At 60.5% G+C, this 461373-nt stretch carries 429 protein-coding genes and 3 pseudogenes (2 of these 432 only partly in view); 177 read left to right on the top strand and 255 right to left on the bottom strand.

The window, feature by feature from the left end; translation table 11 throughout:
* The 3 genes in view from F6S08_RS08195 to F6S08_RS08185 are tightly spaced (at most 28 nt apart) and all read right to left on the bottom strand, a layout consistent with a single transcriptional unit that may run on beyond the window.
* On the bottom strand, positions 1-266 hold the beginning of the coding sequence (locus F6S08_RS08195; protein WP_065928258.1) for a TPM domain-containing protein. It extends 352 nt beyond the left edge of the window; the window shows 266 of its 618 coding nt (coding positions 1-266); its start codon is at positions 264-266; its stop codon lies beyond the left edge, outside the window.
* A gap of 28 nt (positions 267-294) precedes the next feature.
* Positions 295-1023 (bottom strand): TPM domain-containing protein, encoded by a 729-nt coding sequence (locus tag F6S08_RS08190; RefSeq protein ID WP_065928259.1) that lies wholly within the window; start codon positions 1021-1023, stop codon positions 295-297.
* An 18-nt stretch (positions 1024-1041) separates the two neighbouring features.
* The gene (locus F6S08_RS08185) at positions 1042-1653 is read right to left on the bottom strand and encodes a LemA family protein (RefSeq protein ID WP_065928260.1); all 612 of its coding nucleotides are present in this window, start codon (positions 1651-1653) and stop codon (positions 1042-1044) included.
* 238 nt (positions 1654-1891) lie between these two features.
* Here F6S08_RS08185 and bglX (F6S08_RS08180) point away from each other — a divergent pair, with 238 nt between their 5' ends.
* Positions 1892-4183 carry a beta-glucosidase BglX gene (gene bglX / locus F6S08_RS08180; protein WP_074844359.1) on the top strand — a complete coding sequence of 764 codons (2292 nt, stop codon included), beginning with the start codon at positions 1892-1894 and terminating at the stop codon, positions 4181-4183.
* An 83-nt stretch (positions 4184-4266) separates the two neighbouring features.
* On the opposite strand, the gene F6S08_RS08175 is transcribed toward bglX (F6S08_RS08180), so the two are convergent.
* The 4 genes from F6S08_RS08175 to F6S08_RS08160 all read right to left on the bottom strand — a co-directional run bounded on the left by F6S08_RS08175 (position 4267) and on the right by F6S08_RS08160 (position 7491).
* On the bottom strand, positions 4267-5424 hold the full coding sequence (locus F6S08_RS08175; protein ID WP_315871505.1) for a phosphatidylserine/phosphatidylglycerophosphate/cardiolipin synthase family protein: 1158 nt from the start codon (positions 5422-5424) through the stop codon (positions 4267-4269).
* Position 5425: 1 nt separating this feature from the next.
* Positions 5426-6016, bottom strand: coding sequence for a YceI family protein (locus F6S08_RS08170; RefSeq protein WP_065928263.1), 591 nt, complete (start codon positions 6014-6016; stop codon positions 5426-5428).
* Positions 6017-6106: 90 nt separating this feature from the next.
* Positions 6107-6421, bottom strand: coding sequence for an amidase (locus F6S08_RS08165; RefSeq protein ID WP_065928264.1), 315 nt, complete (start codon positions 6419-6421; stop codon positions 6107-6109).
* Positions 6418-7491 (bottom strand): serine hydrolase, encoded by a 1074-nt coding sequence (locus F6S08_RS08160; RefSeq protein WP_315871504.1) that lies wholly within the window; start codon positions 7489-7491, stop codon positions 6418-6420. Before F6S08_RS08160 ends, F6S08_RS08165 begins: the two co-directional genes overlap by 4 nt.
* Positions 7492-7675: 184 nt before the next feature.
* Between F6S08_RS08160 and olsB the strand changes: the two genes are divergently transcribed.
* Complete coding sequence (gene olsB, locus F6S08_RS08155) at positions 7676-8431, top strand: L-ornithine N(alpha)-acyltransferase (RefSeq protein ID WP_027604385.1); 756 nt, start codon at positions 7676-7678, stop codon at positions 8429-8431.
* A complete protein-coding gene (locus F6S08_RS08150) occupies positions 8431-9222 on the top strand; it encodes a lysophospholipid acyltransferase family protein (protein WP_065928266.1) in 792 nt (263 codons plus the stop codon). The genes olsB and F6S08_RS08150 overlap by 1 nt, the downstream gene beginning before the upstream one ends.
* A gap of 50 nt (positions 9223-9272) precedes the next feature.
* Here the strand turns inward: F6S08_RS08150 and F6S08_RS08145 are convergent, their stop codons facing one another.
* Positions 9273-9857: an ACP phosphodiesterase gene (locus F6S08_RS08145; RefSeq protein ID WP_065928267.1), complete on the bottom strand. Its 585-nt coding sequence runs from the start codon at positions 9855-9857 to the stop codon at positions 9273-9275.
* A gap of 154 nt (positions 9858-10011) precedes the next feature.
* Here F6S08_RS08145 and F6S08_RS08140 point away from each other — a divergent pair, with 154 nt between their 5' ends.
* From F6S08_RS08140 to F6S08_RS08130, 3 genes are read left to right on the top strand one after another with little or no spacing between them, the layout of a single operon-like run.
* Positions 10012-10338 carry an ArsR/SmtB family transcription factor gene (locus tag F6S08_RS08140; protein ID WP_027604388.1) on the top strand — a complete coding sequence of 109 codons (327 nt, stop codon included), beginning with the start codon at positions 10012-10014 and terminating at the stop codon, positions 10336-10338.
* Between the two features lie 13 nt (positions 10339-10351).
* Entirely contained in the window at positions 10352-11518 is a 1167-nt protein-coding gene (locus F6S08_RS08135) for an MFS transporter (protein WP_074844333.1), read from the top strand.
* Positions 11519-11546: 28 nt separating this feature from the next.
* Positions 11547-12602: an alkene reductase gene (locus F6S08_RS08130; protein ID WP_027604390.1), complete on the top strand. Its 1056-nt coding sequence runs from the start codon at positions 11547-11549 to the stop codon at positions 12600-12602.
* A 294-nt stretch (positions 12603-12896) separates the two neighbouring features.
* Here the strand turns inward: F6S08_RS08130 and F6S08_RS08125 are convergent, their stop codons facing one another.
* A complete protein-coding gene (locus F6S08_RS08125) occupies positions 12897-13529 on the bottom strand; it encodes a TetR family transcriptional regulator (RefSeq protein ID WP_027604391.1) in 633 nt (210 codons plus the stop codon).
* Positions 13530-13814: 285 nt separating this feature from the next.
* Here F6S08_RS08125 and F6S08_RS08120 point away from each other — a divergent pair, with 285 nt between their 5' ends.
* The 3 genes from F6S08_RS08120 to adeC are packed head-to-tail and all read left to right on the top strand — an operon-like array spanning position 13815 to position 19582.
* Positions 13815-14963 (top strand): efflux RND transporter periplasmic adaptor subunit, encoded by a 1149-nt coding sequence (locus F6S08_RS08120; RefSeq protein ID WP_065947337.1) that lies wholly within the window; start codon positions 13815-13817, stop codon positions 14961-14963.
* A gap of 3 nt (positions 14964-14966) precedes the next feature.
* Positions 14967-18128, top strand: a complete 3162-nt coding sequence (locus F6S08_RS08115; protein ID WP_065928270.1) for an efflux RND transporter permease subunit — start codon at positions 14967-14969, stop codon at positions 18126-18128.
* Positions 18125-19582, top strand: coding sequence for an AdeC/AdeK/OprM family multidrug efflux complex outer membrane factor (adeC, locus tag F6S08_RS08110; protein WP_027604394.1), 1458 nt, complete (start codon positions 18125-18127; stop codon positions 19580-19582). The genes F6S08_RS08115 and adeC overlap by 4 nt, the downstream gene beginning before the upstream one ends.
* 85 nt (positions 19583-19667) lie before the next feature.
* Here the strand turns inward: adeC and F6S08_RS08105 are convergent, their stop codons facing one another.
* Positions 19668-20651, bottom strand: a complete 984-nt coding sequence (locus F6S08_RS08105) for a hypothetical protein (RefSeq protein WP_315871503.1) — start codon at positions 20649-20651, stop codon at positions 19668-19670.
* Positions 20652-20993: 342 nt separating this feature from the next.
* On the opposite strand from F6S08_RS08105, the gene F6S08_RS08100 reads away from it, so the two are divergent.
* From F6S08_RS08100 to F6S08_RS08080, 5 genes are all read left to right on the top strand, one after another.
* On the top strand, positions 20994-22691 hold the full coding sequence (locus F6S08_RS08100; RefSeq protein WP_074844328.1) for a molecular chaperone HscC: 1698 nt from the start codon (positions 20994-20996) through the stop codon (positions 22689-22691).
* A gap of 10 nt (positions 22692-22701) precedes the next feature.
* Positions 22702-24315: a J domain-containing protein gene (locus F6S08_RS08095; RefSeq protein ID WP_065928274.1), complete on the top strand. Its 1614-nt coding sequence runs from the start codon at positions 22702-22704 to the stop codon at positions 24313-24315.
* Positions 24316-24463: 148 nt separating this feature from the next.
* Positions 24464-25714 (top strand): OprD family porin, encoded by a 1251-nt coding sequence (locus tag F6S08_RS08090; RefSeq protein WP_065928275.1) that lies wholly within the window; start codon positions 24464-24466, stop codon positions 25712-25714.
* Between the two features lie 84 nt (positions 25715-25798).
* The gene (locus F6S08_RS08085; protein ID WP_074844323.1) at positions 25799-26698 is read left to right on the top strand and encodes a polysaccharide deacetylase family protein; all 900 of its coding nucleotides are present in this window, start codon (positions 25799-25801) and stop codon (positions 26696-26698) included.
* Positions 26699-26817: 119 nt separating this feature from the next.
* Positions 26818-28383 carry a M91 family zinc metallopeptidase gene (locus F6S08_RS08080; protein WP_315871502.1) on the top strand — a complete coding sequence of 522 codons (1566 nt, stop codon included), beginning with the start codon at positions 26818-26820 and terminating at the stop codon, positions 28381-28383.
* A gap of 5 nt (positions 28384-28388) precedes the next feature.
* On the opposite strand, the gene pcaC is transcribed toward F6S08_RS08080, so the two are convergent.
* The 11 genes from pcaC to pcaR form a co-directional block, all read right to left on the bottom strand.
* Positions 28389-28787, bottom strand: a complete 399-nt coding sequence (pcaC, locus tag F6S08_RS08075; RefSeq protein ID WP_065928295.1) for a 4-carboxymuconolactone decarboxylase — start codon at positions 28785-28787, stop codon at positions 28389-28391.
* A 287-nt stretch (positions 28788-29074) separates the two neighbouring features.
* Positions 29075-29866, bottom strand: a complete 792-nt coding sequence (pcaD, locus tag F6S08_RS08070; RefSeq protein ID WP_065928277.1) for a 3-oxoadipate enol-lactonase — start codon at positions 29864-29866, stop codon at positions 29075-29077.
* Positions 29867-29876: 10 nt separating this feature from the next.
* Positions 29877-31241 carry a 3-carboxy-cis,cis-muconate cycloisomerase gene (locus F6S08_RS08065; RefSeq protein ID WP_315871501.1) on the bottom strand — a complete coding sequence of 455 codons (1365 nt, stop codon included), beginning with the start codon at positions 31239-31241 and terminating at the stop codon, positions 29877-29879.
* A gap of 10 nt (positions 31242-31251) precedes the next feature.
* On the bottom strand, positions 31252-32547 hold the full coding sequence (locus F6S08_RS08060) for an MFS family transporter (protein WP_065928279.1): 1296 nt from the start codon (positions 32545-32547) through the stop codon (positions 31252-31254).
* Between the two features lie 154 nt (positions 32548-32701).
* The gene (gene pcaG, locus F6S08_RS08055; protein WP_065928280.1) at positions 32702-33268 is read right to left on the bottom strand and encodes a protocatechuate 3,4-dioxygenase subunit alpha; all 567 of its coding nucleotides are present in this window, start codon (positions 33266-33268) and stop codon (positions 32702-32704) included.
* 1 nt (position 33269) lies between these two features.
* The gene (gene pcaH, locus F6S08_RS08050) at positions 33270-33974 is read right to left on the bottom strand and encodes a protocatechuate 3,4-dioxygenase subunit beta (protein WP_065928281.1); all 705 of its coding nucleotides are present in this window, start codon (positions 33972-33974) and stop codon (positions 33270-33272) included.
* A 17-nt stretch (positions 33975-33991) separates the two neighbouring features.
* Positions 33992-35194, bottom strand: coding sequence for a 3-oxoadipyl-CoA thiolase (pcaF, locus tag F6S08_RS08045; RefSeq protein WP_315871548.1), 1203 nt, complete (start codon positions 35192-35194; stop codon positions 33992-33994).
* Complete coding sequence (locus F6S08_RS08040) at positions 35191-35970, bottom strand: CoA-transferase subunit beta (protein WP_065928283.1); 780 nt, start codon at positions 35968-35970, stop codon at positions 35191-35193. The genes pcaF and F6S08_RS08040 overlap by 4 nt, the downstream gene beginning before the upstream one ends.
* The gene (locus F6S08_RS08035; protein ID WP_065928284.1) at positions 35970-36827 is read right to left on the bottom strand and encodes a CoA transferase subunit A; all 858 of its coding nucleotides are present in this window, start codon (positions 36825-36827) and stop codon (positions 35970-35972) included. Before F6S08_RS08035 ends, F6S08_RS08040 begins: the two co-directional genes overlap by 1 nt.
* A gap of 146 nt (positions 36828-36973) precedes the next feature.
* Positions 36974-38314, bottom strand: a complete 1341-nt coding sequence (locus F6S08_RS08030) for an MFS transporter (RefSeq protein ID WP_065947329.1) — start codon at positions 38312-38314, stop codon at positions 36974-36976.
* A 145-nt stretch (positions 38315-38459) separates the two neighbouring features.
* Entirely contained in the window at positions 38460-39302 is an 843-nt protein-coding gene (pcaR, locus tag F6S08_RS08025) for a pca regulon transcriptional regulator PcaR (RefSeq protein ID WP_025855315.1), read from the bottom strand.
* Positions 39303-39860: 558 nt separating this feature from the next.
* Between pcaR and F6S08_RS08020 the strand changes: the two genes are divergently transcribed.
* Together F6S08_RS08020 and F6S08_RS08015 are read left to right on the top strand one after the other, a co-directional pair.
* Complete coding sequence (locus F6S08_RS08020; protein WP_003172389.1) at positions 39861-40061, top strand: hypothetical protein; 201 nt, start codon at positions 39861-39863, stop codon at positions 40059-40061.
* A 312-nt stretch (positions 40062-40373) separates the two neighbouring features.
* Complete coding sequence (locus F6S08_RS08015) at positions 40374-41849, top strand: inorganic phosphate transporter (protein WP_065928286.1); 1476 nt, start codon at positions 40374-40376, stop codon at positions 41847-41849.
* 136 nt (positions 41850-41985) lie between these two features.
* Here the strand turns inward: F6S08_RS08015 and ccoM are convergent, their stop codons facing one another.
* Positions 41986-42102 (bottom strand): cytochrome c oxidase subunit CcoM, encoded by a 117-nt coding sequence (gene ccoM, locus F6S08_RS08010; RefSeq protein ID WP_017530457.1) that lies wholly within the window; start codon positions 42100-42102, stop codon positions 41986-41988.
* A gap of 143 nt (positions 42103-42245) precedes the next feature.
* On the bottom strand, positions 42246-42440 hold the full coding sequence (locus F6S08_RS08005) for a hypothetical protein (protein ID WP_315871549.1): 195 nt from the start codon (positions 42438-42440) through the stop codon (positions 42246-42248).
* A 100-nt stretch (positions 42441-42540) separates the two neighbouring features.
* Here F6S08_RS08005 and F6S08_RS08000 point away from each other — a divergent pair, with 100 nt between their 5' ends.
* From F6S08_RS08000 to F6S08_RS07990, 3 genes are all read left to right on the top strand, one after another.
* Positions 42541-43413: a LysR substrate-binding domain-containing protein gene (locus F6S08_RS08000; RefSeq protein WP_074844297.1), complete on the top strand. Its 873-nt coding sequence runs from the start codon at positions 42541-42543 to the stop codon at positions 43411-43413.
* Positions 43414-43504: 91 nt separating this feature from the next.
* Entirely contained in the window at positions 43505-43975 is a 471-nt protein-coding gene (locus F6S08_RS07995) for a RidA family protein (protein WP_315871500.1), read from the top strand.
* Entirely contained in the window at positions 43972-45153 is a 1182-nt protein-coding gene (locus F6S08_RS07990) for an aminotransferase class V-fold PLP-dependent enzyme (RefSeq protein WP_315871499.1), read from the top strand. The genes F6S08_RS07995 and F6S08_RS07990 overlap by 4 nt, the downstream gene beginning before the upstream one ends.
* On the opposite strand, the gene F6S08_RS07985 is transcribed toward F6S08_RS07990, so the two are convergent.
* The gene (locus F6S08_RS07985) at positions 45150-45491 is read right to left on the bottom strand and encodes an aspartate-semialdehyde dehydrogenase (RefSeq protein WP_065926412.1); all 342 of its coding nucleotides are present in this window, start codon (positions 45489-45491) and stop codon (positions 45150-45152) included. The genes F6S08_RS07990 and F6S08_RS07985 overlap by 4 nt on opposite strands.
* Before the next feature lie 218 nt (positions 45492-45709).
* Here F6S08_RS07985 and rapA point away from each other — a divergent pair, with 218 nt between their 5' ends.
* Entirely contained in the window at positions 45710-48556 is a 2847-nt protein-coding gene (rapA, locus tag F6S08_RS07980) for an RNA polymerase-associated protein RapA (RefSeq protein WP_065926413.1), read from the top strand.
* A gap of 180 nt (positions 48557-48736) precedes the next feature.
* On the opposite strand, the gene F6S08_RS07975 is transcribed toward rapA, so the two are convergent.
* Entirely contained in the window at positions 48737-50083 is a 1347-nt protein-coding gene (locus F6S08_RS07975; RefSeq protein ID WP_065947325.1) for a spinster family MFS transporter, read from the bottom strand.
* 251 nt (positions 50084-50334) lie between these two features.
* On the opposite strand from F6S08_RS07975, the gene F6S08_RS07970 reads away from it, so the two are divergent.
* The 3 genes from F6S08_RS07970 to F6S08_RS07960 all read left to right on the top strand — a co-directional run bounded on the left by F6S08_RS07970 (position 50335) and on the right by F6S08_RS07960 (position 55483).
* A complete protein-coding gene (locus tag F6S08_RS07970; protein WP_027604417.1) occupies positions 50335-50700 on the top strand; it encodes a YkgJ family cysteine cluster protein in 366 nt (121 codons plus the stop codon).
* Between the two features lie 138 nt (positions 50701-50838).
* On the top strand, positions 50839-53103 hold the full coding sequence (locus tag F6S08_RS07965; RefSeq protein ID WP_315871498.1) for a bifunctional diguanylate cyclase/phosphodiesterase: 2265 nt from the start codon (positions 50839-50841) through the stop codon (positions 53101-53103).
* 202 nt (positions 53104-53305) lie between these two features.
* Positions 53306-55483, top strand: a complete 2178-nt coding sequence (locus F6S08_RS07960) for a hypothetical protein (protein ID WP_065926416.1) — start codon at positions 53306-53308, stop codon at positions 55481-55483.
* 246 nt (positions 55484-55729) lie between these two features.
* Here F6S08_RS07960 and F6S08_RS07955 read toward each other — a convergent pair whose 3' ends face one another.
* On the bottom strand, positions 55730-56032 hold the full coding sequence (locus F6S08_RS07955) for a DUF2288 domain-containing protein (protein ID WP_065926417.1): 303 nt from the start codon (positions 56030-56032) through the stop codon (positions 55730-55732).
* A gap of 342 nt (positions 56033-56374) precedes the next feature.
* Between F6S08_RS07955 and F6S08_RS07950 the strand changes: the two genes are divergently transcribed.
* From F6S08_RS07950 to F6S08_RS07910, 9 genes are all read left to right on the top strand, one after another.
* Positions 56375-57502, top strand: a complete 1128-nt coding sequence (locus tag F6S08_RS07950) for a branched-chain amino acid ABC transporter substrate-binding protein (RefSeq protein WP_027604422.1) — start codon at positions 56375-56377, stop codon at positions 57500-57502.
* A gap of 229 nt (positions 57503-57731) precedes the next feature.
* Positions 57732-58655, top strand: a complete 924-nt coding sequence (livH, locus tag F6S08_RS07945) for a high-affinity branched-chain amino acid ABC transporter permease LivH (protein ID WP_003172375.1) — start codon at positions 57732-57734, stop codon at positions 58653-58655.
* Positions 58652-59905 (top strand): high-affinity branched-chain amino acid ABC transporter permease LivM, encoded by a 1254-nt coding sequence (locus tag F6S08_RS07940; protein WP_027604423.1) that lies wholly within the window; start codon positions 58652-58654, stop codon positions 59903-59905. The genes livH and F6S08_RS07940 overlap by 4 nt, the downstream gene beginning before the upstream one ends.
* Positions 59902-60669, top strand: coding sequence for a high-affinity branched-chain amino acid ABC transporter ATP-binding protein LivG (gene livG, locus F6S08_RS07935; RefSeq protein WP_027604424.1), 768 nt, complete (start codon positions 59902-59904; stop codon positions 60667-60669). The genes F6S08_RS07940 and livG overlap by 4 nt, the downstream gene beginning before the upstream one ends.
* A 1-nt stretch (position 60670) precedes the next feature.
* On the top strand, positions 60671-61372 hold the full coding sequence (locus F6S08_RS07930; protein ID WP_074844291.1) for an ABC transporter ATP-binding protein: 702 nt from the start codon (positions 60671-60673) through the stop codon (positions 61370-61372).
* A gap of 175 nt (positions 61373-61547) precedes the next feature.
* A complete protein-coding gene (locus F6S08_RS07925; RefSeq protein WP_027604425.1) occupies positions 61548-61844 on the top strand; it encodes a DUF2282 domain-containing protein in 297 nt (98 codons plus the stop codon).
* 22 nt (positions 61845-61866) lie between these two features.
* Complete coding sequence (locus tag F6S08_RS07920; RefSeq protein ID WP_065947324.1) at positions 61867-62745, top strand: DUF692 domain-containing protein; 879 nt, start codon at positions 61867-61869, stop codon at positions 62743-62745.
* On the top strand, positions 62742-63518 hold the full coding sequence (locus tag F6S08_RS07915) for a DNA-binding domain-containing protein (protein WP_065926419.1): 777 nt from the start codon (positions 62742-62744) through the stop codon (positions 63516-63518). The genes F6S08_RS07920 and F6S08_RS07915 overlap by 4 nt, the downstream gene beginning before the upstream one ends.
* Entirely contained in the window at positions 63515-64000 is a 486-nt protein-coding gene (locus tag F6S08_RS07910; protein ID WP_137211464.1) for a DoxX family protein, read from the top strand. Before F6S08_RS07915 ends, F6S08_RS07910 begins: the two co-directional genes overlap by 4 nt.
* Here the strand turns inward: F6S08_RS07910 and F6S08_RS07905 are convergent.
* On the bottom strand, positions 63997-64905 hold the full coding sequence (locus F6S08_RS07905) for a LysR family transcriptional regulator (RefSeq protein ID WP_065926421.1): 909 nt from the start codon (positions 64903-64905) through the stop codon (positions 63997-63999). The genes F6S08_RS07910 and F6S08_RS07905 overlap by 4 nt on opposite strands.
* A 218-nt stretch (positions 64906-65123) precedes the next feature.
* On the opposite strand from F6S08_RS07905, the gene F6S08_RS07900 reads away from it, so the two are divergent.
* The 3 genes from F6S08_RS07900 (at position 65124) to F6S08_RS07890 (ending at position 68211) form a co-directional block, all read left to right on the top strand.
* A complete protein-coding gene (locus tag F6S08_RS07900) occupies positions 65124-65723 on the top strand; it encodes a short chain dehydrogenase (RefSeq protein WP_315871497.1) in 600 nt (199 codons plus the stop codon).
* 96 nt (positions 65724-65819) lie between these two features.
* Complete coding sequence (locus F6S08_RS07895) at positions 65820-66491, top strand: COG3650 family protein (RefSeq protein ID WP_065926423.1); 672 nt, start codon at positions 65820-65822, stop codon at positions 66489-66491.
* A 106-nt stretch (positions 66492-66597) separates the two neighbouring features.
* The gene (locus F6S08_RS07890; RefSeq protein ID WP_137211466.1) at positions 66598-68211 is read left to right on the top strand and encodes an NAD(P)/FAD-dependent oxidoreductase; all 1614 of its coding nucleotides are present in this window, start codon (positions 66598-66600) and stop codon (positions 68209-68211) included.
* A gap of 61 nt (positions 68212-68272) precedes the next feature.
* Here the strand turns inward: F6S08_RS07890 and F6S08_RS07885 are convergent, their stop codons facing one another.
* The gene (locus F6S08_RS07885; RefSeq protein WP_074844280.1) at positions 68273-69367 is read right to left on the bottom strand and encodes a PLP-dependent cysteine synthase family protein; all 1095 of its coding nucleotides are present in this window, start codon (positions 69365-69367) and stop codon (positions 68273-68275) included.
* A 216-nt stretch (positions 69368-69583) separates the two neighbouring features.
* Here F6S08_RS07885 and nhaA point away from each other — a divergent pair, with 216 nt between their 5' ends.
* On the top strand, positions 69584-70759 hold the full coding sequence (gene nhaA / locus F6S08_RS07880) for a Na+/H+ antiporter NhaA (RefSeq protein WP_065926426.1): 1176 nt from the start codon (positions 69584-69586) through the stop codon (positions 70757-70759).
* Positions 70760-70835: 76 nt separating this feature from the next.
* Here nhaA and F6S08_RS07875 read toward each other — a convergent pair whose 3' ends face one another.
* A complete protein-coding gene (locus tag F6S08_RS07875) occupies positions 70836-71300 on the bottom strand; it encodes a glycine zipper 2TM domain-containing protein (RefSeq protein ID WP_003189251.1) in 465 nt (154 codons plus the stop codon).
* A 157-nt stretch (positions 71301-71457) separates the two neighbouring features.
* On the opposite strand from F6S08_RS07875, the gene F6S08_RS07870 reads away from it, so the two are divergent.
* Entirely contained in the window at positions 71458-71718 is a 261-nt protein-coding gene (locus F6S08_RS07870; RefSeq protein WP_065947319.1) for a hypothetical protein, read from the top strand.
* A gap of 36 nt (positions 71719-71754) precedes the next feature.
* Here F6S08_RS07870 and pdxH read toward each other — a convergent pair whose 3' ends face one another.
* The 5 genes from pdxH to dinG form a co-directional block, all read right to left on the bottom strand.
* Complete coding sequence (gene pdxH, locus F6S08_RS07865; RefSeq protein ID WP_027604436.1) at positions 71755-72402, bottom strand: pyridoxamine 5'-phosphate oxidase; 648 nt, start codon at positions 72400-72402, stop codon at positions 71755-71757.
* 27 nt (positions 72403-72429) lie between these two features.
* Positions 72430-73551, bottom strand: coding sequence for an OmpA family protein (locus tag F6S08_RS07860; RefSeq protein ID WP_315871496.1), 1122 nt, complete (start codon positions 73549-73551; stop codon positions 72430-72432).
* A gap of 143 nt (positions 73552-73694) precedes the next feature.
* The gene (locus F6S08_RS07855) at positions 73695-74840 is read right to left on the bottom strand and encodes a serine hydrolase domain-containing protein (RefSeq protein WP_065926429.1); all 1146 of its coding nucleotides are present in this window, start codon (positions 74838-74840) and stop codon (positions 73695-73697) included.
* An 82-nt stretch (positions 74841-74922) separates the two neighbouring features.
* Positions 74923-77220, bottom strand: a complete 2298-nt coding sequence (locus tag F6S08_RS07850; RefSeq protein WP_065926430.1) for a beta-galactosidase — start codon at positions 77218-77220, stop codon at positions 74923-74925.
* A 98-nt stretch (positions 77221-77318) separates the two neighbouring features.
* Positions 77319-79463 (bottom strand): ATP-dependent DNA helicase DinG, encoded by a 2145-nt coding sequence (gene dinG, locus F6S08_RS07845; protein WP_027604440.1) that lies wholly within the window; start codon positions 79461-79463, stop codon positions 77319-77321.
* Positions 79464-79562: 99 nt separating this feature from the next.
* On the opposite strand from dinG, the gene F6S08_RS07840 reads away from it, so the two are divergent.
* Entirely contained in the window at positions 79563-80027 is a 465-nt protein-coding gene (locus tag F6S08_RS07840) for a CopD family protein (protein ID WP_065926431.1), read from the top strand.
* A gap of 52 nt (positions 80028-80079) precedes the next feature.
* On the opposite strand, the gene F6S08_RS07835 is transcribed toward F6S08_RS07840, so the two are convergent.
* Both F6S08_RS07835 and F6S08_RS07830 read right to left on the bottom strand, forming a co-directional pair.
* Complete coding sequence (locus tag F6S08_RS07835) at positions 80080-80838, bottom strand: collagen-like triple helix repeat-containing protein (RefSeq protein WP_065926432.1); 759 nt, start codon at positions 80836-80838, stop codon at positions 80080-80082.
* A 155-nt stretch (positions 80839-80993) separates the two neighbouring features.
* Positions 80994-81689 (bottom strand): OmpA family protein, encoded by a 696-nt coding sequence (locus F6S08_RS07830; protein WP_027604443.1) that lies wholly within the window; start codon positions 81687-81689, stop codon positions 80994-80996.
* 191 nt (positions 81690-81880) lie between these two features.
* Between F6S08_RS07830 and F6S08_RS07825 the strand changes: the two genes are divergently transcribed.
* From F6S08_RS07825 to pdeM, 15 genes are all read left to right on the top strand, one after another.
* On the top strand, positions 81881-82378 hold the full coding sequence (locus tag F6S08_RS07825; protein ID WP_065926433.1) for a DUF6231 family protein: 498 nt from the start codon (positions 81881-81883) through the stop codon (positions 82376-82378).
* Between the two features lie 4 nt (positions 82379-82382).
* Positions 82383-82853 carry a YchJ family protein gene (locus F6S08_RS07820; RefSeq protein WP_065926434.1) on the top strand — a complete coding sequence of 157 codons (471 nt, stop codon included), beginning with the start codon at positions 82383-82385 and terminating at the stop codon, positions 82851-82853.
* Positions 82854-82872: 19 nt separating this feature from the next.
* On the top strand, positions 82873-83355 hold the full coding sequence (locus tag F6S08_RS07815; RefSeq protein WP_065926435.1) for an LEA type 2 family protein: 483 nt from the start codon (positions 82873-82875) through the stop codon (positions 83353-83355).
* Positions 83352-83552, top strand: a complete 201-nt coding sequence (locus tag F6S08_RS07810) for an SEC-C metal-binding domain-containing protein (RefSeq protein WP_003189235.1) — start codon at positions 83352-83354, stop codon at positions 83550-83552. The genes F6S08_RS07815 and F6S08_RS07810 overlap by 4 nt, the downstream gene beginning before the upstream one ends.
* Before the next feature lie 171 nt (positions 83553-83723).
* Complete coding sequence (locus F6S08_RS07805) at positions 83724-84368, top strand: glutathione S-transferase N-terminal domain-containing protein (RefSeq protein ID WP_315871495.1); 645 nt, start codon at positions 83724-83726, stop codon at positions 84366-84368.
* 142 nt (positions 84369-84510) lie between these two features.
* Positions 84511-86952: a penicillin acylase family protein gene (locus tag F6S08_RS07800; protein WP_315871494.1), complete on the top strand. Its 2442-nt coding sequence runs from the start codon at positions 84511-84513 to the stop codon at positions 86950-86952.
* Between the two features lie 155 nt (positions 86953-87107).
* A complete protein-coding gene (locus F6S08_RS07795) occupies positions 87108-88112 on the top strand; it encodes a ligase-associated DNA damage response exonuclease (protein WP_115485772.1) in 1005 nt (334 codons plus the stop codon).
* A complete protein-coding gene (locus tag F6S08_RS07790; RefSeq protein ID WP_065947312.1) occupies positions 88109-89743 on the top strand; it encodes an ATP-dependent DNA ligase in 1635 nt (544 codons plus the stop codon). Before F6S08_RS07795 ends, F6S08_RS07790 begins: the two co-directional genes overlap by 4 nt.
* Positions 89744-89975: 232 nt before the next feature.
* On the top strand, positions 89976-90755 hold the full coding sequence (locus tag F6S08_RS07785) for a transporter substrate-binding domain-containing protein (RefSeq protein ID WP_016975034.1): 780 nt from the start codon (positions 89976-89978) through the stop codon (positions 90753-90755).
* A 57-nt stretch (positions 90756-90812) separates the two neighbouring features.
* Positions 90813-91541, top strand: a complete 729-nt coding sequence (locus tag F6S08_RS07780; RefSeq protein ID WP_065926441.1) for an ABC transporter permease — start codon at positions 90813-90815, stop codon at positions 91539-91541.
* Entirely contained in the window at positions 91538-92248 is a 711-nt protein-coding gene (locus tag F6S08_RS07775) for an ABC transporter permease (protein WP_027604453.1), read from the top strand. The genes F6S08_RS07780 and F6S08_RS07775 overlap by 4 nt, the downstream gene beginning before the upstream one ends.
* A 9-nt stretch (positions 92249-92257) precedes the next feature.
* Complete coding sequence (locus F6S08_RS07770; RefSeq protein ID WP_315871493.1) at positions 92258-93376, top strand: M14 family metallopeptidase; 1119 nt, start codon at positions 92258-92260, stop codon at positions 93374-93376.
* Between the two features lie 13 nt (positions 93377-93389).
* Entirely contained in the window at positions 93390-94154 is a 765-nt protein-coding gene (locus F6S08_RS07765; RefSeq protein WP_016973168.1) for an ABC transporter ATP-binding protein, read from the top strand.
* Positions 94155-94211: 57 nt separating this feature from the next.
* Positions 94212-96692, top strand: a complete 2481-nt coding sequence (locus F6S08_RS07760; protein WP_315871492.1) for a ligase-associated DNA damage response DEXH box helicase — start codon at positions 94212-94214, stop codon at positions 96690-96692.
* Complete coding sequence (gene pdeM / locus F6S08_RS07755) at positions 96692-97342, top strand: ligase-associated DNA damage response endonuclease PdeM (RefSeq protein WP_065926444.1); 651 nt, start codon at positions 96692-96694, stop codon at positions 97340-97342. The genes F6S08_RS07760 and pdeM overlap by 1 nt, the downstream gene beginning before the upstream one ends.
* Before the next feature lie 15 nt (positions 97343-97357).
* Here pdeM and F6S08_RS07750 read toward each other — a convergent pair whose 3' ends face one another.
* Together F6S08_RS07750 and dcd are read right to left on the bottom strand one after the other, a co-directional pair.
* Positions 97358-97558, bottom strand: a complete 201-nt coding sequence (locus F6S08_RS07750) for a hypothetical protein (RefSeq protein ID WP_027604457.1) — start codon at positions 97556-97558, stop codon at positions 97358-97360.
* Between the two features lie 107 nt (positions 97559-97665).
* The gene (dcd, locus tag F6S08_RS07745; RefSeq protein WP_003172320.1) at positions 97666-98232 is read right to left on the bottom strand and encodes a dCTP deaminase; all 567 of its coding nucleotides are present in this window, start codon (positions 98230-98232) and stop codon (positions 97666-97668) included.
* Positions 98233-98621: 389 nt separating this feature from the next.
* On the opposite strand from dcd, the gene F6S08_RS07740 reads away from it, so the two are divergent.
* Positions 98622-98831: a cold-shock protein gene (locus tag F6S08_RS07740; RefSeq protein WP_002554837.1), complete on the top strand. Its 210-nt coding sequence runs from the start codon at positions 98622-98624 to the stop codon at positions 98829-98831.
* 210 nt (positions 98832-99041) lie between these two features.
* Here F6S08_RS07740 and rpoS read toward each other — a convergent pair whose 3' ends face one another.
* From rpoS to F6S08_RS07700, 8 genes are all read right to left on the bottom strand, one after another.
* Complete coding sequence (rpoS, locus tag F6S08_RS07735) at positions 99042-100046, bottom strand: RNA polymerase sigma factor RpoS (protein WP_025855149.1); 1005 nt, start codon at positions 100044-100046, stop codon at positions 99042-99044.
* 105 nt (positions 100047-100151) lie between these two features.
* Positions 100152-100988, bottom strand: coding sequence for a peptidoglycan DD-metalloendopeptidase family protein (locus F6S08_RS07730; protein ID WP_065948790.1), 837 nt, complete (start codon positions 100986-100988; stop codon positions 100152-100154).
* 207 nt (positions 100989-101195) lie between these two features.
* The gene (locus tag F6S08_RS07725) at positions 101196-101831 is read right to left on the bottom strand and encodes a protein-L-isoaspartate(D-aspartate) O-methyltransferase (protein ID WP_169899534.1); all 636 of its coding nucleotides are present in this window, start codon (positions 101829-101831) and stop codon (positions 101196-101198) included.
* Positions 101832-101872: 41 nt separating this feature from the next.
* Positions 101873-102622: a 5'/3'-nucleotidase SurE gene (surE, locus tag F6S08_RS07720; protein WP_315871491.1), complete on the bottom strand. Its 750-nt coding sequence runs from the start codon at positions 102620-102622 to the stop codon at positions 101873-101875.
* A complete protein-coding gene (gene truD / locus F6S08_RS07715) occupies positions 102610-103668 on the bottom strand; it encodes a tRNA pseudouridine(13) synthase TruD (RefSeq protein ID WP_315871490.1) in 1059 nt (352 codons plus the stop codon). The genes surE and truD overlap by 13 nt, the downstream gene beginning before the upstream one ends.
* Positions 103665-104138: a 2-C-methyl-D-erythritol 2,4-cyclodiphosphate synthase gene (ispF, locus tag F6S08_RS07710; protein ID WP_012722614.1), complete on the bottom strand. Its 474-nt coding sequence runs from the start codon at positions 104136-104138 to the stop codon at positions 103665-103667. The genes truD and ispF overlap by 4 nt, the downstream gene beginning before the upstream one ends.
* Before the next feature lie 54 nt (positions 104139-104192).
* Positions 104193-105038, bottom strand: coding sequence for an S-formylglutathione hydrolase (gene fghA, locus F6S08_RS07705; protein WP_065926448.1), 846 nt, complete (start codon positions 105036-105038; stop codon positions 104193-104195).
* A gap of 90 nt (positions 105039-105128) precedes the next feature.
* Positions 105129-106241: an S-(hydroxymethyl)glutathione dehydrogenase/class III alcohol dehydrogenase gene (locus tag F6S08_RS07700; protein WP_065926449.1), complete on the bottom strand. Its 1113-nt coding sequence runs from the start codon at positions 106239-106241 to the stop codon at positions 105129-105131.
* 108 nt (positions 106242-106349) lie between these two features.
* On the opposite strand from F6S08_RS07700, the gene F6S08_RS07695 reads away from it, so the two are divergent.
* Positions 106350-107246 (top strand): LysR substrate-binding domain-containing protein, encoded by an 897-nt coding sequence (locus F6S08_RS07695; protein ID WP_065926450.1) that lies wholly within the window; start codon positions 106350-106352, stop codon positions 107244-107246.
* On the opposite strand, the gene ispD is transcribed toward F6S08_RS07695, so the two are convergent.
* From ispD to rpsB, 23 genes are all read right to left on the bottom strand, one after another.
* The gene (gene ispD, locus F6S08_RS07690; protein WP_065948792.1) at positions 107247-107954 is read right to left on the bottom strand and encodes a 2-C-methyl-D-erythritol 4-phosphate cytidylyltransferase; all 708 of its coding nucleotides are present in this window, start codon (positions 107952-107954) and stop codon (positions 107247-107249) included.
* Positions 107951-108229 (bottom strand): cell division protein FtsB, encoded by a 279-nt coding sequence (ftsB, locus tag F6S08_RS07685; protein WP_003172294.1) that lies wholly within the window; start codon positions 108227-108229, stop codon positions 107951-107953. Before ftsB ends, ispD begins: the two co-directional genes overlap by 4 nt.
* Positions 108230-108399: 170 nt before the next feature.
* Positions 108400-109689 carry a phosphopyruvate hydratase gene (gene eno, locus F6S08_RS07680; protein ID WP_027604464.1) on the bottom strand — a complete coding sequence of 430 codons (1290 nt, stop codon included), beginning with the start codon at positions 109687-109689 and terminating at the stop codon, positions 108400-108402.
* A 157-nt stretch (positions 109690-109846) separates the two neighbouring features.
* The gene (gene kdsA / locus F6S08_RS07675; protein ID WP_027604465.1) at positions 109847-110692 is read right to left on the bottom strand and encodes a 3-deoxy-8-phosphooctulonate synthase; all 846 of its coding nucleotides are present in this window, start codon (positions 110690-110692) and stop codon (positions 109847-109849) included.
* Between the two features lie 5 nt (positions 110693-110697).
* Positions 110698-112329, bottom strand: coding sequence for a CTP synthase (locus F6S08_RS07670; RefSeq protein WP_053137224.1), 1632 nt, complete (start codon positions 112327-112329; stop codon positions 110698-110700).
* A gap of 274 nt (positions 112330-112603) precedes the next feature.
* Positions 112604-113914 carry a tRNA lysidine(34) synthetase TilS gene (gene tilS, locus F6S08_RS07665; protein ID WP_315871489.1) on the bottom strand — a complete coding sequence of 437 codons (1311 nt, stop codon included), beginning with the start codon at positions 113912-113914 and terminating at the stop codon, positions 112604-112606.
* Positions 113915-114076: 162 nt separating this feature from the next.
* A complete protein-coding gene (locus F6S08_RS07660; protein ID WP_016976871.1) occupies positions 114077-115024 on the bottom strand; it encodes an acetyl-CoA carboxylase carboxyltransferase subunit alpha in 948 nt (315 codons plus the stop codon).
* Positions 115025-115152: 128 nt separating this feature from the next.
* A complete protein-coding gene (gene dnaE, locus F6S08_RS07655; RefSeq protein ID WP_065926453.1) occupies positions 115153-118674 on the bottom strand; it encodes a DNA polymerase III subunit alpha in 3522 nt (1173 codons plus the stop codon).
* 77 nt (positions 118675-118751) lie between these two features.
* Positions 118752-119384: a ribonuclease HII gene (gene rnhB / locus F6S08_RS07650; RefSeq protein WP_027604470.1), complete on the bottom strand. Its 633-nt coding sequence runs from the start codon at positions 119382-119384 to the stop codon at positions 118752-118754.
* The gene (gene lpxB, locus F6S08_RS07645) at positions 119381-120520 is read right to left on the bottom strand and encodes a lipid-A-disaccharide synthase (RefSeq protein WP_065926454.1); all 1140 of its coding nucleotides are present in this window, start codon (positions 120518-120520) and stop codon (positions 119381-119383) included. Before lpxB ends, rnhB begins: the two co-directional genes overlap by 4 nt.
* A gap of 2 nt (positions 120521-120522) precedes the next feature.
* On the bottom strand, positions 120523-121299 hold the full coding sequence (gene lpxA, locus F6S08_RS07640) for an acyl-ACP--UDP-N-acetylglucosamine O-acyltransferase (RefSeq protein ID WP_027604472.1): 777 nt from the start codon (positions 121297-121299) through the stop codon (positions 120523-120525).
* Positions 121296-121736: a 3-hydroxyacyl-ACP dehydratase FabZ gene (fabZ, locus tag F6S08_RS07635; protein WP_003172281.1), complete on the bottom strand. Its 441-nt coding sequence runs from the start codon at positions 121734-121736 to the stop codon at positions 121296-121298. Before fabZ ends, lpxA begins: the two co-directional genes overlap by 4 nt.
* Before the next feature lie 110 nt (positions 121737-121846).
* A complete protein-coding gene (gene lpxD, locus F6S08_RS07630; RefSeq protein ID WP_065948794.1) occupies positions 121847-122902 on the bottom strand; it encodes a UDP-3-O-(3-hydroxymyristoyl)glucosamine N-acyltransferase in 1056 nt (351 codons plus the stop codon).
* Positions 122903-122905: 3 nt separating this feature from the next.
* Positions 122906-123409 (bottom strand): OmpH family outer membrane protein, encoded by a 504-nt coding sequence (locus tag F6S08_RS07625; RefSeq protein ID WP_003219314.1) that lies wholly within the window; start codon positions 123407-123409, stop codon positions 122906-122908.
* Positions 123410-123454: 45 nt separating this feature from the next.
* Complete coding sequence (bamA, locus tag F6S08_RS07620; RefSeq protein ID WP_053137245.1) at positions 123455-125842, bottom strand: outer membrane protein assembly factor BamA; 2388 nt, start codon at positions 125840-125842, stop codon at positions 123455-123457.
* A 74-nt stretch (positions 125843-125916) separates the two neighbouring features.
* The gene (gene rseP / locus F6S08_RS07615) at positions 125917-127269 is read right to left on the bottom strand and encodes a sigma E protease regulator RseP (protein WP_065926456.1); all 1353 of its coding nucleotides are present in this window, start codon (positions 127267-127269) and stop codon (positions 125917-125919) included.
* 54 nt (positions 127270-127323) lie between these two features.
* Positions 127324-128514, bottom strand: a complete 1191-nt coding sequence (ispC, locus tag F6S08_RS07610; RefSeq protein WP_315871488.1) for a 1-deoxy-D-xylulose-5-phosphate reductoisomerase — start codon at positions 128512-128514, stop codon at positions 127324-127326.
* Entirely contained in the window at positions 128511-129320 is an 810-nt protein-coding gene (locus F6S08_RS07605) for a phosphatidate cytidylyltransferase (RefSeq protein ID WP_065926458.1), read from the bottom strand. The genes ispC and F6S08_RS07605 overlap by 4 nt, the downstream gene beginning before the upstream one ends.
* A complete protein-coding gene (gene uppS / locus F6S08_RS07600) occupies positions 129321-130076 on the bottom strand; it encodes a polyprenyl diphosphate synthase (protein WP_027604478.1) in 756 nt (251 codons plus the stop codon).
* Positions 130077-130093: 17 nt separating this feature from the next.
* On the bottom strand, positions 130094-130651 hold the full coding sequence (gene frr / locus F6S08_RS07595) for a ribosome recycling factor (protein WP_065926459.1): 558 nt from the start codon (positions 130649-130651) through the stop codon (positions 130094-130096).
* Entirely contained in the window at positions 130648-131391 is a 744-nt protein-coding gene (gene pyrH / locus F6S08_RS07590; RefSeq protein ID WP_003172271.1) for a UMP kinase, read from the bottom strand. The genes frr and pyrH overlap by 4 nt, the downstream gene beginning before the upstream one ends.
* 211 nt (positions 131392-131602) lie before the next feature.
* Entirely contained in the window at positions 131603-132466 is an 864-nt protein-coding gene (gene tsf / locus F6S08_RS07585; RefSeq protein ID WP_065926460.1) for a translation elongation factor Ts, read from the bottom strand.
* A gap of 192 nt (positions 132467-132658) precedes the next feature.
* Positions 132659-133396 carry a 30S ribosomal protein S2 gene (rpsB, locus tag F6S08_RS07580; RefSeq protein WP_003219330.1) on the bottom strand — a complete coding sequence of 246 codons (738 nt, stop codon included), beginning with the start codon at positions 133394-133396 and terminating at the stop codon, positions 132659-132661.
* A 387-nt stretch (positions 133397-133783) separates the two neighbouring features.
* Here rpsB and map point away from each other — a divergent pair, with 387 nt between their 5' ends.
* The 4 genes from map (at position 133784) to F6S08_RS07560 (ending at position 139536) form a co-directional block, all read left to right on the top strand.
* Positions 133784-134566: a type I methionyl aminopeptidase gene (gene map, locus F6S08_RS07575; RefSeq protein ID WP_012722594.1), complete on the top strand. Its 783-nt coding sequence runs from the start codon at positions 133784-133786 to the stop codon at positions 134564-134566.
* A 65-nt stretch (positions 134567-134631) separates the two neighbouring features.
* Entirely contained in the window at positions 134632-137334 is a 2703-nt protein-coding gene (locus F6S08_RS07570) for a [protein-PII] uridylyltransferase (protein WP_027604481.1), read from the top strand.
* Positions 137335-137392: 58 nt separating this feature from the next.
* Positions 137393-138592 carry a succinyldiaminopimelate transaminase gene (dapC, locus tag F6S08_RS07565; protein ID WP_065926461.1) on the top strand — a complete coding sequence of 400 codons (1200 nt, stop codon included), beginning with the start codon at positions 137393-137395 and terminating at the stop codon, positions 138590-138592.
* A gap of 176 nt (positions 138593-138768) precedes the next feature.
* Positions 138769-139536 carry a M12 family metallopeptidase gene (locus F6S08_RS07560; protein ID WP_315871487.1) on the top strand — a complete coding sequence of 256 codons (768 nt, stop codon included), beginning with the start codon at positions 138769-138771 and terminating at the stop codon, positions 139534-139536.
* Positions 139537-139544: 8 nt separating this feature from the next.
* Here the strand turns inward: F6S08_RS07560 and F6S08_RS07555 are convergent, their stop codons facing one another.
* Positions 139545-141188, bottom strand: a complete 1644-nt coding sequence (locus tag F6S08_RS07555) for a Na+/H+ antiporter (protein WP_315871486.1) — start codon at positions 141186-141188, stop codon at positions 139545-139547.
* A 228-nt stretch (positions 141189-141416) separates the two neighbouring features.
* On the opposite strand from F6S08_RS07555, the gene F6S08_RS07550 reads away from it, so the two are divergent.
* The 4 genes from F6S08_RS07550 (at position 141417) to F6S08_RS07535 (ending at position 144526) form a co-directional block, all read left to right on the top strand.
* Positions 141417-141779 (top strand): ArsC family reductase, encoded by a 363-nt coding sequence (locus tag F6S08_RS07550; protein ID WP_053254730.1) that lies wholly within the window; start codon positions 141417-141419, stop codon positions 141777-141779.
* A 32-nt stretch (positions 141780-141811) separates the two neighbouring features.
* On the top strand, positions 141812-142846 hold the full coding sequence (dapD, locus tag F6S08_RS07545; protein ID WP_027604485.1) for a 2,3,4,5-tetrahydropyridine-2,6-dicarboxylate N-succinyltransferase: 1035 nt from the start codon (positions 141812-141814) through the stop codon (positions 142844-142846).
* 64 nt (positions 142847-142910) lie between these two features.
* Positions 142911-144116: an aminotransferase class V-fold PLP-dependent enzyme gene (locus F6S08_RS07540; RefSeq protein WP_065948848.1), complete on the top strand. Its 1206-nt coding sequence runs from the start codon at positions 142911-142913 to the stop codon at positions 144114-144116.
* Positions 144113-144526 carry a SufE family protein gene (locus F6S08_RS07535; RefSeq protein ID WP_315871485.1) on the top strand — a complete coding sequence of 138 codons (414 nt, stop codon included), beginning with the start codon at positions 144113-144115 and terminating at the stop codon, positions 144524-144526. Before F6S08_RS07540 ends, F6S08_RS07535 begins: the two co-directional genes overlap by 4 nt.
* A gap of 69 nt (positions 144527-144595) precedes the next feature.
* On the opposite strand, the gene tcdA is transcribed toward F6S08_RS07535, so the two are convergent.
* Positions 144596-145405: a tRNA cyclic N6-threonylcarbamoyladenosine(37) synthase TcdA gene (tcdA, locus tag F6S08_RS07530; RefSeq protein ID WP_046036662.1), complete on the bottom strand. Its 810-nt coding sequence runs from the start codon at positions 145403-145405 to the stop codon at positions 144596-144598.
* A gap of 218 nt (positions 145406-145623) precedes the next feature.
* Here tcdA and F6S08_RS07525 point away from each other — a divergent pair, with 218 nt between their 5' ends.
* The 4 genes from F6S08_RS07525 to F6S08_RS07510 all read left to right on the top strand — a co-directional run bounded on the left by F6S08_RS07525 (position 145624) and on the right by F6S08_RS07510 (position 150719).
* The gene (locus tag F6S08_RS07525; protein WP_065938763.1) at positions 145624-148215 is read left to right on the top strand and encodes a glycosyltransferase; all 2592 of its coding nucleotides are present in this window, start codon (positions 145624-145626) and stop codon (positions 148213-148215) included.
* Positions 148216-148326: 111 nt separating this feature from the next.
* Positions 148327-149478: a succinyl-diaminopimelate desuccinylase gene (gene dapE / locus F6S08_RS07520; RefSeq protein ID WP_027604490.1), complete on the top strand. Its 1152-nt coding sequence runs from the start codon at positions 148327-148329 to the stop codon at positions 149476-149478.
* The gene (locus F6S08_RS07515) at positions 149478-150287 is read left to right on the top strand and encodes a putative RNA methyltransferase (RefSeq protein ID WP_065948850.1); all 810 of its coding nucleotides are present in this window, start codon (positions 149478-149480) and stop codon (positions 150285-150287) included. Before dapE ends, F6S08_RS07515 begins: the two co-directional genes overlap by 1 nt.
* Positions 150288-150341: 54 nt before the next feature.
* On the top strand, positions 150342-150719 hold the full coding sequence (locus F6S08_RS07510) for a hypothetical protein (protein WP_065926469.1): 378 nt from the start codon (positions 150342-150344) through the stop codon (positions 150717-150719).
* 56 nt (positions 150720-150775) lie between these two features.
* Here F6S08_RS07510 and F6S08_RS07505 read toward each other — a convergent pair whose 3' ends face one another.
* Positions 150776-150985 (bottom strand): cold shock domain-containing protein, encoded by a 210-nt coding sequence (locus F6S08_RS07505; protein WP_017529713.1) that lies wholly within the window; start codon positions 150983-150985, stop codon positions 150776-150778.
* A gap of 180 nt (positions 150986-151165) precedes the next feature.
* Between F6S08_RS07505 and plsB the strand changes: the two genes are divergently transcribed.
* The 3 genes from plsB to F6S08_RS07490 are packed head-to-tail and all read left to right on the top strand — an operon-like array spanning position 151166 to position 154835.
* The gene (gene plsB / locus F6S08_RS07500; RefSeq protein ID WP_065926470.1) at positions 151166-153670 is read left to right on the top strand and encodes a glycerol-3-phosphate 1-O-acyltransferase PlsB; all 2505 of its coding nucleotides are present in this window, start codon (positions 151166-151168) and stop codon (positions 153668-153670) included.
* A 51-nt stretch (positions 153671-153721) separates the two neighbouring features.
* Positions 153722-154123, top strand: coding sequence for a YbaY family lipoprotein (locus F6S08_RS07495; protein ID WP_027604494.1), 402 nt, complete (start codon positions 153722-153724; stop codon positions 154121-154123).
* 22 nt (positions 154124-154145) lie between these two features.
* A complete protein-coding gene (locus tag F6S08_RS07490) occupies positions 154146-154835 on the top strand; it encodes a DUF4197 domain-containing protein (protein WP_065926472.1) in 690 nt (229 codons plus the stop codon).
* Positions 154836-154883: 48 nt separating this feature from the next.
* On the opposite strand, the gene F6S08_RS07485 is transcribed toward F6S08_RS07490, so the two are convergent.
* The 4 genes from F6S08_RS07485 to F6S08_RS07470 form a co-directional block, all read right to left on the bottom strand.
* A complete protein-coding gene (locus F6S08_RS07485; protein ID WP_065949012.1) occupies positions 154884-156248 on the bottom strand; it encodes a Fic family protein in 1365 nt (454 codons plus the stop codon).
* 92 nt (positions 156249-156340) lie between these two features.
* A complete protein-coding gene (locus F6S08_RS07480; RefSeq protein WP_074844230.1) occupies positions 156341-156934 on the bottom strand; it encodes a LysE family translocator in 594 nt (197 codons plus the stop codon).
* 611 nt (positions 156935-157545) lie between these two features.
* Positions 157546-160608 (bottom strand): efflux RND transporter permease subunit, encoded by a 3063-nt coding sequence (locus F6S08_RS07475; RefSeq protein WP_315871484.1) that lies wholly within the window; start codon positions 160606-160608, stop codon positions 157546-157548.
* Positions 160609-160614: 6 nt separating this feature from the next.
* On the bottom strand, positions 160615-161715 hold the full coding sequence (locus tag F6S08_RS07470; RefSeq protein ID WP_315871483.1) for an efflux RND transporter periplasmic adaptor subunit: 1101 nt from the start codon (positions 161713-161715) through the stop codon (positions 160615-160617).
* 93 nt (positions 161716-161808) lie between these two features.
* On the opposite strand from F6S08_RS07470, the gene F6S08_RS07465 reads away from it, so the two are divergent.
* Positions 161809-162462: a TetR/AcrR family transcriptional regulator gene (locus F6S08_RS07465; RefSeq protein ID WP_065926476.1), complete on the top strand. Its 654-nt coding sequence runs from the start codon at positions 161809-161811 to the stop codon at positions 162460-162462.
* 65 nt (positions 162463-162527) lie between these two features.
* On the opposite strand, the gene F6S08_RS07460 is transcribed toward F6S08_RS07465, so the two are convergent.
* Entirely contained in the window at positions 162528-163310 is a 783-nt protein-coding gene (locus F6S08_RS07460; protein ID WP_065926477.1) for a class I SAM-dependent methyltransferase, read from the bottom strand.
* Positions 163311-163406: 96 nt separating this feature from the next.
* Between F6S08_RS07460 and F6S08_RS07455 the strand changes: the two genes are divergently transcribed.
* Complete coding sequence (locus F6S08_RS07455) at positions 163407-164027, top strand: energy transducer TonB (protein WP_065938752.1); 621 nt, start codon at positions 163407-163409, stop codon at positions 164025-164027.
* Here F6S08_RS07455 and F6S08_RS07450 read toward each other — a convergent pair.
* The 7 genes from F6S08_RS07450 to ppc all read right to left on the bottom strand — a co-directional run bounded on the left by F6S08_RS07450 (position 164024) and on the right by ppc (position 171260).
* On the bottom strand, positions 164024-164722 hold the full coding sequence (locus F6S08_RS07450) for an extensin family protein (RefSeq protein ID WP_065926479.1): 699 nt from the start codon (positions 164720-164722) through the stop codon (positions 164024-164026). The genes F6S08_RS07455 and F6S08_RS07450 overlap by 4 nt on opposite strands.
* 3 nt (positions 164723-164725) lie before the next feature.
* Positions 164726-165553, bottom strand: a complete 828-nt coding sequence (locus F6S08_RS07445; protein WP_065948855.1) for an isocitrate lyase/phosphoenolpyruvate mutase family protein — start codon at positions 165551-165553, stop codon at positions 164726-164728.
* A 27-nt stretch (positions 165554-165580) separates the two neighbouring features.
* Entirely contained in the window at positions 165581-166441 is an 861-nt protein-coding gene (locus F6S08_RS07440) for a DUF72 domain-containing protein (RefSeq protein WP_315871482.1), read from the bottom strand.
* Positions 166441-166731, bottom strand: a complete 291-nt coding sequence (locus F6S08_RS07435) for a hypothetical protein (RefSeq protein ID WP_065926482.1) — start codon at positions 166729-166731, stop codon at positions 166441-166443. Before F6S08_RS07435 ends, F6S08_RS07440 begins: the two co-directional genes overlap by 1 nt.
* A 160-nt stretch (positions 166732-166891) precedes the next feature.
* Positions 166892-167578, bottom strand: coding sequence for a tRNA (adenosine(37)-N6)-threonylcarbamoyltransferase complex dimerization subunit type 1 TsaB (tsaB, locus tag F6S08_RS07430; RefSeq protein ID WP_137211483.1), 687 nt, complete (start codon positions 167576-167578; stop codon positions 166892-166894).
* An 89-nt stretch (positions 167579-167667) separates the two neighbouring features.
* Positions 167668-168315, bottom strand: a complete 648-nt coding sequence (gene adk, locus F6S08_RS07425; protein ID WP_010212617.1) for an adenylate kinase — start codon at positions 168313-168315, stop codon at positions 167668-167670.
* A gap of 299 nt (positions 168316-168614) precedes the next feature.
* Positions 168615-171260, bottom strand: coding sequence for a phosphoenolpyruvate carboxylase (gene ppc / locus F6S08_RS07420; RefSeq protein ID WP_315871481.1), 2646 nt, complete (start codon positions 171258-171260; stop codon positions 168615-168617).
* A 184-nt stretch (positions 171261-171444) separates the two neighbouring features.
* Between ppc and F6S08_RS07415 the strand changes: the two genes are divergently transcribed.
* Together F6S08_RS07415 and F6S08_RS07410 are read left to right on the top strand one after the other, a co-directional pair.
* The gene (locus F6S08_RS07415) at positions 171445-171753 is read left to right on the top strand and encodes a hypothetical protein (protein WP_315871480.1); all 309 of its coding nucleotides are present in this window, start codon (positions 171445-171447) and stop codon (positions 171751-171753) included.
* Positions 171754-171841: 88 nt separating this feature from the next.
* Positions 171842-172162, top strand: coding sequence for a hypothetical protein (locus tag F6S08_RS07410; RefSeq protein WP_315871479.1), 321 nt, complete (start codon positions 171842-171844; stop codon positions 172160-172162).
* A 34-nt stretch (positions 172163-172196) separates the two neighbouring features.
* Here F6S08_RS07410 and F6S08_RS07405 read toward each other — a convergent pair whose 3' ends face one another.
* Genes F6S08_RS07405 through F6S08_RS07395 form a run of 3 tightly spaced genes read right to left on the bottom strand, consistent with a single transcriptional unit; the run spans position 172197 to position 176627 of the window.
* Positions 172197-173966 carry a hypothetical protein gene (locus F6S08_RS07405; protein WP_315871478.1) on the bottom strand — a complete coding sequence of 590 codons (1770 nt, stop codon included), beginning with the start codon at positions 173964-173966 and terminating at the stop codon, positions 172197-172199.
* Entirely contained in the window at positions 173966-174958 is a 993-nt protein-coding gene (locus F6S08_RS07400) for a hypothetical protein (RefSeq protein ID WP_315871477.1), read from the bottom strand. The genes F6S08_RS07405 and F6S08_RS07400 overlap by 1 nt, the downstream gene beginning before the upstream one ends.
* Positions 174951-176627, bottom strand: a complete 1677-nt coding sequence (locus F6S08_RS07395) for a hypothetical protein (RefSeq protein WP_315871476.1) — start codon at positions 176625-176627, stop codon at positions 174951-174953. The genes F6S08_RS07400 and F6S08_RS07395 overlap by 8 nt, the downstream gene beginning before the upstream one ends.
* Positions 176628-176819: 192 nt before the next feature.
* Between F6S08_RS07395 and F6S08_RS07390 the strand changes: the two are divergent.
* The 3 genes and pseudogenes from F6S08_RS07390 to F6S08_RS07380 form a co-directional block, all read left to right on the top strand.
* A pseudogene (locus F6S08_RS07390) lies at positions 176820-176918 on the top strand (pilin assembly protein); the annotation flags it as partial.
* Positions 176919-177215: 297 nt separating this feature from the next.
* Positions 177216-177626 carry a DUF4398 domain-containing protein gene (locus F6S08_RS07385; protein WP_169899499.1) on the top strand — a complete coding sequence of 137 codons (411 nt, stop codon included), beginning with the start codon at positions 177216-177218 and terminating at the stop codon, positions 177624-177626.
* Between the two features lie 55 nt (positions 177627-177681).
* On the top strand, positions 177682-178467 hold the full coding sequence (locus F6S08_RS07380; RefSeq protein ID WP_027604511.1) for an OmpA family protein: 786 nt from the start codon (positions 177682-177684) through the stop codon (positions 178465-178467).
* Between the two features lie 437 nt (positions 178468-178904).
* Here F6S08_RS07380 and F6S08_RS07375 read toward each other — a convergent pair whose 3' ends face one another.
* From F6S08_RS07375 to F6S08_RS07300, 16 genes are all read right to left on the bottom strand, one after another.
* Positions 178905-179228: a hypothetical protein gene (locus F6S08_RS07375; protein WP_065926485.1), complete on the bottom strand. Its 324-nt coding sequence runs from the start codon at positions 179226-179228 to the stop codon at positions 178905-178907.
* Positions 179229-179397: 169 nt separating this feature from the next.
* Positions 179398-179724, bottom strand: a complete 327-nt coding sequence (locus F6S08_RS07370) for a hypothetical protein (RefSeq protein WP_003172217.1) — start codon at positions 179722-179724, stop codon at positions 179398-179400.
* The gene (locus tag F6S08_RS07365; protein ID WP_027604512.1) at positions 179721-180626 is read right to left on the bottom strand and encodes an alpha/beta hydrolase; all 906 of its coding nucleotides are present in this window, start codon (positions 180624-180626) and stop codon (positions 179721-179723) included. The genes F6S08_RS07370 and F6S08_RS07365 overlap by 4 nt, the downstream gene beginning before the upstream one ends.
* 27 nt (positions 180627-180653) lie before the next feature.
* Positions 180654-181931, bottom strand: a complete 1278-nt coding sequence (locus tag F6S08_RS07360) for a flavohemoglobin expression-modulating QEGLA motif protein (RefSeq protein ID WP_027604513.1) — start codon at positions 181929-181931, stop codon at positions 180654-180656.
* 21 nt (positions 181932-181952) lie between these two features.
* Positions 181953-182501 carry a hypothetical protein gene (locus tag F6S08_RS07355; protein WP_065926486.1) on the bottom strand — a complete coding sequence of 183 codons (549 nt, stop codon included), beginning with the start codon at positions 182499-182501 and terminating at the stop codon, positions 181953-181955.
* Positions 182502-182516: 15 nt separating this feature from the next.
* Positions 182517-183233: a TetR/AcrR family transcriptional regulator gene (locus F6S08_RS07350; RefSeq protein ID WP_027604515.1), complete on the bottom strand. Its 717-nt coding sequence runs from the start codon at positions 183231-183233 to the stop codon at positions 182517-182519.
* Between the two features lie 106 nt (positions 183234-183339).
* Positions 183340-184842 (bottom strand): lysine--tRNA ligase, encoded by a 1503-nt coding sequence (lysS, locus tag F6S08_RS07345; protein ID WP_065926487.1) that lies wholly within the window; start codon positions 184840-184842, stop codon positions 183340-183342.
* A gap of 90 nt (positions 184843-184932) precedes the next feature.
* A protein-coding gene (gene prfB, locus F6S08_RS07340) for a peptide chain release factor 2 (protein WP_098465888.1) occupies positions 184933-186028 on the bottom strand; the annotation gives its coding sequence in 2 pieces (ribosomal slippage) (positions 184933-185955 and positions 185957-186028; 1095 coding nt in all).
* A gap of 156 nt (positions 186029-186184) precedes the next feature.
* Positions 186185-187186 (bottom strand): PleD family two-component system response regulator, encoded by a 1002-nt coding sequence (locus tag F6S08_RS07335; RefSeq protein ID WP_065926488.1) that lies wholly within the window; start codon positions 187184-187186, stop codon positions 186185-186187.
* Between the two features lie 51 nt (positions 187187-187237).
* Positions 187238-188248 carry a chemotaxis response regulator protein-glutamate methylesterase gene (locus F6S08_RS07330; RefSeq protein WP_065926489.1) on the bottom strand — a complete coding sequence of 337 codons (1011 nt, stop codon included), beginning with the start codon at positions 188246-188248 and terminating at the stop codon, positions 187238-187240.
* On the bottom strand, positions 188245-190527 hold the full coding sequence (locus F6S08_RS07325) for a hybrid sensor histidine kinase/response regulator (protein ID WP_065926490.1): 2283 nt from the start codon (positions 190525-190527) through the stop codon (positions 188245-188247). The genes F6S08_RS07330 and F6S08_RS07325 overlap by 4 nt, the downstream gene beginning before the upstream one ends.
* The gene (locus tag F6S08_RS07320; protein ID WP_027604520.1) at positions 190524-191225 is read right to left on the bottom strand and encodes a chemotaxis protein CheW; all 702 of its coding nucleotides are present in this window, start codon (positions 191223-191225) and stop codon (positions 190524-190526) included. Before F6S08_RS07320 ends, F6S08_RS07325 begins: the two co-directional genes overlap by 4 nt.
* The gene (locus tag F6S08_RS07315) at positions 191222-192475 is read right to left on the bottom strand and encodes a CheR family methyltransferase (RefSeq protein ID WP_315871475.1); all 1254 of its coding nucleotides are present in this window, start codon (positions 192473-192475) and stop codon (positions 191222-191224) included. The genes F6S08_RS07320 and F6S08_RS07315 overlap by 4 nt, the downstream gene beginning before the upstream one ends.
* The gene (locus tag F6S08_RS07310; RefSeq protein ID WP_027604522.1) at positions 192472-192984 is read right to left on the bottom strand and encodes a chemotaxis protein CheW; all 513 of its coding nucleotides are present in this window, start codon (positions 192982-192984) and stop codon (positions 192472-192474) included. The genes F6S08_RS07315 and F6S08_RS07310 overlap by 4 nt, the downstream gene beginning before the upstream one ends.
* On the bottom strand, positions 192984-194606 hold the full coding sequence (locus tag F6S08_RS07305; RefSeq protein ID WP_065926492.1) for a methyl-accepting chemotaxis protein: 1623 nt from the start codon (positions 194604-194606) through the stop codon (positions 192984-192986). Before F6S08_RS07305 ends, F6S08_RS07310 begins: the two co-directional genes overlap by 1 nt.
* A gap of 210 nt (positions 194607-194816) precedes the next feature.
* The gene (locus F6S08_RS07300) at positions 194817-195524 is read right to left on the bottom strand and encodes a tellurite resistance TerB family protein (protein WP_315871474.1); all 708 of its coding nucleotides are present in this window, start codon (positions 195522-195524) and stop codon (positions 194817-194819) included.
* A gap of 168 nt (positions 195525-195692) precedes the next feature.
* Between F6S08_RS07300 and F6S08_RS07295 the strand changes: the two genes are divergently transcribed.
* The 8 genes from F6S08_RS07295 (at position 195693) to F6S08_RS07255 (ending at position 205862) form a co-directional block, all read left to right on the top strand.
* On the top strand, positions 195693-196604 hold the full coding sequence (locus F6S08_RS07295) for a LysR family transcriptional regulator (protein ID WP_065926494.1): 912 nt from the start codon (positions 195693-195695) through the stop codon (positions 196602-196604).
* Positions 196605-196736: 132 nt separating this feature from the next.
* Positions 196737-198194, top strand: a complete 1458-nt coding sequence (locus F6S08_RS07290; RefSeq protein ID WP_178084534.1) for a gamma-aminobutyraldehyde dehydrogenase — start codon at positions 196737-196739, stop codon at positions 198192-198194.
* A gap of 71 nt (positions 198195-198265) precedes the next feature.
* Complete coding sequence (gene ydcS / locus F6S08_RS07285) at positions 198266-199417, top strand: putative ABC transporter substrate-binding protein YdcS (protein WP_065926496.1); 1152 nt, start codon at positions 198266-198268, stop codon at positions 199415-199417.
* Positions 199418-199599: 182 nt separating this feature from the next.
* Entirely contained in the window at positions 199600-200634 is a 1035-nt protein-coding gene (locus F6S08_RS07280) for an ABC transporter ATP-binding protein (protein WP_065926497.1), read from the top strand.
* A 1-nt stretch (position 200635) separates the two neighbouring features.
* Positions 200636-201565 (top strand): ABC transporter permease, encoded by a 930-nt coding sequence (locus F6S08_RS07275; RefSeq protein ID WP_027604529.1) that lies wholly within the window; start codon positions 200636-200638, stop codon positions 201563-201565.
* The gene (locus F6S08_RS07270) at positions 201555-202364 is read left to right on the top strand and encodes an ABC transporter permease (protein WP_025856826.1); all 810 of its coding nucleotides are present in this window, start codon (positions 201555-201557) and stop codon (positions 202362-202364) included. Before F6S08_RS07275 ends, F6S08_RS07270 begins: the two co-directional genes overlap by 11 nt.
* Positions 202365-202450: 86 nt before the next feature.
* Entirely contained in the window at positions 202451-203875 is a 1425-nt protein-coding gene (locus F6S08_RS07265) for a gamma-aminobutyraldehyde dehydrogenase (RefSeq protein ID WP_315871473.1), read from the top strand.
* Between the two features lie 361 nt (positions 203876-204236).
* Positions 204237-205862, top strand: coding sequence for a glucan biosynthesis protein D (locus tag F6S08_RS07255; protein WP_065948862.1), 1626 nt, complete (start codon positions 204237-204239; stop codon positions 205860-205862).
* 47 nt (positions 205863-205909) lie between these two features.
* Here the strand turns inward: F6S08_RS07255 and F6S08_RS07250 are convergent, their stop codons facing one another.
* The 3 genes from F6S08_RS07250 to F6S08_RS07240 all read right to left on the bottom strand — a co-directional run bounded on the left by F6S08_RS07250 (position 205910) and on the right by F6S08_RS07240 (position 209610).
* A complete protein-coding gene (locus F6S08_RS07250) occupies positions 205910-206095 on the bottom strand; it encodes a hypothetical protein (protein ID WP_315871472.1) in 186 nt (61 codons plus the stop codon).
* 270 nt (positions 206096-206365) lie between these two features.
* Complete coding sequence (locus F6S08_RS07245) at positions 206366-207472, bottom strand: NADH:flavin oxidoreductase/NADH oxidase (RefSeq protein ID WP_074844206.1); 1107 nt, start codon at positions 207470-207472, stop codon at positions 206366-206368.
* Positions 207473-207708: 236 nt separating this feature from the next.
* Positions 207709-209610, bottom strand: a complete 1902-nt coding sequence (locus F6S08_RS07240; protein ID WP_027604535.1) for a potassium transporter Kup — start codon at positions 209608-209610, stop codon at positions 207709-207711.
* A gap of 367 nt (positions 209611-209977) precedes the next feature.
* On the opposite strand from F6S08_RS07240, the gene F6S08_RS07235 reads away from it, so the two are divergent.
* From F6S08_RS07235 to tsaA, 7 genes are all read left to right on the top strand, one after another.
* A complete protein-coding gene (locus F6S08_RS07235) occupies positions 209978-210268 on the top strand; it encodes a type II toxin-antitoxin system RelB/DinJ family antitoxin (protein ID WP_315871471.1) in 291 nt (96 codons plus the stop codon).
* The gene (locus F6S08_RS07230; protein WP_281112309.1) at positions 210234-210548 is read left to right on the top strand and encodes a type II toxin-antitoxin system YafQ family toxin; all 315 of its coding nucleotides are present in this window, start codon (positions 210234-210236) and stop codon (positions 210546-210548) included. Before F6S08_RS07235 ends, F6S08_RS07230 begins: the two co-directional genes overlap by 35 nt.
* A gap of 169 nt (positions 210549-210717) precedes the next feature.
* The gene (gene rimO, locus F6S08_RS07225) at positions 210718-212058 is read left to right on the top strand and encodes a 30S ribosomal protein S12 methylthiotransferase RimO (protein WP_065926505.1); all 1341 of its coding nucleotides are present in this window, start codon (positions 210718-210720) and stop codon (positions 212056-212058) included.
* 99 nt (positions 212059-212157) lie between these two features.
* Complete coding sequence (locus F6S08_RS07220; protein WP_065926506.1) at positions 212158-212631, top strand: GNAT family N-acetyltransferase; 474 nt, start codon at positions 212158-212160, stop codon at positions 212629-212631.
* A gap of 71 nt (positions 212632-212702) precedes the next feature.
* A complete protein-coding gene (locus tag F6S08_RS07215; protein ID WP_027604539.1) occupies positions 212703-213413 on the top strand; it encodes an rRNA pseudouridine synthase in 711 nt (236 codons plus the stop codon).
* A gap of 69 nt (positions 213414-213482) precedes the next feature.
* Positions 213483-213944, top strand: a complete 462-nt coding sequence (locus F6S08_RS07210; RefSeq protein WP_065926507.1) for a DUF1456 family protein — start codon at positions 213483-213485, stop codon at positions 213942-213944.
* Between the two features lie 70 nt (positions 213945-214014).
* Positions 214015-214710, top strand: a complete 696-nt coding sequence (gene tsaA / locus F6S08_RS07205) for a tRNA (N6-threonylcarbamoyladenosine(37)-N6)-methyltransferase TrmO (protein WP_065926508.1) — start codon at positions 214015-214017, stop codon at positions 214708-214710.
* Positions 214711-214825: 115 nt separating this feature from the next.
* Here the strand turns inward: tsaA and fpr are convergent, their stop codons facing one another.
* Entirely contained in the window at positions 214826-215605 is a 780-nt protein-coding gene (gene fpr / locus F6S08_RS07200; RefSeq protein WP_003172178.1) for a ferredoxin-NADP reductase, read from the bottom strand.
* 124 nt (positions 215606-215729) lie between these two features.
* Here fpr and F6S08_RS07195 point away from each other — a divergent pair, with 124 nt between their 5' ends.
* On the top strand, positions 215730-216656 hold the full coding sequence (locus tag F6S08_RS07195; RefSeq protein WP_027604543.1) for a LysR family transcriptional regulator: 927 nt from the start codon (positions 215730-215732) through the stop codon (positions 216654-216656).
* 3 nt (positions 216657-216659) lie between these two features.
* Here F6S08_RS07195 and F6S08_RS07190 read toward each other — a convergent pair whose 3' ends face one another.
* From F6S08_RS07190 to F6S08_RS07180, 3 genes are all read right to left on the bottom strand, one after another.
* A complete protein-coding gene (locus tag F6S08_RS07190) occupies positions 216660-217022 on the bottom strand; it encodes a diacylglycerol kinase (RefSeq protein WP_065938722.1) in 363 nt (120 codons plus the stop codon).
* Positions 217023-217097: 75 nt separating this feature from the next.
* Complete coding sequence (gene erdR, locus F6S08_RS07185) at positions 217098-217748, bottom strand: response regulator transcription factor ErdR (RefSeq protein ID WP_065926510.1); 651 nt, start codon at positions 217746-217748, stop codon at positions 217098-217100.
* A gap of 252 nt (positions 217749-218000) precedes the next feature.
* The gene (locus F6S08_RS07180) at positions 218001-218720 is read right to left on the bottom strand and encodes a tRNA-uridine aminocarboxypropyltransferase (protein ID WP_065926512.1); all 720 of its coding nucleotides are present in this window, start codon (positions 218718-218720) and stop codon (positions 218001-218003) included.
* 179 nt (positions 218721-218899) lie between these two features.
* Here F6S08_RS07180 and F6S08_RS07175 point away from each other — a divergent pair, with 179 nt between their 5' ends.
* On the top strand, positions 218900-219340 hold the full coding sequence (locus tag F6S08_RS07175) for a PA3611 family quorum-sensing-regulated virulence factor (RefSeq protein ID WP_027604548.1): 441 nt from the start codon (positions 218900-218902) through the stop codon (positions 219338-219340).
* 376 nt (positions 219341-219716) lie between these two features.
* Complete coding sequence (locus F6S08_RS07170; RefSeq protein WP_315871470.1) at positions 219717-220829, top strand: TIGR00730 family Rossman fold protein; 1113 nt, start codon at positions 219717-219719, stop codon at positions 220827-220829.
* A gap of 224 nt (positions 220830-221053) precedes the next feature.
* Here F6S08_RS07170 and recX read toward each other — a convergent pair whose 3' ends face one another.
* From recX to F6S08_RS07060, 22 genes are all read right to left on the bottom strand, one after another.
* Complete coding sequence (recX, locus tag F6S08_RS07165; protein ID WP_012722522.1) at positions 221054-221521, bottom strand: recombination regulator RecX; 468 nt, start codon at positions 221519-221521, stop codon at positions 221054-221056.
* 8 nt (positions 221522-221529) lie between these two features.
* Positions 221530-222588, bottom strand: a complete 1059-nt coding sequence (gene recA / locus F6S08_RS07160) for a recombinase RecA (RefSeq protein ID WP_065926514.1) — start codon at positions 222586-222588, stop codon at positions 221530-221532.
* An 83-nt stretch (positions 222589-222671) separates the two neighbouring features.
* Positions 222672-223172, bottom strand: coding sequence for a CinA family protein (locus tag F6S08_RS07155; RefSeq protein ID WP_065926515.1), 501 nt, complete (start codon positions 223170-223172; stop codon positions 222672-222674).
* Positions 223173-223253: 81 nt separating this feature from the next.
* Positions 223254-223754 carry a lysis system i-spanin subunit Rz gene (locus tag F6S08_RS07150; protein ID WP_315871469.1) on the bottom strand — a complete coding sequence of 167 codons (501 nt, stop codon included), beginning with the start codon at positions 223752-223754 and terminating at the stop codon, positions 223254-223256.
* The gene (locus F6S08_RS07145; RefSeq protein ID WP_315871468.1) at positions 223742-224299 is read right to left on the bottom strand and encodes a glycoside hydrolase family 19 protein; all 558 of its coding nucleotides are present in this window, start codon (positions 224297-224299) and stop codon (positions 223742-223744) included. Before F6S08_RS07145 ends, F6S08_RS07150 begins: the two co-directional genes overlap by 13 nt.
* Positions 224300-224321: 22 nt before the next feature.
* The gene (locus F6S08_RS07140) at positions 224322-225332 is read right to left on the bottom strand and encodes a contractile injection system protein, VgrG/Pvc8 family (protein ID WP_315871467.1); all 1011 of its coding nucleotides are present in this window, start codon (positions 225330-225332) and stop codon (positions 224322-224324) included.
* 9 nt (positions 225333-225341) lie between these two features.
* The gene (locus tag F6S08_RS07135; RefSeq protein WP_315871466.1) at positions 225342-225554 is read right to left on the bottom strand and encodes a tail protein X; all 213 of its coding nucleotides are present in this window, start codon (positions 225552-225554) and stop codon (positions 225342-225344) included.
* On the bottom strand, positions 225547-225930 hold the full coding sequence (locus F6S08_RS07130) for a phage tail protein (protein ID WP_315871465.1): 384 nt from the start codon (positions 225928-225930) through the stop codon (positions 225547-225549). The genes F6S08_RS07135 and F6S08_RS07130 overlap by 8 nt, the downstream gene beginning before the upstream one ends.
* Positions 225930-227069: a hypothetical protein gene (locus tag F6S08_RS07125; protein ID WP_315871464.1), complete on the bottom strand. Its 1140-nt coding sequence runs from the start codon at positions 227067-227069 to the stop codon at positions 225930-225932. Before F6S08_RS07125 ends, F6S08_RS07130 begins: the two co-directional genes overlap by 1 nt.
* A gap of 128 nt (positions 227070-227197) precedes the next feature.
* Positions 227198-227770, bottom strand: coding sequence for a phage tail assembly protein (locus tag F6S08_RS07120; protein WP_315871463.1), 573 nt, complete (start codon positions 227768-227770; stop codon positions 227198-227200).
* A gap of 50 nt (positions 227771-227820) precedes the next feature.
* Positions 227821-228327, bottom strand: a complete 507-nt coding sequence (locus tag F6S08_RS07115; protein WP_315871462.1) for a phage major tail tube protein — start codon at positions 228325-228327, stop codon at positions 227821-227823.
* On the bottom strand, positions 228327-229493 hold the full coding sequence (locus tag F6S08_RS07110; RefSeq protein WP_315871461.1) for a phage tail protein: 1167 nt from the start codon (positions 229491-229493) through the stop codon (positions 228327-228329). Before F6S08_RS07110 ends, F6S08_RS07115 begins: the two co-directional genes overlap by 1 nt.
* A gap of 2 nt (positions 229494-229495) precedes the next feature.
* Positions 229496-229687 (bottom strand): hypothetical protein, encoded by a 192-nt coding sequence (locus tag F6S08_RS07105; protein ID WP_315871460.1) that lies wholly within the window; start codon positions 229685-229687, stop codon positions 229496-229498.
* 87 nt (positions 229688-229774) lie between these two features.
* Positions 229775-230335, bottom strand: a complete 561-nt coding sequence (locus tag F6S08_RS07100) for a DUF4376 domain-containing protein (RefSeq protein ID WP_315871459.1) — start codon at positions 230333-230335, stop codon at positions 229775-229777.
* A 3-nt stretch (positions 230336-230338) separates the two neighbouring features.
* A complete protein-coding gene (locus F6S08_RS07095) occupies positions 230339-231769 on the bottom strand; it encodes a phage tail protein (RefSeq protein WP_315871458.1) in 1431 nt (476 codons plus the stop codon).
* On the bottom strand, positions 231770-232399 hold the full coding sequence (locus tag F6S08_RS07090) for a phage tail protein I (RefSeq protein WP_315871457.1): 630 nt from the start codon (positions 232397-232399) through the stop codon (positions 231770-231772).
* Positions 232396-233391 (bottom strand): baseplate J/gp47 family protein, encoded by a 996-nt coding sequence (locus F6S08_RS07085; protein WP_315871456.1) that lies wholly within the window; start codon positions 233389-233391, stop codon positions 232396-232398. The genes F6S08_RS07090 and F6S08_RS07085 overlap by 4 nt, the downstream gene beginning before the upstream one ends.
* Entirely contained in the window at positions 233388-233720 is a 333-nt protein-coding gene (locus F6S08_RS07080; RefSeq protein WP_315871455.1) for a phage baseplate protein, read from the bottom strand. The genes F6S08_RS07085 and F6S08_RS07080 overlap by 4 nt, the downstream gene beginning before the upstream one ends.
* A gap of 9 nt (positions 233721-233729) precedes the next feature.
* Entirely contained in the window at positions 233730-234341 is a 612-nt protein-coding gene (locus F6S08_RS07075; RefSeq protein ID WP_315871454.1) for a phage baseplate assembly protein V, read from the bottom strand.
* Positions 234342-234344: 3 nt separating this feature from the next.
* A complete protein-coding gene (locus F6S08_RS07070) occupies positions 234345-234860 on the bottom strand; it encodes a hypothetical protein (protein WP_065948866.1) in 516 nt (171 codons plus the stop codon).
* Positions 234861-234880: 20 nt separating this feature from the next.
* Positions 234881-235225, bottom strand: a complete 345-nt coding sequence (locus tag F6S08_RS07065) for a phage holin family protein (protein ID WP_027604569.1) — start codon at positions 235223-235225, stop codon at positions 234881-234883.
* Between the two features lie 596 nt (positions 235226-235821).
* Positions 235822-236556 (bottom strand): helix-turn-helix transcriptional regulator, encoded by a 735-nt coding sequence (locus F6S08_RS07060; protein ID WP_083221282.1) that lies wholly within the window; start codon positions 236554-236556, stop codon positions 235822-235824.
* A 213-nt stretch (positions 236557-236769) separates the two neighbouring features.
* Here F6S08_RS07060 and F6S08_RS07055 point away from each other — a divergent pair, with 213 nt between their 5' ends.
* Together F6S08_RS07055 and F6S08_RS07050 are read left to right on the top strand one after the other, a co-directional pair.
* Positions 236770-237096 (top strand): DUF2388 domain-containing protein, encoded by a 327-nt coding sequence (locus F6S08_RS07055; RefSeq protein WP_065926521.1) that lies wholly within the window; start codon positions 236770-236772, stop codon positions 237094-237096.
* A 495-nt stretch (positions 237097-237591) separates the two neighbouring features.
* Positions 237592-237972: pseudogene (locus tag F6S08_RS07050) on the top strand (aminotransferase class I/II-fold pyridoxal phosphate-dependent enzyme); the annotation flags it as partial.
* An 11-nt stretch (positions 237973-237983) separates the two neighbouring features.
* Here F6S08_RS07050 and F6S08_RS07045 read toward each other — a convergent pair.
* Complete coding sequence (locus F6S08_RS07045; RefSeq protein ID WP_315871453.1) at positions 237984-239609, bottom strand: methyl-accepting chemotaxis protein; 1626 nt, start codon at positions 239607-239609, stop codon at positions 237984-237986.
* A gap of 175 nt (positions 239610-239784) precedes the next feature.
* Here F6S08_RS07045 and F6S08_RS31355 point away from each other — a divergent pair.
* Positions 239785-240066, top strand: a pseudogene (locus tag F6S08_RS31355) (hypothetical protein); the annotation flags it as partial.
* Positions 240067-240153: 87 nt separating this feature from the next.
* Here the strand turns inward: F6S08_RS31355 and F6S08_RS07035 are convergent.
* Positions 240154-240948 (bottom strand): DNA adenine methylase, encoded by a 795-nt coding sequence (locus F6S08_RS07035; RefSeq protein WP_315871452.1) that lies wholly within the window; start codon positions 240946-240948, stop codon positions 240154-240156.
* A gap of 351 nt (positions 240949-241299) precedes the next feature.
* On the bottom strand, positions 241300-242955 hold the full coding sequence (locus F6S08_RS07030) for a methyl-accepting chemotaxis protein (protein WP_315871451.1): 1656 nt from the start codon (positions 242953-242955) through the stop codon (positions 241300-241302).
* Positions 242956-243529: 574 nt separating this feature from the next.
* Here F6S08_RS07030 and F6S08_RS07025 point away from each other — a divergent pair.
* A complete protein-coding gene (locus F6S08_RS07025; RefSeq protein ID WP_315871450.1) occupies positions 243530-243769 on the top strand; it encodes a hypothetical protein in 240 nt (79 codons plus the stop codon).
* A 112-nt stretch (positions 243770-243881) separates the two neighbouring features.
* On the opposite strand, the gene F6S08_RS07020 is transcribed toward F6S08_RS07025, so the two are convergent.
* The 10 genes from F6S08_RS07020 to F6S08_RS06975 all read right to left on the bottom strand — a co-directional run bounded on the left by F6S08_RS07020 (position 243882) and on the right by F6S08_RS06975 (position 255227).
* Complete coding sequence (locus F6S08_RS07020; protein WP_315871547.1) at positions 243882-244388, bottom strand: lysis system i-spanin subunit Rz; 507 nt, start codon at positions 244386-244388, stop codon at positions 243882-243884.
* Between the two features lie 2 nt (positions 244389-244390).
* The gene (locus tag F6S08_RS07015) at positions 244391-244699 is read right to left on the bottom strand and encodes a DUF6527 family protein (protein WP_315871449.1); all 309 of its coding nucleotides are present in this window, start codon (positions 244697-244699) and stop codon (positions 244391-244393) included.
* Positions 244696-245205 (bottom strand): glycoside hydrolase family 104 protein, encoded by a 510-nt coding sequence (locus tag F6S08_RS07010; protein ID WP_315871448.1) that lies wholly within the window; start codon positions 245203-245205, stop codon positions 244696-244698. Before F6S08_RS07010 ends, F6S08_RS07015 begins: the two co-directional genes overlap by 4 nt.
* 62 nt (positions 245206-245267) lie before the next feature.
* Positions 245268-246107, bottom strand: coding sequence for a hypothetical protein (locus F6S08_RS07005; protein WP_122676992.1), 840 nt, complete (start codon positions 246105-246107; stop codon positions 245268-245270).
* A complete protein-coding gene (locus F6S08_RS07000) occupies positions 246107-247978 on the bottom strand; it encodes a hypothetical protein (protein WP_315871447.1) in 1872 nt (623 codons plus the stop codon). The genes F6S08_RS07005 and F6S08_RS07000 overlap by 1 nt, the downstream gene beginning before the upstream one ends.
* A 12-nt stretch (positions 247979-247990) precedes the next feature.
* Positions 247991-250501, bottom strand: a complete 2511-nt coding sequence (locus F6S08_RS06995; RefSeq protein WP_315871446.1) for a phage tail protein — start codon at positions 250499-250501, stop codon at positions 247991-247993.
* Complete coding sequence (locus F6S08_RS06990) at positions 250485-250943, bottom strand: NlpC/P60 family protein (RefSeq protein ID WP_315871445.1); 459 nt, start codon at positions 250941-250943, stop codon at positions 250485-250487. The genes F6S08_RS06995 and F6S08_RS06990 overlap by 17 nt, the downstream gene beginning before the upstream one ends.
* Positions 250940-251800, bottom strand: a complete 861-nt coding sequence (locus F6S08_RS06985) for a DUF2163 domain-containing protein (RefSeq protein WP_315871444.1) — start codon at positions 251798-251800, stop codon at positions 250940-250942. The genes F6S08_RS06990 and F6S08_RS06985 overlap by 4 nt, the downstream gene beginning before the upstream one ends.
* Entirely contained in the window at positions 251797-252447 is a 651-nt protein-coding gene (locus tag F6S08_RS06980) for a DUF2460 domain-containing protein (RefSeq protein WP_315871443.1), read from the bottom strand. Before F6S08_RS06980 ends, F6S08_RS06985 begins: the two co-directional genes overlap by 4 nt.
* 8 nt (positions 252448-252455) lie before the next feature.
* On the bottom strand, positions 252456-255227 hold the full coding sequence (locus F6S08_RS06975) for a hypothetical protein (RefSeq protein WP_315871442.1): 2772 nt from the start codon (positions 255225-255227) through the stop codon (positions 252456-252458).
* Between the two features lie 290 nt (positions 255228-255517).
* Between F6S08_RS06975 and F6S08_RS06970 the strand changes: the two genes are divergently transcribed.
* A complete protein-coding gene (locus tag F6S08_RS06970) occupies positions 255518-255721 on the top strand; it encodes a hypothetical protein (protein WP_315871441.1) in 204 nt (67 codons plus the stop codon).
* Positions 255722-255980: 259 nt separating this feature from the next.
* Here the strand turns inward: F6S08_RS06970 and F6S08_RS06965 are convergent, their stop codons facing one another.
* The 19 genes from F6S08_RS06965 to F6S08_RS06875 all read right to left on the bottom strand — a co-directional run bounded on the left by F6S08_RS06965 (position 255981) and on the right by F6S08_RS06875 (position 270615).
* Positions 255981-256328: a hypothetical protein gene (locus F6S08_RS06965; protein WP_206361341.1), complete on the bottom strand. Its 348-nt coding sequence runs from the start codon at positions 256326-256328 to the stop codon at positions 255981-255983.
* Positions 256325-257053 (bottom strand): hypothetical protein, encoded by a 729-nt coding sequence (locus F6S08_RS06960; RefSeq protein WP_315871440.1) that lies wholly within the window; start codon positions 257051-257053, stop codon positions 256325-256327. The genes F6S08_RS06965 and F6S08_RS06960 overlap by 4 nt, the downstream gene beginning before the upstream one ends.
* A 10-nt stretch (positions 257054-257063) precedes the next feature.
* Positions 257064-257516: a hypothetical protein gene (locus F6S08_RS06955; protein ID WP_053130787.1), complete on the bottom strand. Its 453-nt coding sequence runs from the start codon at positions 257514-257516 to the stop codon at positions 257064-257066.
* Between the two features lie 5 nt (positions 257517-257521).
* A complete protein-coding gene (locus F6S08_RS06950; RefSeq protein WP_074844124.1) occupies positions 257522-257809 on the bottom strand; it encodes a hypothetical protein in 288 nt (95 codons plus the stop codon).
* Positions 257802-258011 (bottom strand): hypothetical protein, encoded by a 210-nt coding sequence (locus F6S08_RS06945; protein ID WP_074844122.1) that lies wholly within the window; start codon positions 258009-258011, stop codon positions 257802-257804. The genes F6S08_RS06950 and F6S08_RS06945 overlap by 8 nt, the downstream gene beginning before the upstream one ends.
* Positions 258001-258249 carry a hypothetical protein gene (locus tag F6S08_RS06940; protein ID WP_315871439.1) on the bottom strand — a complete coding sequence of 83 codons (249 nt, stop codon included), beginning with the start codon at positions 258247-258249 and terminating at the stop codon, positions 258001-258003. The genes F6S08_RS06945 and F6S08_RS06940 overlap by 11 nt, the downstream gene beginning before the upstream one ends.
* Before the next feature lie 35 nt (positions 258250-258284).
* On the bottom strand, positions 258285-259232 hold the full coding sequence (locus tag F6S08_RS06935) for a Mu-like prophage major head subunit gpT family protein (protein WP_315871438.1): 948 nt from the start codon (positions 259230-259232) through the stop codon (positions 258285-258287).
* A 63-nt stretch (positions 259233-259295) separates the two neighbouring features.
* Complete coding sequence (locus F6S08_RS06930) at positions 259296-259712, bottom strand: hypothetical protein (RefSeq protein WP_090407992.1); 417 nt, start codon at positions 259710-259712, stop codon at positions 259296-259298.
* A gap of 59 nt (positions 259713-259771) precedes the next feature.
* A complete protein-coding gene (locus tag F6S08_RS06925; RefSeq protein ID WP_315871437.1) occupies positions 259772-261136 on the bottom strand; it encodes a S49 family peptidase in 1365 nt (454 codons plus the stop codon).
* Between the two features lie 2 nt (positions 261137-261138).
* Positions 261139-262749, bottom strand: a complete 1611-nt coding sequence (locus F6S08_RS06920) for a phage portal protein (protein WP_315871436.1) — start codon at positions 262747-262749, stop codon at positions 261139-261141.
* Positions 262746-262967, bottom strand: coding sequence for a DUF6148 family protein (locus tag F6S08_RS06915; protein WP_065899722.1), 222 nt, complete (start codon positions 262965-262967; stop codon positions 262746-262748). The genes F6S08_RS06920 and F6S08_RS06915 overlap by 4 nt, the downstream gene beginning before the upstream one ends.
* Positions 262968-262970: 3 nt before the next feature.
* Positions 262971-265067: a phage terminase large subunit family protein gene (locus F6S08_RS06910; protein WP_315871435.1), complete on the bottom strand. Its 2097-nt coding sequence runs from the start codon at positions 265065-265067 to the stop codon at positions 262971-262973.
* On the bottom strand, positions 265006-265500 hold the full coding sequence (locus F6S08_RS06905; RefSeq protein ID WP_065927356.1) for a hypothetical protein: 495 nt from the start codon (positions 265498-265500) through the stop codon (positions 265006-265008). The genes F6S08_RS06910 and F6S08_RS06905 overlap by 62 nt, the downstream gene beginning before the upstream one ends.
* A gap of 209 nt (positions 265501-265709) precedes the next feature.
* A complete protein-coding gene (locus tag F6S08_RS06900; protein WP_315871434.1) occupies positions 265710-266441 on the bottom strand; it encodes a hypothetical protein in 732 nt (243 codons plus the stop codon).
* A 19-nt stretch (positions 266442-266460) separates the two neighbouring features.
* Complete coding sequence (locus F6S08_RS06895) at positions 266461-266805, bottom strand: phage holin family protein (protein ID WP_065927355.1); 345 nt, start codon at positions 266803-266805, stop codon at positions 266461-266463.
* 504 nt (positions 266806-267309) lie between these two features.
* Positions 267310-267675 carry a hypothetical protein gene (locus F6S08_RS06890; RefSeq protein WP_315871433.1) on the bottom strand — a complete coding sequence of 122 codons (366 nt, stop codon included), beginning with the start codon at positions 267673-267675 and terminating at the stop codon, positions 267310-267312.
* Positions 267668-269887, bottom strand: a complete 2220-nt coding sequence (locus tag F6S08_RS06885; protein ID WP_315871432.1) for a VapE domain-containing protein — start codon at positions 269885-269887, stop codon at positions 267668-267670. The genes F6S08_RS06890 and F6S08_RS06885 overlap by 8 nt, the downstream gene beginning before the upstream one ends.
* Positions 269880-270059: a TraR/DksA C4-type zinc finger protein gene (locus F6S08_RS06880; RefSeq protein ID WP_315871546.1), complete on the bottom strand. Its 180-nt coding sequence runs from the start codon at positions 270057-270059 to the stop codon at positions 269880-269882. The genes F6S08_RS06885 and F6S08_RS06880 overlap by 8 nt, the downstream gene beginning before the upstream one ends.
* Before the next feature lie 28 nt (positions 270060-270087).
* The gene (locus F6S08_RS06875) at positions 270088-270615 is read right to left on the bottom strand and encodes a phage regulatory CII family protein (RefSeq protein WP_231808696.1); all 528 of its coding nucleotides are present in this window, start codon (positions 270613-270615) and stop codon (positions 270088-270090) included.
* 665 nt (positions 270616-271280) lie between these two features.
* Between F6S08_RS06875 and F6S08_RS06870 the strand changes: the two genes are divergently transcribed.
* From F6S08_RS06870 to F6S08_RS06815, 12 genes are all read left to right on the top strand, one after another.
* Positions 271281-272063, top strand: a complete 783-nt coding sequence (locus F6S08_RS06870) for a helix-turn-helix transcriptional regulator (RefSeq protein WP_315871431.1) — start codon at positions 271281-271283, stop codon at positions 272061-272063.
* A gap of 248 nt (positions 272064-272311) precedes the next feature.
* On the top strand, positions 272312-272872 hold the full coding sequence (locus tag F6S08_RS06865; RefSeq protein ID WP_231808698.1) for a hypothetical protein: 561 nt from the start codon (positions 272312-272314) through the stop codon (positions 272870-272872).
* A 9-nt stretch (positions 272873-272881) separates the two neighbouring features.
* On the top strand, positions 272882-273172 hold the full coding sequence (locus F6S08_RS06860; RefSeq protein ID WP_231808699.1) for a phage antirepressor KilAC domain-containing protein: 291 nt from the start codon (positions 272882-272884) through the stop codon (positions 273170-273172).
* 165 nt (positions 273173-273337) lie between these two features.
* Entirely contained in the window at positions 273338-273772 is a 435-nt protein-coding gene (locus F6S08_RS06855; protein WP_315871430.1) for a hypothetical protein, read from the top strand.
* Positions 273769-274092: a pyocin activator PrtN family protein gene (locus F6S08_RS06850; RefSeq protein WP_315871429.1), complete on the top strand. Its 324-nt coding sequence runs from the start codon at positions 273769-273771 to the stop codon at positions 274090-274092. The genes F6S08_RS06855 and F6S08_RS06850 overlap by 4 nt, the downstream gene beginning before the upstream one ends.
* Before the next feature lies 1 nt (position 274093).
* The gene (locus tag F6S08_RS06845) at positions 274094-274291 is read left to right on the top strand and encodes a hypothetical protein (RefSeq protein ID WP_315871428.1); all 198 of its coding nucleotides are present in this window, start codon (positions 274094-274096) and stop codon (positions 274289-274291) included.
* Positions 274292-274348: 57 nt separating this feature from the next.
* On the top strand, positions 274349-274747 hold the full coding sequence (locus tag F6S08_RS06840; protein WP_315871427.1) for a hypothetical protein: 399 nt from the start codon (positions 274349-274351) through the stop codon (positions 274745-274747).
* The gene (locus F6S08_RS06835; protein WP_315871426.1) at positions 274744-274965 is read left to right on the top strand and encodes a hypothetical protein; all 222 of its coding nucleotides are present in this window, start codon (positions 274744-274746) and stop codon (positions 274963-274965) included. Before F6S08_RS06840 ends, F6S08_RS06835 begins: the two co-directional genes overlap by 4 nt.
* Positions 274962-275504, top strand: a complete 543-nt coding sequence (locus tag F6S08_RS06830) for a phosphohydrolase (protein WP_315871425.1) — start codon at positions 274962-274964, stop codon at positions 275502-275504. The genes F6S08_RS06835 and F6S08_RS06830 overlap by 4 nt, the downstream gene beginning before the upstream one ends.
* Positions 275501-276430 carry a hypothetical protein gene (locus F6S08_RS06825; protein WP_315871424.1) on the top strand — a complete coding sequence of 310 codons (930 nt, stop codon included), beginning with the start codon at positions 275501-275503 and terminating at the stop codon, positions 276428-276430. Before F6S08_RS06830 ends, F6S08_RS06825 begins: the two co-directional genes overlap by 4 nt.
* Positions 276427-276624, top strand: a complete 198-nt coding sequence (locus F6S08_RS06820) for an excisionase (protein WP_154905397.1) — start codon at positions 276427-276429, stop codon at positions 276622-276624. Before F6S08_RS06825 ends, F6S08_RS06820 begins: the two co-directional genes overlap by 4 nt.
* Entirely contained in the window at positions 276591-277853 is a 1263-nt protein-coding gene (locus F6S08_RS06815; RefSeq protein WP_315871423.1) for a site-specific integrase, read from the top strand. Before F6S08_RS06820 ends, F6S08_RS06815 begins: the two co-directional genes overlap by 34 nt.
* Here the strand turns inward: F6S08_RS06815 and F6S08_RS06810 are convergent.
* Together F6S08_RS06810 and F6S08_RS06805 are read right to left on the bottom strand one after the other, a co-directional pair.
* Positions 277830-278234, bottom strand: coding sequence for a hypothetical protein (locus F6S08_RS06810; RefSeq protein ID WP_315871422.1), 405 nt, complete (start codon positions 278232-278234; stop codon positions 277830-277832). The two genes, F6S08_RS06815 and F6S08_RS06810, sit on opposite strands and share 24 nt — an antisense overlap.
* Before the next feature lie 15 nt (positions 278235-278249).
* Positions 278250-279035 (bottom strand): tetratricopeptide repeat protein, encoded by a 786-nt coding sequence (locus tag F6S08_RS06805; protein ID WP_315871421.1) that lies wholly within the window; start codon positions 279033-279035, stop codon positions 278250-278252.
* A 520-nt stretch (positions 279036-279555) separates the two neighbouring features.
* Here F6S08_RS06805 and mutS point away from each other — a divergent pair.
* Both mutS and fdxA read left to right on the top strand, forming a co-directional pair.
* Positions 279556-282147 (top strand): DNA mismatch repair protein MutS, encoded by a 2592-nt coding sequence (gene mutS / locus F6S08_RS06800; RefSeq protein WP_409999755.1) that lies wholly within the window; start codon positions 279556-279558, stop codon positions 282145-282147.
* Positions 282148-282289: 142 nt separating this feature from the next.
* Positions 282290-282613: a ferredoxin FdxA gene (gene fdxA / locus F6S08_RS06795; RefSeq protein WP_027604581.1), complete on the top strand. Its 324-nt coding sequence runs from the start codon at positions 282290-282292 to the stop codon at positions 282611-282613.
* 496 nt (positions 282614-283109) lie between these two features.
* On the opposite strand, the gene apbC is transcribed toward fdxA, so the two are convergent.
* Entirely contained in the window at positions 283110-284204 is a 1095-nt protein-coding gene (gene apbC / locus F6S08_RS06790; RefSeq protein ID WP_027604582.1) for an iron-sulfur cluster carrier protein ApbC, read from the bottom strand.
* Between the two features lie 172 nt (positions 284205-284376).
* Here apbC and metG point away from each other — a divergent pair, with 172 nt between their 5' ends.
* The 4 genes from metG (at position 284377) to F6S08_RS06770 (ending at position 288569) form a co-directional block, all read left to right on the top strand.
* On the top strand, positions 284377-286428 hold the full coding sequence (gene metG / locus F6S08_RS06785) for a methionine--tRNA ligase (protein ID WP_315871420.1): 2052 nt from the start codon (positions 284377-284379) through the stop codon (positions 286426-286428).
* A 114-nt stretch (positions 286429-286542) separates the two neighbouring features.
* Entirely contained in the window at positions 286543-287505 is a 963-nt protein-coding gene (gene rsxB / locus F6S08_RS06780) for an electron transport complex subunit RsxB (RefSeq protein WP_315871419.1), read from the top strand.
* Between the two features lie 135 nt (positions 287506-287640).
* Positions 287641-288279 (top strand): endonuclease III, encoded by a 639-nt coding sequence (gene nth, locus F6S08_RS06775; RefSeq protein ID WP_315871418.1) that lies wholly within the window; start codon positions 287641-287643, stop codon positions 288277-288279.
* Positions 288280-288386: 107 nt separating this feature from the next.
* Entirely contained in the window at positions 288387-288569 is a 183-nt protein-coding gene (locus F6S08_RS06770; protein WP_027604586.1) for a PA3496 family putative envelope integrity protein, read from the top strand.
* Between the two features lie 84 nt (positions 288570-288653).
* On the opposite strand, the gene F6S08_RS06765 is transcribed toward F6S08_RS06770, so the two are convergent.
* The 3 genes from F6S08_RS06765 to F6S08_RS06755 all read right to left on the bottom strand — a co-directional run bounded on the left by F6S08_RS06765 (position 288654) and on the right by F6S08_RS06755 (position 292130).
* On the bottom strand, positions 288654-289286 hold the full coding sequence (locus F6S08_RS06765) for a response regulator transcription factor (RefSeq protein ID WP_027604587.1): 633 nt from the start codon (positions 289284-289286) through the stop codon (positions 288654-288656).
* A 588-nt stretch (positions 289287-289874) separates the two neighbouring features.
* Positions 289875-291092: an argininosuccinate synthase gene (locus tag F6S08_RS06760; RefSeq protein WP_012722490.1), complete on the bottom strand. Its 1218-nt coding sequence runs from the start codon at positions 291090-291092 to the stop codon at positions 289875-289877.
* Positions 291093-291221: 129 nt separating this feature from the next.
* Positions 291222-292130 (bottom strand): flagellar protein MotY, encoded by a 909-nt coding sequence (locus F6S08_RS06755; RefSeq protein ID WP_092356347.1) that lies wholly within the window; start codon positions 292128-292130, stop codon positions 291222-291224.
* 156 nt (positions 292131-292286) lie between these two features.
* Between F6S08_RS06755 and pyrC the strand changes: the two genes are divergently transcribed.
* The gene (gene pyrC, locus F6S08_RS06750) at positions 292287-293333 is read left to right on the top strand and encodes a dihydroorotase (protein ID WP_315871417.1); all 1047 of its coding nucleotides are present in this window, start codon (positions 292287-292289) and stop codon (positions 293331-293333) included.
* Positions 293330-294004, top strand: a complete 675-nt coding sequence (gene rnt / locus F6S08_RS06745; protein WP_027604590.1) for a ribonuclease T — start codon at positions 293330-293332, stop codon at positions 294002-294004. Before pyrC ends, rnt begins: the two co-directional genes overlap by 4 nt.
* A gap of 65 nt (positions 294005-294069) precedes the next feature.
* Here rnt and F6S08_RS06740 read toward each other — a convergent pair whose 3' ends face one another.
* Positions 294070-294672 (bottom strand): peroxiredoxin, encoded by a 603-nt coding sequence (locus F6S08_RS06740; RefSeq protein ID WP_003172097.1) that lies wholly within the window; start codon positions 294670-294672, stop codon positions 294070-294072.
* Positions 294673-294916: 244 nt separating this feature from the next.
* Here F6S08_RS06740 and F6S08_RS06735 point away from each other — a divergent pair, with 244 nt between their 5' ends.
* Together F6S08_RS06735 and bfr are read left to right on the top strand one after the other, a co-directional pair.
* Positions 294917-295135 (top strand): bacterioferritin-associated ferredoxin, encoded by a 219-nt coding sequence (locus F6S08_RS06735; protein ID WP_074844072.1) that lies wholly within the window; start codon positions 294917-294919, stop codon positions 295133-295135.
* A gap of 201 nt (positions 295136-295336) precedes the next feature.
* Entirely contained in the window at positions 295337-295807 is a 471-nt protein-coding gene (gene bfr, locus F6S08_RS06730; protein WP_012722487.1) for a bacterioferritin, read from the top strand.
* A 66-nt stretch (positions 295808-295873) separates the two neighbouring features.
* Here the strand turns inward: bfr and grxD are convergent, their stop codons facing one another.
* Together grxD and F6S08_RS06720 are read right to left on the bottom strand one after the other, a co-directional pair.
* On the bottom strand, positions 295874-296212 hold the full coding sequence (grxD, locus tag F6S08_RS06725) for a Grx4 family monothiol glutaredoxin (RefSeq protein ID WP_027604591.1): 339 nt from the start codon (positions 296210-296212) through the stop codon (positions 295874-295876).
* An 86-nt stretch (positions 296213-296298) separates the two neighbouring features.
* Entirely contained in the window at positions 296299-298407 is a 2109-nt protein-coding gene (locus tag F6S08_RS06720) for a molybdopterin oxidoreductase family protein (protein WP_315871416.1), read from the bottom strand.
* A gap of 431 nt (positions 298408-298838) precedes the next feature.
* Between F6S08_RS06720 and argF the strand changes: the two genes are divergently transcribed.
* Both argF and F6S08_RS06710 read left to right on the top strand, forming a co-directional pair.
* Positions 298839-299759, top strand: coding sequence for an ornithine carbamoyltransferase (argF, locus tag F6S08_RS06715; RefSeq protein ID WP_027604593.1), 921 nt, complete (start codon positions 298839-298841; stop codon positions 299757-299759).
* Positions 299756-300865, top strand: a complete 1110-nt coding sequence (locus tag F6S08_RS06710) for an ABC transporter ATP-binding protein (RefSeq protein ID WP_065926527.1) — start codon at positions 299756-299758, stop codon at positions 300863-300865. The genes argF and F6S08_RS06710 overlap by 4 nt, the downstream gene beginning before the upstream one ends.
* Before the next feature lie 63 nt (positions 300866-300928).
* Here F6S08_RS06710 and ybaK read toward each other — a convergent pair whose 3' ends face one another.
* Positions 300929-301399 carry a Cys-tRNA(Pro) deacylase gene (ybaK, locus tag F6S08_RS06705; protein WP_065926528.1) on the bottom strand — a complete coding sequence of 157 codons (471 nt, stop codon included), beginning with the start codon at positions 301397-301399 and terminating at the stop codon, positions 300929-300931.
* A gap of 325 nt (positions 301400-301724) precedes the next feature.
* Here ybaK and F6S08_RS06700 point away from each other — a divergent pair, with 325 nt between their 5' ends.
* The 11 genes from F6S08_RS06700 (at position 301725) to F6S08_RS06650 (ending at position 314089) form a co-directional block, all read left to right on the top strand.
* Positions 301725-302579 carry an MIP/aquaporin family protein gene (locus tag F6S08_RS06700; protein ID WP_027604596.1) on the top strand — a complete coding sequence of 285 codons (855 nt, stop codon included), beginning with the start codon at positions 301725-301727 and terminating at the stop codon, positions 302577-302579.
* A 76-nt stretch (positions 302580-302655) separates the two neighbouring features.
* Complete coding sequence (gene glpK, locus F6S08_RS06695) at positions 302656-304161, top strand: glycerol kinase GlpK (RefSeq protein ID WP_065948872.1); 1506 nt, start codon at positions 302656-302658, stop codon at positions 304159-304161.
* 95 nt (positions 304162-304256) lie between these two features.
* Positions 304257-305012, top strand: coding sequence for a DeoR/GlpR family transcriptional regulator (locus tag F6S08_RS06690; protein ID WP_092487436.1), 756 nt, complete (start codon positions 304257-304259; stop codon positions 305010-305012).
* A 224-nt stretch (positions 305013-305236) separates the two neighbouring features.
* On the top strand, positions 305237-306775 hold the full coding sequence (glpD, locus tag F6S08_RS06685) for a glycerol-3-phosphate dehydrogenase (RefSeq protein ID WP_027604599.1): 1539 nt from the start codon (positions 305237-305239) through the stop codon (positions 306773-306775).
* A gap of 312 nt (positions 306776-307087) precedes the next feature.
* On the top strand, positions 307088-308014 hold the full coding sequence (locus F6S08_RS06680) for a glutamate/aspartate ABC transporter substrate-binding protein (RefSeq protein WP_027604600.1): 927 nt from the start codon (positions 307088-307090) through the stop codon (positions 308012-308014).
* A 194-nt stretch (positions 308015-308208) separates the two neighbouring features.
* On the top strand, positions 308209-308955 hold the full coding sequence (locus F6S08_RS06675; protein WP_024073702.1) for an amino acid ABC transporter permease: 747 nt from the start codon (positions 308209-308211) through the stop codon (positions 308953-308955).
* On the top strand, positions 308955-309626 hold the full coding sequence (locus F6S08_RS06670) for an amino acid ABC transporter permease (protein ID WP_027604601.1): 672 nt from the start codon (positions 308955-308957) through the stop codon (positions 309624-309626). Before F6S08_RS06675 ends, F6S08_RS06670 begins: the two co-directional genes overlap by 1 nt.
* A complete protein-coding gene (locus F6S08_RS06665) occupies positions 309623-310357 on the top strand; it encodes an amino acid ABC transporter ATP-binding protein (RefSeq protein ID WP_065926530.1) in 735 nt (244 codons plus the stop codon). Before F6S08_RS06670 ends, F6S08_RS06665 begins: the two co-directional genes overlap by 4 nt.
* 158 nt (positions 310358-310515) lie before the next feature.
* Positions 310516-312417, top strand: a complete 1902-nt coding sequence (locus F6S08_RS06660) for a sensor histidine kinase (RefSeq protein ID WP_315871415.1) — start codon at positions 310516-310518, stop codon at positions 312415-312417.
* Positions 312414-313751 carry a sigma-54 dependent transcriptional regulator gene (locus tag F6S08_RS06655; protein WP_315871414.1) on the top strand — a complete coding sequence of 446 codons (1338 nt, stop codon included), beginning with the start codon at positions 312414-312416 and terminating at the stop codon, positions 313749-313751. The genes F6S08_RS06660 and F6S08_RS06655 overlap by 4 nt, the downstream gene beginning before the upstream one ends.
* The gene (locus tag F6S08_RS06650; protein WP_065926533.1) at positions 313751-314089 is read left to right on the top strand and encodes a GlpM family protein; all 339 of its coding nucleotides are present in this window, start codon (positions 313751-313753) and stop codon (positions 314087-314089) included. Before F6S08_RS06655 ends, F6S08_RS06650 begins: the two co-directional genes overlap by 1 nt.
* A 217-nt stretch (positions 314090-314306) precedes the next feature.
* Here the strand turns inward: F6S08_RS06650 and F6S08_RS06645 are convergent, their stop codons facing one another.
* The 6 genes from F6S08_RS06645 to F6S08_RS06620 form a co-directional block, all read right to left on the bottom strand.
* On the bottom strand, positions 314307-315704 hold the full coding sequence (locus F6S08_RS06645) for a sigma-54-dependent transcriptional regulator (RefSeq protein WP_065926534.1): 1398 nt from the start codon (positions 315702-315704) through the stop codon (positions 314307-314309).
* Positions 315694-317463 (bottom strand): sensor histidine kinase, encoded by a 1770-nt coding sequence (locus F6S08_RS06640; RefSeq protein WP_315871413.1) that lies wholly within the window; start codon positions 317461-317463, stop codon positions 315694-315696. The genes F6S08_RS06645 and F6S08_RS06640 overlap by 11 nt, the downstream gene beginning before the upstream one ends.
* Positions 317463-318587: a GNAT family N-acetyltransferase gene (locus F6S08_RS06635; RefSeq protein WP_065926536.1), complete on the bottom strand. Its 1125-nt coding sequence runs from the start codon at positions 318585-318587 to the stop codon at positions 317463-317465. The genes F6S08_RS06640 and F6S08_RS06635 overlap by 1 nt, the downstream gene beginning before the upstream one ends.
* Before the next feature lie 112 nt (positions 318588-318699).
* Complete coding sequence (locus F6S08_RS06630; protein ID WP_315871412.1) at positions 318700-319641, bottom strand: alpha/beta hydrolase; 942 nt, start codon at positions 319639-319641, stop codon at positions 318700-318702.
* Positions 319638-321032, bottom strand: a complete 1395-nt coding sequence (locus F6S08_RS06625; RefSeq protein WP_027604609.1) for an aspartate aminotransferase family protein — start codon at positions 321030-321032, stop codon at positions 319638-319640. Before F6S08_RS06625 ends, F6S08_RS06630 begins: the two co-directional genes overlap by 4 nt.
* A complete protein-coding gene (locus tag F6S08_RS06620; RefSeq protein ID WP_065926538.1) occupies positions 321025-321729 on the bottom strand; it encodes an MtnX-like HAD-IB family phosphatase in 705 nt (234 codons plus the stop codon). Before F6S08_RS06620 ends, F6S08_RS06625 begins: the two co-directional genes overlap by 8 nt.
* 226 nt (positions 321730-321955) lie before the next feature.
* On the opposite strand from F6S08_RS06620, the gene F6S08_RS06615 reads away from it, so the two are divergent.
* The gene (locus tag F6S08_RS06615) at positions 321956-322726 is read left to right on the top strand and encodes a MipA/OmpV family protein (RefSeq protein ID WP_065926539.1); all 771 of its coding nucleotides are present in this window, start codon (positions 321956-321958) and stop codon (positions 322724-322726) included.
* Positions 322727-322779: 53 nt separating this feature from the next.
* Here F6S08_RS06615 and F6S08_RS06610 read toward each other — a convergent pair whose 3' ends face one another.
* The 5 genes from F6S08_RS06610 to F6S08_RS06590 all read right to left on the bottom strand — a co-directional run bounded on the left by F6S08_RS06610 (position 322780) and on the right by F6S08_RS06590 (position 326333).
* Positions 322780-323184, bottom strand: coding sequence for an EamA family transporter (locus tag F6S08_RS06610; RefSeq protein ID WP_065926540.1), 405 nt, complete (start codon positions 323182-323184; stop codon positions 322780-322782).
* Positions 323181-323561, bottom strand: coding sequence for a transporter (locus F6S08_RS06605; protein ID WP_315871411.1), 381 nt, complete (start codon positions 323559-323561; stop codon positions 323181-323183). The genes F6S08_RS06610 and F6S08_RS06605 overlap by 4 nt, the downstream gene beginning before the upstream one ends.
* Entirely contained in the window at positions 323558-324478 is a 921-nt protein-coding gene (locus tag F6S08_RS06600) for an arginase (protein ID WP_065926599.1), read from the bottom strand. Before F6S08_RS06600 ends, F6S08_RS06605 begins: the two co-directional genes overlap by 4 nt.
* Positions 324479-324604: 126 nt before the next feature.
* Positions 324605-325258 (bottom strand): DsbA family oxidoreductase, encoded by a 654-nt coding sequence (locus F6S08_RS06595; protein ID WP_065926542.1) that lies wholly within the window; start codon positions 325256-325258, stop codon positions 324605-324607.
* A gap of 55 nt (positions 325259-325313) precedes the next feature.
* Positions 325314-326333 carry an alpha/beta fold hydrolase gene (locus F6S08_RS06590; protein ID WP_065926543.1) on the bottom strand — a complete coding sequence of 340 codons (1020 nt, stop codon included), beginning with the start codon at positions 326331-326333 and terminating at the stop codon, positions 325314-325316.
* 182 nt (positions 326334-326515) lie between these two features.
* Here F6S08_RS06590 and metR point away from each other — a divergent pair, with 182 nt between their 5' ends.
* Positions 326516-327433: a transcriptional regulator MetR gene (metR, locus tag F6S08_RS06585; protein WP_027604617.1), complete on the top strand. Its 918-nt coding sequence runs from the start codon at positions 326516-326518 to the stop codon at positions 327431-327433.
* Between the two features lie 50 nt (positions 327434-327483).
* On the opposite strand, the gene F6S08_RS06580 is transcribed toward metR, so the two are convergent.
* From F6S08_RS06580 to F6S08_RS06570, 3 genes are read right to left on the bottom strand one after another with little or no spacing between them, the layout of a single operon-like run.
* Positions 327484-327990 (bottom strand): GNAT family N-acetyltransferase, encoded by a 507-nt coding sequence (locus F6S08_RS06580; RefSeq protein WP_065926544.1) that lies wholly within the window; start codon positions 327988-327990, stop codon positions 327484-327486.
* 5 nt (positions 327991-327995) lie between these two features.
* On the bottom strand, positions 327996-328409 hold the full coding sequence (locus F6S08_RS06575; RefSeq protein ID WP_065926545.1) for an NUDIX hydrolase: 414 nt from the start codon (positions 328407-328409) through the stop codon (positions 327996-327998).
* 32 nt (positions 328410-328441) lie between these two features.
* Positions 328442-329758 carry an HD domain-containing phosphohydrolase gene (locus F6S08_RS06570; protein WP_065926546.1) on the bottom strand — a complete coding sequence of 439 codons (1317 nt, stop codon included), beginning with the start codon at positions 329756-329758 and terminating at the stop codon, positions 328442-328444.
* Between the two features lie 219 nt (positions 329759-329977).
* Between F6S08_RS06570 and F6S08_RS06565 the strand changes: the two genes are divergently transcribed.
* The 11 genes from F6S08_RS06565 (at position 329978) to F6S08_RS06515 (ending at position 350274) form a co-directional block, all read left to right on the top strand.
* Positions 329978-331852, top strand: coding sequence for a putative bifunctional diguanylate cyclase/phosphodiesterase (locus tag F6S08_RS06565; protein ID WP_315871410.1), 1875 nt, complete (start codon positions 329978-329980; stop codon positions 331850-331852).
* A gap of 25 nt (positions 331853-331877) precedes the next feature.
* A complete protein-coding gene (locus F6S08_RS06560) occupies positions 331878-332846 on the top strand; it encodes a cytochrome-c peroxidase (protein ID WP_065948876.1) in 969 nt (322 codons plus the stop codon).
* Positions 332847-332856: 10 nt separating this feature from the next.
* Positions 332857-334671, top strand: coding sequence for a DAHL domain-containing protein (locus F6S08_RS06555; protein ID WP_065948877.1), 1815 nt, complete (start codon positions 332857-332859; stop codon positions 334669-334671).
* Positions 334668-336047: an ATP-binding protein gene (locus tag F6S08_RS06550; RefSeq protein WP_065926549.1), complete on the top strand. Its 1380-nt coding sequence runs from the start codon at positions 334668-334670 to the stop codon at positions 336045-336047. Before F6S08_RS06555 ends, F6S08_RS06550 begins: the two co-directional genes overlap by 4 nt.
* A 208-nt stretch (positions 336048-336255) precedes the next feature.
* Complete coding sequence (locus F6S08_RS06545) at positions 336256-337836, top strand: glucan biosynthesis protein D (RefSeq protein WP_315871544.1); 1581 nt, start codon at positions 336256-336258, stop codon at positions 337834-337836.
* Complete coding sequence (bglX, locus tag F6S08_RS06540; RefSeq protein ID WP_315871409.1) at positions 337833-340097, top strand: beta-glucosidase BglX; 2265 nt, start codon at positions 337833-337835, stop codon at positions 340095-340097. Before F6S08_RS06545 ends, bglX (F6S08_RS06540) begins: the two co-directional genes overlap by 4 nt.
* Positions 340098-340178: 81 nt before the next feature.
* Complete coding sequence (locus F6S08_RS06535; RefSeq protein WP_065926551.1) at positions 340179-341798, top strand: FMN-binding glutamate synthase family protein; 1620 nt, start codon at positions 340179-340181, stop codon at positions 341796-341798.
* 11 nt (positions 341799-341809) lie between these two features.
* Positions 341810-342094, top strand: a complete 285-nt coding sequence (locus F6S08_RS06530; RefSeq protein ID WP_065926552.1) for a putative quinol monooxygenase — start codon at positions 341810-341812, stop codon at positions 342092-342094.
* A 59-nt stretch (positions 342095-342153) separates the two neighbouring features.
* Entirely contained in the window at positions 342154-342450 is a 297-nt protein-coding gene (locus tag F6S08_RS06525; RefSeq protein WP_065926553.1) for a cupin domain-containing protein, read from the top strand.
* Between the two features lie 132 nt (positions 342451-342582).
* Complete coding sequence (locus F6S08_RS06520) at positions 342583-343716, top strand: OpgC family protein (RefSeq protein ID WP_065948881.1); 1134 nt, start codon at positions 342583-342585, stop codon at positions 343714-343716.
* A gap of 66 nt (positions 343717-343782) precedes the next feature.
* Positions 343783-350274 (top strand): NEL-type E3 ubiquitin ligase domain-containing protein, encoded by a 6492-nt coding sequence (locus tag F6S08_RS06515; protein WP_315871408.1) that lies wholly within the window; start codon positions 343783-343785, stop codon positions 350272-350274.
* Between the two features lie 48 nt (positions 350275-350322).
* Here F6S08_RS06515 and F6S08_RS06510 read toward each other — a convergent pair whose 3' ends face one another.
* Both F6S08_RS06510 and F6S08_RS06505 read right to left on the bottom strand, forming a co-directional pair.
* On the bottom strand, positions 350323-351741 hold the full coding sequence (locus F6S08_RS06510) for an amino acid permease (RefSeq protein ID WP_065926556.1): 1419 nt from the start codon (positions 351739-351741) through the stop codon (positions 350323-350325).
* A 361-nt stretch (positions 351742-352102) separates the two neighbouring features.
* Positions 352103-356734: a hypothetical protein gene (locus tag F6S08_RS06505; protein WP_315871407.1), complete on the bottom strand. Its 4632-nt coding sequence runs from the start codon at positions 356732-356734 to the stop codon at positions 352103-352105.
* A gap of 178 nt (positions 356735-356912) precedes the next feature.
* Between F6S08_RS06505 and F6S08_RS06500 the strand changes: the two genes are divergently transcribed.
* A complete protein-coding gene (locus tag F6S08_RS06500; protein ID WP_315871406.1) occupies positions 356913-360008 on the top strand; it encodes a transglycosylase domain-containing protein in 3096 nt (1031 codons plus the stop codon).
* On the opposite strand, the gene F6S08_RS06495 is transcribed toward F6S08_RS06500, so the two are convergent.
* The 6 genes from F6S08_RS06495 to F6S08_RS06470 all read right to left on the bottom strand — a co-directional run bounded on the left by F6S08_RS06495 (position 359998) and on the right by F6S08_RS06470 (position 366455).
* Positions 359998-360738 (bottom strand): molecular chaperone, encoded by a 741-nt coding sequence (locus F6S08_RS06495; RefSeq protein ID WP_159933172.1) that lies wholly within the window; start codon positions 360736-360738, stop codon positions 359998-360000. The two genes, F6S08_RS06500 and F6S08_RS06495, sit on opposite strands and share 11 nt — an antisense overlap.
* A 20-nt stretch (positions 360739-360758) precedes the next feature.
* On the bottom strand, positions 360759-361292 hold the full coding sequence (locus tag F6S08_RS06490) for a CS1 type fimbrial major subunit (RefSeq protein WP_176718755.1): 534 nt from the start codon (positions 361290-361292) through the stop codon (positions 360759-360761).
* Positions 361292-362038: a pilus assembly protein gene (locus F6S08_RS06485; protein ID WP_065926560.1), complete on the bottom strand. Its 747-nt coding sequence runs from the start codon at positions 362036-362038 to the stop codon at positions 361292-361294. Before F6S08_RS06485 ends, F6S08_RS06490 begins: the two co-directional genes overlap by 1 nt.
* A gap of 12 nt (positions 362039-362050) precedes the next feature.
* Complete coding sequence (locus F6S08_RS06480; protein ID WP_315871405.1) at positions 362051-363286, bottom strand: hypothetical protein; 1236 nt, start codon at positions 363284-363286, stop codon at positions 362051-362053.
* A 26-nt stretch (positions 363287-363312) separates the two neighbouring features.
* Positions 363313-365838: a CS1-pili formation C-terminal domain-containing protein gene (locus F6S08_RS06475; protein WP_315871404.1), complete on the bottom strand. Its 2526-nt coding sequence runs from the start codon at positions 365836-365838 to the stop codon at positions 363313-363315.
* A 125-nt stretch (positions 365839-365963) separates the two neighbouring features.
* Positions 365964-366455 (bottom strand): CS1 type fimbrial major subunit, encoded by a 492-nt coding sequence (locus F6S08_RS06470; RefSeq protein WP_065926563.1) that lies wholly within the window; start codon positions 366453-366455, stop codon positions 365964-365966.
* A 524-nt stretch (positions 366456-366979) separates the two neighbouring features.
* On the opposite strand from F6S08_RS06470, the gene F6S08_RS06465 reads away from it, so the two are divergent.
* Together F6S08_RS06465 and F6S08_RS06460 are read left to right on the top strand one after the other, a co-directional pair.
* The gene (locus tag F6S08_RS06465) at positions 366980-367528 is read left to right on the top strand and encodes a PadR family transcriptional regulator (protein ID WP_065926564.1); all 549 of its coding nucleotides are present in this window, start codon (positions 366980-366982) and stop codon (positions 367526-367528) included.
* On the top strand, positions 367525-368292 hold the full coding sequence (locus F6S08_RS06460) for a siderophore-interacting protein (protein ID WP_065926565.1): 768 nt from the start codon (positions 367525-367527) through the stop codon (positions 368290-368292). Before F6S08_RS06465 ends, F6S08_RS06460 begins: the two co-directional genes overlap by 4 nt.
* A gap of 3 nt (positions 368293-368295) precedes the next feature.
* On the opposite strand, the gene F6S08_RS06455 is transcribed toward F6S08_RS06460, so the two are convergent.
* From F6S08_RS06455 to F6S08_RS06405, 11 genes are all read right to left on the bottom strand, one after another.
* Positions 368296-369252, bottom strand: coding sequence for a fimbrial protein (locus F6S08_RS06455; protein WP_065926566.1), 957 nt, complete (start codon positions 369250-369252; stop codon positions 368296-368298).
* A 112-nt stretch (positions 369253-369364) separates the two neighbouring features.
* Positions 369365-369913, bottom strand: coding sequence for a fimbrial protein (locus F6S08_RS06450; protein ID WP_074844028.1), 549 nt, complete (start codon positions 369911-369913; stop codon positions 369365-369367).
* A 9-nt stretch (positions 369914-369922) separates the two neighbouring features.
* Positions 369923-370402 (bottom strand): fimbrial protein, encoded by a 480-nt coding sequence (locus tag F6S08_RS06445; protein ID WP_065926568.1) that lies wholly within the window; start codon positions 370400-370402, stop codon positions 369923-369925.
* A gap of 13 nt (positions 370403-370415) precedes the next feature.
* Positions 370416-370910 (bottom strand): fimbrial protein, encoded by a 495-nt coding sequence (locus F6S08_RS06440; RefSeq protein ID WP_065926569.1) that lies wholly within the window; start codon positions 370908-370910, stop codon positions 370416-370418.
* A gap of 10 nt (positions 370911-370920) precedes the next feature.
* A complete protein-coding gene (locus F6S08_RS06435) occupies positions 370921-371502 on the bottom strand; it encodes a fimbrial protein (RefSeq protein WP_065948889.1) in 582 nt (193 codons plus the stop codon).
* Positions 371503-371524: 22 nt separating this feature from the next.
* Positions 371525-372286, bottom strand: a complete 762-nt coding sequence (locus F6S08_RS06430; RefSeq protein ID WP_065926571.1) for a fimbria/pilus periplasmic chaperone — start codon at positions 372284-372286, stop codon at positions 371525-371527.
* Positions 372283-374886 carry an outer membrane usher protein gene (locus tag F6S08_RS06425; protein ID WP_315871403.1) on the bottom strand — a complete coding sequence of 868 codons (2604 nt, stop codon included), beginning with the start codon at positions 374884-374886 and terminating at the stop codon, positions 372283-372285. Before F6S08_RS06425 ends, F6S08_RS06430 begins: the two co-directional genes overlap by 4 nt.
* Positions 374887-374905: 19 nt before the next feature.
* Positions 374906-375466 (bottom strand): fimbrial protein, encoded by a 561-nt coding sequence (locus F6S08_RS06420; RefSeq protein WP_065926572.1) that lies wholly within the window; start codon positions 375464-375466, stop codon positions 374906-374908.
* 50 nt (positions 375467-375516) lie between these two features.
* Positions 375517-376026: a fimbrial protein gene (locus tag F6S08_RS06415; protein WP_065926573.1), complete on the bottom strand. Its 510-nt coding sequence runs from the start codon at positions 376024-376026 to the stop codon at positions 375517-375519.
* A 490-nt stretch (positions 376027-376516) separates the two neighbouring features.
* Entirely contained in the window at positions 376517-377143 is a 627-nt protein-coding gene (locus F6S08_RS06410) for a Pr6Pr family membrane protein (RefSeq protein WP_065948890.1), read from the bottom strand.
* A 4-nt stretch (positions 377144-377147) separates the two neighbouring features.
* Positions 377148-377381, bottom strand: a complete 234-nt coding sequence (locus F6S08_RS06405; protein WP_027604640.1) for a VF530 family DNA-binding protein — start codon at positions 377379-377381, stop codon at positions 377148-377150.
* A 149-nt stretch (positions 377382-377530) separates the two neighbouring features.
* On the opposite strand from F6S08_RS06405, the gene F6S08_RS06400 reads away from it, so the two are divergent.
* Positions 377531-379549: a TonB-dependent receptor gene (locus F6S08_RS06400; protein WP_065926575.1), complete on the top strand. Its 2019-nt coding sequence runs from the start codon at positions 377531-377533 to the stop codon at positions 379547-379549.
* 383 nt (positions 379550-379932) lie between these two features.
* The gene (locus F6S08_RS06395) at positions 379933-382350 is read left to right on the top strand and encodes a glucose/quinate/shikimate family membrane-bound PQQ-dependent dehydrogenase (protein ID WP_315871402.1); all 2418 of its coding nucleotides are present in this window, start codon (positions 379933-379935) and stop codon (positions 382348-382350) included.
* A 91-nt stretch (positions 382351-382441) separates the two neighbouring features.
* Here the strand turns inward: F6S08_RS06395 and F6S08_RS06390 are convergent, their stop codons facing one another.
* From F6S08_RS06390 to F6S08_RS06325, 14 genes are all read right to left on the bottom strand, one after another.
* Positions 382442-382861, bottom strand: coding sequence for a group I truncated hemoglobin (locus F6S08_RS06390; protein WP_065926577.1), 420 nt, complete (start codon positions 382859-382861; stop codon positions 382442-382444).
* A complete protein-coding gene (locus F6S08_RS06385) occupies positions 382861-383718 on the bottom strand; it encodes a DUF3034 family protein (RefSeq protein WP_074844021.1) in 858 nt (285 codons plus the stop codon). Before F6S08_RS06385 ends, F6S08_RS06390 begins: the two co-directional genes overlap by 1 nt.
* A 9-nt stretch (positions 383719-383727) precedes the next feature.
* Complete coding sequence (locus F6S08_RS06380; RefSeq protein WP_315871401.1) at positions 383728-386076, bottom strand: EAL domain-containing protein; 2349 nt, start codon at positions 386074-386076, stop codon at positions 383728-383730.
* Entirely contained in the window at positions 386060-386743 is a 684-nt protein-coding gene (locus F6S08_RS06375) for a methylamine utilization protein (protein ID WP_409999754.1), read from the bottom strand. The genes F6S08_RS06380 and F6S08_RS06375 overlap by 17 nt, the downstream gene beginning before the upstream one ends.
* A 220-nt stretch (positions 386744-386963) precedes the next feature.
* A complete protein-coding gene (locus tag F6S08_RS06370; protein WP_176718757.1) occupies positions 386964-391196 on the bottom strand; it encodes a glycosyltransferase in 4233 nt (1410 codons plus the stop codon).
* A gap of 153 nt (positions 391197-391349) precedes the next feature.
* The gene (locus F6S08_RS06365) at positions 391350-393686 is read right to left on the bottom strand and encodes a putative bifunctional diguanylate cyclase/phosphodiesterase (RefSeq protein WP_315871400.1); all 2337 of its coding nucleotides are present in this window, start codon (positions 393684-393686) and stop codon (positions 391350-391352) included.
* Between the two features lie 213 nt (positions 393687-393899).
* Positions 393900-395072 carry a PotD/PotF family extracellular solute-binding protein gene (locus F6S08_RS06360; RefSeq protein ID WP_065926582.1) on the bottom strand — a complete coding sequence of 391 codons (1173 nt, stop codon included), beginning with the start codon at positions 395070-395072 and terminating at the stop codon, positions 393900-393902.
* Entirely contained in the window at positions 395069-396043 is a 975-nt protein-coding gene (locus F6S08_RS06355) for a CobW family GTP-binding protein (protein WP_065926583.1), read from the bottom strand. Before F6S08_RS06355 ends, F6S08_RS06360 begins: the two co-directional genes overlap by 4 nt.
* Positions 396044-396154: 111 nt before the next feature.
* Entirely contained in the window at positions 396155-396457 is a 303-nt protein-coding gene (locus F6S08_RS06350) for a hypothetical protein (RefSeq protein WP_065926584.1), read from the bottom strand.
* A gap of 13 nt (positions 396458-396470) precedes the next feature.
* Positions 396471-397220, bottom strand: coding sequence for an SDR family NAD(P)-dependent oxidoreductase (locus F6S08_RS06345; protein ID WP_074844014.1), 750 nt, complete (start codon positions 397218-397220; stop codon positions 396471-396473).
* A 139-nt stretch (positions 397221-397359) separates the two neighbouring features.
* Entirely contained in the window at positions 397360-398121 is a 762-nt protein-coding gene (locus F6S08_RS06340) for an SDR family NAD(P)-dependent oxidoreductase (RefSeq protein ID WP_065926586.1), read from the bottom strand.
* Positions 398122-398131: 10 nt separating this feature from the next.
* Positions 398132-399472, bottom strand: coding sequence for an MFS transporter (locus tag F6S08_RS06335; protein WP_065926587.1), 1341 nt, complete (start codon positions 399470-399472; stop codon positions 398132-398134).
* 140 nt (positions 399473-399612) lie between these two features.
* Positions 399613-400491, bottom strand: a complete 879-nt coding sequence (locus F6S08_RS06330; RefSeq protein WP_003234086.1) for a polysaccharide deacetylase family protein — start codon at positions 400489-400491, stop codon at positions 399613-399615.
* Positions 400492-400502: 11 nt separating this feature from the next.
* On the bottom strand, positions 400503-401834 hold the full coding sequence (locus F6S08_RS06325) for an amidase (RefSeq protein ID WP_315871399.1): 1332 nt from the start codon (positions 401832-401834) through the stop codon (positions 400503-400505).
* 336 nt (positions 401835-402170) lie between these two features.
* On the opposite strand from F6S08_RS06325, the gene F6S08_RS06320 reads away from it, so the two are divergent.
* The 8 genes from F6S08_RS06320 (at position 402171) to F6S08_RS06285 (ending at position 410951) form a co-directional block, all read left to right on the top strand.
* Positions 402171-403160, top strand: coding sequence for a GntR family transcriptional regulator (locus F6S08_RS06320; protein ID WP_137211517.1), 990 nt, complete (start codon positions 402171-402173; stop codon positions 403158-403160).
* Positions 403161-403280: 120 nt separating this feature from the next.
* Positions 403281-405701: an endopeptidase La gene (gene lon / locus F6S08_RS06315; RefSeq protein ID WP_065926590.1), complete on the top strand. Its 2421-nt coding sequence runs from the start codon at positions 403281-403283 to the stop codon at positions 405699-405701.
* 243 nt (positions 405702-405944) lie between these two features.
* Positions 405945-406334: a protease inhibitor I42 family protein gene (locus F6S08_RS06310; protein WP_065948899.1), complete on the top strand. Its 390-nt coding sequence runs from the start codon at positions 405945-405947 to the stop codon at positions 406332-406334.
* A gap of 1 nt (position 406335) precedes the next feature.
* Positions 406336-406992 (top strand): lysoplasmalogenase, encoded by a 657-nt coding sequence (locus F6S08_RS06305; protein WP_065926592.1) that lies wholly within the window; start codon positions 406336-406338, stop codon positions 406990-406992.
* A gap of 35 nt (positions 406993-407027) precedes the next feature.
* Complete coding sequence (cmoA, locus tag F6S08_RS06300; RefSeq protein WP_065926593.1) at positions 407028-407771, top strand: carboxy-S-adenosyl-L-methionine synthase CmoA; 744 nt, start codon at positions 407028-407030, stop codon at positions 407769-407771.
* Entirely contained in the window at positions 407768-408724 is a 957-nt protein-coding gene (gene cmoB / locus F6S08_RS06295; protein WP_315871398.1) for a tRNA 5-methoxyuridine(34)/uridine 5-oxyacetic acid(34) synthase CmoB, read from the top strand. The genes cmoA and cmoB overlap by 4 nt, the downstream gene beginning before the upstream one ends.
* Positions 408725-408891: 167 nt before the next feature.
* Entirely contained in the window at positions 408892-410187 is a 1296-nt protein-coding gene (locus F6S08_RS06290; RefSeq protein ID WP_315871397.1) for an AAA family ATPase, read from the top strand.
* Complete coding sequence (locus F6S08_RS06285) at positions 410184-410951, top strand: retron system putative HNH endonuclease (protein WP_315871396.1); 768 nt, start codon at positions 410184-410186, stop codon at positions 410949-410951. Before F6S08_RS06290 ends, F6S08_RS06285 begins: the two co-directional genes overlap by 4 nt.
* A gap of 8 nt (positions 410952-410959) precedes the next feature.
* Here the strand turns inward: F6S08_RS06285 and tadA are convergent, their stop codons facing one another.
* From tadA to lptF, 10 genes are all read right to left on the bottom strand, one after another.
* On the bottom strand, positions 410960-411448 hold the full coding sequence (tadA, locus tag F6S08_RS06280) for a tRNA adenosine(34) deaminase TadA (RefSeq protein ID WP_315871395.1): 489 nt from the start codon (positions 411446-411448) through the stop codon (positions 410960-410962).
* Entirely contained in the window at positions 411448-412830 is a 1383-nt protein-coding gene (locus F6S08_RS06275; protein ID WP_065949017.1) for a multicopper oxidase family protein, read from the bottom strand. Before F6S08_RS06275 ends, tadA begins: the two co-directional genes overlap by 1 nt.
* Positions 412831-412933: 103 nt before the next feature.
* Positions 412934-413677, bottom strand: a complete 744-nt coding sequence (gene pdxJ / locus F6S08_RS06270; protein ID WP_027604659.1) for a pyridoxine 5'-phosphate synthase — start codon at positions 413675-413677, stop codon at positions 412934-412936.
* 52 nt (positions 413678-413729) lie between these two features.
* Positions 413730-414419, bottom strand: a complete 690-nt coding sequence (gene recO, locus F6S08_RS06265) for a DNA repair protein RecO (RefSeq protein ID WP_141156839.1) — start codon at positions 414417-414419, stop codon at positions 413730-413732.
* Between the two features lie 142 nt (positions 414420-414561).
* On the bottom strand, positions 414562-415464 hold the full coding sequence (era, locus tag F6S08_RS06260; RefSeq protein ID WP_027604661.1) for a GTPase Era: 903 nt from the start codon (positions 415462-415464) through the stop codon (positions 414562-414564).
* A complete protein-coding gene (gene rnc, locus F6S08_RS06255) occupies positions 415457-416146 on the bottom strand; it encodes a ribonuclease III (RefSeq protein ID WP_027604662.1) in 690 nt (229 codons plus the stop codon). The genes era and rnc overlap by 8 nt, the downstream gene beginning before the upstream one ends.
* A gap of 147 nt (positions 416147-416293) precedes the next feature.
* The gene (lepB, locus tag F6S08_RS06250; protein WP_027604663.1) at positions 416294-417148 is read right to left on the bottom strand and encodes a signal peptidase I; all 855 of its coding nucleotides are present in this window, start codon (positions 417146-417148) and stop codon (positions 416294-416296) included.
* A 5-nt stretch (positions 417149-417153) separates the two neighbouring features.
* Positions 417154-418953, bottom strand: coding sequence for a translation elongation factor 4 (gene lepA / locus F6S08_RS06245; RefSeq protein WP_027604664.1), 1800 nt, complete (start codon positions 418951-418953; stop codon positions 417154-417156).
* Positions 418954-419104: 151 nt separating this feature from the next.
* Positions 419105-420184: an LPS export ABC transporter permease LptG gene (lptG, locus tag F6S08_RS06240; protein WP_065924180.1), complete on the bottom strand. Its 1080-nt coding sequence runs from the start codon at positions 420182-420184 to the stop codon at positions 419105-419107.
* Positions 420177-421295: an LPS export ABC transporter permease LptF gene (gene lptF, locus F6S08_RS06235; RefSeq protein WP_065924181.1), complete on the bottom strand. Its 1119-nt coding sequence runs from the start codon at positions 421293-421295 to the stop codon at positions 420177-420179. Before lptF ends, lptG begins: the two co-directional genes overlap by 8 nt.
* Before the next feature lie 274 nt (positions 421296-421569).
* Between lptF and F6S08_RS06230 the strand changes: the two genes are divergently transcribed.
* The 5 genes from F6S08_RS06230 (at position 421570) to rlmF (ending at position 428217) form a co-directional block, all read left to right on the top strand.
* Positions 421570-423060: a leucyl aminopeptidase gene (locus F6S08_RS06230; protein ID WP_065924182.1), complete on the top strand. Its 1491-nt coding sequence runs from the start codon at positions 421570-421572 to the stop codon at positions 423058-423060.
* 167 nt (positions 423061-423227) lie between these two features.
* Entirely contained in the window at positions 423228-423656 is a 429-nt protein-coding gene (locus F6S08_RS06225; RefSeq protein ID WP_027604668.1) for a DNA polymerase III subunit chi, read from the top strand.
* Positions 423657-423663: 7 nt separating this feature from the next.
* Positions 423664-424056, top strand: a complete 393-nt coding sequence (locus F6S08_RS06220) for a DNA polymerase III subunit chi (RefSeq protein WP_065924183.1) — start codon at positions 423664-423666, stop codon at positions 424054-424056.
* 149 nt (positions 424057-424205) lie between these two features.
* Entirely contained in the window at positions 424206-427052 is a 2847-nt protein-coding gene (locus F6S08_RS06215) for a valine--tRNA ligase (RefSeq protein ID WP_074843998.1), read from the top strand.
* A gap of 148 nt (positions 427053-427200) precedes the next feature.
* Complete coding sequence (gene rlmF, locus F6S08_RS06210; RefSeq protein WP_027604671.1) at positions 427201-428217, top strand: 23S rRNA (adenine(1618)-N(6))-methyltransferase RlmF; 1017 nt, start codon at positions 427201-427203, stop codon at positions 428215-428217.
* Positions 428218-428284: 67 nt separating this feature from the next.
* Here rlmF and F6S08_RS06205 read toward each other — a convergent pair whose 3' ends face one another.
* A complete protein-coding gene (locus tag F6S08_RS06205) occupies positions 428285-428566 on the bottom strand; it encodes an HU family DNA-binding protein (RefSeq protein WP_003188840.1) in 282 nt (93 codons plus the stop codon).
* 396 nt (positions 428567-428962) lie between these two features.
* Between F6S08_RS06205 and yejK the strand changes: the two genes are divergently transcribed.
* Together yejK and F6S08_RS06195 are read left to right on the top strand one after the other, a co-directional pair.
* Positions 428963-429967, top strand: coding sequence for a nucleoid-associated protein YejK (gene yejK / locus F6S08_RS06200; RefSeq protein ID WP_012722392.1), 1005 nt, complete (start codon positions 428963-428965; stop codon positions 429965-429967).
* A complete protein-coding gene (locus tag F6S08_RS06195; RefSeq protein ID WP_065924185.1) occupies positions 429967-430317 on the top strand; it encodes a glutaredoxin family protein in 351 nt (116 codons plus the stop codon). The genes yejK and F6S08_RS06195 overlap by 1 nt, the downstream gene beginning before the upstream one ends.
* Here the strand turns inward: F6S08_RS06195 and F6S08_RS06190 are convergent, their stop codons facing one another.
* The 5 genes from F6S08_RS06190 to F6S08_RS06170 are packed head-to-tail and all read right to left on the bottom strand — an operon-like array spanning position 430318 to position 434080.
* A complete protein-coding gene (locus F6S08_RS06190) occupies positions 430318-431295 on the bottom strand; it encodes a FecR family protein (protein ID WP_065924186.1) in 978 nt (325 codons plus the stop codon).
* Positions 431292-431870 (bottom strand): RNA polymerase sigma factor, encoded by a 579-nt coding sequence (locus tag F6S08_RS06185; RefSeq protein ID WP_027604674.1) that lies wholly within the window; start codon positions 431868-431870, stop codon positions 431292-431294. The genes F6S08_RS06190 and F6S08_RS06185 overlap by 4 nt, the downstream gene beginning before the upstream one ends.
* A gap of 9 nt (positions 431871-431879) precedes the next feature.
* Positions 431880-432206: a DUF3325 domain-containing protein gene (locus F6S08_RS06180; protein ID WP_065948902.1), complete on the bottom strand. Its 327-nt coding sequence runs from the start codon at positions 432204-432206 to the stop codon at positions 431880-431882.
* Entirely contained in the window at positions 432207-433781 is a 1575-nt protein-coding gene (locus tag F6S08_RS06175; RefSeq protein ID WP_065924189.1) for a PepSY-associated TM helix domain-containing protein, read from the bottom strand.
* The gene (locus tag F6S08_RS06170; RefSeq protein ID WP_065924190.1) at positions 433778-434080 is read right to left on the bottom strand and encodes a DUF3649 domain-containing protein; all 303 of its coding nucleotides are present in this window, start codon (positions 434078-434080) and stop codon (positions 433778-433780) included. The genes F6S08_RS06175 and F6S08_RS06170 overlap by 4 nt, the downstream gene beginning before the upstream one ends.
* A 184-nt stretch (positions 434081-434264) precedes the next feature.
* Here F6S08_RS06170 and F6S08_RS06165 point away from each other — a divergent pair, with 184 nt between their 5' ends.
* From F6S08_RS06165 to fecA, 3 genes are all read left to right on the top strand, one after another.
* Positions 434265-434753, top strand: a complete 489-nt coding sequence (locus tag F6S08_RS06165) for a sigma-70 family RNA polymerase sigma factor (protein ID WP_065924325.1) — start codon at positions 434265-434267, stop codon at positions 434751-434753.
* Positions 434750-435691, top strand: coding sequence for a FecR family protein (locus F6S08_RS06160; RefSeq protein WP_315871394.1), 942 nt, complete (start codon positions 434750-434752; stop codon positions 435689-435691). The genes F6S08_RS06165 and F6S08_RS06160 overlap by 4 nt, the downstream gene beginning before the upstream one ends.
* A gap of 90 nt (positions 435692-435781) precedes the next feature.
* Positions 435782-438121, top strand: coding sequence for a TonB-dependent Fe(3+) dicitrate receptor FecA (fecA, locus tag F6S08_RS06155; RefSeq protein ID WP_065924192.1), 2340 nt, complete (start codon positions 435782-435784; stop codon positions 438119-438121).
* On the opposite strand, the gene F6S08_RS06150 is transcribed toward fecA, so the two are convergent.
* Positions 438118-438990, bottom strand: coding sequence for a LysR family transcriptional regulator (locus F6S08_RS06150; RefSeq protein ID WP_065924193.1), 873 nt, complete (start codon positions 438988-438990; stop codon positions 438118-438120). The genes fecA and F6S08_RS06150 overlap by 4 nt on opposite strands.
* Before the next feature lie 105 nt (positions 438991-439095).
* On the opposite strand from F6S08_RS06150, the gene F6S08_RS06145 reads away from it, so the two are divergent.
* Complete coding sequence (locus F6S08_RS06145) at positions 439096-440607, top strand: MFS transporter (RefSeq protein ID WP_315871393.1); 1512 nt, start codon at positions 439096-439098, stop codon at positions 440605-440607.
* A gap of 51 nt (positions 440608-440658) precedes the next feature.
* Here F6S08_RS06145 and F6S08_RS06140 read toward each other — a convergent pair whose 3' ends face one another.
* Positions 440659-441069, bottom strand: a complete 411-nt coding sequence (locus F6S08_RS06140; protein WP_027604683.1) for an HPF/RaiA family ribosome-associated protein — start codon at positions 441067-441069, stop codon at positions 440659-440661.
* Positions 441070-441282: 213 nt separating this feature from the next.
* Complete coding sequence (locus F6S08_RS06135) at positions 441283-442230, bottom strand: LysR substrate-binding domain-containing protein (protein WP_315871392.1); 948 nt, start codon at positions 442228-442230, stop codon at positions 441283-441285.
* 137 nt (positions 442231-442367) lie between these two features.
* Here F6S08_RS06135 and F6S08_RS06130 point away from each other — a divergent pair, with 137 nt between their 5' ends.
* Positions 442368-443744, top strand: a complete 1377-nt coding sequence (locus F6S08_RS06130; RefSeq protein ID WP_315871391.1) for an L-serine ammonia-lyase — start codon at positions 442368-442370, stop codon at positions 443742-443744.
* Positions 443745-444080: 336 nt separating this feature from the next.
* Positions 444081-444398, top strand: coding sequence for a DUF3509 domain-containing protein (locus tag F6S08_RS06125; RefSeq protein ID WP_065924197.1), 318 nt, complete (start codon positions 444081-444083; stop codon positions 444396-444398).
* Here the strand turns inward: F6S08_RS06125 and F6S08_RS06120 are convergent.
* From F6S08_RS06120 to F6S08_RS06110, 3 genes are all read right to left on the bottom strand, one after another.
* Positions 444395-444883, bottom strand: coding sequence for a phosphate-starvation-inducible protein PsiE (locus F6S08_RS06120; protein WP_065924198.1), 489 nt, complete (start codon positions 444881-444883; stop codon positions 444395-444397). The two genes, F6S08_RS06125 and F6S08_RS06120, sit on opposite strands and share 4 nt — an antisense overlap.
* 12 nt (positions 444884-444895) lie before the next feature.
* Positions 444896-445186, bottom strand: a complete 291-nt coding sequence (locus F6S08_RS31350) for a hypothetical protein (protein WP_083381312.1) — start codon at positions 445184-445186, stop codon at positions 444896-444898.
* A 184-nt stretch (positions 445187-445370) separates the two neighbouring features.
* Positions 445371-445631 (bottom strand): DUF6124 family protein, encoded by a 261-nt coding sequence (locus F6S08_RS06110; protein WP_074843990.1) that lies wholly within the window; start codon positions 445629-445631, stop codon positions 445371-445373.
* A gap of 271 nt (positions 445632-445902) precedes the next feature.
* Here F6S08_RS06110 and F6S08_RS06105 point away from each other — a divergent pair, with 271 nt between their 5' ends.
* Complete coding sequence (locus F6S08_RS06105; protein ID WP_012722374.1) at positions 445903-446163, top strand: YebG family protein; 261 nt, start codon at positions 445903-445905, stop codon at positions 446161-446163.
* Positions 446164-446218: 55 nt separating this feature from the next.
* Here F6S08_RS06105 and F6S08_RS06100 read toward each other — a convergent pair whose 3' ends face one another.
* A complete protein-coding gene (locus F6S08_RS06100; protein ID WP_065948969.1) occupies positions 446219-447238 on the bottom strand; it encodes a Leu/Phe/Val dehydrogenase in 1020 nt (339 codons plus the stop codon).
* 185 nt (positions 447239-447423) lie between these two features.
* Here F6S08_RS06100 and F6S08_RS06095 point away from each other — a divergent pair, with 185 nt between their 5' ends.
* Entirely contained in the window at positions 447424-448227 is an 804-nt protein-coding gene (locus F6S08_RS06095; RefSeq protein WP_065924202.1) for a SirB1 family protein, read from the top strand.
* Between the two features lie 172 nt (positions 448228-448399).
* Here the strand turns inward: F6S08_RS06095 and F6S08_RS06090 are convergent, their stop codons facing one another.
* The 4 genes from F6S08_RS06090 to hmgA are packed head-to-tail and all read right to left on the bottom strand — an operon-like array spanning position 448400 to position 453044.
* The gene (locus tag F6S08_RS06090; RefSeq protein WP_315871390.1) at positions 448400-449770 is read right to left on the bottom strand and encodes an aromatic acid/H+ symport family MFS transporter; all 1371 of its coding nucleotides are present in this window, start codon (positions 449768-449770) and stop codon (positions 448400-448402) included.
* Positions 449771-449819: 49 nt separating this feature from the next.
* Positions 449820-450458: a maleylacetoacetate isomerase gene (gene maiA / locus F6S08_RS06085; protein WP_074843986.1), complete on the bottom strand. Its 639-nt coding sequence runs from the start codon at positions 450456-450458 to the stop codon at positions 449820-449822.
* 12 nt (positions 450459-450470) lie between these two features.
* Positions 450471-451757 (bottom strand): fumarylacetoacetase, encoded by a 1287-nt coding sequence (gene fahA, locus F6S08_RS06080; RefSeq protein WP_065924205.1) that lies wholly within the window; start codon positions 451755-451757, stop codon positions 450471-450473.
* Between the two features lie 3 nt (positions 451758-451760).
* A complete protein-coding gene (gene hmgA, locus F6S08_RS06075) occupies positions 451761-453044 on the bottom strand; it encodes a homogentisate 1,2-dioxygenase (protein ID WP_065924206.1) in 1284 nt (427 codons plus the stop codon).
* Between the two features lie 120 nt (positions 453045-453164).
* Here hmgA and F6S08_RS06070 point away from each other — a divergent pair, with 120 nt between their 5' ends.
* Entirely contained in the window at positions 453165-453944 is a 780-nt protein-coding gene (locus F6S08_RS06070) for an IclR family transcriptional regulator (protein WP_315871389.1), read from the top strand.
* A 1-nt stretch (position 453945) separates the two neighbouring features.
* Here the strand turns inward: F6S08_RS06070 and dacB are convergent, their stop codons facing one another.
* The 7 genes from dacB to F6S08_RS06035 all read right to left on the bottom strand — a co-directional run.
* Positions 453946-455391, bottom strand: a complete 1446-nt coding sequence (gene dacB / locus F6S08_RS06065; RefSeq protein ID WP_315871388.1) for a D-alanyl-D-alanine carboxypeptidase/D-alanyl-D-alanine-endopeptidase — start codon at positions 455389-455391, stop codon at positions 453946-453948.
* A gap of 296 nt (positions 455392-455687) precedes the next feature.
* Positions 455688-458105 (bottom strand): TonB-dependent receptor, encoded by a 2418-nt coding sequence (locus F6S08_RS06060; RefSeq protein ID WP_315871387.1) that lies wholly within the window; start codon positions 458103-458105, stop codon positions 455688-455690.
* A gap of 109 nt (positions 458106-458214) precedes the next feature.
* Entirely contained in the window at positions 458215-459150 is a 936-nt protein-coding gene (locus tag F6S08_RS06055) for a glutathione S-transferase family protein (RefSeq protein ID WP_065924210.1), read from the bottom strand.
* 75 nt (positions 459151-459225) lie between these two features.
* On the bottom strand, positions 459226-459501 hold the full coding sequence (locus F6S08_RS06050) for a GIY-YIG nuclease family protein (protein WP_065924326.1): 276 nt from the start codon (positions 459499-459501) through the stop codon (positions 459226-459228).
* Between the two features lie 36 nt (positions 459502-459537).
* Positions 459538-460008, bottom strand: a complete 471-nt coding sequence (locus tag F6S08_RS06045; RefSeq protein WP_315871386.1) for a nuclear transport factor 2 family protein — start codon at positions 460006-460008, stop codon at positions 459538-459540.
* 93 nt (positions 460009-460101) lie between these two features.
* Positions 460102-460737: a response regulator transcription factor gene (locus F6S08_RS06040; protein ID WP_065948977.1), complete on the bottom strand. Its 636-nt coding sequence runs from the start codon at positions 460735-460737 to the stop codon at positions 460102-460104.
* 198 nt (positions 460738-460935) lie between these two features.
* Positions 460936-461373: the 3' portion of a response regulator gene (locus tag F6S08_RS06035; protein WP_065924213.1), read on the bottom strand. Its footprint extends 372 nt past the window's final position; the window shows 438 of its 810 coding nt (coding positions 373-810); its start codon lies beyond the right edge, outside the window; its stop codon occupies positions 460936-460938.

The following is a 461373-nucleotide window of genomic DNA, read 5'->3' as shown; positions in this document are numbered from 1 at the left end:
ACCTTGGGCAGGCGAAACAGCAGGCACAACACGATGAACGTCGCCCATTGCGCCAGCAGCAAGGTATACATGGTCAGGTAGCCCGACAGGTAATGCACCACGCCCGGTACCACCAAGGCGATCAGGCTGGCCCACAGCAGGGGGATGTAGGCGTAATCGTCGGCGCGGGCCGCCAGCACGGTGACCAGTTCGGCGTCGGTGGTTTTTTCGACCCGGGCAATCGCTTCGGCGACTTGGCGCTGCTCGTGTTCAGTCAGTAATGCCATGGTTGTAGTTGCTCTCTAGTTATTGTCATTACCAGCCGCCCGACGCGCCGCCGCCGCCGAAGCCACCACCGCCGCCTCGGAAACCGCCGCCACCTCCCCCGCCACCGCCGCCGCGTCCACTGCTGCTGAGGATCGCCAAAAGGATCGCGCCCACCGGCAGGCCCATGCGATTGCACAGCCACAACACGCCGATCAGCAGGATGAACAGGCCGATGGAAAAGCCGGGATTATCCTTGGCAAAGTTGGCATCCGCCACATGCGCCGGCACCGCCAGCGGTTCACCGCCGACCACCTGCACCATCGCCGCCACGCCGTCGCTGATGCCCTGGCTGAAATTGCCGGCCTTGAACTTGGGGGCAATCACCTGGTTGATGATCACCCAGGACTGCGCATCGGTAAGCACGCCTTCAAGGCCATAGCCGACTTCGATGCGCAACGTGCGCTCGTCACGGGCGACGATCAGCAACGCGCCGTTGTCCTTGCCCTTCTGGCCGATGCCCCACTGGCGACCCAGCTGGTAACCGTAGTCCTCGATGGGCACGCCCTGCAGGTCGGGCACCGTGACCACCACGATCTGGTCGCCACGGCTCTGCTCCAGCGCCTGCAACTGCTGGGTGATGTGCTCGCGCGTGGCCGGGTCGATCATCTGGGCGGTGTCCACCACCCGTCCGCTCAACGCCGGGAACGTCAGCGCCGCCTGGGCCACACCCACGCAGGCCAGCATCCATAGCGCCAGGCCTATCCGTAATAAACGCATCGACACCTCAGTGCAGCCTTATTTGAACTTCACTTGCGGCGCTTTATCGGCATCGGCACTGGTGGCTTCAAAGGTGGCGCGGATCGGCAGGTCGCTGTACATCACGCTGTGCCACAGGCGACCAGGGAAGGTGCGGATCTCGGTGTTGTACGCCTGCACGGCCTGGATGAAATCGCGACGGGCCACGGCGATGCGATTTTCGGTGCCCTCGAGCTGGGATTGCAGGGCCAGGAAGTTCTGGTTGGCCTTCAGGTCCGGGTAGCGCTCGGACACCACCATCAAGCGGCTGAGGGCACCGCTCAAACCGTCCTGGGCCTGCTGGAACTGCTTGAGTTTTTCCGGGTTGTCCAGGGTGCTGGCATCCACCTGGATCGAGGTGGCCTTGGCACGCGCCTCGATCACGGCGGTCAGGGTGTCTTGCTCATGGGCGGCGTAACCCTTGACCACTTCCACCAGGTTGGGGATCAGGTCGGCGCGGCGCTGGTACTGGTTCTGCACCTGGCCCCAGGCCGCCTTGGCCTGTTCGTCCAGGGTCGGGATGTTATTGATGCCGCAGCCGCTCAATACTGTGCTGATCAATAGCAAAGCCGCGGCCTTGAGGCCCCAGCGGGAATGTTGTGCTGCTTGCATGGTGTTTCTCCTGCCCAAACTGGATGGAATATGACGACTAACCCTAAAAACCACACGCTTGGGGCATAATCCGCCACCACTGGAATGCATCGAGCCAATCAGCTACAAAGATGCCCAGCGCGATAAAGAGTTCAGAGTGTGCTGCATTTATCTGAACAACACCCGAACAACAATAGACGCTCCCCACATTTTGGCCGATCAGCCCAAGCGCTGTGCAGTGAGCCGAAAAAGGATATTCATGAAGAAGCTGTGTTTGCTCGGCCTTGTTGCCACGCTGGCCACCCACCCCGTCTGGGCAGAAACAAAGCCTGCTGCGCTTAAGGACAAGGACGCTTTCGTCAGCGACCTGCTCAAGCAGATGACCCTGGACGAAAAGATCGGCCAGTTGCGCCTGATCAGCATCGGCCCGGAAATGCCCCGTGAGCTGATCCGCAAGGAAATCGCCGCTGGCCGCATCGGTGGCACGTTCAATTCCATCACCCGCCCGGAAAACCGTCCGATGCAGGACGCGGCCATGCGCAGCCGCTTGAAGATCCCGATGTTCTTCGCCTATGACGTGATCCACGGCCACCGCACGATCTTCCCGATCAGCCTGGCCCTGGCCTCCAGCTGGGACATGGACGCCATCGGCCGCTCCGGACGCATCGCCGCCCACGAAGCCGCCGCCGACAGCCTCGACATCACCTTTGCACCGATGGTCGATATCTCCCGCGACCCGCGCTGGGGTCGCACGTCCGAAGGCTTCGGTGAAGACACCTATCTGGTCTCGCGCATTGCCGAGGTGATGGTCAAGGCCTTCCAGGGCGCCAGCCCCGCGAATGCCGACAGCATCATGGCCAGCGTCAAGCACTTCGCCCTCTACGGCGCAGTGGAAGGCGGGCGTGACTACAACGTGGTCGACATGAGCCCGGTCAAGATGTACCAGGACTACCTGCCGCCGTACCACGCGGCGATCAAGGCCGGTTCCGGCGGCGTGATGGTGGCGCTGAACTCGATCAATGGCGTGCCCGCCACCGCCAACACCTGGCTGATGAACGACCTCTTGCGCAAGGACTGGGGCTTCAAGGGCCTGGCCGTCAGCGACCACGGCGCGATATTCGAGCTGATCAAGCACGGCGTGGCCAAGGACGGGCGCGAAGCCGCCAAGCTGGCGATCAAGGCCGGCATCGACATGAGCATGAACGACTCGCTCTACGGCAAGGAATTGCCGGGGCTGCTCAAGTCCGGCGAGATCGAACAGAGCGACATCGACAACGCCGTGCGTGAAGTGCTCGGCGCCAAGTACGACATGGGCCTGTTCAAAGACCCGTACCTGCGCATCGGCAAGGCCGAGGATGACCCGGCCGACACTTACGCCGAAAGCCGTCTGCACCGTGCCGAGGCCCGTGATGTGGCGCGCCGCAGCCTGGTGCTGCTGAAGAACCAGAACGACGCCCTGCCGCTGAAAAAGTCCGCGACCATCGCGCTCGTGGGCCCACTGGCCAAGGCGCCGATCGACATGATGGGCAGTTGGGCGGCGGCCGGCAAGCCGGAACAATCGGTCACGCTGCTTGACGGCATGAACGCGGTTATCGGCGAAAAAGGCAAGATCATCTACGCCCGTGGCGCCAACATCACCAACGACAAGGCGGTGGTCGACTACCTCAACTTCCTCAACTTCGATGCCCCGGAAGTGGTGGATGACACCCGCCCGGCCCAGGTGATGATCGATGAAGCGGTCAAGGCCGCCAAGGATGCCGACGTGGTGGTGGCCGCCGTGGGTGAATCCCGTGGCATGTCCCACGAATCCTCCAGCCGCACCGACCTGAATATCCCGCAAAGCCAGCGCGACCTGATCAAGGCCCTGAAAGCCACCGGCAAACCGCTGGTGCTGGTACTGATGAACGGCCGCCCGCTGTCGATCCTGGAAGAGAAACAACAAGCCGACGCGATCCTGGAAACCTGGTTCGCCGGTACCGAAGGCGGCAACGCCATCGCCGACGTGCTGTTCGGTGACTACAACCCATCGGGCAAGCTGCCGATCACCTTCCCACGCTCCGTGGGGCAGATTCCGACCTACTACAACCACCTGACCATCGGCCGGCCATTCACCCCAGGCAAGCCGGGCAACTACACCTCACAGTACTTCGATGACACCACCGGGCCGCTGTTCCCGTTTGGCTATGGCCTGAGCTACACCACGTTCAGCCTGTCGGACATGGCGCTGTCGTCCACCACCCTGAACAAGACCGGCAAGCTCGACGCCAGCGTCACGGTGCAGAACACCGGCAAGGTCGATGGCGAAACCGTGGTGCAGTTGTATATCCAGGACGTGGCGGGTTCGATGATCCGTCCGATCAAGGAGCTGAAGAACTTCCAGAAGGTCATGCTCAAGGCTGGCGAAGAGCGCACGCTGCACTTCACCATCACCGAGGACGACTTGAAGTTCTACAACACCCAGCTCAAGTTCGCCGCCGAACCGGGTGAGTTCAATGTGCAGATCGGGCTGGACTCCCAGGACGTACAGCAGCAGACGTTCGAATTGCTATAGGAGGCAGCTTCAAGTTGCAAGCTACAAGCGGCAAGGAAGAGCAGTTCTGCTTTTAACTTGCAGCTTGCAGCTTGCCGCTGTTCCTAGCTCCTTCTGTCAAGAAGGTTCACCACCAACCGATCAATCCATCCCCACACCCGCTGCTTCACCCGTCGCCACAACGGCCGCGCCTTCCACGCTTCCAGGCTGACCACCAGGCTCTGGGCAAAATCCGCGGTAAAGCTCGCCGCCACCGCCTGCGTCAGCCCAGGGTCCAACGCTTCCAGGTTGGCTTCCAGGTTGAAGCGCAGATTCCAGTGGTCGAAATTGCACGAACCAATGCTCACCCAATCGTCCACCAGCACCATCTTCAAGTGCAAAAAGCACGGCTGGTATTCAAAGATCTGCACGCCTGCGCGCAGCAAGCGCGGGTAATAACGGTGCCCGGCGTAGCGCACGGACGGGTGATCGGTGCGCGGGCCGGTGAGCAGCAGTCGCACATCCACCCCACGCCCTGCGGCCCGACGCAATGCGCGGCGCACGCCCCAGGTGGGCAGGAAATACGGCGTGGCAAACCAGATACGTTGCTGGCTGCTGTTCAGCGCGCGGATCAGCGATTGCAGGATATCGCGGTGCTGTCGGGCGTCTGCATAGGCCACTCGGCCCAGGCCTGGCCCAGTCGCCGGCACCTTGGGCAAACGCGGCAAACCGAAATGGGTGGCGGGCTTCCACGCCCGGCGCGCGACATTGGCGTGCCATTGCCGTTCGAACAGCGCCTGCCAGTCCAGCACCAGCGGGCCGCGGATCTGCACCATCACCTCATGCCACTCAGCGGTGTCTTGCCCCGGCGTCCAGAACTCATCGGTGACGCCCGTGCCGCCGACCACGGCGATTTCCTGATCGATCAGCAACAGCTTGCGGTGGTCGCGATACAGGTTGCGCATCCAGCGACGCCAGCTGAGGCGATTGTAGAAACGCAGCTCCACACCGGCGTCGGTCAGGCGCTTACGCAGCCCCAGGGTAAATGCCAGGCTACCGTAGTCATCAAACAGACAACGCACCCGCACGCCGCGCTCGGCGGCCAGCACCAGCGCCTGCACCATCGCTTCGGCGCAGGCTCCAGCCTCCACCAGATACAATTCCAACTCCACTTGCCGCTCGGCCCGGGCAATGCCCACCAGCATCTGCGGAAAAAATTGCGGGCCGTCGATCAACAACTCGAAACGGTTGGCGCTGCGCCACGGGAACACTGCGCCGCTCACGTCAACGCGCCGTAAAGATCAGCACCGCACCCACCGGCACCGACAAACTGATCGACTTGAGCCCGGCCGCTTTGCGCAACATCGCCACCCCCGGCGCCACGTCGAAATCCTCGGCATGCAAAACCACCGGTTCCAGGGTCACCACCTGGAAACGCCGGTCATCCAGGCGCGTGGCCAACAACTCGGCGCTGTAGGTCTGGGTCTTGCCATGCAGGGTGACGCTCAGGGGCAAGCGCAGTTCCAGTTGCGCGCCAGGAGCCAGGTCATTGATGGGTTGCAGGTTGATCTGTGCGCTGATCAGCGCCTCGGGGAAGGTCTTGATCTCGAACAGCTGGTTGCGCATGCGCTCGTCGCGCAGCGGGATGCCGCTGTTGACCGACTCCAGCTCTACTTCCAATTGCGCCGCGCCCTTGCTGTCGACCTTGCCGTGCAGCACCAGGAAGCGATGGACTTCAGCGATCTCGGTGTTTTTGGTGGTAACGAACGACAGGCGCGAGGACTCGTTGTCCAGGTACCAGTCAGCATGGGCGGGCACCACGGCAGCGGCCAGCAGGGCGAAGGCCAGGGGTTTGATAACAGACGCGTTGAACATTAAGGACTCGTGGGGCGAAAAACCTGCACGAACCTTAAGCGCAATGTCACGAACGGCGCAAATCCAATGTGCGGGGTGGCTTGCGCTGTGTCAGGGATTCAGACGACAGCCCTGTCGATCCCCCAACCACCGCGCGCTGTGCGTACGCCCCAAGCCACTCGCCGTCACTTCACTGCGTTCCGGGTTATCGCTGAACCCACTGGTGGGCACGTACTGCTTCACATACCCCCGGCAATACTCGGCCGGATTGTTCGCCACATAGCGGCACGAGCAGTACTCCTTAGCGGTATACGCCGCGATGATGTCGGGGAAGGCTTGCAGGTTGACGCGCTCGTGCCACACCCAGCCCGACAGGGCGAGCAACAGCACCAGAAAAAGGCTGGTGAACGGCCGACGACGCATCATGGTTGCACCGCCGCAAGCACGCGCTTGAGCAGTTCGTTGTGGCGGTAGCTGCCGTCGCGGTCATCGCCATAGCGCACGATCACCAGGTGTTCGTCGGGCATCACGTACAGCGCCTGTCCCCAATGACCGAGGGCGGCGAAGGTGTCGGCGGGGGCGTCGGGCCAGGGCCTCGGGGCGCCTTGGTTGAGCCACCATTGGCCACCGGGGACCGCTTCGTCCTGGCCGGCGGTGTATTTGTCGAAGGGTTGGCGGTTGAACACGACCCAGTCCTTGGGCAGCAATTGTTGATCCCCCCAGCGCCCGTCGCGGGCCATCAGCAGGCCGACACGCGCCAGGTCACGCGCGGTGAGGAACGCATAGGACGAGGCGACAAAGGTTTCGTCGGCATCGGTTTCCCAGGTGGCGTTGTGAATGCCCAGCGGCTTGAACAGCGCGTCCCAGGGGTAACTCATGTACGCCTTGTGCCCGAGCATGCCCTTGAGCGCGGCGGACAGGATATTGCTGTCGCCGCTGGAATAACGAAAGGCCTGGCCCGGTGCGCTGAAGGACTCAGTGCTGGCGGCGAACTCGGCCATATCGGCGCGACCACGGGTGTAAAGCATCGCCACCACCGAGGACTTCAGCGGCGCGTATTCATAGTCTTCCTGCCAGTCCAGGCCCGAGGCCCAGTGCAGCAGGTCGGCCATGGTCACCTTGGGGTGTTGTTTCATCGGCGGGTAAAAGCGTGCTGCGGGGTCGGTCAGTTTGAAACGGTTTTCGCCGTAGGCCACGCCGAGCACCGTGGCCATCAGGCTTTTGCTGATGGACCAGGTCAAGTGTGGCGTGCTGGCCGTGGTCGGTGCGGCGTAGCGTTCATAGATGACCACACCGTCGCGGATCACCAGCAGCGCGTCGGTGCGAATGCCTTGGCGGGCAGTGTCGTCACGGGGCGGGAATGCATAGGCGTCAAGGGCTTCGACGGCGGGCCCTGCGAGTGGCGGGCCCTTGGCCCACTCCTTGTCGGGCCAGGTTTCAGCGCAGGCGGTAACGGTGACGAACAGCAGGGAAACGCACAGCAGGCCTCTGATCATGGACACACACTCAAGGGAGCATTCAAGCCCGCGAGCCTAGCCGAGGGCAATGACAGATTTGCTACAGAGACCCTGTCATCCAAGCGTCACCATAACTTCATGGAGATGACACCGGGGCTACATAGCCTGACTTTGGACAACAAAGTCGACCGGCCGAAACGTGGCTGGCACTCGGAGATTCGCCATGACTCAGATCGCCCGCATCAGCGACACCGGCAATGAACGCCGTCTGCAAGCCGAACGCCTGGTTGGCGCCAAGGCTTTGCAGGAAGCCCAGGCCCTGCGTTTCAACGTCTTCAGCGGCGAGTTCAACGCCAAGCTGAAAGGCGCGGAACACGGCCTGGACATGGATGACTATGATGTTCACTGCAGCCACATCGGCGTGCGGGACTTGAACAGCGGTCGACTCGTCGCCACCACCCGTTTGCTCGACCACCAGGCCGCCAGCACCCTGGGCCGGTTCTACAGCGAAGAAGAATTCAGCCTGCATGGCCTGCTGCATCTGCAGGGCCCGATCCTGGAAATCGGCCGCACCTGCGTCGACCCGGCCTACCGCAACGGCGGCACCATCGCCGTGTTGTGGGGCGAGTTGGCCGAAGTGCTCAACCAGGGCGGCTACAGCTACCTGATGGGCTGCGCGAGCATCCCGATGCACGACGGCGGCATCCAGGCCCACGCGATCATGCAGCGCCTGCGCGAACGCTACCTGTGCAACGAACACCTGCGCGCCGAACCGAAAAAACCGCTGCCGGCGCTGGACCTGCCGACCAACGTAATCGCCGAGATGCCGCCACTGCTCAAGGCCTATATGCGCCTGGGTGCGAAGATCTGCGGCGAACCGTGCTGGGATGAGGATTTCCAGGTCGCCGACGTGTTCATCCTGCTTAAGCGCGATGAGCTATGCCCGCGCTATGCGCGCCACTTCAAGGCGGCCATGTGATGAGCCGCCTGCGCGTGTACGGGCGCATCGCCCGGGTGCTGGTGGTAGTGGCGCTGGGCTTGAGCATGGCCAGTGTGTTTGGCGTGTTCGAACGCTTGGGCGTGGCCAACTCGATGGTGCGGCGCCAACGCTGGTCGCGGTTTTTCATGGCGCGGCTGACCAACGCCCTGCCCTTTCGCGTGACAGTGCACGGCGAGTTGCCGACCCAGCCCATGCTGTGGGTGAGCAACCACGTGTCCTGGACCGATATTCCGTTGCTGGGCGCAGTGGCGCCGATGTCGTTTTTGTCCAAGGCCGAAGTGCGCACCTGGCCGGTGGCCGGCTGGTTGGCGGCCAAGGCCGGTAGCTTGTTTATCCGTCGCGGTTCGGGCGACAGTCAGTTGATCCGCAAGCAGATGACCCGCCACCTGGAACAACAGCACCCGCTGCTGATGTTCCCCGAAGGCACCACCACCGACGGCCGCAGCCTGCGCACCTTCCACGGGCGCTTGCTGGCCAGTGCGATTGACGCGGATGTGTCGCTGCAACCGGTGGCCATCCGTTATCTGCGCAATGGGCAGGTCGACCCGCTGGCACCGTTCATTGGCGATGACGATTTGCTCTCGCACCTGATGCGCCTGTTCGGCAATGACCAGGGCGATGTGGAAATCCATGTGCTCAAGCCGATTGCCTGCGCCGGGCAGGAGCGTGCGGCGCTGGCGTTCCAGGCGCAGCAGGCGGTGCAGAAGGCGTTGTTTGGGCCGGTGCCGGAGACTGAACAAGTGCATGCTCGACCGGCTTTTGCAGCCTGAGATGTGAACACAGTTCAAATGTGGGAGGGTCGCACCGCCCCTCCCACATTTTAGCTTTGTGTTGTCAGGTGGTTATGCGCGAAGGCTTGCAGTTCGGGGTAGAAGATCCGGAAGTCCTCACTCAGCGGCTCATACAACACCCGCAACTCCTGCATCGCATACCCCAATGCCTCAGGCTGCGTCAGCCGCCGCGAAATCCCGCGCAACACCGGCTCCATCACCGCAAACTCGCGGTACGACCCCAACCAGTCATCCGCCGCCATATACGGCGCTATCTGCGCCAGCCGCCCCGGCAACTGTGGTTCGGCCGCCAGCACGCGGTACACCTGCGAGGTGAAGTGCTCCAGGGGCTGGTCGGCGTACAGCGCCCAATCCCGCGCCAGGCAGTGATCGAAGAACACATCAAGGACAATCCCGGCATAGCGCCGGCGGGTCAGGCTGAAGCGCGACAACGCCTTGCCCACCAACGGGTGGCTGTCGGTGAAGCGGTCGATCGAGCGATGCAACTGGATCGCCGCTTCGATTGGCGGGCTGAACTGGCCCAGCAGGCGGCCTTTGACAAAGTCGCCGTACAGGCTGCCCAGCAGTTGCGCAGGAAGTTGGCCGCCCAGGTGCAGATGTGCGAGATAATTCATGCCGCGCAGTCTAGCACTGGCGCCAACGTATCGTTATAACCCGATATACCGATTCAGCCTGAGCTCAGAGCAAATTCATATTGGTATATCGGGATATAACGATTTAAAGTTCGCCTCATCGCGATATAACGCTTTACGACACCGAGCACCTGCCATGTCCATCGACCTCGACGAAATAATAAAAGCCCTGGCGCACCCAGTACGACGAGACATCCTCACCTGGCTGAAAGACCCGAAAGTGCAGTTCCCCGAGCAAGTGCACAACCACGAATACGGCATCTGTGCCGGGCAGATCGACCAGCGCTGCGGCTTGTCCCAGTCGACCGTGTCGGCCCACCTGGCCACCTTGCAACGGGCGGGATTGATCAGCAGCCAGAAGGCCGGGCAGTGGCACTTTTTCAAGCGCAATGAGGAAGTGATCCAAGCCTTCCTCGCGGCGCTTACCACTGAACTCAGCGCTGAAATCAGCGCGACGTTGTAACAAGGAAACGATAATGCCCCTCTCGCTACTCATCCTGGCCCTGAGCGCCTTCGCCATCGGCACTACCGAGTTCGTGATCATGGGCCTGCTGCCCGATGTGGCGGCGGACCTCGGCGTGTCGATTCCCGGCGCCGGCTGGCTGGTCACCGGCTATGCCCTGGGCGTGGCCATCGGTGCGCCATTTATGGCACTGGCCACCGCCAGGTTGCCCCGCAAGGCGGCCCTGGTAGCGTTGATGGGCATCTTCATTATCGGCAATCTGCTCTGCGCCCTGGCCAGTGACTACAACGTGCTGATGCTTGCCCGTGTGGTCACCGCGTTGTGCCACGGCGCGTTCTTCGGCATCGGTTCGGTGGTCGCCGCCAACCTGGTGCCGGCCAACAAGCGCGCTTCGGCCGTGGCCCTGATGTTCACCGGTTTGACCCTGGCCAACGTGCTTGGTGTGCCACTGGGCACCGCGCTGGGCCAGGAAGCCGGCTGGCGCTCGACCTTCTGGGCAGTGACGGTGATTGGGGTGGTGGCGCTGATCGGCCTGATCCGCTTCCTGCCGGCCAAGCGTGACGAAGAAAAACTCGACATGCGCGCCGAACTGGCCGCCCTCAAGGGTGCCGGCATCTGGTTGTCGCTGAGCATGACCGCCCTGTTCGCCGCATCCATGTTCACCCTCTTCACCTATGTTGCGCCGCTGCTCGGCGATGTCACCGGCGTGTCGCCCAAAGGCGTGACCTGGACCCTGCTGCTGATCGGCCTGGGCCTCACCGTGGGCAATATCATCGGCGGCAAGCTGGCGGACAAACGCCTGGCAGCCACCCTGATCGGCGTGTTTATCAGTATGGCGGTGGTGTCCACCGCGCTGACCTGGACCAGCGTCGCCGTGATCCCGACCGAGATCACCCTGTTCCTCTGGGCCACCGCTTCATTTGCCGCCGTACCCGCGCTGCAGATCAACGTGGTGACCTTCGGCAAGGCTGCACCGAACCTGGTGTCCACCCTGAACATCGGCGCCTTCAACATCGGCAACGCCCTCGGCGCCTGGGTGGGCGGCAGCGTGATTGCCCACGGTTTCGGCCTGAGCAGCGTGCCTCTGGCGGCAGCGGCCCTGGCGATCCTGGCGCTGCTGGTAACCCTGATTACTTTCCGTCAGGGCGGCGATGCCGACCTGGCCCCTGCGACCCACTGATCAACTTCAAAGAGAAGGGTGTTTTCCCATGACGACTATTTTCGATCCGATCAAACTGGGCGACCTGGAGCTGTCGAACCGCATCATCATGGCACCGCTGACCCGCTGCCGTGCCGATGCCGGCCGCGTACCCAACGCGCTGATGGCCGAGTACTACGTGCAACGCGCTTCCGCCGGGCTGATCCTCAGCGAAGCCACTTCGGTGACACCGCTGGGCGTGGGCTACCCGGACACGCCGGGCATCTGGTCCAACGACCAGGTGCGCGGCTGGGCCAATATCACCAAGGCCGTGCATGGCGCAGGGGGCAAGATCTTCCTGCAACTGTGGCACGTCGGCCGCATTTCCCACGCGTCCTACCTGAACGGCGAAACCCCGGTGGCGCCGAGCGCGATCCAGGCTAAAGGCCACGTCAGCCTGGTGCGCCCATTGGCCGACTACCCGACGCCGCGCGCCCTGGAAACCGCTGAAATCGCCGACATCGTCGACGCTTACCGCACCGGTGCCGAGAACGCCAAGGCCGCAGGCTTTGATGGCGTGGAGATCCACGGCGCCAACGGCTACCTGCTCGACCAGTTCCTGCAAAGCAGCACCAATAAGCGCACCGACAACTATGGTGGCTCCCTGGAAAACCGTGCACGCCTGCTGTTGGAAGTGACCGATGCGGCCATCGAGGTCTGGGGCCCTGGCCGTGTGGGTGTGCATTTGGCACCGCGCGCCGATGCCCACGACATGGGCGACGACAACCTGAAGGAGACCTTCACCTACGTCGCCAGCGAGCTGGGCAAGCGTGGTATCGCCTTCATCTGCTCCCGTGAAAAGGCAGGTGCGGACAGCCTCGGTCCTCAATTGAAAAAAGCCTTTGGCGGCGTGTACATCGCCAACGAACGTTTCACCAAGGACAGTGCCAATGCCTGGCTGGCCGAAGGCAAAGCGGACGCCGTGGCCTGGGGTGTGCCGTTCATTGCCAACCCGGACCTGCCAGCACGCCTGAAAGCCGATGCGCCACTGAACGAAGCGCATCCGGAAACCTTCTACGGCCAGGGCCCGGTGGGCTACATCGATTACCCGACGCTGCCGCTGTAATCGCCCGACACGCCAAACCAAATGTGGGAGGGGGCTTGCTCCCGATGGCGGTGCGTCAGTCACTGTATGTGTTGACTGAACCACTGCCATCGGGGCAAGCCCCCTCCCACATTGTTGCCCTGGGAAACACTCCTTAACAGCCTTGCAACAAAATCCCTACAAAATACTTAGGCGGCTATGTATCAACCGCCCGCCAGCCCGTATATAAAGTCACCCCACCCATCAGGCAGAAGGACGATTGACGGTCCTTAGGCTTTACTGTTGACACAACCTGATGCAATTACGCATTTTGTCTCAATTGCGCAGGCTGGGGCTCAGGCGCAGCATATCGAGCCCTGCATCCACCCAGCGTTCGGCTTCCTGATGTAGCTGGAAGCTGTCGGGTACCAGCAGCCACTGGCCAATCAGCCCGTTGATGTAGGCATGGATGCACACTGCGCCACGGGTGGTGTCGAGGTTTTCCGGAAGTTGCCCGCGATGGACCGCGTTGCGCAGTGTCAGGCCGATGCGCAGGTTGCATTCCAGGCTGTGGGTCTGGCGCTGACGGCGCATGTCGCACATTTCATCGGTGAATTCGCACTTATGAAACAAAATCTCATTGATGCGCCGGGTTTTCGGGTCCAGGGCCACCTGATGAAACAAATGAATCAGCAGCTTGCGCATGCACCCCAACGGGTCGACCTCGTCCTCGCTTTCACTGGCCCTGGCCAATTCGTCCAGTGGCTCATGCAGCGTGTCCAGCAGGGCCTGCAACAGATCGGATTTATTACTGAAGTGCCAATAAATCGCGCCCCGCGTGACACCGGCCAGCGCAGCGATATCCGCCAGCGTCGTCCGTGCAACGCCGCGCTCATAAAAGGCTTGCTCGGCGGCTTCGAGAATTTGGCTGCGCGTTTCCTGAGCTTCCTCTTTAGTGCGACGAACCATGGCAGTACAACCTCAATCAGGACACCTGAGACTATCGTTAACGCAGTGTTAATAGATGTTAACGATCATCCGAATATTTGTGGGACGACACCGTCATGGGCGCCGAACGTAATGGAATCGAGACTTTTGGCCTGCGTTGTCAACAATCCGCGAAGCCTGTCAAGAGTTTACAAACAACCATGAACGTAAGTATATTGCGTAGCAAGCTACTTATCCACTCACAGCTTGTTTTTTACCCTTCCACACTTCTTGTGCGCACCCTGCGCGCCTGACCCGAGGATCTTCATGCAACTTAAGCCAGCTGTTACCGCTCTGGTCACTGCCGTCGCCCTGGCATCGCTGCTCAGCGGATGTAAAAAGGAAGAAGCGGCTCCGCCCGCTCAAGCCCCTCAGGTCGGCGTGGTCACCATTCAACCGCAAGCCTATACCCTGACGTCCGAGCTGCCAGGCCGCACCACCGCCTACCGCATCGCGGAAGTTCGCCCGCAGGTCAACGGCATCATCCTCAAGCGCCTGTTCAAGGAAGGCGCGGATGTGAAGGAAGGCCAGCAGCTCTATCAGATCGATCCGTCGGTCTATGAAGCCACGCTGAAAAGCGCACAAGCCAGCCTGACCCAGACCAAGTCCATCTCCGACCGCTACAAGCAGTTGGTCGATGAGCAAGCCGTCAGCCGCCAGGAATACGACACCGCCGTGGCCAACCGCATGACTGCGGAAGCAAACGTGCAAACCGCCCAGATCAACGTGCGCTACACCAAGGTGTTCGCGCCGATCTCCGGGCGTATCGGTCGTTCTTCGGTGACCGAAGGCGCGCTGGTCAGCAATGGCCAGACCGATGCCATGGCGGTAATCCAGCAACTGGACCCGATCTACGTCGACGTCACGCAGTCTTCGGCTGAAATGCTGAAACTGCGCCGCGACCTGGAAAGCGGCCAACTGGAAAAAGCCGGCGCCAATGCCGCCAAGGTCAAGCTGACCCTGGAAGACGGCAGCGACTACGGCCATGACGGCAAGCTGGAATTCTCCGAAGTCTCGGTCGACCAGACCACCGGCTCCGTGACCCTGCGCGCAGTGTTCCCCAACCCTGACCACACCCTGCTGCCGGGCATGTTCGTACACGCCCAACTGCAAGCCGGCGTGAACAGCAAGGCGATCCTCGCGCCACAGCAAGGCGTGACCCGCGACCTCAAGGGCATCCCGACGGCGCTGGTGGTCAACGCCGACAACAAGGTCGAGCAGCGTGTACTGGTGGCCAACCGCACCGCTGGCGCCTATTGGCTGGTGGAGAAAGGCCTGAACGCCGGTGACCGCGTGATCACCGAAGGCCTGCAGTACGTCAAGCCGGGTGTGGAGGTCAAGGTCAAGGAGGCTGACAACGCCAAGCCCGCCGGTTCCGCCGCTGCTCCTGCTGCCGCGCCTGGCCAAGGGGAGTAATCCATGTCGAAATTTTTTATCGACCGTCCCATTTTCGCCTGGGTAATTGCCCTGGTGATCATGCTGGTCGGGGCACTGTCGATCCTGAAGTTGCCCATCAACCAATACCCGGCCATCGCGCCAACCGCCATCGACATCCAGGTAACCTACCCAGGCGCGTCCGCACAAACCGTGCAGGACACCGTGGTGCAGGTCATCGAGCAACAGCTCAACGGTATCGACAACCTGCGTTATGTGGCCTCGGACAGTAACTCCGACGGCAGCATGACCATCACCGCGACGTTCAACCAGGGTACCAACCCGGACATCGCCCAGGTGCAGGTGCAGAACAAGCTGAACCTGGCGACCCCACTGCTGCCGCAGGAAGTGCAGCAACAGGGTATCCGCGTAACCAAGTCGGTAAAGAACTTCCTGATGGTGATCGGCCTGGTGTCGGAAGACGGCAGCATGACCAAGGATGACTTGTCCAACTACATCGTTTCCAACATCCAGGACCCGATTTCCCGGACCGCAGGTGTGGGTGACTTCCAGGTGTTCGGTTCGCAGTACGCCATGCGTATCTGGCTGGACCCGGCCAAGCTGAACAACTTCCAGCTCACGCCGGTGGATGTCAGCACGGCCATCTCGGCACAGAACGTCCAGGTGGCCACCGGTCAATTGGGCGGCCTGCCTGCCCTGCCCGGCAACCAACTGAACGCCACCATCATCGGCAAGACCCGCCTGCAGACGGCTGAGCAGTTCGGCAACATCCTGATGAAGGTCAATGCCGACGGTTCCCAGGTTCGCCTGCGTGACGTGGCGCGTATCGAACTCGGCGGCCAGAACTACAGCATCAGCGCGCAGTTCAACGGCAACCCGGCTTCCGGCATGGCGATCAAGCTCGCGTCGGGCGCCAACGCCCTGGACACCGCCAAGGCCATCCGTGCCACCGTGGCGTCCCTGGAACCGTTCTTCCCGCCTGGCATGAAGGCGGTAGTGCCGTATGACACCACCCCGGTCGTGACCGAATCGATCTCCGGTGTGGTGCACACCCTGATCGAAGCGATCGTGCTGGTGTTCCTGGTGATGTTCCTGTTCCTGCAGAACTTCCGCGCCACCATCATCACCACCATGACCGTACCGGTGGTACTGCTGGGTACCTTCGGGATCCTCGCGGCGTTCGGTTTCACCATCAACACATTGACCATGTTCGGCATGATCCTCGCCATCGGCCTGCTGGTGGATGACGCCATCGTCGTGGTGGAAAACGTCGAGCGGGTAATGGCCGAGGAGCACCTGTCGCCGAAAGAGGCGACGGTCAAGTCCATGGGCCAGATCCAGGGCGCCCTGGTGGGTATTGCCCTGGTACTGTCGGCGGTACTGTTGCCGATGGCGTTCTTCGGCGGCTCCACCGGTGTGATCTACAAACAGTTCTCCATCACCATCGTTTCGGCCATGGCGTTGTCGGTACTGGTTGCCCTGATCTTCACCCCGGCCCTGTGCGCCACCATGCTCAAGCCGATCGACCCGGAAAAACACGGCCAACCCAAGCGTGGTTTCTTCGGCTGGTTCAACCGCACCTTCGACCGTGGCGTACTGAGCTACGAGCGCGGCGTGGGTAACATGATCAAGCACAAGATCCCGGCGTTCCTGGTGTACGCCCTGATCATCGCCGGCATGATCTGGCTGTTCATGCGCATCCCGGCTGCGTTCCTGCCCGATGAAGACCAGGGCGTGATCTTTGCCCAGGTGCAGACCCCGGTAGGTTCTTCGGCTGAACGCACGCAAAAAGTCATCGACGACATGCGCGCCTATCTGCTCAATGACAAGGAAGGCGAACCAGGCGAAGGCAAAGGCGTGAAATCGGTGTTTACCGTGAACGGCTTCAACTTCGCCGGTCGTGGCCAGAGTTCGGGCCTGGCCTTCGTGATGCTCAAGCCGTGGGATGAGCGCGACTCGTCCACCTCGGTGTTCGAGATTGCCAAGCGTGCCCAGGGCTACTTCATGCAGACCTTCCAGGACGCCATGGTGTTTGCCATTGTGCCGCCGTCTGTACTGGAACTCGGTAACGCCACCGGTTTCGACGTGTTCCTGCAAGACCAGGGCGGTGTCGGCCATGAAAAGCTGATGGCGGCGCGTAACCAGTTCCTGGGCATGGCTGCCCAGAGCAAGATCCTGGCCGGTGTGCGCCCCAACGGCGTGAACGATGAGCCGCAATACGAGCTCACCGTCGACGACGAGAAGGCCAGCGCCCAGGGCATCACGCTGTCCAACATCAACCAGACCCTGGCGATTGCCTTGGGTGGCAGCTACGTCAACGACTTCATCGACCGTGGTCGGGTGAAGAAAGTCTACGTGCAGGGTGAAGCCGCCAGCCGGATGTCCCCGGAAGACCTGAACAAATGGTACGTGCGCAGCGACTCCGGGAAGATGGTGCCGTTGTCGGCCATCGCCTCGGGCAAGTGGATCTATGGCTCGCCGAAGCTCTCGCGTTATAACGGTGTAGCGGCGATGGAAATCCTCGGTACCCCGGCACCGGGCTACAGTACCGGTGACGCCATGGCCGAAGTCGAACGCATCGCCAAGGAGCTGCCAGCGGGTGTGGGCTACGCCTGGACGGGCCTGTCGTATGAAGAACGCCTGTCCGGCTCCCAGGCGCCGGCACTGTATGCGCTGTCGCTGCTGGTGGTGTTCCTGTGCCTCGCGGCGCTGTACGAAAGCTGGTCGATCCCGATCGCAGTGATCCTGGTGGTTCCACTGGGCGTGGTGGGTGCGTTGATCGCCACCAGCATGCGCGGCTTGTCCAACGACGTGTTCTTCCAGGTGGGCTTGCTGGTGACGGTGGGCCTGGCGGCGAAGAACGCCATCCTGATCGTGGAGTTCGCCAAGGAACTCCACGAGCAAGGCAAAGGCATCGTCGAGGCGGCCATCGAGGCCTCGCGGATGCGCCTGCGGCCAATCATCATGACCTCCATGGCGTTCGTCCTCGGCGTGTTGCCGCTGGCGATCTCCTCGGGCGCCGGCTCAGGCAGCCAGCACGCAATCGGTACCGGTGTAATTGGCGGTATGATCACGGCCACGGTGCTGGCGATCTTCTGGGTGCCACTGTTCTTCGCGAGCGTGTCCGCCATGGGCGAACGTAACAAGACTGAACCTAAGCAAACTCCTCAAGAGGCTGGCCAATGAGCAAGTCGCTACTTTCCTTAGCCGTCACCGCATTCGTGCTCAGTGGCTGCTCGCTGATCCCTGACTACCAGCGCCCTGAAGCGCCGGTGGCAGCTCAGTTCCCACAGGGGCCGGCGTATTCGTCGGCCCAGGCGCCGGGCCAGGCCGCTGCCGAGCAGGGCTGGAAGCAGTTTTTCCATGACCCTGCCCTGCAACAGCTGATCCAGACCGCGCTGGTGAACAACCGTGACCTGCGTGTCGCGGCGCTGAACATCGACGCGTATGCGGCGCAGTACCAGATCCAGCGTGCCGACCTGTTCCCGGCCGTATCGGCCACGGGCAGCGGCAGCCGTTCGCGCACCCCGGCCAAGCTGTCACAGACCGGCGAATCGACCATCACCAGCCAGTACTCGGCCGGCCTCGGGATCAGTTCATATGAACTGGACCTGTTCGGTCGTGTGCGCAGCCTGAGTGAAGAAGCGCTGCAAAAGTACTTCGCCACTGAAGAAGCACGGCGCAGCACCCAGATCAGCCTGGTGGCCAGCGTGGCGAATGCCTACCTGACCTGGCAGGCCGACAAGGAACTGCTCAAGCTGACCCAGGACACCCTCGGCGCGTACGAGCAGAGCTTCAAGTTGACCTCGCGCAGCAATGAAGTCGGCGTGGCTTCGGCCCTCGACCTCAGCCAGGCGCGCACCTCGGTGGAAAATGCCCGCGTGGCACTGGCACGCTACACCCGCCAGGTGGCCCAGGACGAAAACAACCTGACCCTGCTGCTGGGCACCGGCCTGCCGGCGAATATCGCCAGCAAGCCGCTGTCGGATGACCTGCTCAGCGACGTACCAGCCGGGTTGCCCTCCGACCTGCTGCAACGTCGTCCAGACATCGTGCAGGCCGAGTACAACCTCAAGGCCGCGAACGCCAACATCGGTGCGGCCCGTGCAGCGTTCTTCCCGAGCATCAGCCTGACCGCCAGCGCCGGTACCGCCAGCCCTACCCTGGGCGGCCTGTTCAAAGGCGGTTCGGGCACCTGGTCGTTCGCCCCGCAGATCAACATCCCGATCTTCAACGCCGGCAGCCTGCGCGCCAGCCTGGACTATTCGAAGATCCAGAAAGAGATCAACGTGGCGAACTACGAGAAGGCGATCCAGACCGGCTTCCAGGAAGTCTCCGACGGCCTCGCCGCGCGTGAGACCTACAAGCAGCAGTTGGAGGCCCAGCGTGGCTTCGTCGCGGCCAACCAGGATTACTACCGCCTGGCCGAGCGTCGCTACCGCATCGGTGTCGACAGCAACCTGACCTTCCTCGACGCCCAGCGCCAACTGTTCAGTGCCCAGCAATCGCTGATCACCGACCGCCTGGCGCAGCTGACCAGCGAGGTCAACCTGTACAAGGCCCTCGGCGGCGGCTGGAACGAGCAGACCGCGAAGAACGAGCCGTTGAAAGAAGAAGCACCGGCGTTGAAGTTGTTCTGATAGCGCCGCAATAAACAAAAACCGCCTCCCTTATCAGGAGGCGGTTTTTTATGGCCCGCGATATTTTAAAGGCTGGGTGCCAAGGTTAAGTTCTCAATTCACTGACTTGCACCTGAAACCTAAGGCTCGTAATTTTATATTCGATTTCTCTTCCATCGGCGTTGCGGGCAGTGAGTGAGAAATTAAACTCAGCGATAAACCAGAACCCTTCCTCTGAATCTTCAGTGCGCCTTACGCGGAATGTACCCGTCGGATCAGAAAACCCGTATGAGAATTCAGGCCGCATAATAAGAAGCGTATCAACACTTTCTGGCGCCCCCCCAGGCGCTGTGATTGGATAATCAGTAAAGGTTTTCAAGACACTCCCTGCAAACTCAAGGGACGCACGATCACCTCCATGACGGGGCAAGCACTGAATAAAATAACTCGAGTCTGAGTAGATCACGAAAAATACATCACCCAGGTCGATGGGGTCATAACTACCATCGACACTGGCGTCGATCTCACAAAAAACTGGAACCTTCACTTGCGCTCGGTGCTTGGGTACAAACTTACCCGTTGCGCGGTGGTTTGCTAACGCGCAGGTGATTTGAAGGGCATGGCAAACAACTTCCATATCGCCCTTGCCCTGTGGCTCGAAGTAGATGGAGAACTGCATGCTCAGCGCCAGATGGCCGTCCTTGTATTCAAGACGGTCAACGGTCAGGAACCCCGAATATTCCGCCGGGAAATACTCGATGCGTGCTCCGAAGGCAAAGGTTGCCCTGATTCCAGTGTCTTGCGGCCGGATCGGGTAGGTCTGGCCTGCTTTCAACTCTTTAGCCTCAAGAGTCAGTTCATTTCTGGACCCCGGATTGCCCTCAAACCCTAAACGAATGAAAAACTGAGAACCCTCGATATAGATCAACTCGAATGTGTCGAATGTAATCGGGATCTTCTTTTTATTCCCAAAGATCAGGTCCGCGTTGAACGTATTCGACGAGGTTAAAAACTCACCCATTTCTGTTCCAAAGCTCATGAGCACTTCTCCCTTGAGCACCAGCAAAAATACTGCCACCGCCTTGAACATAGGCTTTCAAAAACGGGTCATCTACTGTCAACCCTGACAGTAGACGCAGAAGCGGTTAAGCATAAGGCTGACAGGTTGGACACTCTCCGTGGTGAGCGGGCTTGCCCCGCGCTGGGGCGCGAAGCGGCCCTGATGCAGGCGCCACGTTCTTTCAGGCAGAACGCATTGGCAGGATTTGGGGCCGCTTCGCGCCCCAGCGCGGGGCAAGCCCGCTCACCACAACAAGCCTGCCAACTACAATAAGCCCGCTTGTAAGAACAGTCTCCCGCCTTGCTTTCCGCTCAAGCTTTCAGGGTAAAATTGGTAACAGATTCTTACAGACCACAGAGGGAGCTTGTCGTAATGATCGTAGGAATCGACCTGGGGACCACCAACAGTCTCGCAGCCGTCTGGCGCGGCGATGCCGCCGAAATGGTGCCCAATGCCCTGGGCCAGTTGCTGACCCCCAGCGTGGTCGGGCTGGATGACCAAGGCCGTGTCCTGGTAGGCCAGGCCGCCAAGGAGCGCCTGCACACCCACCCGCACCTGACCACCTCGCTGTTCAAGCGCTACATGGGCAGCGCCACCGAAGTGCGCCTGGGCGACCGCTCGTTCCGCCCCGAAGAACTCTCTGCCCTGGTGCTCAAGAGCCTCAAGGAGGACATCGAGCGTACCTATGGTCAAACCGTCACCGACGCGGTGATCAGCGTGCCCGCCTATTTCAGCGACGGCCAACGCAAGGCCACACGCATCGCCGGTGAACTGGCGGGGCTCAGCGTTGAGAAACTGATCAACGAGCCGACCGCCGCGGCCTTGGCCTACGGCCTGCATCAGCGGGATAAAGAAACCTCATTCCTGGTCTTCGACCTTGGCGGCGGCACCTTCGACGTGTCGATCATCGAGCTGTTCGATGGGGTAATGGAAGTGCGTGCCAGCGCCGGCGACAACTTTCTCGGTGGCGAAGACTTCGACACCCTGTTGCTCGAACACTTTGTCGACAGCCAACGTAACGCCACGGGTTTCCCGCCCACCAGCACGGTGCTGCAAGCCCTGCGCCGCGAAGCCGAGCGCGTACGCAAAGCCCTGGGCCAGGACGACAGCGCCGAGTTCGCCCTGCGTGTCGACGGCCAGCAATGGCTGAAAACCATCACCCAACAGGAACTGGCCAAGCTCTACACGCCGCTGCTGGAACGCCTGCGCGCGCCGATCGAACGCGCCCTGCGCGATGCACGGATTCGGGTCGGCGACCTGGATGAAATCCTGCTGGTGGGCGGTACCACACGCATGCCGCTGGTGCGCAAACTCGCCGCCGGCCTGTTCGGGCGCTTTCCCTCCATCAGCCTCGATCCCGACCAGGTGGTCGCCCACGGTGCGGCGATCCAGGCCGCCCTCAAGGCCCGTTCCGCGGCCCTCGAAGAAGTGGTGCTGACCGACGTCTGCCCCTACACCCTGGGCATCGAAACCTCCAACCAATACGGCGGCCATATCGAAAGCGGCCATTACCTGCCGTTGATCGAACGCAACAGCAGCGTGCCGGTCAGCCGGGTCAAAAGCGTGGTCACCCTGCACGACGACCAGGCCCACGTACTGCTGAAGATCTACCAGGGCGAAAGCCGCCTGGTCAAAGACAACATCGAGCTGGGCCAACTGGATATTCCGGTGCCCAAGCGCAAGGCCGGTGAAGTCTCCCTGGACGTGCGTTTCACCTACGACAACAACGGCCTGCTGGAAGCCCAGGTGAATATCCCGCTGACCGGCGAGCAGCATTCGCTGGTGATCGAGAACAACCCCGGCGTGCTCAACCCGCAGGAGATCCAGCAACGCCTGCAGGCCCTGGCGCAATTGAAGGTCCACCCACGCGACCAGCAGGTCAATACCGTGCTCGTCGCCCGCCTCGAACGGCTCTACCAGGAAAACCTCGGCGAGCTGCGCGAACAGTTCGGCCATTGGGCGGCGCAGTTCCAGCAGGTACTCGACACCCAGGACGAACGCCGCATCCGCGACGCCCGCAGCGAACTGAGCCGTCAACTTGAGCAACTCGACAACGGGTTCTGGCGCTGAGGGCACACCGATGGATTGCTGGACCGTACTGCAACTGCCGGAGGACGCCGACGAGCGCACCATCAAGCGCAGCTATGCGCGTCTGCTGAAAAACTGCCGCCCGGACGACGACGCCCAAGGCTTCCAACGCCTGCGCGAGGCCTATGAACACGCGCTGAATGAAGCACGCTGGCGAGCGGATAACGAAGAGGCAGAACCCGTCCAGGCGCCCGTGGCCGAAGCGGCCTACGCCAACCTGAATGACCTGGCCGAATTGCTGGACATCAGCCCCGTCAGCCCGGCGCCCTTCGACGCCCCCACACCGGACCCGGCCCAGGCACTGCTCGACGGCCTTAACGCGCGTAACCTCGACGAGCGCTGGGCCCAGGCTCGGCAACAGGGCTGCACCGATGCGTTCCAGGCCGGCCTGTTGCGCCATTGTTTCGAAGCACCGGGCGAACGCAGCGCCATCGCCGCTTGGGCCGCGCAACACCTGGAATGGCTGACCCCCTGGCAGCAGGTGGCGATGACGTCCTGGCAATACGAAGCGCTGACCGGCGAGCTGCTGCAAGACTACCGCCGCACCCTGCAGGAACTGCTGGAGCAAAAGGCCGAGCGCGAGTTCATCACCCAGCTCACGCAGTACAACGACCAACCCTGGCTGCGGGTGTTCGACCTGCAACAGCAGTGGCAGCGCATCGTCCTGCACCTGCTGCATGACACCCAATGGAGCGTGCCGCTGTTCGAGCGGGTGTGCCAGGCATTCGGCTGGGACGACCAGAAAGGCGTCTACCCGGAACCGGCGTGGATGTGGCGCGAATTGGTGTCGCGTTGCGAGCAGGAAAGTTTCTACGCCAACTTGCAGGACAAGGCCCAGGACACGCGGCGCACATCAGCCGATGCCCTGGCCGCGCGCCTGCTGCTGACGCCGATGTCCGCCACGCAACACAAACGCCTGATCGATGGGTTTGGCGAGAACGAGTGGAACGCCTGCCAGCACCTGGCGCAAACACTGACCTGGCGCTATCCGCAACTGGTCGAGCGCCTGCCTCAAACAGACCTGTTCTTTTGGCGCAAATTCGTGCCCCGGCCGATCTACACCCAGGTGTTTATCCGGCTATGGGCCGTCTTCGCCCTGGGGCTTGGCCTGAGCATCGCCCACGATAAGCCAGACAGAATGGACGGGATGTCGCTGGTCATTTTCATGCTGATGGCGTTCGTGCCGGCGGCCGTTGGCTTTCGCGTCACCCAAATGTGGGCCGGGATGAGTTCAACCTATCGGGTGCTGGATGTGTGGCTGAGCCAGTACCTGATCCCCAAGCGAATCAACCCCAACGACTACTGGCTGGTGATTCGCCACGGCGTACCGCAGGCGATCATGCTGGTGGCCTGCGGCTTGATGCTCGGTGTACTGGGTGCGGTGACCTATGCCGGCGCGCTGCTGATCAACCTGCTGCACAAAAAACGCATCGGTCATATGAGCCAGAAGTTCGCCGAAGGCTACCCCTGGCTGAACGGCCTGCACTGGGCCTTCTGGAGCCCTCTGCAAGGGGTGTTCCTGGTGGTGATGGTGGCGCTGATCGTAGCTGCGCAACACTACCTGCCGACTGTGCCCTGGACCCACTTCGACCTGCCCAAGCGATAACCCCGCAATGCCGAGGCCGGGCCTGTGCGCCCGGCAACTTGCGTTCGATCATCGCCCACAACCCGCCCTGCCCCGATTGAACCGCCCCCGCACCGCCCCGCACCATGGCCGCCACCTGCATAAACCCAATAACAACAGGTCCACCACCATGAGCACTTTTCACCCGCGCCGGCTCCTGCTGGCCACCGCTATCGCCAGTCTTGCCATGCCCGTCGTCGCCGAAGAACACGGTTTTCTGGAGGACGCCAGCGCCAACCTCAACCTGCGTAATTTCTTCTTCAACCGCAATTTCACCAACCCCACCAAAACCCAGGGTGGCGCGCAGGAGTGGACACAGAGTTTCATCCTCGACGCCAAGTCCGGCTTTACCCAAGGCACCGTCGGTTTCGGTGTGGATGTGCTCGGGCTGTACTCGTTGAAGCTCGATGGCGGGCGCGGTACCGGTGGCACCCAATTGCTGCCGCTGGACCACGATGGCCGCCCTGCAGATGAATTCGGCCGTCTCGGCGTGGCGTTCAAGGCGCGTATTTCCAAGACCGAAGTGAAGGTCGGCGAATGGATGCCGGTGCTGCCGATCCTGCGTGCCGACGATGGCCGCTCCCTGCCGCAAACCCTGCGCGGCGGGCAGATCACCTCGAAGGAAATCGACGGCCTGACCCTGTACGGCGGCCAGTTCCGCGCCAACAGCCCGCGCGACGACAGCAGCATGTCGGACATGTCGATGGTCGGCAAAACCGCGTTCACCTCGGACCGCTTCAACTTCCAGGGCGGCGAGTACGCCTTCAACGACAAACGCACCCAGGTCGGCGTGTGGAACGCCCAGCTCAAGGACATCTACAGCCAGCAGTTCGTCAACCTGATCCACAGCCAGCCCCTGGGCGACTGGACCCTGGGCGCCAACCTCGGGTTCTTCTACGGCAAGGACGACGGCAGCGCCCGCGCCGGCGACCTGGACAACAAAACCTGGTCCGGTCTGTTCTCGGCCAAGTATGGCGGCAACACCTTTTACGTCGGCCTGCAAAAACTCACCGGCAACAGCGCGTGGATGCGCGTCAACGGCACCAGCGGCGGCACCCTGGCCAACGACAGCTACAACTCGAGTTACGACAACGCCGAGGAAAAATCCTGGCAGGTGCGCCACGACTACAACTTCGCCGCCCTCGGCGTACCGGGCCTGACCCTGATGAACCGCTATATCAGCGGCAGCAACGTGCACACCGGCACCATCACCGACGGCAAGGAATGGGGTCGCGAAAGCGAATTGGGCTACACCGTACAGAGCGGCGTGGTGAAAAACCTTATGGTGCGCTGGCGCAATTCGAGCATGCGCCGCGACTACAGCAACAATGAGTTCGATGAAAACCGGTTGATCGTCAGTTACCCGATAAGTCTGCTGTAATCCGGCGCCGCACTTACTGTATCGTGCGCGCCTGCCGCTGCTGATCCGCCCAGCAGCGGCCTCTTATCCGAGCCTGCGCACACCATGAAATCCTTTGCCATCGCATCCGCCGTGCTGGCCCTGGCCTTGAGCCTCAGCGGCTGTATCGGCGCGCCCATTGCCCTGACCGCGCAGACCGAGCAACGCCTGCAAGCCCAGGCGCCGATCCGTTTTTTGCTGACCTTCGATGACGGCCCCAGCGCCTCGGGCTACGACAACCCCAGCCGTTCAGTGATCGCCGACCTGGCGCACAACCCGGTGCTGCCGGGGATCAAGGCGGTGTTCTTCCTGCAGACCGAATCGTCGCGTTCCGGCGGCAGCTCGCGGGGGCGCAAGACGATGGAGCGTGAATACGCCGGCGGGCATGTGCTGGCTTTTCACACTGCCACGACCTTTCATACCAACCACCGCTGGCTGAATGATGCCGAGCTGGAACGCACCCTCAGTCAGGGCGCGAGCGATATCGCCTCGATCACCGGCGCGCCGCCCGTGCTGGTCCGCCCGCCGTTCTGGAACTACGACCGGCGCACCTTCGCCGCCTACCAGCGCCATGGCATGCAGGTCCTGCTGACCGACCTGAGCGCCAATGACGGCAAGATCTGGGGCTTCAATGGCAGCCCAAGGCGCCGCGCCAACCTGTATCGACAACTGTCGGTGGTGCGCGAGCGCATCGCGCTGGGGGAGCTACCGACGGTGGACGGTGTGATTCCGGTGGTGGTGACCTTCCACGACATCAACCGCTATACCGCCCGGCACATGCAGGAATACCTGCAGATCCTGCTGGACAGCGCACGAGTCAATGGCATGAAGACCGCAGCCGAACCGTTCTACACCGATACGGCCGCCCTGCAACGCGCGGCATTGGTGCGTACGGTCAAAGACGTGAATGAAGCAGTGCATCTGCCGGGCGTGTGGAATTGGGTGTGGGACGCCGACTCCCATTAACTCCAGGCCGTTCTTAAGGCATGCAATATCAAGACAGCGTTTGACTGCTTTTTCCTTGGAACAGCATTTCCCCTCCCGCCACTCAAAGGAACGCCCGCCAACCACGATCGAGTCCAACCATGACTATCTCTGCGTCCATGCCCGTGCTGACGAACTACACCAACAGCCCATCACCGGCAACGCCAGAACCCCCCGTCCACATCAAATACAAACGCCCTGACTCCGATGCCCTGACTCCCTCCTCCCGGCCGTCTCCCGAAGTCGCCCTGGGACACAAAAGCTACGTAAACAGCGAGGTCCTGTTTCAGGACAAACACGTAAAAATCTCCCAGGAGGTTGAATTCAGCGCCGCACAAAACGGCGACGTCGGCACAATATTCAGTCAAATCGTATTGGAAACCGGCAACCGTGCAGACCGGGTGAACATCACCCGTACCTCCGATGGAAAGCTGCTCGCTACCGTCAACGATAAAGCCTACACCCTTGAGCTGCTCAATCGCCCCGAGCTGGGCATGGTCCAGCCCCTGTATATCAAGACCCACGGCGGCAACGACTGTGTGGTGGTGGCTCCGGACGTGACGACGCCCATCAGGATCGACCTCGGAGACGGTGACGACTACGCCCGTGGCGGTGGTGGTACCACCCAAATCAAGGGCGGCGCGGGCGACGACTTTATCGAAATGGGCAAGGGCCGTGGAGTCGCATCGGGCGGAGAAGGCAACGACACGCTGGTCGCGGGCAGTGGTAGCAGTGCGCTTTATGGCGGCAATGGTAATGACCGTCTGCAGGCCCTGGAAGGACCTGTCGGTCGAATCGTGCATATGGATGGAGGTCGTGGTCATGACTTCATGATCGCCAAAAATGGCCACACCGTGATGCACGGTGGCGGTGGTGACAACCTGATGGTCAGTCTTGGCAGCTCGGTCATTTACACCGGCAGAGGTCATAACAACGTGAGGTCTCACCATGACAACACGGTTATCTACGCCAAACCTTCGGATAATGTGATCCGCTCGCTCAGCTCACGCAGGTTTGATGTAACGCCCAGTGACGCCGGCAAAACAGCCTATCTGGTCGAGGGTTCCGCCGAGTTCAGACAGCGGGTCGAAGACGATCTGGAGCTATTGAGAATGTCGCCCATAGGCCAGCAGTCGTTGAAGAAAGAGGACGAATTGGCGGCACGCAACAACGCGCCAGTCACCCTGCGCGAGCTGGACACCCGTGATGACATGACCTACGGCTTCAACACCCAAGCCATTCAACGGCATCTTCAAGCAGGCGGCGACGTCGAATCACTGACCGATTCACAGTTGGGTTACATCGTGGAGGGTGAACCGGGAGAAACGGCTGACCTGGGCACGATCAATTACAACCCGATGTATATGTATGACGACAGATCTCCCCCGATCACCAGCCTCGCTCATGAGAGGGGACACGCATTCGCGGGTGCCACAGGTCAAAATCTAAAGGGAGAAACTGCAACACCCGACACTCACCAGGAACGCGAACCCAACATAGAGCGGCAGGCAATCGGTCTGCAAACGGCAGTCCCCCCGGTTGATTTCGACGGCGACCCCAGCACCGCGAAAACCACCACCAATCCACGGGAATTCACCGAAAATGGCCTGAAAGAAGAGATGGGGCTTCCGTTGCGCAAGAGGGTCTACACGACAAGGCTGGCCTGAGCCTGTTACTTCGGCGGGCGGGATTCTACCCCCAGTTCATCCCACACTGATTCAGCCAGGTGGAACGTTGCATTCGCCGCCGGGATCCCGCAATAGATCGCGCTCTGCATCAGCACTTCCTTGATCTCGGCACGGGTAACGCCGTTGCTGGCGGCGGCGCGCAGGTGCAGCTTGAGTTCTTCGCTGCGGTTCATGCCGATCAGCATGGCGATGGTGATCAGGCTGCGGGTGTGGCGAGGCAGCCCGGGGCGGGTCCAGATGTCACCCCAGGCGTGGCGGGTGATCATGTCCTGGAACTCGCTGTTGAACTCGGTCAGCGCGTTGAGGCTGCGGTCGACATGGGCATCGCCCAGCACTTCGCGGCGCACCTGCAGGCCGTCGGCATAACGTTGTTTCTCGTCCACAAAAAACTCCTGGTTCAATAAGATTTCAACTCGATGACCTGTGGCGAGCGGGCTCCTGTGGCGAGCGGGCTTCTTGTGGTGAGCGGGCTTGCCCCGCGCTGGGCTGCGAAGCAGCCCCAATACGGACGCCGAATTATTTCAGACAGACCGTGGCGCCTGATTTGGGGCCGCTTCGCAGCCCAACGCGGGGCAAGCCCGCTCACCACAAGAAGCCCGCTCACCACAAGAAGCCCGCTCACCACAGGAAGCCCACTTGCCACAACAAGCCAGTTGCCACAACAGCGGCCTCAGCGGGCCAGCAGGAATTTGATAACCCGATCACTGAACGCAGCACCGGCCTGCACATTGGACAGGTGCGCCGCGTAGAACTCGGCGTACTCGGCGCCCTGCACATGGTGCTGGATAAAGTGACCACCGGCCGGTGGCGTGACGGCATCTTCAGTGCCGGCAATCACCAGGGTTGGCGCCTTGATCTTCGACAACTGCTCACGGAAATCGGCATCACGCACGGCGGCGCAGTTGGCCGCGTAACCTGGGGGCGAAGTCGCGGCAAGCATGTCGGTGATCTGCTTGGCCTGGTGCGGGTTGGCTGCCGCAAAATCGGCGGTGAACCAACGCGCAATCGACGCATCGCGCAAGGCCACCATGGCCGCCGCGCCATCACGCTGGACCATCTCGATCCGTGGGTTCCAGATCTCCGGCGTGCCGATTTTGGCGGCGGTGTTGCACACCACCAGGCGCTGCAGGCGCTCACCGGCATTAATCCCCAGCCATTGGCCGATCAAGCCACCCATGGACAGCCCGCAAAAATGTGCACGCTGAATATCCAGCGCATCCAGCAGTGCGATCACGTCGAGGCCCAACTGCTCGATGCTGTACGGTCCCTCGGTCACCAGGGATTTGCCGTGGCCACGGGTGTCGAAACGCAACACCCGGAAATGCTCGGTAAACGCCGGGATCTGGATGTCCCACATATGCAGGTCGGTACCCAGCGAGTTGGACAGCACCAGCACCGGCGCGTCCAGGGGGCCATCGAGTTGGTAATGCAGTTCGCCCTCGGCGAGTTGTACGAAAGCCACAGCGTTCTCCTTAGGCGGTCAATGCAAAGTGTTCGGTGACAGCGCGAGTGACCCAGGTGTGCGCCTGGCCCAGGTAGTGGGCCGGGTCGAGCAGGCGGTCCAACTCAGGGGCGGACAACTCGGCGGTGACCTGCGGTTCGTCCGCCAGCACCGCGCGCAAGTGGCGCCCTTCTGCGACGGCGCGTTTGCAGCATTGCTCCAGCAGGTGGTGCGCGGTTTCCCGGCCCAGGCGTTGAGCCAGCACGATGCTGACGGCTTCGGCCAGCACCAGCCCTTGGGTCAGGTCGAGGTTGTGGGCCATGCGTCCGGGGTCGACTTCCAACCCTTCGCTCACCAGCAGCGCTTGTTTCAGGGCCCCGGACACCAGGCGGCAAATCTCCGGCAAGGTTTCCCATTCGGCGTGCCACAGGCCCAGGCTGCGTTCATGTTCCTGGGGCATGGCGCTGAACATCGTCGCCACCAGGCCGGGCACGCGCGTGGCGGTGCTGATCAGCACAGCGGCGCCCACCGGGTTGCGTTTGTGCGGCATGGTCGACGAACCGCCCTTGCCGGGCGCCGACGGCTCGAACACTTCGGCCGCTTCGGTTTGCATCAGCAGGCTGATATCGCGACCCAGTTTGCCGAGGCTGCCGGCGATCAGGCCCAGGACGCAGGCGTACTCCACCAGACGATCCCGTTGGGTGTGCCAGGGTTGTTCAGGCAAGCTCAGTTGCAACTCCGACGCCAGCGCCTCGGCCACCGGCATGGCGTGTTCACCGAGTGCCGCCAACGTCCCGGACGCGCCGCCGAATTGCAGCACCAGCAAACGCGGTTGCAGTTCTTTCAAACGCTGGCGACTGCGCGTCACCGCGCCCAGCCAACCGGCAATCTTCATCCCCAGGGTGACCGGCGTCGCGTGTTGTAACCAGGTACGCCCGGCCAACGGCGTCGTCGCATAACGCTGGGCCTGGGCGGCCAGCACATCGCCCAGACGCGCCAGATCCGTTTCGATCAACCCCAGGGCCCGGCGCAGTTGCAGCACCAGCCCGGTGTCCATCACGTCCTGGCTGGTCGCGCCCAGGTGCACATAGCGTTCGGCCCCGGCATCCCCGCTGGCAATCAACTTGCCCAGCGCCTTCACCAGCGGAATCGCCGAATTCCCCGCCGTGGCAATCGCCACACCGAGGGCATCCACGTCGTACAGCGACGCCAGGCAGGCCTGGGCAATCGGCGCCACGGCCGCCTGCGGGATCAACCCGACCTGGGCCTGCGCCCGGGCGAGCGCGGCTTCGAAATCGAGCATGCCCTGCAGGCGTCCCTGGTCGCAGAACACCTCGGCCATGCTGTCAGCAGTGAAGTAAGCGTCGAACAGTTGATTGCTCGTGCGCAGTGTCATAACTCATCCCTTACAAATCGTGATGCAGGTACGCCGCCTGTTTCGGCAGGCGCAAGCTGAACAGGAAGGCCACCGCCATCATCGCGGTGACGTACCAATAGAAGGTGTTTTCCATGCCGATGGATTTCAGGCTCAGCGCGACGACTTCCGCCGAACCACCAAACACCGCGTTGGCAACCGCATACGCCAGCCCCACGCCCAAAGCGCGCACCTGAGGCGGGAACATCTCCGCTTTGACCAGCCCGCTGATGGAGGTGTAGAAGCTGACAATCGCCAGGGCCAGGGTGATCAGTACAAACGCCAGGAACGGGCTGGTGACGGTTTTCAAGGTCAGCAGGATCGGCACGGTGAACAGGGTGCCAAGGCCTGCGAACCAGAGCATCGAATTACGTCGGCCGATCTTGTCCGCCAACATACCGAAGAGCGGCTGCATGCACATATAGAGGAACAGTGCGCCGGTCATGATGTAGCTCGACGTCTTGGCGTGCATGCCCACGGTGTTCACCAGGTACTTTTGCATGTAAGTGGTGAAGGTGTAGAAAATCAGCGAGCCGCCGGCGGTGTAGCCGAGCACCGTAACGAACGCTTTGCCGTGGTCGCGAAACAGCGCGACGATGCTGCCGGCGTCCTTGTCTTCACGTATTTCCTTGCTGGTGGTTTCCTTGAGGGTACGGCGCAGCAACAAGGAGATCACCGCCGCAATCGCACCGATCACGAACGGAATCCGCCAACCCCAGGCCCGCAGTTCTTCCTCAGTGAGGATCTGTTGCAGGATCACCACCACCAGCACGGCCAACAGTTGGCCGCCGATCAGGGTCACGTACTGGAACGAGGCGAAAAACCCACGCTGGCCCTTGAGCGCGACTTCACTCATGTAGGTCGCGGTGGTGCCATATTCGCCGCCCACCGACAGGCCCTGGAACAGCCGCGCCACCAGCAGCAGGGCCGGGGCCCAGGCGCCGATGTCTTTGTAGGTGGGCAAAAAGGCGATGACCAGGGAGCCGGCGCACATCATCAGCACCGAGATCATCATCGAGTTTTTGCGCCCGTGCTTGTCGGCTACGCGGCCGAACAGCCAGCCACCGATGGGGCGCATCAGGAAGCCGGCCGCGAACACGCCAGCGGTGTTGAGCAGTTGGACCGTGGGGTCATCCGACGGGAAAAACGCCGGGGCGAAGTAAATGGCGCAGAAGGCATAGACGTAGAAGTCGAACCATTCGACCAAGTTGCCGGAGGAGGCACCGACAATCGCAAAGATCCGTTTGCTGCGCTCTTCTCCGGTGTAGTGACTGGTGGTTGTTGTCATGGTTTTTCACTCAGTGGGAACGGTTATAGCCTAGACATACTTTGCAACAACCGGAGGTAGTTGCAAGCAGCAAGCTATAAGCTGCAAGAGAAAAACCGACGCGGTCACTGCTCTTCCTTGTAGCTTGCAGCTTGAAACTTACCGCTGCTACCTATCAATAATCGAAGAACACCGTCTCCTTATCTGTGCCCTGCAAAATCACATTCCACTGATGTACACCCGCCGCATCCCGCTTGGCAATCAACGTGCCGCGCCGCTCGGCAGGCACACAGGCCAGCAACGGGTCGTCCCCGTTCAACGCCTCGCCCTCGAAATAAATCCGCGTCAGCAGGTGCTTTACCAGCCCACGGGCAAACACCAGCACCACCAGGTGCGGCGCCTGGGTCGTGCCTTGCAGGCCCGGCACGCTGCCCGGCTTGATCGTGGTAAAGCGGAAGCGCCCTTCGGCATCCACCGGCACCCGGCCAAAGCCTTCGAAGTTCGGGTCCAGCGCCTTGTCCTGCTCATCTTCAGGGTGGTCGTACTTGCCGGCGGCATTGGCCTGCCAGACTTCGAGCATGGCGTCGTTGACAACATCACCGTTGCCGTCCACCACTTGCCCGCTGATCGCCACGCGCTCGCCGAGGGTGGCGGCGACGGTCAAATCTTCGCGGTTCAGCCAGGTCAGGCCGATGTGGTAGTACGGCCCGACGGTGTGGGACGTGGTCGCGTTGAGTGTCATCTCATTTCTCCATCGGCGTGGCGTCGCGGCCGCGCAGGACGATGTCCCAGCGGTAGCCGAGGGCATAGGAAGGAATGGTCTTTTCCAGATCGAAACGGGCGATCAGGCGTTCCTTGGCGCTGGTATCCGGTACGCAGTTGTAGATCGGGTCGTATTCCAGCAGCGGGTCGCCAGGGAAATACATCTGCGTCACCAGGCGCGTCAGTACGCTCGGGCCGAACAGCGAAAAGTGAATATGCGCCGGACGCCACGCGTTGTGGTGGTTGCCCCACGGGTAGGCGCCGGGCTTGATGGTCTGGAACTGGTACCAGCCATCGGCGTCGGTGACGGTGCGCCCGGTGCCGGTGAAGTTCGGGTCCAGCGGCGCATCGTGCAGGTCACGTTTGTGGTTGTAGCGACCGGCGGCGTTGGCCTGCCAGATCTCCACGAGGATACCCGGCACCGGCAGGCCGTTTTCATCCAGCACGCGGCCGTGAATGATGATGCGTTCGCCCAGGGGCTCGCCGTCGTGTTGGGCGGTGAGGTCGTTGTCCTTCTCGCTGAGGCGTTCGGCGCCGATGGTCGGGCCGGTGATTTCCGACAACGAATGGGGCAGGAACACCAATGGCTGGGACGGCGAACGCAGGTTCGTCGACTGATAGGCCGGGTGCAGGTAATCAGGCTGAGTGCCCGCTTGCGGGCGCCGGTAACCGGGCTTGTCACTCATGGAGCAGTCCTCTCTTATTAGATGCGTTCAATCGCCAGGGCCAGGCCTTGGCCGACGCCCACGCACATGGTCGCCAGGCCTTTACGGCCGCCGGTTTTTTCCAACTGATGCAGGGCCGTCAGTACCAGCCGCGCACCGCTCATGCCCAAGGGGTGGCCCAGTGCGATGGCGCCACCGTTCGGGTTGACCTGGGGTGCGTCATCGGCGATGCCCAGTTCACGCAGCACCGCCAGGCCTTGGCTGGCGAAGGCTTCGTTGAGTTCGATCACATCGAAGTCAGTGACGGCCAGGCCCAGGCGCTCCACCAGCTTGCGCACCGCCGGCACCGGGCCCATGCCCATCACCCGTGGCGCAACGCCGGCGCTGGCCATGCCCAGCACGCGGGCGCGGGCAGTCAGGCCGTGTTTTTTCACCGCTTCGGCAGACGCCAGGATCAGCGCGGCCGCACCGTCGTTCACCCCCGAGGCATTGCCCGCGGTGACGGTCTTGTCCGGGCCGTTGACCGGTTTGAGTTTGGCCAGGGCTTCAAGGGTGGTATCCCTGGGGTGCTCATCGTGCTCCACCACGGTTTCGCCTTTTTTATGGGCGACCCGTACCGGCACGATTTCTTCGGCGAAGAATCCGGCCGCCTGGGAGGCGGCGGTGCGTTGCTGGCTGCGCAGGGCGAAGGCGTCCTGGTCGGCGCGGGAAACCTGGTAGTCGTCGGCGACGTTATCGGCGGTCTGCGGCATGGCGTCCACGCCGTACTGGGCTTTCATCAACGGGTTGATAAAACGCCAGCCGATGGTGGTGTCTTCCAGCTTCATGTTGCGCGAAAACGCCGCATCAGCCTTGCCCATCACGAACGGCGCACGGGACATCGACTCGACGCCACCGGCAATCGCCAGCTCCATTTCGCCGCTGGCGATAGCGCGAAACGCGGTGCCGATCGCATCCATGCCCGAGGCGCACAAACGGTTGAGGGTCACCCCCGGAATACTCTCCGGCAGGCCGGCCAGCAACAGCGCCATGCGGGCGACGTTGCGGTTGTCTTCACCGGCCTGGTTGGCGCAGCCGAGGAACACCTCGTCAACGGCCGACCAGTCCACGGAAGGGTTGCGCTCGATCAGCGCCTTGATCGGCACGGCTGCCAGGTCATCGGCGCGCACGCTGGACAGGCCCCCGCCAAAGCGGCCGATGGGGGTGCGAATCGCATCGCAGACAAACACCTCGCGCATCAGGCTTCTCCCGGTGCTTGGCCGTGGGCGGCGGCCGTGCGTGCTTCGAGGTCACGCAGGGCGGTCAACTCGACCTCGGTCGGCTCGGCGGTGGTGCTGACCTGCTCGGCAAATCGAACCGCCCAACCGGTGGCCGCTACGACTTGCTCGCGGGTCACCCCTGGGTGCAGGGCGGTGACCACGAATTCGTGGGTGCCCTCTTCCGGTTCCATGATGCACAGGTCGGTAATGATTCCGACAGGACCGGCACCCGGCAGACCCAGGCGTTTACGCGAATCCCCACCTTCGCCGTGGCCGACCGAGGTGATGAAGTCCAGCTTGTCGACAAACGAACGGGACGACTGCTTGAGGATGATCAGCACGCTCTTGGCCGAGCCGGCGATTTCCGGCGCGCCACCAGCGCCCGGCAGGCGCACCTTGGGTTGGTGATAATCACCGACCACCGTGGTGTTGATGTTGCCGAAACGGTCGACTTGCGCGGCACCGAGAAAGCCCACGTCGATACGCCCGCCCTGCAGCCAGTAGCGAAAAATCTCGCCGGTCGGCACCACGGTGTCGGCGGTTTCCGCCAGCTCGCCATCACCGATCGACAGTGGCAATACGCTGGGCTTGGCGCCAATCGGGCCGGACTCATAGATCAGCACCACATCCGGCGACGAAGTCAGGCGCGCCAGGTTGGCGGCCTTGGACGGCAGGCCGATGCCCACAAAGCACACGGAGCCGTTCTTGAGGCGGCGCGCGGCGGCGACGGTCATCATTTCATTGGTCGAGTAAGCCATTACTTGGCCTCCTGCTGCGTGGTCAGCTTGGCCTGGAATTCACTGAAATCGGCAGTGCCGTGGATGTATTCATCCATCCAGGCGGTAAAGGTCCCACGGTCGCGGGCGATGGGGTCCCACGCCTGGTAGAAGCGATTGTCACGCTCGTTGTAGCCGTGGGCGTAGGACGGATGGGCACCACCGGGTACGTGGCACACCGCAGTGAGGGCCCAGGTCGGCAGCACGCAGCTGTTCATCGGCGCGTTCAGGTCATCGACGATTTCTTCCACGGTGACGATGCAGCGCTTGGCCGCCAGGGCCGCTTCCTTCTGCACCCCAAGAATGCCCCAGAGCAACACGTTGCCCTTGCGATCAGCCTTTTGCGCGTGGATCACGGTAACGTCCGGACGCACCGACGGTACCGCTGCCAGCACTTCACCGGTGAACGGGCACGTCACGGTCTTAATCAGCGGGTTGACCTTGGGCAAGTCGGAACCCGCGTAGGCGCGCAGCACCGCGAACGGCAGGCCCGATGCGCCGGCGACGTAGGCATTGGCCAGGTCGGCGTGGCTGTGTTCTTCGATTTCCAACGGTTGCGGCCATTGCTTCTCGACCGCGTCACGCAGGCGATGCAGGGAACCTACACCCGGGTTACCGCCCCAGGAGAAAATCAGCTTGCGCGCACACCCGGCACCGATCAACTGGTCGTAGATCAGGTCAGGCGTCATACGCACCAGCGTCAGGTCTTTCTTGCCCTGACGAATGATTTCATGACCCGCTGCCGTAGGGATCAGATGGGTGAAGCCTTCCAGTGCGACAGTGTCGCCGTCGTTCACGAATTGCTTCACCGCGTCACGCAGCGCAAGAATTTCAGCCATGGGGTTGGGCTCCCGGTGTGGATCGAAAAGGCGCTGAGGTGGCGCCGAAGTGCTTGAAGATTAAGCCGGGGAAATCGGCCAAACAATCCGATAATCGACTCAGCGTTCGATTATCGAACGGATTGTTGGCAGGCTATCGATTGATCTCAGGTCGCATCCGCATGGCTGACCATGCCTTTGATGACCACGGCTGCTGTGGCCAAAGCGGCCGGAATGACCAGGGCGGTGAGCACCTGCTCGAAGTTCCAGCCCAGGCCGAGCAAGGTGGCGCCCATCCACGCGCCGAGGATCGCGCCGAAACGGCCGATGCCGAGCATCCACGACACGCCGGTGGCGCGGCCTTGGGTTGGGTAGAAGCGCGCGGCCAGGGACGGCATCGCCGATTGCGCACCGTTGACGCACATCCCGGCGACCAGCACCAAGGTGGCCAATAGGGTGATATTGCCCAGGCTCTGCCCGACCGCGTAGGCAAACACCCCGGCCAGCAGGTAGAAAGTGCCGATGACCTTGTGGGGATTGAACCGGTCCATCGCCCATCCCACGCCGACGGCACTCAATACGCCACCAAACTGGAACAGCGCGCCGATAAACGCAGCCTGCTCCATGCTGGCGCCGCTGTCGCGCATCAGGGTCGGCAGCCAACTGGTCAGCAGGTACACGATCACCAGGCCCATGAAGTACGTCAGCCACAGCAGCAAGGTGCCGACGCTGTAGGTGCCCGAGAAAATCACCGCGAACACGTTGCGCGCCTTGACGGTTTTTTGTTCGGGCACGCTGAAGGCGGTGGCCTGGGCAACAATAGAGGGTTCGATGGGCGACAGCGTTTTGCGCACCTTGTCGGTGCCTCGGTTGCGCACCACCAGGAAACGCGCCGACTCCGGCAGCCACAGCATCAGCACCACCACCAGGATCAACGGCAGGATGCCGCCGATCATCAACAAGGCGTGCCAGCCGAACGCCGGGATCAGCTTGGCGGAGATAAACCCGCCACCGGCCATGCCCAGGTTGAAACCACAGAACATGCTGGTCACCAATAGCGACTTGTGGCGTTCAGGGGTGTATTCGGAGAGCAGGGTCGTCGCGTTCGGCATGCCGGCACCCAGGCCCAGCCCGGTGAGAAAACGCAGCACCAGCAATTGATCCACGCTGCTGCTGTAGGCCGAGGCCAGGCTGAACGCACCAAACACCAGCACCGCGCCCACCAGCACAACCTTGCGCCCGAAACGGTCAGCCAACGGTCCGGAACCCAGGGCGCCGAATACCATGCCGATCAACGCAGCGCTCATCACCGGGCCAAGGCTGGCGCGGTCGATGCCCCAGTCCTGTGACAGCGCGGGCGCGATAAAGCCCATGGCGGCGGTGTCGAGGCCATCGAGGAAAACAATGAGGAAACACAGGATCACCACGCGCCACTGGTAACGGGACAGTGGCTGGGTGTTGATAAAGGACTGCACGTCCAGGGTGGTACCGACAGAAGGCTGATTCATTATTCTTATTCCACACCGATGGCGGGCCAACGGCCTGGGGCCGTCATTATTATTGGGGCGCCCTCAAGAGCGCTGCCGCACAGTAATAAGCCGGGGGAAACATCGTCAATTGATCAAGCGGGGATCTGTGCGGTCACCGAACACCTTAGGCAAACAACTGCGCACTCAACTCACGGCTGGCACTGAGCATGCTCGGCAGGAAACGCTGCTCCAGCTCGCTGCGGCTGACCCGTCCAGCGTGAGTACTGACATTGAGCGCCGCCAGCACCTGGCCGGACGCGTCATACACCGGCACGGCGATGGAGCGCAGGCCCTGTTCCAGTTCCTGGTCGACAATGCACCAGCCCTGCTGACGCACTTGTTGCAGGCATTCGAACAAGGCTTCAGGGGTGGTCAGGGTGCGGCTGGTCTTGGTTTGCAGGTCGGCATGGTCGAGGTAGTCCTGCAGCGAGGCGTCATCCAATGCCGCGAGCAGGATGCGGCCCATGGAGGTGCAATAGGCCGGCAACCGTCCGCCCACCGACAGGTCCACGGAAATCAGGCGCTGGGTGGTGGCCGAACGGGCGATGTAGAGGATGTCGTCGCCTTCGAGGGTGGCCATGTTGCAGGCTTCGTGCAGTTGCTCGCTCATACGGTCCAGATAAGGCTGGGCCGATACCGCCAATGGCGTGGAGGACAGGTAGGCATGCCCCAGGGTCAGGACTTTGGGCAGCAATGAATAGGTGCGCCCATCGGTGGTGGCGTAGCCGAGCTTGATCAAGGTATGCAGGCAACGGCGTACGGCGGCGCGGGGGATCTCGGTGCGGTGGCTGATCTGGGCGATGGTCAGGTGGCGCTTGCGCTCCTGGAACGCCTGCACCACCGCCAGGCCGCGAGCCAGGGAGGTCATGAAGTCGGGGTCACCGGTAAACGCCTGGATACGCTTGGCCGGCGAGGCAACGATCGGCGGCGCCACTGACGCGAAAGAGTTGCGCAATTGATCGTTCATGCCAGGTTCCTTTCTCTTATTGTCAACCGCAGGGGATTGGGCTGCTATTACAAGCCGGGCCGGCCGTGATGCACAAGGCAGGCCCCGCAACATTGGGCGATTATCGGACAATCATGCGATTATCGCAATTTAGCGCTACGCCTGAGGGCGATCTATCAACCACGTCCCCGGCGATGTTAAGCCGTTAATTTAATAGCTTGTTTCCTTGTTGAGTTTATGACGCCAGAATTTCAGCAAATACTGACGCGTCGACGTAACAAAACACTCACACAAAGTTGACGCTTTTTAACTTTATGCCGATAGTGTTATTCAAATGCGCCGCTATAATGCATCCTGTGCGGAGGAGAGCCCGGTTTCATATTGAGGCTGGAACTCGCCAAACCATGCACAGGTCGTGCATGGACGATCGCAACTACCTGCCTGGAATGACCGCCCAACAGTGGCCTCCCGTTTTCATTCAAACTTGAACACTTCGTGGGTTCAAGTTGGAACAACCCGAGGGCGACATTCAGGCCAAACACTGCCATGTACTTACACCCAACTCAATTAGGTAACAACGTGACGAAAGATGAACTGCGCGCGGAACTTGAGCGCCAGGAGCAACGTTACAAGGACGTTTACGGCGGGGAAGTCACCACCTATGCCGCCCAGCCTGAACCTGAACGCAAACCATGGCGCAAGCGAGCCAGCCTGCTCGACCAGGCATTTGCCCAGGAAATCCAAAAGATTGAACAGGAACTCAAGGCCGAAGAGCCATAAGCGCTTCGGAGCGAGTCCAGGGCCCTGCCTGCAGCGATGCCATTTAGCCATCCTCCAGCCGACCTGAATCCCACCATCGTCTGTAAAATTTCATACAAATGTTTCAGGCATGACGATTTGGTGACAAAACCCTGTCCTTTCAGCCCTGGGCTTTATAAATCAAAGACTTGCCAAAGCCCCGAAAACCCTGGGATCGCCAGCTTTCGCCCATGGCGATTCGATGAAGATTGATACCGATGAGCAGCTAGTGCATCGATTACCGAGGTTTTCTGGCATAATCGCGCCCCCTTACGACCGGGTCAGAAAACCTTCATGATCGATTTATTCAGCGGACTGGATGCTTGGGTTCTCGTGAGCCTGTTGCTCGCCCTGGCCTTTGTCCTCGCCTTCGAGTTCATCAATGGCTTTCATGACACCGCTAACGCGGTGGCCACAGTCATCTATACCAAAGCCATGCCGCCGCATCTGGCCGTGTTCTTCTCCGGGGTGTTCAACTTCCTCGGCGTGTTGCTCGGTGGTGTCGGTGTCGCCTACGCCATCGTGCACCTGCTGCCCGTGGAGTTGCTGATCAATGTGAACACCGGCCATGGCTTGGCGATGGTCTTCTCGTTGTTAGCCGCGGCGATCACCTGGAACCTGGGCACCTGGTACTTCGGTATCCCCGCCTCCAGCTCCCACACCCTGATCGGTTCGATCCTCGGTGTCGGCCTGGCCAATGCCCTGATCAACGACATCCCCCTGGCTGACGGTGTGAACTGGCAGAAGGCCGTCGATATCGGCGCGTCCCTGGTGTTCTCGCCGATGGCCGGCTTCCTGGTCGCAGCCCTGGTGCTGATCGGCCTGAAATGGTGGCGCCCGTTGTCGAAGATGCACAAGACCCCGGACCAGCGCCGCAAGCTCGACGACAAGAAGCACCCGCCGTTCTGGAACCGCCTGGTCCTGGTGATTTCGGCCATGGCCGTGAGTTTTGTGCACGGTTCCAACGATGGCCAGAAGGGCATCGGCCTGATCATGCTGGTGCTGATCGGTATCGTGCCGGCGCAGTTCGTACTCGACCTGGGCAGCACCACCTACCAGATCGAGCGCACTCGCGACGCTACCGTGCATTTGAGCCAGTTCTACCAGCGTAACAACGCCACGCTCGGCGAATTCCTGGCACTGGGCAAAAGCGTGAAAGACGATCTGCCAGGCAAGTTTCAGTGCAACCCGCAGCAGACCGAGCCCACCATCAATGCGCTCGTCAGCACCTTGAAAGGTGTCTCCGACTACCACTCCCTGAACGCCGATCAACGTATCGAAGTTCGCCGCTACCTGCTGTGCCTGGACGACACCGCAAAGAAAGTTGGCAAGCTGCCAGGCCTTGATGCGCGTGAGAAGTCCGACCTCGACAAGCTACGCAAAGACCTGACCGCCACCACCGAGTACGCGCCGTTCTGGGTGATCCTCGCGGTCGCACTGGCCCTGGGCCTGGGCACCATGGTGGGCTGGAAGCGTGTGGTACTGACGATCGGTGAGAAGATCGGCAAGCAGGGCATGACCTATGCCCAGGGCATGTCGGCACAGATCACCACCGCCACGATGATTGGCTTTGCCAATATCTTCGCCCTGCCGGTCTCCACTACCCACGTACTGTCTTCCGGCGTGGCGGGCACCATGGTCGCCAACAAGAGCGGCCTGCAAGGTGGCACGGTCAAGACCATCCTGATGGCTTGGGTGTTGACCCTGCCTGCGACCGTAGGCCTCTCGGCCGGCTTGTTCTGGCTGGCCTCCAAGGCACTGGGCAACTGATAGCCAGGCGCTGACAAAAAAGGTGCGGCCTCTGTGAGGACCGCACCTTTTTTTATGGACCTGAAATGAACACCCAAAAAAAAGGGCGACCGAAGTCGCCCAAAATGCCTTGCGTGCTCATGTAACCCGGAAAGACCTAAGGTTTTTTACGCTTGTTCGCGTCTTTCCAGATAAAAAATCCAAACCCTACAAAAAACAGCACCATGAGGCTTACAGTCAGCACTCCGGCGAATACCACATTATCGATAAACATGACCGGCCTCCTGCACTTGCCTTGTTGCGATAGGGCTAAGTTAATGGAGAAGGCGGATTGAAAAATTGACGGGGATCAATGTCGCCCGCGACGGGGCGTAAAGAAGGGTAATAACTGACCTGCATCAATAGATGCAGGCCGTTTTAACGCTTTTTGGGTTTGTTCTTTGATTTTTTCTTGGCTTTGCCTAAAGGCATCGCCTGTTCAAACGCCTGGCGCACTTCATTCAGGCGCTTGTCATTCAGGTCATGCACGCGCTTGGCACGTTCGGCGTTCAGGTCGATCAGCTTGTCGTCATCACTCATGGCTTGGCTTACGTCGTGGCAAGTAAGGCTCAATAATGCGGACTCCTGCGCCCGACGGCAAATCAACCGGCGACAAAAGGCCGACCGACGCCCAAAATCGGCACTTTCCAACCACTCAAGGAGGCCCATTCAGGTGGCACTGCATAAGGATCTTCCGCCGCTGCTGGCCCTGCGCGCCTTTGAAGCCGTGGCCCGGCACTTGAGCTTTATCAAGGCAGCGCGGGAATTGTCGGTAACCCAGAGTGCCCTGAGCCATCAGGTACAAAAGCTCGAACAGCACCTGGGTAAATCGCTGTTTATCCGACGCACCCGCGCGATCGATCTGACCGCAGACGGCCAGCAGTATTACGCTGAAATCCGCCCAGCTCTTGACGCCATCGCCGTCGCAACCCGCGCCCAACGGCTGGTACCCAGCGCCACGGTGTTACGTGTCGGCCTGCTGGCGTCTTTCGCCACCCTGTGGTTGGCGCCGCGCCTGGCCGGTTTTCTCAACCGCTATCCGCATATTCAGGTGGAGTTGCTGCCGGCGATTCAACTGGCCAACGTCGCCGCTGCTGAAGTCGACCTGGCTATTCGCTACGGCAAAGGCGATTGGCCCGACGTGCAGGCCACCCGACTGATGCCGGAAGTGATCTCACCGGTGTGCAGCCCGGCGTTCAAGGCCAGCCAAGTGCACAACGGTGCGCTGTTGATGGCCACTTCGCACCGGCCTTTTGAGTGGACGGACTGGTCTGGGCATTATCAAGTCGACCTCAAGCACCACCCGCGCGTCATGCTCCACGACTACAACATCGTGGTCGAAGCCGCAGTGGCCGGCCAGGGCATTGCCATGGGCCGTCATCGCTTGATCCAACGCAGGCTGGATGATGGCAGCCTGGTAGAAGCCTTCGATTGGCCGCCCTATCACAGTCAAATAGGCTACTGGTTGATTGCAGCGCAAGGCCCTGCCAGCGACGCCGCGCGGTGTTTCAGCGAGTGGTTGAAGGACATCTGCCGCGACACGTGAGTTATTTCGATACGTCGAATGAGATCTATCCGTTTGTCGACACTCCCCCCTGCCCCACATGCTGAAACCTCCTGACCCCAGAGGATTCACCATGAGCGACTCCCTCCGCCACCGCGTGCAAGCCCTCGGCCTGACGCTGCCATCACCCAGCCAGCCGATTGCCAACTACATCAACCATTTGGTCAGCCAGAACCAGCTGTTTATCTCCGGACAAATCCCACTGATAGACGGCAAGCCTGCCTACGTGGGCCGCCTGGGTGAATCCCTCAGCGAGGAAGAAGGTGGCCAGGCCGCGGAACTGGCTGCACTGGGCTTGCTCGCGCAATTGAGCGATGCCCTGGGCGATGACCTGTCGCGTCTGGTGCGCGTCCTGCGCCTGGGGGTGTTTATCGCCAGCAGCAGCGACTTCCAGCGCCAGGGCGCCGTGGCCAATGGTGCGTCCAACCTGCTGGTGAATGCCCTCGGCGAAAAGGGCCGGCATGTGCGTACGGCAGTGGGTGTTTGCAGCCTGCCGGCCGGCGTGGCGGTGGAGGTTGACGGGATTTTCGAGTTGCAGCCGTGAGCCCGCTTGAGGTCCAACACCTGCGCGATGGCACTCCCGGCTGCCAGTCGGGCACCGTGCACTTCAACCCTGCCGGCGCCTCCTTGCCGAGCCAGGCGACCCTCGATGCCATCATCGGCCAACTGCAACGCGAAGCCCGCGACGGCCCGATGGAAGCCGGCGAACAGGGTGCCGTGCTGGTGGAGAAAGCTCGCCGCGCTGCCGCGCAGTTGCTCAACGCGCCCATCCCATCGATTGCCTTTGCCAGCAGCGGCTCGACCGCCTGGAGCATGGCGTTCCAGGCCTTGGGCCCGTGGCAGCCGGGCGACCGCATTCTGGTAGGACGCCACGAATGGGGCGGCAACCTGGCGAGCATGCAGTGGGCGGTGCAAGCCGGCGCGCGGGTGGATGTCATCCCCTGCGATGCCACCGGCGCGGTGTGCCCCGTGGCGTTGGAAGCCATGCTCGATTCAAGCGTAAAGCTCATCGACCTCACCTGGCTCCCCGCCAACGGCGGCCTGATCAACCCCGCCCAGGCCATCGGCGAAGTGGCCAGGCGTCATGCCATCGCCTACTTTATCGATGCCGGCCAAGCCGTCGGCCAGGTGCCGGTGGATGTGCAGGCGTTGCAGTGCGATGTGCTCAAGGCGGCCGGGCGCAAGCACCTGCGCGGGCCACGGGGGACGGCGCTGCTGTATGTGCGGCCGGATTTCCTCCCGCACTTGAACCCCGCCCAGCGCGACGTGTTTTCCGCCCCCTGGAGCGCCGACGGTTTCGACCTGCGCAACGACGCCCGGCGCTTTGAGACCAGCGAGGTGTCCTTTGCCCTGTTGGCAGGCCTGGGCAATGCACTGCAGGAGATGAATCAGCTGGGGATCGAGCGTGTGTGGGAAAAGGTCACGCACACCAGCAGGCGAATCCGCGAAGCATTGCGCGGGATTCCGGGTATTTCCCTGCATGACCTGGGCACGCTTCAATCGGGCTTGATCGCCTTCAACCTCGCCGGCTGGGACGCCTTCGAACTCAAACGGCAATTGGGATTGAAGCGGATCAACATCGGCGCCAACGGTGTGGCCTACACCCCGTTGGATATGCAGGCCCGGGGCCTGACCAGCATTGCGCGGATCTCCGTCAGCCCGCTCAACAACGATCACGACATCGAATTGCTGATGACCGCACTGCGGGAACTGCGGAGCTAAACCTCGACGTCCACCCACAAGCCCTGGCGCGGCGCGTCTTCGATCAGCGGCACAACCGGTACGGTGTTGTCGGCATTGAGCAGGTCGCCCGGGATCGCCAAGTGCTGATCCGGGTCCTCATCGGCTTCGCGCCGGCGTTTCTGCTGTTCCTGCTGGCGGCGTTGTTCCTCGCGCAGCAAAAAAGTCGACTGCTCGGCATCGCCCTTTTTCAGGTCGATAGTGCTTTCGTTGGAGCCCGCTTGCACAGGGACCACGGGCGGAATATCAGGTTTCTGGCGGACCGGGTCGAGTTGCGACGTAACCGGTACGACGCTGACGGGCAGCATAGGTGGAAGCATGATAGTTGTTCTCCTGTCAGCAGGCTGTCGGCGGGCCGCGCGACGACTTGAGCGCAGGTTCGCCAACCTGTGACCCAGTCGACACTCACAAGTGCCCTCCACCCGTCGATTGCGTGCTCACCCGGCCGCCCAAACGGAGTAGTTTTTGTCAGAGTCCTTGGGCGTGGGGCCTTGTTCCGTTAACATAGTCGGCTTTTTCACGGCGGGAGTCAGGCAGCATGGCGCAGCAGTATCAACCGGGGCAACGCTGGATTAGTGACAGCGAAGCAGAGCTGGGGTTAGGCACCGTTCTGGCACAGGACGGCCGCTTGTTGACCGTGCTCTATCCGGCCACTGGCGACACCCGCCAGTATGCGCTACGGAATGCGCCCCTCACCCGTGTGAGGTTTTCGCCGGGTGACTCCATCACCCATTTCGAAGGCTGGAAAATGACCGTGCAGGAAGTCGATGACGTCGACGGCCTGCTGGTCTACCACGGCCTCAATGGGCAGAACGAGCAGGTCACCCTGCCGGAAACCCAGCTCTCCAACTTTATCCAGTTCCGCCTGGCCAGCGACCGTCTGTTCGCCGGGCAGATCGACCCGCTGGCCTGGTTCTCGCTGCGCTATCACACCCTCGAACACACCAGCCGCCAATTGCAATCCTCGCTGTGGGGCCTGGGTGGCGTGCGTGCGCAACCTATTGCCCACCAATTGCATATCGCCCGTGAAGTCGCTGACCGTATCGCACCACGGGTCTTGCTGGCGGACGAAGTGGGCCTGGGCAAGACCATCGAAGCGGGCCTGGTGATCCATCGCCAACTGCTGTCGGGCCGCGCCAACCGCGTACTGATCCTGGTACCGGAAAACCTGCAGCACCAGTGGCTGGTGGAAATGCGCCGCCGCTTCAACCTGCAAGTGGCGCTGTTCGATGAAGAACGCTTTATCGAAAGCGATGCCGCCAACCCGTTCGAAGACACCCAGCTGGCCCTGGTCGCGCTGGAGTGGCTGGTGGACGATGAGAAGGCCCAGGACGCACTGTTCGCCGCCGGCTGGGACCTGATGGTGGTCGACGAAGCCCACCACCTGGTCTGGCATGAAGACAAAGCCAGCCCGGAATACAGCCTGGTCGAACAACTGGCCGAGGTCATCCCGGGCGTGCTGCTGCTCACCGCCACTCCGGAACAGCTGGGCCAGGACAGCCACTTCGCGCGCCTGCGCCTGCTGGACCCGAACCGTTTCCACGACCTGCACGCCTTCCGTGCCGAAAGCGAGAACTATCGCCCGGTGGCCGAAGCCGTGCAGGAGCTGCTCGACAAGGGCCGCCTGTCGCCTGCCGCGCACAAGACTATCCAGGGTTTCCTCGGCAACGAAGGCGAAGCGCTGCTGACCGCCGTCAATGATGGCGACGCCGAAGCCAGTGCGCGCCTGGTGCGTGAACTGCTCGACCGCCACGGCACCGGCCGCGTGCTGTTCCGTAACACCCGTGCCGCCGTGCAGGGCTTCCCGGAGCGTAAGCTGCACGCCTACCCGCTGCCAAACCCGGACGAATACCTCGAGTTGCCCCTGGGCGAACACGCCGAGCTGTACCCGGAAGTCAGCTTCCAGTCGCAACCGGACATCGACGAAGAAAACCGCTGGTGGCGCTTCGACCCGCGCGTCGAATGGCTGATCGACCAGTTGAAAATGCTCAAGCGCACCAAGGTCCTGGTGATCTGCGCCCACGCCGAAACCGCCATGGACCTGGAAGACGCCCTGCGCGTGCGCTCCGGCATCCCGGCCACGGTATTCCACGAGGGCATGAACATCCTCGAGCGTGACCGCGCCGCTGCTTACTTCGCCGATGAGGAATTCGGCGCCCAGGTGCTGATCTGCTCGGAAATCGGCAGTGAAGGCCGCAACTTCCAGTTCTCCCACCACCTGGTGCTGTTCGACCTGCCGTCCCACCCCGACCTGCTGGAACAGCGGATCGGCCGTCTGGACCGGATCGGCCAGAAGCATGTGATCGAACTGCACGTGCCCTACCTGGAAACCAGCCCGCAACAGCGCCTGTTCCAGTGGTACCACGAAGCCTTGAACGCGTTCCTCAACACCTGCCCGACAGGCAACGCCTTGCAGCATCAGTTCGGCCCGCGCCTGCTGCCGCTGCTGGAAAACGCCGACGACAGCGAGTGGCAAGCCCTGATCGACGAGGCCCGTGCCGAGCGCGAGCGCCTGGAGCAGGAACTGCACACCGGCCGCGACCGCCTGCTGGAACTCAACTCCGGCGGTGCCGGTGAAGGCGATGCACTGGTGGAGGACATCCTCGAGCAAGACGACCAGTTCGCCCTGCCGATCTACATGGAAACCCTGTTCGACGCCTTTGGCATCGACAGCGAAGATCATTCGGAAAACGCGCTGATCCTCAAGCCCAGCGAGAAGATGCTTGACGCCAGCTTCCCCCTGGGCGACGACGAAGGTGTGACCATCACCTACGACCGTAACCAGGCGCTGTCCCGTGAAGACATGCAGTTCATCACCTGGGAACACCCGATGGTGCAGGGCGGCATGGACCTGGTGCTGTCCGGCTCCATGGGCAACACCGCCGTGGCGCTGATCAAGAACAAGGCGCTCAAGCCAGGCACCGTGTTGCTGGAACTGCTCTACGTCAGCGAAGTGGTCGCGCCGCGCGCACTGCAACTGGGCCGCTACCTGCCGCCGGCGGCGCTGCGCTGCCTGCTGGATGCCAATGGCAACGACCTGTCTGGCCGTGTCTCGTTCGAAACCTTGAACGACCAGCTGGAAAGCGTGCCACGGGCCAGCGCCAACAAGTTCGTGCAGGCCCAGCGCGATCAACTCACACCGCGGATCAACGCCGGTGAAGAGAAGATCACACCGCGTCACGCCGAACGTGTGGCCGAAGCCAAGCGTCGCCTGGCGGCAGACACCGACGAAGAACTGGCGCGCCTGACGGCCTTGCAAGCGGTCAACCCGACCGTCCGTGACAGCGAATTGGTTGCCCTGCGTAACCAACGCGAGCAAGGCCTGGCCATGCTCGACAAGGCGGCGCTGCGACTGGAAGCCATTCGGGTGTTGGTGGCCGGTTGATTACCGCCCTGCCCTGTTAATAGAGGCCCGCGCACTGCGGGCCTTTTTTATTCACTTGAGAACACCGTTGGCGTTGCGGGCCTCATCGGGGGAAAGCCCCCTCCCACAGTTGACCGCGTTGTCATGTCGGTCACCGATCAATGTGGGAGGGGGCTTGCTCCCGATGGAGTCACCGCAATTTCAAGCCGTCGCCGCCCCAGCCGGCACCTCAACAGCCACCAACCCCTCCTTCATCCGCTTGGCATCACGCACAAAACTGCGTGACGCCTGGAACAGGAACAACATGGTCAAGAACAACGCCACCGGAATCAGGTACATGGCGTCATGCAAGCCCACCGCCTTGTAAGCCTCGGTCATCTGCTCGGCCCCCGCCGCATACATCGCCGCATGGGCAAAGTGATCGGACAACCCGCCCACCACAATCGGCCCCATGCCTCCGCCCAGTAGGTACAAGCCGGCAAAGAACAACGCCATCGCCGTGGCCCGCAGGCGCGGCTCGACCACGTCCTGGATCGCCGTGTACACACAGGTGTAGAAGTTATACGCAAACAACCAGCCCACACTGAACAGCGCCACAAACACGCCGATCTCGATGCGCCCGGCATGCAGGGCCCAGGCTGTAGTGACGGTGGAGATGATCAGGCTGCACGCCGCAAACAGCAGTCGGCCATTGGCAACACGTTGATGGATCTTGTCGGCAATCCAGCCCCCCAAGGTCAGGCCCACCAGGCCGGTCAACCCGACGATGACGCCGGTGGCGACCGCCGCGTCCTGCAGTGGCATGAGGAAATAGCGTTGCAGCATCGGCACCAGGAACGAGTTGCACGCGTAGGTGGCGAAGTTGAAGCACAACCCGGCCAGCACCAGCCACAGGAAGGTCGGCACGGCAAGCACGCGGCGAATCGGGCGATCAACACGCTCCTGGGAGACTTGTACGGCTTCGGCGGCGCCGCGCTTGGGTTCCTTGATATAGAACATGAACACCGCAAGGATCAGCCCCGGCACGGCGGCGATAAAGAACGGCGCGCGCCAGCTGTCGAACGCCTTGACCATCCAGCCGATGGTGAAGAACGCCAGCAACAGGCCCAAGGGCAGGCCCAGCATGAAAATCCCCATTGCCCGGGCGCGACGGTGCGCCGGGAACAGGTCGCCAATCAGCGAGTTGGCAGCCGGCGCATAGCTGGCTTCACCGATACCGATGCCCATGCGCACCAGCAAAAACGTCCAGAAACTGCCAACCAGGCCGTTGACCGCTGTCAACCCGCTCCACGCGAACAGGCCCCAGCCCATCAGTTTGCTGCGCGAGCCGGTATCGGCCAGACGCCCCAGCGGCAGGCCGGCAATGGCATAAACGATGGTGAAGGCGGTACCGATGATGCCGAGCTGGAAGTCGCTCAGGTGCCATTCCATGCGGATCGGTTCTATGATGATCGCCGGAATGGTGCGGTCGAAGAAGTTGAACAGGTTGGCGAGGAACAGCAGGAACAGAATGCGCCAGGCATTCGCCGCTTGGGTCGAGTTCTGCATGGGTCCGTCTCTTTTATTGTTATGAGAGCTGCGATGCCCGATGCATCCCGCCCGGTACCTGCAACATAGTCAGGCGAGCCGTGGTTGTCTGTAATGATTCGTAAAGCTGATAGGGCATGATTTCACCCGACAACACGGGACTTTGCCGACAAAAATATAAGTGCCTGCCCCCCTTCCCAACGGCCATGACCCGATTAGAATGGCGAGCCTTCCAGTAGTACCCCACTCTACTTTTCTTATCGATGACGCCCATGTCCGAAGCCAGTCCGTGTCTGAGTTGCGGTGCCTGCTGTTCACACTTTCGTGTGTCTTTCTTCTGGGGTGAGTGCGCCTCCTCGGGGGGGACGGTGCCTGATGACCTGGTGGTGCAGATCAACCCGACCCGCGTGGCAATGATCGGCACCGACCAGAAGCCCGCGCGCTGCTGCAGCCTTGAAGGCGAAGTCGGCAAAGGTACGAGCTGCTCGATTTATGAGCAGCGCTCAAGCCCCTGCCGAGAATTCGAAGCTTCATGGAGCCAGGGCGAGCAGAATGTCGATTGCGACGCTGCCCGTGCTGCGTTCGGCCTGCCGCCGTTACAAGCCCCGTTCGAGTTGGAATTGCCCATCAGTGCTTAGCACTAATTGCTATGCACGGCATGCCAAAATCATTCAGAGCAAAGTGCCATTATCGCTGGAAAATCCCGCCAGGCTTCTATACTCGACCTCATAGGTCATCGCCGTAGGCTGTGACGTGACGCTATGACGGGACATGCTATGGAATGGCTAGGTCTGCACTTTTTTACCGACCTCCCGGCAAACGGGCACTTATTACTCAATTGCAGTCATAACCCTTTTCTGGTGCTGCTGGCCTATCTGGTCGCCTGTGCGGCGGGTTTCGGCACCCTGGACATGGCCGAACGGGTTGGCCATGTCGAAGACCCTACCGCTCGCCGCCATTGGCGTTGGCTGGGTGCCGGTTGCCTGGCAGGTGGTATCTGGTCCACTCATTTCATCAGCATGCTGGCCTTCCAGGCCCCAATCGCGATTCACTACGACCTGCTCATGACGTTCGCCTCGCTGGTCATCGCCCTGATCGCCTCGTTGTTCGCCATGCAAACCCTCGGTCACACCAGACTGCGGTTTAACCAATACCTGCTGGCATCGCTGTGGATGGGCATCGGCATCGCCCTGATGCATTACGTCGGCATGTCGGCCATGCGTTCCCAGGCCCGGGCGTATTTCGAACCGGGGCTGCTCCTCGCCTCGGTGGGCATCGCCATTGGCGCCAGCCTGGCCGCATTGTTGCTGTCGAGCTACCTGCGCACCGGTGCCGGCGTCTTCCATCAACTGCTCAAATACGCCGCCAGCCTGATGTTGGGCGCAGGCATTATCAGCATGCACTTTACCGGCATGGCCGCCATGCAACTGATCGTCCCCACGGGGGCCGACCTCTCACTAGCGCTGGATAACAACCCCATCCAACTGGGCCTGTCGGTCGCCGTGATCACCCTGCTGGTGATCGGCAGCAGCATCAGCGCCGCGCTGGCGGATAAGAAGCTGCAGCACAAGGAGCGCGACCTGCGTCGGGTCAACGCGCTGCTCAGCGAACTGGACCAGGCCCGCGCCTCCCTGCAACAGGTGGCTCATTACGATGCGCTGACCGGCCTGCTTAATCGGCGCGGCTTCAATCAGATTTTCGCGGAAAAAATCGCCGAAAAAACGGCTTCAAACGGCATGATGGCGGTTATTTTCCTCGATATTGATCACTTCAAACGCATCAACGACAGCCTCGGCCATGACGCTGGGGATCAGTTGCTCAGTGTTCTCGCCAGCCATATCAAAGGCTCCGTGCGCAGCCATGCGGACGTGGTCGCACGGTTTGGAGGCGATGAGTTCTGCATCCTGATCAGCGTTCACCACCGCGACGAAGCGCGACACCTGGCCCAGCGCATCATGCAGAAGATGAAGGACCCGGTCGAACTCGCCGGCCGTCGTATGGTGATGACCACCAGCATCGGCATCAGCCTGTTTCCCGAGGATGGCCTGACCTGCGAAGAGCTGCTCAAAAACGCCGACCTGGCGCTGTACCAGTCCAAGGACATGGGACGCAATGGCCTGAACTTCTTCAGCTCCAACCTGAAGACCCGTGCCTTCCTCGAACTGCAATTGGAAGAAGAGCTACGCAGCGCCCTGCGCGCCCAGAACCAGTTGGTACTGTTCTACCAACCGATCTTTGACATGAAGCTGGGCAAAGTCACACGCCTGGAGGCCTTGGTGCGCTGGCAGCATCCGCAACACGGGCTGCTGACCCCAGACCGGTTTATCGGAATTGCCGAAAGCAACGGGCTGATCGCCGAACTCGACCACTGGGTCTTGCGCCAGGCCTGTCATGACTTGAGCCTGCTCTCCGACCGAGGCTATACCGAACTGACCATGACAGTGAATTGCTCGGCCCTGAACCTGGCCCGCGATGAGCTGGCGGATGAGATCGAAGATGCGCTGCGCTTCAGCGGGATCAGCGCCAACCGCCTGGAGCTGGAAGTGACCGAAAATGCCTTGATGGGCAATATCAGCAGCACCCTGGCCCTGCTGCGGCAAATCCGCGCGCTGGGCGTGTCGCTGGCCATCGACGACTTTGGCACCGGCTACTCCTCCCTCGCCTACCTCAAGCGCCTGCCGCTCAACACCCTGAAGATCGATCGCTCGTTTATCCAGGACATTCCCAAGTCGACCGCCGACGTCGAGATCGTCCAGGCGATTATCGGCATGGCTCACACCCTGCACCTGCAGGTAGTGACCGAGGGAGTGGAAACCCAGGCTCAGTTCGAACTGCTGCTCAAACACGGCTGTGATTTCGTCCAGGGCTACCTGTTGAGCCCGGCGGTGGCCGCCAGTGAAATAATTGGCGCAATGCAAGATATCGACATACGCAATCCGCTCTACCCATTCAGCGTGGCGGGCACCAAGGACACTCGCCCGGCGAAAGAGTCCTCCCCAGGCCGCTCCGGATCCACCTCCATCGTCAGGCCAATTCGCTGACGTCGAATCTTTGGCATTTCGCCATCATTTACCTAAAGATCGCCGACAAACGGCCGATTCATCAGAGTCCGGCCAGGTTTTTCCTGAGCACACAGGGTCAGCCTGAGCGTTCCGGACAAGGACGCACTGTAAAGTCGCGAACTCCCATTCCGTGATGGCCATTTGATACTTTTCAGCCATCCTCCCAGGCACATGGCGCACAATGACTTCTAAAAATAACCCAGCCACCGTGGTATCCGATGTGTTGCTCCCAGCTCCTGCGGACAAGCCCTCAGGTTCAAAGTCATTGAGCACCGCCCGCCCGCTGGCTACCCAGCAATACCTGTACTTCACCGAAACCAATACCGACCGCATCCTCGATAACCTCGACGGCCTGCGCGACATGGTGTTCCCGCGCCCGCCTCACCTGGAAGGCGACAGCGAGCAGCACAGCGAGCAGGAATTCCCCTCGGTGTGCCTGATCGGCCTGGGCCGCTGCGGTTCGAACATCGCGCTGGACGTGGCGGAGCTGGTGTACAACGCGCGCAAGTTCTACCTCAACGAATTCAGCACCGAAGACAAATCCTTGGATAAGGGTTACAGCCCGGCCCAGTGGATTCGCAACAACCTGCGCCTGGGCGGCGGCAAGGCCAGCAAGCCGGTGTTCCTGGTGGAACCGCTGGTGATGCTCGGCGACCTGGACAAGGACATCGCCGGGCGTATCCGTTTCTCGCGCAAGGGCGAAAAAAGCGGCTTCCTGCGCGACTACAGCAAGATGAAAATCATGGACCTTTCCGAAGTCCATGCCGGTGGCGCCGGTAACGCGCCGATCCTCGGCCAGTACCTGGCCAAGATCATCCTCAACAAAGACACCCAGCGCTTTTCCAGCCCCGACTGGAAGATGATCCACTCGTACCTGATCGACTCCTGCGGCATCAAGGCCAACCAGTCGCGCCTGTACTTCTCGATCTTCAGCGCCGGCGGCGGTACCGGTTCGGGCATGGCCTCGGAATTCGGCCTGGCGCAGCAGCATTCGTACATGAACAAGACGTTCGACACCAAGCCCGCCGACGAGCACGACAGCAAGAGCGGTCACGCCTTCGTGTTCGAGCCGATCTTCACCAGCGGTATTTGCGTGCTGCCGAACATCTCCGACCACCGCAGCGAAATGTCCGAGGCGCTGCACATCAACGCCGGGCGACTGCTGTGCAAGTACCTGTCGGAAGAATGGGACTTCTCGTACAACTTCGACAATGAAGACAGCAGCGAAGCCAGCGTAAAGGGGCGTATCCGGCCGTGGAACGCGATGATGCTGATCTCCAACGACATCATGCGTTACGCCGAAGAGAGCGATGACGGCAATATCCAGAACATTGACGTCAATGCCATGGAAAAACACGCCAACCAGTACATTTCCCAGCAGATCTTCAACATCCTCACCGCCCAGGCCGTGACCACCGACTACGACCAGAACTACTTCCGTCGCGCCGGCATCGACATCGGCGAAACCATCCGCCTGGACGCCAATGATCTGTTCATGAGCCTGGCCGGGCCGGTGGCGATTGCCTACGCCGAATCCGTCGTACCGGAAACCCCGGCGCCGTCCAATGACAAGTTCAAAGTCTTCGAGAAAGAGCCCCAGCGCCTGAACATCGACGACCTGTTCTTCCGCTCCATCGACCTGCCGCATTTCAACAAGGTCACCCAGGCCATCGAAGGCATCAGCCTGTTGCCGATCGAGTCCAAGCGCTACAAGGCGTCCCTGGAGCAATACAAGAACTCCGGCTACGATGCGGCGGCGCTGCATGACCTGCACTTCTTCAAGAACTGCTCGTCGGTGGTGTCGATCGTCTCGCTGCCCAAGGACTACAAGCTGTCCTACATGGACCTGAACCGGCTCAAGACGCACCTCAACAGCCTGTTCCCCAACACCACCCTCAAGCGCTATGCCCTGGTGATCGGCGCGTCGGCCAACCTGTCGCTGACCACCCTGATCGCCAAGAGCCCGTGCCTGTCGGATGACTTCCTGACGCTGATCGTGGCTTTCATCAAGCGTTGCTTTGCGCGTAACCCGTACCGCTTCGACGACACCCTGGATAACTCGATCCTGGATTTCATCATCCACGAGGACTTCGACGAAGACCGCATCGACGAGCTGCTCAACGAGTTTGAAAACCCGGCGAAGATCCTCGATACCAACTGGTACGCGATCAAGCCGATGTATGAGAAGAAGTACCGCGAGTTGATCAACGACAAAGAGAAGTTCGTGTCGATCAATGACATTCGCCTGTCACGGGATTGTGTGAAGAAGGCGATCAAGTACCTGCGCGAGATTTATCGTCACAGGATCGGCAAGACCAAGGTTATCTCGTTGAACAACCATACCGGCAAGACCGGCTGACTTGAGGGGATGCCATCGCGGGCAGGCCCGCGATGGCGCTTTCAGTGACGACCAGATTCCACCTCATTGGCACACCCGGAAACAATTCCCCAGGCTTTCGGCGCGGCCTGAAACTGTTCCCGTGACGTGCACGTCACCCTTGGCTGTGACCTTTCTCCACGGCAAGATGCCATCACGCTGACAGCGGTTACTCCACTACACACTTCTTCGCGCGAAAAACACGCACCTTTTTCGTGCAGGCTTTTCTTACCCCGCCCTTTCCTGGATCAGAATCCACGGGGAAACCACCACCGCCCATAAGCTCGGATCGCGCTCCACCAGGTCCAATGCCCGCGGTGCAGACACTTCGCCAAGGCTGCCCGCGGCCAGCCAGGCAGCGACTTTGTCGCGATTGTCCTCGGCCATTCCCTCGGCGGCTTCGATCAAATCCAGGCTTGGGTCGACCCACAATAGGGCACCTTTGGCAAAGAACGGTTCAAGCTCTTTCCAGGAGATTTCGGCGGTTTCACCGAGCAGCTTGGCATAGAGGGTGCTAGGTTCTTGCGTCATGGGAGTTCACCTGAAGAAAAAATCGGCGCAATCATAACGTCACGCTTCAGGCAGAAAAACCCAGTTGCAAATGCGTTATCGATTGAAAGGGTCAGGAAAGCCAAGGAATGCGCGAGAGTCAGGCATTACCCCCGCCGCAATTCTGTCTTTTTCTTTCATTTAAGCGACACCCCCGGGGTTTGCCCCCGGCAGCCAGCTTTTCAAGCGATCAACCGGCGCTCTACACTGTACCGGTACAGTTGCCAGGCGGTTGCCGGGGGGATATCCGAGATATCCGATCCGGTTCAGCAGCTCACAAGGCCGCCAGAACTATAAAAAATACAACAGTAAGAGTGGAGCACTATGAATAAGGCTACTAAGCAGATTTCCAAACTGTTTGCCGCTATGGTCCTGGCTGGGGTTGCCGGCCATTCGTTCGCAGCCGACACCATCAAGATCGGCATCGCCGGTCCAAAGACTGGTCCTGTAACGCAATACGGCGACATGCAATTCATGGGTGCCAAGCAGGCCATCGCCGACATCAACGCCAAGGGCGGCGTCGACGGCAAGATGCTCGAAGCCAAGGAATACGACGACGCCTGCGATCCTAAACAAGCCGTGGCCGTAGCCAACAAAGTGGTCAACGACGGCGTCAAGTTCGTGGTCGGTCACCTCTGCTCCAGCTCCACTCAGCCAGCGTCCGACATTTATGAAGACGAAGGCGTGATCATGATTACCCCGGCAGCCACCAGCCCGGAAATCACCGCCCGTGGCTACAAGCTGATCTTCCGCACCATCGGCCTGGACAGCGCCCAGGGCCCGGCAGCCGGCAACTACATCGCCGACCACGTGAAGCCGAAAATCGTTGCCGTCCTGCATGACAAGCAGCAATACGGCGAAGGCATCGCCACCGCCGTCAAACAGACCCTAGAGAAGAAAGGCACCAAGGTTGCCGTCTTCGAAGGCCTGAACGCCGGCGACAAAGACTTCTCCTCGATCATCCAGAAGCTCAAGCAAGCCAACGTCGACTTCGTCTACTACGGCGGCTACCACCCGGAGCTGGGCCTGATCCTGCGCCAAGCCAAGGAAAAAGGCCTGAACGCCAAGTTCATGGGTCCGGAAGGTGTCGGCAACGACTCCATTTCGCAAATCGCCCAGGGCGCTTCCGAAGGCCTGCTGGTGACCTTGCCTAAATCCTTCGATACCGACCCGGCCAACAAGGCCATCGTTGAAGAGTTCGCCAAGAACAAGCAGGACCCAACCGGTCCGTTCGTGTTCCCGGCCTACTCGGCCATTGAAGTCATCGCCGGCGGCATCAAGGCCGCCAAGAGCGAAGACACCGCAAAAGTGGCCGAAGCCATCCACGCGGGCACCTTCAAGACCCCTACCGGCGAGCTGAGCTTCGACGCCAAGGGCGACCTGAAGGACTTCAAGTTCGTGGTCTACGAATGGCACTTCGGCAAACCAAAAACCGAAGTTTCCCCTCAGTAAGCCAGGCGTTACTGGTCCAACAAGCCCACTGTGAGAGCAGTGGGCTTTGTTTTACGAGGTTTATGGGCCTGTCACCCGCGATCCGGGCGCTGGCTCACCTGAAAATCTTAAAACCGTCACCAGCGGTTCGCTGGCAAACGCTTTGTGCAAATGTGCTCACAGAACACAGCACGGGGCCGGAACATGACTCCACCAGTGAAATGCGTATCGGGTTTTTAGGAGCGCTGTAATGCCTGAGATCTATCATTTTTTCCAACAGCTGGTTAATGGGCTGACCATTGGCAGCACCTATGCCTTGATAGCCATTGGCTACACAATGGTTTACGGCATCATTGGAATGATCAACTTCGCCCATGGCGAGGTATACATGATTGGTTCCTACGTGGCTTTCATTGCCCTCGCCGGGCTGGCCATGATGGGTATCCACTCCCTGCCGCTGTTGATGACCGCCGCGTTCCTGGCGTCGATCGTCGTAACCAGTGCCTATGGCTACAGTATCGAGCGCGTTGCCTACCGTCCCTTGCGTGGCAGCAACCGTTTGATCCCGCTGATTTCCGCCATCGGCATGTCGATTTTCCTGCAGAACACCGTATTGCTGTCCCAGGATTCCAAGGATAAATCCATCCCCAACCTGATCCCGGGGAGCTTCTCCTTCGGTCCGGGCGGTGCGGAAGAAGTGCTGATTTCCTACATGCAGATCCTGGTCTTCGTCGTCACCCTGGTGGCCATGCTGGGCCTTACCCTGTTCATCTCCCGCTCCCGTCTGGGGCGCGCCTGCCGGGCCTGCGCCGAAGACATCAAGATGGCCAACCTGTTGGGCATCAATACCAACAACATCATCGCCCTGACCTTCGTGATCGGTGCCGCGCTGGCAGCCGTCGCGGCGGTACTGCTGAGCATGCAGTACGGCGTGATCAACCCCAACGCCGGTTTCCTGGTAGGCCTCAAGGCCTTTACCGCAGCGGTATTGGGCGGCATCGGCAGTATCCCGGGCGCGATGCTCGGCGGCCTGGTGCTGGGGGTGGCCGAAGCGTTTGGTGCCGATATTTTCGGCGACCAATACAAGGACGTCGTCGCGTTCGGCCTGTTGGTCCTGGTGCTGTTGTTCCGTCCGACCGGCATCCTGGGCCGTCCGGAGGTTGAGAAAGTATGAGCAGATATCTTAAATCGGCGTTTTTCAGCGCCTTGCTGGTGTGGGCGGTGGCCTTCCCGGTACTCGGTCTCAAGCTGAGCATTGTCGGCATCAACCTGGAAGTGCATGGCACCGGCCCCGTGACGCTGACCATCATCGCCCTGTGTTCGGTGCTGATGTTCCTGCGCGTGCTGTTCACCCAGCAGGTCGGCGCCCTGTTCAAGCGCAACCGTGGCCCGCTGGTCTCGCCCAAGGTCAGCCAATTCCTGACCCTGCCACGCACCCAGCGCTACATCATCATCGGCCTGATCGTGGCCGCGTTGATCTGGCCATTCTTCGGCTCGCGCGGTGCGGTCGACATTGCCACCCTGATCCTGATCTACGTGTTGCTGGGCCTGGGCCTGAACATCGTGGTGGGCCTGGCCGGCCTGCTCGACCTGGGTTATGTGGGCTTCTACGCCGTGGGTGCCTACACCTACGCGCTGCTGTCGCACTACCTGGGCTGGAGCTTCTGGATCTGCCTGCCGCTGGCCGGCATGGCGGCGGCCACGTTCGGCTTCCTGCTGGGCTTCCCGGTATTGCGCCTGCGTGGTGACTACCTGGCCATCGTGACCCTGGGCTTCGGGGAAATCATCCGTCTGTTCCTGCGTAACCTGACCGACATCACCGGTGGCCCCAACGGCATCAGCAGCATCCCCAAGCCGACGTTCTTCGGGCTGTCGTTCGACCGCACCGCTGCCGAAGGCATGCAGACGTTCCACGAGTACTTCGGGATCGACTACAACCCGGTGAGCAAAGTGGTGTTCCTGTACCTGGTGGCGCTGTTGCTGGCGCTGGCGGCACTGTTCGTGATCAACCGCTTGCTGCGCATGCCTATCGGCCGTGCCTGGGAAGCGTTGCGCGAAGATGAAATCGCCTGCCGTGCCCTGGGCCTGAACCCGACCATCATCAAGCTCTCCGCCTTCACCCTGGGTGCCGCGTTCGCCGGTTTTGCCGGCAGCTTCTTCGCCGCTCGCCAAGGCCTGGTGACCCCGGAGTCGTTCACCTTCATCGAGTCGGCGATCATCCTCGCCATCGTGGTGTTGGGTGGCATGGGCTCGCAGCTGGGCGTGATCCTGGCGGCGATCGTGATGATCCTGCTGCCGGAAATGATGCGTGAGTTCAGCGAATACCGCATGTTGATGTTCGGCGCCATGATGGTGCTGATGATGATCTGGCGACCTCAAGGCCTGCTGCCCATGCAACGTCCACACATGGAGCTGCGCAAATGAGCCGCGAGATCCTGAAAGTCGAAAACTTGAGCATGCGCTTCGGCGGCTTGCTGGCGGTCAACGGCGTCGCCCTGACCGTGAAAGAGAAACAGGTGGTTGCTCTGATCGGCCCCAACGGCGCCGGCAAGACCACGGTGTTCAACTGCCTCACCGGTTTCTACAAGCCGAGTGGCGGCAGCATTCTGCTGGACGGCCAGCCGATCCAGGGCCTGGCCGGTCACGAGATCGCCCGCAAGGGCGTGGTGCGCACCTTCCAGAACGTACGGCTGTTCAAGGACATGACGGCGGTCGAGAACCTGCTGATCGCCCAGCATCGTCACCTGAACACCAACTTCTTTGCGGGCCTGTTCAAGACCCCGGCGTTCCGCAAGAGCGAGCGCGAGGCCATGGAGTACGCTGCGTACTGGCTGGACAAGGTCAACCTCACCGAGTTCGCCAACCGCCCCGCCGGCACCCTGGCCTATGGTCAGCAACGTCGCCTGGAAATCGCCCGCTGCATGATGACCCGCCCGCGGATCCTGATGCTCGACGAACCGGCCGCCGGCCTGAACCCCAAGGAAACCGAAGACCTCAAGGCGCTGATCGGCGTGTTGCGTGAGGAAAACAACGCCACGGTGCTGTTGATCGAACACGACATGAAACTGGTCATGAGCATTTCCGACCATATCGTGGTGATCAACCAGGGCACGCCGCTGGCGGACGGGACGCCGGAGCAGATCCGTGACAATCCTGAAGTGATCAAAGCCTATCTGGGGGAAGCGTAAAATGCTGCAATTCGAAAACGTTTCCACTTTCTACGGCAAGATCCAGGCCCTGCACAGCGTCAACGTGGAAGTGCGCCAGGGTGAGATCGTCACGCTGATCGGCGCCAACGGCGCCGGCAAGTCGACCTTGCTGATGACCTTGTGCGGCTCGCCGCAGGCCCACAGCGGCAGCATCCGCTACATGGGTGAAGAGCTGGTGGGCCAGCAGTCGTCGCACATCATGCGCAAGAGCATTGCCGTGGTGCCGGAAGGCCGGCGGATATTCTCGCGCCTGACCGTGGAAGAAAACCTGGCCATGGGCGGGTTCTTCACCGACAAGGGCGACTACCAGGAGCAAATGGACAAGGTGCTGCACCTGTTCCCTCGCCTCAAGGAGCGCTTCAGCCAGCGCGGCGGCACCATGTCCGGCGGCGAGCAGCAAATGCTCGCCATCGGCCGGGCGCTGATGAGCAAGCCCAAGCTGTTGCTGTTGGACGAACCCTCCCTGGGCCTGGCACCGATCATCATCCAGCAGATCTTCGACATCATCGAACAGCTGCGCAAGGACGGTGTAACGGTGTTCCTCGTGGAGCAGAACGCCAACCAGGCGCTGAAGATCGCTGACCGTGCCTATGTGCTGGAAAACGGCCGGGTGGTGATGCAGGGCACTGGCGAGCAGCTGCTGACCGATCCGAAGGTACGTGAGGCGTACCTGGGCGGCTAAGAGACGGTTGCTGGATAAGCCGGATCTCATGTGGGAGGGAGCAAGTTCCCTCCCACATTTTTTTGCATTGTTTGAAATTATTTCGTCTGACCTTGTAACGAACATCCCCCTCCCGCCTCTAGTGGTGCAAGCAGGCATTCAAGCCTGCTCTTCAACCTACTGCTGGAGATCCACCATGACCACCAAACTGTCCGCCGCTAGCCTCGTCCTCGCCCTGAGTTCGGCCTTGAGCCTGTCCGCCCTGACCACCACCGCCCACGCTGCCGACGACATGCAGAAATGCTTCGGCGTCGCTGAAGCCGGCAAGAACGATTGCGCCGCCGGTGCCGGCACGTCCTGCGCCGGCACCTCGAAGACCAAGGATCAGGCCAACGCCTGGAAACTGGTCCCGGCCGGCACCTGCACCCAAACCCCAAGTTCCACCTCGCCGACCGGCTTCGGCCAGGAAGCCGCCTTCACCGCCAAGTCCTGACCCCTGCCTGGCCTGAGTACGGATGATGACGCTTTCACTCCTACCCGCAGTCTCACCGATTCAGATGCCCGGGCTCCCCTATCGGACCGGGCTGGGGCTGAAGCACGAGCACTTCAATGAAGTGCTCGATACTTCGCCCGACATCGGTTTTTTTGAAGTGCACGCCGAAAACTACATGGTGGCCGGCGGCCCGTTTCATCACTACCTGGGGTTGATTCGCGAACGTTACCCCCTGTCGTTGCACGGCGTGGGCCTGTCCATCGGTGGCGAAGGCCCGCTCAACCGTGAGCACCTGGGACGCTTGGCCGCACTGATCGAACGCTACCAACCCCACTCATTTTCGGAACACCTGGCCTGGTCCAGCCACGGCCCGGTGTTCCTCAACGACCTGCTGCCCCTGGCTTATGACGCCACCACCTTGAGTCGAGTGTGCGAGCACGTCGACCAGGTACAGAGCACCCTCAAGCGGCCGATGCTGCTGGAGACCCCATCGACCTACCTGCAGTTCCAGCGCTCGACCCTGGACGAGACCGACTTCATCAGCGAGATCATCCGCCGCACCGGCTGCGGCCTGCTGCTGGACGTGAACAACGTCTACGTGTCGTGCATCAACCACCAGCGCGACCCTCTGGCCTACATCCACGCCCTACCATTGCGCGCCGTGGGTGAGATTCATCTGGCCGGCTTCGCCGAAGACACCGACAGCCTGGGCGATCGCCTGCTGATCGATGACCACGGCGCGCCCATCGATAACGCGGTGTGGCTGCTGTACGAACACGTGCTCGCGCTGACGGGCCCGGTCGCAACCCTGATCGAGCGCGACAACCAAGTACCGGCCTTCAGCGTGCTATGCGCAGAAGCCCAGCAGGCTGAACGGTACTTATCGCAGGTCCACCCATGAGCCTTCACGACGCCTTTTCCAGCGCCTTGCTGGCGCCCGGCCAACCTTGCCCCGACGGCCTGTTCAGCAGCAACGGGGCCGACCCGGCCAGTCGTTTTGCGGTGTATCGCAACAATGTTCACAGTTCGTTGATCAATGTGCTGGCAACGGCTTTTCCCGTAACGGCGCAATTGGTCGGCGATGAATTTTTCCGCGCCATGGCCGGCATTTTCGTCCAGGCATCCCCGCCCGCCAGCCCGCTGATCAGCGAGTACGGCGGCACATTCGCCGACTTTATCCAAGGTTTTGAACCGGCCGCCAGCGTGCCCTACCTGGCCGATGTCGCCCGGTTGGAACGCTTGCGGGTTCGCGCTTATCACGCAGCTGATACAGCCGTGGTGGATCCGCAAGCCGTTCTGCAGCAACTGCAAGCCCACACGAAGCCGGGGGCGCTGCATCTGCAACTGCACCCGTGCGTTGGCACATTGAACTCCGCCTACGCAGTGGTTGCGGTATGGGCGGCCCACCAGACCGAGGGCGCCCTGGTCACTCTCGATCCCTGGCATGCCCAAGGCGCGCTGGTGTTGCGCCAAGGGTTGAGCGTCAAGGTCTTCGCCATCGACGGCGGCTCGGTCGCCTTTATCAATAGCCTGAAACAAGGCTCGGCACTGGAAATGGCCGTCGCCAATGCCCTCGAGGCCAGCGCCGAGTTCGACCTGTACCAATGCCTCACGCTGCTGATCAACCACGAAGCACTCACTCATCTGCTCCCAGAACAACAGGTATCACCATGAACACTTACGCTTCGTGTCTGATCAAGCAGGCCATCGCGCTTTTCGAGAAAATCCCTTACAGCCTGATCGCGTTTATTGCGCGCTTCTCCATTGCGGCAGTGTTCTGGAAGTCCGGGCAAACCAAGGTCGAAGGCCTTGCCATTGACCTGATCAACGGCACGTTCGAATTCGGTACCCCCAAACTCGCCGCCTCGACATTGCCGCTGTTTCGCAGTGAATACCACGTGCCGTTGCTGTCGCCGGAAGTCGCCGCGCACATGGCGGCGTTTGCCGAGCACTTTTTCCCGGTGCTGATCCTGGCGGGCCTGGCCACGCGCTTCTCAGCCCTGGCCTTGATCGGCATGACCCTGGTCATTCAGTTGTTCGTGTACCCGGACGCCTACCCCACCCACGGCACCTGGATGGCGCTGCTGTTGCTGTTGGTCGCCAAAGGCCCGGGCAGCCTGTCCATCGACCACCTGATTGCGCGCCGCTACCGTTAAAGCCGATCCAGTGCCTCGCCGCTGCGCTTGAACCAGTCCACCAGGTAGTCGGCCAATACTTGGGTACGTCTCGGCAGGCCGCCTTGATAAGGATGGACCAGGTACATCGGCATACTCCGCGTCTGGTAATCACGCAGTAGCCAACACAATCGGCCGTCAGCCAATTCCGTCGGCAGCACGTAGGACGGCAAGCGGGCGATACCGGCACCGACCAGGGCAGCCTTCTTCAGCAAGTTGTAATGGTTGGAGGCAAAAGTGCCGCTCACCCTCACCCGCAACAACTCGTGCTGCTGGTGATACAGCCATTCCTCGCGACCGCTGTAGTGGCTGTTGAGTAAACAGGTGTGCGCCGCAAGATCCCCAGGGGTCAGTGGCTCGCCATGTTGCTCCAGGTAAGCGGGACTGGCACAGGTCATCTCGTGCCAGGCCAGCAGCGGCCTGGCCACCAGACGCTCGTTTTCAATCGACCCCGAACGCACCCCCAGGTCAAAGCCGTCTCGCGCCAGGTCTCGGTAGCTGTTGTTGAGCTCCAGCTCGATCTGCACCTGTGGATACTGCTTGGAAAACTCCAGCAACAAACCATCGAAGAAGGTTTCCCCTAATGAAACCGGAACCGTCATACGCACAGGCCCGGCCAAATCGTCCTTGAGACGCGCCAATGCCTGTCGGGCGCGATCCACCTGCACCACCAGCGCTTGCGCCTGGGGCAACAGCGCCGCACCGGCGGCGGTCAGGCTGAGCCTGCGTGTGGTGCGGTGCAGCAAGACCACGCTGAACTGTGCCTCCAAATGGCTGATGCGCTTGGACAGCTGGCCCTTGCTGCAACCCAGTTGCTCGGCCGCCACGGTAAAACTGCCGGCTTCAATCAGTACGGCAAAGGCCGCCAGGTCATCCATCTCGCTCATGGACTGTTTCCATTTGAAAACCAAAGGTTGCCTATTAGCACGTTTATCCGCTTAAAAAGCCACTCTAGACTTGATGCCTACCCCCCTACTGTAGGAGCGAGCTTGCTCGCGAAAATCGTCAACGATAACGCGCTCAGCCTGGTACACAGCGGCGCTTTTGCGTTTTTCGCGGGCAAGCCCGCTCCTACAGTTCCTGAGAAACCCAGAGGAACAGCACCATGAAAATCCTATTGATTGGCGCCAGTGGCACCGTCGGCTCGGCAGTCAAGGCCGAACTGGCCCAGCGTCACGAAGTGATCAGCATTGGCCGCAGCAGCGGCGACTTCCAGGTGGATATCAGCGACAGCACCTCGATCCGCAACCTGTTCGAGCAGACCGGCAAATTCGATGCACTTGTCTGCACTGCAGGCAACGTGAATTTCGTGGCGCTGGGGGATATGGGCGAAAGCGACTTTGAACTGGGCCTGCGTGACAAGCTGATGGGCCAGATCAACCTACTGTTGATCGGCCGCGAGTATGCCAACGACGGCGCGTCGTTCACCTTCACCAGTGGCATTCTCAACCGTGACCCGATCCGTACTGGCGCTTCGGCTGCGCTGGTCAATGGCGCACTCGACGCGTTCATCAAAGCCGCGGCAATCGAATTGCCACGGGGGCTACGCATCAACTCCGTGAGCCCGACCGTGCTGGTGGAGGCCATGGGCAGCTACGCACCGTACTTCCGTGGCTATAAACCGGTTCCGGGGGCCGATGTGGGATTGGCCTATGCAAAAAGCGTGGAAGGCTTACAGACCGGCCAGACATTTATTGTTGGCTGAATGTAACCATTGTAAGAATTGCCTGAAGCAGGGCTGCGGGGTTGTGATGCAACGCCAGCCTGCGTAACGTGGCGGCACTTGTCTGGAGACCCGATCATGCGTGCCGCCCGTACCCTCGCCCTGTTTGCCTTGCTTCCTGTGTTCGCCGCTTGCCAGATGTTCGAAAACGAGCCGACCAAGCCGTCTACCGCCGGGTTGACCCGCATGCAGGGCGAACTCACGGCGGTAGGTAGCAAGCTGCTGTTCCAGCCGTGCGACGATAAACGCAACTATGTCGTCAACGACACCAGTGGCACCAGCATCCTGCAGGAAGCGGCGTCCCTGGCCGGCCAGCAAGGGGCATTGTTTGCCGATTTGCGTGGCAAGTTCTCGGGCGTCGCCAGCGGCACCCAGGGCAGCGTCGACCTGCAACAACTCTATCGCGTAGAGCGCTCGACCTCTGCCTGCACCGACCCGGACTTCAAGCGCATGACCCTGCGGGCCAACGGCCACAAGCCAGCCTGGGCCATGAACGTCACCGCCAAGGGCATGGTGCTCGAGCGTGAAGGCCAGCCGCCACTGGCGGTGCCTTATGTCGAAGAGCAGATCGGCGACGGCCGCTTCAACCTGATGACCGAAGCCAACAACCAGCACATCGAACTGTGGGTCGCGCCGCAGCGCTGCATCGACAGCGTCAGCGGCAGCCTGCAACACATGACGGCGGAGTTGCGCGTCAACGGCCAGGTACAGCGCGGTTGCGCGGCGTTTGGTGGTTCCCGGGACGACTGATTCAGCGCTGCGCTGTTTTAACCTGACGGAAAACCGCCATTGAGGCTTATAATCGCCGGTTTGCAAAACAGCCGGCCTCTTTGTCCGCCGCCTACCGGATCCCGTCATGTTACGAATCACCGAACTCAAGCTGCCCATCGACCATCCCGAAGAAGACCTGCGGCCTGCCATTGTGCAGCGCCTGGGCATCGCCAGTGATGACCTGCTCGATTTCACCCTGTTCAAACGCAGCTACGACGCGCGCAAGAAGTCGTCGGAGCTGTGCTTCATCTACACCATCGACCTCAATGTGAAGGGTGAGGCCGCCCTGCTGCTCAAGTTCGCCGATGACCGCAACGTCAACCCCGCGCCGGACGTCAGCTACAAGGTCGTGGGCCAGGCCCCGGAAGGCTTGGTCGAACGGCCTGTGGTCGTCGGTTTTGGCCCGTGCGGTATCTTCGCCGGACTGTTGCTGGCGCAGATGGGCTTCAAGCCGATCATCCTCGAACGCGGCAAGGAAGTACGCCAGCGCACCAAGGACACCTGGGGCCTGTGGCGCAAAAGCGTGCTCAACCCCGAGTCCAACGTGCAGTTCGGTGAAGGCGGCGCCGGGACCTTCTCCGACGGCAAGCTCTACAGTCAGATCAAGGACCCGAACTTCCACGGCCGCAAAGTCCTGCACGAGTTCGTCAAGGCCGGCGCGCCGGAAGAAATCCTCTACGTCAGCAAACCCCACATCGGTACCTTCCGCCTGACCGGCGTGGTGGAAAACATGCGCGAGCAGATCATCGCCCTGGGCGGTGAAGTGCGTTTCGAGCAACGGGTGACCGACGTGCTGATCGAAGACGGCCAGTTGAATGGCGTGGTCATCGACGGTGGTGAGCAGATCCTCTCCAGGCATGTGATCCTGGCCCTCGGCCACAGCGCCCGCGACACCTTCCGCATGCTCCACGGCCGTGGCGTCTACATGGAAGCCAAACCGTTCTCGGTGGGGTTCCGGATCGAACACCCGCAATCGCTGATCGACGCCGCGCGCCTGGGCAAATATGCCGGGCACCCGAAGCTGGGCGCCGCCGACTACAAGCTGGTGCACCACGCCAAGAACGGCCGTTCGGTCTACAGCTTCTGCATGTGCCCGGGTGGCACCGTGGTGGCAGCGACCTCCGAGCCGAACCGTGTGGTGACCAACGGCATGAGCCAGTACTCGCGTAACGAGCGCAATGCCAACTCCGGCATCGTCGTCGGCATCACGCCGGAAGTGGATTACCCAGGCGGCCCGCTGGCGGGTATCGAGTTGCAGGAGCGCCTGGAGTCCCACGCCTACATCCTCGGCGGCAGCAACTACGAGGCTCCGGCACAGTTGGTCGGCGACTTTATCGCTGGCAAGCCGTCCACGGCGATCGGCAGTGTGGAACCGTCCTACAAGCCAGGGGTGGCCCTGGGTGACCTGGCCCTGGCCTTGCCGGACTTCGCCATCGAAGCGATCCGCGAAGCACTGCCGGCGTTCGAGAAGCAGATCAAGGGCTACTCGCTGCACGATGCCGTGTTGACCGGTATCGAGACGCGCACCTCGTCGCCGCTGCGGATTACCCGTGACGAATCGATGCAGAGCCTGAACGTGAAAGGTCTGTTCCCGGCCGGTGAAGGCGCTGGGTATGCGGGTGGGATTCTGTCGGCCGGTGTCGACGGGATTCGGATTGCCGAGGCGTTGGCGCGGGATATGCTCGGCATCGAGGCCTGAGAACAGCGCAAATTAAATGTGGGAGGCGGCTTGCCCCCTCCCACATTTGGTTTGCATCGGATCAGATATTTGCGCGCAGGATGCTGGCGGGTAATGGCTCGCCCTGCTCCACACTGGCCGCCACGGCCGCGATCAACCCCTCGAGCGCATAGCCCTGCCCCGCCAACCACGCCTGGTCGTAATAGGTCGTTGCATACCGCTCGCCCCCATCACACAAGATCGCCACGATCGAACCTGACTCCCCCATCGCTTTCATCTGCTGCGCCGCCATTAATGCGCCAATCAGGTTGGTCCCGCTGGAACCGCCGACTCGCCGCCCCAGGCGCTCAGCCAGGTAATGCATGGCCGCCAGCGACAGCGCATCCGGCACCTTGACCATCGCATCAATCACCTTGGGCAAAAACGACGCCTCGACCCGTGGCCGGCCAATGCCTTCGATCCGCGAACCACAGTCCAGGCGCAGGCTGGCGTCACCGCTCTGGTAGAAATCGAAAAACACCGAGCGCTCGGCATCGGCACACAACACGCGGGTACAGTGCTGGCGATAACGCACATAACGACCCAGGGTGGCGGTGGTGCCGCCGGTACCGGGGCTGGAAATCAACCAGCTCGGTTCCGGGTGCCGCTCAAAGCGCATCTGCTGGAAGATCGACTCGGCGATGTTGTTGTTCGCCCGCCAGTCGGTGGCACGCTCGGCATAAGTGAACTGATCCATGAAATGACCGCCGCTTTCCTGGGCCAGGCGTTCGGACTCGGCGTAGATCTGCGTGGGATCCTGTACCAGATGGCTTTTGCCGCCGTAGAAGGCAATCTGCGCGATCTTTTCCTGGGACGTCGTGGCGGGCATCACCGCAATGAACGGCAGCCCGAGCAGCCGGGCAAAATACGCTTCGGAAATCGCCGTCGAGCCGCTGGATGCTTCAATCACCGGCGCGCCTGGCTTGAGCCAGCCATTGCACAGCGCATACAGGAACAGCGAACGGGCCAGCCGATGTTTCAGGCTGCCGGTGGGGTGGCTGGATTCATCCTTGAAGTACAACTCGATGCCCGGCAGGCCCGGCAGCGGTAACGGAATCAGATGCGTGTCAGCACTGCGCTGGAAGTCCGCTTCGATGATGCGAATGGCTTCGCGGGCCCAGGGACGGTGGTCGCTCATAAGGAAGAACTCTAAGGATTTCAGCACCGATCTTAGGATGTTTCCTACACTGCACACAGATACAGTGACGACTCAATTGGACACACAATTGCTAGGCTTTGGCGCTACGCCACCCTACACCATCTCTTATAACAAATAAGAATATAACTTTTGTTTTAACAACTAACGGTACGGGTTAGGGTACCCACCTATTGAACCTGGATTGGAGAGCATCCCTTGCCTCTGCGTAGCACTTTTACCCGTTTCTTCCAGCTGGAAGCCGCCAGCGGCCTGTTGTTGATCGCCGCTGCCGCCTTGGCGCTGATCATCAACAACTCTCCGTTGTCGCACCTGTATGGCGCGTTTCTCGACGTGCCGGTGGTGGCCCAGATTGGCGCGCTGCAAATCGCCAAGCCCGCACTGCTGTGGATCAACGATGGCCTGATGGCCCTGTTCTTCCTGCTGATCGGCCTGGAGGTCAAGCGCGAGCTGCTTGACGGCCACCTGTCCAAGCCTTCGCAAGTGGTGCTGCCAGGCGCAGCCGCCATCGGCGGCATGGTCGTGCCGGCGCTGATCTACTGGGCAATCAACAAGGACTACCCCGCCGCCCTCTCCGGCTGGGCAATCCCGATGGCCACCGACATCGCCTTCGCGTTGGGCGTCCTGGCACTGCTGGGCAAGCGGGTGCCGGTGTCGTTGAAGCTGTTCCTGATGACCCTGGCCATCATCGACGACCTGGGCGCGATCATTGTTATTGCAGTGTTCTATTCCGCCGACCTGTCCGGTGCGGCCCTGGCCGGCGCGGGCGCCTGCCTGGTTGCCTTGATTGCAATGAACCGCCTGGGCGTGATCAAGCTCGGGCCCTACCTGATCATCGGCCTGATCCTGTGGGTGTGCGTACTCAAGAGCGGCGTGCACGCCACCCTGGCCGGCGTGACCCTGGCGTTCTGCATCCCTATGCGCACCAGGAATGCCGAGCCCTCGCCGCTGCTCACGCTGGAACACGCCCTGCATCCATGGGTGGCCTACGGTATCCTGCCGCTGTTCGCCTTCGCCAACGCCGGGGTGTCACTCACCGGGGTCAGCCTGGAAAGCTTCACCCACCACGTGCCGATGGGCATTGCCGCCGGCCTGCTGATCGGCAAGACCGTCGGCGTGTTCGGCCTCACCTGGCTGGCCATCAAGACCGGCCTCGCAGCACTGCCCAGCGGCGCCAACTGGGGCCAGGTCTTCGGCGTGGCGATCCTGTGCGGCATCGGCTTCACCATGAGCCTGTTCGTCGGCTCCCTGGCGTTTGTGCCGGGTGCCAGCGAGTTTGCCGGGGAGGATCGAATGGGGATTCTGACCGGATCGATACTTGCGGCGTGTATCGGGTACGTGGTGACGGCGATGGCGAGTCGCAAAAAAGCCTGAGCCGACTGAAACGCAGCCCATAAAAAACCCCAACCGGTCACCCGGTTGGGGTTTTCTTTTGCCTGCTGCTTACCGGTCAGCGAGTAACGCGGCTGGTGCCATCAACGGTCATGATGCGGACGCGATCACCGATGCGGAAGATTTCATTTTCCTGCACGGCTTGCACGTAGGCACGCATGCTGCCGTCGTCTTCGCGAACGGTGATTTCCACGCCCTGGGTGCGGGTCAGGCCTTCTTCGGTGGCCGAGCCCAGCAGGCCGCCGGCAACGGCGCCGATCACGGCAGTCACGATACTGCCACGGCCACCGCCGATGGCGCTGCCGCCCACACCACCGATGACCGCGCCGGCAGCGCCGCCAATTGGGGTCTTGGTGCCTTCGATTTTTACCGGACGCAGGGATTCAATGGTGCCCATGCGAACGGTCTGTACACGACGCGCTTCGTCACGGGAGTACGAGTCGCCGGTCAGACTCGAGGCGCAGCCACCCAGCAGCAACGACAGCGTGGTAAAGCAGGCAACCAGTAAAACGGACTTACGCATAGCATCAACTCCAAAGGACAGGTATTCATTAGACGCTGCAGCTTGACGCCTGTCACGACAAGCCCGGCAGGAAATTGCTTTCATTCAGCCTCAGTACAGACTGCCCGTAGCCAAAATACCGACCAACGGTAGCACTCTCATCGTAACCAGGAACTTCATGGACTATTTCATCATTGTAGTCACTACCGTCGCCGGCCTGTACTTCCATGGTTGGTTGTACCTGCGTATCCGACGCTGGATAGACCGCGACCTGGCACTGTCCCTGGCGGGAGACGACCTGCACAAGCGTGCCTTTATGCTGCAACAACTGGAGCAGGCGCGGATCTCGAAGATCAAGCGAAGCGAGTTGCCGCAGTGGCTGACGAACGCCGCACAACAGTACACAGCCGAAACCTCTTCAACAGAGACTTCGGTGTGATCGACATCATTCCAGTGGGGTGACGAAAGGTGCCGCTCAGGGCGCCAGGCGCTCGCGGGTCCATTCGGTCCCTTGCAGGCGGTAGTTCAGGCGGTCATGCAGGCGGCTGGCGCGGCCTTGCCAGAACTCGATGCGCTCCGGCAGCAGGCGATAGCCACCCCAATGCTCGGGGCAGTCGGGCTGGGTATCGCTGAAACGCTGTTCGGTGGCCTTGAGCAGGTCCTGCAGTTCTTCACGGTCACGAATGACCTGGCTCTGCGGGGAAGCCCAGGCGCCTAAACGACTGCCCAGGGGGCGGACCTGATAATAAGCGTCGGACTCCTCAGGGGTGACCTTGACCACCCTTCCTTCAATACGCACCTGGCGCTCCAGGGTCGGCCAGAAGAACGTCATGGCCGCAAACGGCCGCGCCGCGAGCTGTTCGCCCTTGGCGCTCTGATAGTTGGTGAAGAAGGTAAAGCCCTGCGCATCCAGGCCCTTGAGCAGCAGGATGCGGCAGTGCGGGCGACCGTCCTGGTCGACCGTAGCCAGGGTCATGGCATTGGCTTCCACCGGTGGCTGCTCGGTTTTCACCGCATCGGCAAACCACTGGTGGAACAACGCAAACGGCTCGTTCGGGGCTTGGGCCTCGCTCAAACCGTCCCGTGTGTAGTCACGGCGCATATCGGCCAGTGCCTGGGTCATGCGGCTTTATCCTTGTGGTTCAGCGGATCAGTTTTTCGCCTGGTCATTCGCAGCCGGTGCAGCAGCCTTGGCTTTGGCCGGGGCCGGTTTCTTCGCAGCGGGCTTGGCCGGGGCTTTTTTAGCCGCTGGCTTGGCAGCAGCCTTTTTAGCTGCGGGTGCCTTTTTAGCCGGAGCCTTGGCGGCCGGGGCTGGAACGTTCTGCACCGCAACCATTTCGGCTACAGGCGGGGTCTTGCCCGATTGATACTTGCTCAACAGCGCCAGCATGGTCGTGCGCTGGGTGAACATGATTTCCATGCGGCGGTTCAGCGCGCGGCCCTGGGTGCTGTCGTTGGCGGCACGTGGCATCAGGTCACCCATGCCACGCAGCATCAGGCGGTCCTGTTTCAGGCCGCTGAGGCTGAAGATCGAGGCGATGGACTGCGCACGTTCCTTGGTCAACGCCTGGCTGGCAGGCGCGGTACCGGTGGCATCCACGTGACCCAGCACCAGCACGGCAGTTTTTGGATCGGCTTCCACCGCCTTGGCGACGCGAGTGAACGGCCCCAGGGTAACCGGCAGCAGCATCGCCGGGCGTTTCGGGTTGTAGGAGCCGTCTACCGGAGCAATCACCACGAGTACGTTATCGCGACGTTCCAGCTGCAGGTTGCTGTCCTTGATGGCGGCGCGCAGGCGCGGCTCATAGTCGTCCAACCAGGCCTGGGTGATTTTCGGGTCAGGCATCGGCACATTGGTCACGTCGACCTTGGCCAATGGCTTGGGTTTGCTTTCGAACGGCCACCACCAGTGAGTTTCGCTGTCGGTCTTGGCGACGGCAGGCGCGGCGTCTGGAGCCGGGGTCGCGGCCTTGAGGTCGGCTTTCAGGTCAGCCTTGGCATCAGCGGCCTTCTCGTCGGCGCTCTTGGAGGAGAACGGCCACCAGCTGGAACCGGTGTCAGCCTTGGCGGCCGGCGCTGGCGCGGCAGGCTTGGCGCCGGCAGCGGGCTTGGCGTCCGGCTTGGCGTCGGTTTGGGTCACTGCGTCCTTGGTCGTGGCCTTATCCGATCCAAATGACCACCAATGCCCACCCTCGGCATCATTTTGTGGAGTTTGTGCGCAACCGGTAATAGTGAGGCAAAGCGCCAGTGCCAAGGACTTGTTCGATAACATGAGATATCCACAAAATGAGAAAAGAAACGGGGGTCTCGATGACCCGTTAAACAGACGCTTACAGAACATTAAAGTTACATCATTTCGTTCAGCGCCTTCTTATAGTTGCCTTTGTAACAAAAAAATGTGAAACAGCAAGGGATTTACAGACAACCGGCCAATATTCCGACCAACTTCTGTGCCCGTGGGTCCATAAGTACATAAGGCCCCAATGTATTAGTCACGAAACCAAACGCTACATCATGCTCAGGATCGGCAAAACCCACCGAGCCGCCGGCGCCTGGATGCCCGAACGCACGGGCGCCAAGGCCAAATGTAGCATTGGGCAACTGTGGTTGATCCAACATGCAGCCCAGCCCGAAGCGGGTTTGTGTCAATAATGTTTTATCCGGCCCGATACTGTGTTCACGGGTCAATTCTTCGAGCATGTCGGCTTCCAACAAACTACCGTCCAACAAACCACTATAAAAACCCGCCAGACTACGCGCATTACCGTGACCATTTGCCGCCGGCTGCTGCATGCGTCGCCATTCAGGTTTATTAGTACTGGTGAGAATAGACGGCGGGTTGGCAAATGCCCGCGTCGTCATGGCGGTGGGCTCGCGCATCATTACTTGCAGTAAACGCTGCGCGGCTTCATCGCCCATATTGCCTTTGCTGCGCGCTATATGTGCAACACGATAAAACTCTTCGTCGGCCAGGCCCACGTGGAAGTCCAGCCCCAGCGGCCGTGCCACCCGCGCCACAATGGACTCACCCGGCCCACGCCCATCGGCGCGGCGCAGCAATTCGCCGACCAGCCAGCCGTAGGTGATCGCCTCGTAGCCATGGCCCTGGCCCGGCGTCCACCACGGGGCTTCGGCTGCCAGGGTGTCGACCATCAATTGCCAGTCGTACAAGGCTTCGGTGGGCAGCATCTCGCGGATTGCCGGCAACCCGGCCTGATGGCAGAGCAATTGGCGCAGCGTAATGTTTTCCTTGCCGGCAGCAGCGAACTCAGGCCAGTACCTGGCCACTGGCGCGTCCAATTGCAACTTGCCCTCGGCCACCAGTTGCAGGGCCGTGACAGCGGTGAAGGTCTTGGTGCAGGAAAACAGGTTGACGAGGGTGTCGCTGTGCCAGGCCTCGGTACCGTCCTTGTCGGCGGTACCGGCCCACAGGTCAACGACGGTTTCGCCGCCGACCTGGATGCAGAGCCCGGCGCCACGCTCCTGCGGGTCATCGAACAACGCGGCGAACGCTTCACGCACCGCTTCGAACTGGAGCTCGTAATGACCCTGAACCTGCACCTAAGCCCCCTAGGAAAACACCGTAAAAAGTGGCCGACATTGTTCCAGCCATTGTGGGATTTGTGAACCCGTCAACAATGAATCAATGACCATTTCCCGAATGCCCACCGGCGTGTCCGGCGCCCTGTCCCGGGCCTTTGCCCTCACGTCCAGGTTTGCTGCCTTCGCTTTCATGAACCGTGCTGGCGGCCTTGGCCTTTTCCGCTTCCTTGCCCAGTTGATCCACCGCCGCCAGGTTGCTTCTACGCACACTGTCGACGAACCCCTGGAACGGTACGTCAGTGATGCCCACCAGGCCGAAGTGGCCGTTTTCACCGTCCAGCAAACGGCCGGTCACCGGCTGGTCCAGGTACTGGAACCAATGCACGCCGACAATGGACGGCTCGGCCATGGCTTGCTTGAGGAAGTTGGCATATGCCACGCCACGCTCTTCTTCCCTAGGCAACTGGGTCACGCCGCCCCAGAACGGGCCACGGTCCGCAGAGCCGAAGTTGAATTCAGTGATCAACACCGGTTTGTCCAGGGCGCGCAGCGCGGCAAAGTCATAGCCGTCCTGGGGTTTGAGCGTGTACATGTTGAAGCTCAGCACATCGCAATACTGCGCGCACGACGCCACGGCTTCAGGCGTACTCACCGCATAACGCCCGCCCAGCAGCAGTTGGTTGGGTGCGTGCCATTTCAGCGAGTCGGAGATGGTCTTGAAGTAGGCATCGGCGAAGGTCTTCTGGAAGTATTTGAAGTCAGCTTCGATTTCCGGGTGCTCAGGGTTGGGCATCGGCGGTTCGAAGCCCGGGTCTTCCATCAGCTCCCACCCCGCCAACTCGATGCCCCAGGCTTTCGACAGGCCTTGCTCGTTGCGATACTTGTCACGCAATTGCTTGAGGAACGCGCGCTTGGCCGGTACGTCGGTGGTCATGCGCAAGGTGCCGTAGGCCAGGGCGTAGCGGGATTTCGGATCATCGCCGGGGCCGGCCCAGGCCAGTTCGTTATCGGCAAAGAAGCCGATCAGCCAGGGGTCGTCGCGGTGGTCGCGGGCGGCAATGGCCACCGCGCGCTCGGTCGCCATGGCGAAACGCGGATCGAACGGATCGGGCATGCCGCCCCACCAGTCGGTGCCGGTGCTGATACTGGCGTAGTCGCCGACGATCGACAGCGGCAAGGTGTACGGCACACGATCGGCAGTGGCCAACGCGCCGTCGCTCCAGTTGCCGACGGTATTGAAACCCCAGGCTTGCAGGCGATCAAGGGTATGGGTCACCCAGCGTTTCTGGTCAAATCCTTCGCCGCCATAAGTACGCTGCAGGTTGGCGCCGTAGAAATCGTACCAACGCCCGGCAGCAAAGCCACGACCTTCACCCGCACCATTGCCGGTGCGGTTATCGCCGCTGCCGTAGTACTTGTCGAAGGGTTCACCGGCCTTTGGCAGCGCCGCGAACATCCACTCACGACCGGCCACGTAGGTCTGGCTGTTGTCCGGGGCCACGGTATTGACACCCAGGGAATAGAACGGATGGCCTTCCGGAGTCACCAGGTACCAGCGACCGTCACGCTTTTCGGTGCGGAAAAAGCCACTGGCCTTGAACGCCGGCCCTTTGTTCCAGCCGCCGAACGTGTCCAATGCGGATTTATCACGCGCGGCCAGCCAGCCCTGCAGTTGGGTTTGCTCCTTTGCCGCGGCCGCCTTGAGCTGTTCGTCGCTGCTGATCTTTTCCGGCCAGCGCGCGCGGGTGGACTGGCCATAGGTATCCACCAGTTCGCTGTAGGCCGCCTTCAGCACCGGCTCGCTGTCCTGCACACCAAAGCGTTCCAGCAGGATGCTTTGCGCGGCGTTGGGCTTGATCATCGACAGGGTCACCGAGACCACCTGGCTACGGTCGATCTCGCCGGCGCTGCTGGCCAGCAACACGCGCTGGCCATCCACGCTGATCGGCATCGGCGGGCCGGCCTTCATGCCCTGGCTCAACGGCGAGTTGGCTTGCAGCGGGACCAGCAAGGTCTGGGCGGGGCCGGCCGGCAGGTCGATGCGGCTGACCAGGGTCTTGCCATCGCTGCTCTGCACCTTGACGTAGAGGGTCAGCGCCCAGTCCATGGCACTCTGGATACGCAGGCTCATGGCGCCGGACTGCGACCAATCCCAGGCACCGGCCTGTGGGCTGAGCACCAGGCTCGGCTCGGCGGCCGGGTTGAAGGTGATGCGACGCAACACCTCGCCTTCGGGGGTTTGTTCGGCGTTGTATTGCGGCAGGCTGGCGTCCTGGGTCGCCACCTTGACCACATCGGCAGGCCGGACGAAGTTGAACAATGTCTGTTGCCCTGCGGGCGCGGCCATCAACGGCGCAGTGAACAGCAGGGCAAAAAGGGCGGGCAGCGTGCGAATCATACGAACAAGGTTCTCCCAAACGGCCGGTAAATAGCCTGATGACATAAATCGATAGCAGTGAGATAGACCACGAAGTGGGCGAATTCGCCCACGATGGCTTAAGAAATTTCGCGCCGGAAGGGCGGCAACGCATTCAGGATCGCCTTGCCGTAGCGCTGGGTCACCAGGCGGCGGTCGAGCAAGGTGATGGTGCCCCGGTCTTCCTCGGTACGCAGCAAGCGACCGCAGGCCTGCACCAGCTTCAAGGAAGCATCCGGCACCGAGATCTCCATGAACGGGTTACCGCCCCGCGCTTCGATCCATTCGGCCAATGCGGCCTCGACCGGATCATCCGGCACCGAGAACGGGATCTTGGCGATCACCACGTGTTCGCAGTAGGCGCCGGGCAAGTCCACGCCTTCGGCGAAACTCGCCAGGCCGAACAGCACGCTGGAATCCCCGCCATCGACACGCGCCTTGTGCTTGTTCAGGGTTTCCTGCTTGGACAGGTTGCCCTGGATAAACACCTGCTTGCGCCAGTCGCGGTCGAGGCCGTCGAACACGTCCTGCATCTGTTTGCGCGACGAGAACAACACCAGGGTGCCGCGCGAACCTTCCACCAGGGAGGGCAGGTCGCGGATGATCGCAGCGGTGTGCGCCGGCGCATCCCGTGGATCGGCCTTGAGATCGGGCACCCGCAGCACACCGGCGTCGGCATGATGGAACGGGCTTGGCACCACCGCCGTGACGGCCTTTTTCGGCAGCCCCGCGCGCATGCGGAAGCGGTCGAAGGTGCCCAGGGCGGTCAGCGTGGCGGAGGTCACCAGGCAGCCATACGCCACGTTCCACAGGTTGCGGCGTAGCATCTCGGCGGCAAGGATCGGGCTGGCGTTGACCTCGATATCAAACAACGCACCGCTTTCCGACAGGGTCAGCCAGCGGGCCATGGGCGGGTTGTCTTCGGGGTCTTCGACGGTAAAGGCCGTCCACAGCTCCCAGTTGCCCTGGGAACGGGACAACAGACTGCCGAACAGCGGATACCATTCCTCGGCCTGGTTGCTGGCGATGCCGATGTTGACCTCACCGTCCATGCCTTCCTTGAGCAAGTCAGTCAGGCGGGTGAACAGGTCGGTAAGACGGGAAAAGCCTTTCTTCAGCTCGATGCCCATTTCGCGCATATGCTCGGGGATCATCCCACCGACAAAACGGTGGCGCGGGCGCTCACGGCCTTCCACATCTTCGCCGGGCTTGAAGTCGGCCACCTGTTCGCAGGCGCTGAACATGAACTGTTGCTGGGTCTTGATCTCCCGCGCCAGCTCCGGCACCTGTTCGATCAGCTTGCCCAAATCGCCGGGCAGCGGGTGCTGGGCGAGCAATTTGGTGAGATTCTTCGCGGTGGTTTCCAGCCAATCGGCGGTGGAGCGCAGGCGCGTGTAGTGGGCGAAGTGGCCGATAGCCTTGTCGGGCAGGTGATGGCCTTCGTCGAACACGTAAAGGGTGTCACGCGGGTCCGGCAACACGGCACCGCCGCCCAGGGCCAGGTCGGCCAGGACCATATCGTGGTTGGTAACGATCACGTCGACCTTGCCCATGCCTTCGCGGGCCTTGTAGAAGGCGCACTGGCCAAAGTTGGGGCAATGGCGGTTGGTGCACTGGCTGTGGTCGGTGGTCAGGCGTGCCCAGTCGGCATCTTCGAGGGCGGTGGGCCAGCTGTCGCGGTCGCCGTCCCATTTATTGCCGGCCAGTTTCTCGATCATGCTGGTAAACAGCTTCTGGCTGACCTCATCCACTTCGATCTTGAAGCCTTCTTCCTCGAACAGCGACGCCGTGGCGGTTTGCGCGTGGCCTTCCTGCAGCAGCACGTCGAGCTTGGACAGGCACATGTAGCGGCCACGGCCCTTGGCCAGGGCGAAGGTGAAGTTCAGGCCGCTGTTGCGCATCAGGTCGGGCAGGTCTTTGTAGACGATCTGCTCCTGCAGGGCGACAGTGGCAGTGGCGATCACCAGGCGCTTGCCGGCGGCCTTCGCGGTCGGGATCGCAGCCAGGCTATAGGCCACGGTCTTGCCGGTACCGGTGCCGGCTTCGACGGCCACGACGGCGGGCTCACCTTCGCGGCGGCCTTCGTCATCGGTGTCGATATCCCCGAGGACCTTGGCCACTTCGGCGATCATCAGGCGTTGGCCGTAGCGCGGTTTCAAGCTCTTGGCTTCGAGAAAACGCGTGTAGGCGCCCTGGATCGTGGTTTTGAGTTCAGTGCTGATCATGGATAGTCGGGCGCAAAAAACGCTGGATAAATTTTCAGTGGTTCGGATCGGCAGCTATCATACCCCGCTAATTAATCCCGCGCAGAACGGAGTACCACAATGACCGCGTTTAGCCTCGTTTACACCCTGCATGTATTGGCCGCCCTGATCTGGGTCGGCGGCATGTTTTTCGCCTGGATGATCCTGCGCCCCGCCGCTATGGCGGCCCTTGAGGGCCCTGCCCGACTCAAGCTGTGGGCCAATGTGTTTCAACGTTTTTTCGTGTGGGTATGGGTGGCAGTGCTGGTTTTGCCGATCAGCGGCGTCGGCCTGCTGCACCTACGGTTCAGCGGGTTTGAAAGCGCACCGCGCTATGTGCAGGTGATGATGGGTTTGTATCTGGTGATGACGGCGTTGTTTATCCGCATCCAGGCGCTGAAGTTTCCGCAGCTGAAGGCGGCGGTGACGGCTGAGGATTGGCCGGCGGGTGCGGCTGCACTGGGGCAGATTCGCAAGCTGGTGGGGATCAACCTGATCGTGGGGTTGGTGGTGGTGGCGATTGCATCGGCTCGGCCGATGTTTTGAGTACAGCCACAAGCTGCAAGCTTGAAGCTTGAAGCTTGCAGCTCTTTAGAACTTAGAGCCGCTGAATAGTCACGGTACCCGCAGGCCCAGCTGGCCCCGGCTGCCCTTCCAACCCTGGGCGGCCCTTCTCGCCACCATCGGCGCGGTACACCAGGCAGCCTTTGGACTCCCCGCCTTTGCCCGGCTTGCCGGCCGTACCGGCCAAACCGCCAGCACCGCCATCCACCCAGACCTTGATGTGTTCCGCCGGGAAGTCCTTCGGCAATTCCACGCGAACCTGTGCACCCGCCCCACCCGGCAGGCCATCGCCGCCGTTATCGCCATTGAAACCGCGCCCCGCCGAGCCCCAGGTACACCCAGGATCCACGCCATTGGCGCCATCCAGCCCGGCATACCCTTGGGCACCGGCGCCGCCACGGGCATCCACCGAGAGTTCTTCAGCCGTCAGCGCGTTGATGCGCAAGGTCAGGTCACGCCCGGCCTTGGCCGGTTTTTCATGGGTACCGGGGGCACCGCGCGAGGTGATCTGGCTGCCATGCTCAAGGTGCGCATGCCGCACCTGCAATTGCAGCGCGGTATTGCCAGGAACAATCGCGATGCGTGCGTCGCGGCCCAGGTGCAGTTCATCCACCGTGACCTGGCTGATGGTGGCCGGAATCAGCAACGTGCCGTAGTCCGCCACGTCCAGGCGCTCCAGTTGCAACACACTGGTGCTGGAGGGAAGGCGCATCAATGAGTTCGTTTCGACACTGACGCTCTGGGCCAGGGCAACGGGGCTGACCAACAGGGCCAACAGAAAAACCTTACGCATCATGGGGCTCCTGAGTGTTTTCAAATTTTTCTTTGGACGCACAGTAACGACTTCTACAGGCGATTTGCCAGTGAAGGTTCAAAAAACTTGAGAGGGAGCGGTTCAAGCGAGGGTGGCCGGCAATGCCCCTGTGGATCCCACAGGGGCAAGGGCTGTCAGCGGTTGATCTGGATTTCCGTACGGCGGTTCAGGGCGCGGCCTTCAGCGGTCTTGTTGTCGGCGACCGGATGGCTTTCGCCCGCCCCGGTGACAGACACAAAGGCACTGCGGGGCACCCCGGCGCCGATCAGGTAATCGGTGACCGAATGGGCACGTTTTTCCGAGAGTTTCTGGTTGTAGGCGTCTTTACCGACGCTGTCGGTGTGACCACTGACCCGTAGCTGGGCGCTCGGGGCTTCCTGTTTCAGGCGCGTGGCAATGGTGTCGAGTTTGGTTTTATCCGCTGCCGTCAACTTGGCCGAGTCGAACTGGAAGTGCACATCGCGGATCACGATGGTTTCTTCCTTGACCACGACCACCTCCTCGACCACCGCCGCTGGCGGCGCCGGAGGGCAACCATTGGCGTCGACCTGCACACCTTTCGGGGTGCCCGGGCACTTGTCGCGGCTGTCCGGCACGCCATCGCCATCTTCGTCGCCATCGCCGTGCACCCAGCAATAGGCGCCGGCCATACCGCCGACCAGCAACGCGCCATAGCCTGCGTAGGCCGAGCTTTCAGTCGCACCGATCGCCGCACCGGTCACACCGCCAACAGCGGCACAGGTAGGCCAATCGGTTTTTTGCAAGCCTGCGCAACCTGTCAATACTCCGGTTAGCAGAACCAAGGGTAGAGCTGTCCGCATGATGCTCATCTGACTTTCTCCTGAGGGGATCGGCGGGGGCCGATGGGTGGAGTAAAGACCGCTCTTTTCAACTGCGCCACTACGCCAAGCCCCCGTATTCATTGGGGATCGCCGCCCACGTAGGACTTTTCGCAGCCACCCGCTCTAGGCCCGCACGCTCAGCCGCGCTAGTCTCTATGGTCCTGATGTGAGGATCTCTGATGACCGCTGGTATTTCTGCCCGTACTCCCCAGCAAGCGCTGGCCGCCTTGCTCGATCTGCACCAGCCCAAACGCCTGTTGCTGTTGGGTGCCAGCCAGTTCCCGGCGCTGGACGCCTTTAAGGACGCGCACCCTGACACCCAGGTGTTCTGCGCCGCGCCAGGGCCATTGCCGCAAGCGCTGGCGGCCCAGCGTTTTGACCTGGCGCTGGTGGTCGATTGCCTCGAGTACCTGCCAAAACCCCAAGGCCTGACCTTGCTCGGCGGCATCCGCAACCTCAACGCCAGCCGCATTGCGGTGCTGGTGGACCTGGGCGCCTGCGGCTGGAAGGAAACCGACTTTTTCTCCCTGGCCCTCCAAGCCGGCGAGCGTTTCCAGCGCGACGAGCAGGTGCTGACGCTGTTTACCTACGATCTGCTTGACTATAAACAGGTGCCGGACTGGCTCAACGCCCGTTTCTGGGCCAACCCGGAAAACTTCGGAAAGTATTGGTGGTAACCCGATGAGTACATCCATTTGCCCCTGCGGCAGTGGCAACCTGCTGGATGCCTGCTGCGGTCATTATCACGCCGGGCACCCGGCCCCCTGCGCCAGCGCCCTGATGCGTTCACGCTACAGCGCCTATGTGCTGGGCCTGGTGGATTATCTGGTCGCAACCACGTTGCCCGCGCAACAGGCCGGCCTGGACCGTGAGGCCATCGCCGCCTGGAGCGCCCAGAGCACCTGGCTCGGCCTGGAAGTTGAAAGTTCCGAGGTGTTCGGCGGCCAGCCGGAACACGCCTTCGTGACCTTCACCGCACGCTGGCATGACAGCACTGGCGAACATAGCCACCGCGAGCAGTCTTCTTTCGTACAGAATGAAGGGCGCTGGTACTTCATCGACCCCACGGTGGAAGTGAAAACCGGACGCAACGATGCGTGCCTTTGCGGCAGTGGGCAAAAATTCAAGAAGTGTTGTTCCAGCTATCTCTAACCACCACAGGACTCACGCCATGCTTCGGATCTGCAGCTTGATGCTGGCGTTAACCTTCGGCATGACCGGTTGCGCCTCCTGGTTCGAAGACGATTCGCCCCCGCCGCACGTTTCCCTGGTGAAAGTCGAAGTGGTGCGGGCCAAGCTGCTGGAGCAGAAATTCAAGCTGTACTTTCGCGTGGATAACCGCGACGACTCGGACCTGACCGTGCGTGGGCTGATCTACAAGGTCACCCTGGATGATTTTGTGCTCACCGAAGGCGAGTCCAATGAATGGCTGACGGTACCGCCCAAGGGCCATGCATTTTTCAAGGTGTCGGTGCGCACCAACCTCTGGCCGCAGATCCGCGATGTGGTGCAGATGCTGAAAAAACCCGACCAGCCTGTGCCGTATCGTCTGGAGGGTGAACTGAAAACCGGATTATTCATCGGTTATGACGTGCAGGTGAACCACAATGGCGAGATAATCCCCGGCGATTTTATTCCGGAGCGACATCGATGACTCAGCAACCCCATGTCCATGGTCCTGACTGCAACCACGATCACGATCACCATGATCACGACCACGGCCATGTCCACGGCCCGAACTGCGGCCACGCTCACCAGGAGCCGGTGCGCAATGCATTGAAGGACGTTGGTCGCAACGATCCTTGCCCGTGCGGCAGTGAGAAAAAATTCAAGAAGTGCCACGGGGCGTAAATCGCTCTGAAGGCCCCTGTGTGAGGGAGTTCGCTCCCTTCCACAGCTGCATCGCATTCCAAATCGAAAGCGTCTAAGGGTAGGCGCAAATGTTTGATTGAATTTTCCCCCTCCCACCTTTACCTATACCTACAGGCATTCGCTCAAGCATCACCACTTTTGGAGAGCTTCATGATCGACCTGTATTACTGGACCACCCCCAACGGTCACAAAGTATCGCTGTTCCTGGAAGAAGCCGGCCTGCCCTACAAAGTGCACCCGATCAACATTGGCCAGGGCGACCAGTTCAAGCCAGACTTCCTGAAGATTGCCCCCAACAACCGCATCCCGGCCATCGTCGATCAGAACCCGAGCGACGGCGGCGCGCCGATTTCGCTGTTTGAATCCGGCGCGATCCTACTGTACCTCGCGGAAAAAACCGGCCAGTTCATTCCAAAAAACCTGCGCAGTCGCCAGGAAGCGCTGCAATGGTTGTTCTGGCAAATGGGTGGTCTCGGGCCGATGGCGGGCCAGAACCATCATTTCAGCCAGTTTGCCCCGGAGAAAATCCCCTACGCGATCAAGCGCTACGTAGATGAAACCGCCCGTCTATACGGTGTGCTGGACCGACGTCTGGCGGACCGTGCGTTCGTGGCGGGTGAGGACTACAGCATTGCCGATATGGCGATCTATCCGTGGATCGTTTCCCACAAGTGGCAGAGCCAGAGCCTGGAGGATTTCCCACACGTTCAGCGCTGGTTCAATAGCATCAAGGAACGGCCAGCGACGGTTCGGGCGTATGAATTAGTCCAAAAGGTCAATCCGCCTAAATCCTGACCTGAAGTCGTACGCGGTCAACAGGTGAGAGAGGCGATGCGACTCAAGATCTAACGCTTTACCCAAACTCCTGCTTGCGTCGTTTCACCGCGCTCACTAACGTAGCGCCTTTACTGACGCTACCCCCCGCAGGAGCTTTGCCATGGCCTCGCCAGCCCTCTCACATTTTCTTCCCCGGTTCGGCGTTGCCGCGGCAGTGGCCAGTGCATTAAGCCTGGCCGGTTGCCAGCTCCAGAGCACCCAGGACACCCTGCCGCCAGTGGCCGGCGTGCAGCCGATCAAGGGCCTCGCACAGAATGTTTCGATACGCCGCAACGCCCAAGGCATGCCGCTGATCGAAAGCAATACCTTCCACGACGCACTGTTCAGCCTGGGTTATGTGCACGCCAGTGACCGCATCACCCAGATGGTCACCCTGCGCCTGCTGGCCCAGGGCCGCCTGGCTGAAATGTCCGGCCCTGAGGTGCTGGATGTGGACCGCTTCATGCGCGCGGTCAACCTGAAGAAAAGCGCCGGCGAGCTGTATAACGCCTCGTCGCCGCGCCTCAAGCGCTTCTTTGAAGTGTATGCCCGTGGCGTCAACGCCTACCTGTTCCGCTACCGCGACAAGCTGCCGCCGGACCTGGCCCAGACCGGCTACAAGCCTGAGTACTGGAAGCCGGAGGATTCGGCGCTGCTGTTCTGCCTGCTGAATTTCAGCGAGTCGGCCAACCTGCAGGAAGAGCTGGCGTCGTTGCTGCTGGCGCAAAAGGTCGGCGTGGACAAACTCGCCTGGCTGACACCGAGTGCGCCGGATGAGCCGATCCCCCTGGCCGAAGCCGAGAAACTCAAGGGCGTGAACCTCAGCCAGATCACCGGCCTGGCCGGGCTGGACACGGTCAGCCAGCAATTGAGCAGCCTCAACTCGCTGGCGGTTACCACGTCGAGCAACTGGGCCATCGGCCCGCAACGCAGTCGCAGCGGCAAGAGCCTGCTGGCAGGCGACCTCGCCGCCCAGCCGCAAGCACCGTCGCCGTGGAACTACGTGCAGATCCGCGCACCGAAATACCAGGCCGTCGGCGCCTCGATTGCCGGCCTGCCGACCCTGTTGTCCGGTTTCAACGGCAACGTGGCGTGGAGCATGAGCACGGTCAAGGGCGATACCCAGGACCTGTTCCTGGAGAAGGTCAAACGCCAGGGCAGCGCGCTGTACTACGAGAACAACGGAAAATGGCTGCCGGCAGCGGTGCGTAATGAAACCTTCTTCGTCAAGGGTCAACGCTCGATTCGCGAAGTGGTGTACGAAACCCGCCACGGCGCCCTGCTCAACAGCAGCCAGGCCCTGACCAGCGGTTTTGGCCTGGCCCTGCAAACCGCCGACTTCAAGGATGACAAGAGCCTCGACGCGTTCTTCGACCTGTCCCGCGCGCAAAACGCCGGCAAGGCCTCGGACGCAACCCGGAACATTCGCGCCATTGCCTTGAACATGGTCTTCGCCGACGCCGGCAGCATTGGCTGGCAGGTCACCGGCCGCTTCCCCAACCGCCGCGAAGGCGAAGGCCTGCTGCCCTCGCCCGGCTGGGATACGCGCTTTGACTGGGACGGTTACGCCGACGCGATGCTGCACCCCTATGACCAGGACCCGGCCCAAGGCTGGATCGGCACCGCCAACCAACGCACCGCGCCGCGCGGCTACGGCATGCAGTTGTCCAATTCCTGGGATGCGCCGGAGCGCAGCGAGCGCCTGGCGCAACTGGCCAATGCGGGCAAGCACGACAGCCGCAGCATGATCGCCATGCAATACGACCAGACCACCACCTTTGCCGCCAAGCTCAAGACCATGTTCCAGGCGCCGGGTATGGCCCAGCCATTGAAGCAGGCGATTGATGCGTTGCCGGCGGCCGACCAGGCCAAGGCACGGGAAGCACTGACGCGCCTGATGGCCTTCGACGGCCGCCTGGTGTCGACGTCCGCCGACGCGGCGCTCTACGAACTGTTTCTGCAGGAAAGCACCCGGCAGATATTCCTCGACGAACTGGGGCCGGAAAACAGCGCCAGTTGGAAAGCCTTTGTCAGCAACGCCAACCTGTCCTATGCCGCCCAGGCCGACCACCTGCTGGGCCGCGAAGACAGCCCGTTCTGGGACGACGTGCGCACCGCGCAGAAAGAAGACAAACCCGCCATCCTCGCCCGCAGCCTGGCCGCCGCGATCAGCGCTGGCGAGAGCCAACTGGGTGCTGACCACAAGACCTGGCAGTGGGGCAAGCTGCACAGCATCACCTGGAAAAACACCAGTGGCCAAGTGATTCGCGGCCCACTGGCGTCCGGTGGCGACCACAACACTTTGAACCCGGCACCGTACAGCTGGGGCCAGGACTTCAACACCACCCAGGTGCCGGCGCTGCGCATGATCGTCGACTTCGGCCAGGTGGAGCCGATGATGGGCCAGGGTGGCATCGGCCAATCCGGCAACCCGGCAAGCCCGAACTACGCCAACGGCATCGACCCGTCGCTCAAGGCGCAATACCTGAGCTTCCCGATGCAGCCGCAGAACTTCGAGAAGGTATATGGGAAGGCCAGGTTGACCCTGACCCCAGGCAAGTGACCTGACTTCCACCTGCTGAAACCGGATCCAAATGTGGGAGGGGCGGTGCGACGATTCGACTTGCCCCCTCCCACATTTGGCCCACATGCATTCAGATAGAACTTCTGCGCTCGCCCCCGCCTCATACCTGATAAGCCCATCGCCCCGGTCAGCCCATGGACCTTGTCATCGCCCGGCCCGAAGGCCTCTACTGCCCCGCCGGAGATTTCTACATCGATCCTTGGCGCCCGGTGGAACGCTCCGTCATCACCCACGCCCACGGCGACCACGCCCGCACGGGCAATCAACACTATTTGGCTGCCGCCCCTGGCGAAGGCATCCTGCGCTCGCGCCTGGGCCAGGACATCAACCTGCAAACCCTGGCCTATGGCGAAAAACTCGTCCACCACGGCGTGACCCTGAGCTTCCACCCAGCCGGGCATGTACTCGGCTCGGCCCAGGTGCGCCTGGAGTACCAGGGCGAAGTCTGGGTGGCGTCCGGCGACTACAAAGTGGAACCGGACGGCACCTGCGCGCCCTTCGAACCGGTGCGTTGCCATACCTTTATCACCGAATCCACCTTCGGCCTGCCGATCTACCGCTGGCAGCCCCAGGCGCAGATCTTCGCCGGGATCAACGACTGGTGGCAGGCCAATATCGCCGCCGGCAAAGCCAGCGTGTTGTTCTGTTATTCCTTCGGCAAAGCCCAGCGCATCCTGCATGGCATCGACGCCAGCATCGGGCCGATCCTCAGCCATGGCGCGGTCGAGCCGCTGAACCGGGTTTATCGCGAGGCCGGCATTTATATCCCCGAAACCCTCTACGCCGGCGATTTCAAAAAGACCGACCCATTGCTGCGCCAGGCCCTGATCATCGCGCCGCCTTCCGCCGGTGGCAGCAGTTGGATCAAGCGCTTCGGCGACTACAGCGATGCCTTCGCCAGCGGCTGGATGCGCCTGCGCGGTACGCGGCGGCGACGCGGAGTGGACCGGGGCTTTGTGCTGTCGGATCATGCGGACTGGCCCGGGCTGCTGTGGGCGATCGAACAAACCGGCGCCGAACGGGTGATGGTCACCCACGGCTCCGTCGGCGTATTGGTACGCCACCTGCGGGAAAAAGGCCTGGATGCCCAGGGCTTCACCACCGAATACGGTGATGACGAAGAGGAGGCCACGGCATGAAAGCCTTCGCCGAGCTGTACGCCAACCTCGACGCCACCACCTCCAGCAATGCCAAGCTCGCGGCCCTGCAAGCCTACTTCCTGCAAGCGCCGCCTGAAGACGCTGCGTGGGCGGTGTATTTCCTGTCCGGCGGACGACCGCGGCAATTGGTACCGACGCGTCTGCTGCGGGACATGGCCACCGAAGCATCCGGCATCGAGCCGTGGCTGTTCGAAGAGAGCTACCAATCAGTAGGCGACCTGGCCGAGACGATTTCCCTGCTCCTGCCGGAATCCACCTACACCTCCGAGGACGGTCTCGCCGTATGGCTGGAAGAAAAACTCCTGCCGCTGCGTGGCCTGTCGCCCCTGGACCTGGCCGAACGGTTACCGGCGTTATGGGCGCAACTGGACCAGCCGAGTCTGATGGTGTGCGTCAAGTTGATCACCGGCAGCTTTCGCGTCGGCGTATCCAAACTGCTGGTCACCCGCGCCCTCGCCGCCATGGCCGACCTCGACAGCAAGCGCGTTGCACAGCGGCTGGTGGGCTACACCGATCTGTCCAACCGTCCGACAGCCGAGGGATACCTCAAGCTGATCGCTGCCGAATCATCCGACGAGCATGCACAACGGGGCGGACAGCCCTATCCGTTTTTTCTCGCCCACGGGTTGTCGCAGCCGGTGGAGCAGTTCGACACGTTGCTCGGCTCTCCCGCCGACTGGCAGGTGGAATGGAAGTGGGACGGCATTCGCGCGCAACTGGTTAAGCGTGAAGGCCGCCTGTGGATCTGGTCGCGGGGCGAAGAGCTGGTGACCGAGCGTTTCCCCGAACTGCACAGCCTGGTCAGTGGCCTGCCCGATGGCACGGTGATCGATGGCGAGATCGTCGTCTGGAAAGACGCGGTGCAACCCTTTGCCCTGCTGCAGCAGCGGATCGGCCGCAAGACCCTGAGCAAAAAAGTGCTCGACGATGCACCGGTCGCCGTCCTCGCCTATGACCTGCTGGAACACCAGGGCGACGACTGGCGCAACCACACCCAGGCCGAACGCCGCGCCCAGCTCGAACAGTTGATCACCCAGTGCAACCAACCGGTGCTGCTGCCCTCGCCACTGCTGACGGCCGCGACCTGGCAGGCCTTGGCCGAGCAACGTGAAGCGTCTCGCAGCCTCGGCGTGGAAGGCATGATGCTCAAGGATCGCCAGGGCCTCTACGGCGTGGGCCGCACCAAGGACATGGGCCTGTGGTGGAAGTGGAAAGTCGACCCCTTCAGTGTCGATGCGGTGTTGATCTACGCCCAACGCGGCCATGGCCGGCGCGCCAGCCTCTACAGCGACTACACCTTTGCCGTATGGGATGGCCCGCCCGGCAGTGAACGCACGCTGGTGCCCTTCGCCAAGGCCTATTCAGGGCTGACCGACGAAGAAATGCGCAAGGTCGACGCCATCGTGCGCAAGACCACCGTGGAGAAGTTCGGCCCGGTCAGCAGCGTGACGCCCAGCATGGTGTTCGAGCTGGGGTTTGAAGGCATTGCCCTGTCCAAGCGGCACAAGAGCGGGATTGCGGTGCGCTTTCCGCGGATGTTGCGTTGGCGCCAGGACAAGGCGGTGGATGAGGCGGATAACCTTGCCACCCTGCAGGACTTACTGGCCTGACCCAGAACACCGCCCCTCCACAATGGATCTCCAAATGTTCCGAAATAGTGCGTTCGATTTTCAATGCCCATTTTCGTGCATCTCCTACACTCATGACTCCCTTGTCCCACCTTTTAAAACGCTCATTCGGAACTATGGTGCAGAAATTGCTACTCGTGATCCGTCTGACACCGTTCAGTAACAGTCCTAAAACGCGCCACAAGCGCTTATCTTGGTTTCCAGGGATTAAATAATGAAAAAAGCATTGCTGACCCTTTCTGCACTGGCTCTGTGCATGGCCGCCGGTACCGCGTTGGCCAAGGAATACAAGGAACTGCGTTTTGGTGTCGATCCGTCCTACGCGCCGTTCGAATCCAAGGCGGCCGATGGCAGCCTGGTAGGCTTCGATATCGACCTGGGCAATGCGATCTGCGCCGAACTGAAAGTGAAGTGCAAGTGGGTCGAGAGTGACTTTGACGGCATGATTCCAGGCCTCAAAGCCAACAAGTTCGACGGAGTGATTTCGTCCATGACCGTGACCCCGGTGCGCGAGAAAGCCATCGACTTCTCCAGCGAACTATTCTCCGGCCCGACCTCGCTGGTGTTCAAGAAAGGCGCGGGGTACTCGACCCCAGAGTCCCTCAAGGGCAAATCCGTGGGCTACGAGCAAGGCACCATCCAGGAAGCCTACGCCAAGGCGGTACTGGATAAAGCCGGCGTGACCACCAAGGCATACGCCAACCAGGACCAGGTTTACGCCGACCTGACTTCCGGTCGTCTCGACGCTTCGGTGCAGGACATGCTGCAAGCCGAACTGGGCTTCCTGAAGTCCCCGGCCGGTGCCGGCTATGAAGTCAGCGCCGCCATCGATGACCCATTGCTGCCATCGAAAACCGCCGTCGGTATCAAAAAAGGTAACACTGAACTGAAGGCCCTTTTGGATAAAGGTATCAAAGCGTTACACGATGATGGCACCTACGCCACCATCCAGAAGAAACACTTTGGCGATCTGAACCTGTACAGCGGCAAATAATGCCTGGGGCGCCCCTCCTATGGAGGGGCGCTTTTTTATCGCCATAGGTCCTGATTTATGTTCGAAGAACTGTTGCAAACCCTCGGGCTGAGCGCACTCAGCTTGAAGGGTTTCGGCCCGTTGTTGCTGCAAGGCACCTGGATGACCATCAAGTTGTCGGTGCTGTCCCTGGTCGTCAGCGTATTGCTGGGCCTGCTTGGCGCCAGCGCCAAGCTTTCCAGCCTGCCCTTCCTGCGTATCCCCGCCCAGCTCTACACCACACTGATTCGCGGTGTACCCGACCTGGTGCTGATGCTGCTGATTTTCTACAGCCTGCAAACCTGGCTCACCGGCCTGACCGACTTCATGGAATGGGAATACATCGAGATCGACCCATTCAGCGCCGGGGTGATCACCCTGGGCTTTATCTACGGTGCTTATTTCACCGAGACGTTTCGCGGCGCGATCCTCGCCGTCCCCCGTGGCCAGCTGGAAGCCGCCACGGCCTATGGCCTCAAGCGCGGGCAACGCTTTCGCTACGTGACCTTCCCGCAGATGATGCGCTTTGCCCTGCCGGGTATCGGCAACAACTGGATGGTGATGCTCAAGGCCACGGCCCTGGTGTCGATCATCGGCCTGGCGGACCTGGTCAAGGCCGCCCAGGATGCCGGCAAAAGCACCTACCAACTGTTCTACTTCCTGGTACTCGCCGCGCTGATCTACCTGTTGATCACCAGCGCGTCCAACTTCGTCCTGCGTCGTCTTGAACGTCGCTACTCCGCAGGCTCACGGGAGGCGGTGCGATGATCGAACTCTTACAGGAATACTGGCGCCCCTTCCTCTATAGCGACGGCCAGCACATCACCGGCCTGGCCATGACCCTGTGGTTGCTCAGCGCCGCCCTGGTCATCGGCTTTGTGGTGTCGATCCCGCTGTCCATCGCCCGTGTATCGCGCAACCCGCTGGTACGCTGGCCGGTGCAGTTCTACACCTACCTGTTCCGTGGCACGCCGCTCTATATCCAGTTGCTGATCTGCTACACCGGCATCTACAGCATCGCCGCCGTACGTGAACAGCCGCTGCTGGATGCGTTCTTTCGCGATGCGATGAACTGCACGATCCTGGCCTTCGCCCTCAACACCTGCGCCTACACCACGGAGATTTTCGCCGGGGCCATCCGCAGCATGGCCCACGGCGAAGTCGAGGCGGCCAAGGCCTACGGTTTAAGCGGCTGGAAGCTGTACGCCTACGTGATCATGCCCTCGGCGTTGCGCCGCTCGTTGCCCTACTACAGCAACGAAGTGATCTTGATGCTGCACTCGACCACGGTAGCGTTTACCGCGACGATCCCGGACATCCTCAAGGTGGCGCGGGACGCCAACTCGGCCACGTTCATGACGTTCCAATCATTCGGTATCGCCGCGCTGATCTACCTGACCGTGACCTTCGCCCTGGTCGGTCTGTTTCGTCTGGCGGAGCGCCGCTGGCTGGCGTTTCTCGGACCAAGCCATTAAGGAGCCTTCATGCGTCATCAGGTACACGATCTGATCGCACCGGTGCCAGGCACGGCGCGGCAGATTCACAGTTTCCACTTCGGCCCCGAACATGCCGAAGGCAAGGTCTATATCCAGTCATCGCTGCATGCCGATGAACTGCCGGGCATGCTGGTGGCCTGGCACCTGAAAGTGCGCCTGGCCGAGCTGGCGGCAGCCGGGCGGTTACTGAGCGAGATCGTGCTGGTGCCCATCGCCAATCCGGCAGGCCTGGAACAAGTGTTGATGGACACCCCGCTGGGCCGCTACGAGTTGGAAAGCGGGCAGAACTTCAATCGCCTGTTTGTCGACCTCAGCGATACCGTCGGCGATCAGGTCGAGGGCTCGCTCGGCGATAACCCGCAACAAAACGTCGAACTGATCCGCGCCGCCTTGAGCGCTGCCCTGGCCGTGCAAATCGCCGAGACCCAGTTGCACTCCCAACGCCTGGTGTTGCAACGCCTGGCCTGCGATGCCGACATGGTGCTGGACCTGCATTGCGACTTCGAAGCCGTGGCGCACCTGTACACCACGCCCGAAGCCTGGCCGCAGGTGGAGCCGCTGGCACGCTATATCGGCTCGGAGGCCAACCTGCTGGCTACCGACTCCGGCGGGCAGTCCTTCGATGAGTGTTTCACCCTGGTGTGGTGGCAGTTGCAGCAACGCTTTGGCGGGCGCTTCCCGATCCCCATGGGCAGTTTTTCGGTGACCGTCGAACTGCGTGGCCAGGGCGACGTCAACCATGGGTTGGCCGCCCTCGACTGCCAGGCAATCATCGACTACCTGATTCACTTCGGCGCGATTGCCGGCGACGCCGCACCGCTGCCCGAGCTGCCCTACCCCGCCACGCCGCTGGCGGGCGTCGAACCCGTGGCAACGCCGGTGGGCGGCCTGCTGGTGTTCAGCGCCCTGCCCGGTGAATACCTGGAAGCCGGGCAACTGATCGCCGAAATCATCGACCCCATTACCGACCGCGTAACGCCTGTGCACTGCCAGAAGGCCGGCCTGCTTTACGCCCGTTCGCTGCGCCGCATGGCCACTGCCGGGATGGTCGTCGGCCATGTCGCAGGCACCGAGGCCTACCGCAGCGGCTACCTACTTTCGCCTTGAGGATGCACGCCCCATGTACAAATTGACCGTTGAAGGCCTGCATAAAAGCTATGGCGACAATGAGGTGCTCAAAGGTGTCTCGCTCAAGGCCAGGACCGGTGATGTGATCAGCCTGATCGGCGCCAGCGGCTCGGGCAAAAGCACCTTTTTGCGTTGCATCAACTTCCTGGAAACCCCCAACGACGGCGCCATGACCCTCGACGGCCAGCCGATCCGCATGGTCAGCGACCGCCACGGCATGCGCGTGGCCGACGATGCCGAACTGCAACGCCTGCGCACACGACTGGCGATGGTGTTCCAGCATTTCAACCTGTGGAGCCATATGAGCGTGCTGGAAAACATCACCATGGCCCCGCGCCGGGTGCTGGGTTGCAGCAAGAAGGACGCCGAAGACCGTGCCCGTCGCTACCTGGACAAGGTAGGTTTACCGGCACGGGTGGCGGACCAATACCCGGCGTTCCTGTCCGGTGGCCAGCAGCAACGGGTGGCCATCGCCCGCGCCCTGGCCATGGAGCCGGAAGTGATGCTGTTCGACGAACCCACCTCGGCCCTCGACCCGGAGTTGGTGGGTGAAGTGTTGAAGGTCATCCAGGGCCTGGCCGAGGAAGGCCGCACCATGATCATGGTGACCCACGAAATGAGCTTTGCACGCAAGGTATCCAGCCAGGTGCTGTTCCTGCACAAGGGCCTGGTGGAAGAGCAAGGCGCGCCGGAGGATGTGCTGGGCAATCCGAAGAGCGAGCGCCTGCAACAGTTCCTGAGCGGCAATTTGAAGTAAACCTTTGCAACGCCTGGAGGGTCTGTGAAATAGACCCTCCAGAGCATTCGCCGCCCCATGGCAAAACCCCTCGACTTCGCCAAAACGTGGTTTGCCGCCAAAGGCTGGAAGCCGTTCGCCTTCCAGAAAGACGTATGGACGGCGGTCAAGGACGGCCGCTCGGGCTTGCTGCATGCCAGCACCGGCGCCGGCAAAACCTACGCCCTGTGGTTTGCCGCCCTCAATCGTTTCGCGATCACCCGCCCGCCCGCCACCGGTAAACGCAAACCGCCGGCTGAGCCACTGACCGTGCTGTGGATCACGCCCATGCGCGCGTTGGCCGCCGACACCGCACGCGCCCTCGAAGCGCCGCTCGAGGCCTTGCAGATTCCCTGGAGCGTCGGCCTGCGCACCGGCGATACCAGCAGCAGCGAGCGTGCCCGGCAAACCCGACGCCAGCCCACCGCGCTGGTCACCACCCCGGAAAGCCTGACCCTGATGCTCGCCCGCGCCGACAGCCAAACGAGCCTGGCGCACCTGCGCATGGTGGTGGTGGATGAATGGCATGAGCTGATCGGCAACAAGCGCGGCGTGCAGTTGCAACTGGCGTTGGCGCGGCTGCGGCGCTGGCATCCTGAACTGATGGTCTGGGGCATTTCGGCCACCCTCGGTAACCAGTCCCACGCCTTGGAAGTGCTGATCCCACAAGGGGACGGGATTAATGTGCAGGGACAAACGGTCAAGCAGTTGCACGTCGACACCTTGCTGCCGCCCATCGCCGAGCGGTTTCCGTGGGCCGGGCATATCGGCTTGAAGATGCTGCCGCAGGTGGTCGCCGAGGTCGACGCCAGCAGCAGTTGCCTGGTGTTTACCAACACGCGGGCGCAGTCGGAAATCTGGTATCAGGCATTGCTCGATGCCAGACCGGATTGGGCCGGGGTGATTGCCCTGCACCATGGTTCTCTGTCCCGCGAGACCCGCGACTGGGTGGAGCGGGCGTTGAAAGACGGTCAGCTCAAGGCGGTGGTGTGCACCTCCAGCCTGGACCTGGGGGTGGATTTTTTGCCGGTGGAGCGCGTGCTGCAAATCGGCTCGGCCAAAGGCGTGGCGCGCCTGATGCAACGCGCCGGCCGCTCCGGCCATGCACCCGGACGGCCGTCGCGGGTGACCCTGGTGCCGACCCACAGCCTGGAACTGGTGGAAGCCGCTGCGGCCCAGGACGCCATTGCAGCGCGGCGCATCGAAGCCCGCGAATCGCCCCACAAGCCGCTGGATGTGCTCGTACAACATTTGGTGAGCATGGCCCTCGGCGGTGGCTTTACGCCGCAGGCGCTGCTGGCGGAGGTCCGTGGCGCCTGGGCCTATCACGACCTCAGCGAGGCCGATTGGGCCTGGGCCCTGGGCTTTGTACGGCATGGCGGCTTATCGCTGACCGCTTACCCGGATTACCGCCGCGTGGAGCCGGACGCGCACGGCATTTGGCGCGTCCCCGATGCCCGGCTTGCGCGCCGCCATCGCATGAGCGTGGGTACCATTGTCAGCGACGCCAGCATCCAACTGAAATTCTGGAGCAAGGGCGGCGGCGGCAAGAACCTGGGCAGTGTTGAAGAAGGCTTTATTGCACGGCTCAAGCCGGGTGACGGCTTCTTGTTTGCCGGGCGCCTGCTGGAATTGGTGCGGGTGGAAAACATGACCGCCTATGTGCGCCGTAGCAGCGCCAAAAAAGCTGCAGTACCGCGCTGGAATGGCGGGCGCATGCCCCTTTCCAATGAGCTGGCCCAAGCCGTGGTGGAGCGCTTCGATGCGGCCGCGCACGGGGTCTACGAGGGGCCGGAAATGCGGGCTGTGCAAACCCTGCTGCAGACACAGTTGCGCTGGTCCGGCCTGCCGACGCGCGAGCACTTGCTGGCCGAAGCCTTGAAATCGCGGGAGGGCTGGCATCTGTTCCTCTACCCGTTTGCCGGCCGCCAGGTGCACCTGGGACTGGCGAGTCTGCTGGCGTGGCGGGTCAGCCAGCAGCAGCCTGTGACCTTCTCGATTGCCGTCAACGATTACGGCTTGGAGTTGCTCAGCGCCACCGAGGTGGATTGGCCACGCTTACTGAATGGGGCGCTGCTGCGCCCGAAGCAGTTGCTGGCAGACGTGGCGGCCAGCCTGAACGCCGGGGAACTCGCCCTGCGCCGCTTTCGCGAGATTGCGCGTATCGCCGGACTGGTGTTTGCCGGTTACCCCGGCGCGCCGAAAAGCACGCGCCAGGTGCAGGCATCCAGCGGGTTGTTCTTTGAAGTGTTCAAGCAATATGACCCGCAAAACCTGTTGCTGGCCCAGGCGGGGGAAGAAGTCCTGCGTGATGAATTAGATATTCGTCGGCTGGAAGAGACCTTGCTTCGCCTCTCGGCGCTGACACTGGACGTGCATATGATCGAACGTCCTACGCCCCTGGCCTTCCCACTGCTGGTGGAACGGATGCGCGAAAGCATGAGTTCGGAAAAACTCTCCGAGCGCATTGCGCGGATGGTCAAGGACTTGGAAAAAGTCGCCGATAACGGCAAACGCTGATGGTGTGCTCAGTGACGCTGGAGAGCGAAGAGCTGTGGCTGTTGGCGGATAAGGCGCTCTACTGGCCCGCGCGCCAGTGCCTGCTGATCGCCGATGCACACTTTGGCAAGGCATCGGCCTATCGCAGCCTGGGCCAGCCGGTACCGCAAGGCACCACCACCGAAAACCTGCAGCGCCTGGATCGGCTGTTGGCGGCCGTACCGTGCGCCCAGGTGATCTTTCTCGGCGACTTCCTCCACGGGCCCGGCTCCCACGCCAGCGGCACCCTCAGCGCCTTGAGGGCCTGGCGAGCACGTCATTGCGACCTGTCGATGACCTTGATTCGCGGTAATCACGATAAACGCGCGGGCGACCCACCGGCTGACTTGAGGATCGATGTGGTTCCGGAGCCACTGCTGATGGGCCCTTTCGCCCTGCAACACGAACCGCACGCCCATGCCAGCCACCATGTGCTGGCGGGGCATGTGCACCCGGTGTATCGCTTGCGCGGCAAGGGCCGGCAGAGCCTGCGCCTGCCGTGTTTCCAGTTCGGCACGCGCGTCAGCCTGCTGCCGGCGTTTGGGGCGTTTACCGGGGGGCATACGGTGGAGCAGGACAATGACCGCCGAATCTTTGTTATCGGCGATCACCAGGTGTGGCAGGTTCGCTGACCGGCCTTGCGGGTATCAGGCGACCGGTGCGGGAGGCGGCTCGTCCGGAAGGGTCGGCTCACCGGGTTCGGTGGGCTGCTGTGGCCAATCTTCATCGGGTTGGCCGGGGATGCCGCCTGCATAGGCGGGATCAGCCATCAGGGACCAGGCCAGAACGCCAATCTGGTTGGGTTCAAGCCGGGCAAGTTCTGCGCTGATTCGCGGGTCAATCTTCATAAGGCACTCCTCAAGCGTGGCTCGGTGCGTTTTGCACGCACCGAGGCAGTACACCCAATAGAGTCACTTTCTGCGGACTAATTCCCTTTACGCGTAGGACCTTTCGATCAAGCGCGTGGCAAGGTGACGCCGCGCTGGCCCTGGTACTTGCCGGCGCGGTCTTTGTAGGACACTTCACAGGCCTCGTCAGACTGCAGGAACAGCATCTGCGCCACGCCTTCGTTGGCGTAGATTTTCGCCGGCAGGGTGGTGGTGTTGGAGAATTCCAGGGTCACGTGGCCTTCCCACTCAGGCTCAAGTGGCGTCACGTTGACGATAATGCCGCAGCGCGCGTAGGTGCTTTTACCCAGGCAGATGGTCAGCACGTCGCGGGGAATACGGAAGAATTCCACGGTGCGTGCCAGGGCAAAGGAGTTCGGAGGGATAATGCACACGTCGCTTTTCACATCGACGAAGCTCTTTTCGTCGAAGTTCTTCGGATCCACGATCGCCGAGTTGATGTTGGTGAACACCTTGAACTCGTCGGCGCAGCGCACATCGTAGCCGTAGCTGGAAACGCCGTACGAGATCACGCGGTCATCGCCTTCACCACGAATCTGACGCTCGACGAACGGTTCGATCATGCCGTGCTCTTGCGCCATGCGGCGAATCCACTTGTCCGATTTGATGCTCATGGCGGGTGTCCTGAATAGCGAGGTGGAAAAATTCTGTGGGGCATCTTACCGGGGCCGGCGTTGGGGTTCAAAGGGCGTCGGGCTTTTCTTGATGAACGCACCGGCTGCCATAAGGCGCGGCCAGCGGGGCCGGGCCCCGTATTGCCGCAACCGGTGTGTGTAAATACCACCGCCAGTCACGAAAATAGAGAAACCTTCGGAAATACCATTGGCACGTTCCGGAAAAAGGGTTAAGGTGGCGCCACTGTGCTGCTTGTGTCACTGAGAATCTCTACACGATATGTTGAATTTCGATCCAACCATCTCCAAGAATTTTTCCTGCTCTTTGCACTCAGTCTCGGCCAGGGCTTTTCCTGAGTCGCAGTTAACTTTGTCCAAGGAGATACACCATGTCTAATCGCCAAACTGGTACCGTTAAGTGGTTCAACGATGAAAAAGGCTTCGGCTTCATCACTCCACAATCCGGTGACGACCTGTTCGTTCACTTCAAAGCTATCCAATCCGACGGCTTCAAAAGCCTGAAAGAAGGCCAACAGGTTTCTTTCATCGCTACCCGCGGTCAGAAAGGCATGCAAGCTGAAGAAGTTCAAGTTATCTAACTTGCACTGACTCAGTCGAAAAGACCCCGCCCTTAAAAGCGGGGTTTTTTTATGCCTGGGATTTGGGCATACATGAATAAAATGTCGTGCGCAAAAAATGTGGGAGGGGGCTTGCTCCCGATAGCGGCGTGTCAGTCGATACATCCAGTGACTGAACTACCGCTATCGGGAGCAAGCCCCCTCCCACATTCAAGCATTCAAGCGGCGTCGTTATTGAAACAACGACTCACTCGACAAGCCATTCTTCTCCAGGATCTCGCGCAAGCGCTTGAGCCCTTCCACCTGGATCTGCCGCACCCGCTCACGGGTCAGGCCAATCTCCAGGCCTACGTCCTCCAGCGTGCTGCTCTCATGGCCACGCAGGCCGAAGCGGCGAATCACCACCTCACGCTGCTTGTCCGTGAGCTCCGACAGCCACTGGTCAATGCTTTGGGAAAGATCATCGTCCTGCAGCAGCTCGCAGGGATCCGTAGGACGATCATCCGTCAGGGTGTCCAGCAGGGTTTTATCCGAGTCCGGACCCAGCGAGACGTCGACCGAAGACACACGCTCGTTAAGACCCAGCATGCGCTTGACCTCCCCTACCGGTTTTTCCAGCAGGTTGGCGATTTCTTCGGGCGAGGGTTCATGATCGAGTTTTTGAGTGAGCTCACGTGCCGCCCGGAGGTAGACGTTGAGTTCCTTGACCACATGGATCGGCAACCGGATCGTGCGGGTCTGATTCATGATCGCCCGTTCGATGGTCTGGCGAATCCACCAGGTGGCATAGGTCGAGAAGCGGAAGCCCCGCTCAGGATCGAACTTCTCCACCGCCCGGATCAAGCCCAGGTTGCCCTCCTCGATCAGGTCCAACAAGGACAGCCCACGATTGACGTAGCGTCGGGCGATTTTCACCACTAGGCGCAGGTTGCTTTCAATCATGCGCTTGCGCCCAGCCGGATCACCCTTTTGCGACAAGCGCGCAAAATGGACTTCTTCTTCGGGAGTCAGCAGAGGGGAAAAGCCGATTTCATTGAGGTACAGCTGGGTCGCATCGAGCGCCCGCGTGTAATCAATGTATTTGTGTTGCTTTAACGCGGTGGAGTTCTTGGATTTGGTGCGAACTGAAGGTACAGCAGGTCCCTCATTCGACATCGATTCCGTAGCGATGCCGGTCTCCATAAGGAGAACCTCATCGTCGATGTCAAACTCCGGCGCTTCTTTACTGAGAGCCATTGTTATAGTCCTTTGGTGAGTTCGACCTCAAGCTCAAGCGACGCCTTTATCCTTGGCAACGCTGGAGCCTGTTCCTTCTACGTGAGGAACAGGCTGTGCAACATATCAACGACGGGGTAGGAATTGCAGTGGATCTACAGGCTTCCCTTGACGGCGAATCTCAAAGTGCAGTTTCACCCGGTCCGTACCAGTTGACCCCATTTCGGCAATTGTCTGTCCGACTTTGACCTGCTGCCCCTCCCGAACCAACAGCCTACGGTTGTGGCCGTAAGCACTGACGTAGGTATCGCTGTGTTTGATGATGACCAGTTCGCCGTAGCCCCGCAAACCACTCCCGGCGTACACCACCGTCCCATCAGACGCAGCTAAAACAGGCTGTCCCAAATCCCCGGCAATATCAATGCCTTTATTCAAACTGCCGTTTGAAGAGAATTTTCCAATTAACACTCCATTTGAGGGCCATCCCCAACCGGTCGGCGCAGGCCCTGCCGGGGGCAACGGCGCGGGTGCCGGCTTGTTCGCAGCACTCGGCGCAGCGGTACCCGCAGGCCGGGTAATGATGGTGGTTTTGCTCGAAGACGACGGCGAAGATCCGGTGTTTGTCACAACTGCCGTAGGGGTAGAACCGGTGCGACCGTCAAAGCGAATCGTCTGACCCGGATGTATCGTGTAGGGCACAGGAATATTGTTACGGGCTGCGAGGGCCTTGTAGTCCCAGCCATAACGGAAGGCAATCGAGAACAAGGTGTCGCCCTTGCGCACGACATACTGCCCGGTGGTCACCGTCGGCTTTTGTGGTGCAGCGTTATTGCGGTCAACCACCCGTGCACCGCTGCTTGGCGAGCTGGAACACCCTACCAGAAGGGAACCAAAGACAAGGCCAAGCACCAGTCGCTGAAAACTTGTTTTACTCATACGCTGCGCAAGACCTGTGAGACTCACCCGCCGCTCCCTTTGTGGTGGCTGAACATGAATGCCTGTATCAGGCTTGAAATATGACGCAAGTATAACTGGGCATTGAAGTTTTACCGTCACGCGACTGAAACGAATCATTCAGCGCGTTGAATCGCTCTGTCCATCATGTTGACTTGATAGACCCCGCCGTAAGACACATCCTCACCAACAGAATTCACTGCCCGCGAAAAATGATCAGGCCAGCGGGCCATTGAGCAACGGCACAAAACGCACGGCGCCGAGTACATGCCGGGAAAAACCATCGTCTTCACGGACAATAAGCATCAATTGTTGCACTTCACCGGAACCCACCGGAATGACCAGCCGCCCTCCCGGGGCCAGTTGATCGAGCAGCGCCTGCGGCACATCGGTGGCCACGGCAGTGACGATAATCCCGTTGTAGGGCGCCAGCGCCGGCCAGCCTTCCCAACCATCGCCCCAGCGGAATACCACGTTGCGCAGGTTCAGCTCCACCAGGCGTTCCTTGGCGCGATCCTGCAGCACCTTGATGCGCTCCACCGAGAACACCCGCTCCACCAGTTGCGACAGCACCGCCGTCTGGTAGCCGGAACCGGTGCCAATCTCCAGCACCTTGTCCAACGGCCCCGCCGCCAGCAGCAGCTCGCTCATGCGCGCAACCATATAAGGCTGGGAGATGGTCTGGTTATGGCCGATGGGCAATGCCGTGTCTTCGTAGGCACGATGGGCCAAGGCTTCGTCGACAAAGAGGTGCCGAGGCGTACGCCGGATCACTTCCAACACCTGGGCGTTGGAAAGCCCCTCTTCGTACAGGCGCTGGATCAAACGCTCACGGGTGCGCTGGGAGGTCATCCCGATGCCCCGGCGCAGCAGGTCGTCTTGTTCACGAGCCATCAGCGCAGCCCCTCCAGCCAGCCATCGAGACCACTGAAGGCATCACTGAAGGTGCGATCAAGTTGCAACGGGGTAATCGACACATAGCCTTGCATCACCGCGTGAAAGTCCGTGCCTGGGCCACCGTCTTCGGCATCGCCCGCTGCCGCGATCCAGTAGCCTTCCTTGCCACGCGGGTCGACGACCTTCAACGGCGCTGCCGCGCGGGCGCGATGGCCCAGGCGTGTAAGCTGGATACCCCGAATGCGGTCGAGGGGCAAATTGGGAATATTGACGTTGAGCACCGTGCGCGGCGGCAGGTCCAGGGCGCCATGGGCCTCCACCAGCTTGCGCGCAAAATAGGCCGCGGTGGGCAGGTTGTCCAGTTGGCGCGATGCCAACGAAAATGCAAACGAGGTCCGGCCGAGGAAGCGCCCTTCAAGCGCCGCCGCCACCGTGCCGGAATACAGCACGTCGTCGCCAAGGTTGGCGCCGAGGTTGATGCCCGACACCACCAGGTCCGGCTCCTGATCCAACAGGCTGTTGATCGCCAGGTGCACGCAGTCGGTGGGGGTGCCGTTCACACTGATAAAGCCATTGGCCAGAACCTGCGGGTGCAGCGGACGGTCGAGCGTCAGCGAACTGCTGGCGCCGCTCTTGTCCTGGTCGGGGGCAACCACCACGCACTCGGCGTAATCCTGCAGCGCAGCATAGAGCGCGGCAAGACCGGGTGCGGTGGCACCGTCATCGTTTGATATCAGAATACGCATGGGCTGTCCGTCTGCCCCACCGGCACCAGATCAACAAGCTCGCGCACCAAGACAGTGGCGAAGCATCCGGCCGGCAGGACGAATTCCAATTGCAGAATGTCAGGCCCGGGATAATGCCACGTCAACCCGCCAATGGGCAGTCGCAGAATGCGACGTTCCTGGCTCATGCCGGCACTCACCAGCCAATCACGCAGGTCGGCTTCACCGGCGGCAACCGCCTGCTCCAACTCAAACGTGGCGCCTGTCGCCGGAGAATCGCCCTCGCCCCACTGCGGCCCGGTGGGGTGCAGGTCCAGGATCGCCAGGCGCGGGTCGCTGCACTCAGCCTCCCCCGCCGGAAAAAAGCTGCGGCTGTCGGTAAACGCCAGCAGATCACCCACTTGCGCGCGCTGCCAGGAACCGTCGGCGACACGTGCCGCCAACACTTTGTTGAAGAGGAAGCTACGCGCGGTGGACAACAACCGCGAACGCACATTGCGTTGCTCCGGCAGGGCCTTGCGCGCGGCCCATTCGCGGGCGTCGACGACATTGCCACCGTTGTGGCCAAAACGCTGGGTGCCGAAATAGTTGGGAATGCCGTACTGGGCAATCAATTGCAGACGCGCGTCGATGGCGGCGGTATCACCGGCCAATTGGGTCAGGCGCAAGGTAAAGCCGTTGGCCGAGTGCGCGCCACGTTGCAGCTTGCGCTTGTGGCGGGCGGTTTTCAGGATCCTGAGGGTGTCGTTTTCCGCACCGCTCATGTCCGGATCGGCCTTGCCCGGCAGTTGTACGCTGAACCACTGGCGGGTCAACGCCTGACGGTCCTTGAGCCCGGCATAGCTGACGGTGCGCAACGGCACGCCAGCCGCCTTGGCGATACGCCGCGCGGCTTCCTCAGTATTGAGCCCGCGCTTCTCAACCCACAACCACAGGTGCTCGCCTTCGCCGGTAAGCGGAATATCGAGCACTTCGTCGACCTGGAAATCTTCAGCCGTGGCCTTCAGGACCGCGCTGCCCAGGGCCTCGCCATAGGCACGCGGGCCCAGCAGTTGCAGGTCGTTCATGCGCGCAGCAACAAGGCGACGGAGTGCACCGCGATGCCCTCTTCACGACCGGTGAACCCGAGTTTTTCGGTGGTGGTGGCTTTCACGTTGACTTGATCCAATTCAATTTGCAGGTCTGCGGCAATCAGTGCGCGCATGGATTCGATATGCGGGGCCATTTTCGGCGCCTGGGCCACGATGGTGTTATCGACATTGCCGACCTTCCAGCCCTTGGCATGGATCAGGCCGACCACATGGCGCAGCAGGACACGGCTGTCCGCGCCCTTGAAGGTGGGATCGGTATCCGGAAAGTGCTTGCCGATATCGCCCAGTGCCGCCGCGCCGAGCAAGGCGTCGCTCAAGGCATGCAGGACAACGTCGCCGTCGGAATGGGCCAGCAACCCATGGTGGTGCGCAATGCGCACGCCGCCCAGGGTGATGAAATCGCCTTCAGCGAAACGGTGCACATCGTAGCCGTGGCCAATACGCATAAAAAAACGCCCCGATTTAATTCAGGGCGTGATTCTACCTACTTTTGCCTCACATTAACCGAGCAAAGCACGACCATGATGTCGCAAATGGTCCTCGATGAAGCTGGCGATAAAGAAGTAGCTGTGGTCGTAGCCAGGCTGCAGGCGCAGTTCCAGCGGATGGCTGGCCGCCTTGGCCGCTTGCTGCAAGGCTTCGGGCTTGAGCTGCACGGCAAGGAAATCGTCGCGGTCGCCCTGGTCCACCAGCAACGGCAGCTTTTCCGAGGCTTCGCCGATCAGCACACAGGCATCCCATTCACGCCATTTGGCGCGCTCTTCACCCAGATAACGGGAGAAAGCTTTCTGGCCCCACGGGCAATCCATCGGATTATTGATCGGCGAAAACGCCGACACCGACAGGTAACGCCCAGGGTTGCGCAGGGCACACACCAACGCACCGTGGCCGCCCATGGAGTGGCCGCTGATACCCCGTTTGTCCGAAGCCGGGAAATGCGCTTCAACCAATGCCGGCAATTCCTGCACCACGTAGTCATGCATCCTGTAGTGCTTGGCCCAAGGTTCCTGGGTGGCATTCAGGTAGAAGCCGGCACCCAGGCCAAAATCCCAGGCGTTGTCCGGGTCGCCCGGCACACCGGCGCCACGGGGGCTGGTGTCGGGCGCGACAATGATAAGCCCCAGTTCTGCAGCCATGCGCTGAGCACCGGCTTTCTGCATGAAGTTCTCATCGGTGCAGGTCAAGCCGGACAGCCAGTACAGCACCGGCAATTTGCTGCCCTGCTCCGCTTGCGGCGGCAGGTAGACGGCGAAAGTCATGTCGCAGCCGAGCACGTGGGAACTGTGTTTGTAGCGTTTGTGCCAGCCGCCAAAACTCTTCTGGCAGGAGATATTTTCCAGGGTCATGGGAGTGCTCCCAGCTGCAAGTTGCAAGCCTCAAGCGGCAAGTAAGGCGTACACCCACTTGCTGCTGATAGCTTGCCGCTTGCCGCTGCTTCAAAAGTGAATGACGGTACGAATGCTCTTGCCTTCATGCATCAGGTCAAACGCTTTGTTGATGTCTTCCAGGCCCATGGTGTGGGTGATGAAAGTGTCCAGCGGAATCTCGCCGGTCTGGGCCATTTCCACGTAGCTTGGCAATTCAGTACGGCCGCGTACGCCACCGAACGCCGAGCCACGCCAGACACGACCGGTCACCAGCTGGAATGGGCGGGTGGAGATTTCCTGGCCGGCACCGGCAACCCCGATGATCACCGATTCACCCCAACCCTTGTGGCAGCACTCGAGCGCGGCACGCATCAGTTGCACGTTGCCGATGCACTCGAAGGAAAAGTCCACGCCGCCGTCAGTCAAATCGACAATCACGTCCTGGATCGGACGGTCATAGTCTTTCGGGTTGATGCAGTCGGTGGCGCCCAGTTGCTTGGCGATCTCGAACTTGGCCGGGTTGATGTCAATCGCAATGATACGGCCGGCCTTAGCCTTGACCGCACCGATCACGGCCGACAGGCCAATACCGCCAAGACCGAAGATCGCCACGGTGTCGCCCGGCTTGACCTTGGCGGTGTTGAGCACCGCACCGATGCCGGTGGTGACGCCACAGCCGAGCAGGCAGACCTTCTCCAGCGGCGCTTCTTTAGGAATCTTGGCGACGGAAATTTCCGGCAGCACGGTGTACTCGGAGAACGTCGAAGTCCCCATGTAGTGGAAAATCGGCTGCCCCTTGTAGGAAAAGCGCGTGGTGCCATCCGGCATCAGGCCTTTGCCTTGGGTGGAACGAATGGCCTGGCACAGGTTGGTCTTACCCGACAGGCAGAACTTGCACTTGCCGCACTCCGGGGTGTACAGCGGGATCACATGGTCGCCCACCGCCACCGAAGTCACGCCCTCGCCGATGGCTTCGACCACCGCACCGCCTTCATGGCCAAGGATGGACGGGAAGATGCCTTCCGGGTCGGCGCCGGAGAGGGTGTAGGCGTCGGTATGGCAAACCCCGGAGGCGACCACACGCAACAGCACTTCGCCCGCCTTGGGCATGGCCACATCGACTTCCACGATCTCGAGGGGTTTCTTGGCTTCAAAGGCAACGGCAGCGCGGGACTTGATCATCCAGGTTTCTCCAGGGCGTTAAAAATGATGGAGAGAGTGTAAAACATGGCTCCATGATTAATAATCCAGGCAAAAGCAAAACTTTATTGCTGTACAGGGATAATCGCCATGCTGGAGAACCGCTGGGAAGGCATCGATGAATTCGTTGCCGTCGCCGAATGCAGCCAATTTACGGCGGCTGCCGAGCGGCTGGGTGTCTCTTCGTCCCACATCAGCCGCCAGGTGGCACGCCTGGAAGAGCGCCTGCAAACGCGGTTGCTGTATCGCAGTACCCGTAAGGTGACGCTGACTGAAGCGGGTCAGACCTTTCTGCAACATTGCCAGCGCCTACAGGACGGCCGCGAAGAAGCCCTGCGCGCCGTGGGTGACCTGACCAGCGAACCGAAAGGCATGTTGCGCATGACCTGCGCGGTGGCCTATGGCGAGCGGTTTATCGTGCCACTGGTGACGCGGTTCATGGGCCTGTACCCACAATTGCGGGTGGACATCGAACTGAGCAACCGTCAATTGGATCTGGTGCACGAAGGCCTCGACCTGGCGATTCGCCTGGGGCGATTGCAGGATTCGCGCATGGTCGCCAGCCGCCTCGCGCCTCGGCGCATGTACCTGTGCGCGTCGCCGTCCTACCTGGCCCGGTATGGTCGGCCACATAGTTTGTCGGAATTGAGTCGGCATAATTGCCTGATCGGCAGCTCGGACATTTGGCAACTGGCCCAGGACGGGAGGGAATTTTCCCAGCGAGTGCAAGGCAACTGGCGCTGCAACAGTGGGCAAGCGGTGTTGGATGCGGCGTTGCAAGGGGTGGGATTGTGCCAACTGCCGGACTATTACGTACTGGAGCATCTGCACAGCGGCGCGCTGGTGTCGCTGCTGGAGGCGCATCAGCCACCGAATACGGCGGTGTGGGGGCTGTATCCGCAACAACGGCACTTGTCGCCGAAGGTCAGGAAGTTGGTGGATTTCTTGAAAGAGGGCTTGGCCGAGCGGCCGGAGTACAGCGGTTGATTAACGACGATTCACCCACCGCAACCGCAGCCACTCCAGGTCTTCCGGCCGGGTCACCTTGATATTGTCCGAGCGCCCTTCGATCAAGCGCGGCGCCTGCCCGGACCACTCCATGGCCGAGGCTTCATCGGTGATCACTGCATCGGCCACCAGGCTATCAGCCAATGCGCGGTGCAAGGCCCCGAGGCGGAACATCTGCGGTGTATAGGCTTGCCAGATCAAGCTGCGGTCGACGGTTTCCACCACCCGCCCCTGCTTGTCGACGCGCTTGAGGGTATCGCGGGCCGGCACGGCCAGCAGACCGCCGACCGGGTCGTTCGCCAGTTCGGTGAGCAACTTATCCAGATCATCGCGACTCAGATTCGGCCGCGCCGCATCGTGGACCAGTACCCAGTCGTCATCGCTGGCGCCCAGGGCATTGAGTTGCAGCAACGCATTGAGCACCGAGCCAGAACGCTCCGAACCACCGTCCGCACGCACGATACGCGGGTCAGCGGCACATGCCAGGCTTGGCCAATACGGGTCATCAGCAGCAAGACTGACCACCAACCCCTTGAGGTTGGGATGATCGAGAAAACAGCCAAGGCTGTGTTCGAGAATAGTGCGCCCGCCCAACTGCAAGTATTGCTTGGGACGGTCCGCGGCCATACGGGCACCGACGCCCGCGGCAGGTATCACGGCCCAGAAGGCCGGCAAACGGTAACTCATTGGGCCAACTGGTAGAGGGTTTCGCCCTCCTTGACCATGCCCAACTCATGACGGGCCCGTTCTTCAACGGTCTCGGTACCCTTTTTCAGCTCAAGCACTTCAGCATCGAGGACGCGGTTGCGCTCCAGCAGGCGTTCGTTCTCGGCGTGCTGGTCGGCAATTTGCTGGGTCAGGTCTTTTACCTGCGCAAAGCTGCCATTACCTACCCATAGGCGGTACTGCAGGCCAGCCAGCAACAAGAGCAAGACGAGGAACAACCAATTGGGACTGCGCATCGAATATCGGGTATCCAGTGGAAAAACACGCCATGCAAAACTTTTACAGCAACTGATAGCACGAAGCCTGGAAGAACCAGGCTTGTGCTTGATCGCCATCAGATTAGCGTCGAAACTCGCACCTTCGTGATCTTTCCGACGCAATCCACCGACTTTTTACCACTTACCGATCAGCCGCGAAACTCGCCGCGACCGTTGTACTTGGCTTTGCCGGCCAGTTGCTCTTCGATACGCAGCAATTGGTTGTACTTGGACACACGGTCAGAGCGGCACAGGGAGCCGGTCTTGATCTGGCCCGCCGAAGTGCCCACGGCCAGGTCGGCGATGGTCGAATCTTCGGTTTCGCCGGAGCGGTGCGAGATCACGGCAGTGTAGCCCGCAGCCTTGGCCATCTGGATAGCTTCCAGGGTTTCGGTCAGGGTGCCGATCTGGTTGAACTTGATCAGGATCGAGTTGGCGATCTTTTTGTCGATGCCTTCTTTCAGGATCTTGGTGTTGGTCACGAACAGGTCGTCACCCACCAGCTGGACTTTTTCGCCGATCTTGTCGGTGAGGATCTTCCAGCCATCCCAGTCGGACTCGTCCAGGCCGTCTTCGATCGAGATGATCGGGTAGCGCTGGGTCAGGCCCTTCAGGTAGTCGGCAAAGCCTTCGGAGTTGAACACCTGGCCTTCACCGGACAGGTTGTATTTGCCATCTTCGTAGAACTCGCTGGCAGCGCAGTCCAGGGCCAGGGTCACGTCGGTGCCCAGTGTGTAGCCGGCGTTGGCCACGGCTTCGGAGATCACTTTCAGTGCATCTTCGTTGGACGCCAGGTTCGGTGCGAAACCACCTTCGTCACCCACGGCAGTGCTCAGGCCACGAGCTTTCAGCACGGCTTTGAGGTGATGGAAAATCTCGGTGCCCATGCGCAGGCCTTCGGAGAAGGTCTTGGCGCCGACCGGCTGCACCATGAATTCCTGGATGTCGACGTTGTTATCGGCATGCTCGCCACCGTTGATGATGTTCATCATCGGAACCGGCATCGAGTAGACACCCGGCGTACCGTTCAGGTTGGCGATGTGGGCGTAAAGCGGCAGGTCCTGGTCCTGGGCGGCGGCCTTGGCAGCAGCCAGGGACACGGCGAGGATGGCGTTGGCGCCGAGGCTGCCTTTGTTTTCAGTGCCGTCGAGCTTGATCATCGCGTGGTCCAGGGCTTTCTGGTCCAGCGGGTCCTTGCCCAGCAGCAGGTCACGGATCGGGCCGTTGATGTTGGCTACAGCCTTGAGGACACCCTTGCCCAGGTAACGGCTCTTGTCGCCATCACGCAGTTCCAGCGCTTCGCGCGAACCTGTGGAGGCACCGGACGGCGCGCAGGCGCTGCCGATGATGCCGTTATCGAGAAGCACGTCGGCTTCGACGGTGGGGTTACCACGGGAGTCGAGAACTTCACGACCTTTGATGTCGACGATTTTTGCCATTGTTGTAAACACTCCAAAGTTGACGAAAACGACGCAGCTGAAGGAAATCTTTTGACCGACCGCAAGGGTGGAACAACGGGGCAGGCTTGCAGGCGACAAGGCTCAGGCCCGTAGGCCTGAGCGTAAAGCGTGGGAAAGTCTACCGGAGAATCAACGCTTACGCGGTCTCTACCGTCGGAAAACTCTTGACCAGTTCGTCCAACTGCTTGAGCTGGGCCAGGAATGGCTCCAGCTTGTCCAGGCGCAGGGCGCATGGGCCGTCGCATTTGGCGTTGTCCGGGTCCGGGTGGGCTTCGAGGAACAGGCCCGCCAGGGACTGGCTGATGCCGGCCTTGGCCAGGTCCAGTACCTGGGCACGGCGCCCACCGGCGGAATCGGCACGTCCACCGGGCATTTGCAGCGCGTGGGTCACGTCGAAGAACACCGGGTATTCGAACTGCTTCATGATGCCGAAACCGAGCATGTCCACCACGAGGTTGTTGTAGCCGAAGCTAGAACCACGCTCGCAGAGGATCAACTGGTCGTTACCCGCTTCCACGCACTTGTTCAGGATGTGTTTCATCTCCTGGGGCGCAAGGAACTGGGCTTTCTTGATATTGATCACCGCACCGGTCCTGGCCATCGCGACCACGAGGTCGGTCTGGCGCGACAGGAAGGCCGGCAGCTGGATGATGTCGCACACCTCGGCGACCACGGCAGCCTGTTCAGGCTCGTGGACGTCGGTGATGATCGGCACGCCGAAGGCTTGCTTTATGTCCTGGAAGATCCGCATGCCTTCTTCAAGGCCCGGGCCGCGATAGGAGGTCACGGACGAACGGTTGGCCTTGTCGAAGCTGGCCTTGAACACGTAAGGAATACCCAGTTTCTCGGTAACCTTTACGTACTCTTCACAGACCTGCATCGCCATGTCACGGCTTTCCAGCACGTTCATGCCGCCGAACAGCACCATGGGCTTGTCGTTGGCAATCTCGATGTCGCCTACGCGAATGATCTTCTGGGCCATCAGGTTTACGCCTTCTTCTGGTGTTGCGTCAGTGCAGCCTTGACGAAACCGCTGAACAACGGGTGACCGTCGCGCGGTGTCGAGGTGAACTCAGGGTGGAACTGGCAAGCGACGAACCATGGATGATCCGGGGCCTCGACCACTTCAACCAGCGCGCCATCACCGGAGCGACCGGAGATTTTCAGGCCGGCCTCTTTGATCTGCGGCAGCAGGTTGTTGTTCACTTCGTAGCGGTGACGGTGACGTTCGACGATCACGTCCTTGCCATAGCAGTCGTGAACCAGGGAACCCGGCTCCAGCAGGCAGTCTTGCGCGCCAAGGCGCATGGTGCCGCCCAGGTCGGAGCTTTCGGTACGGGTTTCGACGGCGCCGGTGGCGTCTTCCCACTCGGTGATCAGGCCCACGACCGGGTGGCCGCTCTTGCTGTCGAACTCGGTGGAGTTGGCGTCTTTCCAGCCCATCACGTTACGGGCGAACTCGATAACGGCCACTTGCATGCCCAGGCAGATGCCCAGGTACGGCACCTTGTTCTCGCGAGCGTACTGCACGGCAGTGATCTTGCCTTCCACGCCACGCAGGCCGAAACCGCCTGGAACGAGGATCGCATCGACACCTTCGAGCAGCGCGGTGCCCTGGTTCTCGATGTCTTCGGAATCGATGTAGCGCAGGTTGACCTTGGTACGGTTGCTGATACCCGCGTGGCTCATCGCTTCGATCAGCGACTTGTACGCGTCCAGCAGTTCCATGTACTTGCCGACCATGGCGATGGTGACTTCGTGCTCAGGGTTGAGCTTGGCGTCAACCACGGCTTCCCACTCGGACAGATCCGCGCCGTTGCACTGCAGGCCGAAACGCTCGACCACAAAATCATCCAGGCCTTGCGAATGCAGGATGCCCGGGATCTTGTAGATGGTGTCGGCGTCTTCCAGGGCGATCACTGCACGTTCTTCAACGTTGGTGAACTGCGCGATCTTGCGACGCGAGGAAATATCGATCGGGTGGTCGGAGCGGCACACCAGCACGTCCGGCTGCAGGCCGATGGAACGCAGTTCCTTGACCGAGTGCTGGGTAGGCTTGGTTTTGGTTTCGCCGGCGGTGGCGATGTAAGGCACCAACGTGAGGTGCATCAGCATCGCGCGCTTGGCGCCGACTTCGAAACGCAACTGGCGGATGGCTTCGAGGAACGGCTGGGATTCGATGTCACCCACGGTGCCACCGATCTCGACCATCGCCACGTCGGCATCGCCTGCACCCTTGATGATGCGGCGCTTGATTTCGTCGGTGATGTGCGGGATCACCTGGATGGTTGCACCCAGGTAGTCACCACGGCGCTCTTTGCGCAGCACGTGCTCGTAGACGCGGCCAGTGGTGAAGTTGTTGTTCTGGGTCATGGTCGTGCGGATGAACCGCTCGTAGTGGCCCAGGTCCAGGTCGGTCTCGGCGCCGTCGTGTGTGACGAACACTTCACCGTGCTGGAACGGGCTCATGGTGCCCGGGTCGACGTTGATGTACGGGTCCAGCTTGAGCATGGTGACTTTAAGCCCCCGCGCCTCCAGGATGGCCGCCAATGAAGCGGAGGCAATGCCTTTCCCCAATGAAGAAACAACACCGCCCGTGACGAATATGTAGCGCGTCATGAAAAACCCTAGAAGTCTGCGTTAAAGCGGTCCGAGCCGCCGGGGAAAGCGAAGAGAGGCCGAAGCCCCCGATCACCTGCATTAATCACAGTGCACCTTTCAAAAAAACCGCCGCGTTGTGACAGACCAGCAGTGAAACTGCCGGTACGTTGATCGCTACACATTTTTTGGAATCGCCCAGCAAAGACTGCTTGGTAATCGGCAACTGCTGCGATTCAGGCGAATCCACAGAAGTTGTATCAAGAAGGGAGCGTAGTCTACCGGAAAGGCGCTATCAGCTCAAACCTTGATCGCAGCTCCGTGGCATCCAATGTAATTGCCAAGCTTCACTCGGTGCGGCCCAGAGTCCAGCGAGGAGGGGCACACCGAGCAATTGCTCGCCCTGATACAGCAGCGGCAATCTGCCACGGATGAAGCCCGGCACCCCCTGTTCATTAAGCAGGCGCTTCAAGTCACGCCGGCCTCGGCCTGGTAGTTCAAGCATTTCGCCGCCCTGGCGATAACGGACCTCCAGCGGGCCTTCGGGCACCTCGCCGCTCATTTCCAGCAGGCCATTACCGGGTAACTCTAGTGGCTTTTGCGGATCAGGCCAGCTCACCGATGCGTGGGAAAACTCCGACCAGCCGCGAGGCAACCACCAGATGCGTGCGCCGCAACGTTGCAAATCTCCATCAGCCAGACGCCATAAGGGCTGTGCGTCGCCCTTGGCGTCGCGCAGGGAATACCAGCCGGCCCAATGGTCGCTGTCGGGTAACCGGGTCAACGGCGCCAGCCAATGTCGCAGGACATTGCGCTGACGAGCATCGGAAAGTTCGCGCAGTGGACCAAGGACCAATGATGGCACCGCCAGCCAAGGAAACCGCGAAGGCTGATCGGCGGCTTGCAGGTCCATGCAGGCCAATTCGCCCAGCAGCGCCTGGGCTTCACCGAGGTGGTCGGCAGTCCGGGCCAGACTGGAGATGGCTTGGGGCCAACGCGCCGTCAGCGTCGGGATCACGCGGTGACGCAGGTAATTACGGGAGAAACGTGGATCGGTGTTGGAAGGATCTTCAATCCACTTGAGTTGATGCTCATCGCCGTAGGCTTCCAGCTCGGCGCGCGCGACCTCCAGCAACGGCCGCACCAGGAAACCACCTGCCAACGGGCGATGCGCAGGCATTGCGGCGAGCCCTCGCACCCCGGCACCGCGCAGCAGGCGGAATAGCAGGGTTTCGGCTTGATCATCGCGATGCTGGCCGGTGAGTAACACTTCCCCTGCCCCGATCACCTCGGTAAACGCCCGGTAACGTGCATCACGCGCTGCACGCTCAAGACTGGCGCCGGGCTGCACGTGCACGCGCATGACCCGCAAGGGGACGCCCAGGCTGTCGCACACCGACTGGCAATGACCTGGCCAGGCGTCGGCGACAGCCTGCAGGCCATGATGGACATGGACAGCGCTTAGAGGCGGAAGGGCTTCGGCGTTGGCCAGGAGATGCAGCAGGACAGTGGAATCAAGACCACCAGAGAAGGCGATATGCCAAGCCGGGGCGTTGCGCCAGGGGGCTAGGGCGTGCAGGAGCTTGGCGGATAAAGTCGGTTTCATCACAGGTTACCGCCGCAAATCTGGAATACCCAAGCCAAGCATACACAAAGCAAATGTGGGAGGGGGCTTGCCCCCCGATAGCGGTGCACCAGCCAGTGAATACAGTGACTGACACTCAGCAATCGGGGGCAAGCCCCCTCCCACATTAGTGCTGCTGCGACCTTAGAGACCGTAGCTCATCAGGCGCTCGTAGCGACGGGCCAGCAGCGCTTCGTTATCCAGCTTTTTGAGCATCGCCAGTTGCGAACCCAGTTCGGCACGGATAGTGGCAGCGGCGGCGGCCGGATCGCGGTGGGCGCCGCCCAATGGCTCGGCGATCACTTTGTCGACGATACCCAGGCCCTTGAGGCGATCGGCAGTTATGCCCATGGCTTCGGCAGCGTCCGGCGCCTTCTCTGCGGTTTTCCACAGGATCGAGGCGCAACCTTCCGGCGAGATCACCGCGTAGGTCGAATATTGCAGCATGTTCAACTGATCGCAGACGCCAATGGCCAGTGCACCGCCGGAACCACCTTCACCAATCACGGTAGCGATGATCGGGGTTTTCAGGCGGGCCATCACTCGCAGGTTCCAGGCAATCGCTTCGCTCTGGTTGCGCTCTTCGGCATCGATACCCGGGTAAGCACCCGGGGTGTCGATGAAAGTCAGGATCGGCATCTTGAAGCGCTCGGCCATTTCCATCAGGCGGCACGCCTTGCGGTAGCCTTCCGGACGCGGCATGCCGAAGTTGCGGCGTACTTTCTCGCGCACTTCACGGCCTTTCTGGTGACCGATGACCATGACCGGCTGGTCGTCCAGGCGAGCGATACCGCCCACGATGGCCGCGTCGTCGGAGAAATGGCGGTCGCCGTGCAGCTCGTCGAACTCGGTGAAGATGTGCTGAATGTAGTCCAGGGTATACGGACGGCGCGGGTGGCGGGCCAGGCGCGCGATCTGCCAGCTGGTCAGCTTGCCGAAGATGTCTTCGGTGAGCGTGCTGCTCTTGTCTTGCAGGCGAGCGATCTCATCGCCGATATTCAGCGAATTGTCATTGCCGACCAGGCGCAGCTCTTCGATCTTGGCTTGCAGGTCAGCGATCGGCTGTTCGAAATCAAGAAAATTCGGGTTCATAAGCGTCCGTCTTGGGTCGACGGCCAAGGGTTGCCTGGCCAGCCGGTTGTCTATTCGCGCCCTACCTTAAGGGAGAGGCGCGTTTAGGTCGAGATTAAATGTTCAGCCGAGGTCAGGCGTTCTGACCGTCAACGGTATTGGAGGAAGACGTTGTCACGGCCGAACTGGTCACGCAAAGCTTGAATCAAGCCGTCAGCGGGATCAATTCGCCACGTCTCGCCAAACTGCAACATGGCCTTGGCGTCGTTGCCGGTGTACTCCATGGTCACCGGGCAGGCGCCACGATGACGCTTGAGCAGGTCACCCAACCAGCGTAGCTGATCGCCCTTGAGGGCTTCGGTCTTCACCTTCAGGCGCAGGCTTTCGGCCAGGTTGGTGCGCGCATCTTCCATGCTCATCACCCGCTTGATCCGCAGGCGCAAGCCGCCGGAGAAGTCATCGTTGCTGACCTCCCCTTCCACCACCACCATGGCGTCGGTTTGCAGCAGCGATTGCGCAGAGTGAAAGGCGTCGGCAAACAGCGACGCCTCGATCCGGCCCGAGCGGTCGTCGAGGGTGATAAAGCCCATCTTGTCGCCCTTTTTGTTTTTCATCACCCGCAGGGCGATGATCATGCCGGCGACGGTCTGGGTATCCCGCGCCGGTTTCAGGTCGATGATGCGTTGACGAGCGAAACGACGGATCTCGCCTTCATATTCGTCAATCGGGTGACCGGTGAGGTACAGGCCCAAGGTGTCTTTCTCACCCTTGAGGCGTTCCTTGAGGGTCAGCTCCTTGGCCTTGCGGTGGTTGGCATACACGTCCGCATCTTCTTCGACGAACAACCCGCCAAACAGGTCGGCGTGGCCGCTGTCGTGGGTGCGGGCGGTCTGTTCGGCGGCCTTGATCGCTTCTTCCATGGCGGTGAGCAGCACCGCGCGATTGCGATCGATATTCGCCTGATACGCCTTCGGCTCATCGTGGAAATACGGCCCGAGACGGTCGAGCGCACCGCTGCGGATCAGGCCATCGAGGGTACGTTTGTTGATGCGCTTGAGGTCAACCCGTGCGCAGAAGTCGAACAGATCCTTGAACGGCCCGTCCTGGCGCGCTTCGGTGATGGCTTCCACCGGGCCTTCGCCCACGCCCTTGATCGCGCCCAGGCCATAGATGATGCGACCTTCGTCGTTCACCGTGAACTTGAACTCCGAGGCGTTCACGTCCGGTGCGTCGAGGCGCAGCTTCATGGTGCGCACTTCCTCGATCAAGGTCACGACCTTGTCGGTGTTGTGCATATCCGCCGAGAGTACCGCAGCCATGAACGGCGCCGGGTAGTGGGCTTTCAGCCAGGCCGTCTGGTACGACACCAGGCCGTAGGCGGCGGAGTGGGATTTGTTGAAGCCATAACCGGCGAATTTTTCCACCAGGTCGAAAATGTTACCGGCCAGGTCGGCGTCGATATTGTTGGTGGCGCACCCTTCAATGAAACCGCCGCGTTGCTTGGCCATTTCCTCGGGCTTTTTCTTACCCATGGCCCGCCGCAGCATGTCCGCGCCACCGAGGGTGTAGCCGGCCATCACCTGGGCGATCTGCATCACCTGTTCCTGGTACAGGATGATGCCGTAGGTCGGCGCCAATACAGGCTTGAGGCCTTCGTACTGGTAATCGGAGTGCGGGTACGCCAACTCGGCGCGGCCGTGCTTACGGTTGATGAAGTCATCCACCATGCCCGATTGCAGCGGGCCCGGACGGAACAGGGCCACCAGTGCGATCAAGTCTTCCAGGCAGTCTGGCTTGAGCTTTTTGATCAGCTCTTTCATGCCGCGGGATTCAAGCTGGAACACCGCCGTGGTTTCGGCTTTTTGCAGCAAGGTGTAGGTCGGCTTGTCGTCCAGCGGGATGAAGGCGATATCCAGCGGTTCTTCGTTGACCTTGGCGCGGTCGCGGTTGATGGTCTTGAGCGCCCAGTCGATGATCGTCAGGGTGCGCAGGCCGAGGAAGTCGAACTTCACCAGGCCGGCCGCCTCCACATCGTCCTTGTCGAACTGGGTGACCAGGCCGCCGCCCTCTTCATCGCAATAGATAGGCGAAAAATCAGTCAGCTTGGTCGGCGCGATCACCACGCCACCGGCGTGCTTACCGACGTTACGCACCACACCCTCGAGCTTGCGCGCCATCTCCCAGATTTCGGCGGCCTCTTCATCGACCTTGATGAAGTCGCGCAGGATCTCTTCCTGCTCGTAGGCTTTTTCCAGGGTCATGCCGACTTCGAACGGGATCATCTTCGACAGGCGGTCCGCCAGGCCGTAGGACTTGCCCTGCACCCGCGCTACGTCACGGATAACCGCCTTGGCCGCCATGGAACCGAAGGTGATGATCTGGCTCACGGCGTTGCGGCCGTATTTCTCGGCCACGTATTCGATCACACGGTCGCGGCCGTCCATGCAGAAGTCGACGTCGAAGTCGGGCATGGAGACCCGTTCCGGGTTCAGGAACCGTTCGAACAGCAGGTCATATTCCAGGGGGTCGAGGTCGGTGATCTTCTGTACATAGGCGACCAGCGAGCCGGCACCCGACCCCCGGCCCGGACCTACCGGCACGCCGTTGCTCTTGGCCCACTGGATAAAGTCCATCACGATCAGGAAGTAACCGGGGAACCCCATCTGGATGATGATATCCAGCTCGAAATTCAGCCGATCGACATAGACCTGGCGCTTGGCCTCGTAATCTTCGGTGGTGTCCTTGGGCAGCAGGACGGAGAGACGCTCCTCCAGACCATCAAACGACACCTTGCGGAAATACTCGTCGATGGTCATGCCATCGGGAATCGGGAAGTTGGGCAAAAAGTGCTTGCCCAGCTTCACTTCGATATTGCAGCGCTTGGCAATCTCGACGGAGTTTTCCAGGGCCTCGGGCAGGTCGCTGAACAGCTCGGCCATTTCGTCCGCGCTCTTGAGGTACTGCTCTTCGCTGTAGTTCTTGGAACGACGCGGGTCATCCAGGGCCCGGCCTTCACCGATGCACACGCGGGTTTCGTGGGCCTCGAAATCTTCCTTCTTGATAAAGCGCACATCGTTGGTCGCCACCAAGGGCGCGCCCAGCTTGTCGGCCAGGGCTACGGCGGCGTGCAGATGCTCTTCATCGTTGGGGCGGTTGGTGCGCTGGACTTCCAGGTAGAAACGGTCGGGGAAGACCTGCATCCACTCCCTCGCCAGCACTTCGGCTTCATGGGGATTGCCACCCAGCAGTGCGATACCGATCTCGCCCTCCTTGGCGGCCGACAGCATGATCAGGCCTTCGCTGGCCTCGGCGACCCATTCGCGCTCGATGATGATCGAGCCGTTGCGCTGGCCGTCGATAAAGCCACGGGAAATCAATTCGGTGAGGTTGCGATAACCCACGCCATTCATCGCCAGCAGGCTGATGCGGCTCAGGGGGTTATCCGGGTCTTTGTTGGACAGCCACAGGTCGGCGCCGCAGATCGGCTTGATGCCGGCGCCCATGGCGTTCTTGTAGAACTTGACCAGGGAGCACATGTTGTTCTGATCGGTAACCGCGACCGCAGGCATGTTCATGCCCACCAGGGTCTTGACCAGCGGTTTGATCCGTACAAGGCCGTCGACCAGGGAGTATTCAGTGTGCAGGCGCAGGTGAACGAATGAAGCCGGCATAGTGATCCTGTCCAGAAACTTAGAAACAACAAGGCCCGGGATTGTACCGGGCCTTGGCAAAAACATCAGCCTTGCGACTAAACCTCGCTGAGGTTCTCGCGCAGCTCATAAGCCTGGCGCACCGGGGCAAACGAGCGCCGATGGATCGGCGTTGGGCCGAGACGGGCCAGGGCTTCCAGATGAACGGGCGTCGGATAGCCTTTATGGCCCCCGATGCCGTAGCCGGGGTAAATCAATTCGAAGGCAGCCATTTCACGGTCTCGGCTGACCTTGGCCAGGATCGACGCGGCGGCAATGGCTGGAACCTTGCTATCGCCCTTGACCACCGCCTCAGCCGGCATCGCCAGCTTCGGGCAACGGTTGCCGTCGATCATCGCCAGTTTTGGCGTGATATGCAGGCCTTCAACGGCACGCTGCATGGCCAGCATCGTGGCGTGCAGGATGTTCAATTCGTCGATTTCTTCGACTTCGGCCCGGGCGATATGCCAGCTCAAGGCCTTTTCACAGATTTCGTCGTAGAGTTTTTCACGACGCGCTTCGGTGAGTTTTTTCGAGTCGTTGAGGCCCAGGATCGGGCGGTTCGGATCCAGGATCACGGCCGCCGTCACCACCGCGCCACACAGCGGGCCGCGCCCCACTTCGTCAACGCCGGCCACCAGTTCGTGGGTTTGGGCAACCAGGCTGAAATCCAGGCCTATTTGCGTGCTCATAAAGCTTCCTGTTTTTGGCCGATCAAGGTCAATACGGCGTCGGCCGCCTGGTTCGATGCATCACGGCGCAGGGTGCGGTGAATGTCGTCAAAACCGCGGGTCTGTTCTTCGCCGCCGTCGATCAAGGGTAGTAGGGTTTGCGCGAGGGCTTCGGGCGTTGCATCGTCCTGCAACAACTCCGGCACCAACAGACGCTGGGCCAGCAAGTTGGGCAAGGAGATGTAGGGACTTTTGACCATGCGCTTGAGAATCCAGAAAGTCAGTGGCGCCAGGCGATAGGCCACGACCATCGGGCGCTTGTAGAGCAGGGCCTCCAAGGTCGCGGTACCTGAAGCGATCAGCACCGCATCACAGGCCGCCAGGGCCAGGTGCGACCGACCGTCGAGCAGGGTCAATGGCAGATTGCGACCGACCAGCAGTGTCTCGATTTGTGCACGCCGTTGCGGGCTGGCGCAGGGCAACACGAACCGTACCCCGGGCTTCAAGGCTTGAAGGCGCTCGGCAGCATCGAAAAACACGCTGGCAAGACGGCCCACTTCGCCGCCTCGACTGCCCGGCATCAGCGCAACGAGCGGGCCTTCGGGCAACCCCAGTTCGGCACGCGCGGCTGCGCGGTCAGCCTGCAAAGGAATGCTGTCGGCCAGGGTATGCCCGACAAACCTTACCGGCACGCCCTTCTCCTCGTAGAACCTGGCTTCGAACGGCAACAGGGTCAACATCAGGTCGCAGCCTTCGCGGATCTTCAACACACGCTTCTGCCGCCACGCCCACACAGAGGGGCTGACGTAGTGCACGGTCTTGATCCCGGCCTGACGCAACTTGAGTTCGATATTGAGGGTGAAGTCCGGCGCATCGATGCCGATAAAGACATCGGGCTTTTCTTCGATCAACGTCTGGATCAGCAGCTTGCGACGAGCCAGGAGCTCACGCAGGCGACCCAGCACCTCGACCAGGCCCATGACCGACAGACGCTCCATAGGGAAGTACGACGTCAGGCCTTCGGCCTGCATCAGCGGGCCGCCGACGCCGATAAACTCCACCGCAGGGTGCCGGGCCTTGAGTGCCCGCATCAGACCTGCGCCCAAAATGTCGCCGGAAGCTTCTCCGGCCACCAGCGCGATACGCAGAGTAGCCATGATCAGCGGGTGATGCCGCGGGTCGACGCCTGGATCGAGTCACGGAACACCGCGACTTCCGGAAACAACGCTGCCGGCTCGGCCAGTTGGATCAACGCCTGGTCCACCGTCAGCCCCTGACGGTAGACCACCTTGTAGGCGCGGCGCAGGGCGTGGATCGCCTCTTCGCTGAAGCCACGACGGCGCATGCCTTCGAAGTTCATGCTGCGGGCTTCGGCCGGGTTGCCGAACACCGTGACGAACGCCGGAACGTCCTTGCCGATGGCAGTGCCCATGCCGGAAAAGCTGTGGGCGCCGATATGGCAATACTGATGCACCAGGGTAAAACCGGACAGGATCGCCCAATCGTCAACGTGTACATGGCCAGCCAACGCGGTGTTGTTGACCAGGATGCAGTGGTTGCCGATCACGCTGTCATGACCGATATGGGCATAGGCCATGACCAGGTTGTGATCACCCAGCGTGGTCTCGGCACGATCCTGCACGGTGCCACGGTGAATGGTCACGCCTTCACGGATGATGTTGTGATCACCGATTACCAGGCGGGTTTCTTCACCCTTGTACTTCATGTCCGGGGTGTCTTCGCCTACCGAGGAAAACTGGTAGATGCGGTTATGTTTGCCAATGCGGGTCGGACCCTTGAGGATCACGTGCGGCCCGATGACAGTCCCCTCGCCGATTTCCACACCTGCGCCGATGATCGACCAGGGGCCGACCTCAACGTCGGCGGCCAGTACGGCCGACGGATCGATGATTGCGCGAGGGTCAATCAAACTCATAGTTTGCGTTCCGCACAGATGATCTCGGCAGAGCAAACCGGCTTGCCATCTACCGAGGCCTGGCATTCGAACTTCCAGATCTGGCGCTTGCAGCTGATGAACTTGGCTTCCAGGATCAACTGGTCACCCGGGGTAACCGGGTTGCGAAAGCGCAACTTGTCGGAGCCGACGAAATAGTAAAGCGTGCCGTCGGCAGGCTTGAGGTCGAGCATTTTGAAACCAAGGATACCGGCAGCCTGGGCCATTGCTTCGATGATCAATACGCCCGGCATGATGGGATGCGCGGGAAAGTGACCGTTGAAGAACGGTTCGTTGATGCTGACATTCTTGTAGGCACGAATGCGCTTTTCCTCAACATTGAGGTCCACTACACGGTCCACCAGCAGGAACGGGTAACGGTGAGGCAGGTATTCGCGAATCTCGTTGATGTCCATCATTTCGGGGGGAAGCCTGTAATAAAGATTGGGGGCGGGCGACTAAACGCACGCCCCGCTAGCAAATCAAGGAGGCAGTCTAGCGGCTGTGCACACTTGATATGGAAATGGTATCAGCCTTCTGATGAAGCATTACCGCCAGGGGTCACGTCCCCAACACGCTTTTCCAGCTGTTTGAGACGTCGAGCCATGTCGTCGAGCTGCCTCAAACGTGCTGCGCTCTTGCGCCATTCAGCTGCGGGCTGCATGGCGGTACCAGATGAGTAGGCCCCCGGTTCGGTAATCGAGTGGGTCACCATGGTCATACCGGTGATGAAAACGTTGTCGCAAATATCGATATGCCCCACCAGCCCTACGCCACCGGCGAGCATGCAATGCTTGCCGATCCGGGTGCTGCCGGAAATGCCTACACACGCGGCCATGGCGGTGTGATCGCCAATCTGCACGTTGTGGGCGATCTGGATCTGGTTGTCGAGCTTCACGCCGTTACCGATCACGGTATCGGCCAGGGCTCCGCGATCGACAGCCGTGTTGACACCGATTTCCACGTCGTCGCCGATCAATACACCGCCGACCTGGGCAATCTTGTGCCAGACGCCCTTGGCGTTGGCAAAACCGAAGCCTTCACCACCGATCACGGCACCCGACTGAATGACCACACGTTCACCGATGCGCACGTCGTGGTACAGGGTCACGCGAGGTGCCAGCCAACCGTCGGCGCCGATTACACAGCGAGCGCCGATAAAGCAATGCGCACCGACCGTTACACCGGCCGCGATGCGTGCACCGCTCTCGATCACCGCAAACGCACCGATGCTGGCCGCAGGGTCAACCTGGGCATCATCGGCGATAACCGCAGACGGATGAACACCACCTGCTGCCTTGGGCTTCGGGTCGAACAGATGCGACGCCTTTGCGTACGACAGGTAGGGGTCAGCCACTACCAGGGCATCCCCGGCATAACTCTCGGCGTCAGCGGCCTTCAGCAACACGGCTGCGGCCTGGCAGTCGACCAGGTATTTACGGTATTGGGGGTTTGCGAGGAAGCTCAACTGAGCTGGGCCAGCCTCCTGCAAGGTGGCTAGCCCAGTAATTTCCTTCTCCGGGGAACCACGCAAGGTGGCTCCCAGGAACTCGGCCAACTCGCCGAGCTTGATAGTCGCGGTCATGGCTTACTTCAGCTGGTTCATGCGCTCGATCACCTGACGGGTGATGTCGTATTGAGGCTTGACGTCAATCACTGCGCCACGCTCGAACACCAGGTCAAAGGCACCTTTCTTGATGACTTCTTCCACGGCGCTGTCGAGTTTAGGCTTCAGCTGTTTCAGCATTTCACGGTCGGCAACAGCCTTGGCTTCGTTCAGCTCCTTGGATTGGAACTGGTAGTCACGGGCCTTTTGCTTGAACTCAAGCTCCAGACGCTCGCGCTCGCCTTGCTGCATCTTGTCGCCACCCGCTACCAGACGGTCCTGGATACCCTTGGCGCTGCTTTCCAACGTCTTGAGCTTGGTCAGTTGCGGACCGAATTTTTTCTCGGCATCCACGGCGTATTTCTTGGCCGCATCGGATTCCAGCAGGGCCATCTGATAGTTCAGGACGGCGATTTTCATTTCGGCGAAGGCCGGGGTGGCTACCAGCACGGTGGCCAGCAGAACCAATTGAGTCAACTTACGCACGATGTACTCCTACAGAATCCGTTGTCGTTATCTTGGGTCAGACGCTTAGAACGTCTGGCCGAGGGAGAATTGGAAAATCTGGGTTTCAGCGTTATCCGGTTTCTTGATCGGCATGGCCAGAGCAAAGCTCAACGGGCCAAGCGCAGTCACCCAGGTCACACCGACACCCACCGAGCTCGCCAGGTTGCTGAGGCTCACGTCGTTGCACTCAGTCCGTGACTTCACGCCGCTTGGGTTGGTGATCTGTTCGCACTTGGAGTCGAAAACGTTACCCACATCCCAGAAGACCGAAGTACGCAGGGACCGCTGATCCTTGACGAACGGCAGCGGGAACAGGATTTCCGCACCACCCTGGATCAACACGTTACCACCGAATGGCAGCGGGTCGTTGTCGGAGTCAGCTACGGTGCCCTGGTTACCGGTCACACCAACGCCACGGCTCGGTGTACCACGTGGACCCAGGGTGCTGTCCTTGAAGCCCCGCACGGAGTTGAAGCCACCCGCGTAGTAGTTCTCGTAGAACGGCAGCCCATTGGTGGAACCATAACCGTCGCCATAACCCAGCTCGGTGTGCAGGCGCATGGTGTAGTTATCGCTCAGCGGCTGGAACAACTGGCCACGGTAGTCGAGCTTGAAGAACGACAGGTCGCTGCCCGGCGTCGTTGCTTCCAGCGTCAGGCTCTGGGAATGGCCACGGGTGGCAAGCACGCCTTTGTTCAGGGTCGACTCGGACCAGCCGGCGGACGCCTTGAAGTTCAGGAACTTGTCGCCTTCCTTGCGAGTGAAGTCGAAGATCTCGTCCACGGTGTACACACCGGTCTTGATCTCATCCTGTTGCGCAGTCAGGCCGAAGGTCAGGCGCGAGGTCTCGCTGATCGGGTAACCGATGTTGGCGCCTACGCCCAGGCTGTCGATTGCATAGCTGGCTACGTCGACGTCAAGGTCTTTGTAGTCGGTGGTGCGATAGAAGGCGTTGTAGCCCAGGCTGACACCGTCCGCGGTCCAGTAGGGGTCGACATAACCGAAGTTATAACGGCTCTGGTATTCGCTTCGGGTCAGGCCGATGGACACCTTGTTACCGGTACCCAGGAAGTTGTTCTGGGTGATGGAACCACCGAGGATCAGGCCGGCACTCTGTGCGAAACCGACACTGGCGGTGATCGAACCCGACGCTTGCTCTTCCACGGCGTAGTTCACGTCAACCTGGTCATCCACACCCGGTACGGCTGGCGTTTCGACGTTCACTTCCTTGAAGAAGCCCAGGCGCTCAAGACGGGTCTTGGACTGGTCGATCAGGTAAGTCGATGCCCAGCCACCTTCCATCTGGCGCATTTCGCGGCGCAGCACTTCGTCCGCGGACTTGGTGTTGCCACGGAAGTTGATGCGGTTCACGTAGGCACGCTTGCCTGGGTCGACGACAAAGGTGATGTCCACGGTGTGGTCTTCATCGTGGGGGGTAGGCACGCCGTTGACGTTGGCGAAGGTATAGCCTTCGTTACCCAGGCGACGGGTGATCAGTTCGGACGTGGTGGTCATCAGCTTGCGCGAGAACACCTGGTCTTTCTGCACCAGCAACAGGGCCTTGACCTGGTCTTCAGGCACTTTCAAGTCGCCGCTGAGCTTCACGTCACGAACCTTGTACTTCTCGCCTTCGTTGACGTTGACAGTAATGTAGACGTGCTTCTTGTCCGGGGTGATGGACACCTGGGTCGAAGCGATATCCATGTTGATATAGCCACGGTCCAGGTAGTAGGAACGCAGGCGTTCCAGGTCACCGGAGAGTTTTTCGCGGGCGTACTTGTCATCGTTCTTGAAGAACGACAACCAGTTGGTGGTCTTGAGCTCGAACAGGTCGATCAGGTCTTCATCAGCGAACTTGGTGTTGCCCACCACGTTGATGTGCTGAATGGCCGCCACGGTACCTTCGTTGATGTTGACCTTGAGGCCGACACGGTTACGAGGCTGCGGCACGACTTCCGTTTCCACGGTCGCGGAGTAGCGACCCTGGGCAACGTACTGGCGCTGCAGTTCGTTACGCACACCTTCAAGGGTGGCGCGCTGGAAGATCTCGCCCTCGGCCAGGCCGGATTGCTTCAAGCCTTTCATCAGGTCTTCAGTGGAGATCGCCTTGTTGCCTTCGATCTCGATACTGGCGACGGAGGGTCGCTCGACGACGGTGATGACCAGGACGTTACCTTCGCGACCCAGTTGGATGTCTTGAAAGAACCCGGTTTTGAACAGCGCACGAGTGGATTCCACCAGGCGACGGTCATCAGCCTGTTCCCCGACGTTCAACGGCAAGGCACCAAAGACACTACCCGCGGAAACCCGCTGGAGGCCGTTGACGCGAATATCGGAGATGGTGAAGGACTCGGCGTGAACTTCGGCGATCATCAATACGGTGAGAACCGCAGTTAGCAGCAGACGTTTCATGAAGTCCTTTCTTATTCCAACTGGCAATAAACAAACTGCCGCAAAATGCGGCAGATTCGCAATTCAGCGAAGCGTTACAGTCGACCCAGATCGTTGACCAAGGCTAATAACATCACCCCGACCACCAAGCTGATACCGATCTGTATCCCCCAACCCTGCACCCGATCCGACAAGGGGCGACCACGCACCCACTCGACCAGATAAAACAACAGATGCCCCCCATCCAATACTGGAATGGGCAGCAAATTCAGAACACCCAGGCTGATACTCAGATAAGCCAGGAAATTCAGGAAATCCGCGACACCCGACTGGGCAGAAGCGCCCGCCACTTTAGCAATGGTTATCGGTCCACTCAAGTTTTTTACCGAGAGCTCGCCGAACAACATTTTCTTGAGGGATTCGAGGGTCAGCACACTCATGGTCCAGGTGCGTTTTGCACCCTCGCCAATGGCGGCCAGCGGCCCGAAACTGACCTCACGCACCATCGAGGGCGGCCACTCCGGACTCTTGACGCCTGCACCCAGGTAACCCCCGGCCGCCTTGGCTTCCCCACGTACCGCCAGGGTCACGGGGACGTCAATTTGAGCACCGTCACGCTCAATTTTCAGCACAATCCTTGTATCAGGGCGTACGCGCACCAGGTCGACTACCTGCTGCCACTCACCCAACGCCTGGCCATCGAGGGCCAGCAAGCGATCGCCGGTTTTCAGACCCGCGGCCTGGGCCGGACCCTTCGGATCCAGCTCGGCAAGCACTGGCGGCAGCGCAGGACGCCATGGACGGATGCCCAGGGACTTGATCGGATCAGGCTCGTCAGCGCCCTTGAGCCAATGGTCCAAGGCCAACGTGCGCGGGGTCTCGGCACTGGAATCCTGCTCACGCACCACGACGTTGACGGTGCCGCTTTCACCCAAACGACGTACCAGCTGCAAATTGACTGCGCCCCAACCCGTCGTCGGCTCACCATCAATGGAAACAATTTCCTGCCCTGCGACCAGACCTGCCTTGGCGGCGATACTGTCCGCCTCGACCGCGCCGATGACAGGACGCACCTGCTCGCTGCCGAGCATGGCCAGGACCCAGAAAAACAGCATCGCCAGGAGGAAGTTGGCGATCGGACCGGCCGCAACAATGGCGATACGCTGACGAACGGTCTTGCGATTGAAGGATTGGTCCACCTGATCGGCCGGCACTTCGCCTTCACGCTCATCGAGCATCTTGACATAGCCACCCAACGGGATGGCCGCGATCACGAACTCGGTGCCGTGCCGGTCGTGCCAGCGAACCAGCGGCATGCCGAAGCCGACGGAAAAGCGCAGTACCTTGACGCCGCAACGACGTGCCACCCAGAAGTGGCCGAATTCGTGGAAGGTAACCAGCACACCCAGAGCAACCAGGGTGCCGACAATCATGTAAAGCGCACTCATCTAATTTCTCCGCATTCCAATCCAGTGCCCCAAGGCTCAATCGCGCCCACAAGACTAACGCGCGTTGCGGTCCAACCATTGCTCGGCCAAGGCGCGCGCCTTGGTGTCCGCCTCGAATACCGCGCCGAGGTCGTTCACCGCGACCACGGGCTCAAGACTCAGGACGTCCTCGATGATACTCGCGATCTGCGGAAAGCGGATGCGCCGTTTGAGAAACGCCGCCACGGCCACTTCATTCGCCGCATTGAGCATCGCCGGCGCGCTGTTACCCGCCTCCGCGGCCTCACGTGCCAGACGCAGGCACGGAAAACGTTGCTCGTCCGGCGCCTCGAAGTCCAAGCGGGCAATGGCAAACAGATCCAGTGGCGCCACGCCGGAATCAATTCGCTCCGGCCAGGCCAGGGCATTGGCGATCGGGGTGCGCATATCCGGATTGCCCAATTGGGCCAATACCGAGCCATCCACGTAGTCGACCAGTGAATGAATCACACTTTGCGGGTGAATCACCACCTCGACCTGATCCGGTCGCGCATCGAACAACCAGCAGGCTTCGATCAACTCCAGGCCTTTATTCATCATGCTTGCCGAGTCCACGGAGATCTTGCGCCCCATCGACCAGTTAGGATGAGCGCACGCCTGGTCCGGAGACACCTGCTCCAACTCCCCCAAGGGAGTTTGCCGGAAAGGACCACCCGACGCGGTCAGCAGAATCCGACGCACACCCACCTGGCCCAGGCCGCGAGCAAAGTCGCCGGGCATGCATTGGAAGATCGCATTGTGTTCACTGTCGAGGGGCAGCAGTACGGCGCCGCTCTTGCGCACCGCCTGCATGAAGAGCGCGCCGGACATCACCAACGCTTCTTTGTTGGCCAGCAGGATTTTCTTGCCCGCATCCACGGCAGCCAAGGTCGGACGCAAGCCGGCGGCACCGACGATAGCGGCCACCACCGTATCCACCTCGGCATCGGCCGAGACCTGGCACAACCCCTCCTCCCCCACCAGCACCTGAGTGGCCAGCCCGGCAGCCCGCAGATCATCCTGCAGGCTCCGTGCCGCCGAACGCCCGGGCACCACGGCAAAGCGCGGCACGTGACGCACGCACAGTGCCAGCAGTTCGCTGAGGCGGGTGAACCCGGTCAGGGCAAACACTTGATAGCGGTCAGGATGACGAGCGATCACATCCAGGGTGCTCAACCCTACCGAGCCGGTTGCACCCAGCACGGTCACTTGTTGCAGGCGGCTCACGAAGCGGTCATCCACAACAGCACGGCAAAGATCGGGATGGCTGCGGTAAGGCTATCGATACGATCCAGCACCCCGCCATGACCCGGCAGCAGGTTGCTGCTGTCCTTGATCCCGGCCTGGCGCTTGAACATGCTTTCGGTGAGATCACCGACCACCGAGATAAATACGACGATGGCCGTGCCCAGCAGGGCCAGGAAGATTTCCTTCGCCGACCAGTCGCGCACCAGACCCACCACAAGCGTGATCACCAGCGTCAACGCCAGGCCGCCATACACGCCTTCCCAACTCTTGCCCGGACTGACTGACGGCGCCAGCTTGCGCTTGCCGAATGCCCGGCCAGAGAAGTAGGCGCCGATGTCTGCGCCCCAGACCAGCACCATCACCGCCATGATCAGCCAGTTACCCATCGGCGAATTCTTGATCTCCACCAGCCCTTGCCAGGCAGGCAACAGAATCAACAAGCCAATCACCAGCTTGCTGGCGACACTGGACCACTGGCCACTACTGCGCGGAAAAGTCAGCACCAGGTAGGTCGCAAGCGCCCACCACAGCACCGCTGCCCCCAACACCCAGGGCACGATAATGCTCGACAGGGTATGCATCAGAAACAGCAGTACCGCCACCACAAGGGCATACGCCACACGCGGCAGCTGCGCATTGAAACCTGCCAATCGCGCCCATTCCCAGGCACCCAGGGTGACCACCAGGCCGATAAACAGCGCAAAGCCGGAGCCATCCAGCAGGAAAAACCCGCACAAGGCAATCGGCAACAGTATCAGTGCTGTGATGATTCGTTGTTTAAGCATTTAAACCCGGGCTCCAGCTTCGATCTGCTCACTCGTTTTACCGAAGCGACGCTGACGGGAAGCGAAATCGGCCAGCGCAGTGCGCATGGCATCGTGTTTGAAGTCCGGCCAGAACAGGTCGGAGAAGTACAGCTCGGTATAGGCCAATTGCCATAAGAGGAAATTGCTGATGCGATGCTCACCACCGGTACGGATACACAAGTCAGGCAACGGCAGGTCGCCGGTCACCAGGCAGGTCTGTAACAGTTCAGGCGTGATGTCGTCCGGCCGCAGATGACCGGCCTGCACTTCGCGGGCCAGTCGCTGCGCAGCCTGGGCAATGTCCCACTGGCCACCGTAATTGGCGGCGATTTGCAGCACAAAGCGGTCAGTGCCGGCAGTGATCGCCTCGGCTTCACGCATGGCCGCCTGCAGTTCCGGGTGAAAGCGCGAGCGGTCGCCGATGATGCGCAGGCTGATGTTGTTGTCATTCAGGCGCTTGGCCTCACGACGCAGGGCCTTGAAGAACAGATCCATCAAGGCACTGACTTCTTCGGCGGGCCGCTGCCAGTTTTCACTGGAGAACGCGAACAGGGTCAATACCTCGACCTTGGCCTCGGCACACACCTCGATCACGGCCCGTACCGCATCGACACCCGCCTTATGCCCGGCAACACCCGGCATAAAACGCTTCTTCGCCCAGCGATTATTCCCATCCATGATGATCGCGACATGGCGCGGCACCACGGAGGGCACAGTCTGCTTGGTCTTTTCCATGAAGGCGTCCTGACCCCTTATACGGCCATCAGGTCCTTTTCTTTTTCTTCGGTTGCCTGGGTGATCTTCGCCTCGGCTTCCTTGGTCAGCTTGTCGATATCGGCGACGGCACGACGCTCTTCGTCTTCGCTGATTTCCTTGTCCTTGACCAACTTCTTCAGCTCGCCCAAGGCATCACGACGAATGTTACGCACTGCAACACGCGCATCTTCAGCCGCGCTGCGGGCCTGCTTGGTGAAGCCCTTGCGGGTTTCTTCAGTCAGGGCCGGCATGGAGATCAACAGCAACTCACCCAGGTTGGTCGGGTTGAGGTTCAGGCCGGCGCTCTGGATGGCCTTGTCGACTGCAGCGAGCATGTTGCGCTCGAAAGCCACGACCTGCAGGGTGCGCGAATCCTTTACGGTAACGTTGGCCACGCCGCTCAGCGGGGTATCAGCGCCGTAATAAGGCACCATCACGCTGCCCAGGATGCTCGGGTGCGCCTTGCCGGTACGAATCTGGCCAAATGCGTGGCTCAGAGACTCCAGGGATTTCTGCATACGCGCTTGGGCGTCTTTCTTGATTTCGTTGATCATTGTTGGCCTTCCTCGATCAGAGTCCCTTCCGCGCCGCCGTGTACGATATTCAGCAGGGCACCGGGCTTGTTCATGTTAAATACGCGCAGCGGCATCTTGTGGTCGCGGCACAGGCAAATAGCCGTCAGGTCCATCACGCCCAGCTTGCGATCCAGCACTTCATCGTAGGTCAGATGATCGAACTTCTCGGCATGCGGGTCTTTGAATGGGTCTGCGGTGTACACACCATCTACCTTGGTCGCCTTGAGCACCACGTCGGCATCGATCTCGATGGCGCGCAGGCAAGCAGCCGAGTCCGTGGTGAAGAACGGGTTGCCGGTACCGGCAGCGAAGATCACCACCTCTTTAGCGTTCAGGTGGCGCATGGCTTTGCGACGATCATAGTGATCGGTCACACCCACCATGGAAATAGCCGACATCACGATAGCCGAGATATTGGCACGCTCCAGGGCGTCACGCATGGCCAGGGCGTTCATCACAGTGGCCAGCATGCCCATGTGGTCGCCGGTGACCCGATCCATGCCGGCCGCACTCAGTGCTGCGCCGCGGAACAGGTTACCGCCACCGATCACCAGGCCGACCTGTACGCCGATGCCGACCAACTGGCCGACTTCCAGCGCCATGCGGTCGAGTACCTTGGGGTCGATCCCGAACTCTTCCGAGCCCATCAGGGCCTCGCCGCTAAGCTTGAGTAGAATGCGTTTATAGCGAGCCTGATAACCACTGCCCTGCTGAGCCATTGCGAATCTCTCCTGCGGCGTATTTTTAAAAAATTCTTGGCGAGCCGTTTACGGCTTGCGTTCACTCTAGCTGGACGCTCTCACAGCGCCATCGGAACACGGCTTTGTAAGCCAGTTCCGAGGGTAAGCCAAATTAAATCGGCCTGCCCATTTGAAAAGAGGCTGCGCGCGTGAGCGGGCAGCCTCTTTCGGGCGACAGTTAAAAACTGTCTTATTGCTTGGCGGCAGCCAGCTGGGCAGCAACTTCTTCAGCGAAGTTGTCGACCGGCTTCTCGATGCCTTCGCCTACCTTGAAGTAAGTGAAGGAAACGATTTCAGCACCGGCTTTCTTGGCCAGTTCGCCAACCTTGACTTCAGGGTTCTTGACGAACGCCTGCTCAACCAGGCTTGCTTCGGCCAGGAACTTGCTGATACGGCCCTTGACCATGTTCTCAACAATGTTTTCTGGCTTGCCTTTGATTTTTTCTTCGTTCAGCTGCAGGAACACAGCTTTTTCACGCTCGATCGCTTCGGCAGAAACTTCCGAAGGCAGCAGGAACTCAGGGTTGCTGGCCGCTACGTGCATAGCGATGTCTTTGGCCAGCTCAACGTTGCCGCCTTTCAGGACCACTGCAACGCCGATCTTGTTGCCGTGCAGGTAACCACCGACAACATCACCTTCAACGCGTACCAGGCGACGGATGTTGACGTTTTCGCCAACCTTGCCGACCAGTACCAGGCGATCAGCTTCTTGAGCGGCGATCAGCGGAGCGACGTCAGTCAGCTTGTCGGCGAACGCTTTTTCAACGCTGGCAGCAACAAATGCCTTGAAGTCGTCCTGCAGGGCCAGGAAGTCGGTCTGGGAGTTCACTTCCAGCAGAACAGCAGATTTGCCGTCTTCTTTCAGAGCGATAGCGCCTTCAGCAGCCACGTTGCCTGCTTTCTTGGCAGCCTTGATGGCGCCGGAAGCACGCATGTCATCAATGGCTTTTTCGATGTCGCCGTCAGCCTTTTCCAGGGCTTTCTTGCAATCCATCATGCCTTCGCCGGTACGCTCACGCAGTTCTTTAACCAACGCTGCAGTAATTGCTGCCATTTTCAAATTCCTCTTGGATAGGTTTTCAACCATTCCACCCGATCGAACGGGGGATCAATTCTTCCCGAACCACCCTTGTTAGCCGCTGCACGTTACAGGTGATGTAGCTGCGCTGCTGACAAATGGTTTTCGAGGTGGCAAAAAGGGGGCCAAGCCCCCTTTTTGCTTACTGAGTCAACGCCAGGGCGTCAATTACTCAGCTGCGGCTACCGGAGCTTCTTCAACGAACTGCTCGGTGCCACCAGCAACGTGGTTGCGACCACGGATGACAGCGTCAGCCATCGAACCCATGTACAGCTGGATGGCGCGGATGGCGTCATCGTTGCCTGGGATGATGTAGTCAACGCCTTCCGGGCTGCTGTTGGTATCGACTACGCCGATAACAGGAATGCCCAGCTTGTTGGCTTCGGTGATCGCGATGCGCTCGTGATCAACGTCGATAACGAACAGTGCGTCAGGCAGACCGCCCATGTCCTTGATACCACCCAGGGAACGATCGAGCTTTTCCAGGTCACGAGTGCGCATCAGCGCTTCTTTCTTGGTCAGCTTGGCGAAAGTACCGTCTTCGGCCTGCACTTCAAGGTCACGCAGACGCTTGATGGAAGCACGGATGGTTTTGAAGTTGGTCAGCATGCCGCCCAACCAGCGGTGATCGACGTACGGCGAACCGCAACGTGCTGCTTCTTCAGCAACGATCTTGCCAGCGGAACGCTTGGTGCCGACGAACAGGATCTTGTTTTTGCCCTGGGCCAGGCGCTCTACGAAAGTCAGAGCTTCGTTGAACATTGGCAGGGTTTTTTCAAGGTTGATGATGTGGATCTTGTTACGCGCGCCGAAAATGTACTTACCCATTTTCGGGTTCCAGTAACGGGTCTGGTGACCGAAGTGCACACCGGCCTTCAGCATATCGCGCATGTTGACTTGGGACATGATAGTTCCTTAATAAGTCGGGTTTGGCCTCCACGTATCCCAATGACCAACCAGCGGCATCAAGGCCTCCGGCACCCAGGTCATCGTGTCGACACGTGTGTGGATTTAAGCTTTTCGGGGTATCCCCGGAAAGCGGCGCATTTTATACCACACGAAGGGCGAAAACGAAACACGCAATCACATTTGGCGTGGGCGACCTTTACGCAACCCTTTGAATAGAGCCGATATAACCCCATTTGATAGAGAGAAGCGATCGTCGGGGGCTCATGATTTGCCGCCCGCGTCTGTTAGAATCGCGTTTTTTGGCGCTTGTGCGAACTCTGCAACCTTTTGTCGCACGCCCGTAAACCGTATTGATTTCAGCGCATCGCGCTAGAGAGAGCCTGTATGACCGTTAGTTTGAAAACCGCCGAAGACATCGCCGGCATGCGCATTGCCGGCAAACTGGCTGCCGACGTGCTGGAAATGATCGCCGAGCACGTCAAGCCCGGCGTTACCACGGAAACCCTGAACCAGATCTGCCACGACTATATAGTCAATGTGCAGGGCGCCATTCCTGCGCCGCTGAACTACAAGGGCTTCCCCAAGTCGATCTGTACTTCGGTCAATCACGTGGTCTGCCACGGGATTCCGGGCGACAAGCCGTTGAAGGACGGCGACACCCTGAACATCGACGTCACCGTGATCAAGGACCGCTACTTCGGCGACACCAGCCGCATGTTCCACGTCGGCACCGTGCCGGTGTGGGCCGAGCGCCTGTCCCAGGTCACCCAGGAATGCATGTACAAGGCCATCGAGATCGTCAAGCCTGGCTGCCGCCTGGGCGACATCGGTGAAGTGATCCAGAAGCACGCCGAAAAGAACGGTTTCTCGGTGGTGCGCGAATTCTGCGGCCACGGTATCGGCACGGTCTTCCACGAAGAACCGCAGATCCTGCACTACGGCCGCGCCGGCACCGGCATGGAGCTCAAGGCAGGCATGACCTTTACCATCGAGCCGATGATCAACCAGGGCAAGGCCGACACCAAGGTGCTGGGCGACGGCTGGACCGCCATCACCAAGGACCGCAAGCTCTCGGCCCAGTGGGAACACACCCTGCTGGTCACCGAGACCGGCTACGAGATCTTCACCCTGCGCGCCGACGACACGATCCCACGCGTTTCGGCGTGAAGGGCTGCCAAGGTTTTCCCAAACTGTGTTGTGACTGACTGATAGATAGAAAGGAAAGCCGATCAATGCCCCAGGTGGATCCCGAACTCTTCGACCGTGGCCAGTTCCAGGCCGAGCTGGCACTGAAAGCGAGCCCCATCGCCGCATTCAAAAAGGCGATCCGCCAGGCCCGCGAGGTGCTCGACGAGCGCTTTCGCAGCGGCCGGGACATCCGCCGGCTGATCGAAGACCGCGCCTGGTTCGTCGATAACATCCTGCAAAAAGCCTGGGAACAGTTCAGTTGGAGCGAAGACGCCGATATTGCCCTGGTGGCGGTCGGCGGCTACGGTCGTGGCGAGCTGCACCCGTACTCCGACATCGACCTGCTGATCCTGCTGGACAGCGCCGACCATGAGATCTTTCGCGACTCCATCGAGCGCTTTCTGACACTGCTGTGGGACATCGGCCTGGAAGTCGGCCAGAGCGTGCGCTCGGTGGATGAGTGCGCCGAAGAGGCCCGCGCCGACCTGACCGTCATCACCAACCTGATGGAAAGCCGCACCATCGCCGGCCCCGAGCGCCTGCGCCAGCGCATGCTCGAAGTCACCAGCACCGCGCACATGTGGCCGAGCAAGGATTTCTTCCTGGCCAAGCGTGCCGAGCAGAAGGCCCGGCACCACAAGTACAACGACACCGAATACAACCTCGAACCCAACGTCAAAGGCTCGCCGGGCGGGTTGCGCGACATCCAGACGATTCTGTGGGTCGCACGTCGCCAATACGGCACCCTGAACCTGCGCGCCCTGGCCGGCGAAGGCTTCCTGGTAGAGAGCGAAAATGCCCTGCTGGCGTCGTCCCAGGAATTCCTGTGGAAAGTGCGCTACGCCCTGCACATGCTCGCCGGGCGCTCCGAAGATCGCCTGCTGTTCGACCACCAGCGCTCCATCGCCACCCTGCTGGGGTTTGAAGGCGAAGACGCGAAGACCAGCATCGAAAGCTTCATGCAGCAGTACTACCGGGTGGTCATGAGCATTGCCCAGCTCAGCGACCTGATCATCCAGCATTTCGAAGAAGTGATCCTCGCTCCGGAAGACGAAGCACCGCCGCAGCCGATCAATTCGCGCTTCCAACTGCACGACGGCTATATCGAGGCACGCAACGACAACGTGTTCCGCCGCACTCCGTTCGCCATGCTGGAAATCTTCGTGCTGATGGCCCAGCAGCCGGAAATCAAGGGCGTACGCGCCGACACCATCCGCCTGCTGCGGGAAAACCGTCACCTGATCGACGACGACTTTCGCAACGACATTCGCAACACCAGCCTGTTTATCGAGCTGTTCAAGTGCAAGATCGGCATCCACCGCAACCTGCGGCGCATGAACCGCTATGGCATCCTCGGGCGTTACCTGCCGGAGTTCGGGTTTATCGTCGGGCAGATGCAGCACGACCTGTTCCACATCTACACCGTGGACGCCCACACCCTCAACCTGATCAAGCACTTGCGCAAGTTGCAGTACACCCAGGTATCAGAGAAATTCCCGCTGGCCAGCAAGCTCATGGCCAAGCTGCCCAAGCCGGAGTTGATCTACCTCGCCGGCCTGTACCACGACATCGGCAAGGGCCGGCATGGCGACCACTCGGAAATCGGCGCGGTGGATGCCGAGGCGTTCTGCCAGCGCCACCAGTTGCCACTGTGGGACAGCCGCCTGATCGTGTGGCTGGTGCAGAACCACCTGGTGATGTCGACCACTGCCCAGCGCAAGGACTTGTCCGACCCGCAGGTGATCCACGACTTCGCCGGGATCGTCGGCGATGAAACCCGCCTCGACTACCTGTACGTGCTGACCGTCTCCGACATCAACGCCACCAACCCGACCCTGTGGAACTCCTGGCGCGCCAGCCTGTTGCGCCAGCTCTACACCGAGACCAAGCGCGCGCTGCGCCGTGGCCTGGAAAACCCGGTGGACCGCGAAGAGCAGATCCGCCGCACCCAAAGCGCCGCCCTGGACATCCTGGTGCGCGGCGGCAACGACCCGGACGACGTCGAGCAGTTGTGGTCGCAATTGGGGGACGATTACTTCCTGCGCCACACCGCCGGCGATGTCGCCTGGCACAGTGACGCGATCCTGCAGCAGCCGGCCGATGGCGGCCCGCTGGTGTTGATCAAGGAAACCACCCAGCGCGAATTCGAAGGCGGCACGCAGATCTTCATCTATGCACCCGACCAGCACGACTTCTTCGCCGTGACCGTGGCGGCCATGGACCAGCTCAACCTGAATATCCATGACGCCCGGGTCATCACCTCCAGCAGCCAGTTCACCCTCGACACCTATATCGTGCTCGACACCGAAGGCGAGTCCATCGGCGATAACCCGGCGCGGGTGAAAAAGATCCGCGAAGGCCTGACCGAAGCCCTGCGTAACCCCGACGACTACCCGACGATCATCCAGCGCCGGGTACCGCGTCAGCTCAAGCACTTTGCCTTTGCGCCCCAGGTGACCATTTCCAACGATGCACAGCGCCCGGTGACCGTACTTGAACTCAGCGCGCCGGACCGACCAGGCCTGCTGGCGCGGATCGGCGGCATTTTCCTGGAATTCGATTTGTCACTGCAGAACGCCAAGATTGCGACCCTCGGCGAGCGGGTGGAGGACGTGTTCTTTATTACCGATGCCGATAACCAGCCGCTGTCCGACCCGGAGCTGTGCCTGCGCTTGCAGGCGGCGATCGTGCAGCAGTTGAGCGTGCCCCAGGAACCCGGTGTCGAGCTGACGCGCCTGACGATTTGATACCAGGAGCGGCCCACCGCTCCCTCCCAGTTTTTAACGCCTTGCACGAGATCCACCGATGAACAACGCCCTGAACCAGCTCCAGCCCTACCCGTTCGAAAAGCTGCGCGCCCTGCTGGGCAGCGTCACGCCGAACCCGGACAAGCGCCCGATCGCGTTGTCCATCGGCGAACCCAAGCACAAATCGCCGCAGTTCGTTGCCGATGCCCTGGCCAACAACCTCGACCAGATGGCGGTCTACCCCACCACCCTGGGCATCCCGGCCTTGCGCGAGGCCATCGGTGGCTGGTGCGAACGCCGCTTCGACGTCCCCAAGGGCTGGCTGGATCCGGCGCGCACTATCCTGCCGGTCAACGGCACCCGTGAAGCGTTGTTCGCCTTCACCCAGACCGTGGTCAACCGGGGCGATGACGCGCTGGTGGTCAGTCCGAACCCCTTCTACCAGATCTACGAAGGCGCCGCGTTCCTGGCCGGGGCCAAGCCGCACTACCTGCCATGCCTGGATGAAAACGGCTTCAACCCGGATTTCGACGCGGTATCGCCAGACATCTGGAAACGCTGCCAGATCCTGTTCCTCTGCTCCCCCGGCAACCCGACCGGTGCACTGATCCCGGTCGACACCCTGAAAAAACTCATCGCCCTGGCCGACGAATATGACTTCGTTATCGCCGCCGACGAATGCTACAGCGAACTGTACTTCGACGAACAAACCCCGCCACCGGGCCTGCTCAGCGCGTGCGTCGAGCTGGGCCGCCAGGACTTCAAGCGTTGCGTGGTGTTCCACAGCCTGTCCAAGCGCTCCAACCTGCCAGGCCTGCGCTCCGGTTTTGTTGCTGGCGACGCCGAGATCCTCAAGGGTTTCCTGCTGTACCGCACTTACCATGGCTGTGCGATGCCGGTGCAAACCCAGCTGGCAAGCATTGCGGCCTGGCAGGACGAGGCCCATGTGCAGGCCAACCGGGACCTGTACCGCGAGAAGTTTGATGCCGTGCTGGCAATCCTCAAGCCGGTGCTGGACGTACAGGCCCCGGACGGCGGCTTCTACCTGTGGCCGAATGTGCAAGGCGATGATGCCGCGTTCTGCCGCGATTTGTTCGTGGAGGAACACGTGACCGTGGTGCCGGGGTCATACCTGTCCCGGGAAGTGGATGGCGTCAACCCCGGAGCTGGCCGTGTGCGCCTGGCGCTGGTTGCACCGCTTGCCGAGTGCGTGGAAGCGGCTGAGCGAATTCGGGACTTCATTCAGCGTCGTCGCTGATCCCAAGGGCCGCTCGCGCGTTCCGGAGCGGCCAACTCAAAGAAAGATCAAGCAACCCTTTGAACGGGAACACGCCTGCGTCTTTCACCCACCAAAAGTAGCAGCCAACAATGATGCCAATGGCAGTCCGCGCCGTTCATGGCTGCCTGGCTTTTTACTTTTGATGGAGAGAGGACATGACCGTCTGCAACTTGCCTTCCGCTACTTCCCCATACAATACAGCCGCCTTTACGACGCCCGAATCAAATCCCACCCGGCATAAACGTGGCATCGCCACCCCCGACAAACTCTGGCCACAGCATTCAGTCCTGAAGATAGCGTTGCTGGATATGACGGACGCGCAGAAGACGCTGGTAAAAGCCAATATCAGAAAATGGACGCCTCACACAAACCTGCACTTCAAGTTCGTCGATACCGCGCAGGGCGATATCAGAATTACCGCAAACAACACGAGCACTGCAGGCTGGTCGTACGTTGGAACGGACGCCAAAAATATCTCCCCCTCTGAACCGACGATGAGTATTGGCTTCGGCAGTTCGCCGGAACGTGTTGAGGCGCAGGTGGTACACGAGTTTGGTCATGCGCTGGGGTTAAGGCATGAACACCAGCACCCGGATCGGACATTGGTATTTGATGACGATGAAGTTTACAAAGATTACGAATCCCGAAATAAAACAAGAGGTGACGCTTACCATGACATCCTCAAGAAATCACGCCGCAGCACCGTGAAAACTTCGCCTTACGATGACCAATCAATCATGCACTACAGTTTCTCCAGGCCGCGATTGAAAAGCCCAAGCGAAATTCCTAAACCGTTGCAATTATCAGAGGGCGATAAGCATTTTATTCAATCGCTTTATCCACAGGACAGTACGCCTGCGGGGCAACTCATTTATACGTTGATGAAAGTTTTAATCAAAGCTGATCGCCCTCCCACTGCGTAATACCACTTCTACTTCACTGCCCCCAAGTTCGCCTCACTCATATCCAACTCTGCCAGCACCTCTCGCAACACGTCATCACCAATCTGGTGATGACGGCTCAAGCTGTACAACTCCAACCGCTGTGCGCGCAGCGCCTTGAGACGCAACTTTCGCTCCAGTTGATCCATTTGCTGGGCCAGCGCCTGGGCCTCGGCTGAATCGTTGAACACCTCCAGTTGATGGCGATATTCCGACATCAGGCGCGCCTTGAGCTCAGTGGCCAGCGCGGCCTGGGCGGCGTCCTGGGTTGTTGTTTCCACGGGCTCTTCCGCCTCCAGGGCATGGATAGCCGCCACGGCGGTTTTTTTCCAGGCCTCGCGCACTTCGTTATGGCGCTTTTCATCCGGACTCTTTTCAACGCCCCGCAAGAGCAGCGGCAGGGCGATGCAGGCGGCGATCAGTGACAGCAGGATCACACCAGCAGCGATAAAGATCAGCAGGTCGCGCTCGGGGAAATCCTGGCCTGGCACCAGCAGCAATGGCACCGACATTACACCGGCCAGGGTCACCGCACCGCGCACACCGCCCACGGTCAACAGCCAGCAGGAACGCGCAGTGGGCACCAGGGTCAACTCACTTTTCCCACGCAGCCGCCGGAGCAAACCCGACAGGCGCCAGATGCTCTGCACCCAGATAAAACGCAGCACCACCAGCACCAGGAAAATCGCAGTCACATCCAGGCAGCGATACAACAAGGTGGGCCACAGCGTCGGCTCATGACTGGCCACGGCCTTGATGATGTCCGGCAATTGCAGGCCCAGCAGCAGGAAGATCAGGCCATTGAAGGCAAATTCCAGCAATGACCAGACACTGCGATTGAGCAGGCGCGTGCTGGTCTGGCGAGGCAGCAGGTCGAGCCAGCTTTGCATCATGCCCGCCGCGACCGCCGACAAGATGCCCGAGGCGCCGAGCCGTTCGGCCAACACGTAGGCCGCAAACGGCAACAGCAACATGAACACCACATGCGTTGCCGGGTCGTCCCAGCCCCGGGCAATCATCCAGGCACGCAGGCGGCCGACCAGCCAACTCAGCGCCACCCCCACCGCCAGGCCGCCCAAGGCCACCAAGACAAAGGTCAGGCTGGCATCGGCCAACGAGAACACACCGGTCAACGCGGCCGCCAAGGCGAACTTGAAGGTCACCAGGCCCGAGGCGTCATTCATCAACGCTTCGCCCTGAAGCATATGCATCAGCGGCGTCGGCAAGCGGTTCTGGGCAATTGCCGACACGGCCACGGCATCTGTCGGCGACAACACGGCCGCGAGGGCGAAGGCCACCGGCAGCGGGATCGTCGGCAATAGCCAATGAATGAAGTAGCCAGCACCGACCACGGTGAACAGCACCAACCCGACGGCCAGCGTCAGGATCGGCCCACGCAGGCGCCACAATTCGCGCTTGGGCATGCGCCAGCCATCGGAGAACAGCAGCGGTGGCAGGAACAGAAACAGGAACAACTCCGGGTCCAGCGCCACGTGCAGCCCCAGCGTGGGCCAGGCCAGCAAGGCGCCGGCGGCAATCTGCACCAGGGGTAACGGCAGAGGGATGACACGCCCGACCAGACGCGAAACGCTGACCAGCATCAGCAGGATAAGAACGGTGTAGGCGGTTTGCATAACGCGGGTTTCCCGGACGATCGGCTTGCAACGACACACATCAGGCAACAACTGGCCGTTGAAGTGCCATATTACCCGGCTATCTTACCGGCCTATGCTGCGCGCTGGCTTTTGCACAAAAGTCGCACGCTGCTGACGAGCGGCACCCAAAATCTCTGGGCGTGGCATAATCCGTGACCTTTCATTTTCATTGGCACTTACATCAGTAAAGCAGGGGGGGGCAATTCCTTGACCGCTTCAAGCAAAACGTTGCACCTTTTCGGCATCAAAGCCTGCGACACCATGAAAAAGGCGCGCACCTGGCTCGATGAGCACGCGGTGAGCTATGCGTTCCACGACTACAAAACGGCCGGTATCGACCGCGAACACTTGACCCAATGGTGCAACGAGCACGGTTGGCAGGTGGTTTTGAACCGTGCGGGCACCACCTTTCGCAAACTCGAAGACGAACGCAAAGCCGATCTCGATCAGTCGAAAGCCATTGAATTGATGCTCGCGCAACCTTCGATGATCAAGCGCCCGGTGCTTGATCTCGGTGACAGAACCCTGATTGGCTTCAAACCAGATAGTTATTCGGCGGCCCTCAAGTAGGCCAGCCCTTCCATTTTTGTAGAGGTAACAGCATGTCCAATTCCCTGTTCAGCCTGGGCTTCGGCGTCGGCACTCAGAACCGCCAAGGTGCTTGGCTGGAAGTGTTTTACGCACAACCCTTGCTCAATCCATCGGCTGAAATCGTTGCCGCCATCGCGCCGATCCTCGGCTACAGCGAAGGCAACCAGGCGATCACCTTCACCGTCGCCCAGGCCCTGCAACTGGCCGACGCGCTCAAAGGCGTCGACGCTACCCAAGCCGCCCTGCTGAGCCGCCTGGCTGAAAGCCACACACCGCTGGTCGCCACCTTGCTGGCCGAAGACGCCGCACTGACGTCCACCCCAGAGGCCTACCTCAAGCTGCACCTGCTGTCCCATCGCCTGGTCAAGCCACACGGCCTGAGCCTCGCCGGTGTGTTCCCGCAACTGCCGAACGTGGCCTGGACCAGCCAGGGCGCAATCGACATCAATGAGCTGGCCGAACGCCAACTGGAAGCCCGCCTGCGTGGCGAGTTGCTGGAAGTGTTCTCGGTGGACAAGTTCCCGAAAATGACCGACTACGTGGTACCGAGCGGCGTGCGTATCGCTGATGCCGCGCGTATCCGCCTCGGCGCCTATGTGGGCGAAGGCACCACCGTGATGCACGAAGGTTTCGTCAACTTCAACGCCGGCACCGAAGGCCCGGGCATGATCGAAGGCCGTGTATCGGCTGGCGTGTTCGTCGGCAAGGGTTCGGACTTGGGCGGCGGTTGCTCGACCATGGGCACCCTGTCGGGCGGCGGCAACATCGTGATCAAGGTCGGCGAAGGCTGCCTGATCGGCGCCAACGCCGGTATCGGTATCCCATTGGGCGACCGCAACACCGTGGAATCGGGCCTGTACGTCACCGCCGGCACCAAGGTTGCGCTGCTGGACGAGTCGAACCAACTGGTCAAGGTGGTCAAGGCGCGTGAGCTGGCCGGCCAACCGGACCTGCTGTTCCGCCGTAACTCCGAGACCGGTGCCGTGGAGTGCAAAACCCACAAATCGGCCATCGAACTGAACGAAGCGCTGCACGCTCACAACTAAGCAGCCACTCGATGCCACTAGCGGGCCCCGACCCTGGGGCTCGCTTATACGAGTCTTGAACACCATGCTTGTGCCCTCCCCCTGGCGCGCCGACTTTCCGGCCATCGCCACCCTGCAACGGCAAGACCAGACCTACCTGGACAACGCCGCGACGACGCAAAAACCCCAGGCCCTGCTGGATGCCATCAGCCATTACTACGCCAATGGCGCCGCCAATGTGCACCGTGCCCAGCATTTGCCGGGCGCCCATGCGACCCAGGCCTTCGAGGACAGTCGCAGCAAGGTTGCGCAGTGGTTGAATGCAGGTGACAGCGGGCAAATCGTGTTCACCCACGGCGCGACGTCAGCGCTGAACCTCCTGGCTTATGGCCTTGAGCACTTATTCAATGCGGGCGATGAGATTGTCATCAGCGCCCTGGAACACCACGCCAACCTGTTGCCGTGGCAGCAACTGGCCAAGCGTCGCGCGCTCACCCTGGTGGTATTGCCTCTCGACGATGACGGCGTGACCGACCTGCAAGCCGCCGCCGAGTTGATCGGCCCGCGTACGCGCCTGCTGGCGGTGAGCCAACTGTCCAACGTGCTTGGCACCTGGCAGCCGCTGCCGGCCTTGCTGGCGCTGGCCCAGGCACACGGCGCCCTGACCGTGGTCGATGGCGCCCAAGGCATCGTCCACGGCCGCCACGACGTGCAGGCCCTGGGCTGCGACTTCTATGTATTTTCCAGCCATAAGCTGTACGGCCCGGACGGCGTCGGCGTGCTGTACGGCAGCCACGCAGCCCTGCATCACCTGCGCCATTGGCAATTCGGTGGCGAGATGGTGCAACAGGCCGACTACCACAGCGCCAGCTTCCGCCCGGCACCGCTGGGGTTCGAAGCCGGCACCCCGCCGATTGCCGGCGTGATCGGCCTGGGCGCGACCCTGGACTATCTGAGTTCGCTGGACCCACAGGCGATTCTCACCCATGAAGCGGCCCTGCATGACTACCTGTTGCGCGGGCTGAACGCGCGCAATGGCGTCCGTGTGTTGGGGTCGCCGCAGGCGGCGCTGGTCAGTTTTGTGGTCGAAGGCGTGCACAACGCCGACCTCGCGCACCTGCTGACCGAACAAGGCATTGCCGTACGTGCCGGCCATCATTGCGCGATGCCGCTGCTCAAGGCGATGCACTTGTCGGGGGCGATCCGCGTCTCCCTGGCGCTGTATAACGATTCCGATGACCTGGAACGCTTCTTTGAAGCGCTGGACCGGGCGCTGGATATGCTGCGATGAGCCTGCCGGTGGTTGCAATTGCTGCGCTAGAAGCCTTCCAGTCAGTAGGCAGCTGGGAGCAACGCGCTCGAATGCTGATGCAGTGGGGTGAACGCCTGCCCGTATTGGCGGATGAGGAGAAGGTCGATGCCAACCTGGTGCAGGGCTGTGAGAGCCTGGTGTGGTTGGTGGGGCGCTTGCAAGATGGCCACTGGCAGTTCGCCGCGAGCAGCGATGCGCGGATGATTCGTGGCTTGGTGGCATTGCTGCTGGCACGGGTCAATGGGCTGTCGGCGGACGAGTTGCAGGCGGTCGACTTGCCTGACTGGTTCAATCAGCTAGGGCTTTCCCGTCAACTGTCGCCGTCGCGCAGCAATGGGCTGAATGCAGTCCTGCAGCGCATGCGAACGCTAAGCCATACACAGGACTAAATGTGGGAGGGAGCAAGTCGAATCGTCGCACCGCCCCTCCCACATTTGAACCGTCTAAAGTTCTGAGACTCAGGTCGGTTTGACCCGTTCCGAGGGCCTGCGCACCCCGGCCACAATCTTGTCCACCGCCTTGGTCGCCGCGACCATGCCGAAGGTCGCCGTCACCATCATCACCGCGCCAAACCCGCCGGCGCAGTCCAGCTTCACCCCATCACCGACAAAACTCTTCTGCAAACAGATGCTGCCATCCGGCTTGGGGTAGCGCAGTTGCTCGGTGGAAAACACGCACGGCACGCTGTAGTGGCGGGTCACGGTGCGGGAAAAGCCGTAGTCACGGCGCAAGGTGGAACGCACTTTCGACGCCAAGGGATCATTAAAGGTGCGGTTCAGGTCGCAGACCTGGATCAGCGTCGGGTCGATCTGCCCACCGGCGCCACCGGTGGTGATGATCTGGATCTTGCGGCGCTTGCACCAGGCAATCAGTGCGGCCTTGGCGTTAACCGCGTCGATGCAGTCGATCACGCAATCGATGTTGGGCGTGATGTACTCGGCCATAGTGTCGCGGGTGACGAAATCCGCTACCGCATGCACCGTGCAATCCGGGTTGATCGCGCGCAGGCGCTCGGCCATCACCTCGACCTTGGGCTTGCCCACGGTACTGTCCAAGGCGTGCAGCTGGCGGTTGCTGTTGCTGACGCAGACGTCGTCCAGGTCGAACAGCGAAATCTCGCCCACCCCGCAACGGGCCATGGCTTCCGCCGCCCACGAGCCGACGCCACCGACGCCGACGATCGCCACATGGGCCGCTTTCAAGCGCTCCAGGCCTTCAATGCCATACAAGCGGGCGACGCCTGCAAACCGCGGATCTTCTGTACTCATGACCATTACCCCAAAAACCGGCGCGCATTATAGGACTACGCAGCGACAAGTTTTAAGCTACAAGCTACAAGTTAAGAACTTAGATGTACTTTCGCTGCCCAATGTCCGGTTTTTCTCGGCTTGCTGTACGGTCAGGGAAAGGCCGGTGTAGGATGCGCGCCGTTCGGTGCAGGCCGACACCTCTTTTCGTTCCACACCCTTTGGAACCCGACATAACCATGGCATCGCGTAAATTTGGACTCAACCTGGTGATAGTGCTGGCAATTGCCGCGCTGTTCACCGGCTTCTGGGCGCTGATCAACCGCCCGGTCACTGCTCCCAACTGGCCCGAGCAGATCTCCGGTTTTTCCTACTCGCCGTTCCAGCAAGGCCAGTACCCGCAGAAAGACCAGTACCCCACCGACGAGCAGATGCGTCGCGATCTGGAGATCATGAGCAAGCTGACGGATAACATCCGCACCTACTCGGTCGACGGCACGCTGGGGGACATTCCCAAGCTGGCCGAAGAGTTCGGCCTGCGCGTAACCCTGGGGATCTGGATCAGCCCGGACCTGGAGCGTAACGAGCGCGAAGTCCAGCGGGCCATCGAGATCGCCAACAGCTCGCGCAGTGTCGTGCGGGTTGTGGTCGGTAACGAGGCGCTGTTCCGTGAAGAAATCACGCCTGAAGCCCTGATCGTGTTGCTGGACCGGGTACGCAGCGCCGTGAAAGTACCGGTGACGACCTCCGAGCAATGGCATATCTGGGAAAAGAACCCGCAACTGGCCAAGCACGTCGACCTGATCGCCGCGCACATCCTGCCGTTCTGGGAATACATCCCGATGGACAAGGCCGGCCAGTACGTACTCGACCGCGCCAGGGACCTGAAGAAACTGTTCCCGAAAAAGCCGCTGCTGCTGTCGGAAGTGGGCTGGCCAAGTAACGGCCGTATGCGCGGCGGGAATGAAACGTCCCCCGCAGACCAGGCCATTTACCTGCGTACGCTGGTGAACAAGCTGAACCGCCAGGGCTACAACTACTTCGTGATCGAGGCCTTCGACCAGCCGTGGAAGGTCAGCGACGAAGGCTCGGCCGGCGCGTATTGGGGCGTCTACAACGCCGCGCGCCAGCAGAAATTCAACTTCGAAGGGCCGGTGGTGGCAATCCCGCAGTGGCGCGTCCTGGCGATCGGCTCGGTGGTGCTCGCCTTGCTGTCCCTGACCCTGCTGATGATCGACGGCTCATCCCTGCGCCAGCGTGGCCGCACCTTCCTGACCTTTATCGCGTTCCTCTGCGGTTCCGTACTGGTGTGGATCGGCTACGACTACAGTCAGCAATACAGCACCTGGTTCAGCGTGACCGTCGGCATCTTGTTGGCCCTGGGCGCCCTGGGCGTGTTCATTGTGTTGCTGACCGAAGCCCACGAACTGGCGGAAGCGGTATGGACCCACAAGCGCCGGCGTGAATTCCTGCCGGTGGAAGGGGAATCGGACTACCGCCCAAAAGTGTCGATCCATGTGCCGTGCTACAACGAGCCGCCAGAGATGGTCAAACAGACCCTCGACGCCCTGGCGGCCCTCGATTACCCGGACTATGAAGTCCTGATCATCGACAACAACACCAAGGACCCGGCGGTATGGGAACCGGTGCGCGACTACTGCGAAACCCTGGGCCCGCGCTTCAAGTTCTTCCACGTCGCACCCCTGGCCGGTTTCAAGGGCGGTGCACTGAACTACCTGATCCCGCACACCGCCAAGGATGCCGAAGTGATCGCGGTGATCGACTCGGACTACTGCGTGTCGCCGAACTGGCTCAAGCACATGGTGCCGCACTTCGCCGACCCGAAAATCGCCGTGGTGCAGTCGCCGCAGGACTACCGCGATCAGAACGAAAGCACCTTCAAGAAGCTCTGCTACGCCGAATACAAAGGCTTCTTCCATATCGGTATGGTCACCCGTAACGACCGCGACGCGATCATCCAGCACGGCACCATGACCATGACCCGTCGCTCGGTGCTCGAGGAACTGGGCTGGGCCGACTGGTGCATCTGCGAAGACGCCGAACTCGGCCTGCGGGTATTCGAGAAAGGTCTGTCGGCGGCGTACTACCACGACAGCTACGGCAAGGGCCTGATGCCGGATACCTTTATCGACTTCAAGAAACAGCGTTTCCGCTGGGCCTATGGCGCGATCCAGATCATCAAGCGTCACACCGCCAGCCTGCTGCGCGGCAAAGACACCGAGCTGACCCGTGGCCAGCGCTACCACTTCCTCGCGGGCTGGTTGCCGTGGGTGGCGGACGGCATGAACATCTTCTTCACCGTCGGCGCGCTGTTGTGGTCGGCGGCGATGATCATCGTGCCGACGCGGGTCGACCCGCCGCTGTTGATTTTCGCGATCCCGCCGTTGGCGTTGTTCGTGTTCAAGGTGGGCAAGATCATCTTCCTCTACCGCCGCGCGGTAGGTGTGAACCTCAAGGATGCGTTCTGCGCCGCCCTGGCTGGCCTGGCGTTGTCCCACACCATCGCCAAGGCGGTGCTGTATGGCTTCTTCACCACCAGCATTCCGTTCTTTCGTACCCCGAAAAACGCGGATAACCATGGCTTCTGGGTAGCGATTTCCGAAGCCCGCGAAGAAATGTTCATCATGCTGCTGTTGTGGGGCGCGGCGCTGGGGATCTACCTTGTGCAGGGCCTGCCGAGCAATGACATACGTTTCTGGGTGGTGATGCTGCTGGTGCAATCGCTGCCGTATGTGGCGGCGTTGATCATGGCGTTCCTGTCGTCGCTGCCGAAACCAGCCGTGGCACCTGAGCCTGCACCTGTGGCTTAAAAACTTGCGCAATGCACTAAACGGCGGCCTCTGGCCGCCGTTTTGCTATAAGATAACGGCCGTTTTGTCCGCCCGCCCCGCTCTTCCAGACATGCTTCCCGGAGTTTTCCCATGACGGCCCATGCCGACCTTTCGCCGACCCTTCAACTTGCCATCGACCTGATCCGTCGTCCCTCGGTCACGCCGATCGACGCCGATTGCCAGAAGCTGATGATGCAGCGCCTGGGCGACGCCGGTTTTGCGCTGGAGCCGATGCGCATCGAGGACGTGGACAACTTCTGGGCCACCCATGGCAAGCACGACGGCCCGGTGCTGTGCTTCGCCGGCCACACCGACGTGGTCCCCACCGGCCCGGTGCAAGCCTGGCAGAACGACCCGTTCGACGCATTGATCGACGAAAACGGCATGCTCTGCGGGCGTGGCGCGGCCGACATGAAGGGCAGTCTGGCCGCCATGCTGGTGGCGGCCGAGCGCTTCGTCAGCGACTACCCGGACCACAAGGGCTCGGTCGCGTTCCTGATCACCAGCGATGAGGAAGGCCCGGCGCACCATGGCACCAAGGCCGTGATCGAACGCCTGGCCGCGCGCAAGGAGCGCCTGGACTGGTGCATCGTCGGCGAACCGTCGAGCACCACCCTGGTGGGTGACGTGGTCAAGAACGGCCGTCGCGGCTCCCTCGGCGCCACCCTGACCGTGCGCGGCGTACAGGGCCATGTGGCCTACCCGCACCTGGCGAAGAACCCGATCCACCTGGCCGCACCGGCCCTGGCCGAACTGGCCGCCGAGCACTGGGACAACGGCAACGCCTTCTTCCCGCCGACCAGCTTCCAGATCTCCAACCTCAACTCTGGCACCGGCGCCACCAACGTGATTCCGGGTGACCTGACGGCGGTGTTCAACTTCCGTTTTTCCACCGAATCCACTGTCGAAGGCCTGCAACAGCGCGTTGCGGCGATTCTCGACAAGCATGGCCTGGACTGGCATGTGGAGTGGGCGCTGTCGGGCCTGCCGTTCCTCACCGAGCCGGGCGCATTGCTCGATGCGGTGTCGGCCAGCATCAAGGCGATCACCGGGCGTGAGACCCAGGCCTCCACCAGTGGCGGTACCTCCGATGGGCGCTTCATCGCGACCCTTGGCACCCAGGTGGTCGAGTTGGGCCCGGTGAACGCGACGATCCACCAGGTCAACGAGCGGATCCTGGCCAGCGACCTCGACGTGCTGACCGAAATCTATTACCAGACCCTGATCAAGTTGCTCGCCTGATGCTGGCCTGCCCGATTTGCAGCGCCCCGCTCAACGCGGTGGACAATGGCGTGGCGTGCCCGGCCGGGCACCGTTTCGACCGCGCGCGCCAGGGTTACCTGAACCTGCTGCCGGTGCAGCACAAGAACAGCCGCGACCCGGGCGACAACCTGGCCATGGTCGAGGCGCGCCGTGACTTTCTCAACGCCGGGCACTACGCCCCGGTGGCCAAGCGCCTGGCCGAGCTGGCCGCCGAACGCGCACCTCAGCGCTGGGTGGACATCGGTTGCGGCGAGGGTTACTACACCGCGCAAATCGCCGCGGCCCTGCCCCATGCCGATGGCTACGCGCTGGACATTTCCAAGGAAGCGGTCAAGCGCGCGTGCAAACGCGACCCGGCGCTGACCTGGTTGATCGCCAGCATGGCCCGCGTGCCGTTGGCCGACGCCAGCTGCCAGTTCCTCGCCAGTGTGTTCAGCCCGTTGGATTGGCAAGAGGCCAGGCGCCTGCTCAGTCCCGGCGGCGGCCTGATGAAGGTCGGCCCGACCAGCGGCCACCTTATGGAACTGCGCGAGCGCCTGTACGACCAAGTGCGCGAGTACACCGACGACAAGCACCTGGCCCTGGTGCCGGACGGCATGAGCCTGGCCCACAGTGAAACCCTGGAATTCACCTTGAGCCTGGCCGAGCCCCGGGACCGCGCCAACCTGCTGGCCATGACCCCTCACGGCTGGCGCGCCAGTGCCGAGCGCCGTGCCGAGGTGATCGAGGCGGCCGAGCCGCTGCTGGTCACGGTGTCGATGCGCTACGATTATTTCGTGCTTCAATAACCGACTTTTAACCATCCGCGAATGGATTTTCGAATCCCGCAACGAGGAATATCCATGCGCCAACCCGATATCGAGATTTACCTGAAGGACGCCGACGTCGACTACAAAGCCATCGCCGCCTGGCTGGGCGCTGCCCTGGGCCCTTGCAGCGACTGGGTCCAACGTGGCCAGACCTACAAGTGCAAGGCCGGCAATGTGCCCGTCACCTGGCTGCCGAAAGCCGTAGGCAAGTGGAACAGCCTGTACCTGGAAAGTGACCAGACACCGTGGGAAGACGACATTGCCTGTGCCCGCGCTGCGTTTGCTGCGCTGAATGTTGAAGTACGTTGCGCACCGGGTAGCTGGATCGAGGAAGAAGGTGAGGAAAGCGCCGACACCTGGATCCGCATCAGCGCGGACGGTGAAGAGCAGATCACCTGGAAAACAGCTTAAAAAGCAGCTGCAAGCTGCAAGTCATAGCGCTTGCAGCTTGTAGCTTGCCGCTCGGCCTACAGGCCGACCACATCCTCCGCCTGCAACCCCTTCTCGCCGCTTACCACGGCGTATTCCACTTGCTGGCCCTCGGCCAACGAACGGTGGCCGTCGCCGCGAATGGCGCGGTAGTGCACAAACACATCCTTGCCATCTTCACGCTGGATAAAGCCATAGCCCTTGGCGTCGTTGAACCACTTCACATTGCCTGTCTCGCGCGTTGCCATCTGTTCACTCCCACTTGATTGTTATTGTTGAGCCGATCGCGTTGAACTGCCGAGTATAAGACAGGCTCAAAAACGATCAACTCAAGTTTACATCGCTGCTTTTTTGCCGATTTTCGGCGAATACGGCACACTACCCGCCCGAGCGCCTGCTCGGTTTTTCCCACTTGAAGCAGCTCGCCTATGACCCGCTCCCCGTTCCGCCGTCTGGTGTTTGGCACCTTGCGCCGACTGTTGTACCTCTGGGTTCGCTCGGAGACGATCAACCAGTCGTCCCTTACCCTCAACCTGGACCGCAGCCGGCCGGTGTTTTACGTCCTGCAATCGCCCTCCCTCACCGAATTGGCCGTGGTCGATGCCGAGTGCACCAAGGCCGGCCTGCCGCGCCCGGTACTGCCGGTATCGGTGGGCCCGCTGATGGAACCCGCGGCGTTCTTCTACCTCACGCCCGAGCCGGACTGGCTGGGGCGTCAGGACAAGCGCGGCGCGCCGCCGACCCTGACCCGCCTGGTCAACACCCTCAGCGAACACGCCGAAGAGAATGCACAAATCATTCCGGTCAGCGTGTTCTGGGGACAAACCCCTGCGAGCGAGTCCAGCCCGTGGAAACTGCTGTTTGCCGACAGCTGGGCGGTCACTGGGCGTCTACGCCGGTTGTTGAGCATCCTGATCCTGGGGCGCAAGACCCGCGTGCAATTCTCCGCGCCCATCAACCTGCGTGAATTGATCGAGCACAATAAAGGCCACGAACGCACCGTGCGCATGGCCCAACGTATCCTGCGCGTGCACTTTCGTAACCTGAAGACGGCGGTGATCGGCCCCGATTTGTCCCACCGGCGCAATCTGGTGAAAGGCCTGGTCAACATGCCATTGGTGCGCCAGGCCATCCTTGACGAAGCCGAACGGGAAAAAATCAGCCCGGAAAAAGCCAAGGCCCTGGCCCTGCGCTACGGCAACGAGATCGCCTCGGACTACACCTACACCGCGATCCGCTTCCTGGAAGTGGTGTTGAGCTGGTTCTGGAACAAGATCTACGACGGCATCAAGGTCAATAACATCGAGGGCGTGCAACAGGTTGCCCAGGGCTACGAGGTAATTTATGTGCCTTGCCACCGCAGCCATATCGACTACCTGCTGCTGTCCTACCTGCTGTTCAAGAACGGCCTGACCCCGCCGCATATCGCCGCCGGCATCAACCTGAACATGCCGGTAATCGGCAGCCTGTTGCGCCGTGGCGGTGCGTTTTTCATGCGCCGCACCTTCAAGGGCAACCCGCTGTACACCTCGGTGTTCAACGAATACCTGCACACCTTGTTCACCAAGGGCTTCCCGGTGGAGTACTTCGTCGAAGGCGGGCGCTCGCGCACCGGGCGCATGCTGCAGCCGAAGACCGGGATGCTGGCGATTACGCTGCGCAGTTTCCTGCGCTCCTCGCGCATGCCGATCGTGTTCGTGCCGGTGTATATCGGCTATGAGCGCGTGCTCGAAGGCCGCACCTACCTCGGTGAGCTGCGGGGTGCGAGCAAGAAGAAAGAGTCGATCTTCGATATTTTCAAAGTGGTCGGCGCGCTCAAGCAGCGCTTTGGCCAGGTCGCGGTCAACTTCGGCGAGCCGATCAAGCTGGCCGAGTTCCTCGACGCCGAGCAACCGGACTGGCGCAGCCAGGAACTGGGCCCGAACTACAAACCGGCCTGGCTCAACGAAACCACCAATCGCCTCGGCGAACAGGTGGCCCGCCACTTGAACGAAGCCGCCGCCGTGAACCCGGTGAACCTGGTGGCCCTGGCGCTGCTGTCGACCACGCGCCTGGCCCTGGATGAACAGGCCATGGCCCGCCAGTTGGACCTGTACCTGGCGCTGCTGCGCCGCGTGCCTTATTCGCCCCACACCACCTTGCCCGAAGGCGACGGCCTGGCGCTGATCAAGCACGTCAAGGACATGGACCTGCTGTCGGAACAGAGCGATGCCTTGGGCAAGATTCTGTACCTGGACGAGCAGAACGCCGTCCTGATGACCTACTACCGCAACAACGTACTGCACATCTTCGCCCTGCCGGCGCTGCTGGCCAGCTTCTTCCAGAGCAGCTCGCGGATGAGCCGCGAGCAGATCCTGCGCTATACCCACGCGCTGTACCCGTACCTGCAATCGGAGCTGTTTATCCGCTGGTCGCTGGAAGAGTTGGATACGGTGGTCGATCAATGGCTGGACGCGTTCGTCGAACAAGGCCTGCTGCGCTTCGAAAACAATGTGTTCCTGCGCCCGGCACCAAGCTCGCGACACTTCGTACTGCTGACCCTGCTGTCCAAGACCATCGCCCAGACCCTGCAACGCTTCTACATGGCGATCTCGCTGCTGCTCAACAGCGGCCAGAACAGCATCAGCGCCGAAGAACTGGAAGACCTGTGCACGATCATGGCCCAACGCCTGTCGATCCTGCATGGCCTCAACGCCCCGGAGTTCTTCGACAAGAGCCTTTTCCGACATTTCATCCAGACCTTGCTGGAACAAGATGTGCTGCGTCGCGACGAGGCCGGCAAGTTGAGCTACCACGACCTGCTCGGCGAACTGGCCGAAGGCGCGGCCAAGCGCGTGTTGCCCGCGGAGATTCGCCTGTCGATCCGCCAGGTGGCCCTGCACCGTGTGGATGGCGCAGCCGAAGCGCCGGTGGAAGCGGAAGAAACACGCTAGATTGAACAAGGCGCCAGTTGGATGCTGGCGCCGTTGAAAAGGAGCTGCACCATGAAAAAGATCATTCTCCTGGGCCTCACCGCCCTGCTCGGAGCCTGCCAATCCATGCATCCAGCGCCCAAGGCCAGCCTCGACGGCGAGGTGTTCTACCTGCAACGCATTGCCCTGCCGCCCGCCGCCACCTTGAGCGTGAGCCTCCAGGACGTGTCCCTGGCGGATGCGCCTGCGGTGACGTTGGCCGAGCAGAAAGGCCCGGTCAAAGGCCAGGTGCCGCTGCCGTTTCACCTGACCTACGACCCCGCACAGGTCAAGCCAGGCCACAGTTATTCGGTGAGCGCTCGCATCGAGCTGGATGGCAAGCTACTGTTTATCACCACCGAACGGCACACGGTGCAGCTCAACGGCCAGGATCCACAGCCGCTGCGCGTGCGCGTGAACGCCGTAGCACCCTGAACTCGAACATAAGGACGCTCCCATGCTCCGCAACTCCCTTCGCCTCACTGCCCTGTGTGCCGGCCTGCTGTTCGGCGCCAATGCCATGGCCCTGGACCTCAGTAGCCTGTCCCAGGGCGACGCCAGCGGCGGCCTCAAGGACGCCCTGACCCAAGGCGCACAGATCGCCGTGAAACAACTGGGTGTACCCGGCGGTTTCAGCAACAACCCTGAAGTGAAGATCGGCCTGCCGGGCAAGCTGGGCAAAGTCGCCGACAAGCTGAAAATGTTCGGCATGGGTGACCAGGTCACGCAGTTGGAAGACAGCATGAACAAAGCCGCTGAAACCGCCGTGACCCAGGCCCAGCCGATCCTGGTCAACGCGGTGAAGAACATGAGCGTGACCGACGCCAAGGGCATCCTCAGCGGCGGCCAGGACTCCGCCACCCAGTACCTGAACAAAAGCAGCCGCGAAGCCATCCGCGCCAAGTTCCTGCCGATCGTCAAGGCCGCTACCGACAAGGTGGGCGTGGCCCAGCAGTACAACGCCCTGGCAGGCAAGGCCGCCGCATTTGGCGCCGTGGATGCCAAGAGCGCCAACGTCGAAAGCTACGTGACCGAACAGGCGCTGGATGGTTTGTTCAAGATGATTGCGCAGCAGGAAGAGACGATTCGCAAGAACCCGGCGGCTGCGGCGACCAGCCTGGCGAAGAAGGTGTTCGGCGCCTTGTAATAGCTGTGATGCCCACGTTTCAGCGAGACGTGGGCATTGGGAAGCCGCTCAATGAGAAGCCTTTAACCAGTTCTTTTGTATTTCTGCTTGATCTCGCATTGAAAAGAACCATTCGCGGCCGACCTTCTTTTTGACAAATATATTCAAGTCGACTAGACCGTTCAGCACGGCCGATGCCGTATTGTAAGAACAGCCTAGATTTTCCTTCACATTGACGGCTGTGAACTGTTTGGCGGTACCGCTCTTGGCGACCTGAAATACCGTCTTTTGTTTCTCATTCAGTTCCTTATAAAGTCCTGACTCCCATAACCAACGCTCAAACGCCTCGGCCTCACGGACACTTATCTCGTAAGACTGCTTAAATCCATCAACTGCGCGTTGCACGATGGAGCACTGATAGTCGATGAAGTAAGTCAGATCGAGTTCATCCGTCTCCGTATACAGATAAGACATACCGTATTGAACAGCCGCATTCTTCAGCAAGACACTGATGGAGATATACCTGAATGCCGCGTAATCGCTTTTAAACATGAACCAATAAAACAACGCACGCGCAACACGACCATTGCCATCCCGAAAGGGATGCTCGTAACCCAAGGCAAAGTGCAGAGAAATGCCTTTGATCAGTGGATGCAGGTAGCGGGTGGCCGTAGCATCGTCGTGACAAGTATTGATCCAATCAGCCAACCGCTCCAGCCGAGTGATGATCCCTTCTGCGGGAGGTGGCGAATGCACAACATTGCCATCACCATCCTGGACAACCACCTCATCGTTTAAACGAAAGCTGCCAGGAGAATATTTATCATCGTCAATGCCCTGAACACCTACTTCGTGCATGTCCGCGATCAACTCCACACTGAGCGGCTCGTTTCTCTTATCCCAAGCGAAACGCATCATTCGGTAATTGCCGATGATCATTTTTTCATCTGGCGTTCTGGGCAGTCGCTCTCGCTTCAACATATCTTTTGCAACGAGCGTCGTGGTTGCCGCGCCCTCCAACTGGCTGCTACTGATGGCCTCATCTTCAATCAGGTCGTTGAGCAAATACTTTATATGAGCAGCCTTCCCGACCTTGCTGCTCATGTACTCAAGTGCGGCAGTCGAGGCATATCTGTCGACCGTGGAGACCACGCGTTGTGCGGTTGGCGTTAATACAAAGTTGCACCAGACCTCAGGCGTACCTACGGGCACTATTTTCTGATACAGACGGGAGCGCTCGTACTTTACGATCCCCCAGCATATCGCTTGATCCAAGTGCTGAGGAAAACGGTGGCGTAGCTGATCAAAGTGCAAATAGCGGCCCCGACTGTCTGTTGGCTGAGACAGCTTCATATAGTCAGATAGATGCTGAAGATGGGGCTCCTGGCCAATGAGAACAAAAACCCGTTCCGGCACCTTGGGTGGCAGTTTAATCATCAAAATCTCAATTTTTGATTTCTGAGACTTGAGTACAGCAGAAAACCCCACCTATCTCAATAACCACGAAAATTGAGACATGCCTTTCTTCAATGCAGTACCGACTCAGCCAATCGCCCCACCGTCAACGTTGCAAAGCCCCCCATGGCCAGCGCCGTCGCACGGTTGATCTTCAAGGGTGTCAGCCAGGCTTTTTGCAGCCCTTCGAAGCGACTGCCGAATACGATCCACGCAGACCCTACCGGTATCACCACCAATGCCAGTGTGGCCATGAACCCGGCATAGCCTTGCCATGCGGCAAAGGTGCCGGCCGGCGCAATAAACGACACGATCAACAGCCCCTTGGGGTTCATCAGTGTCAACCAGAAAAAACTCCACCCACTGAGGCGGTCACGGCCAGGGTCGACGGTGCTGTTTTTGCGTTGCCAGAGCTTGTACGAGACATACAGCAGGTATCCGGCCGCCGCCAATTGCGTGAACTTCGACGCCCAAGGCGAATAGGCCGCCAGGTAGAGCAGTGCAACACCCCATATCGAAACCTGAAGCACGTAAGCCAGGCACTCGACAAATGCCAACCACCAGGACGCACGATAGCCAAACAATACGCCGGCACGAAACAGCAAGGTATTGGTGGGACCGGGGGCAAGCAGTAGCAACATCAGGGCTGGAATGCAGGCGAACATGCAGGTTTTCCTCAAGAGTGACGACCCAAAGTCGTTCCCCCCATCGAAACTGACGCGTCAACATGGATGGCCCGGCGACAGTGGCCATCATCAAACTCGCGAAGTCTACTGCAAGTACCCGCAAGATGCCCTCACCGGGAGGGCATGCAGATTCGTTCCAGCGGTTAAACCAGACAACTACAGGAAAGCGCCCACGACAAAAGTCGTCGTTGTTGCCACGCCATAACCAATACTCATGGGCGGCTCGGCCGAACGCATTGAACAAGGGAGTGGCCTCGCAGGACTGGGCTCAGGCCAGCAAGGGCTAGGCGGTTTTGCGTAGCAAGGCCGGGGCGGCGGCGGGCAAGGTCGGGGTGGCGGCTCTTGCGGGCAAGGACCGCTTACCGGGGGTCTTTGAGGCATCGACAGCGCAGAAAAAAAGCACTTGAAGGGGCAAAAAAACATAAAGTATTCCTTAAGTCCAAAGAGATGAGTCCATTTACCGTTGTCGTCAACAACTGACATCGACAAATCCATACCTGTGATCAGGTAGTCTCTAAGTGGCAGGAATGCAGGAAGCGTTCCCGGCTCCCGCCACCCGTTTCGACACTCAAATATTGGCCCTTACCCCTCTATGCCGCCTTCCGAACCTTGAACCACGCCGCGTAGAGCGCCGGCAAGAACAACAGGGTCAACGCCGTCGCCACGATCAAGCCACCCATGATCGCCACTGCCATCGGCCCGAAGAACACGCTGCGTGACAGCGGGATCATCGCCAGCACCGCCGCCAGGGCGGTCAGCACAATCGGGCGGAAACGCCGTACGGTGGCTTCGATAATTGCCTGCCACGGCGCCAGCCCGGCCTTGATGTCCTGTTCGATCTGGTCCACCAGGATCACCGAGTTGCGCATGATCATCCCAGACAACGCGATGGTCCCGAGCATGGCCACGAAGCCGAAGGGCTGGCGGAACACCAGCAGGAACAGCGTCACGCCAATCAGGCCCAACGGCGCGGTCAGAAACACCATCGCCGTGCGTGAGAAGCTGCGCAATTGCAGCATCAGCAAGGTCAGCACCACCACGATAAACAGCGGCACGCCGGCCTTCACCGAGTTCTGCCCGCGGGCGGAGTCTTCGACGGTGCCACCGACTTCCAGCAGGTAGCCATCCGGCAATTCGGCGCGCACACCCTCAAGGGTTGGCAGGATTTGCTGGACCAACGTTGCCGGTTGTTCCTTGCCGTAGATATCGGCGCGCACGGTCACCGTCGGCAAGCGGTTGCGGTGCCAGATAATGCCCTCTTCAAAGCCGTATTCGAGGGTGGCGATCTGCGACAGGGCCACGCTTTTACCGTTGTCGGTCGGTACCGCCAGGCTGGGCAGCAGCGACAACTCGGTGCGCTCGTGGACGGTGCCGCGCAGGAGAATTTCGATCAACTCGTTGTCCTCCCGGTATTGACTGACGCTGGAACCGGTCAGTGAGCTTTGCAGGAATTTCGACAGGTTGGCGGTACTGACACCGAGGGCGCGGGCGCGGTCCTGGTCGATATTGAGGTAGACGATCTTGCTCGGCTCTTCCCAGTCCAGGTGCACATTGACCACGTGGGTATTTTCGCGAACCTTGGCAGCGACTTTCCGCGCAAGGGCGCGGACTTCCTCGATGTGTTCGCCGGTTACGCGAAACTGCACCGGATAGCCCACGGGAGGGCCATTTTCCAGGCGGGTAACGCGTGAGCGAAGGTCGGGGAATTGTTCGTTGAGGGTTTCGATCAGCCAGGTGCGCAGGCTTTCGCGGCCCTCGATGGTCTTAGCCAATACCACGAACTGCGCAAAACTGGCCGCTGGCAGTTGCTGGTCCAGTGGCAGGTAGAAACGCGGCGAACCGGTGCCGACGTAGGCCACATAGTTATCAATGCCGGCGTGTTCCTTGAGCAAGGCTTCCAGGCGCTTGACCTGATCGGCGGTGTTGCTCAGGGAAGCGCCTTCGGCCAGTTTCAGGTCGACCATCAATTCCAGGCGGCCTGAGGCCGGGAAGAACTGTTGCGGCACAAAGCGAAACAACGCCACCGAGCCGATAAACAGCAGCAACGTCAGGACAATCACAGTTTTGCGCCGACGCACGCACCACTCCACCAAACGTCTTACACGTTGGTAGAACGGCGTACCGTAGGGATCCGGGCCATCGATGCCATGTTTGGCCGCGTGAATCTTCGCCAGGTCCGGCAGGAGTTTTTCCCCCAGGTACGGCACAAACACCACGGCGGCGATCCATGAGGCGAGCAACGCGATCGTCACCACCTGGAAGATCGAGCGTGTGTATTCACCTGTGCTCGACTGCGCGGTGGCAATCGGCAGGAAGCCGGCCGCCGTGATCAGCGTGCCGGTGAGCATCGGGAAGGCGGTGCTGGTCCAGGCAAAACTGGCCGCCTTGAGCCGGTCGTAGCCCTGCTCCATTTTGATTGCCATCATTTCCACGGCAATGATCGCATCATCCACCAGCAAGCCAAGGGCCAGCACCAACGCACCGAGGGAAATCTTGTGCAGGCCGATGCCGAGGTAATACATGGTGGCAAAGGTCATCGCCAGCACCAGCGGAATCGCCAGTGCTACGACCATGCCAGTGCGTATGCCGAGGGAGAAGAAACTCACCAGCAAGACAATCGCCAATGCCTCGGCCAACACCTGCACGAATTCGCCGACACCGGTTTTCACCGCTGCCGGTTGGTCTGACACCTTGCGCAGCTCCATGCCCGCCGGAAGGTTCTTTTGCAAGCGTGCGAATTCGCCTTCGAGAGCCTTGCCCAGCACCAGGATGTCGCCACCGTCGCGCATGGCCACGGCCAGTCCGATAGCATCCGCCCCCATGTAACGCATGCGCGGCGCCGGTGGATCGTTGAAGCCGCGGTGAATATCGGCAACATCACCGATGCGGAAGGTTCGATCAGCGACACGAATAGGAAAGTCGCGGATTTCTTCCACCGTCTTGAAGTTACCCGACACACGCAGTTGCACGCGCTCGCTCGGGGTTTCAAAGAAGCCGGCAGTGGAGACCGCGTTCTGCTCCTGCAACGCCTGCTGCACAGCGGCCAACGGCAGGCCAAGGGTGGCGAGCTTGAGGTTGGACAGCTCGATCCAGATCTTCTCATCCTGTAGGCCAAGTAACTCGACCTTGCCCACATCCGCCACCCGTTGCAGCTGAATCTGGATGCGGTCGGCGTAGTCCTTGAGTACGGCATAGTCGAAGCCGTCGCCGGTCAGGGCGTAGATATTGCCGAAGGTGGTACCGAACTCGTCGTTGAAAAACGGCCCCTGGATATCCGGCGGCAAGGTCTGCCGGATGTCGCTGATCTTCTTGCGCACCTGGTACCACAACTCAGGAATCTGCACAGAGTGCATGGAGTCGCGCGCAATGAAGGTGACGGTGGACTCGCCCGGGCGAGAGAAAGAGACAATGCGCTCGTATTCGCCGGTCTCCATCAGTTTTTTCTCGATACGCTCGGTGACCTGGCGCGAGACTTCCTGGGCCGTAGCGCCGGGCCAGTTGGTCTTGATCACCATGGCCTTGAAGGTAAACGGTGGATCTTCGCTTTGCCCCAGTTTGGTATAGGACAAAGTACCGACCACAGCCAGCAGGATCATCAGGAACAGTACAATCTGGCGGTTACGCAACGCCCATTCGGAAAGATTGAAAGCCATCGGGGACTACTCCTTGGCCGCCAGGTTCACTATACGGTTGGAGCCATCCACCGCGCGCACTTGCTGGCCCTCGTGGAGCACATGCACGCCTGCTGCGACCACCCAGTCGTTGGGGGTCAAGCCTTCCAGCACCGGCACGGTTTTTTCGCCAAAGGCGCCGATGCGTACCGGCGTGCGCTTGAGGGTGTTGTCCGGCTCTACACGCCAGACGTAGGACGCACCGTTCTCCGCACTCAGGGCAGACAGCGGTACCGACAGCGGAACAACGCCGTCGGCCTGTATGAATACGCGAGCGCTTTGCCCCAGTTCCGCCGGGACTTTGCCGCCAGTGAAGGCAACGCGAGCGGCGAAGGTGCGCGATTTTGGATCAGCCGCAGGCGACAGTTCACGAATGCGCCCGGTGAAACGCTGGCCCGGCTGGCTCCACAACTCCACGGCGACCGGCTGACCGATCTTGAAGCGACCAAACCCTTGTTCGGGCAGGCTGATAAGCACTTCGCGCTCGCCATCGGTGGCCAGGGTGAACACGGTCTGGCCAGCGGATACCACTTGGCCGACTTCCACCGCGCGCTTGGCGACGACGCCATCCTGAGGGGCGCGCAATACGGCGTAACCGGCCTGGTTACTGGCCACGTCGAACTCGGCCTTGATCTGCTTGAGGCGCGCTTCACCGGAACGGTAAAGGTTTTCGGAATTGTCGTACTGGGAACGGCTGACCATCTGACGGTCCATCAGGGTCTTGTAGCGATCACGCTCAGCGCGTACCAGGCGCAGGTTGGCCTCGGCAGCGGCGACCTGGGCACGGGCGGCCTCCAGTTGCAGGCGCACATCCTGAGGGTCAAGTTCCGCCAGTGCCTGGTTGGTCTTGACCCGCTCGCCCTCCTCCACCAGACGCTTGCTGACTTTGCCACCGATGCGAAAGGCCAGGTCCGGCTCATAGCGCGCGCGTACTTCACCGGGGTAGCTGTCCGTCGACTGCGCCGAGGGTTGCGGCTGCACCACCATGGCCGGGCGGACGGTGGTCTGGACCGCTTCTTCCTGGCCGCAGGCGGCCAACAGGAAGACCAGGCAGACAGGCAACGCAAAGGGCAGGAAAGTGCTGCGCATGCTGAAGGACCTTTCGCAAATGGAGCTAGGAATAATTATACTGGCCGGTATGTTATTAATACCAAACTCGCCAGTCCAGTATTAAAGGTAGAAATGTCCGACAATCGTGTAAGCACCAATAGCCCCGGGCGTCCCAAGGACATGGCAAAACGCCAGGCTATCCTCTCGGCAGCGAAAATCCTGTTCTTGAGCAACGGCTACGCCAACACCAGCATGGATGCCGTGGCCCTTGAGGCCGGCGTATCGAAACTGACCGTCTACAGCCACTTCACCGACAAAGAAACCTTGTTCACCGCCGCCGTGGTGGCCAAGTGCGAGGAACAGTTGCCGGTGATGTACTTCGAACTGCCCGAAGGCATGCCGGTGGAAACGGTATTGTTGAATATCGCCCGGGGGTTCCATCGACTGATCAACAGTGAAGAGTCGGTTAACCTGCATCGCCTGATGATGACCACCGGCAATCAGGACGTGAAACTCTCACAGATCTTCTTCGAAGCCGGGCCCATGCGGATGCTCCAGGGCATGGAGCGCCTGCTCGGCAAGATCGACCAGAGCGGCGCGCTGAGCATCGACAGACCGCTTACGGCAGCCGAGCACTTCTTCTGCCTGCTCAAGGGCACCGCGAACTTCTGCCTGCTGTATGGCTGCGGCGGGCAACTGAGTGAGGAAGCCGCCGAAGCCCATGTGCAGGAGGTGGTGGGGTTGTTTATGCGGGCCTATAGGAGAGATGCGGCTGCAAGTGGTTAGCTGCAAGCAGCAAGTGAAAAGCGCTTTTGCTTGCAGCTTGTGGCTTGTGGCTTGTGGCTTGTGGCTTAAGACTTGAGCGCTTTCTTGGGATAAATGTCATACCGGCTGGACTTGCCATCCAGCGCATGGCTCGGCTTGGGCCCTTCGATGCAGGGCGCCTTGCGCGGGCGCTTGACCACCACGCGGTGGCTGGCCAGGGCCAGGGCGGCGGCCAGCAGGGCCGGTGCATCCGGATCATCGCCCACCAGTGGCCGGAACAAGCGCATTTCTTTCTTCACCAGGGCGGTTTTCTCACGGTGGGGGAACATCGGGTCGAGGTAGATCACCTGGGGTGGCTCCCCTTGCCAATTGAGCATCACGTCAATGGAGTTGCCCTTGAGCAGCTTCATGCGCGCCACGATGGGCGCTACGTCAAAATCCTGCGTAGCGCGCGCCAGGCCATCCTCGAGCAAGGCACCGATCAGCGGTTGGCGCTCGATCAGGCTCATCTCGCAGCCCAGGCTGGCCAGCACGAACGCGTCCTTGCCCAGACCGGCCGTGGCGTCCAGCACACGGGGACGCACGCCTTGGGCAATGCCCACGGCCTTGGCGATCATCTGTCCGCTGCCGCCGCCATACAGCCGACGGTGAGCCGCGCCGCCTTCGACGAAGTCCACCCGCACCGGTCCCGGCGCGTCAGGTCCAAGCTGCTGCAGTTGCAGGCCGTGTTCCCCCACTTGCAGGGAAAAATCCGCATCCGCGAGCTGTAAAGGCAAGCCGAGCTGTGCAGCCCACTGCTCGGCCCGGGCCTGGAAACCTTCGCCCAAGGCCTCGACCTGGATGCGGCTGGCCGCTGGTTGTTCGCTCATCAATCGCTACGCTCAAAAATATTAAGGATCGGCAAACAACGGCCGATAAAAACAACAGTCAGGTATTTTGCCAGAGCTGAGCGTCGACCGAGAAAAATGTCAGACATTCTCCCCCTAACCATCGGTGTACTGCCGACCCATAACCACTACGGCCTGCGCAATACTCAAGCGCTGGCCGGGGTGAGCCATGTGTGGCAGGACTTCTTCGCCCGGGCGCTGGCCGAGCAGCTCGGTGAAACGCCGGACGCGCTCGCCGCCAAGGCGCCGGCACCGGCGGACCCGGCGGTAGAGCCCAGCGCCGGTGCCGACCTGTTGTCGCAGATCCTCACGCAGCGTGAGTGCGACGTCAAAGACACCGAGATTGCGCCACCTGAGCCACTGTTCCTGCCTATCGCCGAATTCGAAACCGAGTTGCTGCCACCGGCCGCCACGCCATTCCCACAGGAAGAAATCGTCGCGCAGCAGCGCCAGCAGAATTTCGAAAGCGCTTGGGTTCGCCCGATCGTCCTCACGGCCGGCCAGCCATTGCCTGAGCCCGGCCCGGCGCCGGAACCACGCCCTCTGCACTTGCCGATTGCCGAGTTCGAACTGGACCTGTTGCCACCACCCGCCACGCCTTACCCAACCGAAGAACTGCTGGCGCAACAGAAGGCGCTGGACTTCGACTACCACTGGGCACGCCCACTGATCACCCACAACCTGCGCCTGGCGGCCTAGCGACACACCCACCAACGCCCCATGTCCAGATGGAAATGGTTGCGGTGCGCGGCGTTGTAGTCCGGGCTCAACACCACATTGAAGTCATCACAGGCGCCATCGCGCACCTGGCGCAGGAACCGCGCGCTGTCGCCCTCCCCGGACCAATCCTTGAGCACGCTGATACTGCGCCCATCCGCCAGGCGAAACCCGGCGATATCCAAGGCATTGGCCGACGCATGCTGGCTGAGCCGCCCTTCGGCACGGTTATACATGTTGCGACAGGCAAAGCTGCCCAGGTGATCGACCCGTGTCACCGCCTGGCCGAACACCGCTTGGGCCGCCGGTTGCAGACTGTGACGCTCGAACAGCGCGAACGCCACGGCCAACGGGCAACTGGCGAGAAAGCTGCTGCTTAATGCCACGTCTGCACCCTGCACGCGCAAGGTATTGCGCAGAGGACAGGCAGCGTCGGCGGGCGTGTCAGCCTGATGGCTGACACGCAAACCAGAGGTTTTCAGCACTTGGTCGCAGAGCTCGGGGTCATCCTGCAGGCGTCCCAGCTTGTAGCGGGTCAACAGGTTCGGGCTGGACCGTACGTCCAGCGGCGACCAGGGGTTCCATTCGGCCGGCAACGGCAGCCAGCCACGCCATACACCCACGGCAAATGCACCACTGAGCACCAGCAGAGCACCCAGCAGTTTGAAAAAACGCACGGCTCAGTCCTTGAAGAACTGATTGGCCTGGCTGAAGGGCATCGAGCGCTCGGTAAAGCTGAAGGTGCCCAGCTCATAGACTTCCTGGGCCGCTCGGTAGAATTCACCATAGGCCGCCAGTGCCATGGCCGAGCCCACGCTGATGCGCTTTACCCCCATCGCGCTCAATTGCGCCACACTGAGTTTCAGGCCGCCGGACATCAACACGTTCACCGGCTTTGGCGCCACGGCCTTGACCACCGCCAGCACGTCCTCAGCACTGCGCAGGCCCGGCGCATAGAGCACGTCGGCGCCGGCTTCGGCGTAGGCCTGCAGGCGGCGAATAGTGTCGGGCAGATCCAGGCGACCATGCAGGAGGTTTTCCGCGCGGGCCGTCAGTGTGAAGGGGAATGGCAAGCTGCGGGCAGCGGCGACGGCGGCTTCCACGCGCTCTACGGAAAGGTCGAAGGGATAGATCGGGTCGACGGCAACGCCGGTGGCATCTTCGATAGAGCCCCCCACGATACCGCTGGCCGCCGCCCGCAAGATGGTTTCGGCACAGCCTTCAGGGGTATCGCTGAAGCCGTTTTCCAGGTCGGCCGCCACCGGCAGCGCGGTGGCCTTGGCGATCATGGCGGCATTGAGCAACGTGTCTTCAAGGGACAACGCGCCTTCCGCGTCCGGGCGCCCCAGGCTGAACGCATAACCCGCACTGGTCGTGGCAAGGGCTTCAAAGCCAAGGCTGGTGAGCATCACCGCGGAGCCGGCATCCCAAGGGTTAGGCATCACGAAGGCGCGGTCGCGCTCATGCAGGGACTTGAAGGTTTCGGCGCGAAGGGCTTGGGCATCCATGACTGACTCCTGGCGGGAAAAGGAGCCCTAGAGTAACCCCAGTTGTTCCGCTTCGGGTTGCCGATCCAACGTCGGCAGCGCCGGAAGGCCGGGCAGGCGCACCATCAACTTGGCGTGGAAACGCAGGGCCAGTTGTGCGGCCAGGCGGTTGTCCGAGGTGTGCAGGAACACGTAGGGTGTGCGGCCTTCTTCGATCCAACCCGCGATTTTTTCCACCCACGGCACCAGGAACGGGTCATTGGCCTCAAGCACCGGATGACCGATAAAACGCACTTGGGGAAACTGGGTCAGCGCTGCCGGACGGGGTGGCACCTTGGGCTTTTTCGATTGTGCGTGCAGTACCGCCGCCGAGGTCGACGTGCAACTGAACAACGCGCGCGGGTCGAGGCAGATGCGCTCGACCCCCCGATCCCGTAACAAACGGTTGAGCGTGCGCTCGGCATCGCCCTTGGCGAAGAACTCAGGGTGGCGTACTTCCACCGCCATCGGGCGTTCCAGGCCATCGATAAAACCGGCCAGTTCAGCCAGGCGTTGCGGCGAAAAACTCGCCGACAGTTGCAGCCACAGCGGCGAAACACGTTCACCGAGCGGGCTCATCAAACCGACAAAACTTTCCGCCGCCGGCAATTGCTCGCGCAAGTCGCCACCGTGACTGATGTCACCGGGGAATTTTGCAGTGAAGCGAAAATCGTCGGGCATGATGTCGACCCAGCGCTGCACGGTAGCGGCCGAGGGGCGAGCGTAGAACGTGGTATTGCCCTCAACGGCGTTGAAGACCTGGGAATAAAGGGCAAGGTAATCGCTGGAGCGGGCGTCGACTGGGTACATGTACTCGCGCCAGGCGTTTTCACTCCAGGACGGGCAGCCGAGGTAGTAAGGCAGGCGCATCAGATGTGGATGTCGAGACCCAGCACTTCCATATCCCATTCGACAAATCCGGCGGTGGTCAGGTAGCTGGCCAGGGCGGTGGCAACGCTTTTGCTCATGGAGCGCGGGAAGACCATGTCTTGCTGACGGGCGGGAACGCCGCTGATGCGGGCTTGTGAACTGGCCTGCGCATCGGATTGGACCTCAATGAAGTCCGGCGAATCCTCGACGGAGTCGTCCACCGTGGCGTTTGCCTTACGCGGCTTGCGCTTGATCGGGTACGACTGTGAGGAAAATCCATCTATACGCATAGGCGCGAACTCGCTATCAGTAATGGCATTTTGGCAGCACTGTCCGTCGCGCGCAAATGCTCTGGTGATAACTAGAACACATAATTTGAAAAAGGTTTAAAAACCCGGGCAAATTCTGACGATTGGCGACTTTTGCCTCAAATTGCCATCATTTTTGGCGTCAAATAATCCCTCTTTCCGCCTTGGTCTGCGCGACTTTATCGCGCAGGTAAACCGGTGCGGCCTGATCCGCAGGAATAGCCTCGCCACGTTCGAACGCAAAGCGCGCCAGGGTCAGCAGGTCTTCGGCGTGAGGCAACAGGGTGGCGTCCTGGCCAGCGGGTTGAACGCCGATACGCTCGCCATAACCCCAACCGGTGCCAGCGCCGAACCAGTCACCGCTGGCATCGCCCGGCAATACCGCCGATTCCGGTGGCTGCACCGCTTCCACGCCGACAAGGCGCATTTCGCCAGCCGTTTCGCGGTAGCAACCCCAATACACTTCGTCCATACGCGCATCGATCGCCGCCGCCACCTGCTGGGCGCCGTGTTCGCGCAAGGCACGTTGGGCCAGTACGGCAAGGTTGGAAACCGGCAGCACCGGGCGCTCCAACGCAAAGGCCAGGCCCTGGACCACGCCAATGGCGATGCGCACCCCGGTGAACGCTCCCGGGCCACGGCCGAAGGCGATGGCATCCACGGCCGACAGGGTGGTGCCCGCGTCTTCAAGCAGCTGCTTGATCATCGGCAACAGCTTCTGCGCGTGCAGGCGCGGGATCACCTCGTAGTGGCTTGTGACCTTGCCATCGTGCAGCAAGGCAACGGAGCAAGCTTCAGTCGCGGTGTCCAGGGCCAGCAGGGTGCTCATCGGTGTGGGTGTCCAAGTCGAAAAAAAGTGCGCCAGTATAAACAACAACGGCCCGCAAGCGGGCCGTCGTCTATCAAGCCGATAAAGGATCAGCTCAGTGCTTGCAGGACCTTGGCGGTGATCGCTTCCACCGAGCCGACGCCAGGGATATGGCTGTACTTCGGCTTGCCCTGGGCTGCGGACAGCTTCTGGTAGAAATCCACCAGCGGCTTGGTCTGGGAATGGTAGACAGACAGGCGATGACGCACGGTTTCTTCGGTGTCGTCCTTGCGCTGCACCAGGTCTTCACCGGTGACATCGTCCTTGCCTTCAACTTTAGGCGGGTTGTAGACGGTGTGGTACACGCGGCCGGAGGCTTCGTGGACGCGACGACCGGCAATACGCTGGACGATCTCTTCATCTTCAACCGCGATTTCCACCACCGCGTCCAGCTCGACGCCGGCTTTCACCAGGGCTTCGGCCTGGGGAATGGTGCGTGGGAAACCGTCGAACAGGAAGCCGTTCTTGCAGTCTTCCTGGCTGATGCGTTCCTTGACCAGGTTGATGATCAGGTCATCGGAGACCAGGCCGCCGCTGTCCATCACGCTCTTGGCGATCAGGCCCAGCTCGGTGCCGGCCTTGACGGCTGCGCGCAGCATGTCGCCGGTGGAGATTTGTGGAATGCCGAATTTTTCAGTGATGAACTTTGCCTGAGTACCTTTACCGGCCCCGGGAGCTCCCAGCAGAATGACGCGCATCGATGTGCTCCTCAATTTTTTATAGAGATGACGCTCGGATTCGCCGCGTGGGGCCAATCTCGTAAAAATAATATAGGGCTCATGAAACTATGGGCCCAGGCCGCCCAAACGGCCAAAGGCTGATCAAGATACACAGCGGGCCCTAACCACACAAGCCGCCAAAAGTCGCAGGAACCCGCGCCACGCGTACGTCATAGGTAGGGTGTGCCTGAGTGCAACCAGCGCTGTAAACGCCGACCACCCCTTTCAGGGCGGCCGTCGTGGTTTATCCGCAAGCTTTTGAGAACACGCAAAAAACCTCAGCCGGTGTTGCGCAGGCCGGCGGCAATACCCGCCACGGACACCAGCAACGCCTGTTCCAGAGGGCTGTCCTGCGCGGTTTCCTGGCGACGCGAGCGCGCGAGCAACTCGGCCTGCAACAGGTGCAAGGGGTCGAGGTAGGTGTTGCGCAGGCGGATGAACTCCAGGGTGTCAGGGCTATGGGCCAGCAGTTGCGACTGGCCGGTCAGGCCAAGCACCACGTCGCATGCCTGCGACAATAGGTCGCGTAAGTGCGCGCCCAATGGCAACAGGTCCGGCTGCACCAGGCGCTCGTCATACAGGCGCGCAATATCGGCATCGGCCTTGGCCAGGACCATTTCCAGCATATCGATGCGGGTGCGGAAGAACGGCCACTGTTCGCGCATCTGCCCCAGCAGTTCCCCTTCGCCGCGCTCCAGGGCCTTGCTCAATGCGGCTTCCCAACCCAGCCAGGCCGGCAGCATCAGGCGAGTCTGGGTCCAGCCGAAGATCCACGGAATGGCGCGCAGGCTTTCTATACCACCGGCGCGACGCTTGGCCGGGCGACTGCCCAGAGGTAGCCGGCCCAGCTCCTGCTCCGGGGTGGATTGGCGAAAATACTCGACGAATTGCGGATTTTCCCGCACCACCGCACGGTAAGCGCTGACGCCGTCGGCCGCCAATTCATCCATCAAATGGCGCCACGCCGGCTCCGGTGGCGGCGGTGGCAGCAATGTCGCTTCCAACACGGCGGCCAGGTAGAGATTGAGGTTCTGTTCAGCAATGTCCGGCAAGCCGAACTTGAAGCGAATCATCTCGCCTTGCTCGGTGGTACGGAAACGCCCCGCCACCGAACCCGGCGGTTGCGACAGGATCGCCGCGTGGGCCGGGCCGCCGCCACGCCCGACGGTGCCGCCGCGACCGTGGAACAGCAGCAATTCCACCTGTTGCTCACGGCAGATATCCACCAGCCGCTCCTGGGCCCGGTACTGCGCCCAGGCGGCGGCGGTGGTGCCGGCGTCCTTGGCCGAGTCGGAGTAGCCGATCATCACTTCCTGCGGGCCCTGCAAGCGCGCCCGGTAGCCTGGCAGCAGCAACAGTTGTTCGATCACGGGACCGGCGTTATCCAGGTCGGCCAGGGTTTCGAACAGCGGCACCACGCGCATCGGCCGTTGAACGCCCGACTCTTTAAGCAGCAGCTGCACCGCCAATACGTCCGACGCGGCACCGGCCATGGAAATGACATACGAGCCTAACGATGCGGCAGGCGCGGCGGCCACTTCCTTGCAGGTATTGAGCACTTCGGCCGTATCGGCCGATGGCTTGAAATAGCCCGGCAACAGCGGTCGACGGTTGGCCAGCTCCTTCATCAGGAAGCTGATGCGCATGTCTTCGTTCCAGTCCTCGTAACGGCCCAGGCCCAGGTAATCGGTGATTTCAGTCATCGCCGCCGAATGACGACTGGAATCCTGGCGCACATCCAGGCGCACCAGAAATAGACCAAAGGTTACGGCCCGGCGCAGGCAATCGAGCAGCGGGCCGTCGGCGATCACGCCCATGCCGCACGCGTGCAACGACTGGTAGCACAGCTCCAGTGGCTCGAGCAGATCGCGGTTGTTCTGCAACACCTCGGCAGGCGCCGGCGTGCTGCTGCTCAACGCGGTATGGGCCCATTGGCGCGTGGCGCGCAGGCGTTCGCGCAGTTGCTTGAGCAGGGCACGATAAGGTTCGACGCTTTCGCCGACCTTGGCCTGCAACGCCGGGCTGGCCTGTTGCATCGACAGTTCGGAGGCCAGGTGGTCGATATCGCGCAGGTACAGGTCGGCCGCCATCCAGCGCGCCAGCAGCAACACCTCGCGGGTGACGGGCGCGGTGACATTCGGGTTGCCGTCACGGTCGCCGCCCATCCACGACGCAAAGCGGATCGGCGCGGCTTCCAGCGGCAAACGCAGGCCCGTCGCAGCGTGTAACGCCTGGTCGGCCTTGCGCAAGTAATTGGGGATGGCGTGCCACAACGAATGCTCGATCACCGCGAAGCCCCACTTGGCTTCATCCACCGGGGTGGGCCGAGTGCGGCGGATTTCTTCGGTGTGCCAGGCTTCGGCGATCAAGCGCTGCAGGCGCTGGCGGATCTGCTCGCGCTCAGCGCTGGTGAGGTCGCGATGATCCTGCAGCGCCAGTTGCGCGGCGATGGCGTCGTATTTCTGGATCAGGGTGCGGCGTGCCACTTCGGTGGGGTGGGCGGTGAGGACCAGTTCGATGTCCAGGCGCCCCAACTGGCGGGCGAGGGACTCATTGCTGTGGCCCTCGCCCTGCAGGCGAGCCAGTAACTCCGGCAATACGCGGGACTCGAACGGCGCCGGTTGCGACTCGTCGCGCCGGTGAATCAACTGGTACTGCTCGGCGATATTGGCCAGGTTGAGGAACTGGTTGAAGGCCCGCGCCACCGGCAGCAGTTCGTTTTCCTGCAACTGATTGAGGCTGGCGCTCAGTTCATCACCCGCGGCTTTGTCCGGGGCGGCTCCGCGGCGGTCGGCCTTGGCGCCTTTGCGGATCTGTTCGATCTTGGCGAGAAAATCATCGCCGTACTGCTCTCGAATGGTGTTGCCCAACAGTTCACCGAGCAGGTGAACATCCTCACGCAAGCGTGCATCGATATCACTCATCAGCCAATCTCCAGCCAGAAATCCGGGACGCGCAGGTGTGTCAGAGTGCCGCCGGCATCGTTTTATGACAAGACTTTAAACCTTGTGACTTGCAGCTAGTCTCAAGTGTGAGCCGCCGCGTTTATCCACGCGCACGGCTGGTCACTCATCACCGCCTGCCACCGCAGGCTTTATTGAGGTTGCCATGAAAATTCGAGAACTGGCCCAGCATTGGGAAGAGAACGCCAAGGGTCGCCTGACCAAGACCGAGTACGCCATCCATCTGGATGTGGAGGCTGCTGCACGGCTGGCAGCCATCGCCGAGATGTACCCCAAGCGCCACACCGAAGAACTGCTCGGCGAGCTGATCGGTGCCGCCCTTGAGGAGCTGGAAGCCAGCTTTCCCTACATCAAGGGACAACAGGTCATCGCCACCGATGAAGAGGGCGACCCGCTCTATGAAGAAAGCGAGCACGCAATAGGAAAAACTCAATATCTCTTGAAAGCCGCGTAGAACATGGCTTAGTGATCATTTCAGAGAACCATGAGTGGTAAAGACAGTCCTAGATTTACGACACATGTAGTCACGCCGGAGATACCCCATGGACACCTTCAAAACGATGCTCAGCAACTGGGAAAACAAAGCTCACGAAACCTCGAAGCTTGTTGAAATCACCCTGACCATCCGCCAACACGACCTAGTGAAAATCAAGGCGTTTGCGGAAGCCTATGGACTAGATCAAAGCATCATCACGGAAGGTCTGATTCACTCTGCTATAAAAGAAGCAGAAACAGCCATGCCCTACGTCAAAGGGACTGAGGTGATCCGCGTGGAGGAAGGTGAAGAGATTTTTGCCGACGCAGGTAAGACACCCGCCTACGTCGAAGCTGAACAAGCAATTTCAAAGACCCTACGGGGATAGAGTCTTTGAGACGGAACACTAGCCTCGCAAGGGGCTATTCAGTTTGATCTTGTTGAAGCCGCAATTCTTCCTCTGCCTGAGCAAATAATTTTTCGTAACCTTTGAATTTGCCCATTCTTGACTTGTTGAGCAGAGAAACCTCAGACAGTTTCATCAGACAACGATAAGTCTTAACGAAAATTTCGTTGTAGGAATTCTGAATGTGCTGCTCAGGCGAACTGATTTGACCGCATTTCAGACACATTCTGACGTAGTGAGTGAGATTGTAATCATCAAGCGAGCTGAAATAATCATAATATTCAGCCTCGGTTTTTTTTGCGGCACTATTCCTGACATCAGTGTTGTTAAATCCAGAAACTTCAAAAGCACTTTCTATAAGCTCAGCAAGGCTTTTCTCAACCACCAAACCATCAAAATATTCGTCAAGCTTCTGCTGAACATAATCGTTTTCAGGCCAGCGAAAAACATCACTCTTCTTACGAATATTTTTATGAAATATTACCGTCTCAAAGTATTTATCAACAACAGGCTTAATTTTATCAGCACGTCCAGATTCCGTGTATACATAGGCCACGCCATCCAAATTGCTAACTTCGAAATTAACAAGAGACTTCTCAATTGCCAAATCGAAAGCTTCAAACACTTTATCGTCGTTATTCAAAAAAGACGCATGATAGATATTCCATGCGTCCTGCAGCAAAGCCATTTCTGAGTCATGCTTGATTTTGGCTTCCAGAGCTTTGATAACCTCCTTCAAAGATTCTTCATCAGCATATCCCTTCTTCACCAAATCAATGATAGCAACATCAAATTCATCGCAGCGGGTAAAGCCATAATTTTCAAGATAGTGTGTTTTTTCCTCTATTGATTTTTTCAGCTTTGCTTCAACTTCATCAATTTCATCACCGGGCAAGTTAGGTTCAATATACCCGCCACCATAATTCAGAATAAAATCAAGATCGACCTTGGCAGCATCACCGCCGTATTTAGATAAAATCGCCAACGGCAAAACATGAAGAGCTTGTTCAACTGTTTGATTGTTAGAACCTTCCAAAGTATTTCCGAGAAGGCTAGAAAAGTATTCAATTTTTTTGAGCAATCTTATGTTGTTGATGTCCAACCTGATAGCATTCCTTGCAAGAATCTCATGCAATTTACTATCAGTAGAAAAAACCAGCTTTACGGATTCTTCGACAGATGGATTGAAGGTAACTTCATAGTCAAATACTTTTTCATGATAGGAGAAGAAATCATCACCTGATTTCAAAGTTCCGTCATTGAGCAGCATCACAACGCGGCAGTTTTTGCTTTCCACCAGAAGTGAGATTAAACCAAGCACTTCTCTATCATGTAGCCCTGAACCTTTTCGCTCAAAATCGTCTAGACAGATAAGAGTGTCAGTCACACGAATGAATTGAAGGCTTTCAACCATAGGCCCAATTCCTTTAACGCCCATTGCTGATACATCATTGAACAACGATGAGCCTTTACGCATCCACCCAGCGAAACGACCTGAAATGTCTTTAAGGTTTTCTTCAAACGAGCTTTCATCAGAAGCGATATGAGCACGCTCCCGGTAAACCTTGTTTTCGTAGATTGACTTCTTCAAGTCTTTCAGACTATTCAGCCCAAAAAGAGAAACGTAAGAATAATTACGTTTATGAAACGAAACACGGCTTTCAAGCACTACCTGTTTCCAGAGGTGGGTCTTACCCGTTCCCCAATCCCCTTTCAAAACAATTGCCCTATCTTTTTCGTCTTTGACGAAATCTACAAGGGCTGACTTGACTTTACTAACCGACATTAATGCACTCCTTTGGCTTTGTCATCATCCATTATGAAAGCTGGATATTCTTTAGGATGTTGGAGAAGAATGTATTTTACGAATTTCTGTTTCAATGCCTCATCTAAAGCACTTTGAAAATCAGCGATAGAATGAAGAGGTGATTCATCAACAAGCAAAGACCGCCAATGAATATTTGTGTCAGCGTCAGCCATCTTTAACAGTTTTTCTATAGCTCTGTGTGCCATGTTCCCCATTTCTGGACGTACCACAAAGCTTTGACTGATGTACTCATCGTCTACTTCTGTATTTTCTTCAATCTCGCACGTATTCAGAATCGAGAGGGTTTTAGGCGAAAACCTGTATTGTTTTTCACCATTAAAATCACGAAGATAAACGTCTTCTATTCTTGTTTTCCAAGTTTCTACGTTTTCATCGCTGTCATGCATTTCATCTTTTTTGAATTTTAGATAAAGACCTACACCCTCCCCTAGCTGATAATTCATGTCACCCGCTAGTAGACTCATCAAGCTATTTGATACAGCAGTGAATAAATCAATTCGATAATTCTTGTTAAATCGCTTGAACAGCGAAATATCAAACAGCATCCAAAGGCCATGATATTTCCACGCAAACAAGACAGGTAGCCCAAGCATTTCACCGTATTTGAGCAATTTTTCCCTGTCTTTTTCTCTGAGAGTAAGAATTCCCTTAGATTTTGTTTTGACCTCGATGAGAACCCTGTACTGATTATTGGCAGTGTTGAAAACGGCCAGCAAATCGGGAACCTGATAGGTATCTCGGGAAGATTTTGGAATTTGCTGCTGATCCAGTTTATGGATAAGCGAACACTTCCCAAGCCAGCTACAGATGACAGCGAATTCATCCTCAGCCGGTAGCCCTAGGTCGAGACGTTTCACACGCTGAATGACTTCTTCGGGATTCTCCCACCCACTCTGTTCAAGTGCTTCATGAAGAACGCGACTCCGATGCATCAGCATAAGCTCATCCATTTGTAACTTCCTTATCATCGCAGAGCAGCGGAATTTCATCAGGAGCGATGGAGATTACAGAATCACTAGAATGGTTTGCTCTTCCAATACACCATAGAGATTGCCAGTCTTCTTTTCTAATGCTAGAGAAGAAAACCAGATCAAAACATGTTATTTTTTTAGACATCCTAGGCAAACTAACGGTATTTCCAAAAAAATCTATTGTTGGTGATTTGGCTATGATTACTTCAGGCTCGTTTTCGGAGCAAAACGTTTTGATAGCCTTACTTTCTTTAGCATCAACACGAGCAGTGAAAATTTTCTCGCCATAATCGAGCTTGCGAATTACGTCACCTTTGAAAAGCTGAGCATAAAGCTCAATGTATCGTTCATCCTGCAATGTCAGATCAAGGGTCTTTAATCTCAATTTATTTGACATTTTCGAGGCAATAGTTTTGGAGCATTCAGCAACCTCTACAATTTTTTTCAGCCGAGCGAACAACTCTGTAAAGTCACTAAATGTCCCATCCCAAAGACGCATAGGATGTCCATTCAGCACAACCTCAATAGAGACAGTAGACTTCGGATATTTCACAACGAAATCATAGGCTTTTTTAATCCTATGATAATGTCTGAGATTATTGATCGGCTGCCCGAGCCATCCAGCCACATCGAATGTGTAGGTTGCGTCTACCTTGTAGCGGTCATGAATAAAATAACGGTAGGTAAAGAACCCGTCTAATGCAGAACCTTCAATATCAAATTGTTTTGACCCCTTCCCCATGAATGAATCAGTTGTAGCCAGCTCAAATTCAGCTTCATCACTTACAAAATAGATGCACGTCTCGAGGCGTCTTTTACTGGGTGTAAGGGTTAGCGTTCCTCCAACAATAACTTCATTTAGGTATTCAAATAATTTCGACCCTACAAATTTAAAGTCATTCGTAGGAATGTGGATACTCTCCCCCACCTCAATCATGTTTTGCCAAGCGAGGTCAGCCGAAGCAATGGCATCATCATTGAAAACCATCTGAATTTCAGGTGCCGGGTCAGTGATCGGAATCAGCTCATGCACCACAGAGTCACTTGTAGCAGTGACTACAACCTTAAAATTTTGGTCGATGCTGTTTATTGATTGTTCGTAACCTTCCACAACCGCTGAAACATCAAATTTTTCTGGGCTAGGTTTGTGCAGATTATTACCGGTAGAGAGGGACTGTACCGTCTGGATGATTGCTTCTCGGACAGAATTTTGAAGCTCGAAGGGAGTGATTGATTTTTGACCAACCATCGTCATCGCTCTGAGTTCCGCCTTACTCTTCCATTCATGGAGAAGGGTCACAGGGTAACGGGCTTCGTCACGGTCGATGATAATGGAGCAGGAGCCACATAGCCAAAGGCCATTTTTATACGACTGCCTCTCTTCCTTGGTTTGATTCTTGTCGTAGCGAGCAGCTCCCGCTCCCGGAGCAGCAGCACAGATGTGAGCAGCGATACCGTTACCCGCGTAACTGTTCCGCTGGATATTGGAGCCTATGGTGTGATTCACACAGTCAGGGTTGGAGCAGACTCCGGCAACCATGTGTTGAAGCAGCAGCTTGGTTGGTTTGTCGAAATCATGCCTAGGATGGTTTTTTACCACTGACCCATCAGGCAAGGTGACGAACTCTTCAATTAATTTCCTAGCCACACCTATTCCTATGTTCTTCCGTGCCCTATCGTGTTGGCGGAATCCTGTACAGGCTTTTTAACATCTAACGCTCAGGCACACCACGAAATGGTGCTGGGATCGACACCCGGAAACGACCACAACCCAAGACAGAATTGGGCTACGCTTGGCTTTAATGGATCACCTCGCCTGCAAAATTCTCTATTGCTCTGCCCGCTGTACGAGGACGTCGGGCCAACGCCGCGGTTCCTGACCTTGTCCCGTCGCTATCTGCATGATTTGTCTGCCAGTGCCGACGACCAAAAGCACTGACGGACTCGATTGACACCTATCTGAACCCCGTATTCCGGGCCTCTGCCGAGGCTCGGAGTACCCCTGCAGGTGGCAAAAGTTCCAACTTTTTACCCTGACCAATCAGTCAGATATTTTTTTAGGCAAATCGCCATCTCTTCTGAACTTTTGAAAAAAGCCTCCGGTCACAGCCAGTAAGCCATCACTTGGAACGGCCGTTTGAAAGGGCCTGTCGCGCTTTACCGCCGCGCCCCAAGCCGTTCACCGACTGCGATGGATTTTGATGTTTTTAGGAGCTATCCAATGGAGTTGAAGACGATGAAGACCAGCACTGCCAAATCCACGTTTAACCACCTGCGCGGGCTTAAATTGGCCGCGCTGGCAATCGGCACCAGCTTCGTTTTGGCTGGCTGCGCCGGCAACCCGCCAACCGAGCAGTACGCGGTGACTCAGTCCGCGGTCAACAGCGCAGTGAGCGCCGGCGGTACCGAGTACGCAGCAGTTGAAATGAAATCGGCCCAGGACAAGCTCAAGCAAGCCGAAATCGCCATGCACGACAAGAATTATGACGAGGCGCGTCGCCTGGCCGAACAGGCTGAATGGGATGCTCGCGTTGCAGAGCGCAAGTCCCAGGCGGCCAAGGCCGAACAGGCTGTGAAGGATTCCCAGAAAGCTGTTCAGGAGCTGCGTCAGGAAGGTATGCGCCCGGCTGCTATCCAGCAGAAATAAAGCGCCGCGCCTGATTGCACTGCACCCGATATCGAATTGAAAGGACGACACGACTATGCGTAAACAATTGATGATCCCTGCCCTGCTGGCGATGAGCGTTGCCCTGGCGGCCTGCTCTACCCCGCCCAACGCAAACCTGGAAAACGCACGGACCAACTTCTCGTCCCTGCAAACCAACCCGCAAGCCACCAAGCTTGCCGCGCTGGAAACCAAGGACGCCAGCGATTGGCTGGACAAGGCTGACAAGGCCTACCGCGACAAGGAAGACCAGAAGAAGGTCGATCAACTGGCCTACCTGACCAACCAGCGCGTTGAAGTGGCCAAAGACACCATCGTGCTGCGCGAATCCGAAGCCAAGCTGAAAAACGCCGGCGACGAACGCGCCCGTGCCCTGCTCGAGGCCCGTGATGCGCAGATCAAGCAGCTGCAGGACAGCTTGAACGCCAAGCAAACCGAGCGCGGTACCCTGGTGACCTTTGGCGACGTGCTGTTTGCCACCAACAAGGCCGACCTGAAGTCCAGCGGCCTGGTCAACATCAATAAGCTGGCGCAGTTCCTTCAGGAAAACCCGGATCGCCAGGTGATCGTTGAAGGTTACACGGACAGCACAGGCAGCGATGCCTACAACCAGAGCCTGTCGGAGCGACGTGCCGCTTCTGTGCAGGTTGCGTTGATCAAGATGGGCGTTGACCCACGCCGCATCGTGACCACCGGCTATGGCAAGGAATACCCGGTTGCCGACAACGGCAGCGTCTCGGGCCGTGCCATGAACCGCCGCGTTGAAGTGACCATCTCCAACGATAACCAGCCGGTCAAGCCACGCTCGTCCGTCGCCAACTGATTGATTGATGCTGGATAAGAAAACCCACCTTATGGTGGGTTTTTTTTGGGCTCGCCGAATTGGACAGGACGGTTTGTGTCCTCCGCTGGCAGCTCAATCTTCGGGGCATGGGCCTGTTTCGGCAAATGCTCCATCAGTTGCTTTTTCTGCTCCCGAGCTTGCTGCCGTTCCAGATCCTCATGGCACCTGACCATATCCCGCATGTTGCGTAATGCCGGACTTTCAGGAGCTGCAGGATTTGCAGGATTTGAAAAAATAGATATCGCCACTTTCTCGGCCCTGAAGTGTGTAAGTTACACCGCTTTCTGTGGCGTCTTGCGCGATATGGTTCCAAATAAATCCCGCCCCCCTGTGGACATTGAGCGGGCCGTGGCTAACCTGACCCCGGATACACAAAAACCCGCCTATGGCAGGCGGGTTTTTCCACGGGTGGGCAATCAGGTGTTGATCGAGCCCCCCCCCTGATAGTCGGGTTGCGGAATCTGGCCATTGCCCTGGCCGCCTTCGCCGCCTTGGCCGCCCTGTGCACCTTGTTGCTGCAGTTGTGCAAGCAGCTTCTTCAGTAGCTCCTTCAGGTCCTCGAGACTCTCTCCGCCGCCGGCCCCACCGCTTCCCTGCCCACCCTGGGAGCCTTGTGACTCCATTTGGTTAATTTTGCTTTTTACGTCATCAATCTGTTGGTTGAGGTCTCCCTGGGAGCTTCCGCCGGCGCCATAGCTGCCCGTATTCACTGGAGACTGTGTTCCGCTGATGCTTGTCATAAATGTCGACTCCACAATAACTAACGAAAAGGACCGATCAGTCACACCGATCAGTCCATAGTCTGTGGCGGGCAAATAGAGATGGTTCCGGCCTGGGAAGACTCGGACCTGCACCAAGGGACGAATCCCCAGGCTGAGTGGCGTTTTCCCACGGACTCGACGCGCTGGCTTACTGCTGCAGTTGCGGGGTTTCCTGGCCCATGCAACGCACCGCCTGCTTCTTATTATTGACCAACACACCACTCAAGCCTTTTTGTTCGGTATCGAACATGACCAGCACGCCATCGACGCACTGCGCCACTTGAGCGGCCGGGGTCAGGGAGATCTTGTAGTCCTCGCCCGGCACGGTCTTGAGCATGGTGAAGTCGCTGAGCAGCAACGCATCCTCAGGCTTGGCGAAGTGCAAATAGCCGTAGTACCACAGGCAGCCGACGGTGCCGATGATGGTGCCGATACCGGTGAGGATCAGCGGGATCATGTTGCGTTCTTCACTCATTGCGGGCTCTCTGATGGATCAACTTTAGGAATGGGGTAGTTCGGAATCTCGCCCAGGCGGCGCAGGCCGTTGAAGTGCTGCGGGTCGTCCAGATAGCGCAGCATCACGGTTTGCCAAGTCTTGTCGGCAAAGGTCTGCACATGGCCGCCGCGGGTCAACTGCAATACCCGTGGCGGTGGCGCGGCCTGATACAGGCGGATACCGTTGGCCACGGGCACGATCGGGTCATCCAGGCTGTGGAACAGCAATTTCGGCACGCCGGTCAGTTGCGGCATGGCGTTGATCGCGCTGTCGGCGTCGGGCACCAGCCAAGACAAGGGCACCTGGAAGGGCCATGTTAACCAGGAGGTGCTCAGGGCGAATTGTCCTACGTCACGATAACTGGCCGGCACGCCGTCCAGTACCAGGGCCTTGAGTTGGACTTGACGCTGCGGGTGTTCCGCCAGGTAATGCACCGCCAGCGCACCACCGAGGCTTTGACCGAGGACGATCAACGGCTGGCCCTGGGTTTCGGGCGCCTGGTCGAGCCAGTTGAACGCCGCGTCCACGTCCTGATAGATCGCTGGCAGCGAGGGCTTGCCTGCCGACAGCCCGTAACCGCGATAGTCCAGCAGCAGTACCTGGTAGCCCTGCTCCGGCAACCACCAGCTGCCGCCCAGGTGCCAGGCCAGGTTACCGCCGTTGCCGTGCAGGTGCAGCACCGTCCCTTTGACGGGTACTCCGGCCTTGGCCGGCAGCCACCACGCGTGCAGCTTCACACCGTCGGCGGTGGTGAGGGTGACATCGCGGTATTGCAAGTGCGCTTTTTCGGGCGTGAACGGCAGGCCGGGTTCGGGGTAGAACAGCAGCGAGCTGCAACCGTTCAATGTGAGTAGCAGGCACAGAATGCCGAGGATTCTCATCCGTTGAAGCCTCGTGAATAACAACGTTTAAAGGATATTGGAGTAATCCGCCTCGATCCGGTCCAGGCTCAAGTGGTTGAGGAAGTTGGAGAAACACATCCACGCCGCCAGTGCATTCATGTCGCGGAACTGCTCCGGCAGGTACTTGGGCGGCACCACCAGGCCTTCGTCCACCAGTTGGCGCAAGGTGCGCATGTCTTCCAGGGTGGTCTTGCCGCAGAACAGCAGCGGCACTTGCTCCAGCTTGCCTTTGCGCACAGCCAGCTGGATGTAGTTGTAGACCATGATAAAGCCCTTGAGGTAGGACAGATCCTTGGTAAACGGCAGGCCGTTCGGCACCGAGCCACGGAATACCCGGCTGGCGTTGCCATAGCTTTCGGCCATTTCAAAGCCTTGCTCGCGGAAGAACTCGAACACCTGCAGGAAGTCGGCACCCTCTTCCACCATGTGGATCGCACGGGTGCGGTTGGTCAGCTTGCGCAAGCGGCTCGGGTAGGAGGCGAACGTAATGATCTCCATGAGGATCGCCAGGCCTTCCTGGGTCACGGTGGACGACGGCGGGCCCTTGGACAGGAACGTGCAGATCGGCTGGTTCTGGCCGTTGAGCGTGGTACCGACATGCACCAGGCCTTCGTGGACTTCCAGCGCACGCACGTCGCGGTCGTTGAACATCGCGTCGGCGCGGATCTTGATGTAGTCGGCGCCCGCTGCGGCATCGGCAACGATGCCGTCGGACTCAAACACCCGGATGGTCTCTTCGGCTTCGCCAAATACCTTGTTCAGGCGGGTTTGCAGCAGGGCCACGGCGTCCTTGGCGGTCAGGGTCTTGGCTTCGTCCTTGAGGTCGCCACGGCCGTCGATATTGTTCAGGTAGTCGGAGAGCATCAGGCCCAGGTCAGCCAGGGTCGGGTCGCCGGCGTGGAAGGCGTCGGAGGCGGCGCCGTACAGCTCCTGGGAAATCAGGCCGAAGTCCTCGGTGCCGCGGGCTTCGAGCATGCGCACCACCATGCGGTATTCGCGGCACATGCGGCGCATGATCTGCCCCACCGGGCTGAACTGGCCGAGGCGGCGAGTGATGTCGCGTTCGATGTTCTGGAATTCCAGCTTTACCGCGCTGGAGTCGAACGACAGCGGCCGGTTCAGGTAATAGTCGCGATCCACGGCGGGCATGGCCTTGCCCTTGGCCTTGAGGAATCCCTGGCGAATGTTGTCGTCCCACTTCACGGCGTCGAGGACGCGAATCGGTGTTTGCGCCAGCACAATGCGATCGGACAAGCTGCGTATCGTCTGCTGGTAATCGTCCACCCGGTGCTTCCTCTTTAAACGTTATTTGCCCGCACGCTGGTAGCGCACGGCTTCAACGAACACATCGGCATTGGCCGGATCATCCAGGTAGGCAAACACCTGGCTCATGGAACTGTCGACCCGTACGCCGGCGCCTTCGACGGTATCCACGCTGCTGCCCTGCAGCACCTGTTGCCCGATGGCCTGGTGAATCTGTTCGAGGTCGAGGTTATAGACCACCAATTCGTGCTTATCGTCGAACTCGAACCCCGCCAGGAAGTAATGCCCTCCGAACCGGGCCGGCAACGGTGCCGACAGGTACCAGCGGTTGCCATGACGCGAAACGGTAAACAGGTACTCATCGCGCTGGGCCGGCGTGGCTTTAGGGTAGCTCACCGCCTTGTAGCGGTGCTCACCGGCACGGCTGATGCGCAGATTGAGCGGTTCGCCCCAGGCATTCCTGCTGGTCCAATGGCCCAGCAACTCATCCGGTGCCGCCTCATGGGCGGGCAACGGGTCCTTGAACGTGACCAGGCAACCGCTGAGCAACAGGAACGACAAGGCGATTACCGCCACACGCCAGGTTTTCATTGGACTCCCCCGGTGTCAGACCGAGGCCAACACCAAATGCATGTAACGCTTGAGGATCTCAAGCATCTCTTCACCGGTCAGAGGCTCTGCGCCGCCCAGCAGGCCCTGATATTCCATCCGACTGATAATCGCCGTCAACACCTTGGCGTCCTGTTGCGGCTCGCGGGAGCCCAATACCTGGAAAAACTGCCCCGTGCCCTGCAACAGGATCTGCTGGTGGGAACGCACCAGCTCAGCCAGGCGCGGGTTGAGCAAGGCTTCCTGGCGAAAGGCCTGTTCGGCCATCAAATGCTCGCGGCGGTTGGTCAACTGGCGCAGCACATAGTCGGCGGTCAGCCGCGCGATGTCATCGGCCAGTTGCGAGCGCGATTCCGGGCTGCCATCGCCATAGGCGACCATCTCACGCAGCAGGCCTTCGTTACGCACCCATAGCTTGCCCATGAAGGCGGCGCTGCGTTCAACGTACTGGGCGAAGGTATCGGTGAGCAGGTCATCGATGTCCTTGAAGTAATAGGTAGTGGCTGACAACGGCACACCGGCCTCGGCCGCCACGGCCCGATGGCGCACGGCCCGCACGCCATCGCGCACCACGATGCGCATGGCTGCATCGAGAATGTCTTGCCTGCGTTGCTCGCTGCCCCGACGGCTGGCCTTACGGCCCTGGTACTGGACGCTTTCAGCCACGGCAGCGGCAATGCCGGCGGCACCTTCTTGAGCGGTTACGCGGTTCACGACACACATCCTTGAATAGATCAAAACCTGGCGCTGTTTGCTTGACGCTTAAAAACGCCACATAAAAAAGCCGCCTTATAAAAGGCGGCTTCGGATTTCGCTACATTTACGCTTGTGGCCGCATGTGCGGGAACAAGATCACATCGCGGATCGACGGCGAGTTGGTCAACAACATCACCAGGCGGTCGATGCCGATACCTTCACCGGCCGTTGGCGGCATGCCGTATTCCAGGGCACGTACGAAGTCGGCGTCGTAGTGCATGGCTTCGTCGTCGCCAGCGTCCTTGTCGGCCACCTGGGCCATGAAGCGCTCGGCCTGGTCTTCGGCATCGTTAAGCTCGGAGTAGGCGTTGGCGATTTCGCGGCCGCCGATGAACAGCTCGAAACGGTCGGTGACGTTCGGGTTGTCGTCGTTGCGACGGGCCAGCGGCGACACTTCGAACGGGTACTGGGTAATGAAGTGCGGCTGTTCCAGCTTGTGCTCCACCAGCTCTTCGAAAATCATCACCTGCAGTTTGCCCAGGCCTTCGAAACCGAGCACCTTGGCACCGGCTTTCTTGGCGATGGCGCGGGCCTTGTCGATGTCGTTGAGGTCGTCTGCGGTCAACTCAGGGTTGTACTTGAGGATCGAGTCGAACACCGACAGGCGCACGAACGGCTCGCCGAAGTGGAACACCTTGTCGCCGTACGGCACGTCGGTAGTCCCGAGGACAAGCTGCGCCAGCTCGCGGAACAGTTCCTCGGTGAGGTCCATGTTGTCTTCGTAGTCGGCGTAGGCCTGGTAGAACTCCAACATGGTGAATTCCGGGTTGTGCCGGGTCGAGACGCCTTCGTTACGGAAGTTGCGGTTGATCTCGAACACCTTCTCGAAGCCACCGACCACAAGACGCTTGAGGTACAACTCAGGCGCGATACGCAGGAACATTTCCAGGTCCAGTGCGTTGTGGTGGGTTTCGAACGGCTTGGCTGCGGCACCACCCGGGATGGTCTGCAGCATCGGGGTTTCCACTTCCAGGAAGTCACGCTGCATCAGGAAGCTGCGGATGTGCGCGATGACCTGCGAACGCACGCGGAAGGTCTGGCGCACGTCTTCGTTGACGATCAGGTCAACGTAGCGCTGGCGGTAACGCTGCTCGGTGTCGGTCAGGCCGTGGTGCTTGTCCGGCAACGGGCGCAGGGACTTGGTCAGCAGGCGCACGCTGGTCATTTCCACGTACAGGTCGCCCTTGCCGGAACGGGCCAGGGTGCCTTCGGCGGCGATGATGTCGCCCATATCCCAGGTTTTCACCGAGGCCAGGGTTTCTTCGGACAGGGTCTTGCGGTTGACGTAGACCTGGATACGCCCGGTCATGTCCTGGATCACCATGAACGAGCCACGGTTGAGCATGATGCGACCTGCCACCTTGACCGGGATCGCCGCTTCTGCCAGCTCTTCCTTGGTCTTGTCCGCGTACTGCTTCTGCAAGGCATCGCAGTAGTTGTCGCGACGGAAGTCGTTGGGGAAGGCATTGCCCTTGGCGCGCTCGGCAGCCAGCTTTTCCTTGCGCAGGGCGATCAGGGAGTTTTCTTCCTGTTGCAGGGCTTGCGGGTCGAGTTGTTGGTCGCTCATGTCTTTAAATTTTCCATCAGGTTCGTTGTCCCAGGCGTAGGCCGGGGATCGCCGGCAAGGACTAGGCGTCCCCCCGGTTCCTACAAGGGGTTACAGGCCAGATTTCAGGCTGGCTTCCAGGTATTCGTCAATGTCACCGTCGAGCACCTTGTCGCAGTCGCTGCGTTCGATGTTAGTGCGCAGATCCTTGATCCGCGACGCATCGAGCACATAAGAGCGGATCTGGTGACCCCAGCCGATATCCGACTTGGTGTCTTCCAGGGCCTGGGAAGCGGCGTTGCGCTTCTGCATTTCCTGCTCGTACAACTTGGCCCGCAGCATTTTCATGGCGGTGTCCTTGTTCGCGTGCTGGGAACGTTCGTTCTGGCAGCTCACCACGGTGTTGGTCGGTACGTGGGTAATACGTACGGCCGAGTCGGTGGTGTTTACGTGCTGGCCACCGGCACCGGAGGAGCGGTAGGTGTCGATACGCAGGTCGGCCGGGTTGATCTCGATTTCCACCTTGTCATCGATCTCGGGCGAGACGAACACCGCAGAGAACGAGGTGTGGCGACGGTTGCCGGAGTCGAACGGGCTCTTGCGCACCAGGCGGTGTACGCCGATCTCGGTACGCAGCCAGCCAAAGGCGTATTCACCCTTGATGTGCACGGTCGCGCCCTTGATGCCGGCGACTTCACCAGCCGACAGTTCCATGATGGTGGCGTCGAAACCGCGCTTGTCGGCCCAGCGCAGGTACATGCGCAGCAGGATGTTGGCCCAGTCCTGGGCTTCGGTGCCGCCGGAACCGGCCTGGATGTCCAGGTAGGCGTTGTTCGGGTCCATTTCGTGGCTGAACATGCGACGGAATTCAAGCTTGGCGAGGTTTTCCTCGAGACGGGCCAGCTCGGCGACGACATCGCCCACTGCGCCTTCGTCGTTTTCCTCGACGGCCATGTCCAGCAGGTCGCGGCAATCGGCCAGGCCGGTATTCAGTTCGTCGAGGGTGTCGACGATCTGCGCCAGCGCAGCGCGCTCGCGCCCCAGTTCCTGGGCGTATTCAGGTTTGTTCCAGACACTCGGATCTTCAAGCTCGCGATTGACTTCGGTCAGGCGCTCATGCTTTTGATCGTAGTCAAAGATACCCCCGAATAGTTTCGGAGCGCTCGGACAGGTCCTTGATGGTGTTAAGGATCGGGTTGATTTCCATGGCGGGCAGCACTCGTTGGCGAACTTTTGAAAGCCGGCGAGTATAACGGCAAACGGGGGGGAGCGGCAGCCCGCCTGGCGAAAAGGCAGACTACGCAGGGTTAAATGTGGGAGGGGGCAAGCCCCCTCCCACATTTTGATCTGTTGCGGCCTCGAGTCACTCGATGCCGACCAGGTTTCGCCCGTTGTGCTTGGCCGTATACAAGCCCTTGTCCGCCGCCATGATCAACTGGCGGCAATCGGTACCCTGCACCGGCGTCATGGTCGACAGCCCGATGCTGATGGTCAGGCTCGAGCCTTCCGCCGGGGCGATATGCGGGATTTTCAGTGCGGCGACGGCCATGCGCAGCTTTTCCGCCACCAGGCGTGCCCCACCCGGCGAGGTGTTCGGCAACACCAGGGCAAACTCTTCGCCGCCGTAGCGTGCCGGCAGGTCCGAGGGGCGGCTGCTGGCTTCGCGGATAGTGTTGGCGACCTTGCGCAAGGCTTCATCACCCTCGACGTGGCCAAAGCTGTCGTTGTAGGTCTTGAAGAAATCCACGTCGATCATCAGCAATGACAGCTGGGTCTGATCACGCATGGCGCGGCGCCATTCCAGCTCCAGGTATTCGTCGAAGTGGCGGCGGTTGGACAGCCCGGTCAGGCCATCGGAGTTCATCAGCCGTTGCAGCACCAGGTTGGTGTCCAGCAGCTGTTGCTGGCTGACCCGCAGCGCACGGTAGGCGGCATCGCGCTGCAACAGGGTCATGTAGGAACGCGAGTGATAGCGGATGCGCGCCACCAGTTCGATGTTGTCCGGCAGCTTGACCAGGTAATCGTTGGCCCCCGCCGAGAACGCCGCGCTCTTGATCAGCGGGTCTTCCTTGGTGGAAAGCACGATGATCGGGATGTTCTGCGTGGCCGGGTGGTTGCGGTATTCGCGCACCAGGGTCAAGCCGTCGAGGCCCGGCATCACCAGGTCCTGCAGGATCACCGTGGGCTTGATGCGGATGGCCTGGGCAATCGCCTGGTGCGGGTCGGCACAGAAGTGGAAGTCGATGTTTTCTTCGTGGGCCAGGCCGCGCCGGACGGCTTCGCCGATCATGGCCTGGTCGTCGACCAGCAACACCATGGCGGCGTTTTCGTCGGTCTTGATGTCGTCGATCTGTAAATCATTCATGTGCAGTCACCTGAATTACTGCCTGCAAGCCAACACCGCGGAAGGTCATGATCATTTTGCAAAGACCTCCAGCAATCGGGGCGCAATTCTATCCAGTGGGCGAATTTCAACAGCAGCATCAATCGCCGCCGCCGCTTTGGGCATGCCATACACCGCCGAGCTTTGCTGATCCTGGGCGATGGTCAAATAACCTTGTTCACGCATTAGCTTGAGCCCCTGGGCCCCGTCACGCCCCATACCCGTCAGCAGTACGCCGACGGCATCGCCATTCCAGTGGCTGGCCACGCTTTCGAAAAACACGTCGATCGAAGGCCGGTAAATCTCGTTCACCGGCTCTGCGGTATAGGCTAGCGTGCCATTCTTCAATAAACGAATGTGGTGATTGGTGCCGGCCAGCAGCACCACCCCGCTTTGCGGCGGTTCGCCTTCGCGGGCCAGGCGTACCGGCAGGCCGGAGGCGCTGCTCAGCCACTCGGCCATGCCGGCGGCGAAGACCTGATCCACATGCTGCACCAGCACAATGGCGGCGGCAAAGTCCCGGGGCAATCCCTTGAGCAGGGTTTCCAGGGCAGCCGGGCCACCCGCCGAAGAACCGATCGCCACCAGGCTCTGGCGTTCGCCGGTGCTGCGCTCCGGGGTGGTTTCGGCGCGCACACGGCTGCCGCGCTGGCCGATCAGCCAGCCGATGTTGAGGATCTTGCGCAGCAACGGCGCCGCCGCATCCTTGGGGTTGCCCACACCGAGCGCCGGCGTGTCCACCACATCCAGGGCGCCGTGGCCCATGGCTTCGAACACCCGGCTCACATTGGCCTGGCGGTCGACGGTCACCAGCAGGATCGCGCACGGGGTCTCGGCCATGATCTGCCGCGTGGCCTCCACGCCGTCCATCACCGGCATGATCAGGTCCATCAGGATCAGGTCCGGGGTCAATTCGGCGCAGCGCTGCACCGCCTCCAGGCCATTGCTGGCCACCCACACAACCTGGTGCGCGGGCTCGAAGCTCAAGGCACGGCGCAGGGCCTCCACGGCCAGGGGCATGTCATTGACGATCGCAATCCTCATGACCGCGCGCCTCCGATCAGCTCCACCACGGCATCCAGCAGCGCGTCATCGTGGAAACTGGCCTTGGCCAGATAATAATCGGCCCCAGCATCCAGCCCGCGACGGCGGTCTTCTTCACGGTCTTTGTACGACACCACCATCACCGGCAACGATTGCAGGCGACTATCACGGCGCAGGAGTGTGACCAATTCAATACCGTCCATACGAGGCATATCGATATCAGTGATAAGCAGGTCGAAGTCTTCGGAGCGCAAGGCGTTCCAGCCGTCCATGCCGTCAACCGCGACGGCCACTTCGTACCCGCGATTGAGCAGCAGTTTGCGTTGCAACTCCCGCACAGTGAGCGAGTCGTCCACCACCAGTACCCGCTTGCGCGGTGCCTCGGTGGCCTGCTGGCTGCGCCGGGCGATGCGTTCCAGGCGCCCGGTGTTGAGCAGCTTGTCCACCGAGCGCAGCATATCTTCCACATCGACAATCAATACCACCGAGCCGTCGTCCAGCAAGGCACCGGCGGAAATATCCTGGACCTTGCCCAGGCGATCATCCAGCGGCAACACCACCAGGGTGCGTTCGCCGATAAAGCGTTCCACGGCGATCCCGTAAACCGCATCGCGCTCGCGGATCACCACCACCTTCAAGGTTTCGTCATTGCTCTGCCCCAATGGGCGCTGCAACAGCTGGCTGGCGGCGACCAGGCCCACATGCCGACCTTCGTGCCAGAAATGCTGGCGGCCTTCCAACTGCACAATGTCGTCGGGTGCCAGGTCGCACATGCGCTCGATATGCGCCAGCGGGAACGCATAGGCTTCCTCGCCGACTTCCACCACCAGGCTGCGCACCACCGACAGGGTCAGCGGCACCTCCAGGTGGAAGCGACTGCCCTGCCCTGCCGCCTGCTCCAGCACCACCGCGCCGCGCAGTTGGCGAACCATATGCTGCACCGCATCCAGCCCGACCCCGCGCCCGGACACTTCGGTGACCTTGTCGCGCAGGCTGAACCCCGGCAGGAACAGGAACGTCAGCAGCTCCTCTTCACTCAGGTTCAGGGCCGTCTCCCAGGTTGAAAGATGCCGATCGACGATGGTGCCGCGCAGACGCTCCAGGTCGACGCCATTGCCGTCGTCACTCAGCTCCAGCACCAGCAGGCCGGCCTGATGGGACGCGCGCAGGCGGATCAGGCCTTCGGCAGGTTTGCCTGCCAGCAGGCGTTGCTCGGGCATTTCGATGCCGTGGTCGACGGCATTGCGCAATAGATGGGTGAGTGGCGCTTCGAGCTTTTCCAGCACGTCGCGATCGACCTGGGTCTTTTCTCCCTCGATCTCCAGGCGCACTTGCTTGCCCAGGCTTCGGCCGAGGTCGCGCACCATGCGCACCTGACCGGCCAGCACGTCGGCAAACGGGCGCATGCGACAGGCCAGCGCAGTGTCGTAGAGCACCTGGGCACGCTGGCCGGCCTGCCAGCCAAACTCATCCAGCTCGGCGGTCTTTTCCGCCAGCAGCGCCTGGGCTTCGCTCAGCAGGCGGCGGGTATCGGCCAGGGCTTCCTCGGCTTCGAGGCTCAAACCCAGGGTCTTGAGCTGGCCATCCAGGGTATCCAGGGCGCGTACGCTCTGGCTTTGAATCCGTTTGAGACGCTGCATGCTGGCCAGGTAGGGCTTGAGCCGCTGGGTTTCCACCAGAGACTTGCTCGAGAGGTCCAACAGGCTGTTCAAGCGCTCGGCGGTCACGCGCAATACGCGTTCGCCACCTTCAGTCATGCGCCGGCCCTGACGCGGCGGATCACTGGCGACGTGCGGTGCGGGCTCAGGCTCCGGCGGCAGCTCTTCGATGAGCGGCGCCGGGGCGGGCTCAGGCGCAGCGGGCAGCGGCGCGACGTAGGCACTGGGCTGGGATGGATCCAGCAGGCGCTCCATCAACGCCACATAGGCATCGATGTCCGCCGTGCCGACATCGTTGCCAGGAGTGGCGATACGCATCAGCAAGTCGGTGCCTTGCAGCAACGCGTCGATATGTTCGGGTTGCAGGTACAGGCGGCGTTCCTGGGCGCTGACCAGGCAATCCTCCATGACATGGGCCACGCTGACCCCGGCGTCCACCCCGACGATGCGCGCCGCGCCCTTGAGCGAATGCGCGGCACGCATGCAGGCTTCAAGCTGGTCGGCCTGGGTAGGGTTGCGCTCCAGGGCCAGCAGGCCCGCGCTCAGCACCTGGGTCTGGGCATCGGCTTCCAGGCTGAACAGCTCCAGCAGCGAGGCGTCGCGCATCTGGTCGGGGGTCATGTGAGGCTCCGGGTCACGGCGGACAACAATTGCGCCTCGTCCAGCCACCGCAGGCTACGGCCTTTCCACTGCAACACACCCTGGGTGTAGCGCGCGCTGGCCTGGGTACCCGAGGCCGACGCCGCCTTCAGGGTGCGCTCATCGATGGCATGGATGCCATCCACTTCGTCCACCGGCACCACCACCGGGCCATCCTGCGCGGCGATGATCAGCATGCGCGGCATGATCCGCCCACCGCTGGCGCCCTGATGGGTTGTTTCCAGGCCAAGCAACTCCACCAGCGACAGGCACGCCACCAGCGCGCCACGCACATTGGCCACACCGAGCAAGGCACGGGAGCGCTGGTGCGGCAGCGAGTGAATCGGTTGCAACGGCGCCACCTCCACCAGGCAGCGGGTGGCGATGCCCAGCCATTCCTCGCCGAGGCGGAACACCAACAGCGAGCGGGTGACGATCTTTTCGTCAACCTCGGCAGCCGCCACCGGACGACGGTCGTCCTGCTGCAAGGCATAGCGGTCCAGCAAGCGCGTGGCGGCAGCCGAGTACACCGAACAGTTACGGCAGTGGATATGCTCCACAAGCAACGGGCACGACTTGTCGCCATGGATACCGATACGGTTCCAGCAGTCGTCGATGGCTTGGGTGTCGGCCAGGGTCAGGTCCAGGCCTGCGGTGTTGAGCGCCTCGGTGCTACTCATCGTTTGGACTCACTGTCTGCTCGCTCGCTGCGGGCGGCCCGCGCCTGTAAACGGCGCGCCCCCGCACTGTCGCCCTGGGACTCGAGCAAGGCGGCCAGGTGCATCAAGGCCTGCGGGTGCTGGGGTTCCAGGTACAAGGCTTTACGATAAAACCCCTGGGCTTCCAGGGCGCTGCCGGCCACGTCGCTGAGCAACCCCAGCCAGTAGAACACCTGGGCGGCCGGCGGGTGACTGTTCAGATACTGCTCGCAGGCGGCGCGGGCCTCGGCACTTTTGCCTTCGTTGGCCAGGCTGGCGATGCGGCTGAGCAAGGTGCCCGCATCGGAGGGCGGCGCCTTGATCGGCCCCGCCTGGGTGCTGGCCGTGCTGAACGGTCGCGGCTTGACCGGGACCGGCGCGGCGCGGCGCGGTGGCGTCGGCATGGGCACGAATACCGGCTCAGGCTTCACCGGTTCGGCATGCCGGCTGAAGGCAAATGACTGCGGCACCCCAATCGAGCGCATGCCGTGGCGCCCCAGCAAGCTGCCCTCGGCGGGACCGATAAACAGCACGCCGTCCACATGGGTCAGGCCCTTGAGCACATCGAAGACTTGTTTCTGGGTCGGCTGGTCAAAGTAGATCAGCAGGTTGCGGCAAAACACGAAATCGTAGCTCGCCTCGTTCGCCAGCAGCGTCGGGTCGAGCAGGTTGCCGACTTGCAGGCGCACCTGTTCGCGCACGCGGTCGGCGATGTGGAACCCGTCGCCGTATTCCGTGAAGTGGCGGTCGCGAAAGGCAATATCGCCACCGCGAAACGAGTTCTTGCCATACACCCCACGCCGGGCGCGCTCCACCGACAGCGGGCTGACATCCAGGCCCAGGACCTTGAACTGGTGCGGCGCCAGCCCGGCATCCAGCAAGGCCATGGCAATGGAATAGGGTTCTTCGCCGGTGGAACACGGCAGGCTGAGAATGCGCAGGGCGCGCATCTGCTTGATCTCGGCCAGGCGTGCAAGCGCCAGTCGGGCCAGGGTCGCAAAGGATTCGGGGTAACGGAAAAACCAGGTCTCGGGGACGATCACGGCTTCGATCAGCGCGTGTTGCTCGTCCTCGGAGCTTTGCAGGTGCTGCCAGTACTGCCCTGGCGTTTGCGCCTGCACGGCCTGGCTGCGCTGGCGTACGGCGCGCTCGATGATTGCCTCGCCGACCGACGCGACGTCCAGGCCGATACGTTCTTTCAAGAAGGCAAAGAAACGCGGGTCGTTGCTCATAGGCTCAGCTCGGCAGAAAACAACAGGGCGCGCACATCATCGGTGAGCACGTCATTCACGCCAATCCACTGCATCAGGCCCAGGGCATCCTCACGCACCGGCCCCAGGTACCGCGCCTGGCGGTTATCCAGGCCGTAAGGCTGGAATTCGGCCGGGTCGCACCGCAGGGTGTCCGTGGCCTGCTCGAGGATCAGCCCGAGCCAGCGCGATTCGACCCAGGTGTGCGGCTGGTAATTGACCAGCACCAGGCGCGTACTCGTACGCGCCTGGGCCGCTGTGCCGAAGGTCAGCGCACTCAGGTCGATGACCGGCACCAACGCCCCGCGATGGGCAAAGATGCCCGCCACCCACAGTGGCGCGTGGGCGATAGGCTTGAGCGGCAGGCGTGGCAACACCTCGGCCACCTCCGTGGCCTTGAGCGCAAAGCGTTCGCTGCCGATGTGAAACACCAGGAACAAGGCTTTTTTCGCTGCCGGAACGGCGCCGCGTTTAGCCGCAAGGTCGCTCATCAGACTTTGAAACGCGACACGCCGCTGCGCAGACCCACCGCAACCTGGCTCAGTTCATCGATGGCAAAGCTGGCCTGGCGCAGGGACTCCACCGTCTGGCTGCTGGCATCGCCCAGTTGCACCAGGGCATGGTTGATCTGCTCGGCGCCGGTGGCCTGGGCCTGCATGCCTTCGTTGACCATCAACACCCGCGGCGCCAGGGCCTGTACCTGATGGATGATCTGCGACAGTTGCTCGCCTACTTGCTGCACTTCGAACATGCCTCGACGGACTTCTTCGGAGAACTTGTCCATGCCCATCACGCCCGCCGAAACCGCTGACTGGATTTCACGCACCATCTGCTCGATGTCGTAGGTGGCCACGGCGGTCTGGTCGGCCAGGCGCCGCACTTCGGTGGCCACCACGGCAAAACCGCGCCCATATTCACCGGCCTTTTCGGCTTCGATGGCGGCATTCAGGGACAGCAGGTTGGTCTGGTCGGCGACCTTGACGATGGTCACCACCACCTGGTTGATATTGCCGGCCTTCTCATTGAGGATCGCCAGCTTGGCGTTCACCAAGTCGGCGGCGCCCATCACCGAGTGCATGGTTTCTTCCATGCGCGCCAGGCCTTGCTGGCCGGAACCGGCGGCCACCGAGGCCTGGTCGGCGGCGGTGGACACTTCGGTCATGGTGCGAACCAGATCCTTGGAAGTGGCAGCGATCTCCCGTGAAGTGGCACCGATCTCAGTGGTGGTGGCCGCGGTTTCAGTGGCAGTGGCCTGTTGCTGCTTGGAGGTGGCCGCAATCTCGGTGACCGAGGTGGTGACCTGCACCGAAGAGCGCTGGGCCTGGGACACCAGGGCCGTGAGCTCGGTCATCATGTCGTTGAAGCCGGTTTCCACCGCACCGAACTCGTCCTTGCGCTCCAGGTTCAAGCGTTTGCTCAGGTCACCGGTGCGCATGGTCTGGAGGATCTCGACGATGCGTTGCATCGGCGCCATGATCGCGCGCATCAGCAGCAGGCCACACAGGCCGGCGGCGAGAATGGCCACGGCCAGCGACAGGAACATGCTGACCTTGGCCGAGGCAACGGCGTCGTCAATGGCGGCCGTTGCCCTGTCGGACACGGCCTTGTTTTCCGTGATGATGTCATTGAGCTTCATGCGCCCTTCGGTCCAGATCGGCGTCAATTGCTCTTCCAGCAGCTCGCGGGCGGCCGGCAGGTCATTGGCTTCGACGCGCTCAAGCACCTCGGCCAGGACCTTGTTGTAATTGATGTGGGCGGCCTTGAAGTTATCGAACTCCATGCGATCGGCCTGGCTATGCACGGTTTTTTCGTAATTGGCCATCTGCTGTTCGATACGCGCCTCGAAGGCCTTGTAATCCGACTTATCGCTATTGGTGAAGGTTTTATCCTCGCGCAGGCCAATGATATCGATGGTCTGCAAATAGCTGTCGACCCACGCGCTGCGGATCATCGAACTGAGGTAAACCCCCGGCACCGCGTCGTCACGCACCGATTCCTGGCTGGCTTCGATCTTCAGCAACCGTGAGTAGGACACCACAACCATCAGCAGCATGATCGCGATAATGACCGCAAAGCTCGCCAAAATCCGCTGGCGCAAGGTCCAATTCTTCACAGTGTTTCCTCGAAGGGCCATTCAAATGGAGGGGAGTATAGCTGAGCAGAAGCCCTCATTTATCAATGGGTTTTGGTGTTGTGCCGACATATATGCAAAAACACCTGTGGGAGGGGGCTTGCCCCCGATTGCGGTGGAACAGCTGCAAATACTCCAACTGGTCTACCGCTATCGGGGCAAGCCCCCTCCCACATTGCGTACACTCGTCGGTTATTGGTTAAGCCGTACCTGCTTTTCCAGTTCCAGCTTCAAGCCCGGCTCGAGCTTGAGTTGGCGGGCCAATTCGTCCAGATACGCCTTTTCCATAAAGTTCTCCTCGTCCACCAGCATCACGCTGGCGATGTACATCTCGGCAGCCATTTCCGGGGTGCCGGCGGCGCGGGCGACGTCGGCCGGGTCCAGCGGCTTGTTCAATTCGGCGTGCAGCCAGCTTTGCAGTTCGCGGTCGTTGTCCAGCTTGGTGAATTCACCTTCGATCAGTGCGCGTTCACGCTCATCCACATGGCCGTCGGCCTTGGCGGCGGCGACCAATGCCTTGAGGATCCCCTGGCTGTGCTGCTCGACCTGGGCCGGTGGCAGGCGGTCGATGGTTTGCGGTTCGCCCTGAGGCGCGTTGACCTGCTTGGCCTGCCAGTTGCCGTAGGCTTTGTAGGCAATCACGCCCAACGCGGCCAGCCCGCCATAGGTCAGGGCCTTGCCGCCAAACTTGCGCGCCTTCTTGTTGCCCAGCAACAGGCCCATGGCTCCCGCCGCCAGGGCGCCACCGCCCGCACCGCCGAGCAGGCTGCCGAGACCGCCGCCGCCGAGCAGCCCGCCGAGGGCGCCTTTATCGTCCTGCTTGCGCTGGCCGCCGGTTTTGTTCTGCAACATATCCTGGCCGGACTTGAGCAACTGATCGAGCAATCCACGGGTATTCATTCGTAGCCTCCAGACACTAGGGTTCATAGGACCAATAGGCCCTCAGCGTAAAACTAAGTGCCAAAAAGCCGCGATCTAGAGTGCTTCCAGATGTAACGCCGCTGCCCTTCGCTTAAATCGATATACACTCGGATAAATCTATAAAAACACCCCACTGGTAATTCCAGCATGATGACCTTGCGTCAAATCCGGCATTTTATCGCCGTGGCCGAGACCGGTTCGATCTCCGCCGCCGCGCAGACCGCGTTCATTTCCCAGTCCACCCTGACCCTGGCGATCCAGCAACTGGAGCAGGAAATCGGCGTCACCCTGTTCAACCGCCACGCCAAGGGCATGACCCTCACGCACCAGGGCCATCAGTTCCTGCGCCAGGCGCACTTGATCCTCGCCACCGTCGACAATGCCAAGCGCAGCCTGCAACAGAGCACCGACCAGGTCGCCGGGCAGTTGATCATCGGCGTGACCAGCCTGGTCGCCGGCTACTACCTGGCGGATTTGCTCACCCGCTTCCAGCGCGCCTACCCCAACGTGGAGATCCGCGTGATGGAAGACGAACGCCCGTATATCGAGCATTTGCTGGTCAGCGGCGAGATCGATGTGGGCGTGCTGATCCTCTCCAACCTGGAAGACCGCCACGCCCTGCAGACCGAAGTCCTCACCCACTCGCCCCACCGCCTGTGGCTACCGGCGCAACATCCGCTGCTGGAGCACGACAGCATCAACCTCGCCGACGTGGCAAGCGAGCCGTTGATTCAGCTTAACGTCGACGAAATGGGGCATAACGCCCAGCGCCTGTGGGCAGCTGCCGGCCTGCAACCGCGCGTGACCCTGCGCACCGCCTCCACCGAGGCCGTGCGCAGCCTGGTGGCCGCGGGCCTGGGCGTGTCGATCCAACCGGACATGACCTACCGCCCCTGGTCCCTGGAGGGCGACATTATTGAAGCGCGGCCGATTGCCGACCTCAGCCAGACCCTGGACGTCGGCCTGGCCTGGCGTCGAGGCACCGCGCGACCGGCCTTGGTGGATCCGTTCCTCACCGTTGCGCGGGAACAACCACACCCGCGCAAGCCATCTATTTAATCGAATGCTGCATTCAGTATTTAGTATTTGTTGTCCTCACGCCTGGCCTCTAGTCTCTGTTTATTCATAGGAGAGGGTCATGCGCCTTGTAAGAGAACGCCCATGACCACACAAGAAAAGAGATCACGAAAAATGTCCGGCGCGCCAACCCCGCTGCTCACTGCGTTGCTGATCGACGGCGAACTGGTCCAGGGCCAGGGCGTTGCCGAGCCGATCCTCAACCCGGCCACCAGCGAAGTGCTCACCCAGATCGCCGAAGCCAGCACCGAGCAGGTCGAAAGTGCGATCCTCGCCGCACACCGCGCTTTTGCCGGCTGGTCGCGGACCACGCCGCAACAACGCTCCAACATCCTGCTGGGCATCGCGGACGCCATCGAGAAACACGCCGACTATCTGGCCCGCCTGGAATCGCTTAACTGCGGCAAGCCGTTGCACCTGGCGCGCCAGGACGACTTGAGCGCCACCATCGATGTGTTCCGCTTCTTCGCCGGCGCCGTACGCTGCCAGACCGGCCAGCTCAGCGGCGAATACCTGCCGGGCTACACCAGCATGGTGCGCCGCGATCCGATTGGCGTGGTGGCCTCGATTGCGCCGTGGAACTACCCGCTGATGATGGCCGCGTGGAAGATCGCCCCGGCGCTGGCGGCCGGTAATACCTTGGTGTTCAAGCCGTCGGAACACACGCCGCTGTCGATCCTCGCATTGGCCCCGGTCCTGAAGGACGTGTTACCACGCGGGGTCATCAACATTCTGTGCGGTGGCGGTGAAGGCGTCGGCAGCCATTTGGTCAGCCACCCCAAGGTGCGCATGGTCTCGCTGACCGGCGACATCGTCACCGGCCAGAAAATCCTGCAGGCTGCCTCCAAGACCCTCAAACGCACACACCTGGAATTGGGCGGCAAGGCGCCGGTGATCGTGTGCAACGACGCCGATCTGCAAGCCGTGGTCGAAGGCGTACGTGCCTACGGTTACTACAACGCCGGCCAGGACTGCACCGCGGCGTGCCGCATCTATGCCCAGGCGGGCATCCACGACAAATTGGTCGCCGAGCTGGGCGCAGCCGTCAGCAGCCTGCGCTTCGCCGGCAAGCGCGATGCCGATAATGAACTCGGCCCGCTGATCAGCACACGCCAGCGCGACCGCGTGGCCAGCTTTGTCGAGCGCGCCCTGGGCCAGCCGCATATCGAGCGGGTCACCGGCGCGGCCGTGCATTCCGGGGCCGGCTTCTATTACCAGCCGACGCTGCTCGCCGGTTGCAAGCAGAACGATGAAATCGTCCAGCGCGAAGTGTTCGGCCCGGTGGTCACCGTGACCCGCTTCGACGAACTGGAACAGGCGGTGGACTGGGCCAACGATTCCGAATACGGCCTGGCCTCCTCCGTCTGGACCCAGAACCTGGACAAGGCCATGCAGGTCGCCGCGCGCCTGCAATACGGCTGCACCTGGATCAACAGCCATTTCATGCTGGTCAGCGAAATGCCCCACGGCGGCTTGAAGCGCTCGGGGTATGGGAAAGATCTGTCCAGCGATTCGCTACAGGACTACAGCGTGGTGCGCCACATCATGGCCCGCCACGGCCAGCATCTTTAAAACAACAACTAAGCTCATGCGTCACGGCTTCACACACTGCCCCGACCATAATTAAAGAAGAGGGAACCCCCATGTCTGCGCATAAGACCGCACTGCTCAGTGCCTTGACCACCGCGCTGCTGGCCAGCGTCAGTATCCAGGCCGCCGAACCGCTCAAGGCGGTGGGCGCTGGTGAAGGCCAGTTGGATATCGTCGCCTGGCCCGGCTATATCGAACGTGGCGAAAGCGACAAGGCCTACGACTGGGTCACAGGTTTCGAGAAGGAAACCGGCTGCAAGGTCAACGTGAAAACCGCCGCCACCTCTGACGAAATGGTCAGTTTGATGGCCAAGGGCGGTTATGACCTGGTCACCGCGTCCGGGGATGCGTCGCTGCGGTTGATCGTTGGCAAGCGTGTGCAACCAATCAACACGGCGTTGATCCCCAACTGGAAGAACATCGACCCGCGCCTCAAGGATGCGCCGTGGTACGTGGTGGGCCAGCAGACCTACGGCACCCCGTACCAGTGGGGGCCGAACGTGCTGATGTACAACACCACCGTGTTCAAGACCGCGCCCACCAGCTGGAATGTGCTGTTCGATGCGCAGAACCTGCCGGACGGCAAGCCGAACAAAGGTCGCGTGCAGGCCTATGACGGTCCGATCTACATCGCCGATGCGGCGCTGTACCTCAAGAGCACCCAGCCGGAACTGGGGATCCAGAGCCCCTATGAACTGACCGAAACCCAGTACAAGGCCGTGCTCGACCTGTTGCGCGCGCAGCAGCCGTTGATCCACCGCTACTGGCATGACACCACCGTGCAAATGAGCGACTTCAAGAACGAAGGCGTGGTGGCCTCCAGCGCCTGGCCGTATCAGGTCAACGGCCTGCAGAACGAGAAGCAGCCGATTGCTTCGACCATTCCCAAGGAAGGCGCCACCGGCTGGGCCGACACCACCATGTTGCACAGCGAGGCCAAGCACCCGAATTGCGCCTACAAGTGGATGGACTGGTCGCTGCAGCCGAAAGTCCAGGGCGATGTCGCCGCCTGGTTCGGCTCGCTGCCGGCGGTGCCCGCAGCCTGCAAGGAAAGCGAACTGCTCGGCGCCGAGGGTTGCAAGACCAACGGCTTCGACCAGTTCGACAAGATCGCCTTCTGGAAAACCCCGCAGGCCGAGGGCGGCAAGTTCGTGCCGTACAGCCGCTGGACCCAGGACTACATCGCGATCATGGGCGGGCGCTAAGCCATCTGACCCTCAGGGGCCGCTTCGCGGCCCAACGCAGCCTCGTGCCTCGGCAGCTGCTACGGATCTTTACTGCTCCTACACCGTTGGTAGGAGCTGTCGAGTGAAACGAGGCTGCGATTTCTGAGCACCTCCTACGATTTTATTTTTATCCAAAACGCGCCTTTTTGGAGCACCGCACCATGACGCTTGCAGTCCAATTCACCCACGTTTCCCGTCAGTTCGGCGAAGTGAAGGCCGTTGACCGGGTTTCCATCGATATCCAGGACGGCGAGTTCTTTTCCATGCTCGGCCCATCCGGCTCGGGCAAGACCACCTGCCTGCGCCTGATCGCCGGTTTCGAGCAACCGAGCGCAGGCTCGATCCGCATTCATGGCGAGGAAGCCGCTGGCTTGCCGCCGTATCAGCGTGACGTAAACACGGTATTCCAGGATTACGCACTGTTCCCCCATATGAACGTGCGCGACAACGTCGCCTATGGCCTCAAGGTCAAAGGCGTGGGCAAGACCGAACGCCTCAACCGCGCCGAAGAAGCCTTGGGGATGGTCGCCCTCGGTGGCTACGGCGAGCGCAAGCCGGTACAGCTCTCCGGCGGCCAACGCCAACGAGTGGCCTTGGCCCGTGCCCTGGTCAATCGCCCCCGCGTGTTGCTGCTCGATGAACCCCTGGGCGCCCTCGACCTCAAGCTGCGCGAACAGATGCAAAGCGAGCTGAAGAAGCTGCAACGCCAGCTCGGCATCACCTTTATCTTCGTCACCCACGACCAGACCGAAGCGCTGTCGATGTCCGACCGTGTGGCGGTGTTCAACAAGGGCCGTATCGAACAGGTCGACACCCCGCGCAACCTGTATATGAAACCGGCCACCGCGTTCGTCGCCGAGTTCGTCGGCACCTCCAACGTGATTCGCGGCGAGTTGGCCCAGCGCCTCAGCGGCAGTGCGCAGCCGTTTTCGATTCGCCCGGAACACGTACGGTTTGCCGAGGGCCCGCTGGGCGCCGGCGAAGTGGAAATCAGCGGCCTGCTGCACGACATCCAGTACCAGGGCAGCGCCACCCGCTATGAACTGAAACTGGAAAACGGCCAGGCGCTGAACATCAGCCAGGCCAACAACCAGTGGCTGGACATCAGCAGCGGCCATCAGGTCGGCCAGTCCATCACCGCCCGCTGGGCGCGAGAAGCCATGACGCCGCTGACTGACCGCGCAGGCGAGGTGTGACATGAGCCTGGCCCTTTCCCAACCGCCGATGCGCAGGTTTTCCAACCTGCTGTACCGTAAGCCCAACCTGTACCTGGCGATGCTGCTGGTTCCGCCGCTGATCTGGTTCGGCGCGATCTACCTGGGTTCGTTGCTGACCCTGCTATGGCAAGGCTTCTATACCTTTGACGACTTCACCATGGCGGTCACCCCGGACCTGACCCTGGCCAACTTCGCCGCGCTGTTCCAGCCTTCGAACTTCGACATCATCCTGCGCACCCTGGGCATGGCGATCGTGGTGTCGATCGCCAGCGCCATCGTCGCCTTCCCGATCGCCTACTACATGGCGCGCTACACCACGGGCAAGACCAAGGCTTTCTTCTATATCGCGGTGATGATGCCGATGTGGGCCAGCTACATCGTCAAGGCGTATGCCTGGACGTTGCTGCTGGCCAAAGGTGGAGTGGCGCAGTGGTTCGTGCAGCACCTGGGCCTGGAACCGGTATTGCAGTTCGTGCTGGGCATTCCCGGCGTGGGCGGCAGCACCTTGAGCACCTCGCACCTGGGGCGTTTCATGGTGTTCGTCTATATCTGGCTGCCCTTTATGATCCTGCCGATCCAGGCGTCCCTGGAGCGCTTGCCGCCGTCGCTGCTGCAAGCCTCCGCCGACCTCGGCGCCAAGCCGCGCCAGACCTTCATGCAGGTGATCCTGCCACTGTCGGTGCCGGGGATTGCCGCCGGTTCGATCTTCACGTTTTCGCTGACCCTGGGCGATTTCATCGTGCCGCAACTGGTGGGTCCGCCGGGTTACTTCGTCGGCGGCATGGTCTACGCCCAGCAAGGCGCCATCGGCAATATGCCCATGGCGGCGGCGTTCACCCTGGTACCGATCGTGCTGATCGCGGTTTACCTGTCCATCGTCAAACGCCTGGGGGCCTTCGATGCACTCTGAGAAATCATCATTAGGCTTGAAGATCGCAGCCTGGGGCGGGTTGGTATTCCTGCACTTCCCGATCCTGATCATCTTCCTCTACGCCTTCAACACCGAGGAAGCCGCGTTCAGCTTTCCGCCCCAGGGCTTTACCCTGAAGTGGTTCAGCGTGGCCTTCGCCCGGCCGGATGTGCTGGAAGCGATCAAGCTGTCGTTGCAGATCGCCGCCATCGCCACCCTGATTGCCATGGTGCTGGGCACCCTGGCCTCGGCGGCGCTGTATCGCCGCGAGTTCTTTGGCAAGCAAGGTGTGTCGCTGATGTTGATCCTGCCGATTGCGCTGCCGGGGATCATCACCGGTATTGCACTGCTGGCGACGTTCAAGACATTAGGCATCGAGCCGGGGATGTTCACCATCATCGTCGGCCACGCGACGTTCTGCGTGGTGATCGTCTACAACAACGTCATTGCCCGCCTGCGCCGTACGTCCCACAGCCTGATCGAAGCCTCGATGGACCTGGGCGCCGACGGCTGGCAGACCTTCCGCTACATCATCATGCCCAACCTCGGCTCGGCGCTGCTGGCCGGCGGCATGCTGGCGTTTGCGCTGTCGTTCGACGAAATCATCGTCACCACTTTCACCGCCGGCCACGAGCGTACGTTGCCGCTGTGGTTGCTCAACCAATTGAGCCGGCCACGGGATGTGCCGGTGACCAATGTGGTCGCGATGCTGGTGATGCTGGTGACGATGTTCCCGATCCTGGGCGCCTATTACCTGACCCGCGGCGGTGAAAGCGTGGCCGGGAGTGGTGGTAAATAATTTTTTATTGAAGACACCGAGCCCTCTCCCACATTCAGAGCCGGTTTATTCAGTGACATAACGATCGCTTTTTGGAGGACTGAACCATGCAAACCAAACTCTTGATCAACGGCCACCTCGTCGAAGGCGAAGGCCCGGCGCTAGCGGCGTTCAACCCGGCATTGGGCCGCGTGCTGGTGGAAATCAAAGAAGCCAGCGAAGCCCAGGTCGACGCCGCCGTGCGCGCCGCCGATGCGGCCTTCGAAGGCTGGTCGCAAACCGCGCCCAAGGATCGCTCGCTGTTGCTGCTGAAACTGGCCGACGTGATCGAAGCCCACGGCGAAGAACTGGCCAAGCTGGAATCGGACAACTGCGGCAAGCCCTACAGCGCCGCGCTGAACGACGAGATCCCGGCGATTGCCGACGTGTTCCGCTTCTTCGCTGGCGCCAGCCGTTGCATGAGCGGTTCGGCCGGCGGTGAATACTTGCCCGGCCACACCTCGATGATCCGTCGCGACCCGGTGGGCGTGATCGCGTCCATCGCGCCGTGGAACTACCCACTGATGATGGTCGCCTGGAAAATCGCACCGGCCCTGGCCGCGGGCAATACCGTGGTGCTCAAGCCGTCGGAGCAAACCCCGCTGACCGCGTTGCGGATGGTCGAGTTGGCGTCGGAGATTTTCCCGGCCGGAGTACTCAACCTGGTGTTCGGCCGTGGGCCTACCGTGGGCAGTCCGCTGGTGAACCACCCGAAAGTGCGCATGGTGTCGCTGACCGGTTCCATCGCCACCGGTGCGAATATCATCTCCAGCACCGCCGACAGCGTGAAGCGCATGCATATGGAGCTGGGCGGCAAGGCGCCTGTGATCATCTTCAACGATGCGGATATCGATGCAGCGGTGGAAGGCATTCGTACCTTTGGCTTCTACAATGCCGGCCAGGACTGCACCGCAGCGTGCCGGATTTATGCGCAGGCGGACATCTACGACGCCTTTGTGGAGAAGCTCGGCGCGGCGGTCGCCAGCATCAAATACGGCTTGCAGGATGACCCGGCCACTGAGCTGGGCCCGTTGATCACCGCGCAACACCGCGACCGGGTTGCCGGGTTTGTCGAACGCGCCGTGGCGCAGCCGCATATCCGCCTGGTCACCGGTGGCAAGGCGGTGGAAGGCAATGGTTTCTTCTTTGAGCCGACCGTGCTCGCCGATGCGCAACAGGACGATGAAATCGTGCGCCGCGAGGTGTTCGGGCCGGTGGTGTCGGTAACCAAATTCACCGATGAGGCGCAGGTACTGGGCTGGGCCAATGATTCGGACTACGGGTTGGCGTCATCGGTATGGACCGCCGACGTAGGACGCGCCCACCGCCTGGCCGCGCGTTTGCAGTACGGCTGCACCTGGGTAAACACCCATTTCATGCTCGTCAGCGAAATGCCTCACGGCGGTCAGAAACTGTCGGGGTATGGCAAGGATATGTCCATGTATGGCTTGGAGGACTACACCACGGTTCGGCATGTGATGTTCAAGCACTGATCGCCCAAGTGCCGTAACGCTTTATTGTAGGAGCGAGCTTGCTCGCGAAGAACGCAAGCGCACCGCGGTTAGTCAGAATGTCCGCGTTATCGTTGACGTTCTTCGCGAGCAAGCTCGCTCCTACATTTGGATCTTCATAATTCGTGGGTAATGTGTTCGCTCACAGCGTCGGAAATGTCTTGTCGCATTTGCAATGCAATCACCCCGCCATCAATCAATTTTCCTACGTCATCGAACCGCTTAAGCTATCCGGCGTCTGTTTAATGTCCGTTGTGTTTGGCCGAAGGCATGTCCGAACCGTAATTTCTGATCCAGCACGTGCCAGGAACGGCGCGGGATTTGCTCACGACAGGTTGTCTCTATGCACCGCAGGAATTTGCTCAAAGCCTCCATGGCCATTGCGGCCTACACCGGTTTATCGGCCAGCGGCCTGCTTGCCGCGCAGGCCTGGGCCGGGAACCGTGCCGCCGATGGCAAGGCCGTGGCGTTCGATTTTGAAACGCTCAAGGCCCAAGCCAAACAACTCGCCGGAACCGCGTATAAAGACACCAAACAGGTGCTGCCGCCCACCCTGGCGACCATGACCCCGCAGAATTTCAACGCCATCGGCTACGACGGCAACCATTCGCTGTGGAAGGAATTGAACGGCCAACTCGACGTGCAGTTCTTCCACGTAGGCATGGGCTTCAAGACGCCGGTGCGCATGCACAGCGTCGACCCCAAGACCCGTGAAGCCCGGGAAGTGCATTTCCGCCCCTCACTGTTCAATTATGAAAAAACCACCGTCGACACTAAACAGCTGACCGGCGACCTGGGTTTCTCCGGCTTCAAGTTGTTCAAGGCGCCGGAACTGGATCGCCATGACGTGCTGTCGTTTCTCGGCGCCAGCTACTTCCGCGCGGTGGATTCCACCGGCCAGTACGGCCTTTCCGCACGCGGACTGGCGATTGATACCTACGCGAAGAAACGCGAGGAGTTCCCCGACTTCACGCAGTTCTGGTTCGAGACCCCGGACAAGAACGCGACCCGCTTTGTGGTCTACGCCCTGCTCGACTCGCCGAGCGCCACCGGCGCCTATCGCTTCGATATCGACTGCCAGGCCAACCAAGTGGTGATGGCCATCGACGCCCATATCAACGCACGTACCGCCATCGAACAGTTGGGCATCGCCGCCATGACCAGCATGTTCAGTTGCGGCACCCACGAACGCCGCATGTGCGACACCATCCACCCACAGATCCACGATTCGGACCGCCTGGCGATGTGGCGGGGTAATGGCGAGTGGATTTGCCGCCCGTTGAATAACCCGGCCAAGCTGCAGTTCAATGCGTTCGCCGACACCGACCCGAAAGGTTTCGGCCTGGTGCAGACCGACCATGAGTTCGCCAGCTACCAGGACACCGTCGACTGGTACAGCAAGCGTCCAAGCCTGTGGGTCGAACCGACCACCGCCTGGGGCGAAGGCTCGATCGACCTGTTGGAAATCCCCACCACCGGTGAGACCCTGGACAACATCGTGGCCTTCTGGACCCCGAAAAAGCCGGTGGCGGCCGGCGACTCACTCAACTATGGCTACAAGCTGTACTGGAGCGCCCTGCCCCCGGTCAGCACGCCGCTGGCGCAAGTCGACGCGACCCGTTCCGGCATGGGCGGTTTTACCGAAGGTTGGGCACCGGGCGAGCACTACCCGCCAGTGTGGGCGCGCCGCTTTGCCGTGGACTTCAAGGGCGGCGGCCTGGACCGTTTGCCGGCCGGCACCGGGATCGAGCCGGTGGTGACCTGCTCCCACGGCGAAGTGAAAGACTTCAGCGTGCTGGTGCTCGACAACATCAAGGGCTATCGCATCCTGTTCGACTGGTACCCGACCAGCGACAGCGTGGAGCCGGTGGAACTGCGGCTGTTTATTCGCACCCAGGACCGCACCCTGAGTGAAACCTGGTTGTATCAGTACTTCCCGCCGGCACCGGAGCAGCGCAAGTACACCTGATCCAGATCGTTCCCACGCTCGCGTGGGAACGATCCTCGCGCACAGCATCAGAACCGCGACACACTCTTCATCGCTCCAATCAGATACCGCATCGCCACCTGATCGCTTTCGGTCAGGGCGCGATACTGCGCCAGTAATTCGGCTTCGTCCGAACTCAACCTGCTGCCACGCAAGGACACCCTGCGGGTAAAAAAAGACACCACCGCACCCGCTACACCATAGGACTTGGCCATGGACTGTTTCTCCTGATATCGATCAAAAACTCCTGTGCCCACAAACCGTTTCCCGGGGAGCGCAATGCCTCTCTGTACAAACAGACTGACTCCCTGGGCCAGAAATCAGTCGTACCCTAAGCGTAGAAACAATCTCGTTACGTGTGGGATTTTTTTAGAGCATTCACTTAAAAAATCACTTCGGTAACAAATACCTACAACCCCATCCCACAGCAGCGGGCAAAAAAAACCCACCGGTTCAAGGTGGGTTTCGAGGGCGCCGACGCAGGATCAATCCCTCAAGTCAGACTCATGAATCGGTTGGTCCCGATGGGTCGCTCGTTGGTACTGAGCCGGCCAAATGGCCTTGCGCCCACCCAGATCATCATCGGCATGCAACGGCCAGTAAGGGTCACGCAGCAGTTCACGCGCCAGGAAGATGATGTCGGCCTGGCAGGTACGCAGGATGTGTTCGGCCTGGGCCGGCTCGGTGATCATGCCGACGGTGCCGGTGGCGATGCCCGATTCCTTGCGTACACGCTCGGCAAAGCGCGTCTGGTAACCGGGGCCGGTGGGGATTTCGGCGTTGGCGGCAGTGCCGCCGGAAGACACGTCGATCAGGTCCACGCCCAGGTCTTTGAGACGGCGCGCGAGCTCCACGGTTTCATCAGGGTTCCAGCCGTCTTCCACCCAGTCGGTGGCCGACACCCGCACGAACAGCGGCAGCTCCTGGGGCCAGGCTTCGCGCACCGCCTGGGTCACTTGCAGCACCAGGCGGATACGGTTCTCGAAGGAGCCGCCGTACTGGTCCTGACGCTGGTTGCTGATGGGCGAGAGGAATTGATGCAGCAGGTAACCATGGGCGGCATGGATTTCCACCACTTCAAAACCGGCGGTCAGGGCGCGCCTGGCGGCGGCGACAAAGTCGGCGATCACTTGCTGGATCTGCGCCTCATCCAAAGGCTTGGGTTGGGTGTGCTGCGGGTCAAAGGCAATCGGCGACGGTCCCACCGGCACCCAGCCACCGTCTTGCGGCTTGACGCTGCCGTGCTTGCCGATCCATGGGCGGTGGGTGCTGGCCTTGCGCCCGGCATGGGCCAGCTGGATGCCCGCCACCGCGCCCTGGGCGGCGATAAACCGTGTGATGCGCCGCAGGGGTTCGATCTGTTCGTCGTTCCACAGGCCCAGGTCTTCGGCCGTGATGCGACCATCGGCGGTTACGGCGGTAGCTTCGGTGAATATCAGCCCGGCGCCACCGACCGCGCGGCTGCCGAGGTGGACGAGGTGCCAGTCGTTGGCCAGGCCATCGACACTTGAGTACTGACACATCGGCGACACGGCGATGCGGTTGAGCAGGGTCAATTGACGCAGGGTATAGGGTTCGAGCAGCTGACTCATGGCGCACCTCTTCTTGGCTTTTGGGCACTTTTGTAGGAACGAGCTAGCTCGCGAAGGCCTCATAGGCGCCGCATTTATCCAGGATTAACGCGTTACCGTGACGTTTTTCGCGGGCAAGGACTAGGCGTCCCCCCCGCTCCTACACAACAGTGCTTAGAGCCTAGTCGACAACCGTGGATTGCACAGGGTTCAGACGTAAAGCGGGAGCCGATTGCCGGCTCCCGTACCGCGCAGGCTTACATTTCGACCTGGGTGCCCAATTCGATCACTCGGTTGACCGGGAGCTTGAAGAACCGCAGGTTGCCGTTGGCGTTCTTGAGCATGAATGCAAACAACGCTTCGCGCCAACGGGCCATGCCCTTGATGCGGGAGGCGATGACGGTTTCACGGCTGAGGAAGTACGTGGTGCGCATCGGACTGAAATCCAGGCCGTCCAAATGGCACAGCTTCAAGGCTTCGGGGACATCCGGCTCATCGGTAAAGCCGAAGTGCAGGATCACGCGAAAGAACCCTTCGCCGTAGGAATCCACCTCGAAGCGCCGTGAGGCCGGGACACGCGGGATGTCTTCGTAGACCACTGTCAGCAACACCACCTGTTCATGCAGCACCTGGTTATGCAACAGGTTGTGCAACAGCGCATGGGGCACGGCGTCCGGGCGCGCGGTAAGGAACACCGCCGTGCCCTGCACGCGATGCGGCGGCTGCACGCGGATGCTGCTGATGAAGATCGGCAACGGCAGGCCACCTTCGTCGAGGCGGTCCACCAGCAATTGCTTGCCGCGCTTCCAGGTGGTCATCAGCACGAACAGCACAATCCCCGCCAATACCGGGAAGGCGCCACCCTGGATGATCTTCGGCACGTTGGCCGCGAAGTACAGCCCGTCCACCAACAGGCAGCAGACCAGGACCGGTACGGCCAGAATCGGTGGCCATTTCCACAGCAACAGCATGACTGCCGACACCAGGATGGTGGTCATCAGCATGGTCCCCGTCACCGCCACGCCGTAGGCCGACGCCAGTGCGTTGGAGGACTCGAAACCCAGCACCAGCAGGATCACGCCGACCATCAGCGACCAGTTCACCGCACCGATATAGATCTGGCCCTGTTCGGCGCTTGAGGTGTGCTGGATATGCATACGCGGGATATAACCCAACTGGATCGCCTGGCGCGTCAACGAAAACGCACCGGAAATCACCGCCTGGGACGCAATCACCGTGGCCAGGGTGGACAACACCACCAGCGGGATCAGCGCCCAACTTGGCGCCAGCAGGTAGAACGGGTTGCGTGCGGCTTCCGGGTCGCCCAGCAGCATGGCGCCCTGGCCGAAATAATTGAGCACCAACGCCGGCAACACCAGGATGAACCAGGCGCGGGCGATGGGTTTGCGGCCGAAGTGGCCCATGTCGGCATACAGCGCCTCGGCACCGGTCAACGCCAGCACTACCGCACCGAGGATCGCCACGCCAATGCCAGGGTGGGCCTCGAAGAAACGCACGCCCCACATCGGGTTCAGGGCATTGAGCACTTCAGGGTGCAGGGTAATGCCATACACACCGAGGCCACCCAGCACCAGGAACCAGGTCACCATCACCGGCCCGAACAGCTTGCCGATGCGGTCGGTACCGTGCTTCTGGATCAGGAACAGCGCCACCAGCACCACCAGGGCGATCGGCACCACCCATTTTTCCAGGCCGTCGAACGCCAGCTCCAGGCCTTCAATGGCCGACAGCACCGAAATCGCCGGGGTGATCATGCTGTCGCCATAGAACAACGCCGCACCGCACAGGCCGCACACCACGAGGAAACTGCGCAACTTCTTGCGCTCCCCCGCCGCCCTTCGCGCCAACGCGGTCAGGGCCATGATGCCGCCTTCGCCCTGGTTATCGGCGCGCAGCACGAACAGCATGTACTTGATCGACACCACCCAGATCAACGACCAGAAGATCAGCGCCAGGATCCCCAGCACACCGTCATGGTTGACCTGCACCCCATAACCGCCGTTGAACACCTCTTTGAGGGTATAGAGCGGGCTGGTACCGATATCGCCGTAAACCACCCCGACCGCTGCCACCAGCATGCCGATCGGCTTTGCGTTGGAATGCTCGGCACCTGCTGCCTGACTACTTGCCTGACCCATCAACCACTCCTGCCCTTTGACCTGAGGTCTCTTATAAACAGCGCGTCTAAGCTGACCCTAGCATGCGCTGTTTTACTTCTCGTAACAGACGTTTTATTGACCCAAGGGGTTTCCCCGTGCGCAACGGCGCGAAGCATAGCGCAGCAGTCGTCGTATTTCCCTGCATAAAGCTGGAGTCTTTTTGCCTGCATTGACGTCATTTAGTTCCAACGCTAGGTTTTTCGCTTTTTACGGACTTCGCGATTTCCGACGCATGGGTTGCATAGCGGCGTGCTGGGAACAAAAAGCGTTTGATCAAATTTGAAGGGCTGTCTCATACTCTGGCTGTAGCTACAACGTAGCTACAACTTTGAGAGGGAGTCATGATATGCCTGCATTACTGAAGACTACTGACGTGCGATGCCGCGTCGATGAGGATTTGAAGGAGCGTGCCACTGCTGTGCTCAATGCCTGTGGGCTTAGCCTCAGTGACGCCATGCGTCTTTTCCTCCGCCAGGTCGTGACAACACAGGGAATACCGTTTGAGGTGCGGGTTCCTTCGCAGAAGACCGCTCGTGCCATGGCACAAGCGCATGCGATACGTCGCCAGTTTGACTCGATCGACGACATGCTAAGGGACACTGATGGCGAAACAGGAGAAGAAACAAAAGCGCGCTGACCTGCCAAAACAATGCGCGCAGACGCCTGAGTTTAAAAAGTCCTGGGAACGCTACAAGCGTGCCGGGCGTCGGGATATGAATGAGGTCCGGGTGGTGATGGTGATGCTTTTTTTAGGCGAACAACTACCCGCCGAGTATCGAGACCATGCGCTTACCGGGAATTGGGACGGTTTCAGAGAGTGCCATATCGGCGGTGATTTTCTGATGATTTATGAACAATCGCGGGCTGACCTGATCACCTTTGTGGACTTGGGGAGTCACGCGGAATTGTTCGCGTAGTGATTGGCGAATCGAATGACGCAGCACTCGTCGCATTTCCCTGCATAAAGCTGGTCAAGTGCGTTGCCCGTCGCTAGAATTGCGCACTTTTTGATCAGAGGCGCGGCAAGCGCCCGTCCGCAGCCCTGTCGTGCCCGACTGGCGGCGTCATTCAATACCGAGGTTAGACATGTCCACCACCATCGCAAAAGCCAACCCCAAGGTTGGCTTTGTTTCCCTGGGTTGCCCGAAGGCTCTGGTCGATTCCGAACGCATCCTCACGCAACTGCGCATGGAAGGCTATGACGTGGTGTCCACTTACCAGGACGCCGATGTGGTGGTGGTCAACACCTGCGGCTTTATCGACTCGGCCAAGGCAGAGTCCCTGGAAGTGATCGGCGAAGCCATCAAGGAAAACGGCAAGGTCATCGTGACCGGCTGCATGGGTGTGGAAGAAGGCAATATCCGCAACGTGCACCCCAGCGTACTGGCCGTGACCGGCCCGCAGCAGTACGAGCAAGTGGTCAATGCCGTGCACGACGTAGTGCCGCCGCGCCAGGATCACAACCCGCTGATCGACCTGGTACCGCCCCAAGGCATCAAGCTGACCCCGCGTCACTATGCGTACCTGAAGATTTCCGAAGGCTGCAACCACAGCTGCAGCTTCTGCATCATCCCGTCGATGCGCGGCAAGCTGGTCAGCCGTCCGGTGGGTGACGTACTCGACGAGGCCCAGCGCCTGGTCAAGTCCGGCGTCAAGGAGCTGCTGGTGATCTCCCAGGACACCAGCGCCTACGGCGTCGACGTGAAATACCGCACAGGCTTCTGGAACGGCGCGCCGGTGAAAACCCGCATGACCGAACTCTGCGAAGCCCTCAGCAGCCTGGGCGTGTGGGTGCGCCTGCACTACGTCTACCCGTACCCGCACGTGGACGAGCTGATCCCGTTGATGGCCGCCGGCAAGATCCTGCCGTACCTGGACATCCCGTTCCAGCACGCCAGCCCGAAAGTGCTCAAGGCCATGAAACGCCCAGCCTTCGAAGACAAGACCCTGGCGCGCATCAAGAACTGGCGCGAGATCTGCCCCGAGCTGATCATCCGTTCGACCTTCATCGTCGGCTTCCCCGGCGAAACCGAAGAAGACTTCCAGTACCTGCTGGACTGGCTGACCGACGCGCAACTGGACCGTGTGGGTTGCTTCCAGTACTCGCCCGTGGAAGGTGCCCCGGCCAACCTGCTGGACCTGGCCGTGGTCCCGGATGACGTCAAGCAGGACCGTTGGGAGCGCTTCATGGCGCACCAACAGGCAATCAGCTCGGCGCGCCTGCAACTGCGTATCGGCAAGGAAATCGAAGTACTGATCGACGAAGTCGACGAGCAAGGCGCAGTCGGTCGTTGCTTCTTCGATGCACCGGAAATCGACGGTAACGTGTTTATCGACGATGCCAGCGGCTTGAAGCCGGGTGACAAGGTCTGGTGCACCGTGACTGACGCTGATGAGTACGATCTGTGGGCTGAAAAGCGCGACTGATCGAAAAAACTTGAAAAGCCCTGCTTCTGGACAAGATGCGGGGCTTTTTTAGGTCTATCTTTTGCCCATCAGCGCCAATCATCGCAAGGGGCAGCGGGCATGCGTCAGCATTCGGTTATCCACACACCTAAAGCCAGCGACTACGCGGAGTTGGCGCGCATCTGGGAGGCCTCGGTGCGGGCCACCCATGATTTTTTGCCGGACAGTTACATCATATTGCTGAAAAACCTGCTGCTGACCCGCTACCTGGATTCGGTGATGCTGATCTGCACCAAAGACGCACGCCAGCGTATTACCGGGTTTGCCGGGGTGGCGTGCGGTAAGGTGGAGATGCTGTTTATCGACCCGCAATACCGCGGGCAAGGCCTCGGCCGGCAGTTGCTGCGTTATGCAATCGAGCGCATGAACGCCGACGAACTCGACGTTAACGAGCAGAATCCCCAAGCCTTGGGGTTCTATTTCAAGCAGGGTTTCGAAGTGGTCGGACGCACCGAGCATGACGGCCTGGGCCAGCCCTATCCGTTGCTGCACCTGCGCCTGCGCCAGCAACAACAAAACGCCCGTCAGGGCTAAATGAAATGGGGCCGGGATTAACCGCGCCCACACAGGTACAATAGCCGCCCCCTTTTGTTACGGCCCTTGTCATGACTGACCCCATACGCCTCTCCAAACGCCTTATCGAACTGGTCGGTTGCTCCCGTCGGGAGGCTGAGCTGTTTATCGAAGGCGGCTGGGTCTCGGTGGACGGTGAAGTGATCGACGAGCCGCAATTCAAGATCACCACCCAGAAGGTCGAACTGGACCCGGAGGCCAAGGCCACTGCGCCAGAGCCGGTGACCATCCTGTTCCACGCCCCGGTTGGTGTCGATGCCGAGACGGCAATGGCCTCGATCAGCGCCGAAACCCTCTCGGAGGAACACCGCTTCAGCAAGCGTCCGCTCAAGGGCCACTTCCTGCGCCTGACCGCCAGCGCCGACCTGCAGGCCAAGGCCAGCGGCCTGCTGGTGTTTACCCAGGACTGGAAGATCCTGCGCAAGTTGACCGCCGATGCCGCCAAGATCGAGCAGGAATACGTGGTGGAGGTTGAAGGCGACATGGTTGCCCACGGCCTCAACCGCCTGAACCACGGCCTGACCTACAAAGGCAAAGAGCTGCCAGCCGTAAAAGCCAGCTGGCAGAACGAAAATCGCCTGCGATTTGCGATGAAAAACCCGCAACCAGGCGTGATCGCCCTGTTCTGCGAAGCCGTTGGCCTGAAAGTCGTCGCTATCCGCCGCATTCGCATCGGCGGCGTGTCCATCGGCAAAGTGCCGGTTGGCCAATGGCGTTATCTGTCCGGCAAAGAAAAGTTCTAAACAGCCTCCCCCTTTCCAGGCTCCGCCCCACCCGGCGGCGCCCACCGTTGAAAACCAGGATTGCCCACCATGATTCACAACGACGTACTGCGCAGCGTGCGCTACATGCTCGACATCAGCGACAACAAGATGGTCGAGCTTATCAAGCTCGGCGGCATGGACGTGACCAAGGAAGACCTGCTGACCTACCTCAAGAAAGACGAGGAAGAAGGCTTTGTGTTCTGTCCGGATGAGGTCATGGCCCACTTCCTCGATGGCCTGGTGATCTTCAAGCGCGGCAAGGACGAAAGCCGTCCGCCGCAGCCGATCGAAACCCCGGTGACCAACAACATCATCCTCAAGAAACTGCGTGTGGCCTTCGAACTGAAGGAGGACGACATGCACGCCATCCTCAAGGCTGCCGAATTCCCGGTGTCCAAGCCTGAGCTGAGCGCGCTGTTCCGCAAGTTCGGCCACACCAACTACCGCACCTGTGGCGACCAGTTGCTGCGTAACTTCCTCAAGGGCCTGACGCTGCGCGTCAGAGCTTAAGAACAGCCATAAGCTTCAAGCTGCAAGTTAAAAGCTTGTGGCTTGCGGCTTGCAACTTGAGGCTCCAGTAATGGCCTACCAGGTCTCGCCCGTCGGTTTCGTACGCTCCTGCTTCAAGGAGAAGTTCGCCATTCCGCGCCAACCGCAACTGGCGCCTGCCGCGCGGGGCGTGCTGGAGTTGGTGGCGCCGTTCGACCAGGGCGAGGCGGTACAGGGCCTGGAGCAGGTCAGCCATGTGTGGCTGTTGTTTCTGTTCCACCAGGCCCTGGAGGACAAGCCCCGCCTGAAAGTGCGCCCGCCCCGCCTGGGCGGCAACACGTCCATGGGCGTGTTTGCGACCCGCGCGACTCATCGGCCCAACGGGATTGGCCAGTCAGTGGTCAAGCTGGACAAGGTGGAGCCAGGCCGGCTGTGGATCTCCGGGATCGATTTGCTCGATGGCACCCCGGTATTGGATATCAAGCCGTATGTGCCCTACGCCGACATCATCGACACAGCCACCAACAGCATCGCCAGTGGTGCGCCGCAGCTGATTCCCGTGCAGTGGCTGAAGAGCGCACTGCAGCAGGCACAAGGCCACGCCCAGCGCCTTGGGGAACCGTTGGTGGAGTTGATCGACCAGTGTCTGGCACAGGATCCACGGCCGGCATACCAGACGCCAGGGCCTGAACGCGAATACGGGGCGCAGTTCTGGGATGTGGATGTGCGCTGGCACTATCCAGAGGCCGGGATGATTTGTGTGTTGGAAGTGGTGCCAGCGGGATAAACCGGAAACCCAATGTGGGAGGGGGCTTGCTCCCGATGGTGGTGGATCAGTCAACGTGTATATCGACTGACCCATCGCCATCGGAGCAAGCCCCCTCCCACATTTTTTACCGCAGTTATTTCTCGACGAACGCGCGCTCGATCAAGTAATCACCCGGCTCACGCATGCGTGGCGAAACTTTCAGGCCGAAGCTGTTCAGCACTTCGCTGGTCTCGTCCAACATGCTTGGGCTGCCGCACAACATGGCGCGGTCGTCCTCGGGGTTGATCGGTGGCAGGCCGATGTCGCTGAACAGCTTGCCGCTGCGCATCAGGTCGGTCAGGCGGCCTTCGTTTTCGAACGGCTCGCGGGTCACGGTCGGGTAGTAGATCAGCTTCTCACGCAGGGCCTCGCCGAAGAATTCGTTCTGCGGCAGGTGCTCGGTGATGAATTCGCGGTAAGCGACTTCGTTGACGTAGCGCACGCCGTGGCACAGGATCACTTTTTCAAAGCGCTCGTAGGTTTCCGGGTCCTGGATCACGCTCATGAACGGAGCAAGGCCAGTACCGGTGCTGAGCAGGTAGAGGTGTTTGCCCGGCTTCAAATCGTCAAGCACCAGGGTGCCTGTCGGTTTTTTGCTGATGATGATCTCGTCGCCTTCCTTCAAGTGCTGCAATTGGGAAGTCAGCGGGCCATCCGGCACCTTGATGCTGAAGAACTCCAGATGCTCTTCCCAGTTCGGGCTGGCAATGGAGTAAGCGCGCATGAGCGGGCGGCCGTTGGGCTGTTGCAGGCCGATCATCACGAACTGACCGTTCTCGAAGCGCAGGCCCGGATCGCGGGTGCACTTGAAGCTGAACAGAGTGTCGTTCCAGTGATGAACACTGAGGACACGCTCGTGGTTCATGTTGCTCATGTACGGGGGACTCCTGGAAATGGGTCTGCGCCAAAGATGAAGTGCGCAATTGCACAGCATTCTAATGGCGGCGACAATATCTGTTAACTGGATTATTAAGATAAGGGTTATCGGTTATATCGATATGCGATTTACTCTCCGTCAACTGCAAGTCTTCGTCGCCGTCGCCCAGCAGGAAAGCGTCTCCCGCGCTGCTGGCCTTCTGGCCTTATCTCAATCCGCCGCCAGCACCTCGATTACCGAGCTGGAGCGCCAATCCAGCTGCCAATTATTCGACCGTGCCGGCAAGCGCCTGAGTCTCAACGCCTTGGGCCATCAGCTGTTGCCTCAAGCGGTGGCGCTGTTGGACCAGGCCAAGGAGATCGAAGACCTGCTCAACGGTAAGTCCGGCTTCGGCTCCCTGGCGGTCGGCGCTACCCTGACCATTGGCAATTACCTGGCCACCCTGCTGATCGGCAGCTTCATGCAGCAGCACCCCGAAAGCCAGGTGAAGCTGCATGTGCAGAACACTGCCAATATCGTGCACCAGGTTGCGCACTACGAAATTGACCTGGGTCTAATCGAAGGCGACTGCAGCCACCCGGATATCGAGGTGCAAACCTGGGTGGAAGATGAGCTGGTGGTGTTTTGCGCGCCTCAGCACCACTTGGCCAAACGCGGCGTGGCCACCCTCGAAGAGTTGACCCATGAGGCCTGGATCCTGCGGGAACAAGGCTCCGGCACGCGCCTGACCTTTGACCAGGCCATGCGCCATCACCGCAGCGCGCTGAATATCCGCCTGGAGCTGGAGCACACCGAGGCGATCAAACGGGCGGTGGAATCGGGTTTGGGCATTGGGTGTATTTCTCGGCTGGCGCTGCGCGATGCATTTCGCCGTGGCAGCCTGGTGCCGGTAGAAACCCCGGACCTGGACCTGGCCCGGCAGTTCTACTTCATTTGGCATAAACAGAAATACCAGACCTCCGCGATGCGGGAGTTCCTGGAGCTGTGCCGCGCCTTCACTGCCGGGGTTCAGCGCAGCGACGAGATCGTGCTGCCGAGCATTGCCTGATCGTCAGATCAGAATCACTGCCCACACCAGGGTGATCATGGTCAGTGCCACGAATTGCGCGGCGCTGCCCATGTCCTTGGCGTTTTTCGACAAGGGGTGGCGATCGAGGGAAATACGGTCGATCGCCGCTTCTACCGCCGAATTGAGCAATTCAACGATCAAGGCCAACAGGCACACCGCAATCAGCAGCGCGCGCTCAACACGGCTGACATGCAGGAAAAAACTCAGCGGGATCAGGATGACGTTCAACAAGACCAGTTGACGGAACGCCGCCTCACCGGTGAAAGCCGCGCGCAGGCCATCCAGGGAATAGCCCCCTGCATTGAAGATACGTTTGAGACCGGTTTGACCCTTGAAAGGCGACATAGACGTAGGCAACTGAACCAAAGGAGTGGGGAAACTAGATCACGCAAAGTCAAAAAAGCGTGAATCGGTAACAACTTAATGCTGAGCAATTGACTCAAGTTGTTGCAAGAGCAGCGCCGCCTGGGTCCGCGTACGCACCCCCAATTTGCGAAAGATTGCCGTGACATGAGCCTTGATGGTCGCTTCCGACACACTCAGCTCATAGGCGATCTGCTTGTTCAGCAAACCTTCGCAGACCATGGTCAGCACTCGAAACTGCTGGGGTGTCAGGCTGGCCAAGCCATCACGGGCGGCCTTGGCTTCGTCGGACACGTTGATGTGTTCAAACGCTTGCGGCGGCCAGGACACATCACCGTCCAACACTGCGCGCACGGCCTTCTGAATATCTTCCATCGCGCTGGACTTTGGAATGAAGCCGCTGGCGCCAAACTCCTTGGAACGCACCACCACGTCGGCATCTTCCTGGGCAGAGACCATCACCACGGGGATCTGCGGGTATTGCCCACGCAGGAGCACCAGCCCCGAAAAACCGTAGGCGCCGGGCATGTTCAGGTCGAGCAGCACCAGGTCCCAATCGGATTTTTCGGTAAGGCGGGCTTCCAGCTCGGCAATGCTGGCCACTTCAACCAGGCGCACGTCCGGGCCAAGGCCCAGGGTCACGGCCTGATGGAGCGCACTGCGAAACAGCGGGTGGTCATCGGCTATCAGGATTTCGTATGTGGCCATTGATTAAATGATCCTGTTTTTTATGGCAGCCCCGATGGGTTCGGGGTTCACCAATACACAAGGCGACGGCCAGGCAGCCATCGCCACAGGGTACGTTCAACGTCAAAAGCACTTGGAACGACGTCGAAAACTCACGGTTGCACCCCAATCGGCGCTCAGCATGCCCAGCGCAGCCTGGGGGGTCAAGCACTACGCCCATGGGCATTTTAGCGGCATGCAGGTTTACGGTGCCATCATGCAAACGTCGTCTGGCTATAGCGTGGCTATATAGGGTGCAAGACGAGTATGGACGCTGTCGGTCGGGTCCAATGGCAGCTGGAACTTGGCGGCCAGGTAATGGGTGCTGAATACGTCGAGGTAGGCGTCCAGCACTTCGCTGGCAGCGGTGTCATCGGCCAGTTCCAGGCACAGGGCGGCGACTTCGGCGGTGCAGAAATGGTCATCACGCTTGGAGCGGCGCAGTTTGTAGCGCGAAAGCTGCTCAGGCGCCAGGCTCAATACCGGCAGATACTCCAGATAGGGACTCTTGCGGAACATCTTGCGCGCTTCGCTCCAGGTGCCATCCAGCAGGATGAACAGCGGGCGCCTGCCTTCTGCCACCGTCACGGTACTGACGACACGCTCGGGCGCCACGAATTCGCCGGGGAACACGATGTAGGGCTGCCACTGCGGGTCAGCGAGCAGGGTGAGCAAATCCGGGTCGACTTCGGTACGCGACCAGGCGAATGCCGTGGTGTCCTCGACCACGTCGGCGATCAGCCAGCCGGTGTTGCTGGGTTTCATCGGTTCGACATCGTGCATCAGCAGGCACATGGCGGACCTGGCCGCGACCTGGGGGCGCCAGGCGCACAGGCAATACTCGGGGATGACCCGGCAGCCGGGGCAGCGTTCGGCACGTGAGCCTCGATTGACGAAGGGCTTGATCGCGCGTGCTAGGCGCTGTGTGCGCAGGCGGGAGACGGCATGGCTCATCGGATGCGCCGTACAGAGGGGTAGATCGACACGGAGAAAACTCGTGGAAGGCTGAAGTGACCGCAGTTTACCAGCGATACGCCTGGCTGTAGTGGCAAGGGGTCACCTATAATTGCGCGCCACTGAACGCACAGCGCAGTGGCTGGTCTATGCACCAGTAACCGAATCAGGAGAGTTTCATGCTGCGTTCCATGCTGCGTCTTGCCGCCCCATCCATCGCACTTGCGCTGGTACTGCCCGTGGGCGCCCAGGCGGCCTCGCTGCTGGAGGCCCAAATGAACCGGAAGCTGCAAAGCGTCGCGACTGAAAGCAACAAGGACCTGCCGCGGGAAATCGACGAAAAAACCCTGGAAGTGGCCTACACCGTTGAGGGCATGCAACTGATTGATCACCTCAGCGTATTGCCTGATCGCGCCGAACAGATGCGCGCCAACCCCAAGGCGGTGTACTTCCAGCTGGGGCAAAGCGTGTGCCTGAACAAAGGTTATCGCGAGCTGATGGCCAAGGGCGCAGTGATGCGCTATGAAATCACCGAGAACAAGACCAATCGTCCTGTGGCATCGGTGAAATTCGTGGAAGCGGATTGCCCGGCACCGGCTGCCGCCAAGAAGAAAAAGTAATCTTCGCTTGCCCTTCGCGCGCTGCTGTCCAGTAGCGCGCACTCCCCTGCTTCATTTCCCTGCAGGCGGCTAAACTCCCTGCTGAGTGACCAATAAGCGGTTGCCAGCCAAGGGTTTTTCGGCCCATGATCAAGTCATCCCGACCGCCCGTTCATCACGGCTTCCACGCCGTTCTGTAACATTTCCAGGGCAAAAGAGGGTTGCCCTCCTGCGAAGTGCAGTGCAAAGGTTTTTTAAATCACAAGGAACATACAGAGCCCGTTTGCTGCCTGGCGAACACGTGCAATGCCTTGGTATGCAGCGACACATGCAGTGTCGTGGCCCCCGGACGAATCTCTCGCCGTTGGCCCAGCCTCTGTGAAGAAGGAGAAGTTGAATGCCTTACGAACCGAATGACCGCCTGCTCCGGCATTTTGAAGAAAACGGGGCCGACCTTACGCAACAGGTTGAAGCTCAGCTCCAGCAGATCGCCCCCAACAGCCCGAATATCCCCCTGTATCGCGACATGATCCTGACCGTGCTGCGCATGGCCCAGGACGACCGCAACCGCTGGAACGCCAAGATCACCTTGCAAGCCATTCGCGAACTGGACCACGCCTTCCGCGTACTCGAACAGTTCAAGGGGCGCCGCAAGGTTACGGTGTTCGGCTCGGCACGCACCCCGGTGGAAAGCCCACTGTACGCCTTGGCCCGCGAGGTGGGTGCCGCACTGGCCCGTTCGGACCTGATGGTAATCACCGGTGGTGGCGGCGGCATCATGGCGGCGGCCCACGAAGGGGCAGGCCTGGAGCACAGCCTGGGGTTCAATATCACCCTGCCGTTTGAACAGCATGCCAACCCGACCATCGATGGCACCGAGAACCTGCTGTCCTTCCACTTCTTCTTTACCCGCAAGCTGTTCTTCGTCAAGGAAGCCGATGCGCTGGTGTTGTGCCCGGGTGGTTTCGGCACCCTGGATGAAGCCCTGGAAGTATTGACCCTGATCCAGACCGGCAAAAGCCCGCTGGTGCCGGTAGTGTTGCTGGATGCGCCCGGTGGCGGTTTCTGGCAAGGCGCCCTGGACTTTATCCGTACCCAGCTGGAAGCCAATCGCTACATCCTGCCCACCGACCTCAAGCTGGTACGCCTGGTGTACAGCGCTGAAGAGGCAGTGGAAGAGATCAATCAGTTCTATGCCAACTTCCATTCCACGCGCTGGTTGAAACGTGAGTTTGTGGTGCGCATGAATCACCCGCTCAGCGATCGAGCGCTGGCTCATTTGCAGAGTGAATTTGCCAGCCTGCGGTTGAGCGGAGAATTCCAGCAGCTTGCCTATACCGGTGAGGAGCATGATGAGCCGAAGTTCAGCCATTTGACGCGGTTGGTGTTCAACTTCAATGGCCGTGACCAGGGCCGGTTGCGGGAGCTGGTGGATTACATCAACTTGCCGGAGAACTGGGCGCAGGCTCAGGGGAAGACGCAACAGCGGGTAGCGCCGCAGCCGGCGTGAAATCCAGAAACGCAGGATCCAGAAACGCAAAAAGGCCCGCTATTTTCATAGCGGGCCTTTTTTGGGGGCTTCAGGTTTGGTGTTTCAGGTTTAGATCGAAGGTGAGGTTATTGGGGCTGCTTCGCAGCCCAGCGCGGGGCAAGCCCGCTCACCACAAGCAAGCCCGCTCGCCATAACAAGCCCATTCACCACACAACAAGGCCGTTCACCGCACAACAAGGTGTTCAGTCATCCATGTCTCGGCCACTTAATAAGCGGCTGATCATTTCCATCGAAAAACCGCGATAACTCAAGAAGCGTCCCTGCTTGGCGCGTTCCCTGGCATCAATGGGGAGATGACCCGAGAATTTGCGGCGCCAGGTGTCCTCCAACTGCGCCTGCCAACTGATACCGCACTCACGCAAGGCAAGGTCGATATCAGCGCGCTGTAAACCGCGCTGGCTCAGCTCTTCGCGAATACGCGCCGGGCCATAGCCGGACCGGGCTCGGTAGGAGACAAAACTTTCGAGATAACGGGATTCCGAAAGCAGCCCCTCTTCCGTCAACCGGTCAAGGGCGGTTTCGATCATCTCAGGTTCCGCACCGCGCTGACGCAGTTTACGCGTCAGCTCGACTCGACCATGCTCGCGGCGAGCGAGCAGGTCCATTGCGGTGCGCCGAACGGCGACAAGTGTATCCAGTACAACGGTCATCGTTTATTTCAGATGTCAGTGTCGGCTTCTTCTACTTCTTCAACCGGCTCGCGGTTGGCGGCAGCTTTCACGTCTGGTGTTGGGGTCAGCAGTTTGTCGCGGATCTGCTTCTCAAGCGTGGCAGCGATGTCCGGGTTGTCCGCCAGGAACTTGGCCGAGTTGGCCTTGCCCTGACCGATCTTGCTGCCATTGTAGGCATACCAGGCACCGGACTTTTCGACGAAGCCGTGCAGCACGCCCAGGTCGATCATCTCGCCGTTCAGGTAGATACCCTTGCCGTAGAGAATCTGGAACTCAGCCTGGCGGAAAGGCGGAGCCACTTTGTTTTTCACGACCTTGACGCGGGTTTCGCTACCCACAACCTCGTCACCCTCTTTCACCGCGCCGGTACGGCGGATGTCCAGGCGGACCGACGCGTAGAACTTCAGCGCGTTACCACCGGTGGTGGTTTCCGGGCTGCCAAACATCACGCCGATCTTCATGCGGATCTGGTTGATGAAGATCACCAGGCAGTTGGCGTTCTTGATGTTACCGGTGATTTTACGCAGCGCCTGGGACATCAGGCGGGCTTGCAGGCCCACATGCATGTCGCCCATTTCGCCTTCGATTTCAGCCTTGGGTACCAGGGCTGCCACGGAGTCGACCACGATCACGTCGATGGCGTTGGAGCGCACCAGCATGTCGGTGATTTCCAGGGCTTGCTCACCGGTGTCCGGCTGGGACACCAGCAGGTCATCAACGTTGACGCCCAGCTTGCCGGCGTATTCAGGATCCAGGGCGTGCTCGGCGTCGACGAACGCGCAGGTGGCGCCCATTTTTTGCGCCTGGGCAATCACCGACAGGGTCAGGGTGGTTTTACCGGAAGATTCAGGACCGTAGATTTCAACGATACGACCTTTTGGCAGGCCGCCAATGCCGAGCGCGATGTCCAGACCCAGAGAGCCAGTGGAAATAGCCGGGATCGCCTGACGGTCGTGATCGCCCATACGCATTACGGCACCCTTGCCGAATTGACGTTCGATCTGACCCAGGGCCGCAGCCAAGGCTTTCTTCTTGTTGTCGTCCATTAAAGTCCTCACGTAATCAATAAGGCCTGACGGCCAACACCTGTATAAGTAGACAGTATTGTTCCACAAAGATCGGAGATCGCCTACCCCTGATTTTCTATTTCTGCTGCAGCTCGTCGCAACAAGCCCTCCAGCGCGGCCTTCACCGTTTGTCGGCGGACCTCATCGCGGTTGCCGGAGAAGTGCGCAAGCTCGGCCGTGACCTCCTCGCCAACGCCAAAGGCCAGCCACACGGTGCCCACCGGCTTGTCCACCGAACCACCATCGGGCCCCGCCACACCGCTGACCGCCACGGCAAAGCGCGCCAGGCTTTTCTCCTGGGCGCCGCGCACCATGGCCTCCACCACTTCCTGGCTGACCGCCCCAACCTTTGGAAACAAGGTTTCCGGCACATTCAACTGCCGGGTCTTCTGCCGATTGGAATAGGTGACATACCCCGCCTCGAACCAGGCCGAACTCCCCGGGATCCGCGTAATGGCCTCGGCGATACCGCCACCGGTACAGGATTCGGCCGTGGTGACGTGGGCATTGAGCATCTGCAGGCGGCGGCCCAGGTCAGCGGCAAGTTGAGTGATTTCCTTCACGACGGTCTCCAGAAGTGGGCGGGGGTTTGCCTACCCTACAGGAGCAAATCGCTCATGCAAGCGACAGACTGGAACAAGAGATTAGCGGGCGACAGCGCGCACATACGCCTGGCAAGCGCGCAAGGCGATCAGTCCTTGGTCGCCGGCATCGGTGATGCCGATAATTCGCTGAGCATGCGCCGGGTCAAGTCGGGCTCGTGCGGCTGCATGAACCAGGCCGCCGGTGGTGGTGGTACTTGGCACTGCGCAGCCATCGGCGGCTTCGGTGGCGTCGAGAAGGACTGACAACCGCACATCAGCAGTGGCCAGACGGTCGCGCAGAGCAGCCTGGTTACGTTGGGCATCGCTCAACTCCCGAGCATGGTGTTGGTCGCTGGCACTGAGCTGTTGCTCCAGGGCCAGCCGTTTGTCCTGTTCAGCCTGTTGTTGATGCAAGACCGCCTGGCTTTGCTGGCTGAGCGCCTGTGCATGGACAGAAGCCTGGCGCTCAAGCTGTACCCCCAAGCGCCAGGCCTGGACCTGCCAGGTCACCGCCACCAACAGGCAAGCACCGATCAGTTGGTAGGCCCCTAGGAAACGCATAACACCGCCTTCGCCCGCGCCCACAGCCGCAAGCGATCCTCCAGCCCATTCAGCCCGCCATTGATACGCCGTGTAATGGTGGTGAACTGGTCCTTGTCGGCCAGCTCATTCAGGCCATTGACCTGCCAGAACCAGGCGGCCGACTCAGCCGCCCATTGGGGTTGCTCGAGCAACATCGGCTCACGCAACAGACGATCGTCACCAAACAACGCCTGACTGCAGGCCAGGTAATTGCGCCGACCGGTGATCTGGATCAGCCCCCGCCCCCGGTACAAAGGACCATCGCCATCCGCTTCGGGGCTATTGCCCAGGCGCGCGGCCAGGCTGCCGGTGTCGTATTTGCTCTGGTAGTAATCGCTGCCCAGTTCACGGACGTAACGCAGTTCGGCGGATTCGTGGCCAATCTGGGCGAGGAAGGCGGCGATGCGCTTCGCACAGTTGATCTCGAAACGAACGAAAGCCGCATTCAAGGGCATTAAAAAAACGCCCGCTCTAAGGCGGGCATCCGGCATAACGTCAAGCAGCTGGGGGAGTGTTATCACCATTGGTTTTACTCTCGAAAAGTAGCTATATCGACAACCCACCGGCCGTGATCGAACTGCGGTATCCCGTCGCCGGATCGCCGACATGAACCACCTGCTTTATCGACCAGCGCCCCTGCATATAGGACGGCCAGCTCTCATCCAGCACTAACAGGCCTTCCGCGGCCAACAATGGATTGCCCGGGCAATCGATCAGCAACTTCAAATTTTCACGCCCCACACGACGCAGTTCACCTTCGGCAACGGCGCGGGCTTCGGCTTCGTTCTGGTAGCGTTGGCGCAAGGTTTTGAACGGTGCATTCCCCACCTGGACGACGCGCTGCTTGCCGGCGGAGACATCCCACCAACTGGCACGGCAGCCTTGGTATTTCGAGCGGGATTTTTCGTCGAGCTTGGCGGTGATGAAGCTCTGTTCATCGGGGCGATTGTCATCCGTCACGGACAGCTTCACTTCCGGCAACAGCTGGCCGGAGAGCGATTTGGCTCGCCCGGCTTCGGCCAACACATAGAGTTCGTTAAACGGTTTGGTGACCGCACTATAGAGTCGGGCAAGGCGCGAAATGAACGCCATGTCACTTTCGTTGGACTGGTCGATATGCGTGATCGCAATCCCCTCCAGCGCCGGCGCCACTCGCGGTGAATAACCGTGACGACTGACCAGTTGGCGAAACAGCGCGCCCAGGGTGGTCGGACCGTAACTGGCGGATCGACGCTGGCGATAACCCGTTGCATCGACCACGCTGAAGGGCGCTGCGGTGGCCACGATCATCAAGCGCATGGGAAACAGCACCGGGGTGCGTTGGGTGACGACAAACTCGCCCTTTTCCACCAACCCCGATTCCAGGTAACCGGCACGCAAGCCGATCCTGCCGTTCAGTGTGGGCAGGCCGTCCAGGCCCTCGATATTGAGGGTCAGCTCCAGCCGGTCGGTCTCAATGCCCGCGGCGTCGGTGTGGCTCCAGCGCATCAGGCGTTGATTGAGCAGCGCCGCGTTGGCGCCATAAAACTCCACGATAGGCGTAAATCCCTGTGCCATGCCGCCTCCTTAATCCCAGGCCAAAACGGATCGCACAGCCCCCGGCCGAGCGTGCATTTCAGGCACGATCACCCACACGCCGGCCGGTAGCACCGGGCCATATTCGGCAAGCTCGGGGTTCAGGCGCCAGAGGGTTTCTTCCGCCGTGTCGTCGCAACGGCCCACCTCGCGATAAAGCAACAGGTTGACCGAATCACCGGCAATACTTCGTACTCTACGCATTGGCGAATTCCTCCAACTCCAGCGTCCAGGCCATGACCATGGCGGTGCCGTCATCGATGACATTGCTCTGGGTTTCCACAATCGAATTGATCCGCCACAAGCCCCAGTTACGGCCGATGCCGTCAACCAGGGGCAACGGCGCCCGCGCATTTTGCAGCGCGCGCAATTGGTCCAGGCGCTGCATGCCTACGCCGTACATGGCCGTGCCGCTGAATGTGAGTTTTTCCAGCTTCTGACCGCTCTGCCGCGACTGCGACTTGCTGGCAATAATCGCCAGGTCACTCCAGCCGCCGTCGCTGGCACGGACCAACGAGGAATAGGCAAACCCTCGAGACAAGCCGAAAATAAAGTCGCCGAGCACCATTTGTTGTCGCATCAGTCACCTCCAGGAGAATCGGCCAGTGCCGCATTACGTCGGATGCCGAGGGCGTCGCTGAGCATCGGCAGACACTGAAATTGCAGCGCCTGGATCACCTGGTTGACGACCTGCTGGGCATCGGCGGGGTTTACACCGGTGATCTGGATGCTCGGGGCGAGGGTCACTTGCACGTTGTCCGTGCGCGCACCGCTGAGTTCCTTGCTCACCGCACCAGGCGTTGGCAGGCGATCACTTGAGCCGAGCAATTGGTTACCGAGCCAGGCTCCCGCCTCACTGCCCAGCAAACCACCGATTGCACCACCGACAGCAGTACCAACACCGGGAAAAACCATTGTGCCAATGGCCGCACCTGCGGAGGCACCGGCCCAGGCGCCACCGGCGGTGCTGAGGCCTGAGCCGACGGCTTTTGCGTCACCATTGCGGACACCTTGGATCACGTCAGTGGCGACGGCGGCATATTTCAGAGGGCCAAGTCGGCGAACGCCGGTTGACTCAAGTTTGGCAAGTACTCCGGTTAGTCCACTGGCGGGGATATTCGACGAACTGGGCACTGCACCCACGAAGGACTGCAAGCCTTGCAAGGGGGCTCCCGAATGAAAGCCCATTTGCGAGCCCCCTACCCAGTTACCAGTGCGTTCGGACACACGACGAAGCGGTGAGCCGCGCCCACCGATTTTTTTACGGCCTTTGATCATCTTGCCAATCTTGTCGATAGCAAGATCAATAAGTTTATCCGCGGCTTTGCTCTTGGCAGAGTCCCATAACGTGTCCAAGGCCGACTTGCCCGCGTCGGCAGAAGGATCGGCAGGCGGCGCCTTCGGCTCATTTTTCAACGCGCCCGCGGCGACATCGACCTCTCTCGGTGCCAAAGAATTGCTGTTGATGAACAACGTACTATTAAGCGTTTCCAACGTCTCACGCAGCCGCACTTGCTCCTGCGTCAGAGCATTGATATCCACACTCAGCGTGGCCAACGTAGAGCCGAGCATAAACTGCGGGTGCGATGCAGCCTCCAGGCTTACAGGCGCCACAGCACGTGTGGAAAACGGGGCGAGTGCATTGCCCAGATCCGCCTCGCCGAACATCCAGCGCAGGTCTTCCTGGGCGAGCTTGATCCCGTATTTAGTCTCTTGCATCCCGCTCTACTCCTGTTTAACGCCAAGCCGAGTGATCGCGATGTCGTAGCGGCGTAATGCTTTTGCGGCGTCCCAAGCAAGGATCTCCGCTTCATTGACCGAATACACCAGCGGCACCACATCGAGGATTACATCGATGTCGCGTTGCGAAAGAAGGCCGCCGGTTGATTTAAAAAATCGTCGATACGCTCCTGCAGCTGCGTCCAGTCGGGCACGGTCAGGCCGGCCAGGTCGGGGATCATCAAGCCGGTGCAATGCGCAGTGATGAACTCGGCGCGCTCTTTGTTGGTGGGGAGTTTTTTCATCACCTTGGTGGCGCGCAGGGCGGGCATTTCCAGGGGCAGAACGGTGAGGCTGCGACCCGCAGCCTCGAGGGGCAGCAGCAATTGGACCGGCTGGTCGTGGGCCGATTGCTCAGCCTCACCGAGGAAAAAGGACGCAGGGCGCGTCGACATCTCATGTACGTATTGGGCGATGGTCACGTAGTCCGGGCGCTTGAGCTGGTCGAGCTCTTTTTCCGACAGGCCGGTGGCGAGTTTCGCCAGTTCGAAAAACTGATCGTCCTCGTCGTCACCGGCCCGGGCCAGCGCTTCTTTTTGCGCGGCGTAGTACAGCGGCTTGAGTTGCACCTGCTGGATCGTCGCGCCGGTGTCGGCGGTGATCGGAGACAGCAGGAGGTGCAGCGGTGGCATCCAGGCCATGTGGCAATTCCTTGATCAAATAAGGGGCGAGCACGCCCGCCCCCGGGGAGTTACGGCATCAGCACCGCGCGGCGGGCATCGCCGAGGATGTCTACACCATTGAGCACGAACTTCTGGGTGCGCACGTCGATGTCGATGACCGGGATGCCGTTTTCCAGGCGGTTGTAAGTGCGGCAGGACAGCTCAAGCGTGGTGAGAGCCTTGTCGCCCATCTTCAACTTGGCTTCGACCAGGGATTTCAGCTTGCCGCCGACCGTGTGATAGGTGAAGTAGGTCTTGCCGTCCTGATCCTGGCCGGCTTCCCGCACGTTCAGCAGGATGTCATCACCCAGGCGTACGCCCAGGGCCAGCATGATTTCCGGGCCGGCACCTTGCAGCACCAGAGTGGCATTGAGCACCTTGCCGCTCTTGGCCATTTCCTCGGCGATAAAGCGCCCGCCGGACATGGGCTCCATGTCGAATTCAATCTTCGGCGGAGTGAATTCCTCAACCGTCGCGGACAACGGCAGGCCTTGAAGGGTGGCCGCAATGGCCTGTCTGACTCGGTTGGTAAACATTAGAGAACGTCCTCCAGGAACTGCTCGATGATTTCATCGCGGGCGTTGAGTTGATAAATCATGTGTTCGTTCGGCGCATAGCGGCCGTAATCGATGACGATGAACCAGGTGCCGTTCTTGTACTTCTCGACACTGTTGAGCTCCGGGTGCAGGTACACGCTGCCGCCGGGAATGGTTTCGTCGGCGACCAGGGTTTGCAGCCAGTCGTTGATACGCTTGACCTCCTGGTCCATGAAGGACTTGGTGAGGTTCTTGGCCATGGCTTTCTGGCCCGCCTTGACCAGCTTGCGGCTGATGGCATCTTCCAGGCCGACATAGCTGATGAACTTGCCGGTGATGGAGCGATTACCCAGCAGCGAAAAACCGCCGAGGATGGTGCGGGCGTAGTAGCTCACGCCGTAACGGTTGAGCAGGTCGCCTTCGGTGGAGGTGTCGAGGATGTTGTACTCGACCACGCGGGAAACGTCCTCGGCGAACGTCACCTGGTTACCTGGGCTTTCCCACTGCTTGACCTTGGCCAGCGCAGCGATCGCCAGGGACGACGGCGCAAGGAACACGTTTTTCTTCGCCGCCTTGGAGTACACCGACGGCATGTTGTGCACCAGCAGGCAACGGTCGAAACCGAGGTCGGCACCGCCCAGTTCACCGCTGTAGGTCACCTGGTCGGCCACCGCCGCGTCCTTGCCATCCAGCACTACACGGGCCTTGATGCGCTTGCCGAAGGCCGCGAACTCACCCGCCACAGCCTTGGTACCGGTGAAGCCTGGGGCGCCGATAATGGTCAGGTCTTCCGGCACGCTGGCCAGTGCCGCCAGTCCCAACTTGCGACCGGTGACCGGCTCGTTGCCGCCGATTACATTGTTGAGGGTGTCCGCCGGGGTGGCGCCCTCTTCCACGATCACCACGTAGACCGGCACCTTGACCACTTTGAGGATCTGGTAGACCGCGTGGAACAGCGTGCCAGACTCCGCGCCGGTAGGGTCCAGCAGCGCATGGGTGGTGAAACTGTTGATACGGAACGGCGCGTTTTTCGGGATCGACGCATGGGCATTCGGCGCGGTGCCGACCAGGCCGATCACGTTGTCGCCAAGGCCGCCCATGGCCTCGGGGGATTCGGTGGCATTGACGGTGATGCCGTTGTGCTCGAAGTTCAGAACCTCAGCCATGGTTAGTCAGCCTTCTTGGTGGTGGCCTTTTTGGCCGGGGTGGCGTTGAGGACGCTGGTCAGTTCCAGGCGGCCGGCGGTGCGCAGGGCGGATGCTTCGACGTCCAGCAGGTCCAGTTCCTCGCCGACGGTGGACCAATGGCCACCTCCGGTTGGGAATGGGATGAGGACGGTGTAGGTTTGGCGGGTAGACATAAGAGAGAATCTCCAGACGAAAAAAAACCGCGGGAGCGGTTTTTGGTGTTGTTTATGGTCATTAAAAAGCCCCAGAGTGCGGGGCGTTTATGCGGTGTCTGAGTCAACTTTTGCCGACTTTAATAACGCTTTATCAGGCCATCCTTCAAGGAGCATCGACTCTTCAAAATTTCCTTCGGCCAAGATCGACAGCAACTCCTTTTCCCGTGAGTAGCAGGCCTGAACATAGTCATCGACAACTTCAGCAACGCGGAGTATTTCGTTGGCGGAAAGAGTCACGAATGAACCATTCGCTAGTTTCCAATCTACGGAGTAACCCGTACTTCGCTGAGCCCTGAAAGCGCAGGCCGTCAGTTTTCCCTGAGTATCACGATCCGTCAGGATGTCTATTCCTTCAGCAGAAACACCAGACAATTCATGGCTGTAACGAACCAACGCGATTTCGGAGGGCCAATCCTTTTTCTTCTCTGGTGGAGCAGACAACTGAAGCTTTCCAGATGAGTTTGACGTGATCAACTTTCCAAACGACTGGCCCTCAAGCAACTCCTCATACTCCGTTTGTGAAACCTCAATGGAGTCCGCGGGGATATCAGCGTGCACGGCAGTGTTATAAAAACCTTTTGTGTCCAGACTGTATAAAACTTTCATGAGTTACCTCCCTATCGCAAACCAGCGCGCAGTGGCGAGTGAATCATAAGATCCCGAAATCGCGTCGAACCAACATACAAAAGATGTCAGTGACTGCGTGAAGGAAGTACTGAAAAAATGATTAGGGTCACCTACCGCGCCACTGGATCCTCGAATGCTTCCACTTATGTGATAAAGCTCCTTCGGAAAAGCTAGCGGGAAGCTAATAGTTACTGCCGCATCTGCCGGAGAAGCAGGACGAGCGGTAACACCCCACTGAAAGATTATCCCCCCTAGCCAAGTGGGTAGCGCCAAATAGCCATTGGCTGCAGCTAGAAACGCCACCCCCATTCTGAGCTTTTTGGGAGTAACAAAAGTAGCGTCGTCCGCTCCAGCATCAACCTGAATTTGAGTAGCCACCTTGGCAGTACCCTGGGCGATTTCAGTCGCCTGAGCAGCTAGCGATGCAAGCGCGACAATATCAACACTTCCCTGATTGATCGGCGCACTCCAAGCCTTGATGCACCAAACCACCGTGAGGTTTCGCGGGCGGGTCTCACCACCGCCTGTCGCTTCTACCCCTACGGCTGATAAAACACCTACTGTTTGATACCCGGGCGCCCCAAGGCTTCCGCCTGCATAGCTCCCATATTGCATTCGATGGGTGTGGGACTTGAATATATCCTCTTGCCAACTAGCAATCGCACGCCCGGCATCAACTCCGCGGCCATGGTCCCACCCGCGCAAAAACTCACCACGCGATTCCGGTAGTCGAAAATTGCCCCCCCCTTCGTCACCCTTATTGAAAACTCCCCCAAGAAGCTTCGCCAGATCAGGGTAAGCCGCGGCGCTCTGGACGCTACCGTCAACTTCCAAAAAGCCCACCGGAACTTTGTCGACTGGAAACGCAATCACGGCCCCAACCGGCAACGCCGAAGCCTTGGCAATCATCGCCTCAATCTCAGCCTTGGAATACGTCCCCTTCGCCAGGTAGTCCATCACCCAAGCCCGAGTTGCCTTCACCACCGTGTCATCAATCAGCAGCGTCACGATCGACGCATTACTGGTCTCAAAGATTGAGCGAATATAAAACTCTTTCCCCGATCCCGATGTCGCCAGCACCGGCTTATACGACTCCGGATATTTAACGACGGCATACAAGATCCCGGTGTCCGTCCACAGTCCGGCTTCCCGCACGTACCACCCGCCGACATCCGATGGAATGGTGACTTCGGCCATCAGCCAGTTGGCGTTTTTTTCATCCTGGAACAGCGCATTCAGCGGCCCACGCCAGACTTCGCGCTTGAGCGCCTTGGCGTTGGCGTCGGGGTTGTAGACGGCACCGTTGCCGTCACCGACGGAAATCTGCGCCAGTTTGATCGGCACGCCGGCCGCCTTGCAGGCGGTTTCGTAGGCGATCCCCGCATTCGTGAGCAGGGTGTAATAGTCAGCCATTTAGTGCTCCTGTGGATAAAGGGTGGTGGTTTCGACGCTGTACAGACCGGCCGCCATAAAGGCGCGGCCCGAGGCCTCGACGCCCGCCAGCACGTTTGGGTAGATCGTGGTCAGTTCGCCGCACAGCGTGGCGGCGCCAATGCTGTGGCGGCCGAAGGCGCTCAGGCCCACGGAGATCGACAGGATGTCGCGTTCGCTTTTGGCATCGGCCAGGCGGCGGTCGAGTCGGGCATCGATGGCTTCGCTGTAGGGCAATTCGGTCCAGGCCCGTACGGCAAAGCTGTAGGGCACGCCCGGCGGTTTCTGCGCATACCAGGCAAGCACTTCAGGGCTGAGTTGCAGGCCCTTGGCGGCATTTTCCAAGGCCTGGCGGGTGCCGGCCCGGCGCGCGGTGGGCCAGGCAAGTTTGACGGTCAGGCGCTTCTCGACCTCAGGGGCTGTGGCACTCCACTCGTTGACCGCCCGGTCCGCCGCCAGGTAAGGCAAGAACGCCGCGGGTGTACGATCCGGGTCCATCAGTTCGGGAAACGGTGGGGTGACCCGCTCCAGCAACGTGCCAAACCCCAGATCCAAAGCCTTCTCCAGCGGTGAGCTGTTGGCAGGCAACAAGCTCGCTTTGGGTTCACTCATAGCGTGCGCACCTCCACCTCGACGCCCCTGCAATACGGGGCCTGGAATGCCGTGCTGATGATCGGCGCCAGCGGCTCGAGGATCTGCAGCTGCGCGGCGCCGGCGCTGTGGATCGCATAGTCGATCCAACTTGGGTCCACACGGCCTTCCAGGCGATGGCAGGACTCTGCATAGCCTTGCAGCAGTTTCTGCGCGGCGACTTGGGTGAGTCCGGAATCCGGACCGGCGTTGATCCTGGCCACCACGCGAATTTTGTACGGCAGGATTTGTGCGCCTTGGACGGTGACTAAGTCGGTCTCAGGGCGTACATCGGGCCGTGCGAAATGTCGACGCACGCCGTCAAGCAAATCGGCGGACGGCGTGCCGTCTCCTTCCCTTGAAAGCACGGTGACCATTACTTCGCCAGGCGCCGTGCGCCGTCCGCTGCCATCCTTGACCTGGGCCGCGTAGCCGTCCGGATCGAAGGTGTAGCTTACGGTCACCACGCCCGGCGTGGCGCTCTGCACCTTGACCGACGGCCGCTCGCCAAGGGTGAACACTTCGCGGCGATACTGCATACGCGAGCCCGCAGCCGGCGCATGGGGTGCCAGGTAATAGCGCAGACGCGCGTCGTCGTCGCTTTCCAGGGTGGGCGGCACCGGTGGAAAAGCGGCCGGGTCGCCGGGGTCCAGCACCTGGCGCTCCAGGCCCATATCGGCCAGGCGTGCATCCAGGTTGCTGCCGGTGGCCCACCACGCCAGCATCTGCTTGATGCGGGCGTTATATTTGCGTTCGTGGGTTTGCAGGCGTACGCAAAACGCTTCCAGGGCCAGGGTCAACAGCTCGCTTTCGTTATCGAGACTGACCTTGAGTCTGGCCGCGCTGTGCGGCGCGCGGATGGCGACGTAGTCGACGACAAACGCCTTGAACTCCGCCAGCAGTGGTTCGAACTCATCGACCGCGATAATCGCCGGCTCCGCCAGTTGGTTCTGGCCTGGGATCAGCATGCTCATGTCACGACCTCGAAGGATTGTTGGCGGTTTTTCCAGGTGCCGGCAAAACGCAGCAATAACCCGGCGCCCTGGCGGGTGGCGACGATGACCTGGGGCTGGAAGTCGACAATGCCGTTCTGGCTGTTGTAGAACGCTTGCGCGGCGTGGCTTTGGGCGAGGATCAACAGGTCATCGCCAAGGTTCTGGCCGAGCAGTTGCGGGATCATCGAGCCGTACAACGGGCGCTTCTGGCGAGTGCCCAAGGGGGTGGTCAGCGCTCGGGTGGCACGCTGTACGAATTGCAGCCAGTCATCGACGGCTGCCCCGGTGTTCCTATCGATTCCGATCATGGCAAATCCTTATGCGCGGCTGATCACGCGGCCCTGGTGATCCACCAGCGGGCCGCTCAAATGCACACCGGCGGCATCCAGCGAGAGGCCGGTGGCGCCGAGTTGCAGGGTGATGCCCTGGGCGCTCAGGGTCAGGCTGGCAGCACCGACCTTGACGTCGACCTGTTCGCGGGATCCGCTGAACATGGTTGGGCCGTTAATCCAGTTGAAGGTGTGGCTGGCATCGTCGTAGTCGCTTTGGGTGCCATCCTGATGGCGCCGCCGGGTCAGCGAGGCCACGCTGGACACCGGTGGAAACAGACTACTGTTCAGCCCGAACAGCGCCACAGACTGCATGCCCCCTTCCCCACCACCGTAGTTGAGCAACAGGCATTGCTCGCCCACCGACGGAATACGGGTTTCGGTCTGCGCACCGGCGCTGGGGTTGAAGAACCGAATCGCCGGGGTAAGCAACTCACCATGGCTGACCTTGCAGGTATTGCTGGCAGCGTCGACCTCCTGGCACACGCCAATGCGGCAGAAACTGTCCGCGCGTCGATACAGGTCTTCGAGCTGGGCTTCCATTTCCGCCAGGCGCTCGACAATCGGCCCCAGTTGCATGCGTAACAATGCGTCGAACATGGACTACTCCTGCAGGGGCCGATATTGATCCGGATCGTCGATGTCCGAGACTTCCCAGGTGCGGGCAAACAGCGGTGTGCCGGTGGGGTCTTCGAGCAACGACGGGCCGAGATAGAGGGTTTGGGTGAAGGACACGGTCCAGGTGTCGTAGTCCGTTTCGGCGCTGGCGAGCCCAGAGGGCGCCGCGACGACGGCCGTGGGTAAATCGCACTGGTCCGACGGCAGGCCCCAGCGGTTATCCAGGGCCAGGTCCATCAATTGGCTGGCCAGGTCGCACGCGTCAAAAGGCGCCGCCGCGCTGGCGACCGTAACCCTGAGTGATACCGACAAGGCATGCGCCTTGCGCCCTTCACGGGAACGCACACCGGGGCCGTTGCGTTCCACGCTGATCAGCACGCCAGTGTGATCCCCGGCGCCGCCAACGTCCTGGTGGTTGCCTACCTGTAATTGTGGGAAGGCACGCTTCAGCGCCCCCTCAATGGCTACAGGCAGTTGGGAGGGTTTTTCGATAAGTGTCATCAGTTGCGTCCTTGCAGCAGTTACTGCTGATCCGAGCGGGATGTCGGCGCTTCGTTGACCCCGATGCGCTTGGCCGCCCAGCGTTCATAAAGGCCGATGGCGACGTCTGCGCCGGCCATGGCCGTCAGGCAACCAATGGCGCCGGCGGTCCAGATCGACATGCCGGCGGCGTAGCACAGCATCAATGCCGAAACCCCGCAGACCATGCACGCCCCGGACCGCAGGGCCAGACGCCGGACCAGCGACCAACCGCGGGCGCCCTCCTTGTCGGCACGCCACATTTCGCCGGATACGCCGCCAATCAGCGCCAGTGCGATCACCAGCCAGATAGGCATTTCCGCTAACGCTTGCTGCTCGTTTGTCATGTCACGCCTCCTGGCTGAGCAATGCCGGCAACGCACCGGCTTTTGGGTAAATCCATGTATAGGTAGGCATTCCAAAAAGCCCGGTTGCCCAGGCTTTTCAGTAATGCGGTCCAGCGTCGATCTTTCGGCGCTACTGGCGCGGTACGGATCTTTCCTCGATGTTTTTCCGACCACGATCCCTGTCTGCCGGATAACTGCTTCTGGTGCTTTACGCTGCACACCCGGGTCAGTTGCCAACCCTCTGAACCGTTAAGGCCGGTTCATCGCTGCCTGTTGCTGAAGCGGTGTCACTAAAGAGCGTCGGCATCCTTGCCGGTGTTGCCTGGCATCCCTGCCATCGCTCTGATGGCGTCCTTGCCGATGTTGCGTGCCTTCCTTGTCTTCCTTGGCAGCATCCTTGCCGCCTCCACCAGGCCTTGTTGGCTGGCTTGAGATGAAGGATATGCATGTATGCATATACAGTCAATGCACAAATGCATTTATTTCACCATGATAATGCACTGATGCATTTAATGCCTTGCGGGCAAAGGGTTTGGCGATTTTCCACGGGCGAAAAAAAGCCCGCTCGATGGCGGGCTCTCTCTTACGCAAGGAGGTTAACGGGCGTACATCCCCCACCAGAACACATGACCGAGGATGCTGATCTGCTCATCCTGGATATCCTGGAAGCTGTAGTCCTCATCCGGGTGTTCATCGCGATTGAAACTGCGCAGGCGAATCCCGGAAGGCAGGCGATAGAGCTGTTTAACCCGCAGCTGGCCATTGTGATTGATGGCATACAAGTCGCCATCGACGATGTCGCCGATGCCACTTTTGCCAGCATTCACGCCGACCGTCGCGCCGTCGCGCAGTACCGGCAACATACTGTTGCCGCGCACCGTCACACACTTGGCCTGGTCGAACTGCACACCGTTATGTCGCAGGCTGCGCTTTCCAAAACGCAGGCTGGCCTTCTCGCTTTCCTCGATGACGAATCTTCCTGATCCAGCAGCCAATTCAACCTCGCGCAGAAAGGGGATCGACACCTCGTCATCATTAACGGGGGTGTCATCGTCCCACAGGCTTATATCCTTGAGTTCCGAATGCGTCGGGTCGCGCCCGTCATCGCGCAAAGCCCCCACCGCCGCACGCCCGCGCAGTTGATCGGTGCTGACGCGGAAGTACTCGGCGATACGCGAGATGTGTTTATCCGACGGATCAACGATCTTGCCGCTGAGAATCCGGGACAACGTGGATTGAGGCACGCCAGTACGCCGGTGAAGCTCCGTGGGGGAGATCCGGTCGCGGTCCAGCAGTTCTCTTAAGACGATAGAAACGTTGCGTTTTTGCATAGCGGCGATAGTGACGGGAGTTTTTGGGGTTGGCAAATGCTAATTTGCATCATTCATGCATTAATTATGCACTCGCAATACCTTTCAGTGGACCTGCTTCAATCGAAAGCGCATCTTCAGCGCGGGATTCATTGTGCTCGGCAGCGCCTTATATCTGCAAAGGGACCGCCTCTGCTATCGTGCGGCCTCTCACAGAAATGGAAGCATCGAAGAATGGGCTCATGGAAGACGCTGGCGATCGCTGCCGTGGCAGTGATCGGCAACCCGGTAGCGGCGGCTGAAAACGCCAACCCTTTCGATAAAGCGCTGATGTACACGACGTTCGTGCCCACCATCCTGATTGGGGGAGCCAGCGTTCTCACGACCGATGCGCCAAAGCTTTTCACATCCTCCAAAACCGATGCCCTCGCCTTTATCGGTTCGGACGGCGAGATCCGCGGTGCTGAGTTCGAACAGGCATCTCGGTACTATCGCGCGACCTACGCCTCGCCTCTTATGTCCGACATGCAACTGGCCAAGGCGATCGCCTCATCGTACTGAGGGAGGCATTTTCGGCTGCGCGCCAATAGCGACACGTCCCTGCGCATTTAAACAAATGCGCCATCCCACTTTGCGTTTTACCTATCCGTTTGCGACCTGCGAAGGGCCGACCTCGCGTGTTAACCTTGCAGCCATTGCAAAATCAGCAGGGCCGAGCGCCCCACCTTTGCCCCACTCCTTTCAACGAATTTGCCTATTATCCAATGAGTAAAAACACGTCCGATCTGTCCTCCCACACCCCGATTGTGTAAGAGTATGTCTGTGATTTTGAGGCATAGGCCCGTGGTTATTGGCTACGGCGGCTGTTCACAGCAGGTTGCATAGATGCATAAATGGCATTGGGTGGCATAGGTTGGCGTACGATTTGCCCCATTTTTGCCCCACACCAGGTCTGCCCAAACGCGCTTTGTTTCCTATGAATGGCCTGGGGCAAAATCTGCTCATCGGCCAGCGGGAGAGTACGCAGCATGATGGGACAGTTATCGAGTGGGCAAGGCCACGACCTGGAACACACCCGGCGTCATGACGGCCATCACCTGCGCTTGGCTCGACGATGGCACGGTCGCCGCACTGGAAACGCAAAAACGCGCCGATGCCCGAGCCCGACAGGCCTTGGCCGACTTGGTGCTGTCAGGGTTGCCAGTGATACGTCACCCCGCTTCGTACTTTCTGTGGCTGCCGCTGGCAGAGGATGCAAGGGCGGACCAAGTCGCGCTGGAATTGATGCGCGAGCACGTGTCGGTCTCGACGGCCGAGCCGTTTTGCACCTCGGCTCACGTACCTCATGCCATACGGCTGGCGCTCGGCTCGGTAAGCATGGAGACCCTGCGTGAAGCGCTGACCACCGTAAAGCGGGTGGTCGGAGCCTATATCTGATCTCGGTTCACTCAGGTACGAAAACGGGACACGAGGTTGTTCAACTCGACCGCCAGACGCGACAACTCGTGACTCGCCGCGTTGGTCTGCAGAGCGCCGGCCGCAGACTGCGCGGACAGGTCACGGATGGCAACCAGGTTGCTGTCCACTTCACGGGCAACTTGAGCCTGCTCTTCCGCGGCACTGGCGATGACCAGATTGCGTTCGTTGATCTGGCCGATGGCAGCAAAGATGTCTTCAAGTACCGCGCCGGAAGCTTGAGTGATTTCCAGAGTACCTTGCGCGCGCAGGGTGCTATCGCGCATCGACTCAACAGCTTGCTCGGCGGTGGTCTGCACGCTGCCGATCATCTGCTCGATCTCGCGAGTAGACTCCTGAGTGCGATAGGCGAGTGTTCGGACTTCATCGGCGACCACGGCAAAGCCGCGCCCCGCCTCGCCGGCGCGGGCGGCCTCGATAGCGGCATTGAGGGCCAGCAGGTTAGTCTGCTCCGACACGGCACGGATCACATCCAACACCTTGCCGATGTTGCGCACTTCGCCGGCCAAGTGCTGGATACGCTCTGCGCTGCCCTGGATTTCAGTTGTCATCAACTGAGTACCCGCGATGTTTTCGCGAACTTGTCGACGACTTTTCTCCGACAGCGTGTTTGACGCTGTCGCCGCTTGCGAAGTGGAGACGGCATTGCGCGCTACTTCTTCGACGGCGCTGGTCATCTGGTTAACCGCCGTGGCGGCTTGTTCAAGTTGCATGTCTTGTTGCTGCAGGCCACGGTTGCTTTCTTCGGTCACTGCGTTGAGCTCTTCGGCCGCCGAGGCCAACTGAGTCGCAGAACCGGAAATCAGGATCAAGGTGTTTCGCTGGCTGGCTTGCATGCGCTGAAGTTCAACGAACAAGTCACCGATTTCGTTGCGGCTCGGGGCCGCGACCTCTTGGGTCAGGTCGCCGTTGGCGATGCGCTTGAAATGCTCACCGGCTTCACGAAGCGGACGCAGTACACGGCCGGAGATGAACATCCAGCAAATCACCGCCAGCGCCAGGGTGATACATGCCAGTGCCAGGGATAGCCGCTTGGCGGTTGCCAGGCGGTCACTGGCCTCTTGATTGATTTCAGCGGCGCGGGCATCCAGGGCGCCGACCAGATTCACCCGGATCTCCTGAAGTTTGGTCATGCCCTTGCCAGCGCTGATGTTGACCACAAAATACTGGTCCGCCGAGCGTGCACGCGTCGCGGCGCGTTGGCCGACGATGGCGGTACCGTACTCGGCGAACGCGGCCTTCAGTTCGTTGGCTAGCGCTTGAAGTTTTGGGTCGCTAATGTCGGCCGTTGATGCATTGAGTTTGGCGATGGCATCGCTCCAGATGCCTTCACTGCGCACCAGCCGGGCCTCTGCATCCTCAAGTCGACCACCTACCGTTTCAATAAAGGCCGATGACACATTGGCACTGGTACGAATGGCCAACAACAGCGAATTGTTGATGCCGTCAATCTGTTGTGAAGTGTGTCTGAGCTCGTCGACCTGATCATAGCTGCGCACAGCCGATGACCAACTGTTGACGATCGAGAACATCAGCGCGATGACGAATAACACCAACACGCCGATCATGCCTGTGCGGACTTTCAAGTGGGCGAACATGTAGAAGCTCCGGACTGCGAGTAAATGGTTGTAATACGCTATCCACGCCAGGCGTTGAAACTTGAGCGGCTTGCAGAGAACCTGGGCGATCAGCGCACAGTTTGCGGGACGTTCGCCGTATATTTTTGCGTCCGCTCTTGGCCACCGGTGTTGATGCGCACGCCACGACCGGCACCCCTTAGCACTGACCCCAGAGCATGCCAACGAGTGGTTTGACCCCACCATAACTCCGTCGCGAGCGGAGGAAATTGCAAAGGAGTTGTGCCAACCCACGGAAGAGTTTGAATGGTTCCCCGTAGGTAAGGCCGTGGGTAATGTTAGAAATCAGGGGTCAGAACTGATCGAGCCGGCCCATCAACTGAGGTACCACATGACAAAGGCGACTGCGGAGATTCACACGAGGGTAAGCAGAAATGAAAGACCTGCGAGTTGCTTATCCATCCGTTACCCAATGTGAGATTGAAAGACTGCAATACGAGCTAAAGGGGCAACGTTAGTTCAATGAGGACAACGCGCCACCGCACAACACGGCGGCGTGCTCCTATTAGAACAGGCAGCCCAATGCTGCCGGCTCCCAATTCATGATGACCAACTCTCCACTGACTTCCGCTTTCCCCTGCCGCTGATTCGCGGTGCTATATCGAATATCAATCATCTCGAAGTGAAACCCATCAAAGACGCGCCGGATCTCAGGATGATCGTTGACGCTGACCATCACCTTGCCCTTACAACGGCGCATAAAATCGGACATCCGCTCGTAGTTCTCAAAGGGAAAGTCCACGCCATAGCCAGCCGTCTGCCAGTAAGGCGGATCCATGTAGTGGAAAGTGTGCTCACGGTCGTAGCGCTCTGCGCACTCTAGCCAACCCAGGTTTTCGACATAGGTGCCGGAAAGGCGCTGCCAAGCTGCAGATAGATTTTCCTCGATCCGCAACAGATTGATCGCCGGGCCTGTTGTCGCAGTACCAAACGTCTGCCCCGTCACCTTGCCAGCAAAGGCATGGTGCTGCAGGTAGAAAAACCGAGCCGCGCGCTGGATGTCGGTGAGGGTTTCAGGGCGGGTCATCTTCTGCCACTCGAATACCTGGCGCGAACTGAGCGCCCACTTGAACTGGCGCACAAATTCTTCCAGGTGGTTCTGTACCACGCGGTACAGCGTCACTAGGTCGCCGTTGATGTCATTGAGAACCTCAACCGGCGCAGCCTGAGGGCGCAAGAAGTAGAGTGCGGCGCCGCCAGCGAAGACCTCGACGTAACATTCATGAGGTGGAAAGAGTGGGATAAGGCGATCGGCTAGACGGCGTTTACCGCCCATCCAAGGGATAATGGGGGAGGACATAAAAGCAAGACCTTTGCTGTATGGATAAACAGTGCTAGGCTCATATCGCTTTGTGCACGAAGCAGGAGCCTTGGCTGGACTTGCAGGTATAGTCTGCGGGGAAAGTGACCGGGTTAGATGTTGACGCATCTTGCCCGGCCGCTCCTTTACTTCGTTGTAAATACTTCTTTGAGAACCTGATATGCCCTAAGACTGGCGAAACTGGGCTAGTGGTAAAACTGCAATCTGATAGATGCTGATATCCAGTTCTGCTGGGACAGGTAGCTCTTGGGCGAGCCTCCACAAATGTAGAGGTCACCCATTAGCCCAAAAAAAGTCTTTAACAGGTAACTCCCAAATCATCCTGACTTGTTAGCTCAGTCGAAAACGACTAACAATTGCACTAAGATCTGTAGCCAAGCGCGACAACTCTTGACTCGCTCCCATCGTGTGAGCAGCGCCTTGAGTTGACTGAGCGGACAGATCACGGATATTTACCAGATTGCGATCGACCTCTCGCGCAACATGCGCCTGCTCTTGCGATGCACTGGCAATCACAAGGTTTAGATCATTGATTTCACTTACAGCTGAATTAATTCTACCCAGCGCTTCGTTGGCGCCTTCTGCAATGCTAAGTGTTTTTGTCACAAGCTCAGTGTTACTGATCATAGAACCTACAGCAAGCTCTGTACCATTCTGAACATTAGTTACCAAACGCTCTATCTCAGTAGTTGACTGTTGTGTGCGATGGGCGAGCGCACGGACTTCATCGGCTACCACTGCGAAGCCTCGACCTGCCTCCCCCGCTCGCGCCGCTTCGATCGCAGCGTTTAATGCCAGTAAATTTGTTTGTTCTGCAAGGCCCCGAATGACATCTAGAACCTTGCCTATATCACGAGACTGCTCCGCCAAATCCCCTAGCAAATTCGATGTCTTGCCGATGTCATTCCCCACATTGTCGACTGCTATAGAGGTTTGCCTAACTAGTGCCATACCCTCTTCTGCTGCGCCGGTAGCGCTTCCCGAGGAACGAGCGGTATGTTCAGCGTTACGCGCAACCTCTTCGACGGCGCTGGTCATCTCATTCACCGCTGTTGCAGCCATATCCAATTCATCATTTTGACGTTTCATGCTACTAGCACTAACTTCAGTAACAGTCGTCAATTTTTCGGCAGCGTCAGAGAGTTGTTTCGACGAATTAAAGATTTGCTGTAGTGTTTGTCTTAGCTGTTGCTGCATTACACCTACCGCAAATACGACGCTGGTTTCATCGCCTTTCGAAACCGTGATCGATTTGGTGAGATCACCTTCGGCGATATTACGAGTAAAATCAGCAACCATGCTAGGCTCACCGCCGATTGATCCAATAATACTACGCGTGGTGAATAGAGTAATAATAACGCTAAGAACCACTATTAAAAGCGTCGTAACTAAGGCCATCCCGCGAGTGAAATCAGCACTCGCTAATTGCTCCTTATACCTCTGACCTGCTTGATTTTTGCCCAGCTCGCGCATCGAGTGAAGCGTCTGGAAAACCCTCTCCGCAAAAGGCTTCACTTCCTCTCGGTTAACTTTCGCAGCACCAGCAATATCGCCCGACTCAATAACAGCAGTTTGATGGCGCATACCGTCACGCATCTTTTCATAATCACTTTTAAGTTTTTCAGCATCATTATTTGAAGGTGCGCCGGATGCTCGTCCTGCCAGAGAAGAAACTAAATCATCAATCTGAACAAATGAACTTTCGTTCTGTTTTTTCCATTCAGGAATCTGTATGGGGTCACCTATTGCAATCATCCGTAGAATATTGATATCTGCCCTAGTTAGCAGACCATCAATACCATCGACCTTCTCCATATTAGCAAAGTCCTGATTAAACAACGCACCGGTATTATCAGTCGCTACTTTTATCTGATAAATCAGATAAGCCGACAATCCAAAGAAAGCGGCAATGATGATGAAAGTGGAGAGCATCAACCGCCACTTAACGGTCAACCCGGAACGAGCCATTTGGTTGCTGCTGGTCATGACCTTCTCCTAACGAAGCATCATTAGATAACGGAGCGTTTCACGCTAAAGGCGTGTCACCTCTTATGTCGACGGACGACGAGCTATCTTTAGCCTAAAAACAACCAAATCTGCAAATAATAAAAAACAAGAAAATACATCACGGGCTGGCAAAATCTTTCTGCACTTTTTATGACGCCAAAAAAATGTTATCACCCGTACAAAAAGAATAGCGCACCAGACTTGAGCGCGCGCACCAAAACAACGCAAAGACTAACTATTTACAAAAAATTTACAATTATTAGCAAAGATTAGAGGTTGTTGCTGCCCAAAAAATAGAGTATTAAATTATATTTTTGCATAGGACTGTATTGGTCCAAACCACCTAAGTCGGAGAACGGTTATGGGGCATTCGGCTAACTTTCAGGTTGAGCTATATGCAAGAAAACTCGAACAGGCAGCTGAAGGCTTGATACGTGAGGGTACAGTGTTAAAAGATAACGGACTTGACAGCCTGGGAGAGGCTATTTTGTTCCAAGCAGAGAAGTTAACGCTTGCAGTAGCTGAGTTAAGAGGTCTGATGAGCACATAGCCTATGTCGCTCCCTAAACCATGTCAGCAGCTTGGCCGAGACCTCAGAGAAGCGGCCGATCTTCTAAAATGGGCCAGCATCGACCTTTTAGGGACAGCGGAAACCCTTCTTACACAGGGGGATGAGACAGGTGCGAACGAAATTATGACGATTGCGTTAAACTATCGTGATATGGAAGTTAAATTATTAAGCTATTCCGATGAGGTGGGTGATGGAAAGATTTCGCGTGCAGAGAAACATTAGCCGAAGCTTGAACTGATTTTACGTTGACCAAACAGCGCCCTTAGTTTACACAGCACGCAAACTCTATTTCTACGTAGAGCTAGTACTATCGTGCTCGCAGCATACGTATAGGTTATCGCATTAAGGCATTTATATATGCCTGGCACGCTTTTAAAGCGATCAGTCCTTGATCTCCGGCATCGGTGATCCCGATAATTCGTTGAGCATGCGCTGGGTCAAGTTGGGCTCGACGGGCTCCATGAACCACGCCGCCGGCGCCGGGGGCGGCAGGCACGTCGCAGCCACTGACTGGATCCGTGGCGTCGAGAAGGACTGACAGCCGAAGTTCAGTAGTAGCAAGGTGATCACGCAGAAGAGCCTGGTTGCGTTTAGCATCTGATAGTTCTCGGGTGTGCTGTTGATCGGAGGTGGCGAGTTGTTGCTCAGTGGCCAGACGCTTGTCCTGTTCAGTCTGCTGCTGGCGTAGCGCGGCCTGGGTCAAATTGTTCAGATCATCAGCCTGTAGCGCCGCCTGGCTCGCAAGTTGCCCAGCATAACGCCAGGCTTGAACCTGCCAGGCCGCGCCGAACGCAATAGCCATAGCGATCAACAAAACTGCCAACTTCTGTGGCGTGGTCAGCATTACTCATCCTCCCAATCGGGCAGGTCGACGGTCTGCCCCGCCAGATGGTGTGTGCAGTCCTGGAGAAACTGGATGCGCCCACCGGTCACGAACGAATGACAAACCCGGGGGCCGTCCGACCAGGTGTATCGGACCAGAATGCTCGGCGTGAACGTCGGCGTGTCCAAGTTCCCATTCCACCCCCACCGTGGACCAACCCCTGCGCCGTGCGAAATGCCATGAGCCAGGCCGCAACCTGGACACTCAAAATACAGACGATCCTCCTCGGCTTGGGCCAGGCAGCGCGACACTTTCCGTAATGCCGTCATGACAGTGCTCCACCCGCCAGGCGGTACTGCTGGATCAGATCGGCAAGCCGGTGTTCACGCTGGCCATACCCTGCACCAGGCAGGCTTGCCCAAATATTCCGGCACTTTGCGATCGCGGATTCGACCCGGCTGGCATGCACGTCCGGTAGTGCACGACATTCGCGGATGTGCTGCAGAGCCAGCAGGTCCTGGCTGATCGGGCTGAAGTCAGGCAAGGCCAGCAGTGTTCGGTAATACGGCCAGTCCTTGAGCATCTGCTGGTACCGGCCCGAGGCATTTGAGGTCAGGCCCTTGCTGTTGATGACCTTCGAGCGGCGTCCCTGTGCGAAGGGGTGATCACTGAAATCCGTGAAGATCTCAGGCTTCTTGTCGATGCCTGTCACGATGACGTCGTAACCATCCTGGGCAGTGGCCGGCGACGTGCTGGTCCCCTCGGACCAAGCGAGCATGTCGAGGAAGGCCAACGCATTGCGGCTGCCCGCTTGGATAGCTGTAAGTCGTGCCATTGTCTTTTCTCCAGCCAAAAAAAAGCCCGCATAACGGCGGGCATGGAGGTGTTCGATTCAATTTATGGAAAGGTCGACGGCGCCGTGAAGGTGTCACCCGCAAACCGGCCACCTGCCGCGAAAGCGGCATCCCATAGCGCTTTGTCGAGGGCATCGACGTCTGCATAAGTTCGCCCCGACACCGTCAGATCCTCGCAGTAACCGCGATAGAAGATGTCCGAGGGGCATTGATTGGTCAGCGCGGAACCAGATCCACCATTACCGAAAATAATGCTCCCGGCCGCTGCCGCAACCGTATCACCGCTCCCCGCAGACGCTCGCATCGAGGAGTACCGGTTGGCCACGGCGTTGGCACCACCGACGACGTTGTAAAGCCCGGAGGCCTTGCCGGTGTTTCCGGCACCACTCATGTATCCCAGGAAGTTGCCGCCGCTACCGATCTCCATGTACCGGTGACCGGTTGCGAGTGCTGCACGTGTCCGGTGCGCCCATACCGAGAAATAGAACAGGTGAGTCTTGTTAGCGATGATGTAGTCGCGGATCGCGGTTGCGACATTGATCTGTGAACCATGACCACTCACCGTGTTGTTCACCTGGCTGTAAATGGCGTGCAGGCCCTTCTTGGGCGTGCGCTCAAACAGCGCGTCAGCTGCGACCGCATTGCTGCTGAACACCCCCGCCAAGCTGCTCTCAGTACCCGCACCGAGCACCGCTGCCGCTTCGGCGTAAGCGATATTGGGGATAACAGCACCCGCTGCCGGCACTCCGCTCACGCCACCCAAGCTATGCCCCAAGTCGAACAGATACAGCGACCCCGCACTCAGTAACGCATCGGAGCGCAGAATGGGCAACGTCGTATCGGTGAAGGTGATGCCATCCAGTACGGTTTTTTGTCCGGCCATTACCAGGACCTCCGGTCAATTTCATAGGCAATGCGACGAGCGATATGCCCGTTGCTGATCGTGGTGTTGTGAATGATGTCCAGCCGCAGTGATCGAGGAACCACGCCCTTAGCCACGTCGTCGAGATCGTCGGCGCTGCCGTCGTTGAACTGCATCAGCCACTCGCGGATCTTGATCACGCGATCTCCGAACTCGGTAGTGGCCCAATCTTCCAGCGCGACACAGTTGTTGTAAGTGGCGGTACCGACCCCCTCCCCCGTTGACGTACCCGGTGTCGGGTTGCCGCCAAGCGGCGGCGTGATGATCAGGTAGCGTTTTTCAACGGTTTTCTGCACAGCGACCATGGCCCGAATGTCGGCCTTGATCTGCTCGATGTTGTCGAGGTTGTTGCGCCCCATCCAGATAATCTCAGTGTAAAACCCGTCACCGGGCACGTCGGGTACAAACGGCGACTTGGGCGCGCTGTATCGGGCGTCTCCGGCAGCATCCCGAGCAAAGGTGTAAACGTCCGAGGAGTCCCCTGTCTCACTGTGCGTGCACGTCAGCGTCCCGTGGATGCCGCCCAAGGTACCTGTCAACGTGTAGGTGCCGGAATTGGTCGCGGGCGTGGACAGCAATAAGGTGCTCAACGCCGTGACCGTCACCGAACCCGAGGCCGGGATCTGGTTGTCCGTGACGGTCAGCAGTGCGGTACCAGCACCGAAACGCGCGGCGATCTGGCGAGACGTCTGACCGCCAATACCGCCATTCACAATGGTCCGCGCACTGATCAGTGGCGCCAGTTGCTCGCGCCAGGTGACCTGACTGCTGTTGGCTGTCAGGGAATCTCCCACACAGAGCAGATCGTGCACCGGCTTGAGGTATTCAATCCCTGTCACATCGGGAATATGAATATCAAAGTTACCCACCGTTTTGCCGGCTGTGGTGATGCCCAGGGCAATGCGGCCAACCGCATCGACGACGGCCCACACATAGCCGGACTCTGGGCTCAGTTGAACGGCAATGAAGCCCGACAGATCGGTCCCCAGCGCTTTGCGAGGTACGGCACCGGTGCCGAGCAAGAACTTCCCGGTAACGGTCCCGTCCACACGAAGAGCCAGCCCAATCCGGCCCAGGGTATCGATCACCGCCCAGGCATATCCCGACTGAGGGTCCAACGCCTTGGCGATGAAACCGTCGAGGTCGAGTTTCAGCGTGTTGCGATCGACAGTGCCGTCGCGCAGCATGAACTTGCCCACGAGTGAGCCATCCACCCGGCAACCCAGCGCCATGCGTCCAACCGAATCCACCAGCGCCCAGGTGTAACCGGACTCTACTGCCAATCGAACAAACCGCAGCTCCAAGCCGTTGAACGTGCCGCTCTCAACCGCAGAGGTGCGCACGTCTATCTCTGCGATATAGCCCACCGAGGGGTCATCGGAGACGTGCCTGGCCTCCGTGGCACTGACCCGCACATACAGGCTGCGTGATATATCTGGCGAGGTGGGTTCGACGTAAAAAGACTGGCCGTCAACCGTCGCCAGAAGACCTGCCGCGACAGTGGCATGCACTTTTCCATCGACCATATCTCGGTTGAGCCGATCAATTTCCGCATTGATCATATCCACCGGATCACTGGTACCGATGCCCTGCAGCAGCGGCGCTCGGTACCCCGCGTAACCAATCTGAATATCGATGCGGGCCGCTGTGGTGTAGAAGAACACCCGCGCACTGGCATCGGCATGCATGGGGTTGGCCAGGACAACGGTCGCCGCTGCATCGGAAAACAGCGGCGCCAAGGTCTCACTCCCCGAGACAAGCACACTCACCGTTGCTCCGGGCAATAGCACGCCGTCTTCAGCCCTTGCGGCAAAGAATTGAATAGGTTGCATGATGAGTCTCTATCAGGTGTTGAAGGTGATCGCCGGGGCGAAGTTGAGTTGACTGCGCACACTGCTCCACGTGTCGTACGCTGCAGCGCAGAGGTAATACGTAGTGTCTGGCATCAGTCCAGTGATCTGCCCCGTACGCGTTACGCCTTGATAGCCGACCGTTCCTGCCGTTGCCGGATCAAAGTCCTCCTCTGTCGAATACACAAACACATAGCCCGCTGTGTCTGCAGCTGAACTGGCCGCGCAACTGACATCCGCGGTGGTGGTGCCAGTGACCGTGGCGGCGATTCCCGTAACGGGCGCCGGCGCCGTATTGGTGACCAACAACGACACCAACTGAGCCTGGCCCGCAGCGTTGCGCTCGATGACCTCCACGCCATAGCTGCGAATGAGCGCGCCATCCACGAGCGCATCCTCACGCTGGTACGTGAATGCCGTGCTGGTGGTCGCCACCTCTCGCAGGAGGGCATTACTGCCCGCGTGACGAACACGTACCAAGCGATCCTCGGCACGAGCTCCGGCCACCCAACTGACGGTGAAGTACGGCGCCTCGAAGGCACCGACCAGTGCGAGGTTTTGTGCGATATCAGGCGCTACCCGAGCCGGCGATAACGTGACGCTGTAGGCAGTGACATCCGCCAGATCCTCAAGTGCTCGTCCGAACACGTTAAATGAGCGGAACTTGACCCAGACAGTCTTGCCGACCTGGTCGGATGTGTAGCTGTACTTCCAGACGGCATCATCCAACCGCACAAAGGGTGAACCGGCCGAGTGACTGGTGATGGCCGTGCTCAGACGCCCGCGTCGCAGATAGCTCAGCTCATAGCCTCCAATGCCGGTGAGCACCGCGTCGCGGTAACTCAGCAGCTCGCCGGCCACCCAACACAGCGTGGCGCCACTGTCCGCCTCGGCGGTCGTGGCCGCTGCCAGCTCGGTTGCCGCTGCCAGTTGCACGGACATGCTATTGACCGTGTCAGGATCGCTTCCAGCGGCCAGCGTGGTCGTCAGTTGCCCCATGCGCGCCCTGCCGTAAATCGTCTCCGCTAACCTATAGCTGTCGCCATCGGCGCTGATCCAGATCTCACAACCGCCCCAGGCCTCACCCACACCGGCAACACCGCCCCAGATCTGCAATGTGCCGGCGGGCAACAAGCTCTCGGGCGGGTTGAACATGATGGGCGCAAGAACGGGGCCTGGGGCAACGTTCTGATTGCCCTGATAACCGCTCTTACTCTGCACTGGATAATTCGGGGCACTGCCGACACCCAGCAACGCATCCTCGGCCACGATCGCCAACTTACCCAGCTCGTCCTCCTCAACCGAAATCAGCCGGACCAGGCGCTGATGCAGGTTCAAGCCAGGCTCAGTGATCGTCACCAGGTCCATGGGTTCGAGGAGCACATGCTGCCAGCCGAGGGAGAACTCGTATTCATTGCGCACATACAGCTTGCGTTGCACCAACAACTGCGCCGCATGGGCTCCAATGGCGATATTGCAGATCTCGTACGCTTTGATGGTGTCCATCGGCTTGGAGCCAAACTGCTCAATGGCAGCCTGATCAGGCGCACGCACCACGTCGGTGTTGTACTCGTGATCGCGATCGAGGATCTCTAGCGACACTTCGTTGTAGCTGTCGGCCTGGCTCTTGATCTTGAGCGAAACCGGAGGCTCACCGTCTTCTGAAAGGAAATCGTCATCGGTCAGATCTGCCACCGGCGTGATGTTCGGAAACCACGTCACGCCGTTACCGGTGACGGCCTGGTCGCCGTAGGGGATCACCTTGAGTTGACCGGCGGACCACACCAGCTCGCTGTTGGTCAGTTGCAACCAGCGCGCGATGGCCTCATTCGCCGGCGCCTGCTCGTCGAGCACCGGACTCAAGAGTAAGTTTTCCGCTAAGCAATAGTTGCGGTAGTTAGACATATCCGCGACCCATGCGGGGGTAAAACCGATTCCGTCCAAAGGATCGAGCAAAAGCCCGGGCAGGAAGTCACCCGGGTTGGCATCCGGCAGCCCGGGCACCTGATAACGACCGTCCACCTCAAAGGTATGATTCTGGACGCCGGCGTTGTCGTTGAGCAGGTACCTGCTGGAAAAAACGTAGGCCGTGTCAGCGTAGGCAATCGCTTCGGCAGGGTGGCGAGTTTGAAGAAAACCCCACACCGCCTGATCATGAGTGCCATTGGCGTAGTTCAAGCCAATCTGCGCCAGTGAGGAAAACACCTCTTTGTCACGAAATACGCGGTGAATCGCACCCAGTGGGCCTCGCCCGACGGCCAAAATGATCGCCGCGTAGTAGGTGTAGGTTGTGTCTTTTTGGGTGGCCCCGCCGCCGCCCTTACCCCCCGACTTTTTCGTCGTGGTTTTGGCGACCGCTTCAAAGTCACTGTAATAAATGAGGTTAGGGCTGATGCGATTACGGCCGGCGATCCAGGCGATCGGCTTGCCACTGGCACTGCTCTGGATCTGCAGCGCGTTGATACGTGTCGCACTGTTGGAAATGGTACTACTGCTGCCCCCCATCGCTGACTCCATATCGGTTAAGTGTGTAATAACGCACGGTGTGGCTGGAGAGCCGCTCCTCGCGCATGTCTGCAAACTCGACGCCGATGTCCCGATAGGCGTGAATGATGCGGTGCTCATCGACCACCACCGCGCCGTGGCTGAAGGTCCGGCCGAATTTCCAGACCGCGACGTCACCACGCTGTGGCGTATCGATCTGCCGGCCATACAACTCCAGCCAGCCCAGATAACGCTCCTCACTGCGATGCAGGTGCCAGTCCTGGGCATAAGCCCCGGGATCGATCCAGGGAATCAACCCGGCGGCGTGATACACCTCAATCAGCAACCAGGCGCAATCGACGCCAACACCGAGCAGGTGCTGCCGGTGCTGGTACGGCGTGCGCAACCAACGCTCGGCCTGCGCGACCACGGCATCACGTTGCAGCACTTCGAACGGGCTCATACCGATGTCTCCGCGACGGGAATGAACGGCATACCCCGGTATCGCGCTCGGTTGCCGAATTTGTTGGTGCAGGCATCCAGCGTCCGTGGGCAACCCGGGTAAATCAGAAACTGATCACCTGCCACTGGCACGCCTGGCAGCCCCAGGATCATCGTCACGGCGCCATCGGCAGTGAATCGGCGTACGGTTCTTGTCACACCTGCATTGGCACCGTTCACAAAACGAATCACGCCCTGGTCGAACCAGCCCTGGGTGGCGGGCACATTGGAGTTCACACGCAGGGCCGTGCTGCCGCCCTGGACCACACCCACGGTTTCAAATAGGGCACGGTTCACCCCGCAATCGGCGCTGTACACCGTGCGCAGGCACGAGGGCTGATAAACGCCCCGGGGCACCTTGGTATCCAGCAGCTCGATCGGCGACTTTACTGTCACCGTCGCCTGCTCGCGGTCGGCAGGATCCACCTCCGCGACACGCCCGATAAAACGTGTGACCGTGCCCACCACGGGCGACCGCCAGTCCGCCATAAACGCTCGGACAAGGTTCAGGGTGGCCCCGTCAAAACCGCCGCTGGCAATGAATGGCAGCAAGGGCTCGCCGAACACGGTGTCGTCCATGCCGGCGGTAAAGGTCACGTTCAACGTGTCGACCTCAATCCCGCGCACCGCACGTACGCCGGTGCGTTTGATCAGCGGCCCGCTGGCCGAGTAGTTCTGTCCGGCATAGAAGATCTGCAAACCCGCATCGGTGTAACGCAGCACCTGGCCGCTGGCCAGGGCAATCGTGTACAGATCCGCCATGACGAAACTGCGCGCCGTGGCCAGAAAGGCTTTCAGTTCAGGTGTGGCATCGATCATGGTTTGATACTCGTGAACGCGATGTTTTTAAGTTCCCAGATCGCGCGATAAGGCTGAGCTCCGTCCAGCGAGTCCGCATCAAAAGCACAGCGAAAGTAAAACGCCCCACTCCACACCAGCGCCGCATTGATGGGTGGGGCCACCGTGAAGGTGATGCGCCCCAGCTCATCCACAGTGAAGGCTGAAGTAGGAGCACCACTGACAGTGACGACGTCCACATTGACGACGCCGTACACCGGCTCCACCCAGTGACCGATCTCCCGGGAAAGCTGAAATGTTCGCGTGGTGCCGTCCCCGGTGCCAAAGCGCTGAAGCGTTACCAGGTGATCGCTACGATCAAAGAACAGGAACTCACCGAATTGCCCTTTGCGCTGATTAAAGAACTCAATCAGCCTCGACCATTCATCCAAGCCGGGGCGCTTGCGCACGGCGTTGTAGCTCAGTTGGAAAGACCACAGCGGCGCCGGGTAGTAAGCCGTGGTCCGGCGTCGACCACTGGCAGCTTTCTGCACACCGGTACTCCACTCAGGCGCCTTTTTTGAAAGCAGGGTTTGCCCGGGCAAGCGCGGCAGAACGCCCTCAACCGCCGCGCCCATATCGGGGTAACTGGCGATCCAGCGCGCCGGCCAAAAAGGTCCTAACGACATGTCGCCCCCTAAGTTTTGATGGCGCCGTTGCGCCGCATTTTTTGCATTTCCTCGGCCAGTACCCGGGCACCACGCCGAATATCAGCGGGCGACATCCGGCCGCTGCTGTCGTGGTAGTGATAGCTGTTGCCGGAACCGCCCAACTGCCCTTCCCCACTGGCTGCCTGGCGGATGACATTGGCGTATTGCTTGGGCAGCACCATTTCCTGCTCGTGGAGTTGCGTCATGGGGTTGGTACCGGCAGGGATGTCATAGCCGCCCTCGGCCGAGGCGACGTTTTTCACCAGACCAAATACGAATGCGCCGGCAGCCACTGCAGCCGCCGCGCCGAGGATCGGTCCAATGATCGGAATGGCCGACATGGCTGCAAAGGCACCGGCCATGGCCTGCCAGGCGCTGGCAATGATGTTTTTGATCGTGGCTGCGCCCCAGATCGCTACGGACATAGCCGCACCGCCTGCCTCTGCTGCCGTTCGAACGCCAACACCCACAACCGTCGCACCGGTTTTAGCCGTCTCGCCGAACATCCAGGCCATCAACGGCTTGGTGACCATGTTCTCAACGAATGCCGTCCCGATGCTGGTGAAGATCCCACGCAGCAGGCCCTGAGTGCTCATGGTGCCGCTGATGATCCCGGTAAGCCCGCTCGACCAGCTGGTACGCAGACTGTCGACCATGCCCGTCCAGTTGCTTTGCGACTCGAAGGTTTGCTGCCTGCCAATCACCGCCATGCTGTTGCGGTGGGTTTGCTCCAGCGCCAGGATCTGCTGCTGGACCTGCTGCAGGGCGACCGGGTTACGGTCAAGATCCTGCTCCAGCAGCGCTTTACGTTCGGCCAATGCCTGAGCTTCGATCGCATACCGTTGCTTTTCGAACTCAGCCTGGGCTTGCAGCAGCTGGCCTTGGGTGATCAGGTTGGCCTGCAGATCCAGCTGGGCCATCTGTTCGGCATGGGCAACATCGGTAAGCCGCGCCTGCTGATCGGCAGCCAGCTGCTGCTGTTTCATGTTGGTGATTTGCTGCTGCTTTTCGCGCTCGACAGCAACCACTTCAGCCGCAGCCTTGCGGTATTCCTGGCTGTCCTGGCCATAGAGTTGCCGGCTGCGCTCCAAGGTTTGCTGAGCGATCTGCAGGCGCGCGTCCATGTTGTTACGGTACTGCTGCGCCTGGGCCTGCAGATCGGCAAAGGCCTGGCCTTCGTCCTGCCGGCGCAACGCATTCAACGACGCCAGGTAATTGCGCTGAACGCTCAACCGTTCGGCCGAGCTCAAATCCGTGCGTTTGAGGATGCCCTGCCAGTACTGCATTTCCTGTTGTTGGGAGAACTGCAGGAAAGTGCCCTGCTCGGCCTGCTGCTGGGCGTGAGCGACCTTCTGCGCGTCCAGTACTTCTGCCCACTCACTGACCCGTGACTTGGTCTTCGCCGGCGCACTTACTGGGTCATCCGCTTTTTTAGGAGGCGTCGTGGACTCAACCACTTTTTTCCGATGCTCGACCGCTGCAGCATATGCCTGCTCCAGCTTGGTCAACCGGGCGACTTCAACGCCGTAAGCGGTCGGACTTGTCCTACCCTGCTGTGGTGCTTTGGTCAGGGCTGTATTGCCGGTTGCGGCCATCTCCGCCACTTTGCGCCGCTGCTCTTCGATGCGAGCGGAACGGGAGCGCATACCCGCGTCGACTTCTTCCAGCTTGTTGGACACCAACTGCATGTTTTCCAGCAGCAGGCGCTCTTCGACCAGCGTGGCTTCCAGCTGGGCCTTGCCACCCCCACCGCGCGGGCCGGCGATAACTGTCCCTAACATCGCTTCGTAGCGCGCAACGTTAGCCGCTACCTCATCAACGGTAAGACCTACGCCGGTCATGCCTTTCAGCAGGTTGTTGAACCAACTGGCAGTCTCCGACAGGCGCTTGTTCAGGCTGATGAAGACAGGCTCAAGAATGGTGCCGATGGTGACCTGCAGCTGGTTGCTTTTGGAGTCGAGTTCGGCCTGGCTGCCGGTTAATCCATCGGCCGCTTTGGCAGCATTACCGACCTGGGCCTCGGTCTCTTTCATGATGCCGTTGTATTCGGCCGTGATCTTTTGCGAGTCCGACAACTTGTCACGACTGGTGCCGATGCTCTTGGCATACTCGTCCCACATTTTGGCGACGTTTTTGGTAACACCGGCGTTATCCACCAGCACCGAGTTTTCGTTTTTCAAGCCCTCGGTGGCCGACACCACAGCTTCCGACATGCTGAGATTGGCCTGCCGGTTGAACGCTGCAGCGTCTTTTAGGCGGTTGATCACCGCCACCGCCTGGTCAACGTTGTAGCCACGGCTAAGCAGGTTTTGCAGTGCTTTGGCCGCGTCACCGACGCTGAGCAAGCCGTCAGAGGCGAGCTTGTTGGCCTCATCCATGGCCCGGCCAATACCGACACCGGCGTGATTGGCCACCGCTTCCAGGCCACGGTAAGCAGCCTCCTGTTGGATCGCCGCGTCCTTGCTATCGCTAACTATCTGGCCCAGCTTGAAAGCACCCAGACCAAACACACCCGCAATGCCAGCCGCCACACCACCGAGGCCCGAGCGCATGATGGTGCTGACGCCGGAGAACGCCTCATTCACTGCCGGACCAAAACGAGCGAGCCGGGTTTGGCTGCCCACCATTTCGGTGTTGATCGCCCTTAGCTCGCGACTAAAAGTGGTCCGTGCCTCACGCATGTTGCGCTCAATGCTTTCGACTGCACGGTCGAAACCTTGGGTGCCGGCAGTGAACTGATATGCAATATTACGATCCATAGTAAGGCCTCAACGCGCAGGCAAAAAAAAGCCTCACTAAAGCGAGACTATCAGTGGCGTACTAACAGTTAGTTCTACCTATTGGCGTTCACCTCGGCAGTGCTTTCATTACTAAACCCGAAATGAGAACGAGCAGAACTTCGACAAAATCTAACGATAGCTAGCATTAGTCAGCGCTCTCGTTAAATTGTCAGACGAGCCTCGAATGCAATTTTATGCAACACGCAAACAATTCAAGACCGACCTAGAACGTGAGTATCAAGCGCTAGACTCAGACTGGAGCGAGATAAATGTTCACAGCCAAGCTAAAGCGTATGCATGACTTAGATCTGCCAGCATATTTTGAGTTCGCCGGCATGCCTTGTCGTGGAAGAATAGTGGCGGTGATCAACGAAGACGTTTTAGTTGAGATTGAGCAAAACGATAAGATTGTGTTTTTGGCTAAGCACATAACTTCTATCGAATTCATCAAGCCCGCTACTATCTTGGGTTAACTACTCTGCCTAGTGGAAAAAGCGTCTAGCGCGTGGCGTAGGTGTTCGGGTAACTCATCACGCAGATCATCGGCTAGCCCTTCAATGGCGTTTGCGAGATCGGGCGCAGGGGTCGTTTCACTAACCGGCTTGTAACCCATATAGCCAGCAACCAAGATATGAACCGGCGGATGGGCACGCCAGTAATCGGTCATATGCCCCACCATCATCATGTCCCAGTCACGCCGCAGCGTAACCGGGCTTTGGCCGGTACTGGCGATCAGGTGAGCGTAGAGTTGGCCCCAGTCGAAGGGGCCTGGCCTTCCCCCGGTGCCGGCTCCGTAACTTCGAGGCCCGAGGCGCTCATAACCGCATCAAGCGCCTCACGCATATTGCGAAGATCCAGCAGCGAGGCCACTTCCGCACGTTCGATGTCGGGGTAGTTCCGACGCAGTGCTGCGTGCGTGGCATCGATCACCGTCGCGATACTGTCCCGGTCCATGTTGCCGGCCATCACCGCGTTGATCCGCTCCAGCAGTTGCTCCAGATCCCCCAGCGCCAGGGGTGGGATGACGAGCGTTTTCCCTGGAAACGGGAACGAAACGCCGGGTACATTCACGACCGTCATTCGTTGGCACTCCAATAGCACACCTCGCCGAACTCATCCGCATAGCCGGTGAATTCAAAGTCCGGGATGGTGTAGTCGTCCTGTTTGGTGGCAATCCCCAGCTTGTTGCTGACAAAGTTCGGCACGCGCACGTACACAGTCTTGCCCTTGTATTTCAGGACAAGCTCACCCTGGAATACCGGCATGTCACCCATGGGCAGGTTTTTCACCGACAGGCTTTTACCCGTCGTAACGGTGTAGCGGTAATCAATGAAGACCGACTTGGCCACGTCTGCAGCGGCAAATGCATATTCCCCCGTGGCAGCATCAAATGTGTACTGCCCCGCGATCGGCGCGCTCAGTACCCGTACCCCAAGATCACCCGAGAGCGTCCCGCCCGCCGGAGGATCCACGGTAATGGTGGCCCCTGCAGGCACCGCTGTGGGCTCCGTGGAGTGATGGACTAACACCTGGCCGGTGGTCAGGGTCTGCCCGAACACCAGTTGATTCCACTGCAGCAGGCTGATCTGGGCGGACTTGGCCTTGCCCGTCAGCTTGCCCTGGCCCCGTGCCGCGTCGACTGCAAACTGCTCGCTGCCGAACAATTCCTTGGAATCAAACGACAGGTCTACCGATGCTTCTTGCATGATGCCCAGCAGGATGGGGGTCGGCACGGAAATGGCATTGCCATAGGCGTCCATCAGCGGTGTGGCGTAAAACAACCCGCTGCCGAATGCGATTTGCATAATGTGTTCCTCAGTAAAAGGTAGGTCCGGCCGTCAGGTCGCCGGTGTTGCACAGGTATGTGAAGCGGTAACGCACCATGCAGTTGCCGGCGGTGTTGTCGCCTTCGTCCTCGATCCAGTCGATATAGAAGCGCTGCACCCGATCCGCCTCCTCAAAGGCGCCCTCTGCCATCAGGACCGCATGCACGGCAACCTTGACCAAGTCAGCCACCTGATCCCAGGCAGCACCTGTGACCGTGTCCTCCCGGGCGATGATTTCCACCGTCAGCTCGAACTGGTTGCGATCCACTGCAGCGCTTTCACGCTCGCAGGTTTCAAGGTCAGGGCGCAGCACGATCGCGGGCGTCATGTCCCGTTTGATCGCCTCAGTACGACTGCGATACACCCGGTCTGCCGCCAACGTACCGGCGGCCAGAATCAACGCCTGCGCCTTTGCGACGATGCGTTCTTGGATCGAGGGCATGAGGGTTAAACCTTGGTGAGGGAGGCCAGGCTAAAGGCGCCGTCATCGATCATCCGGCGGTCACGGACGCGAAAATTCACGCCGGCTACGGTGATCAGTTTTGGGTTGTCGATGCCCAGGCGCTCGGCCTCGGCGGTGATGACCAGGATCTCGTAACCGGTCGACTGGCTATTGATACCGCCCATGCCGTGGATTTCGTCCGGCATATCCCGCGCGGCCAGAAACGGCTGACCATCAACCATCCCGCCAACGTCGAAGTCCTCAAGGAAGCCCTTGAGATCTTCGTCAAACATCAGGGCTCACCTTGGCGGGCTTGCGTCCGCCCTCACCCACAGCGGAAGGTGCCGGTGCTGACTCGACCACCAACACTTCCAACTGGTGGCGAAAGCGCTGGGCCACGTCATCAGGCAACTCGATCACGCCCCCCGCACCGGTCAGTTTGTCATCTGGCCCGCGAAAGGAGCCGGATAGCACCGTGTAGGATTTATTCGGCATTACGCTCTCCTGCGACCTTGTCCAGTTTCGACAACCGCTGCCCCAATGCCTTGTCCGGTTCGCCGGGGATCACAATCACCTCCCCCGCTTTGAACTGAACGGGCGACACAATGATGTAGCGACCCTTCTTGTTTTCGACCGGCTCCAGGTTGTGCGCACGCGCACTGGCCTGGGCCGCATTCAGGATCAGTTCCCCCCCATAAAGGGTGATCGTCTGTTCCACGCGGTATTTCGGCATATCAATGCCCTCAGTGAGGTGTCAGGCCGAAAGGCTTACGCCACCAGTTGGTTAAGAACGGCATACTGCCAGCGCCCAAAACCCACGTTGCGCCAGGTGTCGACGCCGTACTGATGAGCATCGTTGTCGAACTCGTACTCCGAGCCCTCGGCCTTGGCTTTCATGGCCACGTCGGTTTCCTGTTGGCGGATGAATGCTTTCAAACGACCATCCGTGCGGAAGGTCACGAACTTGTCCTGCCAGGCGTTGAGGCGCACGTTGCCCACCACGCGAACCACCACGTTGTCCGGCATGACGATCTCGTTAATGTTGGTACCGCGCGGCACGCTGAGCGCCGTCTGCGCAACGCTCAGCAGGTTGAACGGCACCATCACCAGGAACTCGCGGGCCAGCTCGTTGATGGGTTCGCCCTGATCATCCTTCAGGCTGGTCAGTTGGGTGATGGATTTGGCGACGGCCTGCTGAAACTCTTCGACACTCGGCCGGGTTGGGGTACCGGAAGTCCCCGCCGTCAAACTGGCAAGACTGGTTGTGATCTTGTTGGACTGCACGCCGCTCTGACCTTCTTCGTGGTCGGTATCGAAGAAGTACTGGCCGTCATAACAGGTCTGGCTTTCACCGTTGAGCAGCAGCACCGACAGCAGTCGCGCCCAGTGCGCGTTGGTGCGGTCGGCCAGCTCGCCCAGGCGGATGCGCAACTGTCCGGTTTTATCGCGGCGCAGCTCGGTGACCAGCACTTCGAGGGTGGCCTCAAAATGCAGGTTTTCGATTTCGAGATCAGCGCTGATAAAACCCTTGGCGTGGCGACCACCAATCCATTCACGCAAGGTCGGCACCATGCCGATCCATGGATAGGTTTCTTTGGCCTGGTCGGAGTCGAACAGGTTCGACACGGCGTCCATCCAAGACGAAGCCACATTCTGCTCGAGCAGTTCGTAAAACATGCCGATGATGGCACGGCTGGAAAGTACTTCAGCACCCATGGGTGATTCTCCTGAGGAAGGATACGGTCAGAGAAAAGTATTAAAAACGGGTTGAGCGAAGCGTCAGGCCGCTACGGGGACGGCCTGGGCGGTGAACTTGACGATGCCGACGCCAGTACGCACGAACCGGTGAACATGCCCGATCAGGCTGTTACCGGCGGCGGTGAGCAGAAACGTGCCGCTGTCGCTGGCATACACCGGTTTGCCGATGTCGGTGATTGCCAGCGCAGTGACGGGCAGTTCAACTTTGCCGGCTTCGCGAAGACGCACACGCGCTGCTGCAGCGGCACCGATTCGATTGTCGACGCCGCGATCGGCGAAGCCCACGAACAGATCGCCTGCCGCCAGAGGTCGCGCAAGGCCGTTGGCCGCGACAATGCCGACCGCCGAACCTTCGAAAATTTGCACACCGGCCGCGACCGACAAATCGTTGATGTCCCCGATCTCGTATGCGCGGGGGGTATCGAGAGTGAGAGGCATAGGATTCTCCAAAGCCAAGAAATTTAGTTGCTTAAAGATGGTGCGGAATTACCCGGTGTTTACTTTTTCAGGACCTTGACCAGACCACGCTCGGTGGCCTTGCGGTAGCCGTGATAGGCCTCGAAGGTGCCAAACTCGGCGCGCAGCTCCTTGTCGCCGTCCCAGGTAGCCTTGGCGCGTTCCTCCAGCGGCGCCTCGGGATCCTCCTTCACAGCCTCAGGGGCTGCCGGTGGCGTCAGCACGTTGGGCACTGGTGCAGGCGCCTGGGTGCGAATGTCGGCCAGAGCACCGGCGCGTTTGGTTTTTTCGGCGCCGATAACCTGCGCCGCCGCTTCGGCACCGCTGGTTTTGCCGTCGAACTTGAGCGTGGCGATCAACTCTTCATGCCCGGGCAGCGCGGCCGCTTCCACCGCCTGGATGCGTTCGCACTCAGCGCGGGCACCGGCGACGGCACCAGCGGCGTGCGCGTCATGTTCCAGGCTGGCGAGCAGCTCGGCATGATTCGCGGCCAGGTATTCGCGGTTGATCACGGGTTTGTCTGCAGTTGGAGCGGGTGCGTTACTGTTGGTGGTAGTAGACATAGGTCTTTCTCCAGAAGAACTGCTGTTGAACTCAGCGATGAGTTGTTCAAGGGTGGATTCACGGTCGGCCATGCCCAATGCCACGGCATCGGAGCCAATTCGCATATCGCCCTGGCCGAAGTCGGCCAAAACGGTTTCAACACTGAGGCCACGGTAATTGGCGACGTCCTCGACAAAGATGTCAGTCAGCCGGTCGACATGGGCCTGCGCTACTGCCCGCCCTGACTCGGTACCGAAGTCAGGACGCTTTTTCGGGCTCTGGCTGCTGACAATCTCAAAACTGCCGTCGTCGTCGCTTTTGCGCACCGTCAGCACCGTGCCGATGGAGCCCACTGCGCCGGTGCGGCTCATGACGATTTCATGGGCTGCTGCAGCTATCCAGTAGCCAGCGCTGGCCGCGTTGCCGGATACATACGCAACCACCCGCTTGGGCGAGGCGCGGATCATCTGGCCAAATTCAGCAATGCCGCTGGCTATACCACCGGGGGTGTCCATCACCAGGATGATGGTGTCGGTGCGCGGATCGTCGACGGCGGTGGTGAACTCCTTAGCCAGCACATCCAGCGACGTCGCACCGGACAGCGCCGTAAATAAGTTGGCGTAGCGGAACACCGGGCCGGTGACGGGCAGCAGCGCCACATTGCCACGCTGGGTCACCGCGCGGCTGTTCTGCAAGGGTTTGCCCTGTCTGGCCTCCAAGGCTTCCGGGCCTTCATGCTCCCGGCGGGCGATGGCGGTGATGGTCTGCAGCATGTCCGGGGTGATGGCCCAGGGCTCACGTGATACCAGGTCGAACGCCGTCACCCGGTGCACGGGAGGTGCATCGGTTGGTTTGTCGCTCATAGTCAGGTCCGTTCAGGAAGATCAGGATTGGCCGCAGGCTCGTCCTCGGGGCGAGCCGTTGGTGACACGGATAGGCCGTCATCGCGCCTACGCTTCACTTCAAGCGCACGCTGTTCGTGGTTCTCTTCCCAGTCGCTGCCGTCGTAAAGCATGGATTCCTTGGCGAGGGTGCTGACGCCAATATCGATGCGCTTTTCGGCGGCATTGATGTCTTTGAGCGGATCAACGGTGCCAGGACCATCACCCACCCATAGCGACCCGCTGTACGCATAACGCAGCAACGGGTGGTCGAAAAACCCGGGAGCCTCGATGTCTCCCTGTGCCACGGCCTCTTCAAGCCAATGCTCGTACACGGGCTGGCAGAAATGCTGGCCCAAAAAATCTCGGCAACCGCGAACGAATTGCCAAGCCTCCATCACCGCAGCACGCGCGGCGGTGTAACTGGCGGTAAAGTGCTTGATCAGCACCTCATAAGGCAGCTCCAGGGCCATGCCGATCTGCCGGAGCATGGCGAGCACGAACGGATCGAATGCCATGTTCGGGCGACCAGGTGATGCGGTATCGATCGACGCACCGTCGTCCAGCTCGGCGACAATGCCGCCACTGAGTGAGCCGTCCCAACCGCCCTGGTCCCGCCCGGCGGGCTTATCGCCACCCACCGGGGTGTTGCCGGTAACGGCCGATGCCAGAGGGCTCAGATTGCCGCTCTGCCCTGGTTTGATGAACACCGCGAAGAACGCAGACACCACCGCCGCTTCCAGTTCAGCATCGGTGTAACGATCCAACTGCTTAAGTTTTTCGATCACCGGTGCCAAGTACGGCACACCGCGTGGCTGGCCTACCCGACGCCGGCGGTACACATGCAGCAGCACCCGACCGCCGCGCTCATTGAAGAACGGACGGTCATCCCAGACGCGCTCTTTGACGCCGAGTGCCCCCGGGTGGCTGCGCAGAATGTGAGCCTTGATCGGCGCACCATCGGCGTCACGTTCAATGCCGGCGGTGAGGGCTTCCGTGTCGGCCTTATTGCTAGGGTTACAAACCCGGTCGGCCTCAATCAGTTGGATGCACGCCGAGTAGTGCTGGCCGGGTTGTTCTTTGTGGGTCAGCAACGTAAACACATCACCGCTGCTCAGCACCGACCGCCAGGTCAGGTCCTGCAAACCATAGAAATTCTGCTCGCGGGTGATGTCGCAGTTGGTGGTTTCCGCCCAGGACTTGAACAGCGATTCAGTTTTGCGCTGCCACTCCCTGGCCTGGTCTTCGTCCCAGCCCAAAATCGAGCGATTGACCACCGACTTGAGCGCCAGGCCGGTGCCGACTGTTTTCGTCGTCACCGTATTGATCGCACCGCCACCGATGGGGTTGTTACGTTCAAGGTCTCGGCAGCGTTCGCGAAGCGTGGGCAAGTCGGGCAGCAGATCTGCCGCCGCACTGCCTGCCGTCGGGGTCCAGGCGCTCAACGTGCGCTTGGACTTCGACGCACCGCTGTAACCGCCCAAGGCAGTCATGGTCAACCGGGCGTGCATGCGCTTGGCGCCGCGCTCAGGGCTGAGCCAGGTGATGGCCTTATCCAGCAGCGTCGGCTCTGGCACTTTCGGCGCGCGGCTCATCGCGGCGTAATCCCACGCAGGACAATCCCCCGAGGGCGACCGCTCTCTAGGCGATCAACTTGCTGTTGCCAGTAGTCGATCGTCTTGGTGATTTCGGCAAGGTCGGCGTATTCCAATTGCCGGGTGCCGATGCGGTAGCTCTGCTTTTGGCTGACCTTCATGCTCGCATCGAGCCAGGCTTGCAGCTGGCCCTGCGCTTGTTCCAGGGTGATAGCCATGAATTAATTCCTGCGTTGGGAGAGCACGCGCATTGCACTACGGCGCCCAGAAACAACTCTCCCGCCAGAGGGCGGGAGATCGGGTAGTTCGACGGGTGGTGCGGGGGCCGGACTGGTCCCGTCCGTTTCGAAATCGGGATCTGGCTCGGATTGATCCGGCTCGGGCGGGTCAAACAACGCACCTTGCCGGATCTGTGCATCGAGCCCAGCCCAGTCATGCTCGCGCATCAAGTGCGTTTTCAGGGAGCGGGCCGCGTGCAACGCATACGTCTCGCAGTCGGTACCTTCGTTCGGTTGGCCGGCCTTTTTCTGCCAGACCTTGCGGTAGTGGTGACGCCGGCTGGGCGCCTTCACTTCGGCGGTGATTTGCCGGAAATAATCCGGGCGCACCGTTTTGTAAAAGTGCATCCGACCAGGGCCATCACCGGTCAATGGCAGCCGGCCCTCAATCCACAGATCCTTGGCCCGCGAGGTACCGACAATGTAAGGGCGCAGACCGTACTTCGAGGCCTTTTGCTCTTTGTCCGTATCCACACCTTGCCGAGGCGCACTGAAGATCTCCATTCGTTCATCGGCACGGGTATCGCCACGCTCGCTCGCGCCCTTGATCGCCATCACACCGTTGCGCTGATGCTTACGACAGAACGCATACGCCGCGTCTTGGGTGATGGTGCCGTCCGAGGTATCCAGCGAAGTAGCCATCACCCTCAGTTTGGCACCGCAGGCGTGTGGAATCGGCGCAAACAGCATCTTTTCCAGATCCAGCCAGACGCCCTGGTTAGGCAGTACCACCTCGCCGTAAATCTCGCCCCAGTAGATCAGCCAGGACTCCTCGCCTCGGCCCCAGGCCCGCATCACCACCGCCAGGCGATCGTGCTGCACGTCAACACCGGCGGTGATCACCAAGCCGCCCGTGGGCACAAACATCTCCGGGTAATCCTCCGCTCGCTCAGCCAGTTTATCTGCCTCAGGCAGATCGGATTTGTACTCGTAAGCACGGCCCTGTTTCTGGTTGACGAACTTGATCAATACCGATAGATCGCCCAGAGATGCGCGATGTTCAGCATTGAGTTTCTCGCGAACAATTTCGGCCAGGTGGGTACCAGGCAAACATGCGTAGAGTTCGTTGAGTTCAATGAATCCAGCGCGCCCGAAAAAAGGTTTGGTCGGCACCCAACCGCAATAAGGATCGCCCGCGTCAATTGCATTGAACACCGTGTTGCGGATGTTTTCTTTTCGCTGGTAATCGTCCCAAATATCGCCACAGTGCGGGCAGGCGTAGCCAGCCGTTTCCGGATCCGCACGCCCGTAAATCTCGTGGGGCTGTGCCTCCTCTGGAATATCGAGCCACCGAATGTGGGCAAAGTCCAATACGTGAGCCTGGCCGCAGGCATGGCAGATGATCGGCAGTACCCGGCAGTCGGTAAGCGCCAACCGCGCCTCGGTCTTGCTCGCGCCCTTGATAGCAGGCGTCCCACCCACCAACATTTTTGAACCGGGATAACGCTTACCGCGCTCCTCCAGCAGGGCGACCGCATCCCCCTGCCCCTTAACGTCGTCGCTGGTGTCGTCCGGTTCTTCCACCACTGACAAACCCACCGATGACGTGGATTTGACGTTACCGGGAGAGTTCGATGCCACCAATTTAAGAAACCCGCCGGGAAAATTCTTGTGGTCCCAGCGGTTGCCAGCGGTTTTACTGGTATTGACCGGCATCAACTTCGCTACTTTTTTGTTGACGTTGACGCCGAAGAAAATCTTTTCATCGTGAAAGTTTTTGCCATCTTTTTCCCTGGGAAACAGGACCAAGATCGGACGCGGCAGGTGCTGAATCACTTTGAAAAGAAAGCCTATCAGGAACCAGGTCCAGCCGATCTGTGCGGCTTTCATCAGATCCACTTCACGGACTTTTGGATCGTCCAGAGCAGCGGCAACGCCAAGAAAGTAAGGTGTGTATTGGAAATCATATAGGCCGCGCAACACTGCCCCCTCAGCAGGCAAGTGAAATTCGGTGCTCAGATACTGCGCCGTCGGGATGTCACGCGGCGGGCTGAACCTCGTCGCTGCTGCCAACAAGCTGCGTGCCAAGGTTTTGCGCATAGCCTGCAATTCGCTCGAGTGTAGGTCCAACAATTTTGTTTACCCCTGCTCGATCTACCGTGACTTTCAGCACGTTGTCGATGTCCTGTATGAGTCGCTCAATACAGCCCAGATATTCAAGATTGGCGTAACTGGCCCAATCGGCCAGCACCTGTTCAGCATCATCTGCCGGGATCAATGTGCGCAACTTCTCGTGATACACCAGCCGCCCATTTGCCGCCTTCATTTCCAGGTCATCAATGCGCGCCTTGTTGAGCCGTTCAAGTTGGCTGCCCCCGCGCCCAGCGGCTTTTTCGCGCAAATCACGGATATAGGCGGTACGAATATCGGCAAGGCTTACGGCTTGCCAGTCCAGGTTCAACCGCTTGAGCACATCACGCGCCGCCCGCTCACTCATATCCAGGTGCTCGGCGATTTCAAGTTGGGTCGGCATTGGTCTGGTCCTGTTACTCAAGGGGAAGCGGAACCCCCTATGTCGGGTTGAATCTGCAAAAAAGTCGGGGTTCGAATTACCCCGATGGCCCCGCTGCCTGGAAGGACCCATTGATTTTGGGTCGTAGGTCGACCTGTCAAGCCAAAACCCCGACAAATCATTGAAAAATCGCCACTTTTTGAGGAGAAATGCACGAAGCCGACAAGAGGTCAGCCTCGCGCCATCTCCCGTGCCAGGGCACGCCGGAACAGCGGCTCGAACTCGGCGTCCGCTACGCGATTGGCTACCCCGTAGAAGTCAAAGCGTCGCCGATACGTCGGGCGCTTGACGAAGATCAGGATGGGCCGTGCCCCGTTGCCGATACGCTGCCAGATACCCAAAGGGCCGGTGCCGTTGCCAGGTCGACCCACGAAATAGTCCGGTGCGTTGCGGTTACGGCGTCGGCTGCGCTGAGTGCGGTTGGCCATGAAGCCTGACACCCGCTCAGCTGCTCCGAGTGCAGACAGGATCTGCACAATCTGGCCGCGACTGATGTTGCCGTTGCCATCCATCCTGGCACGCCGACCAGGGACGGCGTACATGTCCGCTGGCATCAAGCCGTAGTGGATCAGCGCTTTCTCAAATCGCTTGTGTGGTCGGTTACCACCGTCAATGTGGACCGGCAGGTACTTGGACGCGGGCACGCCTGAGCTGGCTTCGTCCTTGATCCACACACGGGCAAACAGGCGGCTAGTCGTGGCACTGCGCTTGAAGACCGAGTTGAGCGTCCACCGTGTGGGCCGATCAAACACCCGCTCCAGCTCCGCCTTCTCTGCCGCCTGTACGCGTTCGGCGGTGAAGGTCAACGCTTTTGCAGCGGCTATTGGCACCTTCGACTTGCTGAGCCCACGCATCTCCCTAACGATCTTGTCGATGTTGTCACGCATCTCAAGTCGCATCATGGTCATTGCCTCTGGATGGTTATGGTCCAGCTTCGCCGTTGGCTTGCGCTTCACGCAGCCCCAGGCGCTTGGCCGCCCAGCGCTCGTACAGCCCAATCGCTACGTCTGCGCCTGCCATGGCGGTGAGGCATCCCAGTGCGCCAGAGGTCCAGATCGACATGCCTGCCGCATACAGCAGCATGATGGCCGACACTCCGCACACCACGCAGGCGCCGGACCGAAGGGCCAATCGGCGGATCAATGCCCAGCCACGCGTCCCTTCCTTGTCCGCTCGCCACATCTCGCCCGACACACCACCCACCAGGGCCAGGACGATCACTAACCAGATCGGCATTTCTGCCAGCGCTTGCTGTTCGTTGGTCATTTCCCGGCCTCATAAAAGCGAAAACCCGGCGCGAGGGCCGGGTTTTGTGTGGTGGTGTGTACCGCTCTTTGCAGTCGCACCTATCGAAGATGGGTACTTTTTACAGGTGGATTATCATGGCAGCAAGAGGTTTTTAACGCCACAGATCAATATGGGTACAACGCAGGTATGAAGCAGGTACAACGCATTAATTCGGTTATCGCTTTTGGTTCTGTGTCCCGTACGTCCCATAGACTTTGAACGCTTTGGGACAGCTGAGAAAGCCTAAATTAAAGGCTCGTCCCATAGTCCCATTCTTTTTATCCTTTTCTCGCCTATAGAAAGAAAAGAATAAAACGCGTGCGCGAAGCACGCGCACGTACAGACGCGCTACGCACACATGCAAAGGGAATAATGATTTGTATGGGACTATGGGACAACCCGCTAACCGCGTGGCCTGTAGCTGTCCATTAGAGGTAAAAATGCATGGGACCGAACGGGCCAATAGGACAGAGCAAATCGAAGTCATGCTGCCTTCCCCAGTAACAAACCGGCAATGCATACATGGGCGTCATGAAGTCGGCGGTAATAGGTCGGCGCGCTACAACCACAATGCAACATCTTCTGTGAGAGAAGACTATCGAAGTTGCAGTAGTGCTCCACCACCACCAACGCCAGCTCCGGTGACAAGTGCTTGTTAACGATCAGTTCAATATCCGCCGATTCATCCAGCAGCACCCGACTGCCCCGCGTTCCACGTATCAACTCGCCCTTACACGCCATCAATATTGCGATTATGTTGCCGCCGGTAGAGCCACCGTCGGTAAACGTAGAAAGTTGATGCAGTTCCTGCGCCCAGATCTTGAGCATTTCATCAATTCGCTTAATCATCGAAACAAGGCTCCTCATCCCCAACTTGCACTAAGGCCGACGTGCTACCCCACCCCTCCGGCTTTTTGTAAGCCCATGGTCGACGCCCACTTTTCCTTAGCGCCGGCAAGCGCACACGCAGCCAACCCAAGCGTTGCATAATCGCACCCACACGAATTTGATCCGGTTTGTTCCAGTGCCCGAAATCCAGCTTTAGCGCTTGGCTTAAAATCTCGGCGCCCGTGGCCGTCTCGCCAATCTGTGACTCCTCCAGCCAGGTCAGAATCGGCCCCTCCCATTCATCCACCACAAAGCGCTCTTCCTGCTCCTCCGCGAACAGCGGCGCTTCATCCCGAATAACCCACCAGATGTCACCGGCTTCGTAGCAAAACATGGCCTCGGCCCAAAGCTGATCGCGGATCTGACGCATCAGGTCTAGGTCAACTTTGGTACAAGCGACCGGCCAGTAACGCCGGTTACCTGTAGCGTCCTTGAGGTACTCATTCTGGTTGGTGGTTCCCGCGAAAACACACTGGCGTGGCACATCCACAGATCTGCGGCCGTAGCTTTCGCGATAGGTATCATTTGAGGCTGAGAAGAATTGTTTAGCCTTAGTGGACTCGGCCTTATTGAAGCTATCCAACTCGCCGAGTTCTACGATCCACTTACCTCGAATGGTCTGAAAGGCGTCTTTATCGCCCAACGCAAATGGCGTATCCATGAACCACGGACCGCCAAGAATGCCTAGCGCCGTCGACTTACCAGCGCCCTGGGCACCTTCGAGGATTATCACAGAGTCAGCCTTGCAGCCCGGAGACATCACTCGTCCCACCGCCGAAATCAGCCAGCGCCTACCGACCTTATAACTGTAGTCGCTTGGCGCGACGCCCAGCACGTCAGTTAACCAACTGTCGAGCCGAGGCACGCGGTCCCATTCAAGCTTTCCCAAGTAATCACGCACGGGGTGAAAAGCATGATCGTGTGCAACCACACTCACTGCTTCCATGACATGAGACATCTTGACCCTAAAGTTGTACTGCTGGGCGAGCCACTTCATTACTCGCACGTCATCAATATCTGCCCACTCGCCAACACCGCCGCCGTATGGCGCGGCACGCATTTTGATGATCTTCGAACTAAACATGCAGAAACCGATGACCCCGGCCCAGCGCTCATCATTGCCGAGGATCAGTTCCACATTTTGCATGTGCGCAATCAATGCCCCGCTCTCACTGCGAGCCAACCTGTCCTTCCAGCCGCCTGCCGCAGGCGGTTTTACGACGGCGAGTACCTGACGGCGCACGGCCTCAAGACCTTCCGCAACGTGCAGATCGTTGAAGTCGGTCCACTTGAGTTCACGTTCGCCGGAAAAAATCGGCGCAACCACCTGCCCACCGACAACTAAAGCCGCGTTGTTGGCTTTTTCCTCACCAGGGTTCCAGGGTGTCCCATTTGGGCGTTTGGTTTTCCAATCGTCATCGCGGCAGATAATCAGAGGACACCCAGGAAAGCGTGCACGCATAGACTTAGCTACTGAGAGCAGATTGCCCGCGTCAAAAGCTATCGCCACTGCCATCGAGGTTGCCATGTGCAGGCTGGCGCCAGTGGCATACCCCTCGCAGATTAACAACGGCTCTCCCGGTTCGGGATGCCCCCCGATTAAGTGAAAGGCTCCCGCCTTAGACATACCTGCAGGCCAATACATCTTGTCGCGCCCGGTGTCCTCCTGCTTGCAAGGGAAAATAACCTGGAGCCCAACAATGTCGTCCTGAACATTGCACATCGGGACCAACACCGCCCCAGTGCGCGACGCATAACGAACTCTGAATCCAATAATGTGTTTTCGATCTAGATAAGCACTTTTACCCTTATCAGGCATACGTTTGAACAAACCCGACGCACGATTGGCCGCTCGACGCGCCGCGTTAGCCGCAACCTCGGCAGCACGGCGCTTGGCCTCTTCTTGCCGTGCACGCATAACTTCGCGCTCTTCGACAGACATGCGCCCGGGCTTGACCCTGATCTTCTGAGTCTCACCTGAGCGCCAGTCACCAAAACTCCCGAAAATAAGCGTTTCACCCTTTTCGGTGTGGTACTCATGCGCCACGTACCAACCATTCTTTTCCTTACCCTTGTCCTGAGAAGTCTTGCAGCGAGTGAGTTTGCCGAAAGTCAGTGGTTGCTCTGGCTCCAGACCGTAATCAGCGAATTGTCCAAGAACCTCATCAAGCATTGTGCGCCCTCCTAACCTCATCGTAATTTTGGCAACTGACGCACTGCGTGCAGCCTTCCAGGGCAATTCGTCGAGCTAATGGGATGGGGGCATCACACGTCTCGCAGTACAGGAAAGAGTGACAGACCATCTCAGCCTTCAACGCATCTCTAGTCGCCAGTGCGCGCTCCATTCGTTCCTCGACCAGGTCGTTGGCCAGATCAGCAAGATTTGCCATCGCTCTGCCCCCGCGTTGCCTGGTTGACATAACTGGCTCGATTGAAAAGGCCCAAAAGCCCGCGAATGCCACAGAACACCTGCAGGTGGATCTCAGCTAATTCGCTGTCGCTGACAACGCCGTCGCCGATGCTCCTTGCCCACGTGTCGGCCAGGTCCGCTACCTGTCTAAAGTAAGTAGCGAGGCCAGTAGTCAGTGTTTCTGGCATGTCGTTGGTATAGGCCTCAGCCAGTTCCTGCCAAATGGTGTCGCCGACAAGGCCATGAACCGCATCAAGAATGCGCCGGTCCTTCGTCAGTTCAAGGATCTCGCTGAATTCGTAAATGTTTACAGAATGGCTGGGGTGGGTTGGGGAAAGTTTGTGCTGGAGGGTGGTGGGATTACGGCCGGTGGTGGCGGCGATGGCTGCGGCGCCACCGGGGTAATCGCGAGCAGCGTGATAAAGCGCCAAGTCGAGGGGCAGGACTTCCCGCCGTGCTCGATCAAGGGAATTCAAAGCAATTCGGCTCATGGCATTAATCCTTGCAAGTTGCCAGTGCCACGCAGCATGTAGTGGTGATACATTCGCAACGTGGCTGAAGGGCCCAACAACCGGCTAGATCTAGGAGATCGAAACCGGCACCGTGCCGAGGCGAACGATCCGTCGCTCACCTCTGGCGCAACAGCTGCCTGATCTGTGGTGGAGGAGGCAGCAACCCAAGGTATCCGTACCTTGGCAGCGCGGTAAAAGGAGGCGGTTTAGCATGTGGTGTGCACGCCTACTTTTATCGCGCCCCGACAGCACTGTGGTGGTGTGTGCCGGGAGGAACTGGGCGGCCTTTAGGTCGCCTTTTTTCTAAGCCGCTCTTACAACGACGCTTTCAGGTGCCGGAAATACTTCAGGCAAGTCTGGCCGCAATTCATGCGGCAAAAGCCCCCACGAAAGTGCTTTTGCAAGCGGACGAACATGGGCAACTGGTACGCCACGATGCCGCCAGTTGAAAAAGCGCTGAGGGCTAACCTGACACTCCCGCGCAAGCTGCGACGGACGTTTTCCGGCCTCTCCCGCAACTCGTACAATCAAATCGAACACCTGATCAGGCGTATTCATACGTCACCCAAAGAAAACAAAACGAACAACCGAAGCAAACAATACGTTTGTTATCATTTCGACGCAAGGGTTGTAACATCCTGTTTATGAGTAAACAACCACACCGCCTCAAAGGGCAACGCTTCCGTCAAGCACTGGAGTTCGCCGGAATCACGGGCGCGCAACTCGCACGGATCCTAGATCTGGATAACGACCAGAACATCACAAACTGGAAAACTAGAGGCGTGCCTGCCTATATGGTGGGCGAGGTTGCGAAAACCTTGGTCGTAGAACGAGAGTGGCTGGAAGGGAGAGATGTCCCAATGTCGACTCCGGAGACCGACCGATTCGGCCCGCCTCCAGCAGCCAACGACTCGCCCCTCTACGTGCTCGAGCCATTAATCCCATGGGATCCAGATACCCCACTTGAGAGCGACGAGGTCGAGTTGAGGCTGTACAGGGAAGTCGAACTTTCCTCTGGCCCAGGAAAATTCGCCCGCACTGAAGTCCAAGAGATATCTGGATCAAAGCTTAGATTTTCCAGAGCTACGATGAGGAGCTGCGGGGTGGACCCGTCGAATGCGGTGTTCGCTACCAACAGCGGTAACAGCAACCATCCATTAATTCTTTCAGGCGCAACCGTAGGCATAGATACCGGCATGACAAAGGTAGTTGACGGTGAAATTTATGCGCTCGATCACGATGGACACTTTCGGATTAAATTTCTTCAGCGCACCCCAACTGGAATAAAAATGAAAAGCTTCAACTCAATCGAGTACATCGATGAGGACTACGACTTCGACCAAATAATGGAGCAGCGAGTAGTGATACTGGGGAGGATATTTTGGTGGTCATCAGTCAGACCGCTGAAAGGCCCACCCCTAATCTAAAACCAAACAAAATGTGTTGACCAAAATACAAACAAATTGTTTACTTGCCTCGACTCTTCACCACAGAGCGAGGCAATTCCCATGCAAACCGCAACCTTGCACGTACTTCCGACGTGCCCAGAAAGCCGCGTTTTCGAGGTGCGCCGCCTAGCCATAATCCACGGCTGCGCCTTCGCCCCCACCAAACGCAAATCAACCACCAGCCCTGCGCCTACCCCCTTCAATCCAGACGATGGAGGGCGTGCAGCATGAGCAGACTATCTCTCAACGCCGCCGCCTATATCCGCCTTCAGGCTCAGGTGCATCTCAGCGGAACCTTCAATCACACCCTGCACACGCGTGATGATCGCCATTCCGTACCGGCCCAGGTCGAGATCGAGCAATGCACCGCTGGCATCACGGTAATGGTGCGCATCTGCGGGACGCGCAATACCTCGGTCACCCTCGATAAACACCGCAAAAACAACGCCACTCGCGTAGCGAGCTTTATAGAAGGTATCGCCAACGGCCGCAGCCCTACCGGCGTGCCCGACGTAGATGAGCATGAGGCTGTCAGTGATATAGAAGCCACCCTACGTCTGGCAATCCGACGTGGGCGCGGCATTTACCATCTGATCGCTGACGAACTGGAGCCCTCGATCCAGATCCAGCGCAACCGTCACGGCGGCTGTACGGCAAAGATCGAGCTCGACAACGCCGGCTGCGTGCTCACCCTGCCCGCCGACAACCAGCGCGCCTACGCAATCTTGGCTGAAAACCTCAACCAGTTCCTGCAGGGCTACCGCAATAGCCTCGCAGTCGCCGCGTGAGGTGCCGCCATGAGCCTCTCCCTCAAGCGCGTAGCCGAACGCCTGGGCCTGGGTCACCGCGAGCTGATGCAACGCATGCGCGACAAAGGTCTGCTGGATAAAAAAAATCTGCCTGCCAACCCTGCCCTGACCAAAGACTTTTTGGTCACCCGTGAGAGTCGCTGGTTTCACGAGAAGCATGGCATGCAATACAAGCGCACAACGCGCGTGACCGATATTGGCATTTCCTGGCTGGCCAACCAGATCGGTATTGAACGCCCTGCCCCACCCGCCGTGCCTGACCCGCGAGAAGTCGCGTAATGAGACAGTCTGAAGCATGGCCGCGCGAGTACGCCCGCCAGATCGTTGCCATGCGCACACGCGAGGAGCGCAATGCAGCGCTCCTCGAAGTACCGGAGCACCTGCGCGAGCTGACGAAACAACACTGCCTTATTGCCTGGAATCATCCGAAGAGGAAGAGAAGCCATGGACCACAAGCTAATTGATCAAGCGTTGAACCAGTTGCTTTCTACAAAGGCCGTCGAGCGAACACCTGAGCAGATCCAAGGTTTCGCTCACCTGGTGTGCAGTGCGGCCGGGATAACGGTTGATGCGCCTACATCAACGCTGTCCAGTCTGCCAGAGCTGCATGCAGCTGTACTGCTACTGGCAAACCAACTGGACGTTGTGTCCCTGAATCCAAATAGCACCGTTACCACGGAATTCCGCCTGTCCAATCGCGCAGTACCAAAAATTGCAGTTTACATCCACAACCCTCATGGGTTTGACAACGGCAAGACCATTCTTTCGGGGTACGGCAACTCCCCAACGGAAGTGCTGCGTTCCCTCCGAGACAACGCCTATGACCTTTGCAAGCTGGGGGCCGACGCCTATGACCTTTCCAGCCTGGAGGCCAAATGACTCCCAACGTCGGTCAGCAACCAATCCGGCTGTTGTCCGCACCAGATCCATCCACCATTGAGATGCTGCACCACATCTTCGGCGATGTGCTTATCCCCCTGGAAAAGGTCCACGCGCACTACTTCAAAAACATCAACGAGAAGACGTTTACCGAGGCAATCAACAGCGGACGTATTCAGTTGCCGGTGACCACCTTGGATCTCAGCGGTAAAGCTCTGCGTTATGCACACATCAGGCATGTCGCGGCGCTGATCGATATTCGTGCTTACCAGGCGGACCAGGCCATGCCGAGACCTCATAGCGATTCGGAGGAAAACTGACATGTCACTTCAAGACTATTGCCGGCACTGCCGGGCACAGTTATCGGCGGACAGAACACCCGACCGACTTTGCGGGCACTGCAACTATCTCGCCGCCGACTACCGCCTATACGACGATCTGCGCGAGGAAGGCTACATGCCGTACCAAGCCAAGCTGATGTGTGGCCTGGCCGATCCACCAGATCCTGATCACGAATAAACCCGTTTCAATTCTGCTGCCACCACCAGCTTAAGTGACACCACAGGAGCACACCACATGACATTTTTTGAAGTTTTCGCACTGGTCACCTTCGTAATCGCACTCGCCATTTTGTATTGGGTCGGGTATCGGGGCGGCTCGAAGGATGGCTGGGCTGACGGTTATGACGATGGCCACACTAATGGCTATATCGAGGGCATCGAGGAGGGCGAGTCATCGAATGCTACCGCTCTTGAAAAGGCCACGCGCCGATGCGAACGCCTGGAACTGATATTGATCAGGGAACCCCAGGATCGTCAGATCCTTCTGGCCATCGCGGGAAAACTCAAACTCGCCGCCGACTTCTTTCGCGCGATCAAATCGGAAGGCCACGCAACTCAAGCACTCATTCTGCGCGACCACGCATTGAGCATGGCCGCCGAGCTGGATTCCTTCTATCAGGAGGACGCAGCATGAGTCGCCCAATCCCAATGCTGCGTCTGACGCCCCAGGCCGCTGGAACACTGCAACAGCAGTACACCAAGGCTATGAAGGAACTGAGCGCAATGACTCGCCATAACAAAGAGTTCGACCGGCAACTGAAAGCGCTGATCGGTTACGACGCTCTCCGCGAACTGCATAAGGCAGCTGACAACGCCCTGCTGCTGGCCGATCTCGTGAAGGAGGCCGCATGAACTGGATCCTCACCCACACCGGCAAGCATTTTGACCTGTTCGAACCTGACGCCGACATGATCGACCCACGGGATATTTCCCACTCACTGGCACACCTCTGCCGCTTCAACGGGCACACCCGCGAGTTCTACAGCGTGGCGCAACACAGCTGCATCGTCGCCGAGCTGGTGCCTGAAGAACACAAGCTCGCGGCCTTGCTCCACGACGCGCCAGAGGCGTACCTGGGCGACATGACCAAGCCGCTGAAGCAGTGGATGCATGCATACCAGGACTTTGAAGACTGGGTATGGCAATGCGTATGCCAGCGCTTCGACATCGCCACAGAACTCCCTGTTTGCGTTCACCAGTCCGACCTGATTGCGCTGGCTACCGAACGCCGCGACCTCATGCCAACCGATCCGGTTATCTGGGATTGCTTGGCCGGCATCAAACCCATGGTTGAAACCATCCGTCCATGGCCCGCCGCAGAAGCCCGACTCACCTACCACCAGCGCCTGATGGACCAACTCGCTATCGAACACCGGAGGAAAGCGGCATGAAGAACCACCAGGACAACGCCAATGCCCTGCCCGCTTTGCTCCGCACTGCAGGTGGCGTCGACACGCTAGAAACAAACAGTCTCTGCTGCGCAGCAGCAGGCATTATTGCTCCTTCCGGCGCCACTGCCGAGGCGCTTATACCCCACGAGATGCTGCGCGGGGCAGCGCTCAATGATGCAACGCTAACCGCTCCAGAACGCCCGCTCGCGCAGCCTGCCGAAGGGGGCAAAGCAGTTTTTGCATCAAGCATCTGTGTCGCCAACAAGCCCGTGCCGCTCACAAAAGTCGTCAAGAAATCCATGAACCACGCTCAGCACATGAGCCACTGGAACCGTACCCACACCATTGGAAATCATGAGTACCGCGGCATCAGCGCTGAGGGCATCACCTGCTCGCATGATTCCGACCTCTGCGGGCATAGTGGTAAACCAAACAGAGGCCGGCTTGATGGTGTCATCTGGATATCGATCTGCTGCGTAGTGCTTGAAGGAGTTCGCTATTTCACGACAGGTACTGAGGCTCGGGCAAAGCGCTCTCAGATGCATCTGAAAATTCGTTTTGGTCGGTTGACCTCCCCTCTGCCCCTTGCCCCAGATTTCACGCTGGGACTCGGTTCCACAGTGCCAAATCCACTCGCAAATGTGGAAAGCCGTGAGAGCACCGTTAATTGCAAAGTAGCTCGAAGTAGCGAGTCTATCCATAGCCTTGGAAATGTGACTGCGCTGCAGCTGGCCTACCTCCCAGCCCAACTTCAACAACATGTCGTTGATACTTTTCACCTGAAACGTATGCACCGATCTATCCCCTCTTATCCCCGTATTAAGCATTGCGCCCCTACTCACCGACGAGGGGCTCGGCTTAACCAATGCCCACCGTCAATCCATTCAATGTCGCACGACCGCAGCTTGTGGAGGCGAAAAATATGAGTTTCCCAAACTGGGTAATGATCAGCCGCGCCTCCGAACTCACCGGCTATAGCGAAGACGCTATCCGCCACAAAGTGAAGAACGGCACCTGGGCCCAAGGTCGTGTCTGGCGCAAGACTCCGGACGGCCGCATTGCAATCAACATGACGGAGTATGACAAGTGGGCCGAGAGCGCACCTCAGGAAGCAGCCTAGAAACCGAACTGGCAAAGCACAAGGGGATTGAGATACACGGCGGCTACCTGCGCGTCGTGTTCATGTGGCGACGTATACGCTGCCGCGAATCCCTCGGGCTTCCGATTACCAAAGCCAACATCAAACACGCCGCCTTGTTAAGGGCAGCGATTCTTCACGAGATCAAAACCGGCCATTTCGACTATGGCCGGCACTTTCCCAACTCGAAGCACGCGACCAGCTACAGCAGTGCCAAAGACGAAAGGCTCGGCGCGCTGCTGGAGAGATACAAGCCGCTGAAGGCGGTGGACATCACCCCGATGACGGAGGAGAAGTACGGCTACGCCTTGGACATCTGCACTGCCTTGGTCGGAATAGATCGTCTCGCAGGCGTTTTACTGCCCGAAGACATTCAGTTACTGAGGACGCTGTTGATTGCAGATCGAGCGCCGTCGACCGTCAACCACTACTTGGCAACGTTTGCCGGTTTTTTGGGGTGGTGCGAGACAAACGGGTATTGCCGTGCAGGCTTATCAGAAGCGTGTAATCGGTTCGCAATGCAAGACCAAGAGCCCGATCCGCTTACTCGTGACGAATTTCAGCTGCTAGTCGATAAAGGATGCCTTCATCCTCAGGATTCTGCAGCGATTACCTTGGCCGTGTATACCGGGCTTCGACCAGGTGAGCTATGTGCGCTGGCTGTTGAAGACATTGACCTAGACGTAGGGCAGATCAACATCACCCGCGCCATAACCGCTAACGGAACGTTCAAGGTTCCCAAAACGGGGAAGCCGCGCTCAGTATTATTAATGCCGCCTGCGGTCGAAGCCTGTCGGGTATTGATGGCGCTCGTTGCCGATCACCATGCACGCCCTATTGAGATATTCCAGAACCGGCACGAAAGCAGACGGGAAAAGGTCACTCCGCTGCTATCGCCTACTACGCAGGCGCGCAAGAGGATTATCAACTTCTGGTATGTGCCAACCGCATGGAACACAAAATGGGCGTCCGTGCAGAGGCGCTCAGGCATACGACCGCGGAGGCCATATCAGACTCGCCACACCTACGCCTGTTGGTGCCTGACAGCAGGAGGGAATATCGCATTCATTGCCAAACAAATGGGGCATAAAGACTTCACTATGCTAGCGGAAGTTTACGCACGATGGATGGACACAGAGTCTGAAGAGCAACTAAAAAAAATATGGTCAAATTTAAACCTAGTTAGCTCAGGCGGCCAAAGCAGAACTTAACACGCATACTTCCTGGAGCCTAACCTCGCAGCGACTGAGGTGATCGCGAGCAACTTTTAGCGTAATCATCTCTTCAAGCTTATAGTCAGCCATAACGCGATTTGCATGAAGCTGCTTGAGGCTATAGCCGAGTTTCCTCAGACTCAAACGTAACTGATGATCAGCATTCATGCTGCCTTCAAAAAAACTTGAGAGCTTGCGATGTGTAGGCCCCGAACAATCACTAACTGGAGGAACGCTCACTACATCCGCATAAGCCAAGGCTGCATGATAAGTTGCATAATAAGACCTAGAAATCGAGTTTCGCAAATCAAACTCAGAGGATCCATCATTAAGTACAGAGCTAGCAAACTCGATAAATTCCTTGTAATCAACGCTCATTTACAGCTCCGCCCTTTAAGCAACTTCTTCTTCATGTTCTGGAACCCAATCAGCAACAGTAAAAACCAGCCGATTCCAAGCTTCAAGATCTTGAGCACTCACCATCGCGTCAGCAATACGCTCATTGAGCTCCGTTAGTACGTCTGATGAATCGACACTTACTATAATACGAATATTAACATGCGAGACATCATCAAATCGACCTGGAGAAAGGCGTATAGCTTGTAGTAAGCTGCGGTGTCCATGCTCAGTAAGCACGTTCTCAACAAGCGCCATACTTCGGTGAAAATCTGAGCTTGATACAGATGCAGCAGTCAAATGATTTTTCACACCATTAATATATCTTGCAGAATAAACTTTCTCAAAATTTATTTCTGGATTGGCTTTTTTAAACTTCTCAGCCACACGTTCATAATCATCTAAATCGCCTGCATAAAGCATAGCTTGCGCTACCTCTTCGAAGATCTCCAAAGAAGGACAAATATCGAATGCTCTCGACAATTGACTCAACGCTTCCGCACTTCGCCCGAGACGCTTTAAAGAGAAAGCATAATTCTCCAAAAAAACCACATCCCCGGAAAGCTTGAGCGACTTTTCATGATTAGCTCTCGACTCATCCTCATCACCGAGCACGGAATAGAGCATACCTAGAAGCATGTAATGCTGAGCAATATCAGAGTTTTTAAGTTGCTCAATTTCCCTCTTAACACGTCGAATTTCCATCTCAGAAGGCTGCCTACTTTCTGAAAGCAGGTTGATCTGATCTGTGATTGCTGACGAAGTCGTGAGCTGAACCGCCATTCTTCCTCCTAAAAGCTGATCATCCTGATCAGCGTTCACACTGCATTGATGTAGTGTAAACCATACCTATAAACTTTCTACCCCCAGCTAAAACCCCGCTGCCCACCGGCCTTGAGGGCCGGTGGGCAGCGGGGTTTTAGCTAATAATCGGAAGGGGGAGATAGCGAGCGATTAAGCCACCCGTCAACCAGTAGGTCAATTTATTTTAAGTAGCCTATCCGCTCTCATCGACGCAAGACACCTCGTATCAGAATCAAGCAACTGATTTAGAAATGAAATTTCTTTACGACCGTTTGTCCTAGGGTGAAATGTCCACACAAGAGGGGGCCAGCAAATGTGAACCCAGGCTAAGGCCCCAGAGGCAACGACGTGATAATCTTTAGTGATTGGCCGAGCTCATTTCAGGGAAAAATTCCGGGTGAGCTATCGCTTGCATTCCAATGACTCTTTCCTATTGCGTCGTTGCGAAAATAGCCCCATTTCTGCCCCAAATATTTTACAGAAAGCACCTAACCAACTGATGAATAAAGCAATTTCCAATCCATCCGCCCACACCCCGATGATGCAGCAGTACTGGCGCCTGAAAAACCAGCACCCTGATCAGTTGATGTTCTATCGCATGGGCGACTTCTACGAGATCTTCTATGAAGACGCGAAGAAGGCCGCCAAGTTGCTGGACATCACCTTGACCGCGCGCGGGCAGTCGGCGGGGCAGTCGATTCCGATGTGCGGGATTCCTTACCACTCGCTGGAGGGTTACCTGGTCAAGCTGGTGAAGCTGGGCGAATCGGTGGTGATCTGCGAGCAGATCGGCGATCCGGCCACCAGCAAGGGCCCGGTGGAACGCCAGGTGGTGCGCATTATTACGCCGGGGACGGTGAGTGATGAGGCGCTGCTGGATGAGCGTCGCGATAACCTGATCGCTGCGGTGCTGGGCGATGAGCGCTTGTTCGGGCTTTCGGTACTGGACATCACCAGCGGCAATTTCAGCGTGCTGGAGATCAAGGGCTGGGAAAACCTGCTGGCGGAGCTGGAGCGCATCAACCCGGTGGAGTTGTTGATCCCGGATGATTGGCCGAAGGATCTGCCTGCGGAAAAACGCCGTGGGACCAAGCGTCGCGCGCCGTGGGATTTCGAGCGTGACTCGGCACTGAAAAGTCTATGCCAGCAGTTCTCGGTGCAGGACCTTAAAGGCTTCGGTTGCGAAACCCTGACCCTGGCCATCGGCGCTGCGGGTTGCCTGCTCAGCTATGCCAAGGAAACCCAACGCACCGCCCTGCCGCATTTGCGCAGCCTGCGCCATGAGCGCCTGGACGACACCGTGGTGCTCGATGGCGCGAGCCGTCGCAACCTGGAACTGGACACCAACCTGTCCGGCGGGCGTGACAACACCCTGCAATCGGTGGTCGACCGCTGCCAAACCGCCATGGGCAGCCGTCTGTTGACCCGCTGGTTGAACCGTCCGTTGCGGGATTTGACGGTGCTGCAGGCGCGCCAGACGTCGATTACCTGCCTGCTGGACGGCTATCGCTTTGAAAAGCTGCAGCCGCAGCTGAAGGAAATCGGCGACATCGAGCGCATCCTGGCGCGGATCGGCCTGCGCAATGCGCGACCCCGTGACCTGGCGCGTCTGCGCGATGCCCTCAGCGCCCTGCCGCAACTGCAAGTGGCAATGACCGAACTGGATACGCCGCACCTGCAACAGCTCGCCGTAACGGCCGGTACCTACCCGGAACTGGCAGCGCTGTTGGAAAAGGCCATTATCGACAACCCGCCGGCGATCATCCGTGACGGCGGCGTGCTCAAGACCGGCTACGACAGCGAACTGGACGAACTGCAGTCCCTGAGCGAAAACGCCGGGCAGTTCCTGATCGACCTGGAAGCCCGCGAAAAAGCTCGCACCGGCCTGGCCAACCTGAAGGTGGGCTACAACCGCGTGCATGGCTACTTTATCGAGTTGCCGAGTAAGCAGGCCGAGTCGGCGCCCATCGACTATCAACGCCGCCAGACACTCAAAGGTGCCGAGCGTTTTATCACCCCGGAGCTGAAGGAGTTTGAAGACAAGGCGCTGTCGGCCAAGAGCCGTGCCCTGGCCCGGGAAAAGATGCTCTACGAGGCGTTGCTGGAAGACTTGATCAGCCAGTTGGCGCCGCTGCAGGACACCGCCGCCGCCCTGGCGGAGCTGGATGTGCTGAGCAACCTCGCCGAACGGGCGCTGAATCTCGACCTGAACTGCCCACGGTTTGTCAGCGAGCCGTGCATGCGCATCGTGCAGGGGCGCCACCCGGTGGTGGAGCAGGTGCTGACCACGCCGTTCGTCGCCAACGACCTGTCGCTGGACGACGATACCCGCATGTTGGTGATCACCGGTCCGAACATGGGTGGTAAATCCACCTACATGCGTCAAACCGCCTTGATCGTACTGCTGGCGCATATCGGCAGCTTTGTGCCAGCGGCCAGTTGTGAATTGTCCCTGGTAGACCGCATCTTCACCCGGATCGGCTCCAGCGATGACCTGGCCGGTGGCCGTTCGACCTTTATGGTGGAAATGAGCGAGACCGCGAATATCCTGCACAACGCCACCGAGCGCAGCCTGGTGCTGATGGACGAAGTGGGTCGCGGCACCAGTACGTTTGACGGCCTGTCCCTGGCATGGGCGGCGGCCGAACGGTTGGCGCATCTGCGTGCCTATACGCTATTTGCCACCCACTACTTCGAACTGACGGTGCTGCCGGAAAGCGAGCCGCTGGTGGCCAACGTGCATCTGAATGCCACCGAGCACAACGAGCGCATCGTATTCCTGCACCACGTGCTGCCAGGGCCGGCCAGCCAGAGTTACGGGCTGGCCGTGGCGCAATTGGCCGGCGTGCCGAACGACGTGATCACCCGTGCCCGCGAGCACCTCAGCCGCCTGGAAACCACGGCCCTGCCCCATGAAACCGTGGTGGCCAGCCCTGCCAAGGCCAGCCGCAAACCTGCTGCGCCGCACCAGAGCGATATGTTCGCCAGCCTGCCCCATCCGGTGCTGGATGAATTGGCAAAGCTTGACCTGGACGACTTGACGCCGCGAAAAGCGCTGGAAATGTTATATGCACTGAAGACTCGGATATAACGCTCACGCTTGCAAGCTGATAGACTCTCGCGCGGTTTGGGATGCTGCTGGCTCTTAGCCTGGCCTGCAGACTATCGCTCCCGAACCTCGCGAGCCCTACCACAAAGGGTTTCGCTGCCGCCGCCTGAGGAGAGAATTAGAAATGACCTTCGTCGTCACCGACAACTGCATCAAGTGCAAGTACACCGACTGCGTAGAAGTGTGTCCGGTGGACTGCTTCTACGAAGGCCCGAACTTCCTGGTCATCCACCCGGACGAGTGCATTGACTGCGCCCTGTGTGAACCTGAATGCCCGGCCGTCGCCATTTTCTCCGAGGACGAAGTCCCGGCGGGCATGGAACAGTTCATTCAGTTGAACGTTGAATTGGCTGAAATCTGGCCAAACATCACCGAGAAGAAAGACTCGTTGCCGGATGCCGCCGAATGGGATGGCAAACCCAACAAGATTGAGCAACTAGAGCGCTAAAAGCGCCGCTGCCCAACAAAAAAAGGCCCTTCAAGGGCCTTTTTTGCGTTCCGGGGAACGCATTCACTTTTCTATAGACGAAAAAAGGGGCGGTATGACCCGCCCACATTTTTTCCCTAGTCCCTGTGTTCCTTTTCATCATCCTGATGAATCGCATCCTGCGACGTTCCTTCAACCATCGTTCCTTGATGGCTGTGTCAATCCGTGGACACAGGGCTGATGTTAGAGAGTTCCGAGGGAAGTTCAACGGGATCCAAACTTGGCACTGACAGTTTCCAGCGCCCAGACAAAGATAAATAATTGTTATATTTCAATTAGATAGAAAACTCCCTCAAGGATTAGAGACGCACACGCCCGGCAAAAAAACCAAACACTTACGAGAAAGTAAGCGAATGCTTACGCGCGCCATTGCGTAAAAGCGTAAAAGAAACCCATTGACCGATCTCCAGGCAAGAAAAAGCCCCGACAAGTCGAGGCTTCTTGTCCTTCAGCGAGTTCAGTCGTCGCTGACCGTAATGGTCGGCATTGCCGGGGCCGCCGCTTCCTGCAGGACGATCCGGGCGCCCACATGGCGAGCCAATTCCTGGTAGATCATGGCGATCTGGCCATCGGGCTCTGCCGCTACGGTGGGCTTGCCGCCGTCGGCCTGTTCACGAATGCCCATCGACAATGGCAACGAGGCCAGTAGTTCAACGCCGTACTGGGTCGCCAGCTTCTCGCCACCGCCTTCACCAAACAGATGCTCTGCGTGGCCGCAGTTGGAGCAGATGTGCACCGCCATGTTCTCCACCACACCCAGCACCGGAATGTTGACCTTGCGGAACATCTCCACGCCCTTCCTGGCGTCCAGCAACGCCAGGTCCTGGGGCGTGGTCACGATCACCGAGCCGGCCACCGGGACTTTCTGTGCCAGGGTCAGTTGGATATCGCCGGTGCCTGGCGGCATGTCGATCACCAGGTAATCCAGGTCGCCCCAGGCGGTCTGGGTGACCAACTGCAGCAACGCGCCGGAGACCATCGGCCCGCGCCACACCATCGGCGTGTTGTCATCGGTCAGGAACGCCATGGACATGACCTCCACGCCCATGGACTCGATCGGCACGAACCACTTCTGGTCCTTGACCTTCGGCCGCGTGCCTTCGGCGATGCCGAACATCACGCCCTGGCTCGGGCCGTAGATATCGGCGTCGAGAATACCCACGCGCGCGCCTTCACGGGCCAGGGCCAGGGCCAGGTTGGCTGCGGTGGTGGATTTGCCCACGCCGCCCTTGCCGGAAGCGACTGCCACCACGTTCTTGACGTTGGCCAGGCCCGGGATCTGCGCCTGGGCCTTGTGCGGGGCGATCACGCACTGGATGTCGACCTTGGCCGCACGCACGCCGTCGAGGCCCTCGATGGCCATTTGCAGCATCTGCGCCCAACCGCTCTTGAACAGGCCGGCGGCATAACCCAGCTCCAGCTGGACCGAGACCTGGTCACCCTGGACCTCGATGGCGCGTACACAGCCGGCGCTGACCGGATCCTGGTTCAAATAGGGGTCGGTGTACTGGCGAAGAACGGCTTCCACCGCTGCGCGATTGACGGCGCTCATGGGCAACTCCCGAAAAAAGACTGACTGAAACAGGCGGCTATCCTAACCGTTCCAGCAGCGTTACGGCATGCTTTCGCAGGTGCGGAAGATTCTGAAACAGCACCACGGGGTGAAATAAATTTCCCGGCGCTTTATAGTGGCCGACCTCCGTTTCATCAAGTAGCCGAGCCCCATGTCCGAGCCACGCAAGATCCTCGTCACCAGCGCCCTGCCCTATGCCAATGGTTCCATCCATCTTGGCCATATGCTTGAGTACATCCAGACCGATATGTGGGTGCGCTTCCAGAAGCATCGCGGCAATCAATGCATCTATGTCTGCGCGGACGACGCCCACGGTTCGGCCATCATGCTGCGCGCCGAAAAGGAAGGCATCACCCCGGAACAGCTGATCGCCAATGTGCAGGCTGAACACAGCGCCGACTTTGCCGAGTTCCTGGTGGATTTCGACAACTTCCACTCGACCCACTCCGCCGAAAACCGCGAGCTGTCGAGCCAGATCTACCTGCGCTTGAAGGACGCCGGGCACATCGCCACGCGCTCGATCACGCAGTATTTCGACCCGGAAAAGAAAATGTTCCTGGCCGACCGCTTCATCAAGGGCACCTGCCCGAAATGCGGCACTGAAGACCAGTACGGCGACAACTGCGAAAAATGCGGTGCCACCTACGCACCGACTGACCTGAAGAACCCGCGCTCGGCGATCTCCGGCGCCATCCCGGTACTCAAGGACTCCCAGCACTTCTTCTTCAAGCTCCCGGATTTCCAGCAGATGCTGCAAACCTGGACCCGCAGCGGCACCCTGCAGGACGCCGTGGCCAACAAGATCGCCGAATGGCTGGATGCAGGCCTGCAACAGTGGGACATCTCCCGCGACGCGCCGTACTTCGGCTTCGAGATCCCAGGCGAGCCCGGCAAATACTTCTATGTATGGCTGGACGCGCCGATCGGCTACATGGCCAGCTTCAAGAACCTCTGCGACCGTACGCCGGAGCTGGACTTCGATGCGTTCTGGGGCAAGGACTCCACCGCCGAGCTGTACCACTTCATCGGCAAGGACATCGTCAACTTCCACGCCCTGTTCTGGCCAGCCATGCTCGAAGGTTCGGGCTACCGCAAGCCAACCGGCATCGCGGTACACGGCTACCTGACGGTCAATGGCCAGAAGATGTCCAAGTCCCGTGGCACCTTTATCAAGGCACGCACCTACCTGGACCACCTGTCGCCGGAATACCTGCGCTACTACTACGCCTCCAAGCTGGGCCGTGGCGTCGACGACCTGGACCTGAACCTGGAAGACTTCGTCCAGAAGGTCAACTCGGACCTGGTTGGCAAGGTGGTCAACATCGCCAGCCGCTGCGCCGGTTTTATCCACAAAGGCAACGCCGGCCTGCTGGTGGCCGAGAACGCCGCGCCGGAACTGACCGACGCGTTCCTGGCTGCCGCGCCAAGCATCGCCGACGCCTATGAAGCCCGCGACTTTGCCCGCGCCATGCGCGAGATCATGGGCCTGGCCGACCGCGCCAACGCCTGGATTGCCGACAAGGCCCCCTGGTCGCTGAACAAGCAGGAAGGCAAGCAGGAAGAGGTCCAGGCGATCTGCGCCACCGGCGTCAACCTGTTCCGCCAGTTGGTGATCTTCCTCAAGCCCGTGTTGCCATTGCTGGCCGCCGACGCCGAGGCGTTCCTCAATGTCGCCCCGCTCACCTGGAACGACCACGCCACGTTGCTCAGCAACCATCAGTTGAATGAATTCAAGCCTCTGATGACCCGCATCGACCCGGTCAAGGTCCAGGCCATGACCGACTCATCGAAAGAAGACCTGGCTGCCAGCCAGACCGATACCGGCGAATCGAAACCGGCCGGTAACGGCGAGTTGGCCAAGGACCCGCTTTCCCCGGAAATCGACTTTGACGCCTTTGCTGCCGTGGACCTGCGCGTGGCGCTGATCATCAAGGCCGAAGCCGTGGAAGGGGCCGACAAACTGCTGCGCCTGACCCTGGATATTGGTGACGAACAACGCAACGTGTTCTCCGGAATCAAGAGCGCCTATCCGGACCCATCCAAGCTCAATGGTCGCCTGACCATGATGATTGCCAACCTCAAGCCGCGGAAAATGAAGTTCGGTATTTCCGAAGGCATGGTGATGGCGGCGGGCCCTGGCGGCGAAGAGATCTACCTGCTGAGCCCTGACAGCGGCGCCAAGCCGGGTCAACGTATCAAGTAAGCGCTGCAAAACAGCCCTGTCGTTTCGGCGACGGGGCTTTTCAACTAGTCCCCCCTTCTCGCTTGCCGGATAATCAAACCCTGTTTGTTCAACCGGCACGCCAATGATCACTCCATGAATCTGATTCAACGTATCGACGCGCTGCTGCCGCAGACACAATGCGGCAAATGTGGGCACCCGGGCTGCAAGCCTTACGCCGAGGGTATCGCCCGGGGCGAGGCAATCAACAAATGCCCGCCCGGAGGACAGGAGACGATCACCGGCCTTGCGCTATTACTGCGTGTACCCATTCTGGAGCTGGATACCAGCCGTGGGGACGCCCCGGCCCAGGTCGCCTACATCCGCGAGGACGAGTGCATCGGCTGCACCAAATGCATCCAGGCCTGCCCGGTGGACGCGATTGTCGGCGCCGCCAAGTTGATGCACACCGTTATCATCGATGAGTGCACCGGTTGCGGCCTGTGCGTCGCGCCCTGCCCCGTCGACTGCATTGAGTTACGCCCACTGGTCACAGGGCTGCCGATCGTCGGCGGCCTGGCAGCGAACGAAAACGAACGCCGTGAACGAGATTTCAAGCGCGACCGTGCCCGGCAACGCTTTGAACAACGCAATGCGCGCCTGCAACGGGAAGAAGAGCACAGGATTGCCCAACGTGTGGCGCGGCCTCAGCGTTCAGCACCAACTCCCCCTTTGCCACTTGACGCAGCGCGAGCCGCCCAGGATGCGGAGGTGAAAAAAGCCAAGATCAATGTGGCCATGAGCCGCGCCCAATTGCACAAATCCTTGCAGGCTTTTGGGCACCCGCCGACCTTTGAACAACAATCCCAACTGATCGCCCTGCAACAGCAGTTCGAGGCAGCGGAGCAGGCGTTGGCAGCCCTGGGCCTGCATCACACACCCGCGACACCGCTGCCTGCCGTCAACAACGCCGACCTCAAGCGCGCCAAAATCCAATTGGCGATGCGCCGGGCCGAGTTGAAGAAAGCCCTCGACCAACAGGCGGATCCGCAACAATTAGCCGACGCGCAACACAAGCTCGATGATGCGCAGCGCCAAGTAGACGCCCATGGCACATGACTGATAATCCTGGGGGTTGTTACAGTCCATCGCCGACACCACATTGATATCGTCGGCTTGTCCTGCTCGCAGGACTCCAGGCCTGGACCCACTATTCGAAACTACGCTGACTGCCCGAAAGGAACCTTCCGCCCCATGAACGCCGCAAAACGCCTGGAAATTTTTCGCAGGCTTCACGAAGACAATCCGGAACCCAAGACCGAACTGGCCTACTCCTCGCCGTTCGAGTTACTGATTGCAGTGATCCTGTCGGCCCAATCCACGGACGTCGGCGTCAACAAGGCCACGGCCAGGCTGTATCCCGTGGCAAACACGCCAGAGGCGATTTACGCCCTGGGCGTGGACGGGTTATCGGAGTACATCAAGACCATCGGCCTCTACAACAGCAAGGCCAAGAATGTCATCGAGACCTGCCGCTTGCTGATAGAACGGCACAATAGCGAAGTGCCAGAAACCCGCGAAGAACTGGAAGCCCTGCCGGGGGTGGGCCGTAAAACCGCTAACGTGGTGCTCAACACCGCATTCAGGCAACTCACCATGGCCGTGGATACCCATATTTTTCGGGTCAGTAATCGAACCGGAATAGCCCGCGGCAAGAACGTGGTCGAAGTGGAAAAGCAGCTCATGAAGTTCGTGCCCAAACCGTACCTGCTTGACTCCCACCATTGGCTGATCCTGCACGGACGCTATGTTTGCCAGGCCCGCAAGCCGCGCTGCGGCAGCTGCCGCATTGAAGACCTGTGCGAATACAAGGACAAGACGTCGGACGATTGAGGGTTCATTGGTTTTCTCGATCAGTCGATTGAAAAAATCTTTTTTACCCATTCATGGATTATCGTTATAAGGAGCGCCAACGGCAGTCTTACTCCGGAGTTAACGTTATGAGCACTGACAAAGAACAGTTGGATGTGGAAGACGACCTCGTTGAATCGGAGGACGATGGCGTGGAAGCACCTGTGGCGGAGGTCGCCAAGACCAATCTGAGCAAACGCCGTACTATCGACAACCTTCTGGAAGAACGACGCTTGCAAAAACAACTGGCCGACTACGACTTCGACCTCTGATCAAGCGGTCGACGGCCGGAAGCCTCCCTGTCGGAGGCTTTTTTCTGCCGGTTGTGCGGCCTATGCGCAGTGCTGTGCCCTCACCTATACCAAGCCGTTACGCTGGGCCAGCTCGATCAAGTCCACGAGAGAGCGGGCATTGAGCTTGAGCAGCAGACGAGTCTTGTAGGTGCTGACGGTCTTGTTGCTGAGAAACATACCGTCGGCAATCTCCTTGTTGGTCCTGCCCCGGGCCAACTGCTGCAACACCATCATCTCCCGGCCGGACAGACGCTCGACCATATCGGCCTCACTGGCATTGCCCATGGTGGAGCGTACCGAGTTGAGTGCCTGGTTTGGGAAATAGCTGTAGCCCGACAACACCGCCTTGATCGCGCTGAGCAATTCAGTCAGGTCCTGTTGCTTGCACACATAGCCAGCAGCACCCGCCTGCATGCAACGCATCGAAAAGTGACCTGGAGCCTGGGAGGTGAGCACCAGGACCTTGAACGGGACAGCCTGCTTGGTAGACGAAAGTCGGCAAATAACTTCCAGGCCATCGAGCTTGGGAATCCCAATATCCAGTATGACAATGTCCGGCATATGCTCCCGCGCAAGTTGCAACGCATCGACACCGTTATTGGTCTCTGCAACGACCTCATAACCATGACGCTCCATTAGCATACGCACAGCAAGACGAATGACGGGATGATCATCTACGATCAGCACTTTATTCATGAGAAAGTCCAATTTCGCTGTTCGAATTATTTAGAGCAAACACAATAGCCTAGTCGTTTCCTAGTTGGCATAGCGTTCCCCCCCGAGCAACAGCAAGCAGAGACCCAACCCACAGAGATAAAGGAAACGCCCTACAAAAAAACACCGATACAGATGTTTCCAGTTTTATGAGGCCCTTCAGAACTTTCCGGGACCTCACATATTTTGAGTGAAATTTCCAGCCCCCCCAGGGGATAAGGTAAACGTGCCGCACGCAACTATCAGGAAATGCCCCTTGCCTGTCGACTGCAGGTAGCGGAGCTGGCAGAGAAAAATCGGTAGTTTCAGTTCCATTTAACATATTTACTTACATCCTTATTTCCTACAGAATTTTTGGCTTCTTACATACTCCTCGCACCTACATGAGTGAATTATCTGTAAGACTGGTTCCTACACAAATGATAAAAAACATTCCCCCGACAAAAAACCAGCGTCCCCATCATCAAAAACACTGATTAAACAAGTTTAAAGAAAGTGGACTTAATCAAGAATTCAAGACAAAAAAATGGCCCCTTGAACAAGGGGCCATTTTTACAACCGGCTTGACACTCAGAACAACGAACGACCTTTGTTGGCAGCAATGCGCATGCGCAATGCATTCAACTTGATAAAGCCCGCTGCGTCGGCCTGGTTGTAGGCGCCGCCATCTTCTTCGAAAGTGGCGATGTTGGCGTCGAACAGCGAGTCATCCGACTTACGGCCGGTAACGATCACATTGCCCTTGTACAACTTCAGACGCACAACGCCATTCACGTGGGCCTGGGAAGCATCGATCATCTGTTGCAGCATCAGACGCTCAGGGCTCCACCAGTAGCCGGTATAGATCAGGCTGGCGTACTTGGGCATCAGCTCGTCTTTGAGGTGAGCCACTTCACGGTCCAGGGTGATGGACTCGATGGCGCGGTGGGCACGCAGCATGATGGTGCCGCCCGGGGTTTCGTAGCAGCCACGGGACTTCATGCCCACATAGCGGTTCTCGACGATGTCGAGGCGACCGATGCCGTGTTCACCACCGATACGGTTCAGCGTCGCCAATACGGTGGCCGGGGTCATTTCGACGCCGTCCAGCGCGACGATGTCGCCATTACGGTAGGTCAGTTCCAGGTATTGCGGCTTGTCTGGAGCGTTCTCCGGGGAGACGGTCCATTTCCACATGTCTTCTTCGTGCTCGGTCCAGGTGTCTTCCAGCACGCCGCCTTCATAGGAGATGTGCAGCAGGTTGGCGTCCATCGAGTACGGGGACTTTTTCTTGCCATGACGCTCGATCGGGATCGCGTGCTTTTCAGCGTAATCCATCAGCTTTTCACGGGACAGCAGGTCCCATTCACGCCAGGGGGCAATCACTTTCACGCCGGGCTTGAGCGCGTAGGCACCCAGTTCGAAACGCACCTGGTCGTTGCCCTTGCCGGTGGCGCCATGGGAAATGGCATCAGCGCCGGTTTCGTTGGCGATTTCGATCAGGCGCTTGGCGATCAGCGGACGTGCGATGGAAGTACCCAGCAGGTACTCGCCTTCGTAGACAGTGTTGGCGCGAAACATCGGGAAGACGAAATCGCGGACGAATTCTTCGCGCAGGTCGTCAATGTAGATCTCTTTCACGCCCATGGCTTGCGCCTTGGCACGTGCAGGTTCGACCTCTTCGCCCTGACCCAGGTCAGCGGTGAAGGTCACCACTTCACAGTTATAAGTATCCTGCAGCCACTTGAGGATCACCGAAGTGTCCAGGCCGCCGGAATACGCGAGAACGACCTTGTTTACGTCGGCCATGCCATCACTCCACGGGGTTGTACGGAAAGGCGTCGATTCTACCGATCAAAACCGTGGATTTACAGGGGCGCGACAGCAAATGAAGATAAAGCGACAGATTATGTCGAGCGAGCGACCGATGGTCGCACGTCAGGAGGTGTGTGCCGGGTTGCTCGGCCCCGTGGCCTGGGGGGCCGGTTTCTCAGGGGCAGCCACGCGTTCGAGCTGAATATTCACGCGGCGGTTACGGGCCCGGTTGGCGGCAGTGGTGTTGGGCGCCAAGGGGTAGCTTTCACCATGGAACCGCAGGGTGATCTGAGACTCAGGAATACCGTTGGCCTTGAAGTAGTCCATCACCGCCAGCGCACGACGGCGTGAAACATCACGGTTGCTCAGGCGATTGCCGCTGTTGTCCGAGTGGCCGTTCAATTCGATATGGTTGACGGTAGGGTCCGCCTTCATGAATTCGAGAATCACCGCCAGCTTCTGCTTTGCCGCAGCGTCCAGCTCGATGCCGCCACCGGGGAAGCCCACTTCGGTCTGCTTGACCTGATCGTAATTCATCGGCAGCAACTTGGCGGTGCACAGTTGATAGTCGCTGTAGGCCTTGTTGAATTTCACCGGCAGCAGGCGAATCTCCGAATAGCCACCCTCGCGTCCATAGTGCCGCACAGTGGGCGAGCGTCCATCGAGCAAACCGTTGAAGAGACGCCCGGCCTGGGCCTGAGAGCTGTTGAACAGCACATCACCGCTGCCGGCACGTACGGCGCCGAGATTGATGTCACCCCGACCGGGCTGCCAGGGGGCTGCGGCGGCCAACAAGGTGGCCGACCCTGCGCCCAACGACCCGTTATAGGCTTTCAGACGAAACGTCGCCTGCTCGCCGGCCCGGCGCACGAACTCACCCGAACCGAAGTCGGTGATCGGTTGGCTCAGGCGGCACTCGAACTTGTCCCCCTCTACCTTCCACTCAATGTTCTCCAGACGTGTCTGGAACGTGAGGGCCATAGCAGGCAGGCTGGCGAACACACTGAGCAGGGCTAGATAATGCTGGCGCACGGGAGGCTCCACTGGTTTCTACAACACTTCAAAGCGTCATACATCGATAAGGCATACGAAAGGCTATCGGATGCATCCTGCAAAACTTGATAGCGAGTGCCTGCAAGAGTCTTTTCCGGTAGCATTCCCACCAGATTGACCCGCCTGGAATCCCCAATGTCCGACCGCCTGACCCTGCTGCGTCCCGACGACTGGCATATTCATCTTCGCGATGGTGCTGCGTTGCCCCAAACCGTGGCCGATGTAGCGCGTACGTTTGGCCGCGCCATCATCATGCCTAACCTGGTACCACCGGTGCGTAATGCCGCCGAAGCCGACGCCTATCGCCAGCGCATCCTCGCTGCACGGCCGGCCGGCAGCCGCTTCGAACCGTTGATGGTGCTCTACCTCACCGACCGTACCCTGCCCGAAGAAATTCGCCAGGCCAAGGCCAGCGGTTTCGTGCACGCCGCCAAGCTGTACCCGGCCGGTGCGACCACCAACTCCGATTCCGGCGTGACCAGCATCGACAAGATCCTGCCGGCCATCGAAGCCATGGCCGAAGTCGGCATGCCGCTGCTGATCCACGGTGAAGTCACCCGTGGCGACGTGGACGTGTTCGATCGCGAGAAAATCTTCATCGACGAGCACATGCGCCGCGTGGTCGAGCTGTTCCCGACCCTCAAGGTGGTGTTCGAGCACATCACCACGGCCGATGCCGTGCAGTTCGTCACCGAGGCCTCGGCCAACGTCGGCGCAACCATCACCGCCCATCACCTGCTGTACAACCGCAACCACATGCTGGTGGGCGGGATTCGGCCGCACTTCTATTGCCTGCCGATCCTCAAGCGCAACACCCACCAGGTGGCCTTGCTGGATGCCGCGACCAGCGGTAATCCGAAGTTCTTCCTGGGCACCGACTCTGCGCCCCACGCCCAGCACGCCAAGGAAGCCGCGTGCGGTTGTGCCGGTTGCTACACCGCGTTTGCCGCCATCGAGTTGTATGCCGAAGCGTTCGAACAGCGCAACGCCCTGGATAAACTCGAAGGTTTCGCCAGCCTCAATGGCCCGCGATTCTATGGCCTGCCGGCGAATACCGACCGTATCACCCTGGTCCGTGAAGACTGGACTGCCCCCGCCAGCCTGCCATTTGGCGAGCTGACCGTTATCCCGCTGCGCGCCGGTGAAACACTGCGCTGGCGCCTGCTGGAGGAAAGCAAGTGAGTGAAGACCATTACGATGACGACCAGGAACACGGTGGCGGTGGTGGTTCGCGCCACCCGATGGCCGAACGTTTCCGCGGCTACCTGCCTGTCGTTGTCGACGTAGAAACCGGCGGCTTCAATTGCGCCACCGATGCACTGCTGGAAATCGCCGCAACCACTATCGGCATGGACGAACAGGGCTTTGTGTATCCGGAGCACACCCACTTCTTCCGCGTCGAGCCGTTTGAAGGTGCCAATATCGAAGCGGCAGCCCTGGAGTTCACCGGGATCAAGCTGGATCACCCCCTGCGCATGGCCGTCAGCGAAGAGGCGGCACTCACCGATATCTTCCGTGGCGTACGCAAGGCCTTGAAGGCCAACGGCTGCAAGCGCGCGATCCTGGTCGGGCATAACAGCAGCTTCGACCTGGGCTTCCTCAACGCCGCCGTGACGCGGCTGGACATGAAGCGCAATCCGTTCCACCCGTTCTCCAGTTTCGACACCGCCACCCTTGCTGGCCTGGCCTATGGCCAGACCGTCTTGGCCAAGGCCTGCCAGGCGGCCGGCATCGACTTCGACGGTCGCGAAGCCCACTCGGCCCGCTACGACACCGAGAAGACCGCCGAGCTGTTCTGCGGCATCGTCAACCGCTGGAAGCAGATGGGCGGCTGGGAAGACTTCGGCGACTGAGGTCAAATCCCGCGCATGAAAAAACCGGCCTTCTCAGGCCGGTTTTTTTGTCCCGCGAATCCGGCTTACAGCTTGCCAGCGTTCTCGGTCAGGTAAGCCGCAACGCCTTCAGGCGAAGCGTTCATGCCTTTGTCGCCTTTTTTCCAGTTGGCAGGGCAGACTTCGCCGTGCTCTTCGTGGAATTGCAGGGCGTCGACCAGACGGATCAGCTCTTCCATGTTACGGCCCAGCGGCAGGTCGTTGATGATCTGGGAGCGCACAACGCCCTTGTCGTCGATCAGGAACGCGCCACGGAACGCCACGCCACCTTCGGACTCAACGTCGTAGGCCTTGGCGATGTCGTGCTTCATGTCGGCAGCCATGGTGTATTTGACTTTGCCGATGCCGCCATCGTTGATGGCCGTGTTGCGCCAGGCGTTGTGGGTGAAATGGGAGTCGATGGAAACGGCAACCACTTCAACGTTACGCGCCTTGAAATCGTCCATGCGGTGGTCCAGAGCGATCAGCTCCGAAGGGCAGACGAAGGTGAAGTCCAGCGGGTAGAAGAACACCAGGCCGTATTTGCCTTTGATGGCTTCAGACAGTTTGAAGCTGTCAACGATTTCGCCATTGCCGAGCACGGCAGGTACGTCGAAATCCGGGGCTTGTTTGCCGACGAGTACGCTCATTGGGTATCTCCTGATGTAAGGGTGACGATTGAAGTAAAAGGACCGGCCTTGAGTCTGCCGCATTCAAGCGACAGCCCTGTGACGCAGTCACGCTTCGTGAAGACCGACCATCATACACTGAAAAAACCGTTCGTCAGCGTGAGGGCGGTGCAGGCCAATACCCTACGAATCTACTTTGACAATCATTCTCGTTAACATTAAGATCCATCGCACTTAAGCCTTAAACCCGCGACGGTTCTCCCTTATGTATGTGTGCCTGTGTACCGGCGTCACCGACGGACAAATCCGCGAAGCAATCTATGAAGGTTGCTGCAGCTACAAGGAAGTGCGTGAAACCACCGGCGTTGCCAGTCAATGTGGTAAATGTGCTTGCCTCGCCAAGCAAGTGGTACGGGAAACCCTGACGCAGCTGCAAACAGCACAGGCCGCTGTTCCCTACTCAGCAGAATTTACACACGCCTAAATAGGCGTGTTTTGAAGAACCGGACCGAGTGTCCGGTTTTTTTATGCCTGTAATTCAATTAGTTAGCGCTAAGACGCGGAACACAAACATTCTTATTCCGATTAATTTTCATTTATTATTCAATAACTTAGGTTTGACACTAGGGTTTTCGCCGCTCAAACTCCGCCTTATACACAGCTACTACAGGGCAGGACCCCAGTCATGAAAGGCGACATCTCAGTCATCCAGCAACTCAACAAAATCCTTGCCAATGAACTGGTCGCGATCAATCAGTACTTCCTGCATGCGCGCATGTACGACGATTGGGGCCTGGAAAAGCTTGGCAAGCGTGAATACAAAGAATCCATCAAGGCCATGAAGGACGCCGACGCGCTGATCAAGCGCATCCTGTTCCTCGAAGGCCTGCCGAACGTACAGGACCTGGGCAAGCTGAACATCGGCGAGCACACCCAGGAAATGATCAGCAGCGACCTGGGCTTTGAACGCAAGAGCCACAGCGACCTCAAGGCCGCCATTGCACATTGCGAGACCAAGGGCGACTTCGGCAGCCGCGAACTGCTGGAAGACATCCTGGAAGACCAGGAAGAACATATCGACTGGCTGGAAACCCAACTGGGCCTGATCGATAAAGTCAGCCTGGAAAACTACCTGCAATCGCAGATGGGCGAATAATCCCGTCGCTAGGTACAAAAAAGCCCCGCTCTCTCACGAGAAGCGGGGCTTTTTATTACAGGCGAATCAAGCGTCGGTCTTGGCCGCCGCGTTTGCCGCTGCATCTTTGATCAACGCCTGCAACGAACCATCAGCTGCCATTTCGGTGATGATATCGCTACCGCCGACCAGCTCGCCGGCTACCCACAGTTGCGGGAAGGTAGGCCAGTTGGCGTACTTCGGCAGGTTGGCGCGGATTTCCGGGTTTTGCAGGATATCCACGTAAGCGAACTTCTCGCCACACTGCATAACAGCCTGGGAAGCCTTCGCGGAGAAACCGCACTGAGGAGCGTTAGGTGCGCCCTTCATGTAAAGCAGAATGGTGTTGTTGGCAATCTGCTCTTTGATCGTTTCGATGATATCCATGGAACACCTCGGCTGGAACTTTGCGACTCACAGGTCGGCACGGTGGCGCATTGTAACGCAAAATTCCAACGCGGTGCTCGGGCTCCTTATGCGGCAGCGACTTGGACAGGTACGCCATTCAAGGCCGCATTGCCCGACAACTCATCCAATTGCCGCTCGTCGGTCAAGTCATTCGCGCTCGCCCCCGGTTGCTCGCTGGCGATGCTCATCTGCACCCCCGGACGGCCATGACCCCAACCATGGGGCAGGCTGACCACGCCGGGCATCATGTCCAGGCTGGCGACCACCTCCACCTCGATCATGCCGATACGTGAACTGACGCGCACCCACTGCCCATCTGCCAACTGGCGACTGGCCAGGTCATCGGGATGCATATGCAAATGGTGCCGAGGCTTGCCCTTCACCAGCCGGTGATAGTTATGCATCCAGGAATTATTACTGCGCACATGGCGACGGCCGATCAGCAGCAACTCGTCAGCCACAGGCATCGGCTGCGCCGCAAAGCGCGCCAGATCCGCCAGAATCACTGCCGGTGCCGCCTGCACCTTGCCATCCACGGTTTTCAACCGCGCGGCGAGATTTGGCTTGAGCGGCCCCAGGTCCATGCCATGGGGATGGTCCGCCAGCTTCGCCACCGACAACTGATGGCTCGACGCATCACCATAAGCGCCGGCGCGCAGGCCGAAGTCGATCATTTGCGCAGGCGGCATGGTGGGCTTGAGCGCCATACCGGTGTGCGCAGCGAATGCCGTGGCCAGGCCGACGAAGATCTCCCAGTCATGCAACGCCCCCTCAGGCTTGGGCAGGATCGCGCGATTGAAACGGGTGACATTGCGCACGGCGAACATGTTGAACGTGGTGTCGTAGTGGTCGTTTTCCAGCGCCGAAGTGGACGGCAGGATCAGATCGGCATAACGCGTGGTCTCGTTGATATAGAGGTCGATGCTGACCATGAACTCCAAGCCGTCCAGGGCCTGCTCCAACTGGCGGCCATTGGGGGTCGACAACACCGGGTTGCCCGCCACCGTCACCAGCGCGCGGACCTGTCCTTCGCCGCCGGTGAGCATTTCTTCGGCCAATACAGACACTGGCAACTCGCCGCCGTACTCCGGGCGCCCGGACACGCGACTCTGCCAGCGATTGAAATGCCCGCCACCGGTGGACGCGACCAAGTCCACTGCCGGACTGGTGCATAACGCACCGCCTTCGCGGTCGAGGTTGCCAGTGACCAGGTTGATCAACTGCACCAGCCAATGACACAGCGTACCGAACGCCTGGGTCGACACCCCCATGCGCCCGTAGCACACCGCTTTATCCGCAGCAGCGAAATCCCGTGCCAACTGGCGAATCTGCCCGGCGGGTACGGCACACTGGCGGCTCATGGCTTCGGCGGTAAAGCCGAGGATCGCACGGCGCACATCCTCAAGGCCCTCTACCGGCAAATGACTGTCACGCGTCAGGTTCTCGGTGAACAGTGTGTTGAGTACCCCGAACAGCAACGCCGCATCCCCGCCAGGCCGCACGAACAGATGCTGATCAGCGATCGCCGCCGTCTCACTGCGCCGAGGATCGACCACCACCACCTTGCCACCCCGGGCCTGGATAGCCTTGAGACGCTTCTCCACATCGGGCACGGTCATGATGCTGCCGTTGGAGGCCAGCGGGTTGCCGCCCAGGATCAGCATGAAGTCGGTGTGGTCGATGTCCGGAATCGGCAGCAACAGGCCGTGGCCGTACATGAGGTGGCTGGTGAGGTGATGGGGCAACTGGTCTACGGAGGTGGCAGAAAATCGGTTGCGCGTCTTGAGCTGGCCGAGGAAGTAGTTGCTGTGGGTCATCAGCCCATAGTTGTGCACGCTGGGGTTGCCCTGATACACCGCCACTGCATTCTGTCCATGCCGCGCCTGGATGCCCGCCAGCCGCTCGGCGACCAGGGCAAACGCCTCATCCCACGGGATTGGCTGCCATTCGCTGCCCACCCGCAACATGGGCTGGTGCAGGCGGTCAGGATCATTCTGTATGTCCTGCAACGCCACGGCCTTGGGGCAGATATGGCCGCGACTGAAGCTGTCCAGCGTGTCGCCCTTGATCGAGGTGATCGCCAGGCTGCCGTCTTCGGCTTGGGTGGTTTCCAGGGTCAGGCCACAAATGGCTTCGCACAGGTGGCAGGCACGGTGGTGGAGAGTCTTGGTCATGGCCAGTCTCTTTATTGGGCTTTGGCCTGACTATGGGCCGTGACCATGACAGGCACCAGCATCGTTCGCCCTGTGAATCGATAGCCATCAGGCCAGGCCATGAGCAAACATGAGCAAATGTTACAGAGCCTGTAACCCACGTCTAAAACCGACACAGCCCGGCCTGGGCCCGCCCCTGCACATTGCAAATGGTTGCGAGGCCAGTGTACAAATGACCTGCTGCTGTCTGGAAACCGTCTTCGAATGCGCTCTTGCGCCCTTCTTGAACACCCATAAAACCGTAGCCCTATTGGTAAGACGCGACATTTAATTATAAGATCGCGCCTTCCCCTATTTCGTCGCCCCGTGCGGCTTTCGCCGCAGGTCTCGCCCGTTGTCACAATAAACAAGGCTTTGAGTATCTGCGGTCTGTTGCAAAAAGGTAGTTAATGATGAGCGCAAGGCACTTTCTCTCCCTGATGGATTGCACGCCCGAAGAGCTGGTCAGCGTGATCCGTCGAGGCATTGAGCTTAAAGACCTGCGTAACCGCGGCGTACTGTTCGAGCCTTTGAAAAACCGCGTGCTCGGGATGATTTTCGAGAAGTCGTCGACCCGCACTCGCCTGTCGTTCGAAGCGGGCATGATCCAGCTGGGTGGCCAGGCCATCTTCCTGTCGCCGCGTGACACCCAACTGGGCCGTGGCGAGCCGATCAGCGACTGCGCGATCGTCATGTCGCGAATGCTCGATGCGGTGATGATCCGTACCTTCGCCCACAGCACCCTGACCGAATTCGCCGCCAACTCGCGCGTGCCGGTAATCAACGGCCTGTCCGATGACCTGCACCCATGCCAGTTGCTGGCCGACATGCAGACCTTCCTTGAGCACCGTGGCTCGATCCAGGGCAAGACCGTGGCCTGGATCGGTGACGGCAACAACATGTGCAACAGCTATATAGAAGCGGCGATTCAGTTCGACTTCCACCTGCGCATCGCCTGCCCGGAAGGCTTCGAACCGGCCGCCGAGTTCCTGGCCAAGGCCGATGGCCGTGTGCAGATCCTGCGCGATCCAAAGGATGCAGCGATCGGCGCCCACCTGGTCAGCACCGACGTCTGGACCTCCATGGGCCAGGAAGACGAAACCGCCAAGCGCCTGGCCCTGTTCGCGCCCTTCCAGGTGACCCGCGCCCTGCTCGACATGGCCGCGCCGGACGTGCTGTTCATGCACTGCCTGCCCGCCCACCGGGGTGAAGAAATCAGCCTCGACCTGCTCGATGACCCACGCTCCGTGGCCTGGGACCAGGCAGAGAACCGCCTGCACGCGCAAAAAGCCCTGCTCGAATTCCTCGTCGAACCGGCGTACCACCACGCATGAGCCAGCCATTACTGCTGAACTTGCGCAATCTGGCATGCGGCTACCAGGATCAACGGGTGGTGCAGAACCTCAATCTGCACCTCAACGCGGGCGATATCGGTTGCCTGCTGGGTTCTTCGGGCTGTGGCAAAACCACGACCTTGCGCGCGATTGCCGGTTTTGAGCCGGTGCACGAAGGCGAAATCAGCCTCGCGGGCGAAGTGATCTCCAGCGCCGGTTTTACCCTGGCGCCGGAGAAACGTCGTATCGGCATGGTGTTCCAGGACTACGCACTGTTTCCCCACCTCAGCGTGGCCGACAACATCGCCTTCGGCATTCGCAAACACCCGCAAAAAGACCGTGTGGTCGCCGAACTGCTGGAGCTGGTCAACCTCAAGAACCTGGGCAAGCGCTTCCCCCACGAACTGTCGGGTGGCCAGCAACAACGCGTCGCCCTCGCCCGCGCCCTGGCGCCGGAGCCACAACTGTTGCTGCTGGACGAACCGTTCTCCAACCTCGACGGCGAACTGCGGCGCAAGCTCAGCCACGAGGTACGCGACATCCTCAAGGCACGGGGCACCAGTGCGATCCTGGTCACCCATGACCAGGAAGAGGCGTTCGCTGTGAGTGATCACGTCGGAGTGTTCAAGGAAGGGCGCCTGGAGCAGTGGGATACCCCCTACAACCTCTATCACGAACCCCTGACGCCGTATGTCGCCAGCTTTATCGGCCAGGGTTATTTCATTCGTGGCCAGTTGAGTTCGCCCGAGTCCGTCCACACCGAACTGGGCGACCTGCGCGGAAACCGCGCCTACACCTGGCCTACGGGGGGTGCCGTGGACGTCTTGCTGCGCCCGGACGACATCGTCTACGCGCCGGACAGTGCCTTGAAAGCGCGGATCGTCGGCAAGACCTTCCTCGGCGCATCAACCCTGTACCGCCTACAACTGCCGACGGGTGCGCAGTTGGAGTCGATTTTCCCCAGCCATGCCGACCATCAGGTGGGCGCACAAGTGGGCATTCGCGTGGCCGCGGAGCATCTGGTGCTGTTCCAGGCCTCAGGCAGCGTCGCGGCGCAGGTTCCTCACGCCGAATCCGGCGTACGACGCTACAGCCCGGCTGGCTGAGTCAATGATCAACGTGTGGGAGAGGCAAGCCCCCTCCCACATTGATTCTCCAGCATATCGGGATTACACCCGGCCAATTTCTGCGAATTTGGCCTGGGTATGTTCCGCCAGCACCGCGGCGGACAACTCCACTTCCAGCCCGCGCCTCCCCGCACTCACAAAAATTGTCGCGAACGGCTGCGCCGTTACATCGATAAATGTGCGCAGCCGCTTCTTCTGCCCCAGTGGGCTGATGCCTCCCAGCAGGTAACCGGTGGAACGCTGCGCCGCTGCCGGATCAGCCATTTCGACTTTTTTCACACCCGCCGCATGAGCCAGGGCCTTGAGGTCCAGACTTCCGACGACCGGCACCACAGCCACCAATAATTCGCCTTTTTCACTGCTGGCCAACAAGGTCTTGAACACCTGCGCCGGGTCGAGGCCCAATTTCTCTGCGGCCTCCAGGCCATAGGAGGCCGCCTTGGGGTCGTGTTCATAACTGTGGACGCGATGTTCGGCGCGAACTTTTTTCAACAAATCCAATGCGGGGGTCATGACCTCTCCGAGCGTGGCAAACAGACGGCCAATTCTAGGCCAAGCCCGCATAAAACGCTCTAGTCCGCCCTCCCCCTCCACAATACTTAACGTGGCGAGCGTGATCATTCATCAAACCAATAGTTGGAAAGTGACCGACAGTTCACTTTCGACCTTTGACAGCCGTCATTCTTGTCTATATTTTTTCGTTTCCGAATACTGTAGGAATACACCTGCAGCGTTCCAGCAGTAAGCCGTGTCTTGGATGGGGATCCTGTCACGGTGAAAATCGCGCAACCGTCCGTTGAGGCAGTGCGCCAGACAAGAACAACAATCGAGGTTTTCCATGACAACTGCTCTTCAACAGCCTTCACTTTCAAGCCAATGCATGGCCGAGTTCCTGGGGACTGCGCTGCTGATCTTCTTCGGTACAGGCTGCGTTGCTGCGCTCAAGGTCGCGGGTGCCAGCTTCGGGTTGTGGGAAATCAGCATCATCTGGGGGATCGGCGTCAGCATGGCGATCTACCTGAGCGCCGGTATTTCCGGGGCCCACCTCAACCCGGCGGTCAGTATCGCCCTGTGTATTTTTGCCGACTTCGACAAGCGCAAACTGCCGTTCTACATCCTGGCCCAAATCGCCGGTGCCTTCTGCTCGGCGGCGCTGGTGTACACGCTCTATAGCAATCTCTTTTTCGATTACGAACAAACCCACCATCTGGTACGCGGCACCCAGGCCAGCCTGGAATTGGCCTCGGTGTTCTCCACCTACCCCCATGCACTGCTGAGCACGGCGCAGGCCTTCCTGGTGGAAATGGTCATTACCGCGATCCTGATGGGCGTGATCATGGCCCTCACCGATGACAACAACGGCCTGCCGCGCGGCCCGCTGGCGCCACTGTTGATCGGCCTGCTGATTGCGGTCATCGGCAGTGCCATGGGCCCGCTGACCGGCTTTGCGATGAACCCGGCGCGGGATTTCGGGCCCAAGCTGATGACCTTTTTCGCTGGCTGGGGTGAAATGGCCTTTACTGGCGGCCGCGATATTCCTTACTTCCTGGTTCCGATTTTCGCGCCGATTGTCGGCGCATGCCTCGGTGCTGCGGCCTATCGCGGGCTGATTGCCCGCCACTTGCCGAGCGCCGCACCTGCTATAGCGGAAACAACTGACACGGCTGTCAACGGCAAGACTCGTATTTCCTGAAAGCGCCAGCCTGGTCCCCTGCCCTATGCGGCCCCGGCTGATTTCTGACTTCCTTATTTCGTCCAAGGCAATTGACATGACCGACATCGAGAATAAGAACTACATCATTGCCCTTGATCAGGGCACCACCAGTTCCCGGGCAATCATCTTCGATCGCGACGCCAACGTGGTCTGCACCGCCCAACGTGAATTCACCCAGCACTACCCGCAAGCCGGCTGGGTCGAACATGACCCGATGGAAATCTTCGCCACCCAGAGCGCGGTGATGGTCGAGGCCCTGGCACAGGCCGGCCTGCACCATGACCAGGTCGCCGCCATCGGCATCACCAACCAGCGTGAAACCACCGTGGTCTGGGATAAGGTCACCGGCCGCCCGATCTACAACGCCATCGTCTGGCAGTGCCGCCGCAGCACCGAAATCTGCCAGCAGCTCAAGCGCGACGGCCACGAGCAATACATTAACGACACCACCGGCCTGGTCACCGACCCGTACTTCTCCGGCACCAAGCTCAAGTGGATCCTCGATAACGTCGAAGGCAGCCGCGAGCGTGCGCGCAACGGCGAGTTGCTGTTCGGCACTGTCGACAGCTGGCTGATCTGGAAATTTACCGGCGGCAAAACCCACGTCACCGACTACACCAACGCCTCGCGCACCATGCTCTTCAACATCCACACCCTGGAGTGGGATGCGAAGATGCTGGAGATCCTCGACGTTCCGCGGGAAATGCTGCCGGAAGTGAAGTCTTCCTCCGAGATCTACGGCCGCACCAAAAGCGGCATCGCCATCGGCGGTATCGCCGGTGACCAGCAAGCGGCACTGTTCGGCCAGATGTGCGTTGAGGCCGGCCAGGCCAAGAACACCTACGGCACCGGCTGCTTCCTGCTGATGAATACCGGCGACAAAGCGGTCAAGTCCAAGCACGGCATGCTCACCACCATCGCCTGCGGCCCCCGTGGCGAAGTGGCCTATGCGCTGGAAGGCGCGGTGTTCAACGGTGGCTCCACCGTGCAATGGCTGCGTGACGAGCTGAAAATCATCGCCGATGCCACCGACACCGAATACTTCGCCGGCAAGGTCAAGGACAGCAATGGCGTGTACCTGGTCCCGGCCTTCACCGGCCTGGGCGCCCCCTACTGGGACCCGTATGCCCGTGGCGCACTGTTTGGCCTGACCCGCGGCGTACGCGTGGATCACATTATTCGTGCCGCCCTGGAGTCGATTGCCTACCAGACCCGCGACGTGCTCGACGCCATGCAACAGGACTCGGGCGAACGCCTCAAGGCCCTGCGTGTGGACGGCGGTGCGGTGGCCAACAACTTCCTGATGCAATTCCAGGCCGACATCCTCGGCACCCAGGTCGAGCGCCCGCAAATGCGCGAAACCACCGCACTCGGCGCCGCCTACCTGGCCGGTCTGGCCTGCGGCTTCTGGGGCAGCCTCGACGAGCTGCGCGGCAAGGCCGTGATCGAGCGCGAATTCGAACCGCAGCTGGAAGAAGCCGCCAAGGAAAAACTCTACGCCGGCTGGCAAAAAGCGGTGAGCCGCACCCGCGACTGGGAACCCCACGAAGGCGCCGAATAAGCCATGCGCGGGCCCCATATCGGGTTGTAACTGGCAGGGAGCAGATTCCTGCGTCATCATGGGCCACTTTTGTATGGCAGCCCAAAGGACGCCCCATGAATCTGCCTCCCCGCCAGCAGCAAATCCTCGAACTGGTCCGCGAACGCGGCTACGTCAGTATCGAGGAAATGGCGCAGCTATTCGTTGTCACCCCGCAAACCATCCGCCGCGATATCAACCAACTGGCGGACGCCAATCTGCTGCGCCGCTACCACGGCGGCGCGGCCTATGACTCCAGTGTCGAGAACACCGCGTACGCCATGCGGGCCGACCAGATGCGCGATGAGAAACAACGCATCGGCGAAGCCATCGCGGCACAAATCCCCGATCACGCCTCGTTGTTCATCAATATCGGCACCACCACGGAATCCATTGCCCGTGCGCTGCTCAACCACAGCCACCTGAAAATCATCACCAACAATCTCAACGTCGCCACCATGCTCAGCGCCAAGGACGACTTCGACGTGTTGCTGACCGGCGGCAATGTGCGTCGTGACGGCGGCGTGGTGGGCCAGGCCAGTGTCGACTTTATCAACCAGTTCAAGGTCGACTTCGCATTGGTGGGTATCAGTGGCATCGACGAGGACGGCAGCCTGCTGGACTTCGACTACCAGGAAGTCCGGGTTTCCCAGGCGATCATCGCCAATGCACGCCAGGTGATCCTGGCGGCGGACTCCAGCAAATTCGGGCGCAATGCCATGATTCGACTGGGGCCGATCAGCCTGGTGGACTGCCTGGTGACGGATCAGGAGCCGGTGCCGGCGCTGGTGCAGTTGCTGAACCAGCACAAGGTTCGCCTGGAAGTCGTATAGCGTCTGCACTGAAGCCATCGGGGGCAAGCCCCCGGTGGCGATTTATCCAGCGCCTTTTTCTCGGGCCTTGCCCAGGCTTATGTTCACAAATTTTCCTTTTCCCGCCCTTCGATGAGTTTTTTCAATCGAAGTCGGCTGGCTGTGCCCACGTTTATCAGCTACCATTTTCGCAAATGAACATTAATGTTCGAATTCCAATACGAAAAAGCTCCCGAGGCCAGTCGATGAACCCTTCTACCTTGCCTGCTCCACCGCTTGCCGAAGTCTATGACGTTGCCGTAATCGGTGGCGGGATCAACGGCGTCGGCATTGCAGCAGACGCAGCCGGTCGCGGTTTGTCGGTATTCCTTTGCGAAAAGGACGACCTGGCCAGCCACACCTCCTCCGCCAGCAGCAAACTGATCCACGGCGGCCTGCGCTACCTCGAACATTACGAATTCCGCCTGGTACGCGAAGCCCTGGCTGAACGTGAAGTGCTGCTGGCCAAGGCCCCGCACATCGTCAAACAGATGCGCTTCGTCCTGCCACACCGCCCCCACCTGCGCCCGGCGTGGATGATCCGTGCCGGCCTGTTCCTCTATGACCACCTGGGCAAGCGCGAGAAACTCGCCGGCTCCAAGAGCCTCAAGTTCGGCCCTGACAGCCCGCTGAAAAGCGAAATCACCAAAGGCTTCGAATACTCCGACTGCTGGGTCGACGACGCCCGCCTGGTCGTCCTCAACGCCATGGCGGCCCGTGAAAAGGGTGCGCACATCCATACCCAGACCCGCTGCATCAGTGCCCATCGCAGCAATGGCATGTGGGACATGAACATGGAACGCGCCGATGGCAGCCTGTTCTCGATCCGTGCCCGCGCCCTGGTGAACGCCGCCGGCCCGTGGGTCGCCAAGTTCATCAAGGACGACCTGAAGCTGGACTCGCCCTACGGTATCCGCCTGATCCAGGGCAGCCACCTGATCGTGCCGAAGCTGTATGAAGGCGCCCACGCGCACATCCTGCAGAACGAAGACCAGCGCATCGTCTTCACCATTCCGTACCTGAACCACCTGACCATCATCGGCACCACCGACCGCGAATACACCGGCGACCCGGCGAAAGTGGCGATCACCGAAGGTGAAACCGACTACATGCTCAAGGTGGTCAACGCGCACTTCAAGAAACAGCTGAGCCGCGACGACATCGTCCACACCTACTCGGGTGTGCGCCCACTGTGCAACGACGAGTCGGACAACCCGTCGGCCATCACCCGTGACTACACCCTGTCGCTGTCCGGTGGTACGGGCGAGGCGCCGATCCTGTCGGTGTTCGGCGGCAAGCTGACCACCTACCGCAAGCTCGCCGAATCGGCGATGGCGCAACTGGCCCCGTACTTCACGCAGATGCGTCCCAGCTGGACCGCCACCGCCAGCCTGCCCGGCGGCGAGGACATGACCACCCCAGAAGCCCTGGCCGAGGCCATTGGCAGCAAGTTCGACTGGTTGCCGAGCGAGATCGCGCGCCGCTGGTCCACCACCTATGGCAGCCGCACCTGGCGCCTGCTCGAAGGCGTGCAGTCGCTGGCTGACCTGGGTGAACATTTGGGCGGCGGCCTCTACACCCGCGAGGTCGATTACCTGTGTGCCGAGGAATGGGTAACCCAGCCCCAGGACGTGCTATGGCGCCGGACCAAACTCGGCCTGTTCACCACCCCACAGGAACAGGATAACGTGCAACGCTACCTGTCCAAGGTTGAGCAGACCCGCAGCAAGATCGAAGCGGCCTGACAGGCCCATCGCACAAAAGCCCCTGCGCCGTAAGGCCCAGGGGCTTTTTTATACCGCCTGGCATTCGGTTTTCCGAACGCCACAGGCAAGCCTATTCGGTTTACCGGATCAAACGGTTACATATTTGTCGTCATACAAAATTAATCATCATATAAATCAACTTGTTAAGCTTTTATTTTCGGTCTGGCACGACTCATGCTCTACACTCCCAGACGATTGCCTGGGACGCTTCAGGAGCCGTCACGGGCATTCGCTGTACAAGAGAGCCGTCTAGCCGGCTTCATAAAAAAAACAAATGTCGAGGAAGTATTGATGCGCATCGTTCCCCATATCCTGGGCGCAGCTATCGCTGCTGCTCTGATCAGCACTCCAGTCTTTGCCGCCGAACTCACCGGCACACTGAAGAAAATCAACGACTCCGGCACCATCACCCTCGGGCACCGCGACAGTTCCATTCCGTTTTCCTACATTGCGGATGGTTCGGGCAAACCTGTGGGCTACTCCCACGACATTCAGCTGGCCATCGTCGAAGCCCTGAAAAAAGACCTGAACAAACCCGATCTGCAGGCCAAGTACAACCTGGTCACCTCGCAGACCCGTATTCCGCTGGTTCAGAACGGCACCGTCGACATCGAGTGCGGTTCCACCACCAACAACGCCGAACGCGCCCAGCAAGTCGCCTTCACCACCAACATCTTCGAAATCGGCACTCGCCTGCTGGTCAAGAAAGACAAGGAAGGCAAGCCTAGCTACGCCGACTTCGCCGACCTGAAAGGCAAGAACGTCGTGACCACCGCCGGCACCACGTCCGAGCGCATCATCAAGGCGATGAACGCTGACAAGCAGATGGGCATGAACGTCATCTCCGCCAAAGACCATGGCGAGTCCTTCCAGATGCTGGAAAGCGGCCGTGCCGTAGCCTTCATGATGGACGACGCCCTGCTGGCCGGTGAAGAAGCCAAGGCCAAGAAGCCGGATGACTGGGTCATCACCGGTACTCCACAGTCCTTCGAAGCCTACGCGTGCATGGTTCGCAAAGAAGATCCTGCCTTCAAGAAAGCGGTGGATGACGCCATCGTTGGCCTGTACAAGTCCGGCGAAATCAACAAGATCTACGCCAAGTGGTTCGAAAGCCCGATCCCACCAAAAAACCTGAACCTGAACTTCCCAATGAGCGACAAGGTTAAGGAACTGATCAAGAACCCGACCGACAAGCCGGCGCCTGAAGTAAAAATCTGATTCCTGACTAACCTTATCGCCTGAGGGAGCCAACCCTCCCTCAGGCGTCTGTTACTACCTGCTGGCTATACTTTGGAACACTCGACCGGGCGGTTTTCGAGCCGATCGCGTGTGCCTGGCGTTCATCGCCAGGCGGGAATGGACTTTCCCCAAGCGGGTGCTTGTACATCGATCGATCTCGAGGGGAGACCCTAATGAATTACAACTGGGACTGGGGCGTGTTCTTCAAGTCCACCGGCGTGGGCAGCGAGACTTATCTCGACTGGTACATCGCCGGCCTGGGCTGGACCATCGCCATCGCTGTCGTGGCATGGATTATCGCCTTGCTGCTGGGCTCCATTCTGGGGGTCATGCGCACTGTGCCAAACCGCCTCGTATCGGGCATCGCGACCTGCTACGTGGAACTGTTTCGTAACGTGCCGCTGCTGGTGCAGCTGTTCATCTGGTACTTCCTGATACCCGACCTGCTGCCGCAGAACCTGCAGGACTGGTACAAACAGGACCTCAACCCGACCACCTCGGCCTACCTGAGCGTTGTCGTGTGCCTGGGCCTGTTCACCGCTGCCCGTGTGTGCGAGCAAGTGCGTACCGGTATCCAGGCGCTGCCACGGGGCCAAGAGGCCGCTGCACGTGCCATGGGCTTCAAGTTGCCGCAGATCTACTGGAACGTGCTGCTGCCCCAGGCCTACCGGATCATCATTCCGCCGCTTACCTCGGAATTCCTCAACGTCTTCAAGAACTCCTCCGTGGCGTCCTTGATCGGCCTGATGGAACTGCTGGCGCAAACCAAACAGACCGCCGAGTTCTCGGCCAACCTGTTTGAAGCCTTCACCCTGGCCACGCTGATCTACTTCACCCTGAACATGAGCCTGATGCTGCTGATGCGCGTGGTCGAGAAGAAAGTCGCAGTGCCCGGCCTGATCTCCGTGGGGGGTAAATAATGGAACTCGATTTCAGCGGCATCATCCCCGCCATCCCGGGCCTGTGGAACGGCATGGTCATGACCTTGAAGCTGATGGTCATGGGCGTGATCGGCGGTATCGCGCTGGGTACGATCCTGGCACTGATGCGCCTGTCGTCCAGCAAACTGCTGTCCCGGGTGGCCGGCGCCTATGTGAACTACTTCCGCTCGATCCCGCTGCTGCTGGTGATCACCTGGTTCTACCTGGCGGTGCCGTTCGTGTTGCGCTGGATCACCGGCGAAGACACGCCGATCGGTGCGTTCACCTCCTGCGTCGTGGCGTTCATGATGTTCGAAGCCGCGTACTTCTGTGAGATCGTGCGGGCCGGCGTGCAGTCGATCCCCAAGGGCCAGATGGCGGCGGCACAAGCGATGGGCATGACCTATGGCCAGACCATGCGCCTGATCATCCTGCCCCAGGCGTTCCGCAAGATGACCCCGTTGCTGCTGCAACAGTCGATCATCCTGTTCCAGGACACCTCGCTGGTCTACACCGTGGGCCTGGTGGACTTCCTCAACTCCGCTCGCTCCAACGGCGACATCATCGGGCGCTCCAATGAGTTCCTGATCTTCGCCGGTGTCGTCTACTTCATCATCAGCTTTTCCGCCTCGCTGCTGGTCAAGCGTCTGCAAAAAAGGTTTGCCGTATGATCTCTATCAAGAACATCAACAAGTGGTATGGCGACTTCCAGGTGCTGACCGATTGCAGCACCGAGGTTAAAAAAGGCGAAGTGATCGTGGTGTGCGGGCCATCGGGCTCGGGCAAGTCCACCCTGATCAAGTGTGTCAACGCGCTGGAACCGTTCCAGAAAGGTGACGTGATCGTCGACGGCACCTCCATCGCCGACCCGAAGACCAACCTGCCGAAACTGCGTTCGCGCGTGGGCATGGTGTTCCAGCACTTCGAGCTGTTCCCGCACCTGACCATCACCGAAAACCTGACCATCGCACAGATCAAGGTGCTCGGCCGCAGCAAGGAAGAAGCCACCAAGAAAGGCCTGCAACTGCTTGAGCGCGTCGGCCTGTCGGCGCACGCCCACAAGCACCCGGGCCAGCTTTCCGGTGGCCAGCAGCAACGTGTGGCGATTGCCCGCGCCCTGGCCATGGACCCGATCGTCATGCTGTTCGACGAACCGACCTCGGCCCTCGACCCGGAAATGGTCAACGAAGTACTGGACGTGATGGTGCAACTGGCCCAGGAAGGCATGACCATGATGTGCGTCACCCACGAAATGGGCTTTGCCCGCAAAGTGGCCGACCGCGTGATCTTCATGGACGCCGGCAAGATCATCGAAGACTGCCCGAAGGAAGAGTTCTTCGGCGACATCAGCGCCCGCTCCGAGCGCGCGCAGCACTTCCTTGAGAAAATCCTGCAGCACTAAAAACAGCCTCACTCCCACCCTGTAGGAGCGAGCTTGCTCGCGAAGAACCCAAGAGCACCGCGGACATCCAGGATGCACGCGTCATCGTTGACGTTTTTCGCGAGCAAGCTCGCTCCTACAGTTGGCCGGAGGGCGGTAGCTGACCCAAGGCATCTGTGATGAAATGCGACCCCAACCTCTATCGCGCCGCACCGCCATCACTTGCCGTGAAACCTCGTCTGATTCGCCAACTGTTCCTGCCGCCGTTGATCATCGCCCTGATGATCGGCCTGGGTTATATCGGCTTCTGGATCAGTGAGTACTACGGCATCCGCACCCTCAGCGACAACGGCGAACGCCAGCTGGAGCTGCATGCCCGCACCGTCGAAAGTGAAATCAGCAAATACACCTACCTGCCCAGCCTGCTGGAGCTGGAGTCGAGCGTCTCCAAGCTGCTGGCCGAGCCGAACCAGGAAACCCGCAAAACGGTCAACGACTACCTCGAAGGCCTGAACCGACGCAGTCGCAGTCGGGCCATCTACGTGATGGACACCACCGGCCGTGTGCTGGCCACCAGTAACTGGCGCGATGCCGACAGTTACCAGGGTGAAGACCTGTCCTTTCGCGCCTATTTCCAGAATGCCGTGCGCGGCCAGCCCGGGCGTTTCTACGGCATCGGCAGCACCAACGGCGAACCCGGCTACTACCTGGCCCATGGCCTGGAGGAACACGGCAAGATCATCGGCGTGGCGGTGGTCAAAGTGCGCCTCGAAGCCCTGGAAGAGCGCTGGCAACGCGCGCGCCTCGAAGCCTTTGTGAGCGACGAGAACGGCATCATCATTCTCTCCAGCGACCCGGCTCGACGCCTCAAGGCGGTGCGACCGCTGAGCGACGAGACCAAGGATCGCCTGGCCCACAGCCTGCAATATTACTGGGCCACGCTCAACGAACTGGAACCCCTGGCCCGTGAGCGCTTGAATGAACGCAGCGAGAAGCTGACTTTCCCGGCCAACACTGAAGTGGTCAACGACGAGCACGAAGTCAGCTACCTGGCGCAAACCCGCCCACTCAATGACACACCGTGGAATTTCACCCTGCTCACCCCGCTCAACGACCTGCGTCGCGCGGCGATCAACCAGGGCATCCTGGTGGCTGTCGCGTTTGGCCTCGTCGCGTTTTTGCTGATTGCCTGGAACGAGCGGCGCAAAGTCATCGCCACCCGCCTCGCGGCGCGGGAAGCCTTGCAGGAAGCCAACAGCCAGCTGGAACGGCGGATCGCCGAACGCACCGCCGACCTGCGCGCCAGCAACGAGCGGCTCAAGGGCCAGATCCGCGAACGGCGCCAGGCCGAAGAAACCCTGCGCCGCGCCCAGGATGAACTGGTACAGGCCGGCAAGCTGGCGGCCATCGGCCAGATGTCCACCAGCATCGCCCATGAACTGAACCAGCCGTTGGCCGCGCTGCGCACCTTGTCCGGCAACACCGTGCGCTTCCTCGAACGCGGCGCGCTGGACACCGCCAGCGCCAACCTCAAGACCATCAACGAACTGATCGACCGCATGGGCCGTATCACCGCCAGCCTGCGCTCCTTTGCCCGACGCGGCGATGACCAGGGCGAAGCCAGCCTGGCCAAGGCGGTGGACGCCGCGTTCCAGGTCCTGGGCCCACGCCTGGACAGCCTGCCGCTGAGCCTGCACCGCGACTTTGCCCCGGCCCAATTGCAGATCGACCAGACCCGCCTGGAACAGATCCTGGTCAACCTGATCGGCAACGCCCTCGACGCCATGCAGGCACAACCGGCTCCCGAGTTGTGGCTGGAAGGCAGCGCCGCCGAGGGCAAATACCGCCTGCTGGTACGCGACAACGGCCACGGCATCGACGCCGAGGCGCGCAAGCATCTGTTCGAACCCTTCTTCACCACCAAACCCGGCGAGCAAGGCCTGGGCCTGGGCCTGACCCTCTCCGCCAGCCTCGCGGCAGCCACCGGCGGCACCCTCGCCGTGGAGCACCCGGCCGGCGGTGGCACTGCCTTTGTCCTGTGCCTGCCGCTGGTGGGCGCTCAACAAGCTGAGTCGACATGAATATTGATCCTCAAGACCTCACCGTGCTGATCGTCGAAGACGACCCCCATGTGCTGCTCGGCTGCCAACAGGCGCTGGCGCTGGAAGATATCCCAAGCGTGGGCGTGGGCAGTGCCGAGGAGGCATTGAAACGTATCGGCGAGAACTTCGCCGGCATTGTGATCAGCGACATTCGCCTGCCGGGCATTGACGGCCTGGAACTGCTCACCCGTCTCAAGGCCCTGGATAAAAGCCTGCCGGTGGTGCTGATCACCGGGCATGGCGACATCTCCATGGCGGTCGGCGCCATGCGCAATGGCGCCTACGACTTCATGGAGAAACCCTTCTCCCCCGAGCGCCTGGTCGACGTCGCCCGCCGCGCCCTGGAACAACGCGGGCTGGCGCGGGAAGTCTGGTCGCTGCGCCGTCAGTTGGCTGAGCGGGATTCGCTGGAAGGCCGCATCATCGGTCGCTCGCCGGCCATGCAGAACCTGCGCGAGCTGATCGCCAACGTCGCCGACACCTCGGCCAACGTGCTGATCGAAGGCGAGACCGGTACCGGCAAGGAGCTGGTCGCGCGTTGCCTGCATGATTTCAGCCGCCGGCATTCCCACCAGTTCGTCGCCCTCAACTGCGGCGGCCTGCCGGAGAACCTGTTCGAAAGCGAGATTTTCGGCCACGAAGCCAACGCCTTTACCGGCGCCGGCAAGCGCCGTATCGGCAAGATCGAACACGCCCATGAAGGCACGCTGTTCCTCGATGAAGTGGAAAGCATGCCGATCAACCTGCAGATCAAATTGCTGCGAGTGCTGCAGGAGCGCACCCTGGAACGCCTGGGCTCGAACCAGAGCGTGGCCGTGGATTGCCGGGTGATCGCCGCCACCAAGTCCGACCTCGACGAACTGAGCCGCGCCAGCCAGTTCCGCAGCGACCTGTACTACCGCCTCAACGTGGTGACCCTGGAACTGCCGCCCCTGCGCGAACGCCGCGAAGACATCCTGCAGCTGTTCGAACACTTCCTGCAGCAGTCGTCGCTGCGTTTTGACCGCACCGCGCCGGAACTGGACAACCAGACCCTCTCCAGCCTGATGAGCCACGACTGGCCCGGTAACGTACGCGAACTGCGCAACGTCGCCGAACGCTTCGCCCTCGGCCTGCCCGCCTTCAAGAAAAGCGGGGCCAGCAGCGGCAGCCAAGGCCTGGCGTTCACCGAAGCGGTGGAAGCCTTTGAACGCAACCTGCTCAGCGATGCCCTGCAACGCAGCGGCGGCAACCTGACCCAGGCCAGCCAGGAACTGGGCATGGCCAAGACCACCTTGTTCGACAAGGTCAAGAAATACGGGTTGAGCCACTGATGGATCTTTTTTTGAAAGCCGCCCTGGGCGCGGCGGTGGTACTGATCCTGGCGGCGCTGGCCAAGACCAGGAACTACTACATCGCCGGGCTGGTGCCGCTGTTTCCGACCTTTGCGTTGATCGCCCATTACATCGTCGGCAAGGGCCGTTCGCTGGACGATTTGAAGACCACCATCCTGTTCGGGATGTGGTCGATCATTCCCTACTTTGTGTATTTGGCGACGTTGTATGTGATGGTGGACCGCATGCGGCTGGAGGCCTCTTTAGCCGTCGCAGCGGTAGCGTGGCTGATGGCAGCGACGATCCTGGTGAGTATCTGGGTACGCTTCCATACCTGACCCGACTCGGTCAAAAAATGTGGGAGCGGGCTTGCCCTAATGCCAGTCATTTAAGGCTTTTTGTAGGAGCGAGCTTGCTCGCGAAAAACTCACAGGCGCCGCGTTCATTCAGGAAGCACGCGTTATCGTTGACGTTTTTCGCGAGCAAGCTCGCTCCTACAGGAGGCGATGTACGCTTAACTGACTGACATTAGGGCAAGCCCCCTCCCACATTTAATCAGCGGACTATTTTGTCGACCTGGATGCCCAGTTTCTTCAGGCGATACCAAAAGCTCCTTTCGGAAATCCCGATCTTCGCCGCCGCCGCAGCCTGCACGCCATTGCTCTCCTGCAACGCCGCGAGGATATAGGCCTTCTCCACCTCCGCCAGCGCCGCGTCCAGGTCCTGGGGAATCCCCGGCCCGTCGCTGAGGATCGCGGTCACGCCGCCTTCGCTGGGTTTGGAAGCAAACAGATAGCCCGGCAAATCAATGTCTTCGATCACAGGCGTGGCGGCCACGATGGTCGCGCGCTCCACACAGTTTTGCAGCTCACGGATATTGCCCGGCCAGTGATACGCGGCCATGGCCTGCAACGCTTCAGGGCTGAAGCCGGTAATACGCTTGCCGGCAGTGGCGCTGAGGGTCCGGGCAAAGTGACGGGCCAGGGGCGCGATGTCTTCCACGCGTTCACGCAGGGCCGGCAGCGGGATCGGGAACACATTGAGGCGGTAATACAAGTCTTCGCGAAACTCCTTGTTGGCCACCGCCTCCAGCAGGTTCTTGTTGGTGGCGGCGATCACCCGCACATCCACCTTGCGCTCGCGGGGGTCGCCCACAGGCTCGATCACCCGCTCCTGCAAGGCGCGCAGGATCTTGGCCTGCAATGCCAGGGGCATATCGCCCACTTCATCGAGAAACAGCGTGCCCTTGTCGGCCTGCTGGAAGCGCCCGACCCGGTCAGACACGGCGCCAGTAAACGCGCCCTTGCGATGGCCGAACATTTCGCTTTCCAGCAGCCCTTCGGGGATCGCCGCGCAGTTGACCGCCACAAACGGCTTGTCGGCACGGCTGCCGTGCTTGTGGATGGCGCGGGCGACCATTTCCTTGCCGGTGCCGCTTTCGCCGGTCAGCAGGATGGTGGTGCTGCTGTCGCGTACCGAATCCACCGCCTGCAACACTTTGCGAAACGCCGGGCTGTCGCCCACCAGGCTGTCGAACTGCGCCTGCTCATCCAGCTCGGCGCGCAGGCGCGCGTTGTCGCGCATGATGTCGCGAAACTGCAGGGCCTTGGCCACGGTGATGTCCAGCTCGTCGATATCGAACGGTTTGGCAATGTAGTCGTAGGCACCGTTGCGCATCGACTGCACGGCGTTTTTCACCGTGCTGTAGGCGGTCATCACGATCACCGGCACGTGGGGATAACGCACCTTGATCTCGGCCAACAAGGCCGGCCCGTCCATGCCCGGCATGCGCCAGTCACTGATCACCAGGTCGATGTCTTCCTGTTCCAGCACCTTGAGCGCATGCAGGCCGTTGCCCGCAATGAACACTTGCACGCTGTTCTGGCCCAGGGCCGACGCCAGCAGGTCGCAGAGCTTGGGTTCGTCGTCGACTACCAGAATGTTATGCGTCATGACTGTCCTCGTCGTCTTCGCCTGTCGCTGGAATGTACAGGCTGAAGGTGGCGCCGGCATCGTTTTCGCTGGCGCATTCGATGCTGCCGTCGTGACTTTCCATGATCGAATAGACTTTGGCCAGGCCCAGGCCCGTGCCAGAGGCCTTGGTGGTGACGAATGGCGTAAAGATGCGCTCGATCATCTCCGGCGCGATGCCCTGGCCGGTGTCGGCGATGGTGATGACGGTGTTGTCGCCCTCGCTGCGAATCCCCAGGGTCAGGCGCCCGCCTTCAGGCATGGCATCGATGGCGTTGAGAATCAGGTTGAGGCAGGCCTGCTTGAGTTGCTTGGCGTCGACGTAGATCGTCGCCCCCGGCGCCTGGTCGTCGATCTGCGCGTCGATGTTATGGCTGGCCAGTTCCGGCGCACAGAAGCCCAGGATCTCCTCCACCAATGGACGGGCCGGCTGCAGCACGCGCAACGGTGGGTTGGGTTTGGCAAAATCGAGGAACTCGGTGATCAAGTCGTTGATGCGGCTGACTTCGCTGATCACATATTCCAGGTGGCGCTTGTCGGCGTCCGGCAGATCAACGCGGCGGTGCAACAACTGGGTGGCCGTCTTGATGATGCCCAACGGGTTACGGATCTCGTGGGCCAGGCCCATGGCGACTTCGCCCAGGGCATGCAGGCGATCGCGCCGGCGCAGTTGGGCTTCGAGGTGGTGCAACTCGCCCAGGCGCTCGGTCATATGGTTGAAGGTGCTGCTCAATTGCGCCAGTTCATCGCCGCCGCTGACCAGCACGCGGTGCGCGTAGTTGCCTGAGATCACCGCGCTCACGCCTTCGGACAAGTCCCGCAACGGCTTGGTCAGGCGCCGTGACACCAGCACCCCGGCCGCGAGGGACAATGCCGAACTGAGCAGGAAAATCAGCACGAACAGGTTGCTCTGGTTCACCAGCCCCACCAGGCTGGTATGGCGCAACAGTCCGCTGAAAATCACGCCTTGGAGGTCACCGGCGTCGTTGAAAATCGGCCAGTACAACCCGCTGTAGCTGTTGGTGAACTGCTCGCTGGGCTGCTTGGTACTGCGCATCGCGGTCTCGACACTTTTCGGGATACGCGCCGGGTGATCCACGAAGCGCTGGGTCGAAAATATCTCCGAGAACCCCTCGGGGTTGGCCAGGTACAGGCGCAGGTCGAGGGAATGCACATCGGCCACGCTGGTGAGAAAGCTGCTGTCCAGGTAGGTCGCCACCAACAGGCGGTAGTCGACGCCGTCCTGGCTGGTTTCGAAGGTCGAGACCACAATCCCGGTACTCACCCCCGCCACTTGCACGGTCTGCAGCACCGCGTTGCTGGTCAGGCTGATCTGTTTGACGATGTCATCGGAGGCGGTGCTGAACACCACCTTTTGATCGCTGGTGCGGATCAGCGCCACCACGTCGATGTCGGTGGCATCGGCGATGTCCGCGGTCAGCCGGTCATGCTTGGCCGCCTGCCGGCTCGAGGGCGGGCTGGTGTAGCGCAGGAACAGCTTGGCCATGCGCGCGTTGTCGTGAAGGATGTCGCCGATCTCGTCCTTGACGATCTTGGTCGATTCCTGCAGCCAGATACGCACGTTGCTGTCGAAAATCTGCGACAGCGTGGTCGCCGCCAGCTCCGCCGCGATCATGGTGGGAATCACGCTGACCAGCCAGAACGCCAGCACCAGCTTGCGCTGGACGCTCCAGCGCGAAATGGCAAAGGGGCGGGCTTTCTGGCGGGTCTTGGTGATCATCAGGTTTCGCTTATCGCAGCAGCCATGGCAGGGTCGGAACGATCCGGTCGAATAAACAGTTTTACAAGCGTGAGCAGGCCGTTGACCAGCCGGTTGCGGTGGCGGAAAAACACGCTGTTGCCCTGGAACTCGCAGCCCAGGCGCAGCTTACTGGCATACCCGGCCTGGCCGCACTCATACACCGCAATATTGTGTTGAATACAGTAGTCGACGTTGGTCAGCCAGCTGCGGAAGTACAGGTTGTAGTCACGGCTGAACGCAACGTCATGGGCGAAAAACTTGTCCACCAACCGGTGCTCGTCCAGCAGCAGCAGGTTGAACGCCACCAACTGCTCGTCGACCCAGTAAAGAACACAGACGGCGCGATCGCCAAGGCGTTCCAGCACGCCGGTGAAATAGCCGGCAGGCAGGTGTTCGAACTGCAACTCGGCGCGCTTCAATGTGGCTTCGTACAGGCCCATGACCTCGGGCAGCACGTCGTCGATATTGCCGCGCCATTCCACCCGTGGTCCAGGTGCACGCAGCTTGCGGCGCAAGTCCTTGCGGGTGGATTTGCCCAGCGAACCGAGGTAGGCGTCCACCGAACCGTACGGCAGCGGCAACACCCCGGTGGGCAAGCCCGGCATGCTTTGAAAACCCGCCACCCGGCAACTGTCGAGCCAATGGGGATCCTGGCTGGGTGCATCCTTGACCGCCAGCAGGCCGATACCGAAATCATCGGCATCCTGGCGCGCGGCTTCCAGCAAGTGTTTGAGCAACAACGGGCGACGCGACTCGGGCACGCCACTGGCCACCCCGGCGTCGCAACGCTCGGCTACCGGGGAGCCAATGGCATACAGGCCCAATTGCAAAACACCTGGCCACAGCCGCTCCACACGTTCGGCCAAACGCTTGCCGGCGCCCGACACCGTGGTGTCGAGGCGATAATGGGTGATGAAGGCGGCGGCCACGGCCACCAGCGTTCCATTGTCGTAAACCGCCAGGTAGCGCCATTGGAAGTCATCGATGGCGGCGTTTTCCACGGCGACGTAATAGTCCCAGTCTTCCAGGGCACCGGGAAAACAGTCGTTCCAGGCGCTACGCTGGAGGGCCCGGATGGTCGGGAAGGCTTGGGTGGTGATCACATCGTTTCCCTTGTTATGGCTGGCGAGCTTGTTGTGGCGAGCGGCTCATTGTGGTGAGCGGGCTTGCCCCGCGCTGGGCGGCGAAGCCGCCCCAAACCCAGGCACCTCAGTTCTAACTGGACGCATGCAGTGTCAGTGATGGGGCGGCTTCGCCGCCCGGCGCGGGGCAAGCCCGCTCACCACAACAGCAAGCCCGCTCACCACAAAGTAAGCCGGCGTCCACAAACGCGGTGTGCCGCTCGACAAAGTCGGCACTCAACTCGATCACCCGGCGGTATTGCAGGTCGACGGTGATCATGTGGTAGCAGTTGTCCAGCAGGATCTTGGTCACCGGGCCGCCCAGGTGACGCTCCACGTAATCGGCGTTCCAGCGGCTGGTGATGTCGTCTTCGAGGGCGTGCAGCACCAGGGCCGGCACCTTGACCTTGGGCATGCGTTTCCTGACCACGGCATTCATGCGGTGCAACTCGCGCACCGTGATGCCTTCCATGGTCAGCAAACCGGCTTCGCTGCTCTGCCCTTCCTTCATCTGCCGCTCGACGATTGCCCGCAGGCGTTCGTTCTTGATGCCGTAGGGCGGCTTCTCTTCGAAGCGGCAGATATGCACGCCGAACGGAATCTTCATCAGCAACGGCGTGAGGAACGCCAGTTTGTTGATGCTCCAGCCGTCGTACTTGAGGGTGGTGGAATACATCAACAGCCCGGCAACTTGCCCAGGGTGCTCGGCAGCCACGTACATCGACATCACCGCGCCCATCGACAAGCCACCGACAAACACCTGCTCGTGGCGTTGCCTGACCTGCACGAAGGTCTTGCGCACGCCCTCGTACCAGTCCAGCCAGCCGGTGGCCTGCAGGTCGCTGTTGTCACCGCAGTGCCCGGCCAGGGTGGGCACGTACACCGTGCAGTTACCCGCCTTGACCAGGCCCTTGGCGACCTGGCGCAACTCCGTCGGGGTGCCGGTCAGGCCGTGGATCAACAGGATCCCGACCGGACCTTCACCGAGAACGAAACCGGCACTGCCTTCACCGAGGTCGATCCCGGCGGCGCTCACCGTTGGGTCGCCCGTACCAGCAGTTGCTCGAGCAGCTTCAGGCCCAGTTCGATTTCCGGGTAGCTGATTTCCAGGGACGGTGCCAGGGTGATCACGTTTTTGTAGTAGCCGCCCACGTCGAGGATCAGGCCGAGTTTGCGGCCATCGACGACCATGTCGCCTTTCATGCCTTCTTCGACCATGTAGTCCAGGGTCGCCTTGTCCGGCGTGAAGCCGTCCGGGCCGCAGATTTCGCAGCGCAGGGCCAGGCCCAGGCCGTCGACGTCGCCGATGATCGGGAACCGTTTCTGCAGGTCCTGCAGGCCTTCGAGGAAGAATTTGCCCTTGGCCATGACCATCGCGCCGTAGTCGACTTCGTTGGTCATCTTGAACATTTCCAGGCCCACCGCCGTGCCCAATGGGTTGGAGGCGAAAGTGGAGTGGGTCGAACCTGGCGGGAAGATCTTCGGGTTGATCAACTCTTCACGGGCCCAGATGCCGCCCAGTGGGTTGAGGCCGTTGGTCAGCGCCTTGCCGAACACGATCACGTCCGGTTGTACGTCAAAGTGCTCGATGGACCAGAGTTTGCCGGTGCGGTAGAAGCCCATCTGGATTTCGTCGGACACCATCAGGATGCCGTGCTGATCCAACACATGCTTGAGTTCGCGATAGAAGTTCATCGGCGGGATCACGTAGCCGCCGGTGCCCTGGATCGGCTCGACGTAGAACGCGGCGTATTCGCTCTGGCCGACTTTCGGGTCCCACACACCGTTGTATTCGGTCTCGAACAGGCGCGCGAATTGCTGCACGCAATGGCTGCCGTACTCTTCCTTGGTCATGCCCTTGGGGCCACGGAAGTGGTACGGGAACGGGATGAACTGCGCGCGCTCGCCGAAGTGGCCATAGCGACGACGGTAGCGGTAGCTGGAAGTGATCGACGAGGCGCCGAGGGTCCGGCCGTGATAGCCGCCTTCGAAGGCGAACATCAGGCTTTTGCCGTTGGTGGCGTTACGCACCACCTTGAGGGAGTCTTCGATCGACTGCGAACCGCCGACGTTGAAGTGCACGCGACCGTCGAGGCCGAATTTCTTCTTGGCGTCCACCGCGATCATTTCCGACAGCTCGATCTTGCCTTTGTGCAGGTACTGGCTGGCGATTTGCGGCAGGGTGTCGATCTGCTGTTTCAACGCATTGTTCAGGCGCGGGTTGGCGTAGCCGAAGTTGACGGCCGAGTACCACATTTGCAGGTCGAGGTAGGCCTGGTCTTCGGTGTCCCACACGTAGGAGCCTTCGCAACGGCTGAAAATACGCGGTGGCTCGATGTAGTGAACGGTGTCGCCGTAGGAGCAATACTTGGCTTCTTTATCCAGGAGGATCTGGTCTTCGGCGGTAGCGATGCGGATATCAGACATGGTGGAAGAGTTCCTGATTGTCAGAAGAGGTATTGAAGGTGGTGGCGTTGGCGGCGATGCCCTGAGGCAGGCGGGCCAGCAACGCAGGCACTTCGGCGAAGGTGTCGAAGCGCGCGTGAGGGATGTTGTTGGCTGCGCAGTACTGGGCGAGGCTGTCTTTGGCGAACACGAAGTCGGCGGTGGAGGCCACGCACATGTCCGACTTGCCGTCGCCGATCACCAGCACGCGCTTGTTGCGCGGGGTGGATTTGCACTTGCAGTTGCCGGACGCGGCGCGGCAGGCATCGCTGGCATACGGGAAATCGATGCGCCAGCTGTTCTGGTCGACCTGGCGCAGGCGGTTGGCGAGGATCGGCAGCAAGGTCACGTAGTTGCGCGACAGGATCCGCGCAATCCCCTGTTCGATACCGTCGCTGACCACTTCGAGAGAAGCGCCCAGGCCGAGCACGTGATCGACGAAGTCGGGGAAATCCGGGTCGATCTCGACACTGTCGAAATACGCCAGCAGTTCACTTGGGGTGGCCTTGATCAGCGCCAGTTGACGGCTCAGGCATTCGCGGGAACCGATATGCCCATCCAGCCATTCCTGTTCGATGGTTTCCCACTCGGGGCCGGCGAAGCGTTGGAGGACGTTGTCGATGACATCGGTGGGGGTAATGGTCCCGTCGAAGTCACACACGATATGCCAGTGGATCATCTGCGTTTACCTTGAGGAGCGCGCTGTGTGCGCTTGCCCAAGGGGTAGAGCAGGGAGTGTGCCAACTGGCTGAAGCCCAGCCGGGCTGGGGGTTCTGGCGTTAGCGGTGGAGATATGTGTCGTGCAAGCTACAATTTTTGTAGCTCGCTACAAACAAGATGAGTGCTTGCGCAAGGGATGCCCTTCGCGCGTTCATGCGCGCATGTCCAGATAAGGAACCTGCTCCATGCTCAAACTCACTTGCGCTGTATTCGCCGGTTTACTGGGGCTGTGGGGCATTGCCGACACCGCCCTGGCAGCCCCGGTCACCGGTGAAGCCGGCGCGGGCCTCAGTTATCAACCCCACGACCCCACCGGCAGCCGCTACGAAACCCGCCCCGTGCCCTACCTGGACCTGGACTGGGGCAACGTCAGCCTGAGCACCGATGACGGCCTGACCTGGAGCGCCCTGAACACCAACGGTTTTACCGCCGGCCCCTATATCAACTACCTGCAGGGGCGTACCTCCAACGGTGAGCTGCAAGGCCTGCGCAATGTGTCGGACATGGCGGAAGTGGGCGGCTTCATCCAATACGCGCCGGCCGACTTCTGGCGCGTGTACGCCCGGATGGGCCAGGCCGTGGGCGGCGGGCACTCGCAGAGCGGCGCGCTGGGCAAGGTCGGCGGCGAGTTGGGCTACCCCCTGGGTGGCGGGGTGATCGGCAGCAGCGGCCTGGCGGCGAATTTCGCCGATGCGCGCCAGACCCAGACTTATTTCGGGGTGGACGCCAATGAATCCGCGGCCTCTGGTATTCGTCCGTATAACGCCAACGGCGGCTTCCAGAACCTCACGTTGACCCAGAGTTTCGAATTCCCCCTGGCCTCCAATTGGTCACTGCTGACCAGCGCCAGCTGGGTGCACCTGGTGGGTTCGGCGGCCAACAGCAGCATCGTCAAGGAGACCGGCGACGTGAACCAGGGCCAGGTACAAACGGCGATCAGCTACAAGTTTGATTAATCACTTCGAACAAAATATGGGAGGGGCAAGCCCACTCCCCATGAATTCGTGTTTCAGTTTTCTTCGCCTTCGGCCAGCAGCGCTATCCCGCCGATGATCACCGCCACGCCTACCCAGTGCAGCGGGCTGATATGTTCCCCCAGCCCCAGCCACGAACCCAGCAACACCACCACAAACACCAGCGAACTGAGCGGAAACGCCAGGGACAGGCTGCTGCGCCGCAGGATCAGCATCCACACGAAAAACGCGCCGATGTAACTGGCGATCGCCGCCAGGATCCCCGGGTTACGCGCCACCTCGGACAACCACTGCCAGTTGAAATCCATCTGCCCCAGTTGGTCCCCTGCAACTTTGGTAAACAGCTGCCCGGCACTCTCGGTGCAGATCAGCAAGGCCCACAGCACCACCGTGCCCAGGCGCCCATGCAACCAACCGGTATGCATCGTTTGCGTACTCATGCCTGACTCCCAGCAATCGCTACCAGCATCACACCCAAGGTAATCACCAGCGTGCCCAGCCAACGACGTCGGCTGACGGTTTCGCCCAGTACCACCTTGCCCGCCAGCACCACCCCGCAATAAGCCAGGGCCGCCGCCGGGAATAACAGGCTCAACGGCGCACGAGACAGCGCTTCGAGCCACACGAAAAACTCGATTACATAGGCACCGATCCCCGCCCACAGCAACGGCGCATGGAACACCTGGCCCCAGAACGCATTCAGGCGAAAACCGCCCTCCAGCTCCGGCAAGCGGTCCAGGCCGAGCTTGAAACACAGTTGGCCGATCACATCGAGCACGATGGAAAACGCCACGAGTAACACCACGGTCAGGCTCACGGGAACAGCTCCTCAAACAGGTCGATCAGGGCTTCATTGGTGGCGGCGTTGCGCTGCAGATCCTCCGGGCTCCAGCGCTCCGCGGGCGGCTGGTCGGACTTGGCTTCCCAACGCTTGAACGCGTTGCTGAACGCCGGCGTGGCGAACTCGCCGCACACGTCGATGCCGATGATGCGCTTGCGCGCCGCCAGCGCCCGCAGGGCTTGCAGCAGGTGGGTCAGGCGCATGCCGCCCTGGTCCCAGTTGGTGGCGGCGTCTTCACTGGCGAGCACGTCTTTGTCGATGGTGATCCAGATCGCTTCGGTGGGCAGGCTGCCGATCATCTGCTCGAGAAACGCCGGCCAGTCCAGCTCCGCCAGGTTGCGCCAGTGCAGGTGGTTTTCCTGCTGCTGGTGGCCGGCGCCATCGCCGACCCGGCCCCAGACTTTCGACGGCGGGTGCTGCCAGGGGAACAGTTGCAGGCGCCCGCGCTTGAGGGCACCGAGGTTGCCGCCACGCAGTTGCGGGTTATGCAGGTCATCGCTGCAGGGGCCGAGGGTGACGATGCGTTTGATCGCCGGCATGTTCAATGCGCGGTTGACCCACGAGCCACAGTGGCGCCTGGGCGCAAAGCGCACCCAGTCGGGGTGGTTGTCGAAGTGGATCAGACTGATGGGTTCTTTCAGGTCGGCCAGAAACGCCGGCGTCAGGTGGTGATAATCGCCGGAACCGACGAACAGGATTTCCGGACGCGCATCCGTGGGCCGGGGCCGCCGGGCCAGGCGTTCGGCGAAGCGCTTCCAGGTTTTTTCGGTGGACCACAGGCGCAGCTTCGGGCCCAGGTCCAGCAGGTCGATACGCGTGGCACGGCCACTGGCCAGACGCCGGGCAATCGGTGCCTGACCGGTGAGGCTGTGGTCGAGGTCGAGAATGTTCAAGGTCATGTTTCCCCTATGGCTTTAGGGGGTCGATGCAAGGGGCGGGCCAGCGCTTACCTCAAGGACAATGAGAAACAAATGTGGGAGGGGGCAAGCCCCCTCCCACATTTGGATCAGTGTTCGATTTTAGTTTTTAGCTTCGTTGATGATCTGGCGAATCGCGCCCACAAAGGCTTCCGCCGGCTGGCCACCGCTGACGGCGTACTGGTCGTTGAACACGATGGTCGGCACTGACGTCACCCCACGGGAGGTCCACAATTGCTCTTGCTCGCGGACTTCGGCGGCGTATTCATCGCTGGCGAGAATCTCGGCGGCGCGCTGGATATCCAGGCCGACGCTTTCGGCGATGATCGCCAGGGTGGCGTGATCGGAAGGGTCCTGGCCATCGCTGAAGTAGGCCTTGAACAACGCCTCCTTGAGGTTGTACTGCAAGCCCTCGAGCCCGGCCCAATGCAGCAGGCGGTGTGCGTCGAAGGTGTTGTAGATACGGCTCTGGCCGTCGGTGCGGAAGGCAAAGCCCAGCTCGGCGCCCATGTCGCGGATACGCGCACGGTTGGCCTGGGACTCTTCGGCGCTGGAGCCGTATTTCTCGGTGATGTGTTCGACGATATTTTGCCCTTCGGCGGGCATGTTCGGGTTCAGTTCGAACGGCTGGAAATGGATCTCGGCCTGCACCTCGGTGCCAAGCTGGTCGAGGGCTTCGGTCAGGCCGCGCAGGCCGATGATGCACCAGGGGCAGGACACGTCGCTGACGAAATCGATTTTCAGGGGAGTACTCATGACAGGCAACCTCGCAGGCTTCAATACGCCGTAAAGGGTGCACGATACACCAATGTCACAGCAGCTTCGAAGGCGCGACCGGATCGATCTGCGCCCAATGGGCGGCATCTTCGCGATGAGCCTGCAGGTACGGCAACACCGCCGTCAGCAGCGGCGCCTTGAACGCTTCCTGGAAACGATGGGCCATGCCGGGAATCAACTTCAACTGGCTGCCCTGGATATGCGCCGCCAGGTGCACGCCGTGCATCACCGGCAGCAACGGGTCGGCGGTGCCGTGGACCACCAGTGTCGGCACGCGCAGCTGGTTGAGCAGCGGCACACGGCTGGGTTCGGCGAGGATCGCCATGATCTGGCGCTTCACGCCGTCCGGGTTGAAGGCGCGGTCATAGGACAGCGCCGCCTGGTGCAGCAGCACCTGGCGATCGTCCTTCACAGTCGGGCTGCCCAGCGCCGCGAGCAAATCGGCCTGCTGCTCCAGCGCCACTTCACGATTCGGCGCACTGCGTCGCGACAATAATTGCACCAGCGCCGCATTCGGGGCCGGCAAGCCTTCGGCGCCGGAGCTGGTCATGACCAGGGTCAGGCTTTCCACGCGCTGGGGCGCCATCGCCGCCAGGTGCTGGGCGATCATGCCGCCCATGCTTGCGCCCAGTACGTGGAATTGCTGGACCTGCAAGGCGTCCATCAGGCCCAGGGCGTCATCGGCCATATCCGTCAGCGTGTACGGCGCCGATACCGGCAGGCCGAGCTTGTAGCGCAGCACTTCAAAGGTCAGGTTGGCGTTCGCCGGCGCCTGGCGCCAGGTGGAGAGGCCGACATCGCGGTTGTCGTAGCGGATCACCCGGAAACCCTGCTGACACAGGGCAACGACGACTTCGTCAGGCCAGTGAATCAGTTGCCCGCCCAAGCCCATCACCAGCAGCAAGGCCGGGTCGGACGCACGGCCGATACTCTGGTAGGCGATGCTCACCTGGGCCAGGTCGACCGTTTGGGTCGGGACATTGACATCACATCGAGACGCCGCAAAAGACGGCAGGCCGAACAGTAGAGCGGCCAGTAAAAACAACACGCGCATGAAAAACACCGAAACGCAGAACCCCAGTAGAGCGCGAGTCTGATGAAGTTTGTTCAAGGGCGCTGCCACAGTTCCATGACAGTTTGATGAAGAGTGCCCGGCGGTCATGGTCGACATGGATTGCAACATGAGACAAACTCACGCTATTCCGTTTCGTCACAAATTGTCTTCATGGAGAGCCCGTGCTCGAGATCCGTCACCTCAAGACCCTGCACGCCCTGCGCGAAGCCGACAGCCTGGTGGAGGCCGCCGAGCGTCTGCACCTGACGCAGTCGGCGCTGTCCCACCAGTTCAAGGAGCTGGAAGAGCGCCTGGGCATGCCGCTGTTCGTGCGCAAGACCAAACCCGTGCGCTTCACCAGCGCCGGCCTGCGCCTGCTGCAACTGGCCGACGCCACCCTGCCCCTGCTGCGTGGTGCCGAGCGCGATATTGCACGCCTGGCCGGGGGCACCGCCGGACGCCTGCACATGGCGATCGAGTGCCACAGTTGTTTCCAATGGCTGATGCCGACCATCGACCAATTCCGCGATGCCTGGCCGGAAGTCGAGCTGGACCTGGCCTCGGGCTTTGCGTTCGCGCCACTGCCGGCCCTGGCCCGTGGCGACCTGGACCTGGTGGTGACCTCCGACCCGCTGGAGCTGCCGGGCATCACCTATGTGCCGCTGTTCACCTACGAAGCCATGCTCGCCGTGGCCAACCAGCACGCGCTGGCGAACAAGGCGTACATCGTGCCCGAAGACCTGCTGAGCGAAACCCTGATCACCTACCCGGTGGAGCGTGACCGCCTGGACATCTTCACCCGCTTCCTGGAACCGGCCGATGTGGAACCGGCCCAGGTGCGCACCTCGGAACTGACGGTGATGATGATGCAGCTGGTCGCCAGCGGCCGTGGCGTGTGCGGCATGCCCCATTGGGCGCTGCATGAATACAGCTCGCGCGGCTACGTGAAGGCCAAGCGCCTGGGCGAGAAAGGCTTGTTTGCGACGCTGTATGCGGGGATTCGTGCGGACATGCTGGATGCGCCGTATATGCGCGATTTTTTGCTGACGGCAAAAGATACGTCGTTTTCAACGCTGGATGGCGTGAGCGCGGTACGCTGAAACAACACAGTTCCAAATGTGAGAGGGGCAAGCCCCTCCTACATTGGATCTCAGTGAGCCGTGAGTTCGCGCCACATGTAGATTTTGTCGAAGTAGTCCACGCCCACTCGCACCGCCAACGGTTCCAGGCCGTACTGGATAAACCCGCAGCGGCGGTACAGCGCAAACGCTGCATCGTTGCCGGCGGTGACGGTCAGCTGGATCACTTTCAGCCGCGGATGTCGGCGCGCTTCATCCAGCGCTGCCTCGACCAATCGCCGGCCCAAGCCTTTCTGCTGGTAAGCCGCGTTCACGTACATGCCGAACAGGGTCACCTTGTGCCGTGCCTTCTCCCTAGGCTCGAAGGCCAGGCCGACGATGCCGGCCAGTACCCCGTCGACGTACGCGCCGAGCAAACGATCCAGCGGACTCTCCAGGCGCTTTTCCCACCAGCTCAACGGTATCGACGCACGCTCGGCCACACTGGAAGTGAACGCCTGGGGATAGGCGCCGTAAGCTTCCAGCATCAACGCCCGATAAGCCTCGGCATCGTTGGCCCCCAGCGCACGCACGCTCATTCGCGTCAGGCCGGCGTGGTCAGTGACGCGCGGTAAAACGGCAGGATCAGGTCACGGGTCAAGGGCGCCAGCACCAGGCCGCCATCACCGGCCGGGTCGATCCAGCGCACCTCTTCGATTTCAGCGGCCGGGCTGACCGGAGCATCGATCTGCACCTGGAACAATTCAGCGTCCACGGTAAACCCCGGTTCGTTGGCCGCAGGGGCCGAGAAGTGACCCAGGTAGACCGCGTCGCCGGGCTCGATGCGCAGGTTCAGCTCTTCGTACAGCTCGCGGGCCAGGGCCTCGACGGGCTGCTCACCGGCGTCGATCTTGCCACCGGGTTGCATAAAGGCCTGGGTACCGCGCTTGCGCACCAGCAAGGTGTGGCCGTCGCTGCCGATCAGCAGGGCAGCGGCGATACGGATAGTGCTAGGCATGAACTGAAAACCTTGAACTCAAAAAATGAAAATTAATGGAGCACCCCTTCGCTCTCGTCCGGCTCCTTGATGAACACGCTGTACTTGGCGCCTTCCATCGCCTCGAACGCAATCAGCTTGTCCACCAACGGCAGGTTCAGCACCTTGCCGGCGTTAAGCAGCAACATGCCGTTATCGGCGTTGAGGTTACGCGCCAGGACCATGCCGTCTTCCAGCTCACGGGTGGTGAGCACCTTGACGGTCGGATCGCCCAGGGTCACGTCACTGAGAAACGCAGCGCACGCCAGGATGAAGTCCTCGACCAGGTCCGGATCGTAGAGGCGCCCGGCATACTTGCGGATATACAACAGCGCTTCATCGCTGTTCAGGTGCCGCTCAAGGATCAGGCCTTTCTGCAACTCGATGAAGTCCACCGCCAGTTTCAGCAGGCGTGAACCGAACGGAATCGCATCGCCCTTGAGGTGGTCGGGAAAACCACTGCCGTCCCAGCGTTCCTGGTGATGACGGATGATCCGCGCCGCATCCTTCATCGGCTCCAGGGTCATCAGCAGCGATTCGCTCTGGGCCGGATAGCCACGGTAGCGCTCGCGATCGGTGCTGTGCAGCTTGTCGGCCGGCTCGATCAACATGCTGTCGCTCCAGCTCAGCTTGCCGATGTTGTACAGCGCGGCGGCCATGGCCATGTCGCGGGCGCTGGCTTCGTCTATGGACTGGGCGGTGCAGTACACTCGCACCAGTTCGATCAGTGCGCGGTTGGTCTGTTTGTTCTTGGGCAGGCGCAGGTTGGCCAGCAACGAAAACACTTCGGTGCCGGTCACGTAGCTGCGCTTGAGCTCGTCGTAGGCCAGGTCGAGCATGTCGGCGGTCTGTTGCAACTCACTGGTGCGTGCTGCCACGCGTTTTTCCAAGGTGGCGTTCAACAGCTTGAGCTGGTCGTTCTGCTGATGGGCCAGGCGCTCCAGCCGCTGAAATTCCAGGGCCTGCTGCAGGATCAGCTTCAGTTCGTCGTCGTTCCAGGGTTTGCCGATATAGCGGTGGATCGCCCCTTCGTTGATCGCCTTGATGATCGTCGGCAGGTCGGCGTAGCCGGTGAGCAGGATGCGACTGGTGGCGGGATAAAGGCGATGAACCTCGGCCAGCAGCTGCGCGCCGTCCATGCCGGGCATGCGCGCATCGCTCATCACCAGGTCGATGGGCTGGGCGGCCATGATCTCCAGGGCCTGGGCGCCGCCGCCCGCGAGCACGACATCAAAGGGTTGGCCGCGCAACAGGCGGCGCAAGCTGTTGAGGATCGACTCTTCATCGTCGACCAGCAAAATAGTGGGTTTCGTCGCAAGTTGTTCATCCATGCCTGTTGCGCCTTCACATTGAACTGAATTGAGCTGATTTGAACCCCTGTGCCAAGCCATCTTCCCTCGCTTAAGGCGCGGAGTTGATTTGACGCCAACTGGCCGCCGAATTCAAGGGACCTCGACTACACTGTCACGGCAGGTCTGCGCCCCGCTCAGCCATGGAACCAAGGAAGGAATGGTTATGCCGTCGAACCGTTTGCAGATAAGGCGCGCACTATGAACTCGAACGCAGGGCGGGCCAACCGTCGCATCCTGATCGTCGATGATGCCACGTCCATCCACCTGGACTTTCGCAAGATCCTGTGCGCCGACGCCGACGCCGAGCCCTCCCTGGATACCCTTGAGCAGACCCTGTTCGGCACAACGGCCGTTGCTCGCCAGGCGTTTATCCTCGATTCCGCCTACCAGGGCCAGGAGGCCTTGGATCTGGTGAGTCGGGCCCTGGCAACCAACACCCCCTATGCCATGGCGTTCATCGACATGCGCATGCCGCCCGGCTGGGACGGCCTGCAAACCATCGAGCAGTTGTGGAACGTCGATCCCAACCTGCAGATCGCCCTGTGCACCGCCTATTCCGACTATTCCTTTGAAGCGATCGAGGCGCGATTGAAGTACAACGACCAGTTGCTGATCCTGAAAAAGCCCTTCGACCACCTGGAAATCCGCCAGATGGCCAGCGCCCTGACCTGGAAATGGCAGCTCGCCCAGGATGCCGCCCTCAAGGTGATCGGGCTCGAACGCACGATTGAGGAGCGCGTGCAGGAGTTGCTGAAAGTCTCGCACCTGCTGCAATACGACGCGCTCACGGAGCTGCCCAACAGCACGCTGCTGGGCGACCGCCTGACCCAGGCCATTGCCCTGGGCCGGCGCCATGATACGCAACTGGCGGTGATGTTTATCGGGCTCGACCGCTTCAAGCGCATCAACAACGCCCTGGGTTATCCGGTGGGGGATGAGGTGCTCCAGCAGGTCAGCCAAAGCCTGGTGGCGGCCGTGCGTGAGTCTGACTCGGTGTTTCGCTATGGTTCGGACGAGTTTGTGATCCTGCTCAATGATGTCCAGCATCCCCAGCAAACCCAGCACATCGCCCAGAAGATGCTCCAGGCCATCAGCGTTACCCGGCATGTCGCGGGGCACGACCTGAGCGTTACCGCCAGCCTCGGCATCAGCATCTACCCGAATGACAGCAGCACTGCGGTGGAACTGATCAAGCACGCCGAAACCGCCATGCACACCACCAAGGAGCGTGGCCCGGACGACCTGAGTTTCTACACCGAAGACATGAACCTGCGCGCCCGGCATCAACAGAACCTGGAAAGCGCGATCCGCCAGGCCCTGGAGCACGATGAGTTTGCGCTGCACTACCAGCCCAAGCTGGACCTGAAAACCGGGCGGATCCTCGGCGCAGAGGCGCTGATCCGCTGGTTTCAACCGCGCTCGGGCTGGGTCCACCCGGCCGACTTCATTCCGGTGGCCGAAGACAGCGGGCTGATCGTCTCCTTGACCCAGTGGGTGCTGCGCCACGCCTGCGAACAGGCACAGGCCTGGCGCACCATGGGCCTGGCGCCGCTGCGCATCTCGGTGAACATCTCGGCCATCGACTTCCGCCAGCGGGAGTTTGTCGACAACCTGGCCGCCATCCTCAAGCAGACCGGCCTGCCGCCCAACCAGCTGGAGCTGGAAATCACCGAAAGCGTGCTGATGCAGAATGTCGACGAGACGGTCGATATCCTCAACCGGATCAAGGCCATGGGCGTGCGCCTGGCCCTGGATGATTTCGGCACCGGCTACTCCAGCCTCAGCTACCTGCGACGCTTTCCCATCGATGTGCTGAAGATCGACCAATCATTCGTGCGCGGGCTGCACGAAAATAGCCAGGACGCGCAACTGATCAGCGCTATCATCGGGATGGGCAAGAGCCTGGAGCTGAACATCATCGCCGAAGGGGTAGAGACCGTCGAACAGCTGAACTTCCTGAGAGCCCAGCACTGTGAAGAAGGCCAGGGCTTTCTGTTCAGCAAGGCCGTGCCTGCGAAGGATTTCGCCCAGTTGCTGCAGGTGGGCAGCCCCACACTGATGCCCGACCAATAGCCCTATGCCTGCAAGGAGTGCTCGCTTGAGCGACGTTTCAACCTACCATTTCGGCTCCATCCTCGCGTTGGGGCTGTGCCTGGGGACGACCGTGACGGCCGCGCCGCTGGACGAAGCGCTCAAACCCCTGCCGCCGGTGCCGCACCTCGATGCGGCCAAGGTCGAGCTGGGCCGCCAGCTGTTCAATGAGCCGCGCTTGTCAGTGAACAACACGCTGTCTTGCGCCAGTTGCCATCACCTCGAATCCGGGGGCGCCGACACCAGGCCCTTCTCCCTGGGTTTCGACGGCAAACCCGTGGAGATCAATACGCCGTCGGTCTTCAACGCCAGCCTGAACTTCAAACAGTTCTGGAATGGCCGCGTGGACACCCTGGAAGCGCAGGTCGAGCAAGTGGTCATCAGCCCGGTGGAAATGGGCAGCGACTGGAACACCGTGGTGCAGAACCTGACCGCCCTGCCCGCCTACCAGGCGGCGTTCAAGCAGGCCTACCCCGATGGCGTCACCGCCGCCAATGTGCAAAACGCCCTGGCCACCTATGAACGCACGCTGCTGACGCCCAACTCACGGTTTGACCAGTACCTGCTGGGCAACACGGACATCCTCACGATCCAGGAAAAGTACGGCTACCAGCGCTTCAAGGATTACGGTTGCATCGCCTGTCACCAGGGCATCAACATCGGCGGCAACATGTTCCAGAAATTCGGCGTGATGGGCGACTACTTCAAGGTCCGCGGCAACCCCGTCGAGTCGGACCTGGGGCGCTACCTGCTGACCAAGGATGAGGAAGACCGGCACGTGTTCAAGGTCCCCAGCCTGCGTAACGTCGCGGTCACGGCCCCGTATTTTCACGATGCCTCGGCCAAGACCCTGGAAGAAGCCGTCGACGTCATGTTCAAGTTCCAACTGGGGCGCAATCCTTCACAGGAGGATAAAGACCTGATCATCCAGTTTCTCAAGACCCTGACCGGCGAATGGAAAGGCAAGCCTTTATGAGCAGACCGTCATGACCCTTTCTCGCCGCCGCACCAGCCAGTTGGCCTTGGGATTGATCACCCTGTTGCTGGCCTCGACCCTGATTTTTCTGTACATCAAGTCGTCCAGCGACCAGTCGTCTTCCTACACCCACTCCCGGGACCTGATCCGGCAGTTGCAGCAACTCAATGCCCAGTGGGACAGCGAAGTCCTCAAGGCCAGGATCGCCATCACCCACAACTACGACCCCCTGGTGACGCCCCTGACGGAAATGACCCGGTTGTGGGCCGAACTGGAAGCACGCGGCTCGTACCACAGCCCGCAAGACCTGCCCGCCTGGCAAGCCAGCCAACAGGCTTATCAGGCGGCCATCCAGGAAAAGGCCCGGCGCGTCGACCAGTTCAAGTCCCATAACGCGGTATTGCGCAACTCCCTGGCCTTCCTGCCGACCGCCGAAGACGATATCCAGGCGCAGTTCAACCAGGTGAACGACGATACAAAACCGCAACTGCAAAGCGTGGCCACCGACACCTACGACTTGCTGCTCAGCAGCCTTGAATTCGCCCAGGTCACCAGCGACGAGCGCGCCGCCGACATTCTCGTCGGCCTGGGCAAGCTGGCCGTCAACCAGGAACTGCTGCCCAGCGAATTCCGCGGCCCGGTGGAGATCCTGAGCAATCACATCGAACTGATCCTGCGCGAGCAGCCGGTGGTGAACACGTTGCTCGAACAGATCGCCGCCATTCCGGTAGCCGAACGCCTGGATGACCTGACCACCCACCTCAACCAGGACCAACAGGCCCTCGACCTGGTCGAGCAGCAATACCACCGTTACCTGCTGGTGTTCTCGACCCTGCTGGTGGCCCTGCTGCTGTTCCTGGCGGTTCGCCTGCTGCGTAGTTTCGCCGAGATCAACCGCGTCAACCGCGCCTTGCAGGCGGTGAACGAAACCCTGGAACAGCGTGTGGAACGACGTACCCGACAGCTCAAGGATGCCCAGAGCGAGCTGATGGACAGCGCGCGCCAGGCCGGCATGGCGGAGATCGCCACCAACGTGCTGCACAACGTCGGCAATGTGCTTAACAGCGTGAACATCTCCGCCGACCTGGTCACCCGCAAACTGCGCAGCAGCAAGGCAATGGGCCTGGGCAAGGCCATGCAGTTGATCAACGAACGCCAGGGCGACCTGGGCACTTTTATCACCGAGGATGAGAAGGGCAAGTTGCTGCCCGGCTACTTGAACCAATTGGTGGACGCCATTGCCGTCGAGCAGCAAGGCCTGATCGAGGAACTGGGGCAACTGAGCAAGAGCGTGGACCATATCAAGGACATCGTCTCCACCCAACAATCCTATGCGGGCGCGCCCTCGATGAAGGAACCGGTGCAGATCAGCACCTTGATGGAAGACGCCCTGCGCATGAACGCGGGGGCACTGAGCCGGCACAATGTCACGGTGGTCAAGCACTATGGGCAGGTACCGGAAGTCCTCGGGGACAAACACCGCTTGCTGCTGATCATGGTCAACCTGATCAGCAACGCCAAGTACGCCATGTCCAACCTCACCGACCGGCCACGGCAGATGACCCTGACAGTCCAGTCGCTGGAGGGCAACAGGTTGCAGATCAGCGTGAAGGACGAAGGCGAAGGCATACCGGCCGAGAACATGACCCGGATATTTACCCACGGGTTTACCACCCGCAAGGAAGGTCACGGCTTCGGCCTGCACAGCTGCGCCCTGGCCGCCGTCGAAATGGACGGCCACCTCAGCGCCCACAGCGACGGGCCGGGCCTGGGCGCGCTATTCACCCTGACTATCCCCCTCATTCCTGCCGGAAGCCTCGTATGAACCAGCCTCCCAACCGGCGCATCCTGTTGATTGATGACACGCCGTCGATTCATGAGGATTTCCGCAAGATCCTGATGCCGCCCACTGAATCCAACCAGGAGCTGGATGACATGGAGTCGGCACTGTTCGGTGAAACCAGCAAACCCACGGCCCCCCCTTTCGACCTGCACTCGGCCTACGGCGGCGAAGAAGGCCTGCAGTTGCTCATCACCGCCATGGCGCACCAGCAGCCCTATGCCCTGGCGTTTGTCGACATGCGCATGCCCCAGGGCTGGGACGGCGCGAGGACCATAGAAGAGCTCTGGAAAGTCGCCCCCGACCTGCAAGTGGTGGTGTGCACCGCGTACTCGGACTATTCCTGGGAGGACCTGCTCGACCGCCTGCAAGGCCATGATCGCTTGCTGATCCTGAAAAAACCGTTCGATAACATCGAAGTCCAGCAGATGGCCAACACCCTGGCCAATAAATGGGACATGGCCCGTCGCGCCACCCTGCAAACCACTCATCTGGAACGGCTGGTGGAACAACGCACCCACGCGCTGCAGCTGGAAATCGAAGAGCGCAAGCACCTGGAAAGCCAACTGGTGCAGTCGGAAAAACTCGCCTCCCTGGGGCAACTCGCCGCGGGCGTGGCCCATGAGATCAATAACCCGGTAGGCTTTATCTCCTCCAACCTCAGCACCCTCGACGGCTACTTCAACCAGTTGCAACAGATGCTGGAGGCTTACCGGCAGGCCGAAGAAAGCCTCGCCACGGGTGAACAGCACGAGCAGCTCAAGGCCTTGCGCACCCGCCTGGAACTGGAGTTTCTACAGGAAGACATTCCGGTGTTGATCCGCGAGTCCAAGGAGGGCATCGGCCGCGTGGTGCAGATCGTCAAGGACCTGAAAAACTTCTCGCGGGTGGACAACGACCAGACCTGGCAATTCGCAAACCTGCAACAGGGCATCGATTCGACGCTGAACATCGTTGCCAGCGAACTCAAGTACAAGGCCGATGTGGTCAAGCACTACGCGCCGCTGCCAGAGATCGAATGCCTGGCCTCCCAGCTCAACCAGGTGGTGATGAACCTGGTGATCAATGCGGCGCAGGCCATGGGGCCGGAGCGCGGCATCATCACCATCAGCAACGGCGTGGAAGGCGAGAACGTGTGGCTGGAAGTGGCGGACAACGGCTGCGGGATTGCCCCCGAGGCGGTGCAGAAAATCTTCGACCCGTTTTTCACCACCAAGCCGGTAGGCGAAGGCACTGGCTTAGGGCTGTCACTCTCCTACGGCATCGTCAAGAAACACCATGGCGATATCTCTGTCAGCAGCGAACTGGGCAAGGGCACGAAGTTTCGCGTGGTATTGCCGATTCGGCAGACGGCGGCGTAGGACACGCCGCCGAATCATCCGCCCCTGCGCACCCTGTTATTTCTGACAGTAGACAGACCCTTTTCCCGACTCGAGACTCCACACAAGCAACACGGTTGCATGCCGGTGGCGTGCTGAACGTGAGGCCTGGACCCTCATCGTCGAAGGAAAGGACAGCATGTCTACGCGTCGCGAGTTCCTCACATACGCGTCACTGGGCGCCTTGCTCATGCCACTGGGCAGGGGCGCCCTGGCGGCCGATACAGCCGACCAGCCCAGCGCTTTTTCCTTCGAAGGCTTGATCGAACAGGCACAGGCCGATGCCTTGAAACCCTACACCTACCCCAGCACCGCATCGGCCGCGCTGCTGGCGCGACTCGACTACGCCGCCCATGGCCAGATCCGCTTCAAACCCGAGCACGCCCTGTTCGCCAAAGGCCCCGGCAAGTTCCCTGTGACATTCTTTCACTTGGGGTCGTTTTTTCGCACGCCCGTCAGGCTGTATGTGCTGGACAACGGCATTGCCCGCGAGATCGTCTACGACCCGGCGCACTTCGATATGCCGGGCGACAGCCCGGCCCATGCCCTGCCCCGTAACAGCGGGTTCGCCGGTTTTCGTATCCAGGAAAGCCGCCTGGGCGACCAGGCCAGGCTGGCGTGGCAACAGAACGACTGGGTGGCCTTTCTTGGCGCGTCGTACTTCCGGGCCATCGGCGAGTTGTACCAGTACGGCCTGTCGGCACGGGCGATTGCCCTGGATGTGGCACAAGCCGGCAAGGCCGAAGAATTCCCCGACTTCACCCACATCTGGTTCGAGCCGCCAAAGAACCAGCACACAAACGCCATGACCCTCTACGCGCGGCTCGACGGCCCCAGTATCTGCGGCGCCTACCGTTTCGAGATCCACCGTACACAGGGCGTGGTCATGGACATCGACTGCACGCTTTTCCTGCGCAAGAACGTCAGCCGGCTGGGCATTGCGCCGCTGACCTCGATGTTCTGGTTCAGTGAAACCGCCAAGCGCACCGCCGCCGACTGGCGCCCCGAGGTCCACGACAGCGACGGCCTGGGGCTCTGGACCGGCAACGGAGAACGTATCTGGAGGCCCCTGAACAACCCGCCACGCACCCTGGTTTCGGCGTTCAGCGACCGGCAACCGAAGGGCTTCGGCCTGTTACAGCGCGACCGTAATTTCGACCACTACCTTGATGGGGTGAATTACCAACGGCGTCCCAGCCTGTGGGTCGAGCCATTGGGCGATTGGGGCGAAGGCAGCGTGCAACTGATGGAAAACGGCACCGACGACGAGATCCACGACAACATCGTCGCGATGTGGGTGCCCTCGGCCCCGGCGGAAGCGGGCAACCGCTATGCGCTGCGGTATCGCCTGCACTGGCTGGCCCGGGAGCCCTACGTTTCGCCACTGGCGGTGTGCGTGGCCACTCGCCTGGGCAAAGGCGGCTCACCGGGTGAGCCGCGCCCGCTGGGGGCACGTAAATTCGTGGTGGAATTCCAGGGCGCCCCATTGGAAAAACTCGCACCGGGGGTCAAGCCCGAGGCCGTGATCAGTTGCTCCAGGGGCGCCCTCAGCCGGGTCTTTACCGAAGCGGTGCCGGACGGCGTCGCCGGCCATTGGCGAGCACAGTTCGACCTGAACGTCGACGGCAAGGAGCCGGTGGAATTGCGCCTGTTCCTGCGCCTGGACGGCCAGCCGCTGTCAGAGACCTGGCTGTATCAGTACCATCCCTTCCATTCGGAATCGACGGCAATCGGTACCCCTTCAACGGCCGACACCGGCAATAGTCCATGAGGCTCGGCGGCCAATGGGCGCTGTTCTGCGTGGTGTTCAGTGTCAGCGGCAACGCTCTCCACGCCGGTGAGCAAGACCCCGTAGAGGCCTTGTTGCAGCAGATGACGCTGGAAGAAAAAGTCGGCCAACTCAGCCAGCTCGGCGTCCAGGACACACCTACCGGCCCGGTCATTGACCAAGGCGAGCTGGCGCAACTGCCCATGAACACCGTGGGCTCGGTCCTTGGCGCCTACGGCGTCGAACAGACCCGCCGGTTGCAGGAACACGTCGTCACCCGTTCTCGCCTGCATATACCGTTGTTGTTTGCCTTTGATGTGATCCACGGGTTTCGCACTGTATTTCCCGTGCCGTTGGCGCAAGCCGCTGCCTGGGACCCTGACCTGGCACAACGGACCGCTCGCGCGGCGGCCGTTGAAGCGACGGCCAGCGGCATACACTGGACCTTCGCGCCCATGGTCGACATTGCCCGCGACCCGCGCTGGGGCCGTGTGGTGGAAGGCACCGGCGAAGATCCGTTCCTGGGCGCAGCGCTGGCCAGCGCCAAGGTGCGGGGGTTCCACGGCGCCGGGCCTGCCGACCCGTCATTTATGCTGGCGACCGCGAAACACTTCGTGACCTACGGCGCGGCAGAAGGCGGGCGCGACTACAACGTCGCCGACGTGTCGGAACGCACGTTGCGGGAAGTGTACTTGCCGCCTTTCCAGGCGGCCGTGGCGGCTGGCGTCGATGGGATCATGCCCTCGTTCAACGAACTGGCCGGGACGCCCCTGCACAGCAACACCGCGCTGTTGACCGGTGTGCTGCGCAATCAGTGGCGGTTCCGTGGCCTCATTGTCAGTGACTTCAACGCCATTTGGGAGCTGAGCCAGCACGGCATCGCCGGCGGTCCGGCCGACCGGGCACGGCTGGCGTTCAACGCCGGGGTGGACATCGACATGGTCAGCCAGACGTACCGCCAATACCTGCCCACCCTGGTGCGCACTGGCCAGGTTCCCCTGACCGCCGTGGATAATGCGGTGCGCCGTGTACTCCAGGCCAAGCAGCGCCTGGGACTGCTTGACGATCCCTACCGCTACAGCGACGAGGCGCGGCAACGGGCCAATGTCCTGACACCGCAGCACCGGGCACTGGCACGCGAGGCCGCGCAAAAGTCCATCGTATTGTTGAAAAACACCGACGCCCTGCTGCCGCTGTCCAAGCACCTGCGCAACGTGCTGGTGGTCGGCAGCCTGGCCACGGACGCCGAGGCCACGATCGGCCCCTGGGCCTTGGCGGCTCATCCCGAAGATTCGATCACGGTCTTGCAGGGCATACGCCGCGCCGTCGCCCCTGGCACCGAGGTGGTTTACCTGCCCGGCGCTTCGCCCATCAGCACCGAGACGCAGAACCTCAACGAGGTCCGGCAGGCCGCCCGCCGCGCCGAGGTAGTGATCGCCGTGCTCGGCGAGCGCGCCGATCAGAGCGGCGAAGCCCGCAGTCGCGCGGACCTCGACCTGCCGGGTGCCCAGGAGGCGCTGTTGCGTGCCCTGCTGGACAGCGGCAAACCCGTGGTCATCCTGTTGATGAATGGCCGCCCGCTGGTGCTCTCGCAGAACGTGCGCCAGGCGCCGGCGCTGCTGGAAACCTGGTTCCTGGGCAGTGAGATGGGCCATGCCGTGGCCGATATCCTGTTCGGTGACGTCAACCCCAGCGGCAAACTGCCGATCACGTTCCCGCGCAACGTGGGGCAGATCCCCCTCTACTACGCGCACAAAAGCACCGGGCGTCCGCCCAGCGGCGATGAAAGGTATACCTCCGGCTACATCGATGAACACTGGACGCCGCTGTATCCCTTCGGCTTCGGCCTGAGCTATACCTCGTTCAGTTACTCCGCACCGCGGCTCAGCACACAGCGGCTGGCTTCCACCCAAGTGCTGAGCGTGGCGGTCACCGTCACCAATACCGGAGCGCGCCCAGGCGAAGAAATCGTGCAGTTGTACCTGCGCGATGATGTCGCCAGCGTGACCCGCCCGGTTCGCCAACTACGCGGTTTCCGCAAAGTGCAGCTGGCGCCCGGCGAGGCGCGGGAGCTGACCTTCACCCTTGACCAGGCGGACTTTGCCCTGCTGGACAGCAACTTTTCGCCGGTGATTGAGGCCGGCACGTTCACCGTCTTCGTCGGGGCAGATTCGACCACCGAAAACCAGGCCCGGTTTGAACTGACCGATAGCCGCGCCTTGTCTATTTCGGGCCAGTCCGTCCCATCACCGGGATCAAACTGAGTACACCTGCAGGTTGTCTGGCGTTTCGTTACTGGCGCAGAATGCCGGATCGACCTGAGAGTCCGAACCCAAGGAAACCGTATGAGCCTGTCCTTGCTAAGCCGCTACGCCTTCTTTGCCGTGTGCGTCATTTTCACCCTCGCCAGCCTGCCCTTTATCCAACACGAATGGCTGTGGCCCATCACCCTGGTCACCGGCGTGTTGAGCCTGATCGGTATTTTCGACCTGTTGCAAAGCCCCCACGCGGTGCGCCGCAACTACCCGATCCTGGGCAATATCCGTTACCTGGTGGAAGCTATCCGCCCGGAAATCCGCCAGTACCTGCTGGAGTCCGACAGCGACGCCCTGCCCTTCTCGCGCTCGCAACGATCCCTGGTGTACTCGCGAGCCAAGAACGAAACCGCCGACAAACCCTTCGGCACCCTGATCGATGTGTACCAGCTGGGTTTCGAATTTATCGGCCACTCCATGCGCCCCGCGCCCCTGAGCGACCCCAGCGCCTTTCGCGTGATGGTCGGCGGCCCGCAATGCACCCAGCCGTATTCGGCGTCGGTGTTCAATATCTCGGCGATGAGCTTTGGCTCGTTGAGCGCCAATGCGATCCGCGCGCTCAACCAAGGCGCCAAGCTTGGCAATTTTGCCCATGACACCGGCGAAGGCAGCATCAGCCCCTATCACCGCGAAAACGGCGGCGACCTGACCTGGGAATTGGGCAGCGGCTACTTCGGCTGCCGCACCAGCGACGGCCGCTTCGACCCGGAGCGCTTCGCCGCGCAGGCGCAGAACCCGCAGGTGCGCATGATCGAAATCAAGATGAGCCAGGGCGCCAAACCCGGCCACGGCGGCATCCTGCCCAAGCACAAGGTGACTCAAGAGATCGCCGAAACCCGCGGCATCCTGATGGGCGAAGACTGCATCTCACCGTCACGTCACAGCGCGTTCTCTACCCCCATCGAGTTGATGCAATTCATCGCCCAATTGCGTGAACTGTCCGGCGGCAAGCCGGTGGGCTTCAAGTTCTGCCTGGGCCACCCGTGGGAGTTCATGGGCATTGCCAAGGCCATGCTCGAAACCGGCATCCTCCCGGACTTTATCGTCGTCGACGGCAAGGAAGGCGGCACCGGCGCCGCGCCCGTGGAGTTCACCGACCATATCGGCGTGCCGCTGCGCGAAGGCCTGCTGTTCGTGCACAACACCCTGGTAGGCCTGAACCTGCGGGACAAGATCAAGCTGGGGGCCAGTGGCAAGATCGTCAGCGCCTTCGATATCGCCAGCGTGTTGGCCATCGGCGCCGACTGGGCCAACTCGGCGCGCGGCTTCATGTTCGCCATCGGTTGCATCCAGTCCCAAAGCTGCCACACCAATAAGTGCCCGACCGGCGTCGCCACCCAGGACCCATTGCGCCAACGTGCACTGGTGGTGCCGGACAAGGCCCAGCGGGTGTTCAACTTCCACCGCAACACCCTCAAGGCCCTGGCCGAAATGCTCGCGGCGGCAGGCCTGGATCATCCGTCGCAGCTGTCGGCCAAGCATCTGGTACGACGCATGTCGGCCACCGAGATCAAGCTGTTCTCGCAGTTGCATGTGTTCCTCAAGCCTGGCGAGTTGCTCACCGGCGAAGTGAATGGCGAGTTCTATTCGCGCATGTGGCAGATGGCGCGGGCGGACAGTTTTGAGCCCCATGAAGTCGCCGCTGCTTAAGGACCCAGATCGTGTTGAAAGTCATCGCCGAAGATTTCATCAAACCCGAATACCTCGACACCGTACGTCCCTGGTACGCCGAACTGGTGGAAAAAACCCGCCAGGAACCGCTGTGCATCGCCTACGATCTGTTTGTCGATCAGAAAGACCCAGGGCACTTCATTTTCATCGAGCAATGGCCCGACCAGGCCGCGCTCGACACCCATTGCCAGACCGAACACTTCACCCGGCTGGTGCCGCAGATCAATGAGCACCAGGCCAAGCCGTGCAAAGTGCTGCTGATGGATGCGTTCTGACCCACCTCTTCCCCGCTGAACCGGACCACCGACGGCATCGTAGAAACAAGGAGATTCACATGCCGTTACTGGACTTCGCTGCACTCGCCGGGCAACTGCCTGACAGCTGGAAATCGATACGCCTGGGCCAGGTCGGCCCGGCGCGGATCAAGGTGTTGCGCATGGATGAGCAGGCTTACGAAGAAGAGGTGCACGACTACAACGAAGGGCTACTGGTGATCAGCGGCCATTTGCGCCTGAGCATCGCTGATGAAGAGATCCACGTAGAGACCGGCCAGATGTACCTCGTGGAAGCAGGCACCGCTCATGCCGTACTTCCAGGTAGCCAGGGCACCCTGGTGATCATTGACGCCTAGAGACATTCAGTAATACCCAACCTTTGCAATTGCTTACAAATACCGCCAACCTGCGCCCGCCCGACGTGCGGCGTACGACAACCTGCGCGCTCGCCGGTCATTACTAAACCTTTTGTTCAAGAGCCCGCTGCCATGCTGAACGGACGCGACCCGCGCATCGATTTTTTTCGGGGCCTGGCGTTGATCTTCATTTTCTGGGATCACGTCCCCCACAACCCCCTCGGCCAGATCACCCTGCGCAACTTCGGCTTCAGCGATGCTGCGGAAGTCTTTGTGTTTCTGGCCGGCTACGCCTCGGTACTGGCCTACAGCAAGGTCTTGCAACGCGAAGGCTACTGGATGGCCTGCCTGAAGATCCTGCGCCGCGCCTGGGTGCTGTACGTGGTGCATATCTTTTTGCTGGCGATGCTGATGGGCATCGTGTTCTTCGCCAACAGCAAGGTGGAAACCCGCGACCTCGTCCAGGAAATGGGCCTGACGCACTTCATCACCAACCCGCAACAAGCCTTGACCGACGAGTTGCTGCTGCGCTTCAAGCCCAACCTGATGGACCCGCTGCCGTTGTATATCGTGCTGCTGGCGGGGTTGCCGCTGGTGTTGCCGCTGCTGCTGCGCCACACCTGGCTGGTGGTGGCCGCGTCGGCGACGGTGTATCTGCTGGCGCCGTGGATGGGCTGGAACCTGCGGGCGATTGCCGACGGCGTGTGGTACTTCAACCCGGTGACCTGGCAGTTCCTGTTTATCCTCGGTGGCGCGGCGGCGCTGCAGGCCAGTCAGGCGCGCCCGCCGGAACAGCGCCCGCTCAAGCGCCAGCCGTTGTTCATGGCGGCGGCGGTGTACACCGTGGTGGCGTGTGTGCTGACCCTGTCATGGCGCTGGCCCGAGGTGCATGACGCGCTGATGCCGTCGTGGCTCAGCGACCTGATCTACCCCATCAGCAAGACCGACCTGTCGCCGCTGCGCCTGCTGCACTTCCTGGCCCTGGCCTATGTCACCGCCAAGCTGTTGCCGGGTCGCGGCTGGACGCAAACCTGGTGGGCGCAACAAAGCTGTCGCATGGGCCGCTACTCCCTGGAGGTGTTCTGCCTCGGCGTGCTGCTGGCGCCGCTGGCGGACATGCTCAACGCCCAGGTCGAGGATGCCTGGCCGATGCAGGTTTTCAGCGCGTTGCTGGGCCTGGCGCTGATGGCCGGGCTGGCGGCGTGGCTGGAGTTCAACAAGCGCCTGGACCTGGCGCTGCGCGGCGAGGCGCCGGCCCTTAAATAGATAGCCCCAGCGCCGGCATGCGCGGTGCTTCCATCTGCCCTCCACTTATCGTGAAAGGTAGAGCGCATGCCGACTCAACAATTACTCAACGGCCTGTCCGGCAATCTGCAATCGAGTACCTCCTGGACCCAGCAACAGGCACTGGAGCTGATCCAGCGCAACGTGATCCAAGCCTTGGATGGCCTGGACGACGAGGAAAAGCGACGTTTCGTAAACCTGCAACGCCAGGCCCTCGCGGCCTTGACGGCAGTCGAGACCGAGAAAGAACGGGTCGTAAGTGCCTTCAAGACCAAGGGCCTGGCGCAATTGCGCGACAGGATCGGCGGGCGCGACCCGGAACAGTACCGCTTCGAAACCACCTACCTGGAAAAAGTGGAACAACCCTTGCCATGGGAGCGGCGAACCGGCAGCCACATCCGAGTGCCGCGTCGTTCGGATATGGACCTGCGCCATATCGAACACGTCAAGAGCCTGTCGCTGTGGGAGGCAGCTTGCGTGAACTTCGGCTTCACCGCGTACGCTCGCACGGATTCCGGCTATACCCTGATTGATGCCAGCCGCGTGGTCGGTCCCGACGGCGACCGAAGCCTGAGTGCCCGCGAGTTCATCGGCATCGCCCGCGAGCTGGACCTGGGTCACCAACTGCACGTTACGATCCGAGCCACGCTGGGCGAGCATGGCACGCTGCGTCAATTGATGAATGACGCCGCGCAGGCCCTGCTGCAGTTCGATGTATTGGACGCCTGGCGCAACCGCGCCCACAACGGTTTGACCCGCACGATGTATGAGCGCCTCAGGGCATCGATCGACGGCAGCGGGACGCAGCTGTCGATCGAGAGCCTGAGCCTGACCTCAGGCGTCACGCCCATTGTCTCCGTGCCGTTCGTGGCGTGGGAGAGTTACATTCCCGTGCCCTTGATGCTGATCAAGATTGCCAGCCTCGGGGTGCTGTCCTATTTTCCCTTCCGCCCTGGCGGCGCGTTTCGCTACCACGACGATGCCCGCTCGGCAGAAGCCGACTTTCGTCAGCAACTGCTGGACAGTCACCAGCAAGGCGACCTCGGCTGGTTTTCCCGGCAGTTGCCCTTGGTGGGCTTGTCGGCCTTCCAGTCATTGCTGACCCAGGAAAAACGCCCCGAGGGCATGAACTGGCTGGCGGGCACACTGTACGACGGGTTTCACAACGCCTTCCCGGAACGCACACTCAACGATATCCGCTTCGCCACCGACCCGCATGCCGGCCCCGCCGAGACATTGCGCCAAGCCCTGGCATATCGTCAGTTGCAGCGTTGCCAGGCCGACATGGACACCCTCGCCAGCAGCCGCTCCGAAGCCGATTGGCAAGCCGTCAAGGATGCCGCCGCCGCCATTGCATCCGAAGTCCTGCAACTGCTGCTGACCCCCCTGCCCGGTGGCGTCACGGGCATGAACCGAATCATGCAACTGGCGGTGCTGGGCAGCATGACCTACAGCGTCAGCGTCGGCCTGAATGAAGCCGCCAAGGGCGACGCCAGCGGCTTTGCCTCGACCCTGACCGACGTCGCCGACCTGGCAATCAGCGGACGCCTGATCAATGTCGCGGGTAAAGCCCATCGCCAACGCATGCTCGAACACCTGCAACGGCTGGGCAACCCCCGCAAGGTCACGCGCCCCGACGGCGTGGATGAACTGTGGAAGGCCGACCCAGGCCCTTATGCCCATGATCGGCAATACCTACTGGATGGCAAAAACGCCGATGCCCTGGGCGTGTTCACCGTACACGGCAAGCAATACGTCAAGCTGCATCATGAAGGCCAGACCCTGGTAGCCGAAGTGAGCCACGAGGTGCCAAGCCTGCGCTACGTGCTCAAGAGTGGTCGCAGCAGCTACAAGCCACCCATTGTGTTCGAGCCCGCGCTGCAGGCCTGGACCTTCGACCTGCACAACGCTCATACCCTCTCGGATATCCAATTGCTGCAACGGATGCTGCCCAACGGTTCGTCGGTCATCCATCAGCTCGACCTGGAACGCATGCTGCGCAGCACCGCAACCACCCGCACCACCCTGGATCGGGTCTGGCGTGGCGAACCGGCACCGTTGAACCTGATCGAGGGCGTACGGCGCCTGCAGGCTGACCAGGTGATCCAGCAGATCATCGAACGTTTCCCTGAGCCCGGTTACCTGCCGCCCTACGGTGACAGCCTGGTGCTGTGCCTGCTGACCCAACTGCCGGACTGGCCCGCCAGCCTGCTGCTGAGCATCAGCGACCCGCAACGCAGCGTGATCGAAACCTTCGGCAACCTCGAGCACACGGTGGCCGAGTCAAAGACCCTGACCCTCATCCGCAGTGAAGACAGTGGCTACCAGGTCGAAGGGGATCGTGGCCAGCCGCCCTATCGGGCCGAGCCGCTGTTGAGCCTGATCATCAGCCTGCAACCGGCCCACTCACGGCTGGGCCTGGCGGATCAGGCCGACGCCTCGCCCGAACAGCGGATCATGAGCGTTCGCCGGGACGTGGCCGCGCTGGCGAGCCGTGAGCGGATGGCGTTGTTCGCGGCAATCTTCAGCTATGCCGGGTATGAAAAAAGTGAACCACTCCCGCCCATCAATGCCCGACGCTTCTTGCCCATCCAGGCATCGGCCCCGCTGGTGGCGGTCACGCCGCTGCTCAAGAAACTGCGCGATCTCAATCGCCCCTTGTCCCCAGCCTTGCTGGAACGCCTGCTGCAGCAGCACCCTCTGACACCGCGCCAACAGCAGGCCTACTTGCAGGAGGGGGCGCTGCCCAGCCACTTTCATGAAGAACTGGAAAACCACCGCATCGCCCTGCGTATCGACGCGGCAATCGACGGGCTTTATCACCCAAGGCCCTACAACACTGACGCCGACCAATGGGCCAGGGAGTTCGCATCGGCGCTGGTACGCCATCGGCTCAAGCGCGACTTCGTGATCACAGAAGTGCATGCCGGAGCCATCGCCACCCCCTATCGCTCCAGCGGCCCAGACGACCGAACCGTAGAGCTGCGGCACTCAGGCGACGGCGCCTATGAGGCCTACGACATGCGCAATGCCGGCACGATTGCCGTGTCCCCGGTCGTCGACAGTTTCTACCTGGCCATCGGCTCGGTACTGCAACCCCATGAGCACCAGGCGCTGGGCATGCACAGTGCGACCGATGCGCTGGGCCTGCGCCACACCCTGGGCGACTACATGAGCAGCCAACGCACCCCCGAAGGGTTTGTGAGCCTGGTCAACGGGTCACTGGCGCAGTACGAACACACATTGCCCTTGCCGCCCGCCCTGCAACCGGATGCCCAAGGTATTTTCCCCCTGGAAGGCCGCCACTACCTGCCGTTGTTCGGTTCTCTGTACCGCATCATCTATGACAAGCGCAGCTTTAAATGGCGGCTCAAGCACCCGCAGAAGGTCGGCGTCGACACCCCGACCCTGGAGCACAACGGTCACGGTGCCTGGCGCCTGTCCAGCGAGAACCCGATGAGCTGGGACGACCATAGCCTGCTCTATCGCCTGGGGGGCGATCACCACAGCTTCACCCAGGACATGTCCAAAAACATCCTCGCCCTGACCGACACCCCTGCCCACCTATTGCGCCAGGTTCACCGCTGCGGCCGTGCAGCGCCGCCATTGCTGGTCGACACCTGCAAACGCTTCAGGATCGACCAGGAAATCGACCAGTTCATCGACGCGATGTACGAAACCCCCATCGCCTCCAACGCCCGACCGGACTTGCAATTACTGGTGCTCTCCAGCCTGCCGGAATGGCCCGACAGCCACGTACTGCAAATTGTCGATGACAACCACCAGGTCACCCATCAATACCCGCAACGCAGCAGCCCGGACGACCTGACGGTGAAGATCACCGAATCCGACTTCAAAAATGCCAGGCTGCTGGAAAACATCATCACCCACGATGACGTGACCCTGGCCCTGCTCGGCGAATTGCCGGCTACTCACGAGCAGCGCCTGTTCCAGCTGATCACTCGGATCGTCGACTACACCGACCGGGAAAAGGCGCAGATCCTGAGCTCGTTGTACCAACGCAGCGAGTCCGGGGGCAGCGAGTCGGTGCGACGGTTCAAGGCCAAGCATCCCGATCTGCCCACCAGCACCGTCACGGCGATTCTTGGCCACGCCTCGCCACGCGAACTCAAGCAACTGCATGAAAACAACCAATTGAGCCTGCGACTCGCGGAACAGGCGCGCTTGAGTAGCCACGACCTGCGACTGAACCGCGCCTATGAGGGCTTGCATGTGTCTGCCTGCGCCAATGCCGACAGCGACCGGATTATCCTGCATCTGCTCAAACTCCTGCCCACCTGGCCGAGGCATGTGCGCATCGATATTCGTGAACGGGACGAACAGGGGCGCCTGCTCAAAACGGCCGGTCATTTGGTAGGCACCTCGCGCAAGACCGTGGCCAAGACCCATCGTGGCTATCAGGCTTATGACGCCAACAGCGTGCCCCTTGGCCAACCTTCGAACGACTTGCTGAGGGTGATTCTCAGCACCTTGTCGGCGAGCGAGCAAACGGTCCTGGGCGTTACCGATGAAACCGGCATCACCGAACTGCGCCAGCAACTCGCCGATATCGCCCTGTCCCGCCGCGTAGAGATCAAGGGCCTGCTGGATATCCCGCACCTGCAACCCTGGATGCAACCGGCGATGGGCCTGGAGCGTTCGTTCCTGGTGTACCCGCTCTGGTCACGTTTCTGGCCGTTCAACGGCCCCAGGCCGCCGGACCTGGTGGCCAAGGTCCAAGAGATTTATCCGCGTTTCACCCGCGACGACGCGCGCCAATTGATCCAGTCGCTGAACCTCACTGAGCCGGCGGTGTTGATTGAGCTCGAACGTCGCAAGGCCGAGTACCAGGCCATGGACCTGGAGTTGCGGCGCTGGAGCGAAACCGTGCTGGATGAAGACAACGTGATCGACGACCCCATCGGGCAGCGCCAGGCGCGGCGCCGCTACATTGCCGAGCAATTGCGCCAGGCATGGCGGCGGGACAACAGGGCGGTCTACATCGCCGGGCTGTTCCACGTGTACTCCCTGGAGTTGCAACTGGACGATGGTGGCCTGCCGCCCGCCTCGTTCATCACAGGTACCAGCGGTTTCAGCCATATTGAACACCTGCGGATTTCCGGCAATGCCTTCCCGTCTTCGGCGGTTGAATTCCTCGCTAAATTCAACCAGCTCAAGGCATTGCACCTCGATTGCCGGATGACCGAACTGCCCAGTGCAATCACGGACATGACCTCGCTCACCTACCTGGACCTGAACGACAACGACATCCGCTTGACCGAAGAGGCGGTACAACGCCTGGCAACCATGGTCAACTTGCGCGACGTGGACTTCAGCGACAACCCGGACCTGGCACTCGCCCCGGATGTCAGTCAAATGACCCAACTGCGCATCCTGCACCTGGGTAACACCGGCATCACGCAATGGCCCCGTGGCGCCAGTGCGCTGCCGTACCTGATGGAGTTGCACCTGCAGGAAAACCAGATCTCCACCATTCCAGAAGAGGTCTTCACCAACCCCTGGCTGCAAGCCGCCAATCGCAACACGCTCCTGCATGAAAACCCGCTGTCGGCACCGACCCTGGCGAGTATCGAAGCGTACCGGCTGGATACCGGCATTCGCCTGGGTGGCCAACTGCGTACGCCTCGGCATACGGCTGTGGCCGTCGACGACCTCAGCCAATGGCTGATGGGCGTGCCGCTCCAGGATGTACCGGCACGCAGAGCGCTGTGGGAGGGTTTGAAAACCAATGAGACGGCGAGTGCCGATGATGTGTTCCGGGTCTTGCAGGACCTGACGCGGACCTACGCCTACATCCACGGCGACACCCCAAGGAGAGCATTGACCCACAGAGTCTGGACCTTACTGAGCGCCATGGGCGAGTCGAGGCAACTGCGCGACACGGTATGCCTCAACACCTACGGCTCAGGCGACTGCGGCGACAGTGTGCTGCTGGCGTTCACCAACATGGAGTTGCATCACCGTATCCACCAGGCCAAGCAGCAACCCCGCAGTTACATGGCTGACAGGGCCTTGCTGGCGCTGGCCAAGAGTTGCTTCTACCTCAATCAGCTGGATCACTTTGCCGATCAGTTCATTCTTGAGCGTGAACGGGCCAACCTGACGGTCGACCCAGCCGAGGTAACGGTGTACCTGCGCGAAAAACTGGCCCGTGAGTTCGACCTGCCGTTTTATCCGCTGGAACTGCTGTACACCGTGAATGACTACGTCACGGACGAGGTGGTCAACACTGCGCGCAACACCCTGCTCCGGCTTGGCGAGTCGCCCGCCTTGCAGGAGTGGATCTTGATGAGCGAATTCTGGATCGAATATTTGGCAAGTAGCGAGCCGGAGCCGTTTCTGACCATCAAGGACACCATGAGCTACAAAGTCAGCGTGCTCGAGCAGCAACTGCCGGACAAGCGTTCGGATGCGTACCTGGAGCGCCGCCAGTCACTGGCCGAGGAAGAACGAAGTGAACATAACCGCCTGGTGCGGCAACTGACAGAAGGCACCCAACTGACCCTGCAACACGTCTGACCTGTGGCCTGCCTGTCGCAAGGGGCAGGCAGGCCATCGTTCAGGGGGTCATGCCGAGCGCGGCGAACCCTGGCCAGCCTGGGCCGGCTGCAGCTTGAACACATAGAACAACACGGTCAGCAGCACCAGGAACGCCGGGCCGATGTACAGCGCGATCCGGGTGTCCGGGAAGTAGGCCATCAAGCCGACCACCAGCACCAGGAACGCCAGCGCCAGGTAGGAACTGACCGGGTACAGCCACATGCGGTACTTGAGCCCGGCGCGCTCATCCGGGCTCAGGCCGCGACGGAACTTGAGCTGCGCCAGCAGGATCATCACCCAGGTCCATATCGCGCCGAAGGTGGCGATGGACGTCACCCACACAAAGACTTTTTCCGGCACCAGGTAGTTGAGCAACACGCCCAACAGCAACGCGCCTATCGACAACAACAGGGCGCGACGCGGCACGCCATTGCTGGAAGTGGTGGCGAACGTCGCCGGAGCCTGGCCGTTCTGTGCCAGGCTGTAGAGCATGCGACCGGTGCTGAAGATGCCGCCGTTGCACGACGACAGCGCAGCGGTGATCACCACGAAGTTGATAATGCCGGCGGCGGTCTTGATGCCCAACCGCTCGAACGTCATCACGAAGGGGCTGCCCTGGGTGCCGATTTCATTCCACGGGTAAATCGACAGGATCACGAACAACGCGCCGACATAAAACAGCAGAATCCGCCAGAACACCGAGCCGATGGCATTGGGGATGGTCTTCTGCGGGTTCTTCGCCTCACCGGCGGTCAGGCCGATCATCTCCACGCCCAAATAGGCGAACATCACCATCTGCAGCGACATCAACACACCCTGCACGCCGTTGGGCAGGAAGCCGCCGTGGGCCCACAGGTTGGAAATACCCAGGGCAACACCGTCATTGCCGAAACCGAAGGCAATGATGCCGACACCGCCGATGACCATCGCGATGATGGTGACGATCTTGATCAGGGCGAACCAGAACTCGAACTCACCGAAGGCCTTGACGGCGATCAGGTTGATGGTGCCCATGCTCACCAGGGCCGCCAGGGCCCAGATCCAGCGCGGTACATCGGGGAACCACACGCCCATGTACACCGCCACGGCGGTGATCTCGGCGACGCAGGTCACCAGCCACAGGAACCAGTAGTTCCAGCCGGTCAGGAAGCCCGCCAACGGGCCAAGGTAGTCTTGGGCATAACGGCTGAACGAACCGGCGACCGGGTTGTGCACGGCCATCTCGCCGAGGGCGCGCATGATCACCAGGATCGCCAGGCCGCCAATGATGTAGGAGAGCATGATCGCCGGGCCGGCCATCTCGATGGCCTTGGCCGAACCGAGGAACAGGCCGACACCGATACAGGCGCCGAGGGCCATCAGGCGGATATGCCGCTCACCGAGTTCGCGTTTGAGCGGGCCGCCAGAAGCGGTCTCGCCATGGGGCAGGTGGTTGCCAGCTGGCATGGGGATACAACCTCATTTTGTTATTGGATTGAACCACCGAGTGTTCAGCGCCACAGCGGGTCGCCGTGACGCTGTCCTAGCGGGCTCACCTCGTGGGTAAACCCGTCCGGCCGACACACCGGCCAGCTCAGGGGGCGTGCAGTATAGAAAGCCGCAAGCAGGGCTTTTCACTCAATAAGCAACAAAATTCAGCGAGATTCCTCGGCAAATGCCGCTTCTGCGGAGGGGCATCACCTGGGAACTGTAGGAATAGTCTGTCGCAAACGGCGGCGAGTATTGCACAGCATCGGTGCACCGTCATGCCCCTGCCCTGGTCGTATTTACCGGAGCTGGAGCGCTCTAGCCCGAGGGTCCGTATCGATCACCAGTCGCCGGTCCACTGCGGCGCATCGAAAAACAACCTGCGCGCCATCCTGAGGTTGATTTCGCCCCGATGGATCTCCAGGGTTTGCGTCACACGCCCGCTTTGCCCCGCCTGCATGCTGGCGAATGCCTGGGCACGGGCCTGGGCCTGGGACTGTTTGCCCATTCGATGTTGCGCGGGTGTCTTGAGGTGCGCAGCGGTGAAATGGTCGTCCGGCCCGGTCGGCCGTTCGTAGTGAAAATGCCCGTAGCACAGGGCCTGACGCGTTTGCGCGTCCATCACCACGTACGCTTGCAACCAGTCATTGGACCGTCCGGCGAGTTCGACCCGCGCCCCCTGGCGAAAGATGCGCGCTTCGTGATGACTGACCAGCACCTCCACCCCGGCCTGGGTCGGCAGGCGCGCCTTGATTGCAGCCAGGCGTGCCTGCAAACCTTGCTCGGACAAGCGGCTGGCGGCCGCGCGCAACTCATCGGCCTCGGTTGTGGCCCGGGCACGCTGCGTCGCGGCCAGGCGCTCCGGCACGCTGTGCAGCAACCGCTGCTGGATCGCCTCGGCGCACTGGCGCAACTTGTCGGCGCGCTGCTCCAGCAGGTCCTGCAACGACTGAGGCTCATTGGCCCGACTGGCCATTTTGAGTACCTCGGCGATGGCCTTTTCCACCGGTGCGCGTAACGCCTGCCCCTGTTCGACCAGCCGGCCCAGGTTGGGCAGCGGCCCAGGAAGCGCCGGGGCGGGTGCCTTGACCGGCTCCCAAATGCCATCGTCGGCCTGGGTAAACGTGGCGATCACCGCGTCCTGGGCATCCGTGACTTCGGCCACTTCCTGGGGATGCTCGCCGGTTGTCACTTTGACCTGGGCGACGTACATGTCCTGGTTGCGCACGCGAATGATTTTTTTCTGCCGAACCCGCGCACGTCCCACAGCAGGCGTCGCGGCGGCTGTCGGAACCAGCACCGCTGCCAGCTCACGCTGAACCTCCTTGTGCAATTGCGCAAGCAACTGTTGCAGCTTCTCCAGGTACTTGAGATCGAATCGCTCCGGGGCCATAGCGCGCCAGAACTCAATCCGATCATCGCTCAAGGCGTAGACACGGTCGAAACTCTCCAGCAACTCGGTACGCAGCTCCGCACTTTGCGGCGCCAGCTCGTCCAAGTGGGCCTGCGAGCCACTGGCCCAACGGGCGCGGTGAATGGTGTCGTCCAGGCTTTGAAAAAAACCTTCCTCCAGCGTCGGCCCTTCGGTATTGAGCGCCACGGCCCACAAGGCGGTGACCTGCAGCGATTGCAGTTCGAGCACCGTCGGCGCGGACAACTCGCTCTCGCGCAAGGCTTGGGCCTTGTCCCGCCCATACTTGGGCACCTGACTCAGTTCATCCAGCAAACCCAGTTGCAGGCCGCGCCAGTCAATGGCTTGCTCATTACTGTCGGCCAACTGCCGCAGCCCCTCCATGATCTGCCGGTGGGGCTGCTGATAGATATCCAAAAGTGCCTCCTGCGCGCTCAACGATTGCACCAGCTCCAGCAGCGGCACCAACCTGCGGTGGATCGCGACGGTCTGTTGGCGGGCGTGCTGGAGCAATAGCTGCAACGTGAGCGCCGTCCCTTCCAGCAACGTGGACAACTCTCTCGCATAACCGGGTCGGCGCCTGATGACCTGCAGCGCCCTGAGGCACTCCAGCTCAAGCAATGAGGCCTCGAGTTTGTTCTGAAGCTCCTGCACATAGCGAGCGCCCGCCGTGGCGCGATGCTGTTCGGTGACGCGCGTATCCTCACTGTCTCTAAGCATGCGGGCCGTGGTCAGGGCACGGTCTGCGGTTTCCCGGCGCTCGGTGGATTGGCGGTAATCCTGCTCCAGTTGCTGACGGCGTGACTCACTGTCAACCAGGCCGGTCGGGGTATCCGATTGCCCGCCGCGCAGGCGCAAGCCCAAGTCCACATCCCATGCACCGCCCCCCAGCGACTTGAGCCACGGCCCGTTCGCGCTACCGTCGGCGCTGACCACTCGCACGCGGTCACGGGCCACTTGCACGCGGTACACATGACCGCGCACCAACGCCTGCCAGTGGACCGGGGTCGACGCCGTATCCAGTAGCAAGCCTTCGTGTATCCCCGAAGCCTGTGCGCCTGGCAGCCGTGATGGCCAAGGTTGGGGCAAGGCCTTAAGACTCATACCCTCCAGCCGGGCGCGCAAGGACGGTGTGAGCGTATCGCGCGAATTACTCCAACTGAAGGGAGGCTGCAACTGCACGGTGGCAGGGCCAGGTATCACTGCGGGCGGACGCTGCATCGACGCTGGCGAAGCAAACGTTGAGGCTTGCTGGTCCAGCATCGCCGGCCACTCATGAGGCGAGGCCCGATGGGCCAGGATCATCACCAGATTGGTCAACAGGTCTATCACACCTTGGGTCTGCATGACCGAGTCGCTACTGGCCAATGCCGCCACATCCCGTTGGACACTGTCCATCACCTGCACCATCCAGCCCGCCAGCAGTGCCGGCCCCCGGACAAACGGCAGCAGTGTATTGAACAGCAACCAACCGCCGGCCTTTAACGTCCGCCAGCGTTGCTGAGCATTGGACACCGACTGGGCCTGGGCCAGGCTGACCAACGCCTGGGCAGTCGAGACAAACAGGCCAGGCAACGGGTCGCCTTCCTCCAGCCGCTTACTGAGCTGTGCCGGCGCTGGCCGATCCGGCACGCTGAACTCATCACCGGCCAGAAAGTGCGCGACATGCGGTTCCTGGAAACCACCGTTGGCATACACCGGCTGGCGGGCAGGGGCCATCCAGGCGAGGACACTGTCGTGCAATTCCCCTGGCGTCTTGATGGCCTCCAACAACGCCTGCTGCGACTCGAACTCACGCAGGCTTGGGGTCGACAACGGCCGGTACAACAGATGCGGCCCGTGCTCGGTGTCACGTGGGCCGATCACGTAAAAACCGACCACCTCGTCCGCCGTCGCAGCTGGCGTGGCCTTGAATGCCAGCGACCACATACCCGCCGCGCGTCCATCCGCACTGGCCTGGACGGCCGCCTCCACCAACCGGTAACCGGCCTGGCTCAAGCCGCCCTCGCGTTTGAGCTTCAGCTCCAGCGCCAGCAGCGGCAGTTGCGCCCGCAGTTGCCGACTGAACAGCTTCTCGCGGCGGGCCGATTCAATCGGGTCGTCGATCAGTTTTTTGCGCAACAGGTCGGGGTACGCCTGGCCGACGTCCGTCTCGGTCACGCAGCCGGTCAACAAAGAGGCGCTCAACCAAGCGGGCGCCACGTCGCCGTTGAGTTTTATCCGGGACGGCGCATGGGGGAAACCGCCGAGGTTTTCCAGGGCCAGCTCCGTCAGCGTGAGTGTCACCCGGTGGGCATCACCACTGGTAAAACCGCCTGGCAACATCACCGCCGTGACAAGGCTGTAGGTCAGTTCAATGTGATCCGGGCTGATCGCCTTGGCGCGGGGCTCCTTCTCCAGGCAGTGCGTCAGGGCCTGGGCGGTGAACGTGCGAATCGGCGCGATACCGTCGAGAAAGGTGTGCCCCGCCGCCGCTGTTTGCGCAGCGACCAGCCCCTGTAGCAGGCGAGCATAGGCCAGGCTGTCGTCCGGCGAAGCATGGATGAGCCAGAGCGGTAATCGATCTTGCAAGCGTTGCTGTTCAGGTGTGAGGGCCGACTCGAACCAACGATGGGGGTCAGTCACGTAGTCCAGCATTGCCTGGCACTGCTCGGGCGTACGTGATACTGAGCGGTCGATTGCCATGACTTCGGCGCTCTGCTGTTGGGCAAAGCAGGCCGCCAACGCATCGAACGGGTCGCCGGGTAGTTCCTCGACAAACCACTCCACGGCCCCGTGTGCCAGCGAGGCGCTCACGAACCCGGGGATCAGGGGTTCGATATCCTCCAACTGTTGCAACGGATGAATCCCCGTGGCGGGACTGAACACGAGCAGCGTGCGCAGTTCGGCCCCCAGCAGCCGGTGATCAAGGATCAATACCGGCACCATGTCAGGGGGTTGCGTGCTCTGGCCACGGCGCACCGACAGCGTACGTACCGTCAACGTCTCACCCTGCGAACGCCACGTACGATCAGGTCGGCTGGGGTGCAGCGCCTGACGTGGAAACAGCCGTGAAAAGTGCTCTGCACTCATGCCCGCAGGCATCTGGCATTCATACAGCAACCCCACTAATTCATCGGACAACTCAGCCCAGCGGCTCGTCCCCTCCCCTCGCGGCGCCCCCCACCAATCCCGCAAACGTGCGAGCCAGGCATCCAACAACTCGCCTCCCGCGTGGTTGACCAGCCGTTCCAGATCGACCAGCCCCGGCCCGCCCTGCACGTAGACCTCCCGTTGATGCTGCATCACCTGGTGAAAGTCTTCGACATACCGAACCGGTCGCGCACGGGCCAGGCGCGCCAGCACTTCGTCGGCCAGCGCACTGTAGCGATAACCCTGACCTACCGGTATGCCAATGGCGAGGTGTGCGGCGGCATAGTGCAAGGAAGGGTACTGCCGATCCAGTGCCGCCTGGATCTGGGCCTGCGCTACCGTACGTAAGCTCGGCACAGAGGAAAACGTATTGACGATCCGCTCGATGCGCGCACGCCGCAACGTGGGCACAGGGGGGGTTTGAGACATGAGGGAGCTCCTGGTAACGGACACCGGTAATCGGTCCGATTGACCTCGCAGGTTATGGCTTGCCTTCCACGCACCTGCGGTAGCCCGCTAGGGGTTTGCGACAAATCCCTTGTCTGCCTCAATCAACGTCTACGCTTGAATCAAGTCCGATCAATCTGCGTGAATGGATCAATCGACTATGGGCGCTTTATGGCAAACCGATTCACCCAAGGCTGCTGGCCCCGCCGACAGCCTGGATGAACAGCCATTGCCGCAAAGCCCCCGCAAGCGGCGGTATGTGTGGCGAATGGTCTGGTTACTGCTGCTGATCGGCCTGATCGCGCTGGGGTTTGCCGCCCATCGGGAAATGCGCACGGCCCACTGGCAAGCCCGAGAGTTAAGCCGTCTCGCCCACGCGTTGAGCTATACGGTACAACCCGGTGCCAGCGACGCCATTGTCTATCCCGGCGACGGTCCGTTCGACCGGCGCCTGGGCTACAGCGCCCTGGGTGAGTTCCTGCCGCGCCTGCTCAAACGCAACTACCTGATCGAACGTCAGGCACGCTTCTCCACGGCGCTGATCGACTACAGCGATCACGGCCTGTTCATTCCCTACCGCGAGAAAATCCAGGCTGGTCTGACGATTACCGATTGCCGGGCCGCCCCGGTGTACCGCTTCAATTACCCGCAACAGGCGTACCCGCGTTTCAGCGCCATTGCGCCCGTGATCGTCAGTAGCCTGCTGTTTATCGAGAACCGCGACCTGCTCGACCCCGACCAACCCCAAGCCAACCCCGCCGTGGATTGGCCACGTTTTGCCAAGGCCGCGTGGTCGCAGGTCGCACGCTTGCTGCACCTGCCTGGCCAAAGTGCCGGTGGCAGTACCCTGGCCACGCAATTGGAAAAATACCGCCACTCACCCGATGGGCTGACCCTGAGCGGTGGTGAGAAAATCCGCCAGATGATTTCCGCCAGTGTACGGGCGTATCAGGGCGGGCCGGACAGCCTGCAAGCACGTCAGGATGTGGTGCGCGACTACCTCAACAGCGTGCCGCTGTCGGCGGTGCCCGGCCACGGCGAGGTGCATGGCCTGGCAGAAGGACTGCGGGTCTGGTATGGCGCCGACTTCAACCAGACCAACGCCCTGCTCGCCAGTGACGACCCGCAAACGCTCAAGCAAAAAGGCCTGGCCCTGCGCGAAGTGTTGTCCCTGATGATTGCCCAGCGCCGCCCGTCTTACTACCTCGCCAAGGGCCGTGCCGACCTGGAGCAACTGACCGACAGTCATCTGCGTTTGCTGGCGCAGAACGGGGTGATTGAGCCAGGGCTGTCCGAGGCCGCACTCGCCAGCCGGGTCACGTACCGGGACTGGCAGCAGCAGCCCACGGTCCAGCCCATCGAAAGCAACAAAGGCATCAACGTTGCCCGCAGCCGCCTGGGTTCCCTGCTCAACCGGCCGCTGTATGACCTGGACCGCCTCGACCTGTCCGCCACCAGCACCCTGCACAGCGACCTGCAAACCCAGGCCACCGACTACCTCAAACGCCTGGCAGACCCGGCCTTCGCCGACCAACTGGGGCTACTCGGCCCGCGCCTGCTGACGCCCGGCAGCACCGCCCAAGTGCGCTACAGCTTCACCCTGTATGAGATGACGCCCGACGGTGCCCGCGTACGGGTGCAGACCGACAACACCGACCAACCGTTCGACATCAACGAAAGCAGCAAGCTGGAACTGGGCTCCACCGCCAAGCTGCGGGTACTGACCACCTACCTGCAAATCATCAGCGAGTTGCATGATCGATACGCCGGCCAGCCGCCCGCTGCGCTGAAAAAAATCGAGATCGATGACCAGGATCGCCTGTCCCGCTGGGCCCTGGATTACCTGGCGCAGAACAGCGACCAGAGCCTGCCGAAGATGCTCGACGCAGCCCTTGATCGGCAATATTCGGCCAGCCCCGGCGAAAGCTTTTTCACCGGTGGCGGCCTGCATCACTTCCACAACTTTCGCAACGAAGACAACGGCCGCAGCCCGACCCTGCGTGACGCCCTGCGCGAGTCGATCAACCTGCCCTTCATCCGCCTGATGCGCGACCTGGTGCGCTACAGCACCTACCAGGCCCCGGGCAACAGCGCGCAATTACTCAAGGACGACAGCGACCCACGGCGCCAGGAATACCTGGCCCAGTTCGCCGACCGCGAGGGCACGACGTTTTTGCTGCGCTTCTGGAAAAAATACCGCAACAAGGACACCCAGGCCCGGCTCAACACCTTCCTCGACGGCCTGCACCCCACTGCCATCCGTCTGGCGGCCGTGCATCGCTACCTGCTGCCCCAGGCCAGCCAAGAGAGTTTCGACCGTTTCATCCGCTCCCACCTGAGCGGCAGCAAGACCAGCGAAAAACTCAGCGACGAGCGCCTGCAAAAACTCTACCTGAGCTACGGCCCCGGCGCCTACGACCTGCCGGACCAAGGCTATATCGCCAAGGTTCACCCACTGGACCTATGGCTGCTCGGTTACCTGCTCAACCATCCCGACGCGACCTTTACCCAGGCGGTCGCGGCCAGCGAGCATGAACGCCAGGAAGTCTATGGCTGGCTATTCAAGAGCCGGCACAAAAGCGCCCGCGACAGCCGCATCCGCACCATGCTGGAGATCGAAGCGTTCCTGGATATTCATCAGCGCTGGAAAGCCGTCGGCTACCCCTTCGATCACTTGGTGCCGTCCCTGGCCACGGCCATCGGCAGTTCTGGCGACAAGCCCGCGGCCCTCGCCGAACTGGTGGGCACGATCCTCAATGACGGTGTGCGCCAACCGACCCTGCGCATCGACAGCCTGCACTTTGCCGCCGGCACACCTTATGAAACCCGCCTGATCAATGACCCGAATCGCGGCAAACGGGTGATGCCCAGCGAAGTGGCCACTGCCTTGCGTGGGGCCTTGTCGCAAGTGGTGGACGCAGGCACCGCCAAACGTGTCTCCGGCAGTTTCAAGTTGGCCGATGGCAGCCCCTTGGCGATGGGCGGCAAGACCGGCACCGGGGATAACCGCATTGAGGCGATTGGCGCGGGTGGGCGGGTCCTGAGTTCCAAGGCGATCAACCGCACCGCGACCTTTGTGTTTTACATCGGTGAACACCACTTCGGCACCCTGACTGCCTTTGTTCCCGGCAGCGGCGCGCAGAATTTCACCTTTACCTCAGCGCTGCCGGTGCAGGTGCTCAAGGGCATGGCGCCGGTGCTGATGCCCTATCTGCAACCGGGCAGCCATACCTTGTGCACCGCTGCTAGCCACTGATTTCGACGATTCTTTGGGTAGTGCCCTCTACCACATAGAACCGATAAGTACGCCCGGCCTGTTTTTCAAAGCTGAACACCCGCCCCGGAAAAATATGATTCTTGGTGGTGGGGGCGCACGACGTTCGGTCATTGGCCGCGCAATCTTTGAACTCATCCACCACAACCACCGTATTCCCCGCATTGCGCAAGGTGTAACGCTGCCCGCCATTTTCGACCCGCGTATCGAAGCGGCTGTCCTTGGGCCGCACGAAGAACACGGTGCCGTAGCCAGCCATCACCTGCACACCGCCCACCAAGGTCTCTTCATAGGCTTTGCGCTCCTCATCGGTGACACCAAAGCCGTCGTCTTTCTCGGGCGCCACTGGCAGGTAACGTACCCGGAAATAGCGCTCGCTATCGCGCTCACCGATGAATACAAAACGTGTGCTCTGCATGCCATCGGCCGGCACGATCAGCCGCGCCGGGCTGGCGACCAGACCATTGCGCACGCTGCCGTCGGCTTCGAGCTTGAGCGGCACTTCGTCATAGCTGCCGTCGGGTTTGTAGAGCATTTCGGTGACGTTGACCTTGACGAAGGCGGTCTTGGTGCCACCGTTGAAGACACGCTTGAGGTAGGTGCTTTTATCACCACGCAAATAGTCGTAAAAGTCGCCAATGTTGATGTTCGGCCCGGCCTGGGCACTCAACGAACACACCATCAAGCCCAGCATTGCCGCTACACGTTTCATAACCCCTCCTTTAAAAATCGTCATGGGCGTACCGCGTCGAACAGCAACTCGACGCTGCCGTAATACTCGCCGGGGGTAAACCCATCCGCCGGCTCGACCGCCGAGATGTCCAGCAGCACACGTTTGCCCTGGCGCGCTTCGTCCTGGGGCACCACCAGGGTGTCGTCGAGGCTCAGCGCCTGGCCATTGAACGTGACACTCAAGTCGATATAGGTACGCCCGCCGTTGAACAACATGGGCACCGCGCCCAGCCGCGCGTTGATCCCGCCCGCCGAACTCTTCACGTCGAAGTGTTCGCGCAGCGGACGCAGGCGACCCGGCACCAGGTCCCAGACCATCTGTTGCTCACGCTCCAGGAACCCTGGGGTGATCGGCAGTACGTAAAAGTCCGAGGTCGGGATGGTCACCGACACATCGAACACCCGCGCTTCGCGAACCGCCAGCGCCGATGAACTGAACAGCACGGCGACCAACAACACCGCCCACGCGAGGCCTTTGTACAGCGTCTCCGACGGCCGTCCGCGCCAGCCGACGTGGGTTGTTTCACTGCTCATCATCCTTTGACCTCATAAGGTTTTTTGTCACCGCCTTCGATCAGAGTGAAGCGGTAAGTCCGCCCGGCCTGCTTGTCAAAGTCAAACGCGCGGCCTGGCAAAATGTGGTGCTTGGTGGTGGGCTGGCAGTCCTGGGGCGCGGCGGTGGAACAGTCCTTGAACTCATCGATCACCACCACGCTATTGCCGTCGTTACGCAGACGGTAGCTCCCGGCACTGTCATCGGTGCCCGTCGCAAAGCGCGTCACCTTGGGCCTCACGAAAAACACCGTGCCGAACCCTGCCAATACCGTGACCCCGGCTGACAAGGACGTTTTGTAGGCTTCGCGTTCCTCATTCGAAACCGCAAACTCGTCGTCCTTTTCTGGCATCACCGGCACGAAGCGCACGCGGAAATAACGCTCTTTTTCGCGCTCGCCGAGGTACAACAGGCGCGTGCCCTGCATGCCTTCGGCCGGCACGATCAAGCGCGTCGGGCTGGCCATCAGGCCGTCACGAATGCTGGGGTCGGCGGCCGGCTTGAGCGCCACCTCTTCGGAGGTTCCGTCATTGTTGTAGAGGATTTCCTGCACCTGGATCCGTACAAAGGCGGTGCTGTCGCCAGCATTGAAGACCCGCTTGAGGTAGGTACTCTTATCGCCTTCCAGGTAGTCGTAGAACGCCCCGACGTTGAGGCTCGGGCCGGCGTGTGCCCACAGCGGCAAGCCGCCGAGCACCCACAGGGCCAACACATACTTGATCCACATAACGCTCTCCGTTTACAGGTCCGAATCCCAGATCACCGTGACCTGCCCCGAATAGGTGCTGCCGCCCTGGCTGAGCATGGCGTCGACATGTTCCTTGGCGACCTCGAAATGCAAGGTTCCAGGGCGGCGGTTCACATAGAACCCCGGCTGGAATTGCTCGGTGCCGGCACCGCTCAACAACAGCGGCTGGCGATTGACGGCAGAGCTGTCAGGGCGGTTCAGGCCGTGGGGCAAGGAGACACTGATATTCACGGGAACCTGGTGGTCGGCCGCGTTTCTCAAGGCGCAGGTGTTGCCCATGACTCGCTCGCACTCCAACTGCATCTTGAAACGCGACGAAGCGGAAATATTGAAAGTCTGGTCGCGAAACAGCCGCGCCGGCTTGCGCCCTTGGTTCAGCCAAGCCTGCCAACCGCCTTGGGGTACCAATTCAATGCGGGTGCCTCCCGGCGGCACCTCGACTTTCAGGTCGTGCTCCACACTCAAGGTGAAATTGAAGGTGAGGGCATTTTTCGAGGGGATCACAACATCGCCAAAATCGTAATCGCCACCGGGGCCCATGGTGTACGTAATGCTTCCGGTGTAGTGACCACTGGACATGCCCAACGGGTTGGGAGTGCGCAGTTCGTAGGCATACTCCATGGTGTTGTAACGCAGGGTCGCCAAGTCCTGGGACGGTTGCCGGCTGCAGGGGCCCGCTCCTTCGGGTGTCAGCCAGAAGTACGAGGCAAAGAAAGTGCCGGCAGCAAGGTGGCCGGTGCTCTGACAGGGCGCGGGCGCCGTCGTCCATCGACTTTGCCAGCTCACCCCAGGCTGTGCCCATGCCGAAACGCCAGGTGGCCGCGGCACATACCAAAGCGATCCGACGCCGGCGATCCTGACCTGTACGGTCTCGGTCTCCTGGGTGACCGTATGCGTCACGGTCAAGTCACGCCAATCAGACGGCACCTTGACCATGAAGCCTTGGCGCTCGTCCGAATGGTTGGCCTGGATGGGCGCAATGGCGGCTGCCGTGAAGTTGGTGTCGCGCAGGCTGAAGATATTCAACGCCTTGCACCGGGCCGGAATGTGCGCGGCGCAAATCGAACTGATCGGCGTGGTGTTCTCGAACCTGTTCACCATGGGGTTGCCGGGGTCCGGCCTGAACCGTGCGGTGATGTCCTCGTCGGCCAGCGCCGCGAAGGAACACAGGAGCATCGCCGTACCCACTACATGGCGTTGGGTGGCGCGGGAAAGAAGCGTTTTCATGACTGTGCGTGTTCTCATCTTCATGCTCAACCGGCAATCTGTTCGGTGACTGTGGACTCCGCCAACGTATCCGGCGTGCAGCGCAAGTCCCCGATCATCAGCACACTGTTTTCAAGGCGCGCTTTGGAAGGATCAAGCCTGAACTGGCAGAGCAGTTGGTTGTTGCGGCGCACTTCCAGGGTTGGCGAGCTGGCGTTCATTTCCAGGGAGAAGAACCCATCGACCTCACTCACCCCACGCGTGGCGTGGTTGATCACATGCAGGCCCTTGAGCGGTTTGCCCTGAGGGTCCACCAAGCGCCCGAGCACGGTGACGGTTTGCATCACGCTGACCTTGCGGTACTCCACGCCGCCCTTGTTCAGGTGGTAGCGCGTGCGCGGCGGTTGAATCGAGGCCGAGGGCGCGTGGTTGCCTTCGAAGTCGAAGCTCACCGAGCTGCCTTTGTAGGCGGTGATCGGGATGAAGTTGCGACCAGGGCGCAGGGCCGTGCTACCGCCGCTCAAGTCGTCGGCGCGCAGGGCGATGTCGTCGACGTCGGTTTCGACATCCACGATCAACCCGGAGCCGGTGCCGTGGTATTGGCTGGTGAGCACCATTTTTTGTTGGCCCAGGGCAAAGGTGCTGTCCAGGTTCAGGCCGCCCGCCAGCTCATTGTTGAATGAGGAACGCTGGACGTAGCCATCACCACTGACAAACTCGTTCTCGAAACTGGCCATGCCGGACAAACCGATGCCGTAGGTGTCAGTGATCGCCGTGGCGGAGACGCTTTGCAGCACGTGGTCTTGCAGGTCCTTGCGGTAGGTCAGCGAGGCATTGTTGTCGCGGGTGCCCTCGCGGGAGGTACGCGTGCCGATGCTGGCGGACCACTGCTCGCCGGGGGCGCCGAGGGCCAGGCTGATGCTCAGGTCGACCCCACGGTTGCGCCGGTCGCCCGTGCTGGCGGTGGCTGGCCGGTCAAATACCGACACGCGCCAGTTGGCGTCGTTGCCGAACATATGGGTGCGCTCGGTCCAGCCCAGGTCCAGGCCGACGCCTTCACTGTTGCCTTCGCTGTAGAACAGGCGAGCGTTGATCGAGCGCAGGTTGCTCAAGCGGTGGTTGACTGAAATCGATGAGTTACTGGTCTGGCCCACAAACACGTCGCGCTGGCGAATGCGCGTGCCATCCGGCAGGGTTTCATAGGTGTTACGGGTGTCTAGCCAGCTGCGCGTGTGGTTGAACACGACGCTTCCCAGGCCGTAGTTGTACAGGCCGTTGAGGTCGAGGCCGGTGCCGTATTTTTCCGTCCAGTAGACGTTGGCATACAGGCTGGCCTGGTCGGCGAGGGTCCAGTCGACCGAGGTGCCGTATTGCATGTTGTCCTTGACCTGGCGACCGGACGCCCCCAACACCACACGGGGGTGAGCCAGGTAGTTCACCAAGATGCCTGCGGTCGGGCTGCCGCTGCTCTGCTCATCAAAGTTGCTCAGCAGTTTGCTTTCCCGGCCAGCAAACAGGTTGTAGCGCCAGCGCTCGTCGTGGTTGCGCCAGTTGTTGGGCTTGTACACCAACTCCTGGGTGGTGCTGGTGATCTGGCCGTCCTCCACCAGGCGTACTTCCACTTCATAAATGCCACCGGGCAGCGGCCGCGTGTCCAGGCTGTGCAAGCCGCTGCTGACCGGCTGGGTGTTGATCAGCAGGCCATTGCGATAAATCTCCACCGATGCCTGGCGGCTGGCGGTGACATAGATCGGGTAAACGGCAGGCTTGGAATTATTGATCATCAGGCTGTCGGAACTGCCATACATCACGCCCACGGCGGTGTCCGGGCTGGCCCCGAAGGTTCGCAACTGGCGGGTCAGGCCTTCGGCATTGGGTGTGAAATAGCCCAAGCGCAGGAAGTTGCCCTGCAGTTCACGCTGGGTATAGAGCGCATACACGGCGTGGTTGAGGTCATCGTCGTCCGGCCCGCCGAGACGCGAGAACTGCATGTTCAGGGTCTGGCTCCACAGGCCCAGGCTGCTGCTGGCATCGATGCCGAAGCGCCCGCCCAGGTCCTGCCCTTCGCCACCGCTGAGGTTCATCTGGTTGCGCACGATCAGGCCAGTGCTGCCGCCGGTGGGCAGAAAGTAGTAGCGCTGCTCCTCGGCGTCGCGCTCGGCATTTTCGGTCAGCAGGGAAACCGTGGAGTTTTCCAGGTTGTAATGCACGGCCATGAGCCCGTCGGGGCAATTGGTTTCGCATGCCCCCAGGGGCACGCCTTGTTTCAGGTACTCGGCCCAGCGGTCACGCTCGTCATCCTTGATCACGCTGCCGTCATGGTCGGTAAAGTCGAGTAAGGTCAGCCCGTCATCACGGGTCAATACGATCATCGCCTCGGACACAAACTCTTGGTCCAGATCCACCTTGACTGCCAGGGGCACGTCGAAGAAATGCTCTTCAAAGTCCGCCGGAAGTCCCTTGGCCTGGGAAAGCAGACTACGAGGTGTAGTGCCGTCGGCAGTACCTGCCGCCAGCGCGTTCGCACAAAACAACAAGGCAAGCGCTGCCGCGATGGGAGTCATCGGGAACATGAACGGAATACTCTGATTTCGAATTTCAATACGAGAAAACCGGCCGACCGACAGACAGAGACTGACTGCCGACCGGTTTGACTACCGAGCCACAGGCCGGTGCTTACCGCTCAACGAGCCTGGCTTCACGGCGTGACGCGCGGCTCGTGGTCGAACACGATGGTGTAGTTGGTGGTGAAGAGCCCGGAAACGCCATCCGCAGGTTTGGCAGCGGCCACTACCAGGTCCGCCTGGGTACCTGGAGTGGAGCTGGCATCATCGACCACTTCCAGCGGCGAGCCGGTCAGTACGACACCGTTGAAGGTGTTGGTCAGTGCGATCGCGTCGCTACCGTTGGTCAACGAAGCAGGGCCGCCCTCGATGTAAGCCTTGATCGAGCCGTCGGTGTTTTTCACATCGTAGGTGGCGCGCAACTGGCTCAACTCGCCGGTGACGGTGTTGTAGTTCATGGTTTCGTCACGACCGAAGTTGGGGTCACGTGGCTGCGCGTGGAACTGCTTGGTCGGAATCGTTGCCTTGATGTTGATGACACTGCTGGCTTCACCTGCGGCGAACACGCTGGACGTGCTGAAAGCCAGTGCGAGAAACGGCAGTACGAAAGCGGTCTTCTTAAGCATTTTAAGTACCTGTTGTGGCATTAGATGTTGGTTGGGAAACCGATTTTCCCAATGCGACAAAACACGAATAAACCGGGTCTTGCGACGCAGGTAAATAGTGCTTGGAAATCACACTTGACGATGCCAGCAACCTCGCTTTAGCGCGTAATAAATCTCGACCCGACCGGAAAGAAAAAAACCTTAATATTCAATAATATGAACATTAACTGTCATCCACTAATTACATCCAAACATCACTGATACTACTTATATAAATCATAAAGCTGTAGGAGATCGGCCACACGACTAGAGCGGGCTTGAGTCTGCATACTTCTAGAGCAAACACTCCAGCTAACAACTGTATTTAATATTCATGCAAATGCCATGTGTTCGCCCACTTAAAGGCGAGCAGTGCCACGCTCCGTTCACCCCTACCGACCACCCGCCAAGCGCAGATTTGCTTGCGCTACCGTTCGTCAGACGATTTTGCGCTCTTCATAAGATATATCTTAAGTTGCATCTTAATTAGACAGGAGAGAACGATCATGAGAGACCCTCATCACCACCGAGACCACGGTGACGACCGCGACGGCTTCGAGAAACGCCCCGTCCGCGAACGCGGCGGCCGTGGCCCGCGCGTCTTTGCGCCGGGCGACCTGAAGCTGCTGCTGCCCGCCCTGATCGCCGAACAGCCGTGCCACGGCTACGACCTGATCCGCCAGATCGAAGGCCTGTTTGACGGCGCCTACACCCCAAGCCCAGGGGTGATCTACCCGACGCTGACCTTCCTGGAAGAAAGCGAATTGATCAGCGGCGACGCCGAAGGCGGAAAAAAACGCTACACAATCACCGACGCCGGACGTCTCTTCTTAAGCGAACAGGCGGTTGCGCTGGACGGTGTGCGCATGCGCATCCAATTGAGCAAACGCTCGCTGCGCGGTCATGACCGCCCTGCGGAAATCCACGAGGCCGTGCACAACCTGCGCCATGCCTTGCATTCGCACCACGGGCGCTGGAGCCCGGAAGAAATCGTTCGTGTCGCGGCGCTGCTCAACGGCGCCGCCCAAGCCATTGCCGACGGGACAGCTCAATGAATACGCAAGCCATCCACCGTGTCACCCACGAAATCAAACGCCGCCGCCTTGAAGTATTGCGGGTAGTCGACCTCACCCCGCGCATGCGCCGCATCACCCTGGGCGGCCCGGAACTGGCGGGCTTTATCAGCCTGGGCAGTGACGATCACATCAAGCTGCTGTTCCCACAGAACGCTGCGGAACAAGCGGCGCTGGAAAGCCCGACCTTCAACATCAAGGGCGACGGCCCGCAGCCGGCGATGCGCGACTACACGCCACGCCGCTTCGACCTGGACATCGGCGAACTGGACATCGACTTCGTGCTGCACGGCGACGGCCCGGCCTCCACCTGGGCTGAACAGGCCAAGGTCGGCCAGCACCTGTATATCGGCGGGCCACGGGGCTCGATGATCGTGCCGGATATGTTCGACAGCTATTTGCTGATCGGCGATGAGACGGCGATCCCGGCCATTGCTCGGCGCCTGGAAGAATTACCGGCCGGGCGCAAGGTGCTGGCGGTGATCGAAATCGCCAATGCGGCGGAACGGCAGGCACTGGCAAGTGCTGCCGATGTGGAGGTGAAATGGATCGTGCGCGGCCAGGACGACCTGCTCGACACCGTGCAGAAACTGACGCTGCCGAGCGGTTCGTTGTACAGCTTTGTCGCCACCGAAACCAGGCTGTCGCGCCAGGTCCGCCGGGTGCTGCTGGACACACACAAGGTCAATGAGGCGTTCCTCAAGGCGGTGGGTTACTGGCGTGCGGAAGGCAGCGAAGAGGAGTAAGCCTCAGGGCACCCCCATTACAAGGACGCCGCTGCCGCTGACAACCCCAGCGGCAGGCAGTGAACCGAAACGCCGTACGAGGGAAAACGTCACATCGTCGCTCCCCACACTGTTGGTGATTTGGGTCAGGAATGAACCACCGACTTGAACCGCGCTTGCGCCACGAACCAGGGCCGTGCCCACGTCCGGGTTGGTCATGCGCAGCAGGCGCGTGTCGAACGACGAGGCGGTACCTTTGTAGGTGATGGTGATCGGCGTGGTAATCCCGCCGTCCGGGCATGAATAGGTGAGCCGGCGGTTGCTGCGGATGGTCGTGGTCAGCGGATCGGTACCTATTGCTCTTTGGTGCACATTGCCGAAGTTGATCTCGATCGGGTTGTTATTGTTGATCGTGCAGGTGGACGGGGAGATGGTGAAGTTGTTGGCAGCCGTATACGTGACCGTGAGTTGCGGCCGTGTCGCGTCGTAATTGTTCGAGCTGGTGAGACGCAACAGGCCGAGGGTATCTCCTGTTCGTATATCGATCGGATTGGAGGGACTGTGACGCACCAGGATGTAAGGGGTGATATTGATCGGATAGCCGATCCCGTTGTTGGGCATGGTAGCCACCCGTATACCCGCCGGAACCGGGGTATTGAGGAAAGCGCCATTGATACGCAAACCACTCCGTTCACTGACGAACTTGGGGCCGGATGTCCAAGGTGTCCCAGAGGCATTGCCGGTTTCCCAATAGTCCGCCCCCCAAGCCGGGCCTGCTCCAGCCGTAAACCGACATTCGAGCCGGGCACCTTCCATCAGGATCCTCGTGCGATCCGCATCGAGTCGTACCGTTACGGGGACGGTCAGATGAGTGACGCGCGCCCACTCACCGCCATTGACCCGACAGTCTACGGCCTGCGCGGTCGTGCTGACGCCAATCAGCAGGAGAAGCACAATGGCGCTGTCATATAGTCGTTTCATGTTGATCTCTCGTTGCTTATCTACACAGGCGCCATCCAGCGAACAATCAGTTCGTGCAGACCTGATTGATCTGGAGCCCCATGCGTATGCGCCCGGTTGTCGAGCGTTTGAATTACGGATAATCCAGCGTAAAAGTAGAAGTCGCGGTATAGCTGCCGTGCCCTATGGTCTGGTCCCTGATGGCCATCGGCTCCCCTTGCACGTAGGCTTTGAGTTCGATGACATTGCTGCCATTACTCAGTACCTGTTCGTCGCTGGTTTTATTCAGCGGCAAGGGCTTGTTACCCAGCGTCTCTATACCGATCCCGATACCGGAGGCGCCGCTTCCACCATCGAGTGCGAGCAACCCCGGAAGCTCCCGGTTTTCTACGCCGCCGAACGTGATGGTCACCGTGTCGCCGATGGTGGTGTCGCAGTCCTCCAGGTGCAGCTTGAAACCTTTGCCCACCGAACGCGTATTGATGTAGAGGTGCTTGCTGGTCAGGTCCCAGAGTTCCAGGCTGATTGCCTCGTCACCCGGGCGGATGGTGCAGGCTTCTTCAACCAGGTTGCCCTTGAAATTCAGGTTATCCGCCGCGTGTGCTTCGCAGATCAGGCCGAGGGCCGGCAGGCACGCCAGCACGGCGTACAGCCTGGCCCTACGAACAGTTTCATGTCCCATATCCAACTCCTACTGGTACTCGGCCAACAACGTCGCCACCGCGGTAAACCTGGCGGGGGCAAGCGTTGCACCGGGCTGTTTGACCGGCACGACTTCCAATACCGGCGGGGAAGACAGGGTGATGTCCAGTGGCGTATTGAGTCGAAACGGCAGGTTGTTTTGGAATATCCGAATACCCAGGTCAGGTGCACTGGTCTGCAATGCCGCGCCGTCGAACGTCGTGGGGGTACCGTTGACACTCAACTTGAGTACCCACGGGAGCGTGTCGACGCCACAATTGATGGTGTAACCCACCCCCCGGCGATATTTCACCCCATCGACCCGCTTGACCCCCACATCCCCAAAGTCGACTTCAATCTTGTTGCCCGCATCAATGGTGCAGGGCGGGGGCTCGTTAAGCGTTCCGCTGAACGTTACGTTGGCCGACGCACTATGGCAGAGGCCGATGGAACACAAAGCGAGCAAGGCTCGCTGCTGCCAGCATGTCATTGCGCGCTCCTCATCACTGGTAATCGATCACGAAGGTGGCGGCAGCGTCGAATGCGCCTCCCACCAGCCGGCTGCCCGCGCGCTTGACAGGCACCGCCTGCACCACGGGAAAGTTCGGATAGGTAAAATTCACGCTCGAATTCAGCGCCCAGTCAGCGCCATTGAGCGACAGCTTGACCCCCAGGTCCGGGTTGCGGGTCGAGAGCACACGCCCATCGAACGAAGCCCCGGTCCCCCTGAGCTGGAGAGTCATCGCGTTACTGAACGGGGCGTCACAGGTGACGGTGTAAGGCACGTTGCGACGGTAGTTGACCCCGTCGATCCGTGACGTAAGAAGGTCATTGCCAAAAGGCACATTGAGCGTACCGCCGCCATTGATGACGCAGGGCGGAGGCGCAATGATGACTGCGCGGATGATCAGGCTGGTCTCGGCCTGCGCGCCTTGACTGACCGCCCACAACAGGCCCCCCACGATAAGAATGGCCCGCGAGCCGACTGACTTAGCCATTGTTTTGCCCTTACTCATAACTGAGCCTGAAATCCACCACGGCCCGAAACGCTCCGCTGGTCAACGGCGCGGAGGTACGCGTGGGTTGAACATTCCACGTCTGGGTCGTGCTGCCCTCGCTCAGAAACAACGGTTCGCCCCTGGAGCCCAGCTGTACATCGCGCCCCAGGGCATCGGTCAACCGCAGTCCCATCCCGGTGATGCCTTGCACTTTGACCAGTCGTGGGTCGTCGGCATCGGCAGGGGCAACAAACGTCACCGACAACACCGGTTGGTGAGCGCTCCATGCCAGGTTCCCGGTACGTTCGCTGCGGATACTGCCTGCGGTGCGCTGGCAATCCTGAAAACGCAGTTGAAACGGCTTCGATGGGGCCTGATCGCCAGGTCGTTGCAGCTGACTGGCAGACACGGCGCCCAAGTCGACCGTTTGATGCAACGATGTCATCTCCAGCGTGCAAGGGGACTCATGCATGGATCCGGAAACGTTCAACCGGCCACGCTGGCCATCGATTCCATCGTCATCCTCGGCGCCCGCGCGCGTTGCCAGGACCAGTAACACACAGCCCAGGACTTTCACGTTGTGCAACTTCATGACGCTCTCCCGCTGCAGGCTGCTACTCATTAGGCGTCGAGACTTGCAAGTTCACCTTGCATGTTTCGCCCGTGCAGGTGAACGCCAGTAATGGACGCCCGCCGTAGTCATTCACGTAGGCCAGGTAGGGTGAATTGCCCAGCGCCTTGGCCGTCGGCCCGAGGGTTTGCGTGCCTTTAGGCGGGATCATCACGGGCTCGAAACCCGGCACGGTCTTGCCGTCTTTGCTGCTGCGAGCATCCACCAGAGACACGTAGTAAGGCGTAGGGTTGTTCACCTGGTAACGGTCGCCCTGGCGGGTCAGGGTCAGCTTTTCCTGCCAGGGGTTGGACAGGTCTTGCTGACTGGGAGCGATGGCCTGCGGTCGGTAGAACAATTTAATCCGGGTCTGCAGCGCGATTTGCAGGGTGTTGGATTTGTCGCTGCGCGGTGGAATCTCCCGCAGGTTGAAGTAGTAGACCGTCTCGCGATCCTGCGGCAACGACTTGGCCGCCGGCAACGCCTGCACTTTCACCTGGCTTTGCTTGCCGGGCTCCAAACGTTGAACCGGCGGCAGCACGATCAAGGGCGAGGTGATCTTGTTGCCCTCCTCGTCCTCGATCCAGCCTTGGGCCAGGTACGGCAGTTGGGTGTTGTTATTGGTGATATTCACGCTGGTCGCATCCTTGCCACCGTCAAAAATCACCCGGGTTCGGTCCAGGCCAACCGCGGCGCCGGCACTCTGGCTCAGACCCAGAGCCAGCAGTGCGAAGACCAGGAGTGTGGGGTGCGTATTGAGCATCATGAGGCGTTGTTCTCCGTATCGGTACGCTTCCCGGTCAGCGCTGCTGGCTCGGGTGAGGATTGATCAGTGGCTACGCTCTGGCAGCGCAATTGCAAGGCATCGGTCAAGCTGTCTGCGGGCAGCGCGACGGGCAGCGTGAGCAGGCAGCGTTCGATGCCGCCCCAACTGACGATCATTTGCTCACCGGCCTGAATACCGCTCAGGTAAACAGCGCCACCGTCGTTCACAATCCCGGTGTCCTGCTGTTTGGTGTTCTTCACCGTCGCGCCGAAGGGCGGTGCACTGCCATCCGGCAGGCGCAGGACAGCCATGGCCTTCTCACCGGCAATCACGTCCAGGGACCGATAACCAATGGCCCCTTCGGTAAGGGTCAGTTGGGTCACCGATTGAGTGGCTTCAACGTTGCTCGGCAGGTTCTCCAGGTCGACAGTGGCGGCCGTACGCTGGTAGCTGCTGATATCGGAAATCACTGCCTTGCCGAACGCGTTGGTGCGGGTCGATGTGCCGTAACCACGCACAGGCACATCGGGCACACCTCCGGTGTCGAGCATCAGGCGGGTGCCACCGGTGCCATTGGTTCGGTGCAGCGCCGCACCGTAGGGCGTGAGCGTGCCGCCGCCGCGAATGGATGCACTGAGGGTCCTGCCACTGCCTTCCTGGGTGCTGGCGCTGAGATCGATGTCGGCCTGGTCGCCGATATGACTCAGATAGCCGCTGGCGGAGCGGTCGCTTGCATTGAGCTGGTAACTGTTGCGCTCATCGAGGCGATCGCTGTAGCGCGTCGAGAAACTCTCTTTACCCGAGGTCCTGTTGGCGTCCAGCGACAGGGTGCCGCTGCGCCCCAACGGCAGGCTGACCGTCAGCGCCATTCCGTTATCCTTGTAGGCATACTCCTGGGTGCGAAACATGTTCAGGGACAGGCTCATGTTCCTGACGGTTCCCACATTGAAGTAGCGCGACATCGACAGGTTCCAACGCTGAGTGTCCGGGCGCCCCCAATACGTCTGCTTGTTGTAGCTGGCGTAGACGGTCGCCCCAAGGTCACGAAACTGCTTGTTGAGCGTCACCGTATACAGGGCCTTGCTGTCGCCAATCGGCTTCCAGCCCTCGATGTATTCACCGCGCTCGATCCCGCCGCGCTCACCGTTCAACCCGTAATGACGGGCGTCCAGGTACTCGCTCATGCTCAAGTAGTTTTTCTCGGAAAACCGGTAACCGGCAAACGTGACCTGGCTGTCGTACTGCTCGAAGTGCTTGGAGTATTGAAGGCGGTAGGATTTGCCCGAGAATGCCTGGTTCCACACACTGGCGTGGGACTGGGTGGCATCCAGCGATACGGCGCCGAACGCCAGCAGGTCGCGACCGACCCCGACAGACAATGCGCGGTAGTTGTTATCCGTTATCCCGCCGCCAAACAGCGACCAGCCATTGCTGATCCCCCAGGAGAATTCGCCGGTGCCGAAAACGCTGCCGTTGGCACCGTACTGAAGATCGGACGGGCGCCCGGTCGCCAGCTTGTATCGAACGTGCCCAGGACGTGTCAGGTAGGGAACGCCTGCCGTATCGATCTGGAAGGTCTGAACCGAACCGTCCTGCTCCTCGACCCGCACATCCAGAGTGCCACTCACGGCGTCGCTGAGGTCCTGAATGCGATAAGGGCCTGCGGCGACCAGCGTTTCATACAGCACGCGGCCCTTCTGGCTGATGATGATTCTTGCGTTGGTCTTGGCGACCCCGACGACTTCCGGTGCGTAGCCACGCAGGTTGGGTGGCAGTTGGCTTTGATCCGAGATCAGCGAAGCCCCGGTAAAACGGAAGCTGTCGAAGATGTCCGAGTACAGGTAGTCCTCTCCGACCGTCAAGCGTGCCTTCAGTGCAGGCACTGCGCGATAGGCGTAGTAGCGACTCCACTCCAACTGTTGTTGATCCCTGGGTGCCCCTTCCACGCCTTTCTCGATCCGCCCCTGCCAGTCGGCCCTCAGGCGCCAGGCCCCGGCATTGGCGCCAAGGGTTCCGTTACCACTGAGGTTGTTGCGGGTGCCGTCATTCTTTTGATAGCTGGACTGCGCCGTCATGTTGTAGTCAACCAGCAGCCCCGGCACCCCCTCATCCCACCGGGACGGCGGATCCCAATGGATGGCGCTGTACTCGAGGTAGGCCTGGGGCAGGTTGATGTTCAGTGTGGAGGTGGCCAGGTCGCCACTGACCTCCATGCCAGGCAAACTTTCGGTATCCAGGCACTCGCCGTTTTTCCACCATTTGAGTTTGGCCGCGTCCGACGCCTTGAGACCCAATTGATCGACAAGATCCAGCGACAAACATGCCTGGCTGCCTTTAGGGTCATTATCGGGGGGATAGAAAGCCACCGATTGCTCAGCAATGGGCTGGGCATTGATCTGCACTACCATCGAATAGGTGCCCGGCAGAATAAACCCGCTGCGGGCAAACTGAGACAAGTCAATATTAGTGCGATCACTCAGATCAAGAACATCAGTATTAAACTCAATATCCCCAGCAGCCAGTGCAGTGCCTGCCAATGATATCAACCCGCCAAAAAGGCTTGGGCGCAGCGTATTTTTGACCTTCGCTGTATTTAACATGCAAGCAACCCATCAACGTTCAAAAATATTCCAACTTGAACCGCACGGCAGTACGGTGGGCTCCGGCCACTATGGGCAATCCGTTACCGACAAAATGAAGCGTGTAGTGCAGCGTCATATCGCCTTCCGTTAACGGATGTGGAGTCATCGGCTGACCCGGAACACTTAACTGGCCAGCGGAATCCTCAATATTCATCGCAACGCCTTGGGAGCCACCAAAGACCGCAAAAGAACGACCACCTCTATCCGTGGGGCCGTCAAACGTCACCCGAAGGTGCTGCCAGTCGGGCAGCGTCACCCCTGGACGGGATGGATCGGTACGACTCAAGGTGCAATTGACCAGGCGCAACTGGAAGGACTGGTCCTGGCCCCTGGCGCGCCGCAGGAACCGGCCAATGGGCTCGGGGTCCGTATCGATGGTTTGATCGACGCTGACCAACTCCAGCCCGCAGGCCGAGTCGACGACCTCTCCTCCCAGCGTGACAAGCCCATCACCTTGAGCAGGCTCCTGGGCAACCACCCCAGGGCTGATGAACATCGCCAAAGAAGAGGAGATAGCGAGACTTATGAATGTTTTCACCTGTGCCTCCACCAGCCTCCCCCGCCACGCTGGGTGGCGGGGGAAAACGCTTACTGATAAGCCAAGGTGAAGTTGGTCACCGCACTGAAGTCGCCTGGCACGATGTCGCCCGTGGCGGCGCCTTGTACATAGGCACCGAACTCCAGCGTGTTGTCACCGGCGGCAATCACTTGCGGCGTGGTAGCCACGCCCAATTCAACGGGTTTACTGCCATGGGTCATCATGATGCCCACATTGCCCGCGCTCCCGACGGTGCCCAGCGCACCCGGCACAACGCTCGATGGCGCTCCGGTGAAGGTGGTGGTCACGGTGTTATCGGTGAGACCCGCCAGGTCGCAGCCCTCAAGTTCAATCAGCAGGCGACGCGGCTCGGACTTCCCGCCCGCTTGCAATTGATGTTTTGCGATCGCGCCAAGGGGAATGGTCTGATCGACCGAATCAGGCTTGATAGAGCAGGCACCCGAATGGACCGACCCCAAGAACGTGACAGTTCCGTCCGCCGCCTGGGCAACGGACATCGACCCCACCAACAGCCCGATAGAGAACAGCGCGGTTTTCATTTTAGCTTTCATTTATAGATGCCCACATTAGTAATAAACGTCGTTTAAGTGATTCCGCCGCCGTGGCGCACAGAATTCCTCTATTTATTCCAATTACTTGTATTGCAAACCAGCTCATTTGAAGCCAGGCGATTATCCCGACCAAATTCCAAAAACATAAGTCGGCCAGTTCTTCTAATTACGTAGCCCTGCAACACTTAAACACATAGGAAAAACATGGCAAATTGCCAAAACTTTGAAAACATCCGTAAGAATTGGACTACATCGGCCTTAGTTGCAAAAGCTTGTCTTCAGATATAACTGTAAGAGAGGGATTACACTCAACGAAAAATAACAACATTTACTCGAGCACATCAACTAACGTGTTGATAAGTGCGCGACGTGGCGAAACACCGCTCAATGGAAAACCATGGACGGTGCGCAGCGGGGGGATGACGAGGCTTAAAGCCTGGGAGAAGGGAGTTGCTCCCTGCCCAGAGATCCGTACAGGTTAAATTCGGGGTGACTTCAAGGTCTTGTCCAGGCCGACCGCCGCCAGGGCAACCAGCACGAACCCCAGCAGGATCCCCCCGGCATTCACAAACACTTGTGGATAACCCAGGGTGCCGACATCGATGAACGGGTACTGGTACTGCCCGAGCAAATCCCCGCGCAGCAGCACATAGCCGAAGTACACCAGCGGGTAGATGACCCACAGGCCAATGTGCTTGAGGCGCAACTGGCCCTTGGGCACGCAGCGCCACCAGTACAGCACGAACAGCAGCGGCATCACGTCGTGCAGCAGTTCATCGGCGATCCATTGAAAGCCTTCGGGCTGCCACAGATGCCGCAGCAACAGGCTGTAGGCCAAGCCGACCACCACGATGCTGACGGCGATGCCGCTGCTGACGCCGGGGGCGAGGAAAAACCGCCTGGCTGCAGAATCGCGCTTCACCCACGCATAGCTCAGCACCACCGCTGCCAGGGTATTGGTCAGCACCGTGAAGAAACTGAAGAAGTTGATCAGCCCGCCGAGCAGACTGGCGCCGGACTCCCAGCGCGAATAGAAAATCAGGTATTGCTGAATCGCCAGGCCCACCCAACCGGCCAGCGCCGCTGCCGCCACATACCGCTTCATGAGGTCAATCCAGCGGGCGTTTGGTGCGCATCAGCTTGACGTACAAGCCTTCGACCTTCTCCCGCGCCCATGGGGTCTTGCGCAAGAAAGTCAGGCTCGACTTGATGCTCGGGTCGCTCTTGAAGCAACGGATATCAATGCGTTCGGCCAGGCCTGCCCATTCGTAGTGTTCCACCAGGGTGGTGAGGACGTGTTGCAGGGTCACGCCGTGGAGGGGGTCGTTGTTTGTCGCGGTCATGCCGGGCCTATGAAAAAGTGCTCACGAAGGCGCACACCTTATCACTCCGCCCTGGCAGGTAAAAAAAGTTCCCGCTCCCGGCAAAAAAGAGATGTTATATTGTAACTATAAATCTCAAATCTTTTCGTCGTTTTGCCAAGGAATGTCCGATGTCCCTCTCCTCCCTGTGGCGCTTGTCGCCGCTCGCCGCCGCCCTGTTGATCAGCTCGGAAGCCCACGCCCTGGAACTGCAACCCCAAGTCATCACCGGCAACCCGCTGGGCAGCGAGCAACTCGCCTCGCCGACCACCGTGCTGGAGGGCGATGAGCTGACCCTGCAACAAAAAGGCAGCCTCGGCGAAACCCTGAACAAGCAACCGGGCGTGTCCTCCTCGTACTTTGGCCCAGGCGCCAGCCGGCCGATCATTCGTGGCCAGGACGGCGACCGTATACGCATTTTGCGCAACGGCGTGGGCGCGCTGGATGCGTCGTCGCTGTCCTATGACCACGCGGTGCCGCTGGACCCGGTCAACGTCGAACGCATTGAAATCGTACGCGGCCCGGCAGCGCTGTTGTATGGCGGCAGCGCCATCGGTGGCGTGGTCAACACCTTCGACAACCGCATCCCCACCGAAGCCATCGAGGGCATCCACGGCGCCGGTGAATTGCGTTACGGCGGCGCCGATACCACGCGCAGCAGTGCGGGCAAGCTGGAAGCCGGCAATGGCACCTTCGCCTTGCACCTGGACGCCAACGCGCGGGAATTCAACGACCTGAAAATCCCCGGCCAGGCCCGCAGCCGCCACGCCCCGGACAGCGATGACGCACCCGGCAGGAACGGCCGCCTGGGCAACAGCGACGGGCGCCAGGACGGCGGTGCGGTAGGCGGCTCCTACACCTGGGACGACGGTTACGCCGGGCTGTCCTACAGCAACTACGACAGCAACTACGGCTCGCCGGCCGAGCAGGAAGTGCGCATCCGCATGAAGCAGGATCACTACGCCTTTGCGTCCGAGATCCGCAACCTGCAAGGCCCGTTCACCTCGGTCAAACTCGACGCGGGCTACACCGACTACGAGCACCGCGAAATCGAAGGCGGCGAAACCGGCACGATCTTCAAGAACAAAGGCTATGAAGCCCGCGTCGAAGCGCGTCACCAGCCCGTTGGCCCGTTCGATGGCGTGGTGGGCGCCCAAGTAACCCGCAACGAGTTCTCGGCCCTCGGTGAAGAAGCCTTCGTGCCGCAGACCGACACCAACGCCGGCGCGCTGTTTATCCTCGAAGAAATGCAGGCCACCGAGCGCCTCAAGCTCAGCCTCGGCGGGCGCCTGGAGCACACCAGCGTCGACCCGGACGCCAAGGGCAACGCGCGTTTTGCCGGTGCCGACAAGACCAACGACTTCACCGCCGGCAGCCTGTCGTCCGGCGCGGTGTATACGCTGACGCCCATCTGGTCCCTGGCCGCGACCCTGGGCTACACCGAGCGCGCGCCGACCTTCTACGAGCTGTATGCCAACGGCGCCCACGTCGCCACCGGCACCTATGAACTGGGCGATGCCAACCTGAAAAAAGAAAAGGCCGTGTCCAGCGACCTGGCCCTGCGCTTTGACAATGGCACGCACAAGGGCAGCTTCGGCGTGTTCTACAGCCGCTTCTCCAATTACATCGGCCTGCTGGGCACGGGTCGTACGCTGAACGATGAAGGCGAAGAAGACGCGGATGGCATTCCTGAGTACGAATATTCCGGCGTGCGGGCACGTTTCGCCGGCTTCGAAGCCCAGGATCACATCAAGCTCGGCGAAGGCGCCTACGGCAAATTCGCGCTGGAGCTGTCAGGCGACTACACCCGCGCCACCAACCTCGACACCGGCGAAGCCTTGCCGCGCATCGCCCCGTTGCGCTTGAACAGCGGTTTGCTGTGGGAACTGGACCGCTGGCAGGCACGCATCGACGTCGAACACGCCGCTGGCCAGGGCCGTGTGCCGGATAACGAAAGCGGCACCGATGGCTACACCACATTGGGCGCGAGCGCCGGTTATCACTTCAATGTCGGCGGCAGCCAATGGCTGGCGTTTGTGAACGGTGAAAACCTGACCAACCAGACCGTGCGCTATGCCAGCTCGATCCTGCGCGATATCGCGCCGGCACCGGGACGCAGTGTGCAATTGGGCATCCGCACCACCTTCTAAACACACTGAAATTCCCCTGTGGGAGGAGGCTTGCCCCTCCCACCGTTATTTGGCAGCGACGATCTGTCACTGTTACCAAATCGGAAATGATGCATCTTGCGATTTGCGCTTTCTCTCGGCGCGTCCGCGCTTTATCCTTGTCGGCAATAAACTGAAACGTTTCACTTCCCCGGTCGATCCTATCTTGCTGATTATTCCTGCCCACCAAGACAGCGCTGTCTTACACCGACCCGCGCCTGGGGATAAATCGCCCGCCTGTGGATAACCCCCGCTTTCCCCAGAAAAACCGAATTAACGCTGAACCAAGCCCGTGCCGAATCGTCATCTACAGTGAATGAAGCACGGGGTTACACAATTATTCCAACGTCACGGAGAAACACACTATGAGCACTGATGGTGCTTCGAGCCCAAGCCGCCTGCTGCCCAGGCTGCTGGGGATCTTGCTGCTGATCATGGGCCTGGCCTTGCTGGCCGGCGGCGTCAAGCTGAGCCTGCTCGGCGGGTCGCTGTACTACCTGCTGGCCGGTATCGGCATCACCCTGACCGGCCTCCTGCTGCTGGCTACCCGCCGCGCAGCGCTGGGCCTGTACGCGCTGGTGCTGTTCGCCAGTACCGTGTGGGCCTTGTGGGAAGTCGGCCTGGACTGGTGGCAGTTGGTGCCGCGCCTGGCGCTGCTGTTCGCCCTGGGCATCGTCATGCTGCTCCCGTGGTTTCGCCGTCCGTTGCTGCGCGGCCAACCTGCCCCGCTGGGCACTGGTGCGCTGAGCGTGGCCGTGGTGCTGGCCGGTGCAACCGCCCTGGCCAGCCAATTCACCAACCCCGGTGAAATGGTCAAGACCGGCCAACTGGACCGCGACGCGGTACCGGGCATGGCCAGCGCTGCACCGTCCCAGGCCGATGGCGACTGGAACTCCTATGGCCGCTCGGCCTACGGTGATCGTTACTCGCCGTTGGCGCAGATCACTCCGGAAAACGCGCACAAGCTGGTACCGGCATGGACCTATCGCACCGGCGACATCCCCGGCCCGAACGATCCAGGCGAGACCACCGCGGAAAACACCCCGCTGAAAGTCAACGGCATGCTCTACGTGTGCACGCCCCACAGCCAGGTGATTGCGCTGGACCCGGACACCGGCAAGGAAATCTGGCGCTTCGATCCGAAGATCAGCAGCCAGGGTGCCGAGAACTTCAAGGGTTGGGCGCACATGACCTGCCGTGGCGTGTCGTATCACGATGACGCCGCCTACGCTTCCGAGCAGAGCCCGACCGGCAGCGTCAGCCCGGCCGCCGCGCCGAATGCCTGCCCGAAACGCATCTTCGTGCCGACCGCCGACACCCGCCTGATCGCCCTGAACGCCGACACCGGCAAGATGTGCGAAGACTTCGGTGACAAAGGCCAGGTCGACCTGCGTGCCAACATCGGCAGCTTCGCCCCAGGCGGTTACTACTCCACTTCGCCACCGGCCGTGACCAAAAACCTGGTGGTGATCGGTGGACACGTCACCGATAACGTCTCCACCGACGAGCCCAGCGGCGTGATCCGCGCGTTCGACGTACACACCGGCAAGCTGGTGTGGAACTGGGACAGCGGCAACCCGGACGACACTACCCCGTTGGCCGAAGGCAAGACCTACACCCGCAACTCGCCGAACATGTGGTCCATGTTCGCCGTGGATGAAAAACTCGGCATGCTCTACCTGCCGATGGGCAACCAGATGCCCGACCAGTACGGCGGCGATCGTACCGACGATTCCGAGAAATACGCTGCGGGCCTGACCGCCCTGGACATCGACAGCGGCCACGTGAAGTGGACCTTCCAGTTCACTCACCATGACCTGTGGGACATGGACGTCGGCGGCCAGCCGTCGCTGATCGACATCAAGACCGAAGCCGGCGTGAAGCAAGCGGTGATGGCGTCGACCAAGCAAGGCAGCATCTACGTGCTGGACCGCGCCACCGGCCAGCCGGTGGTGCCGATCCACGAAGTGGCCGTGCCCCAGGGCGCTGTCGCGGGCGACCGTACTTCCCCGACCCAGCCGAAGTCCGAGCTGAACTTCATGCCACCGCCCCTCAAGGAGCGTGACATGTGGGGCGTGACACCGTTCGACCAACTGCTGTGCCGCATCGATTTCAAATCCATGCGCTACGACGGCCCGTTCACCCCGCCATCGCTGCAAGGTTCGATCGTTTACCCAGGTAACTTTGGCGTGTTCGACTGGGGTGGTATTTCCGTCGACCCGGTACGCCAGATCGCCTTCGTGAACCCGAGCTACATGGCGTTCAAATCCAAGCTGATCCCGGCGGCCGATATCGCCAAGCAAGGCCCTCGCGTCAGCGAAACCCAGGGCGTGCAGCCGAACAAAGGCGCGCCGTACGGCGTGATCCTCGAAGCACTGCTGTCGCCCCTGGGCCTGCCGTGCCAGGCACCGGCGTGGGGTTATGTGGCCGCGGTCGACCTGACCACCCACCAGACTATCTGGATGCACAAGAACGGTACCGTGCGTGACAGCTCGCCGGTTCCTGTTCCGCTGACCATGGGCGTACCGAGCCTGGGCGGCACCTTCACCACGGCCGGTGGCGTGTCGTTCCTCAGCGGTACCCTCGACCAGTACCTGCGGGCCTATGACGTGAAAAACGGCAAGCAGTTGTGGGAAGGCCGCCTGCCAGCCGGCGCGCAAACCACCCCGATGACCTACACCGGCAAGGACGGCAAGCAATACGTGCTGGTCGTGGCGGGTGGTCATGGTTCCCTGGGGACTAAGCAGGGTGACTATGTGATGGCGTTTAAACTGCCGGATTAAGCAAGACTGGCGTTAAAACAAAGGCGGCTACCCTCAACAGGTAGCCGCCTTTTTCATGTGTGATGCAGGACTGAATGTGGTGTTCAGCAGACTAGTGCTCGATCACTTCTCCACGCATCGCAGCCAGCCGGGCAATCAATCGATTTTGCACCGCTACCGCAATGCCCTCGCGGTCCATCGCCTTGATCAAATCCTCCACCAACGCATTAAAGTCACTGCGGCTCACGTTCTGGCCCTTGTGACTCTCGGCCATGCTGTCACCGGTGTAGGTGCACGGCCCACCTGCCTCGACGCAGAACTGTTCGATCAACTTGTTGCGCAAACGCTGGATATCGATGCGTCGGAAGCGTTCGACAATGCGCTCATCGCGGGCAATGTTGAGCAGCATGCCTTCGACAATCCGCGTGATGCCGGGCATGGCGCCGAGGTCGCGGTACAGGCTGTCGTCCTTGGGCGGTTGCTGGGCGCAGGCGCTGAGCAGCAGCACCAGGGCGATGGGTAGAAAGCGCATCAGAAACTCCCCTGCACCGACAGGTAGGTGCCGTTCTGGTTATCCAAGGTCGCGATTTCGCCGAGGTGGGCGTAGGCCAGCACAAACGACAGGTGTTTATTGGGAAAGTAGCCGACAAACACATCGGCCCAGTCGCTTTCGCCGGCGAACGACAGGTTGTCGGGTTTCTCGCGGTACTCCACGCCCACCGCCCAGCGCGGGTTGAACAGCAGCGCCAGCGAGCCTTCCTTGAGCAGGCTGCGGCTGTCGCGACGGTCGCCGCCAAAGCCGAGCAGGCCGGTTTCGTTGGCGCGGCTGTAGCGCAGGCTGGCGTTGACCAGCACGTTGTAGCCAAACGCGGCGCCCATGAACAAGCGGCTGGCGGCGAGGTAGCCCTCCACATCGCTGTCGCGCTTGGCGCCGACCAGGCTGGGGATATCGAAATTGGTCTGGTGCTTGTATTCCAGGCCGAGGGACACCTGCGGCAAGCGGTCGTAAATCACGTCACCGAACAGGCGAACCTTCACGCCCAGTACATCCTGGCCGAGGTTGTCTTCGGGCAGGTTGAGCTTATGCACCAGGCTACCGAGGTCAAAGCGCTGGCGGGCGAAAGACACTTCGACCCGGTTGTCATAGGCCAGCGCCAACCCGGCCACGTCCAGCCGATAATCCGGCAGGTTGACCGTGGTGGCGAACGCCGTGGCACCCCACTCATGCTGTTCGCCGTAGCCGGTCAACACCGCCCACGGCGTGATCCCACCGCCGGCCGTACCCTCGATGCTGCTGGCACCGCCGGTGGCGATCAGGCGACCGTTATCGGCCAGGGTGGTTTGCACCGTCAGGGCGGCCAGGCAGCCGATCACTAGAGAAAGACGCACGTCAGCCACTCAATGAACCAGGGAAGTTTGCGCACTGAGGGGCAAGGCCACCCAGGCTTCGAAAGCGTCGGCGCTCAAGGGCCGGCTGATCAGATAACCCTGGGCCGTATCGCACTGCCAGCGTTCCAGAAGACGCAGGCTGTGGGCGTATTCAACGCCCTCGGCGACCACTTTGAGGCCCAGATTGTGGCTCATCTCGATGGTGGAACGCACGATCACTGCGTCTTCACTGGTTTCATCGAGGTTGCGCACAAAGGATTGGTCGATCTTCAATTCTTGCACCGGCAAGCGCTTGAGGTGCGCGAGGGACGAGTAGCCAGTGCCGAAGTCATCCACCGACAGGCTGATGCCGCAATCGCGCAGCAGGTGCAGGACTTTGAGGGCTTTTTCCGGCTCGCGCATCACCGCGCTCTCGGTGATTTCAAACACCAACTGCTCCGCCGGCAAGTTATAGCGCCGCAACAACGCCAAGACGCGGTGAGCCAGCTCATCGCCGAGCAAGTCGTCTGCCGAGATGTTCAACGACAGCTGCAGGTACAGGCCACGGCGGTTCCATTCACACAACTGACGAATGCCTTCCTCGATCACCCAATGGGTCAACAACTGGATGCTGCCCGAGCGTTCGGCCAGGGGGATGAACTCCGCTGGCGAGACCATGCCGAACTGCGGGTGCTGCCAGCGCAGCAAGGCTTCGGCCTGGCGCACATGGCCTTGGCGAATGTCCAGCTTGGGCTGGTAATGCAGCAGCAGTTGGCCCTGGTTGGGCGCGTGACGCAGGTCGCGGATCAGGGTGATCTGGCGGCGGTGCGCGAGGTCGCGGCCCTGCTCGTAGATTTGCAGGCGGCCGGGCATTTGCGCGGCGTCTTTCATGGCGATGGCTGCGCGCTCGAGCAAGGTGTGCGGGCTTTCGCCATCGGCCGGGAATGCCGCGATGCCCAGGCGGCAGTCCAGCGCCAGGTCATGGCCGTTGATGCGCTGGGGGCGCAGCAACAGTTGCTGGAGCTTGTCGGCCATGCCCACCGCCTCGTCGCTGCCGGCGCCTTCGAGCAGGAGCAGGAACTCGTCGGCAATCAAGTGCGCCAGGGTATCGCCAGGACGCAACACCGCCTCCAGGCGACGACTGACGGCCAGCAGCAATTGGTCCACCGCATCCGGCCCGGCGGTTTCGCTGGCGGCGCGCAAGTTGTCGATGCCCAGGTAAATCAGCGCGACCGGCCGATTCAACGCAATGGCGCTGCCCAGGCGCTCCATGGCCAGCGCGCGGTTCGGCAGGCCGGTGAGCCGATCATGCAGGGCGTTGTGGGCAAGCTGCTGTTCGCGCTCGGCGATCCCGCTTTGCATGGAGTTGACCGCATGGGCCAGCAAGCCCAGTTCGTCGCTGCGGGCCAGGGCCACCGGCGTCTGATAATCGCCCTGGCCAATGCGTTCGGCCGCCAGGGCCAGCGCCTGCACCGGGCGCGACACGGTGCGCGCCAGCAACAAGGCACCGATCAACGAGGCCAGCAATGCGATCAATGCGATACCGAGGATCTTTTCATCCAACGGCACAAAGGCCTGCATCGCCGCATCCAGCGGGCTTTGCAGCAAGGCCAGGATCTTGCCGTTTTCATCACTGGCCAAGACCAGCGACTGGCTGAGGAAGCTCTGCTCCAGATGATCGGTGGTGGACACGCCACGGCGCGTGGAATCGCCCTGCATCAGGCTCAGGATACTCCCGCGCAGCGCCTGGGGCTGGGTGGTGACCAACTCGCCGGGCTGGTCTTTATCAATCGCCAGGAACGACACTTCGAGGTTGCTCAACGAACGCAACTCATCGGCGAACACGCCGTCCATGCTGAAGCCCATCACCACCCGCGCAATCGGCAACGGCGCCAGCACCGAGGCCTCCACCAGCAGGTGCGGCTTGCCTTGCAGCGGCACGATCAGCATGGCCTGGCGATTGCGCCGGGCTTCGCGCAGCGATTGGTCATAGTGGAAGGTCGAACCTTCGGGCACTTCGCTCAGGGTGCTGGCCAGGACTTTGCCGTCCATGCCCAGCAGGATCATGTCGCTGGCGTTGATGCGCTTGCCGTGGTTGAGCAGCACCGAGCGCATCGTCGCCGAATCGCCACTGGCCACCGCATCACGAAAACCGAAGTCGGCCGCCAGCAATTGCACGCCGTCGGCGAGGCGCCGGCCGCGTGCGTCCAGCAAGCGCTCGAACACCCGCGCGCCCACGTCCAACTGGGCCAGCGCCTGGCTGCGCACCGCCGAGCTGGTGGCGGCCTTGACGCTGAAGTACAGCGCACCGATCACCACCAGCAGCAGCAGGATCAGAACGCTGGCGACCCGCGCCTGGAAACTACTGCGCAGGTTCACGGGCAGCTCGGTTGAAGGCATCGCCAAAGGCGCTTGGCATCGGTGTGGGTGGAAGATCTTCGGACGCGGGCTCAAGGGCCAGCACCACGCGGTGGCTCAGGCCGGCGGCGGGAACATGCAGGGTGCCGCCATCCAAGGGCTGCATATTCGCCAATTGCGGATGCCACAGGGTGGCGTGGTAATCGCCGGGAGGCAGTTGCTCCAGGCGCACCTGGCCCTGGGCATCGCTGACGCCAAAGTGCGGATCGTCGGTGACGTATATATAGCCGAGCATCCAGTCATGGATATTGCAGCCCAAGACCACCACGCCGGGCTTGTCGAACAGCAGCGGCTCGCTGGGCGTGCCTTCATACAGGCGCAGTTCGAAGCGTTTGGCTGCGGAGAAGGAATACACCTGGTGCCGGATGTTATCGCTGTTGGGGAAACGCACCTGGGTGCCGGTATGGACCGCCAGCACATGTGGGGCAAAACGCTGGCCACGTTGGTCCATATTGGCCTTGAGCACACCGGCAGGCGCGCTTGCCGGGCCCTGGAGGGTCACGACTGCATCGGCAACCGGGCTGCCATCGGCCTGGCGCATCGAGACCTCAAGCGTGGCCGCCGACGCGGGGCATGCCACTGCCAGCACCAGCGCTACACGGGATAAGAAGTCAGTCATTCGAGCCATGGGATATCCGCAAAAAATGGAAAAAGAGCGGCCAGCCCTGGCACAACGAAGCACAGCCATGATGCCGCAAACAAGGCAAAATGCCATCACTGATTATGAGATGAGGCTTGACCGTTGGTCGGCAAAAACCTATGCAATCGGTCAAGCTCTGTAGAGGATGTCGACCATTCAAGAGAAAGCTGTAGCCGAGCGCCCGTTTTTTCCGGCCGCCACGGCTACCTCAATCTACTGCCCTGGCCATGCTGGTTTGCGAACCGATCTCTACCGCAAACTTGCTGTTGAAGGGCAAGTAATGGTTGTAAGCCTCGGCAAAGGCTGTGGCGTCTGAAGAAGACAGCTTGATACCCGCGAGCGACGGATCCGTTGCCGCCCAACTCAAGTCATAGGCGCTGCCCATGGTTTTCCTCAGCACGTCGTTGAACAAGGTCGGCCCCGTGACTTCAAAAATCCTGGTCTGGTACTCATTGAACGTCTTTATCTGCTTGGCGGTAGGGGTTCCCTTCAAGTAAGGGCGATTACCTTCGAGCCATTGCTGATTGCCTTTGAAACGACGGTACAGCTCATCGCTGATATCGCGCAGCACAGGATTATTGGGATGACTTGCAAACACACTGGTGTTGTAGCCAATAAAATCGGTGTCTGCATAGGAAACATGCGAGTTCAATAACACCTGATTACCCGTCGCCTTGAGCTCCACCTCACCGATATTGGCCGTGACCACGTCATCACTGTCCAGGTAAATACCGCCCCGGTGATTGATCAGCGGGTAACGTAATGCATCACTGGCCGCCGCGTAGTTTTGCCCCGCGCCTTGGCGGAAGAACTGATAAACCTCGCCGGAATCCGATGCCTTGAAGGCTTTGAAAAAGGCATCATCGTTCAAGTTACGCACGTCCAGGTTGCGGCCTTTGCCCTGAAGTTGCGCTTTTATCTGCTCAAACACCTGCGGTGTGTCCGCATCGATATGCACAATGGTTTTATAAGCAGAGGTCTTTTCTGCGTTACTCAGAACAGTGGCGAGCCGATCATCCGGCATGCTGCCGCCCGCCCAGATGTAATTGATCTCCTTGGGGATGGCGGTGGCTGCCTGGGGAATAGGCAGCGCTGCAACGCGCACGGTTCTGATACTGCTGGGCGAAGGCAATGTGTCTTTGACTTTCAAGTATTCCTGTAACGGCCCGGCGCGCCAGTCGTAAGGCCCGGCTCGCCAGAAAACATCACCCAGCGCATCGCCCCGGCCGATTTTACGCCAAGCGCCCAGTTCGGCATCAAACCTGACTTCAGTCGTAAAGTTAGCGAGAAAGGTTATTTGCCCATCCCTCCTCACCACTTGCTCAACCTCGTCCATCGGCAGTTCAACCAGCTTGTAGTCCTGTGACGCAATGCCGTCTCCACCCTGTAACCCCAAGCGACGCCACTGTTCGTTGCCACGGTTGCTGAACAAGAACTCGGTTTGCCGGTTGGTCTTCGGGTTAATCAGCCGCGCCTGCACACTCCCCGGGCTGCCGGCCTGCGACACCTCGCGAACTTTATAAACCGAGGTTTTCCCCGAGCCGTCCGCGTTGCGAATGTACTGTGCGCCGTCCTCCCCTCGGTAGATACCCTGGCTGTCAGGCGTCAACCCCGCCAACTTCGCTTTACTGACCGCATACTTGTCGAAGTGCACATTATCAACGGCACCCGGCGCAACTGCGGGTGGGCTGACAGGGCGAAAATCCTTGAGCGCCGGGCCATAGGCCGTGCGAGTAGTGACATCGTAGGCATGCCACTTGCCCCGATGACGCTTGGCAATAACCTTCAATCCCTGCGTCGATGCACTCGCCAAACCCATCTCACCTTCGACAGCACCCGACATTTTTGCGTAGGCGTTGAGATTGAAACCCTGCCCCTGCAGCCATTTCAGTTCCCTGTGACCGGCCTGCCAGAGCGTTTTGATGCCTTGGGTGGCCCGCAGCCCCAAGCCCCCTAGACCTTCCACCGGGTTCAGACCGCTGAGGGCGGCCCGGAACAGGATGTCAGACGCCTTGAACGCTCGCGTTCCAAGCCGCTCAGTCACTTTGCCAGCCACCTTCGCCGCCGAACCCAGCCCCTTGCCGACTGGCACGACGAAACCAAAGATATCCAGCGCAAAATCGCGCACAGCAGCACCGACGTTTCCGTTGGCGGCATTCTCGATCGCGTTTTTGAGCGGAATCAAACCCGTGACAAAATCATGTCCGGCCTTGATCTGCGCCTCCTCATCTTCCACCGCCGTCGACCCGCGTGCGGCCGCTTTCATCGCTGCTGGGTCATACAGCAGGTGATTGGCCATGACCTCAGCAATCTGGCCGAAGCGAGGATGGTCGATAGTCGGAACCGCGTCGTCCATCGCCTTTCTGTCCTCGGGCAAGAGCGGCGCATTGAGTTTTTCGGTCAATAAATCATGGGAGTACGTGCCCGGTCGCGGGGCAGTGCCTGAACGGTAAGCCTCGTAGTCCAGCCATTCGCCGATCCCTTTGGCTTGACGGGCTGCATACCCCTCAGGATCCGCCACTCGGGGCGCTGGATTCGGCGGATTCCTGGGCAGGTCCTCGCGCTTTCGAATGAGCCCCTGCAACGGGAACAACTCATAGGACGCATGCTTGAAGTCGGCATAGGCCCGGCCAGTGTCACGCTTGTCCCTTGGGGTCAGGACCCGCATCCACAAACCGTAGCGCGCCACGGCGGCCTGCGCTTGGGCGTCGGACTCCAGCCCCTCGGCCTGGGCCTCACTGGCCTTGCGCAAGGAAAAAAACTCTACCTGGCCGGACGCGATGGTTTGCCTGTCGCTCAGCGGCAATTGCGAGAGTTGATGTGCGACCAATGTCGTGAGACTCGCCTTCAGGCCACTCACGTATGCATCGAATTGCTCATCGAAGATTTTTCCAACGTCAGGCAGCGGCGTGACCCTGTAATGCCGATTACCCAGGGAAAAATCGTGACGCACCCCTCGCGGGATACGGTCCATTTTGCCGGCCATGTAAATGTCCAGCAGTGAGTGCAGCTCACTCTCGCTGGCATCAATGTGGGTGATGCTGATGTTTGGGACTTCAAAAGAAACATCGTCTCCATAGGCTTTTTTCAGTTCGGCAAGCGCAATGTCTCTTCGGGTGGGCATCGTCGCGGCCAACTGACTCTGCGCCTTTTGCAGCCTGGTCATGGTTTCATTGAAGGTTGTCCGTAACCCATCCAGTTGTTCGGGCGTATACACCCTCGGATTGGCCGGGACTCTGCCCTGGGCAATGCCCCAATCGACCAGCGCCTGCTCCTGGGCGTGACGCTCGACGATTGCCTGAGTCAGCGAGACCGGACCATGGCTCTCACGCGTCATCCACTCGCCAAAAGGAATGCACGCGGCAACACCCGGTATCGCGTGTTCGCTGGCCTCAACCACTGCCGTGAGCCTCATCCAGGCGGGTGACCCCACCACCAGATTGGCGGGCATATCAGGCACAAGAAAGGTCGGTGCCGCGCCCACGAGCAGCAGCCAGGCCGCCGCAGGAGCCAAGGCGGAGGTGACTTTGCCCTGCGCCACCAAGTGCTGGCTCAATCGCTCCACTACCACGGCCGGGCTTACCCCCCAGTTGGCCGGCGCCAGCAAGTCATACCCGGCCACCTGCCCGCGTTGGCTGCCTGCGTGCGGGTCAAGTTCCAGCACCATCGCTGCCATCGCCCATTGAGCGGCGCTGGAAGGTGTAGATACGCCGTCGAAAGCCGCCTCGAGTTTTTTCCCCAACGCTTGGACTTCGGGACTTTCAATCATCTGTTCAATCCGCTGCACGACGCCTGCGGGTCGACTTGAATCAACGTGTTTCTCCTGAAAGAGCGCGAACAAACCCTTGCCAGGCGAAACCTCGGCCAGGGTCTGCGAGACCATCGCCTGCAGCCGACGCCTTTGCTCAGCGTCCAGCGCAAGCGGCATGGACAAAAGGCCCCAGTAGTTGCCCCGTTCAAGCGGCTCGGGCAGAGGGTTTGAACTCGCGTAGAGCAGGTCTGCCAGTTGTTCCGGGGTGTGTGGAACATTCAAGCCGGACTCCCTTAGAAACCAGGCCACCGGCACTTGCGAAGCAGGCTCAAGCCGATTTTCGCGTCCAAACGTTGAAAGGGCATCAGCAGGCATCATCTGACGGTCCAACAAGGTTGCAACCTTCAGGCTCGGGTTTTCCAGCGCGGCCTTTTGCACCGCCCCCAAGGCCGTTATCAGGCTCTGCGTGTTGCGGGTATTGCCAAGCCGTTCTCTCGCTTCATCCAGGCTCTGTTCAGAGCTAGACAGTGACCTTTGCAGCGAGCGCCCAGGGTTTACCTGCACGGCTGCGGGTGGCGAGCTTGAATCATGGATTTGGATGGGTTCGCGCTGATGCCCTTCCCAGGGCAGGGGCGACTGAAGTTCAGGGCGAGATTGGCCAGGGAGGACGGTTGTAGGAATGGTGCGCATGAATTGCCCCTCACAGGCCCGCCGAGAGCGGGCCAAGGTTAGGAAAGGCCGGAGAGAGTTCCGGAGTAACCTGAGTGCAACTTGGAGAAAAATCGGCGAGACGAAAATTTTAGAAGCTGTTTCACCCAGCCAAAACGGCATGGAATAGGTCAGTCACGGTGCCACCCGCTCACGCCGCATCCACCGCTCGAACGCCAGGGCATTCAACGGTCGGCTGATGAGATAGCCCTGGGCCGTGTCGCAGTTCCACTGTTTGAGCAACTTGAGACTAGGCTCGAACTCCACCCCTTCGGCCACCACCTTGAGCCCCAGGTTGTGGCTCATTTCGATGGTGGAGCGCACGATCACGCCGTCGCCCGTGGCGCTATCGAGGTTGCGCACGAACGACTGGTCGATCTTCAACTCCTGCACCGGCAGGCGCTGCAATTGCGCGAGTGAGGAGTAGCCGGTGCCGAAGTCATCCACCGACAGGCTGATGCCGCAGCCGCGCAGTTGCTCCAGCACGCTCAAGGCTTGTTGCGGGTTGTGCATGATCGCGCTTTCGGTGATCTCGAAAATCAGCTGCTGGGCGGGCACCTGGTAGTGCGCCAGCAAGGTGGTGACGCGGGTCGCCAGGTCATCATCGGCCAAGTCATCCACCGAGATGTTCACCGACAACTGAATGTGCATGCCGCGCTGCGACCACTCGCCGATCTGGCGGATGGCTTCTTCGATCACCCACAGGGTCAGGCCGCCCATGCTGCCGGTGCGCTCGGCCAGGGGGATGAATTCGGCGGGCGACACCAGCCCCAGGGTGGGATGCTGCCAGCGCAGCAGGGCTTCGGCCTGGCACACCTCGCCATGCTTGAGGTCGAGCTTGGGCTGGTAGCACAGGTACAACTCGCCTTCGACGACGGCCCGGCGCAGGTCGCGGATCAGGGTGATCTGGCGCTGGTGGGCGAGGTCGCGGTCCTGCTGGTAGATCTGCAGATAACCCGGCAGCATCGCCGCATCGTGGCGGGCGATGGCGGCGCGACTGATCAACTCTTCCACCTGCTGGCCATCGGCGGGATAGGCGGCGATGCCGATGCTGACTTCGTGGCGCACTTCGTCATTGCCGATGCGCTGGGGCTCGGTGAGCAGTGCGTAGAGGCGGTCGGCGCGGGTCACTGCACGGTCGATCTCGGTGTTCTCCAGCAACAGCAGGAATTCGCTGCCGGTGATGCGCGCCGCGGTATCGCTGGCCAGAAGGCTCATGGACAAACACCGGCTGGCTTCACGCATCATCTCCTCCACGCCCTCGGGGCCGAAGCCTTCGTTGATCACCCGGTAGTTCTCGATGCCCAAGTACAGCAACACCACCGGCCGCCGCGCACTGATCGCGCTGCCCAGGCGCTCCATCGCCAGCGCCCGGTTGGGTAGACCGGTGAGTGGGTCGTGCAGGGCGTTGTGGGCCAGTTGCCGTTCGCGCACGGCGATGCCGCTTTGCATGGCGTTGAAGGCGCGGGCCAGCAAACCGAACTCATCCTGGCTGCGTACCCGCACCGGCGTGCGGTAATCACCGGCGCCGATGCGCCCCGCCGCCTCCACGAGGGCGTTGAGCGGGCGCGACACCCGCCGCGCCAGGAACAACGCGCCGGCCAACGACACCAGCAGCACCGCCAGGGCAATCCCGAGAAACTGCCGGTCCAGCGGCGCAAAGGATTCCAGCGCATGGTCCAGCGGGCTTTGCAGCAATACGCGCACGTCATCGCCGTCGCCGGTATTGGCCAATGGAAGCACGCGGCTGAGCACGCGCTGACCGTGGAACCCATGGATCTGTGCCTCAGGGTTGAGCGGAGCGTCGTGCAGCAGGCTGAGGGCGGTGGCCCGGTACGCGTCGGGCTGGGTGCTGAACAGCGGGCCGGGCGTGCCGTCCTGCACACTGAGAAACGACACTTCCAGGTTGCTCATGGAGCGCAGTTCATAGGCGAACAGTTGGTCCATGGCAAAGCCCATCACGATGCGCGCGATGGGTAACGGGTCGCGCACTTCATCCTGCACCAGCAGGTAAGGCCGCCCATCCAGGGCCACGATCACCATGTGCAGGCCATTGCGCCGCGCATGGCGCAAGGCGGCGTCATAGGGGAACGGCTGGCCGCGGGTGAGGATAGGGAGTGTGCTGACCATGACCTTGCCATCCAGGCCCAGCACAAACACGTCGCTGGAACGGATGCCGGTGCCGTGGCGACGCAGTGCCGCCAGGATCGGCGCGGGCTTGCCTCCGGCCACGGCCTGCTTGAACGGACCATCGCCGGCGAGCCAGTCGAGCCCGTATTGCAGGCGCCGCCCGCGCAGGTCCAGCAGACGCTCGAATACCTGGGTTCCAGTTTTCAGTTGGACTTGTGCCTGGTTCTCCACGGCACGGCGGGTGGCGCTCTTGACGGCGAAATAGGTGGCGGCGACCACCACCAGCAGCAACAGCGCCAACACCCCGGCGATGCGGGTTTGAAAGGTATGGCGCCATGTCATGGCAGTGCCCTCTGGCAGCGTTCGCCTCTCTCTGCCGCCGCGTCCCTTAGTCATGTGCAGTCCCTGCGCCCAAACCCGCCGTCAAAAAAACATCTATTTAGACTGGACATTTTGTTTTAGCAGAGTAGCTGGGACAGAGCAGAAGCGCACCGAATAAAACCGGGGATTTAACTGTCATTTTATTGGCGACAACCGCTTGGCCATACCCACCTGTCAGCTGCGGGCGCGCATGAAGTCCCCCCAACGCCGCACCAGATAGTTGTGCTCATCCATGACCGAGTTCCACACCGCAATATGCCCCATGCGCTGCTCATAGGAGCCGCCATCGCGCACCTCGCCGATATCGATCAACGGCAACCCATCACTGCCGAGCAGCTCCTCCCGCGCAGGCTTGCCGGCGTACCAGTAATCCCACTCGGCACTGCTCAGGTGATCACGGCTGCGCGCCGGGTTGCCGATGTAGTAACCCTGGCGCGCCATCACCGCGCCCGGCCAGCCGGACAACCACCAATTGAGGTACGCGTAGGCCGCGTCCAGCACCGGCCCCTGGGCATGGCGCGACAATGACAAGCCGCCGAACCAGGCGCGATAGCCTTCGCGGGGCACCGCCAGGCGGTATTTCACCCCGGCGCGGTGCAGGCGCATCAAGGTTGGCGACCACAGGCTCTGGATATCGATGCTCGGGCTGAGCATCAGTTGCGCCGCCTCTTCATCGTCGGACCAAAACGCAGCGAAATGCCCTTCCTTCTGCTTGCGCACCAGAATATCGGCGAGCACGTCGATCTCTTCGATGCTCATATTGCCGATGTCGTTGAAGCGCGCCAGCCCCGCGCCCTGTACCGCCAGCGCCGCATCCAGGGCGCCGATGGCGGCGTCGCTTTGCAGTGCCGTGCGGGCACGCCAGGCCGGGTCCAGCAGCCAGCCCCAGCTTTCGTTGCCGTGGCAAAAACCCTCGGGCAGGCGCTCGGGGCGGTAGGCAAAACTGTCCGCATTGTGGGTAAGGGGCAGCATGCTGATGCGTTCGGTGACGGTGCTGCCCAGGCTGCCATCGTGCTGCACGAACAACCGCTCACTGGGCACACTGCCGCTGCCCAGCCGGTCGTTGGGTGACAGGCGACCGCGCTTGGGCAAGTCGTTGATCTCGTGCCACAGCGCGATGCGCCGCGTGTCAATGGGCTGGATCGCCCGGGCCGGCCACACGAAGTCGACGTTGTGAAACCATTGGTCGTACAGGTCGTAGCTGTCGGGCTGCATCACTGCGATGCGCTGGGCCTGTTCCACATCGTGCACCTGGTACACGAGGCGAATCCCCAGTTCCTGTTCGGCGCGCACGCGCAGGCATTCGAGCAAAGTGACCGAGGTGCCGAGCACTCGTAAGGTGATCATTCGGCGAACCGCCGCGAGAACACCTCAAACGAGCGCTGCAGCAGCGCGGGGTCCAGGCCACGCAGGATAAACACCAGCCGCGATTGCCGCTCGGTGCCTGGCCACGTGGGCAGATGGACCGGGGCATGCAGGCAATGCTGCACGCCATGAATGACGATGGGGGCGTTACTGGCGTTCACGTTGAGCAGTCCTTTGACGCGAAGGATTCGTTCGCCGTGGCATCTTAACAGCATCGACAACCACACCCCGAAGCCGACCCAGTCCAGCGGCTGGTCAAAGGTCATACTGCACACTTGGGCCGCCCCATGGCTGGCGCTGGTGGTCTGGTGCAATTGCCAGCGGCTGACTTCCAGGGCGGGTTCGGCACTGCGCAGGCCTTCGCCGAGCAACAGTTGGTCGCCACTGTGGATAGCGTGGGTATCGAGGATCGGCGTACCGGTGTTGAGCGCCTGCAGGTGCGCACGCAGCGGTTCGCAGTCATCCACAAGATCAGTCTTGCTCAGCAGCAAACGGTCTGCGGCCGCAACCTGGGCCAGCCATTCCGGGTGCAGGCGTTCCTGCAACGCGGCGTGGCTGGCGTCGACCAGCGTCACCACCAGGCCGATATGAAAACGCCCGCGCAGTTGCACATCGTTGTTCAAGGTGGCGAGGATCGGGGCCGGGTCGGCCAGGCCGGTGGTCTCGAGGATCACCCGTTTGAACGCAGGAATTTCGCCACGCTCGCGGCGTTGCAACAGGCCGAGCAACGCGTCCTTGAGCTCGCCACGGATGGAGCAGCAAATGCATCCGCTGGGCAGCAGCACAGTGTTCGGCGCGACTTCTTCCACCAGCAGATGGTCGATGCCGATATCGCCGAATTCGTTGATCAGCAACGCGGTGTCGCCCAGGCTTTCGCCTTGCAGCAGGCGCTGGAGCAAGGTGGTCTTGCCACTACCGAGGAAGCCGGTGATCACATTTAGAGCAATGCTCATATTTACCTCCACGCCCGGTAGGAGCGAGCTTGCTCGCGAAAAACCCGAGAGCGCCACGTACATCCAGACAACACGCGTTATCGTTGACGTTTTTCGCGAGCAAGCTCGCTCCTACAGTGGGGTGTTTTCCAGGTGGTCAAGCAGACGCGGATCAAGGGGATCCAGCGGCCGGCCGAGCATGGCTTCAGCTGCCTGCCACAGTTGATCCAAGCCGCTCGCCAGTGCCTGTTTACCGGTGGCGCCCAACAGCAGATAAGACGCGCCCTGGAAGTCTTCGACCTTGAGCCGGAACACCGCCAGCACCTGGTTGATCGCGGCGATACGGCGCAGGCGTTCGCGGCGCCTGGGCAATTCATCACCCAAGGGGTCGCTCCAGTGCAGGTCTTCGCCGAGCAATCCGCAGAGTCCGCACATGGCTACACCCCGCTCATGGCATGACATCGCCGGAGTTCGGGCCCAGGGTCTGGCCGACGAACAGGTTGCCGCCGGGTTCACTGGCCAGCAGCACGGCGGTGGGCGCCACTTCGTCCGCCAGGCCGAAGCGACCCAGGGGTAGCTCCTTGGCCTTGGCGCTCTTCCAATCGTCGCTGATACCGCCCACTAACGGCGTCTCGATCGGGCCGGGGGCGATGGCATTGACCAGCACATTGTCCTTGGCCACCTCCAACGCCAGGGACTTGGTAAAACCGATCACTCCAGCCTTGGCGGCCGCGTAGTGAGTCAGTTCGGCGCCGCCCTTGATACCCAGTTGCGAAGCCACGTTGATGATCCGTCCCCAACGCTGCGCGAGCATATGGGGCAAGGCACGTTGGCTGGCGACGAACACGCTGGTGAGGTCCACGCGCAGCATGTCGTTCCACATTTCGATGGACAGGTCGACGCAACGCGCCTGGGTGAGCATCCCGGCATTGTTGACCAGGATATCGATGCCGCCGAAGTGGTCGACGCAACGGTCGACACTGGCCTGGGCGCCTTCGACCGTGCCCACATCGGCCACGCACTCGACCACCTCGGCGCCCAGGTTACGGCAGGTGATCGCGGTTTCGGCGAGGCTGGCGGAGTTGCGGTCGGCCAATAACAGGCGCGCGCCTTCAACGGCATAGGCGCGGGCGATGGCGGCACCGATGCCGCTGCCGGCGCCGGTGATCACGGCGCGGCGGTCAGTCAGTTGGAACATGTTAAATCTCCTGAAGCAAACACAGTTTCAATGTGGGAGGGGGCTTGCTCCCGATAGCGGTGGTTCAGTTAGAACTGCTGTGACTGACCCACCGCTATCGGGAGCAAGCCCCCTCCCACATTTGGATTGAGTACATCAGTCAGTCGGGCCAGCGTACGGTCAGGCCGCCGTCGATAACGATGCTCTGCCCGGTCAAATAGCTCGACGCTTCACTGGTCAAGAACTGCACCAGCGACGCCACTTCATCCGCGCGCCCTACCCGCCCCAACGGAATCGCTCGCGCCGCTTTTGCCAGACCTTCCGGACCCAGCGAGTTCTTCGCATCCAGCGACTGCGGCGTCTCGATCAACCCCGGGATCACCGCATTGCAGCGAATGCCCAGGGGCGCCAATTCCACCGCCAGCGAACGGCACAACCCCGGCACACCGGCCTTGGCCGCAGCGTAATGGCTGTGGTCGTGCCAGCCATACACGCCGCCGGCAATCGAAGAGATCGCCACCAGCGCGCCGCCTTCGTTCATATGCCGCGTCGCCGCGCGGAAGGTGCGCATCACCCCGGTCAGGTCGACATTGAGCATCTCGTTCCATAACTCGTCGGTCATTTCCAGCAGCGGCGCACGGCGCAGCAAACCGGCGTTGGCCACCGCGTAATCCAGCCGACCGAAATGCTGTACCGCCTGTTCGGCGAGGGCGTCCACCGAGACGGTATCGCCCACGTCCAGCGGCAACATCAGGCACTCGCCCCCCGCCTCTTCCACCAACGACACGGTGGTGCCCGGGTCGTGGGGATCGGCCGGGTAATACCCGCCCACCACCGCCACGCCACAACGTGCATAGGCCACGGCGAGGGCTTGGCCGATTCCACTGGCGGCGCCGGTAATCAAGGCAACTTTACGGCTCATCGAACTCTCCTTACTGAACGGTTTCCGGACGCACATGGCGGGCGGCAAACATCAGGGCGCCGGACAAGAAGCACGGCAGCGCGCCGAACCACAGCGCGGCGGTCTGCCAGTCACTGCCGGCGGACAACACCTGGGTCGCACCAAAGCCCGCGACCACGGCACCAATCGGGCCCATGGCATGGATGATCGCGCCGCCGGTGGCGCGGATGCTGGTGGGGAAACTTTCACTGATAAAGAACAGCGCCGCCGAGTACGGCCCGATCAGGAAGAACAGGCCCAGGCTGTACAACCCGACCACCATCGGCATATTGCTTGGGCCAAACAGCATGCCGGCAAACGCCAGGCCGCCGAGCATCCAACCCAGGCCGATCACATTGCGACGGCCGATCTTGTCGCCCATCCAGCCGTGGCTGAGGTAGCCGCAGTAACCCACCAGGTTGGACAGCACGAGGATGATCAGCGAGTTCTCGAACGAGATGTGGTGCACGCTGACGATCACCGAGGTGCCGAGCACGCTGAACACCTGGATCGCTGCCCAGTTGAGCAGCAGCGCAGCGCCGATCACCAGGGTGGCGCGACGGGCCGGGCCACGGAAGGCCGCCTTGAGGCCGGCCTTGCTGTGTTCGTCGTAGTCCACACCGTAGGTCACGGCAACGTTTTGTGCTTCTTTCACCGCGCCGCTTTTACGCAACTGACTGATGCGCTGGTGGATCTGGAATTGCGGGCTCTCCTTGAGCTTGCGCGCCATGATCGCGATCACCACCGCCGGGATCGCGGCGAAGATGAAGCAACCCTGCCAGCCGATGATCGGCAGCAACAGCGCGGTCAAGCCGGCGGCGATCAACGCACCGACCGGCCAGCCGCCCTGCACGAGGCTGTAGATGAAGCCGCGGCGCTTGGTCAGTCGCGGGTCTTCCGAGGCGCCATACAGCTCGGTCAAATAGGTGGCGTTGACGGTTTCTTCGGCATACCCCAGGCCGCCCAGCGAACGAATCAGAATCAGCGGCGACTTGCCCCACGCCCCGCCAATGGCGGTCAGCGCCGAGCACAGTGCGGAACCGGCCACGGTGAAAATAATCCCTTTGCGCCGCCCCAGCTTGTCGACGATCGGCCCGATGGCCAAGGCAACCACGGCGGTACCCACCGCCACCCAGGTCGCGATTTCAGCCTGCTCCACTTCACCCCAGCCGAAGTGTCGGCCGATCTCCGGCAGCAAGGTGCCGAACAGGATGAAGTCGTACACCGCAAACACCCAGGCGAAAAACGCGATCCAGGTGGCGAAGCGCACTTCCTGGGACGTCAGTTGCCGGGGTTTCCAGCCAGTCAGGTCAAGCTTGTTGTAGATGGACATAATCGCGCCTCGGGAGGTGGAGTGGGCTTTCTGTAGGAGCGTGCTTGCTCGCGAAAATCGTCAACGATGACGCGGGCATCCTGAATGCACGCGGTGCTCTCAGGCTTTTCGCGAGCAAGCTCGCTCCTACAGGGTTGGGATCAGGTACGCGGTTGGCGGCGGATAAAGTCGTCGGCGATTTCGTCGAAGGTGACGAAGCGCACGCCGGCATGGCTCTGGATGTGTTCGATCAAGCGTTCAAGCATCAGCAGCACTTGCGGGCGGCCGGACACGTCGGGATGGATGGTCATGGTGAATACCGCGTGTTCGTGCTCGCGGTAGACCCAGTCGAACTGGTCGCGCCACATTTCTTCGAGGTGGCGCGGGTTGACGAAGCCGTGGCTGTTGGGGGCTTTCTTGATGAACATCATCGGCGGCAGGTCGTCGAGGTACCAGTTGGCCGGGATCTCCACCAGATCGGTTTCTTCGCCGCGCACCAGGGGTTTCATCCAGGTGTCGGGGTGCTGGCTGTAGTCGATCTTGGTCCAGCTGTCGCCCTTGCGCACGTAGTAGGGATGGAAGTCGTTGTGCATCAGGCTGTGGTCGTACTTGATGCCTTTTTTCAGCAACAGCTCGTTGGTGACCTTGCTGAATTCCCACCACGGCGCGACGTAGCCGGTGGGGCGTTTGCCGGTGACTTGGGTGATCAACTCGATGGATTTATCGAGGACGATTTCTTCCTGCTCGGCGGTCATCGCAATCGGGTTTTCGTGGCTGTAGCCATGCACGCCGATTTCGTGGCCGGCGTCGGCCACGGCCTTCATCTGCTCGGGGAAGGTTTCCATCGAGTGGCCGGGGATAAACCAGGTGGTGCGCAGGCCGTAGCGCTCGAACAGTTTGAGCAGGCGCGGCGCACCGATTTCACCGGCGAACAGGCCGCGGGAGATGTCGTCGGGCGAGTCTTCGCCGCCATAGGAACCGAGCCAGCCGGCGACGGCGTCGACGTCGACGCCAAATGCACAGAGGATGTCTTTAGCCATGGTGTGTCTCCTTAAAAGTTAAGTACGGACTCGACGGACAAGGCCGCACGCAACAGCCGCGCGTCTTCTCCGCTCGGGGCGCTCAGCAGCAGCCCGGTGGGCAGGCCCTGGGCATCGCGGCCACTGGGTAAGCTGACGCCTGGCATGTCGAGAAAGCTGCCGGGCATGGTCAGGCGCAGGGTGGCGAGGTTGGTTTTGACGAACAGTTCGTCGTCGGCCTCAAGCGGTGCCAACGCCGGGGCGACATGGGCGACGGTGGGGGTGATCAGGATCGCGCCGTCAAGCGCGTCGAGCAGTTGCTGTTGCAGGCGACGGCGTGCGTCGGTCAGGTGGATCAACTGGCTGGCCGGCAATGCGCGCGCGGCTTCAAGGCGGCGGCGCACACGGGGGTCGAGGTGTTCGGCGTCAACACTGTCGAGCAGGTCCTGGTGCAGGGCGAAGGCTTCGAACGCGCCGAGCCAGCCTTGGTGCTTGATCAGGTCCAGGGTGGCCTGGAACGGGGTGCTTTCACGCTCTTCAATCAGCGCACCGTCCGCCTTCAGTCGCTCAACGGCGCGCAGCAGGTTGTTGCGCACGGCAGGCTCCACGTCAGCCAGCACACCCTGTTCCAACACAAAACGCTGCCCTTTCAGGCGACGGGCACTGTGCTGCCGGGCACGGCCATGGAGCAGGTCGTCGATGGCCAAGGCATCGCGCACGCTGCGGGTCAACGGGCCAAGGCTGTCGAGGGAACGGGCCAGGGGAAACACACCGTCGCGGCTGTAGCGTCGGCTGCTGCTGCGGTACCCCACCAGGCCGTTGAGCGCTGCCGGAATGCGGATGGAGCCAGCGGTGTCGGTGCCCATGGCGATCGGCACGATACCGGCCGCAACCGCCACCGCCGACCCGGACGACGAGCCGCCGGGAATGCGCGCCTGGTCCGTGCCATGAGGATTGTGCGGCGTGCCGAAATGCGGGTTCAGGCCCAAACCGGAATAGGCGAGTTCGCTGAGGTTGGTCTTGCCGACGCTGACCATCCCGGCACGGCACAACAGGCCCACGCTGGGGGCGTCGAGCAACGCGGCGGGCGCAGTACGGCGGTAAGCGGCGCCGGCGGTGGTGATGCTGCCGGCTACGTCGAACAGGTCTTTCCAGGCCAGGGGCACGCCATCGAACACGCTCAAGGGCTGGCCGGCACGCCACCGGGCGGCGGACGCTTCGGCTTCACGGCGGGCGCGCTCGGCGGTCAGGGCAATAAATACGCTGGTCGAGCGGCTCGCTTGATCGAGTGCCTGCTCAAGGACTTGCACCGGGTCGCTGCGACCGCTGGCGAAATCCTCGGCCAGTGAAGTGGCGTCTGACATCAGGGAAACCTCATAAAACGTACATATTAATAAAATGTACATTTTACAAAGGCAGCTTTCGTGCCAGTCTCTGCGTAGCGCTCTTGGCGCGATTACGCATTCTTACCCAGAGCTACAGGATAGATGGTGTTGATCGATGGAAAAAAATCTTGCGCTACGGTTACGAAGCGTCCTCAATGAAATAATGTATCTTTTATTAATAAGTACATTTTGGTGCAGAAAAGTAACATTCCTACATTCAAGGCCCCAAAAAAGTGCCACCGACGTGGCGCAGAGTGACAGGCGCAACTTATGAGAGAATCCCCGGCCATCGTCCTACATGCCTTTGAGAAATCGATGAAAGCAGTGTCCGCCTCGGCCTCCCGTTACGCGATGATTCACCAGGTGTTGCGCGACGCGATCGTCAATGGCACCGCCCGCCATGGCCTGGTATTGCTGGAAGCGCCCCTGGCCGAGCTGTTCGGCACCAGCCGCGTGCCGGTGCGCAAGGCGCTGGACCTGCTGCACGCTGAGGGCTTGATCTGCCGTTTCAACGGCCGGGGCTACCTGATCAACCCCGACGGCCTGGCCATGGAGCCGTTGCGCCTGCCCTTGAGCCATGGGCACCTGGGCCTCAATGGCGAGGCCGAACTGGTGGACACCCGGCCGCTGGGCGAGCGCATCGTCGAGGAAATCGGCGCGGCGCTGTCCACCTGTATCGCCTTTGGCCATTACCGCCTGGATGAGCAAGCCGCCGCCGACCACTACGGCGTCAGCCGCGCGGTGGTGCGTGAAGCGCTGATGCGCCTGCGCGACCGCGGCCTGGTGGAAAAAGAGCCCTATTCCCAATGGCTGGCGGGGCCCTTGACCGCGCGGGAAGTCACCGAAGATTACGAACTGCGCGCCTGCCTGGAACCCGAAGCCCTGCGCCAGAGTGCCCCGAACCTCGACCGCGACATGCTGGAAGCCATGCTGCAGCGCGTGCTGGATGCCCAGGACAGCCCCCAGTGCAGCCTGGAAGCCATCGAGCAGATCGAAGAGGACCTGCACCAGCACTGCCTGGCCGGCCTGCAAAACCGCAAGATTGCCGCGCTGATTCGCCAGGGCCAGAGCCCGATGATCATCAGCCGGATTTTTTACCGATTGCTGGGGATCGGCGCTGATCCGGCGATGCTTGCCGAACATCGATTGATTCTGGAGCTGCTGCTGCATGGCGCATTCGATGCGGCGGCGTTGAACCTGCGCGAGCATTTGCAGCGGGCGCGGCAGCGGATGTTGCAGCGCCTGAAAGTGCTCTCGGTGCTGCCAGAACAGCCACTCCCCACCTACCTCCACAAAATCAGCTGACCCATATTGACCAATGTCGCCGCAGTAATTTCCTGCAATATGTTGCTATCTCACCCCCACCATTGAAACCACTGCTGCCCCGCCCCATCTAAGCTGCATACTTCCTTATGCAGGTGCCCCATGAGCGACCAGCAAGAATTCCCTGATTACGACCTCAACGATTACGCCGACCCCGAAAACGCTGAAACCCCTTCGTCCAATACCGGCCTGGCCCTGCCTGGGCAAAACCTGCCGGACAAGGTCTACATCATCCCGATCCACAATCGGCCGTTCTTCCCGGCGCAAGTGCTGCCGGTGATCGTCAACGAAGAGCCGTGGGCCGAGACCCTGGAGCTGGTGAGCAAATCCGACCATCACTCCCTGGCCCTGTTCTTCATGGACACGCCGCCGGAAGATCCACGCCATTTCGACACCTCCGCCCTGCCGCTGTACGGCACCCTGGTGAAGGTGCACCACGCCAGCCGCGAGAACGGCAAGCTGCAATTCGTCGCCCAGGGCCTGACCCGCGTGCGGATCAAGACCTGGCTCAAGCACCACCGCCCACCGTACCTGGTGGAAGTGGAATACCCGCACCAGCCGAGCGAGCCGACCGACGAGGTCAAGGCCTACGGCATGGCGCTGATCAATGCGATCAAGGAACTGCTGCCGCTCAACCCGCTGTACAGCGAAGAGCTGAAGAACTACCTCAACCGCTTCAGCCCCAACGACCCGTCGCCCCTCACCGACTTCGCCGCCGCGCTGACCTCGGCCACAGGCAATGAGCTGCAGGAAGTGCTGGACTGCGTGCCGATGCTCAAGCGCATGGAAAAAGTCCTGCCGATGCTGCGCAAGGAGGTGGAAGTCGCGCGCCTGCAAAAAGAACTCTCCGCCGAGGTGAACCGCAAGATCGGCGAACACCAGCGCGAGTTCTTCCTCAAGGAACAGCTCAAGGTCATCCAGCAGGAACTGGGCCTGACCAAGGACGACCGCAGCGCCGACGTCGAACAGTTCGAGCAACGCCTGGAAGGCAAGGTGCTGCCGGCCCAGGCGAAAAAACGTATCGATGAAGAACTGAACAAACTGTCGATCCTCGAAACCGGCTCGCCGGAATACGCCGTCACGCGCAATTACCTGGACTGGGCCACCTCGGTGCCCTGGGGCGTGTATGGCGAGGACAAACTCGACCTCAAGCACGCACGCAAGGTGCTGGACAAGCACCATGCCGGCCTGGATGACATCAAGAGCCGCATCCTCGAGTTCCTCGCGGTGGGCGCCTATAAAGGCGAGGTCGCTGGCTCCATCGTGCTGCTGGTGGGCCCGCCGGGCGTGGGCAAGACCAGCGTGGGCAAGTCCATCGCCGAGTCCCTCGGGCGGCCGTTCTATCGCTTCAGCGTCGGCGGCATGCGCGACGAGGCCGAGATCAAGGGCCATCGCCGCACCTACATCGGCGCCCTGCCGGGCAAGCTGGTGCAGGCGCTCAAGGATGTGGAAGTGATGAACCCGGTGATCATGCTCGACGAGATCGACAAGATGGGCCAGAGCTTCCAGGGCGATCCGGCTTCGGCACTCCTGGAAACCCTCGACCCGGAGCAGAACGTCGAATTCCTCGACCACTACCTGGACCTGCGCCTGGACCTGTCCAAGGTGCTGTTCGTGTGCACCGCCAACACCCTGGACTCGATTCCCGGCCCGCTGCTGGACCGTATGGAAGTGATTCGCCTGTCGGGCTATATCACCGAAGAAAAAGTCGCCATCGCCAAACGCCACCTGTGGCCAAAACAGCTGGAAAAAGCCGGCGTTTCGAAAAACAGCCTGAGCATCAGTGACGGCGCCCTGCGCGCACTGATCGACGGGTACGCCCGTGAAGCCGGGGTGCGCCAGCTGGAGAAACAACTGGGCAAACTGGTGCGCAAGGCGGTGGTCAAGCTGCTGGACGAACCGAACTCGGTGATCAAGATCGGCAACAAGGACCTGGAAAGCTCCCTCGGCATGCCGGTGTTCCGCAACGAACAGGTGCTGTCGGGTACCGGCGTGATCACCGGCCTGGCCTGGACCAGCATGGGTGGCGCGACCCTGCCGATCGAGGCGACCCGTATCCACACCCTCAATCGCGGCTTCAAGCTCACCGGGCAGCTGGGTGAGGTGATGAAAGAGTCCGCCGAAATCGCCTACAGCTACATCAGCTCCAACCTGAAGTCGTTTGGCGGCGATCCGAAGTTCTTCGACGAAGCCTTCGTGCACTTGCACGTACCGGAAGGCGCCACGCCGAAGGACGGCCCGAGCGCCGGGGTGACCATGGCCAGCGCGCTGCTGTCCCTGGCGCGCAATCAAGCGCCGAAAAAAGGCGTGGCCATGACCGGCGAACTGACGTTGACCGGGCATGTGCTGCCGATTGGCGGGGTACGCGAGAAGGTGATTGCGGCGCGCCGCCAGAAGATTCACGAGCTGATTTTGCCGGAGCCCAATCGCGGCAGTTTTGAAGAGTTGCCGGAGTACCTGAAGGAGGGCATGACCGTGCACTTTGCCAAGCGCTTTGCGGATGTGGCGAAGGTGCTCTTCTGATACCTCATTAGCCCGAGTGGGCCCCTGTGGTGAGCAGGCTTGCCCTGCGTTGGGCTGCGCAGCAGCCCCGAAACTGACGACCCTGTTCTTTCAGAAAGAATGGGGGTCTTTTTAAGAGGGGCTGCTTCGCAGCCCAACGCAGGGCAAGCCTGCTCGCCACAAACGGCACCCGGCAGCCCTCTTGTCACACCTTGTCTCATCTTCGGTTATGCTCGGTCTTCGTCGCCAAACAACGGAGCCCCCATGATCGCCGCCCGCCTGCTTCTCCCCCTGAGCCTTTGCCTGCTCGCCGCCTGCGCCAGTGCGCCGAAGCAAAACGTCACCGTGGACAACCAGAGCGCCTGCCCGCTGCAACTCAAGACCGGGCAAAACCTGATCCTCACCCTGCCGAGCAACCCCACCACCGGCTACCGCTGGGCCATCCAGGATTCCGCCGGCGGCGTATTGCGGGCCCGGGGCCCCGAGGTGTACAGCAGCTCGGAATCCGGTGTAATCGGCGGCGGCGGCCAGTCCACCTGGCGCTTCCAGGCATTCACGGCCGGCCAGGGTCGTTTGCGCCTGACCTCCCAGCAACCCTGGGAACCGGAAGCCGAGCCCGCAGAGACCTTCGATTGCGCCATTACGGTGAACTGATATGCCATGGCTGATTCTTGCGTTGATGGGCGCAGGCACCTTTATCTACGGCCTGAGCACCCATGCCACGTTGCTGTGCCTGCTGGTCAAGCCGCTGCCGGTGCTGGCGCTGCTGGGTTGGCTGCATGATGCGCCGCCGACCGACTATCGACGCTGGATCAGCCTCGGGCTGATTTTTTCCCTGGTCGGCGATGTATTGCTGGCCTGGCCGGGCGACCTGTTTATCTTCGGCCTCGGCGCTTTCCTGTGTGCCCACCTGGCCTATCTCAGAGCCTATTTCAGCGACTGCCGCCGTCTGGCGCTGCTGCCGTTGGCGTTGGCGCTGGGCGTGGGCGCGATCCTGCTGGGCATCCTGATCTCCCACGGTCTTGGCGAACTGCTGGTACCGGTGGTGATTTACGCACTGGTGATCAGCGCCATGCTCTGGCGCGCGCTGGCACGTGTGGGCAGCGATGTACCGAAACGCTCGGCGCTGCTGGCGGCGGCGGGCGCGGTGTCGTTTGTGTTTTCCGACACGCTGATCGGCATCAATCGGTTTGTGCTGTCATTCGACGCCGCGCCGTATTTGTTGATCGTCACCTACTGGCTCGGACAGTGGGGCATCACCGCCTCGGCTTTCCATCAGACAACCCGCGCACACGAGGGCCAACTTGGCTAAAATGCCGGCCTTTCCCCTTCGTCGCCGGAACAACCGTGAGCAAAGAACCCGATCGCCTATTCGCCCAGCCCCTGCCCCAGGTGCCGGACTTCGCCTTTAACGAGGACGTGGTGCGGGTGTTCCCGGACATGATCAAGCGTTCGGTGCCCGGTTACCCGACGATTGTCGAAAACCTCGGCGTGCTTGCAGCGCAGTTTGCCCAACCACACAGCGTGCTCTACGACCTGGGCTCGTCCCTGGGAGCGGTGACCCAGGCCTTGCGCCGTCATGTGCGCACCGACGGTTGCCGCGTGATCGCGGTGGATAACTCGGCGGCCATGGTCGAGCGCTGCCGCGAATACCTCAATGGCCAGGACTCGATGTTCCAGGAGCTGCTGCCGGTCGAGGTGATCGACGGCGACATCCTCGCGCTGCAGTTCCAACCGGCCTCGGTGGTGGCGTTGAACTTCACCCTGCAATTTATCGCCCCGGATGAGCGCCTGGCGTTACTCGGGCGTATCCGCCAGTCGTTATTGCCCGGCGGCGCACTGATCCTTTCGGAAAAGCTGCGCTTCAACGACCTGGAAGAACATGCGCTGCTCACCGACCTGCATATCGCGTTCAAACGCGCCAACGGCTACAGCGAACTGGAAATCGCCCAGAAGCGCAGCGCCATCGAAAACGTCATGAAGCCCGACAGCCTCGAAGAACACCGCGAACGCCTGCTGGCGGCCGGGTTTTCGAAAGTCGTGCCGTGGTTCCAGTGTCTTAACTTTGCCTCGTTGATTGCCTTGCCATGATTGATCTGTCCCCCCTCGCCCGCCATCTGGTCGGTACCCCCCTGGCTGTATGGGCCCAAGGCCTGCAAGCGCAGCTCGATAGCAAGATGGAAAAGGGTCATGGCGACCTGGAGCGTTGGCAGAGTGCCCTGGACGCGCTGCCCAAGATCCAGCCCAGTGAAGTCGACTTGCTCAATGGCCTGGTGCTGGACACCGATTGCGACGACGCCACCCGCGCGCAGATGCACACCGCGCTGATGGGCTTGAGCCCGTGGCGCAAGGGCCCGTTCCACCTGTTCGGCGTGCATGTGGACACCGAATGGCGCTCGGACTGGAAGTGGTCGCGTGTGGCCCCGCACCTGGACCTGAAGGGCAAGCGCATTCTCGATGTCGGTTGCGGCAACGGTTACTACATGTGGCGCATGCTCGGCGCCGGGGCCGACAGCGTGATTGGCGTCGACCCGAACTGGCTGTTCTTCTGCCAGTTCCAGGCCGTACAGCGTTACCTGTCCGAACCCAAGGCCTGGCACCTACCGTTCCCGTTTGAAGACCTGCCGGCGAACCTGGAAGGCTTCGACACGGTGTTTTCCATGGGGGTGTTCTATCACCGCCGCTCGCCGATCGAGCATTTGCTGGCGCTGAAGGACACCTTGGTCAAGGGCGGCGAACTGGTCCTGGAAACCTTGGTGGTGGAAGGCGACCAGCAACAGGTGCTGGTGCCGGAAGACCGTTATGCGCAGATGCGTAACGTGTGGTTCCTGCCCTCAGTGCCGGCGTTGATGCTGTGGCTGCGGCGTGCCGGGTTCAGTGATGTGAGGTGCGTGGATGTGAGCGTGACCACGGTGGAGGAACAGCGCGGGACGGCGTGGATGAAGTATCAGTCCCTCAGCGACTTCCTCGATCCACAGGATCACAGCAAGACGATTGAAGGGCTGCCGGCACCGATGCGGGCGGTGATCATCGCCAGGAAGTAAGTTTTCCGTCTTGTTATGACTACCTAAGCGACAGTTGTAAAAAACGCTCAAAACCTTTTGTGAAATTCTGATAGTTTCGTACAGGTCAGATGAGTCAACAGGGCGTAACAGAGATAGGAAAAAACGCGAAATATCGCGATATCGTATACATACAGGGGACGTTCATCGTGAAAATAAAAGAGCTGACACTGACAAGTTATCGTCGTTTCAGTGATTTCAAAATAGACTTCCACCCCCAAATCACGGTGTTAGTAGCACGTAATGGGGCGGGTAAATCGAGCGTATTGGACGCTCTTGCAACAGCATTTGGCCTTTTTCTTTCGCGGCTTCCCGGCGTATCCGGCATAAATCCTCGGGATGCAGACTTTCAGGTAAATCCCGACGGAAGCAAACCCCCTTACATGCGAATCAAATGTGAAAGCACCGAGGGATTGTTGTGGGATCGGACCGAAAAACGAGACCAAAGTAAAAAAACAGCTCAGCAGATTCCACCAGCTGTCGGGCAAAAAACACTCATGGACCATGCAGATCAATTTATTGATGCCACCAATGAGGGGCGAGACTTCGCATTACCAGTATTTATCTATTACGGTACCGGCAGGGGCGTTTTCGGCGTACCGCAACGCAAGAAAGACTTCAAAAAGACATTCAACCGATTTGACGCTTTTGATGGCGCACTGCAGAGCCAGACTAATTTTAAACGCTTCATTGAATACTTCTACTATCTAGAAGACCGCGAAACGCAGGTACATAAATCTCAACGCTCATTTGATTTCGAACAACCTGAACTAAGAGCGATTCGAATGGCAATTAAACGGTTGATGCCAGGTTTCAGCAATCCTCGTGGCGTTTATCCCGCAGGTCTTATGGTGGACTGGTCAGTGGACGGCGTAATAAAGCCACTGCGTATCGAGCAACTAAGCGATGGTTATCGCACCACGTTAGCAATGGTAATGGATATTGCAGCCCGCATGGCGGAAGCCAATCCTAATAGGCCCGACCCTCTAAACACCGAGGGCGTCATACTTATTGACGAAATAGATCTGCATCTACATCCTGGTTGGCAGCAGACCATTTTACCGGACCTGATTGAAACATTTCCAAATATTCAGTTTATTGCCACTACCCACAGCCCTCAGGTGGTAAGCACAGTTCCCGCCGAGTCTCTACGCGTCATTGACTGGATTGGCGATAAACCACAAGTTCTTTCCGTCGAGTTTTCCGAAGGCGCGGAGGCCCAACAGATGCTCAAAGATGTACTGGGCGTGCATCCAAGATCGCCCAGGGTGGAAATCGTAGGTGATTTGGAGGAATATCAGCGTTTGGTTGCCAATGACCAATGGGATACGCCTGAGGGAAGGATACTGAAACAAAAGTTGGATGAGTGGGGAGCAGAATATGAACCTGAGCTTATACGACTGCAGATGGATATCCGACTAAAGGAAATGGACTTGAAAAAATGAAAAAAACCCTAAAGGATATCGTGACACCTCCACTATTAGAGGCTTACATAAAAACGAAGCCACAAAACGAATGGAATCAATTCACGAAAAACTCTACGCGCCGTGACCAAGTCCACAAAGCACTGAGATCAGATCAAGGCAGTGTATGTGCCTATTGCGAAATCGACTTAATACCAGCGACCAGTACAGGGTCGGCGGACTTCAGGGTTGAACATTTCCACCCAAAATCCGACAAAACCACGACTCGCAATTGGGGACTAGAGTGGAACAACCTCATGGCAGTTTGCCACGGAGGCTCCAGAAAAGATGTCGTAGATGCCAAAGCACGTCATACAAAGCCTTATACATGCGACGTCCCCAAAGCAAACAATATTTGGGATGATGTTATCCTAAACCCCCTTAATCTCAAGTCTGGCCCGTGCCTCTTCAAATTTGACCGAAGCACAGGGGCTATTTCTGTGGATGTTAGTAACTGCGCTCAATCCATTATTGATCCAGCCAGAGTACAAACCACCATCGACAAGCTCAATCTTGATAGCCCTAGGCTTCAAAACATGCGCAGAGTCGCACTCAACACAATTAATGAAAGCTTCACAAAATACGTTAACTCTGGCATCTCGGACGAACACACTAGGGCTGCTCTCGCCAGGATATTCATGAGAAGGGATAAAAATAATAATTGGCAGCCATTCTTCTCGGCAATCCGCGGCTATCTTGGAGACGCTGCGGAAGACCAGCTAAAAGCAGATAGCTTCGAGGGCTGAAGTGTATTTTAACGCTGTCGGCGGGCCTTGAAGAATTCGCTCAAGACGGTTCCACACTCTTCAGCCAGCACCCCGCCTTCAAACAACACCCGATGATTCAGAAACTCCTGGGTAAAAAACTGCCCCTGGCTTTGCACGATCCCCGCTTTCGGCTCAAGCGCGCCATACACCACCCGCGCAATCCGCGAATGCACGATCAGCCCGGCGCACATGCTGCACGGTTCCAGGGTCACGTACAGCGTACTGCCCGGCAGGCGGTAGTTGCTGACAGCCTGCGCAGCGGCGCGAATGGCGACCATTTCGGCATGGGCGCTGGGGTCATTGCCGCTGATCGGGCAGTTGAAGCCGCGGCCGATGATTTCACCGTCCTGCACCAGCACCGCGCCCACCGGCACTTCGCCCAGCGCCGCGCCTTGGGCGGCAAGCGCCAGGGCTTCGCGCATGAAATCCTGATCGCGGCTGCGGTCGATAATCGCCGTGGGGCGAAACTGGCGCATCACGCCACCTCGATGGCGGCCATCAGGCCGGTTTCCATGTGGTCGATCACATGGCAATGGAACATCCACACCCCTGGGTTATCCGCCACCAAGGCCACTCGAGCACGTTCGTTCTTGCCCAGCAGGTAAGTGTCGGTGAAGTACGGGATCACCTTATGGCGGTTCGAGGCGATCACCTTGAAGCTCATGCCGTGCAGGTGGATCGGGTGCTGGTACTGGGTCATGTTCTTAAATTCGAAAATGTAGCTCTTGCCTTTTTCCAGCTTGGCAATCGGGCGGTCGGCGCAGGTCTTGTCGGTGATGTCCCAGGCCTGGCCGTTGATCTGCCACAGGCTCGGCGGCTTGCCATTATCGACATTCACCGACACTGAACCGACCCACTCGAAATTGAAGTTGAGTTTCTCCGCATTGGCCAGGTCCGGCTCGGCAATCGGGTTGGCGGGCAATGCCGGGGGCCATTCGGTCGGTGCATCGGCGTTGACGACTGAGCGGAAAGTGCCCAGGCGCACCGGGCCGTTGCGGATCGACAGTTCTTCACCCGCCGGCGGCGCCTTGATCGCCAGGCAGATACGCATGCCCGGACCCAGCCAGTATTCCTTGCCCAGCGGGCGCGGTTCGACAGGGTTGCCGTCCAGGGCGTAGATCTGCGCTTCGACGTCGGGGATGTTGATGCGATAGGTCAGGGTGTTGTCGAGGTTGAGCAGGCGCACACGGGTGATCTGCCCGGCAGGCAGGTCGATCACCGCCTGGGATACGCCATTGATGGTCGACAACCGCCCGGCCGTGCCCCCGCGCGCGGCCTCACGGGGAATGCTGAAGGCGACAAAGGCGCCCTCTTCGTCCACATGCCAGCTCTTCAGGCTCAGGGTGCGTTCGTGCTTGAACCCGGTGGGTTCGCGTTCTTCGATAATCAGCGGGCCGACCAGGCCGCGGCCGAGTTCTTCGCTGCTGTTCACATGGGGGTGGTACCAGTAGCTGCCGGCGTCGGGCACGCGGAATGTGTAGTCGAAGTATTCGCCGGGCAGCACCGGCAATTGCGAGACGTAGGGCACGCCGTCCATTTCCAGCGGCAGGCGGATGCCGTGCCAGTGGATCGTGGTGGCGACCGGCAGGTGGTTGATAAAGCGCACCCGCAGCCACTCACCCTGGCGCACCCGCAACTCGGTGCCCGGTGCCGAAGGGCCGAAGGCCCAGGCCTGGGTCTTGTGCCCCGGCACCAGTTCTACGTCGAGCGGCGCGGCGATCAGTTCGTAATCATGCCCCGCTTCGGCTTCGGCGACTTTCCCCAGCCAGTAGCGGTAGGCGCCACCGGCACCGACGCCCACTACGGCCAGGCCGGCAAGACCACCCAGGATTTGTCGACGGGAAAAGGATCGGGACACAACAACCTCACGTATCTGCCGCAGGCGCAGGGCCTGCAAAGGGCGGATACGATACACCTGCATTGGCTAAACAGTAAGGCTTCGCATTGCCGCGGATCTGCGATCAGCGCTTGGCGGCCGCCAGGATCAGGGCTTTCATCTCGGCCACCGCGCCTTTGAAACCGACGAACAGCGCGTGGGCTACCAGCGCGTGGCCGATGTTCAGCTCGTTAATGCCCTTGATGGCAGCCACTGCTTCGACGTTGTGGTAGTGCAGGCCGTGGCCGGCGTTGACGATCAGGCCTTCATTGAGGCCGCAGTTCACACCGTCAATGATGCGCTGCAGTTCATCCGCCACTTCGGTCGGTGTGGTGGCGTCGGCGTAACGGCCGGTGTGCAGTTCGATGGCCGGCGCGCCGACACGGCGGGACGCTTCGATCTGACGTTCGTCGGCGTCGATGAACAGTGACACTTCGCTGCCGATCTTCGACAGGCGCTCCACCGCGGCCTTGATCCGCGCTTCCTGGCCGGCCACGTCGAGGCCGCCTTCGGTGGTCAGTTCCTGGCGGGTTTCCGGGACCAGGCAGATGTGCGCCGGGCGAATGCGCTCGGCGAAGGCCATCATTTCTTCGGTGACGCCCATCTCGAAGTTCATGCGGGTTTGCAACACGTCCTTGAGCAGCAGCACATCGCGCTCCTGGATGTGGCGGCGGTCTTCGCGCAGGTGCACGGTGATGCCGTCGGCACCCGCTTCTTCGGCGTCCAGCGCGGCCTTGACCGGGTCAGGGTAACGGGTGCCCCGGGCCTGGCGCAGGGTAGCGACGTGGTCGATGTTGACGCCAAGAAGAATGCGATTGCTGGTGGTCACGGAAGCGCTCCTGAAAAGGGGAAAGAAACGCTGCACAGCATACACGGGGATGTCAGGGCTTTCGAAACAACTCGCGACTGACCAGCGGCCGTCCGCCCAAGTGCACGGCCAGGGCCTGGCGCATCAAGCGCTTGGCGGCGGACAAGGCACCGGGGGCGCTCCAGTCGGCCTCGCTCATGGCCAGCAGCTCGGTGCCCTGGAACAGTCCCGGTTGCAGCAGGTACACACGCTCCAGGCCCGCATCCACCTGCAGGCGATACATGCCGTCGGCGGCGATGGGGTCGCCGTGCAGGTCGTTGTGCAGTTCGAAGCCGTAGCCCAGGTCGTCGAGCAGGCGCCATTCGAAGGCGCGCAACAGCGGCTCCAGGGGGCGGCCCTCGGCCAGGGCCAGCAAGGTGGCGGCGTAGTGATCGAAGACCGCCGGGTGCGGGTCTTCGGCGGGCAACAGGCGGATCAGCAGTTCATTAAGGTAGAGGCCGCTGAACAGTGCATCGCCATTGAGCCAGGCGGACGTGCCGACGCTTTCCAGGCGGCCGACGTTCTTCAACTCGCCCTTGCCGCGAAACTCCACGTCCAACGCCACGAAAGGTCGCGCCAATGTCCCCGCCTTGCCCCGCGCGCTGCGCAACACCGCGCGCAGGCGGCCTTGGGGCGTGAGGAAATCCACCAGCGCGCTGGTCTCGCGGTAGGCGCGGCTGTGCAGCACGTAGGCGAGTTGGCTGGTGGGTGGGGATTGGGACATGGGTTCTCTATCTTGAAAACAATACAAACCTAATGTGGGAGGGGGCTTGCCCCCGATGGCGGTGGCTCAGTCACTTATTTATTAACTGATCCACCGCTATCGGGGGCAAGCCCCCTCCCACATTTTTTGCCCTGCGGTGTCCTTACAGGTCGCCGTAGCCAAGGGAGCGTAACGCACGCTCATCATCGGACCAACCACCCTTAACCTTCACCCACAGGTTAAGCATGATCTTGGAATCGAACAGCAATTCCATGTCCTTGCGCGCTTCGGTGCCGATGCGTTTGATGCGCTCGCCCTTGTCGCCGATGATGATTTTCTTCTGGCCGTCACGTTCGACGAGGATCAGCGCATGGATATGCAGGGTCTTGCCCTGCTGCTTGAACTCTTCGATTTCAACGGTGATCTGGTACGGCAGCTCGGCGCCCATCTGGCGCATGATTTTCTCACGCACCAGTTCGGCGGCGAGGAAACGGCTGCTGCGGTCGGTGATCTGGTCTTCCGGGAAGAAGTGCTCGTTCTCCGGCAGGTAGCCGGCGATCACGCGCTCCAGGGCTTCGAGGTTGTGGCCGTGCTGGGCCGAGATCGGCATGATCTGGGCGTTCGGCAGTTGCTCCTGCAGCCAGCTCAGGTGCGGCATCAGCTCGGCTTTGTCTTCGATGCGGTCGGTCTTGTTCAACGCGACGATCAAAGGGCCGGTGACGTACTGCACACGCTCGAGAACCATCTGGTCTTCGTCGGTCCACTTGGTGCGGTCGACCACGAAGATCACCACGTCCACGTCTTTCAACGCCGCCGAGGCCGTCTTGTTCATGTAGCGATTAAGGGCTTTCTCGCCGCCCTTGTGCATGCCCGGGGTGTCGACGTAGACCGCTTGCACGCTGCCTTCGGTCTTGATGCCCAGCATGTTGTGGCGGGTGGTTTGCGGCTTGCGCGAGGTGATTGCAAGCTTCTGGCCGAGGATATGGTTCAGCAGCGTGGACTTGCCCACGTTCGGGCGGCCGACGATGGCAACATAGCCACAGCGTGTTGCGGTTGAATCAGTCATGGCCATTCTCCACGCCCAGGGCAATCAGTGCTGCAGCGGCCGCTACCTGTTCGGCAATGCGACGGCTCACACCCTGACCTCGGCTTTTTTCATTCAGTAAGGTGATTTCACATTCCACGAAGAACACGCGGCAATGGGGCTCACCCTGGATATCCACCACTTCGTAGCGTGGCAGGTCGCAACCGCGCGATTGCAGGAATTCCTGCAGTCGGGTCTTCGGATCCTTGTTGGTGTCGACCAGCGTGAGGCTTTCGATCTCGGAGGTCAGCCACGCGGTGACGCGCTCCTTGGCCGCTTCCATGCCTGCATCGAGGTAGATCGCGCCGATCAATGCCTCAAGCGCATCGGCCAGGATCGACTCACGGCGGAACCCGCCGCTCTTCAACTCACCGGAGCCGAGGCGCAGGTACTCACCCAGGCCAAAACCACGGGCCAGTACGGCCAGGGTCTCGCCCTTTACCAGGCGTGCGCGTAAACGCGACAGCTGGCCTTCACGGGCTTGGGGAAAGCGCTCGAACAGAGCTTCACCGGCGACGAAATTGAGGATGGCATCACCGAGGAATTCCAGGCGTTCGTTGTTACGCCCTGCAAAGCTGCGGTGTGTGAGGGCAAGGACCATCAATTCCTGATCCTTGAAGGTGTAGCCGAGCTGGCGCTCGAGACGACTTAGAGAAACGGTCACGGTTTACCCATATCTGTGTGGTGGCACCGGCGGCCATCGACGATTGACGCAGTGTTCAAATTCAAATCCTGGTTGGTATTGCACGGGGACGGGAAATGTCCAGGCCCCAGAAAAGCATTCGGCGCTGTGTGCACAGCGCCGCTTGTATTACTTGATCAGCCCGACCCGCGAGAAGTTCGGCAGGTGGCTGAGCTTGGGTTCCGGCCAGCTCATCCAGACCGCAAAGGCCTTGCCGACGATATTCTGGTCGGGAACCATGCCCAGCAGGTCCTTGGGAATGCTCGGGTCATCCCAGTAACGGCTGTCATTGGAGTTGTCGCGGTTGTCGCCCATCATGAAGTAGTGCCCGGCCGGCACTTTCCACTCACCATCAGGCATGGCACGGTAGCGGCTCATTTCCTTGCGGATTTCGTGCTCTACCGCACCGAGTTTTTCCTGGTACAGCTCGGCACTGCCCAGGCTGTTCGGTTCGGAACCGATCAGCTTCTCGGCCACCGACTCGCCGTTGATGAACAGACGCTTGTCGCTGGTGTAGCGAATCACGTCGCCCGGCAGGCCTACCACACGCTTGATGTAGTTGACGTTCGGGTCGCTCGGGTAGCGGAACACCATCACGTCGCCGCGCTGCGGATCACCGACTTCGATGACCTTCTTGTCGATCACCGGCAGGCGAATCCCGTAGGAGAACTTGTTCACCAGGATGAAATCGCCCACGTCCAGGGTAGGTTTCATCGAGCCCGACGGGATCTGAAACGGTTCCACCAGGAACGAGCGCAGCACCAGCACGATGAACAACACCGGGAAGAACGACTTGCCGTATTCAACCAGCAAGGGCTCTTTGTTCAGCTTCTCGATCACCATGCCATCGGGCTGGCTGACGCTGCCCTGATAGGACGCGATAGCCGCCCGCCGACGCGGGGCGAAGAACACCAGATCGAGCAACGCCAGGAGACCGCAAACGGCAACGGCGATGACCAGCAACAGCGGGAAATTTAGCGACATAGGACCTAACTATCCAACCTGAGCACCGCAAGGAAGGCTTCTTGTGGAATTTCCACGTTGCCCACTTGCTTCATGCGTTTTTTACCGGCCTTTTGCTTCTCAAGCAGCTTGCGCTTACGGCTGACGTCGCCACCGTAGCATTTGGCCAGTACGTTCTTTCTGAGTGCCTTGACGGAGGTTCGCGCAATGATCTGCCCGCCAATGGCGGCCTGGATCGCGACGTCGAACATCTGGCGCGGAATCAGTTCTTTCATCTTCTCGGTCAACTGGCGACCTTTGTAGTGCGCGTTGTCCTTGTGCACGATCAGTGCCAGGGCATCGACCTTGTCGCCGTTGATCAGCACATCCAGTTTCACCAGATTAGCCGATTGGTAACGGTCGAAATGGTAATCCAGCGAAGCATAGCCGCGACTGGTGGATTTGAGACGGTCAAAGAAGTCCAGGACCACTTCGTTCATCGGCAAATCGTAGGTCACTTGCACCTGGGTACCGAGGAACAGCATGTCGTGCTGCACGCCACGCTTTTCGATACACAGGGTAATGACGTTGCCCAGGTGTTCCTGCGGCACAAGGATATTGGCCCGCACGATCGGCTCGCGCATGTCTTCGATGGAAGACAGGTCTGGGAGCTTGGACGGGTTGTCGACGTAAATCGTTTCACCGTTTTTGAGCAGCAGCTCGAAAATAACCGTCGGCGCCGTGGTGATCAGGTCCAGGTCGTACTCGCGCTCAAGGCGCTCCTGGATGATTTCCATGTGCAGCATGCCGAGGAAGCCGCAGCGGAAGCCGAAGCCCAGGGCGTCGGAGCTTTCCGGGGTGTACTGCAACGACGAGTCGTTGAGGGTCAGCTTTTGCAGGGCTTCGCGGAAGTCTTCGAAGTCGTCGGAGCTGACCGGGAACAGGCCGGCGTAGACCTGCGGCTGGATGCGTTTGAAGCCCGGCAGCACGTCGACGTCAGGGGTGGAGCTCAAGGTCAGCGTGTCACCCACCGGCGCACCATGAATGTCCTTGATGCCGGCGATGATGAAACCTACTTCACCGGCTTTCAGATCAGTGGTCGCGGTGTGCTTGGGGTTGAATACACCGACGCTGTCCACCAGGTGGATCTTGCCGGTGGACTTGACCAGGATCTTGTCGCCCTTCTTCACACGGCCGTGGCGCACGCGTACCAGGGAGACAACCCCCAGGTAGTTGTCGAACCAGGAGTCGATGATCAACGCCTGCAGCGGATCTTCGTAGTTGCCGGTGGGGGCCGGGATAGTCTTGACCAGGCGCTCGAGCACTTCGTCGACGCCCAGGCCGGTCTTGGCGCTGCACTCGACGGCGTCGGTGGCGTCAATGCCGATGATTTTTTCGATTTCTTCTTTTACGCGGTCCGGATCGGCCTGTGGCAGGTCGATCTTGTTCAGCACCGGCATGACTTCCAGGCCTTGCTCGATGGCGGTGTAGCAGTTGGCCACGGACTGGGCTTCAACACCCTGTCCCGCGTCCACCACCAGCAGCGCACCTTCGCAGGCCGCCAGGGAGCGGCTGACTTCATAGGTGAAGTCCACGTGGCCTGGGGTGTCAATGAAGTTCAACTGGTACTTGATACCGTCTTTGGCGGTGTAGTACAGGGTAACGCTGTGGGCCTTGATGGTGATCCCGCGCTCGCGTTCGAGGTCCATGGAGTCCAGCACCTGGGCTTCCATTTCACGCTCGGCAAGGCCGCCGCACATCTGGATGAATCGATCGGCCAGCGTCGACTTACCATGGTCAATGTGGGCGATGATGGAGAAATTGCGGATATGACTCAAATCACTCACGGATCAACACTCAAAAAGGCTGCAGGCAGATTGCCCGCTGAAAAATAGCCGGGAATTGTACCTGATGCTCAGGCCGGGCGTCATCTTTGCTGACCAGAACAAAAATGCCCCACTCATCCGAGCGGGGCATTTTTTATCCAACGGTGCGGTATCAGCCGGCCCGGCGCAGCAGCCAGAACCCGGCCAGGGCGCAGATGGCCGTCGGCACCAGCACTGCAAACAGCGGCGAGAACCCGAACACCAGGCTCGACGGGCCGAGCAGATCCTGGGCGATGCGGAAGGTGAAACCGACCAGCACGCCAGTGAATACCCGCTGGCCGAGGGTCACGGAGCGCAACGGACCGAAGATGAACGAGATCGCCATCAGCACCAGTGCGGCGGTCACCACCGGCTGCAACACCTTGACCCAAAATGCCAGCCAGTAACGACCGTTATTCAAGCCTTGATCCTTCAGGTAGTGGATATAGCCCCACAACCCGGAGATCGGCAGGCTTTCGGGGATCATCACCACCGTATTGAGCAGTTCCGGCTTGAGGGCGATATCCCACTCTTCACTCGGCACATTGATCACTTCGGTGCTGGCCTTGGTGCCTTGGCCGACATTGCGGAAGTAAGTCGTGGTGACGTCGGTCAGTTGCCACTTTTCGTCGCCGTACTGCGCGCGTTTGGCGAAACTGGACGACAGCATGTGACGTTCCTTGTCGAACGTATAGCGCGTCACACCGATCAACAACCCGCCCGGTTGCACGGCGTTGATGTGGATGAACTCATCACCCTGGCGGTGCCACAGGCCATGCTTGGCGCTTTGTGCATCGCCCGAGCCCTGGGCCAGGGCTCGATTGGCCTGGGCGGTGGTTTCGGCCGGCGGCGCTACGTACTCACCGATCAGCACGCTGCACAGCATCAGCAGCAACATAGGCTTCATGACCGCCCAGACGATACGCCCGATGGACACACCGGCGGCGCGCATGATGGTCAGTTCGCTGTTGCTGGCCAGGCTGCCCAGGCCGATCAGGCAACCGATCAGCGCGGCCATCGGCATCATGTCGTAGAGACGACGCGGCGCGGTGAGTGCCACGTAGCCGAGCACGTCCCATACGGTATAGGTGTCGCTGACGTTGCCGACTTCATCGATGAAGGCGAACAACGAGGCCAGACCCAGGATAATGCCCAGTACCGCCAGGATGGCGATCAGGACGCTGCTACCAATGTAGCGATCGAGCTTAGCCACGAGCCAACTCCTTCTGGCCACGACGGCTCATCATTTTCAAACGAATAGGCTCCCAATACAGCAGCCCCAGGCCGATCAACAGGAACATGCCGTGCACCCACCACAGGCCCAGGACCGGCGACAGCTTGCCTTTCTCCAGGGAGCCACGGGCGGAAATCAGGATGGTGAGGTAAGCCATGTACAGCAGGATCGCCGGCAACAGCTTGAGGAAACGGCCCTGGCGCGGGTTGACGCGCGACAGCGGCACGGCCATCAGGGTCACGATAAACACCAGCAGCGGCAGGGAAATCCGCCATTGCAGCTCGGCGATGGAGCGCAGTTCCTTGCTGCCGAGCAGGTCCGCCGTGGGGATGGCGTCGCGGTCGGTGACTTCGTCGCTGATATCCGGGCGGGCCAGCATCACGCCATAGGTGTCGTACTTGATCGCGCGATAGTCGGCCATGCCTGGACTGCCATCGTAGCGATAGCCATTTTCCAGGATCAGGTAGCGGCTGCCGTCAGGACGCACTTCCTGGCGGCCCGAATCGGCCACCAGTACGGAAATGCCCCGGTCTTTCTTGTCCTGGCCAAACCGTTTCTCGGAGATGAACACACCGCCCAGGTTGGCGCGGTCGTCGGTCAAGGTTTCCGTGTAAGTCACCCGCGAGCCGTCATTGAGTGCCTGGAAACGGCCCGGCTCGAGGGTGTCGAACTCGGTCATCGCGTCCTGTTTGTTCAGCACCAACTGGAACTGCATCGCGCCCTGGGGAGCCAGGCTCAGGCTCAACCAGGCCACGATCAGCGCAACGCCGGCCGCCGGAATCATGGTCATGCCCAGCAGGCGCTGCTGGCTCATGCCGGTGGCCGAGAGCACGGTCATTTCACTTTCAAGGTACAAGCGGCCGTAGGCCAGCAGGATGCCGAGGAACAGGCCCAGCGGCAGGATCAGTTGCAAGAATCCCGGCAGGCGAAAGCCCATGATCAGGAACAGCGAGCCTGGGTCCAGGGCGCCGGAGGCAGCCTGGGCCAGGTATTTGACGAAACGACCACTCATGATGATGACCAGCAGGACCGCACTCACGGCACTCAGGGTCAACAGGACTTCGCGGGACAGATAACGGAAGACGATCAAACCAGACACTCCAGGGTTGTCAGGCTAAGGCGGCCAAACAAGCAAGCATACCGAGTCAGCCCGTTTGCACCGGGCCGGCTAAAAAGATGGCGCATTATCCTGTGATTGACCGCGCCTGTCACTGCGCAACCTCATGCGCAGGCACAAAGGGTTGTCAGGCTCCGTCGGCGAGGTTCAAACTGCGGCCTTTGTCGCTGGTGGTTTACACAGCCGCCACGCTTTAAAGCCTGCGTACAGACGCCAGGCTCTCAGACCTTATATAAGGGACCCGAAAATGGAATTGGTTGTAAAAAGCGTTAGCCCCGAAACGTTGAAAACCGCCACCCTCGTGGTCGCCATCGGCGAAGGCCGCAAGCTCGGCGTAGCCGCCAGGCAGCTCGACGAACTCAGCGGCGGCGCGATCAGCGCGGTTCTCAAGCGCGGCGACCTGGCCGGCAAAGTCGGCCAGAGCCTGCTGCTGCAAAGCCTGCCTAACCTGAAAGCCGACCGCGTATTGCTGGTGGGCGTGGGCAAGGACGCTGAACTGGGCGACCGTCCGTTCCGCAAGATCATCAGCGGCATCCTCAACACCCTCAAGGGCCTGGGCGGCAGCGATGCGGCACTGGCACTCGATGAAATCGTCGTAAAAGGCCGTGACAGCTACGGCAAGACCCGCCTGCTGGCCGAAACCCTGGTGGACGGCGGCTACATTTTTGATCAGTTCAAGAGCCAGAAAACCGAACCCCGCGCCCTGAAGAAAATCACCCTGCTGACCATCAAGGCCGCCCAGGCTGAAGTCGAGCGCGCCGTGACTCACGCCCAGGCCATCGCCAATGGCATGTCGTTCACCCGCGACCTGGGCAACCTGCCGCCGAACATCTGCCACCCGACCTACCTGGGCGAACAGGCCAAGGCATTGGGTAAAGAGTTCAAGGGCCTGAAAGTCGAAGTCCTGGATGAGAAGAAGATCAAGGAACTGGGCATGGGCTCGTTCTATGCCGTGGGCCAGGGCAGCGACCAACCGCCACGCCTGATCGTGATGCAATACAACGGCGGCAAGAAGTCCGAGAAGCCTTACGCCCTGGTGGGTAAAGGCATCACCTTCGACACCGGCGGCATCAGCCTCAAGCCGGGCCTGGGCATGGACGAGATGAAGTACGACATGGGCGGCGCCGCCAGCGTGTTCGGTACCCTGCGCGCCGTGCTGGAACTGAAGCTGCCGATCAACCTGGTGTGCATTCTGGCCTGCGCCGAAAACATGCCGAGCGGCGGCGCGGCCCGTCCGGGCGACATCGTCACCACCCTCAGCGGCCAGACCGTGGAAATCCTCAACACCGACGCCGAAGGCCGCCTGGTGCTGTGCGATGCCCTGACCTACGCCGAGCGCTTCAAGCCACAGGCCGTGATCGACATCGCCACCCTGACCGGCGCCTGCATCGTTGCCCTGGGTTCCCACACCTCGGGCCTGCTGGGCAATAACGACGAGTTGATCGAGCAGCTGCTCAGCGCCGGCAAGGCCGCCGACGACCGCGCCTGGCAACTGCCGCTGTTCGATGAGTACCAGGAACAGCTGGACAGCCCGTTCGCCGACATCGCCAACATCGGCGGCCCGAAAGCCGGCACCATCACGGCTGCGTGTTTCCTGTCGCGCTTCGCCAAGAACTTCAACTGGGCGCACCTGGACATCGCCGGCACGGCCTGGACCAGCGGCGGCAAGGACAAGGGCGCCACCGGCCGTCCGGTGCCATTGCTGACCCAATACCTGCTGGACCGCGCCAAAGCCTAAACACCTGCCCAGCTGCCTGCCGCGGTCAACTGTAGGAGCGAGCTTGCTCGCGAAGAGCGTCAACGATAACGCGTTCATCTTGGATGAACGCATTGTTCTCAGGTTCTTCGCGAGCAAGCTCGCTCCTACATTATGACGGCGGCAGGCGCGGCAGCCCAGGAACCGCAATGACCCAAGTCGACTTCTATATATTGCCCAGCGCCGATCCGCTCGCGCGCCTGGACTTCGCCTGCAAGCTCACCGAGAAAGCCTGGCGCATGGGCCACCGCATCTACCTGCATTGCAGCGATGCCGCCCAACGCGACGAGCTCGACGCCCGCCTGTGGCGTTTCAAGGGCGAAAGCTTCGTGCCCCACGGCCCCGCAGAATCAGAACCCGAAGGCCAGGTTGTCCTGGGTTTGGGGGACAGTTGCGGCAATCACCAGGACCTGCTGGTCAACCTGGACCTGAAAGTACCGCCTTTTGCCAAGGCCTTCGCCCGTGTGGCGGAAGTGGTGGTGGAAGATCCGGCTATTCGTCAGGCCGCGCGGGAGAGTTTCCGTTTCTACCGCGAACAGGGCTATCCTTTGCAAGATCACCGGCTACAACGACTTTGAGTACATGATGGACACTCCCAACCCGACAAAAAAAGATGACCACCTGCTGGACGACCTCGAGTCGATCCGTCAGTTGCTGGGTGATGATGACTTGCAACCGCCGCTATTGACCGAACAGGCCGATGGCGAGGTACAGATTCCGCTGTTGTTCGACATGGTCGGCGGCAAGCAGGTCGCCCCGGAACCGGTTGTCGAAGCCCCCGTTGTGGTGGACGCTGCCCCTGCTGCGGCTGAAAAGGGCCCCGACGCCCTGCTGCTGCACCTGGACAACGAACTGCGTGCCGCTGCGCAATTGATCATGCAAGACGTGATCGACGACTTTGCCCCCCATATCGAAACCGAGATCAAGCGCCGGATGGATGCGCGGATGGAGCGGCTGCTCAGCCAGTACCAGTCTTAAACCGTCCATAGATCCCCTGTGGGAGGTGGCAAACTCCTCCCACATTTGATTGCCTGCACCTTAAGCCCGCCTTCGCCTCGCCCTGCGCCCTATCCCCCGTTATACTTGCCGGCTTTCCTGAATATATGCCAACTAGGGTCCCGCCGCGCATGGATAAGACCTACCAGCCGCACGCTATTGAAACTTCCTGGTACAACACCTGGGAGTCCGAGAACTATTTCGCTCCGCAAGGCGCGGGCGAGTCCTACACCATCATGATTCCGCCACCGAACGTCACTGGCAGCCTGCACATGGGCCATGGCTTCAACAATGCGATCATGGATGCGTTGATCCGTTTCCGCCGCATGCAGGGCCGCAACACCCTGTGGCAGCCGGGTACCGACCACGCCGGTATCGCCACCCAGATGCTGGTGGAGCGCCAACTCGAAGCCACTGGCCAGAACCGTCACGATCTGGGTCGCGAGAAATTCCTGGAAAAAATCTGGGAATGGAAAGACCAGTCCGGCGGCAACATCAGCCGTCAGATCCGTCGCCTCGGCTCGTCCGTGGATTGGAGCCGCGAGCGCTTCACCATGGATGACGGCCTGTCGGAATCGGTGAAAGAAGCCTTCGTGCGCCTGCATGAAGACGGCCTGATCTACCGCGGCAAGCGCCTGGTCAACTGGGACACCAAGTTGCACACGGCGATTTCCGACCTTGAAGTGGAAAACCACGACGAGAAAGGTTTCCTGTGGAACCTCAAGTACCCGCTGGCCGACGGCGCCAGAACCGCTGAGGGCAACGATTACCTGATCGTCGCCACCACCCGTCCGGAAACCATGCTTGGCGACGCCGCCGTCGCGGTCAACCCGAACGACGAGCGCTACCAGGCACTGATCGGCAAGTTCGTCGAGTTGCCGCTGGTAGGCCGCCGCATCCCGATCATCGCCGACGATTACTGCGACCCTGAATTCGGCACCGGCTGCGTGAAAATCACCCCGGCCCACGATTTCAACGACTACGAAGTCGGCAAGCGCCACAACCTGCCGTTGTTGAATATCTTCGACAAGAATGCCGCCGTGCTGCCGGCCTGCCAGGTGTTCAACCTGGACGGTACGCTGAACGACAGCATCGACGGCAAGATCCCGGCCGAATACGCCGGCCTTGACCGTTTCGAAGCGCGCAAGCAGATCGTTGCTGCCTTCGACGCTGCAGGCCTGCTGGTCAGCGTCGACGACCACGCCCTGAAAGTGCCGAAGGGCGACCGCTCCGGCACCGTGATCGAACCGTGGCTGACCGACCAGTGGTACGTGTCCACCAAGCCACTGGCCGAGCCGGCGATTGCCGCCGTGGAAGACGGCCGTATCCAGTTCGTGCCCAAGCAGTACGAAAACATGTACTTCTCGTGGATGCGCGACATCCAGGATTGGTGCATCAGCCGCCAGCTGTGGTGGGGCCACCGTATTCCGGCCTGGTACGACGAGTCGGGCAAGGTCTACGTGGGCCGCGACGAAGCCGAAGTACGTGCCAAGCACAATCTCGGCCCGGACGTGGCGTTGCAACAGGACAACGACGTACTCGACACCTGGTTCAGCTCGGGCCTGTGGACGTTCTCCACCCTGGGCTGGCCGCAGCAGACCGAATTCCTGAAGAAATTCCACTCCACCGACGTGCTGGTCACCGGCTTCGACATCATTTTCTTCTGGGTTGCCCGGATGATCATGCTCACCATGCATTTGGTGAAGAACGAGGACGGCACCCCGCAGGTACCGTTCAAGACCGTGTACGTGCACGGCCTGGTTCGGGATGGCCAGGGCCAGAAGATGTCCAAGTCCAAGGGCAACGTCCTCGACCCACTGGACATCATCGACGGCATCGACCTGGAAACCCTGGTGCAGAAACGCACCTCGGGGCTGATGCAGCCGAAACTGGCGAAGAAGATCGAGAAGCAGACCCGCGACGAATTCGCCGACGGCATTGCCAGCTACGGCACCGATGCGCTGCGCTTCACCTTCTGCTCGCTGGCGTCCACCGGTCGCGACATCAAGTTCGACATGGGCCGCGTCGAAGGCTATCGCAACTTCTGCAACAAGATCTGGAACGCCGCGCGCTACGTGCTGGACAAAGGCGAAGACTGCGGCCAGAACGGCGAGGCCATCGAACTTAGCCTGGCCGACCGCTGGATCATCTCGCAGCTGCAGCGCACCGAGGCCGAAGTGACCCGTCAACTCGACCAGTTCCGTTTCGACCTGGCCGCACAGGCCTTGTACGAGTTTATCTGGAACCAGTATTGCGACTGGTACCTGGAACTGTCCAAGCCCGTGCTGTGGGACGAAAACGCGCCGATCGAACGTCAGCGCGGCACCCGTCACACCCTGGTACGCGTGCTCGAAGTCGCCCTGCGCCTGGCGCATCCGTTCATGCCGTTCATCACCGAAGAAATCTGGCAGCGCCTCGCGCCGCTGGCCGGCAAAGACGGCAAGACCATCATGCTGCAACCTTGGCCGGTGGCCAACGAAGCACGTATCGATGAGGCGGCCGAAAGCGACATTGAATGGCTCAAGACCCTGATGCTCGGTACGCGCAACATCCGCGCCGAAATGAACATCGGCCCGGGCAAGCCACTGGCGGTGTTCGTGAAGAACGCCAGCGCCGAAGACCAGCGTCGTCTCACCGAGAACGATGCGCTGCTCAAGAAGCTGGCGAAGCTGGAATCGATCACCGTATTGGCGGATGGCGCCGAAGCGCCACTGTCAGCGACCGCGCTGGTCGGCGAGATGGAAGTGCTGGTGCCGATGGCCGGCTTGATCGACAAGGGCGCGGAACTGGCCCGTCTCGACAAGGAAATCCTGCGCCTGCAAGGTGAAGTGGCGCGGGTGGGCGGCAAGCTGTCCAACGCGGCATTCGTCGACAAGGCACCGGCTGAAGTGATCGATAAGGAACGCGCCAAGCTGGCCGAGGCCGAACAGGCTTTGGGCAAGCTGGCGGAGCAACATGCGCGGATTTCCAGCCTCTAAGGGGCAATCCGTGTGAAAAAAGAGACCTTCGGGTCTCTTTTTTTGTGCTTGCGGTCAATGTGGGAGGGGGCTTGCTCCCACATTTGACCGAGTTATCCTCGGGAATGTGTGACAATGGCCGCCACTTTGAGCCAACACCAGAATCATCATGACCGCCCCCACTACGCCCAAACCTCCACGCAAGAAGCCTAAGACCGCAGCCACGGCCAAACCCGTCGCGCCGCGCAAAGAGGCTACCCTGCACCCACGCAACCGCCACACAGGCCGTTACGACTTCCAGGCGTTGATCAAGACCACGCCGGAACTGGCGCAATTCGTGATCATCAACCCCTATGGCAAAGAGAGCATCGACTTCGCCAGCCCGGACGCGGTGCGGGTGTTCAACCGGGCGTTGCTCAAGGCCTTCTATGGCATCCAGCATTGGGACATCCCGGCGGATTACCTGTGCCCGCCGGTACCGGGACGTGCCGACTACGTGCACTTCCTCGCCGACCTGCTGGCCAGTGTCAACGAGGGCAAGATCCCGCGCGGTTCAATCGTCAAGGTGCTGGACATCGGCATGGGCGCCAACTGCGTCTACCCACTGATTGGCTATATGGAGTACCGCTGGAACTTCCTCGGCTCGGAAGTCGACCCCATCGCCGTGGCCGCCGCCAAGGCCATCGTGCAGTCCAACGACCTGAGCAAGGTCATCCAGTTGCGCCAGCAGGAAAACCCCAAGCACATCCTGCTGGGCCTGCTGGAGCCGGGTGAGCGTTTTGACCTGACCATGTGCAACCCACCGTTCCATGCGTCCATGGACGAAGCCACCAAGGGCAGCGAGCGCAAGTGGCGCGCCCTGGGCCGGGCCGATCCCAAGCGCAAATTGCCGGTGCTCAACTTCGGCGGCCAATCGGCCGAGTTGTGGTGTGAAGGCGGTGAAGCGCGCTTCGTGACGCAGTTGATCGCCGAGAGTGCGCACTTTGCCCACAAGGTGTTGTGGTTCAGCACCCTGGTGTCAAAAGCGTCAAACTTGCCCGCGATCGAGACCGCCCTGAAAAAAGCCGGCGTGCTGGAAAGCCAGGTGGTGGAAATGTCCCAGGGCCAGAAGCAGAGCCGTTTCGTGGCCTGGACCTTCCAGACCAAGAACGAACAGCAGATCTGGCGCCAGCGCTGGGTGCGATAGAGACAAATCCCAGGCAACAAAAAACCGTGCCCGGATCGCTCCGGAGCACGGTTTTTTTTGCTGCGTCTTACTTGTTAACAGCGTCGGTCAGGCCTTTGGCCACAACCAGCTTGATAACTTTCTTGGCAGCGATTTCGATGGCAGCGCCAGTCGAAGGGTTACGGCCAGTACGGGCAGGACGCTCGGTCACTTTCAGTTTGCCAACGCCTGGCAGAGTGATTTCGCCGCCGTTTTCCAGCTGGTCAGCAACAACTTGGCTCAGTTGGTCCAGCAGAGCGCGCACGGTGGTTTTCGGTGCGTCTACTGCTTCAGCCAGGTCAGCGATCAGTTGGTCTTTAGTAATAGCCATTGTGGTGTTCCTTCCCTATCAAATTCATATGGATTGCAGAGTGCAGTGTCAGCCGTCGAGCCCGACCGTCATGGCCTGGCACCCCCGGCTATAACCACGGAGATCGGGGTTATAGATGCTTGAAACGGGGATTGGTTCGACCTGACAGATGCTGAATGCACGCTTATCGCCGAGACTTGGCGTAAGACGGGGCAAAACTAGCACAGAGACGGGGAAATATCCGCCTCTACCTACCCATTTGGTCAGCTTTATCGCTCTAAACCGTGAAAAAAAGGCATATGCCTCGTCCGAGAGCACCCAAAATGCCCTTCGACGCGTGTCTTGACCAATGGGTGCGGTACACTGGGCGACTTTTCGGGGAGGCCGACCGCTCCCCTTCAACCAGCCGAGAAGCCCATGCCGATCCGTCATTGCATCGTCCACCTGATCGACAAAAAACCCGACGGCACACCTGCAGTTCTCCACGCCCGCGACTCCGAGCTTGCCGAGTCGGCCGCCATCGAGAACATGCTTGCCGATCTCAACGAGAGCTACAACGCCAAACAAGGCAAGGCCTGGGGTTTCTTCCATGCCGAATCCGGCGCGCACCCGTTCAGCGGCTGGTTGAAGGAATATTTCGAGGGTGGCCAGGATTTCACCACGTTCAGCCGCACCGCCGTCGAACATCTGCAAAAACTGATGGAAGAGTCCAACCTCTCCACCGGCGGCCACGTGCTGTTTGCCCACTACCAGCAAGGCATGACCGACTACCTCGCCATCGCCCTGCTGCACCACAGCGAAGGCGTGGCGGTAACCGACGAGCTGGACGTCACCCCGTCGCGCCATCTGGACCTGGGCCAGTTGCACCTGGCAGCGCGTATCAACGTGTCCGAGTGGCAGAACAACAAGCAGTCCAAGCAGTACATCTCGTTTATCAAAGGCAAGAACGGCAAGAAGGTCTCGGAATACTTCCGCGACTTCATCGGCTGCCAGGAAGGCGTCGACGGCCCGGGCGAGACGCGCACCCTGCTCAAGGCCTTCAGCGACTTCGTCGAAAGCGAAGACCTGCCGGACGAATCCGCCCGCGAAAAAACCAAGACCCTGGTCGATTACGCCAGCAGCCAGGCCAAGCTCGGCGAGCCCATGGGCCTTGAAGAGCTGTCGGGCTTGATCGATGAAGATCGGCCCAAGGCGTTCTACGACCATATCCGCAACAAGGACTACGGCCTGTCGCCGGAAATCCCGGCGGATAAACGCACCCTCAACCAGTTCCGCCGCTTCACCGGGCGCGCCGAGGGCTTGTCCATCAGCTTTGAAGCACACTTGCTGGGCGACAAGATCGAGTACGACGAGGCCGCCGGCACCTTGATCATCAAGGGCCTGCCGACCCAACTGACCGACCAGCTCAAGCGCCGCAACTGATGCTCGGCGGGGTCCTCAAGAAAGTCCTGCTGGTGTTGCTGGTGGTGGTGGTTATCCAGAACTGGGGCAAGATCGAGCGGCTGTTCAACCCCTCCCAGGTGGTCCCGGAGCAGACGCGAGCCTCGGCGCGGGTGGTGCTGTATGCCACCGAGTGGTGCGGCTACTGCAAGCAGATCCGCCGCTTCCTGGACCAGAAGGGCATTCCGTACCAGGCCGTCGATATCGAGAAGGACGCCCAGGCGCGCAAGGCGTATGAGGCGCTGGGTGGTGGCGGGATTCCGTTTGTGGACGTCAACGGGACGCTGATTCGCGACTACAACCCTGACGCGATCATGGCCGCGCTGAAATAATCAGCGCACCACGATTACCCGCCCCAACAGGCTGTGCTGCTCGAACCCCAATACCGCTTGCAAGGCGTTGAGTACCGCCTGCGGGTCTTTGCTCGGGAAGCTGCCGCTGACGCGCTTGGCACCCATCTCTTCGTTGAGCAGCAGGATGCGGCCAGGGTAGTAACGCCCCAAGTCCTTGACCACCTCCGCCAGCGGCGCCTTGTAGTAGTTGAGCCAGCCATCCCGCCAGGCCAGGCGGGATTCGCTGTCGACCGCGTGCAAGGGATCGGCGCTGCCATCGGCGTAGGCCACTTGCTGGCCCGCCGTCAGAATTTGCTGCGGGCCCTGTTTCGACGCGGTCACGCCCACCCGTCCCGACAACACCGTCACCTCGGCCCCCGCCGGTTGCAGGCGCACTTCGAACTGCGTCCCCAGCACCCGCGCTTCGCCGCCGCCCGCCTCGACCACAAAGGACTCGCCGGTGTGGGTGACGCTGAAAAAACCTGCACCGCGACGCAATTGGATATGCCGCTCACCGTCGCTGAAGTCCACGGCAATGGCGCTGTCCGCATCCAGCGTGACCCGGGATTGATCGGCCAGGGTGACGGTCTTCACTTCTCCCGGTGCGCTCACGTAATCGGCGCCGAAGTCATCGATCCACCGCGAAGGCTGCCAACCGGCGCCCATGGACACCATCAACACCAGGCACGCCGCCATGGCTAATGCGCCGGACCAGCGCACCACCCGCGAGCGCGTCGGGGTGTTCATCGCATTGAGGTAACCCTGCAATGCCAGCGCGTCTTCATCCGCCAGTTGGCGTGCCGGCACTTCGCTCAACTCCCAGAGCACCTGGGCCTGGGCATAGGCTTCGACGTGCGCAGAATCTGCCCTTAGCCAGCGGCTGAACGTGGCCTGGTCGCCACTGCTGGGCTGGTCGTGCAACAGGCTCAGCCAGGCCAGTGCGGCTTGTTCCTGGTCAGGTGTGGGGGTCGGATTCACGGTGCTTTCCCTGGCGTGCGCGATGGCGATGGTTCGCGAAGGCTGGCTTTGCAGGCTTCGAGGGCACGCATCATATGTTTTTCCACGGCGCTTTGGGACAGGCCCATGGCCTTGGCGATTTGCGCGTACTTGCGCCCGTGAATGCGGTTGAGCAGGAAGATCTGCCGGGTGCGCTCCGGCAGGCTGCGCAGGGCGGCTTCGACATGCCGCAGGTCGTTGCCCGCCTCGAGCGCCGCCTGGGGTTCGGAGCCCTGGTTATCCTGCTGTTCCGGCAGCCAGCCTTCACTGCTGCGCACCCGCGCGCCTTCGCTGCGCAGGTGGTCGATGGCGATATTGCCGGCGCAGCGCAACAGGTAGGTGCTGAGTTCTTCGACCTGCACCAATGGCCGACGCCAAAACCGCAGGAACAGGTCCTGCACCAGGTCGGCCGCCGTGGCGCGGCACCCGACACGGCGGCTCACCAACGCTTCCATCTGCGAACGCTGGGACAAGAACACCTGCAGGAAATGCGCGCGCCCACCCGCCGCGTCAGCCTGGGGGCTGTCCTGGGAATCGGGTGGGGTGCTGATCATCATGGCGGCGGCTCAGAACGTTGCGAAGGCGGCAACAGGGCAGGCCAGCAGGCCGACGCCTGCCAGGATCAAGGCCAGCCTTGGCCGATACGGCAACAACAGCACCAGCAACAGGGCGCTGAGCATCAACACCGCGCACCACTCCACCAGGCCCTGGCCCCAACCGGCGACAGCCACGGCGGGCCAGATCGAGACGGTCAGCAGCAGCCAACCGATGACGCGCAAAGCAATACGCCGCCGAGGTGATGGCCTGCTGTGCAGCAGTTCGCCGTGGTGACGGTCGGTGGACAGGCACAAGGCGGTAAACCCGGCGTAACACATCAGCAGCGCGAGGAGCATTCAGTTCGCCTCCTGCTTGAGCTGCAGCGGCCGCGCCCGTTCGGTCTTGGGCTGCGGGGCCTTGCGGTGCTGCATCTTCCAGGCTGCCCAGGCGAGGAACACACCGCTGGCCAGGCAGGTCAGGTCGAAGCCCGCCATGGCCCAGTCGCCCGTCGCCAGTGAAGCGCCCAAGTGCTGCGACGTGGTCAGGGCATTAAGCAACGGGATTGCGGCAAACAGCAGTGCTGCGAAGCTCAATTGCTCAACCCAACCCTGGCGGCCCCGGCGCAGGATCGCGTGCAACAGGCTCAGGCCCCAGGCGATAAAGAAGGCCTGCACTTCCCAATCGGAGCGCTCGGCAAAGCCCACCGGCAATAAACGGTTGGCCCAGAAGAAGGCTGCAATGGCGATCAACAGCCCGGACATGCTGGCGATGTTCAGCACTTCCACCAGCCGCAGTTCAAACGGCATCACGCCGCTTTTTGCATGTTTGAGTTGCCGCTTGCCGAGCCAGATCACCAGTCCCGTGCCGATCATCGCCGTGCCCGCCAGGCCGCAGATAAAGTACAACCAGCGCAGCACCGGACCGGCGAAATGGCCCATGTGCAGGCCATAGAAGCTGCCGCCGATCGCCGCCGGCAGCGATTGTTCAGCACTGACCCGCAACAACTCACCCGTGTTGCCGTTGAACGACACGGTACTGCCGAAGTCATGCACCACGCGGTCGGAGCTGGCACGGAACAGGTTCACCGAAGCGTTTACATCACTCGGGTTGTTCACCGCCAGCCGCCCGACATGCCCACCCGCCCACTGCGCCCTCGCCTGCTCGTACATCGGCAGCAATGACAGCAATTGGCCTGGCTGGCCCAGCGCCGGCGCGTTGTTGGTGGCGGGGAACACGTCATTGAAGAAGGCCCGGGTGTCGTTGCCATAGGAGGCCACGATCGGCGCCGGCATCACCATGCTCATGAAAATCACCAGGCTGCTGTAGGTGATCATCAGGTGAAACGGCAGCACCAGCACACCCACCGCGTTATGCCCGTCGAGCCAGGAACGCTGGCCTTTGCGGGGGCGGAAGGTGAAGAAGTCCTTGAAGATTTTCTTGTGGGTGATGATGCCCGTGATCAACGCCACGAACATCACCATCGCTGCAATGGTCGACAGCCAGCGGCCCCACGGGTAAGGCATTTGCAGCTGGAAGTGGAAGCGGTAGAAGAAATCCCCGCCCATGCTTTCCCGGGCCTCTACGGCCTGCCCGCTCACGGGGTCGAGGGTTTTCTGAATGAAATTGCCGCGTTTGCCGGGGTCGACTTTGTCTTGCCACATCACTGACAGGCCAGGGTCGCGGCTATCCGGCAAGGTGATGAACCAGCGTGCGGCCGTGGGTGCGACCTTCTGCAGGTAGTCCTGGGCGACACTCAGGCTGCGCGCATCATCCAGGGGATGGGCCTGCACTTCGGGCTGCATCCAGTGACTGATCTCATCCTTGAAATAGGCCAGGGTGCCCGTCAGGAAAATCGCAAACAGCAGCCAGCCAAAGATCAGCCCGGCCCAGGTATGCAACCAGGCCATGGCCTGACGAAAGCCCTCTTTCATGTGCGTGCCATCCACAAGCCCAGGCCTGCCAAGGTGGCGAACGCCGCGCTCGGCAGCATCACGCCGCACCACGCGCGCCATGCCGTACGGCAGGCGAAGCACCACAGCACCGCCAACAGGTAGAACACGAACGAACTCATCATCCCGGTGATCACCGCATCGGCGCGGGAGACAGGCATCCACAGCGCCAGGCAGATGCTGGCCAGGGACGCCATCAGGTAACCGCCAACCACAGCGGCGAGCACCCGCGATGTGACAGCGAGACGATAGGAAGCAGGCAGTGAGGTTTTGCTTTTCATGCGGGAGGCGCCAGGTTCATCAGCGCGCAATATTAATGATAAATATTCTCATAAGCAAAACAGAACGGATGAAACACCTGCCTTCACGCATTGCCGAACGGTTGGCGGCGCCCTACAATGCGAACAATTCTTGTTCTCTAAAGCATGCCTAGATTTTGCCGGCATGCACAAAAGGGAGATCGCGTTGCAGCCGTCCAACACTGTCGAAGTGCTCTACAACGACCATCACCACTGGCTCACCGGCTGGTTGCGACGCAAGCTCGGCTGCCCGGAAAGTGCTGCAGACCTGGCACAGGACACCTTCATCCGGGTCCTGACCGCACGGGAGGCGCCGACGCTGGTCGAGCCCCGCGCGTTCCTCACCACGGTCGCCAAGCGTGTGTTGTTCAACTTCTACCGCCGCCAGGACCTGGAACGCGCCTACCTCGACGCCTTGGCGCAGATGCCTGAGCAGGTAGCGCCATCAGAAGAAGAGCGCGCGATCATCCTGCAAACCCTGCTGGAGCTGGACCAGTTGCTCGATGGCTTGCCCACCCAGGTCAAACGCACGTTCCTGCTGGCCCAGCTCGACGGCCTGACGTATGCGCAGATCGGCGCCGAACTGGGCATCTCCATCGCCACCGTCAAACGCCACCTGAATAAAGCCGCCATGCGCTGCTATTTCGCCCTATGAATGTCTCGACCCAGGTTGCCGAACAGGCCGTGCACTGGCTGATGGAAATGCAGCAAGGCGCGCTCAACCCACGCCAGCAGGCGGCCTGGCAACAATGGCTGAATGCCCATAGCGAACATCAGCGCGCCTGGGACCATATCCAGCGCGTCAACCAGCGCCTGCGCGGCATGCCCTCGCCCCTGGTCCATGCGGCGTTGAACGCACCTAAGTCCAGCAGCCGGCGCCAGGCGCTGAAGTTGTTGCTGATCCTCGGCGCCGGTTCGGCCGCCGCCTGGAGCCTGCGCCAGCAGCATATCCTGCCGCCGTTGAGCGCCGACTATCGCAGCCCCGTCGGCCAACGGCGTAAGGTGCAATTGGCCGACGGCAGCCAGTTGCAACTCAATACCGGCAGCGCCGTGGATGTGCACTTCGACGGCCGGCAACGGCTGATCCGCCTGCTCGAAGGCGAGATCCTGCTCACCGGCAATGCCGGCAGCACGCCGCTGCAGGTGTTGACCGGCCAGGGCCTGCTCAGCAGCCAGGCGGCGCGCCTGAATGTGCGCCAGTTCAACGACCACACCCAACTGGCGGTCTTGGACGGCCGCGTCGAGGTGATGCCCAACACCTACAGCGGCCTGCCCCTGACGGTCGAAGCGGCGCGCCAGGTCAATTTCACCCGTAAAGGCTGGGACACTCCGCGCCCTACCGACGCCAACAGCGGCGCCTGGGCCGACGGCATGCTGGTGGCCGCGCATATGCGCCTGGAGGACTTTCTCGCCGAACTGGGTCGCTACCGCCGTGGCCAGCTCATTTGCGATGCGCAAGTCGCCAACCTGCTGCTGTCCGGCAGCTACCCGCTGGACGACAGCGAACGCATCCTCGACCTGCTGGAGGTCAGCCTGCCGGTCAAGGTGCGGCGTTTTACCCGCTATTGGGTGAGCGTCCAGGCACGTGCATAAATTATTTTCAGCCACCGTGAGCCGTTTTCCGCACCTCGCGTGACAGAGAAGGAAAGCCACCTTGATCCTTCCTTCTCAGGACCGCCCTCCATGCCCCAGCAACCCACCCTTCTCGCCCGCACCTTGCGCCAACTGCTGCTGGGCGCCAGCCTCAGCCTGACCGTACTGCCTTGCGTGATGGCGGCCGATACCAAGCCGTATCACATCGCCCCAAGCTCGCTGGAAGCAGCCCTGAACCAGTTTGGCCGTGAAGCCGGCGTGTTGATTTCCTTCGGTTCCGAAGTCACGGCGGGCATGCAAAGCCGTGGTTTGTCCGGCAGCTACAGCGCCGCCGAAGGCCTGCAGAAGCTGCTGGAAGGTACCGGCCTGCAAGCCCGCGCCGAAGGCGACAACGCCTACAGCCTGCAACCGGCAACGGCGCCGGCGGCTGTCGAGTTGGCGACCTCCAGCGTGGTCGGCGACTGGCTCGGCGATGCGGCACAAACCAATGTCTTCGAACACCCCGGCGCCCGTGACGTGATCCGCCGCGAAGAGTTCGAACGCCAGGGCGCCACCCAGGCCAAGGACGTGCTCAACCGCATACCCGGCGTCAACGCTCCGGACAATAACGGCACCGGCAGCCACGATATGGCGCTGAACTTCGGCATTCGCGGTCTCAACCCGCGCCTGGCCTCGCGCTCAACGGTGCTGATGGACGGCATCCCTGTGCCCTTCGCGCCGTACGGCCAGCCGCAGCTGTCCTTCGCGCCGATCAGCATGGGCAACATGGACGCCGTGGACGTGGTGCGTGGCGGCGGCGCGGTGCGCTACGGCCCGCAGAACGTCGGCGGCGTGGTCAACTTCGTGACCCGCGCGATCCCGGATGCACCCACCGTCAAAGGTGGCTTGCAGACCGAGACCAGCCCGTCTTCCAGCCATGACGGCTTCAAGACCACCGGCAACCTGCTGGCCGGCGGCACTGCCGAGAATGGCCTGGGCGGCGCGATTTTGTATTCCGGCACCCGTGGCGGCGACTGGCGCGAAAACAGCAACACGCGCATCGACGACCTGATCCTCAAAGGCAAATACCAGCTCGACGACGCCAACAGCTTCAACGCCATGGCGCAGTACTATGAAGGCCAGGCCGATATGCCTGGGGGCTTGAACGTCGCGGACTACAAGGCCGATCCATATCAGTCCACCCGTCCCTACGACAAATTCTGGGGCCGCCGTACGATGTTCAACATCGGCTATCGCTACGAGCAGGACCGCCGCGAATTCACCGTCAACAGCTTCTTCACCAAGACCCTGCGCAGCGGCTACCTGGACCAGGGCACCTTCCTGTCGCTGTCCCCGCGTGAGTATTGGGTGCGCGGCGTGGAAACCCGTTTCGCCCAAGGCTTTGACCTCGGCCCGACCAGCCATGAAGTGGGCGTCGGCTACCGCTACATCAACGAAGCCGGCCACGAGTTGCGCTACCGCACGCCGATTTCCGCCAACAACCAGCAAATCCCCAGCACCGACAGCCGCAACGACCGCGACACCCGCGGCGGCACCGAAGCCAATGCGTTCTTCGTCGATGACCGGATTGATATCGGCAAGTGGACCATCACCCCGGGCATCCGCTACGAGATGATCGAGTCCCAGCAGAGCAACAACCTGACCAACGTCAAATACAAAGGCGACTACAACACCGCGCTGCCGGCGTTGAACGTGCTCTATCACCTGACTGACGACTGGAACCTGTACGCCAACACCGAAGGTTCATTCGGCAGCGTGCAGTACAGCCAGATGCCCAACCGTGTGACCAGCGGTGAAGTGAAACCGGAAAAAGCCCGCACCTGGGAACTGGGTACCCGCTATGACGACGGCACCTTGCGCGCAGAGATCGGCGCGTTCCTGATCAACTTCGACAACCAGTATGAAAGCAACCAGACCAACGATTCGGTGATCGCCCGCGGCGAAACGCGCCACCAGGGTATTGAAACCAGCGTCAACTACGCCCTCGATGGCTTGAGCCCGGCGTTGGCCGGTTTCGATGTGTACGCTACCTACGCCTACGTCGACGCCACCATCCGCGAAGACGGCCCGAACAAAGGCAACCGCGTGCCCTTCTCGTCCAAGCACAAGGGCACCCTTGGCGTGGGTTACACCGAAGGGCGCTGGAAACTCAATGTGGACAGCAGCTATCAGAGCAGCCAGTTCGCCGACAACGCCAACACTCAGGCAGAAAGTGCTGACGGCGCCAACGGTCGAATCCCCGGCTACATGCTGTTCAGCAGCCGCGCAGCCTATGACTTCGGCCCGCAACTTTCGGATTTGAATGTGGCGGTCGGCGTGAAGAACATCTTCAACACGCAGTACTTCACCCGCTCGTTCGACGACAACAACAAGGGCAAATACGTGGGTGAGCCGCGTACGCTGTACGTGCAGACCTCTATCGCGTTCTAACTGCCCGCCAGGCAACTGGGGGTGGCGGCGACCAGAGCGTCGATTGCACAACGCGTCTTGGCCGGCATATGCACGGCTGTCGGCCAGATCACATGGATCGGCGCAGGTTGCTCGCGATAGCCGGGCAACACTGCGACCAACTGCCCCCGCAGCACATAGTGCGCAATCAACCAACTCGGCAACCAGGCCAGGCCGACGCCCGCGATGGCGGCATCGGCCACCGCCTGGAGGTCGTCCATCATCAACGGCGAGGCCACGGGATTGCGCTGCGAGGTCGTGCTGCGATAGGCAATGCCGCGATGGCCGGCAAGGTCTTCGATGCATTCAATCGGCCCGACGCGCTGCAAGTACGCCGGTGACGCCGCCAGCCCAACGGCCTGTTCGCCCAGGCGACGTGCACTGAGGCGGTCGGTGTCGGGCAGCGGGCCGATCCGCACAGCGACGTCGAAGCCTTCCTGTGCCAGGTCCACCAGCCGATCGGCGAAGCTGATCTCGATCTCCAGTTCCGGATAGCGCGCCATCAACCCCCACAATGCCGGGGCCGCGTAGTGATGCCCGAAGGCCAGTGGCAAACTCGCCCGCAAGCGGCCGCGTGGGTGTTGCCGGCCGCTTTCCAGCACCGATTCGGCCGCCTCGAGTTCCGCCAACGCGCGCAGGCAATGCTCGTAGTACGCCTGGCCGTCCTCGGTCAGACGCTGGCGGCGGGTGGAGCGCTGCAACAGGCATGTGCCCAGGCGCGCTTCCAATCGCGCCAGGCCCTTGCCGACCGCAGAGCGGGTGAGGTTCAGCCGTTCGGCTGCCCCGGTCAGGTTGCCGCTTTCGACGATGTGCAGAAACAGCTCAACGCCATCAAAACGCGGTGTCGTCATGGCTCTATTGTCGCCCTGAATTCCCCTATGAGCGGAAAACTTATCACGAATAACGAAACAGATTCCCCTGAAAATAACGCGACACTTCATCCACAGGAGAATCCCATGCCACCCGCCGCCACGCTAACCACCGCCAGCCCCCCGCGTACCGCCAGGAATGGGCTGGCCCTCACGGCCGTGTGCCTTGTCGCCCTGATGTTCGGCCTGGAGATTTCCAGCGTGCCGGTGATCCTGCCGACGCTCGAGCGGGAGTTGGGCACGGGCTTCCAGGACGCCCAGTGGATCATGAACGCCTACACCCTGGCCTGCACCAGCGTGCTGATGGCAGCGGGCACATTGGCCGACCGCTTTGGCCGTCGCCGCATGCTGGTGCTGTGCCTGTGGGTGTTTGGCCTGGCTTCACTGGCCTGCGGGCTGGCCGAGGATGCCTCGCTGCTGATCACGGCGCGGTTTATCCAGGGCATCGGTGCCGGGGCGATGATGATTTGCCAATTCGCCATCCTCTCGCACCTGTTCCGCGAACCGGCAGCACGGGCACGGGCGTTTGCGATATGGGGCGTGATTGCCGGCGTGGGCCTGGGCTTCGGGCCGATGATCGGCGCATTGATCCTGGCGGTGGCAGATTGGCGTTGGGTGTTCCTCGTACATGTGCCGCTCACCCTGTTCACCCTGGTGCTGCTGCGCATCAGCGTGCAGGAATCCCGCGACCCGGCCGCCCATCGCCTGGACATCGCCGGCATGCTCACCCTGACCCTGTCGGTGTTTGCCCTGGTGTACTTCATCACCCAAGGCAGCGAACACGGTTTCGGCACGCCGGCCATGCTCGGTTGGGCGGCGTTGTCGGTGCTCGGCCTGCTGCTGTTCATCACGGTCGAGCTTCGCAGTGCGCACCCGATGTTCGACTTCTCGGTGTTCCGCATCCAGCGGTTCAACGGCGCGTTGATGGGTTCGATCGGCATGAACTTCAGCTTCTGGCCGTTCATGATCTACCTGCCGTTGTACTTTCAGGCAGGCCTGGGTTACGACACCTTGACCACCGGCGCCGCTCTGCTCGCCTATACCCTGCCGACCTTGCTGGTACCGCCACTGGCCGAGCGCCTGGCCCTGCGCTATGGCGCCGAACGCATCATCCCCCTCGGCCTGGGCCTGATGGGCGCGGGCTTTCTGGCCATGGCCGCCGTCAACGGCGCCGAGCACCCACGTATCGGGCTGGTGCTGCTCAGTTGCGTGATCGCCGGCGCAGGCCTGGCGCTGACCAACTCGCCCACCACCAATACCACCACCGGCTCGGTATCGGCCGACCGCGCGGGCATGGCCTCCGGCATCGACCTCAGTGCGCGGCTGATCACCCTGGCGCTCAACATTGCCCTGATGGGGTTGGTGCTGTTGCTGGGGATCAGCCATCACCTGGCCGAGATGCTGCCCGCCACCACGGCAATGGATTGGCCGGTTATCAGTCAAAACATTGCGGCAGGAAAACTCGAATCGATGGGGCTGACAGTCAACGACACCCAGGCGGCACTGCGCCACGGGGCCGGTTGGGCGATGCTGTTTGCCGGGTTGGGTGCTGGCGGGCTGGCGATGCTGAGCCGGTATTTTTTCCGACGCGGCGCCTGAACGAAAACGGGCCTGCAGATGCAGGCCCGTTTGCAGGGGGTGAAAAGAACGTCAGCCGTTGATGACCGCGTTTTCGTTTTCCAGGAATTCCTGTTCCAGCGCGTCTTCGTTCACTTTGTTGATGGGCTGGTTTTTCGCGGCAGCGCGGGGCTTGCCTTGCAGTCGACCAAACAGATGTTCCAATGCGTGATCCAGCTTGGTGGCCGCGCTGTCAATCGCTTGTTCCAGGGTATCGCCCTTGGCGGACACCGACAGCGGTTGATGGCCTTTTGGCCGCGCTTCCAGTCGGCAACTTAAATCGTGGGGACCGGGCTTATCGCCGTTCTCATCCCGCAGGTAGACCTCCACTCGGGTCAGGTCTTCTTCATAACGTTCGAGCGTGCTCTCAATGGTAGTACGTACCCACTCCTCCAGTCGGATGCTGCTTTCAATATGGTTATCGCTATTGACTTGGATTTGCATAGTTCTTCCCTTATTTCAGCTAGCTCGCGAGAGGTCACAAACTGCAACACCGGGGTGGTGAAACCATGACCTCTTGATTACACAATTGAGCAGCTAGAGAAACATTTCAACCCCTTTGCAAAGATAAATCCCACATTACAAATTAACCCTGACGACGAGCAGAAACGCTGTTAGGGTGGGGAGTTAGTTACATCTTCTTACGCCCCGCAATCCTCACAATTGCCCCCCTCCGAGCGGGTGCAATGCGCGAAAAATCCCTGCTTCCTCCACCAGCCAGTCATGCACCGCGCGTACGCCCGGATGGCTCAGGGCGCCCGGCGCATATAGCAACACATAACGTTTATAGTTGGGCACCGCGAGGCCGAACGGCACAATCAAGGTACCGCGTTCCAGCTCATCGTTGAGCAAGGTGCGTCGCGCAATCGCCACGCCCATGCCGGCGATGGCGGCTTCGATGGTCAGGTGGTTGCGGTTGAAGGTGTGGCCACGGCGTACATCGGCGACGTGATAGCCGATGGCATTCAGATAGAACTCCCACTCCGCATACTCATAACTCCCACGCCAGGCGGTAATGTCATGCAGCAGCGGGAAATGCACGAGATCGGCCGGCCCGTGCAAGGGCGGTCGACCCCGCAACAGGCTGGGGGCGCAGACCGGGAAAATCTGCTCATCCAGCAGGGCTGTGGATAACAGGCCGGGGTAGCTGCCGTCGTTGAGGTCAATGGCCAGGTCAAAGTCGCCCTCGTGCAGGGCGATGCTACTGTCCTCGGCAACCATACGCAGTTGGATATCCGGGAAGCGCTGCTGCAAGCGCGGTAAGCGTGGGGTCAGCCATTTGCCGAGAAATGATGGAATCGAGCGCAGGCGGAGCGTGCCGCTGATCATCCCCGCATCCAGCCGCTGCAACTCGGCGTCGATGCTGCCGTAGGCCTCCCCCACCGTTGCCGCCAGGCGCTGACCCTCGGCACTCAGCTCCACCCCCCGTGCCCGTCGATGAAACAGCCGAAACCCCAGGCGCTCCTCCAACTGGCGGATTTGCTGGCTCACCGCCCCCGGCGTGATGTGCAGTTCTTCGGCGCAGCGGGTGAACGACAGATGCCGTGCAGCGCAGGAAAACACGTGCAACCAGACATAAGTCTGGCCATGGAGAGGGCGAACCATAGAGTTTAGTCCTGCTAAAGGGTGTCTTAGGATAATTCGTTGGTCAGTGCCGATCTAGAGGCTCAGTATCGCGCCAATTGCGCTCGTCCTACAAAAAATGGCAGCGATTCCTACTCCATTTCTTGTAAGGCTTTAGCATGGCTATCAGTGTTTTCGATCTATTCAAGGTGGGCATCGGCCCTTCCAGCTCCCATACCGTCGGCCCCATGCGCGCGGCGGCGACCTTCGCCCGGGCCCTGAGCGACCAGCACTTGCTGAGTGAAACGCGCCGGGTCGAAGTGCGCCTGTATGGCTCGCTGTCCGCCACTGGTGTCGGCCACGCCACCGACCGCGCCTGCGTCATGGGCCTGATGGGCGAATGGCCGGATCAGGTCGATCCCACTTCGATCAACACGCGAATCCAACAGCTGCGCGAGTCCGGACGGTTGTTGCTGGCCGGTCAACAGGAAATTGCTTTCAACTGGCAAAGAGACCTCCTGCTGCTGGACGAAAGTCTGCCCTACCACCCCAACGCCATGTCCCTGCACGCCTACGGCGACAACGGCCTGCTCAGCGAGCAGACCTATTATTCGGTGGGTGGCGGTTTCATCATCGAAGCCGCTGAAGCGGCTTCGGGCATCGCGCCGGCCAACGATGTGCAATTGCCCTACGACTTCTCCAGCGCCGTCGAGCTGCTGGCCCTGTGCAACAAACACGGCCTGCGGGTTTCCGAATTGATGATGGCCAACGAACGCGCCTGGCGCAGCGATGAACAAATCCGCAGCGGCCTGCTGCATATCTGGTCGGTGATGCGCGAATGCGTGGAACAAGGCCTGCGCCACGAAGGCATCCTGCCCGGTGGCCTGGACGTGCCACGGCGTGCAGCGAAATTGCACCGCAGCCTGTTGGAAATCGGCAAACCCAATGTGATCACCTCGACCTTGTCGGCCATGGAATGGGTCAACCTGTTCGCCCTCGCCGTCAACGAAGAAAATGCCGCGGGCGGGCGCATGGTCACGGCGCCGACCAATGGCGCAGCGGGAATCATCCCGGCGGTGCTGCACTACTACATGAAGTTCAATGCCGACGCGTCTGACGACGATGTGATCAATTTCTTCCTGGCCGCCGCAGCCGTCGGCATTCTGTGTAAGAAAAACGCCTCGATCTCCGGTGCCGAAGTCGGTTGCCAGGGCGAAGTCGGCTCAGCCTGCGCCATGGCCGCCGCCGGCCTGGCCGACATCCTCGGTGCCACCCCCGAGCAACTGGAAAACGCCGCCGAAATCGGCCTGGAACACAACCTCGGCCTGACCTGCGACCCGGTCGGCGGCCTGGTGCAGGTGCCGTGCATCGAGCGCAATGCCATCGCCGCGGTCAAGGCCATCAACGCCACGCAAATGGCCCTGCGCGGTGACGGCAAGCACTTCATTTCCCTCGACCGCGTGATCCGCACCATGCGCGATACCGGCGCCGACATGCATGACAAATACAAAGAAACTTCACGGGGCGGCCTGGCGGTCAGCTGGGTGGAGTGCTGATTGCGCTGTCAGCGATCGTTTTTTCCGTGTTGCCCTGAAACGGATCACCGATCTCAATAACAACATAGAACCCATGTGGAAGGGGCTCGCTCCCGATAGCGGTGCATCAGCCAAGTATTCATTGACTGATGCACCGCTATCGGGAGCAAGCCCCCTCCCACATAAGGAGCTCATTGTTTGACAGATCGCTGTACGGCACGCCCTTTGCTGTACAGCCCATGAGGTAAACGGAATTTGTACCACCTCAGCGACGGAGTGGCCGGTGGTCAGGCAACGCGAACTAATCACGACACCGGTCGTCAATGACTGCATGTTCTTATCAGGCGGTAACGCACCATGGACAATCCTTTTCAGATCATCACCGACACCTTCACCCCAAAATACCGTGTCAACCTGAGCATCCAACGGCTCGACGGCAGCATCATGCTCACCCTCTCGGACGAGACGGGCGTAGTGGCCAAACGCATGATCAGCGCCGAACAACGCAACGACCCGCAACGGCTCAAACGCCTGGTGCAAAGCATTCAATTCGGCATCGCCATCGAGCAGGGCCACAGCGCCATGGAGATCCTGGCGGTGATGACGGACGGCGACAGCCACAAACTGCTGCAGCGGCCACCGACCCGCCCCCTGCCCTTCAGCGTCGGGCTTTAAAGCTCGCCCTTCTCGGTCTCCAGGTTCGCCTCGCCCTTGCGACGCGGGCCTTCGACCTTCACCGACGGGAACGCCGACGACGCGTAGCGCACCACCAGAATCGCAAACGCCAACAGCAGAATCCCGCCGCACAGGTAGATGATGCCGAGGTCGGGCGGGTTGTGGTGGGACACGTTGGAGATCAACAGCCGCGTGAGCGCGGTGATCGCCACGTAGATCAGGAAACGCACCGGCATGTGGTTGGTCTTGAAGTAAATCCCGACCATCGCGCCCAATTCCAGGTAGATGAACAGCAGCAGGATGTCATCGATCTTGATGTGCCCGTTCTCCAGCATCCCCAGGAATTCCATCACCGCTGCCCAGGCGGTCACCGCACCGATGGCGAACAACGCCAGGTAATGGAACGACTCGACAAACAGGTTACCCAGGGACTCGGCCAGCCCATGAACTTGATGGCGCAGCTTTTCGGCCCAATTAAATTTCACGATGGTGCTTCCTTAGGTCGGTTCGACCGGATAATGCGGGTTGGACGTGACGGTTGTTCTGCATGCAGAAAAAAGGCCAGAGGCGGGAAGTGAGATGGTGGCCGCTTGATATGAGGCACTTATTCGGGGGGGAGGGGTTAAAAGCTTGGCCTTGATCAGTGCGTTCATTTCGCTCATGACTTGTTCATGAGCGACTCCAGGGCGAGGGTCATCCAAAGCTTCTTGCACTTTGGTCCGAAACCAAAGGTCGTAGGACGCTTCGGAATCAATGCCTTGCGCAATTTCAGGAAATTCACTTTTCAAAGGTATGAACGCCTATATCTGTGGCGAGCGAGCTTGCTCGCGTTGGGGTGCGAAGCTCCCCCCAACCTGTCACCGAGATTTATCTGGAAGAACACCTTCGCCTGACTCGGGGCTGCTGCGCAGCCCAACGCGAGCAAGCTCGCTCGCCACAACAGGCTCGCTAGGCAAAGGTATTGGTGAGTCCTCAGGCAGGTGCGACTTGCTCCAGTGCCCGGTCGACCAGCAGACCGCTCATTTCCACCAACTGGTGAATCGCCAAAACCAGGCTTCGCTGTGGCCCATCAAGATCAAATGCCAGCGTACTGGCCATTTCACGGACGCTGTTTAACGTTTCGCTGGCATGGGCCAGTAGAGTTTCTTTGTCTGCGTTGGGCGTTACGTTGAAAAGCGTGACAGGCGGCTCAGGACTCAAATAATCGGTATCACGGGGAGGATTTTTTCCCATGGTGCAACTCCGCTGGTTAACTGGATAGGTTCCCTTAAATTCAAGCCGCCAAGCTCGGCCCTGCACAATCAGGACCCGGAAAAGGTAAGCCGGCGTAGGATTACCCGGCAACCTCAGCGTGTTGTCAGAAATTTCCGTTGTAGTAACCCCCTCTTTCCCGGCTACATTAAAAAACTGCTACCCAAACCCCACGGTTTGGCTTACCCTTTTAGCTGTATATAAATACAGTAGTCGCAAAAGACAACTATCGTGAAGGCATGTGAGGTGGTGAATGGCCGTCGAAGTGGTATACCGCAGCAGCCGAGATCTGGAGCGTTTGTTCATGGATAAAGCCGAAGCTGACCGTCATGACAAGATGCTTGAACTCGCTGAGTTGCTCGCAGAAGTGTTGCAAAAAGCCGTGCCGTCCCTGAGCGAGCAGCAGGTGGAGGAAGCCGGGATCTACATGGCGAAGAATCGCGATGTGTTTGCCAAGGCGTTCAAGAGCCAACCGGATGCGTTGTCCGAGTTGCTGAACGCACCGGCGGAATAAAGCCCGAATTGAACAGGCCCTGAGTCCATGATTCAGGGCCTTTTTAATGCCTGGCTTATTTGTAGAGCAGACGCTCGGCCAGTTCGTCCGCGACCCGTGCAGGGGAGCGTTTTTCGGCCTGGGCGTGGGCGAATATTTCCGTCAGGCGCGTGCCGATATTGGACAGGTGCGCGGTGATGGTAGGCAGCTCGGCGCCGCTGTGCTTGAGCGCGACGTAGATCAGGCCGCCGGAATTGATCACATAGTCCGGGGCGTAGAGGATGCCGCGGCCTTCGAGTTGGTCGGCCACTTGCAGGTTGGTCAGTTGTGCGCTGGCGGAGCCTGCCACGGCGGCGCAGCGCAGTTGGCCGACACTGGTGCGGTTGAACACGGCGCCCAGGCCGCAGGGCGCGAGGATGTCACAGGGGGTGCTGAGCAAGGCGTCGTTGGCGATTGGGTGCGCACCGAGTTGTTCCATGGCCAGTTGCACCTTGCCGTGGTCGATGTCGCTGACCAGCAGTTCGGCGCCAGCGGCGTGCAGTTGTTCAGCAAGGGCGTAACCCACGTTGCCCAGCCCTTGGATTGCCACGCGCAAGCCTTCGAGGTTGTCGCTGCCCAGGCGGGCCATGGCGGTGGTGCGGATACCGGCGAACACGCCCATGGCGGCATGGGGCGAAGGGTCGCCGGCGGCGGTGGTGCTGGTAACGAAGCGAGTGTGCTGGGCGATGCAGTCCATGTCGGCGACCGAGGTGCCGCTGTCGGTGGCGGTGATGTAGCGACCGTCGAGTTGCTCGATGCAACGACCGAAGGCTTCAAACAGCGCCGCACGGTTTTCCACATGGGCGGGGCGCAGGATCACCGCCGTACCGCCACCCACCGGCAACCCGGCCAGGGCGGCCTTGTAGCTCATGCCTTGGGCCAGGCGCGCGGCGTCCGCCACGGCGCTTTCATCGTCGGGGTAGGCAAGGTAGCGACAACCACCCAAGGCTGGGCCCAGGCGGCTGTTGTGGATGGCTATGACCGCCTTCAACCCCGTCACCGGGTCGATGCTCAGGTGCAGCGATTCAAGGCGGGTGCTGTGCATGAGAGCAAACATCGTCGAGCTCCCGAATCACTTCTTGTGTCGCCAAGTATAGGCTTGCGGCAGAAAACTGCCGAAGTGCGCTGGAATAAGCCGTCCGGTTTTGTAGGTCTTGTGACATAAGCGGATAGGATATTTCTTAAGCCACTGGACGAAAATTCCCAGCAAGGCTAAAACGGGGGCATTCGCCGGAGAATGCAATGAATCCCCGTCACGCTTTTTTCGCCTGCCTGGAACGTTCGCCCCCCGCGCTGTTTGAAGCCGCGCTGTGGATCGCCGCCGAGCATGACCCGGCGGTGCAACCGGCGTTGATCATGCAGGACCTGAAACTGCTCGAGCAACAGGTCAGCCTGGGCATGCCCCTGCTGCCGGCGGATGAACTGGGCCAACCCTTGCTGCGACGCATGAATGACCTCGGCTTCGCCCAGGATGACTTCACCCCGCTGCGCCCCGCCGCCGCCCTGCTGGACAAGGTGTTGCAACGCAAACGCGGGCAGCCCCTGGCCATGGGGTTGATTGCCATGGAGCTGGCGCGACGCCTGGGCATTCCCATGGTCGGCGTCAACTTTCCCGGCCACTTCCTGCTGCGGGTGCCCGGTGCCGATCACCTGCTGGACCCCTGCGGCGGACGACGCCTGTACCCCAACGATTGCCGCGAGCTGCTGCAACGCCAGTATGGCCCCAACCTCAAGTTGCAGGTCGACCACTTGCACACCGCCGAACCCCGTTCGATCCTGCAACGGCTGTCCCGCAACCTGCGCCAGTTGCACCTGGCCAATGACAACCCCCTGGCCGCGCTGATCGACGCCGAGCGCGTGCTGGAACTGGGCAATGCCAGCGCTGCCGATTACCTCGCACGGGCCAGCCTGTATCAACGCCTGGACTGCCCCAACGCCGAGCGCTTCGACCTTGAACACGCGCTGATGCTCAGCGAAGACCCGATCCAACGCTTGCGCCTGACTGAGCGCCTGGGGCACCTGCCGCCCAACTCCGTGGTGCATTGAACCCACTGCTCTCAAGCGCCTATTTCCCTGTGGTGAGCGGCCTTCTGTGGTGAGCGGGCTTGCCCCGCGCTGGAGTGCGAAGCGCTCCCACGATTTTTGGGGCCGCTACGCAGCCCAGCGCGGGGCAAGCCCGCTCACCACAGTGATCCTGCTCGATGTAGATGCAACATCTTCAGTGATTGGCCGGTACCTTGAGGATATCGCCGTGCAAAGAGCTCTTCGGCGCGTCAGGCGCGGGCGAGCGCACTTGAATGATCAACAACGCCGCGATCACCGCCGGAATCGCGCAGAAGAAGAAAATCTGCTGCACCGGAATATGCATCGCCAGCAGCATGCTGCCCAGCAACGGGCCCAGGATCGAGCCGAAGCGCCCTACACCCAATGCCCAACCCGTACCAGTGGCGCGTACATGCGCCGGATAAAAATTGCTGGCGAAAGCATTAAGGGTCAGTTGCCCGCCGATGATGCAAAACCCGGCGGCAAACACACAGGCCACCAGATAGCGCGGATTGTCGTGGTTCAGCCCCAGCAGCGCGGTACACACCGCCGCTGCCGCCAGCACGCCGGACAACAGCCGCACCTTGTGCTTCAATCGATCGGCAAACCAGGCCATGCCGATGGCACCCAAGGTGCCGGCGAACAGGAACATCGAGGTCACCAGGTTGGCTTCACTCAACGCCAGGCCACTTTCCAGCAGCAGCGACGGCAACCAGCTGATCATGAAATACAGCAGGATCAGGCTGACAAAGAAGGTCGCCCAGATCAGCACGGTCGGGCGTGCATAGCCATGGCGAAACAGCTCCACCACCGTCAACGGGCTGCCCTGCTCGTGGCGGTTTTCTTCCTCGCCCGCCAGCGGCGCACGCCACCCAGGCAACATGCGCGCGGTGACCTTATGCAAGCGTGCATACGGCGGCGCATCGCGCAGCAGGCGCGGCAGGGATTCCGGCAGCAGCCACACCAGGAAAGGGAACAGCAGCAACGGCGTCACGCCGCCGGCAAGAAACACCGCCTGCCAGCCAAAGCCGTCGATAAATCCTGCGGCCACAAACCCACCGGCTGCGCCGCCGAACGAGAAGCCGCACGCCGCCAACGTCACCATCAAGGTGCGCAAACGTGGCGGGGAATAGTCCGACATCAACGCCATGGCACTGGGCATCGCGCCGCCCATGCCGATACCGCAAATAAAGCGCGCCGCCATCAGCGTTGTCAGCGAGCTGGCGAAGATCATCAACACCGTGAGGCTGGCATAGATCAGCACGCAGCCCAGCAGGATGCGGCGTACGCCAAAGCGGTCGGCCAGGGGTGTCACCAGCAACGAGCCCAAGGTCAGCCCCAGCAGGTTGGCACTGAACACCGGTCCGAACGCGGCCTTTTCCAGCCCCCAATCCGACGCCAGCGCCGGCACCACATAACCCAGCACCTGGGCATCGTAGCCATCGGTTACCAGCAACAAGGCCAGCAACAGGAGAATCAACCACTGGTAGCGCGACACCGGACGGGCATCGAGTGCCGCGCGAAAGCTGGCAATCTGATTGAGCATCGCAAGGTACCTGTTTTTATTATTGTGCTCACGCTCTGCGTGGGCACGATCACTCAGGAGTGTCGGGTTGATTGGCCGGATGGGCCTGGATAAATGCCGGATGCTGCGCCGCCAACGCCGCCACCCTGCCGATGCGCGGATACGCCCCCAACGGCACCTTGAAGCGCTCCGCCGCATACAGTTGGGGAATCAGGAAGGCTTCGGCCATGCCCGGCTGCTCGCCAAAGCAATAGCCCTTATCGCCAATCAACTGCTCCACTGCCCCCAGCCCCTGGCTGATCCAATGCCCGATCCACTCCAGCACCTGCGCCTCGTCATGTCCCCACTGACGCAACAGGTTCTGGGTGCTGGAGTTGTGCAGCGGGTGAATATCGCAGCCGATGATCGACGCCACTGCGCGTTCATGGGCACGGGTGGCCATGTCCTTGGAAAGCAGCGGCGCCTGTGGATAACGTTCGTCCAGGTATTCAATGATCGCCGCGGACTGAATCAGCAGCTCGCCGTCATCGGTGCGCAAGGCCGGAACGCGACCTTGGGGGTTGATGGCCAGGTATTCGGGCTGGCGATTGGCGCCACCCGCCGGCACCAGCAGGTTGACGGGCACCGCAGTGAAAACCAGGCCCTTGAGCGCAAGGGCGATGCGCACCCGGTAGGACGCCGTAGAGCGGTAGTAGGTATAGAGTTCCATCGCCCTGCCCTCCTAGCGCGCCGAGACCACAGTGCCACGGCATTCGCCGAAGCCGATGGAGGCGAAGCCTTCACGGTTGCAGCGGGCGCGCAGGATGACTTCATCGCCATCCTCCAGGAACCGGCGCACTTCGCCGGAAGGCAGCTCGATGACCTTCTTGCCGCCTTCGGTCATCTCCAGCAGGCTGCCGAACTGCCCGGCCTCAGGACCCGACAACGTCCCCGAACCAAACAGGTCGCCGGCCTGCAATTGGCAGCCGTTGACGCTGTGGTGCGCCACCAATTGCGCGACGGTCCAGTACATATGCAGGCTGTTGCTCAGGGCCAGGCGATGGGCCGGCAGGTTCTGTTCGCGCATGGCGGCGGTGGTCAACAGCACCTCAAGTTCGATATCCAAGGCGCCAGCGGCCTGGTCACGCTTATCCAGCAGGTACGGCAGTGGCTGCGGATCGCCTTCGGGCCGCGCCGGCTGTGCTTTGCGGAACGGTTCCAGGGCTTCGGCCGTGACCACCCACGGTGAAATGCTGGTGATGAAGCTCTTGGACAGGAACGGGCCCAGCGGCTGATATTCCCAGGCCTGGATGTCCCGCGCCGACCAGTCATTGAGCAGGCAGAAACCGGCGATATGCTCGGCTGCATCGCCGATGGCAATCGAGTCGCCGATGGCGTTGCCCTGGCCGATCCAGATGCCCAGCTCGAGTTCGTAGTCCAGGCGCGCGCAGGGGCCGAAGCTTGGTTCGGTCTGGCCGGCCGGCAAGGTCTGGCCTTTGGGGCGACGGACGTCAGCACCCGAGGGGCGAATGGTCGAGGCGCGGCCGTGATAACCGATCGGCACGTACTTGTAGTTCGGCAACAGCGGGTTATCCGGGCGGAACAGTTTGCCGACGTTTTGCGCATGCTCGATGCCGACGTAGAAGTCGGTGTAGTCGTTGATCTTCGCCGGCAGGTGCATCTGGCAATCGGCGGCGCGGTGCAGCACCTGCGCTTCACGGGCCTGCAGCTTGCTGCCCTCGGCGAGCAGCTCCAGGAGGCGCTCGCGCAAGGCCACGCGCGGGCCACGGCCCAGCTCGAAAAAGGCGTTCAACTGGCCGCCCGCAGTCGCATCAACGGCGCGGCGGGCTTCGCCTTCAAACTCATCCACGGCGGCGTGCAGGTCGAGGATCGCGTCGCCAATCGCCACGCCACTGCGCGGCACCGAGCCGTTGATGCTGAACACACCCAGCGGCAGGTTTTGCAGGGGGAAATCACGGTGACCATTGGCGGAGGCTACCCAACTGCGGGTAGGGGTTGGCTGCGTCATGGGTTATCTCCGGTTCGGGTTGAAGGTGACGGGCAACGAGGCCCAGCACGCGTCATAGGAAGGTTGCAGTTGCGGGCACTCCAGGGCGAACTGAGTGGGACGCAGCACTTGGCTGGTCTCGAACATGAAGGCCATGGTGTTATCGATCTTGTGCGGTGCCAGGTCCACGTTGATGGCCTTGGTGCAGGTCTCGCCGTCCGGGCCGTGGGCGCTCATGCAGCTGTGCAGCGACGCGCCACCGGGCAGGAAGCCTTCGGCCTTGGCGTCGTAGGCGCCCTGAATCAGGCCCATGTACTCGTTCATCAGGTTGCGGTGGAACCACGGCGGACGGAAGGTGTTCTCGGCCACCATCCAGCGCGGCGGGAAGATCACGAAGTCGAGGTTGGCCAGGCCGTGCACGCTGGTGGGCGATGTCAATACGGTGAAGATCGACGGATCGGGATGATCGAAACTCACGGTGCCAAGGGTGTTGAAGCGGCCCAGGTCGTATTTGTACGGCACGTTATTGCCGTGCCAGGCCACCACGTTCAGTGGTGAATGGTCCAGCTCGCACGCCCACAGTTCACCGAGGAATTTCTGCACCAGCGTGGTCGGTTGCCTGAGGTCTTCGTAGTGGGCCACCGGGGTGAGGAAGTCACGCGGATTGGCCAGGCCGTTGCTGCCGATAGGCCCCAGGTCCGGCAGGCGCAGCGGCGCGCCATGATTTTCGGCGACGTAACCGCGCGCCTGTGCATCCAGCAGTTCGACACGAAATTTGAGGCCACGGGGCAACACGACAATGTCCAGCGGCTCGACGTCCAGCACCCCCAGTTCGGTGGCGATGCGCAGGCGGCCCTGCTCGGGCACGATCAACAGTTCGCCGTCGGCATTGAAGAACACGCGGTCCATCGAGCGGTTGGCGCGGTAGGTGTAGATGCTGATGCCTGAGGGTTTTTCCGCCCCTGAGTTGGCCACCATGCCGACCAGGCCGTCGATAAAGTCCGTCGGCTCACTCGGAATATCCAACGGGTTCCAACGCAGGCGATTGGGCGTCACCGTCCCCAACGGGCCGCCGGCCAGCTGCCGCTCCAGCTTGACGAACGCCGGGTGATTGGCCGATGGCTGGATGCGGTACAGCCAGGTGCGGCGGGCTTCGCTGCGCACCATGGTGAAGGCGGTGCCGGAAAACAGTTCGGTATACAGCCCGTAGGGTGCTTTTTGCGGAGAGTTCTGGCCGACCGGCAAGGCGCCGGGCAGGGCTTCGCTGGCGAATTCATTGCCGAAGCCCGACAGGTATTCGAGGTTCATGGATCATCCTCAAGGCGGAAGTTGTTTTTATCGTAATCCAGTTACGCATAACGTAATTTGATCACTATCGACCGTCAAGCTATAAAGACGCCCATTCATCTCTCGGATTCTCGCCCCTCCATGGAAAAGCCCCGCGACACCGGTAAACAGAAAGTCCGCTCGGCCGAAGTAGGCACCGACATCCTCAAGGCCCTGGCCGAACTGTCGCCCTCCACGTCGTTGTCGCGGCTGGCCGATCATGTGCAGATGCCGGCGAGCAAGGTGCATCGTTATTTACAGGCGCTGATCGCCTCGGGTTTTGCCGAACAGAACGCCGCCACCAACCATTACGGCCTGGGGCGCGAAGCATTGCGCGTGGGCCTGGCCGCACTGGGCAGCATGGACGTGCTGAAAGTCGGCGCGATGCCCCTGGCAGAGCTGCGCGACGAGTTGAATGAAACCTGCTTCCTGGCGGTATGGGGCAACCAGGGCGCGACGGTGGTGCAGATCGAACCGGCAGTACGCGCGGTGACGGTGGTGACACAATTGGGGTCGGTGTTGCCCCTGCTCAGTTCGTCCACCGGGCTGGTGTTCAGTGCCTTCCTGCCGTCGCGGGAAACCGTCGAGTTGCGTGAGCGCGAGGTCCAGGCTGGCATCGCCCATGCCCTCGCCGACGACCAGGCTTACGCCACCACCTGCGAACAAATCCGCAACCGTGGCCTGCACTTTGTGCATGGCCTGCTGATGCCGGGGGTGGATGCGTTGTCGGCGCCGGTGTTCAACGCGGTCGGGCAAGTGGCAGCGGTGATGACCGTGGTCGGCCCCACCTCGCTGTTCCACGCCGACGAAGATGGCCCGGCGGCGCAGCGTTTGCTGGCGGCGACCCAGGCCGTGAGTTGGCGGATGGGCTACCAGCCCTGAGCTAGTCGTGCCACTGGGCCAGCGCCAACGCCATGCGGTTCTCGAGGGCGCGGACAGGGGCTGCGTCGCTGACGTAGTTATTACTGATCATCGAAAACACCAGGCGCCGTCCCTCGGCATCGGTGATATAGCCGCTCAGCGATGATACGCCGGCCATGGAGCCGGTCTTGGCGTGCAGGTTGTTTTCCGCAGCCGTCCCGCGCAGTCGATAACGCAGGCTGCCGCCGGTCATACGGTCGGCATTGCCGGCAATCGGCAAGGCGTTGTACCAGGCGTCGAACCAGGGCTGTTTGGCGCTAGCCAGCAGCAGGTCGGTCAGGTTCTGCGACGAGACCAGATTGCGCCGCGACAAACCTGAGCCATCCACCTGGCTGAGCGTCGCCGGGTCCAGGCCCTGGCGCTGCATGAACGCCGCTACCGCCACCACGCCCGCCGCCGCCGTACCCGCGTTGGCCGTTTTGCGGCCCATGGCCTTGAGCAACGCTTCGGACATGTTGTTGTTCGAGAGCTTGAGCAGCGGTGTGATCAAGTCCTGTAACGGCGCCGATTGATGCTCCGCCAACACTGTCGCCGTCGCGGGGCTGGCGCCACCGATCACGCGCCGGCCCAGCACCTGGATGCCCTGCTGCGCCAAGGCCTGCTCAAACAGATTGGCCACCAGTTGCGTCGGTTCCCACACACTCACCCACTGCCGACTTTGCTTGCCCGGGGCGAGCGCGCCGCTGAGTTGCAGCAGGTTGGTACCGTGCTGGCGGGTAATGGCGTAGCTGTTGCCGGGGCCGCTGACGGCACGGTTGCTCAGTTGCACGTAGTCGGTGGACGGGCTCAGCATCACGCTTACTGGCTGGCCGAGCGCGACGGGCGCCTTCGCGGTGACAAGCAAGGTGCCCGCGTCAAAATCCGCATTGGGAGACACCGTCAATGCCGAAATCTGCGCGCCGTAGTAGGTGCTTTCATCGTCTTGCGCCCAATCCACGCCCAGGCGCTCGGCGTCGAACCAGGTGTCGTCGAAAACCAGGTCGCCTTGTACCTGGCGCACGCCCCGGCTCGCCAACTGGGCGGCCAATGCCTGGTAGTCGACGAACTGCGTGGTCGGGTCGCCGAGGCCGCGCAGGTACAGGTTGCCGGCCAGGCGCTCGCCTTGCCGGGTGCCGTTGCTCAACAGCTGGGTGGAAAAACGGTATTGCGGCCCCAGCACATCCATCGCCGCAGCGGTGGTGAGCAACTTAAGGTTGGAAGCCGGAATCAGACGGGTGCGCGGGTTGTGCTGATAGAGGGTACTGCCGCTGCGGGCGTCGCGCACCATGATAGAAACCGTGGCGCCGTTGAGGATAGGATCGGCCAACAGCTGATCCAGGGTTGAAGGCGTGGAAGGCTGCGAAACACTCGCGCAGCCGCCCAGTAAAACGCTCAGGCACAGCATGTGCAGCCATCGTCCAAAGTGCATCAGTACTGTGTTCCGCAAAGCCATTAATGGCCGCAACGCTAACAGCTCCGTACCTTTGTGGCGAGCGGGCTTGCCCCGCGTTGGGTGGCGAAGCCGCCCTTGCTGATGCAGCCGTGTTTTTTCAGGAACACTGCAGAGTCTGTTTTGGGGCTGCTTCGCAGCCCAACGCGGGGCAAGCCCGCTCACCACAGGAAGCCCACTCACCACAGGAAGCCCACTCACCAGAGGAAGCCCGCTCACCAGAGGAAGCCTGCCCACAACAAGGAGCACACTTGCCATAGGGAGCTCGCCAGGTTTTAGAACTCCAGGGTGCTGGACACCGATACCTGCCGCGCATCGCCCATGGACACAAACAAGCGACTGGCCGCCGAGGTGTAGTAAACGCGGTCGAACAGGTTTTTCACGTTGACCTGGAACTTGACCTTCTGCCCGTCGATCCTGGTGTCGTAGGTGGCGAAGGCGTCAGCCACGGTGTAGCCCGGCAGGTTGAAGTCGTTGGCGGCGTCGCCTGCGCGTTCGCCGACGTAGCGTGCACCGGTGCCCACGCGCAATTGGTCGCCGCCGAAAATGTTGCCGAAGTCGTAGGCCACCGACAGCGAGCCGGTGTGCTTGGCCACGTTTTGCAGGCGGTTGCCTTCCAGCGTCGGGTCGTTGTCCTTGATGTCTTCGGCGTCGGTGAAGGCGTAGCTGCCGATCAGGCTCCACTTGTCGGTCAACTGGCCGCTGGCGTCCAGTTCCAGGCCACGGGAACGCACCTGCCCTGCGATGCTGTAGATGGTGTTGGCGCCGGAGCCCACCGACACCAACACATTGCGCTTGTCGATAGTGAACAACGCTGCGCTGGCGGTGATGCGCCCGGGGATGTCGAGCTTGGCGCCCAGCTCCCACGACTTGGATTCCTCCGGCGTGAGGTCACCGGTCAACGTGCTGCCATCGGCCAAGGCGGCGATGGTGGAGTTGGGTTTGAACGACTCGGTGTAGCTGCCGTAGAACGACAACTCATCGGTGTAGCGATACACCAGGCCGGCACGCGGCACCCAGGCCTGGCCGTTGCCGTCGGTGTTGGCCTTGAACGGCACGCCCTTGCCGGCGTACTGGTCATACATCTGATAGCGCGCACCGGCCACAAAGATCCACTGGTCGGTCAGGTGAATCGCGTCCTGGAAGAACAGCGAGTCGCTGCGCAACAGGTCGGTCTGGGCGCTGTCGGCGGCGCTGACGGTAGTGCCCGCGACTTCGTTGCCGTACACCGGGTTGTTGTAGTTGAACGTACCGCGCGAGTTCTGGCGAATCAGGTCGGCACGGTAGATCTTGCGGTACTCGTCGTCCAGGCCGAACACCAGGTCATGCTGCATGCCCAGCACATTGACCTTGCCTTCCAGGCTGGCCGTGGCGAAACGGTCGGTGGTGATCGCACCTTTGGTGCCGTCCATCTTGCGGGTCAGGGTGCCGTTGGTATTTACCGCGCTGACACGCACCTGGCTGGCATCATAGGTCTCACGGTTCCAGCTGTAGCCGAAATGGGCTTTCCAGTCGTCGTTCAAGTCGTGGTCGGCTTCAAAGCGGTACAGGTCGGAACGCCCTTCCATGTTGTTGAACGGCTCGTCCAGACGGCGAGTGGCCGGGATGTCCAGCGGGTGGTTGGACTTGTCGATGGCGGTGCCGCGGTCGAACGGCGAGAGGAATTCGCGGTGTTCGTAGGCGAACAACAACTTGGTTGAATCGCCGTACCAGGCCAGGGACGGCGCCACCAGCGACTCGCGGTGGGTGCCGAAATTGCGCCAGTAGTCTTCGTCTTCATGGTCGACGATCAGGCGATAGGCCAGGCCCGAGTCACCGATCGGCCCGGTGGTGTCGAGGCTGCCACCGCTGCCGTTCTTGCCGTTGCCGAAGGTGGAGCCGCGCACGGTCAGGGCTGTGGATTGGGTCAGCTCGGGCTTTTTGCTGACGATATTCACCACGCCGCCCGGGTCCTGGATGCCATACAGCAGCGAGGACGGGCCCTTGAGCACTTCGACACGCTCCGCCGTGGCGTTCAACGCACGGCCCTGCACCACCGGCATGCCGTCGCGCATGATCGAGCCATTACGGTTGTCGCCAAAGCCGCGCAGCATCACCGCGTCCTGGGTGCTGGCCAGGGTGTTGGCCTGGGTGATGCCGCTGATGTTGCCCAGGGCGTCATCCAGATTGCGCGGGGTCTGGTCGCGCAGCACTTGGGCGGGGACCACGTTGACGGTCTGCGGGGTTTCCAGCAGCAAGGCACGGGAGCGCATCACCGAGCTGGTGGGCGGCGGCTGGTAGCTGGTGCTGTCCTGGGGTTGGCCGATGCCACTGATGGTGGTAGCGCCGAGGTTGACCGCGCCGTCGGTCGGCAGCGGCTCAAGCGCCAGGGTGCGGGCGTCGATCTGGCGGAAGGTGAACCCGGAGTTGCCCAGCAGGCGTTGCAAGGCCTGCGTCGCGCTCATCTGCCCGCTGACCGCCGGGGCGCTGAGGCCGTAGGGCGCTTCATCGGTGTAGATCACACTGATACCGGTGACCCGGCTGAAATCACTCAGGGCCTGGGGCAGCGGTTTGGCAGCCAGGGCAAACTTGAACTGGGCGCTTTGCTGCTCCTGCGCCTGTGCCACACACAGGGGCAGCAAGGCCAGCCCCGATACCGCCAGTACCGAGGCTCCCAGCCACTGTTTAACCAAACCGCCCGCCGTCGACTTCATGCTGTGAGAACCCGTGTAGAAAACGCAGTTAATGCGAATAGATCGCAGTTTCAAGCACTACACGGATGGGCCGCCGGTTTACCTCACGTTTATTTGCAAATATTTTCAGTTAGTGCGCCTGAAGGCGAAAACCAAAGCGCGGGAAGTGCACGTGCACGGTGCCGGCGCGTGGGTCGGTACGGCGCAGGATCAGTTCTTCGCGCCCGGCAAACAGCAATTCGCCGGCGACCGGGTCGACGCCGTAGTCGATGGCGCTGATGCTCACCTGCTGGCCGGCCTTAAAGCCATTCAAGTCCTCGAACACTTCGTCCGGCAACGCTGCCGGTGTGGCGTCGCGCGCAATCTCCAAGGCCTGCTCGGCCGTCATCTGGCTGGACGTGCCGTGGCCGAAACCGAGCACGCGGCCCAGCCATGCAGACACAGCCGGATAAGCATCCACCAACGGCGCAGTCACCGGCGTGGCCTTGAGGAACCACAACGGGTGGGCCAGGGCAAAGTCGGCAATCGACGGCTCGCCAAACAGGAAGTCCCCGGCCTCGCGCTGCAATTGCTGCTCCAGGCGCGCCATGATCGCTGGCCATTGGTGCTTGGCCAGTTCGGCTGGCAACTTGCTCGCGGTGCCGCCGCTGAACAGCGCGGCGCGGTCGGCGAGAAACGCCTTGATCGCTTCCGGCGGCAGTTTGCCGAAGCGCACCGCCACCGATTCCGGCTGAAACACCAGGCTCACCGCGTGGGCAAACACCACGCTGTCGGCCCAGGTAGCAAAGGTTTGGGTGATCATTTCCTGGCCGAGCGGGAACAGCGCGGGCGCGGTTTTTTCCTGCTCCAGGCGGCGGGCGATCAAGGCGGTGTCGCAGTAGATATCGGCGCCCACTTGCAGCACTGGGGTTTTACGGTAGCCGCCGGTGAGGGCTGTCAGGTCTGGCTTGGGCATCACCGGCGAGATATGCACCGAATGCCAGGACAAACCTTTGAAGCCCAGCAGCAGCCGAGCTTTTTCCGCGAAAGGAGACGTTGGGTAGTGGTGCAGGATTAGCTCAGGCATGCTGGGGTCCACGGGGTAAATGAACCCGCAGCTTAGCGTGCAACCGGCTCTGGTGGCGTGATGGGAGCCTATCAGTCAGATCAATGAGCCCTGCGCCGCCAGACATTCCTTGGCGCTCTTCTTCAGTTTCTTGATCAACCGCTCCTGGCGCAGCGCCTCGCCCTTGCTCGCGCATTGCTCCGTATACACCAGCGCCACCGCCGGGCTGCTCAGGAAAAACCGCGCGCCTTTGCCGCTCTGGTGCGAGGCGAACCGGCGCAGCGGGTCATTGCTGATGCCGCAATACAGCGCGCCGTTGGCGGCGCGCACCAGGTAGACGTACCAGGGTTTGGGTTCAGCGGGATCAGTCACGGCAAGCTTCAACACACCAGAGGAGCGCCAAGCTTATCAACGACTGGCCTGGAATGCCTTCAAGCCTTTGTTCGCCTGGGCGCGCACGGCGTTTTTCACCAGCGGCGTCCAGCCCAGCAGCAGGCCCTTGGTGCCCAATGCCTGGCGCGACCAACGCCACAGGTCGAAGTGATCGTGGTGCTCGCAGATCTTGCCGTTACGAAACACAAAACGCGCCTGGATATCGTTGACCACGATATTGCCGGTCTGGCTGAACAGGTAAGTCGCCACCCAATGGGCACTGCCCGTGGTGTCATCGCTGCGAACCTGGTCGAACGTCAGCGAAAAATCCTTGGCCCGCGTGGTCAGCATGCGCCACATGTCGCCGGCATCGCGCCCGCGCAACTCGCCGAAAGCCGGGTCGCTGAACAGTACATCCTCGGTGTAGCAGGCACTCATGGCCTCGGCATCCAGCCGTTGAAACGCACTGTAGAACGTGGTGATCAGCGCGGTGTGGGCGTCACTCATGGGCAGCTTCCATCCATCAGGTTCAGGGCTCGGTACGATAAGCCCTGGCGCGGTTGAACACTATCGGCATTTATCCGGCGAATGCCGGTGCAGCTACGGCACCATGCCGCAACTGCGGGCATAGGCGAACAAGTCGACATCGGTAGAGATGCACAGACGCTGCATCGCCGTACTTTTCTGCTTGCTGATGGTCGAGATGCTGCGATTGACCCGAGCGGCGATCTGGCTGACCGTCAGCCCACTGGCCAGCATGCGCACCACCTCCCGTTCCTTGCCCGACAACTGTGGCTGTTGCGACTGGTCGCCGGTTCCAGCCTGTATCAATTGCACCCGCAAGCACTCGCTGACAAAGGTCTGGCCTGCGCTGACCGAATTGATCGCCAGCGGCAACTCTTTGGCCGAGGCACTTTTGGCCACAATCGCCTGGGCCCCATGGGCAAAAGAGGCGCGCAACGTGGCGACGTTGGCGAACATCGTGACCAGAATCACCGGCAACGTCGGGTACTGGCGGTGCAACAGGCTCAACAAGCCATACCCGTCGGCCTGCTGGCCACCCGGCATGGCGAAATCGGTCACCAGCACGTCACAGGGGGTCGTCTCCAGCAAACGCAGCAGTTGGTCAGGGCCATCGGCCTCGCCGACCACTTTGCACCTGCCATTGGCCTCGACCACCACTCGCTGCCCGATACGCACGATGGGATGGTCGTCAGCAATAATCACGCGAAGCATAAACACCCACAGATGATGGCAACTTGATTCAGCGCAAAATACCCTCGCCCGCGGCCCTCAACAACCGTCTAAATCCAGGCGTTTGCGTTGCGATCAACGTTTCGTAGCTGCTCTATGCAGGCCTACAAAATAAAAAGAAAAACCCTACATCCATAGACTGCAATTCAGGCTTTATTTTTCCTACAAACAGCAATGGCTTCACAGGGAACCCAAGTACGTGAGGTAGTCACGCAGCTCCCGCTCAAAGGCTTCCAACGCAGGCGTGCTCTGCCTGATGCCCTGAGCATGGACTTGATCGATCAAGCTCATGCCTCGCCCCTCCAGTTCAGCCACGCCGAGAAACGCCAGGCTTCCCACCAGGCGATGCAGGCGTTCGACAGTCGAAGGGACATCCGAGGCCAGTCGGGCTTGAAACAAGGCAGCGCTGTCCTCCTGGGCTTCACAGAGCAGGCTGGCCAGCATCTGGCTCACCACTTGGGCATCTCCAAAGGTATCAATCAGCCCGGCACGGGTTGGCCAACGCGCTGACAGCCGATAAACCGGTGCAGCAACGGGCGGGCCGGGAAGCCACAGTGCCAGCACTTCACGCAGTTGATCGAAGGTCAATGGTTTGAGCAGCCAGGCGTCCATGCCTGC

It is taken from the genome of Pseudomonas sp. JV449 (assembly GCF_032424295.1).
In the GTDB taxonomy this organism is placed as follows: Bacteria; Pseudomonadota; Gammaproteobacteria; order Pseudomonadales; family Pseudomonadaceae; genus Aquipseudomonas; species Aquipseudomonas marginalis.
Note: the sequence above shows the minus strand (reverse complement) of the source record. Positions and strands in the feature narration are given on the sequence as shown.

Coding starts and splice junctions, on each gene's coding strand:
- F6S08_RS07220 (WP_065926506.1), top strand. CDS start 212,158: ATGCGTCAGCATTCGGTTATCCACACACCTAAAGCCAGCGACTACGCG.
- F6S08_RS07175 (WP_027604548.1), top strand. CDS start 218,900: ATGCTGCGTTCCATGCTGCGTCTTGCCGCCCCATCCATCGCACTTGCG.
- fabZ (WP_003172281.1), bottom strand. CDS start 121,736: ATGATGGACATCAACGAGATTCGCGAATACCTGCCTCACCGTTACCCG.
- F6S08_RS08170 (WP_065928263.1), bottom strand. CDS start 6,016: ATGTTCAACGCGTCTGTTATCAAACCCCTGGCCTTCGCCCTGCTGGCC.
- F6S08_RS06905 (WP_065927356.1), bottom strand. CDS start 265,500: ATGCCGACCCAACTTGAAATCGCCGAGCACCTGGATATGAGTGAGCGG.
- F6S08_RS07315 (WP_315871475.1), bottom strand. CDS start 192,475: ATGAGCAACGACCCGCGTTTCTTTGCCTTCTTGAAAGAACGTATCGGC.
- tadA (WP_315871395.1), bottom strand. CDS start 411,448: ATGCGCCAGTTTCGCCCCACGGCGATTATCGACCGCAGCCGCGATCAG.
- F6S08_RS07380 (WP_027604511.1), top strand. CDS start 177,682: ATGCGTAAACAATTGATGATCCCTGCCCTGCTGGCGATGAGCGTTGCC.
- F6S08_RS07970 (WP_027604417.1), top strand. CDS start 50,335: ATGTCCGAAGCCAGTCCGTGTCTGAGTTGCGGTGCCTGCTGTTCACAC.
- F6S08_RS08095 (WP_065928274.1), top strand. CDS start 22,702: ATGGATTGCTGGACCGTACTGCAACTGCCGGAGGACGCCGACGAGCGC.
- ftsB (WP_003172294.1), bottom strand. CDS start 108,229: ATGCGCAGTCCCAATTGGTTGTTCCTCGTCTTGCTCTTGTTGCTGGCT.
- cmoB (WP_315871398.1), top strand. CDS start 407,768: ATGATTGATCTGTCCCCCCTCGCCCGCCATCTGGTCGGTACCCCCCTG.
- truD (WP_315871490.1), bottom strand. CDS start 103,668: ATGAACGACCTGCAACTGCTGGGCCCGCGTGCCTATGGCGAGGCCCTG.
- F6S08_RS06320 (WP_137211517.1), top strand. CDS start 402,171: ATGAAAGCAGTGTCCGCCTCGGCCTCCCGTTACGCGATGATTCACCAG.
- F6S08_RS08065 (WP_315871501.1), bottom strand. CDS start 31,241: ATGACACTGCGCACGAGCAATCAACTGTTCGACGCTTACTTCACTGCT.
- F6S08_RS07770 (WP_315871493.1), top strand. CDS start 92,258: ATGCGTCATCAGGTACACGATCTGATCGCACCGGTGCCAGGCACGGCG.
- F6S08_RS06575 (WP_065926545.1), bottom strand. CDS start 328,409: ATGCCTAGCACTATCCGTATCGCCGCTGCCCTGCTGATCGGCAGCGAC.
- F6S08_RS07850 (WP_065926430.1), bottom strand. CDS start 77,220: ATGATTCGCACGCTGCCCGCCCTTTTTGCCCTGCTGTTCACTGCGCCG.
- F6S08_RS07835 (WP_065926432.1), bottom strand. CDS start 80,838: ATGCGTAAGGTTTTTCTGTTGGCCCTGTTGGTCAGCCCCGTTGCCCTG.
- erdR (WP_065926510.1), bottom strand. CDS start 217,748: ATGGCCACATACGAAATCCTGATAGCCGATGACCACCCGCTGTTTCGC.
- F6S08_RS07300 (WP_315871474.1), bottom strand. CDS start 195,524: ATGAATACCCGTGGATTGCTCGATCAGTTGCTCAAGTCCGGCCAGGAT.
- F6S08_RS06670 (WP_027604601.1), top strand. CDS start 308,955: ATGGAACTCGATTTCAGCGGCATCATCCCCGCCATCCCGGGCCTGTGG.
- F6S08_RS07670 (WP_053137224.1), bottom strand. CDS start 112,329: ATGACGCGCTACATATTCGTCACGGGCGGTGTTGTTTCTTCATTGGGG.
- lysS (WP_065926487.1), bottom strand. CDS start 184,842: ATGAGCGACCAACAACTCGACCCGCAAGCCCTGCAACAGGAAGAAAAC.
- F6S08_RS07885 (WP_074844280.1), bottom strand. CDS start 69,367: ATGAGCGACCACCGTCCCTGGGCCCGCGAAGCCATTCGCATCATCGAA.
- F6S08_RS07475 (WP_315871484.1), bottom strand. CDS start 160,608: ATGGCTTTCAATCTTTCCGAATGGGCGTTGCGTAACCGCCAGATTGTA.
- F6S08_RS08080 (WP_315871502.1), top strand. CDS start 26,818: ATGACTATCTCTGCGTCCATGCCCGTGCTGACGAACTACACCAACAGC.
- F6S08_RS07445 (WP_065948855.1), bottom strand. CDS start 165,553: ATGGATGCCCAAGCCCTTCGCGCCGAAACCTTCAAGTCCCTGCATGAG.
- F6S08_RS07930 (WP_074844291.1), top strand. CDS start 60,671: ATGCTGCAATTCGAAAACGTTTCCACTTTCTACGGCAAGATCCAGGCC.
- F6S08_RS06510 (WP_065926556.1), bottom strand. CDS start 351,741: ATGCCAGCTGGCAACCACCTGCCCCATGGCGAGACCGCTTCTGGCGGC.
- lpxA (WP_027604472.1), bottom strand. CDS start 121,299: ATGAGTTTGATTGACCCTCGCGCAATCATCGATCCGTCGGCCGTACTG.
- rseP (WP_065926456.1), bottom strand. CDS start 127,269: ATGAGTGCGCTTTACATGATTGTCGGCACCCTGGTTGCTCTGGGTGTG.
- F6S08_RS06830 (WP_315871425.1), top strand. CDS start 274,962: ATGAACTGGATCCTCACCCACACCGGCAAGCATTTTGACCTGTTCGAA.
- F6S08_RS06710 (WP_065926527.1), top strand. CDS start 299,756: ATGAGCCAGCCATTACTGCTGAACTTGCGCAATCTGGCATGCGGCTAC.
- F6S08_RS06340 (WP_065926586.1), bottom strand. CDS start 398,121: ATGAGCCGTAAAGTTGCCTTGATTACCGGCGCCGCCAGTGGAATCGGC.
- fdxA (WP_027604581.1), top strand. CDS start 282,290: ATGACCTTCGTCGTCACCGACAACTGCATCAAGTGCAAGTACACCGAC.
- F6S08_RS07900 (WP_315871497.1), top strand. CDS start 65,124: ATGAAAATCCTATTGATTGGCGCCAGTGGCACCGTCGGCTCGGCAGTC.
- F6S08_RS08090 (WP_065928275.1), top strand. CDS start 24,464: ATGAGCACTTTTCACCCGCGCCGGCTCCTGCTGGCCACCGCTATCGCC.
- F6S08_RS07335 (WP_065926488.1), bottom strand. CDS start 187,186: ATGAATGATTTACAGATCGACGACATCAAGACCGACGAAAACGCCGCC.
- F6S08_RS07820 (WP_065926434.1), top strand. CDS start 82,383: ATGAGTACATCCATTTGCCCCTGCGGCAGTGGCAACCTGCTGGATGCC.
- F6S08_RS06650 (WP_065926533.1), top strand. CDS start 313,751: ATGGATCTTTTTTTGAAAGCCGCCCTGGGCGCGGCGGTGGTACTGATC.
- F6S08_RS06450 (WP_074844028.1), bottom strand. CDS start 369,913: ATGGGACATGAAACTGTTCGTAGGGCCAGGCTGTACGCCGTGCTGGCG.
- F6S08_RS06885 (WP_315871432.1), bottom strand. CDS start 269,887: ATGCTTGATGAGGTTCTTGGACAATTCGCTGATTACGGTCTGGAGCCA.
- F6S08_RS06865 (WP_231808698.1), top strand. CDS start 272,312: ATGAGCAGACTATCTCTCAACGCCGCCGCCTATATCCGCCTTCAGGCT.
- F6S08_RS08130 (WP_027604390.1), top strand. CDS start 11,547: ATGACGACTATTTTCGATCCGATCAAACTGGGCGACCTGGAGCTGTCG.
- glpK (WP_065948872.1), top strand. CDS start 302,656: ATGACCGACATCGAGAATAAGAACTACATCATTGCCCTTGATCAGGGC.
- F6S08_RS07025 (WP_315871450.1), top strand. CDS start 243,530: ATGTCGCTCCCTAAACCATGTCAGCAGCTTGGCCGAGACCTCAGAGAA.
- F6S08_RS06195 (WP_065924185.1), top strand. CDS start 429,967: ATGCTCGGCGGGGTCCTCAAGAAAGTCCTGCTGGTGTTGCTGGTGGTG.
- F6S08_RS08145 (WP_065928267.1), bottom strand. CDS start 9,857: ATGAATTATCTCGCACATCTGCACCTGGGCGGCCAACTTCCTGCGCAA.
- F6S08_RS07030 (WP_315871451.1), bottom strand. CDS start 242,955: ATGACCAGCAGCAACCAAATGGCTCGTTCCGGGTTGACCGTTAAGTGG.
- F6S08_RS07795 (WP_115485772.1), top strand. CDS start 87,108: ATGGACCTTGTCATCGCCCGGCCCGAAGGCCTCTACTGCCCCGCCGGA.
- metG (WP_315871420.1), top strand. CDS start 284,377: ATGTCCGAGCCACGCAAGATCCTCGTCACCAGCGCCCTGCCCTATGCC.
- F6S08_RS06940 (WP_315871439.1), bottom strand. CDS start 258,249: ATGCCGAAATACCGCGTGGAACAGACGATCACCCTTTATGGGGGGGAA.
- F6S08_RS08160 (WP_315871504.1), bottom strand. CDS start 7,491: ATGATCAGAGGCCTGCTGTGCGTTTCCCTGCTGTTCGTCACCGTTACC.
- F6S08_RS07230 (WP_281112309.1), top strand. CDS start 210,234: ATGGCGAAACAGGAGAAGAAACAAAAGCGCGCTGACCTGCCAAAACAA.
- grxD (WP_027604591.1), bottom strand. CDS start 296,212: ATGGATATCATCGAAACGATCAAAGAGCAGATTGCCAACAACACCATT.
- F6S08_RS08105 (WP_315871503.1), bottom strand. CDS start 20,651: ATGTTCAAGGCGGTGGCAGTATTTTTGCTGGTGCTCAAGGGAGAAGTG.
- F6S08_RS06590 (WP_065926543.1), bottom strand. CDS start 326,333: ATGCGCGTGTTGTTTTTACTGGCCGCTCTACTGTTCGGCCTGCCGTCT.
- F6S08_RS07805 (WP_315871495.1), top strand. CDS start 83,724: ATGATCGACCTGTATTACTGGACCACCCCCAACGGTCACAAAGTATCG.
- F6S08_RS06965 (WP_206361341.1), bottom strand. CDS start 256,328: ATGACGGTCGTGAATGTACCCGGCGTTTCGTTCCCGTTTCCAGGGAAA.
- F6S08_RS06620 (WP_065926538.1), bottom strand. CDS start 321,729: ATGATCCACTGGCATATCGTGTGTGACTTCGACGGGACCATTACCCCC.
- F6S08_RS06330 (WP_003234086.1), bottom strand. CDS start 400,491: ATGGCTAAAGACATCCTCTGTGCATTTGGCGTCGACGTCGACGCCGTC.
- mutS (WP_409999755.1), top strand. CDS start 279,556: ATGAATAAAGCAATTTCCAATCCATCCGCCCACACCCCGATGATGCAG.
- F6S08_RS06810 (WP_315871422.1), bottom strand. CDS start 278,234: ATGAGCGTTGATTACAAGGAATTTATCGAGTTTGCTAGCTCTGTACTT.
- F6S08_RS06285 (WP_315871396.1), top strand. CDS start 410,184: ATGAAAAAAACCCTAAAGGATATCGTGACACCTCCACTATTAGAGGCT.
- F6S08_RS07010 (WP_315871448.1), bottom strand. CDS start 245,205: ATGGCACGACTTACAGCTATCCAAGCGGGCAGCCGCAATGCGTTGGCC.
- F6S08_RS07180 (WP_065926512.1), bottom strand. CDS start 218,720: ATGAGCCATGCCGTCTCCCGCCTGCGCACACAGCGCCTAGCACGCGCG.
- dacB (WP_315871388.1), bottom strand. CDS start 455,391: ATGCACTTTGGACGATGGCTGCACATGCTGTGCCTGAGCGTTTTACTG.
- F6S08_RS07905 (WP_065926421.1), bottom strand. CDS start 64,905: ATGAGCGAGATGGATGACCTGGCGGCCTTTGCCGTACTGATTGAAGCC.
- dapE (WP_027604490.1), top strand. CDS start 148,327: ATGACGGCCCATGCCGACCTTTCGCCGACCCTTCAACTTGCCATCGAC.
- livG (WP_027604424.1), top strand. CDS start 59,902: ATGAGCCGCGAGATCCTGAAAGTCGAAAACTTGAGCATGCGCTTCGGC.
- F6S08_RS06520 (WP_065948881.1), top strand. CDS start 342,583: ATGCTGAACGGACGCGACCCGCGCATCGATTTTTTTCGGGGCCTGGCG.
- F6S08_RS06985 (WP_315871444.1), bottom strand. CDS start 251,800: ATGATCGATGCCACACCTGAACTGAAAGCCTTTCTGGCCACGGCGCGC.
- F6S08_RS06230 (WP_065924182.1), top strand. CDS start 421,570: ATGGAATTGGTTGTAAAAAGCGTTAGCCCCGAAACGTTGAAAACCGCC.
- F6S08_RS06185 (WP_027604674.1), bottom strand. CDS start 431,870: ATGATGATCAGCACCCCACCCGATTCCCAGGACAGCCCCCAGGCTGAC.
- F6S08_RS06925 (WP_315871437.1), bottom strand. CDS start 261,136: ATGAGCGACAAACCAACCGATGCACCTCCCGTGCACCGGGTGACGGCG.
- F6S08_RS06945 (WP_074844122.1), bottom strand. CDS start 258,011: ATGCCGAATAAATCCTACACGGTGCTATCCGGCTCCTTTCGCGGGCCA.
- F6S08_RS07465 (WP_065926476.1), top strand. CDS start 161,809: ATGTCCGACAATCGTGTAAGCACCAATAGCCCCGGGCGTCCCAAGGAC.
- F6S08_RS07150 (WP_315871469.1), bottom strand. CDS start 223,754: ATGCGTTTCCTAGGGGCCTACCAACTGATCGGTGCTTGCCTGTTGGTG.
- F6S08_RS07435 (WP_065926482.1), bottom strand. CDS start 166,731: ATGCGTATAGATGGATTTTCCTCACAGTCGTACCCGATCAAGCGCAAG.
- pcaH (WP_065928281.1), bottom strand. CDS start 33,974: ATGAGTGACAAGCCCGGTTACCGGCGCCCGCAAGCGGGCACTCAGCCT.
- F6S08_RS06105 (WP_012722374.1), top strand. CDS start 445,903: ATGGCCGTCGAAGTGGTATACCGCAGCAGCCGAGATCTGGAGCGTTTG.
- F6S08_RS06400 (WP_065926575.1), top strand. CDS start 377,531: ATGTCCCTCTCCTCCCTGTGGCGCTTGTCGCCGCTCGCCGCCGCCCTG.
- F6S08_RS07100 (WP_315871459.1), bottom strand. CDS start 230,335: ATGAAAGTTTTATACAGTCTGGACACAAAAGGTTTTTATAACACTGCC.
- F6S08_RS06675 (WP_024073702.1), top strand. CDS start 308,209: ATGAATTACAACTGGGACTGGGGCGTGTTCTTCAAGTCCACCGGCGTG.
- F6S08_RS08185 (WP_065928260.1), bottom strand. CDS start 1,653: ATGCAAGCAGCACAACATTCCCGCTGGGGCCTCAAGGCCGCGGCTTTG.
- F6S08_RS06460 (WP_065926565.1), top strand. CDS start 367,525: ATGAATACGCAAGCCATCCACCGTGTCACCCACGAAATCAAACGCCGC.
- F6S08_RS07910 (WP_137211464.1), top strand. CDS start 63,515: ATGAACACTTACGCTTCGTGTCTGATCAAGCAGGCCATCGCGCTTTTC.
- F6S08_RS07190 (WP_065938722.1), bottom strand. CDS start 217,022: ATGTCGCCTTTCAAGGGTCAAACCGGTCTCAAACGTATCTTCAATGCA.
- F6S08_RS06370 (WP_176718757.1), bottom strand. CDS start 391,196: ATGCGCACCATTCCTACAACCGTCCTCCCTGGCCAATCTCGCCCTGAA.
- tsf (WP_065926460.1), bottom strand. CDS start 132,466: ATGGCAGCAATTACTGCAGCGTTGGTTAAAGAACTGCGTGAGCGTACC.
- F6S08_RS06395 (WP_315871402.1), top strand. CDS start 379,933: ATGAGCACTGATGGTGCTTCGAGCCCAAGCCGCCTGCTGCCCAGGCTG.
- F6S08_RS06880 (WP_315871546.1), bottom strand. CDS start 270,059: ATGGAGCGCGCACTGGCGACTAGAGATGCGTTGAAGGCTGAGATGGTC.
- F6S08_RS06970 (WP_315871441.1), top strand. CDS start 255,518: ATGTTCACAGCCAAGCTAAAGCGTATGCATGACTTAGATCTGCCAGCA.
- rsxB (WP_315871419.1), top strand. CDS start 286,543: ATGAATCTGATTCAACGTATCGACGCGCTGCTGCCGCAGACACAATGC.
- dinG (WP_027604440.1), bottom strand. CDS start 79,463: ATGATCAGCACTGAACTCAAAACCACGATCCAGGGCGCCTACACGCGT.
- F6S08_RS06625 (WP_027604609.1), bottom strand. CDS start 321,032: ATGTCTGATATCCGCATCGCTACCGCCGAAGACCAGATCCTCCTGGAT.
- F6S08_RS07505 (WP_017529713.1), bottom strand. CDS start 150,985: ATGGCAACGCGCGAGACAGGCAATGTGAAGTGGTTCAACGACGCCAAG.
- F6S08_RS06415 (WP_065926573.1), bottom strand. CDS start 376,026: ATGAAAACCGCGCTGTTCTCTATCGGGCTGTTGGTGGGGTCGATGTCC.
- F6S08_RS06375 (WP_409999754.1), bottom strand. CDS start 386,743: ATGGCTCGAATGACTGACTTCTTATCCCGTGTAGCGCTGGTGCTGGCA.
- F6S08_RS06170 (WP_065924190.1), bottom strand. CDS start 434,080: ATGAAAAGCAAAACCTCACTGCCTGCTTCCTATCGTCTCGCTGTCACA.
- adeC (WP_027604394.1), top strand. CDS start 18,125: ATGAGCAAGTCGCTACTTTCCTTAGCCGTCACCGCATTCGTGCTCAGT.
- F6S08_RS06960 (WP_315871440.1), bottom strand. CDS start 257,053: ATGCAAATCGCATTCGGCAGCGGGTTGTTTTACGCCACACCGCTGATG.
- F6S08_RS06910 (WP_315871435.1), bottom strand. CDS start 265,067: ATGCGCAAAACCTTGGCACGCAGCTTGTTGGCAGCAGCGACGAGGTTC.
- F6S08_RS06305 (WP_065926592.1), top strand. CDS start 406,336: ATGCCATGGCTGATTCTTGCGTTGATGGGCGCAGGCACCTTTATCTAC.
- F6S08_RS07480 (WP_074844230.1), bottom strand. CDS start 156,934: ATGTTCGCCTGCATTCCAGCCCTGATGTTGCTACTGCTTGCCCCCGGT.
- F6S08_RS07410 (WP_315871479.1), top strand. CDS start 171,842: ATGGACACCTTCAAAACGATGCTCAGCAACTGGGAAAACAAAGCTCAC.
- ispF (WP_012722614.1), bottom strand. CDS start 104,138: ATGCGTATTGGCCACGGCTACGATGTGCACCGTTTCGCTGAAGGCGAT.
- F6S08_RS07195 (WP_027604543.1), top strand. CDS start 215,730: ATGCGATTTACTCTCCGTCAACTGCAAGTCTTCGTCGCCGTCGCCCAG.
- F6S08_RS07975 (WP_065947325.1), bottom strand. CDS start 50,083: ATGCAGAACTCGACCCAAGCGGCGAATGCCTGGCGCATTCTGTTCCTG.
- F6S08_RS06665 (WP_065926530.1), top strand. CDS start 309,623: ATGATCTCTATCAAGAACATCAACAAGTGGTATGGCGACTTCCAGGTG.
- F6S08_RS07355 (WP_065926486.1), bottom strand. CDS start 182,501: ATGAAAACCTGGCGTGTGGCGGTAATCGCCTTGTCGTTCCTGTTGCTC.
- F6S08_RS08125 (WP_027604391.1), bottom strand. CDS start 13,529: ATGGTTCGTCGCACTAAAGAGGAAGCTCAGGAAACGCGCAGCCAAATT.
- F6S08_RS06180 (WP_065948902.1), bottom strand. CDS start 432,206: ATGCTCCTCGCGCTGCTGATGTGTTACGCCGGGTTTACCGCCTTGTGC.
- F6S08_RS06425 (WP_315871403.1), bottom strand. CDS start 374,886: ATGTTAAATACAGCGAAGGTCAAAAATACGCTGCGCCCAAGCCTTTTT.
- F6S08_RS06870 (WP_315871431.1), top strand. CDS start 271,281: ATGAGTAAACAACCACACCGCCTCAAAGGGCAACGCTTCCGTCAAGCA.
- F6S08_RS08150 (WP_065928266.1), top strand. CDS start 8,431: ATGAGCCGCCTGCGCGTGTACGGGCGCATCGCCCGGGTGCTGGTGGTA.
- F6S08_RS07330 (WP_065926489.1), bottom strand. CDS start 188,248: ATGAGGATTGCGATCGTCAATGACATGCCCCTGGCCGTGGAGGCCCTG.
- F6S08_RS08100 (WP_074844328.1), top strand. CDS start 20,994: ATGATCGTAGGAATCGACCTGGGGACCACCAACAGTCTCGCAGCCGTC.
- F6S08_RS06890 (WP_315871433.1), bottom strand. CDS start 267,675: ATGATTAAGCGAATTGATGAAATGCTCAAGATCTGGGCGCAGGAACTG.
- F6S08_RS06325 (WP_315871399.1), bottom strand. CDS start 401,834: ATGTCAGACGCCACTTCACTGGCCGAGGATTTCGCCAGCGGTCGCAGC.
- F6S08_RS06680 (WP_027604600.1), top strand. CDS start 307,088: ATGCGCATCGTTCCCCATATCCTGGGCGCAGCTATCGCTGCTGCTCTG.
- F6S08_RS07570 (WP_027604481.1), top strand. CDS start 134,632: ATGCCCCAGGTGGATCCCGAACTCTTCGACCGTGGCCAGTTCCAGGCC.
- F6S08_RS06805 (WP_315871421.1), bottom strand. CDS start 279,035: ATGGCGGTTCAGCTCACGACTTCGTCAGCAATCACAGATCAGATCAAC.
- bfr (WP_012722487.1), top strand. CDS start 295,337: ATGAAAGGCGACATCTCAGTCATCCAGCAACTCAACAAAATCCTTGCC.
- F6S08_RS06760 (WP_012722490.1), bottom strand. CDS start 291,092: ATGGCCGACGTAAACAAGGTCGTTCTCGCGTATTCCGGCGGCCTGGAC.
- F6S08_RS06645 (WP_065926534.1), bottom strand. CDS start 315,704: ATGACGCATAACATTCTGGTAGTCGACGACGAACCCAAGCTCTGCGAC.
- F6S08_RS06525 (WP_065926553.1), top strand. CDS start 342,154: ATGCCGTTACTGGACTTCGCTGCACTCGCCGGGCAACTGCCTGACAGC.
- F6S08_RS06455 (WP_065926566.1), bottom strand. CDS start 369,252: ATGAAACGACTATATGACAGCGCCATTGTGCTTCTCCTGCTGATTGGC.
- F6S08_RS07725 (WP_169899534.1), bottom strand. CDS start 101,831: ATGACCTCCCAGCGCACCCGTGAGCGTTTGATCCAGCGCCTGTACGAA.
- F6S08_RS06840 (WP_315871427.1), top strand. CDS start 274,349: ATGACATTTTTTGAAGTTTTCGCACTGGTCACCTTCGTAATCGCACTC.
- F6S08_RS06980 (WP_315871443.1), bottom strand. CDS start 252,447: ATGTCGTTAGGACCTTTTTGGCCGGCGCGCTGGATCGCCAGTTACCCC.
- F6S08_RS06090 (WP_315871390.1), bottom strand. CDS start 449,770: ATGCTCAATCAGATTGCCAGCTTTCGCGCGGCACTCGATGCCCGTCCG.
- F6S08_RS07270 (WP_025856826.1), top strand. CDS start 201,555: ATGCACTCTGAGAAATCATCATTAGGCTTGAAGATCGCAGCCTGGGGC.
- rnhB (WP_027604470.1), bottom strand. CDS start 119,384: ATGAGCACGCAAATAGGCCTGGATTTCAGCCTGGTTGCCCAAACCCAC.
- F6S08_RS07780 (WP_065926441.1), top strand. CDS start 90,813: ATGTTCGAAGAACTGTTGCAAACCCTCGGGCTGAGCGCACTCAGCTTG.
- fpr (WP_003172178.1), bottom strand. CDS start 215,605: ATGAGCAACATGAACCACGAGCGTGTCCTCAGTGTTCATCACTGGAAC.
- F6S08_RS07235 (WP_315871471.1), top strand. CDS start 209,978: ATGCCTGCATTACTGAAGACTACTGACGTGCGATGCCGCGTCGATGAG.
- fahA (WP_065924205.1), bottom strand. CDS start 451,757: ATGACGCAGCCAACCCCTACCCGCAGTTGGGTAGCCTCCGCCAATGGT.
- F6S08_RS06095 (WP_065924202.1), top strand. CDS start 447,424: ATGAATCCCCGTCACGCTTTTTTCGCCTGCCTGGAACGTTCGCCCCCC.
- F6S08_RS08165 (WP_065928264.1), bottom strand. CDS start 6,421: ATGATGCGTCGTCGGCCGTTCACCAGCCTTTTTCTGGTGCTGTTGCTC.
- F6S08_RS06820 (WP_154905397.1), top strand. CDS start 276,427: ATGAGTTTCCCAAACTGGGTAATGATCAGCCGCGCCTCCGAACTCACC.
- F6S08_RS06225 (WP_027604668.1), top strand. CDS start 423,228: ATGACCCAAGTCGACTTCTATATATTGCCCAGCGCCGATCCGCTCGCG.
- F6S08_RS06550 (WP_065926549.1), top strand. CDS start 334,668: ATGAACCAGCCTCCCAACCGGCGCATCCTGTTGATTGATGACACGCCG.
- dnaE (WP_065926453.1), bottom strand. CDS start 118,674: ATGCCGGCTTCATTCGTTCACCTGCGCCTGCACACTGAATACTCCCTG.
- F6S08_RS07130 (WP_315871465.1), bottom strand. CDS start 225,930: ATGCGACAACAAATGGTGCTCGGCGACTTTATTTTCGGCTTGTCTCGA.
- F6S08_RS06390 (WP_065926577.1), bottom strand. CDS start 382,861: ATGCGCTTTCTACCCATCGCCCTGGTGCTGCTGCTCAGCGCCTGCGCC.
- F6S08_RS06495 (WP_159933172.1), bottom strand. CDS start 360,738: ATGAAACGTGTAGCGGCAATGCTGGGCTTGATGGTGTGTTCGTTGAGT.
- F6S08_RS06610 (WP_065926540.1), bottom strand. CDS start 323,184: ATGAGTACGCAAACGATGCATACCGGTTGGTTGCATGGGCGCCTGGGC.
- F6S08_RS06915 (WP_065899722.1), bottom strand. CDS start 262,967: ATGGCTATCACCCTGGAACAAGCGCAGGGCCAGCTGCAAGCCTGGCTC.
- adk (WP_010212617.1), bottom strand. CDS start 168,315: ATGCGCGTCATTCTGCTGGGAGCTCCCGGGGCCGGTAAAGGTACTCAG.
- ppc (WP_315871481.1), bottom strand. CDS start 171,260: ATGAGTGATATCGATGCACGCTTGCGTGAGGATGTTCACCTGCTCGGT.
- F6S08_RS07540 (WP_065948848.1), top strand. CDS start 142,911: ATGCTTGTGCCCTCCCCCTGGCGCGCCGACTTTCCGGCCATCGCCACC.
- recA (WP_065926514.1), bottom strand. CDS start 222,588: ATGGACGACAACAAGAAGAAAGCCTTGGCTGCGGCCCTGGGTCAGATC.
- F6S08_RS07535 (WP_315871485.1), top strand. CDS start 144,113: ATGAGCCTGCCGGTGGTTGCAATTGCTGCGCTAGAAGCCTTCCAGTCA.
- F6S08_RS07965 (WP_315871498.1), top strand. CDS start 50,839: ATGGAATGGCTAGGTCTGCACTTTTTTACCGACCTCCCGGCAAACGGG.
- F6S08_RS06125 (WP_065924197.1), top strand. CDS start 444,081: ATGGACAATCCTTTTCAGATCATCACCGACACCTTCACCCCAAAATAC.
- F6S08_RS06535 (WP_065926551.1), top strand. CDS start 340,179: ATGAGCCTGTCCTTGCTAAGCCGCTACGCCTTCTTTGCCGTGTGCGTC.
- F6S08_RS07250 (WP_315871472.1), bottom strand. CDS start 206,095: ATGGCCAAGTCCTATGGTGTAGCGGGTGCGGTGGTGTCTTTTTTTACC.
- F6S08_RS08015 (WP_065928286.1), top strand. CDS start 40,374: ATGATCGATTTATTCAGCGGACTGGATGCTTGGGTTCTCGTGAGCCTG.
- F6S08_RS07140 (WP_315871467.1), bottom strand. CDS start 225,332: ATGGCACAGGGATTTACGCCTATCGTGGAGTTTTATGGCGCCAACGCG.
- F6S08_RS06850 (WP_315871429.1), top strand. CDS start 273,769: ATGACTCCCAACGTCGGTCAGCAACCAATCCGGCTGTTGTCCGCACCA.
- F6S08_RS06465 (WP_065926564.1), top strand. CDS start 366,980: ATGAGAGACCCTCATCACCACCGAGACCACGGTGACGACCGCGACGGC.
- F6S08_RS06445 (WP_065926568.1), bottom strand. CDS start 370,402: ATGACATGCTGGCAGCAGCGAGCCTTGCTCGCTTTGTGTTCCATCGGC.
- F6S08_RS06660 (WP_315871415.1), top strand. CDS start 310,516: ATGAAATGCGACCCCAACCTCTATCGCGCCGCACCGCCATCACTTGCC.
- F6S08_RS06130 (WP_315871391.1), top strand. CDS start 442,368: ATGGCTATCAGTGTTTTCGATCTATTCAAGGTGGGCATCGGCCCTTCC.
- rapA (WP_065926413.1), top strand. CDS start 45,710: ATGGCGCAGCAGTATCAACCGGGGCAACGCTGGATTAGTGACAGCGAA.
- F6S08_RS07825 (WP_065926433.1), top strand. CDS start 81,881: ATGACCGCTGGTATTTCTGCCCGTACTCCCCAGCAAGCGCTGGCCGCC.
- yejK (WP_012722392.1), top strand. CDS start 428,963: ATGCCGATCCGTCATTGCATCGTCCACCTGATCGACAAAAAACCCGAC.
- F6S08_RS07695 (WP_065926450.1), top strand. CDS start 106,350: ATGCTGGAGAACCGCTGGGAAGGCATCGATGAATTCGTTGCCGTCGCC.
- F6S08_RS07320 (WP_027604520.1), bottom strand. CDS start 191,225: ATGAGTAGCACCGAGGCGCTCAACACCGCAGGCCTGGACCTGACCCTG.
- F6S08_RS07995 (WP_315871500.1), top strand. CDS start 43,505: ATGAGCGACTCCCTCCGCCACCGCGTGCAAGCCCTCGGCCTGACGCTG.
- F6S08_RS06070 (WP_315871389.1), top strand. CDS start 453,165: ATGGAAAAGCCCCGCGACACCGGTAAACAGAAAGTCCGCTCGGCCGAA.
- F6S08_RS06990 (WP_315871445.1), bottom strand. CDS start 250,943: ATGAGCCCGTTCGAAGTGCTGCAACGTGATGCCGTGGTCGCGCAGGCC.
- F6S08_RS06055 (WP_065924210.1), bottom strand. CDS start 459,150: ATGCCTGAGCTAATCCTGCACCACTACCCAACGTCTCCTTTCGCGGAA.
- F6S08_RS06555 (WP_065948877.1), top strand. CDS start 332,857: ATGACCCTTTCTCGCCGCCGCACCAGCCAGTTGGCCTTGGGATTGATC.
- F6S08_RS07120 (WP_315871463.1), bottom strand. CDS start 227,770: ATGGCCTGGATGCCACCGCTGCACCTCCTGCTGTCTCCGATCACCGCC.
- F6S08_RS06040 (WP_065948977.1), bottom strand. CDS start 460,737: ATGCTTCGCGTGATTATTGCTGACGACCATCCCATCGTGCGTATCGGG.
- livH (WP_003172375.1), top strand. CDS start 57,732: ATGCCTGAGATCTATCATTTTTTCCAACAGCTGGTTAATGGGCTGACC.
- F6S08_RS06845 (WP_315871428.1), top strand. CDS start 274,094: ATGTCACTTCAAGACTATTGCCGGCACTGCCGGGCACAGTTATCGGCG.
- F6S08_RS07840 (WP_065926431.1), top strand. CDS start 79,563: ATGACCGCGTTTAGCCTCGTTTACACCCTGCATGTATTGGCCGCCCTG.
- plsB (WP_065926470.1), top strand. CDS start 151,166: ATGACCCGCTCCCCGTTCCGCCGTCTGGTGTTTGGCACCTTGCGCCGA.
- F6S08_RS07915 (WP_065926419.1), top strand. CDS start 62,742: ATGAGCCTTCACGACGCCTTTTCCAGCGCCTTGCTGGCGCCCGGCCAA.
- F6S08_RS06410 (WP_065948890.1), bottom strand. CDS start 377,143: ATGAAGCGGTATGTGGCGGCAGCGGCGCTGGCCGGTTGGGTGGGCCTG.
- F6S08_RS07415 (WP_315871480.1), top strand. CDS start 171,445: ATGAAAATTCGAGAACTGGCCCAGCATTGGGAAGAGAACGCCAAGGGT.
- F6S08_RS06220 (WP_065924183.1), top strand. CDS start 423,664: ATGGACACTCCCAACCCGACAAAAAAAGATGACCACCTGCTGGACGAC.
- F6S08_RS07265 (WP_315871473.1), top strand. CDS start 202,451: ATGCAAACCAAACTCTTGATCAACGGCCACCTCGTCGAAGGCGAAGGC.
- F6S08_RS07460 (WP_065926477.1), bottom strand. CDS start 163,310: ATGAGCGAACAACCAGCGGCCAGCCGCATCCAGGTCGAGGCCTTGGGC.
- F6S08_RS06640 (WP_315871413.1), bottom strand. CDS start 317,463: ATGATCACCAAGACCCGCCAGAAAGCCCGCCCCTTTGCCATTTCGCGC.
- tsaB (WP_137211483.1), bottom strand. CDS start 167,578: ATGAGCACCCTGCTGGCCCTGGACACCGCGACTGAAGCTTGCTCCGTT.
- F6S08_RS06655 (WP_315871414.1), top strand. CDS start 312,414: ATGAATATTGATCCTCAAGACCTCACCGTGCTGATCGTCGAAGACGAC.
- F6S08_RS06355 (WP_065926583.1), bottom strand. CDS start 396,043: ATGAGCATTGCTCTAAATGTGATCACCGGCTTCCTCGGTAGTGGCAAG.
- F6S08_RS07440 (WP_315871482.1), bottom strand. CDS start 166,441: ATGCGCCTGCCTTACTACCTCGGCTGCCCGTCCTGGAGTGAAAACGCC.
- F6S08_RS06490 (WP_176718755.1), bottom strand. CDS start 361,292: ATGAGCAGTGAAACAACCCACGTCGGCTGGCGCGGACGGCCGTCGGAG.
- F6S08_RS07490 (WP_065926472.1), top strand. CDS start 154,146: ATGCTCCGCAACTCCCTTCGCCTCACTGCCCTGTGTGCCGGCCTGCTG.
- F6S08_RS07255 (WP_065948862.1), top strand. CDS start 204,237: ATGCACCGCAGGAATTTGCTCAAAGCCTCCATGGCCATTGCGGCCTAC.
- F6S08_RS07145 (WP_315871468.1), bottom strand. CDS start 224,299: ATGGTGATAACACTCCCCCAGCTGCTTGACGTTATGCCGGATGCCCGC.
- F6S08_RS07400 (WP_315871477.1), bottom strand. CDS start 174,958: ATGGATGAGCTTATGCTGATGCATCGGAGTCGCGTTCTTCATGAAGCA.
- F6S08_RS07830 (WP_027604443.1), bottom strand. CDS start 81,689: ATGAGCATCATGCGGACAGCTCTACCCTTGGTTCTGCTAACCGGAGTA.
- F6S08_RS08190 (WP_065928259.1), bottom strand. CDS start 1,023: ATGCGTTTATTACGGATAGGCCTGGCGCTATGGATGCTGGCCTGCGTG.
- F6S08_RS07810 (WP_003189235.1), top strand. CDS start 83,352: ATGACTCAGCAACCCCATGTCCATGGTCCTGACTGCAACCACGATCAC.
- F6S08_RS07985 (WP_065926412.1), bottom strand. CDS start 45,491: ATGCTTCCACCTATGCTGCCCGTCAGCGTCGTACCGGTTACGTCGCAA.
- bamA (WP_053137245.1), bottom strand. CDS start 125,842: ATGAAACGTCTGCTGCTAACTGCGGTTCTCACCGTATTGATGATCGCC.
- ccoM (WP_017530457.1), bottom strand. CDS start 42,102: ATGTTTATCGATAATGTGGTATTCGCCGGAGTGCTGACTGTAAGCCTC.
- lepB (WP_027604663.1), bottom strand. CDS start 417,148: ATGTCGCTAAATTTCCCGCTGTTGCTGGTCATCGCCGTTGCCGTTTGC.
- F6S08_RS06430 (WP_065926571.1), bottom strand. CDS start 372,286: ATGATGCTCAATACGCACCCCACACTCCTGGTCTTCGCACTGCTGGCT.
- F6S08_RS07070 (WP_065948866.1), bottom strand. CDS start 234,860: ATGACACTTATCGAAAAACCCTCCCAACTGCCTGTAGCCATTGAGGGG.
- F6S08_RS07290 (WP_178084534.1), top strand. CDS start 196,737: ATGTCCGGCGCGCCAACCCCGCTGCTCACTGCGTTGCTGATCGACGGC.
- F6S08_RS07105 (WP_315871460.1), bottom strand. CDS start 229,687: ATGTCTACCCGCCAAACCTACACCGTCCTCATCCCATTCCCAACCGGA.
- F6S08_RS07495 (WP_027604494.1), top strand. CDS start 153,722: ATGAAAAAGATCATTCTCCTGGGCCTCACCGCCCTGCTCGGAGCCTGC.
- recX (WP_012722522.1), bottom strand. CDS start 221,521: ATGACCGTTGTACTGGATACACTTGTCGCCGTTCGGCGCACCGCAATG.
- dapC (WP_065926461.1), top strand. CDS start 137,393: ATGAACAACGCCCTGAACCAGCTCCAGCCCTACCCGTTCGAAAAGCTG.
- F6S08_RS06950 (WP_074844124.1), bottom strand. CDS start 257,809: ATGTTTGACGAAGATCTCAAGGGCTTCCTTGAGGACTTCGACGTTGGC.
- F6S08_RS07370 (WP_003172217.1), bottom strand. CDS start 179,724: ATGAGTGAAGAACGCAACATGATCCCGCTGATCCTCACCGGTATCGGC.
- lpxB (WP_065926454.1), bottom strand. CDS start 120,520: ATGGCTACTCTGCGTATCGCGCTGGTGGCCGGAGAAGCTTCCGGCGAC.
- F6S08_RS06825 (WP_315871424.1), top strand. CDS start 275,501: ATGAAGAACCACCAGGACAACGCCAATGCCCTGCCCGCTTTGCTCCGC.
- F6S08_RS06765 (WP_027604587.1), bottom strand. CDS start 289,286: ATGAATAAAGTGCTGATCGTAGATGATCATCCCGTCATTCGTCTTGCT.
- F6S08_RS06570 (WP_065926546.1), bottom strand. CDS start 329,758: ATGGATGAACAACTTGCGACGAAACCCACTATTTTGCTGGTCGACGAT.
- frr (WP_065926459.1), bottom strand. CDS start 130,651: ATGATCAACGAAATCAAGAAAGACGCCCAAGCGCGTATGCAGAAATCC.
- F6S08_RS06895 (WP_065927355.1), bottom strand. CDS start 266,805: ATGACCAACGAACAGCAAGCGCTGGCAGAAATGCCGATCTGGTTAGTG.
- F6S08_RS07135 (WP_315871466.1), bottom strand. CDS start 225,554: ATGCGTAGAGTACGAAGTATTGCCGGTGATTCGGTCAACCTGTTGCTT.
- F6S08_RS06935 (WP_315871438.1), bottom strand. CDS start 259,232: ATGGGTGCTGAAGTACTTTCCAGCCGTGCCATCATCGGCATGTTTTAC.
- F6S08_RS07385 (WP_169899499.1), top strand. CDS start 177,216: ATGAAGACCAGCACTGCCAAATCCACGTTTAACCACCTGCGCGGGCTT.
- F6S08_RS08030 (WP_065947329.1), bottom strand. CDS start 38,314: ATGAATCAGCCTTCTGTCGGTACCACCCTGGACGTGCAGTCCTTTATC.
- kdsA (WP_027604465.1), bottom strand. CDS start 110,692: ATGGCCCAGAAGATCATTCGCGTAGGCGACATCGAGATTGCCAACGAC.
- bglX (WP_315871409.1), top strand. CDS start 337,833: ATGAGGCTCGGCGGCCAATGGGCGCTGTTCTGCGTGGTGTTCAGTGTC.
- F6S08_RS06440 (WP_065926569.1), bottom strand. CDS start 370,910: ATGGCTAAGTCAGTCGGCTCGCGGGCCATTCTTATCGTGGGGGGCCTG.
- F6S08_RS07765 (WP_016973168.1), top strand. CDS start 93,390: ATGTACAAATTGACCGTTGAAGGCCTGCATAAAAGCTATGGCGACAAT.
- F6S08_RS06505 (WP_315871407.1), bottom strand. CDS start 356,734: ATGTCTCAAACCCCCCCTGTGCCCACGTTGCGGCGTGCGCGCATCGAG.
- nth (WP_315871418.1), top strand. CDS start 287,641: ATGAACGCCGCAAAACGCCTGGAAATTTTTCGCAGGCTTCACGAAGAC.
- F6S08_RS06045 (WP_315871386.1), bottom strand. CDS start 460,008: ATGAGTGACGCCCACACCGCGCTGATCACCACGTTCTACAGTGCGTTT.
- F6S08_RS06515 (WP_315871408.1), top strand. CDS start 343,783: ATGCCGACTCAACAATTACTCAACGGCCTGTCCGGCAATCTGCAATCG.
- F6S08_RS06500 (WP_315871406.1), top strand. CDS start 356,913: ATGGGCGCTTTATGGCAAACCGATTCACCCAAGGCTGCTGGCCCCGCC.
- F6S08_RS08135 (WP_074844333.1), top strand. CDS start 10,352: ATGCCCCTCTCGCTACTCATCCTGGCCCTGAGCGCCTTCGCCATCGGC.
- F6S08_RS06615 (WP_065926539.1), top strand. CDS start 321,956: ATGCTCAAACTCACTTGCGCTGTATTCGCCGGTTTACTGGGGCTGTGG.
- F6S08_RS06740 (WP_003172097.1), bottom strand. CDS start 294,672: ATGAGCGTACTCGTCGGCAAACAAGCCCCGGATTTCGACGTACCTGCC.
- fecA (WP_065924192.1), top strand. CDS start 435,782: ATGCCCCAGCAACCCACCCTTCTCGCCCGCACCTTGCGCCAACTGCTG.
- tsaA (WP_065926508.1), top strand. CDS start 214,015: ATGGCCTACCAGGTCTCGCCCGTCGGTTTCGTACGCTCCTGCTTCAAG.
- F6S08_RS06310 (WP_065948899.1), top strand. CDS start 405,945: ATGATCGCCGCCCGCCTGCTTCTCCCCCTGAGCCTTTGCCTGCTCGCC.
- F6S08_RS07515 (WP_065948850.1), top strand. CDS start 149,478: ATGCTGGCCTGCCCGATTTGCAGCGCCCCGCTCAACGCGGTGGACAAT.
- maiA (WP_074843986.1), bottom strand. CDS start 450,458: ATGGAACTCTATACCTACTACCGCTCTACGGCGTCCTACCGGGTGCGC.
- lpxD (WP_065948794.1), bottom strand. CDS start 122,902: ATGACCGCGACTATCAAGCTCGGCGAGTTGGCCGAGTTCCTGGGAGCC.
- F6S08_RS07790 (WP_065947312.1), top strand. CDS start 88,109: ATGAAAGCCTTCGCCGAGCTGTACGCCAACCTCGACGCCACCACCTCC.
- F6S08_RS06875 (WP_231808696.1), bottom strand. CDS start 270,615: ATGAGCCGAATTGCTTTGAATTCCCTTGATCGAGCACGGCGGGAAGTC.
- pdxH (WP_027604436.1), bottom strand. CDS start 72,402: ATGACCCAGGCACTGGCCGATATGCGCCGTGACTACACACGGGACGGT.
- F6S08_RS06345 (WP_074844014.1), bottom strand. CDS start 397,220: ATGTTCCAACTGACTGACCGCCGCGCCGTGATCACCGGCGCCGGCAGC.
- F6S08_RS06140 (WP_027604683.1), bottom strand. CDS start 441,069: ATGCAAATCCAAGTCAATAGCGATAACCATATTGAAAGCAGCATCCGA.
- F6S08_RS06735 (WP_074844072.1), top strand. CDS start 294,917: ATGTATGTGTGCCTGTGTACCGGCGTCACCGACGGACAAATCCGCGAA.
- F6S08_RS07080 (WP_315871455.1), bottom strand. CDS start 233,720: ATGATCGGAATCGATAGGAACACCGGGGCAGCCGTCGATGACTGGCTG.
- pcaG (WP_065928280.1), bottom strand. CDS start 33,268: ATGACACTCAACGCGACCACGTCCCACACCGTCGGGCCGTACTACCAC.
- F6S08_RS06470 (WP_065926563.1), bottom strand. CDS start 366,455: ATGCTTAAGAAGACCGCTTTCGTACTGCCGTTTCTCGCACTGGCTTTC.
- F6S08_RS07890 (WP_137211466.1), top strand. CDS start 66,598: ATGTTACGAATCACCGAACTCAAGCTGCCCATCGACCATCCCGAAGAA.
- F6S08_RS07560 (WP_315871487.1), top strand. CDS start 138,769: ATGACCGTCTGCAACTTGCCTTCCGCTACTTCCCCATACAATACAGCC.
- F6S08_RS07785 (WP_016975034.1), top strand. CDS start 89,976: ATGAAAAAAGCATTGCTGACCCTTTCTGCACTGGCTCTGTGCATGGCC.
- ydcS (WP_065926496.1), top strand. CDS start 198,266: ATGTCTGCGCATAAGACCGCACTGCTCAGTGCCTTGACCACCGCGCTG.
- F6S08_RS07405 (WP_315871478.1), bottom strand. CDS start 173,966: ATGTCGGTTAGTAAAGTCAAGTCAGCCCTTGTAGATTTCGTCAAAGAC.
- F6S08_RS06335 (WP_065926587.1), bottom strand. CDS start 399,472: ATGTCCATCTACAACAAGCTTGACCTGACTGGCTGGAAACCCCGGCAA.
- F6S08_RS06975 (WP_315871442.1), bottom strand. CDS start 255,227: ATGGATCGTAATATTGCATATCAGTTCACTGCCGGCACCCAAGGTTTC.
- dapD (WP_027604485.1), top strand. CDS start 141,812: ATGTCCAATTCCCTGTTCAGCCTGGGCTTCGGCGTCGGCACTCAGAAC.
- F6S08_RS06930 (WP_090407992.1), bottom strand. CDS start 259,712: ATGCCTCTCACTCTCGATACCCCCCGCGCATACGAGATCGGGGACATC.
- F6S08_RS06595 (WP_065926542.1), bottom strand. CDS start 325,258: ATGAGTACTCCCCTGAAAATCGATTTCGTCAGCGACGTGTCCTGCCCC.
- F6S08_RS07000 (WP_315871447.1), bottom strand. CDS start 247,978: ATGCAACCTATTCAATTCTTTGCCGCAAGGGCTGAAGACGGCGTGCTA.
- F6S08_RS07660 (WP_016976871.1), bottom strand. CDS start 115,024: ATGAACCCGAATTTTCTTGATTTCGAACAGCCGATCGCTGACCTGCAA.
- F6S08_RS06835 (WP_315871426.1), top strand. CDS start 274,744: ATGAGTCGCCCAATCCCAATGCTGCGTCTGACGCCCCAGGCCGCTGGA.
- rpoS (WP_025855149.1), bottom strand. CDS start 100,046: ATGGCTCTCAGTAAAGAAGCGCCGGAGTTTGACATCGACGATGAGGTT.
- F6S08_RS08120 (WP_065947337.1), top strand. CDS start 13,815: ATGCAACTTAAGCCAGCTGTTACCGCTCTGGTCACTGCCGTCGCCCTG.
- F6S08_RS07860 (WP_315871496.1), bottom strand. CDS start 73,551: ATGTTATCGAACAAGTCCTTGGCACTGGCGCTTTGCCTCACTATTACC.
- F6S08_RS06110 (WP_074843990.1), bottom strand. CDS start 445,631: ATGGGAAAAAATCCTCCCCGTGATACCGATTATTTGAGTCCTGAGCCG.
- F6S08_RS07950 (WP_027604422.1), top strand. CDS start 56,375: ATGAATAAGGCTACTAAGCAGATTTCCAAACTGTTTGCCGCTATGGTC.
- F6S08_RS07125 (WP_315871464.1), bottom strand. CDS start 227,069: ATGCAAGAGACTAAATACGGGATCAAGCTCGCCCAGGAAGACCTGCGC.
- F6S08_RS07295 (WP_065926494.1), top strand. CDS start 195,693: ATGATGACCTTGCGTCAAATCCGGCATTTTATCGCCGTGGCCGAGACC.
- F6S08_RS07700 (WP_065926449.1), bottom strand. CDS start 106,241: ATGATCAAGTCCCGCGCTGCCGTTGCCTTTGAAGCCAAGAAACCCCTC.
- F6S08_RS06770 (WP_027604586.1), top strand. CDS start 288,387: ATGAGCACTGACAAAGAACAGTTGGATGTGGAAGACGACCTCGTTGAA.
- F6S08_RS07055 (WP_065926521.1), top strand. CDS start 236,770: ATGGGCTCATGGAAGACGCTGGCGATCGCTGCCGTGGCAGTGATCGGC.
- F6S08_RS07170 (WP_315871470.1), top strand. CDS start 219,717: ATGCCTTACGAACCGAATGACCGCCTGCTCCGGCATTTTGAAGAAAAC.
- surE (WP_315871491.1), bottom strand. CDS start 102,622: ATGCGTATTCTGATATCAAACGATGACGGTGCCACCGCACCCGGTCTT.
- pdeM (WP_065926444.1), top strand. CDS start 96,692: ATGGTGTGCTCAGTGACGCTGGAGAGCGAAGAGCTGTGGCTGTTGGCG.
- recO (WP_141156839.1), bottom strand. CDS start 414,419: ATGTCCCAATCCCCACCCACCAGCCAACTCGCCTACGTGCTGCACAGC.
- F6S08_RS06855 (WP_315871430.1), top strand. CDS start 273,338: ATGGACCACAAGCTAATTGATCAAGCGTTGAACCAGTTGCTTTCTACA.
- F6S08_RS07245 (WP_074844206.1), bottom strand. CDS start 207,472: ATGAGTCAGCTGCTCGAACCCTATACCCTGCGTCAATTGACCCTGCTC.
- F6S08_RS07060 (WP_083221282.1), bottom strand. CDS start 236,556: ATGCAAAAACGCAACGTTTCTATCGTCTTAAGAGAACTGCTGGACCGC.
- F6S08_RS08115 (WP_065928270.1), top strand. CDS start 14,967: ATGTCGAAATTTTTTATCGACCGTCCCATTTTCGCCTGGGTAATTGCC.
- F6S08_RS07955 (WP_065926417.1), bottom strand. CDS start 56,032: ATGACGCAAGAACCTAGCACCCTCTATGCCAAGCTGCTCGGTGAAACC.
- F6S08_RS06955 (WP_053130787.1), bottom strand. CDS start 257,516: ATGCCCTCGATCCAAGAACGCATCGTCGCAAAGGCGCAGGCGTTGATT.
- F6S08_RS06920 (WP_315871436.1), bottom strand. CDS start 262,749: ATGAGCCGCGCGCCGAAAGTGCCAGAGCCGACGCTGCTGGATAAGGCC.
- F6S08_RS07085 (WP_315871456.1), bottom strand. CDS start 233,391: ATGAGCATGCTGATCCCAGGCCAGAACCAACTGGCGGAGCCGGCGATT.
- F6S08_RS07605 (WP_065926458.1), bottom strand. CDS start 129,320: ATGCTTAAACAACGAATCATCACAGCACTGATACTGTTGCCGATTGCC.
- bglX (WP_074844359.1), top strand. CDS start 1,892: ATGAAGAAGCTGTGTTTGCTCGGCCTTGTTGCCACGCTGGCCACCCAC.
- F6S08_RS07920 (WP_065947324.1), top strand. CDS start 61,867: ATGATGACGCTTTCACTCCTACCCGCAGTCTCACCGATTCAGATGCCC.
- hmgA (WP_065924206.1), bottom strand. CDS start 453,044: ATGAACCTCGAATACCTGTCGGGCTTCGGCAATGAATTCGCCAGCGAA.
- F6S08_RS07095 (WP_315871458.1), bottom strand. CDS start 231,769: ATGGCTGACTATTACACCCTGCTCACGAATGCGGGGATCGCCTACGAA.
- F6S08_RS07750 (WP_027604457.1), bottom strand. CDS start 97,558: ATGAAGATTGACCCGCGAATCAGCGCAGAACTTGCCCGGCTTGAACCC.
- rlmF (WP_027604671.1), top strand. CDS start 427,201: ATGACCGCCCCCACTACGCCCAAACCTCCACGCAAGAAGCCTAAGACC.
- F6S08_RS07210 (WP_065926507.1), top strand. CDS start 213,483: ATGATTCACAACGACGTACTGCGCAGCGTGCGCTACATGCTCGACATC.
- F6S08_RS07555 (WP_315871486.1), bottom strand. CDS start 141,188: ATGCAAACCGCCTACACCGTTCTTATCCTGCTGATGCTGGTCAGCGTT.
- F6S08_RS07280 (WP_065926497.1), top strand. CDS start 199,600: ATGACGCTTGCAGTCCAATTCACCCACGTTTCCCGTCAGTTCGGCGAA.
- apbC (WP_027604582.1), bottom strand. CDS start 284,204: ATGAGCGCCGTCAATCGCGCAGCGGTGGAAGCCGTTCTTCGCCAGTAC.
- F6S08_RS07960 (WP_065926416.1), top strand. CDS start 53,306: ATGACTTCTAAAAATAACCCAGCCACCGTGGTATCCGATGTGTTGCTC.
- F6S08_RS06215 (WP_074843998.1), top strand. CDS start 424,206: ATGGATAAGACCTACCAGCCGCACGCTATTGAAACTTCCTGGTACAAC.
- F6S08_RS07215 (WP_027604539.1), top strand. CDS start 212,703: ATGACTGACCCCATACGCCTCTCCAAACGCCTTATCGAACTGGTCGGT.
- pyrH (WP_003172271.1), bottom strand. CDS start 131,391: ATGGCTCAGCAGGGCAGTGGTTATCAGGCTCGCTATAAACGCATTCTA.
- F6S08_RS07800 (WP_315871494.1), top strand. CDS start 84,511: ATGGCCTCGCCAGCCCTCTCACATTTTCTTCCCCGGTTCGGCGTTGCC.
- F6S08_RS07815 (WP_065926435.1), top strand. CDS start 82,873: ATGCTTCGGATCTGCAGCTTGATGCTGGCGTTAACCTTCGGCATGACC.
- F6S08_RS07525 (WP_065938763.1), top strand. CDS start 145,624: ATGGCATCGCGTAAATTTGGACTCAACCTGGTGATAGTGCTGGCAATT.
- F6S08_RS07110 (WP_315871461.1), bottom strand. CDS start 229,493: ATGGCTGAGGTTCTGAACTTCGAGCACAACGGCATCACCGTCAATGCC.
- F6S08_RS06690 (WP_092487436.1), top strand. CDS start 304,257: ATGAATCTGCCTCCCCGCCAGCAGCAAATCCTCGAACTGGTCCGCGAA.
- F6S08_RS07895 (WP_065926423.1), top strand. CDS start 65,820: ATGCGTGCCGCCCGTACCCTCGCCCTGTTTGCCTTGCTTCCTGTGTTC.
- F6S08_RS07115 (WP_315871462.1), bottom strand. CDS start 228,327: ATGTTTACCAACCGAGTCAGACAGGCCATTGCGGCCACCCTTCAAGGC.
- F6S08_RS06360 (WP_065926582.1), bottom strand. CDS start 395,072: ATGATCACCTTACGAGTGCTCGGCACCTCGGTCACTTTGCTCGAATGC.
- F6S08_RS06060 (WP_315871387.1), bottom strand. CDS start 458,105: ATGAAGTCGACGGCGGGCGGTTTGGTTAAACAGTGGCTGGGAGCCTCG.
- pyrC (WP_315871417.1), top strand. CDS start 292,287: ATGTCCGACCGCCTGACCCTGCTGCGTCCCGACGACTGGCATATTCAT.
- F6S08_RS07740 (WP_002554837.1), top strand. CDS start 98,622: ATGTCTAATCGCCAAACTGGTACCGTTAAGTGGTTCAACGATGAAAAA.
- glpD (WP_027604599.1), top strand. CDS start 305,237: ATGAACCCTTCTACCTTGCCTGCTCCACCGCTTGCCGAAGTCTATGAC.
- F6S08_RS07045 (WP_315871453.1), bottom strand. CDS start 239,609: ATGTTCGCCCACTTGAAAGTCCGCACAGGCATGATCGGCGTGTTGGTG.
- argF (WP_027604593.1), top strand. CDS start 298,839: ATGAGCGCAAGGCACTTTCTCTCCCTGATGGATTGCACGCCCGAAGAG.
- rpsB (WP_003219330.1), bottom strand. CDS start 133,396: ATGTCCCAAGTCAACATGCGCGATATGCTGAAGGCCGGTGTGCACTTC.
- F6S08_RS06860 (WP_231808699.1), top strand. CDS start 272,882: ATGAGCCTCTCCCTCAAGCGCGTAGCCGAACGCCTGGGCCTGGGTCAC.
- F6S08_RS07875 (WP_003189251.1), bottom strand. CDS start 71,300: ATGCGTAAGTCCGTTTTACTGGTTGCCTGCTTTACCACGCTGTCGTTG.
- F6S08_RS07510 (WP_065926469.1), top strand. CDS start 150,342: ATGCGCCAACCCGATATCGAGATTTACCTGAAGGACGCCGACGTCGAC.
- F6S08_RS07925 (WP_027604425.1), top strand. CDS start 61,548: ATGACCACCAAACTGTCCGCCGCTAGCCTCGTCCTCGCCCTGAGTTCG.
- F6S08_RS07075 (WP_315871454.1), bottom strand. CDS start 234,341: ATGTTCGACGCATTGTTACGCATGCAACTGGGGCCGATTGTCGAGCGC.
- F6S08_RS07470 (WP_315871483.1), bottom strand. CDS start 161,715: ATGCGCAGCACTTTCCTGCCCTTTGCGTTGCCTGTCTGCCTGGTCTTC.
- F6S08_RS08140 (WP_027604388.1), top strand. CDS start 10,012: ATGTCCATCGACCTCGACGAAATAATAAAAGCCCTGGCGCACCCAGTA.
- olsB (WP_027604385.1), top strand. CDS start 7,676: ATGACTCAGATCGCCCGCATCAGCGACACCGGCAATGAACGCCGTCTG.
- F6S08_RS08035 (WP_065928284.1), bottom strand. CDS start 36,827: ATGGCTGAAATTCTTGCGCTGCGTGACGCGGTGAAGCAATTCGTGAAC.
- F6S08_RS06350 (WP_065926584.1), bottom strand. CDS start 396,457: ATGTGCGGACTCTGCGGATTGCTCGGCGAAGACCTGCACTGGAGCGAC.
- F6S08_RS06160 (WP_315871394.1), top strand. CDS start 434,750: ATGAATGTCTCGACCCAGGTTGCCGAACAGGCCGTGCACTGGCTGATG.
- F6S08_RS07310 (WP_027604522.1), bottom strand. CDS start 192,984: ATGAGCGACCTTGCGGCTAAACGCGGCGCCGTTCCGGCAGCGAAAAAA.
- F6S08_RS08040 (WP_065928283.1), bottom strand. CDS start 35,970: ATGGCTTACTCGACCAATGAAATGATGACCGTCGCCGCCGCGCGCCGC.
- F6S08_RS06365 (WP_315871400.1), bottom strand. CDS start 393,686: ATGACATGGCGCCATACCTTTCAAACCCGCATCGCCGGGGTGTTGGCG.
- ybaK (WP_065926528.1), bottom strand. CDS start 301,399: ATGACCCCCGCATTGGATTTGTTGAAAAAAGTTCGCGCCGAACATCGC.
- eno (WP_027604464.1), bottom strand. CDS start 109,689: ATGGCAAAAATCGTCGACATCAAAGGTCGTGAAGTTCTCGACTCCCGT.
- F6S08_RS06135 (WP_315871392.1), bottom strand. CDS start 442,230: ATGGTTCGCCCTCTCCATGGCCAGACTTATGTCTGGTTGCACGTGTTT.
- F6S08_RS06150 (WP_065924193.1), bottom strand. CDS start 438,990: ATGACGACACCGCGTTTTGATGGCGTTGAGCTGTTTCTGCACATCGTC.
- F6S08_RS06720 (WP_315871416.1), bottom strand. CDS start 298,407: ATGACCAAGACTCTCCACCACCGTGCCTGCCACCTGTGCGAAGCCATT.
- F6S08_RS06475 (WP_315871404.1), bottom strand. CDS start 365,838: ATGTTCCCGATGACTCCCATCGCGGCAGCGCTTGCCTTGTTGTTTTGT.
- F6S08_RS06580 (WP_065926544.1), bottom strand. CDS start 327,990: ATGAGCGTGCGTGCGCTGGGGGCCAACGATGCCGAGGCTTATCGGGCG.
- rimO (WP_065926505.1), top strand. CDS start 210,718: ATGTCCACCACCATCGCAAAAGCCAACCCCAAGGTTGGCTTTGTTTCC.
- F6S08_RS07375 (WP_065926485.1), bottom strand. CDS start 179,228: ATGACAAGCATCAGCGGAACACAGTCTCCAGTGAATACGGGCAGCTAT.
- lon (WP_065926590.1), top strand. CDS start 403,281: ATGAGCGACCAGCAAGAATTCCCTGATTACGACCTCAACGATTACGCC.
- F6S08_RS07365 (WP_027604512.1), bottom strand. CDS start 180,626: ATGAGAATCCTCGGCATTCTGTGCCTGCTACTCACATTGAACGGTTGC.
- F6S08_RS07015 (WP_315871449.1), bottom strand. CDS start 244,699: ATGACGGCATTACGGAAAGTGTCGCGCTGCCTGGCCCAAGCCGAGGAG.
- F6S08_RS06900 (WP_315871434.1), bottom strand. CDS start 266,441: ATGATGCGACTTGAGATGCGTGACAACATCGACAAGATCGTTAGGGAG.
- uppS (WP_027604478.1), bottom strand. CDS start 130,076: ATGGAAAAGACCAAGCAGACTGTGCCCTCCGTGGTGCCGCGCCATGTC.
- F6S08_RS07240 (WP_027604535.1), bottom strand. CDS start 209,610: ATGGGTCAGGCAAGTAGTCAGGCAGCAGGTGCCGAGCATTCCAACGCA.
- F6S08_RS07940 (WP_027604423.1), top strand. CDS start 58,652: ATGAGCAGATATCTTAAATCGGCGTTTTTCAGCGCCTTGCTGGTGTGG.
- F6S08_RS06700 (WP_027604596.1), top strand. CDS start 301,725: ATGACAACTGCTCTTCAACAGCCTTCACTTTCAAGCCAATGCATGGCC.
- F6S08_RS06485 (WP_065926560.1), bottom strand. CDS start 362,038: ATGTGGATCAAGTATGTGTTGGCCCTGTGGGTGCTCGGCGGCTTGCCG.
- F6S08_RS07455 (WP_065938752.1), top strand. CDS start 163,407: ATGTCAGACATTCTCCCCCTAACCATCGGTGTACTGCCGACCCATAAC.
- F6S08_RS07275 (WP_027604529.1), top strand. CDS start 200,636: ATGAGCCTGGCCCTTTCCCAACCGCCGATGCGCAGGTTTTCCAACCTG.
- F6S08_RS07870 (WP_065947319.1), top strand. CDS start 71,458: ATGGACTATTTCATCATTGTAGTCACTACCGTCGCCGGCCTGTACTTC.
- F6S08_RS07005 (WP_122676992.1), bottom strand. CDS start 246,107: ATGGCCGGACAAAAAACCGTACTGGATGGCATCACCTTCACCGATACG.
- F6S08_RS07035 (WP_315871452.1), bottom strand. CDS start 240,948: ATGTCCTCCCCCATTATCCCTTGGATGGGCGGTAAACGCCGTCTAGCC.
- F6S08_RS06435 (WP_065948889.1), bottom strand. CDS start 371,502: ATGAAGTTGCACAACGTGAAAGTCCTGGGCTGTGTGTTACTGGTCCTG.
- F6S08_RS08085 (WP_074844323.1), top strand. CDS start 25,799: ATGAAATCCTTTGCCATCGCATCCGCCGTGCTGGCCCTGGCCTTGAGC.
- F6S08_RS06545 (WP_315871544.1), top strand. CDS start 336,256: ATGCCACTGGGCAGGGGCGCCCTGGCGGCCGATACAGCCGACCAGCCC.
- era (WP_027604661.1), bottom strand. CDS start 415,464: ATGACTGATTCAACCGCAACACGCTGTGGCTATGTTGCCATCGTCGGC.
- F6S08_RS06565 (WP_315871410.1), top strand. CDS start 329,978: ATGAACTCGAACGCAGGGCGGGCCAACCGTCGCATCCTGATCGTCGAT.
- F6S08_RS07760 (WP_315871492.1), top strand. CDS start 94,212: ATGGCAAAACCCCTCGACTTCGCCAAAACGTGGTTTGCCGCCAAAGGC.
- F6S08_RS07775 (WP_027604453.1), top strand. CDS start 91,538: ATGATCGAACTCTTACAGGAATACTGGCGCCCCTTCCTCTATAGCGAC.
- tcdA (WP_046036662.1), bottom strand. CDS start 145,405: ATGAGTACAGAAGATCCGCGGTTTGCAGGCGTCGCCCGCTTGTATGGC.
- ispD (WP_065948792.1), bottom strand. CDS start 107,954: ATGAGTTACCGTTTGCCGGCCTTCTGGGCCGTGATACCTGCCGCGGGC.
- dcd (WP_003172320.1), bottom strand. CDS start 98,232: ATGAGCATCAAATCGGACAAGTGGATTCGCCGCATGGCGCAAGAGCAC.
- map (WP_012722594.1), top strand. CDS start 133,784: ATGACCGTTAGTTTGAAAACCGCCGAAGACATCGCCGGCATGCGCATT.
- F6S08_RS06145 (WP_315871393.1), top strand. CDS start 439,096: ATGCCACCCGCCGCCACGCTAACCACCGCCAGCCCCCCGCGTACCGCC.
- F6S08_RS07065 (WP_027604569.1), bottom strand. CDS start 235,225: ATGACAAACGAGCAGCAAGCGTTAGCGGAAATGCCTATCTGGCTGGTG.
- F6S08_RS06480 (WP_315871405.1), bottom strand. CDS start 363,286: ATGAAAACGCTTCTTTCCCGCGCCACCCAACGCCATGTAGTGGGTACG.
- F6S08_RS06405 (WP_027604640.1), bottom strand. CDS start 377,381: ATGACCGCGACAAACAACGACCCCCTCCACGGCGTGACCCTGCAACAC.
- F6S08_RS06175 (WP_065924189.1), bottom strand. CDS start 433,781: ATGAAAGAGGGCTTTCGTCAGGCCATGGCCTGGTTGCATACCTGGGCC.
- F6S08_RS07325 (WP_065926490.1), bottom strand. CDS start 190,527: ATGACCCCCGACCAGATGCGCGACGCCTCGCTGCTGGAGCTGTTCAGC.
- F6S08_RS08060 (WP_065928279.1), bottom strand. CDS start 32,547: ATGACAACAACCACCAGTCACTACACCGGAGAAGAGCGCAGCAAACGG.
- pcaR (WP_025855315.1), bottom strand. CDS start 39,302: ATGAACGATCAATTGCGCAACTCTTTCGCGTCAGTGGCGCCGCCGATC.
- F6S08_RS06995 (WP_315871446.1), bottom strand. CDS start 250,501: ATGGGGGGCAGCAGTAGTACCATTTCCAACAGTGCGACACGTATCAAC.
- F6S08_RS06100 (WP_065948969.1), bottom strand. CDS start 447,238: ATGTTTGCTCTCATGCACAGCACCCGCCTTGAATCGCTGCACCTGAGC.
- fghA (WP_065926448.1), bottom strand. CDS start 105,038: ATGACCCTGGAAAATATCTCCTGCCAGAAGAGTTTTGGCGGCTGGCAC.
- F6S08_RS06205 (WP_003188840.1), bottom strand. CDS start 428,566: ATGGCTATTACTAAAGACCAACTGATCGCTGACCTGGCTGAAGCAGTA.
- tilS (WP_315871489.1), bottom strand. CDS start 113,914: ATGAAACCGACTTTATCCGCCAAGCTCCTGCACGCCCTAGCCCCCTGG.
- F6S08_RS07090 (WP_315871457.1), bottom strand. CDS start 232,399: ATGAGTGAACCCAAAGCGAGCTTGTTGCCTGCCAACAGCTCACCGCTG.